The 344284-nt window shown below is 59.1% G+C and carries 256 protein-coding genes, 1 tRNA gene and 13 pseudogenes; 152 read left to right on the top strand and 118 right to left on the bottom strand.

Annotation, left to right across the window (positions count from 1 at the left end; all coding sequences use genetic code 11):
• Positions 1 to 97: 97 nt before the first annotated feature.
• From AC07W5_RS18285 to AC07W5_RS18265, 5 genes are all read right to left on the bottom strand, one after another.
• Positions 98 to 1408 carry an ABC transporter substrate-binding protein gene (locus AC07W5_RS18285; RefSeq protein WP_494995307.1) on the bottom strand — a complete coding sequence of 437 codons (1311 nt, stop codon included), beginning with the start codon at positions 1406 to 1408 and terminating at the stop codon, positions 98 to 100.
• A gap of 332 nt (positions 1409 to 1740) precedes the next feature.
• On the bottom strand, positions 1741 to 2643 hold the full coding sequence (locus tag AC07W5_RS18280; protein ID WP_495024014.1) for a helix-turn-helix domain-containing protein: 903 nt from the start codon (positions 2641 to 2643) through the stop codon (positions 1741 to 1743).
• A gap of 102 nt (positions 2644 to 2745) precedes the next feature.
• Positions 2746 to 3066 (bottom strand): hypothetical protein, encoded by a 321-nt coding sequence (locus AC07W5_RS18275; protein WP_495024013.1) that lies wholly within the window; start codon positions 3064 to 3066, stop codon positions 2746 to 2748.
• A 402-nt stretch (positions 3067 to 3468) separates the two neighbouring features.
• Positions 3469 to 4761: a glycosyltransferase gene (locus tag AC07W5_RS18270; protein ID WP_495010871.1), complete on the bottom strand. Its 1293-nt coding sequence runs from the start codon at positions 4759 to 4761 to the stop codon at positions 3469 to 3471.
• 455 nt (positions 4762 to 5216) lie between these two features.
• Positions 5217 to 5585 (bottom strand): response regulator, encoded by a 369-nt coding sequence (locus AC07W5_RS18265; protein WP_494995311.1) that lies wholly within the window; start codon positions 5583 to 5585, stop codon positions 5217 to 5219.
• A 264-nt stretch (positions 5586 to 5849) separates the two neighbouring features.
• Between AC07W5_RS18265 and AC07W5_RS18260 the strand changes: the two genes are divergently transcribed.
• Together AC07W5_RS18260 and AC07W5_RS18255 are read left to right on the top strand one after the other, a co-directional pair.
• Positions 5850 to 6266, top strand: coding sequence for a histidine kinase (locus AC07W5_RS18260; protein ID WP_495024012.1), 417 nt, complete (start codon positions 5850 to 5852; stop codon positions 6264 to 6266).
• 17 nt (positions 6267 to 6283) lie between these two features.
• The gene (locus tag AC07W5_RS18255; protein WP_494995312.1) at positions 6284 to 6661 is read left to right on the top strand and encodes a response regulator; all 378 of its coding nucleotides are present in this window, start codon (positions 6284 to 6286) and stop codon (positions 6659 to 6661) included.
• A gap of 162 nt (positions 6662 to 6823) precedes the next feature.
• Here the strand turns inward: AC07W5_RS18255 and AC07W5_RS18250 are convergent, their stop codons facing one another.
• A complete protein-coding gene (locus tag AC07W5_RS18250; protein WP_495024011.1) occupies positions 6824 to 7879 on the bottom strand; it encodes a tetratricopeptide repeat protein in 1056 nt (351 codons plus the stop codon).
• A gap of 322 nt (positions 7880 to 8201) precedes the next feature.
• Here AC07W5_RS18250 and AC07W5_RS18245 point away from each other — a divergent pair, with 322 nt between their 5' ends.
• The 3 genes from AC07W5_RS18245 to AC07W5_RS18235 are packed head-to-tail and all read left to right on the top strand — an operon-like array spanning position 8202 to position 11518.
• Positions 8202 to 10349: an FUSC family protein gene (locus AC07W5_RS18245; protein WP_495024010.1), complete on the top strand. Its 2148-nt coding sequence runs from the start codon at positions 8202 to 8204 to the stop codon at positions 10347 to 10349.
• Complete coding sequence (locus AC07W5_RS18240) at positions 10339 to 10539, top strand: DUF1656 domain-containing protein (protein WP_494995315.1); 201 nt, start codon at positions 10339 to 10341, stop codon at positions 10537 to 10539. Before AC07W5_RS18245 ends, AC07W5_RS18240 begins: the two co-directional genes overlap by 11 nt.
• Before the next feature lie 4 nt (positions 10540 to 10543).
• Entirely contained in the window at positions 10544 to 11518 is a 975-nt protein-coding gene (locus AC07W5_RS18235; protein WP_494995316.1) for an HlyD family secretion protein, read from the top strand.
• Between the two features lie 217 nt (positions 11519 to 11735).
• Here the strand turns inward: AC07W5_RS18235 and AC07W5_RS18230 are convergent, their stop codons facing one another.
• The 5 genes from AC07W5_RS18230 to AC07W5_RS18210 all read right to left on the bottom strand — a co-directional run bounded on the left by AC07W5_RS18230 (position 11736) and on the right by AC07W5_RS18210 (position 22036).
• Positions 11736 to 13160 carry an efflux transporter outer membrane subunit gene (locus AC07W5_RS18230; RefSeq protein WP_495010868.1) on the bottom strand — a complete coding sequence of 475 codons (1425 nt, stop codon included), beginning with the start codon at positions 13158 to 13160 and terminating at the stop codon, positions 11736 to 11738.
• Positions 13157 to 16336, bottom strand: a complete 3180-nt coding sequence (locus AC07W5_RS18225) for an efflux RND transporter permease subunit (RefSeq protein ID WP_494994848.1) — start codon at positions 16334 to 16336, stop codon at positions 13157 to 13159. The genes AC07W5_RS18230 and AC07W5_RS18225 overlap by 4 nt, the downstream gene beginning before the upstream one ends.
• A gap of 15 nt (positions 16337 to 16351) precedes the next feature.
• Positions 16352 to 17608, bottom strand: a complete 1257-nt coding sequence (gene mexE, locus AC07W5_RS18220) for a multidrug efflux RND transporter periplasmic adaptor subunit MexE (RefSeq protein ID WP_495010866.1) — start codon at positions 17606 to 17608, stop codon at positions 16352 to 16354.
• Positions 17609 to 18133: 525 nt separating this feature from the next.
• Positions 18134 to 20824, bottom strand: a complete 2691-nt coding sequence (gene mdeB / locus AC07W5_RS18215; protein ID WP_495024009.1) for an alpha-ketoglutarate dehydrogenase — start codon at positions 20822 to 20824, stop codon at positions 18134 to 18136.
• A gap of 12 nt (positions 20825 to 20836) precedes the next feature.
• Positions 20837 to 22036 carry a methionine gamma-lyase gene (locus AC07W5_RS18210; protein ID WP_495024008.1) on the bottom strand — a complete coding sequence of 400 codons (1200 nt, stop codon included), beginning with the start codon at positions 22034 to 22036 and terminating at the stop codon, positions 20837 to 20839.
• 124 nt (positions 22037 to 22160) lie between these two features.
• On the opposite strand from AC07W5_RS18210, the gene AC07W5_RS18205 reads away from it, so the two are divergent.
• From AC07W5_RS18205 to AC07W5_RS18190, 4 genes are all read left to right on the top strand, one after another.
• Positions 22161 to 22640: an Lrp/AsnC family transcriptional regulator gene (locus AC07W5_RS18205; protein ID WP_495010864.1), complete on the top strand. Its 480-nt coding sequence runs from the start codon at positions 22161 to 22163 to the stop codon at positions 22638 to 22640.
• A 239-nt stretch (positions 22641 to 22879) separates the two neighbouring features.
• Entirely contained in the window at positions 22880 to 26323 is a 3444-nt protein-coding gene (locus AC07W5_RS18200; RefSeq protein WP_495024007.1) for an adenylate/guanylate cyclase domain-containing protein, read from the top strand.
• Between the two features lie 117 nt (positions 26324 to 26440).
• Positions 26441 to 27490, top strand: a complete 1050-nt coding sequence (locus AC07W5_RS18195) for a patatin-like phospholipase family protein (RefSeq protein WP_494994854.1) — start codon at positions 26441 to 26443, stop codon at positions 27488 to 27490.
• A gap of 8 nt (positions 27491 to 27498) precedes the next feature.
• Entirely contained in the window at positions 27499 to 27639 is a 141-nt protein-coding gene (locus tag AC07W5_RS18190) for a hypothetical protein (protein ID WP_495024006.1), read from the top strand.
• On the opposite strand, the gene hisN is transcribed toward AC07W5_RS18190, so the two are convergent.
• Positions 27636 to 28427, bottom strand: coding sequence for a histidinol-phosphatase (gene hisN, locus AC07W5_RS18185; protein WP_495024005.1), 792 nt, complete (start codon positions 28425 to 28427; stop codon positions 27636 to 27638). The two genes, AC07W5_RS18190 and hisN, sit on opposite strands and share 4 nt — an antisense overlap.
• Before the next feature lie 370 nt (positions 28428 to 28797).
• Between hisN and AC07W5_RS18180 the strand changes: the two are divergent.
• Positions 28798 to 29631: pseudogene (locus tag AC07W5_RS18180) on the top strand (type II toxin-antitoxin system HipA family toxin); the annotation flags it as partial.
• A gap of 233 nt (positions 29632 to 29864) precedes the next feature.
• Here the strand turns inward: AC07W5_RS18180 and AC07W5_RS18175 are convergent.
• The gene (locus AC07W5_RS18175; RefSeq protein WP_495010861.1) at positions 29865 to 31568 is read right to left on the bottom strand and encodes an ABC transporter ATP-binding protein/permease; all 1704 of its coding nucleotides are present in this window, start codon (positions 31566 to 31568) and stop codon (positions 29865 to 29867) included.
• 106 nt (positions 31569 to 31674) lie between these two features.
• On the opposite strand from AC07W5_RS18175, the gene fhuF reads away from it, so the two are divergent.
• On the top strand, positions 31675 to 32421 hold the full coding sequence (fhuF, locus tag AC07W5_RS18170) for a siderophore-iron reductase FhuF (protein ID WP_495010860.1): 747 nt from the start codon (positions 31675 to 31677) through the stop codon (positions 32419 to 32421).
• On the opposite strand, the gene AC07W5_RS18165 is transcribed toward fhuF, so the two are convergent.
• From AC07W5_RS18165 to AC07W5_RS18130, 8 genes are all read right to left on the bottom strand, one after another.
• A complete protein-coding gene (locus AC07W5_RS18165) occupies positions 32412 to 34055 on the bottom strand; it encodes a cyclic peptide export ABC transporter (RefSeq protein WP_494994863.1) in 1644 nt (547 codons plus the stop codon). The two genes, fhuF and AC07W5_RS18165, sit on opposite strands and share 10 nt — an antisense overlap.
• Positions 34052 to 37879: a non-ribosomal peptide synthetase gene (locus AC07W5_RS18160; RefSeq protein ID WP_495024004.1), complete on the bottom strand. Its 3828-nt coding sequence runs from the start codon at positions 37877 to 37879 to the stop codon at positions 34052 to 34054. The genes AC07W5_RS18165 and AC07W5_RS18160 overlap by 4 nt, the downstream gene beginning before the upstream one ends.
• Before the next feature lie 58 nt (positions 37880 to 37937).
• Positions 37938 to 47039 carry an amino acid adenylation domain-containing protein gene (locus AC07W5_RS18155; RefSeq protein WP_495024003.1) on the bottom strand — a complete coding sequence of 3034 codons (9102 nt, stop codon included), beginning with the start codon at positions 47037 to 47039 and terminating at the stop codon, positions 37938 to 37940.
• 87 nt (positions 47040 to 47126) lie between these two features.
• On the bottom strand, positions 47127 to 61061 hold the full coding sequence (locus tag AC07W5_RS18150) for a non-ribosomal peptide synthase/polyketide synthase (RefSeq protein WP_495024002.1): 13935 nt from the start codon (positions 61059 to 61061) through the stop codon (positions 47127 to 47129).
• Between the two features lie 58 nt (positions 61062 to 61119).
• Complete coding sequence (locus tag AC07W5_RS18145) at positions 61120 to 64182, bottom strand: non-ribosomal peptide synthetase (protein WP_495024001.1); 3063 nt, start codon at positions 64180 to 64182, stop codon at positions 61120 to 61122.
• A 111-nt stretch (positions 64183 to 64293) separates the two neighbouring features.
• A complete protein-coding gene (locus AC07W5_RS18140) occupies positions 64294 to 65340 on the bottom strand; it encodes a TauD/TfdA family dioxygenase (RefSeq protein ID WP_495024000.1) in 1047 nt (348 codons plus the stop codon).
• A gap of 17 nt (positions 65341 to 65357) precedes the next feature.
• The gene (locus AC07W5_RS18135) at positions 65358 to 68786 is read right to left on the bottom strand and encodes a condensation domain-containing protein (RefSeq protein ID WP_495023999.1); all 3429 of its coding nucleotides are present in this window, start codon (positions 68784 to 68786) and stop codon (positions 65358 to 65360) included.
• 8 nt (positions 68787 to 68794) lie between these two features.
• The gene (locus AC07W5_RS18130; protein ID WP_495023998.1) at positions 68795 to 69772 is read right to left on the bottom strand and encodes a TauD/TfdA family dioxygenase; all 978 of its coding nucleotides are present in this window, start codon (positions 69770 to 69772) and stop codon (positions 68795 to 68797) included.
• Positions 69773 to 70028: 256 nt separating this feature from the next.
• Here AC07W5_RS18130 and AC07W5_RS18125 point away from each other — a divergent pair, with 256 nt between their 5' ends.
• The 4 genes from AC07W5_RS18125 to AC07W5_RS18110 all read left to right on the top strand — a co-directional run bounded on the left by AC07W5_RS18125 (position 70029) and on the right by AC07W5_RS18110 (position 78023).
• Positions 70029 to 72089, top strand: coding sequence for a TonB-dependent receptor (locus AC07W5_RS18125; protein WP_494994870.1), 2061 nt, complete (start codon positions 70029 to 70031; stop codon positions 72087 to 72089).
• A gap of 117 nt (positions 72090 to 72206) precedes the next feature.
• The gene (locus AC07W5_RS18120) at positions 72207 to 73628 is read left to right on the top strand and encodes a diaminobutyrate--2-oxoglutarate transaminase (protein WP_495023997.1); all 1422 of its coding nucleotides are present in this window, start codon (positions 72207 to 72209) and stop codon (positions 73626 to 73628) included.
• A 70-nt stretch (positions 73629 to 73698) separates the two neighbouring features.
• A complete protein-coding gene (locus AC07W5_RS18115) occupies positions 73699 to 74853 on the top strand; it encodes an efflux RND transporter periplasmic adaptor subunit (protein ID WP_495010851.1) in 1155 nt (384 codons plus the stop codon).
• Positions 74854 to 74897: 44 nt separating this feature from the next.
• Positions 74898 to 78023 carry a multidrug efflux RND transporter permease subunit gene (locus AC07W5_RS18110; RefSeq protein ID WP_495023996.1) on the top strand — a complete coding sequence of 1042 codons (3126 nt, stop codon included), beginning with the start codon at positions 74898 to 74900 and terminating at the stop codon, positions 78021 to 78023.
• A gap of 436 nt (positions 78024 to 78459) precedes the next feature.
• On the opposite strand, the gene AC07W5_RS18105 is transcribed toward AC07W5_RS18110, so the two are convergent.
• The 13 genes from AC07W5_RS18105 to AC07W5_RS18045 all read right to left on the bottom strand — a co-directional run bounded on the left by AC07W5_RS18105 (position 78460) and on the right by AC07W5_RS18045 (position 96409).
• Entirely contained in the window at positions 78460 to 80004 is a 1545-nt protein-coding gene (locus AC07W5_RS18105; RefSeq protein ID WP_495023995.1) for a Fic family protein, read from the bottom strand.
• Positions 80005 to 80576: 572 nt separating this feature from the next.
• The gene (locus tag AC07W5_RS18100) at positions 80577 to 81632 is read right to left on the bottom strand and encodes a hypothetical protein (protein ID WP_495023994.1); all 1056 of its coding nucleotides are present in this window, start codon (positions 81630 to 81632) and stop codon (positions 80577 to 80579) included.
• Positions 81633 to 81665: 33 nt separating this feature from the next.
• Positions 81666 to 83474, bottom strand: coding sequence for a hypothetical protein (locus tag AC07W5_RS18095; RefSeq protein WP_495023993.1), 1809 nt, complete (start codon positions 83472 to 83474; stop codon positions 81666 to 81668).
• Between the two features lie 3 nt (positions 83475 to 83477).
• Positions 83478 to 84770, bottom strand: coding sequence for a hypothetical protein (locus tag AC07W5_RS18090; RefSeq protein WP_495023992.1), 1293 nt, complete (start codon positions 84768 to 84770; stop codon positions 83478 to 83480).
• 19 nt (positions 84771 to 84789) lie between these two features.
• Positions 84790 to 85713, bottom strand: coding sequence for a hypothetical protein (locus AC07W5_RS18085; RefSeq protein WP_495023991.1), 924 nt, complete (start codon positions 85711 to 85713; stop codon positions 84790 to 84792).
• Between the two features lie 66 nt (positions 85714 to 85779).
• On the bottom strand, positions 85780 to 88164 hold the full coding sequence (locus AC07W5_RS18080) for a hypothetical protein (protein ID WP_495023990.1): 2385 nt from the start codon (positions 88162 to 88164) through the stop codon (positions 85780 to 85782).
• Between the two features lie 10 nt (positions 88165 to 88174).
• The gene (locus AC07W5_RS18075) at positions 88175 to 89314 is read right to left on the bottom strand and encodes a hypothetical protein (protein WP_495023989.1); all 1140 of its coding nucleotides are present in this window, start codon (positions 89312 to 89314) and stop codon (positions 88175 to 88177) included.
• Positions 89293 to 90738 (bottom strand): alkaline phosphatase family protein, encoded by a 1446-nt coding sequence (locus AC07W5_RS18070; RefSeq protein ID WP_495023988.1) that lies wholly within the window; start codon positions 90736 to 90738, stop codon positions 89293 to 89295. Before AC07W5_RS18070 ends, AC07W5_RS18075 begins: the two co-directional genes overlap by 22 nt.
• Positions 90728 to 91960 carry a metabolite traffic protein EboE gene (gene eboE, locus AC07W5_RS18065; protein WP_495023987.1) on the bottom strand — a complete coding sequence of 411 codons (1233 nt, stop codon included), beginning with the start codon at positions 91958 to 91960 and terminating at the stop codon, positions 90728 to 90730. Before eboE ends, AC07W5_RS18070 begins: the two co-directional genes overlap by 11 nt.
• The gene (locus tag AC07W5_RS18060) at positions 91957 to 92841 is read right to left on the bottom strand and encodes a TatD family hydrolase (protein ID WP_495010840.1); all 885 of its coding nucleotides are present in this window, start codon (positions 92839 to 92841) and stop codon (positions 91957 to 91959) included. The genes eboE and AC07W5_RS18060 overlap by 4 nt, the downstream gene beginning before the upstream one ends.
• A gap of 36 nt (positions 92842 to 92877) precedes the next feature.
• Positions 92878 to 93651: an EboA domain-containing protein gene (locus AC07W5_RS18055; protein WP_495010839.1), complete on the bottom strand. Its 774-nt coding sequence runs from the start codon at positions 93649 to 93651 to the stop codon at positions 92878 to 92880.
• Complete coding sequence (locus AC07W5_RS18050; RefSeq protein ID WP_495023986.1) at positions 93648 to 94538, bottom strand: UbiA family prenyltransferase; 891 nt, start codon at positions 94536 to 94538, stop codon at positions 93648 to 93650. The genes AC07W5_RS18055 and AC07W5_RS18050 overlap by 4 nt, the downstream gene beginning before the upstream one ends.
• On the bottom strand, positions 94535 to 96409 hold the full coding sequence (locus tag AC07W5_RS18045) for a 3-dehydroquinate synthase (RefSeq protein WP_495010837.1): 1875 nt from the start codon (positions 96407 to 96409) through the stop codon (positions 94535 to 94537). The genes AC07W5_RS18050 and AC07W5_RS18045 overlap by 4 nt, the downstream gene beginning before the upstream one ends.
• A gap of 115 nt (positions 96410 to 96524) precedes the next feature.
• Between AC07W5_RS18045 and AC07W5_RS18040 the strand changes: the two genes are divergently transcribed.
• Positions 96525 to 96749 (top strand): hypothetical protein, encoded by a 225-nt coding sequence (locus AC07W5_RS18040; RefSeq protein ID WP_495010836.1) that lies wholly within the window; start codon positions 96525 to 96527, stop codon positions 96747 to 96749.
• Positions 96750 to 96992: 243 nt separating this feature from the next.
• Here the strand turns inward: AC07W5_RS18040 and AC07W5_RS18035 are convergent, their stop codons facing one another.
• Complete coding sequence (locus tag AC07W5_RS18035) at positions 96993 to 97253, bottom strand: hypothetical protein (protein ID WP_495023985.1); 261 nt, start codon at positions 97251 to 97253, stop codon at positions 96993 to 96995.
• Between the two features lie 204 nt (positions 97254 to 97457).
• Here AC07W5_RS18035 and AC07W5_RS18030 point away from each other — a divergent pair.
• A pseudogene (locus AC07W5_RS18030) lies at positions 97458 to 97784 on the top strand (MFS transporter); the annotation flags it as partial.
• A gap of 45 nt (positions 97785 to 97829) precedes the next feature.
• On the opposite strand, the gene AC07W5_RS18025 reads toward AC07W5_RS18030, so the two are convergent.
• The 5 genes from AC07W5_RS18025 to AC07W5_RS18005 form a co-directional block, all read right to left on the bottom strand.
• Complete coding sequence (locus AC07W5_RS18025; protein WP_495010834.1) at positions 97830 to 98000, bottom strand: hypothetical protein; 171 nt, start codon at positions 97998 to 98000, stop codon at positions 97830 to 97832.
• A gap of 7 nt (positions 98001 to 98007) precedes the next feature.
• The gene (locus AC07W5_RS18020; protein WP_495023984.1) at positions 98008 to 99027 is read right to left on the bottom strand and encodes a Gfo/Idh/MocA family protein; all 1020 of its coding nucleotides are present in this window, start codon (positions 99025 to 99027) and stop codon (positions 98008 to 98010) included.
• A gap of 158 nt (positions 99028 to 99185) precedes the next feature.
• Positions 99186 to 100112 carry a shikimate dehydrogenase family protein gene (locus AC07W5_RS18015; protein ID WP_495010832.1) on the bottom strand — a complete coding sequence of 309 codons (927 nt, stop codon included), beginning with the start codon at positions 100110 to 100112 and terminating at the stop codon, positions 99186 to 99188.
• 117 nt (positions 100113 to 100229) lie between these two features.
• Positions 100230 to 101663: an MFS transporter gene (locus AC07W5_RS18010; RefSeq protein ID WP_495023983.1), complete on the bottom strand. Its 1434-nt coding sequence runs from the start codon at positions 101661 to 101663 to the stop codon at positions 100230 to 100232.
• A gap of 417 nt (positions 101664 to 102080) precedes the next feature.
• Positions 102081 to 103661: an aldehyde dehydrogenase (NADP(+)) gene (locus AC07W5_RS18005; RefSeq protein WP_495023982.1), complete on the bottom strand. Its 1581-nt coding sequence runs from the start codon at positions 103659 to 103661 to the stop codon at positions 102081 to 102083.
• Between the two features lie 253 nt (positions 103662 to 103914).
• On the opposite strand from AC07W5_RS18005, the pseudogene AC07W5_RS18000 reads away from it, so the two are divergent.
• The 6 genes and pseudogenes from AC07W5_RS18000 to AC07W5_RS17975 form a co-directional block, all read left to right on the top strand.
• Positions 103915 to 104862 (top strand): annotated as a pseudogene (locus AC07W5_RS18000) (fumarylacetoacetate hydrolase family protein); the annotation flags it as partial.
• 287 nt (positions 104863 to 105149) lie between these two features.
• Positions 105150 to 105956 (top strand): IclR family transcriptional regulator, encoded by an 807-nt coding sequence (locus AC07W5_RS17995; protein WP_495010829.1) that lies wholly within the window; start codon positions 105150 to 105152, stop codon positions 105954 to 105956.
• Positions 105953 to 106753, top strand: a complete 801-nt coding sequence (locus AC07W5_RS17990; RefSeq protein ID WP_495023981.1) for a 2-keto-4-pentenoate hydratase — start codon at positions 105953 to 105955, stop codon at positions 106751 to 106753. The genes AC07W5_RS17995 and AC07W5_RS17990 overlap by 4 nt, the downstream gene beginning before the upstream one ends.
• 3 nt (positions 106754 to 106756) lie before the next feature.
• Positions 106757 to 107650 (top strand): fumarylacetoacetate hydrolase family protein, encoded by an 894-nt coding sequence (locus AC07W5_RS17985; RefSeq protein ID WP_495023980.1) that lies wholly within the window; start codon positions 106757 to 106759, stop codon positions 107648 to 107650.
• 21 nt (positions 107651 to 107671) lie between these two features.
• Complete coding sequence (locus tag AC07W5_RS17980) at positions 107672 to 108367, top strand: hypothetical protein (RefSeq protein WP_495010826.1); 696 nt, start codon at positions 107672 to 107674, stop codon at positions 108365 to 108367.
• A gap of 286 nt (positions 108368 to 108653) precedes the next feature.
• Entirely contained in the window at positions 108654 to 109949 is a 1296-nt protein-coding gene (locus tag AC07W5_RS17975; RefSeq protein ID WP_495010825.1) for an OprD family porin, read from the top strand.
• Between the two features lie 207 nt (positions 109950 to 110156).
• Here AC07W5_RS17975 and AC07W5_RS17970 read toward each other — a convergent pair whose 3' ends face one another.
• Positions 110157 to 110531, bottom strand: coding sequence for a winged helix-turn-helix transcriptional regulator (locus tag AC07W5_RS17970; RefSeq protein WP_495010824.1), 375 nt, complete (start codon positions 110529 to 110531; stop codon positions 110157 to 110159).
• Between the two features lie 102 nt (positions 110532 to 110633).
• Here AC07W5_RS17970 and AC07W5_RS17965 point away from each other — a divergent pair, with 102 nt between their 5' ends.
• The 7 genes from AC07W5_RS17965 (at position 110634) to AC07W5_RS17935 (ending at position 118216) form a co-directional block, all read left to right on the top strand.
• A complete protein-coding gene (locus AC07W5_RS17965) occupies positions 110634 to 111752 on the top strand; it encodes an NADH:flavin oxidoreductase (RefSeq protein ID WP_495010823.1) in 1119 nt (372 codons plus the stop codon).
• A gap of 827 nt (positions 111753 to 112579) precedes the next feature.
• Positions 112580 to 113524, top strand: coding sequence for a fatty acid desaturase (locus AC07W5_RS17960; RefSeq protein ID WP_495024021.1), 945 nt, complete (start codon positions 112580 to 112582; stop codon positions 113522 to 113524).
• Positions 113412 to 114587, top strand: coding sequence for an ABC transporter ATP-binding protein (locus AC07W5_RS17955; RefSeq protein WP_495010822.1), 1176 nt, complete (start codon positions 113412 to 113414; stop codon positions 114585 to 114587). Before AC07W5_RS17960 ends, AC07W5_RS17955 begins: the two co-directional genes overlap by 113 nt.
• On the top strand, positions 114584 to 115213 hold the full coding sequence (locus AC07W5_RS17950; RefSeq protein ID WP_495010821.1) for an ABC transporter permease: 630 nt from the start codon (positions 114584 to 114586) through the stop codon (positions 115211 to 115213). Before AC07W5_RS17955 ends, AC07W5_RS17950 begins: the two co-directional genes overlap by 4 nt.
• Positions 115213 to 115896, top strand: a complete 684-nt coding sequence (locus AC07W5_RS17945; protein WP_495010820.1) for an ABC transporter permease — start codon at positions 115213 to 115215, stop codon at positions 115894 to 115896. Before AC07W5_RS17950 ends, AC07W5_RS17945 begins: the two co-directional genes overlap by 1 nt.
• A gap of 49 nt (positions 115897 to 115945) precedes the next feature.
• Complete coding sequence (locus AC07W5_RS17940; protein WP_495023979.1) at positions 115946 to 116851, top strand: ABC transporter substrate-binding protein; 906 nt, start codon at positions 115946 to 115948, stop codon at positions 116849 to 116851.
• 36 nt (positions 116852 to 116887) lie between these two features.
• A complete protein-coding gene (locus tag AC07W5_RS17935; RefSeq protein WP_495010818.1) occupies positions 116888 to 118216 on the top strand; it encodes an LLM class flavin-dependent oxidoreductase in 1329 nt (442 codons plus the stop codon).
• 1060 nt (positions 118217 to 119276) lie between these two features.
• On the opposite strand, the gene AC07W5_RS17930 is transcribed toward AC07W5_RS17935, so the two are convergent.
• From AC07W5_RS17930 to AC07W5_RS17915, 4 genes are all read right to left on the bottom strand, one after another.
• Complete coding sequence (locus AC07W5_RS17930; protein ID WP_494994884.1) at positions 119277 to 120299, bottom strand: transketolase family protein; 1023 nt, start codon at positions 120297 to 120299, stop codon at positions 119277 to 119279.
• On the bottom strand, positions 120296 to 121144 hold the full coding sequence (locus AC07W5_RS17925) for a transketolase (RefSeq protein ID WP_494994885.1): 849 nt from the start codon (positions 121142 to 121144) through the stop codon (positions 120296 to 120298). The genes AC07W5_RS17930 and AC07W5_RS17925 overlap by 4 nt, the downstream gene beginning before the upstream one ends.
• A gap of 17 nt (positions 121145 to 121161) precedes the next feature.
• Positions 121162 to 122460, bottom strand: coding sequence for an MFS transporter (locus tag AC07W5_RS17920; protein ID WP_495010817.1), 1299 nt, complete (start codon positions 122458 to 122460; stop codon positions 121162 to 121164).
• Positions 122461 to 122558: 98 nt separating this feature from the next.
• On the bottom strand, positions 122559 to 123308 hold the full coding sequence (locus tag AC07W5_RS17915; RefSeq protein WP_494994887.1) for an SDR family NAD(P)-dependent oxidoreductase: 750 nt from the start codon (positions 123306 to 123308) through the stop codon (positions 122559 to 122561).
• Positions 123309 to 123506: 198 nt separating this feature from the next.
• Between AC07W5_RS17915 and AC07W5_RS17910 the strand changes: the two genes are divergently transcribed.
• Positions 123507 to 124421, top strand: coding sequence for a LysR substrate-binding domain-containing protein (locus tag AC07W5_RS17910; protein ID WP_494994888.1), 915 nt, complete (start codon positions 123507 to 123509; stop codon positions 124419 to 124421).
• 553 nt (positions 124422 to 124974) lie between these two features.
• Positions 124975 to 125430, top strand: a pseudogene (locus AC07W5_RS17905) (tyrosine-type recombinase/integrase); the annotation flags it as partial.
• A 96-nt stretch (positions 125431 to 125526) separates the two neighbouring features.
• On the opposite strand, the pseudogene AC07W5_RS17900 reads toward AC07W5_RS17905, so the two are convergent.
• From AC07W5_RS17900 to AC07W5_RS17875, 6 genes and pseudogenes are all read right to left on the bottom strand, one after another.
• Positions 125527 to 125661: pseudogene (locus AC07W5_RS17900) on the bottom strand (methyltransferase domain-containing protein); the annotation flags it as partial.
• Between the two features lie 54 nt (positions 125662 to 125715).
• Positions 125716 to 126654, bottom strand: a complete 939-nt coding sequence (locus AC07W5_RS17895) for a carbohydrate kinase family protein (protein WP_495010816.1) — start codon at positions 126652 to 126654, stop codon at positions 125716 to 125718.
• Between the two features lie 131 nt (positions 126655 to 126785).
• On the bottom strand, positions 126786 to 127424 hold the full coding sequence (locus AC07W5_RS17890) for a nucleoside/nucleotide kinase family protein (protein WP_495010815.1): 639 nt from the start codon (positions 127422 to 127424) through the stop codon (positions 126786 to 126788).
• A 164-nt stretch (positions 127425 to 127588) separates the two neighbouring features.
• Positions 127589 to 128515 carry an ABC transporter substrate-binding protein gene (locus AC07W5_RS17885; protein ID WP_218537081.1) on the bottom strand — a complete coding sequence of 309 codons (927 nt, stop codon included), beginning with the start codon at positions 128513 to 128515 and terminating at the stop codon, positions 127589 to 127591.
• 43 nt (positions 128516 to 128558) lie between these two features.
• A complete protein-coding gene (locus AC07W5_RS17880) occupies positions 128559 to 129581 on the bottom strand; it encodes an ABC transporter permease subunit (protein WP_495023978.1) in 1023 nt (340 codons plus the stop codon).
• Positions 129578 to 131137: a sugar ABC transporter ATP-binding protein gene (locus AC07W5_RS17875; RefSeq protein ID WP_494994891.1), complete on the bottom strand. Its 1560-nt coding sequence runs from the start codon at positions 131135 to 131137 to the stop codon at positions 129578 to 129580. The genes AC07W5_RS17880 and AC07W5_RS17875 overlap by 4 nt, the downstream gene beginning before the upstream one ends.
• Positions 131138 to 131654: 517 nt before the next feature.
• On the opposite strand from AC07W5_RS17875, the gene AC07W5_RS17870 reads away from it, so the two are divergent.
• From AC07W5_RS17870 to AC07W5_RS17855, 4 genes are all read left to right on the top strand, one after another.
• Positions 131655 to 132665, top strand: a complete 1011-nt coding sequence (locus AC07W5_RS17870; protein ID WP_008006387.1) for a LacI family DNA-binding transcriptional regulator — start codon at positions 131655 to 131657, stop codon at positions 132663 to 132665.
• Positions 132666 to 133000: 335 nt separating this feature from the next.
• Positions 133001 to 134665: a glucose-6-phosphate isomerase gene (gene pgi, locus AC07W5_RS17865; RefSeq protein ID WP_495010812.1), complete on the top strand. Its 1665-nt coding sequence runs from the start codon at positions 133001 to 133003 to the stop codon at positions 134663 to 134665.
• Between the two features lie 239 nt (positions 134666 to 134904).
• Positions 134905 to 136131: a maltoporin gene (locus tag AC07W5_RS17860; protein ID WP_494994893.1), complete on the top strand. Its 1227-nt coding sequence runs from the start codon at positions 134905 to 134907 to the stop codon at positions 136129 to 136131.
• A gap of 114 nt (positions 136132 to 136245) precedes the next feature.
• On the top strand, positions 136246 to 136677 hold the full coding sequence (locus AC07W5_RS17855; protein ID WP_494994894.1) for a hypothetical protein: 432 nt from the start codon (positions 136246 to 136248) through the stop codon (positions 136675 to 136677).
• Positions 136678 to 136745: 68 nt separating this feature from the next.
• Here the strand turns inward: AC07W5_RS17855 and AC07W5_RS17850 are convergent.
• Positions 136746 to 137543: pseudogene (locus AC07W5_RS17850) on the bottom strand (tyrosine-type recombinase/integrase); the annotation flags it as partial.
• Between the two features lie 152 nt (positions 137544 to 137695).
• Positions 137696 to 138610, bottom strand: a complete 915-nt coding sequence (locus AC07W5_RS17845) for a LysR family transcriptional regulator (RefSeq protein WP_494994895.1) — start codon at positions 138608 to 138610, stop codon at positions 137696 to 137698.
• A 268-nt stretch (positions 138611 to 138878) separates the two neighbouring features.
• On the opposite strand from AC07W5_RS17845, the gene AC07W5_RS17840 reads away from it, so the two are divergent.
• From AC07W5_RS17840 to pgm, 5 genes are all read left to right on the top strand, one after another.
• Complete coding sequence (locus AC07W5_RS17840; RefSeq protein WP_494994896.1) at positions 138879 to 139901, top strand: zinc-dependent alcohol dehydrogenase family protein; 1023 nt, start codon at positions 138879 to 138881, stop codon at positions 139899 to 139901.
• A gap of 333 nt (positions 139902 to 140234) precedes the next feature.
• On the top strand, positions 140235 to 140444 hold the full coding sequence (locus AC07W5_RS17835) for a hypothetical protein (protein WP_495010810.1): 210 nt from the start codon (positions 140235 to 140237) through the stop codon (positions 140442 to 140444).
• Between the two features lie 104 nt (positions 140445 to 140548).
• Positions 140549 to 142009, top strand: a complete 1461-nt coding sequence (locus AC07W5_RS17830; RefSeq protein WP_495023977.1) for a hypothetical protein — start codon at positions 140549 to 140551, stop codon at positions 142007 to 142009.
• 110 nt (positions 142010 to 142119) lie between these two features.
• On the top strand, positions 142120 to 143520 hold the full coding sequence (locus AC07W5_RS17825) for an aminotransferase-like domain-containing protein (protein ID WP_495024020.1): 1401 nt from the start codon (positions 142120 to 142122) through the stop codon (positions 143518 to 143520).
• A 104-nt stretch (positions 143521 to 143624) separates the two neighbouring features.
• A complete protein-coding gene (gene pgm, locus AC07W5_RS17820; protein WP_494994899.1) occupies positions 143625 to 145271 on the top strand; it encodes a phosphoglucomutase (alpha-D-glucose-1,6-bisphosphate-dependent) in 1647 nt (548 codons plus the stop codon).
• 187 nt (positions 145272 to 145458) lie between these two features.
• On the opposite strand, the gene AC07W5_RS17815 is transcribed toward pgm, so the two are convergent.
• On the bottom strand, positions 145459 to 146154 hold the full coding sequence (locus AC07W5_RS17815; protein WP_494994900.1) for a pirin family protein: 696 nt from the start codon (positions 146152 to 146154) through the stop codon (positions 145459 to 145461).
• 272 nt (positions 146155 to 146426) lie between these two features.
• On the opposite strand from AC07W5_RS17815, the gene AC07W5_RS17810 reads away from it, so the two are divergent.
• A complete protein-coding gene (locus AC07W5_RS17810) occupies positions 146427 to 148901 on the top strand; it encodes a UvrD-helicase domain-containing protein (RefSeq protein WP_495023976.1) in 2475 nt (824 codons plus the stop codon).
• A gap of 124 nt (positions 148902 to 149025) precedes the next feature.
• Here AC07W5_RS17810 and AC07W5_RS17805 read toward each other — a convergent pair whose 3' ends face one another.
• Complete coding sequence (locus AC07W5_RS17805) at positions 149026 to 149298, bottom strand: DUF1652 domain-containing protein (RefSeq protein WP_494994902.1); 273 nt, start codon at positions 149296 to 149298, stop codon at positions 149026 to 149028.
• A 273-nt stretch (positions 149299 to 149571) separates the two neighbouring features.
• Between AC07W5_RS17805 and AC07W5_RS17800 the strand changes: the two genes are divergently transcribed.
• The 6 genes and pseudogenes from AC07W5_RS17800 to AC07W5_RS17775 all read left to right on the top strand — a co-directional run.
• Positions 149572 to 150387 carry a helix-turn-helix domain-containing protein gene (locus AC07W5_RS17800; protein WP_495010807.1) on the top strand — a complete coding sequence of 272 codons (816 nt, stop codon included), beginning with the start codon at positions 149572 to 149574 and terminating at the stop codon, positions 150385 to 150387.
• Between the two features lie 50 nt (positions 150388 to 150437).
• Positions 150438 to 151844 (top strand): NAD(P)/FAD-dependent oxidoreductase, encoded by a 1407-nt coding sequence (locus AC07W5_RS17795; RefSeq protein ID WP_495010806.1) that lies wholly within the window; start codon positions 150438 to 150440, stop codon positions 151842 to 151844.
• Between the two features lie 33 nt (positions 151845 to 151877).
• A complete protein-coding gene (locus AC07W5_RS17790) occupies positions 151878 to 152219 on the top strand; it encodes a cupin domain-containing protein (RefSeq protein WP_494994906.1) in 342 nt (113 codons plus the stop codon).
• Positions 152220 to 152280: 61 nt separating this feature from the next.
• On the top strand, positions 152281 to 153375 hold the full coding sequence (locus tag AC07W5_RS17785; protein ID WP_494994907.1) for a polyamine ABC transporter substrate-binding protein: 1095 nt from the start codon (positions 152281 to 152283) through the stop codon (positions 153373 to 153375).
• 91 nt (positions 153376 to 153466) lie between these two features.
• Positions 153467 to 153925: an REP-associated tyrosine transposase gene (locus AC07W5_RS17780; protein ID WP_495023975.1), complete on the top strand. Its 459-nt coding sequence runs from the start codon at positions 153467 to 153469 to the stop codon at positions 153923 to 153925.
• A 346-nt stretch (positions 153926 to 154271) separates the two neighbouring features.
• Positions 154272 to 154523 (top strand): annotated as a pseudogene (locus AC07W5_RS17775) (transcriptional regulator FeaR); the annotation flags it as partial.
• Positions 154524 to 154564: 41 nt separating this feature from the next.
• On the opposite strand, the gene AC07W5_RS17770 reads toward AC07W5_RS17775, so the two are convergent.
• Complete coding sequence (locus AC07W5_RS17770) at positions 154565 to 155368, bottom strand: helix-turn-helix transcriptional regulator (RefSeq protein WP_495023974.1); 804 nt, start codon at positions 155366 to 155368, stop codon at positions 154565 to 154567.
• A gap of 205 nt (positions 155369 to 155573) precedes the next feature.
• Between AC07W5_RS17770 and AC07W5_RS17765 the strand changes: the two genes are divergently transcribed.
• From AC07W5_RS17765 to AC07W5_RS17720, 10 genes are all read left to right on the top strand, one after another.
• On the top strand, positions 155574 to 156938 hold the full coding sequence (locus AC07W5_RS17765; RefSeq protein WP_495023973.1) for an APC family permease: 1365 nt from the start codon (positions 155574 to 155576) through the stop codon (positions 156936 to 156938).
• Between the two features lie 9 nt (positions 156939 to 156947).
• The gene (locus tag AC07W5_RS17760) at positions 156948 to 158051 is read left to right on the top strand and encodes a DmpA family aminopeptidase (protein WP_495023972.1); all 1104 of its coding nucleotides are present in this window, start codon (positions 156948 to 156950) and stop codon (positions 158049 to 158051) included.
• A 298-nt stretch (positions 158052 to 158349) separates the two neighbouring features.
• Positions 158350 to 159801, top strand: a complete 1452-nt coding sequence (locus AC07W5_RS17755; RefSeq protein ID WP_495023971.1) for a serralysin family metalloprotease — start codon at positions 158350 to 158352, stop codon at positions 159799 to 159801.
• Between the two features lie 102 nt (positions 159802 to 159903).
• Positions 159904 to 160284: an AprI/Inh family metalloprotease inhibitor gene (locus tag AC07W5_RS17750; RefSeq protein ID WP_494994913.1), complete on the top strand. Its 381-nt coding sequence runs from the start codon at positions 159904 to 159906 to the stop codon at positions 160282 to 160284.
• A 219-nt stretch (positions 160285 to 160503) separates the two neighbouring features.
• Entirely contained in the window at positions 160504 to 162282 is a 1779-nt protein-coding gene (locus AC07W5_RS17745) for a type I secretion system permease/ATPase (RefSeq protein WP_495010800.1), read from the top strand.
• Positions 162279 to 163613 (top strand): HlyD family type I secretion periplasmic adaptor subunit, encoded by a 1335-nt coding sequence (locus tag AC07W5_RS17740; protein ID WP_495023970.1) that lies wholly within the window; start codon positions 162279 to 162281, stop codon positions 163611 to 163613. The genes AC07W5_RS17745 and AC07W5_RS17740 overlap by 4 nt, the downstream gene beginning before the upstream one ends.
• 2 nt (positions 163614 to 163615) lie before the next feature.
• Positions 163616 to 164980, top strand: a complete 1365-nt coding sequence (locus AC07W5_RS17735; protein WP_495010798.1) for a TolC family outer membrane protein — start codon at positions 163616 to 163618, stop codon at positions 164978 to 164980.
• A 123-nt stretch (positions 164981 to 165103) separates the two neighbouring features.
• Positions 165104 to 168139: an autotransporter domain-containing protein gene (locus AC07W5_RS17730; protein WP_495024019.1), complete on the top strand. Its 3036-nt coding sequence runs from the start codon at positions 165104 to 165106 to the stop codon at positions 168137 to 168139.
• 41 nt (positions 168140 to 168180) lie between these two features.
• Positions 168181 to 169881, top strand: coding sequence for a polyurethane esterase (locus AC07W5_RS17725; RefSeq protein ID WP_495023969.1), 1701 nt, complete (start codon positions 168181 to 168183; stop codon positions 169879 to 169881).
• A gap of 84 nt (positions 169882 to 169965) precedes the next feature.
• Positions 169966 to 171819, top strand: coding sequence for a polyurethane esterase (locus AC07W5_RS17720; RefSeq protein WP_495023968.1), 1854 nt, complete (start codon positions 169966 to 169968; stop codon positions 171817 to 171819).
• A gap of 258 nt (positions 171820 to 172077) precedes the next feature.
• On the opposite strand, the gene AC07W5_RS17715 is transcribed toward AC07W5_RS17720, so the two are convergent.
• The gene (locus AC07W5_RS17715) at positions 172078 to 172296 is read right to left on the bottom strand and encodes a YgdI/YgdR family lipoprotein (protein ID WP_495010795.1); all 219 of its coding nucleotides are present in this window, start codon (positions 172294 to 172296) and stop codon (positions 172078 to 172080) included.
• Between the two features lie 218 nt (positions 172297 to 172514).
• Here AC07W5_RS17715 and AC07W5_RS17710 point away from each other — a divergent pair, with 218 nt between their 5' ends.
• Together AC07W5_RS17710 and AC07W5_RS17705 are read left to right on the top strand one after the other, a co-directional pair.
• Entirely contained in the window at positions 172515 to 174167 is a 1653-nt protein-coding gene (locus AC07W5_RS17710; protein ID WP_495023967.1) for a VRR-NUC domain-containing protein, read from the top strand.
• Complete coding sequence (locus tag AC07W5_RS17705; RefSeq protein WP_495023966.1) at positions 174164 to 176434, top strand: ATP-dependent DNA helicase; 2271 nt, start codon at positions 174164 to 174166, stop codon at positions 176432 to 176434. Before AC07W5_RS17710 ends, AC07W5_RS17705 begins: the two co-directional genes overlap by 4 nt.
• Positions 176435 to 176503: 69 nt before the next feature.
• On the opposite strand, the gene alr is transcribed toward AC07W5_RS17705, so the two are convergent.
• Both alr and AC07W5_RS17695 read right to left on the bottom strand, forming a co-directional pair.
• The gene (alr, locus tag AC07W5_RS17700) at positions 176504 to 177742 is read right to left on the bottom strand and encodes an alanine racemase (protein WP_495023965.1); all 1239 of its coding nucleotides are present in this window, start codon (positions 177740 to 177742) and stop codon (positions 176504 to 176506) included.
• Between the two features lie 260 nt (positions 177743 to 178002).
• Positions 178003 to 178800 (bottom strand): DJ-1/PfpI family protein, encoded by a 798-nt coding sequence (locus AC07W5_RS17695; protein ID WP_495023964.1) that lies wholly within the window; start codon positions 178798 to 178800, stop codon positions 178003 to 178005.
• A gap of 341 nt (positions 178801 to 179141) precedes the next feature.
• Here AC07W5_RS17695 and AC07W5_RS17690 point away from each other — a divergent pair, with 341 nt between their 5' ends.
• Genes AC07W5_RS17690 through AC07W5_RS17675 form a run of 4 tightly spaced genes read left to right on the top strand, consistent with a single transcriptional unit; the run spans position 179142 to position 182644 of the window.
• Positions 179142 to 179753, top strand: coding sequence for a paraquat-inducible protein A (locus tag AC07W5_RS17690; protein ID WP_494994924.1), 612 nt, complete (start codon positions 179142 to 179144; stop codon positions 179751 to 179753).
• Complete coding sequence (locus tag AC07W5_RS17685) at positions 179750 to 180364, top strand: paraquat-inducible protein A (protein ID WP_494994925.1); 615 nt, start codon at positions 179750 to 179752, stop codon at positions 180362 to 180364. The genes AC07W5_RS17690 and AC07W5_RS17685 overlap by 4 nt, the downstream gene beginning before the upstream one ends.
• The gene (locus AC07W5_RS17680) at positions 180357 to 182030 is read left to right on the top strand and encodes a PqiB family protein (RefSeq protein ID WP_495023963.1); all 1674 of its coding nucleotides are present in this window, start codon (positions 180357 to 180359) and stop codon (positions 182028 to 182030) included. The genes AC07W5_RS17685 and AC07W5_RS17680 overlap by 8 nt, the downstream gene beginning before the upstream one ends.
• Before the next feature lie 5 nt (positions 182031 to 182035).
• The gene (locus tag AC07W5_RS17675; protein WP_495023962.1) at positions 182036 to 182644 is read left to right on the top strand and encodes a PqiC family protein; all 609 of its coding nucleotides are present in this window, start codon (positions 182036 to 182038) and stop codon (positions 182642 to 182644) included.
• Between the two features lie 232 nt (positions 182645 to 182876).
• Here the strand turns inward: AC07W5_RS17675 and gudD are convergent, their stop codons facing one another.
• Together gudD and AC07W5_RS17665 are read right to left on the bottom strand one after the other, a co-directional pair.
• Positions 182877 to 184229 carry a glucarate dehydratase gene (gene gudD, locus AC07W5_RS17670; RefSeq protein WP_495023961.1) on the bottom strand — a complete coding sequence of 451 codons (1353 nt, stop codon included), beginning with the start codon at positions 184227 to 184229 and terminating at the stop codon, positions 182877 to 182879.
• A gap of 83 nt (positions 184230 to 184312) precedes the next feature.
• On the bottom strand, positions 184313 to 185641 hold the full coding sequence (locus AC07W5_RS17665; protein WP_495024018.1) for an MFS transporter: 1329 nt from the start codon (positions 185639 to 185641) through the stop codon (positions 184313 to 184315).
• A 570-nt stretch (positions 185642 to 186211) separates the two neighbouring features.
• On the opposite strand from AC07W5_RS17665, the gene AC07W5_RS17660 reads away from it, so the two are divergent.
• Together AC07W5_RS17660 and AC07W5_RS17655 are read left to right on the top strand one after the other, a co-directional pair.
• Complete coding sequence (locus AC07W5_RS17660) at positions 186212 to 186922, top strand: FadR/GntR family transcriptional regulator (RefSeq protein WP_495024017.1); 711 nt, start codon at positions 186212 to 186214, stop codon at positions 186920 to 186922.
• Between the two features lie 211 nt (positions 186923 to 187133).
• The gene (locus AC07W5_RS17655) at positions 187134 to 188384 is read left to right on the top strand and encodes a 2-aminoadipate transaminase (RefSeq protein ID WP_495023960.1); all 1251 of its coding nucleotides are present in this window, start codon (positions 187134 to 187136) and stop codon (positions 188382 to 188384) included.
• Between the two features lie 137 nt (positions 188385 to 188521).
• Here AC07W5_RS17655 and AC07W5_RS17650 read toward each other — a convergent pair whose 3' ends face one another.
• Together AC07W5_RS17650 and AC07W5_RS17645 are read right to left on the bottom strand one after the other, a co-directional pair.
• A complete protein-coding gene (locus tag AC07W5_RS17650; RefSeq protein WP_495023959.1) occupies positions 188522 to 189610 on the bottom strand; it encodes a polyamine ABC transporter substrate-binding protein in 1089 nt (362 codons plus the stop codon).
• Positions 189611 to 189658: 48 nt separating this feature from the next.
• Positions 189659 to 190963 (bottom strand): NAD(P)/FAD-dependent oxidoreductase, encoded by a 1305-nt coding sequence (locus AC07W5_RS17645; RefSeq protein ID WP_495023958.1) that lies wholly within the window; start codon positions 190961 to 190963, stop codon positions 189659 to 189661.
• A gap of 154 nt (positions 190964 to 191117) precedes the next feature.
• Here AC07W5_RS17645 and AC07W5_RS17640 point away from each other — a divergent pair, with 154 nt between their 5' ends.
• The gene (locus AC07W5_RS17640; RefSeq protein ID WP_495023957.1) at positions 191118 to 192023 is read left to right on the top strand and encodes a LysR substrate-binding domain-containing protein; all 906 of its coding nucleotides are present in this window, start codon (positions 191118 to 191120) and stop codon (positions 192021 to 192023) included.
• Between the two features lie 142 nt (positions 192024 to 192165).
• Here the strand turns inward: AC07W5_RS17640 and phaC are convergent, their stop codons facing one another.
• The 3 genes from phaC to phbB form a co-directional block, all read right to left on the bottom strand.
• Positions 192166 to 193869 (bottom strand): class I poly(R)-hydroxyalkanoic acid synthase, encoded by a 1704-nt coding sequence (gene phaC, locus AC07W5_RS17635; RefSeq protein ID WP_495023956.1) that lies wholly within the window; start codon positions 193867 to 193869, stop codon positions 192166 to 192168.
• 161 nt (positions 193870 to 194030) lie between these two features.
• A complete protein-coding gene (locus AC07W5_RS17630; protein ID WP_495010785.1) occupies positions 194031 to 195209 on the bottom strand; it encodes an acetyl-CoA C-acetyltransferase in 1179 nt (392 codons plus the stop codon).
• 64 nt (positions 195210 to 195273) lie between these two features.
• On the bottom strand, positions 195274 to 196020 hold the full coding sequence (phbB, locus tag AC07W5_RS17625; RefSeq protein ID WP_494994935.1) for an acetoacetyl-CoA reductase: 747 nt from the start codon (positions 196018 to 196020) through the stop codon (positions 195274 to 195276).
• A gap of 271 nt (positions 196021 to 196291) precedes the next feature.
• Between phbB and AC07W5_RS17620 the strand changes: the two genes are divergently transcribed.
• Entirely contained in the window at positions 196292 to 197419 is a 1128-nt protein-coding gene (locus AC07W5_RS17620; RefSeq protein ID WP_495023955.1) for an AraC family transcriptional regulator, read from the top strand.
• A gap of 26 nt (positions 197420 to 197445) precedes the next feature.
• On the opposite strand, the gene AC07W5_RS17615 is transcribed toward AC07W5_RS17620, so the two are convergent.
• Entirely contained in the window at positions 197446 to 199884 is a 2439-nt protein-coding gene (locus AC07W5_RS17615; RefSeq protein WP_495023954.1) for a DUF3141 domain-containing protein, read from the bottom strand.
• Between the two features lie 252 nt (positions 199885 to 200136).
• On the opposite strand from AC07W5_RS17615, the gene phaP reads away from it, so the two are divergent.
• Positions 200137 to 200709, top strand: a complete 573-nt coding sequence (gene phaP / locus AC07W5_RS17610) for a TIGR01841 family phasin (RefSeq protein ID WP_494994937.1) — start codon at positions 200137 to 200139, stop codon at positions 200707 to 200709.
• A 35-nt stretch (positions 200710 to 200744) separates the two neighbouring features.
• On the opposite strand, the gene phaR is transcribed toward phaP, so the two are convergent.
• The 3 genes from phaR to AC07W5_RS17595 all read right to left on the bottom strand — a co-directional run bounded on the left by phaR (position 200745) and on the right by AC07W5_RS17595 (position 202991).
• Positions 200745 to 201278, bottom strand: a complete 534-nt coding sequence (gene phaR, locus AC07W5_RS17605) for a polyhydroxyalkanoate synthesis repressor PhaR (protein ID WP_494994938.1) — start codon at positions 201276 to 201278, stop codon at positions 200745 to 200747.
• 76 nt (positions 201279 to 201354) lie between these two features.
• Entirely contained in the window at positions 201355 to 201876 is a 522-nt protein-coding gene (locus tag AC07W5_RS17600) for a GNAT family N-acetyltransferase (RefSeq protein WP_495023953.1), read from the bottom strand.
• A 65-nt stretch (positions 201877 to 201941) separates the two neighbouring features.
• Positions 201942 to 202991, bottom strand: a complete 1050-nt coding sequence (locus tag AC07W5_RS17595) for a LacI family DNA-binding transcriptional regulator (RefSeq protein WP_495023952.1) — start codon at positions 202989 to 202991, stop codon at positions 201942 to 201944.
• Positions 202992 to 203173: 182 nt separating this feature from the next.
• Here AC07W5_RS17595 and AC07W5_RS17590 point away from each other — a divergent pair, with 182 nt between their 5' ends.
• The 4 genes from AC07W5_RS17590 to AC07W5_RS17575 are packed head-to-tail and all read left to right on the top strand — an operon-like array spanning position 203174 to position 206774.
• The gene (locus AC07W5_RS17590) at positions 203174 to 204286 is read left to right on the top strand and encodes a fatty acid desaturase family protein (protein ID WP_495023951.1); all 1113 of its coding nucleotides are present in this window, start codon (positions 203174 to 203176) and stop codon (positions 204284 to 204286) included.
• Positions 204287 to 204322: 36 nt separating this feature from the next.
• Positions 204323 to 204643 (top strand): MocE family 2Fe-2S type ferredoxin, encoded by a 321-nt coding sequence (locus tag AC07W5_RS17585; protein WP_494994942.1) that lies wholly within the window; start codon positions 204323 to 204325, stop codon positions 204641 to 204643.
• A gap of 18 nt (positions 204644 to 204661) precedes the next feature.
• Positions 204662 to 205903 (top strand): NAD(P)/FAD-dependent oxidoreductase, encoded by a 1242-nt coding sequence (locus tag AC07W5_RS17580; protein WP_495023950.1) that lies wholly within the window; start codon positions 204662 to 204664, stop codon positions 205901 to 205903.
• A 1-nt stretch (position 205904) separates the two neighbouring features.
• Positions 205905 to 206774 (top strand): sugar phosphate isomerase/epimerase family protein, encoded by an 870-nt coding sequence (locus AC07W5_RS17575; protein ID WP_495023949.1) that lies wholly within the window; start codon positions 205905 to 205907, stop codon positions 206772 to 206774.
• A gap of 33 nt (positions 206775 to 206807) precedes the next feature.
• Here the strand turns inward: AC07W5_RS17575 and AC07W5_RS17570 are convergent, their stop codons facing one another.
• Both AC07W5_RS17570 and AC07W5_RS17565 read right to left on the bottom strand, forming a co-directional pair.
• Positions 206808 to 207173 carry a VOC family protein gene (locus AC07W5_RS17570; protein ID WP_495010777.1) on the bottom strand — a complete coding sequence of 122 codons (366 nt, stop codon included), beginning with the start codon at positions 207171 to 207173 and terminating at the stop codon, positions 206808 to 206810.
• A gap of 34 nt (positions 207174 to 207207) precedes the next feature.
• Positions 207208 to 207333, bottom strand: a complete 126-nt coding sequence (locus tag AC07W5_RS17565; RefSeq protein ID WP_495023948.1) for a hypothetical protein — start codon at positions 207331 to 207333, stop codon at positions 207208 to 207210.
• Positions 207334 to 207513: 180 nt separating this feature from the next.
• Between AC07W5_RS17565 and AC07W5_RS17560 the strand changes: the two genes are divergently transcribed.
• The gene (locus tag AC07W5_RS17560) at positions 207514 to 207786 is read left to right on the top strand and encodes a DUF4242 domain-containing protein (RefSeq protein WP_495010775.1); all 273 of its coding nucleotides are present in this window, start codon (positions 207514 to 207516) and stop codon (positions 207784 to 207786) included.
• Positions 207787 to 207836: 50 nt separating this feature from the next.
• Entirely contained in the window at positions 207837 to 208649 is an 813-nt protein-coding gene (locus AC07W5_RS17555) for a class I SAM-dependent methyltransferase (RefSeq protein ID WP_495023947.1), read from the top strand.
• 236 nt (positions 208650 to 208885) lie between these two features.
• Here AC07W5_RS17555 and AC07W5_RS17550 read toward each other — a convergent pair whose 3' ends face one another.
• Genes AC07W5_RS17550 through AC07W5_RS17540 form a run of 3 tightly spaced genes read right to left on the bottom strand, consistent with a single transcriptional unit; the run spans position 208886 to position 211547 of the window.
• Entirely contained in the window at positions 208886 to 209506 is a 621-nt protein-coding gene (locus AC07W5_RS17550) for a TetR/AcrR family transcriptional regulator (protein ID WP_495023946.1), read from the bottom strand.
• Positions 209493 to 210344 (bottom strand): 3-hydroxybutyryl-CoA dehydrogenase, encoded by an 852-nt coding sequence (locus tag AC07W5_RS17545; RefSeq protein WP_495023945.1) that lies wholly within the window; start codon positions 210342 to 210344, stop codon positions 209493 to 209495. Before AC07W5_RS17545 ends, AC07W5_RS17550 begins: the two co-directional genes overlap by 14 nt.
• An 18-nt stretch (positions 210345 to 210362) precedes the next feature.
• Complete coding sequence (locus tag AC07W5_RS17540; protein ID WP_495023944.1) at positions 210363 to 211547, bottom strand: acetyl-CoA C-acyltransferase family protein; 1185 nt, start codon at positions 211545 to 211547, stop codon at positions 210363 to 210365.
• 214 nt (positions 211548 to 211761) lie between these two features.
• Here AC07W5_RS17540 and AC07W5_RS17535 point away from each other — a divergent pair, with 214 nt between their 5' ends.
• Both AC07W5_RS17535 and AC07W5_RS17530 read left to right on the top strand, forming a co-directional pair.
• Positions 211762 to 212775, top strand: coding sequence for an AraC family transcriptional regulator (locus tag AC07W5_RS17535; protein ID WP_494994952.1), 1014 nt, complete (start codon positions 211762 to 211764; stop codon positions 212773 to 212775).
• 294 nt (positions 212776 to 213069) lie between these two features.
• A pseudogene (locus AC07W5_RS17530) lies at positions 213070 to 213258 on the top strand (hypothetical protein); the annotation flags it as partial.
• Here the strand turns inward: AC07W5_RS17530 and AC07W5_RS17525 are convergent.
• Complete coding sequence (locus AC07W5_RS17525) at positions 213255 to 215147, bottom strand: sigma-54-dependent Fis family transcriptional regulator (RefSeq protein WP_495023943.1); 1893 nt, start codon at positions 215145 to 215147, stop codon at positions 213255 to 213257. The pseudogene AC07W5_RS17530 and the gene AC07W5_RS17525 overlap by 4 nt on opposite strands.
• A 352-nt stretch (positions 215148 to 215499) precedes the next feature.
• On the opposite strand from AC07W5_RS17525, the gene AC07W5_RS17520 reads away from it, so the two are divergent.
• From AC07W5_RS17520 to AC07W5_RS17500, 5 genes are all read left to right on the top strand, one after another.
• Positions 215500 to 216576, top strand: coding sequence for an ATP-NAD kinase family protein (locus AC07W5_RS17520; protein ID WP_495023942.1), 1077 nt, complete (start codon positions 215500 to 215502; stop codon positions 216574 to 216576).
• 2 nt (positions 216577 to 216578) lie between these two features.
• Positions 216579 to 217556, top strand: a complete 978-nt coding sequence (locus tag AC07W5_RS17515) for a thiamine pyrophosphate-dependent dehydrogenase E1 component subunit alpha (protein ID WP_494992785.1) — start codon at positions 216579 to 216581, stop codon at positions 217554 to 217556.
• A gap of 33 nt (positions 217557 to 217589) precedes the next feature.
• Positions 217590 to 218609, top strand: a complete 1020-nt coding sequence (locus AC07W5_RS17510; RefSeq protein ID WP_494992786.1) for an alpha-ketoacid dehydrogenase subunit beta — start codon at positions 217590 to 217592, stop codon at positions 218607 to 218609.
• A complete protein-coding gene (locus AC07W5_RS17505; protein ID WP_495010768.1) occupies positions 218606 to 219718 on the top strand; it encodes an acetoin dehydrogenase dihydrolipoyllysine-residue acetyltransferase subunit in 1113 nt (370 codons plus the stop codon). The genes AC07W5_RS17510 and AC07W5_RS17505 overlap by 4 nt, the downstream gene beginning before the upstream one ends.
• 90 nt (positions 219719 to 219808) lie before the next feature.
• Positions 219809 to 220873: a 2,3-butanediol dehydrogenase gene (locus AC07W5_RS17500; protein ID WP_495010925.1), complete on the top strand. Its 1065-nt coding sequence runs from the start codon at positions 219809 to 219811 to the stop codon at positions 220871 to 220873.
• Positions 220874 to 220951: 78 nt separating this feature from the next.
• Here AC07W5_RS17500 and AC07W5_RS17495 read toward each other — a convergent pair.
• The 7 genes and pseudogenes from AC07W5_RS17495 to AC07W5_RS17465 all read right to left on the bottom strand — a co-directional run.
• Positions 220952 to 221068, bottom strand: a pseudogene (locus tag AC07W5_RS17495) (SAM-dependent methyltransferase); the annotation flags it as partial.
• Positions 221069 to 221237: 169 nt separating this feature from the next.
• The gene (locus AC07W5_RS17490) at positions 221238 to 222026 is read right to left on the bottom strand and encodes an amino acid ABC transporter ATP-binding protein (protein ID WP_495023941.1); all 789 of its coding nucleotides are present in this window, start codon (positions 222024 to 222026) and stop codon (positions 221238 to 221240) included.
• Positions 222027 to 222043: 17 nt separating this feature from the next.
• Positions 222044 to 223285, bottom strand: a complete 1242-nt coding sequence (locus tag AC07W5_RS17485) for an NAD(P)/FAD-dependent oxidoreductase (RefSeq protein ID WP_495023940.1) — start codon at positions 223283 to 223285, stop codon at positions 222044 to 222046.
• Positions 223286 to 223334: 49 nt separating this feature from the next.
• Positions 223335 to 224045, bottom strand: coding sequence for an ABC transporter permease (locus AC07W5_RS17480; RefSeq protein ID WP_495023939.1), 711 nt, complete (start codon positions 224043 to 224045; stop codon positions 223335 to 223337).
• A complete protein-coding gene (locus tag AC07W5_RS17475) occupies positions 224042 to 224761 on the bottom strand; it encodes an ABC transporter permease (protein ID WP_494992792.1) in 720 nt (239 codons plus the stop codon). The genes AC07W5_RS17480 and AC07W5_RS17475 overlap by 4 nt, the downstream gene beginning before the upstream one ends.
• A gap of 112 nt (positions 224762 to 224873) precedes the next feature.
• Entirely contained in the window at positions 224874 to 225629 is a 756-nt protein-coding gene (locus AC07W5_RS17470) for a transporter substrate-binding domain-containing protein (protein WP_495010766.1), read from the bottom strand.
• Between the two features lie 12 nt (positions 225630 to 225641).
• On the bottom strand, positions 225642 to 226517 hold the full coding sequence (locus AC07W5_RS17465; RefSeq protein ID WP_495023938.1) for a MurR/RpiR family transcriptional regulator: 876 nt from the start codon (positions 226515 to 226517) through the stop codon (positions 225642 to 225644).
• Positions 226518 to 226963: 446 nt separating this feature from the next.
• Between AC07W5_RS17465 and AC07W5_RS17460 the strand changes: the two genes are divergently transcribed.
• The 3 genes from AC07W5_RS17460 to nahK all read left to right on the top strand — a co-directional run bounded on the left by AC07W5_RS17460 (position 226964) and on the right by nahK (position 232296).
• Entirely contained in the window at positions 226964 to 228148 is a 1185-nt protein-coding gene (locus tag AC07W5_RS17460; protein WP_495023937.1) for a porin, read from the top strand.
• Between the two features lie 421 nt (positions 228149 to 228569).
• A complete protein-coding gene (nosP, locus tag AC07W5_RS17455) occupies positions 228570 to 229733 on the top strand; it encodes a nitric oxide-sensing protein NosP (RefSeq protein WP_495023936.1) in 1164 nt (387 codons plus the stop codon).
• Complete coding sequence (gene nahK / locus AC07W5_RS17450; protein WP_494992797.1) at positions 229663 to 232296, top strand: hybrid sensor histidine kinase/response regulator NahK/ErcS'; 2634 nt, start codon at positions 229663 to 229665, stop codon at positions 232294 to 232296. The genes nosP and nahK overlap by 71 nt, the downstream gene beginning before the upstream one ends.
• Before the next feature lie 170 nt (positions 232297 to 232466).
• Here nahK and AC07W5_RS17445 read toward each other — a convergent pair whose 3' ends face one another.
• From AC07W5_RS17445 to AC07W5_RS17420, 6 genes are all read right to left on the bottom strand, one after another.
• Entirely contained in the window at positions 232467 to 233132 is a 666-nt protein-coding gene (locus tag AC07W5_RS17445; protein WP_494992798.1) for a response regulator, read from the bottom strand.
• A 56-nt stretch (positions 233133 to 233188) separates the two neighbouring features.
• Positions 233189 to 233746, bottom strand: coding sequence for a PQQ-dependent catabolism-associated CXXCW motif protein (locus tag AC07W5_RS17440; RefSeq protein WP_495023935.1), 558 nt, complete (start codon positions 233744 to 233746; stop codon positions 233189 to 233191).
• 289 nt (positions 233747 to 234035) lie between these two features.
• Positions 234036 to 234827: an ABC transporter permease gene (locus AC07W5_RS17435; protein WP_495023934.1), complete on the bottom strand. Its 792-nt coding sequence runs from the start codon at positions 234825 to 234827 to the stop codon at positions 234036 to 234038.
• Entirely contained in the window at positions 234824 to 235567 is a 744-nt protein-coding gene (locus tag AC07W5_RS17430) for an ABC transporter ATP-binding protein (RefSeq protein ID WP_494992801.1), read from the bottom strand. Before AC07W5_RS17430 ends, AC07W5_RS17435 begins: the two co-directional genes overlap by 4 nt.
• Positions 235564 to 236523 (bottom strand): YVTN family beta-propeller repeat protein, encoded by a 960-nt coding sequence (locus AC07W5_RS17425; protein WP_494992802.1) that lies wholly within the window; start codon positions 236521 to 236523, stop codon positions 235564 to 235566. The genes AC07W5_RS17430 and AC07W5_RS17425 overlap by 4 nt, the downstream gene beginning before the upstream one ends.
• 31 nt (positions 236524 to 236554) lie before the next feature.
• Positions 236555 to 237739: an ABC transporter substrate-binding protein gene (locus tag AC07W5_RS17420; protein ID WP_495023933.1), complete on the bottom strand. Its 1185-nt coding sequence runs from the start codon at positions 237737 to 237739 to the stop codon at positions 236555 to 236557.
• Positions 237740 to 238161: 422 nt separating this feature from the next.
• Here AC07W5_RS17420 and pedF point away from each other — a divergent pair, with 422 nt between their 5' ends.
• The 10 genes from pedF to AC07W5_RS17370 all read left to right on the top strand — a co-directional run bounded on the left by pedF (position 238162) and on the right by AC07W5_RS17370 (position 249435).
• Complete coding sequence (gene pedF / locus AC07W5_RS17415) at positions 238162 to 238623, top strand: cytochrome c-550 PedF (protein ID WP_495010760.1); 462 nt, start codon at positions 238162 to 238164, stop codon at positions 238621 to 238623.
• Positions 238624 to 238626: 3 nt separating this feature from the next.
• On the top strand, positions 238627 to 239502 hold the full coding sequence (locus AC07W5_RS17410; RefSeq protein WP_495023932.1) for a substrate-binding periplasmic protein: 876 nt from the start codon (positions 238627 to 238629) through the stop codon (positions 239500 to 239502).
• A 9-nt stretch (positions 239503 to 239511) separates the two neighbouring features.
• Positions 239512 to 240273, top strand: a complete 762-nt coding sequence (locus AC07W5_RS17405; protein WP_495023931.1) for a quinoprotein dehydrogenase-associated SoxYZ-like carrier — start codon at positions 239512 to 239514, stop codon at positions 240271 to 240273.
• Positions 240274 to 240288: 15 nt separating this feature from the next.
• Complete coding sequence (locus AC07W5_RS17400) at positions 240289 to 241218, top strand: quinoprotein relay system zinc metallohydrolase 1 (protein WP_495023930.1); 930 nt, start codon at positions 240289 to 240291, stop codon at positions 241216 to 241218.
• Positions 241219 to 241491: 273 nt separating this feature from the next.
• Complete coding sequence (locus AC07W5_RS17395; protein WP_495023929.1) at positions 241492 to 243270, top strand: PQQ-dependent methanol/ethanol family dehydrogenase; 1779 nt, start codon at positions 241492 to 241494, stop codon at positions 243268 to 243270.
• A 261-nt stretch (positions 243271 to 243531) separates the two neighbouring features.
• On the top strand, positions 243532 to 245052 hold the full coding sequence (gene exaC, locus AC07W5_RS17390; protein WP_495023928.1) for an acetaldehyde dehydrogenase ExaC: 1521 nt from the start codon (positions 243532 to 243534) through the stop codon (positions 245050 to 245052).
• A 227-nt stretch (positions 245053 to 245279) separates the two neighbouring features.
• Positions 245280 to 245351: a pyrroloquinoline quinone precursor peptide PqqA gene (gene pqqA, locus AC07W5_RS17385; protein ID WP_010209364.1), complete on the top strand. Its 72-nt coding sequence runs from the start codon at positions 245280 to 245282 to the stop codon at positions 245349 to 245351.
• 57 nt (positions 245352 to 245408) lie between these two features.
• Positions 245409 to 246323, top strand: coding sequence for a pyrroloquinoline quinone biosynthesis protein PqqB (gene pqqB, locus AC07W5_RS17380; protein WP_495023927.1), 915 nt, complete (start codon positions 245409 to 245411; stop codon positions 246321 to 246323).
• 237 nt (positions 246324 to 246560) lie between these two features.
• Positions 246561 to 247724: an alcohol dehydrogenase-like regulatory protein ErcA gene (gene ercA / locus AC07W5_RS17375; protein WP_495023926.1), complete on the top strand. Its 1164-nt coding sequence runs from the start codon at positions 246561 to 246563 to the stop codon at positions 247722 to 247724.
• Positions 247708 to 249435, top strand: coding sequence for a PAS domain-containing hybrid sensor histidine kinase/response regulator (locus AC07W5_RS17370; RefSeq protein ID WP_494992812.1), 1728 nt, complete (start codon positions 247708 to 247710; stop codon positions 249433 to 249435). The genes ercA and AC07W5_RS17370 overlap by 17 nt, the downstream gene beginning before the upstream one ends.
• Before the next feature lie 90 nt (positions 249436 to 249525).
• Here AC07W5_RS17370 and AC07W5_RS17365 read toward each other — a convergent pair whose 3' ends face one another.
• The 3 genes from AC07W5_RS17365 to AC07W5_RS17355 form a co-directional block, all read right to left on the bottom strand.
• Complete coding sequence (locus AC07W5_RS17365) at positions 249526 to 250401, bottom strand: helix-turn-helix domain-containing protein (RefSeq protein WP_495010754.1); 876 nt, start codon at positions 250399 to 250401, stop codon at positions 249526 to 249528.
• Positions 250402 to 250478: 77 nt separating this feature from the next.
• Complete coding sequence (locus AC07W5_RS17360) at positions 250479 to 251897, bottom strand: aminotransferase (RefSeq protein WP_495023925.1); 1419 nt, start codon at positions 251895 to 251897, stop codon at positions 250479 to 250481.
• Between the two features lie 56 nt (positions 251898 to 251953).
• Positions 251954 to 253054 carry a polyamine ABC transporter substrate-binding protein gene (locus AC07W5_RS17355; RefSeq protein ID WP_495010752.1) on the bottom strand — a complete coding sequence of 367 codons (1101 nt, stop codon included), beginning with the start codon at positions 253052 to 253054 and terminating at the stop codon, positions 251954 to 251956.
• A 444-nt stretch (positions 253055 to 253498) separates the two neighbouring features.
• On the opposite strand from AC07W5_RS17355, the gene AC07W5_RS17350 reads away from it, so the two are divergent.
• The 4 genes and pseudogenes from AC07W5_RS17350 to AC07W5_RS17335 form a co-directional block, all read left to right on the top strand.
• Positions 253499 to 254842, top strand: a complete 1344-nt coding sequence (locus tag AC07W5_RS17350) for an aromatic acid/H+ symport family MFS transporter (RefSeq protein WP_495023924.1) — start codon at positions 253499 to 253501, stop codon at positions 254840 to 254842.
• A gap of 127 nt (positions 254843 to 254969) precedes the next feature.
• Positions 254970 to 256184 (top strand): benzoate/H(+) symporter BenE family transporter, encoded by a 1215-nt coding sequence (locus tag AC07W5_RS17345; protein ID WP_495023923.1) that lies wholly within the window; start codon positions 254970 to 254972, stop codon positions 256182 to 256184.
• A 77-nt stretch (positions 256185 to 256261) separates the two neighbouring features.
• The gene (locus tag AC07W5_RS17340; protein ID WP_494992815.1) at positions 256262 to 257530 is read left to right on the top strand and encodes an OprD family porin; all 1269 of its coding nucleotides are present in this window, start codon (positions 256262 to 256264) and stop codon (positions 257528 to 257530) included.
• 515 nt (positions 257531 to 258045) lie between these two features.
• A pseudogene (locus AC07W5_RS17335) lies at positions 258046 to 258423 on the top strand (methyl-accepting chemotaxis protein); the annotation flags it as partial.
• 20 nt (positions 258424 to 258443) lie between these two features.
• On the opposite strand, the gene AC07W5_RS17330 reads toward AC07W5_RS17335, so the two are convergent.
• Positions 258444 to 258689, bottom strand: a complete 246-nt coding sequence (locus AC07W5_RS17330; RefSeq protein ID WP_494992816.1) for a DUF2790 domain-containing protein — start codon at positions 258687 to 258689, stop codon at positions 258444 to 258446.
• Between the two features lie 121 nt (positions 258690 to 258810).
• Here AC07W5_RS17330 and AC07W5_RS17325 point away from each other — a divergent pair, with 121 nt between their 5' ends.
• The 19 genes and pseudogenes from AC07W5_RS17325 (at position 258811) to AC07W5_RS17235 (ending at position 281957) form a co-directional block, all read left to right on the top strand.
• A complete protein-coding gene (locus AC07W5_RS17325) occupies positions 258811 to 259743 on the top strand; it encodes a LysR family transcriptional regulator (RefSeq protein WP_494992817.1) in 933 nt (310 codons plus the stop codon).
• A 230-nt stretch (positions 259744 to 259973) separates the two neighbouring features.
• Complete coding sequence (locus AC07W5_RS17320; protein WP_495010747.1) at positions 259974 to 260858, top strand: helix-turn-helix domain-containing protein; 885 nt, start codon at positions 259974 to 259976, stop codon at positions 260856 to 260858.
• A gap of 152 nt (positions 260859 to 261010) precedes the next feature.
• A complete protein-coding gene (locus tag AC07W5_RS17315; RefSeq protein WP_495023922.1) occupies positions 261011 to 262369 on the top strand; it encodes a glutamine synthetase family protein in 1359 nt (452 codons plus the stop codon).
• Between the two features lie 41 nt (positions 262370 to 262410).
• The gene (locus tag AC07W5_RS17310; RefSeq protein WP_495023921.1) at positions 262411 to 263499 is read left to right on the top strand and encodes a polyamine ABC transporter substrate-binding protein; all 1089 of its coding nucleotides are present in this window, start codon (positions 262411 to 262413) and stop codon (positions 263497 to 263499) included.
• Between the two features lie 52 nt (positions 263500 to 263551).
• Entirely contained in the window at positions 263552 to 264850 is a 1299-nt protein-coding gene (locus AC07W5_RS17305; RefSeq protein ID WP_495023920.1) for an NAD(P)/FAD-dependent oxidoreductase, read from the top strand.
• 67 nt (positions 264851 to 264917) lie between these two features.
• A complete protein-coding gene (locus tag AC07W5_RS17300; protein WP_495023919.1) occupies positions 264918 to 266660 on the top strand; it encodes an amidohydrolase in 1743 nt (580 codons plus the stop codon).
• A gap of 109 nt (positions 266661 to 266769) precedes the next feature.
• Entirely contained in the window at positions 266770 to 267546 is a 777-nt protein-coding gene (locus AC07W5_RS17295) for a TorF family putative porin (RefSeq protein WP_495023918.1), read from the top strand.
• A 554-nt stretch (positions 267547 to 268100) separates the two neighbouring features.
• Positions 268101 to 271166, top strand: coding sequence for a formate dehydrogenase-N subunit alpha (fdnG, locus tag AC07W5_RS17290; protein WP_495023917.1), 3066 nt, complete (start codon positions 268101 to 268103; stop codon positions 271164 to 271166).
• Positions 271167 to 272117, top strand: coding sequence for a formate dehydrogenase subunit beta (fdxH, locus tag AC07W5_RS17285; protein WP_494992825.1), 951 nt, complete (start codon positions 271167 to 271169; stop codon positions 272115 to 272117).
• A complete protein-coding gene (locus tag AC07W5_RS17280; RefSeq protein WP_494992826.1) occupies positions 272114 to 272767 on the top strand; it encodes a formate dehydrogenase subunit gamma in 654 nt (217 codons plus the stop codon). The genes fdxH and AC07W5_RS17280 overlap by 4 nt, the downstream gene beginning before the upstream one ends.
• 4 nt (positions 272768 to 272771) lie before the next feature.
• Positions 272772 to 273698 (top strand): formate dehydrogenase accessory protein FdhE, encoded by a 927-nt coding sequence (gene fdhE / locus AC07W5_RS17275; RefSeq protein ID WP_495023916.1) that lies wholly within the window; start codon positions 272772 to 272774, stop codon positions 273696 to 273698.
• 93 nt (positions 273699 to 273791) lie between these two features.
• Entirely contained in the window at positions 273792 to 275216 is a 1425-nt protein-coding gene (gene selA / locus AC07W5_RS17270) for an L-seryl-tRNA(Sec) selenium transferase (protein WP_495023915.1), read from the top strand.
• Positions 275213 to 277132: a selenocysteine-specific translation elongation factor gene (selB, locus tag AC07W5_RS17265; protein ID WP_495023914.1), complete on the top strand. Its 1920-nt coding sequence runs from the start codon at positions 275213 to 275215 to the stop codon at positions 277130 to 277132. The genes selA and selB overlap by 4 nt, the downstream gene beginning before the upstream one ends.
• A gap of 6 nt (positions 277133 to 277138) precedes the next feature.
• Positions 277139 to 277234: transfer RNA gene (locus AC07W5_RS17260), tRNA-Sec, on the top strand.
• A gap of 52 nt (positions 277235 to 277286) precedes the next feature.
• Positions 277287 to 277625 (top strand): carboxymuconolactone decarboxylase family protein, encoded by a 339-nt coding sequence (locus AC07W5_RS17255; protein WP_494992829.1) that lies wholly within the window; start codon positions 277287 to 277289, stop codon positions 277623 to 277625.
• A 262-nt stretch (positions 277626 to 277887) separates the two neighbouring features.
• Positions 277888 to 278802: pseudogene (ctlX, locus tag AC07W5_RS17250) on the top strand (citrulline utilization hydrolase CtlX); the annotation flags it as partial.
• A 39-nt stretch (positions 278803 to 278841) separates the two neighbouring features.
• Positions 278842 to 280071 carry an aspartate aminotransferase family protein gene (locus AC07W5_RS17245; protein WP_495024016.1) on the top strand — a complete coding sequence of 410 codons (1230 nt, stop codon included), beginning with the start codon at positions 278842 to 278844 and terminating at the stop codon, positions 280069 to 280071.
• Positions 280053 to 281099: pseudogene (locus AC07W5_RS17240) on the top strand (HAMP domain-containing protein); the annotation flags it as partial. The gene AC07W5_RS17245 and the pseudogene AC07W5_RS17240, both read left to right, overlap by 19 nt.
• A 93-nt stretch (positions 281100 to 281192) precedes the next feature.
• A complete protein-coding gene (locus tag AC07W5_RS17235; protein ID WP_494993088.1) occupies positions 281193 to 281957 on the top strand; it encodes a methyl-accepting chemotaxis protein in 765 nt (254 codons plus the stop codon).
• 98 nt (positions 281958 to 282055) lie between these two features.
• Here AC07W5_RS17235 and AC07W5_RS17230 read toward each other — a convergent pair whose 3' ends face one another.
• On the bottom strand, positions 282056 to 282907 hold the full coding sequence (locus AC07W5_RS17230) for a CAP domain-containing protein (protein WP_495023913.1): 852 nt from the start codon (positions 282905 to 282907) through the stop codon (positions 282056 to 282058).
• Positions 282908 to 283267: 360 nt separating this feature from the next.
• Complete coding sequence (locus AC07W5_RS17225; protein ID WP_495023912.1) at positions 283268 to 284728, bottom strand: MFS transporter; 1461 nt, start codon at positions 284726 to 284728, stop codon at positions 283268 to 283270.
• A 139-nt stretch (positions 284729 to 284867) separates the two neighbouring features.
• Here AC07W5_RS17225 and AC07W5_RS17220 point away from each other — a divergent pair, with 139 nt between their 5' ends.
• The 3 genes from AC07W5_RS17220 to AC07W5_RS17210 all read left to right on the top strand — a co-directional run bounded on the left by AC07W5_RS17220 (position 284868) and on the right by AC07W5_RS17210 (position 288477).
• A complete protein-coding gene (locus AC07W5_RS17220) occupies positions 284868 to 285782 on the top strand; it encodes a LysR family transcriptional regulator (RefSeq protein ID WP_495023911.1) in 915 nt (304 codons plus the stop codon).
• 80 nt (positions 285783 to 285862) lie between these two features.
• A complete protein-coding gene (locus tag AC07W5_RS17215) occupies positions 285863 to 286756 on the top strand; it encodes a LysR family transcriptional regulator (protein WP_495012815.1) in 894 nt (297 codons plus the stop codon).
• A 293-nt stretch (positions 286757 to 287049) separates the two neighbouring features.
• Positions 287050 to 288477, top strand: a complete 1428-nt coding sequence (locus tag AC07W5_RS17210) for an MFS transporter (RefSeq protein WP_495023910.1) — start codon at positions 287050 to 287052, stop codon at positions 288475 to 288477.
• Between the two features lie 97 nt (positions 288478 to 288574).
• Here AC07W5_RS17210 and AC07W5_RS17205 read toward each other — a convergent pair whose 3' ends face one another.
• Both AC07W5_RS17205 and AC07W5_RS17200 read right to left on the bottom strand, forming a co-directional pair.
• Positions 288575 to 288901: a DUF2388 domain-containing protein gene (locus tag AC07W5_RS17205; RefSeq protein ID WP_494992834.1), complete on the bottom strand. Its 327-nt coding sequence runs from the start codon at positions 288899 to 288901 to the stop codon at positions 288575 to 288577.
• 220 nt (positions 288902 to 289121) lie between these two features.
• Positions 289122 to 290456, bottom strand: coding sequence for an aminotransferase-like domain-containing protein (locus AC07W5_RS17200; protein WP_495023909.1), 1335 nt, complete (start codon positions 290454 to 290456; stop codon positions 289122 to 289124).
• Between the two features lie 113 nt (positions 290457 to 290569).
• Between AC07W5_RS17200 and AC07W5_RS17195 the strand changes: the two genes are divergently transcribed.
• Positions 290570 to 291187, top strand: coding sequence for a DJ-1/PfpI family protein (locus AC07W5_RS17195; protein ID WP_495012819.1), 618 nt, complete (start codon positions 290570 to 290572; stop codon positions 291185 to 291187).
• A 101-nt stretch (positions 291188 to 291288) separates the two neighbouring features.
• On the opposite strand, the gene AC07W5_RS17190 is transcribed toward AC07W5_RS17195, so the two are convergent.
• Together AC07W5_RS17190 and AC07W5_RS17185 are read right to left on the bottom strand one after the other, a co-directional pair.
• Positions 291289 to 291540 carry a hypothetical protein gene (locus AC07W5_RS17190; RefSeq protein ID WP_494992837.1) on the bottom strand — a complete coding sequence of 84 codons (252 nt, stop codon included), beginning with the start codon at positions 291538 to 291540 and terminating at the stop codon, positions 291289 to 291291.
• Positions 291541 to 291977: 437 nt separating this feature from the next.
• On the bottom strand, positions 291978 to 293618 hold the full coding sequence (locus AC07W5_RS17185) for an NRAMP family divalent metal transporter (RefSeq protein WP_495023908.1): 1641 nt from the start codon (positions 293616 to 293618) through the stop codon (positions 291978 to 291980).
• A gap of 897 nt (positions 293619 to 294515) precedes the next feature.
• Here AC07W5_RS17185 and AC07W5_RS17180 point away from each other — a divergent pair.
• Positions 294516 to 294869 carry a DUF1428 domain-containing protein gene (locus AC07W5_RS17180; protein ID WP_495012822.1) on the top strand — a complete coding sequence of 118 codons (354 nt, stop codon included), beginning with the start codon at positions 294516 to 294518 and terminating at the stop codon, positions 294867 to 294869.
• Between the two features lie 67 nt (positions 294870 to 294936).
• Here AC07W5_RS17180 and AC07W5_RS17175 read toward each other — a convergent pair whose 3' ends face one another.
• From AC07W5_RS17175 to AC07W5_RS17165, 3 genes and pseudogenes are all read right to left on the bottom strand, one after another.
• Positions 294937 to 295131, bottom strand: coding sequence for a hypothetical protein (locus tag AC07W5_RS17175; RefSeq protein WP_494992840.1), 195 nt, complete (start codon positions 295129 to 295131; stop codon positions 294937 to 294939).
• Positions 295132 to 295213: 82 nt separating this feature from the next.
• Positions 295214 to 298033: pseudogene (locus tag AC07W5_RS17170) on the bottom strand (multicopper oxidase domain-containing protein); the annotation flags it as partial.
• Positions 298034 to 298385: 352 nt separating this feature from the next.
• Complete coding sequence (locus AC07W5_RS17165) at positions 298386 to 299999, bottom strand: carbohydrate porin (protein ID WP_495023907.1); 1614 nt, start codon at positions 299997 to 299999, stop codon at positions 298386 to 298388.
• Between the two features lie 253 nt (positions 300000 to 300252).
• On the opposite strand from AC07W5_RS17165, the gene AC07W5_RS17160 reads away from it, so the two are divergent.
• From AC07W5_RS17160 to AC07W5_RS17130, 7 genes are all read left to right on the top strand, one after another.
• Positions 300253 to 301545 carry an MFS transporter gene (locus AC07W5_RS17160; protein WP_495023906.1) on the top strand — a complete coding sequence of 431 codons (1293 nt, stop codon included), beginning with the start codon at positions 300253 to 300255 and terminating at the stop codon, positions 301543 to 301545.
• A 13-nt stretch (positions 301546 to 301558) separates the two neighbouring features.
• A complete protein-coding gene (locus AC07W5_RS17155; protein WP_495012825.1) occupies positions 301559 to 303034 on the top strand; it encodes a glycoside hydrolase family 32 protein in 1476 nt (491 codons plus the stop codon).
• Between the two features lie 105 nt (positions 303035 to 303139).
• On the top strand, positions 303140 to 304138 hold the full coding sequence (locus AC07W5_RS17150; protein WP_495023905.1) for a LacI family DNA-binding transcriptional regulator: 999 nt from the start codon (positions 303140 to 303142) through the stop codon (positions 304136 to 304138).
• An 886-nt stretch (positions 304139 to 305024) separates the two neighbouring features.
• Complete coding sequence (locus AC07W5_RS17145; protein WP_495023904.1) at positions 305025 to 306434, top strand: circularly permuted type 2 ATP-grasp protein; 1410 nt, start codon at positions 305025 to 305027, stop codon at positions 306432 to 306434.
• A 3-nt stretch (positions 306435 to 306437) separates the two neighbouring features.
• A complete protein-coding gene (locus tag AC07W5_RS17140; protein ID WP_494992846.1) occupies positions 306438 to 307388 on the top strand; it encodes an alpha-E domain-containing protein in 951 nt (316 codons plus the stop codon).
• A complete protein-coding gene (locus AC07W5_RS17135) occupies positions 307385 to 308182 on the top strand; it encodes a transglutaminase family protein (protein WP_495012827.1) in 798 nt (265 codons plus the stop codon). The genes AC07W5_RS17140 and AC07W5_RS17135 overlap by 4 nt, the downstream gene beginning before the upstream one ends.
• A gap of 265 nt (positions 308183 to 308447) precedes the next feature.
• Positions 308448 to 308762, top strand: coding sequence for a DUF3303 domain-containing protein (locus AC07W5_RS17130; protein WP_494992848.1), 315 nt, complete (start codon positions 308448 to 308450; stop codon positions 308760 to 308762).
• Between the two features lie 79 nt (positions 308763 to 308841).
• Here AC07W5_RS17130 and AC07W5_RS17125 read toward each other — a convergent pair whose 3' ends face one another.
• Positions 308842 to 309204, bottom strand: a complete 363-nt coding sequence (locus AC07W5_RS17125; RefSeq protein ID WP_495023903.1) for a hypothetical protein — start codon at positions 309202 to 309204, stop codon at positions 308842 to 308844.
• 155 nt (positions 309205 to 309359) lie between these two features.
• On the opposite strand from AC07W5_RS17125, the gene AC07W5_RS17120 reads away from it, so the two are divergent.
• Positions 309360 to 310091 (top strand): SDR family NAD(P)-dependent oxidoreductase, encoded by a 732-nt coding sequence (locus AC07W5_RS17120; RefSeq protein WP_494992850.1) that lies wholly within the window; start codon positions 309360 to 309362, stop codon positions 310089 to 310091.
• A 167-nt stretch (positions 310092 to 310258) separates the two neighbouring features.
• On the opposite strand, the gene AC07W5_RS17115 is transcribed toward AC07W5_RS17120, so the two are convergent.
• The gene (locus tag AC07W5_RS17115; RefSeq protein ID WP_494992851.1) at positions 310259 to 310870 is read right to left on the bottom strand and encodes a TetR/AcrR family transcriptional regulator; all 612 of its coding nucleotides are present in this window, start codon (positions 310868 to 310870) and stop codon (positions 310259 to 310261) included.
• A gap of 285 nt (positions 310871 to 311155) precedes the next feature.
• Here AC07W5_RS17115 and AC07W5_RS17110 point away from each other — a divergent pair, with 285 nt between their 5' ends.
• From AC07W5_RS17110 to AC07W5_RS17080, 7 genes are all read left to right on the top strand, one after another.
• On the top strand, positions 311156 to 311947 hold the full coding sequence (locus AC07W5_RS17110) for an SDR family NAD(P)-dependent oxidoreductase (RefSeq protein ID WP_495023902.1): 792 nt from the start codon (positions 311156 to 311158) through the stop codon (positions 311945 to 311947).
• A 104-nt stretch (positions 311948 to 312051) separates the two neighbouring features.
• The gene (locus AC07W5_RS17105) at positions 312052 to 313872 is read left to right on the top strand and encodes a DUF1302 domain-containing protein (RefSeq protein WP_495023901.1); all 1821 of its coding nucleotides are present in this window, start codon (positions 312052 to 312054) and stop codon (positions 313870 to 313872) included.
• A gap of 17 nt (positions 313873 to 313889) precedes the next feature.
• On the top strand, positions 313890 to 315248 hold the full coding sequence (locus AC07W5_RS17100; protein WP_495023900.1) for a DUF1329 domain-containing protein: 1359 nt from the start codon (positions 313890 to 313892) through the stop codon (positions 315246 to 315248).
• Between the two features lie 82 nt (positions 315249 to 315330).
• Complete coding sequence (locus AC07W5_RS17095; RefSeq protein ID WP_495023899.1) at positions 315331 to 316482, top strand: WD40/YVTN/BNR-like repeat-containing protein; 1152 nt, start codon at positions 315331 to 315333, stop codon at positions 316480 to 316482.
• A 17-nt stretch (positions 316483 to 316499) separates the two neighbouring features.
• A complete protein-coding gene (locus tag AC07W5_RS17090; protein ID WP_495023898.1) occupies positions 316500 to 318893 on the top strand; it encodes an efflux RND transporter permease subunit in 2394 nt (797 codons plus the stop codon).
• Positions 318894 to 319054: 161 nt separating this feature from the next.
• Complete coding sequence (locus AC07W5_RS17085; RefSeq protein WP_495023897.1) at positions 319055 to 320308, top strand: NADH:flavin oxidoreductase/NADH oxidase family protein; 1254 nt, start codon at positions 319055 to 319057, stop codon at positions 320306 to 320308.
• Positions 320309 to 320341: 33 nt separating this feature from the next.
• On the top strand, positions 320342 to 321235 hold the full coding sequence (locus AC07W5_RS17080) for an NAD-dependent epimerase/dehydratase family protein (RefSeq protein ID WP_495023896.1): 894 nt from the start codon (positions 320342 to 320344) through the stop codon (positions 321233 to 321235).
• A 52-nt stretch (positions 321236 to 321287) separates the two neighbouring features.
• Here the strand turns inward: AC07W5_RS17080 and AC07W5_RS17075 are convergent, their stop codons facing one another.
• Positions 321288 to 321947: a TetR/AcrR family transcriptional regulator gene (locus AC07W5_RS17075; protein WP_495023895.1), complete on the bottom strand. Its 660-nt coding sequence runs from the start codon at positions 321945 to 321947 to the stop codon at positions 321288 to 321290.
• Between the two features lie 106 nt (positions 321948 to 322053).
• On the opposite strand from AC07W5_RS17075, the gene AC07W5_RS17070 reads away from it, so the two are divergent.
• A complete protein-coding gene (locus AC07W5_RS17070) occupies positions 322054 to 322500 on the top strand; it encodes a VOC family protein (RefSeq protein WP_494992860.1) in 447 nt (148 codons plus the stop codon).
• 226 nt (positions 322501 to 322726) lie between these two features.
• The gene (locus AC07W5_RS17065; RefSeq protein ID WP_495023894.1) at positions 322727 to 322867 is read left to right on the top strand and encodes a hypothetical protein; all 141 of its coding nucleotides are present in this window, start codon (positions 322727 to 322729) and stop codon (positions 322865 to 322867) included.
• A 168-nt stretch (positions 322868 to 323035) separates the two neighbouring features.
• Here AC07W5_RS17065 and AC07W5_RS17060 read toward each other — a convergent pair whose 3' ends face one another.
• The 8 genes from AC07W5_RS17060 to AC07W5_RS17025 all read right to left on the bottom strand — a co-directional run bounded on the left by AC07W5_RS17060 (position 323036) and on the right by AC07W5_RS17025 (position 329874).
• Entirely contained in the window at positions 323036 to 324502 is a 1467-nt protein-coding gene (locus tag AC07W5_RS17060) for a heavy metal sensor histidine kinase (protein ID WP_495023893.1), read from the bottom strand.
• Positions 324499 to 325170, bottom strand: a complete 672-nt coding sequence (locus AC07W5_RS17055) for a heavy metal response regulator transcription factor (RefSeq protein ID WP_495023892.1) — start codon at positions 325168 to 325170, stop codon at positions 324499 to 324501. The genes AC07W5_RS17060 and AC07W5_RS17055 overlap by 4 nt, the downstream gene beginning before the upstream one ends.
• A 146-nt stretch (positions 325171 to 325316) precedes the next feature.
• A complete protein-coding gene (locus tag AC07W5_RS17050; RefSeq protein WP_495023891.1) occupies positions 325317 to 325571 on the bottom strand; it encodes a DUF2790 domain-containing protein in 255 nt (84 codons plus the stop codon).
• A 91-nt stretch (positions 325572 to 325662) separates the two neighbouring features.
• Complete coding sequence (locus AC07W5_RS17045) at positions 325663 to 325815, bottom strand: hypothetical protein (RefSeq protein ID WP_495023890.1); 153 nt, start codon at positions 325813 to 325815, stop codon at positions 325663 to 325665.
• Between the two features lie 190 nt (positions 325816 to 326005).
• Positions 326006 to 326209, bottom strand: a complete 204-nt coding sequence (locus AC07W5_RS17040; protein WP_495023889.1) for a hypothetical protein — start codon at positions 326207 to 326209, stop codon at positions 326006 to 326008.
• A 17-nt stretch (positions 326210 to 326226) separates the two neighbouring features.
• Positions 326227 to 327153: an alpha/beta hydrolase gene (locus tag AC07W5_RS17035; RefSeq protein ID WP_495023888.1), complete on the bottom strand. Its 927-nt coding sequence runs from the start codon at positions 327151 to 327153 to the stop codon at positions 326227 to 326229.
• A 136-nt stretch (positions 327154 to 327289) separates the two neighbouring features.
• Complete coding sequence (locus AC07W5_RS17030) at positions 327290 to 328633, bottom strand: NADH:flavin oxidoreductase/NADH oxidase family protein (protein ID WP_494992867.1); 1344 nt, start codon at positions 328631 to 328633, stop codon at positions 327290 to 327292.
• Positions 328634 to 328986: 353 nt separating this feature from the next.
• A complete protein-coding gene (locus tag AC07W5_RS17025) occupies positions 328987 to 329874 on the bottom strand; it encodes a LysR family transcriptional regulator (protein WP_494992868.1) in 888 nt (295 codons plus the stop codon).
• Positions 329875 to 330002: 128 nt separating this feature from the next.
• On the opposite strand from AC07W5_RS17025, the gene AC07W5_RS17020 reads away from it, so the two are divergent.
• Both AC07W5_RS17020 and AC07W5_RS17015 read left to right on the top strand, forming a co-directional pair.
• The gene (locus tag AC07W5_RS17020; protein ID WP_495023887.1) at positions 330003 to 331133 is read left to right on the top strand and encodes an alkene reductase; all 1131 of its coding nucleotides are present in this window, start codon (positions 330003 to 330005) and stop codon (positions 331131 to 331133) included.
• A 113-nt stretch (positions 331134 to 331246) separates the two neighbouring features.
• Positions 331247 to 332038 (top strand): SDR family NAD(P)-dependent oxidoreductase, encoded by a 792-nt coding sequence (locus tag AC07W5_RS17015; RefSeq protein ID WP_494992870.1) that lies wholly within the window; start codon positions 331247 to 331249, stop codon positions 332036 to 332038.
• A 20-nt stretch (positions 332039 to 332058) separates the two neighbouring features.
• Here the strand turns inward: AC07W5_RS17015 and AC07W5_RS17010 are convergent, their stop codons facing one another.
• A complete protein-coding gene (locus tag AC07W5_RS17010) occupies positions 332059 to 332751 on the bottom strand; it encodes a Crp/Fnr family transcriptional regulator (protein WP_495023886.1) in 693 nt (230 codons plus the stop codon).
• 220 nt (positions 332752 to 332971) lie between these two features.
• On the opposite strand from AC07W5_RS17010, the gene AC07W5_RS17005 reads away from it, so the two are divergent.
• The 6 genes from AC07W5_RS17005 to AC07W5_RS16980 all read left to right on the top strand — a co-directional run bounded on the left by AC07W5_RS17005 (position 332972) and on the right by AC07W5_RS16980 (position 337835).
• The gene (locus AC07W5_RS17005) at positions 332972 to 333832 is read left to right on the top strand and encodes an SDR family NAD(P)-dependent oxidoreductase (RefSeq protein ID WP_495023885.1); all 861 of its coding nucleotides are present in this window, start codon (positions 332972 to 332974) and stop codon (positions 333830 to 333832) included.
• Positions 333833 to 333876: 44 nt separating this feature from the next.
• Positions 333877 to 334512: a YbhB/YbcL family Raf kinase inhibitor-like protein gene (locus AC07W5_RS17000; protein WP_494992873.1), complete on the top strand. Its 636-nt coding sequence runs from the start codon at positions 333877 to 333879 to the stop codon at positions 334510 to 334512.
• A gap of 24 nt (positions 334513 to 334536) precedes the next feature.
• Positions 334537 to 334680 (top strand): hypothetical protein, encoded by a 144-nt coding sequence (locus AC07W5_RS16995; protein WP_495023884.1) that lies wholly within the window; start codon positions 334537 to 334539, stop codon positions 334678 to 334680.
• Positions 334681 to 334797: 117 nt separating this feature from the next.
• Complete coding sequence (locus AC07W5_RS16990) at positions 334798 to 336117, top strand: MFS transporter (RefSeq protein ID WP_495023883.1); 1320 nt, start codon at positions 334798 to 334800, stop codon at positions 336115 to 336117.
• 25 nt (positions 336118 to 336142) lie between these two features.
• Complete coding sequence (locus AC07W5_RS16985) at positions 336143 to 336895, top strand: maleate cis-trans isomerase family protein (protein ID WP_494992875.1); 753 nt, start codon at positions 336143 to 336145, stop codon at positions 336893 to 336895.
• Between the two features lie 58 nt (positions 336896 to 336953).
• Entirely contained in the window at positions 336954 to 337835 is an 882-nt protein-coding gene (locus AC07W5_RS16980; protein ID WP_495023882.1) for a LysR family transcriptional regulator, read from the top strand.
• Between the two features lie 134 nt (positions 337836 to 337969).
• Here AC07W5_RS16980 and AC07W5_RS16975 read toward each other — a convergent pair whose 3' ends face one another.
• From AC07W5_RS16975 to AC07W5_RS16960, 4 genes are read right to left on the bottom strand one after another with little or no spacing between them, the layout of a single operon-like run.
• Entirely contained in the window at positions 337970 to 338371 is a 402-nt protein-coding gene (locus AC07W5_RS16975; protein ID WP_495023881.1) for a DoxX family protein, read from the bottom strand.
• 17 nt (positions 338372 to 338388) lie between these two features.
• Positions 338389 to 339057: an alpha/beta hydrolase gene (locus AC07W5_RS16970; RefSeq protein ID WP_495023880.1), complete on the bottom strand. Its 669-nt coding sequence runs from the start codon at positions 339055 to 339057 to the stop codon at positions 338389 to 338391.
• Positions 339050 to 339892 (bottom strand): DODA-type extradiol aromatic ring-opening family dioxygenase, encoded by an 843-nt coding sequence (locus AC07W5_RS16965; RefSeq protein WP_495023879.1) that lies wholly within the window; start codon positions 339890 to 339892, stop codon positions 339050 to 339052. The genes AC07W5_RS16970 and AC07W5_RS16965 overlap by 8 nt, the downstream gene beginning before the upstream one ends.
• A 19-nt stretch (positions 339893 to 339911) precedes the next feature.
• Complete coding sequence (locus AC07W5_RS16960) at positions 339912 to 340541, bottom strand: NADPH-dependent F420 reductase (RefSeq protein WP_495023878.1); 630 nt, start codon at positions 340539 to 340541, stop codon at positions 339912 to 339914.
• A gap of 109 nt (positions 340542 to 340650) precedes the next feature.
• Between AC07W5_RS16960 and AC07W5_RS16955 the strand changes: the two genes are divergently transcribed.
• The 4 genes from AC07W5_RS16955 to AC07W5_RS16940 form a co-directional block, all read left to right on the top strand.
• Positions 340651 to 341550, top strand: coding sequence for a LysR family transcriptional regulator (locus AC07W5_RS16955; RefSeq protein WP_495012851.1), 900 nt, complete (start codon positions 340651 to 340653; stop codon positions 341548 to 341550).
• 159 nt (positions 341551 to 341709) lie between these two features.
• On the top strand, positions 341710 to 342030 hold the full coding sequence (locus tag AC07W5_RS16950; RefSeq protein ID WP_494992884.1) for a chromate resistance protein ChrB domain-containing protein: 321 nt from the start codon (positions 341710 to 341712) through the stop codon (positions 342028 to 342030).
• A complete protein-coding gene (locus AC07W5_RS16945) occupies positions 342027 to 343238 on the top strand; it encodes an MFS transporter (RefSeq protein WP_495023877.1) in 1212 nt (403 codons plus the stop codon). The genes AC07W5_RS16950 and AC07W5_RS16945 overlap by 4 nt, the downstream gene beginning before the upstream one ends.
• Positions 343239 to 343465: 227 nt before the next feature.
• Positions 343466 to 344284: SH3 domain-containing protein (locus tag AC07W5_RS16940; protein ID WP_495023876.1), on the top strand; the 819-nt coding region annotated here is incomplete at its 3' end.

Here is a 344284-nt window from a genome sequence, read left to right as displayed (position 1 = left end):
CGTCGAAGTATTCATGGTGATCACAACCGATTGGTGACAGGCAGATGAAGATCAAATGTGGGAGCGACGGTGCGGCGCTCCCACAGGGGGTTCCGGGTTATTTGGGATAACCGGCGCGTTTCATCTCGCGTTCGGTGGTTTGCTGGGCGGAGGCGAGGGCTTGGTCGACGCTGCTCTGACCGGTCAATGCGGCGGAGAACAACTTGCCCACCTGAGTGCCGATTGCCTGGAATTCAGGAATGGTCACCAACTGGATACCAACGTAAGGCACGGGTTTGATAGTCGGTTTGCTCGGGTCGGCCGCTTTCAGCGATTCCAGCGTCACCCGGGCGAACGGAGCCGCGCTCATGTAGGCCTCGCTGTAGGTAGAAGCGCGGGTGCCTGGGGGAACGTTGGCGATGCCGTCTTTCTCGGCGACCAGTGCGCCATACTCTTTGGAAGTCGCCCAGCTGGTGAAGGTTTTTGCCGCATCCTTGGCTTTGGAGCTGGTCGGGATCGCCAGGGACCAGGAGTAAAGCCAGGCCGAACTCTGGTCACTCACTTGATGGGGCGCATAAGCAAAGCCGACATGCTCGCTGACCTTGCTCTGGGTTTTGTCGGTGACGAAGGAACCGGCCACCGTGGCATCAATCCACATGGCGCATTTGCCGCTGTTGAACAACGCCAGGTTTTCGTTGAACCCGTTACTGGACGCGCCTGGCGGGCCGGATTTCTTCAGGGTGTCAACGTAGAAATTCACCGCGTCTTTCCATTCGGGGCCGCTGAATTCCGGCTGCCATTTCTCATCGAACCAGCGCGCTCCATAGGCATTGGCGATGGTAGAAATCAGCGCAATGTTTTCCCCCCAGCCGGCCTTGCCGCGCAGGCAGATGCCGTATTGGTCCTGCCCGGGTTTGTTCAGCAGGGTGGCGAACTCGCCGATCTGCTTCCAGGTGGGATGTTCAGGCATCGTCAGCCCGGCATCCTTGAACAGGTCGGTGCGGTAGTAGGTCATGGAGCTTTCGGCATAGAACGGCAAGGCGTAGAGCGTGCCCTTGACCGACAGGCCTGCACGCACCGAAGGGAAAACATCGTTGAGGTCGTAGGAGGCGGGCAGGTCCCGCATCGGCTCCAGCCAACCCTGGGCGCCCCAGAGTGCGGCTTCGTACATACCGATGGTCAATACGTCGAACTGTCCGCCCTGGGTGGCGATGTCCGTGGTCAGTCGTTGGCGCAGGACGTTTTCTTCCAGCACGACCCAATTGAGCTTGATATCCGGGTGCTCGGCTTCGAAGGTCTTCGAGAGCTTTTGCATGCGGATCATGTCGCTGTTGTTGACCGTGGCAATGGTCAGGGTTTGTGCGCCAAGGCTGACGCCGCTGAGGGTCATGCAGGTGGTGACAAGCAGAGCTTTTACAGAGGGTTTCATCGCGCACTCCTCTTCTACGCCCGGTGGGCAGCAGAAGGACCGTTATTGTTTTTGTGTCTTCCACAGGTAAGGAAGAATGTGGGCTGATTACAGCCCTCAAACGGTGCGATGACAAATCATCCATGACACTTGAATCGATACTATTTTGCACTGGGGGACAAGATGAGGATAATTCGGGATAAACGATTCAGCAGAATGTCAGCGCTGATCGTTCCCACGCTCCGCGTGGGAATGCATTCCGTGACGCTGCGCGTCACATTCGCGTACGGACGCGGAGCGTCCAGGGCGGCGTTACCACGCGGAGCGTGGGAACGATCAACAAGGGGTGTATTTTACAGATTCTGCTCAGTCAACCGTTGCACCGCCAAGCGTCGATAGTGCGAAGGCGTCATGCCCTTGAGCTGCTGAAAACGCCGGTTGAAATTGGAAATATTGTTGAAGCCAGATTCGAAACACACATCGGTGATCGGCTTTTTGCCATCAGCCAGCAGCTCGCAGGACTTGCTGATGCGCAAGCGATTGACGAACTCGATGAAGCAGCGCCCCGTGGCCTGCTTGAACACCCGGGAAAAATACGTAGGTTTCATGCCCAGATATTCGGCGACTTCTTCAAGCGGCAATTCGCGGGCGTAATGAGCAAAGATGTAATCCACCGCGCGGTTGGTGCGGTCGATATTGTGCTCATCGGCCAGTTGCGGGGTAGTCGCGCCCGAGAGCACCTGGTAATCGTCGCACGTGCTGAGCAGTTCCAGCAGAATGAAAAAGTGCCCAAGCCGGGTAGCACCTTTGGAGTCGGCGATGTGTTGCATCAAGGTCATTGCCTGGCCAATGGTGTGTTTGCAGCGGAACTCGATTCCGTAATGCGCGCGCTCGAGCAAAGGCGTGAGCGCCTTCAGCTCGGAGAATACCTGATGGCCGCTTTCGAACAGCTCGTCGGTGAAGTTCACCAGCATGTCGCGCTTGGGCACCACTTCCTCTTCGGCAACCTGGCTGATCCAGTTGTGGGGTAGGTTGGGGCCGGTGAGGAAGAGCGTTTCGGGGTAGAAATTACCGATGTAATCGCCAATGAACACCTTGCCGGAGCTGGCAACGATCAGGTGCAGTTCGTACTCCTTATGGAAATGCCAGCGCACCAGAGGGCATGGGAAGCCGTGCTGCCGATAGATGATGGACAACCCGTTGTGGTCGTCCATCAATTCGTAGGAAGGGTCGGTGATTCTGGCTGCTCGGGTCATCTTGGGGCGCTTTTATTGTTCTTGCGTCCTGATGATGCCCTCTCCAGACAGGCAGCACCAGCCCGCCGTACCCGTGGGAAAGGTATCGGCTTTTCCAAAGGTTCAGTGTTTGTTTCGCCCCGTCGCCATGTTGACTTCCCGGCAATAATCAACGAGCAAAGTATCGCCCAGAAAATCGACATTGATAATGCTGCATTTTGGTGTCCAGCCAGACGTTGGACCAAACCATTCATTCAGCTCTTTGGCAATTCTTTTCACCCCCGCCAGTTTTTCATAACTGGTTGCAGATAGTGACCAGGGCATTGCACCCGAAGGTGGGGATTTTAATGTGCGAGCAATGTGTTGTTTCAGTTCATCAGGGGAAGTAATGTCGTTACGACTCCACTTATGTTCGATCTTTGGCCAGAATATCGGGCTGTCCATGTCAGGATGCCTCCGGGTCGCCAGTACAATTCGTTGCTGGTTGCTAATCTTCTTTAATTCCCCCCGGAGTCAAGTATTTATTTTGTTTGGGGATCAGTCGCGATCCCAGTGCCTCCAGAATGGCACTGTTAAAACCTTTGAAGTCGCCATAATGCATTCCATCGCTCAATATCAATAGGGTAATAAGTTGCTTTGTAGTGTGATCCACGGTGTGTGTCGCCAAGGCTGCTGGTCACACAGTTTTATATATAGTTCAATGATCGGCGAGTGGCGGGGAATTGAAATGTCTGGATAACTAATCGCACCGTGACACCTTGCTGGCGGAGCAAGCAAGGTTAATGTCTGGGGCAGAAGTGCAGCGTATTCAATGGCAAAAAATCATGAACCATTGAAGTGTGTGGCTTAAGGGGCAGTTCGGTTCTTCGCCTCGATCCACTGCGCCATGTATTGAGTGCTTTTATGGTGGTGGTGCCGAAGCATACTGCCGGTAAAATTGTCCCGTCGTAGTTGCAACAGATCTATTCGGCACGACTGCAAGCGTTCAATCAACGCCGGGCCATGCACCTGTTGCTGGTAACGGGCGGCCAGTAGTTCACGGCCACGATCCTGAGCCTGATTCCACAGCGTCTTGTCCTTATAGAGCTGCACCGAGGCATCGGCCAGCGTGCTCGCGGTTTCGGCTATGGCGCCTGGCCAAGGCAGGTCGCCACCCATGGCTTCGGCGCCAATCGGGGTCGTGACGTTAGGGGTGCCACAGAGCATGGCATCGACAATCTTGCCTTTGATCCCGGCGCCGAAACGCAGCGGTGCAAGACAGATTCGCGCCGCAGCCATGACCTGTAAGGCATCCTCAGCCCAGTTCATTACATGAAAACCTTGGGCCGGGTTGTGCAACGCTGTGGCCTTGGGCGGGGTATAGGCACCATAGATATGCAACTGCGCACCGGGCAGTTGCTGACGGATCAATGGCCAGAGGGTGGTTTTCATCCAGAGCACCGCATCCCAATTCGGCGCATGGCGGAAGTTGCCGATGCTCAGAAAGTGCGCGCGGTCTTCGAACGGGGCGAACGACTGTGCTGGCGGGTCGAGCATCAGTGGGCACCAGTGCAGCAAATTACGTGGCACCTTGAATTGCTCGACCAGCAGTTCGATTTCGACCTCGGAGATCATCAGGCTGAGATCGCAGCGATAGAGTGCGGCGATTTCCCGTTTGGCCAGATCAGTGTCGGCCATGTGCTCGAATTCCTCGCGCAGGGCTGGTGCGAATAGCGTACGGAAGTCATCCTGGTCATCGCCGGCTTTGAGGCGGTCCTTGAGCCGCTGATGACGCGCATGCCGCAGGCTTTGCAGGTCCGACGTCTCCAGCACGCGCAGGGCGTCGGGGCATTGTTTTTCGACGCGCCAACCGAATTGCTCTTCCATCATGAACTGGTCGAACAGCACGATATCCGGCGCCAGCTCGGCGACAAAGGCGTCGAAACTGCTGTTGTTCAATTCGATCGGGCATTCGCGAATGCCCAACGCAAGCAGGTCCGCCTTATGTTCTCCGATGCCCGCGGGACTGCTGAAGGTGACGTCCCAACCCTGCTGCAAAAAAGTCTCAAGGATCTGCATCACATGCCCGCTGGCGGCGGATGAGCGTGGCTCGGGCCAGACGTAACCAATGACCAGGACTTTGGTTGCAGGCTGACTCATAGAACGGTTCCTTTGATGCGAGCGGGTGGCAGGGGACGCGAAAAGGGCGCAATTAAACCACGCTTCAGATGAAAGTCGCTTCGCAGATTCTCACGGCATTTCAGCCTGGTGAGTTGGCGCCCGGCAGCCACCTCAAAGAGGTGGAGCTGACCGGGTGGATTGGGTCTTGTTAAAGCTAATCAGTGAGGGGTGATGCTCAACGTGCTGCTGTCGGTGATGGGGCAATCTCTAACTGAAAATTCATGAGTTTGGGTCCCCTCGGCGTCAGGGTGTCCAAGTCCAGCATGTACCAATCAAAACCGGTTTGTACGATATAGGGGGTGAGAATCGTCCATCCCGTGTTTGTCAATGCATGGAAATTCCTGTCCTCGAGCGAAATCGATGCGTTCATGGCAAGGCGAGCCGAAAAACACAGTCGCGAAAATAATCAAGAAGGCTGAACTCTAAAGCGGCGTTCAGCGCCCTTGTCGGAGCATGCTCTGAACCTTGTCCCGCAGTTGATCTATAGAGAACGGCTTGCCGATGACCGACATGCCGACCGGGGCTTCAATGCTTTCGGCATAACCGCTGGCAAACAGAACTGGCAATGTGGGTCGAAGCTCACGGGCACGGACTGCCAGTTCTTTACCGTCCATGCCCGGTAGTCCGACGTCTGTCATCAACAGGTCGATGGTCTGCCCGCTGTCCCCGAGAAGTTTCAAGGCGGTTTCGCTGCCATCGGCTTCAAGCACCTTGAGCTCCAGCTCTTGCAATACGTCAACGATCAGCTCGCGTACGATGGCGTCGTCTTCGACTACAAGGACGGTGGAGGCGATGGCGGACATTGCGGGGCTCTCTAAAAGTGAAGGCGCGGGTGCCGGTCGGTGAAACAGACTCGCTACTGGCATGAGCCATTAGCGAGTCCCGACAAGTTCTCGAGGTTGTACAAAACAGCATAGCGGTATACCGGCCGACAAGAATAACCTTCTGCTTGACCCAGGGCAGGTACGACATAGGACATTGCGCGCTAAGCTGTCAGAAAAATAGCAGCCCGGCTCAGGAGCAAGCCCCGTGTTTCAGCACTTCACCAAGACCTTTAAGCGGTGTGCATGCGCAATGTTTCGTGGTTCCGTACCGGCAAGCTGTCGATCCTCTCCAGCCGGTTTTATCTGGCACAATTTGTGCTTTTCCTGTTGCAGAACTTCGCGCTGCAAGTCGATTCGGCTGAATCCTCGGTGAGCTTCGTTGCCGATCTACCGGTAGAAGGCAACCGGGACGAGTCCCCCATCGAACAGGTAGTATCCAGCCTGCTGACAATTGCTTTGCGTTATGGCGCCAAGGGTCCGATCGACCTGCACGTGTACACCGAAGGCGGCCAGGCACGGCTCGAAGCCCATGCTGGCTCCATCACTGTTGAATGCAAGATTATGAAGGCTCCTTATTTCGCGTTTGCCTGCTGCTGTAGAAAACAGCTACAAGCGACGCAACCTCTGCTTGACCGGATGGTCGTATCCGGCAGCTATTGAACGAACAAAGGCTTCCCATGAGTGAAGATGCACAAGACGTCGTACTGATCGTCGAAGATGAACCGGTAATCCTGATGCTTCTCGCCGACTACCTGTCGGGCCTGGGCTATCGGGTATTACAGGCCGAGAATGGCGAGCAGGCCTTCGAGATTCTGGCCAGTAAACCGAACCTGGACGTCATGATCACCGATTATCGACTGCCCGGTGGCATCACCGGGGTGATGATCGCCGAGCCTGCGCTCAAGCTTCGCCCGGACCTGAAAGTGATCTTTATCAGTGGTTACGCGGCTGAAATTCGAGAATCTGGCAGCCCTATCACGCGGACTGCACCGATCCTGGAAAAGCCCTTCAACCTGAGTACCTTGCAGCAGAAAATTCAGGAAATGCTGGCGTAGCGAGCGGTTGTTCTCTACGAGACCGCAACCGGCGGACCAGGCATTCGCGCAGATCCTGCATCGACCTGGTACAGCCGTGGATGATCAGGTGTACGCATAACCTGCAGGAGTTGCCGAGCCCGCGTTCGGACGATCTTTCGGGGGGGTGTCGCAGGCTTGGGCCTACAACCCCTGCTGCAACGCCGGGTCATCCGGATTCTGTTGTTCCAGCTGCGCCAGCAGGATTTGCACGTTTTGCAGTTGCCCGCTTTCTTTCCAGTAGTTGATCAGCAGTACCCGCGCCTTGCGATTGGCTGGCTGGCGTTGAACGATCTCTTCGAGCTGCTTTTGTGCGGCCTCAAGTTCTTTTTCGCCGTGCAGTGTGGTGGCCAGGTCGTATCGGTATTCGTTGTTGTCCGGTTCAAGCTCCACGGCTTTGGACAGACCCAGCAAGGCGTATTCACCTTGCCCGTGATGCAACAGCCAGAGACCCAGGGCATGCTGCAGATAAGCCGAGCCGGATTGCTCTTGCAGCTGCCTGGCAAGCAACTGCCGGGCAGCATCAGCCTGACCTTGTTTGTCCAGCACCTCAATCTGCGTGACGACGGCGCGTAGATTTTCAGGCTGCAGGCGCAGCACCGTTTCGAGAGCCTGTTGTGCCTCTTTCAATTGAGCGTTGTGCAGGTGCAGGCGCGCCAGTTGGTATTGCGCCTCGACACTCTGGGGCTGGGCCTTGAGGACTGATTCATACTCGTCGAGGACTTGCTCCAGGGGACCGAAATACAAACCCAGATCGTCCGGCGAAAGCCCCAGTAGCGCGTTAGCGGTGGCGAAACGCACACTTTGTTCCCTGTCCTCGAGCAAGGGCCCGAGCAACAGGCTCCTTTGCCCGCCAGGCACCAGCCCGACAATGCTCTGTATTGCCGCCTGACGAACCACTATCGAGGGGTTGAGCAAATCGGCTTCGGCCAGTTTCAAGGCTTGCGGGCTGGGGTAGTCGGGAAGTTCTGCATGTAGCCTGACCCGTTGGCTGTCCGACAGGTCCGGGCGGGCCAGTTGTTGATAGAGCACCCGCGCCGCGCCCGGTTGGCCATTGTGGGCCTGTTCCAGCGCTTTGCCATAACCCTGCTTCACCGCAGGAGGCACGACTGGCGCAGTACTGCGCATAAAAAACCAGGCAATGGCGCAGGCAAACACGATAAGCAGACCGATGATCAGATAGCGGCGGGGCTTGGGCATGCAGGAGTCCGGGGGCTGGCAGCTTTTACAAAGGCGTCAGCTTCGGTCAGGAGGGGCCAGGAGTCAAACCCTGACTCAGGTCAGTACGTACTCGATCGGCTTGGGACGCACAAGCATGGGGCTGGGCTTTATCGAGTGATGCTTTCGCAGCGGTTCCAACCTGGAAGCGCGGCTCGTTTCTGTCCAATCGCTATGGCTGAAGGGTGATCGAGCATATCTATCGGAAGCGTCTGACCCATCGGCGAGTTTGCCTGGAACTTGTGTCGACACTGAAACCTGTCGAGGCACCGAAGCAGTGACTACGCTTGCTGGAGATGACTCGATGAGTGTTCCCATGCAACCGCTACTTCAGTACTTAAAGGCGATACTCAACCCCGGGCAAGGGGTGCTGTTGTTCGCCCTGAGAACCATCGCGGCCGGGCTATTGACGCTGTATCTGGCCTTCTTGTTCGACCTCGACCAGCCCAAGTGGTCGATCATGGCGGTGGTCATCGTCAGCCAGCCACTGGGCGGCATGGCCCTGGCCCGCAGTTTCGGCCAGGTCATCGGCACCACCCTGGGTGCGGTCGTGGCGGTGTTGATCATGGCGATCTTTCCCCAGGCGCCGCTGCCTTTCATCACCACCCTGGCCTTGTGGCTGGCGCTGTGTACCGCCGGCGGCACCTTGTTGCGCTACACCAGTTCCCAGGCGTTTGTTTTGAGCGGATACACGGCAGTGGTTGTTGCACTGCTGGCGGTGCCTGATCAGGACGGCACGTTCCTGCTGGCCGTCACCCGCGTGACCGAGACACTCTTGGCGGTTGCCTGCGTGTGCGTTGTCAGCCTTCTTACGGCGCGACCGGAAGCCGTGGCCCGGGATTACTTCGCCAAGATCGATCAAGTGATCAAGCTGCTCGCGACCCACGCTGCTGCCGTCATTCGAACCGAAGAAAGCGAAGCCGATTTCCACCGGCGCCAGATGCAGCTGCTAGGCGCGATCAGCGCCCTGGAAGGCGTACGTCGGCATTTGTATTTCGATGCGCCACGTTTGCGCAGCGCCAATGGGCTGGTGCAGTTGCTGGGTAATCAGCTGGTGCTGCTGACCTCGCGGTTGACGGCTTTGCGCCACCAGCGGGAGCTGCTTGCCGAGCGCTGGGAAGGCGCGTTGCCGGAGGAGATACAGCGTTTGCGCGCCGAAGAGCTGGCCTTTCTCGATGAATTGGCCCAGCAGGGACGCTCGTTATCAGCCGAGGCTCGCCATCATTTTTCGGCGCTGCAACAGCGCTTCGATGACCAGGCCTACAAGGCCGAACAACTCACCGAGACGATGCCTGCCACGCTACGCTCACTAGCCTGGGCTCTGCGCTGGGAGCAGGCGCGGATGCTGGAGCAGCTCGGCCAGATTCTCGAACTGAGCGACGCGATCCAGGGCGGGCGTGAAGCCAGTTGCGTGTTTCGCGGCCAGGACAATCCGCTGCATCTGGACTTCACCCTGGCGGCGATGAACGCGATCCGGGCATTTACCGCGTTGCTGGTGGCCGGCCTGATCTGGATCGAGACCGCTTGGGACGGAGCTCGTGGCGGGATGATCGTGCTGGGGATTCTCTGTTCGCTGATGGCGACTTTTCCGCGACCGTATCTGGCCAGTCAAAGCTTTGCCAGGGGGCTGGGTCTGGCTTTGGTGGTGTCGGCGCTGTATCAGTTCATGCTGGTACCGATGATCAGTGACTTCGAGTTACTCGCCTTGTTGTTCGCCCCATTGCTGTATGCCGTCGCGGTAGGGCTGGCCAGTCCACCAACCACTGGCACAGGCATTGGGCTTGGACTGACGACGATGCTGTTGCTGGGCCCGCAAAACGTGGGAATCGGCCAAAACACGGCCATTCTGTGGTTCGAGTTTGCCGCTGCGTATACCTGCGCAGCCACGCTTGCGCTCAGTGTCTACGCCTTGATCTTTCCGTTCAGGCCCGTTTTGCGGATGCGCCGGCTGTTCAAAGAAAACTGCGAGCAGGTCTACGCTTTGCTGAAGACACCGGCCACCGATGAGCAGCAATTTGCGTTTGAAAGCCGCATGGTCGATCGTCTGACCATGATGTTGGGATTACTACCGGCCACCCACGACAAGCAGTCCAGCGAGCTGTTCGAAGTCAGCCTCGGGTGCATGGCACTGGGTGTGGCGTTGAACCAGCTAAGGCAACAGGGACGAAGCAACACGCTGCTGAGCACTGAACAACAAAACCGTCTGCTGGCTGCAGTCCGTGAGACTGGACGATTGGTCGCCGGACGGCCAGGGATTGACCTTGAGCAATTGCTCGGAAACCTGCGGGTCCTGGGCGACGAAATGGACGACTTGCATTTAGACGTTCATGAACACCTGTGGTCGGTCTTCAGGATGCGCGTGGCGCTGCTGATTGTGGTGTCGTTTCTGGAGCGACATCGCAAACACTTTCAACCCGTAGACATGGAAGGAGTTCCGGCCCTTGCCCATTGATCTGGAAGTGGGTGGCGTCTACTTGCCGCCAATCGCCCAGGCGCTGCTGCTGGCCTTTCCGGTTTTCCTGCTGCTGGACTGGATCCTGCGCCGCTTCGGTGTGCTGCGGTTCGTCTGGCATGAAGCCTTGTTCGAAGGCGCGTTGTACGCCTGCGTTTGCGCAACGCTGATTCTGGTGATGGGAGCTTGATGCGTTGAAGAAGATCCTTGCCCGACTCGTGACGGTGGCGGTGGTTTTGCTGGCCTTTGTTCTTGGCTGGTTTGCCTGGGAGCATTACACCCGCGCGCCCTGGACGCGGGATGCACGGGTACGTGCCGATGTGGTGACCTTGTCCGCCGATGTCTCGGGGCGCATCGTCGGCCTGGGCGTCCAGGACAACCAGCATGTGGACAAAGGCCAGCTGCTGTTGGAGATCGACCCGGCGCGCTACGTCCTGGCGGTGGAGCATGCCAAGCGCTCGGTGGAGGTGGCGAAAGCCACCCTGGGTCAATCCGAAGCAACGATTGTTGCCAGTGAAGCGCTGCTCAGCCAGCGTCAGAGTGAAGAGCGCCGACGGCGCACCCTCAAGCAGCGCTTCGCGATCTCCGGCGAAGAGTGGGAAAAATCCAGCACGGAAGTGGCGGTGGCGCAGGCTGAGTTGCTGCGCAACCAGGCCAACCTGGGGTTGGCTCAGGCCAACGTGCAACTGGCAATCGCCGCATTGACCCAGGCTGAACTGGATTTGCAGCGCACCCGGGTCGAAGCGCCTGTCAGTGGTTACGTCACCAACCTGCTGACCCGCCAAGGCGACTATGCCGCCGCCGGTGGCGCGCTGTTGGCGCTGGTGGACAGTGACTCGTTTTATGTCAGCGGCTACTTCGAAGAAACCAAACTGCCGCGAATCGAGGAGGGCGACCGCGTCAGGATCGAATTGATGAGCGGCGAAACCTTTGGCGGCACCGTGCAAAGCATTGCCTTCGCCATTGCCGACCGGGAGAACTTGCCCGGCGGTCGCTTGCTGGCCAACATCAACCCCAGTTATACCTGGGTCAAACTGGCGCAACGGGTGCCGGTGCGGATACAGATCGATCCTGACTATGCCGGTAAACGTCGGCTCAGAGCCGGTACCACCGCCACCGTCACGGTGCTTGAAACCAATGTGGTTCCTGGGTCAGAACGCGGTCCGTAGCAGCTGCCGAAGGCTGCGTTTGATCGTTCCCGCGCTCTGCGTGGGAATGCCTCACCGGACGCTCCGCGTCCATGTGACGCAGAGCGTCACCGGGATGCGTTACCACGCAGGAGCGTGGGAACGATCATCTATGGAAAACCCCAAAAAAAGCCCCGCGACCGAATGAGGCGCGGGGCTGAAAAATGGCTGGTTGCGGCCAACCAAAGAAGTGTTTGAATCAGTTGCTACTGGCAACCGTCTCTGGCTGCCAGCCGCCGCCGAGGGCTTTGTAGATGGCGACGATGCCGCGGTACAGATCGACTTCGGCCTGGGCCTGGGAATCTTCGGCAGCCAGACGTTCGCGTTGAGCGTCGAGCAACACGAGGAAGTCCGCAGTGCCTTCGCGGTAGCGAATTTCCGCCAGGTCGGCAGCAGCGCGGCTTGATTCACTCTGACGAATCAACGAAATCAGGCGCTGCTGACGTTTGCCGTAATCACTGAAGGCATTTTCCGATTCTTCCAGTGCCAACAGCACTTGTTGCTCATAGGTCGCCAGCGCGCCCTCGGCTTGAGCATTGGCACCGCGCAAGCGAGCCCGCACACTGCCCAGGTCGAACGCTGCCCAAGTGATGCTTGGGCCCAGCGCCCAGGCGTTGGCGGCCGAAGAACCGATCTGCGAGCCACGTCCGGCAGTGAAACCGAGGAAACCGCTCAAGCTGACCTTGGGAAACAAGTCGGCCTTGGCCACACCGATTCGCGCCGTCGCTGCCGCCAGTTTGCGCTCGGCGCTGAGGATGTCAGGACGGCGTTGCAGCAACTCACCCGGATCGCCAATCGGCAATGCCTTGGCAATCGCCGGCAGATTCGCCGGGCTGAGGTCCACGCTCAGTTTGTCCGGGCGCTCACCGAGCAGGGTGGCGATGCGATTACGCTCGCGCACTTGCTCGGCTTGCAATTGCGGCACGCTGGCTTCGACCGCCGCGAGGCGGGCATCGGCACGCACCACATCGAGCTGATCACCGACACCGACGTCACGCAGGCTTTCGGTGATTTTGCGCGAGTCCTGCTGGTTCTTCAGGTTGGCCAGCGCGATCTTTTCCCGCAGTTGCGCGCCGCGCAGTTGCCCGTAGGCATCCACCAACTCGGCAATCATGGTGACTTGCAGTTGGTACAGATCGGCGGCGGCCACTTGGGTGTCGGCATCGCTGGCTTCCAGATTGCGCTGGATACGTCCGAACAAGTCCAGCTCCCAGGCCATGTCCAGGCCCAGATCGTAGCGTTCGGTGTGCACGCGCTTTTCAGTGATGCCAGGTTGCTGAGCCGTGCCTAGATTACTGCTGGCGCGGCTGGTGATGGTCGGCATGGCGTCATCGCTGACGTCATCGCGGATCGCTCGAGCCGCTTTCAAGCGGGCAAAGGCCACACGCAACTCACGGTTGCCCTGCAAGGATCGAGTCACCAACTGGTTGAGGGTCGGATCGTCGAACTGTTGCCACCAGATGCCTTCGAAACGCGCGCGGTCGAAGTTCTTCTGACCGGCAGCGCCATCGGTGGCGGCCGTGATGTTGGCCGGCTCCGTGGCAGGGGTCTTATAGTCCGGGCCCACGGCACAGGCGCTCAAGGCTAGTACCAGCAAGCTCGGCAAGAAGGCTTTCAGGCTCATTGTTGCTCCTCCAGTTTCAGGGCCTTGGCCGCTTTGCGTGCTTCGCCGCGCTCCACATAACGGCGAATCAATACGTAGAACACCGGTGTCAGCAACAGACCGAAGAAGGTCACCCCGAGCATCCCGGAGAACACCGCCACACCCATGGCGTGACGCATTTCCGCACCGGCACCGCTGGAGTAGACCAATGGCACCACACCCATGATGAAGGCAAACGAGGTCATCAGGATCGGCCGCAGACGCAGACGGCAGGCTTCCAGTACCGCACTGAGCGGGTCCAGTCCTTCCTCTTGCTTATCCTTGGCAAACTCGACGATCAGAATCGCGTTCTTACAGGCCAGTCCCACCAGTACGATCAAGCCGATCTGGGTGAAGATGTTGTTGTCGCCGCCCGAAGCAATCACACCGGTGATGGCCGAGAGCAGGGTCATCGGTACGATCAGGATCACCGCCAGTGGCAGGCTCCAGCTCTCGTATTGTGCGGCCAGTACCAGGAACGCCAGCAGCACGCAGAGCGGGAACACGAACAGCGCGGTGTTACCCGAGAGAATCTGCTGGTAGGTCAGGTCGGTCCATTCGTAGGTCATGCCGTTAGGCAATTCGTCCTTGAGCAGTTTCTCGATTGCTTTCTGGGCTTGGCCGGAGCTGTAGCCAGGGGCTGCGGCACCGTTGATTTCAGCGGTGATAAAGCCGTTGTAATGCATCACGCGGTCCGGGCCCGAGGTGTCGCTGACCTTGATGAAGGTTGCCAGCGGGATCATCTCGCCTTTGTTGTTGCGCACTTTCAGCTGACCGATCTGCTCAGGCTCGAGGCGGAACTGTTGCTCGGCCTGAACGTTGACCTGATAGGTGCGGCCAAAGCGGTTGAAGTCGTTGGCATACAACGAGCCCAGGTAGATCTGCAGGGTGTCGAAGATGTCGCTGACGGCCACACCATGGGTCTTGGCTTTCTCCCGGTCGATGGCGGCATCGACCTGTGGCACGTTCACGGTATAGCTGGTGAACAGCCCGGCCAGTTCCGGCACGCTGCGGCTTTTGTTGATGATGTTCATGGTTTCTTTGAACAGCTCGTCATACCCCAGGTTGCCACGGTCTTCGATCTGCAGGCGGAAACCACCGATGGTGCCCAGGCCCTGTACTGGCGGCGGAGGGAAGATCGCCATGTAGGCTTCCTGAATGCCGGCGTACTGGCCGTTCAAGGCACCGGCAATGGCACCGGCCGATTGGCTCGGGTCCTTGCGCTGATCGAATGGTTTCAGGGTGACGAACACAATGCCGGCGTTAGGGCTGTTGGTGAAACCGTTGATCGACAGACCCGGGAAGGCCACTGCACTTTCCACGCCAGGCTGTTTCAGGGCCAGGTCGGACATGCGTTTGATCACATCCTCGGTACGGTCCAGGCTCGCTGCATCCGGCAGTTGGGCGAAGGCCACCAGGTATTGTTTGTCCTGGCCCGGCACGAAACCGGTCGGTGTGCTGGAGAAACCGAGGAACGTCAGCGCCATCAGGCCGGCGTACAGCAGCAGGGCGATACCGCTGCTGCGGATCACGCGGCTCACGGTGCCTACATAACCATGGCTGGCACGATCAAAGAAGCGGTTGAACGGACGGAACAGCCAGCCACCGAAGATCCCGTCGAGGACCTTCGAGAAGCGGTCCTTGGGCGCATCATGGCTTTTGAGCAATACCGCAGCCAATGCTGGCGACAGCGTCAGCGAGTTGAAGGCCGAGATCACCGTGGAGATCGCAATGGTCAACGCGAACTGCTTGTAGAACTGCCCGGTCAACCCGGAGATGAAGGCGGCCGGAATAAACACCGCACACAGTACCAGCGCGGTGGCGATGATCGGGCCGGTCACTTCACGCATGGCGCGCTTGGTCGCTTCGACCGGTGTCAGGCCCAGGCCGATGTTTCGTTCGACGTTTTCCACCACCACGATGGCGTCGTCAACGACGATACCGATGGCCAATACCAGTCCGAACAACGACAGCGCGTTCAGCGAGAAACCGAACAGGTGCATCACCGCGAACGTACCGATCAGCGATACCGGCACTGCCACCAACGGAATGATCGAGGCGCGCCAGGTTTGCAGGAACAGGATCACTACCAGCACGACCAGAATCAGTGCTTCGAACAGCGTGTGCACCACTGCCTCGATAGAACCGCGAACGAAAATCGTCGGGTCATACACGATGCTGAAGTCCATGCCTTCAGGGAAGTTCTTCTTCAGCTCGGCCATTTTCGCTCGAACTTCGTTGGAGATCTCGATAGCGTTCGAACCCGGGCGCTGGAAGATCGGGATCGCCACGGCCGGTTGGTTGTTCAGCAAGGAACGCAAGGCGTATTGGCTCGAGCCCAACTCGACGCGAGCGATGTCTTTGAGGCGGGTGATTTCACCGTTTTCGCCGGAGCGAATAATGATGTTCTCGAACTCTTCCTCGGTGACCAGACGACCTTGGGTATTGACCGAGAGCTGGAACGCGGTGGCGCTCGGTGCTGGCGGCGCACCCAGGGCACCCGCGGCAACCTGACGGTTCTGTTCGCGAATCGCGTTGACCACATCGGTCGCGGTCAGGTTACGCGAAGCGGTCTTGTTCGGATCGAGCCAGACCCGCAGCGAGTAGTCGCCCATACCGAACAGCTGCACATCGCCGACACCGCCCAGACGCGCCAGCTCATCCTTGATGTTGAGCAGGGCGTAGTTGGACAGGTAGAGCATGTCGTAGCGTTTGTCCGGCGAAGTCAAGTGCACAACCATGGTCAGGTCGGGCGAGGCCTTGTCCACCGTGATCCCGATGCGGGTCACTTCTGCGGGCAGCTTGGGCTCGGAACGGGTGACGCGGTTCTGCACCTGCACCTGAGCGTTGTCCAGGTCGGTGCCCAGAGCAAAGGTGATGGTCAGGGTGATCTTGCCGTCAGCGGTTGACTGCGAGGACATGTACAACATGTTCTCGACGCCGGTGATGGCTTGCTCCAAGGGAGCGGCCACGGTTTCACCGATGACTTTAGGGTTGGCACCCGGGAAGTTGGCGCGCACCACCACGGTCGGCGGTACCACTTCCGGGTATTCACTGATCGGTAACTGGAACAGCGAGATGGCGCCGGCGATCAGGATCAGCAGCGAAAGCACCGCTGCGAAGATCGGCCGTGAGATGAAGAATTGGGAAAAATTCATCGGAGTTGTCTCCCCTTAACCGCGTGGAGTCGCAGCGCTGGCCAGTTTCACCGCTACGCCAGTTGTGCTCTTGGCGGGCGCGACTTGGGGCAGGTTGCTGGCTTCCAGTGCTTGTCGTTGTTGCGCCAAAGCGGCGAGGGTTTCGTTGCTGGCCATGGGGATCACTTCAGGGGCGACCGGTGAACCCGGACGTACCCGCTGCAAGCCCTTGACGATGATGGTGTCGTCTTTGTTCAGGCCGCTGCGCACGATGCGCAAGCCTTCGATTTTCGGACCCAGCTCGACCGCGCGATAGGCCGACTTGTTGTCGGCATCCATTACCAGCACGAACTTCTTGCCCAGATCAGTACCGACCGCTTCGTCGTTGATCAGCACAGCGGAGTAGGTACCGCTGCCGACCAGTTTCAGGCGGGCATACAAGCCGGGGGTGAATTCGCCTTTGCTGTTGTCGAAGACGGCACGACCACGGATGGTGCCGGTTTTCGGATTGACCTGGTTGTCGACGAAGTTCATCTGACCCTGGTGCGGGTTGCCGTCCTCATTGGACAGGCCGAGGTAAACCGGGGTGGTTTGACCGCGTTGGCCCTGGCGGGCGAGTTGGGTGTATTTGAGGAATACACGTTCATCGGCGTCGAAGTAGGCATAAACCTTGTCAGTGGAAACCACGCTGGTCAGGGCCGTTGTGTCGGCGGTCACCAGGTTGCCGGCGGTGATTTGCGCACGGCTGACGCGCCCGCTGATGGGCGAGATCACGCGGGTGAAACTCAGGTTCAGCTTGGCGACGTCCAGTTGCGCTTGAATTGCCGCGACGCCGGCGCGGGCTTCTTGCGCGGCGCTGGTGCGCGAGTCAGCCAGTTCGGCGGAGATCGCGTTGCTGGTCCGCAGGCGCTCGCCACGCTGGGCTTCGTTTTCACTGCGGGTGGCATTGGCGCGGGCCTGTGCAACTTGAGCTTCGAGGCGGCGGACTTCAGCCTGGAACGGCCGAGGGTCGATCTGGAACAGCAGGTCGCCTTTCTTGACCAGCGCACCTTCGATAAAGGCTACTTCATCGATCTGGCCGGACACCCGAGGACGGATTTCCACGGTTTCCGGTGCTTCAAGGCGACCGGTGAATTCGTCCCACTCGTTGACCGGTTGTTCCAGCACCTTGGCCACGCTGACCTTGGCTGCTGGCATGCTGGCGGCAGTGTTTGGCGTCTTGCCGCAGGCGCTCATCACCAGCAAGGCCAGAACGGCCAAGGGGAAGCGCATATGTTTGAGTGACTGTTCCATGAGTGCATCCGCCAATGTATTGAGATGGGCGGATAATGCTCGGCGAGGTTGTATCGCACGAATCGAATGAAGCAAAGGTAACTATCATTCGGAATGATATGAGTTCGAAACGAGCCCTCTAGCATGAGGCTTTCGTTAGGCGGCTATCAATCTTTTTGACGACAATTCACTATTGCAGGGAATGCAAAAGACGAGGTATCGCCTCGTTCCTGTCGCTGGCAGGTTTTCCTCCCGCAGGTTCCTGTAAAGCCCGTAGAGGCATGGCTTGCAGGCGATTAATACCAATGTAGTGCAGCAAAGCTTCGGCCACTGCCGGTTCGGCAGTGACGAAGCCAACCCGCAGCGAGGGCGCCATGCTTTTAGAAATGCTGCCAATATAAATCACCGCTGCAGGTTGTCGAGGGCGGCCAGTGGTGGCTGGTTGTTCTGTATGTCTCGTCCTGAATAAGGTTTACACCTTCTGACCTGTCTTCAGGACTAGACACTACTCCTGTGGGTAACCATTCAAAGGGTGTTGCAGGTGATTCAGCGATCCCAGGGCGCGGTGCGCGAAGGGGCGGGTTTGTAGCGCTGGATCGCGTCGGCGAGTACGCCGGGGTCGAGGCCGTCATGGTCCACCAGACTTTTTAAACTGGCAATGACAATGCTGTGCTGATCCACCTCAAAGAATGCCCTGAGGTTTTGTCGATTATCGCTGCGGCCAAAACCGTCGGTGCCCAGGGTGGTGTAGGGCGCTTCGAGGTACTGGGCGATCAGTTGGGGCCAGGCGCGGATGTAGTCGGTGGCAGCGATGATTGGCCGCGTGCCACCCAGGTATTTGTCCAGCTGGCTGCTGCGCCGGGCGCTGGCGTCCAGCCGATTGTCCCGCTCGACCTCGCGGGCCTGACGCGCCAGTTCGCTGAAGCTGGTGGCGCTGAACACCTCGCTGTCGATGCCCCAGTCCCGGGCCAGAATCTCGCTGGCTGCGATCACCTCCCGCAGGATGGTTCCTGAGCCCACCAGCCGCAGGCGAATCCGCGACGGCTCGGCGCTGCTGCTCGAATACCGATACAGGCCACGCAGGATATCGGCATGCCGGGTTTCAGCGATCGACGGCTGGGGGTAGTTTTCGTTCATCACCGCCACGTAGTGGAACTCGTCGCACTGCTCTTCCAGCAGGCGTCGTGCAGCGTGGTCGAGGATCACCGCCAGTTCCCCGGCAAAACACGGATCCCAGGCGCGGCAGTTGGGCACCATCGACGCCATCACCAGGCTGGAACCGTCCTGGTGCTGCAAGCCTTCACCGCCGAGGGTGGTGCGGCCTGCGGTGGCCCCCAGCAAAATGCCCCGGGAGCGCTGATCGGCGGCAGCCCAGATCAAGTCGCCGACCCGCTGGAAACCAAACATCGAGTAGTAGATATACACTGGCAGCATCGGCTCGCCGTGCACCGAATAGGAGGTGGCCGCGGCCACCCAGGACGACAGGGCGCCGGCCTCGGTGATGCCTTCTTCGAGCAATTGGCCGTCCCGGGATTCGCGATAGGACAGGATCGAGCCACAGTCTTCCGGTTCATACAACTGCCCGTGGGGCGAATAAATACCGATTTGCCGAAACAGGCTGGCCATGCCAAAGGTGCGCGCCTCATCGGCCACAATGGGTACCACCCGTGGCCCCAGCTGCGGGGCTTTTAGCCAGGCCGTGAGCATGCGCACGGCGGCCATGGTGGTGGACATCTCCTTGCCCTCGCTCTTCAAGGCAAAACCGCCGGCGGCTTCCAGTGGCGGCACCGGGATTTTCGGCGCCTGGCTCTTGCGCGCTGGCAATGGCCCGCCCAGGGCCTGGCGACGCGCGCGCAGGTAGTGCATTTCCGGGCTGTCTTCGGGCGGGCGATAGAAACGCAGTTGCTCCACGTCCTCGTCCGACAGCGGCAAATGGAAGCGGTCGCGGAAGGTCAGCAGGGCGGCGACATCGAGTTTTTTCGCCTGGTGCGCGGTCATCCGCGACTCACCGGCCGCGCCGATGCCAAAGCCTTTTTTGGTTTTCGCCAGGATCACCGTCGGGCGGCCCTTGCAGGCTTTGGCGGCGGCGAAGGCGGCATACAGTTTTCGAAAATCATGCCCCCCGCGTTTGAGGCCATTGATCTCTTCGGCGCTCATATGCTTCACCAGGCGCCGGACTTGCGGGTCCTTCTGGAAGAAGTGTTCCAGGTTATACGCGCCGTCATGGGCACCGAGGGTCTGGAATTGGCCGTCCGGGGTGGCCGCCAGGCGTTTGAGCAGCACGTTGTCGGTGTCGCGGGCGAACAGCGCATCCCACTCCGAGCCCCACAGCACTTTGATCACGTTCCAGCCGGCACCGGCGAACAGCGCTTCGAGTTCCTGGATGATCTGGCCGTTGCCGCGCACCGGGCCGTCGAGGCGTTGCAGGTTGCAGTTGACGATAAAGGTCAGGTTGTCCAGCTGCTCCCGGGCCGCCAGGGACAGGCCGGCGATGGACTCCGGTTCGTCCATCTCGCCGTCGCCAAACACGCCCCAGACGTGACGCCCGGCGGTCTGCACCAGGCCACGGTGCTGCAAATAGCGCATGAACCGCGCCTGATACACCGCACTGATGGGACCGATGCCCATGGAGCCGGTGGGGAACTGCCAGAAGTCCGGCATCAACCACGGATGGGGGTAGGAGCACAGCCCCGGGCCGTTGATTTCCTGGCGGTAGTTGGCCAGTTGTTCTTCGCTCAGGCGACCTTCGAGAAAGGCCCGGGCGTACACTCCGGGCGCCGAGTGCGGCTGGAAAAACACCAGGTCGGCGTTGCGTTGTCCCGCGTCGCCATCACCGCGGAAAAAGTGCTGGAAGCCCACCTCGAAGATTTCCGCCGCCGAGGCGTAACTGGCGATATGCCCGCCCAGTTCTCCGTAGGCATGGTTGGCCCGGACCACCATGGCCAGGGCGTTCCAGCGCAGCAGACCGGTGATGCGCTCTTCCAGCAGCAAATCACCGGGGTAGGTGCCCTGTTGCTCCAGGGACAGGGTGTTGCGGTAGGCGGAAAACGCCTGGGCATCGCGGCTGATGCCGTGCTCGCCAGCGTATTCCTCCAGGCGCTTGAGCAGGTAGCGGGCGCGCTCCGGGCCACAGGCGGCGAGGGTGGAGGCCAGGGCGTCGAGCCATTCCCGGGTTTCCTGCGGGTCCTGGTCTTGCGCACTGAGGTCGCTATCGTTGACGGGGTTATGTGTGACCATGGTCAACCTCCCTTAAGCGCAGGCGTCCAGGGCCTGGGTGACGTCGGCCAGCAGGTCGGCAATGTCTTCCAACCCCACCGACAAGCGCACCAGCCCCTCGGAAATACCGTGGCGAGCGCGCTCTTCAGGGGTGTAGGTGGAATGGGTCATGCTCGCCGGGTGCTGGGCCAGGGATTCGGCGTCCCCCAGGCTGACCGCGCGGCTGAACAGCTCCAGGGCGTTCATGAAACGCTTACCGGTGACCAGTCCACCCTTGAGTTCGAAGGCGATCATGCCCCCAGGCAATTTCATCTGCCGGGACGCCAGTTCGTATTGGGGGAAGGAGGGCAGGCCGGGGTAAGTCACCCACTCGACGGCCGGGTGGTCCTGCAAATATTGGGCAACCACCAGGGCGTTGCTGCAATGGCGTTCCATGCGCAACGACAGGGTCTTGAGCCCGCGCATCAGCAAAAAGGCGTCCTGGGGCGACATCACCGCGCCGGTCAGATCCTTCAACCCTTGCAGACGAATCCGGTCCGCCAGTACCTGGCTGGCAACCACAATACCGGCGGTGATGTCGCCATGGCCGCTGAGGTACTTGGTGGCCGAATGCACCACCACGTCGGCGCCCATGTCCAGCGGTCGTTGCAGGTAGGGGGTGCAGTAGGTGTTATCCACCACCAGGGTGACATCCCGGTGTTCACCGGCGATTTCGGCCACCGCCGTGATGTCGACCAACTGCATGTTCGGGTTGGCCGGGGATTCGAAATAGATCATGCGCGTGGCAGGGCCGATGGAATCGCGCAGTTCGGCCAGGTTGGACATGTCGACATGGCGCACCTTGACGCCAAACTCGCCGATACCGTGGTGCAGCAGGGCGAAGGTGCAACCGTACAGGGTACGGTTGACGATGATCTCGTCACCGGGCCGCAGCAGGGTCCAGAAGGTCGCGGCAATGGCGCCCATGCCGGAGCTGAAGGCCACCGCCGCTTCGCCGTTTTCCAGGGTCGCCATGCGCGACTCCAGCAGTGCCAGGGTAGGGTTGGAAATACGCGTGTAAAAATGCCCGCGTTCTTCGCCGGCAAAACAGCCGGCGCCGTATTCGGCGGTGGCGAAGGCGAAGGTGGAAGTGAGGTAAATCGGTGGAATCAGTGCGCCGTTGTTATCCAGCGGGTTGTAGCCGTGATGGATCGCACGGGTGGAAAAGCCAAGGTCATTGTTTTTATTGTTCATGGTGAACGCTCCCGGATTTCCTACAATGCTATGCTCAATTTCAACGCGATAAATTCCAAACTGGCCCATGAATAACGGGTAATTTGGAATAAATACCCATAAAAACAAGATAGAGAGGCAAGACATGCCTGTTGGCCTGGATCGTACCGACAAAGCCCTACTCATCGCCCTGCAAGGCAATGCCCGACTGACCATCGCCGAACTGGCCGACAGCGTTGCCCTGACCACCTCGCCGTGCTGGAGGCGGGTCAAGATCCTCGAAGAAAACGGGGTGATTAGCGGCTACCAGGCGATTCTTTCGCCCAAGGCCCTCGGCTACGGTGTCACCGCGTTTGTCAGCGTGATGATGGAATCCCACTCCCAGGACACGGCCAGAACCTTCGAACAGCGCCTGCTGGAAATCCCGGAAATCGTCGCCTGCCACAACGTGTCGGGGCGCTACGATTTCCTGCTGGAAGTGGTGGCCAAGGACCTGGAGTCCTTCGGCGAGTTTGCCCGAGAGGTGCTGCAAACCTTGCCGGCGGTCAAAGAGATCTACTCCAGTTTTTCGTTTAAATCGGTCAAGCCGTCGCGGGTGATCCCGGTGCTTGCTGCTGCGAATTAACCAAAGCGTCACTCAATAGAGTGGCGTTTTTGTTTGTGCGCGATTTATGCCTGGCGTCCGGTTTCTCGTCTGACCCGCTTCATGGCAACGCATTGCCTCAATGCGGCGGGAGGGTTGGAATTCACAAGTCACCTGAGGCATAGGTACCTAGGGAGAGACTCTCATCCGGTCGCGTCTTGCCGCCAGCGGGTTCGGCGCCTAATGTTAAGAAGCAGGCACCAGGCAAGGGAGGAGGTCGTATGCGCTGCGCAAACTGCGGATTCGAGAATCCCTCCGGGGCCAGCTTCTGTGAAGCGTGCGGCACCAGGCTGTTTCGCAGCTGTCCGCGTTGTGGCCACGAGGCGGGCCTTGGCGCCAAATTCTGCAGTGAATGCGGCGCACCGCTAACCGATGCGCCTGCTGCGCCATCACCGCGTCCCACGCCTGCTTCAGGGCCTTCTCCAGCGCCCATTCATTACACGCCCCATTACCTTGCCGAGCGCATCCGCGCCGAACAGGCGGCCATGGAAGCCCGGGGCGAGACCGCCGGTGAACGCAAGACCGTCACCGCGCTGTTTGCCGACATGGCCGGCTCCATGGCGCTGATCCACGACCTCGATCCGGAAGAGGCCCAGAGCCTGATCGAGCCTGTCGTCGCGTTGATGATGGAAGCCGTCCACTACTACGAAGGCTACGTGGCCAAGACGCTGGGCGATGGCATCCTTGCGCTGTTCGGCGCACCCATCGCCCATGAAGACCATCCGCAGCGGGCGCTGTATGCGGCACTGCGTATGCAGGAGGCGATACACCGACATGGCGACCGTATTCGTCTGGAGAAAGGCATTCCGCTGCAAATCCGCGTCGGCATCCACACCGGAGAGGTCGTCGTGCGTTCGATCCGCACGGACGATTTGCATACCGATTACGATCCGGTGGGGCACACGATCCACATTGCGTCCCGGATGGAGGGAATCGCCGCGCCATCGTCGATCCTGGTGAGCGAGTCCACCTACAAGCTGGCAGAGGGCTATTTCGAGTTCAGGACTCTGGGGGCCACCCAGGTCAAAGGCATCCCCGAGCCGCTCGTCGTGTACGAGGTGCAGGGTATCGGCGCGCTGCGCACGCGCCTGCAACTGGCGGCACATCGCGGACTGGCCAGGTTCGTCGGCCGCCAGGTCGAGCTCGACCACCTGCATCAGGCGCTCGATCAGGCCAAGGCGGGCCGCGGGCAGGTCGTCGCGGTGGTAGGCGAGGCCGGGGTCGGGAAGTCGCGGCTGTTCCATGAGTTCAAGGAACGCTCGCGGCGCGGCTGTCTGGTGCTGGAGACATTCTCGGTGTCGCACGGCAAGGCCTTTGCCTATTTTCCACTCATCGAGCTGCTGAAAAACTACTTTCAGATCACTGCCCTGGACGACGAACGGCGGTGCCGGGAAAAGGTCATGGGCAAGGCCCTGACGCTCGAGCGCAGTTTCGAGGAGCTCGTGCCCTACCTGCTCTATCTGCTGGGTATCGGCGAGCGCAGTTCGGCGCTCGCGGAAATGGATCCGCAGATCCGGCGTGATCGCATGTTCGACGCGATTACGCAGCTTCTGGCGCGCGAGAGTCGCGATCAGCCGATCGAACTGCTGTTCGAGGACCTGCAATGGCTGGACCGCGAGACCGAAGCATTCCTCGCGTGCCTCATCGACCGCGTGGCGAGTGCTCCGATCCTGCTCCTGGTGAACTATCGGCCCGAGTATCAGCCTGCGTGGACGCACGCGGGTCATTGCAGCCTGCTGCGGCTCGAACCGCTGGGCCCGGCCGAAGCCCAGGGACTGCTCGCGGCCCTGCTTGGGGACGATCCCACCCTCGTCCCCCTCAAACAGCTCATCCTGGAGAAGACCGAGGGCAACCCTTTCTTCATGGAGGAAGTGGTGCAAACGCTGGTCGAGGAGAAATCGCTGCTCGGCGAACCCGGCCGTTACCGAATCGAGCAAACTCCGGCTGCGCTGCATATTCCCACCACGGTGCAGGGTGTGCTCGCCGCCCGTATCGACCGGCTCCCCGTTGCGCAGAAGGAATTGCTGCAGACGCTCGCCGTCATCGGCAAGGAGTTTGCGTTCAGTCTGATCCAGCGCATCTGTGAGGGCGCGCGGATGGACGACGATTTGCGCGATCTGCTGGCCCGACTGGAGGCCGCGGAGTTCATTTACCAGCGGCCCGCATTTCCGGAGGTGGAGTATTCGTTCAAGCATGCGCTGACCCAGGAGGTCGCGGGCCACTCGCTACTCACGGAGCGGCGTAGCGCACTGCACGAACGCACGGCGCAGGCCATTGAGGCACTGTTCCCCGCCCGCATCGCGGATTACAGCAGCGAACTGGCGCACCACTACAGGCTGAGCGGCAATGTTCCGAAGGCCGTGGAATACCTGCAGCGTACCGGGCAACAGGCCCTCCAGCATTGCGCCCATCTCGATGCGATGCGTCACCTCGGCGCGGCGCTGGAATTGCTCGAGCATTTGCCCGACACGCCCGCGCGTGCTCATCAGGAACTGACGTTGCTGCTCTGCCTGGGGCCGGCCCTGATGGCCGTGCGCGGCTATGGTGCGCCCGAGGTGGAGGCCACCTACACGCGTGCACTGGCGCTATGTGCGCAAGTAGGCGACGACGCGCTTTTCCCTGCGCTGCTGGGGTTGCGGATGTACTACGAGTTGCGTGCGCAATACTCAACTGCATGCGAACTGGGTGAGCGATTGCTCAGTGTTGCGCAAACTGCGCAGAATCCGGACTTGCTCGTGGGAGCCCATGCCGCACTCGGGGCGACCTTGCTTTTCCAGGGTGATCTGCGCAATGCCCTTGAACACCTGGAGCGGGCGCGTGACCTCTACAACCCGGACCGTCATCACACATATGCCGTTACGTACGGCATGGATCCGGGCTACACCCTGACATTTTCGGCCTGGTGCCTTTGGTACTTGGGTTTCCCCGATCAGGCAAGCACGCGCAGCCGGGATGCCCTTGCTCTGGCCAACAAGATTTGCGACCCGTTCAGCCTGGCCTTCACCCTGTCTGCTACGTCGATACTGGGACAGTTTCGGCACGACGTACGACTCGCCGAAGAGTGTGCTGATGCCGCCATCAAGCTTTCACTCGAACAAGGGTTTCCGTTTTATTTGGCGTGGGGAAATATTCTCCAGGGTTGGGCTCGCGCCGAGCAGGGAAACATTGACGAAGGAATCGCTCAGATAACCCAGAGTATCGCCACTTACCAGGCAGCCGGAGCAGAGCTTGGATGTTCTTATTTTCTGGCCCTGCTGGCCACAGCTCACGGACGCGCCGGGCAACCGCAGGCTGGACTGGATGCCGTGACCGACGCTCTGGCGATGGTGAACCGAACAGGTGAGCACTTTTACGAAGCAGAACTGTACCGGCTCAAGGGAGTTCTTACCCTCCAATGTCCGGGCGAAGACGGACAGGATTCTTCCGTGCAGCAGCAAGCGCAAGCATGCTTTCAAAAGGCGATCTCGATCGCTCGACTACAAGGGGCAAAGTCACTCGAGCTACGAGCCACAGTGAGCCTTGCTCAGCTATGGGAAACACGAGACAAGGAGGCGGCCAGGCAGATGCTGGCCGACATCTATAGTTTCTTCACCGAAGGCTTTGACAGCGTTGATTTGCTACAAGCCAAGGCGCTGCTCGATGCATCAACACCAAACGGGGGGTGAACGATCGATGACGCATGGCGCGCAATGGAGCATCGGCGTGTCGTCGGCGAGCGCGTGACGAGGAGAGGCGCCGCAACAAGTTCTCGATTCGACTCAGCACCGACGAGGAGATCAAGAATGACCACGAAGAACGCAAAGCCTCGGGGCGGTGACGAGCGTAAGCCGGTCGCGCTGGCTTTGCAGGGCGGCGGGATGCACGGTGCGTTCACCTGGGGCGTGCTCGATCGGTTGCTCGAGGACGGCAGGCTGGCCATTGAAGGGGTGAGCGCAACCAGTGCCGGCGCGATGAATGCCGTCGTGCTGGCCTATGGCATGCTGCAGGGTGACGAGGCCGGCGCACGCCAGGCGCTGCACGATTTCTGGTACGCCGTGGCGCAATCCGCCGAGCGTCATAACCCGTTGCGCTGGATGCCATGGCTGAAAGGGACCCACAGCTTCGGACTGGACCATTCGCCCATGTATGCGTTCGCGGACATGGCGCTTCGTATCTTCTCGCCTTACCAGTTCAATCGCCACAACTTGAATCCGCTGCGGGAGGTGCTGGAGAGTCAGATCGATTTCGCCGCCTTGCGAAAGCAATGCCCGCTCCACCTCTATCTGTGCGCGACCAATGTCGAGACGGGGAAGATACGTATCTTCTCGGGCGAGGACGTCTGCGCCGAGGCAGTGCTAGCTTCGGCCTGTGTGCCGACATTGTTCCAGGCGATCACGATCGACGGCCAGCACTACTGGGATGGCGGTTATATGGGAAACCCGGCCATTTTCCCGTTGATCTACCACTGCAATACGCGCGATGTAGTGATCGTCCACATCAACCCGCTCGTCCGCCCGGGCGTGCCCATTACAGCTGTCGACATTCTCAATCGCATCAATGAAATCAGCTTCAACTCGTCGCTGATGCGTGAGATGCGCACCATCGCCTTTGTCACCGACCTCATCCAGCAAGGCAAGGTCGATCGCGACGAGATGAAAGAGATGCTGATCCACTCCATTCGGTCCGACGAGGCAATGTGCGCGCTCAGCGTGTCCAGCAAGTACAACGCGGGCTGGGACTTCCTTTGCGGACTGCGCGACAACGGACGATGCGAGGCCGAGGCGTGGCTCACGGAGAACTACCGGAATATTGGCGAGCGGTCGAGTATCGACATCCGAAAGGAATTTCTTTGAACGCCGCCATGAGACGGGAACAGGTGGCCGCGGCCGACTCGCGTTATCGGGTGCTGGAGGGCGCGTTTACCTCCATTCGCCAGGCGATGATGGCTGTGCCTCGTCTGCGTGAAGCGGAAACGCCCCGGGCGGACCTGCTTTTCACTTAGCCGGCATGCTGTAGAAGCTCAATCAGCCGGGCATGCAGCGCGGGATCTCCGCAGGCCACGACGGTGCCGCCGTTTTGCGCGGTACTTCCATCCCAGGCCGTCATACGGCCACCCGCGGCCTCGATGATCGGGATCAATGCCTGTACGTCATAGGGCTGCAGTGCGGCCTCGACGATCACATCGACGAAGCCGGAGGCCAGCATGCAGTAGGCGTAACAGTCACCGCCAAAACGGACCAGCTGCGCCTGGCTGGCCACCTGTTCAAAGGCGTTTTTTCGTTCGATTGTGTCGAACATATCGGGTGTCGTGCACATCAGCCGCGCGGATGTGAGCTGGGAGCAGGCGCGGGTTTTCAACGCTGTGCCATTGCGCCAGGCACCTTGTGCGCTGCCGATGTACCGCTCACCGGTGAACGGCTGATTCATCACCCCTAATACCGGGCGCTGGCCATCGTTGAGTGCGATCAGCGTGCCCCACAGGGGCAGCCCGGTGACGAAGGCCCGTGTGCCGTCAATCGGGTCCAGGACCCAGGTCAGTTCGCTTTCTCCAACGTAGACACCTTCCTCTTCACCGAGGATTCCATGCGTGGGGTAGCGGTTGCGGATCAGTTCACGCATGGCCTGCTCGGCCGCCTTGTCGGCCACAGTGACGGGGTCGAACAACCGGCCACCTTTGTCCTGTACTTCGATTGCCGTGCGGAAGTAGGGCTCAATGGCCTCGGCAGCAGCTTGCGCCAGCTGCCCGGCGAAATTCAGGTACTCATCGAGCTGATCGGTAGTGAGTGGCATCGGGGCGCACCTATATCCAGGTTGATTGATGAAGACTGCTGAAATGGCTCATTTTAATAGGCCACTAGATCAATGGCTTCAGGCCAAAAACTATTAGAACTGCCCCCCCCCCCACATTTGCCCCCGATTGCACACCGTACTCTGTTCGCTCCCTCCGGCTCGGGCAAGACCGCCACGCTCAACAACTTGCTCAATCAGGTCACGGCGGTGTAAAGGCCGCGGCTGTTCATCGTTGAGGCCGGGAAGGTGCTACCAGCAGGGCGAATCTTCCCACAAATAGTATTAATTCCAATAAATTGTGGGTACGGCAGGAAATACCTAAATAAGACACAAATTCAGGGAATTACGCGCCTTGAGCTGGATTGTGGTTGAGGTTCAGGAAGTTCTTAATGGTGAAGGTGGGGAATTCCTGCAGACGTTGCTGCTGGTGGGGGGCGCGCCTCAAGGTGCCAGGCCAAAGGCGTTGGTCTATCGCGATCCTCAAACTGGAGCCTTTACCACCGCCGCCAAGCCGGGCTATGAAGCCTGGCTGATCAAGTTCCCGGCAAAAGAAGAACATCCCGAGGTGTGTGCTATCGAAATGGTCTATGCCGAGTGCTTGCGCATGTGCGGCATCCAGACCCCGGACACGCAGCACTTCAGTCTGCCCAACGGGCTGGCAGCCTTCGCGAGTAAACGCTTTGATCATATAGACGGTCAGCGCGTGCCCATGCAAAGCCTTGCAGCCTTTACCGGGGCCGACTACAAGTCACCGGGGTCCTTGGACTATGTCAACTTCTTGCGTGCGACACAGATGTGCACCAACGATGTGCGAGAGAAAGCTATCGCCTTCGAGCGTGCCATCTTCAATGTCGCGTTCAACAACCGAGACGACCACCCCAAAAACTTCGCCTACGTCATGTCGCCGTCCGGTGCATGGCAGCTGGCGCCGGCCTACGACGTGACTTTCTGCGAGGGACCGGGCGGTTATCACCAGATGGACGTGATGGGCGAGGCCTTGGAGATTGACCGAGACGCGATGCTCAGACTTGCAGACGAAGCGGAGGTCTCAGTGGAGACTGCTGGCGGCATCATTGACAGGATTTGCCGCGTCGCTAGCCAGTTTGCGACCATCGCCGAGAACATGTACCCACGCGCGATCACCCAGGACACCCTGGATACCATTCAAGGCCGAATCGACGAGAACATCGACCAGCTGCGCTAACGCCACTGCTCGCCTACAACTTCAAACGGGTGTTGAACCTTCGGGGCGGTAACGCCCTGATGGCAGCGATGAAGGTCTGAAGTGAGTTGATGGCCCTCTGTACTCATCGCAGGGCATGACGGAAATCTCAGCCTGGAAAACAGCCTCCACCTGACCGGTGAGCCAGGCGTGCGCGTAACTCACTCGGAGGGCAGGAAATCGGCCCTCCATCTGGATGACCAGCACCGGCGACCTCAGAATTCCAAAGTGGTGGCGGGGATTAGTTTGGATGCGGCGGATGAAGCAGTGGGCACTACGTCAATCACGCGGGTGTGGTAGGCAGTGAGGCTTTCACGATGGCCGATGCTGACCAGCGTGATATTGGTGGCCGCCAGCGCTTCGTACAACCGTCGCTCGGCATCGTCGTCCAGGCCCGATGTGGCTTCATCGAGGAACAGCAACGGTGGCCGAATCAATAATGCGCGGGCCATGGCCAGACGCTGTTGCTCGCCGGGGCTCAGGCGCCGGCTCCAGTCATCGGTGCCGTGCAACGGCAGATGCTGCAACTCTGCCAGTTTGAGTACTTCTTCCAGGTGCGTTTCATCAATGTCGATTGCGCTGGCCTCGCCCTGTTGATGCAAGAGTTCATACAGGGAACCACTGGGTAGATAAGGCCGCTGCGGCAGAATGAGCAGGCCATCGCGGTCCAGTTCGGCGCGACCCTGGTGCCGTGGCCACAATCCCGCCAGTGAGCGCAGCAGGGTGGTCTTGCCCACGCCGGAAGGGCCACGCAGCAGCAGCCGTTCGCCGGGTGCCAGTGTCAGCGTCAGCGTTTCGAACAGCGGTAAACCGTGCTCATTCAACGGTGCAAAGTCATGCAACCGCAGGCCGGCTGTACGACGGGTAACGGGGTCGACCGGGGCGGGCAGTGCGTCGAGTTCACGCCAGAAACTGCACAGGCGCGCCTTGGTCGCGCGCCATTCGGCGATTTGCGGGTAGCTGTGAATCAGAAACGACAGCGAGGCCTGTATTTCGCCAAAAGCCGAAGCGATCTGGGTCAGTTGCCCCAGTTGAATCTCCCGCGAGAAGAAGCGCGGTGACACCAGCAACAGCGGCAAGGTAAAGGCGAATCGCTCATACGCCGCATTGATGCCCAGCAGGTGTTTTTTCGAGCGAACCAGCTTGCCGTAGTTGCTCAGCAGCAGTCCCAGTTGTCCCAATAACTGCTTGCTTTCCCAACCCTGACCACGGGAAAGGGCGACATTTTCGGCGTCTTCACGCAGACGCGTCAGGCCGAAACGAAAATCCGCCTCACGACGTTGTTGCAGGAAATTGAGCCCGATCAGCGGTCTGCCGATCCAGTGCGCGATGCCGCTGCCGATCACGGCGTAGATCAAGGCGAGCCACAACATATAGCCGGGGATGGCGACGGCATGCCCGGCGACTTCGAATTCCAGGGTGCCGGAAATGCGCCACATGATCATGCTGAACAGCACCACCAGAATGATCGCCTGAAGCAGGTTCAGGCCCAGGTCCAGGGTCTGCTCGACGAAGATCTTGCAGTCCTCGGCAATGCGCTGATCGGGGTTGTCGTAGGTCACGCTGTGAAAACGGCTGCGGTAGTAGCGCTGGTTGTCGAGCCACTTGGCGAGAAAGGCCTGGGTGAGTTTTTCTCGCCAGTTGATCAGCAGTCGTTGTTGAACCTGGAACTTGGCCATGGTGCAGGCAATGAAGGCGACGTCCAGCACGAGCAACTCCACGACGTGATAACCGAACGCGGCGGCATCCAGGCTTTGCAACGAGTTGTAAAAGCCCAGGCTCCACTCGTTCCAGCGCACCTGGATCGCAATGATCCCGGCCACCGCCAGCATGGCCAGGGCGAGAGTCAGCCACGCGCGACGACGACCTTCAGCCGACCAGTAAGGCGCGGCCAGTAACTTCATATCATGGATGAACATCAGAGCGTCCTGCCTGGCAAACTCGGGGGGTGACCCGCCGTGTTGAGTCTTCGGAATTCAAAAAACGTGGTAGGTTAACAGTTCTCAAACTCAGTTACGAAGCCTCATGACGTCTCTTCAAGCCACCGCCCGAATGCTCGACGAAGCCCTGCTCGATCAGTTGTTTCGTTTCGAAGGCGCCTTTCTGCGCAGCACCTGCCGATTGAGCAGCCACGTTGAAGGTCGTGGGTTGATTGAGTTTCGCGATCCGCAAACCTGCACTGAATTGTTGGGCCTTTACGCCCACTACTATCCCGCTGCGCCTCGGGCCGCGCTGGTGTCGCAGTGGTCGATGGATTTGATCTGCGTGACGCTGGCCTTGCCGTTGGCCGCCGCTGCGCAAAATCTGCGTTGTAGCGTGCGTGATCCCCATGTGGCGCTGGAAAACGGCATGCCCGTGGCTCAGGTGTTTGCCGCCGGCGAAGTACTGCCGTTGAACGACCCGTTGGGCTTCGCGCAACAACTGCTGACTGACGACATGGCGCCTCTCGTGCAGGCACTGGCCAGCGCCGGGCGGGTAGCCCAGCGCTTGCTGTGGAACAACGTGGCGGCCGCCATCGATGTCGCGCTCGATTACTTCCAGATGCCGCACGCGCCGCAATGGCGCGATCATCTGTTCCGGGAGCGGCACTGGGCCGATGGCACGCGCAATCCGCTGTACGGCTTCCTGCAACTGGCCCCCGGCCCGAGCGGCGTCCCGTTGCTGATGCGCAAGGTGTGCTGCTTGCACCACCAACTCGGTGATGCGCGCCCGTACTGCGACAACTGTCCGCTGGTGCCGGGCGCTGGCATCACAGCGCCTCATCAGGCATAAGCCGCGTGGGCTTCGACCTGGGTCAGACGGCCGTTCTCGACTTTCAGTACCCGGTCGGCCTGTTGGAAATAAGCGTCGTCGTGGGTGATCACGATCACGGTTTTGCCCCGGGCCTTTAGTTCCGGCAACAGCTCCATATAGAACACGCGCTTGAAGGTCGGATCCTGGTCGGCGGCCCATTCATCGAACAGATAAAACGGCTTGTCGTCCAGATAGGCCGATACCAGCGCCAGTCGCTTGCGTTGACCCGTGGACAGCTCCACGGTAGAAAAGCGGTCGTCGACGATGCTGACTTTATGCCCCAGCCCCAGGGCTTTCACATAGCGGGTAGCCTCGGCGGTGCGGTGTTCGGCGTCCGGGCCGTCGTCGCCCAGCAGATGTTCGAACAGGTGGAAGTCGGCGAACACGGCGGCAAAGTGCTGACGGTATTGCTCGCGGTTGTCGTCGTCCACTTCCACGCCGTTCAGCATTACACAGCCGGTTTCCGGTGCATAAAGCCCAAGCATCAGCATTGACAGCGTGGTCTTGCCACTGCCGTTGCCACCCACCACAAACACCAGTTCACCCTGTTCAAGCGCCAGGTCCACCGGCCCGAGCATGAAGGGATGATCCTCGTGTTCGCCGGGATAGCGGTGGCATACACCGTTGAGCAACAGGCGCATCGGACCTTCACTGGCGAATACGTTACCGACCGGCGCGGCCACCTGGGCTTCGGTGCTCAACTCGGCATCCAGTTGGCGAATGCGGTTCAGCGCGATACTGGCCTGACGCAACGATGGCAGGGCGATCATCAGGTCGGATATCGGCCGCACCAGATACAGCAACGTCACGGTGAAACTGGTCAGCACGGTGATCGGTTGCGGCAGCCAGAACGGCACGACAAACAGCAGCACGCCAAGGTTGAGGTAGAACAGCAGCGTGCCGAGGTTGGCCACCACCGAATACCCGGCCATGCCGCGCAGGAACCGCACGCGAAACTCATCGGCGCCCGGACGGATGACCCGCTCGACGAAGGCTTCGCCACGGGCGTTGTTCAGCTGCAATTCCTTGCTGCCTTCGATCAGGCTGCGAAAGTGCTGGTAGAGCACATCCTTTTGTTGCCGCACCCGTTCCAGATGGCTCAGCGGCCCGCGTTCGGCCAAGTGAAACGCCACCAGACCGACCAGCAAAAACAACGCCAGAATCGCCAGCAACGACCACGACAGCCAGGCCAGATAGGCAAAGCACGCGAGGGTCACCACAGCGTTGACGAACAGCAGCGGCACCCACTCGAACGCCGCCGTAAAGGTGTGCACGTCTTCGGTGAGGATCACCAGCAAACGGTGTTTGCCCATGCCTTGCAGGCGTTTGAGCGGGGTGGCGAGTAGCTTGCGTGACAAGTCGATGCGCATCTGGAAAATCGCGCTTTGGGTCAGGTGCAGCAGCGACAACTCCGAGCAAAGTTTGCTCACCAGCATGCCGGCACACAGCCCGAAAAAACCCAGGGCCAGTTCCGGCAATTGCTGCGGGTTGGCCAGCCCGCGGTTGATCAGGATCACCAGCCCCGCGCTGGCCAGACCGCCCAGTGCGCCGGTGATCGAGGCCAGTGCCAGCAGGCGTGCCGATTGGCGGTAGAGATAAAGAATCAGGTTCATGCGACGGTTTCCGTCGAGGCCACGGCCAGCGACTTGTTGAGTTGTTCATGGAAGGCGGATTGCCCGAGGATCGTGTCGTGATCGGCGGCGACCTGATGATGACAGGTTCGTTGGCTGATCGCGTCCCACTGCGCCGGCAGGGTCGGGCGCTCAACGAGGGTCTGTTCGGCCCACCACAGATGCAGGGTGGCACGCACGGTGGGCACTGAATAGCCGTTGACCCAACGGCGCGCGTCGGCCATCACCTTCAAGGTTTTCTCGACGTACGCCAGCGGTGCATTGAGGCTCAGGCTGTTGGCGCTCGACCATTGCAGCAGAGCGAAACGCAATTGATCCACGCGACCCAGCTCAGCAGTGGCTGTGCGCAGTTCCGTCAAACGTTCCGGGGCGAGTGCGGTCAGTCGTTGGCGACCGTCGCTGCTCAGCTCTTGTTGCACGATGGTGTATAGCGCATCCCACGCCAGCGATTCGTCCTCGGCGTGGAAGGTGCTATCGAACAATCCCAACCACTCAACCGTTTGCCCTTGCGCCTCCAGTTGCCGGGTCAGTTCCAGCGCGAGCAATCCGCCCATGGACCAACCGCCCAGGCGATACGGACCCTGAGCCTGAATCTGGCGGATCTGTGGCACGTATTCGCTGGCCAATGCAACGAGGTCCTGGTTGCGCAGCGATTCGGGCAGCGCAATGCCATACACCGGCCTGTCCTTCGGCAATCCGGCGACCATCGGCACATAGTGATGAACCCCGCCCGCAGGCTGGTGCAGGCAAAACAGCGCTGGCTGTCCTGCTTCGCCGGCCTGCAAGGTAATGACCGTCGTATGGTCGTCGGGCTGGGTAATCTGTCCGGCAAGCCCGATCAACGTCGGGTGCTGGAAGATCACGTTGACCGGCACTTCAATGCCGAGCGTGGCGCGCAACCTGGCGGTCATGCGCACCACCAGCAACGAATGGCCGCCGAGGGCGAAAAAGTCGTCGTGGCGACCGATCACTTCGGCCTCCAGCAGCTCTTGCCACACCGCCGCGAGCACCTGTTCGACATGTCCTTCGGGCGCTGCGTAAGCCGCGAGGCTGCGGTTTGGCGCACGGGCCAGCAAGGCACGAGGGTCGACCTTGCCATTGGCGGTGCGCGGCAGTTGCGCCAGCCACTGAATGTCGGCGGGAATCATGTGCGCCGGCAACAGCGCCGCCAGGGATTCGCGCACGGCACTGGCCTGAAGTTGAGTGGTCGATTCGATGAAAGCACGCAAGCTCGGCTCGGCCTGGGTGGTGTCCAGCAACACCACCGCCAGTTTGGCGCTGCTGACGTTGCACAGCGCGGTTTCGATTTCGCCCAGCTCGATACGGTAACCGCGCAGTTTGATCTGCGAGTCGGTGCGCCCGAGGAACCGCAGTTGTCCGTCCAGATCCTGCCAGGCGAAATCGCCGCTGCGATACAGACGCTGACCGTCGAGGGATGGATGACTGGCCCGGATGAATTTCTCGGCGGTCATCTGCGGCAGGCCCAGATAACCTTCGGACAAGCCCGGTCCGGCAATGTGGATTTCACCCTTGATCCCTCGGGTCACAGGGGCGCCGTCGCTGTCGAGCAAGTACACCCGAGTGTGGGCAATGGCGCGGCCGATGGGCACAGTCGCCGCGTCTTGATCGGGCTGGCAGAGCGCGACGGTACTCCACACCGACGCCTCCGTCGGACCGTATTCGTTGTACAGCTGTGCACCGGGTTGGCGGCGATAGTGGCTGTCGACCAGCGCTGGTGGGCAGCTTTCTCCGGCGACGATCATAGTGTTCAGCGGACTCGGGGCATCGCCCAATTCGTCCAGTATCAACGCGTACAACGAAGGCAGGGCCAGCAGGTGCGACACGCCGTGGCTGCGGATCAATCGGGCCAGTTGTAGCGGGTCTTTCTGTTCGGTTTCGCTGGCCAGGTGCAGGCAACCGCCCTGGGCCAGGCTCCAGAACAGCCCGGCGATGGAGCTGTCGAAGGCGAACGACGACAGCAGCAGGAAGCGTTCCACCGGATGCGGATACCCCGCCAGTCGCGCCGCCAAAGAGTGTAGGGCGTTGGCATGGCTGATGATCACGCCCTTGGGTTGGCCAGTACTGCCAGAGGTGTAAATCAGGTAGGCCGGCTGGTCCCGCGAGACTGTCGGCTCGTCCCGTAACGGCACTGTCGGCATCGCTTGATCAATCGCCAGTGCGCTCGGTTGCCAGTCTGCCGGCAGGTCTTGCACACGGGAGTGGTGGGTCAGCACCAGGCGTGCCTGGCTGTCGCGCAGAATATGCTCGATACGCTCGGCGGGATACGCCGGATCGATCGGCACATAACAGGCACCGGCGCGCAGAATCGCCACCAGCGCCACCACCGCACCGATATCGCGCGGCAGGAAGTGTGCGATCCGCGCTCCGGGTTCCAGGCCTTGGGCGAGCAGTTGCTGGGTGAGGGCGCTGACGCGCTGATCCAGCTCGGCGTAGCTCAAGGTGCCGCTCGGCCCGGTGACTGCCGGGCGTTGGGCGTTAGCGGCCGAGCCCTGAGCGAAGCAGGCGGCCAGGTTGGGCAGGGCGAAGGTGGCGGCATAAAGTTGTTCTTGCGCCGGGCTGAGGGGCGGCGAAGTGGCCAGTGCGCCGGTCACGCGTTGTTGCTCGGCCGCGCTGCAGGTCGACAGCCGGCTCAGGCTGGCGGACGGTTCACGCAGGCTGTGCTCGATCACGCTCAGCAATTGCTCGGCGAGGAGCTCGACATGGGCTGGCGTGTAGAGCGCAGCGTCAAAATGCAGCGATAAAGCATTGGATGAACGCGGCTGATACTGCAACAGCAGCGCACAACCGGCGCTGACGCTGTCGGCCTGTTCGATCTGCCAACCGGCATCATTCAGGGCGCTGTGCGGCACGACCGCGAGTTCGCGAAAACCCACGCCGGACAGCGACGGTACGTTGCTCAAGTGGCTCGGGTAGCTGTCCCGGGCATCATTGAGCAGGCCGACGCGCTCGGTCAGTTGCTGGCACGACGCGGCAAACGATAGCTCGGGTGCGGTGTCGAGTGTCAGCGGCAACGGTTCGGAAAAAAGGCCGAGGGCATCGCCCAACACTTCCGGGCGCGCCTGGTTCTCATAGGCCAGCGTCAGGCGCTCGGCTTCGCTATAGCGCTGCCACAAGGTTAACCAAGCGGCGAGCACGACCGTCCCTGCACTGACGCCGAGACTGGCCGCCTGCTGATCGAGGCGATGCAGGCTCGAGTCGTCGAGACTCAGTTGCAAACGGCCAGGGTTGATCAGCCCGGTGGGCGCCGAGTTTTGGCGCTGCCAAGGCAACGGCACGTCTGCGACCACCGCGTTGAACTGCTCATCCCAGAACTGCCGGCCCTGATCGTCCACCGACTCCAGACGCCAGGCAGCATAGTCGGCGTATTGCAGCGGCGGCTCTTGAGGCGCTGCTTGCAAATAGCCCCGCGCCCATTCTTCGCTGAGGTAGCCCAGGCTGGTGCTGTCCAGATGCAAGGCCGGCAGGTGCAAGGTCGCTGACTGGGTGTCCACGTGCAGTTCGATGCCCAGCGCCAGCCAATCATCAATCGAATCGTCGATCACCTGCATTGGCAACGACAGGCCCGGCAGTTGTTGATAACGGGTACGCAGAATTTCGTGGCGCTGCATCAACGCCAGCAAACTGGTTTTCAGCCGTGAGCTGTCCAGTGGTTGTTCGCTGCGAATGCGCAGCGTGGCCCGCTGCGCTGACGGAGCCAGACGAGTTTGTTGCAGGCGCCACAGGTGCGCCTGTTGCGGCGACAGTTCGAAGCCTTCGAATGGCGTGTCTTCGTGAGTCTGAGTCATGCTGAGACCTGTACAAAAAAGTGGGACATGAGTGCTAGGGTCGACGGGCCGAAGGCAATCATTGTTCGGCATCCTTCACGACACTGCGGCGACGGGCCTGGCCCAGGGTGCTCTGACGCGCGCTGCCGGCTTCACGCAGCGCGGCTTGAGCCTGATCGCGGCGGGTCTGTTGCAGTTGATTGAGAGGCAGCAGCAACTGGGCGACGCTGGTGTCGGCGTTCAGGACGAGTTGCTCCAGCAGGCAGACGAACAGGCTGTCGAGCAGTTCGATATAGGCACTGGCGTAACGCCCGGTGTCGTAGTCGTACACCACCAGCAGGCCTTCGCCGTCATCCACGACGTTGATCAGCAGGTCCACATCCGAGGCCTGAGGTTCCAGTTCTCGCTCGCTGATCGCCAGCCCCGGCAGATGCAGGTCCTGCTGACGGGTGTTCTGTACCACCAGTTTGACCTGGAAGAACGGCGTGTGACGTGCGTCCCGCTGCGGCAGCAAATCGGCCACCAGGGCGTCGAACGGCAAGTCCTGATGGGCAAAGGCATCCAGTGCGACGCGGCGGGCATCTCGGAGCAACTCATCGAACGTCTGCTGCGGCGTGACGCGGCAACGCAGAACCAACTGGTTGACGAAGAAGCCGACCATGTCTTCGGTTTGTTGCTGATGACGGTTGGCGATGTCGGTGCCCACCAGCAGGTCTTCGCGCCCGGTTTGCTGATGCAGCAACACGTTCAGCGCACTGTGCAGCACCATGAATGGCGAAGCCTCGCGAGCCGTGGCCAACTCGCCGATGGCCCGGGCCAGCGACGCCGGCAGGCGACTGCGATGACGCGCGCACCCGCCGTGGTCGCGGGGCTGGGCGCCCGGCAACAACAGTGGCGCCGGGGTGGCTTGCAACTGCTGGCGCCAGTAGGCCAGTTGTTGCTGCCAGACCGGACCCGGCAGGTGCGTGCGTTGCCACACGGCGAAGTCGGCGTATTGCAGGGCCGGGGTGGCTATGCAAGGAGCGGCAGTGCCGAAACCGATGTAGTCCGTGGCCAGTTGGTCCACCAGTTGTGCAATCGACCAGGCGTCCACCGCAATGTGGTGCATGGCGATGGCCAGCACATGAGTCTGCGCGTCCAGTTTCAGCAACCGCGCCCGAATCAATGGCGCCTGCGTCAGGTCGAACGGTTGGCCGAAGACCTCGGCCAATTGCGCCTGGATGGCCGGCTCCTGTTCGTGCGCCAGGACATGTTGCAGGTCGGTGACCGGCAAGGCAAACGCCTGCGCCACTTCGATCCGCTGCCACGGTTCGCCATGATCGCTGTGCACGGTGCTGCGCAACACTTCATGGCGGGCGATCAGTTGTTCGAACGCCAGGCGCAAGGCTTCGACATTCGGCGCCCCGGTCAAGGTCAGAGCGAACGGAATGTTGAAACCGCTGGAGCCAGGGTTCAGTTGCTCAAGGAACCACAACCGCTGTTGGGCAAACGACAACGGCAGCGGTTGCGAACGGTCTGCCACGGTGATCGCCGGCAGGGCCGAAGGCGCCCCCTGCAAGCGAGCGCTGTCGATGGCGCGTGCGAGGTTTTCCAGCACCGGGTGATCGAACACCGCACGCAACGGCAGGTCCACGGCGAGCTGGCTGCGAATCCGCGAGACCACCAGCGTCGCCAGTAGCGAGTGTCCGCCGAGGGCGAAGAAATTGTCGTCGGCACCAATCGCCGACACGTTGAGAATCTGTGCCCAGATTGCACCCAGTTGCTGCTCGGTGTCGCTGCTCAGCAGTCGTTGTTCGCTCAGGTCGCTACTGTCCAGCGCACGTGCGGTCAGTAGTTTGCGGTCGACCTTGCCGTTGGCGTTCTGCGGCAGTGCTTCCAGTTTTTGCCAATGCGCCGGCACCATGTACGACGGCAGACGTTGGGCCAGCCATTCGCGCAGCACCGCCACCGGCGTGTCGTCGCCGGTCCAGTACGCGACCAGTTGCAAGTCGCCTCGAAGGTCGGCATTGACGATTACCACTACCGCTTGCACGGCAGGATGACGACCGAGGTGATCTTCGATTTCACCCAGTTCGATCCGGTGGCCACGGATTTTCACCTGCTGATCGCGGCGACCGAGGAACTCGATCACCCCGTCCGCACGCCAGCGTCCCAGGTCACCGGTGCGGTAGAAACGCGCACCGGGTTCAAACGGATGCGCGACAAACGCGGCTCGGGTTTTCTGCGGATCGTTGAGATAGCCGCGACCGACGCCGACACCGCCGACGCAGATTTCCCCCGGTACACCCACTGGCACGGGCCGCAACGCGGCGTCCACCAGGTACAGATGATTGTTGGCGGTCGGCCGGCCAATCGGCATGGCAGTGCCGCCTTCTTCAGGCACAGAAGTCAGCGGGTGGAACGCCACGTCATCCGAGCATTCCGCCGGGCCATAGGCATTCATCAGCGGCACATGGGCAAAGCGGCTCAGCCAGGCCTGGGCCAGCGCCGGTGGCAGGGCTTCGCCGGTCGGCAGCAACCAGCGCAGCGCCAACAGTTGCGTGTCGGTGCGGGCGAGGTCGAGCAGGGCGCGGATCATCGTCGGCACGGCTTCGAGCACCGACAGTTGTTGGTTCTCCAGCGCTTGCAGCAGGCGTTCGGGGTCGTGGGCAATCACGTCCGGCAGGATGTGCACGGTGGCGCCGAGGATCGGTGCGGCGAGGAACTGCCAGACCGAAATGTCGAATGCCGGGGAGGCGGTCTGGGCAATCCGGTCCGCGCTCGACAGGCCCAGCGTCGGCACTTTGCCGAAGATGTTGTTGAGCATGCCCCGTTGTTCGACCATGGCACCTTTCGGCGTGCCGGTGGAGCCTGAGGTGAAGATCACATAGGCCAGATCATCAGGGCTGCCCGCCACGTTGAGTGGCGTTGCATCGCCCGCCAGCCACAGGGCTTCGGTGCGCAGGCGACTCGGGGTCGCGGAGCTGGTGGCCAGTGCCGGGTCGATAACCGAGTCGGCACTTTCGCTGGTCATCAGAATCTTCGCGCCGGACAGTTCGAGGATTTCACTCAGACGCTGTGGCGGATGCTTGATGTCCAGCGGCAGATAAGCCGCGCCAGCCTTGAGCACGGCGATCATCATGCTCAGCAATGGCAACCCGCGTTCGGCGGCCAAGGCCACCAGCGTGTCACGACCGGCGCCGGTTTCGATCAGCGCACGAGCGAGGCGATTCGAGCGCTGATCCAGCTCGGCGTAACTCAGGCTGTCGGCACCACACACGGCAGCAATGCGCTGCGGATGCTCCGCCACTTGCCGGGCGAACAGCTCGGCGTAGGTTTGATCCAGCGGGAAGTCGAGTTCACTGCGGTTCCAGTCCACCAGCAGTGTCTGGCGTTCTTCCGGCGTCAGCAGCGACAGCGTTGCCAGTGGCGCGTCAGGCTGCGCAACCATTTGCGTCAGCAACTGACGCAGGTGGCCGAGCATGCGTTGCACGGTATCGGTGTCAAAACGTGCGGCGTCGTAGGTCAGGCGAATGCCCAGGCGATCGCCGGGGTAGAGCACCACGGTCATCGGGTAGTTGGTGTGCACGCGGTCTTCGTAGATGTCGACGTTGAAGTCGACCTGGCGGTCCGACAGGCCGGCGTCGAACGGCGCGTTTTCGAACACCACCAGGCTGTCGAACAGCGAGCGACCGTGCTCGATTTCACTCCAGCGCTGGATGTCCACCAGCGGCGCATGTTCGTAGGCGCGCAACTCGAAGTTGTACGCGAACAGCGCTTGTAGCCACGGCACCACGGTTTGCGAATCGTCGACCTTGACCCGCAACGGCAGGCTGTTGATGAACAACCCGACGATGTCTTCCACTCCCGGCAACTCCGTCGGACGTCCCGACACCGTGACGCCGAACAGCACGTCGTCGCTGCCGCTGTAACGGGACAACAGCAAGGCCCAGGCGCCCTGAATCCAGGTGTTGGGCGTGAGCTGGTGCTGTTGGCACAACGCGGTCAATGCACGGGTGTCGGCAATCGACAGGGTGACGTCCAGGTTGGCCACCGCTTCGACCGCTTGCTCGGTCACGGCCGGACGATCCACCACCAACGGCGTCGGTGCGCTGAAACCGGCCAGTTCGCGGGTCCAGAATTGTTCAGTGATGGACGTATCCTGGCATTGCAACCAATGGATGTAGTTGCTGAACGGCGGCAGCAACGGACGCGCCACAGGCTGGCCCAATACGCGTGCCTGGTAGTGGGCGAACAGGTCAGCCATCAGCAGACCGAAGCACCAGGCGTCAGTCAGGATGTGATGAAAGCTGCGCACGATCAGGAACTCCTGATCGGCCACCTGGAATACCCGAAGGAAGGTCAGCGGCGGGCGGCGCATGTCGAAACCGTGCCGGCATTCGGCGTCCAGCACGGCATCCAGTTGGCGCTGGCGGGTCGCTTCGTCGAGGTGACGCCAGTCGTACCAGGCGAATGCCGGGTCGGTGTCGTGGTAGACACATTGCAGCGCAGCCTTGCCATCCTGCCACCAGAAACCGGTGCGCAGCATCGGGTGCCGGGCCAGTTGCCGGGCCCAGGCGTATTCGATGGCGCTGCGGTCCAGTTCGCCGTCCCAGCGATAACGTTGCTGCATCAGGTAAATGCCGCTGTTGGGGCGCAGCAGCGTGTGCAGCAACATGCCTTCCTGCATCGGCGACAGGGGCAGCAGGTCGTCGATGCCAGCCCAGTCGAAGTTCGCGCCCATGGCCGTGAGATCGTGGCCGGCGGCGCGGCACAACGGGAACGCGTGGGCACCCGGGATGGCTTGCTCGGCGTCGGCAGCGAGCAGGGCCAGCCGCTGCTCCAGCGCCTCGGCCCAGTGTTCGGCGCCTGGGCCACGGCAGTCGATTTGCAGTTGACCGTGTTGCAGGCTGACGGACAGGGTCAGCCCGGTGGCATCGATTGGCGCGCTGGTGGCGATAACCTCGCCCAACGGCCCTTCAGGGGCCTGCCATTCGCCGGCCATGACAATATGCACGGTTGGCTGCGGCAGGCTCAGCAGCGGTTCGCGCAAGTAGTCGTTGTCGGCCAGGTAACGCAGCACGCCGTAGTCGTCACCGGTGTGTGGGGCGGCGGCCAGTTGCGCGTCGATCTGGCCAAGTAACTGCGCGGCACTGCCGGTGGGTGTCACGCTCAGACGCAGGGGAACGGCGTGGCTCAGCACGCCAATCACTGTGGCCGGGTTGAAGTCGGTGCGGCTCAAGGGACTGGTGAGCGGCAAACGGGCACGCTCGCAACGACCGCGATCCAGGGTCAGCCAGACGTCTTGTTCGGCACTTTGCTGCGCCAATTCTGCAGCGACGGCGGTGGCCACCAGCGATGCCCACGGTGCGTGACTGCGGCGTTGCAGCAGTTTCAGACGAGCGCTCAGTGGCGCCGAGATCTGCACGCGGCTTTCAGTCGCCACGTTGTCCTGCGTGGTTGATGGCAGGGTTTCACCGGCGTATTGCAGCCAGTATTCCCAGGCCGATTCCAGACCGTCTTCATCGCGGGCGCAGCGGTTTTGGTGTTCGGCCCATTCATCCAGATTACCGCCGTGACGCGGCAATTCGATTGCACGATCGTATTGCGCTTGAGCCACGGCCAGCGCCAGGTCGGTCATCAGCAAAGCCCAGGAACTGGCATCCAGACGCAGGGGGTGGGTAACCAACAGCACGGCGTCGCCCTGCGCCGACAGGCAGGCGTGGCAGCCTTCGCCTGCCACGTGATCCAGCGTGGCCAGGGTGGCTTCGGCCAGCTCGGCCAGTGCGTTCGAGTCATCAACGTTCAGTGGCTGACAACTGGCGCTGACCGGTTTCGGCATGCTCGGCAGGCTTTGCGCCCAGCGGCCGTCCGCCTCTTGGGTCAGTCCCAGTTGCAGCGCACGGTGTTGCTGTTGCAGGGCCAATATCGCGCGGTCCAGCACCTCCAGGCTGATCGGCGCATTCAACGCCACACAGCGCCAGTCTGCCGCTAACTGGCCGGCTTCGAGGCGGGCGTGTTGGCCCGCGGTCAGCGGAACATTGCGTGCAACACTGCTGGTGTCCCGGCTGTAGTTCGCGCCTTGACTGATCACCGCAGAAATCTCGGCAATGGTGCGGTTTTCGAACAACTGCTTGGGCGTCAGCTTCATGCCGCGCTGGTGGGCGCGCGCGATGATTTGCAGGTTTAGAATCGAATCGCCGCCCAAGGTAAAAAAGTTGTCATGAATGCCGACGCGCTCGACCCGCAACACATCCTGCCAGATCTCGGCGAAAGCGATTTCCACCGCATCGCGCGGGGCTTCGTAGGTGTCCTGGCTGGTCGGGGCATCGGGCAATGGCAGGCGGGCGATGTCCGCTTTGCCATTGGCGTTCAGCGGGATCGCATCCAGCGCGATGAAGTCCGCCGGCACCATGTAATCCGGTACGCGCAGGGCCAGGTCATAACGCAGTTTTTCGGTGGACATCGAGGTGCTGGCCACCAGCCAGGCGATCAGCCGCGGTGTCTCGTTGGCCGGTTGCACAACACGGACCAGCACTTGCTGAATGTTGCTCGACAGGCGTTTGATTTGCGCTTCGACTTCGCCCAGCTCAATGCGGTAGCCACGCAGTTTGATCTGGTTGTCGACGCGCCCGAGGAACGCCAGTTCACCGGATTCCAGCCAACGCACTCGGTCGCCGGTACGGTAGGCGCGGGGCAGGTCGGCAACGGTCGTGAAGCGAGCGGCGGTTTGCGCCGGATCGCCCAGATAGTCCATGGCCAGGCCTTCGCCGCCGACCCACAGTTCACCTGGCACACCGACCGGCACGACGTGACCGTGGCTGTCGAGTACCCGCAGTTGGCGGTTCGGCTGCGGATGGCCCAGCGGTTGTACGCCGGCCAGTGGCTGGTCGATGCGCGACAGGCAAATGCCCACGGCGCTTTCGGTCGGGCCGTAGTGGTTGTAGACCGCCAGTTGCGGACTAAGCCCTCGGATCGCGTCGAGCAACGTGCCTTGCAGCGCTTCGCCACCGAGCAACAAAGCGCGACGTGGCAGCAAGTTTGCGTCGGGGTGAGCGGCGAGCAAACCGTGCAAGTGGTTGGGCGTGAGCTTGACCAGATCCGGTGTGAACTCGGCAAAACACTGTGCCAGGGCGTTCGGGTCGGCGCGGGTGTCGTCGTCCACCAGCAACAGGCTGCCACCGCTGACCAGCGCACCGAACAACTGGGTGTAACCGAGGTCCGCCGCCAGGGTCGAGAGCAGCGCGTGGCGCCACGGTTGTTCCGCCTCGGCGCAACCCAACTCGGCGAGAATGCCCGTGATATAGGCGACGATGGCGCGGTGGGACAGGCGTACGCCTTTGGGCGTACCGGTGGAGCCGGAGGTGTAAATCACATAGGCGCAGGCCTGTTGATCCACTGCGGGCAGGTCGATGCCGGTGGCGCGGGCCGAGGCGTCGATCACTTGCGCCGTGCCGGTGTCGAAGGCCGGCGAGCCGATGATGAAGTCCACGTCGGCACTGGCCATCAGCGCACTCAGGCGCGAGGCTGGTTGGCCCAGGTCCAGCGGCAGGAAGCAAGCGCCGGCCTGCATCACCGCCAGCAGTGAGACCACTGTGTCGTTGCAGCGGGGCAGGGCCAGCGCTACGCGATCACCCTGTTGCAGGCCGCGCTGGCGCAAGGCGCTGGCCAGTCCGCTCGAGGCTTCAAGCAGTTCGCCGTAGCTCAAGACGCCATGGGTGTCGCGGACGGCTTCACGTTCGGGATGGCGGCGAGCCTGGGCGGCGATCAGTTCGTGCAGCGGAGCATCAGGCAATTCGAGGGGCGCGCCGTTGCCCCAGGTGCGAGTCAGGCTCAGTTCCTGCGCCTGGCACAGCGGCACCTCGGCCAGCGGTCGATTGGCGTCGCGGCTCAGTTCTTCGAGCAGCACCACCAATTGCTCCAGCAGGCGGGCACCGGCAGCATCGGACAAGCGTTTGCGCTGATGCACCAGATGCAGCTGCAAGCTGTCGCCTTCCATCGATGCGATCAGTGACATCGGATAGTTGTTGCGCCCGCCGGTGTGGCGCGAAGGCGCGGTGTGGTCGGCGTCCGGCAGTCCGACGAGGCCATCGTCGATCTGATCCAGCTCCCGGGGGAACGGGAAGTTTTCAAACACCATGATCGCTTCGAACAACTCGCCACCGGGCGGCAGCGCGGTCAACGCCCGCAGACTGGCCAGCGGTGTGTGTTCGTGCTCGCGCATTTCGGCGTTCCAGTCCTGGATGCCCGCCAGCCATTGGCCAACGGTCGGCGCATCGTCCCAGCGCACCCGTAATGGCAAGGTGTTGATGAACAGACCGACCATGCGCTCGACGCCGCTCAGCCGCTGCGGACGCCCGGCCACGGTGACGCCGATCAAGGCCTCGTCGCTACCGTTGTGGCGGCCCAGCAGGTAAGCGTAAGCCGCTTGCAGCAGGGTGTTGACGGTCAGGTTGTTGTCGCGGGCGAAGCCGCTCAGGCGTGCAGTCGTTGCCGCATCCAGCACACGCAGATGTTCGGTGCAGGGCAGGTGCGCCTCCACCGGGTCGGCGAGCAGGCCGCGCGGGTCGGACTCGGGCACGCGGGTGGTGTTGGCGAAGTCCGCCAGGCGGCCGCGCCAGAACTCATCGGCGGATGGGCGTTCGCTGAGGTAGGCCACGTAATCCTGGAACGGGCGAACCGTTTCCAGCGCCGCGTGCTGCCCTCGACGTGCCGCGCGATACAGGTCGCGCCAGTCCGCCAGCAGCGAGCCGACGCTCCAGCCGTCGAGCAGCAAGTGATGGTGGGTCCACAACAACGACCAGTGGGCCTGGCCGTTTTGATCGTCCAGCCGCGCCAGGGTCAAACGCATCAGCGGAGCGGCACCCAGCTCGAAGGCCTGAGCGTGATCTTCCGCCGCCAGGGCTGCCAGCCCTGGCGGGTTGCCGCGCAAATCGACTTCGCGCAGCGGCAGATCGACTTCCTTGAGGATGACTTGATAGGCGTCGTCCAGCTCTTCCCAGAGAAACGCTGTGCGCAATACCGCGTGGCGTTGCATCAGGGCCAGCCAGGCCTGACGGAAAGCGTTGAGGTCGAGGTCACCGGCCAGGGCGATGTTCATCTGCTGGTAGTAGACCCGGGACTCGGGAGCATAGGCCTCGTGGTACAGCAGACCTTTTTGCAGCGGCGTCAGCGAATAGATGTTTTCGATTTGGTCATGCATGGCAGCAGTGTTCAATCCAGAAAAACGTAGAGGCACGTGCGCCGCGGACGGCGCACTCCGAAGTCAAATTCAGGGCAATGACGGGGCTCACTTCTTCGGCCCCAGGCGTTTGAGCAGGGTGTCGAGGGTCGCCTGGTTCATGCCTTTGGCCAGCGGGAAGTCCGACGGCATCAACGTCCCGGCCTGCGGGTCGAGGCAATGCCCAACCAGTGCTCGCAGGTGTTCCAGCAGACGGCCAGGCAAGCGGCTGTCAGCGGCCGGGGTGACGCTGTGCCATTCGACACGCAGTACGCCGTCTTCCAGCCAGGCCACCACTTCACGGCCATGGGTCACCCGGTTGGCCAACGCCACTTCCGGCGGCGGGGTCAGGGTGCTGGCGCGCAACCAACCCTGCGGCGTTTGCTCATGCCCCAGGTAGTTGAACAGCACATCGCCACGGCCCGGCGGCAACTCGCCGCGTTGACGCAGCAGCCCATGGCCAAGGCCCTGACCCGGCACGGCGCGCAAGGCTTCCTTGGCGTTGCGCACCCGATCACCGGGGGGCCCGCTTGCGTTCACGCGCAACGGGAACAGGGTGGTGAACCAACCGACGGTGCGGCTGACATCCAGGCCTTCGAACGGCACATCGCGGCCATGGCGCTCCAGATCCACCACAATGTCGGCGCGGCTTTCGGCTTCCGCCAGGGTGGCGGCGAGGGCGGCAATCAGCAGTTCTTCCGGTTGCGTGCGGTATGCGGCCTGGGACTCGGTCAGCCATTGGTGGGTGCGGGTGGCATCCCAGCGAGCCGACAACGTCTGCCTCTCGGCGACTGTGGCCACCGGCGGGATGTTCGCGGTGGTCTGGGCGTTCCAGTAGCGCTGTTCGGTACCGACCGTGGCCGCATGGGCGTGCAGGTGCTCGGCCCATTGCCGGTAGGACGTGGTTTTCGCCGGCAGACTCGGCTTCTCGCCACGTTCCAGCCCTTGATACAGCTGCTGGAAATCTTCCAGCAACGGCGTCCACGACACCGCGTCGACGACCAGGTGATGCGCGACCAGATACAGGCGTTGCGGTTCGCCCTCCAGCAAGGCCGCCGCGAACAGTGGGCCGTGTTGCAGGTCCAGGCTTTGCGCGACCTGTTGCAGTTGCTCCAGGTGTTCGCAGCACGTCAATTGTGCAGGCTCAACCGGCGCGATCTGCGCCTGCCATTGCCCTTCAATCTCAGTGAAACGCAAGCGCAATGCATCGTGGTGGGCGACCAGACGGTCAAGGGTCGCCTGCACGAGGTCTGGCTGTAGACGCCGGTCGCTGTCGGCCAGCACCGATTGGTTCCAGTGCGCGGCCTGCGGCTGTTGTTGGTCGAAGAACCACTGATGCAACGGCATCAGCGGCATCGCACCGGTCACGTCGCCTTGTTCGGCCAGGGTCAGCAGCGGGCTGGCCACCTGAGCCAATGCCGCCGGGGTCGGCGAGCGGAACAGGTCTTTTGGCGTGAGCGAGTAGCCTTGCTCACGCAGCCGCGAGATCAGCTTCAAACCGAGAATCGAATCACCGCCCAGGGCGAAGAAACTGTCCGAGGTACCGACCTCGCGACCACCGGTCAAGGCTTCGCCGAGCAGTTCGCCGAACAACTGGCAGAGCAGGGTTTCCAGTTCATTGCGCGGTGCGGCGTAATCTTCCTGAGTCTGTGGCAATGGCAGGGCGGCCAAGGCCTTGCGGTCGATCTTGCCGTTGGCTGTCAGAGGTAGGGCCGGTACTTCGACCCATACCGCTGGCACCATGTACGCCGGCAGCTCGGCGCTGAGTAGGGCGCCCAGCGCCGACTGCGCAGCGCTGCTGCTGTAGAACGCCACCAAGCGGTTGTCGATCACCAGGGTGCAGGCGCCGGTGATTGCAGGTTGGTTCAGCAGCGCTGCATCGATTTCCCCCAGTTCGATTCGTTGGCCACGCAGTTTCACCTGATGGTCGAGACGCCCCAGGTATTCGATGTTGCCATCGGCGAGGAAGCGGCAACGGTCGCCGGTGCGGTACAGGCGATCACCGTCGATGAACGGGCTGGCGAGGAAGCGTTCCTCGGTCAGGTCCGGCCGCTTCAGGTAACCCCGAGCGACGCCGACCCCGCCGATGTACAGCTCGCCGATGCTGCCGATCGGCAGTGGCTGCATCGCCTCGTCGAGAATGTACAACCGCAGGTTGGCGATCGGTTGGCCGATCGGCACGACCAGGTCGTCCACCGAGCAACGCCATACCGAGACGTCGATCGCCGCTTCGGTCGGGCCATACAGGTTGACCAGCGCGGCCGGGTGTTGGCTCATGAAACGCCGCACCAGATCCACCGGCAGCGCTTCGCCGCTGGCAAACACCTGACGCAGGCTGCGGCAGTCGGTCAGGCTCGGCTCTTCGACAAAGGCGCGCAGCATCGACGGTACGAAGTGCAGGGTGGTGACCTGTTCCTGCTGGATCAATTGGCTGAGGTACGCCGGATCGCGATGACCGTCCGGACGAGCCACCACCAAGGTGGCGCCAGTAATCAACGGCCAGAAGAATTCCCATACCGACACGTCGAAACTGTACGGGGTCTTCTGCAGTACACGGTCGTTCGGGCCAATCGGGAAGGCGTCCTGCATCCAGTGCAGACGGTTCATCAAGGCGCCGTGTTCGTTCATCACGCCTTTCGGTTGGCCGGTGGAACCGGAGGTGTAAAGCACGTAGGCCAGGTCGTTGGCGCTGACGCTGATCGGTTCTCCGGCAGGCGCTGGTGGCAGGGCATCCAGCGTCCAGGCCTGGTGTCCGGCCGGCAAACGCGCCAGCCACTGCGGTTGAGTCAAGCTGACCTGGGCGTCAGCGTCGGCAATCAGGAACGCCAGACGCGCAGCCGGCAGTTCCGGATCCAGCGGCAACCACGCCGCACCGGCATGCACGATGCCGAGCAGGGCCACGACCATCTCCACCGAGCGCTGCATGCACACCGGGACGATGGCGCCGCTGCCAATACCGGCAGCACGCAAGGTCCGGGCAACGGTTTGCGCGCGCTGATCGAGCTCGGCATAACTCAGGCGCTGGCCTTCGAACACCAGTGCCGGAGCGTTGGGGCTCAGCGCCGCTTGTTGGGTCAGGGCGGTGTGCAGGTTGCTCGGGCCGCTGTAATGACGTTCGGTAGCGTTCCAGCGATCCAGTTGCTGTTGATCCTGTTGTTGCGGGAACAGTTCAACCAGCGCCAGCTCCGGCGTCGCCACCAGGGCGTCCAGCAGGGCACACCATTGCGCGCTCCAGCGCTGCATCGTCGACTCGTCATACAGCGCCGCCTGGTATTCCAGCGCGAGGCTCATGTCGCTGCCGTCGTCCTGGACTTCCCAGCTCTGTTCGAACTTGGCATCGATCACCGGCAGCGTCTGCTCTTCGATGTTCAGCCCCGGCCATTGGCTGCTGTCCATGCGGCCGTGGTTGAGGGAGAACATCACCTGGAACAGCGGCGTGCGGTTAAGGTCGCGGCGTTGGGCCACGGCGCCGACCAAGGTGGCGAACGGCAGGTCGGCATGGGCCTGAGCTGCGCGCAGGTCTGCTTCAACGCTGGCGAGCAACTGCTCGGCCGGGGCCTGTTGGTCGACTTCACCGCGAATCACCAAGGTGTTTACCAGGCACGCCAGCAGCGCCTGGGTTTGTGGCTGATCACGTTGATCGGCCGGGGTGCCAAGGCGAATATCACGCTGACCGCTGTAGCGGGCGAGCAGGGCAGTCAGGGCAGTGGCCAGCACGACATAGGTGGTGGTGCCGCGTTGACGGGCGAACTGGCGGATCGCCTCGGCTCGCTGGGCGCCGAGGCTGACAGTCAGTTGTTGGGCGCGACGTTCCGCTTCGACACCGCGTGGATGGTCAAGCGGCAGGTCGAGTTGGTAGTCGTCCTGGCCGAGGTGGTTTTTCCAGTAATCCAGGCTGTCGTTGCGCCGAGCCTGGGTGTCCGGGTGCTGCTGCCACAGGGCGAAATCGACATAGTCGACGTCCAGCGCCGCCCAGACGGGCGACTGCCCGTTCAGGCCGGCGCTGTAGGCCTGGGCCAGTTCGTCGATCAGCAATTGCATGGCCCAACCGTCGGTAGCGCTATGGTGCAGGCACACCAGCAACAGGCTTTCGTCGCTGCCTTGACGTTGCAACAGTTGCGCGCGCCAAGGTGCGGCGGCAGCCAGGTTGAACGGTGCCATCAGCTCGTTCTGAGCAACGGCGCACGCCGCCGCCCAGTCTTGTGTGGCGACCGAAGTGACCGCGAGCGCCGGGCCGTGATCGTCGATCAACAACTGCGGCTCGCCCTGGACTTCGACAATGCGGCTACGTAGCACCAGGTGGCGCTCGCTGACCTGCTCGAACGCCTCACGCAAGGCCTGAACCTGAAGCTCGCCACGCAAGGTCAGGGCGAACGGCATGTGGTACTCGCGGGAATCCGGCACCAGGCGGCTGAGCATCCAGAACCGTTGCTGAGCCAGACCGAGTGGCAGTTGTGCCGGACGCGGCTGTGCGGTGATCAGTTCGCCCGGCATCGCCGCGCGCAGATGACCGGCAAGCGCCGCCACCGTTGGTTGGGCAAATACCAGCGCCAGCGGCAGGGTGGCGCCGAGGCGTTCACGGACCCGGGCGACCAGCCGGGTGGCCAGCAAGGAGTGGCCACCGAGGTGGAAGAAGTGATCATCGATTCCCACCGACGGGCATTCCAGCAGTTCGCTGAACAACTCGCAGAGCACCGTTTCAGTGGCGTTGCGCGGTGCTGTGCGTGGCTGGTCACTTTTCGTTTCAGGCAATGCCATGGCGGCCAGCGCTTTGCGGTCGAGCTTGCCGTTGCTGTTGAGTGGCAGGCTGTCGAGTTGCACCAAAAGGCTTGGGAGCATGTGCGAAGGCAGGCTGTCGCTCAATGCCGCGCGCAGTGCAGCTTCTTCGGCGTCACCACACCAGAAGCTCACCAGACGCTGATCAAGCAACAGCGTGGCGGCATCGCGAACGCCGGTCTGTGCCAGCAATTCAGCGTCGATTTCCCCCAGTTCGATTCGTTGGCCACGCAGTTTCACCTGATGGTCGAGACGCCCCAGGTATTCGATGTTGCCATCGGCGAGGAAGCGGCAACGGTCGCCGGTGCGGTACAGGCGATCACCGTCGATGAACGGGCTGGCGAGGAAGCGTTCCTCGGTCAGGTCCGGCCGTTTCAGGTAACCCCGAGCGACGCCGACCCCGCCGATGTACAGCTCGCCGATGCTGCCGATCGGCAGTGGCTGCATCGCCTCGTCGAGAATGTACAACCGCAGGTTGGCGATCGGTTGGCCGATCGGCACGACCAGGTCGTCCACCGAGCAACGCCATACCGAGACGTCGATCGCCGCTTCGGTCGGGCCATACAGGTTGACCAGCGCGGCCGGGTGTTGGCTCATGAAACGCCGCACCAGATCCACCGGCAGCGCTTCGCCGCTGGCAAACACCTGACGCAGGCTGCGGCAGTCGGTCAGGCTCGGCTCTTCGACAAAGGCGCGCAGCATCGACGGTACGAAGTGCAGGGTGGTGACCTGCTCTTGCTGGATCAATTGGCTGAGGTACGCCGGATCGCGATGACCGTCTGGACGAGCCACCACCAAGGTGGCGCCAGTGATCAGCGGCCAGAAGAACTCCCATACCGACACGTCGAAACTGTACGGGGTCTTCTGCAGTACACGGTCGTTCGGGCCAATCGGGAAGGCGTCCTGCATCCAGTGCAGACGGTTCATCAAGGCGCCGTGTTCGTTCATCACGCCTTTCGGTTGGCCGGTGGAACCGGAGGTGTAGAGCACGTAGGCCAGGTCGTTGGCGCTGACGCTAATCGGCTCGCCGACTTCAGCCTTTGGCAAGGCATCCAGCGTCCAGGCGTTGTGCCCGGCCGGCAAACGCGCCAGCCACTGCGGTTGAGTCAAGCTGACCTGGGCGTCAGCGTCGGCAATCAGGAACGCCAGACGCGCAGCCGGCAGTTCCGGATCCAGCGGCAACCACGCCGCACCGGCATGCACGATGCCGAGCAGGGCCACGACCATTTCCACCGAGCGCTGCATGCACACCGGGACGATGGCGCCGCAGCCAATACCGGCAGCGCGCAAGGCCCGGGCGACGGTTTGCGCGCGCTGATCGAGCTCGGCGTAACTCAGGCGCTGGCCTTCGAACACCAGTGCCGGAGCGTTGGGGCTCAGCGCCGCTTGTTGGGTCAGGGCGGTGTGCAGGTTGCTCGGGCCGCTGTAATGATGTTCGGTAGCGTTCCACTCGAACAGTTGCCGTTGACGCTCCGACACCGTCAACGGTGACCAGTCGCCGAGGCGAGTCTGTGGTGCATCGAGCATGGTTTCGAGCAATTGTTGCCATTGCGCCAGCCAACCTCGGGCCGTGGTTTCGCTGAACAGCGCGGCGCGATATTCGAGCAATACCGACAACACCTCGCCGTCATGCACTTCCCAGTTCAAGTCGTACTTGGTGGCCTGAGCGGTCACCGCGCGTTCGCGCACCTGCAATTGCGGCCAGTGGCTGGCCGAAGTGTCGGCGTTCTGCATCACGAACAATACCTGGAACAGCGGCGTCTGGCCGAGGCTGCGTTCTGGCGCCAGGTGCTCAACCACCTGATCGAACGGCACGTCCTGATGCTGCTGGGCATCCAGCACGCGGTTGCGTACCTGGCTCAGCAAACCTTCGAAATCCAGCGCCGGGTCGAGGTCGGCGCGCATCACCAGGGTGTTGACGAAGCAACCGATCAGCGGCTGCAGTTCGGCCAGCGGACGCTGGCCGACCGGACTGCCGATCCGTACGTCGCGCTGGTTGGCGTAGCGCCCCAACAGCAGTTGCGCTGCACTGAGCATCAACATGTACAGGGTGGCGCCGCGTTGTTGGGCGAACTGCCGCAAGCGTCCCACCAGTTCTGGCGGCAACTGCAGTTGTACCGCGCCGGCAACCGGGTCCAGCTGGTTTGGCCGCCCCTGTTCGGTGGGCAGGTCCAACAGGTAATTGCCGTCTTCCAGTTGCGTGCGCCAGTACTCGAGTTGACCACGGAACAATGCCTGCTGCCCTGATTCTCGCTGCCAGAGCGCGTAATCCGGGTATTGCAGCGCCAGATTCGGCAGTGCGGCGACGGTGCCTAGGCATTGAGCGGCGTAGAACTGCGCGAGTTCATCCAGCAGGTTCTGGCTGGATGCATCGTCGGTGGCGCAGTGGTGCACGGTCAGCAACAGCAACGCCTGGGCGCGACCGCTGCGCTGTATCAGCGTGGCGCGGATCGGCACTTGGGTGGCAAGGTCGAAACGGTGTCCGGTTTCGGCATGGATGGCATCAAAGGTCAGCTGTTGCCAGGTATCGTCGGTGGCCGCGTCCAGCGCTGCCACGCGCAAGGTGAGGTGGGCGTCGGTTTCGATGATCAGCGCCAACTCGCCAGCGGTATCGCGCACGATCCGGCTGCGCAGGATTTCGTGGCGTTGAACCACGCTGTTCAGGGCCGACTGCAAGGCTTGGGTGTTCAGCTCACCGTCGAACTGCACGGCGCTGACCACGTTGTATTCGCCACCGCCGGCGCTCAATTGCTCGAGGAACCACAAGCGTTGCTGTTCGAACGACAACGGCAAACGGGCGGGACGTGCCACCGGGATGAAGGTCGCCGCTGGCGCATGCAGCGGCTCACCCAACAGGTCGGCCAGCGCGTCGAGGGTTGGGTGTTCGAACACTGCACGTAGTGACGGAACCGTGGCGAACTGTTGGCGCAGACGGGCAAACAGCACCGCCGCCAGCAGCGAATGACCGCCGAGGTAGAAGAAATGACTGTCGCGACCAATCTGGGTCAGCGGCACGTTCAGCAGCTCGGACCACAGGGCGGCGAGTTGCTGTTCGGCGACGGTGCGCGGCGGGTCCTGCGCATCCGGTTCAGCCTGGATGTCCGGCGCTGGCAGGGCCTTGCGGTTGAGTTTGCCGTTGTCGGTCAGCGGCAATTCATCGAGCAGCACGAACGCTGACGGCACCATGTAGTCGGGCAGGGCGGCGCCGATGGTTTTGCGCCAGGCGTTGATGTCGGCCTGCTGGTCGCAGGTGACGTAAGCCACCAGACGCTTGTCGCCGGGCAGGTCTTCTCGGGCCAGCACCACCGCCTGACGGACACCCGGTTGGGCGCCGATCAAGGCTTCGATTTCACCCAGCTCGACACGGAAACCACGGATTTTCACCTGATGGTCCATGCGCCCCAGGTATTCGAGCTGACCGTCGGGCAGCCAGCGCACCAGGTCGCCGGACTTGTACATCCGCGCACCCGCCAGCGGCGAGAACGGGTCTTCGATGAACACCTTCGCGGTCTGGTCGGCGCGGTTGAGGTAGCCCAGGGTCACGCCGGCACCACCGATGTGCAGTTCACCCGGAACGCCGACCGGCATCGGATTGAGAGAGGCATCGAGCACGTAGGTGCGCACGTTGGCAATCGGCCGCCCGATGATCGGACGCTGCGGGTAGTCATCGACGGCGCACCCGGTCGCATCAACGGTGCATTCGGTGGGGCCGTAAGTGTTGAAGAAGCGGCTGCCGGCAATCGATGGCAGGCGCTGCCAGAGCTGCGCATCCACCGCGTCGCCACCGAACAGCACGAAGCGCGGCAGGTAAACCTCGCCCCGGCGCACGCCGTCGCTTTCGAGCAAGACCTTGAGCTGCGCCGGGGTGCATTCGAAAGCGTCCAGACGGGTTTCGCGGAAAAACTGCGCCAGTGCCTCGGGGTCGTAGCGCACGTCTTCCGGGGTCAGGTACAGGCTATGGCCGTCGAGCAGCAAGATGAGCTCGGCCACCGAACTGTCGAAGGCAAACGAATAGTTGAAACTGCTGCGCATCGGTTGATCGGTGTAGCGCCGATACAGGCCATGGATGCGCGCCCAGGCCAGGTTGACCACCGAACCGTTGGTGACCAATGTGCCCTTGGGCTTACCGGTCGAGCCGGAGGTGTACATGATGTAGGCCAGGTCATCGGGACCGGCCAGTGGCGTGAGGTTGTTGTCCGGCTGATCGGCGAACAGTGCCGCGTCGCTGTCCAGGCGCAAGCGCGGCAGTTCGGCACCCAGCTGCTCCAGTAAGCCCTGCTGGCCGAGGAACAACGCAGGTTGCGCGTCTTCGAGCATGTACGCCAGACGATCCACCGGGTAGGTCGGGTCCAGCGGCACGTAGGCGCCACCCGCTTTGAGAATGCCCAGCAAACCGATCAACAACTCCAGCGAGCGCTCGACACACAGTGCCACCGGGCGATTGGCGACCACGCCTTGACTGCGTAGGTAATGCGCGACCTGATTGGCCCGACGGTTCAGTTCGCCGTAGCTCAGGCTGCGGCCTTCGAAGCACAGCGCGTCACGCTCCGGGGTGCGCTCGGCCTGCTGCTCAAACAGTTGGGCGAAGGTCAGGTGTTGCGGCACCTCCATCTCGGTACGGTTCCACTCGACCACGGTGCGCTGCCATTCCGCTGCCATCAACAGCGGCAGGGCGGCCACCGGGCGTTGCGGCTCGGCGAGCATTTGCTCAAGCAAGTGTTCCAGGCGGGCGAGGGTTTGGCGGGCGCTGTCGGCGGCGAACAGATCCAGGGCGAACATCAGCTCCAGCTGAATCGGCGTATTGGCCGGGCACAGCACGTGCAGGTCCAGATCGCATTCGGACTGTTTGAGCGGGGTGTCGAGGGCTTCGAATTCCAGCCCCGGGAAGCGCAACCGCGATTCCATGGCCAGCTGCTGGGCGACCATCACTTGATACAGCGGCGCATGACTGAGGCTGCGCGGCAGTTGCAGGCTGTCCACCAGTTGCTCGAACGGCAGATCCTGATGCTGCAAACCCTCGCGCAGACGCTGGGCCACCTGGCCGACCAGCGTGGTGAAATCCGCTTGCGGCTCAAAGTCGGCACGGATGGCCAGGTTGTTCAGCAAAATGCCGAGCAAACCTTCGGTGCCCGGTTGTTCACGGTGGGTGACCGGGGTGCCGATCAACACGGTGGCGTCGCCACTCAAGCGGTGCATCAGCACGGTGAACCCGGTGAACAACACGGTGAACGGTGTGGTGCCCAGGCGACTGGCAAAGGCTTGCACCCGGCCACTGAGGTCGGCACTGAGTTCACGCTGCACAATGCCGGCGCGGTAGGTTTGCACCGAAGGCCGCGGATAGTCGGTGGGCAAGGCCAGCAGCGGACTGCCTTCGCTGTTGCGACGATCCAGCGTGGTGGTCCAGTAATCAAGTTGGCGCTTGAGTTCGGCGCCTTGCAGGTGTTCGCGCTGCCACAGGGCAAAATCGGCGTATTGCACCGCCAGGGCCGGGAGTTCGGCGGGCGCACCGTTGCAACGGGCTTCATAACCGAGCGCCAGTTCGCGCAGGGCGATGGTCGCCGACCACGCGTCCGAGACCAGGTGATGCAGGGCGATGCCCAGCACATGTTCACCCGGTGCAACACGTAGCAGTCGTGCACGCAGCAACGGCGGCGAGGTCAGGTCGAACGGCTGCTCAAAGGTTTCTTGCAGGGCATTGAACTGCGCACCTTCGCGAGCAGTGGCGCCCAGGCCCGACAAGTCATCGAACGGCAATGCAATGTTCAACGATTCGCTGATGTGCTGGCTGGGCACGCCATCAGTGCTGCGGATGCCGGTGCGCAGGATTTCATGACGCACCAGCAAATCATTCAGGCTGGCGTGCAGCGCTTCGACGTTGAGTTCACCTTTGAGATGCAGGGCAAACGGGATGTTGAACAGCGTCGTGCCGGGCGTCAGTTGCTCGATGAACCACAGGCGTTGTTGCGAGAACGACAGCGGCAGTAGCGCCGGGCGCACCTGGGCTTTAGGCGCACTGATCGCGGCGGCTTGCGGCGCTGCAGCGTCAGCCTGGCGCACGGCGATGGCGACAGCCAGCAGCGCCACGGTCGGTTGTTCGAACAGCACCCGCAACGGCAGGTCGAGTTTGAAATGGGTGCGCAGGCGCGCGACGATCTGAGTGGCCAGCAGCGAGTGGCCGCCGAGGGTGAAGAAGTTGTCTTCCACGCCTACGGTGTCGCGACCCAGAACCTCAGCCCAGATCTTCGCCACGGCAGCTTCCAGCTCGTTGCGTGGCGCAATGCTTTCCTGGGTATCGGCCTGCCAGTTCAGTTCCTGGGCGGCCAGGGCCTTGCGGTCGACCTTGCCGTTGTTGTTCAGCGGCAAACGCTCCAGGCACACGAACGCGGCCGGCACCATGTACGGCGGCAGTTGGGCGCGTAGGTGTTCGGTTAGCCCGTCGTTGCCCAAAGTATCGTCATGGGCCGACCAGTAGGCCACCAGCCAGGCTTCGCCAACGCTGTTTTCGCGCAGCAGCACGGCGGCTTCGCGCACGTTCGGGTGCTGGGCCAGACGGTGTTCGATTTCGGTGAGTTCGATCCGGTGACCGCGCAGTTTCACTTGCTGGTCGCGGCGGCCGAGGTATTCGATCACCCCATCGGCACGCCAGCGCCCGAGGTCACCGGTGCGGTACACGCGACCTTCAAGCTGCGGGTGGTCGATGAATGCGTCAGCGGTGCGTTGCGGATCGTGCAGGTAGCCGCGGCCGACGCCGACGCCACCGACACAGATTTCCCCGGCAACGCCAATCGGCACCGGCCGCAGCGCTTCGTCCAGCACGTACAAGCGGTTGTTGGCGGTCGGCTGGCCGATGGGCATATGGCTGACATTAGCGTCCGGCGCTTCGAAAATCGGCTGGAAGGCCACGTCGTCGGCACATTCGGCCGGACCGTAGGCGTTCATCAACGCGATGTCGGGGAAACGCGCAAACCAGTCCCGGGCCACGGTCGGCGGCAGCGCTTCACCGGTGGGCAGCACCCAGCGCAGATCGGGCAGTTGCAGGTCACACGGGCACAGCGCAAGCAGCGTGCGCATCAGGCTCGGGACAATTTCCAGCACGCTGAGGCGGTCGCTGGCGATGACTTGCAGAAGGCGTTGTGGGTCGTGCGCCACGTCGTCCGGCAGGATGTGCAGCGTGGCGCCCAGTACTGGCGCGGCGAGGAACTGCCACACGGAAATGTCGAAGGCCACCGAAGCGGTCTGTGGAATCCGGTCTTCGGCGTTCAGCCCCAGGGCCGGCACTTTGCCGAAGATGTTATTGAGCATGCCGCGTTGTTCGATCATCACGCCTTTGGGCGTACCGGTCGAGCCCGAGGTGAACAGCACGTAGGCCAGGCTGTCCGGGCCGCCGAGCAACGGCAGCGGCGCATCGTTGGCGGACTTCCAGCAGGCTTCGGCGAGCAGGGCGTCTGGTGCCTGATCGAGACCGCTGAGCAACTGGTCGACCAGAGCGCTGCACTCTTCGCTGGCCACCAGCAACGGTGCGCGGGACAGGCTGAGGATTTCCCGCAGGCGCTCGGGCGGGTGATTGACTTCAAGGGGCAACATAGCTGCGCCGGTCTTGAACACGGCAATCATCATGGTCAACAGCGCCAGACCACGCGGGGCCACCAGCGCGACCAGTTGATCTTCAACGGCACCGGCCTCGCGCAAGGCATGCGCCAGGCGCGTGGCGCGCTGATCCAGCTCGGCGTAGGTCAGGGATTCACCGTCGCAGATCGCAGCAATCTGCCCGCCGCGTTGGGCGACCTGGGCGGCAAACAGTTCGGCGTAACTATGATCCAGCGGGAAGTCGTGGGGATTGACGGCCCAGTCGCTCAACAGTTGCTGACGCTCATCAGCGGCCAGCAGTTCGAAACTGCCCAGCGGCGCATCCGGTGCGGCGAGCATGCTGCGCACCAGGCTGGCGATGTGACCAAGCAAGCGCTGCACGGTCGACGCCTCGAAACGCTCGCGATCGTAAGACACACGAATGCCCAACTGCTCGCCGGGCAGGATCACTACGGTCAATCCATAGTGGGTGTGCACGCTGTGGTCCATACCTTCGAGGCTGAACTGGAAACCGCCTTCCAGAATCTGCTCGTCGATCGGGGCGTTTTCGAATACCAGGATGCTGTCGAACAGGGTTTCACCCCGGGGGAAATCGCTCCAGCCCTGAATGTCGGTCAGGGGTGTGTGCTCAAAGTCGCGCATGTCGACGTTCAGCCCTTGCAGCGCGTTCAGCCAACTGCCGAGCGACGCGTCGGGGTCCACCGACACCCGCAGCGGCAGGGTGTTGATGAACAGGCCGATCATCTCTGCCACGCCGGTCAGCTCCGCCGGACGACCGGCGACGGTGACGCCGAACAGCACGTCGCGTTGGCCGCTATAGCGTGACAGCAACAGCGACCAGACACCTTGGAAGAAGGTGTTCGGGGTGATCCGGTGGCTACGGCAGAACGCTGCCAATGCCTGGGTTTCCTGCTCGGTCAGGTGAATCAGCTGATCGTCCACCAGCACCGCGTCGGTGTAACGGTCGCGGGTCACGCCGTTGTCCACGGTCAGCGGTGTGGGCGCATTCAGGCCCTGCAACTGGCCACGCCAGAACTGCTCGGCCTTGCCTGCATCCTGACGTTGCAGCCATTGGATGTAATCACGGAACGGGCGCGGGCTCTTGAGTTCAGGCGCGCGCTCATTGCACAGCGCCTCGTAGACTTTGAGGAAGTCCACGGTCACCAGGGAAATGCACCAGGCATCCATCAGGATGTGGTGGAAGCTGCGAATGAATTCGTAGGACTCATCGGCCAGTCGCACCAGGCGGAAGCGGATCAGCGGCGGCTTCGACAGGTTGAAACCGACTTTCTGTTCGTCCGCAAGCAACGTGCGGATCCGCGCTTCCTGTTCGTGCGGGGCGAGTCCGCGCAGGTCGAGGGTGTCCAGCGGCACCTTGACCTCGCGATGGATCACCTGCACCGGTTGTTTTTGGGTTTTCCACTGGAAACTGGCGCGCAGCGACGGGTGCAGCGCCACCACCTGGCGCCAGGATTCAAGGAATGCCACTTCATCAATGGCACCGCCGATGCGGTAGCGATCCTGCATCAGGTAAACGCCGGAGTCTTCATGCAGCAGGGAATGGAACAGCATCCCCTGCTGCAACGGCGACAGCGGGTAGATGTCTTCTATCGGATTGGCAGTGTTTTTTTCGGTGGTCATTGAAAGCGTCCTGCAAAAAAAGGGGCGACGGTGATGGCACGGCGGCGAGGGAAACCGGTCACAGGTCGGCCTCGCTCAGCTCGGCCATCAGCGCCTGCATTTCGTCATCGGACAGGCCCGAAGCGCTGAACTCGGCGCTATCGGCAAGCGGCTCGACGGTGTCAGCGGCCAGCGGCTGCGCGACTTCGGCCATGGCCGCGATGGTCTGGCGCTCGAAGACATGCTTGGCCGAGAGCGCAATGCCTTGCTCATGGGCCTGGGCCACCACTTGCAGGCTGAGAATCGAGTCGCCGCCGATGGCGAAAAAGTTCTCGGTGACGCTCACGGTCGACAGCTTCAAGACCTTGGCGACGATGGCTTGCAGGGTGGTTTCCATCGCATTGCGCGGTGCCACGTGGGCGTCTTCGTCGAACTGGTCCGGGTCGGGCAACTGGCGGGTGTCGAGCTTGCCATTGGGCGTGCGCGGGAAGGTCGGCAGGGTCAGCACTCGGGTCGGCACCATGTACGACGGCAGGCGTTCACCGAGAAAACGCTTGATCGCTTCCGAGTCCGGCGCATAGCCATGCGCCGCCACAATGTAGGCCAGCAGACGTTTGCCGGCGGCGTGCTCTTGCACGATCACCGCGGCTTCGCGCACATCGCTATGGCTGCACAGTTGACGCTCGATTTCCCCGAGTTCGATGCGGTAGCCGCGTAATTTGACCTGATGGTCCTTGCGCCCGAGGAACGCCAGGCGTCCGTCCGCCAGCCAGCAGGCCAAGTCGCCCGTGCGGTAGGCGCGGGTACCGTCGGCCAGGGTGACAAAGGCCTTGGCGGTTTCTTCGGGTTTGTTGCGGTAACCGCGCGCCAGGGTCGGGCCGGCGAGGACGATTTCGCCCGGTTCACCGATGCTGCTGGTGACGCCGTGTTCGTTCAGCACCCGCAGGTCCATGCCTGCAATCGGACGGCCAATGGTCAAGGCGCGGCTCGGGTCCAGCACTTCATAGGTGGCCCAGACCGTGGCTTCGGTGGGGCCGTATTCGTTCACCAACCGGGCTTGCGGCAAGGTCTTGCTGTGCTGGGCGATCAATGAAGGCGGGCAGGCTTCACCAGCGACAATCCAGCACTCAAGGCTGTTGGCACCGCCATCGCGTTGCAATTGATCGAGCAAAGCCTGATACAGCGACGGCAGCGACAGACCGTGGCTGACCCGATGCTGGGCAATCAACTGCGCCAGACGGGCCATCTCCAGTTCTTCGCCTGTGGCTGGCAGCACCAGACGGCCGCCCTGGGCCAGGGTCCAGAAAATCCCGGCGACCGAGCTGTCAAAGGCAAACGATGACAGCAGCAGGTAAGCGCGCACCGGCGCCTCATAGGCGGCCATGCGCACTTGGGTCGATAAACTGAGTGCGCCGTGGCTGATTTCCACGGCTTTCGGTGCGCCGGTGGAGCCAGAGGTGTAAATCAGATACGCCAGGTCGTCCGCACCGGGCATGGGCAGTGGCGGCAGGTCACTGTTTTTTACAGTTGTCAGATCGTCAAGCACAAAGCGTTGCAGACTGGCGGGCACGCTGTCAGCCAATTCGGCGCTGACCACGATGTGCGCAATGGCACTGTCGGCGAGCATGTAGGCACGGCGATCCGCCGGGTAGGTCGGATCAACCGGCACGTAAGCGCCACCGGCCTTCAACACCGCGAGCATGGCGACGATGGCTGCGTTGCTGCGGGCGAACAGAATGCCGACGGGCACGCCCGGACCGATGCCGGCCGCCACCAGTTGATGGGCCAGATGCGTTGCGCAGGCATCGAGCCGGGCGTAGCTCAGGTCGCCGTCCTTGTCGCTGAGCGCGATGGCATTCGGCTGTTGCTGAACCTGACGGGCAATCAGCTCGACCAGGGTCACCGGTTCGATCGATGACAAGTTCGGTTGGGCACCGATAATTTGTGCTTGAAGCGGCCCGTTCAGTGGCAGATGAGCCCAGGCTTGCTGCGGTTCGGCCAGCGCGCCCAGCAGCAGCTGTAGCCATTGTTCGGCGAGGCAGGCCGCCGCTTCGCTGCTTAACGTGTGGCGGTCGTAAACCACCTGAGCGTGCAACCTGTCGGGCAATTGACGAACATCCAGACAGGCCTTTACCGGGCTCATCACCGCGCTGGCATAACGCTCCCAGGTATCGCCCGAACGCCAGGCGAAGGCGTAACCGCCAGTCAGGTCCTGGGTGTAATAGTCCTGCCAACCAACCGTCCGCTCGATCATGGCGCCGACGTGTTGGCTTTGCTCCAGCAGGGTCGCCTGGGCCTGCAGATCGATGCGCACCGCCAGGCACTGCTCGAACAAACCCAGCGCGTTTTCAAGTTCCGGGCCACGGCTTTCGTGGATCAGTGTGATCGGGACTTGCTGCTGGCCGGCGAGTCGTCCGAGTACTGCGGCCCAGGCTGTCAGCATCAGGTTTGAGGTCAGGGACGGATGGCGGGCGAGATCGGCGGGCACTGCGATCTCCAGGTGCGCCGGCGCAAACACTTTGCCGCTGGTGGATTCAAGCGACAGCTGCAAGGCCGGCTGTTCGGTTTCGCTTAATGGTTTCCAGAAGCTCACGCCCGGATGGTCCGGCTCGTCTTCCGTCAGGCTCCAGCGCCACTCAGCGTAATCGGCGTATTGCAGGGCTTCGGACAGGTCCGGTTGAGCGTCTTGCAACAGCGCAGCAGCCAGCAGTTTCAGGCTGGCGAGGTCGAAGTGGCTGCTGGCGGCGGCCAGGTCCAGTACCGATTGTTCATCCGACAGTTGCACCAACGTCACGGACAGCGGGTTTGCCCAGTCGCGGGCCAGCGCAGCGAGGCTGGCCAGTGCAGCGTCCTGATCCGTGGGGCTGTGCCGACGCAAATCCTGTACGGTCACGGCCAGTGCACAAGTGTTGTGAATCACCTGCACCGGGTGCCGCAGACCCGGCACCGGCGTCAGGCGCGTGCGCAGGATTTCACTGTCGGCCATCAGTGCCAGCAGACGGCTGTTCAGCGAAATTGCGTCCACTGGACGGGACAACGACCACTGCAAATGGCAACTGAACGGGTGTTCGGTCGTGCCGTTGATGTGCGGGTACACAGATGCCTGTTGCGGCGAAATACGAAAACCTTGAAGTCCGCTCATGTTCAACTCGACTAAAAATGGGGCTTGAAACTGGGCCACGACAGCGGCGCTGAGGCTCGCCGAACAGATGTCAGGCAACCTCTGGCGAGCAACTGGTGTACCCGTTGAAAGTCAGACGGCGACGTCACTCTGCAGCAGGGCTTCGGCCATGCCGGTCATGATTGCGCGCTTGCCGGTGAAAGGTTCGCGACCGTGCACCGCGAGCATGTTGTCGATGAACAACACGTCGCCCTGTTGCCAGCTGAAGCGCACCAGCGAGTCGAGGTAGGCCGCTCGCAGCGACTCCAGCACCTGCGGTTCAATCGGTTCGCCATCGCCATAAAAAGTGTTGGTGGGCAGGTCGAGGTCGTTGAAGTTGCTTTGCAGCGAATCGCGGATCGCCGGGGGCAGGGTGCTGATATGGAAGAAGGTCGCGTGGTTGAACCAGACTTCTTCGCCGGTACGCGGGTGACGCACCACCGCCGGCCCGCGCTGGCGTGTACGCAAGCGGTTGTTTTCTTTCCATTCCACTTCGATGCCGACGCTGGCGCAGTAGGCTTCCACTTCACTGCGGTCTTCGGACTGGAACACGGTCTGCCACGGCAGGCCGAAACCGTCGCCATAGTTGCGCACATACAGCACGCCTTTTTCACGGAACCGCGCTTCGATGTCGGGGCTGATCTTTGCCTTCACCGCACGGGTCGAGCCGATCGGGGTTTCGCCACCGGTCTCGGACGGGATATGGCAGTAAAAGAACAAACGCAGCGGAAAGCGTGGCGAATAGGAATGTTCGTTGTGCGGAAAAATCATCTGGTCGGCCGGGTAGTCGGTCGAGGTATAAATGTTGCCGCCGACCCGGGTGCGCGGCGAGGCGCGGAACATGTATTCCAGCGCACCGGGGGAGAGGGCGGCGATCACCTGATCGAATTGCTCCACGGACAACACCGAGAACCCGCGAAACAGCAGGGCGCCGTATTGCAGCAGTTTCTTCTCAATGCTTTCACGTTCACGGGTCGCCCAGGCGACCAGATCGACGCCGCCGACCGCCGGCTCAATCACCAGCGGCAAGGCGTGGTCCGGGCTGAGCAGGCGCTCGCTGACCAGTTGCTGTTCCGAGACGTTCATGGCTTTGCGGCGCACAGCGCCGAGGGCGCGAGACGATGGGGGCACGATAGACATAAAGGCATCCAACTCGGTTAAAGGGTCAATGAGCGACGTTTGGTTTGCATCAGCTGGCTGCGACCGGCCAGGGCTTGGGACTGTTGGCGTTCGCGCTGGAAAACCTGATCCCATGCGCCGAGGCGTTCGGCCAGTGCCGGCAGCGATTCGTCCAACAGGTTCCGGGTTTCGCCCAACAGGCGCGTCCACAGGTGTTGCAGGCGCAAGGCGCGATCCTGATCGAAGCAGTCGCCGCGATACTTGAGGGTCGCGTCGATGCCTTCGGCACCGTGCACCAGATCGAGCACCAGGTGGAAATCCCCCGGCGCCTGCGCCACGTCCAGCGCCGTCATGTGCGCACCGGCGATATCGGTCGGGGTTACCCGTGACGGTTGATAGTTGAGCTTGACCTGGAACAGCGGCGAGTGACCGGCACGACGCTCCGGCGCCAGTGCCGACACCACCAGATCGAAAGGCAGACCCTGATGGGCGTAGGCCAGTCGTGCCTGGTCGCGAACCCGCTCAAGGAAACCGGCCAGGGTCGGTTTGCCATGCAGGTCGCAGCGCAGGATCAGTTGGTTGACGAAGAACCCGATGACGTCGTTGTGTTCCGCCAACGGACGGCCGCTGACGTCGGTGCCCAGCAGAAACTGCTCCTGGCCACCCAGTTGCTTGAGCACCAGCTGATAGCTGGCCAGCAACAGCATGAACAGGGTCATGCCTTGCTCGCGGGCCAGGGTTGCAAGGTGTTCGCAGGTCGCTTGAGGCACGCTGAAGTTCAGGCTGTGCTCGCCATGGGTCTGGCCGCTGCCACCTAGATCGAGGGTTTGCGGCACGTTTGCCAGATGCTCACGCCAGAAGTCTTGCTGCGCAGCAATCCGTTGTGCGCTCCAATGCTCGGTTTCCCAGTGGGCGAAATCCAGATATTGCACCGGCAGTTCGGCGTCGGTGACGCCGGCCAGTTCTGCCAGCAATACTTGCGTCGAGCGCCCGTCGAATGCGATGTGGTGCAGGGTCAGCAGCAGGTTGTGCCGCTCGTCGTTTCGGCTGAGCAGTTGAGCGCGCAGCAGCGGTCCGGTTTCCAGTTCGACTGGCGTGGCGTGTTCGTTGGCCAGGCAGTGTTGGAGTGCTTGCTGTTGCTGCGGCTCGCTCTGGTCACGCAGGTCGTGCCAGGTCAGTGGCACGGCGGTGGCCGGCAGCACCTGTTGCTGCGGGCCATTGACCCCGTCGCGATACACCGTGCGCAATACACTGTGACGGCTGACCAGCGTGTTCAGCCGCAGCGCCAGGGTTTCGAAATCCAGCGGACCTTGCAGGCTCAGGTGCAACACCAGATTGTGCCGGGTGTCGTCCGGATTCAGTTGGCGCAAAAACCACAGGCGACTTTGCGCGAATGATTGACGACTTTGGCTGACGTTCGTACGTGCGGTCGAGGCGTTAGCCATCGGCGATGGCTCGCTCAGGAAACCCTGCAAGGCCAGCGCCCATTGCGCCAGGGTTTGTTCGCCGAACAGGCTTAGGGTGTCGAGCTTCCAGCCCAGATCCTTGTGCAGGCGAGCGGCGAAGTCGGCGACGCTGATGGAATCCAGACCCAAGCCGATCAAGCTGAGTTCGAAGTCTGCCGCGAGATACGGATTGACCTCGCGCAGGGTTTGTTCAAGCCATTGGCGGCAAGCGGTTTGCGCGAGTTGCGGCGTATTGCCCACCAACTGCTTCAGTTGAATGAGGTCAATGGTTTCGCTGTTCGGGGCGATCTGCCCGCCGCTCTGGGCGATGATGCTCAAAGTACCCGCAGCCAGTTGTTTGCGTGCACCCTGACGGGCGATCTTGCCGCTGGTGGTCATAGGGATGGTGCCAGCTTGCACCAGCACAATCTGATCGATGCCGCAGTCGGCGGCTTCGCGCACGGCGTTTTGCATTGACGCAAACAGCACCGGGTGATGCGCCGGGTCGACGAACTTGCGTTGTGGCTCGGCGACGATCACCAATTTCTCGCGACCCAGCAGCGGGTCCATTTCCGAAAACGCGGCAATGCGCCCGGTGCGAATGCCCGGCTCGGAATCGGTAATGGCGAATTCAATGTCGTGGGGGTACAGGTTGCGCCCGTTGAGAATCAGCAGATCCTTCAGACGCCCGCAGATCACCACCAGACCTTCGTGCATGAAACCCAGGTCGCCGGAACGCAGATAATTGCCGGGTTCGCCGACAATGCGCGCCTCAAAGGCTTCGCGGCTGGCTTCGGGGTTTTTCCAATAGGCTTCGGCGTTGCTCGGGCCGCTCAGCCAGATTTCGCCGATGCGATCGGCAGCGCAGCGTTCATGGCTCTGCGGATCGGCGATGGCGATGCTGTGCAAGGCCTGCGGATAACCGCAGGCGACGAATTCCACGGCGGCGGCATCGGTTGCCGCGAGGGCAACACGACCGGTTTCCAGTACGGCCTTGTCCAGACGCAACACCACCGGCAGCGCGTCGGCCGGCGTGGCGCTGACGCACAACGTCGCTTCGGCCTGGCCATAACCCGGACTGATCGCCAGAGGATTGAGACCGCAAGCGGCAAAGCGCTGGGCGAAGGCTTCGAGGGTGCCGGGGTGGATCGGTTCGGCGCCGTTGATTGCGTGTTGCCAGGCACTTAGGTCGAGCTGCGCGATCAGGTTGTCGCTGACCACCCGGTTGCACAGGGCAAAGGCGAAATTGGGGGCAAAACTGGCGCTGGCGCGGTAGCGGCTCAACGCCTGAAGCCAGGTAGACGGCGCGTTGACGAAGGTCTGCGAAGCCATCAGGTAGCAGGGCATACCGCTATAAAGCGGGGCCAGCATGCCACCGATCAAACCCATGTCGTGGTACAGCGGCAACCAGTTGACCATGCCGCCATGTTCATCGAAACCGTAAGCCTGACGCATCAGTTCGACGTTGGCGATCAGGTTGCGCTGGCGTACTTCAACGCCTTTTGGCGTGCCGGTGGAGCCTGAGGTGTATTGCAGGAAGGCAACGGTCGCACCGTCGACATTCGGGCGTTGCCAGTCACTGGCTGGCGGCATGCCCAGGTTCTGGACCGTCAACACGTCGATTTGGTTTTCCACCAGTTCCAGCAATGCCTGGCAATGATCCGCCGGTGCGAGGATCAGTGCCGGTTCGGCATCCACCACCACCTTGCGCACGCGGTCGAGGTGCCGGGGCTTGCGCGACGGCGGCGGGAACAACGGCACGGCAATCAGGCCGGCATATAAGCAGGCGCAAAACGCGCGTGCATAGTCGAGGCTGCTGGGCAGCATCAACAACACGCGATCGCCCGCTGCGTAACGCGATTGCAGGGCGGCCGCGAGGGATCGGGACTGCTCGTGCAGTTGGGCAAAGGTCAGGGTTTCGCCGATCTCGACGCCGTCCGGCAAGAAGTGCAGGGCAGCACGCTGCGGGAAGTGCAGGGCGTTGGCCTCCAGCACTTCGATCCAGTGATTGAATGAGAACATGGTGGGATTCACGCCATGGCAACGATGACTTTGCGGTCACCGGTGTAAGGATTGCGGCCGTGTGCGACCAGTCGATTGTCGAGCATAAGGATGTCGCCGGGCTGCCAGGGGAAACTGATGGCGGTCTGGCGATAGACCTCGCGCACGGAATCGAGCACCACGTCGGGAATGGCCGAGCCATCGCCGAAGTAAACGTGGCGGGGCAGGTTCTCTTCACCCACCGCGGCCAGCAGGCTGGCGCGCACGCCCGGCTCGATGGCCGACACGTGAAACAGGTGTGCCTGATTGAACCAGACCCACTCACCGGTATCGGGATGCTGCAGCACGGCGGCACAACGCTGGCGGGTGCGCAGGTCGCCGTCGGCTTTCCATTCCCACTCGATGTCGTTGTCCTGGCAATAGCGCTCAACCTGGGCACGGTCCTCGGTGTTGAACACCTTCTGCCACGGCAGATCCAGCGCACCGCTGTAGTTGCGCACGTAGAGCAGCTCGCGACCGGCAAACAGTTCACGGATGTCAGCGGGCATGCGCTGGTAAATCAGGCGGCTGTCGGCAATCGGCGTTTCGCCACCGCTTTCACTGGCCTTGATGCAGTGGAACCAGATGCGCGAAGGCCATGGCCGGGTGTAGGCCTGCTCGTTGTGCAGGGGAATGAATTGATGGGCCGGGTATTCGGTGGAGCTATAGACCCCGGCAAACACTTTGCTGCGCGGCGTGGAACCGAACTCGTAACTGGCCAGCGGTGCGCCGAAACTGGCGGCAAAGCGCTTGAAGTCGATGGGCGTGGCGACGGTAAAGCCTCGAAACAGCACCCCGCCAACGGTGGTCAGGATATGGGGCAACGTGTCGCGGATCGACGCGTCGAGGTCATGAATCGACTGTCCCGGTTTCGCCAGTACCAGCACGGGCAACGTTGGCTCGCGGCCATCCATTGGAGCATTGGATAAGGGTTCGGAACGCCCGCTCAGGTGTTCGATTGAAGTCATCCTTACGCATCCTTTTATCTTTCTCGGTCAGTCGGAATGACGTTGGCAAACCTGAAAATCGGGGCAAGGTTGCCAGGACAAAGTCCGACTGAAATGTATTCGTTCTGATATGCGGCGGCATATTAAATACAAATGAGAGAGATTATCAATGCTATTCCTTTAAGTTTTTTTTTGATCTAGACTGCCGCCCTCTGTAGAAAAACAGCGTTCTTGACGTAAGAAAAAAACACAAATATCTGTTGCATGGGAGCGGGGCGTGAATTTCAAAAAGAATACAATTGCGTTGGCTGTAGGGTCGGCGGTGTGCCTGGCTAGCAGCGCATGGGCGACTGAACAGTCGAACACAATGGAGATCGCTCCGATCACGGTGACGGGTGAAAAAATCAACCGCACCCTTGAGCAAACCCAGTCCAGCGTCGTAGTAGTTACTGGCGAACAGCTGCGTGAACATGCTGACAAGGATCTGGTGGATGTGTTTGCCCGTACGCCGGGTGTGTACAACCAGGCCGGTAACGAAAACTGGGGTATTCGCGGTGTGCCGGTGTCCGGTTTCGACGACCAGGGCCCGGCCACGCTCAACGGTGCGGTATCGGTGTTCATCGACGGCGCCCAGCAGCCGAACCGCGCGTTGACCCTCAGCCCGATCCCGCTCTGGGATGCGGAGCAGGTCGAAGTGTTTCTCGGTCCGCAATCCTCGACGCAAGGCCGTAACTCCCTGGCCGGTGCGGTGGTCATCCAGACCAAAAATCCAACCTTCCAGCCGACCTTCTCGGCGCAGACCAATGTGGGGAACTATGGTGAGCGCGGAGCGGCCGTAGCCGGTGGCGGTTCGATCGTCGACGACAAGATTGCCGGGCGCATTGCCGTGGATTATCAGGACGGCGACGGCTATATCCGTAACGTCACGCTGAATGACGACGCGAACCCGCGACGCACCAGCAACGCTCGCGGCAAGTTGCTGATTCTGCCCAACGACGATGTCGATGTACTGTTGACCTATGCCCACAGCGAAAACCGCCAGGGCGACAACTCGGTGATGCGGGTCAACAACCGGGTCCGTTATTACGAGCTGTCCTCCAATACGCAGGCGTTCGATAACGTCAAGCAGGACACCCTCAGCGCGAAGATCGATTACCGCCTGAACGATGCCTGGACGCTGACCAGCCTGACCGCCAACACGCGCTCCGACTATAGCGCCCGGCTGGACTTCGACCAGACCGCCGAGGTCAATGACGTCATTCTGCGCAAGCAGAACGGTGACATGTTTAGTCAGGAGCTGCGCCTGGGCTACCAGTCCGACACTGTTCGCAGTTTCGTCGGTGCCTACTACGGCCACACCACCAACAACTTCCACGACAAGTTGTTGTTCGACAACGAACTGGCCGGCGCCACCAAGGGTGACACGCGCATTGAAAACCAGGCGTTGTTCGGTGAGATCAACTGGACGTTCGCCCCGCGCTGGACCCTGATCACCGGCCTGCGCTTCGACCACGAGCAGAACGACACCGACATCGACCAGGATGACTTCTCCAGCGCCGGCAAAGTCAGCAAGTCGTTCAACGCCGCGCTGCCGAAAGTCGGCATCAACTATGAACTGGCCACGGATCAGTTCGTCGGCTTCATGGTGCAGAAAGGCTATCGCGGCGGTGGCGTCAACGTACGCGCCGGTGGCGGTCACGCGGCCTACGATCCGGAATACACCACCAACTACGAGCTGTCCTACCGCGGCTCGTTCTTCGACAAGACCCTGCGTACCCGCGCCAACCTGTACTACACCGACTGGAAAAATCAGCAGGTCAGTGTGCTGGACCCGGACACTCAGTTCGTTCACATCTTCAACGCCGGTCGCAGTGACATCAAGGGCCTGGAAGTCTTCGTTGAAAAAGACATCACCGAACAGCTGACACTGACCGTCGGTGGCGCCGTCACCGATGGCAAGTACAAGGACTTCGTCGCGGATGACGGCAAGGACAGGAGCGGCCAATCGTTCCTTTTTTCGCCCAAATACAAGATGTCGGTGGGCGGCGTCTATCGCTTCGACGACCGCCTGACATTCGCCACCGACGTCACCTACCAGAGCACCACCCCGTCGGAATACGAGTTTGATTCGAGCGGCAAGGTCACCGGTGTGCGCAAGAGCGACAACTACTGGCTGGCCAACTTCAACACCGAGTACAAAGTCACCCAGAATGTTGCAGTGTCCGGGTTCATGAAAAACGCCTTCAACAAGGAATACGTCACCAACAACCGCAGCGGTGACATCATCGACGTCGGCGCACCGCGCACGGTGGGTGTGGTTCTGCGTTACGACATGTAAACCCATCTGCGCGAGGAGGCAGTCTCCCCGCGCTCGGTTTCAAGGTTGTTGCTGCCTGCGACGCTCGTTTTCAGGCAGCCCCGTTCCCTTCCAAACCCAGCCTCCATGGAGGAAATCATGAATGCTTTTTCGAATGTCACGGCGGGTGGCGCGCAACAGCTACATCTGTTGCATACCGGTTTGTCGCGTCCTTACTGCCTGGATCCGACACCGCTGCTCGAACGCCAGCAACAGCAGGAATCCAACGCCCGCAGTTACCCTCGGCGCATTCCACTGGTGCTCGAACGAGCCCATGGCATTTACGTGCAGGACAGTCGTGGACAAGTGTTCGTTGATTGCCTGGCCGGTGCCGGCACCCTGGCGCTGGGCCACAACCACCCGGTGATTATCGAAGCCATCACCCAGGTCATGGCCGCTGGTGTACCGATGCACACCCTGGACCTCATGACGCCGGTGAAGGATGCATTCGTACAAGAAATTTTTGGCTGTCTGCCCACAGAATTCGCTCGCAATGCGCGCATCCAGTTTTGCGGCCCCAGCGGGGCCGATGCGGTTGAAGCGGCGCTCAAACTGACCCGCACCGCCACGGGGCGGCACTCGATCCTGGCGTTTGAAGGGGCTTACCACGGCATGACCCTGGGGACGCTGGCCATCAGCGGTAACCTGTCGCCGAAAAATGCCCTCGGTGCCTTGATGCCAGGCGTGCAACGCTTGCCTTTCCCCCACGATTACCGTTGCCCGTTCGGTGTGGCCGGCGATCAAGCGGTCACCCTGAACCTGCGTTACCTCGAGCATTTGCTCAACGACCCGGAAAGCGGTGTTACTGCACCGGCGGCAATGATTCTGGAACCGATCCAGGGCGAGGGCGGGGTGATTGCCGCGCCGGACCGCTGGCTTCAGGAGCTTCGCCGGTTGACCCAGGCTCACGGCATTCCGCTGATCGTCGACGAGATTCAGTGCGGCATCGCCCGCAGCGGCCGGATGTTCGGCTTCGAGCAGTCCGGTATCACACCTGACGTCATCACCTTGTCCAAAGCCATCGGTGGCGGTCTGCCGCTGTCGGTCATGGTCTACAACGATTCGCTGGATGTCTGGCAGCCGGGTGCCCACGCAGGTACGTTCCGTGGCAACCAACTGGCAATGGCCGCCGGTACCGCGACCTTGCGCTTCATCCGCGATGAAGGCTTGGTGGCACACGCCGAAACCGCGGGCGCGCATCTGCGCAAGCAGTTGCGGATGCTGCAAAGCGAGTTCGCCTGGGTGGGCGATGTACGTGGTCGCGGCCTGATGCTCGGTATGGAAATCGTCGACCCGCAAGGCGCCCTCGACGTACAGGGGCATCCGCCAGTGGACGCGGTCCGGGCCAAGGCCTTTCAGCAGGCTTGCCTGAAGTACGGTCTGATTGTCGAGCTGGGCGGACGCCATGGTGCGACCGTGCGCTTCTTGCCGCCGCTGATCATTACCGAACAGGAAATCGATTTCGTCGCGCAAATCCTGTTCCAGGCAGCGAGCTCGATCAATGAGCGCTGCACGGGTTAATGATCTGCCGATGCACAGGGCTTGCCGAGATGGGCCGGCAAGCCCGCTCTTTTTTGCACAGGGACTGACAATGCGCAAGGCTTTAGCGACGATGAAACCCGCTTGGGTGTTGATGGCGGTGTTGGGATTAAGCGGCTGCGGTGCTCAGGATCAGCCCTCTGAACACACTGCGTCAGCGCCTCAGGTGAAGACGCTCACCGTGCAACCCCGACCGTTTGCCATGACCTCCGACCTGCCGGGCCGAATCGAACCGGTGCGCATCGCCGAGGTGCGCGCGCGAATTGCCGGTGTTGTGTTGACCCGTCATTTTCAGGAGGGCAGTGACGTCAAGGCGGGCCAACTGCTCTTCAGCATCGACCCGGCGCCGCTCAAGGCCGCCTTGATGCGGGTCGAAGGCGACTTGGCCAAAGCCGAGGCGGATGTCTATCGCGCCAATGCTCATGTCCAGCGTTACAAACAGCTGGTGGAAGTCAACGCTGTCAGCCCGCAGGCATTTGACGACGCGGTCTCTGATCTCAAGAGTGCCCAGGCCAATCGCCTGGCCGCTCAGGCTGATGTGGCCACTGCCAGACTCAACCTCGGTTACTGTCAGGTGCGTGCACCGATCAGTGGCCGCATCGGCCGTGCCCTGGTCAGCGAGGGTGCACTGGTCGGCCAGGATGAAGCTACGCAGATGGCGAGGATTCAGCAACTGGACCCGATTTACGCCGACTTTACCCAGTCCGTCGATCAGGTCGTGGCCTTGCAGCAAGCCGTGGCCAGTGGTCGCCTGACCCTCACCGGCGCAGGCGCGGCCAAGGTCACGGTGCAGATCGGCAGTCCGGCACAAACCCGACAAGGCAAGTTGATGTTCTCCGATATCTCCGTGGATCGAAGCACCGGGCAGGTCACCTTGCGCGGCGAGTTTCCTAACCCTGACAACCTGCTGCTGCCGGGGATGTATGTGCGTGTAGTGGCGCCGGCGGGGGTCGATCCTCATGCGCTATTTGTGCCGCAAAAAGCAGTGCAGCGGGGCCCTGACGGTCAGGCCCGTTTGATGTTGGTGGACGCCGAGGGGGTGGTGCGCGAGCGCATTATCAGCACTGGCGCGATGCTTGGCTCCGATTGGCAAATCACTCAAGGGTTGTCGGCCGGCGAGCAGGTGGTCATTGAGCGGGCCGATAAACTGAGTGCCGGCACGCCGGTCACCGTCGTTACCCTGGCTGAGCAGCAGGCCCGAAACTGACGGTCTGACGCATTCTTCCACGGCTGTTAGCCAGGATTTTACCAATGCCCGATTTTTTCATTAATCGTCCGAATTTCGCCTGGGTCATCGCGTTGTTCATTGCGCTGGTGGGAGTGCTGACACTGGGCACCTTGCCGGTCAGCCAATACCCGGACGTGGCCCCACCGCAAATCAGTGTCAGCGCCAGCTACCCCGGCGCCTCGGCGCAGATCATCAATCAGAACATCACCAGTCTGATCGAGGAGGAACTCAACGGGCTGAAAGACTTGCTGTACTACGAGTCCAATAGCGCCAACGGCAGCGCCGAAACCACCATCACCTTCAAGCCGGGAACCGATCCCGACATGGCGCAGATCGATGTCCAGAACCGCTTGCAACGGGTGATTGGGCGGCTGCCTCAAGCCGTGATCGAGCAAGGCCTGAAAGTGGAACAGGTGCGCGCCAACTTCCTGATGATCTACGCCTTGTCTTACACCGATGGGCAGCAGGATTCTATCGGGTTGGCGGATTACGCCGCACGGGGCATCAACAACGAGATTCGCCGCGTGGCCGGGGTCGGGCGGGTGCAGATGTACACCGCCGAGCGCGCCATGCGCATCTGGGTCGATCCCACCCGGCTGGTCGGTTACAACCTGTCGATGGCTGACGTGAGCAAAGCCATTGCCGCGCAAAACGTGCAAGTGCCTGCCGGCAGCATGGGCGAACGTCCGGGGCCTGCCGACCAGCACATTACCGCCACCGTGATGGTGCAGGGGCAGCTCGAATCGGTGGAGGCGTTCGGCAACATCGTGCTGCGGGCCAATGACGACGGCTCCAGCGTCAGGATCCACGATGTGGCGCGGGTCGAACTGGGGCGTCAGGACTACCGCTTCGACGCTCGCCTCAACGGTAAACCCGCGGCGGCCATGTCGGTGCAATTGGCACCGGGCGCCAACGCGCTGCAAACAGCGGCCGCGATCAAGGCGCGGCTCGAGCAACTGTCGAGCACCTTGCCGGCGAACATGACATTGAGTGTGCCCTACGACACCTCGTACTTTGTCGACGTGGCGATCAAGCAAGTCATCTACACGTTGATCGAAGCCATGGTGCTGGTGTTCCTGGTGATGCTGTTGTTCTTGCAGAGCCTGCGTTACGCGTTGATCCCGGCGATCGTGGTGCCGGTCTGCCTGTTGGGTACACTCGCGGTGATGGCCCCGCTGGGTTTTTCGATCAACATGATGACCCTGTTCGGCATGGTGCTGGCCATCGGTATTCTGGTGGACGACGCCATCGTTGTAGTGGAAAACGTCGAGCGCTTGATCACTCAAGAGCGGCTGTCGCCCAAAGACGCGACCCGCAAGGCGATGCAGCAGATCAGTGGGGCGATTGTCGGCATTACTCTGGTGCTTGCGGCGGTGTTCCTGCCGTTGGCCTTCATGGGCGGTTCGGTGGGGGTGATCTACCAGCAGTTTTCCATGGCGCTGTCGGTGTCGATTCTGTTTTCCGGGTTCCTCGCACTGACCCTGACGCCGGCCCTGTGTGCCACGTTGCTCAAACCCTTCGATCCGACGCATCAGGCCCGCCCCAACCGCTGGGCGAATGCCTTCAATCGACGCTTCGATGCCTTGGCCCAGCGTTACGAACGGCTCAGTTCGAGTTGGGTCCGGCGCAGCACCCGCAGCATGTGCCTGTACTTGATGTTGCTATTGGTACTCGCATTCGCCTATCACCGATTGCCGTCCTCATTCATGCCGTCCGAGAATCAGGGCTACATCATCACGGATATCCAGCTGCCACCCGCGGCTTCAGCCTCGCGCACCGACGTGACGGTGCAAGCGTGGGAGCACTATGCCCTGGCGCAACCTGCCACGGACCAGGTGCTGGCGATCATGGGGTTCAGTTTCTCCGGGGTCGGGGCCAACGCTGCATTGTCGTTTGTCAGCCTCAAGGACTGGTCGGTTCGTGGAAACGGGCAGGCCAGCGATGCGGTGGCCCGGCGCGCGAATGAGGCCTTTGAAAATGCCGTCGATGGCACGCTGTTCAGCGTGGTGCCTCCACCGGTGGAAGGCCTCGGCACCTCAAATGGTTTCGAGTTACGGTTGCAGGATCTGGCGGGGCAGGGGCACGAAGCGCTATTGAACGCTCGAACCCAATTGCTGGAGGCGGCCAAGGCATCGCCGGTGATTGACTACCTTATGGAGGATGGCCTGGCTGATGCGCCGCAAATCAATGTCAGCATCGACCGTGAGAAAGCCGAAGCCCTCGGTGTGAGTTTTGATGTGATCAGTTCAGCGTTGTCCTCGGCGCTGGGCTCGGAACAAATCAATGAGTTTGCCAATCAGGGGCGGATGCAGCGGGTAATCGTTCAGGCGGACGGCATCAGCCGCCAGACGCCTGAAGCGCTGCTGCGCCTGCAAGTGCCCAACCGGCAGAACCGATTGGTGCCACTGGACGCCTTCAGCCGTTTCGAGTGGCAGGTCGGGCCACTGCAGATCGCTCGCTATAACGGCTCGGCGTCGCTACGTTTTTCCGGTGATGCCGCGCCGGGTTACAGCACCGGTCAAGCCATGGAAGAACTGCAGAAAATCGCCCGTCAGCTGCCGGCCGGTTTCAGCCTCGAATGGGCCGGGCTGTCACTTCAGGAACAGCAGGCCAGCGATCAGGTACCGCTGCTGGTGGGGTTGTCGTTGATTGTGGTGCTGCTGGTACTGGTGGCGCTGTATGAAAGCTGGACCATTCCCTTTGCCGTGCTGTTGATCGTGCCTATCGGCATGCTCGGTTCGGTGGCCGCGGTGACGGTCATGGGTATGCCCAATGACGTCTATTTCAAGGTGGGGTTGATTACGATCATTGGGCTTGCGGCGAAGAACGCGATTCTCATCGTCGAGTTTGCCAAGGCGCTACACGCTCAGGGAGCCAGCCTCGCGCAAGCGGCTGCTCAGGCCGCGCGTCTGCGTTTTCGTCCGATCGTCATGACGTCTCTGGCCTTTATTCTCGGTGTGGTACCCCTGGCAATCGCCACCGGTGCGGGTGCTGCCAGCCAGCGGGCGATCGGCACAGGCGTCATCGGTGGCATGCTGGCGGCGACCGTGCTTGGAGTTTTGTGGGTGCCGGTGTTCTTTGTCTGGGTCTTGTCCGCGGCAAAGCGGTTGAATCGCCAGGGTGTCGTCATCACCGAACCCTCGGCATAGTCGAGCAGTCTCCAGCCAGAGGTTGGCGGTTGATTTTCAAAGACTCTCAGGGTCGCCAAAGAACATTTGGCTGGGCTCTAGAGCGGTAGTTTCAGGCCGAAAAATCTTGGTGATGCGCCCGCTTTGGGTTGAAGCGGCCATTGGAAACCGGGGCCAACTGCATCGCCAGATGCTTGTACTATCTTGGCAAATGTCGTTGATGTTTGTTGGCGCGCATCCGCACACATAATGCCCTCCAGCCCCTCCCCTGAGGGGTGTATGAATGTCTAGCGAGGTTGTCGAAAAGGTATCGAAATTACATCGCCAAACGCCAGGAGTAGGCCGAACGCCTGCAGAGTTTTCGGTGAGGCGCGGAGGAATCGGGACAAGTCACCTTCGATCTGCTTTCGATCCTAGGAACCAAGCGTTGTGAAAGACTGAGATGTGAAGTTGAAGATCACTCTTCGCCGCTCCCCACTTCTTGTTCTTCGAATGCGGAGCGCACGGCTTCCACAACACGTTCCGCCCGGTGAGCGTCGTCCAGTTGCGGATACGCTTTCTTCAATTTGCCAGATACCTGCCAGCCATTTTCCTTGAGAGAGCGAATGATGCGGTTCGCGTCCTGATCCGGCATTTCTACCACCTCTTTGAGCCGCTCCTGGGCGCGCTGGAAAATGACCAGCACACGGGCCTCATCGGCCATCTCGGTACGGACTGTATGCGCCACGACCTGTGCCGTGTACAGGACGTGTTCAGTCAGATCGGGATAGCGCCATGCGAATTGCGCGTCGTCGTAGTCATCGAAGACCAGGTTGCTCGGGGTGCCGTCCTCGTAGACGACGAGTTCGCCAAACCGATAGGACGCTGCGTAACGTTGCATGAATGGCCGCGAAAACACCTCCAGCGTACGATCGTAGCGCGCCCGAAAATCGATCGAGCTCGTGATGGTGGCCGACACCGGCAGGATCACGCCATCAGGTACCGCCTTATCGCGGATCAGGGTGTCGTTGATCAGGAAGCGATGGATCCGACCATTGCCGTCCCGCATGGGGTGGATATACACAAAGGCGAAGGCGATGGCCGCAGCTCGAGCCAGCGGCTCGGCGCCCCGTGTTGCCAGCTCGAATGCTTTCAGGCCATCGAGCAGTTGCGCTAGCACCTCAAATTGCGGCGCAATGTAGTGCACGATATCCTCGCGCATGGTCGCCTGTCCTACGAAGACCGGCGAGTACCGCAGGCCCAGTCCGAAGGCCTCATGACCCAAAATACCGGCTTGCAACGTGTGTAGGCTATCGTTGCTCAACGGATCCTTGATATGGCCACAGTACTTGGCGATCACGTGGGCAAACCGCTGGATCCTGTCGGCCTGGTCTGCCTCTTTCTCGATCAGAAAGCTCGCACGCGCCTCCTTGAGCGTCAGCCAACTGGCCGTGCGCATCAGGATGTCGGCGCCAAAGGTTTGGTTCAGCTCGCGCAGTGCTGCATCCAGGTCAAATTGCAGCGCTTGCTGTACGGTATCGGTACGGCGGACCAGGGGGCAGAACTCCGGCACGCCGGGCAGGTTATTGTTGATGCGCCAGCGCCGTATCCGCAGTGGCTCAACGCGGGTCAGGTACTGCTGCGACGAAACGGCATCGACATAGCCGCCATTGGTCACATCTGGCACATCCAGATGCTGTCCGGTTAGCCACTCGTACAGGAATCCGGTGCGGCGGGCATATTGCCCAAAGGGCGCTTGCCGGCACCAGGCTTCGATGGGCTCTGGTCCAACAGCCGCAAACAGACGGGCGAAAAACTCGAGGTGAATTTCTTCGTACTTGAGCCCAAACTCGAAATGCCCCGCGAAATTGTCCACCGGCTGGTAGCTGGCGGGATACTTGTTCTCGACATGTCCGTTGCTCTCGCGGCTCATCCGTGTCGTACCGATCACCGATTCGACACGTAGGGGTTGTGCAAGCGCGATACCGTAGCGATCGGCGAGTGCCTTGAAGCCTGCCTTCATTGTCGAAACCCCTAACGCGAGCTTAAAAATGATAACCGGAAGGGGATAGTACGCGAAAATGATAATTCAGGGGGGCGCGAAAACGCTAACGATCACTTGAAAATGATAACAAAACAACGGTTTTTTCCGAAAACGATAATGGCTTGGAGTGCCTTGTAGGAGAAGCGTATGGGACGACGCTTGCCTGGCCGCGTAAAGTCGTCAAAGTAGACTCTCAGGGTCGCCAAAGAACATTTCACCAAGGCTCTATCTAGGCTTTTCAGGCAGTTGGGTCATAAATCTGCCTCCAGTTTTGCCCCTGTTGCGCCTGATATCGTCGGTCAGCCCAAGTTAGTTGCTCTCGAGGTATGAAGCATTTCAAGAATTCTGCCCACATTGCTTTTGTCTCTGCCGTGGGCCAATCGGGTGAGGCGCTCGACATGGCGATAGCTTTTGAGTTGAGCCATTGCCGAAGCGCCTGGCCAGGCAGCGCAAAATGCACAGTTCGGCGATGCGAGTCTTGCCGGCGCTAGAATGTGCCGCCGTCTTTGCGAGCAGGTTCTCTCCCACACAGGCCACTAGGCACGTGCTTTTCAGAGTTGCACCCGACGCAATCTGCCGCTCAACGGGACGACGTTGTTGTCTGGCGTGGGCAGAGGCCGGCCGGTCAATCCCATGCCTTCGCTCACCAGTACCGCATCCTGCAACAGGCACAGGTTGGAAGGGGTATCCAGGCCGCGGGCGAGCACGGCGACTTGACCTGTTTGCAGGTTGCAGCTCAGCAGTCGACCGGTGAATCGGCTAAAGCCGCCATGGAGTGGTTCGCCGTTCCAGTCCGGCGGCAAGGGTTGCTGCAAGCGGTCGCAGAGTTCCAGGACCAGCACGTTCCCCTTCGGACACAACGCCAGTCCGGTGGGCAGTTGCAGGCCGCGAATCAGTATGTCGATCTGCCCGCTGGCCGGCGACACCCGAATCACTAGGCCTGCCTTGTCGGCAAAGTCGATGCCCTTGCGCGTCGGGTCGCCTTGCAGTTCTCCGGAGAACAGGCTGATCAGCACCGCGTCTGTCGCCGGCTCGTACACCAGGGTCACGGGAACGGCTTCCTGGCCCTGGTCCAGTACAGGCAACTGGACCAGCACGCGTTCGTCCTGGCCGCTGGTGAACTCCACCAACCGATTGGTATCGGGTTTGACGGCCAGCCAACTGCGGCGGGTTGGGTGGTAACACAGCGCATTCAGATTGCCACGGCTGTGAAACACCGGCTCGGGCGGGGTGTATTGCAGGTCCAGCAGTCTGGAGCCCTCGACGTAATCGGTCTGGCTGACCAGGCAGCGTCCGTCACCGCAGGCGATGTCCGACAGCCCCATGATTTCATCACGCAGCATGCGGGCCTGCATGTTCATGGAGCGAAAACCTTGCGCCAGTATTGCGCGGGGCAGGTAGGCGCCGGGTCTGTGCGGATCCGGTCGCAGTCGACTGATACGGCCACTGAAGGTCTGGTCCGGCAGGCCTGAGCCGGCTTCGCTCAGCAGCAGGCTGCCATCGGCCTGCACACAGACGCCGCGAGGGTTCAGCAGGCCTTCGGCGATGATGGTGCTCGGGCACAGGGTTTCGCCGGGGCGTGCGGGGATATGAATGGGTACGGGCATAAGGTCGCTCTCCATGGACAAGGGTGGGCGTAGCTACTGCGGCGGTTGCCACGGTTCACCGGTGAGATAGGCCCGGAGCAGCGCCCGCTGGCAGGGCGACATCGAGCGCACCACAGGCATGAACAGCGTGGTGCCTTTGTAGGCATCCGAGGTTCGGGCGAGGATGGGGTTCTTGGCGGCCATGATCGCGTCGGGCTGATTGAGCGGGATGTAGCGCGACATGGCGGGGAAGGCCAGGTAGTGAAAACGCAGGACGTTCGGATACATCAGCGGCCAGGTGATGGAGGTGCCCGCGGGGATGCCGAAGTCGGTCTGCGCGTATTTGCGAAAGCTGGTGAAGTAGCCGCTGCTTGGAAGGCCATTGGCCGTGCAGGTCAGGGCGACAAAGCCCGCCTGGCCGGCACTGCCCGGTTTGACGGTGACGGGGAAACTGACGGCGAGCTGGCCGGCATTCACGGTCAACGAGGCTGGGAAGTCGAGGAAGTCCCAGTATTGCGGTTCAACGTACACAGCAGGAGCACCCGCCTGCAGGTCGATTTCGGTGGTGCTGGGCACCGGACCGCCCAGATACCTGACCTGCAGGGTGAGCGACAGGCCATTCGGATAGTCCTCCAGATAAACGTTGCGCTGGTCGGCATAGATCCGATAGGTCGATTCGGTGGCTTGCAACGTGGTCCCGGCGACCTTGCCGGGCGCGTTGATCGCCAGGGCGGCGGTCTGCACCGCCTGCAGTTGGTTGAAGGTCAGCGGCAGGTCAACGATGCCGCCATACACGTAGTAGTCGAACAAAGAGCGGCTGCTCGGGTCCAGGGTGGCCAGTGTGGTGGTGCCTGCGGTGATGGTGACGGGGCCGTAGTTCGCGTTGGGCCCGATAGGGCTGGTGATGTCGTCCCTGACGGCCCTGAAGGTTTCCTTCGGAATGACGTTCACCATGTCGATGCTCAGGTAACCGTTGTTGCCCAGGTCGGCATAGCCGGCATTCCCCGTGCTCTGGTTGACCAATTGCCGGCCTGGCTGACAGTTCAGCGGCTCGTCGGCGAAAGCCGGGGCCAGCGTACCGATGACCCGGCCGATGCTCGGATTGGGGGTGTATCGACCGGCGGCGTAATCGGCGTCCAGTTGTTCGGTGGTCATCGTGGGGCACATTTCGAACATGACGAAACGCAGGACGATGCCTGTCGCCCCTGGTGCCTGGATGATCGATCGCAGGCCAGCGCTGTTCTGGTTCCAGCTGACGATGCTGCTCAGGGGAAAGGTCAACTGGAACGTGCCACTGGCGTGAAAGGAGCCCGGCGCATCCATTTTCGCGGGTAACAGCACACGCCCGGCCACATCGAAACTGCTGCACACGGTATTGCTGCGAATCAGCAATTGGATGTCGCTGTTACCGCCTATTTGCAGACCGCCGACGAAAATCTGGGTGGTCGTTGAGGAGGTGGGGTCCAGGTCCACCATCATTGGGCCGGACACAGGCCCTTGTCCGGTCACCGGGTCCACCGAACCGAGCAGATAGACCGGTTGGCCCACCATGTCGCCGGTGGTGCTGATGCTGCCAGGATTACCCTGGGAACTGATCAAGGCGTTCTGCATGTCGACCACATGCTGCCCGTAGTGATTCCAGCCGCCGGCGGTGTAGTAGTCGCCGTCAGGCGCGTTAATCATGTTGTTCAGCTGATCGTCGGTGTAAGACTGGGCACCCGGCGCCAGGGTCGAAGTGGTCAGGTCGAAGAGCGGCCATTCATCATTGCCGTCGTAAGGAATGGTGGGGGAGTTGTTCGGCAAGCTGACGTCCGTGCGGATGCCGCCCCAGAAATTCAGTCGTGGTCCGTTCAGGATGCTCATGATTTATTCCTCGTCCTTGATGGTTTTGCCGACAGGCGCATTGGCGAATTTGAACAGGTAGGAGTAATCGGACTTGTAGGGGCTCTTGACCGGTGTCGCCATGGAATGGCAATTCATGCAGCTGCTGTTGGGCTGGATGTAACTCTCCATGGTCACGTTGGCCGAGAGGGCCGGTGTCGGCTGGCCCAGTGGATTGCTGGGGTTATCCGGCATCAGCGGGCGCTGGGTGGTGATGAGCTGGTAGTACTTCAACACGCTCCTTTGCAGCCCCGGGTCGGTGCGGTACTGGGTGTTGACCCCGTTGGTGACCTCGGCAATCGGGGTAAACCGGTTCAACGGGTTCGGCGTCTGGAACGTGGTCCCGGGTTTGGGCACGCAGACCAGATGCACGCCCTGGGTTTGCCAGTCGCACGGCGACTGGTTGAGGCTGGCGGCGGGGGCGGTGGGGTTGAAGTAGGAGTAGGCCGTGCCGGATGTCGGCTGGTCGACCCACACGCCGTTCACCAACACCTTGGGCGGAACGTTATCGATCTGCTCGAAAGTCGACCAGATCCACTGCGGATAGCCGTTCACCTTGGTGATGATGTGCAGGCCCACCAGACCCAGGTAGGCCTCGGTGACACCGATGCGCTGACCCTGGTCGTCGAACTTGGCCACGCGCGCGAGCATGGTCAGATAACGGCTGGCATTGTCACGGGTGGTGAGGATGCGCCAGCTCGATTTGACCTCGATGACCCCATAGGGGAAGTTGATGTTGTTGGCTTTGGAAACCACATCAGCGTTATAGAAACTGTTGGCGACGATGTAGTTGTAGGAGGTCTCGTTTGCCGAGATGTCGTAATAGGTCGGGTTACCGGCCTGGTCGATCAGCCAGCCGCCGACGGCCTGGTCGACGGCATTCACCTGAGAGCTGTTCTTCAGCGCGGCGATGTTGATGATGCCCAGGCTTTTGGCGGCTTGCTGGGTATTCCACGGGCCAGGATCGGCCCCTCTCGGCAAAAAGATTTCCTCCACGGTCTTGTAGGTCTGCCAGACGGTGTAGCCGGGATCCCCAGGCTGTTTGTTGCAGTCGGGATCACCTCGCTGCCCGTCCTGTGCGGGCCAGTTCAAGGCGATGAACATCTGCCAGCTGTATTGATCGAACAGGTCCTGACTGGCCGTGGCGGCCGGCGCAGTGCTGGGGGGCTGGCAATTCAGGTTGCTGGTCTGCGTCGACGGCCTGGCCTGTTCCCGGGCCAGGCCCGGCAGGCTGGCCAGGCCCATTAGCATCACGGTGAGACGGAGTGAAGTTTTCATGGCGATCCTTCGTCATTGGTCAGGGTTTGCGCTGCATGAGCTTGTTCCACTGCGCCTTTTGGCCGTTGCTCTGTGAAGCCGGTGGCTCGAACAATTGGCAGGGCGGCGGATTCGCCGGGCACATGGCGGCTACCTGAGCCCAGGTCTTGGCCGGGTCCGGTTTGGCGATGCGAAAGTTGGTGTAGTTCTGGCTGACGATGGGCGCATTGGCGACGCTGGCGTCACCGGAGAAATAGAATGACTGGGGATGCCGGTAGGGCGGTTGTCCCGAGGGTTTTTTGTAAAAGGCGTAGCCGAACAGGATCGGACCTTGCGGTGATTCGAGATCTAGCGCGTAGGCCTGCACGCTGCCATCGAGGTTTTTGCTGCGCTCGGCGCTGTAGGGCAGGTGCTGGATAAAGTCTTGCCGCGGTGGATGATTCATCGGCGAAAACATGCAACAGGCCGGCATGTCCTTGGGGCGGTCTTGCGGGTAAGTCAGGAAGTACGCCTTGTTGCCCAGGGATACGAAGGAACAGGTGTAGTTGTTGTTCTTGATCGGGAAGATCGGCAGACAGTACTTCTCGTAGTGTTCCATCATCGCGCCGAAACCGTCGCCGTCCGGCGGGATATACGTGGTGTCGTAGTAGCTGGTACCCCGGGAGACGGTGTAGTCCGCCGGGGCAAGGGTGCTGGGCGGATCGCTGTAGGGCGGAGGGTTTTTTTCGTAGTTGTGCATCACCCGGTACATGGTCCAGTCGCTGATCCAGAACGCTGGAAAAAACGGATCGGAAGGATCGCCCGGTGCGCGTTTGGCGATGCAGTTGCCGTTCTGTTCGTTGCACCCCTCGGTGTTGTGCACCCCCATGGTGAAGTAGACGGCGCCGCTGTCCGCCTGGGCGAATAGAGCCGGGATGAGCAGCAGGGTCAGCAGCAACAGCCGGTTCAAAATGCTGGCTTTCATATGACACTCCTGTGAAGTGCCGGGTGACGCTCGTCACCCGGTGGTCCTGCTTGAAGCATTGTGGCTTTAGCCTTGTTCGTAGTCGCTCATGCTGAGCGGGACGGGCGGGAAATTGCGTTTCACCAGGGACTGCGCCCAGAGCTCCAGTACTGCGCGTCGGCTTTGTGACATGTCGCGGGTGATGGGCATGGCAAGTGTGCTTTCCTCCTGGTACTCCTTGCTGATCAGCACAATCAGCTGGTCGATGGCGCCTTCAACTCGTGCCTGGGAGTTGAGCGGCATGAACTTGTTCATGATCGGGTACAGGTAATAGAAGGTCTGCAAGATGCGCGGGTAGATGAAGTTTTCCCACAACAGCGTCGCGGCGTTCTGACGCGTGCAGATGGAGTTCCAGTAGGTGATGAAGTCCTGTTGCAACTGGGGATCCAGTGGCAGGACGCGCATCGGGGCGAGGAAGTCTGTGTAGGCCTGGGTGTAGTTGAAGCTGAAGGGGACGGCCGGGTTGTTGTGGTCTTCCTGCACGAAGAACCGCAGGGTGGGAAAGCCCGGAGCTCGGGCACTGACGCCCAGTTGGGCAATGCCGCTGGCGTTGGTGGTGATCTTTGCAACAGAGTAATTGACGGTGCTGTTCTGAGCATCGCGCAGCGTCCCGGTTCTGGAGATGGCTGCGTCAAATACCAGGCAAGGGCGCAAGTTGACCGCGACCGGTCTACCCAGGTCATGCAGGAACTGCTGATAATTTACCGGTATTCCCGAAGGCTCGACATTCGACTCATCCACGGCCTGTAGAGCGGTGAGTCCACGGCCGCTACCGGTAGACAGGTGGCTTGATATCGCGAGCATGTCGTTGAATTGGGGCAGATTGGGCTTGTTCAATGTGCGGTCTGCCGGATGGTCGTAGAACAGCGTGAAGTCGGCCGGATTACTGAATGCCAGATAGTAGTTGCTGGTGGTCACCGTGAAGGGGTTGCCATACTCCGCCACCCACAGCACGGTGTTGGCCGCTGGCTTGCCATCTTTTTGCACCATGATTTGCAGCGTCTTGTGATCACCCACGTCGATGAAACTGCCGCTTTCTATCACTTCGGCGGTCCACATCTGCTGGGTGGAGGCGATCACGGGTGCTCGCACACCATGGCCTTGCAGTTGCAGTTCAAGAGGACCTGACTGCAGTGTCGTCTTCTGCGCCGAGGTGAGCTGGAAGTCCAGGAGGCCGGAGCGTTTGTCGAAGGCTGCTTGTCGGTAATCCTCGAAGCCGAAGTTGATCACCGGGTTGAATTGTCCATTCTGGCGTACGCCCAATTGATAATCGCCGGCATGGAATTTTTCGGCCGTCAGGATAGGAGCGGCGCCGTCCACCGGATGGAACGGAAAACTATTGGCCAGATCCAGCGACAGGGTGTTGTCGGTAATCTGGGCCGAAATCACGCCCAGCGGGACGTTTTTTACATCCTGAGGTTCGGTTATCTCAATAACAGGTACGGTGTTGGCGGACACCAGGCGCCGGCCGGCGGGTGCGGTGGGGTATTCGTCGGCAAACCAGAGGCCCAGGGTCGCCGCGGTGCTGCTATAGGCGGGGTTGAAAAATATATCGGAGACGTTGTCCAGGCCCTTCTGATACATCGCTTGCACTTTGGCCATGTCCGCGGGCGTCGTGGAGTGGGTATTGATCGGCGGGAAGTCGTTGAAAATGCCGTTCTTGTCATAGCAGGTCAGGTAGGTAGAAAACCTGAACATCAAGCCACGAGCCCCTTGTTGCTTCATCTGCTGTTGAAGCTGACTTAACAGCGCGGAGTTGCCGATAACCCATTCCAGGTTTTCCTGAGGAAAGCAGGTCTGCCAGGTGGTGGTGACATACTTCAGACCACCGAGGGCCCCCCAATTGAAGTTCAGGAATCGGTCCAGCATCCGGTATTGCCGATTGAGGGTCAGGCCGCATTTATCATCCCCCAGCACCAGTTTGTCGAAATACAACGCGGTGAAGGTGTTCTGCCACGGGCTGATGTCCACGAAGCGCGCGGCAGTAGGACTGGCGCTGCCAAAGGGGTTACCGAGCAATTGGTAGTTCTTGCCGACCAGCGCATCCTGGGCGATGTAGTTGTTGGCCTGTAGCTCGCCGCCGATGACCACGGAGCGGATATCTTCGTAGCTCACCGTGCCGCAGGCATTGTCGCCAAACAGATCCCATTCCGCGGGAATGTACGGGGTCGGGCTGCCATTGGTCGGCACCATCGGCACGTAGTCCGGGACGTTATTCACGGGACTGATGACCCAGGGCATCAGCTTGTTGGGGGCGCTCTGGCGCGTGATGTCGTAGAAGTTCACAAACGGCCAGTTAATATCCATGTTGACCGCGTCATAGAGCGGAAACACATCGTTGTTGTTGGCCGTTGGCGGGTTCCAGAACATATGGCCGTTGAGGTAGATACGGGGGAAATTCAATACGCTCATGTCATGCTCCTTAGCGTTGCCACTGGGCGTGTTTCAACGACCAGACAAAATCCAGTTTGTTGTAACCGGCGAAAGCCGAGTTCGGCAGCGGGGTGGTGGGGTAAACAATGCCGCCCTGTTCTTTCAGGGCGAAATTGAAGTAACCCTTTTGGTTCGAGTAGGCGGCGGTGCCGTGGCAGGCCAGGCAGGATGAGGTGTTCTGGAAGGCCGATTCCAGCTGGGAGTTGGCCAGCACCTGGGTGATGGGCTGGAATTCCACCCCGATCAGTTCGTACTTCGACAGGGCGGGATTAGCGGCCTGAAAGCTGGTATTGACCGTTTTGGCAACCGGTGTCGGTCCTGTGGTGTTGGTCATCGGGGTAGCCGGTACGGCATTGGTCACGGTGTACTTGCTGTTGTTGACGTTTTCGAAGGTGGTCCAGACCCAGTTGGCGTTCAGCTTATTGACGACGTGCAAGCCGCTCAATGCGGCATAGCCGACCTTGTATATACCGTTTTGCAGGTAATAGGCCTGGGCGATGTAGTAACCGTCTTTCTCCAGTTTCTGTTTGTAGGTCGCGTCGGAGCCGATCCACAGCCAGGAGGATTTCAACTCCCAGGCGATGGGTGGAAACTCCAAATTGCTGGTCAGGGCGGCCTGGCCGTTCATGTTGTAGACCTGCTTCTGCACGATGTAATCGAACGTGCCCTGGCCCATCAGCAGCTGAAAGCGCACGGGGTTGCCTTTTTCTGTCGTGGGCACCGCACCGCCCATTTGCAGAATCAAGCCATCGACCTGTTGGGTGGCCTTGAGGTTATGGAAGGTTCGGGACATGTCCATTCCTAGCGCCTTGGCCTGTGTAAGCACCGCGTTCGGGGGCGGCACGGAGGTGCCATAAGGGGCGGGTTTGGCGCCATTGGGCAGGTAGACCTGGTCGGAAGGTTTCATCGATTCCCACTCGCGGTTTGGGCTCCCCGCCGCTGCGGGCTGGTTCAGGCAGACGAACCAGTTCCAGGCCATGGTCTCGGGACTCTGCGCAAATGCGGCCCGGGTCTTGTCGACGTCTCCTCCAAATTGCAGGAAATTGCTGCAGTCGAAGTTGTTGGTGTTCTTGGCCTGAGCCAAACCGGCCAGGGCACTCAGAACTGTTATAGAAATGGCTCGCCGCATGGAAGCTCCTTGGCATTGGCCGGGTCGGTGTGTGAGTGCCCCAGGAAGTGCTCCAGGAGCAGTTGCTTCACTGCCGTGGCCGCAAGGCGTTGCGGCAACGGCAGATCGCAATTGGTGATGAGCAGCGGGCCGGTCTTCTCGCTGTCGGGCAGGCGGCCATGGCTGCCACGGACCAGGCGGGTGTCCAGCGGAATCAGGTCCATGTAGTAGCGAAAGCCGAGCTTTTTCTGCAGCAGGCGGCGCGCCACTTTCAATTTCGGGAAGCGAATGGCCGGGTCGATGAACAGTTCCAGCGGGTCGTAGCCGGGCTTGCGATGAATGTCCACAGTGCGGGCAAAGTCGGGTGCCTTGCGATCGTCGAACCAGTAGTAGTAATCGAACCAGTAACCCGGTGTGGCCACGGTCACCAGCTCGCCGCTGCGCGGATGATCCAGTTGCCAGGCCCGTTGTTCGGCTTTATCCAGCACCTGCTCGATGCCGGGCTGGCGCTGCAACAGCGCTTTGACCCGAGGGATGTCATGCGCCTGTTTCACGTAGATGTGCGCGACCTGATGATCGGCCACGGCAAAGGCCGCGCTGGCGCCGGGGTCGAGCAACTCCCAGGTCAGCGACTGGCGGACCTGCAACAAGCCTTCCGCACGCAACAGTCGGTTGATCGATACGGACTGCTGCACCGCTTCGATCCCGTATTCGGACAACACCATCACCGCCGCGCCTTGCTCCTGGGCAAAGGTCAGCAGGCGACCCACTTCACTGTCGATGGCCCGAACCTCGTCGGCAATCGACGGATGATCGGGGCCCAGTCGCTGCAGGCAGTAGTCGAGATGGGGCAGGTAGACCAACTGCAAGTCAGGTCGATCGATCTGGAACTCGGCGATGGCGCAGTCGACGATCCAGCGGCTCGACGCAATGCCGGCCGACGGGCCCCAGAAGCTCGGAAAGGGGAATTCGCCAATCTGCTGCTCGATAAGCTCGTGCAACGCTGTCGGTGCCGAATACAAGCCGAACATTTTGCGGCCATCGGCCGGGTAGTGCGGGCGTGGGGTGATGGCGGCGTCCACGTCGGCATACATGTTGTACCACCAGAACAGCTGGCTGCAGCGAAACCCGGGGAGCTCACGCTTGAGCGCCTGCCAGACCTTTTCTCCCTGGATCAGTGCGTTGGGTTGTAGCCAGAAACGCACTTCGGCCTGGTCGCGAAAATACCAGCCATTGCCGACGATGCCGTGTTCCGACGGCGACAGGCCGGTGAGAATCGACGCCTGCACCGTTGACGTGACGGCCGGAAACACCGGTTGCAGGCTGGCCATTTTTGCCGTTTTCAGCAGGGCATTGATGTGCGGTGTCGCCGGCCCCAGCAGCGCCGGTGTCAGCCCCACCACGTTGATCAGCAGCAGCGGTTGGCGCGGGTGATCAGAGGGCATCGGCGTACGCCTCCCGCGCTTGGGGTTGCAGCAACTGCCGCTGCCGCAATTGGTCTTCGACCCAGTGCAGTTCTGCGGCGATTCCCTGGAGTTGGGCGTGCTCGGTAGTGGGCCTAAGCGTGGCGGGCAGGACGCCCCAGCTGTAGGTTTCCACTTCCAGCACGGGACGAAAATCCCCATGGTCTGCGAGAAAGTCGAAAGTCTGCGACAGGGCGATCTGACTGCCGCTGAGCTCAGGCAGCAGCAAGTGTTCGCTGAACAACGGAATGTGGAAATGAATCCGCAGCTCGGGGTACTGCTCCAGGTTATTGGCACAATCGTCGAGGGCTGCGGGAAGATCGGCCCAGCCTGATAACCGCTCCTGCGCATCGCGGGCTTTGACTTGATGCAGGTAGGTGGTTTCGGCGAAGTCGCTCAAGGTCTTGAGCACGTGTTCGCGCCGGTTGTCGTCTTCAGCGGGCAGGCGACATATCAACGCGTTGGACAACTGAATCTTGCCGACGGGCACCCGCGCCTGACGCAGCTTCTCCAGCGACTGATAGCAGTGTTCGAAAACCACGGCCTGGTGGCAGACATCAAAGCACAGCGCCAGATAGTCATGGTGCGGGTCGCTGGCTTGGTAGCGGTGGAAGAAGGCGATCGCCTGGTCGGTGTTTTCCAGTACACAGTCCGGCTCCATCTCCAGGCAGAACACGATCTTCTTGCCGGTCTCCAGATGGAGCCTGGCCAGCGCAGCGGTGAGCTGGCGCAGCAGATGTTCGGCTTGCTGCTGTAACTGCGGACTCCAGCTGGTGGCATAGCCCAACGGCACGGTGGAAATCACGCCCTGACGACAGTCCAGCGGCAGCGCATCGGCAAGGATCCGTGCCAGATTCAGGCTGTACGCCAGCCGCTCAGGCTCGGCCCAACTGGGTAAATAAACCTCGGTTTTCACTGCGCCCTGATGAAATTGGCCATAGGGAAAGCCGTTAAGCGAAGTCAGCCGTAGCCCGCTGCGTTGCAGCAGGCTGAGGAAGTCCGCGCGAGCCGACGGCTGTTGCAATTCGGCCGCGGCGAGGGCACTGATCCATAGCCCACTGTCTTGCTCATCCAGGCCGCGCAGGGTGCGCACGCCCTGAAAATGCTGTTCGATGGATGACCGCAGCCCGGCCAGGTCACGGGTCGGGTGCACGTTGCTGCAATAACCGACCTGCGCGGCAGCCCAACCCGTGCCGGCGTTCATTTGATCACCGGTTCCTGACCACGCAGGGCAGAGTTGTCCTGCCACTGCCGACGCTGGTCGATGGGCAGCGGGGTGCTGACCAGGGCTTTGTCCAGTTGGCCGCTTTGGGCGAAAAAGTCCACGGGGTTATGAAACAGCACTTGTTCGACCTGGCTTTCGCTGAAGCCGGCCGCCAGCATCGCCTGGCCCGTTTTTGGCACTTTGAGCGGGTCGCTGATGCCCCAGTCGGCGGCACTGTTGACCACCATTTTTTCAGTACCGTATTCCTGCAGCAGGGCGACCATGCGCTGTTCCGACATCTTGGTGTTGGGGTAGATCGAATGGCCGCGCCAGCAGTTGCTGTCCAGCACCAGCGGCAGGGTCAGTTCGTTGAGGTGGTCGATGATCACCAAGTGCTCGGCAATCCCCACTTCGCGAATCACCGCCAGGGTGCGTTTGGTGCCACCGATCTTGTCGCGGTGCGGGGTGTGCACCAGCACCGGTAAATTGAATTGCTTGGCCAGCTCCAGTTGCGCGGCGAGAAAGCGATCCTCCTCGGGGGTAATGTCGTCGTAGCCGATTTCGCCGACCGCCACCACGCCGTCTTTCACCAGATAGCGCGGCAGAATCTCCAGCACTTCATTGGCCACCGACAGGTCATTGGCTTCCTTGGGGTTGAGGCCGATGGTGCAGAAGTGATGGATGCCGAACATGCTGGCGCGAAAGCGCTCCCAGCCCAACAGCGTGTCGAAGTAGTCGATGAAACTGCCGACACTGGTCCTGGCCTGGCCCTGCCAGAAGGCCGGTTCGATCACCCCGGTGATGCCGGCGGCGGCCATGTTCTGGTAGTCATCGGTGGTGCGGCTGACCATATGAATATGCGGGTCGAAGTACTTGAGCATGGTGAATCCTCGTCAAAGGAAGGGAACCGTTGAGCATCAGTTCGGTGAGGTGCCGGCCAGCTGGTCACGCCATTCCGGCGGTAAGCGTTGTTGCCGACTCAGGCTGATAAGGCGCTGGTGTTGCGCCGGGCTGAGCAGGTTGAAGGCAATTACCCGGGGCAGCCCGGCGGACACGGTTCGTTCGGCCGCGAGCTGTTCGTCCAGCAGGTCGAGGGCCAACTGGTTGAGGGTGACGCTGTGTCGTTGCGTCAGGCCGATCAGGCGTCGTACGTCGAGCCCCATGCCCAGTGCTTTCAGCACCAGTTGGTGGAAGGCGCGTTCGCTGTAGTGACGCGAGGGGTAGAGGGTGTCCAGCGCGAGGGCGGCGAACACCTGGCTGTTGCTGGTACGCCCGGCCTGCAGGGCCAGCTCCACGCACAGCCCTCGGCTGTCGAGCCAGTCGAGGGCTTTCAAGGTAGCGATTTTTTCCTGATCGTCGCCCCATAGAAACAGCTGGCGCAGCAAGGGCAGTTGCCCGGTGAGGGGGTGTTGCTCCAGGACCTGAGACAGCAACAACGCCCGCGCCAGTTGCACGTGATTCCAGCCAGCATTATTGGGCAGTGCAGCTTCCTTGAGGCTGCGCTTGCACTGGCTGCTCAAGAGCGCTGCGGTATTGGCGTCCGGGCGTTGGGCAAGCCGCTCCTGTGCCGTGCGCCACCACTGCAGCTCCGTCCCATCGAGCTGTTGGGTAAGGGCCTGGTGTTGTTCGGCGAGGCAGTCGTGGCGCATTTCGAGGGCCGCCGATGGCGGCGCAGTGACGTCCATGTTCATGTCGGTTTGATCCAGCGCTGGAAGTGTGGAAGCAGGAAAAACACCAGGACACATAACAGGCTGCCCAGTGGCTGGTTGGCCACGGCCAGCACCAGGGCATCGAACAGTGGCAGGGCCGCCAGGCCAGCGCCGATAAAGGCGCGGACCTGCCGTTGCTGCGGGTTGGCCAGGTGCTGCCAGTAGTGCCAGCCCAGCCAGCCAAGCCAGAGCAGCAGCACCGGCCAGAACCAGACGTTGTCGGAATAGATCGCCAGCGCTAGCGGGCTCAACATCAGGAGTAGAGGGAGGCGGCTGAGCAACTGGTTGTCGTGTTCCTGACGAGCCAGGTAGGTCAGGCCGCTGATGTAGATGCCGAGCAAAATGGCGCAGAGCCAGATCGGCTCCGGTGGCACCGCCAGGCTGGCCGCCGCCGTGAGGTAGAGCGCCGAGCGGCAGGCGCCCATCAGCCAGACACTGTGGGCGTATTTCTTGTGCAGCAGGTTGTAGCCGAGGATGCAGCCCACCAACAGGATGGCGCTGCCCAGCAGCCAGTGCGGTTGGTCGATCAACTGGCTCAGGCCCAGTACTGAGGCTGCGGCCAGCATCAGCAACAGCGCAGTGGCCAGACCCACTTGCTGGCGGCTGACCAGGCCCAAAGTGATGGGGCGCGGGTTATGGTGCTGTTGGTCCCAGTCGGCGTCCAGCAGGTCATTCAGCAACATGCCGGCCAGATACAGCAGCGACAGTGCGGCCAGCAGCAGGATCCACACCAGGGACGACGGCGGCGCCAGGGCACTGGCGCTGCTGGCCAGCAGGGCGGCAGCCAGGGTGTTGGTCCACACCGTGGGCAGGTTGGATACCCGGCCGAGGGTCATCCAGGTCTTCAGGTTCAGCGGTGTCTGGCTCATTGCGCGCAGCCCTCGCTCAGGGTGAGCGCCGGGCCGCTGCGGGTGGACAGCCGTTGCAGCGCCTGCTCCATCCGCGCGGTATCGATTTCATGCAGGTCCACCGACTCGCCGATCCGGCTGAGCATGGGGATGGAGAGTTGCCCACCCAGATGCTGGCGGAATTCCTCCAGTCCGAGCAAAACCTGTGAGCGTCCCTGAGCATCTTTCAAGGTCAGTTCCGGCGGGCACAGGCTGAAACCAAGCTTGAGCAGCAGGTTCAGAACCCGCTCGGTGTCGGCATCGCTCAACAGCCCCAAGGCATTGGCATAGAGCCCATCCAGAGCTATGCCCACCGCGACGGCTTCACCATGGCGCAGCCGGTGCTGGCTGAGGTTTTCCAGTTTGTGCGCGGCCCAGTGCCCGTAATCCAGTGGCCGCCCGTTACCGCGTTCGAAGGGGTCACCGGCGCCGGTGATGTGCGCCAGGTGCAGTTCGGCGCAGCGGCGGATGGCATAGCGGCTGGCCGGGTGATCGAAGTGAGCGAGGGCGTCGGCCTGTTGCTCCATCCATTGGAAGAACGCCTGGTCCTTGATCAGCGCCACCTTTACCGCCTCGGCCAGCCCGGCGATCTGGTCGCGGCGGGTCAGGCTGGTCAGCAGCTGGAAGTCGTTGATCACCGCGGTGGCGGGGTAGAAGGCACCCAGCAGGTTCTTCTGGCCGAAGGCATTGATGCCGTTTTTCACACCGATGCCCGCGTCGTTCTGGGCCAACACGGTGCTCGGGATGCGGATCAGGCGAATGCCACGGTGGAAGGTGGCGCAGGCGTAGCCCACCGCATCCAGCACCGCGCCGCCTCCCAGGGCCAGTACATAGCAGTGCCGGTCCAGCCCATGCTGCAGCATGTCGGTGTACAGCTGCTGTAACACCTGTGAATCCTTGCTCAGTTCGCCGGCCGGCAGCGCAATCGGCGCCGCCTGCAAATGCAGATCCGCCGCATGCGCGGCAAAGTAGGCATCGATCTGTTCCAGCAGGTGTGGGGCGCTTTGCAACAGTTGTTCATCGGCGAACACCAGCACCGTCACCGGGCCTCTGTGCTGAGCGGTGAGCTGGCGGTGCAGACAAGGATTGGACGGCTCGAAAAGGTGATCGGTGAACACCACCGGGTAGTCGTAACTGACCTCGAAGCGCCCGTGCAGGGGTTGCTCCGCGACTTGTTTGCGCAAGGTCTTGAGCAGGCTGTACCCGGCGATAAACAGCCCGGGCAACACCATGCTGGCGAGGAGGGTCACCAGCAGCGCGTTCTGCTCGACAAGGAAGGTGCCGATGGCGCTGTAGGCCAGTGCCAGGCCGGTATTGGCCAGAGTGGTGACCAGTACAAACGCGCGCAGCGGATAACGTTGCATACCGGCGGCCACCACCGAGGTTTCCGCCAATACCGGCACGCCGCGCAGGCAGATCAACGACAGCGTGCTCAGCCGATACGCCAGCTGCCCCGGCTGGCGCTGATGCAGGCCGAGGCGGCCGGACAACAGACGAAAATAGCCAGCACCCAGTGCATAACCCAACCCGGCACCCAGGCACAGGCCAATGAAAATCACCAGGTAACCGCCGAGACCGCCAAGCATGGCCACGGCCAGCAGCGCGACCATGCTCGAAGGCACTGGCAACACCACGTCCAGCGCCAGCAGGGCGATCAGCAGCAGCGCCAGGTTGAGTTTCTGGGTGGGCGTCGAAGGCAGGTACAGGTTGAGATGGGTCAGGAAGTCCTGGATCTGTTGTTCGAACAACAAGAAGCTGGCGATCACCAGGCCCGAGAAGCAAAACAATGACAACCAAAAATGTTCGGCTGGCCCTCTTTGCGAGAACGCACGATACCAACGGCTGCGCTTCATCAAGCATCCCTCTTGATTGTTATGACTGATTTCCGTTTCAGCAATTAAAAGCAGCGTCTGGTTTGTTTTAGAAAATAAGCTCCCCCGCCTGAATGGCTGTTTTTATGTGCGGTTGATGACGCTTGCAAAGATAATCATGAACTTAGACGGTTGTGATGTTTTTGCAAGCTTGCCTGATGGCAGAGTTTTAGATGAACTGATGGAGCAACGTGGTACAGTCAATGGAGTGAGTGTCTTGATAAGGTTTTTATTTAATGATTACAGTGAGTTGGATGATTTTTATGGTGCCGTGAAGACGTTGTTGAGTGAACGATATTCAATGAGGTTGCTTCAGTCATAAATAGTGAGTTAATGGTGAAGTGGTCATGTGGTATTGATATTTGTTATGTGGGTTATTGCTACTGGCTATATGCTTTTTTGATAGTTGACTGATTCATTCGGTGGACGGGGCTCTGAAAAAAAACGGACGTATAGCGCGAATGATTTTCTTTACTGAAACCTTGTGTCCGTTAGCATGTTGTCATCGCATTACCTGAGCGGCGTCCCTATACGGATCAACCCCTGTGAGGTGTTTTGAAATCGATCAGAGTCGTTGTAAAAGCGTATGCACCATTTTGAAGTCTGCGTTGCTACATAAAATCCGCCAGCGTTTGGTAGTGTGGTTTTGAGTTACTCTATCTTTTTGCTCTTGATACACCCCCTGTAAAATCGGGTCGAGCAGACCTGTCAAATTGACCTGCTTGGTCGCCTTGTTGGTCTTGATCACTTCTCGGAGGTGGGCAAGGTGTGCCCTGATGTTCGCTTCCGATGGCTTGATCAGGAGTTTGCCGTGGTACTTGCGCAAGTTCCAACCGAGGAAGTCGAGCCCGTCCCCTATGTAGTTATTATGGTTTTCCGGGGGGAGAGAATGAGTCCAGGTTCTGCCAGGGATTCAACCACAGCGGGCCTGACTTCATTCTTCAGTCATTCTTTCGAACAACCAGTGATGATGAAATTATCTGCATAACGCATTACGCGCATTTTTCGGGCTGTCCACTTTTCAAACGTTGCCGGTCCGTCCCTGATGACAATGTTGATTATTGTGGTGATCTGGGGCGCAACCCATACCAGCGGGCTGATCGTCACGCAGATATGGCTGACCTCCGAAGCGCCGGAAGCGCCCGAATTCGCCACCGGCATTTATATCTTGTTCATCAACCTGGGGGTGACGATCGGGTCAACCACGGGTGGGTGGTTCCTGGCGCGCATGGGTTTGCAGGGCACCTTGTACAGTGGTTTGCTATTTGCGGCGCTGGCCGTACTGGTCATCGTGATCAAAGTTCTGTTTTTCAGTGCCGAGCCGCGCAAGGGAGGAGCGCAGATCGCCGCAGACTGAGTTGAACGATGCATCGCAGCCCGCACGGATGGGGGTGTATTTTCGTCAGTGCGTGGCCGCCATCGCCCAAACAAGGATATCCAGGAACGAAGCCTTTGGGTCGACATCCTGGATTGTCATTCCATCGAGAATCGATCGAGGCCACATGAATTCGTTACCTTTGCACAAGGCTTCCTGCAACTGGCCCGTGGGTCTGGAATCGCGCGACATCAGCATGTTCGACTCATTCAGACGTCTGCGTAAGCGTCAAAAGCGTACCTCCTTGCCGAGCTGAAGCGTAGGCCGCGTCCATGACCTGCATGATTGCCTCGGCGTCGCGTAATGATGCAATTGGCTTGACCCCGTTACGGCATTCAGCAAGCACTTGCTTGACGAACAGTGGGTAATAGACGTCTGTGTCCAGTTGTAGTCGGCGGCTTCGAGTGCCGGCTGCAAGGTTCTGTCGATCCCTTATTTCGATTCGGTCGGGACCGGATTTGGCATACATGTGATCAGATGAAAGGGTGAAGGAGAACTCGCGCTGCTCGTCGGCGGTACTGGGGAAACTGTATCCCGTTTCCACAACACCGATCACGCCATCTTCAGTCTGCAGGGTCAATAACGAATAGTCTTCGACGGCACCCCGATGCGTCAGTGAATTCATGATGGCTGAGACTCGCGAGACCTCCTTACCGGTCAATAGTCTGAAGAGATCTATGAAATGCGTAGCCACGTTGATCGTGGATCCGCCTCCTGAAAAAGCGGGATCGATGGCCCAGCCTGAGCCTGCAGTTTCATAGCGAGCGGGCGGACCTACGATGAAACGGAAAGACATGTAGTTGAAGTCTGCGGCCAAGCATCCCTCAGCATCTTGCAGAGCACTCAGCAGTTCACTCATGCGGAAGATCAGCGGTACAGCGCAGTAGAGATTGGCTTGCTCGGCCAGCTCCCGTAGCCGTGTGACCTGTGCCATGTTGATGCCGCAGGGCTTTTCCAGGGCAAAGGGGATGTTTCGTGCGATCACGGCTTCTGCCAGCGACGGCATTTCCGAATGCCTGCCGAACACGAAAGCAAAATCGACCTCCTCGCGCTCAAGCAACTCATAGGATGAGCTATATAAAGGACATTTGAATCGCTCGGCAATTGCCTCGCCCTTCACGTGCTCCGAATCCGATACGGCCACCACTTGGACCCCGTTGGTCTCAAGAGCATCCAAATACAACGGAACGTGCCAATGGCTGACCTCCAGTAACGCAACTTTCATACGTACTCACTCCTGGCGCGGTACAAGCAGACATTTGGAATGTTCGGGTTGAAAATGATCGCCCTATAGGTTTCAGCGGCTTTGGAATCATTCATGGTCTTCCCCTTTATTCGCTTCGATGAAAACGGGTCGTTCTTTCCGTTTTCGCTGAAGCGCTTTTACGTCAAATGGCCGGCATCTCTTGCCGGCGGCAACAATAATTCGGCATCGACTGCTGTTACGTTATCGGGGTGGTAATCGAACCCAAGGAAGCGCAGTGCAAGCAACGCCTGACCTTTGTGCATGGGGCCCCCGTCCTGGGTACGACAACCTCGTTTACGCGCAGCATCGCAAAGCGGTGTCGATTCCGGCGAGTTGATGATGTCCACAACGAGGGTGCCGGGCTCGAGCCGCTCGGGGTCGACAGGCATAGGATCATTTTTGCTCATGCCAAGCGGCGTGGCATTGATCACGATTTCATAGCCATGTGGGTCCGGTGGGCCGGATTGCGTGATGCAACCTGTTTCGGCAGCAACGGCTTTCGCCAGATCCTCAGCTCGGTGTTCGTCGACATCGGAGATAGTCAGCGATCGAGCACCCGCCGACGCGACGGCAAATGCGATCGCTCTGCCTGCGCCTCCAGCGCCTACCAAAAGAACGTTTTTGTTCGCTGGATGGTTGCCTTCCCATTGCATGCCAAGAACACAGCCGAGGCCATCGAATACTGCGCCGACCCAGCGTCCGTCTGTTTCGCAACGAATGACATTGATTGCACCCACTTGACGAGCAGTCGGATGAAGTTCGTCGACAAGAGCCAGCATCCTTTGCTTATGTGGCATGGTGACCAAGATGCCAGCGAGATTGTTCAGTGCTCTGGCACCCGCCACGAACGAGGACAGGTCATCGGCCTTGACCTCCAATGGAACACAAACCGCGTCTGCCTGCTGTTCTATAAAGAGCCGGTTGAATAATTGCGGAGACTTGGCAGCCATCAGCGGATGGCCGACCAATCCATAAAGCCGAGTTGTTCCTGTGATATGTGAGGCCATGGTTGCCTGATATTTGATGTTGACGGGAAGAGGCGCCCTGGCTGGCTTCTTGGGCATGCACAGCGTCGATGGCTATGCATTGGCAAGTGCCGACCGCATGATGCTGCTCTGCCCGTCGGGCCTGTGTGGGTCGCGAAAACCTAATGGTCGCACCAGTGTAATCGTCGAAGGTCGTTACGAGCGCAGTTGGCTAGCCAGGTCGTTCGGGGCGGCTGTCGGAGCTGTGCCCCGCATCGCTTCGGCCCGCAGACGATCGTATTCTTCTTTGGCGATAGGCACCGCGTTACGCTTGCCGAGATCTTCAAGGCGAATCCGGTATGTTTCGCGTGTAGTGAACGCCGCGATCGCAGCGATAACACAAATACCTAATGTAAGAGAGCCGATTCTTAGTGGGATATTGTCGGAGCCGGGGGGCGCAACAGTAACGAAGATTGCCGGGAGAAACGCAGTCATCGCAGTCCCTATGTTCTGTCCGATGGCCATGCCGGTCACACGCACCCGCGTACGGAACAATTCGGGAAAGAGGCTCGGAAATACACCGTTGAAACCCTGGTAGGCGACGCCCCACATGAGTACGGAGAGAACCAGCGAAAACCACAGGTTATGGATGCTGATAGCGTACAGATACGCGTACGAGAGCAGTCCCGCGCAGAGAACGCCAATGATGACTGGGGGCCTGCGGCCGATCTTGTCCGAGAGGTTACCAACGAAGGGGATTAGGATCACCGCGCACATGTTACCCAGCAGAGGAATCCACAAATAGACGCCTGCAGGGAAGCCGATTCCATAGGCTGGTTGAACCGCGTAGGTAGCGCCGAATACCGAGGCGACAATTGCGATCACAGCGGCAAGTGCCATGCAGATCACACGCAAGAGATCACCCCAGCTCTGCCGGATGACTTCGACGACTGGCAGGACAGGAGCTTCGCCTTGCGTTTTTTGTTCGGCAAACGCAGGTGTCTCATCGACCTGGCGGCGAATGATATACCCCATGATGACAACGACGACGCTGAGCAGGAACGGAATCCGCCAGCCCCAGGAAGCGAACTGATCCGCAGGCATGAAATGAGCGAGAGGCAAGAAGACTGCTGCCGCGAGCAGCTGCCCGGCCTGAACCCCTTGGAGGGTAAAGCTCGCGAAGTAACCACGGCGACCGGACGGAGCGTGTTCGAGAATCATGGAACTGGCGCAGGAGATCTCCCCGGCCACCGCAAAACCCTGAATCAGGCGCATCGTCACAAGCAGCACCGGAGCCCAGATCCCGATCTGCTGGTACGTTGGCAGAAGTCCGATACACATCGTCGAGAAGCCCATCACGAACATGCAGTAAACCAGAACCGTTTTACGGCCGTGGCGATCACCCAAATGCCCTAGGACAACAGCGCCTATCGGCCGGGCGATATAGCCCACGCCAAAGCTGGCCAGAGAGGCAATGATGCCGACCGCTGGGTTATCAGATGGAAAAAAGAGCTGTGGAAACAGTAAGGCCGCCGCGGTCGCATAGATAAAGAAGTCGTAATACTCCAGTGCCGAGCCGATCCAGCCGCTAGCTGCGGCTTTCTTTGACTGGCCTTTGGAATGAGCGTCGATCGGTATGCTCTGATTCATCACGTGTCTCCGGTTTCTCAATTGTTGTTATTGTAACTGCGTTCCATCAGTAATTCTGTTACCAGAGTCGCTGCCTTGTCAAGGGAGTCGTTCCTTGGTCGATCAAGGCGGGACGCTGGTTATTTGTTAGGTGCTGAGTTCATACGTCTGACGTTGTCGCCAAGCCGAGCGAGCACGCTAAAGCCCGCTCGTGCAATTGAGCGAATAGGGTGTAAGAGGATGAACAGGTTCCCAAGCGTCAAGCTGTCAGCACTGTCGAGAGCAATGACCCCAACGACAGGTTTTAACGTTGTAGTAGGTTGCTCTGCAAAAGTTGGGCGTGTCAGCGGTACAGGGTGACCTTAAGGCGCACTAGCCCCGCGCCTTAAGAGAATCGGAAATCAATTCGTCTGCATGCCGCCTTGCACGTTTGCCAACCTACAAGCTATCTCGCGAGAGATAACCGTCGACGAGCCTCGAAATGTTCAACGGATTCGCGTTCTTGAGAGCATCGGGAAGCAATGCATCGGGGTAGTTTTGGAAGCAGACTGGTCTCAGGAAGCGGTCGATAGCCAAGGTGCCGACCGAGGTGCCGCGACTATCGGAAGTCGCAGGATAAGGGCCGCCGTGCACCATTGAATCGCAGACCTCGACACCCGTTGGGTAGCCATTGATGAGGATGCGGCCAACCTTCATCTCCAACAAAGCAGTCAACTCTACGAATTGCGTAAGGTCTTCTGGCTCACCAATCAAGGTTGCGGTCAATTGTCCGTGAAGGGCATTGATGGCAGCGTTGAGTTGCGCCTGGTCAGCGACCTCGATGAAGATTGACGTGGGGCCGAAGATTTCTTCTTGAAGAACCTTGTCGCCGTTAAGCAACAACTCTACGTCGGCCTTAAACAACTGTGGCTGGGCCTGGTGACCCTGTTGGCTGCTGCCAGCCAGGTGCACGATGCCGGGGTGCGCGTGCAGGTTCTGCAAGCCATCCGCATAGCTACGCAGGGTCCCTGCGTTGAGCATTGTTTGTGCCGGTTGGTCGTTTATCAATGCTGCCACTCTATTCTGAAAGGCACTGAATGCATCCGAACGAATGCCAACTACCAGTCCGGGATTGGTGCAAAACTGCCCACAACCTTGAACCACCGAGGCGGCAAGATCCCGAGCGATACTGTCAGCTCGACGCGAGAGTGCCTGAGGCAGGATCACAACCGGGTTGATGCTCGACATCTCGGCGAAGACTGGAATGGGCTCCGGGCGAGCGGCGGCCATATCGCACAACGCTCGACCGCCTTTGAGCGATCCGGTAAAACCAACTCCCTTGATGAGCGGGTGTTTTACCAAGGCTTCGCCTACGCCACTGCCATAAATCATGTTGAAGACACCGGCGGGCATGCCGCAGCGCTCGGCCGCCCGGATAATTGCGTTGGCTACCTGTTCTGCAGTAGCAATGTGGCCGCTGTGGGCTTTGAATACCACCGGACAACCCGCCGCGAGTGACGAGGCGGTATCGCCGCCGGCCGTGGAGAAAGCCAACGGAAAATTACTTGCACCAAACACAGCAACCGGACCGATTGCGGTGCGGTACTGGCGAAGGTCAGGGCGCGGCAACGGTTTGCGAAGTGGTAACGCTTGGTCGATGCGAGCTCCATAGAAGTCACCACGCCGCAGTACGTTTGCAAACAAGCGCATTTGACCGCTGGTACGTGCGCGTTCGCCCTGGATGCGAGCTACAGGCAATGCTGTTTCACGGCAAACCAGCGCAATAAACTCATCGTCCAAAGCCTCTAGCTCTTCAGCAATGGCATCGAGAAATTCAGCCCGTTTGCTCGCGTTCAGGCTGCGGTAGCTGGAAAAGGCGTTGTTGGCTGCATGGGCAGCGTCCTCGATTTCTTGCGGAGTCGCCTGGTGGAAGGCATAGGGTAAGGTCTCTCCGGTGCTGGCATCCACACTCTTGACGATGATACTGCCGGCGGCGCTGCGCTGACCGCCGATAAAATTTTGGCCTGTGATGAGGGACATGGTTGTCTCCAGGTTGAACGTGCAAGAGATAGGTGGGCAAGGTATTCCCAGGACTGAAAATCAGGTGACGGCGCCGATCTGCCAAGGCACGAACTCATTTTGTCCGTATCCGTGTTGTTCGCTTATGCTGCGCTCGCCCGAGGCAATGCGCAGCATGAGCGAACAACACGGATGTTTGTTGCGACCTTATTAGAGTTCGCCAGACAGCGGCAAGCGGCTACAGAGAAGAGACACCGCAGCAATCTCAGAAAAAGTCGATGAGCTGCTTTGGAACACCGGCAACCATTCCGATCCCGGCAAGGCATCTCTGTTGCCCCCAGCGGATTTGCAAGTCATCAAGGCGGCTGGGGTGACCTTCGCGTCCAGCATGATTGAGCGGGTGATCGAGGAGCAGGCCCGAGGTGATGCTGCCAAAGCCGAAAGTGTTCGCCGCTTGGTGCAAGAAGCAATAGGCGATAACTTGCGGGCAATCAAACCGGGCTCGCCAGAAGCGATGCGCCTTAAAGCTGTGCTGATCAAGCAGGGCATGTGGTCGCAATACCTGGAGGTTGGTATCGGCCCGGATGCGGAGATTTTCACGAAGGCACCGGTTCTGGCCGCAGTGGGCTGCGGCAGCGAAATCGGAATTCATCACAAGTCTGAATGGAACAACCCAGAGCCGGAAATTGTGCTGGCGGTGAACAGTCGAGGCCAAGTGCATGGCGTCACCTTGGGCAATGACGTCAATTTGCGTGATTTCGAAGGTCGCAGCGCACTGCTGTTGAGCAAGGCCAAGGACAACAATGCGTCCTGTGCGATCGGCCCGTATATTCGTCTGTTCGATGAAGCGTTTACGCTCGATGACGTGCGCAATTGCGTCGTGGATTTGCAAGTTCAGGGTGACGACGGCTTTATCCTTAAAGGCAGCAGTTCCATGGCATTGATCAGCCGTGACCCGTTGGATCTCGTGGCCCAGACTGTCGGCGGCGATCACCAATACCCTGATGGCTTCATGCTTTTTCTTGGGACCTTGTTTGCGCCTACCCAGGATCGTGAGGAGCCGGGAAGCGGCTTTACGCATAAGCAGGGTGATGAGGTCAGCATAGGTAGCCCGTTGTTGGGCACACTGCGCAACACAGTCACATACAGTCATGAGGCTGCGCCCTGGACTTTCGGCTTGCGAGCAATGATGCACAATCTTGCTGCTCGCGGGCTTCTGTAGGTAAGGCTGGGAAGGGAGATGCATTCGGCGTTCTTCCGCAAAGATTGAACATATACAGGCGCACGTCTATTGATAAAAGAGCCGGACCGAAGGGTTCGGTTTTTTATATCTGTCAGGCGTCCCGCCTCCTGGAAACCACCTGCGCGTCCAGCTCTGTCTCGATAAGGCCAACCAGATACAAGTGGGTTTGACTTATCTGGTGGCGCCCGCATACTATTGGAACATCGTTCCAGTACGAACAATGTTGCTCACATTCACTTCATTGTCAAAGATAAGTCGAGAAAAATATGAGAGTCGTTAAAGGTGCTGTTGACCGCTGCCTGGAGGCTATTGAGCTGCTGGCACGTGAAGCTCGCTGGATGCGGATGTCCGATATCGCAGCTGAGTTGGGCTTGGAAAAGGGGCCTGCTCATCGAGTGCTTGCTCAATTAGTCGAGCAAGGATGGGCAGAGCAGGATGAAGCCACCTCGCAATACCGCTTGACTCTGAAGCTGGCACTGTTGGGGCAGCGCTATTTACATGGGATTGGCTTGCCTGAATTGGTCCAGCCGATCCTTGAGCAAGTGGCTGTTCAATGTCATGAGTTGGTGCGGTTGACGGTGGTCAACGAGGGCACCTTGTCCTGGCTGTCTTCGGCCCAAGGTGCCGCGCCGGGGCTCATGTATTCGCCGGCCATGGATAAACCGATCAATCTCTACGCCACCGCCAATGGCAAAGCCTGGCTGGCATCAATGCCTGATGAACTGGCCATTGAGCATGCGCTGCGTAGCGGATTGGGGAAAGCTGACGCCGGGATGGGGCAGGGGCCGAAAGCGATCAACAGCATCGAAGGTTTGTTGGCCGAGCTAGCGCTGACCCGAAAGCGCGGGTATGGCTTGGTCATTGAAGAAGCCGAGGCGGGTGTTTGGGCGATTGCCGTACCGGTCAAGCTGATTCCGTCCGGTACTGTGGTCGGCACGATGAGTATCGCCGGCCCGGTCTTGCGCATGCAGCCTGAACGTTATGACGAATTGCATGCCCTGCTGGAAGATGCAGCCAACAAGCTGGGTACGGTTTGGCCGCGCCAGAACAGCGTGCATGCGGAGAACGTATGAGCCAGCTCGCACCTGCATGGACCGAGGCGGGGCCAGGGTTGGAAGTCGCCGCTGCCGCTCTGGTCCGTGCACGGCTAGAGGGTGTTCGGCTGGCATCCTTGCCAGGCCCGAACCTGCCAAGCAGCCTCGCACAAGGTTTTGCCATCCAGCAGCATGTGGGGCCATTGGCTGGAAAAACCGTGGGGGGGTGGAAGTGTGCGTTACCCCCGGCTGGCAAGTGGATCGTTGCCCCGATCTACAGCGACAGCATCGTAAAAGGCGAACGTTACCGACTGGCCGCCGACGCCGATAAGGCGCGCATCGAGCCTGAACTGGCGTGCGTCCTGGCCCATGATTTGCCGGCTCGTGTCGAGCCTTATACAACTGAAGAGATCGTTGCTGCGATCAGCGACGCGCACTTGGCATTGGAAGTGATCGATTGCCGTTATACCGATCCACACACACTGCCGTTCGAGCAATTGCTCGCGGACGGTCTATTCAATCACGGCCTGGTACTTGGGGCGGCAATCACGCTGTCGAACTCTGCGAGCATGCCCTCTGAACTGGATATCACCCTGAGCGATGCAACGGCAGAGCTTCTGAATATCAAGGGCCGCCATCCGGACGGGGATCCGTTGCTGCCGATCGTATGGCTGGCCAATTTTCTGTCTACACAAGGGATAGGGCTGCAAGCAGGGCAGGTGATTATCACCGGGTCCTATGCAGGTGTTCTCGATGTGCCCGTCAATCAGCCACTGCATGTTCAGTTCGGTGAAGCAGGCTCATTGTCTGTCCATTTCTCAACGCTGGAGGAGTAACAAATGCGCTTAGTTCGTTTTGGTTTACCGGGGCAGGAACAGCCGGGAATTTTGGATTCGCAAGGGATCGTGCGAGACCTTTCGGGCATTGTCGACGACATCGATGCGTCGGCCCTGAGCCCGACAGTGCTGGAAAAACTGCGTGCTGTTGACGTTGAAAAGCTGCCGGTGGTGGCGCCTGGCACACGTCTTGGTCCATGCGTAGGCAGCGTACCGAACCTGATTTGCATCGGCCTGAACTACTCCGATCACGCGGCTGAAACGAATACACCTATCCCCAGTCAGCCGGTGGTCTTCAACAAACACACCGCTTCCATCAGCGGACCCAACGATCCGGTCATTTTACCAACGGGCGCTCAGAAGCTGGATTGGGAGGTTGAACTGGCCATCGTCATCGGTACGCCTGCCTGGCAGATCGATGAGTCGCAGGCATTGAATCACATTGCCGGTTATTGCCTGGCCAATGATGTTTCCGAGCGGGCTTATCAGCTTGAATACGAAGGTCAGTGGACCAAGGGGAAAAGCGGTTTTTCTTTCGCTCCTCTGGGACCTTGGCTGGTCACCCGTGACGAAATTGCCGACCCGCAGGCAATTGACCTTTGGCTCGATGTGAACGGCAACCGTCTCCAGACCGGCAATACCCGTACGATGATTTTCAGCGTTGCACATATCGTCGCGTACCTCAGTCGCTTCATGCCGCTAATGCCGGGTGACGTCATCATTACAGGTACGCCACCAGGTGTGGGGCTCGGGCAGAAGCCGCCGGTATTCCTCAAGGCGGGTGACACCATGCGTGTCGGTGGCCAAGGCCTGGGTGAACAATTTCAGACCGTGGTTCCGTACGTTGCTGAAATGGGGGCTGCATGGGTCGCCGGTCGCCATCCCAATGTTGACTGACTATCGCTAGAGGAAAACGCTATGAGCTTTGCTGGAACAGGTGTAGTCGCAATCTGGCACGATCTTTTGCCCGAAGCGCGGGACGAGTTCTATGAGTGGCATAACCGTGAGCACATGCCTGAGCGGGCTGGAATTCCGGGTTTTTTGCGGGGACGCCGATACATCGCTTTGGATGCAGGTCCGACCTATTTCAACCTCTATGAGGCTGATACTGTGCAGGTGTTGGGAGGGCAGGATTATTTATCGCGTCTCAACAGTCCGACGGCATGGACCCAGCAGTCGGTGCAGTCCTATCGCAACGTCGCGCGATCCATTTGCGAGGTCACTTACACCAGCGGTGTGGGGCAGGGCGCGTATTTGTTAACGGTCCGTTTCGATGTTGTCGAAGGGCAGCATAAATCGGTGTCAGACGCATTGCGCCAACGCGTGCTTCCTCCCCTTGCTGATAAACAGGGTATTACGGGCGTGCATTTGTGTGTGGCAGATGAGGTCGTGAGCAAGGTTGAAACCGCAGAGAAAAAAGCCCGCGCCGAAGGGACCCAAATACCGGCCTGGATCGTCATGATCGAAGGCTGTGCGCCCGACTACGTTCGTGTCGCCGGCGAGGCTTTTGTGGCGCAGCTGCAACGGCTGTTGGAGGGGCAATCGATGGGAGCGGAAACCACGCTTTATCAATTGGAATATACACGTTGCAAAACGCCGGGGAGTGCGGGTTGATCGCCGAGCGTTAGAGCACGTTTTAACTTTCAGTCATTGTTATTACGCAATTCCCCACGAGCGTGCCGATACAGGCATTGAGTTAGGCTCGCGTCTGCGCACGCTCGGGTTTTGTTTAAGGCGATATTAAACAATTATGAAGTTTCTCAATAACGGACTATTACAAGACAGATAAGGGATTCCCGCAGTTGCTCGGTAATTAGCTCTTCGTGTTGCCTGTGAATAAGTTGAATCGCGAGCTAAAAATCGCAACAAAAACAATAATAACTCATTGTGAGAAAACATCATGCGCTACCCTGTTATTTTCCGCAGCGTGCCTGCACATAAATCTCTGATCAGTCTGACTCTTGCGTTCTGCGCGGGTTCGTCAGCCGCTGTTCAAGCCGATCAAAATAGCGGCTTTGTCGATGGCGCTACGGCCACCTTCAACTTGCGCAACGCTTACATCAATCGCAACTTCATCAATCCTGCCTATCCCAACAGCGCCGCACCACAGAATAAAGCAGAGGAGTGGACACAGAGCTTCATCCTTGACGCTCGCTCTGGTTATACCGCTGGGCCGATAGGATTCGGTGTTGATGTATTGGGTCTTTATTCTCAAAAGCTTGATGGTGGCAAAGGCACCGGCGGTACCCAACTGTTGCCGATCCACGACGACGGCCGACCAGCCGATAATTTCGGCCGCCTCGGGGTGGCTCTGAAAACTAAACTGTTAAAAACCGAGTTGAAGGTGGGTGAATGGATGCCCGTGCTGCCGATTCTGCGCTCCGACGATGGCCGTTCTCTGCCGCAGACCTTTCGTGGCGGCCAGGTGACCTCCAACGAGATCGCCGGCCTGACCCTCTATGGCGGCCAGTTCCGTGGCAACAGTCCGCGCAACGACGCGAGCATGGAAGAAATGTTCATGAACGGCAAAGCCGCGTTCACCTCCGACCGCTTCAACTTCGGCGGCGGCGAATACAGCTTCAACGACAAGCGCACCCAGGTCGGCCTGTGGTACGCCGAATTGACCGATATCTACCAGCAACAATACGTCAATCTGACCCACAGCCAGCCCGTGGGCGACTGGACCCTGGGGGCCAATCTGGGTTTCTTCAACGGCAAGGAAGACGGCAGCGCCCGGGCTGGCGAGCTCGACAACAAGACCACCTTCGCCCTGCTCTCGGCCAAATACAGCGGCAACACCTTCTACGTGGGCCTGCAAAAACTCACCGGCGACAGCGCGTGGATGCGGGTCAACGGCACCAGTGGCGGAACTTTGGCCAACGATAGCTATAACGCCAGTTTTGATAACGCTCAGGAGCGCTCATGGCAGGTACGGCATGACTTTAACTTCGCTGTGCTCGGTGTCCCGGGACTGACATTAATGAACCGATATATCAGCGGTGATAATGTCCACACAGGTTCGATCACAGATGGCAAAGAATGGGGCCGAGAATCGGAATTGGCCTACGTCGTGCAGTCCGGCGCGCTGAAGAATCTTAGCTTTAGATGGCGAAACTCGAGTGTTCGCAGGGATTTCAGCACCAATGAGTTTGATGAAAACCGGATTTTTATTAATTATCCCATATCGTTATTGTGACGAATATTCTGCACGCTCACCACTTGGCAGTGTTGCTTCTGCGATCGCCTGAGCCAGCAATAACCTCATCAGGCGGTTGCAGATAAACCTAGAGTCAATTAGGCACTCAATGTAGCGTTGGTAGGTTTAGGGATACCGCCAGCAGATCTATCAAGTAATGCATTGCAGGGTGGCAGTGGCGGCGAGTCAATAAAAAGACTCGCATCGTCAGCTTCCCTCCGCGGCCTCGTCAAACTTCAACCGGGCCGTTTCAACCTCAGGCAATTTGTCGAGCGTCCATTTATGCAATTCGCGAAATGGCTGCTGCAGTGTTCGACCAAGTTGGGTGATCTCATACTGGACTGCCACGGGCGAGAACGAGATGACCTGGCGCGAGACGAGACCATTTCGTTCCAGTCGCCGCAGGCACTGTGTCAGGGCCTTCTGAGTGACGCCCTCCAGGCGACGCTTGATGGCGTTAAAACGATGCGGCCCGTCATCAAGTACCGCCAGAACCATCATCGACCACTTGTCTGCGATTTGGTCGAACAGCGCCCGGCTTGGGCACTCCGACGAAAAACATTGCGGCTTTAATTCCAGCATCGAAGTTTCCTCATGTATACCTAGGCGACTCTAGGTGCCTAATTGACATTTGGTTTACAAAATATACTTATATGGCTTCCAAAAGCAAATGGAGTCCATCCAATGTCAAACCCTGATACCAGCATTTTATTTCGTCCTTTTTCCATCCGGTCGCTTGAATTGAAGAACCGGATTGTCATGGCGCCAATGACGCGTCTGTTCTCACCTGAAGGCATCCCGGGTGAAGCGAGCACTGCCTACTACCGGCGGCGGGCAGAGGGACGTGTCGGGCTGATTTTGTCGGAAGGCACCGTGATTGATCGCCCAGCATCACGCAATGATTCCGGTATTCCTTTTTTTCACGGCGAAGCGGCGCTGGCTGGGTGGAAAAACGTGATCGATGCGGTCCACAACGCTGGCGGGCGCATGGCACCGCAGATCTGGCACACCGGTGCCACGCGTTACATCAACGACTGGGAGCCAGATGCGCCAGTGGAAAGCCCGTCGGGCCTTGATTCGCCAGGTGACCTGCGTGGCTTGGCGATGAGTGAAGAGGACATTGCCGACACGGTAGCAGCGTTCGCCAAGGCCGCAGCGGATGCCAAACGACTGGGCTTCGATACCGTTGAGATCCACGGAGCCCATGGTTATTTGATCGATCAGTTTTTCTGGTCTGGTACCAATCTGCGCACCGACCGCTACGGCGGCCCGACAATCAAGGAACGCTCGCGTTTTGCCAGTGAGATCGTGTCTGCTGTTCGTCATGCTGTTGGCCCTGAATTCCCGATCATCATGCGTGTCAGCCAGTGGAAGCAACAGGATTACGGAGTACGCGTCGCTGAAACGCCAGCTGTGATGGAAGACTGGCTGTTGCCATTAGTCGAGGCTGGTGTCGACGTCCTGCACTGCTCACAGCGCCGCTTCTGGGAACCTGAGTTCCCCGAGATTGACGGTGAGAACGGCCTGAACTGCGCGGGCTGGGCGAAGAAAGTCACTGGAGCCACAACCATTAGCGTCGGTTCGGTTGGGCTAGACAATGATGTCACTAATGCCTTCGCCGGCAAGGGATCAACCCCGGCGAGTTTGGAGCGGCTTATCGAGCGCATGGAGCGCGAAGAGTTTGATCTGATCGCAGTAGGGCGTGTTCTGCTGAGTGACAAGGATTGGGTCGCCAAAGTGGAAAAAGGCGATTACGCGGATCTGAAGGGCTTCAATCCGACATCTTTAGCCGAATTGGTTTGAGCCTTACAGCGGAGTGGAGAGTGTGATGCCACAAAGGTTTAGCCTCGGATTTTGCGAGGTCGAGATCGTAACCTGTTGTTGAATGCGCCATGACTGTTTTAATGACCAGACGTGTTAAGGCCACTCAACATCCGCGCAAATAGGATTGCGTTGCAGTGTGGCCCGGGCATTTACGCGCAGGCTACACCGCGTCTCTAATTAGATTCTTCATGGCGCGGGCGGGCACCGTGTCATGGCGTCCAAATTTGTGCGGCGCGGGCATCCACCGATTGGAGCAGCAAGGCTGGCGGCAAAAAATGCATCGGCGACTAGGCTAGCGGAGCAGGCAAATTCAGAGCGGGGGAGACGCATTGCTTAATTATTATTCATTTTAGGAATAAGCATAATGAAATATATTCCTTGATCGTATTAGTCATCATGCTACATTGCGGTTACCGGACCGCCGGATATGTTCAATCCTATTTTTATGGTACGACTATGTCCGGCGCCCGAATCTTACAAATCAGCCTTGAGGCTCTGTCGTATGACGGAGCCAATGCAGTGATTTCTCACTCAGGCAATATCCGCGTTAGTCCTTGTGCCTCCATTGCCACTCCATTCGTTACCGGCAAACCTCTCCCTTGTCAGGCCAACAGCGAAGCCTGCAGTGCAATCAGCGAAGGCTTGGCGTTTCTTCTCTACGCCATGTGAATAATCGCTGTTGGGCACTTCCATACCGTTAGTCTAGCCAATCATCTTCAGGTAATACCCGGTCCCATGGGGTTGCAGCTTGACGCGTGAGTGATTGGGCTTCTGTTCCGAGCAAGATCTATCGCGACTTACAACAAATGCCAAACTATTTGGATGAAGCTCATCGAGCTGAAATTGTTAAGCTGAGCACTACATTAACCAGCCAAACTGAATGGCCTACTTGGCTTTTATTGGTCGGATTCTATCTGGTCTGGGCCGTTATTGTTTTTTATGGGCAAGCATTTGGCGAAGTATTCACCATTGTTCTGCTTATTCCATTGGTCGTGCTCTGGCTGTCGATTCAGCATGAGCTTATCCACGGTCATCCAACCCGTTGGCCTGCCATAAACAGAGCCCTCGGGTTCCTGCCATTTGCCGTGTGGTACCCCTACGATATTTATAGAGACACGCATTTGGCGCATCACAACAACGCGGTGCTGACGGTGCCTGGGCAAGATCCAGAAAGTCGCTATGTCACAAGTGCCTTCTGGTTGCAGTCACCTCGTTATGTGAAAGCGTTGCTTTGGGTAAATAAGACCTTGGGTGGCCGCTTGCTTATGGGAGCGCCATTGGCGGTGACATCCCTTCTGGGTAGCGAGATCAGAGACTTATTTCTCGGGGAGCGAAGCGCTAGGCGAGTGTGGGCGGCTCACTCGCTAAGTGTTGTCGCGGTGCTGACCTTGGTTGAACAATACAGCGCCATCAGCTCCGTGCAGTACATATTTTTAGTTTCGCTGCCGGCCTTGTCCATTTCGATGATCCGGTCGTTTTACGAACATCGGCCGTCAACGCTGCCGGAGCACCGCACGGTTATCAATGAATCGTCAGGGCTTTTGAGCTGGCTCTTTCTGAACCTCAATCTTCACTTGGTTCATCACGATCTTCCCGGTTTACCTTGGTTTTACTTGCCCCGGGTGTATAGAGCCAGGCGTGAACAATGGATCGCTCGAAACAACGGCTATGTCATTCACGGCTACTTCCAATTATTGCATCGGCATCTGGTCAATCCCGTGGATTGTCCTCGCCATCCTGCCAGGCACTAAAAATACCAAAGCTAATCTGGGCGTCGGAAAAATGATACGTTTTGAAGCCATCAAGAAAACTCATAAGGGCAGCCCGCGAATGGCCGTGAGCGATTTAACGCTTCATGTTCGGGAGGGGGAGATCTGCGTATTTGTCGGGCCAAGCGGGTGTGGCAAAACGACCATCTTGCGAATGATCAATAGGCTGGACACCCAGGACAGTGGTCGCATCTGTGTCAATGGGGTCGCGACCGATGAGCTTGACGTCGTTACGCTACGCCGCGGCATTGGTTTCATGATGCAGAGCGCAGCCTTATTTCCTCACCAGACGGTTGCAGAAAATATTGGCGCAGTACCGCGGCTCTTGGGCTGGAGCAAACATAAAATCTGCCAGCGCGTGAGCGAGCTCATTTCCCTGGTTGGACTTCAGCCCGAATTTCTTGACCGGTATCCTAATCAGCTGTCAGGCGGGCAGCAAAGTCGTGTCGCTCTGGCGAGGGCATTGGCCTCGGACCCACCGGTTGTATTGATGGACGAACCCTTTGCCGCTCTTGATCCGGTGATACGCGAGCGACTCCAGGATGAACTGGTTGCGCTTCAGAGACGTTTGCATAAAACCATTATTTTGGTGACCCATGATATGGAGGAGGCCATCAAGGTCGGGGACCGGATTGCCATCTTCGAGGGCGAAGGAAAGCTTGTTCAGTTCGATACGCCTCACAATATCCTTGCCCATCCTGCCAGCGAGTTTGTGAAGAACTTTATCGGCAAAGATCCGCTGTTAAAAAGACTTTCGCTGATGAAGGTTTCTGATCTTCCAGCGGATGAAGTCAATTGCGAATTCAAACTTCTGCTGGATGATAAGTCCAACCCGTTGAAGTGGGTCAGTGAATCGGACGTGCCTGTTCCCGAGCTGACAACGGTGTCGAGTAACGACTCGTTGCATCACGCACTGGTTAAAATTCTAACGGCTCCTATCGGTGTGGTTGTTCGCGTGGACGAGGCGGGCGGTTACGAAGGTTGCCTCTCGATTGCCAGCCTTCACAGCGCACTTAATGAGCGCCGCTTCGGAAGTGCGCAATGATTGACTGGTCCTGGATCGTTGAAAACTGGCAGCAGATCGGCCAGTTGTTAGTTGATCATATTCAGCTGGTGACCTTGGGCCTGTGTATAGGGATGCTATTAGCGGGCGCAATGGTGCTCTTGACGTTGTGGCAGCCAGGATTGGCGCGCCCTATGATTTATGTCAGCGGCATACTCTTTACCATTCCGTCCCTGGCGCTGTTTATTTTGATAATGCCTTTTACCGGTTTATCCAAGACGACGGCGGTCATTGGTTTGAGCCTGTATTCCTTGCTTATTGTGTTGCGGAACACCTTGGCGGGGCTTGCGAGTAACCCTGCGGACGTATTGGAGGAAGCCCGTGCGCTCGGGTATACGCGCATGCAGAGATTCCTCGGGATTGAACTTCCACTGGCGCTGCCTGCGTTATTGGCGGGCTTACGAACAACCTCGGTTACTTTGGTGGGGCTGGTGACTGTTACTGCCTTGATTGGCCAAGGCGGATTAGGCCAGCTATTCATTACCGGGCTGGCTCAAAGTTTCACTACGCCTGTGGCGGTCAGCTTGGTCCTGACGGTGATGTTGGCGTTATGTTTTGATTTTCTGTTTTATTCAATTAATAAATGGCTGGTCCCTTGGGTGCGCTGATGAACATGATCGCAGGTGTCTACCTTTGGTTTTCTCTTCCTGACAATTGGTTGGGTGAAAACGGAATACTGACTCGGCTGGCAGAGCATATTTATTATGTGTCTTTGAGCCTGGCTATTGCTTGTGCAATAGCGTTGCCGCTCGGCGTACTTCTGGCTAACTACCGCAAAGGCGCGCAGGTGGCGATAGGGCTGTTCAATATTGGGCGAGCATTACCTTCTCTGGGTATTGTGATACTTGCAATCATGCTCATTGGCTATGAAACCAGCACGGTGATTATCGCATTGGTGACCATGAGCATCCCGCCGATATTAACCAATACCTATGTTGGAATCGATCAGGTGGATTCGTCTCTGAAGCAGGCTGCCAGATCAATGGGGATGCGCAGATGGCAGATGTTTATTCAGCTCGAGTTGCCGCTGGCTTTTCCGCTGATCTTTTCTGGATTCCGATCAGCCCTGGTGCAACTTATCGCAACAGCCACCATCGCTGCGTATGCAGGGTTCGGCGGGCTGGGCAGGTTTCTTATTGATGGACTGGGCCGAAATGATACGCCGCAAATTATTGGCGGCGCACTGATGGTGTCGGCACTTGCGATTATCAGCGAGTGGGTTTGTTCAATGATAGAAACACTCATGGTTCGAAAATGGCGAGCGGGGGATGTTGAACTGAGCGCTACATGACCAGAGGCATTTGAAAGTGCGTATTAACTTTGCAGAGGTGCAAATCCAAATGAAAAACAAACAACGTTCGAAGGCTCGCTCAGTGCACTCGTTTTCATTGTTGCTGGGGTTAGGCTTGCTGGTTGGCAGCACGTTTGCCAGTGCCCAGTCCATCACCATAGGAGGGGCCAATTTTTCCGAGCAGACGATTCTTGCAAACATCTATGCGTCAGCCTTGAAAAATGAAGGGATTGACGTCAAGACCCGACTCAATCTGGGGAACCGCCAGATCATCGCCAAGGCGCTGGAAAACGGGGATATAGACGTTGTGCCCGAATACATAGGATCACTGTTGAGTTTCTATGACGACAAGACCGCCCTGACCACCCAAAAGGAGATCCTCAGCGCTCTGCAACAGAAGTTGCCGGCGGACCTCCAGCTGCTTGAGCCTTCGTCCGCGGGCTCTATTACCGCTTGGGCTGTTACCAAGAAAACCGCAGAAAAGTACAACTTGCACACCTTGTCCGACCTGGCGCCCGTCTCGGGTGATTTCACGCTGGGCGGGCCTCCCGAAGTCGCCACTGCTGCATTGGGCCTGCCCGGGTTGAAGGCGGTCTACGGCATCAACTTCAAGAGCATCAAATCGCTGGACATGGGCGGGCCCTTGTCGCGGCTGGCGTTGAACTCAGGCGCTATCGACGTCGCCACGGTGGTCTCCACGCAAGGCATCCTGGCTAAGGAACCTTGGGTTGTCCTCGAGGACGACAAGCACCAACAGCCCCTGCAAAACATCACGCCACTGGGTCGCAAGGCGTTGCTAACCCCAGAAGTCACCCAGGTGCTCAACGAGGTCTCTGCAAAACTGACCGATGACGACCTCAAGCAACTCAATCGCCTTGTTGATATCGATCACAAGGATCCCGCAAAAGTCGCGGCGCAGTGGGTCGCCGAACATACCGTCAAGACGGCCCAGTGAAAATGAATGCGACGTTGGTAAGGTCGCGGAGGCGTTATGTCCAATAAAAGTATGATTTTGAATTTGTTCTTTTTTAACCCCCAAGGAGATCATCGTTTTTCCTGGCGCCACCCGCTGTCACCGACCCAGGAAATATTCACGCTCAAGTACTACGTAAAACTGGTGCAGGCGGCCGAGGCGGCGAAGTTCGATGCGGTTTTTGTCGCGGATCACGTCGCGGTCTGGGACTCCGTGGCCAGTGGGTTGAGGCACTATGCCAACGCCCGCCTTGAACCTATTACGCTCTTGTCCGCACTGGCTGCCGTGACTGATCACATTGGTCTGATGGGCACCGCTTCAACTTCCTATAACGAGCCGTTCAACCTCGCGCGATATTTCACTTCGTTGGACTATCTCAGCGCAGGGCGAGCCAGCTGGAATATCGTGACTTCCTGGCTGGAAGAAGAGGCTTCGAATTTCGGATTGTCAGGCGTGACGAAGCACGGCGATCGTTATCTGCGGGCCGAGGAATTCATCCATGTCGTCAAGCAGCTTTGGGACTCCTGGGAAGACGGTGCGCTTGAATTTGACAAGGGTACCGGCGACTTTGCCGATTCGTCGAAGATTCACCCGATCAATCACAAAGGCGCACATTTCAGCGTACGTGGGCCGCTTAACGTGCCGCGTCCACCTCAGGGACATCCGGTCCTTGCCCAGGCGGGGTCTTCTGAAGCGGGCAAGAACCTGGCCGCCGCCCATGCGGACGTGCACTTCTGTTTCATCAATACGGTCGAAGAAGGACTGGCGTATAGGGCCGATTTGAATCGCCGACTTGAGTTGAAGGGTAGGCATTCCAGTGATCTGAAAATCATCACCGGTGTGCTTCCGGTGGTTCTCGAGAATGAGACTGAGGAGGAGCGACGCCGGCAACTGGAGGACAGCCTCATCATCGATGCCGTGGCGATCGATCTGGTCTCCAGTTACACCCGTCTCGACTTGACAGGACTTTCGCCGGACAGCCCATTGCCAGCGTTGCCCGATGAATCTGAGTTCGATGGCATTCGAACTGAGCTGGCCCTGCTCAAGAAGTACGATACTTCCTTGTCTATCCGCGAAATAGGGCGCCGGTTGGTCAAGAGCTCCAGTACCTGGCTGCTGATCGGAACGGTGGAGCATATTGCCGATAAGCTTTCAGCGTTATACGAGTCGAATTCCGTCGATGGCTACAACCTCATGTTTCCGTTTTTGCCGACGGACTTCGAAGCCTTCACCCGCGGCGTGGTGCCTTTGCTGCAAGCCAAAGGTGTCTTCCGCAAGGAATATGAACCTGGGACGCTGAGGGACCGCTTGGGCTTGAAAAAGCCTGTTAATAGCTTCTTGCTGTGATCTGGGGCCAAGCGCTAATCACAATCACCCTGGCAGGAGCGAGGTACATGGATAGATCGCTTCTGCCAGGGTTGTACAGGCACAAGAAGCCTGGCTCCAATGCGTCCTGGAGATCTTGGGCGAGCGCCGTGAGCAAAAGCCGATCGTTGATCCAACGCCCCATTGGCTTTCTCCGGATCTCTTGTTATCCCAGACCTGTGGTTATCCATTCATCACGTCACTGCGGGGAAAGGTGAGACTGGTAGGGCGCCCGAGTTATGAGCTTACCCATAGCTCGGGTGGTGACCATTGCAGTTTGCTGCTTTGCAGAGCAGATTCGGCCGTGACTGATCTGGTGGGTTTCCAGGGCAGCCATCGGCTGATCAATGCCCGGGATTCCAACTCTGGAATGAATTTACTGCGCCACACGCTGGCCGGGATCAACGAGCGTGGTTTTCTCTCGAAACTAACCTTCACCGGATCGCACAGGGTGAGCATTCGAAGGCTCAAGTTCGTGGGGGCTGAGAATCGTCTCATTCGATCATATGCTGTCTGGCAAGCGACTCCTCTGTGAGTGCTCCAAAGCGTTCCATGAAAACGCTATGGCGAATTTGGAAGCTGGGGGATATCACAGGTCCGTGTTGCGTGAGTACATTTCAACGTGCGACTACGGAACGGGCCTGTGCCACTTGTGTATTGCTAAGGCGGCCGCTGAAGACGAAAGGTACGGTCCTAGTATTGAGACCAATTATGAAAGCTACCTCGATCAGGTGATGTTTGATCTGAAGGTAGATCAGAGAACCGCTCGCGCTGAGGTGATGCATGTACTGGGGTTAAGCCGGTGGCGGCGGGAGTCCGCATTGTACGGCTTGGTACGGGAGATTTTTCCTGATCATCAGGTTTTGCGTGAGGCTACTCCGGAGTGGCTTGGCAGGATGAGACTCGACATTTACCTACCAGAGCTGGGACTCGCTATTGAGCATCAAGGAGAGCAGCACTACCGGCCTCTAAAGGTCTTAGTTCGCCTGCTTCAACGAGGGCCGCTAAAGGGCACCTGTTTTCAGGTGCCTCTACGTTGCTGCTACAGCCAGCTTTTGATTTGGGTGCAAACGGCTTGAGTTGAAATACCGTAACGATCATGCAGTGTCGGCAAAGCTCCGGCGTCGAGGAACGCGTCAGGTAAAGCTATTTGTCTGAAGGTTGGAGTAACGCCGTTACGTAGCAAGACAGTCGCAACAGCCTCGCCCAATCCACCGATAATGGAGCTGTTTTCTGCAGTCACTACCAGACGACCAGGCTTCCTGGCTTCAGAAAGGATGGTTTGCTCATCCAGTGGTTTGATCGTCGGCACGTGCAACACGGCGACATCAACGCCGTCAGCCTGCAGTTCTTTGGCCGCTTCCAATGCGCGCATCGTCATCAAGCCGGTGGAGATGATCAGCACATCATTGCCGGTGCGCAGGGTCTTGGCCTTGCCGATCTCGAATTTGTAGCCGTATTCGTCCAGCACCAGGGGCACATTCCCGCGCAACAAGCGCATATAGACAGGCCCTTGGTGAGCCGCGATGGCGGGTACCGCCTGTTCGATTTCCAGCGCATCGCACGGATCGACGATCATTAGGTTGGGCATCGCACGGAAGATCGCCAGGTCGTCCGTGGCCTGATGGCTCGGGCCGTAGCCGGTGGTGAGACCAGGCAAACCACAGACGATTTTGACGTTGAGGTTTTCCTCGGCAATCGCCATGCAGATGAAGTCGTAGGCGCGACGGGAGGCGAAAACCGCGTAGGTGGTGGCGAAGGGAACGAAGCCCTCCCGAGCCATCCCCGCCGCCGCACTCATCAGCAGTTGCTCAGCCATGCCCATTTGATAGAAGCGATCTGGATGCGCCTTGGCGAAGATGTGCAGGTCGGTGTACTTGGACAAGTCGGCGGACATGCCGACGATATCCGGACGCTGATCCGCCAGCGCGGCTAACGCATGCCCGAAAGGTGCCGACTTGGTGGCTTGGCCTTCGGAGGCGATCGAGGCGATCATCGCCGAGGTGGTGAGGCGTTTTTTTGCCGGTTCGCCCTTCGAGGTCGGAGTGTTGGCCGCGTTACTCATTGTTTTTTTCCTTCTTCAAGGTTGTTCAGTGCCAGATCCCATTCGTGTTCTTCCACGCGGATGAAATGTGTCTTTTCGCGGGTTTCCAGAAACGGCACGCCCTTGCCCATGCGGGTATCGCAGATGATGACGCGTGGTTGGGTTCCAGGATGGCTGCGCGCGGCGTCGAATGCGGTGACCAATGCATCAAGATCATTGCCATCGACCCGCTGGGTGAACCAGCCAAACGCCTGCCAGCGATCGACGATCGGCTCGAACGACAGGATTTCACTTGAGTAACCATCGGCTTGCTGGTTGTTGACGTCGACAATCGCGATCAGGTTGTCGAGTTTCCAATGCGAAGCCGACATCACGGCTTCCCAGGTCGAGCCTTCATTCAGCTCGCCGTCCGACAACAGGTTGTAGACGAAGGAGGGCGACCCTTTGCGTTTGAGGCCCAGACAAGCACCTACCGCAATCCCTAAACCTTGGCCAAGGGAGCCCCCCGTGATCTCCATTCCCGGGGTGTAGGTGGCCATGCCCGACATTGGCAGGCGACTGTCATCCGATCCGTAGGTTTCCAGCTCATCTACCGGGATAATTTCGGCTTCGATCAAGGCCGCATACAGCGCAATCGCATAGTGACCAATTGAGAGATAGAAGCGATCACGCTCCTCCCATTCAGGATCTTCGGGGTGATAGTTCAGCGCATGGAAATACGAGACAGCCAGCAAGTCGGCGGCACCGAGGGCCTGGCCAACGTATCCTTGCCCTTGGACTTGACCCATTCGCAGTGCATGGCGGCGGATGTTATACGCGCGCTCCACCAATGTTTTGGATGAAGCGAGTGAAGGATTGGTAGTCATGATGAAACTCCGTTAACTCAACGATTAACCAAGGCGGCGGGGATGCGCAGTACCAATAGAGCACCGCCGACCAGAACGCCGGTGATCAGGTACATGCCAATAGCGCTGGAGCCTGTCAGCGTGGTGATCCAGCCAATCAGGTAAGGAGAGCAGAAGCCGGCGAGGTTGGCGAAGCTGTTGACCGCCGCGATGCCTGCGGCGGCTGAGATGCCACCAAGCAGCGTGGTGGGTAACATCCAAAACATCGACGTCGCGGATAAAATTCCGGAAGCGGCCAAGCAAAGACTCAGAATAGAGAGCATCACATTTCCGCCCATCAGAGCAGCCAGGCTCAGCCCGATAGCACCCGCGATCATCGGTACAATGAGGTGCCAGCGGCGCTCGCGATGTTTGTCGCCACTGCGTCCGGCATACAGCATGGCCACAATTGCGCAGAGGTAGGGCAGGCTGGTCAGCACGCCGATTTTCATCGGGTCGGACACCCCTGCGTTACGCACTAGGGTCGGCAGCCAAAAGGTAATTGCGTACTGTCCCATCACGACACAGAAGTAGATGGCGGCCAGTAACCAGAGACGACGGTCGCGGATGAATTCGCCCACAGAGGCATGGGTGACTTTTTTCTGGTCATCCTCGGCCAACTCACGGGTGATCAGCGCCTTTTCATCGTCGTTGAGCCAGCCGGCTTGATACACGCCATCCTTGAGATAGCTCAACACCAGCAGTCCAACCACGACTGTGGGTATAGCCTCCAACACGAACATCCATTGCCATCCGGCCCAGCCGTGCATACCAGCGAAGTGGGTCATGATCCAGCCGGAGAGAGGGCCACCCACCATGCCTGACAGCGGAATGGCGATAAACCACAACACGGTCATGCGCGCACGACGGTAGGACGGAAACCAGTAGGTCAGATACAACAACAGACCCGGCGCCAGCCCTGCTTCTGCAATGCCAAGCAGAAAGCGCAAGGCATAGAATTGCCATGCGGTTTCAACGAAGGCGAACAGGGCAGACACGATGCCCCAGGTGATCATGATGCGCGCGATCCAGACCCGCGCACCGACCTTGTGCAAGATGATGTTGCTGGGGACTTCGCAGAGGAAGTAGCCGATGAAGAACATGCCTGCGCCCAGCCCGTAGACCGTTTCGCTGAGCGCCAGATCGTTCATCATTTGCAACTTGGCAAAGCCTACATTGACTCGATCCAGATAGGCGCACAGGTAACACAGCATCAGAAAGGGCATCAGGCGCCACGCGGTTTTCCGGTAGGCGTTGGAGCGCACGGTCGAAACCGCTTCGAGCGACAGGGTTGTCATGATGGTCTGATCTCTTGTTTTTATTGACCGCCAGGCAATAGGGCCCGGCTGCGTCGTCGATCCAGATCCGCACGGGCCGCGAGGCCCGCCAGGTGTTGTCAGTGAATCAGCATGCCGCCGTTCACATCCAGGGTGATGCCGGTCAGGTAGGAGGATAGGTCGCTGGCCAGAAATAGCGCCGCATTGGCCACATCCTGCGCCTCGCCCAGGCGACCCAACGGGATGCCGTCGATGATCGCGTGGCGGCGTTCGTCCTGCATCAGGCCGCCGGTGATGTCGGTGTGGATCAGGCCGGGGGCGATGGAGTTGACGCGCACCTTGTCCGGCCCCAGTTCCCGCGCCATGGCCTTGGCCAGGCCCAGCACGCCGGCCTTGGCGGCGCTGTAATGAGGGCCACCGAAAATGCCGCCGCCGCGTTGAGCGGAGACCGACGACATGCACACGATGCTGCCGCTCGACTGCTGGCGCATCATCGGAATGACCGCCTGCGACATGAGCAGGGTGCCGCGCAGGCTGACGTCCAGCACCTTGTTGTAATCCGAAGGGCGGATGTCCAGGGTCTTGAGGGGTTGGGTGATACCGGCGTTGTTGACGAGAATGTCGATGCGACCGAAGTGCTCGATGATTTTGGCGACGGCCTGCTGGACTTGCGATTCGTCTGCGACGTTGGCGGCGAGGCCGAGATGACCTTCGCCCAGGGATGCGGCGGCATCCCGTGCGGCGGATTCGTCCAGATCGAGGATCACGACAAGTGCGCCTTGTTGCGCGAAGGTCGTTGCAGTAGCGCGGCCGATGCCACGTGCGGAAGCTGCACCGGTGATGATCGCGACTTTGCCTTGAAGAAGCATGGAAGAGTACCTCTGATTGTTTTTATTGGGTCGATCCACGAAGAACCGATGACTCAGCTTGTTCTCCACGCTGACCCTGAGCAATAACGCGAATGTCACTTGATGCTGAAAAAAATTCAGCACTCGCCAATGGGCTCTCCCGATGTTTGAATAGCTGCATGCCCGGCCCACGCCACTTGCAGCGGAATAACAATAATCATGAGTACACCTGGCGATGCACCTCCGATCCTGCCACCACTGAAAGCCATTCAGGCCTTTGAGCAGACAGCACGTTTCGGCAACGTCGCTCGCGCCGCCGAATTGCTCGATCTGACACCCTCAGCGGTCAGTCACCAGTTGGCCAAACTGGAGGCGATGATCGGACGCCAGCTGTTTCTCAGAACGGCCAGGGGCGTGACATTGACCCCGGTCGGTGAGCAATACCTCACCGAGGTTTCCGGCATCCTGCACAGTCTGGCGGTGGCGACCGAACGGGCCACCAGCGATGTCAGCCTGGATTGCCTGCGGTTGCACTCGTCGCCCAGTTTCGGCCTGTTGTGGTTGATGCCGCGCCTCGAACAGTTTCGCCAGAGTCATCCCGACATCCAGCTCAACCTTTCGTGCTCCTACGAATCGCTGCATTTCAGTCGCGACAAGATCGATGTGGACATCCGCCACGGCATGCCCAACTGGCCCAGCTACGAAGTGCGGACGATTCGCAATGAACAGATTGCAGTCATGGCTTCCCCGAAGCTGCTGGAAAAACACCCGATCCGGACCGCTGCGGATTTGCTGGACAGCCAGTTGATCCTGTCGGAGGCCACGCTGATCAAGTGGCCGCAGTTGTTTGCCCAACATGGTGTGTCACGCCCCGAGAAGCCCTACACCCTAAGCTTCGATCGTTCCTACATGACGCTGGAGGCTGCCAGCCACGGGCTCGGCTTTGCCCTCGAAAGCACCTTGCTGGCGCAGGACTATCTCGCACGCGGTGCGTTGGTAGAGGTAGCGCCGGAGCTGAGCGCTTCGATTACTGCACACCACTTGGTTTTCCCAAGGGCCCACGCACACTTCCCTCGGGTCAGACGATTCCTGGAATGGATGCAGAAAGAGTTGGGGCATGATTTTAGTTACTGAATGTCAGTTAGGTGCGAGGAGCTCCGATACCATGTTCATCAAGAGTCCATCGACGGCGAGGCCGCTTTTGCGGCGTTCGATATTTGGAGTGGTGTTCGATCGGGCGATGTCGTTTTTGAATCGCCACGATAAACGAGAGAACACAGCTGATCGACGTATCTCCGACCATCGCGGCAATCGTGTGGAAAATGATACTCACGGCCTGATAGCTGCTTCTCCGCGTGACTGTAGAAAGCACTCGGTAGCGCGACTCGGACTTATGTTCTTCTCGTTCTTGACATGCCCTCCGAACAAGTCCAAAAATGAGCCCATTCCCACTGAGGGGATATTATAAAACCTTTAGATTTCAATGGGTCGGACGCTAGATGAGAGTCTCGTTTCCCGCTCCAATTATTGCGCTGCAGAGTTCCACAGAATTCTGTAAGTGATTGAAATCAGGACCGTCGGGTCCTTTTTTCGTTCCGACGGGAATTGCTGAAGTCCAGCACCATCCAGTGCTTTTAAGTCCTAAATTGAGTCTCGAATGAGAGTCTTGAATTCGGACAAGCACTGTCGCCGTGATGAGGCGCGTGCTTTGGTTGCCCAGGGCATCAACCCTTATGAGCATCGTAAACAGCAGCGTCGCGCAGTTCGTAGCGCAGCGGAGCACACTTTTGAAGCAGTGTTTGATCAGTGGGTCGAGTTCCGCAGGCTGAGCCTCAAGGAAGGTCGCCAGAGCACGCTTCCGCAGATCTTGAGAATCTTCAAAAAAACCTCCTGCCAACGCACGGCCGGCTGTCCATCTACGACATTAATCGCCACGACCAGTTCGACTTGCTAAGCGGAATCGAACAACGCGAGGCGTTAACGACAGCGGAAAAATGTCGGACCTGGTTCAAGCAATTACTCCGATACGCCTTGGTGAAGGTTGAGGGGCTTGGCCAAAATTCCGCGTTGGACCTTGATGTGGTAGCGCTTCCCAAGCCCCCTGTCACACAATCTCTTTCTCCGTATGAACGAGTTGCCTGCGCCCGGGGTTTTCCCGAAACATTGCGCAACCTCAAAGAGGTATCGCCCACCGCCTACCTGACCTTACATTCGACAAATCACCTTCATCCATACGAGACGGAGATTGCACGGTGGTCCTCGCGCTATCCGACCAGGTCGCGTCGCCATCTACGCCGATCACCTTGATAGTCCGTTCAGCCAGCGCCCGCAACAGCCAGCCTTCGGCACAGCCCAAGTCAAGCGGCGGTGGTGGGGCCGACTTGCTCGCGAAAACTGCAATGCCCGCGATACAGATCCCGACCAGATATCAATCCAACTGATGTCGATAAGGCAAGTCCGGCCCGGTCTTGCCGCAGGTCAGGGCGGCGGCGCTGACGGCGAAGGTGAGCATCGCGTCGATCTGTTCGCGACTCAAGCGCTGCAAACCCTCCACTGAATCCAGCTGCTGTTCGGTCAGCCAGGCGATTAATGCCGCTTGGAAGGTGTCGCCGGCGCCCACGGTATCAGCCATCACCACCACGCAGGCCGGCGCCGACCAACTGCCATGGCGGCGGCTGAATACCGTTGCTCCCTGGCCGCCACGAGTGAGGAATACCAGCTGGCAGCGGTGTTCCAGCCAGCCATGGATCACGCTCTGCGGGTTACGCTCGGGGTAGAGCAGGTTCAGGTCCTCGTCGCTGACCTTGATCAGGTCGGCATGCTCGACCAGAGTGTTGATGCGTTCGCGCCACAGTTCGATATTCGGTTCTGGGTTGAGTCGCACGTTGGGGTCGAGGCTGATCAGGCGTTTGCCGCTTTCCCGGCGGACCAGGGCCAGCAGGGTGTCGGCAATCGGCTGCACCACCAGCGAGAACGAGCCGATATGCAACCCACGCACCTCAGCGCCTAATTCAGGTAAATGCCCCGGCAACAGCTGGCGATCGGCACAACCTTCGCCTCGGAAGCTGTAATGCGGCGAGCCGTCGGCACCGACGGCGACCATCGCCAGGGTGGTCGGTGCGTCGAAGTCCTGCAGGTAGTCCGGGCGCACGCCTTCCTCCTGCAGCACTTGCTGTAAACGCCGGCCGAGGTAGTCGCTGGACAGCCCGGCGAACAGCGCCACGTCGATGCCCAGACGGCGCAAGCCGACGGCGACGTTGAACGGCGAACCACCGGCAATCGCTTTGTAGTTCACTTTTGAAGCTTGAACGTTGACGTCGTTTTCACTGAAGAAATCGAACAGCGCTTCACCACATACCAGATACATAGTCATTCGCTCTTTAAAGGTTCGCTACAAGTTGTTAATAGCGTTCGTAGGCCTGTTAGCGTTGAAAAGCTAGCCAAGCAAAGCGCTTGGTTAACGGCGTGATTCTTTCTCAAAAGAGAGGAAGTGGGATCTTAATTTGTGATCGTGAAGTCAGCGATATTGCTGGCAGAAATCACAATGTCGGCATTCGGAAGGTCGTTGCGATGAACTTTTTCATAGGAAGTAGACTCATCGAAACCCAATGATCGCCATCGATCAAGCAGGCGCGCTTCCAGGGTTTTGCGGTCAGCCTGCAGCATTATGGTGGCGTCAAAACAGTCTCTTAAGGACGACCATGGGGCGAGGTCTAATAGAAGGTAGTTTCCTTCCACGATGAGATATTTCACGTCAGAGGAAATCAATTGTCCTGCAGCACGGGATATCTCCAGGATCCGATCGAATACCGGAACGGCAACCGCTGGTTCGTTGTTCGCACGAAGCCGTAGCAGCAGACTCCTGAAGCCACCCACATCGAATGTTTCAGGTGAGCCCTTACGATCTAAAAGGTTCAAGGATCCAAGAACCGCATCATCGTAATGAAAGCCATCTCCGGGAACAACAGCTGCGCTCCCCGGCATAACGCTATTAAGAGCCTCTACCAAGGCCTGAGAGACGGTGGACTTACCGGCACCAGGCGGCCCCGCTAGCGCAACGACAATTCGATTCCCAGACAGGGCCTTAACGTAGTTGAGTAGCTCTGTACTTACTATTGTGTTTGTTTTGGTAAACATGCCAAATCTCTCCTCAGCAGCCGTCGCTCAGGTTTCCCGTAGGTTCGCCCCTCTAGGGATTTTCATGCCGTTCGGCCGCTGCGAGCAACTCGCAGCAGCCATTCCCCGCATTAAAGAGGTGGGACCCCTATGTCATTTGACTCAATCGCTCAGTGGTCAATTGGTCAGTGGTCAGCTTGCCAGCCTTTGTACTCCATGACGTTGGCTCGTGTTACCAGTGAGGGTTGAAGCAGTACCGTTGTGCTTTCCAAAGATTTGCCATTCAACAGGTCATAACCCATCGTTACGGCCTGTTGTGCCTGGCCCCAAGGGGATTGCGAGGCGGATGCCTGGATCTGTGTATCGCTTTTTAGCGCAGTCTCTATATCGGGAGCTCCATCCACCGATGCGATAATGATGCCTTTGCGCTTGAGTTGTTTTGCTGCCAGGTCTGCACCTATGGCCTGGGGGTCATTGATCGCGAACACCGCGTCGACTTTTGCAAAGCGAGTCAAGTCGCCTTGCATCACGCTGTAGCCACCTTCGCGCGAGCCTTTGGCATCCTGATTATCAGACAGTACTTTGATATCGGGTGCCTGCGCGAATACACTCTTACAGCCATTGACTCGGTCCAAGACTGCTGAAGTTTGCGTACCATTCTGGATAATAACGTTACCCTTGCCACCCAGTTTCTCAGCGATGTACTGACATACAATCCTGCCGGCTTCGACGTTATCGGTCTGTACCGTGGCGTTGGCACCTTGCACCATGACATCTACGCCCACAACCACTATGCCTGCCTTCCTTGCTTTCGCAATCGCAGGCGCGATTGCGACAGGGTCGACGGCGTTGACAAGAATCAAGTCTACGCCCGAAGAAATGAAGTTATCGATTTGAGTGAACTGCTTATTCAAATCGTAATCTGCCGACACTGAGATAAATTTTGCGGCGGGATTGATATGCAGTGCCTCGGCTTTGGCGCCATCTACCATCGCTACAAAGTAAGGATTACCCAGCGAGCCAACAGTTATCCCGACGGATTTCAACTCTCGCGCTTGAGCGCTGCTAAATGCCAGTAGTGTACAAACAGCGGTAAATATTATTTTTTTCATGAGCACTGTCTCTTGTTATTGGAGTGTGGGGGGTATATATGATTCAGGTTCGTGCACCTGACTGCCGAAAGCGATCGAGGGCTACCGCTCCGATGATGACAACACCTTTGATAATGTATTGCCAGATATCCGAGACTCCCAGCAATATCAGGCCATTGGAAAGTGTAGCGATAATCAGGGCGCCAATTAGCGTACCGACGATAGTGCCGACGCCTCCTGTAAAGCGCGTGCCTCCCAGAATAACGGCGGCGATAGCGTCGAGTTCATAAGACTGTCCCATTTGCAGTCCATTAGCAGCCATCAGTCGAGCGGAAGTCATGATGGCCCCCACGCCCGCCAACAAACCGGACAGGGCATAAGTAAATAACAGGACTTTCCAGACTTTGATTCCCGACAACCGTGCGGCCTCAGGATTACCGCCCACTGCGTAAATCTGTACGCCTAACACCGTACGTCGAAGAATAACCCACGAAAGAGTAACCACGACTGCCGCGATTACAACCAGCCATGGCACCCCGAACAACGTATCGTTTCCAATGTAAGCAAAGGACAGGTCGGGATTGAAAACCGTTTTGTCTTCGCCGATGAGGCGTGCGATTCCACGCATCGCAGTCAAACCGCCTAGCGTGACTATAAATGCCGGTAGCTTTCCAAACGCGACCAATACACCATTGACGAGCCCTAGCAGCAGTCCGACTCCAAGCCCCGCAGCGATGGCCAGGGGAGCAAAACCCGGAACTTGCGATACCAATAGCGCCACTACTGCGGAAACAGCCAGAATCGAACCAACCGAAAGGTCGATTCCACCTGTCAAAATCACGAAAGTCAGACCTGACGCCAATACCACATTGATAGAGGCTTGCTGACTGATGATTGAGAAATTCTGGACCGAGAAAAAACTCTCGCTCATCAGGCCAAAGCCTACACAAAGGAGTAACAACACGGGTAGCATGCCCGCCACTCTCATCAGTTGGCGCATTTTATCCTGCGTGGAAACTCCGGCGATGCTTCGTGCATCAGGCGCGGTGAAGTCACTTGCTACTTTGCTTTGCAGTGGGGAAGTCATTGGACTAAGTCTCCGTTGGCTAGAGTCAACCTGTCGCTGCCTGTGGCAAACGCGATAATGGCTTCAGGTGTGATATCAAGACCGCTATGGCCACCGAGTTCGGTGACAAGTTTACCTTCACACATGACCAGTACACGGTCGGCAATTCCAACGATCTCTGGTAGTTCACTTGAAATTATCACTACGCAAACGCCGGATGCTGCTAATGCATTGATGATTTTATATATTTCTGATTTAGCCCCAATGTCGACACCCGATGTAGGCTCGTCGAGGAACAATACCCTGGGCTTCATCTCCAGCAAACGAGCCAGCAAAACTTTTTGCTGGTTGCCTCCAGACAGCGCTCCAACATTGATATCTGAGGACGCTTTGATATTGAGTGCCTGGATTGCTTGTTCGGTACGTCCAGTTCCGGCCGTTCGGTCCACAAACCCCGCAAGTCGAGCATCACTTCCCACAACACATACATTGATATTGTCGTGGACACTCATGTCGAGAAAAAGGCCCAGCGCTTTGCGGTCTTCTGTCAGATAGGCGATGCCTGCATTACCTGCATCGCGAGGAGAGCGTATGACTACAACTTCGCCGTCCATTTCAATCTTTCCGCCTGAGTGTGCATCGATACCTGCGATTAATCGGGCAAGTTCGGTTCTCCCTGAGCCCACCAGTCCTGCAATCCCGAGAATTTCGCCGGCATACAGATCGAAACTGCAATCTTGAATATTGAAGTCATCTGTAAGATTGCGAACACGTAGTATCGGTTGCTCGTAAGAGCACAAAGAACGCTCATGGGCGTAGAAGCCGGAAACATCGCGGCCAACCATCATCCGGACCAGGGTTTCAGCTGACAGCGTGACGCGATCCAGCGAACCAACGTAACGACCGTCCCGGAGCACCGAAACACAATCGGACAATGCGTATATCTCGGCCATTCGATGGCTGATATAGATGATCGCGACGCCATCATCACGTAGCTGCCGAATCAATGTAAAAAGACTTTCGGTCTCTTTTGTGGATAGCGGCGTTGTAGGCTCGTCCATCACCAGGATTCGCGTATCGGCATGAATTGCACGCGCGATTTCAACAAGTTGTTGGTCCGCAATCGACAAGGTGCCGACCAGTGCGTGCGGATCAAATGTGACGCCAAGTCGCTTTAGTACTACGAGCGCGCCTTCGGTCATTGCCTTGCGGTTTATAACTCCACATCGACGAATCTCTCTACCCAGGTAGATGTTCTCCACCACGCTCATATTTGCGCACAAGCTGAGCTCTTGATAGATGACGGATATGCCATGGCGCTTCGCATCGTTCACGCCATAGTTTCGAATATCACATCCGTCGATTCGTATAGTGCCACTGTCGGCGACATAGGCCCCCGATAGTATTTTCATCAGAGTGGATTTTCCGGCGCCGTTTTCGCCCATTAGCGCGTGGATTTGTCCAGGGAAAATACTGAGGTCAATATCATGCAGGACGCGCACCCCATTGAATGACTTCGAGATGGAATGCATTTCCAATAGGGCAGGAGGGGGGCTTTCAGATCCAGTGCTCAGCATAGCTGTTAACTCCTTATCTACCGATTTGAGAGGCAGTTGAAACCTCTCATCGGTGTTCTTGTTTGAGCAACATAGTCGAAAGGAAAGCGCTTGCGCAAGCGCTTTCCTTTTCGTTCGAGGAATTCTCCAAAAAGCACTTCAACGTCCATTCCCTAGGGAAGCCCCGATCAAAGAACACATGAAAAGGATGTTAGAAAAGCGCTTGCGCAAGCGCTTTCGTCTCGGCTATGCTTTTTTCAACAAGCGCTGCTGCGTCCATCAATTGGTTCGCAGGATGATCGCTACGATAATAAAAAGGAGTGCCCGGCTATGCTGCATAGCGGATTCCACCATCTCGATTCACAGACTTCAGATGCGCTGCGCATCTCGCTGGGTCTTTCACGAAATTGCGGGCTCGCCCCGGCATCAATTCCGAGAGCCATCGACGCATTTTCTCGCCGTGAGCTTTACAATAGGTAGCAACTGGACATGAGTTCAGCGCTATCCATCAAATCACGTGAGAAAGGAGTGATGCACAGTGGGCGCAAAGATGAGCGATGTCGCGAGAGCCGCGAACGTATCAATGTCTACGGTATCTCATGTTCTCAACGGTACTCGTAAAGTACATCCTGACACCGTCCGTAGTGTGAATCAGGCTGTAGAGTCCGTAGGCTATATTCGAAACTCACTCGCTCGGTCTCTGGCTCGCTCCTCTTCGGGTTCGGGTGCTATCGGCGTGGCGATTGCTACGCTTTCAAACTATTACTTCAGTGAAACAGTACGTGCCATCGAAGCGGCATGCGCGAAAAGCGGATTGATGATGATATTGGTCAATACGCAAAGAGATCCGGAACAGGAACTCAAAGCGGTTAAGGCACTGCATGAGCGACGTGTTGACGGGATTGTACTCGCTTCGGAATATGATCCAGAAAATCGAGTATTTAATTACTTAAAAGCCAACAAGATACCCACGGTTCTCATCGATCGACTTCTCTCGACGTCTTTTGATCAGGTGGGGGTAGAGAATAAGCACTCCTCTCAAGAGTTGATTGCACATTTGATTAAGCTGGGTCATCGGCGTATCGGGATGGTATCCGGACGATTGACCCAGTCTTCTTCTCATGAGCGAATTGACGGCTACCGTGCGGCTTTAGCTGACGCTGGAATTGAGTACGAAGATCAATTGGTTTGCTGTGGTGAATCGGCGATTGCGCCGGCAATGGAAGCCACTCGCCATTTGCTATCGCTAGAGCACCCGCCCACCGCAATAATGACTGCAAACAACTTGATGACCATTGGTGCAATGCAGGCCCTTCGTGAAGCGGGGCTTGAGGTGCCAAAGGATATCGCGTTGGTTGGCTTTGACGATTTCGACTGGGCGGATGCTTTTAGCCCAAGATTGACAGTTGTAGCGCAACCTCTCGAGGAACTCGGAGCCCAGGCTGTGAAGCTTTTATTGAAGCGTATCAAGCAACCTGAGGGTAGACGTCAGACTATTAGATTGAAACCCTCTTTAATTCAGCGAGATTCATGCGGCGCTCCCAAATGACTGTAATCAGGATTTCGTCCTGAGGATCTAGCGGTGCAGACGTGAATTACTTGACTCTTGTTCACGTCTCGCCGCATGGATAACTTTGAAACTAAACGACTAGCACCTGGTTTCCATTTGTCGTGCACGTATATGTATGTTTTCAGTGTTTTCTGCTTGAGTGCCCCGCGTTCGGTTTTGTTTTTCTTCAGGTAATTGGTTGTAACTGCAAAATGCAGAGCTTATTCCTGTGATGGCGCTTCTGCGTTCGCAGAATTACGAAATGCTTAAATTTGAATTGCAAGACAAGAGTCGATTTAGACGGCACAAGCCGTATTGGCGAAGAGGGGCTGGGCATGAATAACTACAACAAAACGAATGATGTAACTGCACTGCCGGCATGGCGCAATCTGCTCGACCATCGGGAGAGCATGAAAAATTTTAGTATGCGCGATGCCTTTCGAGATGACAGTAAACGCTTTCAAGAGTTTTCCTTGGCGGGCTGCGGGCTTTTTTTGGATTACTCCAAAAACCTGATCACTCACGAGACGCGTTCATTGCTTGTAAACCTTGCTCGCGAGGCAGGCGTAGAACAGGCAGCGCATGCCATGTTCAGTGGAGAGAAAATCAACTGCTCCGAGGGGCGTCCTGTGCTGCATACCGCGCTGCGGCGACCAGTGGGTGACGCTTTGATGGTCGATGGTCGCAACTTGATGCGCGATGTGCATGGAGCCCTGGCGCAAATGACTGACGTTGTGAGTCGTATCCATAACCATCTGTGGCGTGGTTACAACGACAAGGTCATCACCGATGTCGTAAACATTGGTATTGGTGGCTCATTTCTGGGCCCGGAGCTTGTCTCTGAGGCATTGGCGCCTTTTGCTCGGCATGGAGTGCGGTGCCATTATCTAGCTAACATCGACGGCAGTGAATTCCGAGAGGTTACAGCCGGACTGAACGTAGAAACAACGCTGTTCATCATCTCCAGCAAAACCTTCGGTACTCTTGAAACCTTGAAGAATGCACAAGCTTCTCGTAGCTGGTACTTGGCTAAGGGCGGGACGGAGGAGAAGCTATATCGCCATTTCATTGCTGTGACAAGTAATCGCCAAGCGGCGCTGGATTTCGGCATTCGTGAAGCAAACATTTTTCCTATGTGGGACTGGGTCGGTGGCCGTTACTCACTATGGTCTGCAATTGGCCTACCGATTGCTCTGGCCATTGGTATTGCTAACTTCAAGGAGCTGCTATCCGGCGCGTACGCGATGGATCAGCATTTCCTGAACGAACCATTGGAACAGAACCTTCCTGTTCTTTTAGCGGTACTCGGCGTTTGGTATCACAACTTTTGGGGTGCGCAAAGTTATGCTTTCTTGCCCTATGACCATTACCTGCGCAACTTCGTGAAGCATCTGCAGCAGATGGACATGGAGTCAAATGGCAAAAGTGTTCGTCATGACGGCACGTCAGTGTCCTGCAGCACGGGCCCAGTAATCTGGGGCGGCGTGGGGTGTAACGGACAGCACGCTTACCACCAGTTGCTGCATCAGGGAACTTCTCTGATTCCAGCTGACTTCATTGTGCCTGTGGTCAGCCACAATCCAGTGGCTGATCATCAGGAATGGCTGTACGCCAATTGCTTGTCTCAAAGCCAAGCGCTGATGTGGGGCAAAACCCGCAGTGAAGCTGAGGCAGAGCTAAAAGCCAAAGGCCTTTCATCCAGTGAGATTGAACGACTGGCGCCGCATAAAGTGATCCCCGGTAACCGGCCAAGCAATACAGTTGCTCTTGAGATCATCAATCCACATAGTCTTGGTGCGCTGATCGCCCTTTATGAGCACAAGGTCTTTGTCCAGGGCGTAATTTGGGGAGTCAACTCGTTTGATCAATGGGGCGTGGAACTGGGCAAGGAGCTAAGCAACAGCGTCCATAGCCTCCTGACTCGCTATGACGCGCAACCGGCTGATGATTCCTCGACGCAGGGTCTTATAGATTTCTTCCGAGGACGTCATCGGGGGTAGAGCCTCATAAGATTGGACGGGACTAATGCCTTATCGTTAGCTCGTCGTGGTCACTTTGCACTGCCTGGATTTTTCGCATGCTTTTGGTTCAGGTAATGCAGTGCCTTTTTTATTCGATTTAACTTGGTATTTCCCTGTCGGAAACCGGTGCGTGGAGTTAGTCGCGTATCCGAATCAAAAGCGTGCTGTTCGTGTTATCGGCCTTGTCCAATAAATATAACAAACAAAAGGTGTTATGAATGAACGTTAAAACTCTCAGCGCAGTTCTGGGTGCGTCCTTTGCTGTCGGCTTTTTGCCCGTTGATGCGTATGCAACAGACTTCAGTGGTTATTTCAGAACCGGAGTAGGAGATTCGACTCAAGGAGGGAAACAGTCGTGTTTTCAGCTACCGGGCGCGCAATCCAAGTACCGTCTGGGCAACGAATGTGAGCAATATCTGGAACTGGATTTGCGTCAGGATCTGCTTTCACTGGACGACGGCTCGGTGGTCAGCGTGGAAGGCATGGCACAGTTTTTCAACGAGTATGGCCATGAACCAAAATTTGACGGGGAGCACGGCTATACGCGGATGAGCCAGCTCTACGCTGAGTGGAGCAAGATGCCGGCATTGAATGGCGGTTCTTTCTGGGCGGGCCGTCGTTACTACAACCGAAACGACATCAATATTTCCGACTACTTCTACTGGAACCAAAGCTCAACGGGCTTTGGGTTCGATCAAGTCGCATTGGGAGATCTGAAATACAGTTACGTATTCTCACGCAAGGACAACGTCTTCCAAAAGGATTTTGTTACTCGTCATGATGTGACCGTCAGCGGATTCAACACAAATCCCGGTGGCGAGATTCAGCTGGGCGTCAGTTATCTGGACAAGCCGAGCCGCGAGAATGCTCATCAGGGCTGGTCGGTGGTTGCCCAGCACAAGCAGGTCGCGTTTCTCGGCGGAGTCAACAAGTTCGCTGTTCAATACGGCCGAGGGCCGGGCACCGCATTGGGCTACACCGGTGATACCACGTTGGATGAGAGCAACAAGAGCTGGCGGCTCGTGGAGTTTTTCGACTGGCAAATGACTCATGCTTTCAGTGGTCAAGTTGAATTGGTCTATCAAAAAGACACGCGGCCTGATGGTGATGATCAGAACTGGTTATCCATTGGTGTTCGGCCAATTTATGCGTTCACGGATCAGTTCAAGTTGATCACAGAAGTTGGGCGCGACCAGGTTGAAGCCGCAGACGGTACCCGAAAACTCACTAAGTACACCATCGCGCCTACCTGGTCACCGAAGGGCACGGGATTCTGGGACAGGCCGGAATTTCGTCTGTATTACACCTACGCAACCTGGAACAAGGCTGCGCAACGCGCCGCCAGCTTACAATCTCCGGGATCGGCGTTGTCTGATACCGGTGCGTTTGGTACAGATCTGCAAGGCTCCAACGTAGGGTTTCAGGTCGAGTATTGGTGGAAATAAATCCTGAAATGGCAGTGCTGACAATCAGCCCGGATCTGCTTCAACAACTGCGGATAGCGAGGGCAATCTAACGCTTCTTCTCAAACAGAAGGGAGTGGTGAACCGCGAGAGGAAGTGAGCGAGTCAGAGGGCGCTGAATGTTGTGGCGTTCAGCGCCATCGTCGATCGAACATTGTTGAAGCTTTATCAGGCGAGTCACTCAGAGCGAGAGACGACGTCACTATCCTTTTATCCGGTGATCGGGTTTTAATTGCGTCACTGTGTCGCTTTTCGCATCAACTCTTTGCGCAATTTTCCGGGGGACATGCCAAACATGTTCTGAATATGTCGAATGAAATGAGGTGCATCGGCGAGCCTGCATTCGAAAGCGATTTCCCCTATATGTCGATCCGAGCTGATAAGGAGCCATCGGCCAAACCTGAGTCGAACCTGACGGTAGAATTGGGCTGGAGTGTTACTGGTTTCGGCGACAAACAGCCGCTCAAGTTGCCGTTTACTGGTTCAATCTGTCGTCACTCGCTCTGCATTTTGCCGCAACTGGTCTAAGTAGTTCGCCCATTGTTGAGCCGCCTCCCGGCGTTGCACTAGCAGTTGCGCACGCGCATACACAGCCCCCAGCGCATCTGCACCAGTTCGCCAGGGCGGACTGGCAACATGACCAGCAGCCGCATCGCGGTGGCAACGCTGCCGTCGTTACAGTCATCCAGGCGTAGAAGAAATCTGCCCAGGTCGGCTGGCCTTTCAATCGCCGGATTGCTAGTCACGACGTGGCGAATCTTTAGCTCCTCGATGTTACTGAGCGCCACGTTGCGCTCCACCCAGCCTCGACCTTCGGCAAAACCCAGGATGGAACGTATGATGGTGCGTACGCGCCGAGCCATAGCCATGATGCGCTGGCGGCGCAGTTCCGTGATGATTGTGGTGATGTGTTCCAGCTTGATCTCGCTGACCGGTTTATTGCCGATGGCAGGCAAGATGTGGTTACTCAGCGCGCCACTAAACCCTGAGATGGACTTGGTGACCAGTTCGGCAGACTTAAATGTTAGCCACTGCTTGGCCACATACTCGAAGGTGCGCTCTTCGTTGAGCAGCTGTGCCTCGATCTTCGCGGTCTTGGCTTTGAGCGGAGCAATGTGGTTGGCCACGTCGCGGCGTGCGCCGCGGGCAATGTCGCGTGCCTCCTTCAGACCGATGTCGGGGTAGGCACCGATCGAGAAGCGGTTCTCCTTGCCATGCAGCCGATACTTCAAGCGCCAGAACTTGGAAGGTGGCTTTCCTGCCTTGCTCGACGCCCTTACCTCCAAGTAGAGGCCTGGGACATCGCCGTCGGCGTGCTTGCCGGGTTCGGTCAGCGAGCGGATGAAGGCATCGCTGAGTTTTCGTTTGAAAACAGGGGCATTATCTGGGGGCATCGGTGGGGGCATCGTTTTTTAAAAATCGAAATTTGCCCCCAATTATGCCCCCATGAGCTCTGGAATCCAGTGGAATTGGACGGACGACTTGGACTGAATTTCACTATAACCCCATGTTAATAAAAGGTTTTTTGGCATTTAGTGGAATTCTGTTACAGACTATCGGGGTCCCCAAAGAACATCTGAATCCGCGAGCGCAACCAGCGTTCGCCCGGATCGTTGTCCTGAGAGCCGCGCCAGGCCATGTGCAGTTCGAAACTGCGCACCGGCAGCGGCGGTTCTTCGGCGCGTACACCGCCAGCGGCGGTCAGGGCATCGGCTGTATAGTCCGGCACCATGGCGACGATGTCGGTGCCCGCCAGCAGCGTGCCCAGGCCGTTGAACTGTGGAACGGCGAGCACCACGTGGCGCTTGCGGCCGAGGGTCTCCAGCTCTTCATCGATAAATCCGCTCAGGTCACCGGCAAATGACACCAGTGCATGGGGGCGGGCGCAGAAGTCATCCAGGCTCAGGGCTCCGGGCATACTGTCCGCGCGCAGCAGTTTCGGCATGCTGCGGCGCAAGACCTTGCGTTTGGCATTGGCCGGCAAATCAGTGGTGTAACTGACGCCAATCGAAATCTCGCCGGACGCCAACAGCCCCGGCATTAATATGTAGTTGACCCGCCGCACCACCAACACGATGCCTGGCGCTTCAGCGCGCACGCGTTTGAGCAGCATCGGCAGCAAGGCGAATTCGACGTCATCCGACAGGCCAATACGGAACACTGCGTTGCTGGTCGCCGGGTCGAACTCGGAGGCGCGGCTCACCGCAGTGGAAATCGAATCCAGGGCCGGAGAGAGCAGGGCGAAGATTTCCACCGCCCGTGCTGAAGGTTCCATGCTGCGTCCGGTGCGCACGAACAGCGGGTCATCGAACAGCCCGCGCAGGCGTGATAACGCCGCACTGATGGCAGGTTGGCCGAGGAACAGTTTTTCCGCAGCCCGGGTCACGCTACGCTCATGCATCAATGTTTCGAACACAATCAACAGGTTCAGGTCGACACGACGCAGGTCATTACGATTCATCTGGGGTCCTGGCAGAGTCAGCAAACTTGACGGGAACAGTCATATGAGAACAATGACCAGCATGAATCTTACGGGGAAAGACTGGTACTCTGCACCGGATAATTCAGATTTCCCACGATGCTGGTTCGGTTTTCTACGGATTTTGACGTCGTTGCCGGAGCTGCGGAATCAATGACAGGCATGTCGACTATTAATAGCCACTGATGGTCTTGGTCAGAAAGCCCAGATAGAGTTCAGGGCATTAGAGGTTACTTTGACGAGGTTTGCGATGTCCCGCACGATCCGTTTTCACAAGTTTGGTCCAGCCGAGGTGCTCAAATGCGAAGAGCATGCGGCAGCGATGCCTGCACCGGGCGAAGTGCAGGTGCGTGTCGAGGCAATTGGCATCAGTTGGTACGACGTGCTCTGGCGTCAGAATCTGGCGTCGTCCCACGCTCGACTGCCTTCGGGCCTTGGCCATGAAATGGCCGGCGTGGTGACGGCTGTCGGCGAGGGTGTCGATGATCTGGCGGTGGGTGACAAGGTCGCCAGCTTCCCGGCGCAGAGCCCGAACGATTATCCGGTCTACGGTGAGCAGATCGTTCTGCCTCGTTCGGCGTTGACCCGTTACCCCGACGTACTGAGCCCGATTGAAGCCAGCGTGCATTACACGCCACTGCTGGTAGCCTACTTTGCCTACGTCGATCTGGCGCGGGTCAAACCGGGTCAATTTGCCCTGGTGACCGATGCCAGCCACTGTGCCGGGCCATCCTTTGTGCAGCTGGGTAAAGCGTTGGGGGTGCGGGTCATTGCCGCGACCAAGACGGCTGATGAACGTGATTATTTGCTGTCGCTCGGTGCCGAGAAGGTAATCGTTACCGAAGAACAGGATCTGCTGATGCAGATCAACAAGTACACCGACAGTCGTGGCGTCGACGTTGTGTTCGACGGCCTCGGCGGACCGCAGATGTCGTTGCTCGGTGATGTGCTGGCGCCTCGCGGCAGCCTGGTGTTGTATGGCCTGCAAGGCGGCAACCAGACACCGTTCCCGGCCTGCGCGGCGTTCCAGAAGAACATTCAGTTCTTTGTGCATTGCATCGGTAACTTCACCGGCAAACCGGAGCTGGGCATCATTCAGGACCAGGTGGCGTTGCAACGAGCATTGCGCGACATCAATCAACTGACTGCGGATCGTGTTTTGCTGCCACTCAAGACTCGGGTCTTCCCGTTCAATGAGTTTGTCCAGGCCCATCGTTACATGGACGAATGCCCATGCCGCGTGCGGGTTGCCCTTCAGGTCGAGCCGGCCTGATTGCCTTCGTCAGAGTCCGTTGCAGCGGGCTCTGACGTTTTGGCCAAAGCGAATGGCCCCGTACTCTCTAAAGCACGCTGAAACTTTTACTCTCCCGCCTGTTTGTTCTCACCTGTCCAGTCATTTTAATTGAGCATTCTCCGTTCTCGCGTGCCAGCTCAGGCCGATATCCGTAAGTAATTCGCTCCCTGCGCCGTTTAACTTGAATGATGCCACACATCCCGTGTTCTAAAGGCTTGGCAACTGAACTGGTTTTTTATACGAATCTGTATCTTCCAATCATTGTATAAGCCTTGATAATTGGATGATCACTTTCGTCTCAAGGAATGAGTCATGGTTGAAGTTAAAGGGTCGCTTTGTTTTTGTGTCGAAATTCCCCGCAAGCCCCCCGCTGCGCGTGGTTTTGTGCGTCACTTGCAAGAAGCATGGCGAGCTGAATTAGTTGCGATCAATAATGCCTGCGTGCATCTTCTTTGTTTTGTGTGCTCATTGTTTGTAGGAAGTCGTAGGAAGTTTCCCAACTTGCTTTCATTTGCCTTTTGACAGTCCTGATATTTCATCGCGATGTTAATGTTTGGTAACTGAAGGTGAAGCAGAGCTGGCAATGGCCTGCTTGACACCGATTATACATTTCAGGTGTGACGACGATGAGTGCAATTCACGATCAGGCAATGAGCTATGTTTATCAGCAAGTACTGCATCGCTTACTGGGCTATTTCTCCCGCGCAGAACGAACGGCATTGCAACTGTTCATCCAGCGTCTCGTCGTTTCTGCCGGCGGAATGGAGCGTATCGGTAAACACAAGGTGCTGATGGTCCATTCGGGTTCCTGGGACAGCAGCTACACCTTGGGTTTTCTGCGCGCCGCTCAGCTGAGTCTCGCCGGCAGAGCCCCGGCAACTTTCAACTTGCGGGTCGCTACCCTGCGCCATGCCTGGATGAGCCCGCAGACATTGGCCAATATCCACCGCAGCTACGGCGCGTTGTTCGTTTATGACGATCCACGGGTTGAGGCGTTGATGCTCGATGCGCGCAATGTCCTGCCTTTTAATCATCTGGCGCCAATCTCCGAAACAGGTCGTGAACTCAATTGCCGAAACCTGTTGATCAGTGGTCACCTTTCGCACGGCGAAGGGAGCTCGACGTTTGGCGATGACTATCATTTATCAATGGGTGATTTCTACGGGGTGATGGCTCGCTGGGACGGTGGTGTCGATACGTTGATCAATGGTGACTCTCCCTTCGAGCAAAGACAGTATCTGAGTTGTTTCATGAGTGCCGCGAAGAAAATCGGGTTATCGGCCGAGTGCACCAGTGCACCCGATTTCAATGATCTGTTGGGGGCGCTCGAGCCGTTTGGGCAGGACTATTATCGCGTGCTATGCGCAGACAATGACCAGCAATACGTGCAGCAGGCGGTGGCTTATGAGGCGCGTCGGCGGGTGTCATACATTTGCCTGCATGAATTGGTTGGTGGTAAGCAGAAGGAGCGTTGGCGGTTGCTCAGCGAGTTTCTCGGCTTTCAGTTCGATCTGTTCACCTCTCACGTCAGCGAAAGCGAATACGCCAGTCTGTTGCTGTTGGCTCATATGCGAGGCTTGCAGGCTCAGTTTGTGCGTGGCCTGAGTTATGCAGAGGGGGTTGCCGAATACTTGAGACTGGCTTCGCTCCAGATGCGTAATAAGGACCTGCCCGAAAGCCTGGTAGAGCAAGTGCTTTGCGCCTACGCCAGTGCGCAAAGGATTGAGGAGCGTCGCGCCCAGGCAAACGCCTATGCCCGACAAACGCTGGGCCTGAATGAGGTGCAACTGGTTTGTCTGCTGTTCGCGCCCTTTGTCAACGGCGGGGAAGGTCTTGAGAACTTCCTGCGTCGTTGTCATCCGGGCATGCTCGTGGCTATGCCTGAGGTACATAAAGCGCTGCAGATGCAGTGGGCGCCGGAGCAGGTCATGCAATGGATGGTCGATGTCAGCGGTTTGCCCGTCGGCTTGCTTGGCAAGCTCTACGGCATGTGTCAGGCAGACGTTGGTGAGCCTGATCAAGGCCAGGAAGGACTCCTCATCTCCGATAGTGGTGATGTGACGACCGAAGAGTCAGCGGGACGTTGAAGGGGGTTGAGTTGATAGGGTCAAATAATGTGTTTCCACGTTCGCACTTGCCGGACATCCAAAAGCGCCTGCAGATGCCTGGTACCGTCACGCAGGCCGTGTCATCTCTTGTGAAAGGCGTCGAAAAAACCGATTTCGCTTATCAGGCGGTGTACCGTTATCTGACCAGCCTGATCGGTGAGGTGGGCACCGATGTCCGCGTCAAATTGCCTTCGCTGCGACAGCTGGCGGACCGGCTGAATGTCTCCATCTCGACGATTCAATATGCCTATTCACTGCTGGAGAAGGAGGGGCGGGTCTATTCGATCGCCAAGTCTGGCTACTATGCACGGCCGGTATCTTTCAGCAGTTGCTTGAGCATTGGCAATGATTTGCTTGAAACGGTCTACGTCAGTGCCAGACGCCCGGACATGCTGGTGTTGAGCGGCGACGAGCCAGCGCTGTTGCTGTCTCTGGATAACCCTTTATTGCTGATGGAGCGAGAACTGCTGCGCCAGTATCCACGTCAGCTTCAGTCGCTGTCACAGCCATGTGGCGAGCTGGAGTTGCGCACCGCGCTGGCCGCCCGCTACACCTCGTCCCCGGTGCGTTGCTGGCATGCCGATGATGTCTATATCGGCGCGGACCTGCGCGGGGTGTTGGAGATCCTCATCGCAGTGATTGGGCTCAAGGGCGCTACGGTGCTGGTGGAATCACCCTGTGACTGGGGAATCTTGCGTTTGCTGCAGACGGCCGGTGTGCGGGTGATCGAGTTGCCACTGCAAGACACTGGCTGCCTGGACCTTGATTCGCTCACACATCTACTGAGGACCGAAGTGGTACGTCTAGTGATGGTGTCCTCCGGCATCAGTATGCCAATGGGCAGCCTGATGCCGGCGAGCGACAGGCGACATGTGGCGCAGGTGCTGGAGCAGTACGGTTGTTGGGTGCTGGAGAACGACATCTACGGTGAGCTGGCTTTTGAACAAACCGGATGGCGCTTTCGTGACCTGGTCAGCACTGACCGGTTGATTGTGTTTTCTACACTCGAGAAGATCATTGGTCCGGAAGCGCCCTACGGGTATTTGCTTTCACGCCAATTGAGTGTCGAACTGCATCGGCATTTTCTCTTGCGGTCTTTCCGTTTGTCGCCCATTCGCCAGAAAGCCATCGCCCGGTTATACAGCAATGGTCGCCTCGACCAGCATCTACAGGTGCTGCGCCGGATGCTGGAAGAGCGTATGTGGTACATGATGCAACGGCTGCAGGAGCGCCTGGCCGACTCACTTCAATTCATCGTGCCCGCCGGTGGCGCCACTGTCTGGGTGCGCTGTTTAAGGCCGGTGGATTTACGTCAAGTGTTCCAGCGCCTGCTCAAGCAGCGGATCGTCGTTGCCCCTGGCGAACTGTTCAGCATTCACGGGCTTCATTCCCAGAGCCTGAGATTGAGTCATACCTTCAACGGTCATCATGATCTGGATGCGGCGCTGGGTTATCTGGCGGATGCCTTGAGGCTTGAGTTGCTTGAGTGAGTGGCGCCAGCAAGCATTTCAAGGCGATAGATAACGTCGCAAAGCGCTCAAACTGCCAGTAAACTGCGCCTCTATCCCTGAACCATCCTTTCCAGAGGTTATGCATGACAATCAGTCCTTTTGCGGGCAAACCGGCACCGGCAGAACTGTTGGTCGATATCCCGCGACTGGTAACGGCCTATTACACCGGCCAACCTGATGCAGCAGTTGCTACTCAACGTGTGGCTTTTGGCACTTCGGGACACCGCGGCAGCTCCTTCGAGCTGAGCTTCAATGAATGGCATGTCCTGGCCATCAGCCAGGCCATCTGCCTGTATCGCGAGGCTCAGGGTGTTGATGGTCCGCTGTTTGTCGGCATCGACACCCATGCACTGTCGACTCCGGCCGGTGCCAGCGCGCTGGAAGTGCTCGCGGCGAACGGCGTCACCGTGATGATCGCCGAAGGCGACGAATACACCCCGACACCAGCGGTCTCCCACGCCATTCTTTGCTACAACCGTGGTCGCACCTCTGGACTGGCAGACGGCATCGTCATCACCCCATCACATAACCCGCCACAAAGCGGGGGCTACAAATACAACCCAACCAATGGCGGCCCGGCCGATACCCACATCACCAAGTGGATCGAAGCCAAGGCCAACGAACTGCTGGCCAACAAGCTCGCTGGCGTGAAGCGCATCAGCTACGAGCAGGCACTGAAGGCAAGCACCACCCATCGTCACGACTACCTCAACACCTACGTTGCCGATCTGATCAATGTGATCGACATGGACGCCATTCGTGGCGCCAGGCTGCGTCTGGGCGTCGACCCGTTGGGCGGAGCAGGGGTGCGCTACTGGTCAGCGATTGCCGAGCACTACCGTCTGGATCTGGATGTGGTCAACACCCAGGTCGATCCTACGTTCCGCTTCATGTCGGTGGACTGGGACGGTCAGATCCGCATGGACCCGTCTTCCAGCTACGCCATGCAAGGCTTGATTGGCCTTAAAGAGCGCTTCGACGTTGCGTTCGCCTGTGACCCGGACCATGACCGTCACGGTATCGTCACGCCATCCGGCGGCTTGCTGGCGCCGAACAACTATCTGGCGGTGTCCATCGATTATCTGTTCCAGAACCGTCCGCAATGGCGTGCCGATGCGGCCGTGGGCAAGACCGTGGTCAGCAGCGGCTTGATCGATCGGGTTGCCAGACGACTGGGGCGCCGTCTGTATGAAGTGCCGGTGGGTTTCAAATGGTTCGCTGACGGCTTGTTCGACGGCTCTCTGGGCTTCGGCGGTGAAGAAAGCGCCGGTGCCTCGTTCCTGCGCAAGGACGGCGGCGTCTGGAGCACCGACAAGGACGGCCTGATTCCAGCGCTGTTGGCGGCGGAAATGACTGCTCGTACCGGTCGCGACCCAAGCCAGATCTATCGGGCGCTGACCGATGAGCTGGGTGAGCCCTTCTCGGTGCGCGTCGATGCCAAGGCCAATCCCGAGCAGAAAGCCTTGCTCAGCAAACTGTCGCCGGAGCAGGTCAAGTCCACGCAGTTGGCCGGGGAGGCGATTCAAAGCATTCTCAGCCATGCACCGGGCAACGATCAGGCCATCGGTGGTTTGAAAGTCATGACCGAGAACGGCTGGTTCGCGGCACGCCCTTCGGGCACCGAAGACATCTACAAGATCTACGCTGAAAGCTTCATCGGTGATGAGCATCTCAAGCAACTGGTGGCAGAAGCTCAGACATTGGTGGATGGAGCAATTTCTGCGAAATGACTGATGGCCCTGTGGCGCTTGATCGTTCCCACGCTCCCGCGTGGTAACGCATCCCGGTGACGCTCTGCGTCACATGGACGCGGAGCGTCCAGGGCGGCATTCCCACGCAGAGCGTGGGAACGATCAAGCGCAGACAAAAAAAGGGGCGACCAAACGGTCGCCCCTTTTTTGCCTGGCATTTACAGCATCAAGCCAGATCCACCAGAACGATTTCACTGTCCTCGATCGCAGTAACTCGCAGCACTTGCTCATGCTCCACCGCAACTCCGTCTCGAGCTTGCGCACGCAAGCCATTGACTTCAATGACTCCGGTTGCCGGTACCAGATACGCCCGACGACCGCTGTCCAGGCGATACTCGGCACTTTCACCGGCTTTCAGGTTGGCCGCCACCAGGCGTGCATCGGCGCGTATGCGCAGGCTTTGATCGTCGCCGGCCTTGCCGCTGGCCAGGGTAACGAAACCTTCGCGCTGCCCTTTAGGAAACGGCTTGGCCCCCCAGGATGGTGCCGAGCCGGCTTCATTCGGGATGATCCAGATCTGGAAGATCTTGGTCGCGGTCGATTCCAGGTTGTACTCGCTGTGGGCGATCCCGGTACCGGCGCTCATCACCTGCACGTCACCGGCTTCGGTACGGCCCTTGTTGCCCAGGTTATCTTCGTGGCTGATTGCACCTTCACGAACGTAGGTGATGATTTCCATGTCACGGTGCGGGTGTTTCGGGAAGCCGGTGCCGGGCGCAATCACGTCATCGTTCCAGACCCGCAAGTTGCCCCAGTTCATGCGTTTAGGGTCATGGTACTCGGCGAACGAAAAGTGATGATGGGCATCCAGCCAGCCATGGTGAGCGCCGCCCAGGGAGGTGAAGGGTCTGAGTTCAAGCATGATCGTCTCCAGTAAAGGTTCGTCATGTGGCTGAACATTTGAGCCGCAGAACTAAACCGGTGGTTGATGGCGAGTATCATCCAACAAGCCAATATCGATAAAAAGCGGAAAAAATACTTCAAACCAATCTAATTAACAGATGGTTTTGGAGGAGGAATTCTCCCTCACAGCTTTCAGTTCATCGCTTAAGCCAATGACGCATAAGCATTTCACTAGAAGTCATCGGCAAATGAAGCGACCATAGCCCAACAGCCTCACACACTGGAGTCAGCGTGCCGCAACACACCCCCGATCTTCCTCCCGAGCTTGTACCACTGGCCGAAATGCCGCTGTTCAAGCGTCTGGCCGCCAGGTTCTTCGGCCATGGCCTCAATCGCTTGCGCGCCCAGCACCGTGCGTCCTGGCTGCATGGCCAGGCCGACGGCTTTCGTAGCGGGCACAGCGCCGGCGTGGATTACGGCTACAAAGAAGGCAAGCTGGAGGGCATCGAAGAAGGTCGGCAGGTTCTGCTGATTCGCGACACGCGCTGCACCGAACACCGCGCGCCAGGTGTCGATGAGAACCTGTTCGATGACTGGCGTTTGCCGCTCACCGCCGAGCTGAAGAAGCGCATCAAAGCCGATGTCACCCGGTTACTCCCGCCGCAGGCGCAGCCGAGTGCAGCGCAGTGGAAGATGATCTTCAGCGACACACCCTCGACCACGGTGATTGCCGGTGCGGGGGCGGGCAAGTCGACCTCGTTGGTGCTGCGCATTCTGTTGCTGACCCATTACCTGGGTTTTGAACTGGGTTCGTTGACGGTGGTGACGTTCACCCGTGAGTCGCGCAAAGACTTCATCAACAAGCTGACGGAGATGTTCGCCATTTGGGGGCTCTCGCTGAGCCTCAAGGATGCCCGAGACGTGGTGCGAACCTTCCACTCACGAATCTTGCCGATGGTCCGTAGCCTGCCGGGTTTCTCTCGGTTGCAGGCTTTCGAGAACCTCAATGCCCGCTCGCTGCCGGGTGATGAAGGCGCTGACAGTAATCCGTTCGATCTGCGGATCAACGACACCCAGCGCCAGCAACTGAATGCCTGTTATCACGCTTTGCATACCCGTGATGAGCGATTCCGCGAATTGATCAAACCGCTGTCCCGGCACGCCTTGCAGCTCAAGGAACTGGAGCGTGATCACCCGGACGTGCAAAAGCGCATCGCGGTGACCGAGCTTGCGGCCAAGCGTGATGAAGAGCTCTGCGACACGATCGAAGACCTGTGGTTTCGCGCCGGTGCCTGGCCGATCAAAGGCATCGAACCTGACCGGCAGAGGTTCGAGATCAATGGTTCATCATTTCATTGCCACGGCTATATTGCCGAGCTGGATGCCTGGGTCGTGCTGGGCTTCGACCCTCGTGAGAATGCACAGATCAGCCGGCCAGGCGCCAAGCTGTCGGTCCGCGCGGAATGGGCGGTAAAGCGCACCTTGTTTCAAGCTTTCTGTCGTAAGCCACTGATTTGGCTTGATAGTTATGATTCAGCGAAACGCGTTTTGTCGTCGCTGGCCGGGGATGCCAGCGCGGGACCAGGCTTTGATTACAAGGTCAAAGGCGAGCTCGGTTCCGCGCCGCTGCTGGATTGCTTTGTCGCTGCGGCCGGTTTTATCGAGAACCTGGGGCTGGATGTACCTGCCGCCGTGGGCCAGATGAGCTTTGCCAAAGACGATCCTGATCGCTTTTTTTTCGAGGCCCTGAGCCTCTTCTGGCGGGCGCTGGAGGATCACTTGCTTGATCAATCGCCGCCGGTCATGACTTATAACCGCATGTTCGCGTTGTTCAGCGAGCACTCACCGGAAAACTTCAAGCTGTTGAGCGACGAGCTGCTGCGGCCGCTGTCGCACCTGATGATCGATGAGTTCCAGGACGTTTCCCCGCAAATCGTCTCCTGGATCCGCGCCAGCCTGCGGGAGATCCGCAGCCGTGGCCCGGCCATGCATGTCGGCCGGGGCGCGCAGCGTTCGTCGCTGTTATGCGTCGGGGATGATTGGCAATCGATCTATGGCTGGCGTGGCAGCTCGCCGAAATACTTCATGGAATTCAACAAGGAGTTCCCGTCTCCAAGTACCACTCGGGTCATGCTCAGCGATAACTATCGCAGCCATCAGCACATCATCGACGCGGCAGAGCATATTGTCCGTGCGGCCCCCGCGATTGCCGGGAAAAAGGCCAAGGCCAGCGGTGACCCCAAAGAGTTGCTCCCGGTGAAGGTCATGGATAGAGATGACCTGGCGCTGGCCAAGCGCTTGGTCGAACACTATCGAAACGGCGATTCGGTCTTGATGTTGTTTCGAAAAAGTAGCGATAAGTTATTGATAGAAGAGCATATTCAGGCTGTAGTTAATGTCGATTCTAGATTGCCAATCGAGGATCGCCGACTGAAACAACTGACCTACCACAGCTCCAAAGGCCTGCAGGCTGATGCAGTGTTTCTGTTGGGCGATTGCCAGCATCTGACCAGTTCACCCTACAAGAACCAGGTGTATCGCATGGCCGGGCTGGCCAGGGATGGCGATGTCGAACCGTATGACAGTGCCCAGAAAGACGAAATCCTGCGCCTTGCGTATGTCGGTATTACCCGGGCGGTCAAGCACTGCTACTGGTATGTCGACAGTCAGGATGTGCAGGCGGCCAATGTTCCGAAGGCCTCCGACCGGATCGCCGGGGGCAAGGCGTTCTTCGATGATCAGCGGGGGATGAAGGTTCAGGAGTAGGAGCGAGCTTGCTCGCGATGGATCTGGGGGCGACGTGTTTATCCAGTAAACACGCGTCATCGTTAACGTCCATCGCGAGCAATCGAGCGTCGACCGGCTGCTCCTACAGCCGGGATTTCAATGGCTAACTAAAACCTCTTGAACTCATGGGTGGAATGAACGATTCAAGCTCGTCTTCTACCGCCTCGATTATTCTCTCCACATCGGTGGCGTTCATCACTGTTGCACAAGGGATACCGGCAATGGCGATCATGGTTTCGCCGCTGGCTCGGTCGAATAGCCGGGCAATCATGCTGTCGGGGGCATCCATGCTGGCCTCGAAGCCCATTGGATGAAAATGCCAGCGCATGAGCTGACAGGCATTAGGAAAGGTGACCTTGGAAAAGACCGTATTCATGTGTTGCCCACCTTGTTCGTTGAGCACTTCCTTAAGCTCGCGGTAGGAACGGAAGGGCCTTCACTGGCCCAACCTTTGAGCTTTTAAAAGTAGCATCACTCGCGACAGGCAGGAGGTTTTTTTCAGGCCGTTTGGCGATTGCTTTGAAAAGCTTTGATGCAGGTCAAATCCCGGTATGTCTAAGACAACGCGCCATTATCTCAAGCCATCAATTGGCCATTGAAGCGCAAGCTGAAGTTCGGCAAGCTCTGTTTTTCTGTCATCGAGTGTTTTATGCCTGCCAATGATGATGGCCCGCTGCAAACCCAGGCCACCGGCGAAACCGTGCTGCGTTATCACCTGTGCTGGAAACACCGTGACCTGGAGGGGGTCATGGCGCTCTATCACCCGGACGTCCAGTACAACGATTTCTTTCAGAACCGCATTCTCGGTCTGGCTGAGCTGCGTGAGTACGTGCGCAGCAGTATGCCCCGCGATCCGGATGAAGCGCTCGAACACTCCGACCGCATCCGTCTGGATGGTAATACCGCGTTCATTCAGTACCGGGTGACGTTGCGTGGCGGCCAGGGGCTGGTGTCGTTTCGCGCCAGCGAAGCCATCACGGTGCGTGACGGTCTGATCTGGCGGGTCAACGAGTATGCCTCGCTGGTGCATGAGCACCCGTCCAGCAAGTCCGCTACCAGCCTGCGCCCGGCGGTCAGTCGGCTGGGGCTTTCGCCGCGACAATTGAGTTTTATGGCGCAAGACCTGCAACAGTATTTCGAGCGTCAGCAACCGTATCTGGACCCGGAACTCGATCTTCAGCGGGTGGCGAAAGAGTGCGGTTACAGCCGCAATCAGATCTCCTATCTGCTCAACCAGGTGCTGGGGCAAAGCTTCTATCGCTACGTCAACCAGGCTCGCCTTCAGCACGTGTTGGCGGCGCTGGACAAAGCATCGCCACCGTTGCGGGTCGACGAGCTGGCGTTCGCCGCTGGTTTCAATTCCCTCTCGGCCTTCTATAGCTGTTTCCGCCAACACACCGGCCTGTCACCGAAGGCTTATGCCAAACACATTTCTTTGCGTGCACGCGCGCAAGACAGCCTCTGAACCCAGGCACTAGGATCGCAGCCATCTAGTTTTGGGTTGCGGAGTCTTGCATGCCGGCGTGGCGCACTATCAGTTTGTGGATGGATCAACTCGAGGAGCCCCTGGTTGCCCGGCCGTCGCTGGAGCAAGACCTGGACGTTGACGTGGCGATCATCGGCGCCGGCTACACGGGGCTTTGGACCGCTTACTACCTCAAGCGTCTGGCGCCCGGGTTGAACATCGCCATCGTTGAAGCGCAGACCGCTGGTTTCGGTGCGTCCGGACGTAATGGCGGCTGGCTGATGGGCAACCTGCTGGGGGAGGATCGCTTACTTGGCGATCTGCCAGCCGAGCAACGCCGGGCATCGTTCGACTTGCTGCACGGCATTCCTGATGAGGTGGAGATCGTCCTCGAACGCGAAGGCATTGACTGCGATTACCGCAAGGGCGGTGCGCTGTATTGCGCAGCTCGCTATCCCGAGCAACAAGCCAGCCTGCGCCACTACCTGGACACACTCTACAGCCAGGGCCTCAACGAAGCCGACTACCGCTGGCTCAGCCCTGAGCAACTGGCGCAACAGATCCGCGTCGCCAAACCTTATGGCGGTATCCATGCAGCGCATTGCGCGACCATTCAGCCGGCCAGACTGGTGCGTGGCCTGGCCCGGACTGTCGAGCGCCTGGGGGTAACAATCTTCGAGAACAGTCCGGTCACCGACTGGCAATCCGGCAGTTTGCGCACCGCCAAGGCGCAGGTTCGCAGCCGCTGGATCGTGCCCGCGGTGGAGGGCTATGCCGTGACGCTGGCACCGTTGGGGCGTTATCAACTGCCAGTGCAGAGTTTGCTGGTGGCCACCGAGCCACTGTCCGCCGCAACCTGGGACGAGATTGGCTTGAGCCAGGGCCAGGCCTTCAGTGAAAGCAGTCGGCAAGTCACCTACGGCCAGCGCACCGCCGACAATCGTCTGGTATTCGGCGCGCGCGGGGGTTATCAGTTCGCCGGGAAACTGCGCCACGACTTTGACCTGACAACCAACGAAGTCGAATTACGACGCTACCTGTTCGGCGAACTCTTCCCACAGCTCAAGAGCGTCAAGATTACCCACGCCTGGGGCGGCAACCTGGGCATGTCCCGGCGCTTCAAGCCGCACATGCTCTGCGATCGCAGCAACGGCATCGCCTTGTCAGGTGGTTACGGTGGCGAGGGCGTAGGCGCGAGCAATCTTGGTGGCCGGACCCTGGCCGACCTGATTCTCGAACGCGACACCACACTGGTGCATCAACCGTGGGTGATCCAGCAGGGCGGCCTCAGCGCGCTGAAAGCCTGGGAACCGGAACCCTGCCGCTGGCTCGGCTACAACGCGATCATTCGCAGTTTCGTCCATGAAGACCAGACCCTGGCCAATCCGCAGACCGCACCGTGGCGGCGCAAGTTTGCCAGTCGGGTGGCGGGGTTTATGGAAGGGTTCATGCAGTAACGGCTCGTCGATCATCCACCCGTAAGGACCACCATGAGCATCACACAGTTCAAACATACCGCCACCGCCATCCTGGACGAATCGAACCCGGTAGCCGTGCCATTGGGTACGCCCATCGCCGTTACCTCGGTGACGTGCGTCGAACGCAACGACGGCGTTGAAACCGGCATCTGGGAATGCACGCCCGGTCGCTGGCGGCGGCAGATCGTTGCCCAAGAGTTCTGTCACTTCATTCAGGGCCGCTGCACCTTCACCCCGGATGACGGTGAAACTTTACAAATAGAAGCGGGCGACGCACTGATGTTGCCGGCCAACAGCACCGGGATCTGGGATATCCAGGAAACCGTGCGCAAGACTTACGTTTTGATTTTTTGATCCGCTGATCAACCGAAAACCTGCCTGACAAAAACAGCCGTACATAATCAGGAATCGACTCATGATCCGTATGACCACCGCTTCGTTGAAGTTAGCTCCGTTGATGCTCCTCGCTTCACTCAGTCAGGCGGCCGAGACCGTCAAGATCTATAACTGGTCGGACTACATCGCGCCGGACACGATGAAAAACTTCCAGAAGGAAACCGGCATCGCTTTCACTTATGACGTCTACGACAGCAACGAAACCCTCGACGGCAAGCTGATGACCGGCAAATCCGGTTATGACGTGGTGTTCCCTTCGAACCATTTCATGGCCCGGCAGATTCAGGGCGGGGCGCTGAAGAAGCTCGACAAGAGCCAGCTACCGAACTGGAAAAACCTCAACCCGGTATTACTCAAGGCCCTGCAAACCAACGATCCGGGCAACGAGCACGGTTTTCCGTACCTGTGGGGCAGCACCGGGATTGGCTACAACATTGCCAAGGTCAAAGCGGTACTGGGCGATAATGCGCCGGTGGACTCCTGGGATTTGATCTTTAAACCCGAGAACATGAAAAAGCTCCAGAAGTGCGGCGTGGCGATTCTCGATAACGGTCCGGAATTGCTGCCGGCTGCGCTGAACTACCTCGGCCTGCCGCACCACAGCAAGAATCAGGCGGACTACAAAAAAGCGGAAGAACTGCTGATGAAAGTCCGGCCGTATGTGAGCTATTTCCACTCATCCAAATACACCAGTGACCTGGCCAACGGCGATATCTGCGTAGCCGTGGGCTTCTCCGGCGACATCCTGCAAGCCGAAAGCCGCGCCAGTGAAGCCAAAAACGGTGTGGAAATCGGCTATTCGATCCCAAAAGAAGGCGCAGCAATCTGGTTCGACATGGTCGCCATGCCCGCCGACGCCCCGGACGAGAAGGCCGGTTACGCCTTTATGAACGAGCTGCTGCGTCCGGACGTCATGGCCGACATCAGTAACTATGTGCACTACGCCAACGGCAACGAACAGGCCGACAGCCTGATCGATCCGGCGATCAAGAGCGACACCAAGGTCTACCCAAGCCCGGAAATGATGGGCAAGTTGTTCGCTCTGGAAGCCATGCCGCTGGACATCGACCGGATTCGCACTCGGTTGTGGAACAAGATCAGGACGGGGAGCTGACAGGTAATATCTGGTCGATTATCGAGCCAGCTAACAGACGTTCAACCCTGTAGGTTCTGGGCCTCCTTTCTAATGATGAGGAGGCAAAGGAATGCCTGTTGCGACAAATGCTGATCGTCTGTGCATTGGCCGTGTTTCTGAGGTGGGGCGAATTTATCTGCTGACCGTTGTTGTGCATCAGCGCCAACCGGTTTTTTCCGACTGGCGTTTGGGGCGGTTGGTTGTGGAGCAGTTTCGGCTTGCTCAAGAAGATGGGTGGACAGATTCATTGGCTTGGGTGGTGATGCCGGATCACTTTCACTGGTTGCTCCAACTCCAGGACAAAACGCTGGCCGAACTGATGTGCCGAGTCAAATCACGCAGCAGTTTGACGGTGAATCAAGCAATGGGACGGCGAGGGCGCTTATGGCAAAAGGGTTATTACGACCGCGCAGCGCGTCAGGATGATGATGTAAAAGACCTTGCTCGTTACGTTGTCCGCAACCCTCTGCGAGCAGGCCTGGTCAAGCGTGTCCACGATTATCCGCTGTGGGATGCCTGTTGGCTTTAATACCTGAGGTGACTGTTTTACGACCGCTGCGCGCTCGAACGCAGGCTTCGCCAGCTGCTACGTAAAGCTCATTTGCCGGGGATATGCACTCACGGCAAACGCGTCTTCCTGTAGCAGCTGGCGAAGCCTGCGTCCGGCCGCGCAGCGGTCGTAATTGGGTCAAGCGTGCTATTGAATGAACTGCACACTCCGTAGCAGTTGCCGCTAGGCTACGTCCGGCCGCGCAGCGGTCGTAATTGAGTCGAACGCGCTATTGAATGAACTGTATACACTCCGTAGCAGTTGCCGCCAGGCTACGTCCGGCCGCGAAGCGGTCGTAAAACCGGCAAACGCGGTCTCAGATGAACTTGCCGGAGCCTGTGAAATCGTGCCCCATGGCTTGATCGAACACGCCTCGTTTCACCTGTCTCGGGACGAGGTCTACCGCCATCTTCCAGACCATCAACGTAAATTCGGAAAGCTCTCGCAGAACTGCACCAGTGGCCGACTGATGCGCATGCTGGTGGAGCAGATTTGTGCCGGCGAACTGCACGGTTGCACGGCACAGCAGGAGGGCGAGGCGCTGCAGGAAGCGTTGATTGCGCTGCTCGGGCCAACCAGATGAACATTTTCGTTGAATGCCTGAGTCTGCCGAAGGCCTCAAGGATTTTCCAGATCATGCCCCAACGACTGAATAAACAACGAAAACAGTTCCGGTTGCGATGAGATATCCAGCTTGGCGTACAGATGCCGTCGGTGAACCTTGATGGTGTCCGGTGAGATTTTCAGCCGCTCGGCCATGGCTTTGGAGGAAAACCCGCGCAAGATCAGCCGGGCGATTTCCAGTTCGCGGTCCGACAGTACGCCGCAGCCGAATTGGCTCAGGGCATCGCGGATCTGACTGGCCATTTCATCCTGTGCCGGCGCCTGTGTGCGCTGGCTGCTCTGCTGCCAGTGCTGCTGCATCAGCGGCAGTACCCAGGCAGCGAGGGTGGTCAGTTGGCCCACTTCATCCGCGGTGAACACGCGCTGCATGCCCAACGACAGTGACAGCGTTCCGGCCCCGGGAAGCTGAAGAATGAACTGCACCTCGTCTTCGCGCACGTTCTCGTGAAAGTAGCTGTGGAAGTATTCGCTTTGCCGGAAGTGATCGGGTGCCACTTCCTCCAGCCGATACAGGCCGCTGGGGTAGCCTTCACGGCACGCCTGGAAAAACGGATCCAGCAGGTACAAACCATTGAGGTAGGTCAGCATCGACGCCGGTTTGCTCGAGGGTTCGGCGTCGTACTCTTCCAGCGCCTGGGGCAGGCCGTCTTGCGGATAGAAAATCGCCAGAGCGTTATCGAACGGCAGGCATTGGTGCAACAACAAAACAAGCTGCTTCCAAAAACGCTCGGTGCCGACCTGCGAGAGGGTGCGACCCAGTCCCGCGTGCATACCGACTTCCCTGAACAGACTGCTCATGTGTGTTGCTCCACATTCAAAAAATCAAAACCCGGCCGACGGTTTCAACCTTTTTGCGCCCAAGGTCAAGGGGAGTACTCCAATAGGGGAATTGGCCGCCGTTGTCGTGCTGCCTAGAGTAGCCCCACCCAGTGCGGCCCGGAACGCACCCCCGGTCCCTTTTTCGTTTCTGCCTCAGACTAAAAATAACCAGGAGGATAACGATATGAGCTCTCCCGCAGCACCAAACGGCACCCTGAAACCCACGTTGAGTGTCTTCGACGTCGTGGCGATTACCGTCTCGAGCGTGACACCGGCCAGTTCGGTGTTCGTGATCGCGCCGTTCGCGATTCATCAGGCTGGCACCGGAGTGTTTCTCGCGTTCGTCATGGCCGGTTTACTGGCCATGATGTTCGCCTACTGTTACGCCGAGCTGGGTAGGGCTCACAACAGTGCCGGTGGTGAATACGTGTACGCCAAGCGAGTGTTTGGCGGCATGGCCGGTTATGCGACCTTCCTGACGGTGTTGGCGATGTTGCTGTTCATTCCGCCGGTGCTGGCCACCGGCGCCGCGACCTATCTGAACAACGCGTTGGGGAGTCATTTCGATTCACAGACCGTCGCCCTGCTCATTGTGGTGTGCAGTTACCTGCTGGGCATTCTGAATATCAAACTCAACGCCTGGATCACCGGCACCTGTCTGCTGCTGGAAGTCGCGGCGATGCTGGTGATTGTGTTTATTGGCTTCGGTCATGCCTCGCAACCGGCAAGCATCCTGTTGCAACCGCAGATCGTCGAAAACGGCGCTTTGCAGTTGGCACCCTGGGCTCTGGTGATTGGCGCCATAGGTATCGGCTTGTTCTCCTATAACGGATTTGGCTCGGCGGTGGTGCTGGGCGAAGACATGAAATGCGGCGGGCGCGGCGTGCACAAAGCTGTGCTCTGGTCGCTGGGTTTGGTGGTGGTCATCGAACTGGTGCCCTTGACCGCGTTACTGATCGGCGCACCGTCCCTCAGCGAGATGATCAACAGCGCTGACCCGATCGGCTATCTGCTCACCAGTCATGGCAACGAAACCCTGTCCCGTGTGGTCAGCGCCGGGATTTTCCTGTCGGTGTTCAACGCCATCGTCGCGATCGTGATCCAGATCGGCCGGGTGGTATTCAGCAGCGGCCGCGACGCCCTGTGGACGCCCACCGTCAACCGGCTGTTCACCCGTATTCATCCGCGTTGGGATTCGCCGTGGCTGGCCACGCTGTTTCTGGCAATTCCATCGGCGCTGCTCAGTTTCAGCTCGAACCTGGCAGACATGACTTCTTTCAGCGTGCTGCTGATCATGCTGGTTTACCTGATCGTCGCCTTGAGTGCATTGATGAGTCGGGTGGTGCTGCGCGATCGGCAGCATCCTTACCGCATGCCGCTGTGGCCATTGCCCGCATTGCTGGCGGTGCTCGGCGCCGGTTATTTATTGTTCAATCTGTTCCTTGAGGCTTCGGCCAGGGACATCATGGTGATTATCGGGCTGCTGGCAGTGTCGGTAATTTTGTATGGCACCAACGGCCGGTTCAGCCCGGCGTTCCAGAAGTTGTAAGGAGTGGTTATGCGTGCACGTGAACTGGGCATCCGCCTGGGCCTGGGAACACCCGGTCAATTCAATTCCATCACTGATGTCTCTGGCGTACGGGTAGGGCACAGCACCCTAAAGACCGAGGTCAACGGCAAGCAGGTACGCACTGGCGTGACGTTGATCGAGCCGCGAGCAAGCCATGCGCGACTGCAACCGTGCTTCGCCGGCTGCCATGTGCTCAACGGTAACGGTGACGCCACGGGCCTTGAGTGGATTCGCGAAGCGGGGCTGCTGGCCACACCTCTGGCGATCACCAACACTCATAGCGTGGGCGTGGTTCGCGATGCCTTGATCGCCCGGGAGCACGACAGCCTGGCCGATCCGGCGGTGTATTGGTGCATGCCGGTGGTGATGGAAACCTACGACGGCGTGCTCAACGATATCTGGGGGCAGCATGTCGGCCCGCAACAGGTGCTCGAAGCCATGGCCAATGCCGGGACCGGCCCGGTTCAGGAAGGTGCGGTCGGTGGCGGCACCGGGATGATCTGCCATGAGTTCAAGGGCGGGATCGGTACCTCCTCGCGCAAACTGTCGGCGCAACAGGGCGGCTGGACCGTCGGCGCGCTGGTACAGGCCAACCATGGCAAGCGTGAAGAGTTGCGGGTCGATGGTTATCCAGTCGGTCGGCAATTGACGGATATCCCGTCGCCCTTCGATGAGAGGGGCACGCCGGGCATGGGGTCGATCGTGGTGATCCTGGCCACCGACGCGCCATTGTTGCCTCATCAGTGCCAACGCCTGGCGCAACGGGCATCGATCGGCATCGCCCGCACCGGCGGCGGTACCGAAGATTCCAGCGGCGATATTTTCCTGGCCTTCGCCACCGGCAACCATGACCTGCCGCCCGCGGACTATGGACGTAAAGACCTGCCAATGAGCACGTCCCTTGAGATGCTCAACAATGACCATATTTCGCCGTTGTTCAGCGCTGCCGCCGAGGCGGTGGAGGAGGCGATCATAAACGCGCTGCTGGCAGGCGAACACATGAGGACGGCCACTGGCACCTTGGTTCCTGCCCTCGACCCAGAGACATTACTACACGCATTAAACGCAACAGGATGGCGCACGCGCGAGTAGTTGATAAAGCCGCGATGTAGTGAATAAAAACGAACTTGCCTTTATTTAATATTTAAATAGTAGATTGTCGGACAATTGGTCGGGAGAGCGGAATCACCCAAAATATTTAGACCCTGCAGGCATTGTTTCCGGGAGTTTGCTGGAACCACACAATTCGATCTCAAAAAAAGTAGTGGACGTTTGTTTTCGAATTGTGTCAGTTTTCTTTCGCCTTCATTGGGCGAGTGATAGGACGATCTCGCCAGAGATTGTCGCTATCTGAAAAAAACTGTTCCATTGCAAACAAGGAAGTGTGTTTATGTCGAAAGTCAAAGAGAACGCTATCGTTGCAGCTGAACAACAATGGGCGCCACAGGCCACATCAAGTTCGGCGTTCAACCAGATCGATAGTTTCAGCCATCAGTATGACCGTGGCGACGACCTCACGGTCAATGGCAAACCCTCCTTCTCTGTAGATCAGGCCGCGACTCAGATCTTGCGTGATGGTGCTTCATGGCAAGATCTCAATGGCAGCGGCAAGATTGAACTTACCTACACGTTTCTGACTTCGCCAACATCCAATTTCAGCGGCCTGGGTGTCACTGGCTTCAGCCAGTTCAGCGCCTTGCAAAAGGCTCAGTCCGTGCTCGCCATGCAATCCTGGGCAGATGTGGCCAATGTCACCTTCACTGAGGCCGCCAAGGGCGGCGACGGTCACATGACCTTCGGCAACTACAGTGGCGGTCAGGAAGGGGCGGCAGCGTTTGCTTTCCTGCCGGGTACCGAGCCTGGCTATGACGGTCAGTCCTGGTACCTGACCGGCAGTGGCTACAACGTCAACAAAGCCCCGGGTGTGAACAACTACGGCCGTCAAACCCTGACTCACGAGATCGGTCATACCCTCGGCCTGTCTCACCCCGGCGACTACAATGCCGGCGAAGGCAATCCGACCTATAACGATGCGTCCTATGGGCAGGACTCTCGCGGCTACAGCCTCATGAGCTACTGGAGTGAAAGCAACACCAGCCAGAACTTCAGCAAAGGCGGTGTCGAGGCTTATTCATCCGGCCCGTTGATGGACGATATCGCTGCGGTGCAAAAGCTCTACGGCGCCAACATGAACACCCGTGCCGGTGACACCACCTACGGTTTCAACTCCAACGCCGGTCGCGACTTTCTCAGTGCGAGCTCGTCCTCGGACAAGCTGGTGTTCTCGGTGTGGGACGCGGGCGGCAAGGACACCTTTGACTTCTCCGGTTTTACCCAAAACCAGAAGATCAACCTCAATGAAGCCTCATTCTCCGACGTTGGCGGCCTGGTGGGTAACGTGTCCATTGCCAAAGGCGTGACCATCGAAAACGCCATTGGCGGTTCGGGCAACGACCTGCTGATTGGTAACAGCGCGGCCAACGTGCTCAAGGGCGGTGCTGGCAACGACATCATCTACGGTGCCGGCGGCGCGGATAAGCTCTGGGGGGGTGCCGGTTCCGACACTTTCGTGTTTGGCGCAAGCTCGGACTCCAGACCGGGCGCAGCCGACCAGATCATGGATTTTGTCGGCGGCCTGGACAAGATCGATCTGACCGGCATTAGCGCTGGAACGGGGCTGCACTTCGTCAACTCATTCACAGGTTCTGCCGGCGAAGCGGTGCTGAGCTATGCCTCGGGAATGAACCTGAGCACCCTGGCCGTGGACTTCTCCGGGCACGGTGTGGCTGACTTTCTGGTCACCACCGTCGGGCAAGCGGCAGTCACGGACATCGTGGCGTAGCAGCAAGGCGAAGTAAAAGCAGGGGCGGCGCGCATGCGCTGCTCCCTGTCCTTGCATCGACTCCTCGTGTAAGCGAGGCTAAAGCCCGGAATGAAACACCCTATGAACCAGACCGCCTTTACCAGGGCCGCAGCGTGGTTGATCGCGACGCTGATGATGTTTTTTGGAGATGCCAGCATGGCAAGAAGCCTGAGATTACCCGACCCTTCGGAACTGGCCGGGAAGTGGCAGATCCACCAGCAAGATGAGCCAACGAAAGTCTGCATGCTTGAGCTTGCACAAAACCAGACCCTGGCCGGAGAACTCGAATGTGTCGCCGGTTGGTTGGGTGAAACACCCAGCGGCTGGTTTCCGGAACCGGATGGAATATCGCTGACGGGTAAAGAAGGTTCGAGGATCATTCATTTAGGCCGACAGCGGGAAGGGCTCTATCACGCCACTTTGAAGTCAGGGACTGTACTTGTTCTGCACCGCCCTCAGTAATAAAACACAACGCTGCGCTTAATAGAGTAGGCGATGTTTATATGCGCGTATCGGTAGTTTAAAACAGGCAGCTAATAACTACCTCGAACCTTATTTCGTCTGGCAATAAGGTTCTTTCGCCTGCACGTTTCAATCCTCCAATAACGTCTCGACGCGTGTGCGGACAATACATTGAACCCTCGCCGAACTATCGCGCGGGTATTAGCTCAGGGAAGACTCATGAAGATGGCGAAGACCACTCCCGTTGCACCGCTGTTGCAGGCACTGGGCGATTATAAAAGTACCCTGATCAGCGTTGGTTGTTTCACCGCGCTGATCAACGTACTGATGTTAGTACCGTCGATTTATATGCTTCAGGTTTATGACCGGGTGCTCTCTTCGCAGAACGAAACCACCCTGGCCATGTTGACCTTGATGGTGGTCGGGTTTTTCGCGTTTATCGGTCTGCTGGAAATCATCCGCAGCTTCATCGTCATCCGGATCGGCAGCCAACTGGAGCGCCGCTTCAACCTGCGGGTCTACAGGGCCGCGTTCGAACGCAACCTGTTCAAGGGCGAGGGTAATGCCGGTCAGTCGCTGGGGGATCTCACGTACATTCGCCAGTTCGTCACGGGACCGGCGCTGTTCGCCTTCTTCGACGCACCGTGGTTTCCGGTCTATCTGTTCGTGATCTTTGTGTTCAATACCTGGCTCGGCGTGCTGGCCACGGCCGGTGCGTTGCTGCTGATCGCGCTGGCGTGTCTCAACGAAGCCATGACCAAAAAGCCGCTGGGTGAAGCCAGTGGCTATTCGCAAAAATCCAGCCAGTTGGCCACCAGTCATCTGCACAACGCCGAAACCATTCAGGCCATGGGCATGCTCGGGGTTTTGCGCAAACGCTGGTTTGAGGTGCATTCGCGCTTTCTCGGTTTGCAGAATCAGGCCAGCGATACCGGCGCGGTCATCAGCTCCCTCAGTAAAACCCTGCGCCTGTGCCTGCAATCACTGGTACTGGGGCTGGGCGCGTTGCTGGTGATCAAGGGCGACATGACTGCCGGGATGATGATTGCCGGCTCAATCCTGATGGGACGGGTCTTGAGCCCGATCGACCAATTGATCGCCGTGTGGAAGCAATGGAGCTCGGCGAAGCTGGCCTACCAGCGCCTGGACACCTTGCTGCAAGGGTTCCCGCCCAGCGACAGCGCCATGGCCTTGCCAGCGCCCAAAGGTCAGGTGGCCTTCGAACAGGTCAGCGCCGGACCGCCGGGCAAGCGGGCGGCGACCTTGCATCAGGTCAGCTTCGGTCTTGCTGCGGGGGAAGTGCTGGGGGTACTCGGTGCTTCCGGCTCGGGCAAGTCGACACTGGCGCGGGTGCTGGTGGGTGTCTGGCCGACCCTGGGAGGCACGGTGCGCCTGGACGGTGCTGATATTCATCGCTGGAATCGCGATGACCTCGGGCCCTACATCGGCTACTTGCCTCAGGACATCGAATTGTTCAGCGGCAGCATTGCCGAAAACATCGCGCGCTTTCGCGACACCGACCCGCAGAAAGTCGTCGAGGCGGCCCGGCAGGCCGGTGTTCACGAACTGATTCTGCGCCTGCCGCAAGGCTACGACACGGTATTGGGGGAGGATGGCAGCGGCCTGTCCGGCGGCCAAAAGCAGCGTGTGGCCCTGGCCCGTGCCCTGTATGGCGGCCCAAGCCTGGTGGTGCTCGATGAGCCGAACTCGAACCTGGACACCGTCGGCGAAGCGGCCCTGGCGGCCGCCATTGCGCAGATGAAAGCCCAAGGGACCAGCGTGATTCTGGTGACTCACCGCTCTTCGGCGCTGGCCCAGGCCGACAAGTTGCTGGTGCTCAACGAAGGGCGCCTGCAAGCCTTCGGCCCAAGCCATGAAGTCCTCAAGGCATTGTCCGGCGCTCAGGAGCCGCAACGGGAAAAAGCCCCATCCCCCACACCGGCCGGGCTCAGCCTCAGTCGTCAGTATCAGGCTGCAAACAGGAACAGTGGCGCATGAGCAAGGACAGCGACATGACAATCGAACAAGGTTATGCGCCGGCGCACCCTGAACGCGACGCGCGCTTTTTTGCCCGTATGGGCTGGCTTCTGGCAATCCTTGGTGCCGGCAGTTTCTTTGCCTGGGCGAGCCTTGCGCCGCTCGATCAAGGGATTCCAGTGCAGGGCACTGTGGTGGTCTCGGGCAAGCGCAAAGCCGTGCAATCGCTGAGTGGCGGTGTCGTCAGCCGGATTCTGGTAAGTGAAGGGCAGGTGGTCAAGCAGGGGCAGCCGTTGTTTGTGCTGGATCAGACCCGGGTCGCCGCCGATGTTCAATCCCTGCAAGCGCAGTACCGGATGGCCTGGGCCAGCGTGGCGCGCTGGCAGAGTGAACGCGACAACCTCAAACAGGTCAGTTTTCCTGCCGGGTTGAGCAGCGATCCCGACCCGCGACTGGCGCTGGTGCTCGAAGGCCAGCGGCAACTGTTCAGCAGTCGACGCGAAGCCTTTGCCCGGGAGCAAGCCGGCATTCGCGCCAACATCGAAGGCGCTAGCGCACAACTGGCCGGGATGCGCCGCGCCCACACTGATCTGAGCGCGCAGGCCGAGTCCCTGCGTGAGCAACTGAACAACCTGCGTCCGCTGGCAGCCAACGGTTACATTCCGCGCAACCGCTTGATGGAATACGAACGACAGTTGTCGCAAGTGCAGCAGGACCAGGCGAAAAACACCGGTGAAAGCGGGCGTGTCGAGCAGGGCATTCTTGAGTCGCGCTTGAAGCTGCAGCAACACAGCGAGGAATACCAGAAAGAAGTCCGCAGCCAGCTGGCCGACGCACAATTGAAAAGTCTGACCCTGGAGCAGCAGCTCACCTCGGCCGGATTCGATCTGCAACACAGCGAGATCAATGCGCCGGCCGACGGCATTGCCGTGAGCCTGGGTGTACACACCGAAGGCGCGGTGGTGCGGCCCGGTGAAACATTGCTGGAAATCGTTCCGCAAGGCACCCGGCTGGAGGTGGAAGGGCACCTGCCGGTGAACCTGATCGACAAGGTCGGCGGCAACTTGCCGGTGGACATCCTGTTCACCGCGTTCAACCAGAGCCGTACGCCCCGTGTACCAGGCGAAGTCAGCCTGATTTCGGCCGACCAGATGGTCGATGAAAAAACCGGTGTGCCGTATTACGTGTTGCGCAGCAGCGTCAGTGATGTGGCCATGGAGAAGCTCAACGGGTTGGTAATCAAGCCCGGTATGCCGGCGGAAATGTTCGTGCGCACGGGCGAGCGTTCGCTCCTCAATTACTTGTTCAAACCTCTGCTCGATCGGGCAGGTTCCGCATTGACCGAGCAATAGGGATGTTCCGGCGTATGAATAAGCTTTCCATGCTCGGGGCAGCCGTTGCGCTCCTCGCGTGTACCAGTGTGCAAGCCATGGGGCCGTTCGAGGTCTACGAGCAGGCGCTGCGCAATGATCCAGTGTTTCTCGGCGCCATCAAGGAACGCGATGCGGGCCTTGAGAACCGTGCCATCGGCCGCGCCGGGCTGTTGCCCAAACTCGGTTACACCTACAACAAGGGGCGCAATAATTCCAGGGCGACCAACCTGGATGGCCGGCGCGGCACCACTCACGATGATCGCAACTACAACAGCTACGGCTCGGCCTTGACCCTGCAGCAACCTTTGATTGATTACGAGGCTTATGCTTCTTACCGCAAGGGGGTGGCACAGGCGTTGTATGCCGACGAAAATTTTCGCGGCAAAAGCCAGGAGCTGCTGGTCCGGGTGCTGACGTCCTATACCCAAGCGCTGTTCGCGCAGGATCAAATCGACATCGCGCAGGCCAGGAAAAAAGCTCTGGAGGAACAGTTCCAGCAGAACGAACAGCTGTTTCGCCAGGGCGAGGGCACCCGCACCGACATTCTCGAAGCGCAGTCGCGCTTTGAATTGGCGAGCGCCGAGGAAATCGAAGCGCGCGACGAGCAGGATGCGGCCTTGCGCGAACTGGGTGCTCTGATCGGTGTACCTGCGGTGGACATCGGCGATCTGGCCCCGCTGGGCGATTCTTTCGAGTCCTTCACTCTGCAGCCGGCCAACTTCGATGTCTGGCATGAACTGGCGGTCACCAACAACCCGATCCTCGCTTCCCGGCGTCAGGCGCTGGAAGCGGCCCGATTCGAGGTCGAGCGCAATCGCGCCGGGCACCTGCCCAAAGTAAGCGCCTATGCCTCTGTCCGGCAAAACGAATCGGAAAGCGGCAACACCTACAACCAGCGCTATGACACCAACACCATTGGCATCGAAATCAGCGTGCCGCTGTACGCCGGTGGCGGGGTGTCTGCGTCCACCCGCCAGGCAAGCCGCTCGATGGAGCAGGCCGAGTACGAACTGGATGCGAAAACCCGGGAGACCCTGATCGAACTGCGTCGCCAGTTCAGCGCCTGCCTGTCTGGAGTCAGCAAGTTGCAGGCGTATCAGAAAGCCCTGAGTTCAGCCGAAGCGCTGGTGATTTCGACCCGGCAAAGCATCCTCGGTGGCGAGCGGGTCAACCTCGACGCCTTGAATGCCCAGCAGCAGCTCTACACCACACGCCGGGATCTGGCCCGGGCTCGTTACGACTATCTGATGGCCTGGACCAAGTTGCATTACTACGCCGGCACCTTGCGCGAAGACGATCTGGCCAAGGTCGACGAAGCCTTCATGTCGCGGCCCCGAACCCGTTAAACGCTGCACCGCCCAGCTGAAGGCGCGAGGATTTTGGCAAGACAACTAAGGACGGTAGCGGTAATGGAATTTAAGCGTAGAGACGTCAATCTTTTTCAGGGGCGCAGGTTCCAGCCAGCAAAAATGCTGGGTGGCACGTTGATGGGTTGCCTGGCAGCAATCGGCGGCGCGCAGGCGGCACCTTATGTCGAAAGCGGCAAACAGGGTGATCCCGACAGCTGGCGCAGCAGTGAATTCAACGCTGAATGGGGGCTGGGCGCGATTCATGCGCAAGATGCCTATGCGGCCGGTTACACCGGTAAAGGCGTCAAGCTGGGTATTTTCGATCAGCCGGTCTATGCGCAGCATCCCGAGTTCGCCAGCCCGAACAAGTTGCTCACGCTGGTTACCAGTGGCATTCGGGAATACACCGACCCCTATATTCCGGTGAAAGCCGGGGATGCTTTCCGCTATGACGGCACACCGTCCGTGGGTTCCAACGGCAAATTGGGTTCTCATGGCACCCATGTCGGCGGGATTGCCGCGGGTGACCGTGATGGTGGGCCCATGCACGGCGTGGCCTTCAATGCCCGGATTATCAGTGCCGAGAACGGCGACCCGGGACCCGAGGACGGCATTATTCTCGGTAATGATGGTGCGGTTTATAAAGCCGGCTGGGACGGACTGATCGCCAGTGGCGCGCGGGTCATCAACAACAGCTGGGGCATTGGCATCACTGAGCGCTTTGATCAGGGAGGACGCGATCCGGCCTTCCCGCACTTCACGGTGCAGGATGCGCAGCTGCAGTTCGATCAGATCGGACCGCTGTTGCACACCAGATCGGGGGGCGCTTATCAGGGGGCCATCGATGCGGCCCGCAGCGGCATTGTCACCATATTCGCCGCGGGCAATGACTACAACCTCAATAACCCGGACGCAATTGCCGGCCTGGCGTATTTCGTCCCGCAAATTGCACCCAACTGGTTAACGGTTGCCAGTCTGCAGAAAAACCCGGACACCAACAGTCCGGATCTTTACAACATCAGTACCTTCTCATCTCGCTGTGGCTATACCGCCAGTTTCTGTGTGTCCGCGCCGGGTAGCCGGATCTACAGTGCCGTGATCGGTGGCACTACGCTGGATGATTTGACCGTCGGTTATGCCAATAAAAACGGCACCTCGATGGCCGCGCCCCATGTCGCCGGCAGTGCCGCGGTACTGATGGAGCGCTTCCCGTACATGACCGGTGCGCAAATCGCTACGGTGCTGAAGACCACCGCAACCGACATGGGCGCTCCGGGTATCGATGCGCTCTACGGCTGGGGAATGATCGACTTGCGCAAAGGGATCGATGGCCCCGGGATGTTTGTCACCCAAGCCGATATCCCGCAGGAATTCCGTATCGATGGGGCTTACGGCTCCGGGCAGTTCGTTGCCGATCTGCCGGGAATCGGCGCGATTGTGGATGCCGGCAAACCCACTGAGCGGGTGTGCACCGACGTACAGTGCGGCCTGGACGTGTGGCGCAACAACATTTCCGGCCACGGCGGTCTGACCAAGCAGGGGATCGGCACCCTGGTGCTGACCGGGGCCAACACCTATGCCGGCCCGACACTGGTGAATCAGGGACGGCTGGCGGTTAACGGTTCGCTCATATCCGACGTCACAGTCAACAACAGCGGCATCCTCGGCGGCTCGGGCCGTGTCGGATCGCTGACCGCGAAAAGCGGCGGGACCATCGCCCCCGGTAACTCGATCGGAACCTTGCAGGTAGCCGGTGATGTCACCTTCGAGCCGGGCTCGACCTATGCCGTGGAGCTTTCCGAAACCCGCAGCGACCGCATCGTTGCCGGCGGCACGGCGACTGTCAGCGGTGCCAGCGTGACCCTCGCGCTGGAAAACAGCCCGACGCTGCTGAGTCCCGCTCAAGCGAAAAGCCTGCTGGGCCGTCAGTACGACATTCTTGAGGCCGCGGGCGGTATCGCAGGGCGTTTTGCTGCCGTGGTACCGAACTATCTGTTTCTCGGTGCCAGCCTCGACTACGCGGCAACTGGCGTACAACTGGCTATCGAACGCAACGCAACCGCCTTCGCCAGCGTCGGGCAAACGCCGAACCAGCGTTCCGTAGCCGCCGCGGCCGAGCAATTGGGGGCTGGTAATCCAGTGTTCGAAAGCCTGCTGTTGTCGCCGACGGCCAGCAGCGCGCGGCAAGCCTTCCAGCAATTGTCCGGGGAAATCCATCCGGCGATCGGCACGCTGCTGATCCATGACAGCCGTTACCTGCGCGATGCGGTGGGCGAGCGCTTGCGTCAGGACGACCTCTACGACGCGGCAACCCCGACCGATGACCAGAGCAACGCCTGGGTCAAAGTGCTGGGCTCCTGGGGCAAGACCGACGGTGGCCATGACAACGCGAGCGACAACAGCTCCATCGGCGGTCTGTTGGCCGGCGTGGATGGCCTGCTCAGCGAAGACACTCGTCTGGGCTTCGTTACCGGTTACAGCGACAGTTCCCTGAGCATGGGCGACGGCACCCACTCCTCGGCATCGGTCGACAGCTACCACTTGGGGGTCTATGCCGGGCACGCGTTCGGCGCTGTGCGTCTGAGCCTCGGCGGCGCCTATGGCTGGCACCGAATCGACGTCAAACGCGATCTGCAATATGGCGATGTTTCCGGCCAGCAGAAAACCAAAGGTGACGCACAAAGTACCCAGCTGTTCACCGAAGCGGCGTATCGGCTGGAGCTGCCGGCGCTGACGCTGGAACCCTTCGCCAACCTCGCTTACGTGCATGTGAGCCGCGACAGCTTCACCGAGAAAGGTGACGCCGCCGCGCTCCAGGGCGCAGACGACAACCGCGATGCCGTGCTGTCGACCCTGGGCCTGCGGGCAAGTAAAGGTTTCGCACTCTCCGATAAGCAGCAACTGGACCTTTCCGGATCCCTCGGCTGGCAGCATCACCTGAGCAATACCGGCGCCGAAGATCACGTGGAATTTGCCAGCGGCGGCGCGCCGTTCACTGTGCAAAGCGTCTCCATGGACCGCAACGCGGCAGTGCTCGGGGCGCGTGCCGGGCTTTCCCTGGGGCGCGATACCCAGCTGAACCTGGATTACAACGGGCTGCTCGGTTCCCGGGAGAAAGACCATGGAGTCGGGCTCACGCTCGATTGGCAGTTCTGAATAGCGCAACCGCGCAACAGCAACAACCAAGAGGCAAGACCATGGGTGTTTTCGACTATAAGCAATTGGGCAGTGGCGCTTGCAAAGCGCTGTACGCCGATGCACTGGCGTTGGCGCTGTACGCCTACACGCCGACCGGTAAACCTCTGACGCCCTCGGGCTGGACGCCGATCGACGCCGGGCAATTGGGCCATCAAGGCAAGGTGGGTGTCCAGGGCACCTATTTTGGCGAGCAGGAAGGCTTCACCAGCGCCGAGGCCGAAGTCCTCGGCAAATATGACGCTGCCGGCAAACTGATCTCGATCGGCATTGCTTTTCGCGGCACCGGCGGCCTGGGCTTCAGCGACACCTTTGGCGACATGAAAAACAACCTGCTGGCCGCCGTCGGCCCGGCGGATTACGCGAAGCACTACGTCCAGAACGCCTTCGGCAGTTTGCTCAATGAGGTAGCGATATTCGCCAGCACTCATGGCCTGAGCGCCAGGCAGATCCTGGTCAGCGGCCACAGCCTGGGCGGTCTGGGGGTCAACAGCCTGGCCGAGATGAGCACGGACCATTGGGGAGGCTTCTTCAAAGACGCCAATTACGTGGCTTTCGCCTCGCCAACCCAGAGCGCCACCGGCAACAACGTGCTGAACATCGGTTACGAAAACGACCCGGTATTTCGGGTGCTGGACGGCACCACGTTCAGCGTAGGGTCCTTGGGTAAACACGATGCTCATCAAGGGTCGGCGACCAACAATATCGTCAACTTCAATGACCATTACGCGTCCACGCAGCTGTTGCCGTTCAGCATTCTCAACCCGCAGGACTGGTCGGCGCATGGCTCGCCGAGTTATTCCGACGGGTTGAACCGGGTCATCAGCTCGGGCTTCTACAACCTCACCGGCAAGGACTCGACCCTCATCGTTTCCACCCTGTCGGAATCGGCGCGTGGCAACACCTGGGTGGCGGATCTCAATCGCAGTGGCGAACCTCACAAGGGCAGCACCTTCATCATCGGCACCGACAGCAACGACCTGCTCAAGGGCGGTGTCGGCAATGATTTCCTCGAAGGTCGTGACGGCAATGACACCTTCCGTGATGACGGGGGGTACAACATCCTGCTGGGCGGCAAGGGCAGCAATACCTTCGAACTGCAGCAGCCGCTGAAAAACTTCGACATCGCCAACGATGGCGACGGCACGCTGTACCTGCGCGATGCCTACGGCGGTATCAGCCTGACCCGTGATATCGGCGCGCTGGTGAGCAAAGAACCTGGCTGGCTTTGGGGTGCACTCAACAATGTTGTGACCCACTACGTGACACAGGCCGGTCTGCGAAGCGGCACTGAGCTGAGTCTCTACAGCCATTCGCTCAATGGCGACGCCTACGGCAATTCACTGGCGGCCGGTTTCGATGGTGACTGGCTGTTCGGCAATGCGGGCGACGATCTGCTGAGCAGCGGCAAAAACCATGTGACCTTCGTCGGTGGCAGCGGCAATGACGTCATGCACTCAACCGGTGGTGGCAATAACACCTTTCTGTTCAGCGGGGCGTTCGGTTTCGACGCCATACATGGCTATCAGGGCAGCGACAAACTGGTGTTCATGGGTGTCGAAGGTGCAGGCCAAGGCTATGACTACACGCAACACCTCTCGCAGATCGGCAACGACACATTGCTGACGGTGGGTAACTACGGGGTGACGTTGGTGGGCGTCGGCCCGGACAACCTGTCGGGGGCAGGGATCGTATTTGCTTAAACCTCGATAAAACAACATTGCACTAATACCTCGCAACGTCGTGTTGAGCAATCTCTGACAATTCCAACAAAGAGAGGCAATACCATGGGTGTCTATGACTACAAAAACCTCGGTACAGAGGACTCCAAAGCGCTGTTTTCCGATGCGCTGGCGATCGCTCTTTACTCCTACCACAACCTGGATAACGGCTTTGCCGCCGGCTACCAGCACAATGGTTTCGGGCTAGGACTGCCGGCCACGCTGCTCTCTGGGTTGATCGGCGGCGCCGACTCCCAGGGTGTCATTCCAGGAATACCGTGGAACCCTGATTCGGAAAAAGCCGCATTGGACGCGGTACACAAAGCCGGCTGGACGCCGATCAGCGCCGGGCAACTGGGTTATGACGGCAAGGTCGACGCACGTGGAACCTTCTTCGGTGAAAAGGCCGGTTACACCAGTGCCCAGGTCGAAGTGCTCGGCAAGTACGACGCCGAGGGTCACCTGACCTCGATCGGCATTGCCTTTCGCGGCACCAGCGGCCCGCGGGAATCGCAGATCAGCGACTCCATCGGCGATGTGATCAATGACCTGCTGGCTGCCTTCGGGCCCAAGGATTATGCGAAAAACTACGCGGGCGAAGCCTTCGGTTCGCTGCTTGAAGACGTGGCTACTTTTGCCAGTGCCAACGGCCTCACCGGCAAAGATATCGTCGTCAGCGGCCATAGCCTGGGTGGCTTGGCGGTCAACAGCCTCGCCGACCTGAGCACCGATCACTTTTCGGGGTTCTACAAAGATGCCAACTACGTAGCCTTTGCCTCACCGACCCAAAGCAGCGGCAATAATGTGCTCAACGTGGGCTACGAAAACGATCCGGTGTTCCGCGTGCTGGACGGTTCGTCACTGAACCTGTCGTCGGCGGGCGTGCACGATACCCATCAGGATTCGGCAACCAACAACATTGTCAGCTTCAACGATCACTACGCCTCCACGGCCTGGAATATCCTGCCGTTTTCCATCACCAACATCCCGACCTGGATCTCCCATTTGCCAACCGGTTACGGCGACGGCATGACCCGGGTTCTTGAATCGAAATTCTACGATTTGACGAGCAAGGACTCGACCATCATCGTCGCCAACCTTTCGGACCCGGCGCGCAGCAACACCTGGGTCCAGGACCTGAACCGCAACGCCGAACCCCACAAGGGCAGCACCTTCATCATCGGCACCGACAGCAACGACCTGATCCAGGGAGGGCGCGGCAACGACTACCTGGAGGGTCGCGATGGCAACGACACCTTCAGGGATAGTGGCGGCTACAACATTCTGCTCGGTGGCAAGGGCAGCAACACCCTGGATTTGCAGCAGTCGGTGAAAAACTTCGATTTCGCCAACGACGGCGCCGGGACGCTGTATGTTCGTGATGCCAATGGCGGCATCAGCATCACCCGCGACATTGGCACGCTGACCAGCAAGGAGCCGGGATTTATGTGGGGCCTGCTCAAGGACGACGTGACCCACAGCGTCACCGACAAGGGCCTGCTCGCCGGCAATACCCTGACGCAGTACGCGTCGGCAGTGAAGGGCGATGCGGGCGACAATACCCTCAAGGCGCATGCCGGTGGTGACTGGTTGTTTGGCCTGGACGGCAACGACCACTTGATCGGCTCCACAGGCAACGACGTCTTTGTCGGCGGTGCCGGCAATGACCTTATGGAGTCGGGAGGGGGCAGCAATACCTTCCTGTTCAATGGTGATTTCGGCAACGACAAAATCCTGGGTTTCCAATCCACCGACAAACTGGTGTTCCAGGGTGTCGAAGGCGTGGGCCAAAGTTATGACTACCGGGAGCATGCCAGCGCAGTGGGTAGCGACACGGTACTGACCTTTGGTACCGATTCGGTGACTCTGGTAGGTGTTGGACTGGATCACTTGTCAGGCGCCGGCATCGTCATCGCCTAACCACAACAAAGTGCAGCGCGAACCCGACACCCCGTCTTCGCCGCTGCGCTGTCACGCATAGAACACCTGTAGGAGCACGGCTTGCCGGCGATGGCATCCTTGAGATCGCCATCGCCATCGCGAGCAATCGAGCGTCGATCGGCTGCTCCTACAAAAAAACTATATATTTCAATTAGTTAATTTTAGTTCTATAAGCGCTGCCGATAGGCTCGGGCCGCGTCAGGACGATCTTTTCGGGGCACCCGCAGGTTTCAGGATTCAGTCTTCGTGGCGAACGGTGACGACATCATCCGCCTTGATCTTCACCCGCTTACCCGAGATGTCTTCGAACTCGTAAAAGCCATCCCTGGTTTTCGGCGTCTCTTTGGTCAAGTACTGGGTGCCATTGTGCAGGGTCACGACCGTCGGCGAGGCGCAACCGCCCAATGCCAGAAGTGCCGCTACTGCCAGCGGCAGACCCAGGATTCTAACGTTCATGCATAAACCTCTCGTTCAAAAGGCACTTGATCACCTCCACTCAAGCGAGTCATGAAGGCAGTGCTGTCCGCGTTGGTGTGACTAACTGAAAGAAAGTTCGTACCGGCAAGAAAAAAGTCCGACGCCCGGCCGCTTATCCAATACCGTTTGCAAGCGCCGGGGCTGAGCTGGTATCTGTATGCATAACCAGTATCCCATTCATGTGGCGCGCTTGATCCGTGACTTCCAACCCGCTCGACAATCCGTTCTATTACCTGAACAACTTCGTGCAAGTTCTCGCCTGGCTTGAGCAACGTTATGCCGACGTGCTGAGCGCTGAAGAGCAGCAGTTCATTCTCGACTTCGGTCATCTACCCCAAGCGTCCCAGGCGTTGCTCGTCAGAATGGTGATGCGCAAAGGCGTGCGCTTTCGAGCGGGCAAACTGCATTACCAGGAAATCGGTGAGATTGAGCCGGCGGTTGCACCGTTGCGGCGTCTGGGTTGGGTCGATGAGCACGCGTCGCTGACGATCGAAGAACTGTTCGATGTCTTGCAGAAACCGGAAATTCTCCAGTGCTTCAAAGCCGCGATCGATCAACCCAAGGCAAAAAAAACCGATTGGCTTGCGTCTTTGAGCGAGCAGTTCAGCGAAGCGCACACATTCAGCCAATGGTGTCCGACCCTGGACGATCAACTCCTCACCTTGACCATCATGGGCCTTTGCGATCGGCTGCGGCTGATGTTCTTCGGCAACCTGTATCAGGACTGGTCGGAATTCGTATTGGCGGACCTGGGCGTCTTCACCTACGAAAAAGTCGAATTTTGCTCCGAATCCCGTGGTTTGCGCAGTCGTAAAGACGTGGATGATTTTCTGTACCTGCACGATTGTCAGGGGCGTTTCGAAGCCGGTGAGCCATTGAACGAGGTACTTGAGCACATCAATGCCCTGGACACAGCCAACCCCTGGCTTGAAAGGCGCCGCGCCAGGCTGCTGTTCCAGATAGGCCAGCACTGCGAGCGAATCGCCGATCTGCCGGCAGCCCTGACAATCTATCGCGCCTGCGCTTATCCCGGCGCGCGGCTGCGCTTGATCCGTGTGCTAGAGCGCAGCGGTGACTACTCACTGGCAATGACACTCGCCAGCCAGGCCGGGCAATGTCCGGAAAATGCCGCAGAACAACAGCAACTGCTGCGAGTCCTGCCAAGGCTGCGACGCAAGCTCGGTGGCCCGCCCATGCCTCGGGCGGTCGCTCGGGATACATTGCGGCTCGATCTTCGCTTGCCGAGAACCGATCCGGCGTTATCGGTCGAACTCCATGTTCAGGCGCATCTCGCCGAGGAGTTGGCGCCGGTGCACTATGTCGAGAACAGCCTGATCAACTCCTTGTTCGGGCTGCTCTGTTGGCCGGCGATATTCGCGCCGTTGCCGGGGGCGTTTTTTCACCCGTTTCAACGCGGGCCGGTCGACCTGCTCAACGAGGACTTTCATTCACGGCGCGCCGAGCTGTTTCAGGCCTGCCTGGCAGAATTGGATGATGGCCGTTACACACAGACCATCCGCACTCGTTACGCCAGCAAATCGGGGGTGCAGTCGCCTTTCGTGTTCTGGGGCGTCTTGACCGATGACTTGCTCGAGCAGTCCCTTGATTGTCTGCCGGCCGAGCACCTCAAACACTGGTTCAATCGCTTGCTGCTGGACATCAAGGCCAACCGTTCCGGCATGCCCGACCTGATCCAGTTCTGGCCGCAGCAAAAGACCTACCGCATGATCGAAGTCAAAGGCCCGGGGGATCGCCTGCAAGACAACCAACTGCGCTGGCTGGAGTTCTGTCATCAGCATCAGATGCCGGTGGCCGTCTGTTATGTGCAATGGGCGGAGCCGGACGCGTGAGCTACAGCATCGCGGTACGCGCCTTATGTGAATTCACGGCCAAGGTCGGCGATCTCGACTTGCGCTTTACCCCGTCTCCCACAGCGCTGGAAGGCATTGTCGGCCACCGCACTGTCGCCTCGCGACGTCACGAGGGTTATCAAACCGAAGTTGCGCTGCAGGGGCAGTACCAGCAATTGCGAGTCAGGGGTAGGGCGGACGGCTATGACCCCAACCAGAATCAGCTCGAAGAAGTGAAAACCTATCGCGGCGACCTGAGTGCTATGCCGGCCAATCATCGTGAGCTGCATTGGGCTCAGGCAAAAATCTATGGCTGGTTGATGTGCCAGAAATTGCAGCTGCCCGAGATCAGCCTGGCGCTGGTGTATTTCGATATCGTCAGCGAAAAGGAAACCCGGTTCGTTGAAGCCTGGAGCGCCGCGGGGCTGGAGTTTTTTTTCAATCGTCACTGCGGTTTGTTTTTGCAGTGGGCCGGGCAGGAGATGACCCACCGCGACGACCGGAATCAGGGGGCGCAGCGGTTGTGTTTTCCCCACACCGACTTTCGCCCGGGGCAACGCAACCTGGCCGAATCGGTCTTCAAGGCGGTAAGCACCGGTCGCTGCCTGATGGCCCAGGCACCGACCGGCATCGGCAAGACCGTCGGCACGCTGTTCCCGATGCTCAAGGCGCTGGCGCCGCAGCAACTGGACAAGGTGTTTTTCCTGACCGCCAAGACGCCGGGCCGCAAACTTGCGCTCGATGCCGCCCGGGTTATCTACGACAGCGCACCCGATATGCCGCTGCGAGTGCTTGAACTGGTGGCGCGAGACAAGGCCTGCGAACACCTGGACAAAGCCTGTCACGGTGAATCCTGTCCCTTGGCGAAGGGGTTCTATGATCGTCTGCCCGCGGCCCGGGAAGAGGCCGTGCAGGTGCGGTTATGGGATCAGAGCAGCCTGCGGGATATCGCGCGCAGGCATGAGGTCTGCCCGTACTACCTGAGTCAGGAGATGGCCCGCTGGGCCGATGTGGTGGTTGCCGACTACAACTACTATTTTGACTTCAGCGCCTTGCTGTTTGGTCTTGCCCAACTCAACCAGTGGCGGGTTTCGGTTCTGGTTGACGAGGCCCACAACCTGGTCGAGCGCGGCAGACAGATGTACAGCGCAAGCCTCGATCAATCCACTCTGAACAGCGTGCGCAATAATGCGCCAGAGCCGTTGAAGAAATCCTTGCAACGACTGAACCGCGAATGGAATGCCCTGCACAAAGAGCAGATTCGCCCCTATCAGGCCTACGCCCAGGCGCCGGGGAAACTCCTTCAAGCGCTTTCGCTATGCATCTCGGCCATTGGCGATTACCTCAACGACCATCCCCAGGGCCTGGACAGCGCTCTGCAGGGTTTCTATTTCGAGGCGCTGCAATTTTCCCGGGTCGCCGAGCTGTTCGATGAGCAGTTCCTGTTCGATGTGAGCAAGCGTGACCTCAACGCCAGACGGAGTGTGTCGCAGCTCTGTTTGCGCAATGTAGTGCCCGCCGGTTTCATCCGGCCACGGCTCACGGCGGCCCGCAGCAGCGTACTGTTTTCCGCTACCCTGAGTCCGCAACATTACTATGCGGATTTGCTGGGCCTGCCGGCGAACACTGTATGGATTGATGTCGAATCACCGTTCACCGCCGACCAACTGGAGGTGCACATTGTCAGCCAGATATCCACGCGCTTCGTACACCGGCAGGCATCGCTTGCGCCCATCGTCGAATTGATCGCTACTCAGTTCGAGCAACGCCCGGGCAACTACCTGGCGTTCTTCAGCAGCTTCGATTACTTGCAGCAAGTGGCGCAGTTGTTGGCCGATAAGCACCCGCACATTGGCCTCTGGTCACAGTCGCGGGGCATGGACGAAGGGCAGCGCCAGGCCTTCCTCGAGCAGTTCACGATGAACAGCCAGGGAATCGGTTTTGCCGTGCTGGGCGGGGCGTTCGGCGAAGGTATCGACTTGCCGGGCGCACGGCTGATCGGCGCGTTTATCGCTACCCTGGGGTTGGCCCAGCTGAATCCGGTTAATGAACAACTGAAGCAGCGCATGGCCGCGATCTTTGGCGCCGGCTATGACTACACCTACCTGTTTCCTGGCGTACAGAAGGTTGTGCAGGCCGCCGGAAGGGTGATCCGAACCCAGCAGGACCGTGGGGTGGTGATGTTGATCGATGACCGTTTTGCCGAGTCCAGGGTCCGGCAATTGCTGCCGCGCTGGTGGTCGGTTACCGGCCACACATCTGGATGATTGGTTTTGTCGCCTCGCCAGTGCCGCGGCGAGGCTTCAGGTTCGCACCTGTGTAGCGTTTACCGGCGGCTATCGGCTCTTGAGTATTTTCGGGTTTGAGTTGCCCCAGATCGTGTAGAGGTCCGCCAACAAGGCGCCGTTTATGGTTTCCAGTTCGGTCTGGGTAATTTCTTCATCACCCTGTTTGCCATACAGAACGACTTCATCTCCCGCCTTGACGCCCTGGATGCCACTGACGTCGACCATCAGCGTGTTCATGGTGACCTTGCCGATCACCGGGGCGCGCTGACCGTGAATCAGCACGGAGGCCTTGTTGGAAAATGCTCGTCGATACCCATCGGAGTAACCGGCCGGTATGTTGGCGATCAAGGAGTCTTTGCTCAGGGTAAAGGTTCGGTCGTAGCTGATGGTGCTGCCCGCCGGGTAGGCGTTTACCGCCGCAACCCGCGACTTGAACTGCATGACCCGCTGAAACTCGTTATGCCCGCCCACCGGGTAGCCATAAAGCGCGGCCCCTGGGCGAACCATGTCCAGCCAACCCTCAGGCACCTCAAGGGTGGTAAAGGTATTGGCGCAGTGCAGGGTGATCCGGCTACGGTCCAGTCCGGCGTGCTCGATCAGCCAGCCTGACTGCTCCTTGAAGCTGGCCAGGCCCCGCAGTACATCCTCTCGTTCTTCCACCGGGAAGTGGGTCATGATCCCGACGATATTCAGGTGATCCAGCCGAGTCAGATCCACTGCCTGTTGTTGCCCCTGGGCAGTGCTCATTTCCAGGCCGTTGCGGCTCATGCCCGCCGAATTCAGCGCCAGGTGAACAGGCAGTTTCACGCCTTTGCGCGTGGCCAGTTCGTTGAGCTGGCGTGCAACGTCCAGGTTGCCGACCAGTTCTTCGATGTTGTAGCGCAAAGCATTTTCCACTTCGCCAACGGTGGCGCTGCGCAAACGCATCAGACGGCCCTTGAAGCCTTTTGCCCGGGCAACACGCGCCTCCTCGTTGCTTGCCACCCCGATACAGGTGACGCCCATCCTGATGGCGGAAGGGATCAGTAGAGCGATGCCATTACCATAGGCGTCGGCTTTCATCACGGCGCACATCTGGCTTTTGCCCGCCAGCCGTTGCTGGAGTTTGGTGATGTTTGTTTCGAAGGCGGCCTGATCGATCTCCAGCCAGGTATTGGCCTGGTTCGATCGACTATCGGCGCGTGGGTGTTCCGGGGCGGGATCGAGCAAGGGCGCAGCGTGGACCACCGGCATCATTGTCGTCAAAGCCAGAGCGAGCGTCAGCGTGCTGAGCATGAAACGAGGCATATCGAGTCTTCCATTCAAGATAAGGAGAGGCCCAGGCACCGGTGCAAATGGCATCAGCCAGATCCAGGGGGCACTGTGCGGACAGCCCCGAAATTCTTATGCAAAGACGTCGTTTGTTTGTGTGGTGTTCATGGCCGGGTACAGCGCAAAACGCTGTTGATTGGGGGTGAACGGCGACACATTGCTTATCGGTGGTGTAAAGGCCAGATACGCAAGGGGCGTGAGTGATACCGGCGACGCTCGCGCCATATCCAGTGCGCTTATGGCGACACCGACGCTGGATCGTCTGTAGTTGGTTGCGAAACTGCAACTCGGGCTTGTTCCAGCATCGTCACCAACTCACCCGCAAACCGGTGGCAATCGCCCGGCCAGCGTGCCGTCAGTAGATTGCCATCGCGGACCACGAAGCCGCGGTGCGGCTGCGCTGCCGAATCGCGTAGCGGCAGCAGCGGCCCGGACATAAAGTCGTCGGGGCTGGCCAGTTCGGCTTTGACTTCCTCCTCGACCGTCTGCGGATACGTGCGGTAGTAGCGGCCGAGCAACGGGGCGGTAACCGCCCAGGCCAGCAGTTCCATGCTTTTCAACAGTGCAGTAGCCTTGCGTCTGTGCAATACCGATAGACCGGAGTCAGGGTCCAGAGTACGGGCCAGCACCACCACCCCGTGGCAGACGGCGGCGACCGGTTTGTTCGCTTTGAAGAAGTGCAGGGCGATGCGCCTGGCCTGTTCCGACTCCAGCAAGCTGCGCATGCCGACGGCATGGCCGCCGGGAATCACCAGCCCGTCGAACCGGGTGGGGTCGACATCGGCGTAGGCCATGGGTTTGCGGAACCCATCGTCAGTGATCATGGATTGGTAGTGCTGAAGATCGGCGTTACGTGTCATCAGAAACGGGTTCAGCGGACCGAAGCCAATGGCGACCAGCCGCGGGTCCGCATAGGCGGGCAAGCCATGGGGAGTGGAGAAACACACGTCAATGCCGGCTTGGCGCAGTGCCTGCCAGGGCACGCTGCTTTCGGTGGGATCGTAGTCGGCTTGAGGTAGCAGGAAGAGGATCATTCAGGCTCGCTCGCGTTAATAATGTGTGAGTGGTTGTGGTTGATCACGTTAGCGCAGCTTTAGTGGCCTGTACGGCTGGTTCTGTTAGTCAACTTCGGCGCCAGCAGCCCATATCCCGCGTTGCTGTTCCTCGCCATAGCGGGCTATGACTCGTCACAGCGCCTTGGCTCTGGGCCGCTGGCATCCGAATTTGAGCTAACGAACCAGCCGAACAGGCCACTAGGCGGCGGCAACAAAAGAGTTAACGGCTTTTCGATATCAATCGGGTCTATGATAATTTGGCTCCCCAAGGACAATGGCACATTAAACCTATAGATCCTCAATGCACCTCGGTCGAGCCCATGACATCTTCCCCAGCCTGGATCATCTGCGAGCACTGCGACTCGGTGTACAAGCCCGTAGCCTTGGCCAAAGGTGAGACCGCGCGTTGCGTCCGTTGCTCGGCCATTCTGGACCGTGGTGGCCAGCTCAGCATTCAACAACTCCTCGCGCTGTCCATCAGCGCGGCGCTGCTGTTCGTCTTCGCCAATGCCTTTCCGGTCATCTCCATCAGCCTGCAAGGCCTGAGTAACCAGGCGACGCTGTGGCAGTCGGTGGAAGCCCTGGCGCAGGGACAAATCAGCGTGATGGCGGCAGTGGCGGGGCTGACGATCATCCTTGCGCCAATGCTGCAAATCATCTTGTTGTGCTGGGTACTCGGTTTTGCCCTGCTCGGGCGCGCGGCTCCGGGCTTCAAGGTCTGTATGCGGTCCCTGGAACAGCTGCGCCCCTGGAGCATGCTCGAAGTGTGTTTGCTGGGGATTCTGGTGGCGATCATCAAGCTGGCCGGCATGCTCGATGTGCATCCAGGTCTCGGGCTGTGGGCGCTGGCGATGCTGACCGTGCTGATCATCCTGATCTCGGGTAAAGGCATCCGCAGGCTGTGGAAAGACCTGGAGGGGGTGATTCCATGAGCCTGCCGCCCTATGCCAGCGAAATGAATCTGGTCTTGTGTCATACCTGCGGCCAGGTTTGCCCATTGGCGGACGCGCGTTGCTTTCGCTGCGACGCCACTGTGCATAGACGCAAACCCAATAGCCTGGCCCGTACCTGGGCACTGTTGTTGGCCAGCATGATTTGCTACATCCCGGCCAATGTGATGCCGGTGATGTACACCAACATCTTTGGCAGTGGCAGTGAAAACACCATCTTCAGCGGGATCATGGAGTTCTGGCACGCAGGCGAGTGGGACCTGGCGCTGGTTATTTTCATTGCCAGCGTGGCGGTGCCGTGCATGAAGTTTCTGGTACTGGGCACGCTGCTGATTACCTGTCAGCGCCGCAGTCGATGGGCCATGCGTGAGCGGGCCAAATTGTATCGGCTGGTCGAAGTGGTGGGTTACTGGTCCATGCTCGACGTGCTGGTGGTGGCCCTGATCGCCGCCCTGGTGCAGTTTCGCTCGCTCAGCACCATCGATCCGCGGATGGGCATTCTATTTTTTGGTTTGGTGGTGGTACTGACGATGTTCGCTGCCATGAGTTTTGATCCCAGGCTTATCTGGGACGCAGAGGTTGAAGATGCCTGATCACCCAAGTTCCTCCGATACACCTGCTCCGGGTACCCCTGAGATCAAGCGTCGGCGTTTCAACGTATCCCTGGTGTGGCTGGTGCCGATTGTCGCGGCGCTGGTGGGATTGTCGATGGTGGTGCATAACGCCAGGCAGGCGGGGCCGCAGATCACTGTGAGTTTTCTGACTGCCGAAGGGCTGGAGGTCAACAAGACCCAGGTCAAATACAAGAACGTGGTAATCGGCAAAGTGACCTCGATTGCCCTGGCAGACGACCGCAGTCACGTCGAGACCACCATCGACCTTGACGCCTCCGCCAAGTCGTTTGCGACCGATGACTCGCGCTTCTGGGTGGTGCGCCCGCGCATCGGCGCCAACGGTGTCTCGGGAATCGATACGCTGTTGTCCGGCGCCTTTATCGGGGCCGATGCCGGCGAATCGGACAACACCAAAGAGAACTTTGTCGGCCTGGAAACCCCACCGCCCATTACCTACGGTCAGAAGGGCAAGCGTTATACCTTGCGCACCGACAACCTTGGCTCGCTGGATATCGGCTCCAACGTCTATTACCGCCGCATTCCGGTTGGCGAGGTGGTGTCCTATCAACTGTCCGAGGACGGTAAAGGCGTCGAAGTGCAGATCTTTGTCCATGCCCCGAACGACCAGTTCGTGACTAGCGATACGCGCTTCTGGAACGCCAGCGGCGTCAATGTCAGCCTGGGCGCCGATGGCCTGAAGGTGAACACCGAATCGGTGGCATCGATTCTGGCCGGGGGCATCGCGTTCGTTGAGCCCAAATACAGCCCCAATCCCCAGCAGGCCGAAGAGCATGCCAAATTTACCCTCTTCAATGATCAGGACACCGCCATGGCGCCAGCCGATGGCGAGCCACGCTACATCCGTATGCGCTTCGATCAACCCTTGCGCGGCCTGGTGGTCAACGCGCCGGTGGAGTTTCACGGGGTGAACCTGGGCCGGGTGGTCTCGGTTGACCTGGATTATGACGAGGACAAGAAAGACTTTCCGACCATTATTGGCGCCGTGATTTACCCAACCAGGTTGGGTAAGGCCCATGAAAAAATGTTGAAACTGCGGGGCGCGGAAGATGAAACCAAAAGTGCGCAATTGATGGCCGAGTTAGTCGCGCGCGGGCTCAGGGCGCAGGCTCGAACCGGTAACCTGCTCACCGGGCAACTCTTCATCGCTCTGGATTTCGAGCCTCATGCAAAACCGGTGACGTTCGACGTGACGGCACGGCCGATGGATATTCCGACGATACCGGGCAGCCTGGATAAACTTCAGGAGCAACTGCAAAACGTGGTCGACAAGATCAGCAAACTGCCGATCGACCAGATTGCTGCCAACCTCAACGGTAGCCTTGGCGAGCTGCAGAAAACCCTGACAAAGGTCAATGGTGAAGTGCTGCCGCAAATGCGCGATACCCTGGTGGAGACCAGAAAAACCATGGCCTCGGCCAATGACAGCATTTCCGAAGACTCTCCGCAGCGCCAGCAGTTGGGTCAGACGATGGAAGAAGTCCAGCGTACCGCTCGTTCGGTGCGGGTGCTGACCGATTTCCTGGGTCGGCATCCCGAGGCACTGATCCGCGGGCGCCTCAAAGACAACCAGCCCGATAGCTATAAATCGTCGACTTCATCCTCTCGGGACATTGACCAGCAATGAACACCATGACTCTTCGTTCCCTGGCCATTTTCGCCACAGTGGGCCTGGCCGCCTGCAGCTCGGCGCCGACCCACTACTACACGCTGGTGCAGACAGCGACGGATAGCACTGCACGCACGAATATCGCCGCGCCAGCCTTCCAGTTCGAGATGCAGCCAGTGCGCATACCGGTCCAGGTCGACCAGCCACAAGTGGTTGTTCGCCAGGGCAGCGCAGCCTTGGCGATCCTCGAAACCTCGCGCTGGAGCGCACCACTGGCCGACGAATTCCATGACGCCCTGGCCGACCAGATGGAGCTCAAGCTGGGTGTCCGGGAACAGGCAGGCTTACCCAAGACCCCGGGGCTCCCGACACTCTCGCTGCAAACCGACGTCCGGCGTTTCGACTCACTGCCGGGCCAGTACGCCTTGATCGATGTGGTCTGGAGCATCAGCCTGCGCGGCGATGGCGAAAAGCGTCGTAGCCTGACGTGCAGCAGCGTCATCCGCCAACCCGCCGGCCCGCAGGTGCAGGATCTGGTGTCGGCCCATCAGCAGGCCATCGGGCAACTGGCGAGCATCATTGCCGGCGCCGCGCGCAGCTGGTCGAAACAGCAGGGGACAGGGTGCCCTTAGGTCAGTTGAATCGCCAGGGCATAGGTGTCTACACAACTTGAAATACGGTGAAGGGCTACGCCCGTAGCAGCTGCCGAGCCTGCGAGGCTGCGTCCGGCCGCGAAGCGGTCGTAAAATCAGGCAACACGTTCTTCCAGGTAAACCGCGTGCACAGGATTTGCGAGGACTGCGTCCTCGAACGCAGCCTCGCAGGCTCGGCAGCTGCTACAGGAGTTGGAGCAGTGGTACGGGTTCAGCGCACCAGGCACGGCTGTTTGTTGTTGAATTTCCAGCCAGGGATCAGAAACTGCATGGCAACGCTGTCGTCCCGCGCGCCGAGCCCCATGCCTTTGTACAGCTCGTGAGCCTTGGCGACTTGATCCATATCCAGCTCGACACCCAGCCCTGGTTTTTTTGGAACTTGCACGCAGCCATCGACTATTTGCAGCGGTGCTTTGGTCAGTCGTTGACCGTCCTGCCAGATCCAGTGAGTGTCGATGGCGGTGATTTCACCCGGCGCAGCAGCGGCCACGTGGGTGAACATCGCCAATGAGATGTCGAAGTGATTGTTGGAGTGCGAGCCCCAGGTCAGACCCCATTCGTTACACATCTGTGCCACCCGGACCGAACCCTGCATGGTCCAGAAGTGCGGGTCGGCCAGCGGGATGTCCACCGATTGCAGCTGGATCGCATGGCCCATTTCGCGCCAGTCGGTGGCGATCATGTTGGTCGCTGTTTTCAAGCCGGTCGCACGACGGAACTCAGCCATGACTTCTCGACCGGAAAAGCCGTTCTCTGCGCCACAGGGATCTTCAGCGTAAGCCAGCACATGATGTTGATCGCGGCATAGGCGGATGGCTTCTTTCAGCGACCAGGCGCCATTGGGGTCCAGCGTGATGCGCGCGTCGGGGAAGCGCTCGGCCAGGGCGGTAACGGCCTGGATTTCTTCATCACCGCTTAACACGCCGCCCTTGAGCTTGAAGTCCTTGAAGCCATAACGGGCATGAGCCGCTTCGGCCAGACGCACTACGGACTCGGCAGTCATGGCTTGTTCATGGCGCACGCGGAACCAGTCGTTATCCGCATCCGGTTCGCTTCGGTAGGCCAGGTCGGTCTGATTGCGATCACCGACATAAAACAGATAACCGAGCATTTTCACTTCATCGCGCTGCTGGCCTTCACCAAGCAGGGCTGCGACCGGTACGTCCAGGTGTTGACCCAACAGATCGAGGAGGGCGGCTTCAAGGCCGGTGACGGCATGGATGGTGATGCGAAGGTCGAAGGTCTGCAATCCGCGGCCACCAGCGTCACGTTCGGCAAAGGCCTGGCGCACGTTGTTCAAGATTTTCTGGTAGGTGCCAATGCTGTTGCCGACCACCAGTGAGCGGGCATCTTCGAGGGTCTGGCGAATGCGCTCGCCACCAGGCACTTCGCCGACACCGGTGTGACCGGCATTGTCCTTGAGGATGACGATGTTGCGGGTGAAGAACGGACCGTGGGCGCCGCTGAGGTTGAGCAGCATGCCATCGTGACCCGCCACCGGGATGATCTGCATGCTGGTAATAACCGGGGCTTTGCCTGCGTCTTGAGCGTTCGAGGGGTTCATTTCGTTGTCCTGTACATTCGTATTCGTTTGATCCGGGGCCGCAGCCTGGCGTTGATCGGCCATGGCGCTCGACCCCGTCCTTATCAGGAGTGGCTAGGTTGGTGTTGGTTTGCTGTCGCGACAACCGGTGCGCCTTCAGGCTTGTTACGCGCGGCGAAGACGATGATCGCGGCGATAATGGATGTCGCGGCCAGGCCGTACAAACCACCCTGGATCGAGCCGGTGCGTTCTTCCAGCAATCCAAAAGTCGTCGGTGCAACAAAGCCACCGAGATTGCCGACCGAGTTGATCAGCGCGATCACACCAGCGGCGATTCGTGCATCCAGATACGCCTGTGGAATCGGCCAGAACAGCGATGACGCCGACTTGAAACCCAAAGCCGCAAAGCAAATGGCAACGAAGGCGAAGATCGGCCCTCCGGTGGTGGACATGAACATCCCCACAGCGGCAATCAACAGTGCAATGGCGACCCAGGCTTGCTGGTGCTTCCACTTGGCCGATAGCGAGGCGAAGGCGTACATGCCGACGATGGACAGCAGCCACGGAATCGAATTGAACAGCCCGACCTGGACGTCGCTGAGATCGCCCATCTTCTTGATGATGCTCGGCAACCAGAATGTCGCGGCATAGATGGTCAGCTGGATGAAGAAGTAGATCAGACAGAACACAATGATCTGGCGATCCTTGAGCAGTTTGCCCAACGACGGTTTGATCGGCGTTGCTGCTTCGCGCGCCAGTTGTTCTGCATCAATGGCATTGACCAGTGCATCCTGCTCGGCGCGGGTCAGCCATTTGGCATCGTGGGGTCTGGAATCAAGCCAGAACCAGACGAAGACGCACAGCACCACCGAAAACAACCCTTCAATGAAGTACATCCACTGCCAGCCGTGCATGCCAAAACCATTGATTTGCAGCAGCAACCCGGACAAGGGGCCGGAAATCAGAGAGGCAAACGCCGAGCCGCTGAGAAAGATTGCGATCGCTTTACCGCGCTCCACACCGGGCAACCAGCGGGTGAAGTAATAGATCACGCCGGGGAAGAAGCCTGCTTCGGCAACACCCAGGAGGAATCGCAGAATGTAGAAGTGGGTTTCGTTCTGAATGAACGCCATGCAGGCGGCGACAATGCCCCAGGTCAGCATGATGCGGGTCAGCCAGATACGGGCGCCGACTTTTTGCAGGAGTATGTTGGAAGGGACTTCGAACAGCGCGTAAGCGATGAAGAACAAGCCGGCACCGAAGCCGTAGGCTGCGGCACCGATGCCAAGATCGTGCTCCATGTACGAACGCACGAAGCCGATATTCACTCGGTCAATGTAGTTAACGATAAACATGATGACAAACAGGGGCAGGACATGCCGCTTTACTTTCGCAACAGCCGAAAGCAACGCCGGATCTGCGCCGTCACTCACCTTGGAATTGGATGTGCTCACAATCTGATCTCCCACTCGTTATTTTTATGCGGGGTACGACTGAATTAAGTGTCAGGCGGGTGCCTAAGGGGCGGTATCGAAATCGGTGACAGGGGAGGGCAGTAGGCCTGCAGAAAGGAGGGTATGAAGTGCTTGTGGATTCATGGTGAGTCAGCCTGCTTCGCGGTTTTTGTTAGGAGAGGTGCGATTTTTGTTGATAGACATCATACAACTGAGATTTTTCCATCACAAGCCAGGAAAGTTTATTTTGTCGTTCTAAAATTGCCGTTTTTTATGCATTTAAACTCGCTAAAAGTGCTGTGTAACCCCTAATATAGGCGATGGATGAGGTTTTATAGAGTTTTGTCGAGGTTCTGATTTTACTGGGTTCGAAACGAAGATTTTCTGAGGAAGAGCCCAAAAAGTGTCGGGTTACAGGCCTTTTGTTGAGTGTTGTCATACAACATTGATCGGTTTTTGATGCACCGTTTCATGACAGATATGGAAGGCGCGCAACACAAAACCGGCAAGGTGTTACGATTCGATAGCCCGGATTTGCGGATGATCATTATGCAAAATACCCCTGATGCACCTGCTCGCAAGCGCTCCCACAATCTTGCCCATGAATTGGTTACGGTGCTTACCCAAAGCATTTTGCTGGGCCAAATCAAACCCGGGCAAAAGCTTCCCGCAGAAAATGCGATTGTTCGCGAGCAGGGTGTCAGTCGTACGGTAGTGCGTGAGGCGATCTCGAAATTGCAAGCCTCCGGTTTGGTGGAGACTCGCCACGGCATCGGCACTTTTGTGCTTGAGCGCTTACCCGAGCAGGGCTTGCGACTGAATGTCGATACCGCCATGAGTGTGCGCAACATTCTGGAGTTGCGCATGGGCCTCGAAACCCAGGCGGCAGCCCTGGCCGCAACGCGTCGCAGCCCGAAACAGTTGTCGCAGATGCGTAAAGCACTGGATGACTATCAGCGTTTATTGGCCAATAACGACAGCTGTGTCGAAGCGGACCAGCGCTTTCATTTACTCATTGCCCAGGCCACAGGTAATACCTGCTTTACCGAAGTCATGCAGTATTTGGGGAGTTCCATGATTCCCAGAACTCGGGTGAACGCCACTGAGCGTGGCGGAGCCGACCTGGCCAGGCTCGGACACCTTGCCAATCTTGAGCACGAAGCCATTCTCAATGCCATCAAAAAGCAGGACCCGGACGCCGCCCGAGCGGCGATGTGGTTACATCTGACGAACAGTCGTGAGAGGTTTTCTGCAAGTTGAGACATCGGCGTATTGCAACCGTGCGGGCGATGCGCTGGATAACCTGCACCTGATACTGCAGGCCGGGGAGGCGGTGTTGCGGTAAACGTAGTCTCAGGGTTTTGCACATCCCGAATCCGGGGAATAACCCGGAGAGTTTATTTCGCTTGTGGGGACCGCTCGATCACCGCTTACATAGAGGGCACTCTCATTGTCAGCAGGATGACCGGCCATGGCCTGTGCCTCTATCAGCAGCTCTATTTCCTTCGTTCATCCGATCAGCCTGAGTCACGGCAAAAATGCCGAAGTCTGGGACGTGAACGGCAAGCGTTACATCGATTTTGTCGGTGGTATCGGTGTGTTGAACCTGGGCCATTGCCACCCGCGCATTGTCGACGCCATTCGGGAGCAAGCCACCCGATTGACTCACTACGCTTTCAATGCGGCCCCCCATCAACCCTATGAACAGTTTATGGAGCGGCTGGCGGCATTTGTGCCGGTGAGCTATGCACTCGGCGGGATGTTGACCAACAGCGGTGCCGAAGCTGCGGAAAATGCCTTGAAAATCGTCCGCGCGCATACCGGCCGCACGGCGGTGATTGCCTTCGACGGCGCATTCCACGGGCGTACCCTGGCCACCCTCAATCTCAACGGCAAAGTCGCGCCCTACAAGCAGAAGGTCGGTGTCTTGCCCGGTCCCGTTTACCATTTGCCTTATCCGAGCAAAGACACAGGTGTCACCGCCCAGGACACACTAAAGGCCTTGGACCGGCTATTGAGCGTGGAAATCGATATCGATGAAGTGGCCTGTTTCATTGTCGAGCCGGTGCAGGGCGAGGGCGGCTTCCTGGCGCTGGATATCGAATTCGCCCAGGCATTGCGCAAGCTCTGCGACGAGAAAGGCATTGTTCTGGTTATCGATGAAATTCAGTCGGGCTTTGGCCGTACCGGACAACGCTTTGCATTCAGTCGCCTGGGGATCGAGCCGGACTTGTTGCTGTTGGGCAAAAGTATCGCTGGCGGCATGCCGCTGGGAGCGGTCGTCGGACGAAAAGCCCTTATGGATACGTTACCCAAAGGCGGCCTGGGGGGGACCTATTCGGGTAACCCGATCGCCTGTGCAGCGGGGCTGGCGACGCTGGATGAAATGAGTGATGCGAATCTCTCTGCATGGGGCGAGATACAGGAAAGCATCATCGTCAGTCGTTATGAGCGTTGGCGTGAACAAAAACTCTCGCCTTACCTGGGACGCCTGACGGGCGTGGGCGCCATGTGTGGAATCGAATTGATCACCGCCGAAGGCCATCCCGCGACGGCGCAGTTGGCCGCCTTGCTGGAAGCCGCAAGAAACAGCGGTTTGCTACTGATGCCGAGCGGCAAGTCGCGGCACATCATCCGCCTTCTGGCGCCGCTGACCATCGAACCGGTGGTGCTGAATGAGGGGCTGGATATCCTCGAAAGGTGTCTGGCAGGCATTCGCTGAACCCATCACATGACTGATCGATGGATATTCCTCTGACGGTCCTTTGCGAAAAAGAGCGTGGGTCACACGCTCTTTCTGGATTGCTCGGCAATGGCGCATCACGGGTATTTCAGGTGACAGCCCTGCGCGACATCCACTCATAGTCCACTGGTTACTTTGGTCCATAACCGCGTGACTTGCCGCATGACCTTGGGTTGCATTGCCTTCAATGGGAACAAGGTGCTCATGACCTCGGGCGCCGGATAGATCGCCGGGTCGTTGCGCAGGCCGGGCTCCAGAAAAGGTGTTGATGCACTGTTGCCGTTCGGGTAGTGGATTGCATTGCTGATGTCCGCGATGACTTTGGGTTCCATCAGGTAATTCATGTAGGCGTAGCCGTTATCCTGGTTGGGCGCGTTTCTGGGCATTACCACCATGTCGACGGCCAGGGTCGAACCTTCCCTGGGAATCGTGTACCCCAGTTCGATACCGTTCCTGGCCTCGTGGGCGATGGAGGTGGCCTGCGCAATGTCGCCACTGAAACCGATGGCGACGCAAATGTTGCCGTTAGCCAGATCACTGACGTATTTGGACTGATGGAAATACTGAATGTACGGCTTGATTTTCACCAGTGCAGCCTCAGCTTTCAGGTAATCCGCGGGCTCTTCGCTGTCGTGTTTCAACCCCAGGTAGTTGAGAGTGATCGGCAACATCTGCGTCGAGTTGTCGATGAACGCGACCCCGCACTGGCTGAGTTTCTGGATGTTCTGCGGATCGAACAGCAGGCTCCAGCTTTTAGTGACATCGGTATTGCCGAAGATCGCCTTGATTTTTTCGACGTTGTAGCCGATCCCGACCGTGACCCACATATAGGGAAAAGCGTATTGATTGCCGGGATCATTGACCTCCAGCGTTTTCATTAATTGCGGGTCGAGATTTTTCCAGTTCGGTAATTTGCTCTTGTCCAGCTTCTGAAGTGCGCCCGCCTTGATCAATTGCGCAAGAAAGTGGTTCGAGGGACTGACCACGTCGTAACCGCTGCTTCCGGTTATCAATTTGGCCTCCAGCATTTCATTGCTGTCGATCAAGTCGTAAGTCGTCTGGATGCCGGTCTGTTTGGTGAAGTTGCTCAAGGTATCGCTGGCAATGTAGCTGCTCCAGTTGGAGATGCGGACGGTATCTGCCGCAGCGGCGATCCCGCTTGAGGCCGCGCAAAGTGCAAGTGCAAAATATTTTAGAGTACTCATTATTTTTATCTTCCAGGTAAGGAAACGACGTTGACATGGCCTTGCGGGTCAGGACTCCGATTGAGCGCGACAGGCTTCGTAGCGCAGACGCACCGAGGCACCAATATCGAAAAACGGTGTTGGCGGCAGCCAGCCCGGATCAGCCTGACTGAGTACGCTGCTGAGTAATGGCGACTGGCTTCCAGACGCCATCTCCGCCAGCAGGCGCCCCCATAGCGTGCCGCGCGCGACGCCGGAGCCGTTGCAGCCGGCCACGGTATAAATGCCTCGGTCGAGCCTGGCGAAGCGCGGTTCACCGGAACGGGTGGCGCTCAAATGCCCGGTCCAGGTGAACTGAAGATGTTGCTCGGTGATCCACGGAAATCGCCGTTGCAAGCCACGCAGGTGGGTTTGTCGGCGAATGCCAAGCGTTGGACCGGCGAGGTCGCGATAGCGGTATTCCACGGTGTTGCGAATGAGCAGCCGTCGATCCGTTGTCAATCGCAGTGTTGCACCGGCCGGCCGGGTCGACAGCACACCCCACGGGGACGGGCTACCCATCTGGCGGTACTCCTCGTCAGTCAGCGGACGGCTCAGCGATGCGCTGAGCTCCAGCGGGAACACTGCCCGATCACGCAAACCGACGCGTTGCACAAAGGGACCGACGCAGATCAGCACCTGCCTGGCCTCAATACTGCCATCAGCCGATGACGCACGGACATTGCCATTGGCCAAACGCTCCAGCCCGGTGATGTCGGTGTTCTCATACAATGAAACATTGTCTGCAAGGGCATCGCGCAAGCCCTTGGCGTATTTCGCAGGCTGCAGCAGTGCGTTACCACCGCGGCACCATATCCCTGCACGATAGAAATCCGTTCCCAGGCACCGGGCCAAGGCCTCATCCTGCAGAAACTGCGCATTGGCACCCGCTTCGCGCAGGGTCTGCACTTTTAGCGCTGCATCTTCCAGCTTGTCTGGATCGCGGACCGCGAAGAAATAACCATCGTCACGTAAGTCACACTCAATACCCAGACTGTTCACTCGGCGCCGTACTTCTTCACTGGCGGCGCGACTGATCTCGGTGCTCTGTTGGTAATAGGCATTGCCCTGGCGACCGAGCAGTTCGTCACCGGCAGGATTTTCATGGGCGACCACAAATCCGGAGTTTCTCGCCGACGCCCCTTGTGCAGCACGCTGGCGGTCGACAATCACAATTCGCGATTGAGGATGCATCTCGGCCAGGGTGTGGGCTGCCGACAGCCCGCTGAAGCCGCCACCAATGATCAGCCAGTCCGCATGCTGCACCCCACGCAAGCCGGGTTGCGCGACAGAGTCTCCCGCCTGCACGATCCAGCCACAAATATTTTCAGTCATCTATTCACCTCACACAGCACGGATCTGTTGAACGCCGCCGTCATGAACAATTAGCATGGACACATGCCGTCAATCCGACCGCCAGAACCAGAATCTATGGGGATCCCGATGTGCAATCCAACGCTATTAATGCATTCAGCTATTCGGTTTTTGCATGGATAAGATCTTTCGGGCACCCTCGCTACAGGCCCTTCAAGCGTTTGCCGAAGTGGCTGACACCGGCAACTTCACCGAAGCGGCAGAGACGTTGTGCCTGACTCAAAGCGCGGTCAGCAGAAAGATTCAGCAACTGGAGAGTCACTACGGCGTGCCGCTTTTGATTCGCAGCAGTCGAAGCGTCACGCTGACAGTCGAGGGCAAGGAAGTGCTCGAAACCGCACGTAGGCTGATTGCCGAATTACGGACCCTTGAAGAGCGCATAGCGCCCAGGGATAGACCGTTCCGCATACGCATTCATGTGTCGCTCGCAGTGCGCTGGTTGCTTCCCCGGCTGACCGACTTTTATGCACGTCATCCAGACCTGGCCTTGTCGATCGAAACAGTGGCAACGGAACGGGTCGACCCCTCGGGGGATTGCGACGCCTGCATCCTCTACCTGCCTGGGGCACCAGCCGATCAGGCGCATCACATCCTGTTCGAAGAAATACTGGTACCGGTATGCGCACAGGCTTCGGTGAATGGAAAGTCACCACCGACCTCGTTGGACGAACTCGAAAAGTATCCACTGATCCACGGTTCAACCGGACAACAGGAATGGGCAACGTGGTTAAAAGCGCGGGGCAGGGAGTTGTCCGGCAACTGCAAGCACATCACCTTCAATCTGGACGAACTGGCCCTTGATGCCGCTGCGCGCGGCCTGGGGATTGCCATGACTGACCGTACTCTGGCGCAAGAATTAATCAACCGTGGCGACTTGATAATTCCCTTCGGCCCGGCTCTGAAAACCTCTGGCGTCTATACCCTGTGGCTACAGTCCGGTGGTGCCCTGCATCCAGCCCGACAACCCATATTGGACTGGTTCGATCTGCAGTCGCCCCCTGGGCCAGGAGCTGCGCCTTGATGAATGACAGTGATCGTATCTTTGTTTTTTGTCTCTTGGGCGTTACCCCGAGTGACTACCGTGCCCGGTTCGCAAAGACGTAGAAACGGCCCTCGAACCTGTCACTTGCGAGACAAATTCGGGGCCGGCTCAACGCAGTCTTTTATTGCATCACATAACGGCCTGGCGCCTTCTCCAGCGCCGGGTACTTGGCATTCCCGGCGTGCAGCACCGAGGGCTGGCGCTCTCCGGCGTGTCCGGTCAGCCAGTTGAACCAGTCATTCCACCAGCTGCCGGGTTGCTGTTCGGCATTCTTGAACCAGGTGTCCGGGTTTTTTGTGACCCGATTGTTGGTCCAGTAATGGCGTTTCTGCTTGGCAGGCGGATTGATGACGCCGGCGATATGCCCGGACGCGCCCAGTACAAAGCGCTTGGTCCCGGAGAGCAGGTTGGTGCTGGCGTAGGCGCTTTTCCAGGGCACGATATGGTCGTCATGGGTGGCGAGGATGTAAGCAGGGGCGTCAATCGCACGCAGATCCACCTTGGTCCCGCAGCACTCCAGCTCTCCTGATTTCAGGTCGTTCTGCAAATAGGTGTGGCGCAGGTACCAGCAGTACATCGGGCCCGGAAGGTTGGTGCTGTCGTTATTCCAGAACAGCAGATCAAGAGGAATCGGTTTTTGCCCCTTGAGGTATTTGTCGACGTTGTAGTTCCACCACAATTCGTTGGGGCGCAGCAGGGAGAAGGTATTGCCCATGTCTTCGCCACGAAACAGACCGATGGGGCCATTCACGCCGCCGATGGTGCGCTCGCGGTAGGCCACCAGTTCTTCGTCGACGAATATGTCGATGGGACCGGTATCCTGGTAATCAAGGAACGTGGTGAACAGGCTCACGCTGGCGATCTCTCGGTCGCCGCGTGCAGCCAGTACGGCCAACGCAGTGCTCAACAGGGTGCCGCCGATGCAGAAACCCACGCAATTGAGTCGCTGCTGGCCACTGATCTCGCGGGTCACTTGCAGGGCGTCGATCACCCCGTGCTCAATCAGGTCTTCCCAAGTGGTGCCTGCGTGTTCCTGGTCAAAGTTGCGCCAGGATATCAGGAATACAGGGTGTCCCTGTTCCAGCAGGTGGCGGACCATCGAGTTGTCCGGGCGCAGATCAAGGATGTAGTACTTGTTGATCGACGGCGGTACGACGAATACCGGGTGCCGGTACTGGGTTTCACTTTGTGGGTAGTACTGAATGAGCTGGAAGAGGTGATTCTCGAAGACGATTTCGCCGGGGGTGCTGGCCAGATCGACGCCAACCTTGAAAGCACCGCTATCACACTGGCGCATTTTGCCTTCGTTCATGTCGCTGGCCAGATGCTGCATACCTGTGATCAGGCTGGCACCTTGAGTCTCAACCACACGCTGGAGCGCATCGGGGTTGCTGGCCAGAAAGTTGCTTGGCGCACTGGCGGCGATGGCTTGCTCCACCAGGTAGCGCAGGCGTTGGCGCGCTTTCTTCTCGTCGATCAGCAGCATGTCGAGCAGTTTCAGGAGAAAGCTGGAGTTGAGCAGGTAAAACGCAGCGAGAGAGCCGAACAGTGGCTCGCTCCAGTTGCCGCTGGCGAAACGTCGATCGTCGAAGCTGAAGGGTTGACCGGTCAGCAGTTTTTGGCCGAGTTGACCCCATTGAACCTGGTAGTCCGCTTGAAGGCTGTCCAGGGTTTCGCGAGGCAGTTCGAACCAGGCGCTGTGCTCATGCCCGGAAAACCAGGGATTAGTGCTGACCCATAGGCGCAATTGTTGCACTGCAAAGGACGCGATGAACGGAACCTGGCCTGACCAATAGGTCTTGAATGTATGCGCGTTGTTGTCCATAAAATTCCTTGCCCACACAGATGAGCCGGGCAGAAAAAAAGCCGCGCTATGCCGGACTCCGGCGTAGCGACGGCAGGAATGCGGGCAGCATTGTTTGACGCCAACCTGATGCGCGGAACAAGGGTCCCAAGTCCGCGCATAGGCTACTCAGATGCCGTTGGTTAGCGCTCGATGGCCAGGCCGACGCCTTGACCACCACCGATGCACAAGGTGGCCAACCCCTTCTTGCCGTCGCGGCGGATCAGTTCGTGCACCAGCGACACCAGGATCCGTGCCCCTGACGCGCCGATCGGATGGCCAAGGGCGATCGCGCCGCCGTTGACGTTGACTTTGCTGGTGTCCCAACCCAACTCTTTACCAACCGACAGCGACTGGGCGGCGAAGGCCTCATTGGCTTCGATCAGGTCCAGGTCCTCGACGCTCCAGCCGGCCTTTTGCAGGGTCAGACGTGTAGCCGGGACCGGGCCAATGCCCATGATCGACGGGTCCACACCGGCGCTGGCATAGGCTTTGATCCGTGCCAGCACCGGAAGGCCCAGCGCTTGCGCTTTAGCGGCGCTGGCCAGCATCAGCACGGCTGCACCGTCGTTGAGGGTCGAGGAGTTGCCGGCGGTCACGCTGCCGTCTTTCTTGAATGCCGGATTGAGTTTCGCCAAGGCTTGCGCAGTGCTGTCGATACGCGGCTGTTCGTCGGTGTCGAAGACCAGCGGTTCACCCTTGCGCTGGGGAATCAGGATCGGCGTGATCTCGCTCTTGAAACGCCCGCCCTCGATGGCTGCGGCGGCCTTCTGTTGCGAGGCGGCAGCGAAGGCATCCTGTGCTTCACGAGAGATCTCGTACTTTTGCGCCAGGTTCTCGGCGGTGATACCCATGTGGTAGTCGTTGAAAGCGTCCCACAGGCCATCCTGGATCATGCTGTCTTGCAGTTGCGCATGGCCCATGCGCAGACCGGTGCGCGCTTTTGGTAGAACATAGGGGGCCAGACTCATATTTTCCTGGCCACCAGCGATCACCAGTTCCGCGTCGCCGCAACGGATTGCCTGGACGGCGAGCTGAACGGCCTTGAGGCCGGAGCCGCAGACCTTGTTCAGGGTCAGGGCAGGGGTGGTATGTGGCAAGCCGGCCTTGATCGCTGTCTGGCGTGCCGGGTTTTGTCCTGCGCCGGCAGTGAGTACCTGGCCGAGGATCACTTCATCAATTTGAGCAGCATCGACACCCGTCTGCTCCAGCAGGCGGCGAATCACAGCGGCACCCAGTTCGGTCGCGGGAATTGCGGACAAAGCACCCTGGAAACTGCCGATGGCAGTACGAGTAGCGGCAACGATTACGACTTCGTTCATGCGTGACCTCATTGAAAAGACAAAATTCGTCGAACAGACCGGGGCATAAATGCCCCGGTTGGGGTTACTGCATGTTCATGCCGCCGTTTACCGAGAAGTCGGCACCGGTGCTGTAGGCGGATTCATCGGAGGCCAGCCAGGCCACGATCGAGGCGATCTCTTCGGGTTGGCCAAGGCGACCGACCGGAATGCCGGCAATCATGCCGTCCAGAATGTCTTTGCGGATTGCCGCAGTCATGTCGGTCTGGATGTAGCCTGGGGAGACGGTGTTGACGGTCACGCCCTTGCCGGAAACTTCCCGGGCCAGTGCCATGGTGAAACCATGGATGCCGGCCTTGGCTGCCGAGTAGTTGGTCTGACCGAACTGGCCACGCTGGCCGTTGATCGACGAGATGTTGATGATCCGCCCCCAGCCCTTGGAGAGCATGCCTTCAATGACTTGCTTGGAGGTGTTGAACAAACTGTTCAGGTTGGTCCCGATCACCGCGTTCCAGTCTTCCGGGGTGAGCTTGCGGAAAGACGCGTCACGAGTGATGCCAGCATTGTTGACCAGTACGTCGACTGGCCCGAAGTGTTCCCGCACCATCTCAAAGGCCTTGCGGGTCGATTCCCAATCGGTGATGTCGGTTTCGACGCATTCGAATTGATAGCCAGCTGCAAGCTGTGTTGCCATCCAGTCATCCTTGCGGCTGGAATTGGCACTGCAGCCGACAATGACCTTGAAGCCTTCCTTGTATAGACGTTGGCTGATTGCTGTGCCAATGCCGCCCATGCCACCGGTTACCACTGCAATACGACTACGCGACTCCATACTTCTACTTCCTTATTTTTCGCTGCAGGAGAGAAGATTGTTCGATATCGACGGGCCGGGCGGAAGTGTTTGTAGGTGACTGATTGGTGTCCAACGGTGCCATACGGGCGTTTTGGTCCGCTGGCAGAAAATGAGGAGTACCTGGTACTGGGATCAATACCTGAAATTCAACAGACAGTTAATATTTGTGCAACATGGTTGAAATATGTTCAGCGTAGGTCAATATTGGCTCCGGACAGGATGTTCGGTTCCACAGGTTATTGAGGACGCTATGTATAGAATGAGTTCAGGTTATGCCAGCGTGCTGGCGAATACGCTTTTGGCTCAAGGACTGGATTTTGCCAGTCTGTGCGAGGAGGCTGGACTTGATGTCACGCTCGTGAATAACCCGGGTGAATTCTGCGAGCGAAGCGTTATCTATCGTTTATGGGACCTGGCCGCTCAGGCCTCGGATGATCCGAATATCGGTTTGAAAGCCTACGGGAATTTCCATCCCAGCGTTTTTCAGATCGTGGGCTACACGATGATGTCCAGTTCGAATCTGAAAAGGGCGCTCGAACGTCTGGTTCGTTTCAGCCCGTTGATTGGTACTGGATTCAGCCTTTTCTTTGTCCAGGAGCAGCAGCATTACCGTCTTGCCGCGCTCGATCATCAGCAACGTGGCTCGGTCAAACCCCGGCAATATACGGATGCAGGGCTGGCTTCGCTGCTGGGTTTTTGCCGTTGGCTGGCGGGTGGCAAGTTGCCGCGACCGTTGAGTGTGGAGTTCGCTTATCCCGAACCTGAAGACACGTCGGAGCATCAGCGGCTTTTTGGCTGTCCACTGCGTTTTGGGGCCGCTTATGACAGCATCTTGTTCGATGGTCAGGAGCTTCTGAATCCGTTGAGTATGGCCAACGAGGCGTTGGCCACGCTCCATGACAGTTTTGCCGAGGCTCAGCTGGACCTGTTGTCCGGCAACTCTATTGTCGCCAGGATTCGCGCGCTGATTACCGAGCGCTTGAGCCAGGGGCAAGGCCAAGGGCAATGTGATATGGAATCGATTGCGGCGGCACTGAGCGTCAGCAAGCGAACGCTTCAACGAGGCCTTGAGAAGGATGGCACGCAATTCAAGGATGTCCTGAACGATGTGCGCCGGCAGTTGGCCGACTTTTATTTGCGCCATTCTCATTTCAACATGAAGCATGTGACGTATCTGCTCGGCTTTCATGATCACAGCAGCTTCCATAAGGCATGCACCCGTTGGTTCGGTATGACCCCCGGTCAGTATCGGACCGACGAGTCGTTGTTTGCGGTCGAGCAAGCCGTGCCGGTCCGACTCATGAACCCCGTGGGTCTGCGCCGAGATCAAAAGATCGCAGGCTTCGCCAGCGCTTACGCCGAACGGATACACCGGTAATTCCTTGTGAAGGCTCATTGAGGCGTTCATTCAGGCTTTGGACCTTTTGTCCTTTTGCTCGCCTTGCGCTTTGGAGCTTTAACTTCAATGGCGGGGGCGGGCGTCGGTGTGATCTCCGGCGGCAGCACTGCCGCAAGCGGGGATGGCTCCGCAGGGGGCTCCTTCTGAATGGGATCTGTTTCACCGGGCGGTTGGGTCAGGCTAAAACCTGGCAGGGGGACTTCGAGTAGCGCGTGCAGTTCACGCCAGAATTTGCCTTCAGCTCCAGTAATTGTCAGCAGTTCGGGCATCAATTGCCCAACGGCTGCGAGGACCTGTTGGCGTGCCTTGGTGTCCGGGAGTAGCAAGGGCAGGCTGCGCAAGCTTTCTTGCGGGTGGGCAAAAACCAGCAGGTTCTGCAATCGGATGGCTTCGCGCAGGGCAGCGGGCTCATTGCTGTAGTCCTGGACCAGCCGATGCACCTGCTGAATCAATTTCTCGATGCTTTCCTTGCCCGCCTTGTCGCTGTCGCGGCCCAGTAAAAACAGAATCCGCACCAAAGCTTCCAAGGGGCCGCCATGGGGCAGCGCATCCTGCAGGCGTTCGATCAGGGCCTGGTCCTGCTGATCAGCATGTGCCTGGAGATTTCGCACAGGCTCGTTGCTGGTGAGGACGCTCAGTGCGCCGTAAATGCCGTAGAAACACAGCTCCTGGGTGGCGTCACGCACATCGCGATAAGTATTCAGGGCGTCTTGTATCTGGTTGGAGAACAGCTCCTGCCAGGCCAGCAAAGGGTTGTCCTGGCGTGCGGGACGACGATCGCTGCTCACTTGGGAAACGGTCCCGGCTACCCACCACAGTGCCGGATTCAGGCTGCTCCATAGCACTTGCTGCTGATGGAAGGGGTGTGTCCTGCGCATCAGTTCGGCAACGGGCTCGTTGACTATCTGACGTAGCCACGGACGTATGAACCCGTCGTAAAACGTGCTGTTGATGTCAGACGCACGCTCCACCAGAGAGAATTCGCGATCGTCATCACGGGCCGGCTCGACGTCATCATGGATATCGGCGATTCGCCTTGATTCGAAACGCACGCGGTATTGCACGTCACCGCTGCCTGAGGTGGCCGGCAGATCGTCGATCAGCATTTCGTATAGCCCTGCCGGCAGCGCATTGATGGCTTCGACCGCACCGAGCAACCCACGGTGTTCACGCCGCGCCACCTTGCCGGAAACAAAAATGCCCAAATGGCCGATGCTGGCGTGCCGCAGGTAGACGATGGTACGTCCTGCGTCATGCAATGCGAGATCGCTGGGATAGACATCGGCGATCCAGTTCAATGCCTGTTGTGGAGGGGTGATGTTGTCTCCGTAGGAGCAGAACACCACCACCGGAACTTCGATCCGTTTCAGATCAATGCCGGAGCTCTTGCGGCCGAGGCCGCCGGACAACTGGTTGCCGATGAAAAGGTCATCGACAATCATTTCGATTTCTTCGCCATTGAGCAGGGTCGGGCTGCCCCACCAGCGTTCGAAGTCGAGAAAGCGTTCAGCCTCGCTATCGACCTGGCTGAACAGCTGATAATACTTGCCCCAATAGGTGTTGGCCGGGTCCAGGTTTTCGAAATTGCTGACCAGCCAGGTACCGTCGAAACGGTCATTGCCCAAGTCGCTGCCCAGGCGAGCCATCCAGCCGCCACCCAGCAGGCCACCGGTATAGCGCATCGGATTGCGTCCATTGACACCGGCCCAGTACGACAAGGGGGCACCATTAATAATGATCAATCCCGGCAATTCCGGTCGTGTTGCCGCCAATCCCATCAAGGCCCAGCCGGCCTGGCAGTTGCCGATTATGATCGGCTTGCTATTGGCCGGGTGAAGGGCGCTGACGACTTCGATGAACCGGGCCTGGGCTTCGACGATATCGGCCAGGGTTTGCCCAGGCTGTGGTGAGTGACTGAAAGAGATGAAATAGGTGGGGTGGCCGGCTCTGAGGCTTTCGCCTAATACCGAATCCTGTTTGAAGCCGCCGATTCCTGAGCCATGGCCGCCGCGCGGGTCGATGATGATCACCGGCTGGCCTTTGCTGTAGATCCTTTGCTCTGGCCCGGGGAGGATTCGCAACAGTGAATAGTTGACCGGGCGCGGGAGATCGGCGCCTGCGATCAGGATTTCATGATCGAACTTGAGCAGCAGCGGATACCCGGCGCGTTCATGGGCCAGCGTATTGTCGCCGCGCTGGCGCAGGGTGTCCCAGAACAGCAGGCTACGTTGAGCGAGGTCGATGAAGTATTCCTGCCAGTCAGAGGGCGTGGGTTGTCTGAGTTCGCCCCGCTTCAGAGGGGCGAGGGTTTTTTCCTGGCGCTGGCGCAAAGCATCAAGGACATTCAGGGTATTGAGGCGCTGCAGATGACTCAGGTGTTCGAACAGGCCGCGTTGAGAGGAGAGTTTGTCATATTGCGATGCAATAATATCTTCCTGTCCCATGGTGATCTCCTGGCTTTATGCATGAGAAGTAGCTTGCCGGCATCTCATCATTAAAGAGAGCTTGGCTGGCCGTTCGCCTTTCAGGAGTCTATAGCGAATAGTGGCGGGAGGTGAAATATTTTTGTGCGGCGCACAAAAAATCATTGCCAAACGAATTTGTGCACTGCAATATCAAGGCTAACGCGATGACCGGCAGGATCGCTATCGCGCCCTCAGGCCCATGTCGGCCTTTCAGAATCAGGAGATTCAAGCATGTCTTTTTTTAACTTGGAAAAATTGCAAGACGCTCAGAAAGCCAACCTAGACCTCCTGCAGCAAATCAGCGGCAAAATCTTCGCCAGCGTTGAACAGCTCACCCAATTGCAGATCAAGACTCTGCAAGCCTCCACCGAGGAGCAGTTCGACGGTTTTCGCAAACTGCTGGCAGTCCGTGATCCACAAGGGTTCGCTGAGCTCCAGGCTTCTTTCATCCAGCCAAATGTGCAAGCCGAACGCCTGGCTGAGTTCAATCGTCAAGTACAAGCGCTGATTGTTGGCACCCAGTCGGAAATCGCCAAACTGACCACGCGTCAGGTCGAGGCGGGCACCAAGCAGGTGCAAGAGTTCGTTGAAGTGATCAGCAAGAATGCGCCGGCTGGCTCCGAGCCTGTTGTGGCTGCATTGAAGTCGTCGCTGGCCAATGCCGGCACCGTATTTGAAAACGCACAGAAAGCTGTAAAACAGGCTGCTGACGTTGCCCAGAGCACTTTCGATGCAGCGACTGCCGCAACTGCCGCAACCGGGAAAGCCGCGCCAGAGGGCAAGGCAACAAGCGGTAACAAGTAAGTCACATTAGAATGGTTACACTGATGGCGATGGGTTTATTCCCCATCGCCATTTTTTTTCGGCCCGCCACCGGCGCCTGGCTTGCCTTGTGGCGTGCCGCCGAACAGACCGAAGAGGTTCTGAGTGTTCATGTAGAGGGCTTTTGACTGCTCGACATACTGGCGCATCAAGTCCTGCATGACCGGCGCTTGCTGGTGCATGAACTCGCCCCAGGCTTCAGAGGACTGAGCGCCGGTCTGGGACTGGATGTCGATGACCGTCTGAATGCTTTTATCCAGGTAGCTGCCGAGAACGCCCTGGTAAGGACCGTAGAACTGGATAATCCCCATGAGCATCTCAATGGAGAAGATCGGTTGACCGCCACTTTCGGCTTCCAGAATGACCTGCAGCAAAATACTGCGGGTCAGATCCTCGCCCGTCTTGGCGTCGACTACCTCGAACGGGATTTTATCGACGACCAACTGGCGTATATCCGCAAGGGTCAAATGACTGCTGGTGTGCGTGTCATACAGACGGCGATTCGGGTATTTCTTGATCAGACGGGTGGTGTTCCGACTGTTATCTGTCATGCGGGGCTACTCACAGCGAGCCTGATAAGCAGCCATCTTATCCTACTCTGGCCACTACCGCGGATCGGTGAAGCACCTAACCGGGCTGGCGGGGCACTTTAAGGTCAGCACTGAACTGAAACTTGAACAGGGTGCACTCATGGCCATCGATCGACAGCGGATGGCGAGTGAACTCACCCTGGGTGAGGGCGGGGATTACCCTGGACCAAAATGACCGTGCAGGCTGATTGGCGTCGATGTGAAAAATCTGCCATTGACCGGGAAATTTGTTGAGCAGCGCAGATACGACAAACTTCCCGACGCCTCGACCTCGATACCCGCGGCTGACAAAAAAATAGCCGATGTTGTACTGAACATCGTCAAAACGGACATCGTCGTCAATCGTCACAAAGCCGGCAATTTCCCCGTCAACCTTGATCAGGAAGGGGTGCGTCGATGGCTTTCTCCAGTAGTCGGGTGTTGGCTGGATGTTGAAAAAGCCATGGTTACCGAATTTCAGCGGGAGCCACTCGCTGAAATCGTAGGTGTAGAACTGCATCAGGTTCTCGATGCATTCGAGTTCATCGCGCTGTGCGGGGTGCAGTTCTATCGAAAGCATACCGGGAGCTCCTTCTTACAATCCCTGCGTGACGGGCTGAGTTCACGTCCATTGAAAATGCAAAGTCAGTGTCGAGCGTTCTCTGAGGTCACGATCTGCAGCGGAATATGGATCCGATGCCGTATCGGATCGAAGTCCGGCGTGGTCTGCAGCTCGACCAGCAAGTCGACCAGCGCTGTCGCCAGCAATCGCGGCTGGGAATCGATGACCAGACTGATCAATCCCTGATCCAGGGCTTGTCGCGACAGCTCGGTCGACTCCTGCAGGATACAGCACAGCGATGGCCGCTTCGGCAGCTGCGACAGGGCACTGATGATTCCGTCACCGCCCCCTCCGACCACGCACAGACCCCGCAAGTCGTCATGCCGCGCCAGCAGTTCCAGCGTCGCCTCTTCGGTGACGTCACAGTTGTCCAGGTTGATCACCGCTTCGAGTAGCCGCAACCCCGGTGCGCGCTCCGTCAGGTAACTGCGCAGCCCCTCGACCCGCGCCTGATGGCCGAGAAAGCGGTGGCCGCCGAGCAGCACCCCGATGCTGCCTTTACGTGCACCACAGGTGTGAGCCAGCAGCCAGCCCATGGTGCGTCCGACCTCATGATTATCCAGACCGACGTAAGGCTCATCCGCCGCCTCATGGATGTCGGACAGCAGGGCGATCACCGGAACTCCCGCCTCTCTGATCTGAGCGATGGCTGCATTGATCAGCGGGTGAGCGAAGCTGACCACCGCCAGGCCATCGCACTGCACCGCCAGTTGTTCGATCTGGGCAATGATGGCGCTGGGTGTGCGATCGAATACGTATTCGAAATGGCAGCTCAGGTTGGCGCCGGCCTGACGCTGCGCCACCTCGGTGATGGCGGTGGCAACGTTGCCATAGAACGCCTGGGCGGTGCCGAGCAACAGGATGCCGAAACGGTAGGTGGGGCGACGTTCGCGGATCCGCTGACCGATCAGCCTGGCGGCGAAATAACCGACCGCTTCGGCGGCCTGGAATACCTGCTCGGCGGTGGCCGGGCTGACCGGAGCTCTGGCGTTGAGCACCCGATCCACGGTGGCGACACTTAAACGCGCGTGCTCAGCAACCGTGGCGATGGTGGGGCGTTTATTGTTGTTCATGGCGGCTCCCGGAAGCGCCTTGATAGAAAACTATCAAGCCTTGCTGGGCCTGGATGATAGCTTGATAGGGAATGTATTCAAGGGCTTGAGGGTGATTTGTGCGCTCTCTATATTTTCGCAAGCGATGCCATCGCGCATCCAGGCAAGTGCCTGAAACCATCAAGCTTGCGGAGAACAATAAAATGCCTGAACGAAACGCAGCCTTTGAATACCCCGACAAACCCGTGCCTCGGGATTATCGATTGACCGGTCCCGAAGCCGCCAGAGCGGCGCAAAAAGGCCTGGTATCGGCAAGCTGGTACCAATCCCCCATTTCTCGTAAACGCATGAAGGAATTGATGCAGCGCCGCGATGGCCCGGCCTTGCTTGATACCGCGATCTGGCTGCTGGCGATGGTCGTGACCGGCTTCGGCGGTTACTGTTTCTGGGGCTCCTGGGCCTGCATTCCGTTCTTCTTCGTCTACGGGCTGCTCTACGGCACGGCGTCCAATGCCCGTTGGCACGAAGCGGGTCACGGTACAGCGTTCAAAACCCGCTGGATGAATGATGCGGTCTACCAGCTGTCGAGCTTCATGTTCATGTTCGAACCCCAAGTCTGGCGCTGGAGCCACGCACGGCACCACACCGACACCGTTATCGTCGGCCGCGATCCGGAGATCGTCGAACCACGTCCGCCAAGCCTGATAAATATGGTGCTGAGCCTGTTCAGAATGCCTTACGCGTTGAAGACGATGGGGTCAGTCTGCCGGCATGCGACAGGGCGGATGGGTGAAGAAGAGCAGACGTTCATCCCCGAATCCGAGTGGCCCAAGGTGGTGAGGGACGCACGCGTCTGGCTAGCAATTTATTCGCTTACCGTGGGCACTGCGCTTTATCTGCAGAGCTGGTTGCCGCTGATGTTTATTGGTCTGCCGACCCTCTATGGCGGTTGGCTGTCCTACCTGTTCGGCCTGTCGCAGCATGTCGGCCTGGCTGAGGACGTACTCGATCACCGCAGCAACTGCCGTACGATTTACATGAACCCGGTGCTGCGCTTTATGTACCTCAACATGAACTATCACCTTGAGCATCACATGTATCCGATGGTGCCTTTTCACGCGCTGGCGCAGCTTCACGAGGAGATCCGCCACGACTGCCCGCCGCCTTACACCAGTCTGTTAGAGGCCTTCAAGGAAATCATCCCGACCATCTGGAAGCAGCGCAAAGACCCGACCTATTTCGTCCGTCGCCCCTTGCCACAACGCGCAGCGCCGGCCGCCAACGTCCAGGCAGAACCTGAAGTAACGCCGGCCTGACACCTTCCTGTCTGTACCACTACAAGAGAAAACGCCATGACCGATCAATGGATCGATGTATGTGCCGTGGGCGATATCGACGAAGAAGATGTCATTCGTTTCGACCATGGCCAGCACACCTATGCCGTCTACCGCTCCGCCGACAGCGAGTTTTTCGCCACGGCGGGCCTGTGCACCCACGAATCCATCCACCTGGCCGATGGCCTGGTGATGGAGCATGTCATCGAGTGCCCCAAGCACAACGGGCGTTTCGACTACCGCTCCGGCAAAGCCCTTGGCGCGCCGGTGTGCGTCAACCTCAAGACCTATCAGGTCCGGGTCGAGGCGGGTCGTGTCCTGCTCGCTATTACGGTTTAACTGCACGGAGTCTGTGCCATGAATCCTGACAACGATCCACTGGTTATCGTGGGTGCCGGGCATGCGGGTGGTCGCGCGGCCTTGACCTTGCGCGGCGAAGGTTATAGCGGTCGCCTGATTCTGATAGGCGACGAGTCCCACCCGCCCTATGAACGTCCGCCGCTGTCCAAAGGGTTGTTGCAGGGCACGGTCGATCTGGCGGGCTGCAGCCTGTGCGATACCGCTCAGCTCGCCGAACTGGACATTGAACACCTGGCCGGCAACCCGGTGAAATGCCTGGATCCGCAGCAGCATCGTCTGCAGTTGGCCGACGGCAGCTGGTTACATTACGCCCGTTTGCTGCTCGCGACTGGGGGGAGGGCGCGGCTGCTGCCTTATGTGCCCGAGCATCTGCTCAATGTGCTTTATCTGCGTACCCATGACGAAGCCCTGACGCTGCGCGCTTTGTTGCAGCCTGACGCTCGATTGGTGATCATCGGTGGCGGCTTCATCGGACTCGAAGTCGCCGCGACCGCCCGTGCCCTGGGTTGCACGGTGACTTTGCTCGAAGCCGGGCCGCGCCTGGCGGGCCGCGTCCTGCCGCAGCGCCTGTCCAGTGTCCTGCTGGAACTGCATCGCCGTCAGGGCGTGGATGTCCGACTGAACGTGGCCATCGAAACGGTGCTGGGCGCCACTCGCGCCGAGGCGGTGCAACTGGTCGACGGCCAGTTGTTGCCCTGCGATCTGGTCGTGGTGGGTATCGGCATGCAACCGAACACCGAGTTGGCCGTGGCTGCCGGGCTTGAGGTCGGTCAGGGCATTCGCGTCGATGCGCAGTTGCGCACCAGTGCGCCGGACATCTTTGCGGCAGGCGACGTCTGTGAGTTTCGTCTGCACCCGCAAGGGGGGTTCCAGCGTCAGGAAACCTGGCGCAACGCCGAAACCCAGGGCCGTCACGCCGCCCTGAACCTGCTGGGCGGCGAGCAGCCCTACGACGTCATTCCCGGCTTTTGGTCCGATCAGTACGACTGGGGGCTGCAAACCGTGGGTGTAATCGCAAACACCGAACCGACGGCGAGCCGGACAACCCCGGGTGGCGGTTTCCTGTTGTTCTACCTCGATGCCGAACAACGTCTGCTAGGGGCTTGCGGCTGGGGCCAGGGCAATAGCATCGCCAAGGACATCAAGTTGTGCGAACGGCTGATCGCTAACCATAACCCCCTCTCGGCGGTCGCTTTAGCCGATGCCGATGTATCGCTCAAACAACTGCTGAGGAACTGACATGCGCGAATTCCTGGTGTTTCAGTCCTTGTGGGCCATGCAAGATCACCGTGGCCACTGCGATCTTTCCATTGAGGCGCAACTGGAGAAGATCGCCGCCGCCGGTTTCGACGGGATCACCGACCATTTCTGGCTCGCGCCACAGGCTGCACGCCTGAGTGCCGCCGCCAAGGCGCAAGGCCTGCAAATCGAAGGTCAGCTGTTCCCCCGCACCGTGGATGATCTGGCAGCGGCGATCGATGTCGCCTCCCGCTACGGATGCCACCATCTCACGCTACAAGCCGATGTCCGGCCGCGCACGCTGACGCAGGCGATCGAGCTGATTGAAGGCTGGCAGCGTCTGGCCGAGCAGGTGGACTTTCCGATCCTCCTGGAAACCCATCGTTACCGCCTCACCAGTGACCTGTTGTTCACCCTCGACATTCTCGCGCAAATGCCCGACCTCAAGTTGCTGGCCGACTTGTCCCACTATGTCGTGGGCCGCGAACTGCCAGAACCGGCCGCTGCCGAGGACGACGAACAGATCCATACCATCCTGCGTCACAGCTGGGGCTTCCATGGCCGTGTGGCCAGTTGTGAACAGGTCCAGGTCCCCCTGAGTTTCGCCCAGCACCGACCCTGGCTGGAGCGTTTCCTGGGTTGGTGGCGCTATGGGATCGAGGATTGGCTGGCCCGCCCGAACAGGCCCGCCAGCCTGTCCTTCACCTGTGAACTCGGCCCGCCACCCTATGCCATCACCGGTGCCGACGGAGGCGACATCACCGATCGCTGGGCCGAGGCGCTGATCCTTAAGGACCTGATGCGCAAGGTCTGGAATGACAGCCTGGCGCAACATCGTCGGATGGAAACCAGTCGTTCGCCAGGGCCGTAGATACCGTCTTACGCCTCACCAGGCATCGCAACGCTAATCCCGGGTGAAAATTTCCAGCAGATGGCCGTCCGGATCATCGAAATACACTCTTCGCCCACCGTCGAGCCGGTTGATTTCGCCCGGGCGCAGCTTGCAGGGATCGGCCCAGTAGGGGAGTTCTCGACTCTGTATACGGGCGAAAACCGGGTCAAAGTCGTCCTCACCAATCAGGAAGGCATAGTGCTGGGAAGAAAACTCGTCGTTGTCGTAGTAATCGAGCGAGACACCGTTATCGAGCTGGACAATCAGCATCGGACCGAATGGGACAGGGCTGGGCAGGCCCAGGATGTCCACGAGAAATGTCGCAGATTTTTGCTTGTCGCGGCACCAGACGATGGTGTGGTTCAACTGCACGCTCACGTTACGATCCCCCTTGCACGACGGTGCATTCAGGTTAGGCGATATTGGGCTTTCTCACGAGATGTCGCAGTGCTGGCTCATTGCCGAGTTCGACATAGCATTCGCCTTCGGTGATCAGGTGGAAGATCACCATGCGCAGGGTTTGCGACAAAGCGTCCATTGTTGTGCTCCGGTGCTTGCAGGGTCTGTGATTGTGAGCGCCTCGCCGCGCGGCGCAAAACCGCCGGACGATCGGGCAGCCCTGGCCGACGATCGGGCAGGACGCCGACCTGCCCGAGCGCGATAGTTGTCCAACAGGAGCACTGCCGTCCCTGTCATCAATCACAAGGTGGAGGTTGCCATGCCTGAGTTCGTCATCGAGCGCGAAATTCCGGGAGCCGGAACACTGCCAGAACGGGACTTGAAAGCGATCGCACAAAAGTCCTGCAAGGTCCTGCGCGAGATGGGGCCGCAAGTACAGTGGCTGCATAGTTACGTCACGGGCGAGAAAATTTATTGCGTGTATATCGCACCGAACGAGGAACTCGTCAGGGAGCACGCAAGACAAGGCGGTTTTCCTGCCAATAGCGTTTCCCGAGTCACCTCCATCATTGGCCCGACAACGGCGGAGTAATCGCCCTCCAGTACCCTGCCTGCATTCCAGCCCATACAGAGTCAGCTCCCATGAGCACATCCCTTGATTTAAACGCCCTGAAAAACCGTCAGATGATTGCGTGGGCCAGTGGCGACTATGCCGTGATCGGCACAACTTTACAGATCGTCGGGGAGCTGCTGGCGGAGGCCTGCGACCTGCGTTGCGATGAGCTCGTGCTTGATGTAGCGGCCGGCAATGGCAATGCCACACTCGCCGCAGCGCGTCGAGGTTGCAAGGTGACCTCGACCGATTACGTGGCCGCTTTGCTCGAACGTGGCGAGGACCGGGCCAGGGCAGAGAACCTGGAGGTGATCTTTCAGGTGGCCGATGCCGAGGCACTGCCCTTCGAGGACGCGAGCTTCGACGTGGTGCTGTCGACGTTCGGCGTAATGTTCGCGCCCGACCAGCCAAAGGCGGCCTCCGAGCTGGCGCGGGTGTGTCGCCCGGGGGGACGGATCGGTCTTGCCAACTGGACCCCGGAAGGTTTCGTCGGTCAGATGTTCACGACGCTGGGTCGGCATTTTCCACCACCAGCGGGCGCACAACCGCCTTCGTTGTGGGGCTCGGAAGCGCATCTGCATTCGCTTTTCGCTGAGTGCGCTGACAATGTCACCGTGACGCGGCGGATGTTCAACTTCCGCTACCGCTCGGCCGCGCATTTCATTGAGACTTTCCGCGCCTGGTACGGCCCGATCCACAAGGCCTTCGCGGCGCTGTCCGCTGAGGGGGCCATGGCGCTGGAAAGTGACCTGAGCAAATTGCTGGACACGATGAATCGGGCTGGCGAAGCGTCGCTGGTGGTGCCGAGTGAATATCTGGAGGTGGTTATCACGCGGCGTTGAGTCTAGTGGCCTGTGTGGCTAGTTCTGTTAGTCAACTTCGGCGCCAGCAGCCCATATCCTGCGTTGCTGTTCCTCGCCATAGCGGGCTATGACTCGTCACAGCGCCTTGGCTCTGGGCCGCCGGCATCCGAATTTGAGCTAACGAACTAGCCACACAGGCCACTAGTGTTGGTAGGGAGCCGAAGCTCCCTCGCCACAAAGGTCGCCGGGTTAGTCTCTGTTGCCCACCCTCAGGCTCAAGCCACCGCGGCCTGAAGACAGGACACTCCCGGAGGGCAGGGGCCAAGCAGCCGTTCTATTGCGCCGGTCACCAGGTTCTCTATCAATTCTTCGCGCTCCCGATCATTGAGGCTGTGCTGTGCCACCCAGGACGGGGCGCTGTTGAGCAAGGATGCAATGGCATGTCCGGCGGCCAGCAGTCCATGTTCGGTCAACTGCGTTCGATGGCCAAGCATCGCCAGCAACTGGCGTTCGTATTGCTCGCGCAGCTGCCTGACCCGCTGCTGCTGGTCATCATTCAGGCAGCAACTGTCGCGTTCGGCCAGGCGAAAGTGTCGAGGGAGCTCCCGATGCAGTTTCAGGTGCGCGCGGATGATCACTTTCAAGCTGTTGCGCCCAGGGCCGGCTTTTTTCTCGTTTCGTCTCAGGGTAGCCAGCAGCTCCTCGTAGAACTCTTCGATCAGGTCGAGCAGCAAATGCTGCTTGCTCGGGTAATGATGGTAAAGCGAGCCAGGCGCAAGCCCCAGATAGGTCGCCAGCTCGCGCATCCCTACCTGGCCGAAACCCTTGTTGGCGAACAGCTCGAGCGCCTTGTCTCGATGCTGCGCGAAGCGAGAGCAGCGCTCAGGCATAAGCATGGAAGCCGCGCCCGCTTTTGCGGCCCAGATAACCGGCCGCGACCATTTCTTTGAGCAGCGGCGCCGGACGGTATTTACTGTCGTTGAAACCGTCGTAGAAGGCTTCGAGAATCGCCAGCAAGGTGTCCAGCCCGATCAGGTCGGCCAGTGCCAGCGGGCCTATCGGTTGATTGCAGCCAAGACGCATGCCGGCATCGATGTCTTCAGCGCTGGCCAGCCCCTCCTGAAACACCAGAATCGCTTCATTGATCATCGGCACCAGAATCCGGTTGACCACAAAGCCTGGACGGTTGCCGGCAGTGATGGCGGTCTTGCCCAGCCGTTGCGCCAGCTCCAGCGCCAGGGCATGGGTGGCATCGCTGGTCTGCAAGCCACGAATGACTTCAATCAGCCCCATCATCGGCACCGGATTGAAGAAGTGTAGGCCGATGAACCGTTCGGGCTGACTCACGCTGGCGGCGAGCTGAGTAATAGACAACGAAGACGTGTTCGAGGCAATCACACAGTCGGCGCTGACTTGCGCGGCGATCTGTTGCAGTACCCGCAGTTTCAGGTCGAGGTTTTCGGTCGCGGCTTCGATCACCAGTTGAGCGTTTTGCAGGGTCGCGTAGTCCGTGCTGGTCTGGATGTTGTCCAGCGCCGCGAGCTTTTGCTCCCGGGAAAGGAGCTGTTTGGCGATTTGCCGGTCCAGATTCTTGCCCACGGTCGCCATAGCGTTTTGCAACGCGGTCCCGGAGATATCCAGCAGCGTCACGTTGAAGCCGGCAAGGGCACAGATTTGCGCAATGCCGTTGCCCATGGTGCCAGCGCCGATCACACCGATGTTTTGCAGATTCATGTTCGGGTACTTCCTTAATCAAACGCGTTCGAACAGCACGGCGATGCCCTGGCCACCGCCAATGCACATGGTCGCCAAGGCATAACGTCCCTGACAGCGGTGCAGCTCGTAAATGGCTTTGGTGGCGATAATCGCGCCGGTGGCGCCGACTGGATGGCCCAGGGAAATGCCCGAACCGTTCGGGTTGAGCTTATGCGGATCGAAGCCCAACTCCTGCGCCACGGCACAGGCTTGGGCTGCGAACGCTTCGTTCGATTCGATCACATCAAGGTCGGCGACGGTCAGGCCTGCACGCTTGAGAACCAGTCGGGTGGCGGGGATCGGCCCCAGGCCCATCATCGACGGCTCAACCCCGGCGTGAGCGTAACCCACCAGCCGGGCCATGGGCTTGAGGCCTTGCTCGCGAACGACGGCTTCGGTGGCCATGATCAATGCGCCTGCACCGTCATTGAGCCCGGAGGCGTTGCCTGCAGTGACGCTGCCATCTTTCTTGAATGCAGGTTTCATAGCGTTTAGTTGCTCGGCACTGACATCTGCTCGTACATGCTCGTCAATGGCGAAAGACACCGTGCCTTTGCGTGTCGCCACTTCAATCGGCACGATCTGCTCGACAAAACGCCCTTCGGCAATGGCCCGGGCTGCACGTTGTTGGCTGACAAGGGCCAGTTCATCCTGCATCTGGCGACTGATGCCATAGTGCTCGGCAATGTTCTCCGCGGTGATGCCCATATGGAAGCCGGCAAAGGGATCCTGCAGAACCCCAAGCATGTAATCGATAGCCTGCACATCGCCCATTCGTGCACCCCAGCGCGCTTGCGGCAGCAGGTAAGCACCGCGGCTCATGGACTCGACGCCACCGGCCAGCACGGCCCCGGCATCGCCCAACATCAAACTTTGCGCGGCGCTGACAATGGCTTGCAAACCGGAGCCGCACAGGCGGTTGACGTTGAACGCCGGGGTTTCTTTCGACAGGCCGGCATTCATTGCCACCGCCCTGGAAATATAGGCGTCGCGGGCTTCGGTGGGGATCACATGACCCATCACCGCATGGCCGATATGCTCGGGCGCCAGGCCCGAGCGCTCAATGGCCGCGCGGCAAACGTCGGTTGCCAACTGGATAGGGGTCACGTCCTTCAGCGATCCGCCGAAACTGCCAATGGCGGAGCGCACCGCGCTGACGACGAAAATATCGGAATTGTTCATATCGACTCCTGGAATCAATGTTGCAATCGTTGGCAGTCAGCGACTGGCGTACCATGGGCGCCGTCCGGCTTCAGACGCCCCCCACAGGGGCTGCGCTGCAGTACCTGGTATGGATGTGAGTCTAGAGTCCGCAGCGGCGCTGGCCTATGCCATAACTGTTCAAGGACATTGGCGTTTTTTGCCATTTTCAGGCGATGAAGAGAGAAACGTTCAAATGCGGGAAAAGGATTCGGTTGCCGTCTACTTTATGCATGCAATGCTCCATGCACTGCGTGAGAACCCGCAGCGCCTGCGGGCGGTACTCGAGCAGGCGGGAATCGACCCGGCGCTGATGGACCAGCCCACGGCGCGGGTGCCGGCCAGTGCTTTTGCAGCGTTGTGGTTGATCCAGATTCGCGAGTTGAACGACGAGTTCTTCAAGCTCGACTCCCACGGCATGCCGCCTGGCAGTTTTGCCTTGATCTGCCGGGCATTGATTCAGGAGCCGAATCTGGAGAAGGCCATGCGCCAGTGCCTGGCCAACTTCGCGCTGTTCCTGCGGGACTTTCGCGGCAGTTTGAGTGTGCGCGGCAAACGCGCCGTCATCAGCCTGCAGACCCGATCGGACAATAACGACGTCAGTCGTTTCGGCGAAGAGACCTTCCTGGTGTTGATGATCAGTCTGCTGTGCTGGCTGGGTGGGCGGCGAATTCCCATCGATCGCGCGGATTTCCGCCATGAACGTTTGTCGCTCAGTGATGATCCATTGCTCTGGGGCGCCAACCTGACTTTCGGCGCGCAGCGCACTGAAATCGAGTTTGCCAGTCGCTACCTGCGTCTGCCGGTGGTTCAGGATCTTGCATCACTCAAAGTGTTTCTGCGCAGTGCGCCGCAATGGTTGGTGATTCGCTTTCGTAACCAGCATGGCCTGGCGGCACAGATCCATCAGCGTCTGCGAAACAGCCATTACGGCCAGTGGCCTACCTTGCAGACCTTCGCGATAGAACAGCATCTGAGCCCCAGTACCTTTCGCCGAAAACTGGAGCGCGAAGGCTGTTCGTTTCAGGAGATCAAGGACGAAGTGCGCCGCGGCGTTGCTTTTGAACAGCTGCGCCAGAGCCGGGCGAGCATCACCGAAATTGCCGAGCAGATCGGCTTTCAAGAACCCAGCGCGTTCCACCGGGCGTTCAAGAAGTGGACGGGGGAAAGTCCGGGGCGCTATAGGGCAAGGTTTCAGGACAAGCCCTGATCCCAGTCAGTCAAGAAGAATAAGCGTCGGGCACAAAACCTGTGGCGAGGGGCTTGTGCCCGGCACCTCTGATCCTCGTAGATTCTTTGAGGATGTTTACAGGTTGATGGGTAAGGAGTGGAAAGATGATCTTTATAGGGCCGGTCTTGAAGATCAATCCACTTGGTGATTAGGGTGGGGGAGTGGGATCGTTCCCACGCTCTGCGTGGGGATGCCTCACTGGACGCTCTGCGTCCGCTTCGGCCGTGACGCAGAGCGTCACGGGCTGCATTCCCACGCGGGAGCGTGGGAACGATGCATAGGGCCAGTCTTGAAGATCAATCTTGCAACCGTTATATGGCCCTCACCAGCAACGATTGCGATATCCCGGCTCTGTTTGTCGACACTCAAGCTCCCCTCGATGTGTTACTGGAGGCTGCCGATCACCGCATTCGGGCGGTCACTCAGGTGATGGAGAGCCTGGCCATGGCCGGCGCGATTCAAGCCGGGCTTCTTCCGGGCATCTCTATTCGGTGCTGATGCACCCGTCGATAAAGCGTCGCACGGGAAATACCCAAGGCTTTTGCGGCGGCTATCGGTTTCCAGCGGTGACGGACCAATGCATCGAGCAGCGCCTGACGCTCTGGACAATCGGTGGTTTCGTTGCAGCCGGTCGAGGGCAGGGCGTCGAGCCCTGAACCCTGTAGTTGCCCCGGCAAATGACTCAACTGGATGACGTGCGCCTCACACACGGCGCAGGCGTAGCGCAGGACATGGCGCAGCTCACGGACATTGCCCGGCCAGCGATAGCCGAGCAGGCACTCCAGCGCTGCGGTGCTGATTTTCACCGACACACCGCACAGCTCCGATTCCTCAGCGAGAACGCGGTTGATCAACGCCAAACGGTCACTGCGTTCGCGCAAGGGCGGCAACTGGAAGCGCGCTCCGCCGAGGCGAAAGTACAGATCTTCACGAAAATCCCCGCTCCTGACCAGTCCTTCCAGGTCACGGTGGGTCGCACAGATCACCTGAATATCCACGACCCTGGACCGAGAAGCGCCCAGTGGCGCTACTTCACCCTCCGCCAGGACCCGCAGTAACCGGGTCTGCAAAGCCAGCGGCATGTCACCAATTTCGTCGAGGAACAGCGTGCCGGTATCGGCCTGTTGCAGCAGGCCTTGCAGGCCTTTGCTCGATGCGCCGGTGAAGGCCCCGGCAACATAGCCGAACAGTTCACTCTCGATCAGGCTCTCCGGGATCGCTGCACAGTTCACCGCGATGAAAGGGCGCTCGCGTCGGCTGCTCGCCTGGTGCAGTTGACGGGCGAACACTTCCTTGCCGGATCCGGTTTCCCCCTGAATCAGCACCGGCAAGTTACGGTCCTTGACTCGTACCGCCAGGCGCAGGCTTTCGGCGATACGCGGGTCAAGTTCCGTGGCGGCGATTTCAACCCGCGAGGACCTTTTGGCAGGACGGCGAGGGGCGCTCAAGCGTGCATGCAGTTCACTCTGCCCGCCGTGATTGCGCAGCAGGCAAAGGGACTCGTCCGTCGCTTGATGGAGGATCTGCTGGTCGAATACCTGGCCGATATGCTCGGGGAGCTGACCATAGCGCTGCAGCAAAAACTGGCGTGCCGCCGGGTTCAGCGCCTTGAGGCTGCCGTCCTCATCCCAGGCGAACAGGAAGTCGGGCTGGCTATCAACATAACCGGGGGTGCTGTGGGCACGCAGCACCCAGTAACCCTGGACGCTGTTCATGAAAAATGCGTGTTCGATTTCCCGGGCGCTCTGCACCACCATTTGCCGGATCAGGTGCTGGGAACGGCGGTCATCGGGGGACTGCACGGCCGACACATCGAGTACCCCGAGCAACTCGCCCTGTGGGTCGAAGACCGGCGCGGCAGAGCAGGTCAGACCGATGAACGCTGCGCGGAAATGATCACGTTTGTGGACCGTGACCGGCGCCTTGGCGGTGAGTACCGCAGCTACTCCGCAGGTGCCTTCTTCGCCTTCCGACCAGCAGGTGCCCAGATACAACCCGGCCTTGCGGCAGTCATTGCGAATTGCCGCCTCGACCCGATAGTCGATGGTCTGGCCCTGTGCGTCGGTAAGCAGCACGCAGTAGTCAGCGTCGCGTACCCGGCCATGGAGGCGGGCAACTTCTTCGCTGGCGATACGCAGGAACAGTTCGGAGCGCTCGCGGCATTCATTGAGCACATTTTGCGAAAGAATACGCGGCCCCTGCAACGAGCCGGGGTCGAGATGGTGCTGCTCCATGGAGCGGCGCCAGGAATCGAGAATCAGGCTCGGTACCGGCACTTGCGGCAAGTGCGCGGCATTCTTCAGTACGCGACTGACGCAATCCACATGGGCCTTAGAGTGTGCGGAAAGCATAGGGCCTCCGTTTCCAGCTTTTTGTAGTTGTGCGGCCATTAAGCGCTGTTCATAGCCTTCAGACAAGCGACAGGACGCCGACCGATCGAGGTGAGACGCAACGTCTCAGCGTCTCGCTTTCCTTGCGCGCAACCTGACATGCCGCGTCTCAGAAACAGCGTGCCCCGGGTGCTCCCATATTCTTCATGAACCTCTCTAGTTCGGGCGTTTTCAGCGACTTACAGCGTTATGGCATCGGCCTTGCTCTAGCCCAGGCAACCATAACAATAACGAGAGGTTCCTTTATGTCCCACTGCCGATCCGTTTCCCTGGGCTGCTCCCGACCTGGCTGTTCGACTGTCCGGGTTACGCCATGAGCCGTGCGCCATTGACGGTGGGGATCATTGCCAATCCGGCGTCGGGTCGAGACCTGCGGCGGTTGACCGCCAATGCCGGGCTGTTTTCCAGCACCGACAAGGTCTCAGTGATTCAGCGTCTGCTAGCTGCATTCGGTGCTACTGGCGTCGAGCAGGTGCTGATCCCCACCGACATGACCGGCATCGCCGCGGCAGTGCTGAAGAACAGCCAGGGCCGACAGGCACGCGCCAGTCATTGGCCAGCTCTGGAATTTCTCGATATCACCCTGCGCCAGAGCGTCGAAGACACCCGCAAGGCGGCGCGTTTGATGGCCGAGCGCGGCGTGTCGCTGATTGCCGTCCTGGGCGGCGACGGTACCCACAAAGCGGTGGCGGCCGAGATTGGCGATATCCCGTTGCTGACCCTGTCCACCGGCACTAACAACGCCTTTCCCGAATTGCGCGAAGCCACCAGTGCCGGTCTGGCTGGCGGGCTTTTCGCCAGCGGGCGGATTCCTCCCGAGATTGCCCTGCGACGCAATAAACGCCTGTTAGTCCGCGAGCCCACCCGAGGTGTGTGCGAATGGGCATTGGTGGACGTTGCAGTGTCGTCGTTGCCGTTTATCGGCGCTCGGGCGATCAGCCGCGCAGCGGACCTGGCGGAGGTTTTCGTGACTTTCGCCGAGCCCCAGGCCATCGGGCTTTCGGCGCTGTGCGGCTTGTGGTTTCCGGTGTCCCGCCAGGCCCCGGGCGGAGCCTGGATGCGTCTTGATCCGCAATCTTGCGAGGCGTTGCTGGTACCGCTGGCGCCTGGTCTGTTGCAAGGCTGCGGGGTACTCGCCGCCGGCAGCCTGGAGCCGGGCGTCGCCCATTGCCTGTCGTTGCCCAGCGGCACCCTGGCCCTGGATGGCGAACGGGAAATCGAGTTCAACGCCCATGACCGGCCCACCGTCACCCTCGATGCCTGCGGCCCGCTGAGCATCGATGTAACCGCCGCACTGGCCTACGCGGCGCAACGCCGACTGCTGTCCATCGGCCGTGAACACCCGCAACACCCCATGAATCTTTCGACTCGAGACAACCCTGGAGAATAAAAATGTCGACACACCTGTCCGCTGATCAATTGCTGCATGCCTACAAGGTGATGCGCACCATCCGCGCTTTCGAAGAGCGCCTGCACGTGGAGTTCGCCACCGGCGAGATTCCCGGTTTTGTCCACCTCTACGCTGGCGAAGAAGCCTCCGCTGCCGGGGTCATGGCCCATCTTGGCGATGACGATTGCATCGCCTCAAACCACCGTGGCCACGGTCATTGCATCGCCAAAGGCGTCGATGTGGACGGGATGATGGCCGAGATCTACGGCAAGAAAACCGGGGTCTGCCAAGGCAAGGGCGGCTCCATGCATATTGCCGATTTCGAGAAAGGCATGCTCGGCGCCAACGGTATCGTTGGTGCCGGAGCACCCCTGGTAGTCGGCGCGGCGCTGGCGGCCAGACTCAAGGGCACCGACAGCGTGGCGGTGGTGTTTTTCGGTGACGGCGGCTCTAACGAAGGCGCGGTGTTCGAAGCGATGAACATGGCTTCGGTGTGGAATCTGCCATGCCTGTTCATTGCCGAGAACAACGGTTATGCCGAGGCCACGGCGTCCAACTGGTCAGTGGCCTGCGATCACATTGCCGACCGTGCCGCCGGGTTCGGCATGCCTGGGGTCACGGTGGACGGTTTCGACTTCTTCGCCGTTCAAGAAGCCGCCGGCGCCGCCGTCGAACGTGCCCGCGCCGGCGAGGGTCCGTCGCTGATCGAGGTCAAATTGACTCGCTACTACGGCCATTTCGAGGGCGATGCCCAGACCTATCGGGCCCCTGACGAAGTGAAGCATTTTCGCGAGCATAACGACTGCCTGATGCAATTTCGCGAGCGCACCACTCGGGCCGGGCTGGTCGATGCCAGCCAACTGGACCAGATCGACGATGAGGTCGAGCGGCTGATCGAAAACGCGGTGCGCAAGGCCAAATCCGATCCCAAACCGACGGCGGCCGACCTGCTCACCGACGTTTACGTCTCCTATCCCTGAACGCCCCCAATAACAAGAATCGAGACCTTCATCATGGCGAGAAAAATCAGCTATCAACAGGCAATCAATGAAGCTCTGGCCCAGGAAATGCGCCGCGACCCCAGTGTATTCATCATGGGCGAGGACGTGGCGGGTGGCGCCGGTGCCCCCGGTGAAAACGACGCCTGGGGTGGTGTGCTCGGGGTCACCAAAGGGCTTTACCACCAATTTCCCGGACGGGTACTGGACACTCCCTTGTCCGAACTGGGCTATGTCGGTGCTGCTGTCGGCGCTGCGACCTGCGGTGTGCGGCCGGTATGCGAGTTAATGTTCGTCGACTTTGCCGGCTGTTGCCTGGACCAGATCCTCAATCAGGCGGCGAAATTCCGCTATATGTTCGGCGGCAAGGCCTCTACGCCGCTGGTCATCCGCACTATGGTCGGCGCCGGCCTGCGGGCGGCCGCTCAGCACTCGCAAATGCTCACCTCTCTGTGGACCCACATCCCCGGCTTGAAAGTGGTCTGCCCGTCGTCACCCTATGACGCCAAAGGTTTGTTGATCCAGGCGATTCGCGACAACGATCCGGTGATTTTCTGTGAGCACAAGATGCTCTACAGCATGCAAGGCGAGGTGCCGGAAGAGCTCTATGCGATTCCTTTTGGCGAGGCCAACGTCCTTCGCGATGGCAAGGACGTAACCCTGGTTTCCTACGGCCGCACGGTCAATCTGGCGATGGACGCGGCCCGCAGTCTGGCGGGGCGCGGTATCGACTGCGAGGTGATCGACCTGCGCACCACCAGCCCGCTGGATGAGGACAGCATCCTTGAAAGCGTGGAAAAGACCGGACGCCTGGTGGTGATCGACGAAGCCAACCCGCGCTGTTCGATGGCCACCGACATTTGCGCACTGGTGGCGCAAAAAGCCTTTTCGGCCTTGCGGGCACCGACCGAAATGGTCACCGCGCCGCATACTCCGGTGCCGTTCTCCGACGCCCTGGAGGACCTGTACATCCCTGACGCGGCGAAGATCGAAGCCGCGGTGCTCAAGCTCATCGAGTGGAGGACGCGCCCATGAGCCAGATCCACACCCTGACCATGCCCAAGTGGGGGCTGTCGATGACTGAAGGGCGGGTCGACGTCTGGCTCAAGGAGCAGGGCGATGCCATCGTCAAGGGCGATGAAGTGCTCGATGTGGAAACCGACAAAATTTCCAGCAGTGTCGAAGCGCCGTTTTCCGGGGTATTGCGACGCACCATTGCGCGTCAGGACGAAACCCTCTCGGTCGGTGCCTTGCTCGGCATCATCGTCGAGGGAGAAGCCAGTGAGGAAGAAATCGACGCGGTGGTCGAGCAGTTCCAGGCCAGCTTCGTGCCGGGAGATGCTGGTGATGAAGACAGCGGGCCAGCACCGCAAAAGATCGAGCTGGACGGGCGCATCATTCGCTATTTCGAGCGCGGAGACGGCGGCACGCCGCTGCTATTGATACATGGCTTCGGCGGCGATCTGAACAACTGGATGTTCAACCACGAAGCGCTAGCCGCCGGGAGACGGGTGATCGCACTGGATCTGCCGGGCCACGGCGAGTCGGGCAAGACGCTATTGCGCGGTGACCTTGATGAATTGAGTGAGGTGGTACTGGCGTTACTTGATCATCTGGACATTAAGGCCGTGCATCTGGTCGGGCATTCCATGGGCGGGGCGGTGTCCTTGAACACTGCGCGGCTTGCAGCACAGCGGGTGCGCTCGCTGACCCTGATCGGCAGCGCTGGTCTGGGGGCGCAGATCAATGGCGATTACCTGCAAGGCTTCATTGACGCGACCAACCGCAACGCGCTCAAGCCACAACTGGTGCAATTGTTCTCCAATGCAGAATTGGTGAACCGTCAGATGCTCGAAGACATGCTCAAGTACAAGCGACTGGAAGGTGTCGATAGCGCCTTGCGCCAACTAGCCTCGACGCTGTTCGCCGCAGGGCAACAGCAGGTCGACCTGCGTGCAGTGGTGCAAGACGGACCGCAACCGGTGCTGCTGATCTGGGGCAGCGATGACGCGATCATTCCGGTTGCGCACACCGAGGGTTTGTCAGCGCAGGTCCAATTGCTCCCGGGCCAGGCGCACATGGTGCAAATGGAAGCGGCGGAGCAGGTCAACCGGCTGATTCTCGACTTTGTGCAACAACACTGACGGCGTCCCCGGCTGCCTTCGCGGCAGTCGGGACTGAGCGATTTCAAGGAGAAACGATCCATGAGTCTTTCAAGCAAGCAAACCCGCAGCATGCGCGCAGCCGTCTGGCATGGCCGCAACGATATCCGCGTGGAAGACGTGCCGCTGCCCATCGCGCCACCTGCCGGCTGGGTGCAGATCCGCGTGCAGTGGTGCGGCATCTGCGGCTCCGACCTGCATGAATACGTTGCAGGGCCGGTGTTCATCCCGGTAGACGCACCGCACCCGCTGACCGGGATCAAGGGCCAATGCATTCTCGGCCATGAGTTCTGCGGTGAGATTGTCGGGATGGGTGCCGATGTAAACGGCTTCACGGTCGGTGAGCAAGTGGCCGCCGATGCCTGTCAGCATTGCGGCACCTGCTACTACTGCACCCACGGGCTGTACAACATTTGCGAGAACCTGGCCTTCACCGGGTTGATGAACAACGGTGCCTTCGCCGAGCTGGTCAACGTCCCGGCCAACCTGCTGTACAAACTGCCGGCCAACTTTCCCGCCGAAGCCGGCGCACTGATCGAGCCGCTGGCGGTAGGCATGCATGCGGTGAAAAAAGCCGGCAGCCTGTTGGGTCAGAACGTGGTGGTGGTCGGCGCCGGGACCATCGGCCTGTGCACCATCATGTGCGCCAAAGCGGCCGGAGCCGCCCAGGTCATCGCCCTGGAAATGTCCAGTGCGCGAAAGGCCAAGGCAGTGGAAGTCGGCGCCAGCCACGTGCTGGACCCCAACCAATGCGACGCACTGGCCGAAGTTCGGCGCCTGACCGGTGGCCTGGGCGCGGACGTCAGCTTCGAATGTATCGGGAACAAACACACGGCCAAACTGGCCATCGATCTGATCCGCAAGGCAGGCAAATGTGTGCTGGTGGGCATCTTCGAAGAGCCGAGCGAGTTCAACTTCTTCGAGCTGGTAGCCACCGAGAAACAGGTGTTGGGGGCCTTGGCCTACAACGGCGAATTTGCCGATGTGATCGCTTTTATTGCCGATGGCCGGCTGGATATCACGCCACTGGTGACCGGGCGAATCAACCTGGAACAGATCGTCAGTCAGGGCTTTGAAGAACTGGTCAACAACAAGGAGCACAACGTAAAGATCATCGTGTCGCCGAATACACTCTGATCGGTTTGAAACGCTGGAAGCGTCGATGGCCTATGCGGGCCATCGCACGTTCTTCTCACAGAGGGGCAATGGGACTGTTCAGCCCTCTTTGCAGGTAATCCAGGCGCCCCAGAACAGGCTGCTGAAAAATCGTGTAGCGGTGCCAAAACCTGCATCGTTGAGCAATTGCTGTATCGCGGCTTCGGAATGTATAGGAGCGAGCTTGCTCCGGGCGGCGTTCCGACGATGGACCTGAGGGCGACGCGTCTATCCAACAAACACGCGTCATCGTTAACGTCATCGCGAGCAATCGAGCGTCGACCGGCTGCTCCTACAAAGGCTGCGTTCGCTTAACTGACCGGCATTAGCCGATCCCGGCCCCGTCTCAATGCACAATCTGCGCAAGAAACGCTTTGGCCCGTGCGCTCTTCGGCGCGCCAAAGAAGTCATTCGGCGGTGCATCCTCGATGATTTTTCCGCCGTCCAGAAACAGCACCCTTTCAGCTACTTGCCGGGCGAAGCCCATTTCGTGGGTGACGCAGAGCATGGTCATGCCGCTGCCGGCGAGTTTGACCATGACGTCGAGGACTTCACTGACCATTTCCGGGTCCAGCGCTGAGGTCGGCTCGTCGAACAGCATGATTTTCGGTTCCATGCACAGCGCCCGGGCGATGGCCACGCGCTGTTGCTGGCCGCCGGAGAGTTGGCTGGGGTATTTGTCGGCCTGGTTTTCGATGCCGACTTTGTTGAGGTAGTTGCGCGCCAGTTCTTCGGCTTTTTTACGCGACAGGCTGCGTACCGACATCGGCGCCAGGGTGCAGTTGTCGAGGACGCTCATGTGCGGGAACAGGTTGAAGTGCTGGAACACCATGCCTACTTCGCTGCGCACTTTGGCGGCTTGGCGGGTGTTCTGCGACAGGTCGGTGTTGTCGATCAGGATGCTGCCTTTTTCGGCGATTTCCAGACGGTTGATGCAGCGGATCAAGGTCGACTTGCCGGAGCCGGATGGTCCGCAGAGGACGATGCGTTCGCCTTCGCGGACTTTCAAATCGATACCGTGCAGCACATGGAAGGCGCCGTAGAACTTGTCCAGCCCGCTGATATCGACCACGACTTTGCGGGTATCGGGGGCAGCGAACACAGGGGGTTGCAGCAGGGCAGTACTGGTTTGCATGCTCAGGTCTCCAGCAATCAATGGAAGCGATCGGCGCTGTAGGGCGCCGGGTCGGTAAACGGCATGCTGCCGGTCATCATTTCAGCCAGCAGGCGACCGCTGACCGGACCCAGGGTCAGGCCGTGGTGAGCGTGGCCGAAGTTGAACCACAGCCCCGGGTGGCGACTGGCCGGGCCAATCACCGGGCACATGTCCGGCAGGCACGGCCGGCGACCGAGCCAGGGTAGGGCATCGAGGCGTTCGCCCAGCGGGTAGAAGTGCCGGGCATGCTCTTCGCAGCGGCGCAGCTGGATTTCATTGATCGGGTCATCGCTGTAGGCAAACTCGATGCCGGTGGTCAAACGAATGCCGCGCACCATCGGCGCCAGCACGTAGCCGCCCACCGGATCGAGAATAGGGTGATGCAAATGCGTGCCGGGCTTGGCCGCGTAGTGCATGTGGTAGCCGCGCTTGATCGCCAATGGAATGCGATAGCCCAGAGGTTCGAAAAGATCTCGGGCCTGGGGGCCGAGGGCGATCACTGCCTCGTTGCCGGTGATCAGGCCCTTGTCGCTTTGCACCTGCCATTGGCCGTTGTTTTGGCGCAGGGTCAGTGCGTCGCCAAGGACGAAGGTTCCACCGCGGTTTTTGAACAGCTCGGCGTAACCCCGGGTCAGGCCGCCCGGATCGCTGACGGTCTTGGGGTCCAGCCAGTGCAGGCCCCCGATAATGTCGGCATGCAGCCCGGATTCGCGCTGGTGGATCTGCTGTTGGTCGAGGACCACATAGTTCAACCCGTACTCGCTCAGATCCAAGGCATCCTGTTGGGCCTTTTCGAATGCGGCCGGATCGCGAAAGGCTTCGATCCAGCCGTCGCCTTGAATCAGTCCGGTCATGCCTGCCGGTTCCGCCAGCAGGTCATGTTCGCTGACGCAGCGCTCCACCAGCGGCAGCATGGCGCGGGTGGCCGCGGCCAGTCCTTTGGGGCCAGAATGGCGCCAGTACTGCAGCAACCATGGGCCGGCCTTGGGCAGATGGCGCAGGCTGTAGCGCACGTCGGACTGTTGGTTGAGGCCGTAGCGCAGCAACTTCGAGAACTGGCGCGGGAACGCGTAGGGGATCACGCTGGCGCGCTCGATCAACCCGGCGTTGCCGTGGCTGGTACCGTTGCCCGGTTGCTGGCGGTCGAGCAGCAGCACTTTGCGGCCGCGAGCCTGCAAATGTAACGCCGTGCTGACGCCGACAATCCCGGCGCCAAGAACAATGGTTTCGCAATGCATGGATAGATCCTTGGTACACGGGCAGCGATGGCCGCCCGGGAAAGTCGGTTCAGTTCAAATGACGGCCCAGGCGGCCTTCGATCAGTTTCAGGCTGCGTCGCACCACTTCAACGATCAGCAGATAAAGCACCGCGGCCCACAGGTAGATCTGGAAATCGAAGCTGCGGGAAAAGGCCAGCTTGGTCACGCCCATCAGGTCGTAGATGGTCACCAGCGAGGCAATGGCGCTGGCCTTGATCATCAGGATCAGCTCGTTACCCAGCGGCCCGATGGCCACCAGCAACGACTGCGGCAGGATGACTTTGCGAAAGGTCGTCCAGCGCGACAGGCTCAAGGCTTTCGAGGCTTCGCGCTGGCCCTGGGCGACCGCCAGGAGGCTGCCACGCAGAATTTCGGCCTGATAGGCCGCAGTGTTCAGCGTGAACGCCAGCAATGTGCAGAACCAGGCATCACGGAAGAACCACCACAGACCGACGTCCTGCCAGAAACTTTTGAACGAACCCAGGCCGTAATACAGCATGAACAGCTGCGCCAGAAGCGGCGAGCCACGGAAGAAGTACCCGTAGGCGCCGGTAAAGCTGCGCACAAAACGGTTGCTCGATAGCCGGCCCAGGGCGATCAGCAGGCCGAGCAGGGCGCCCAGCGTGAAGGAAATCGCTACCAGTTTGCCGGTCACCAGCAACCCGTCGATAAAGCGCGCCCCATAGCGCTCGATCAGTTCGGGGCTGAGGAACAGGTTCAGCACATCATCGAAGCTCATGGCCGGGCACTCCGTTGATGGCGGCTGAAGTACTGCTCGAGAAAGTGGAACAAGCGACCGGACAGTGCCGAGAAAAACAGATAACCGAAGCAGGCCACGGCGTAGAAAAACATCGGCTCCTTGGTCACGCTGACGGCCAGGTTGGTCTGACGCATCAGGTCGACCAGTGAAATGGTCGATACCAGCGAGGTGTCCTTGAGCAGCGATAGCCAGTTATTCGACAGACCCGGCAGGGCAATGCGCGCCAGTTGCGGGAGCACGACTTTGCGAAAGGTGGTGCGCTTGGACAGCCCCAGTGCTGCGGCCGCTTCGAACTGCCCCTTGGGCACGGTCTTGAAGGCACCGAGCCAGATCTGGCTGGAAAATGCGGCGAACACCAGGCTGAAGGCGATCATCGCGGCAACGAAGGTGTTGATCGTCACTTCGGTCTGATAGCCCATTGCGGCGAGAATCTTCTGCGCGGCGATCTGGCAACCGTAATAAATGATCAGCAGCGTCAGCAGCTCGGGTAGCCCACGGAATACGGTTGAAAACGCTGTGGCCCAGACCCGCAGCCAGCGTCGTCTGGAGCGCGCCGCCAGCGCCACACCCAGGCCCAGCGGCAAGCCGATCGGCACACAGCTGAGGGCCAGGGCGATGGTCACCACAGCACCGGCCAACAAGGCCGAACCCCAACCGCCGCTGGCAAAAGATAACAGTGACAGATGTTCGAACATGCCCGAACCCTCTCGCGAAATTAAGCCTGCACGCCGCCGACGCGCTCACACGGAGCGCGGGGCAGGGGTGCCGGAGAAGAAGGTCCAGAGCCAGCGCCCTGGACCTGAGGGATCAATAGATATCGAAGGCGAAGTAGCGGCTGGAGATCTTTTTATAGGTGCCGTCAGCGACGATTTCATCCAGCGCCTTGTTGAAGCGCTCACGCAGGGCATCGTCACCCTGGCGCACCGCGATGGAGGCGTCGGCGGTGGTGCCGTTGACGTCACCAATGATCTTGCAGCAGTCCTTGCCGGTACTTTGAGCCCAGGCCACCAACGGAAACTTGTCGGCAATCACCCCGTCAATTCGACCGGAGACAAGATCACTGTTGGCTTCGTCCAGCGTCGGATAGAACTTCACATCGGCACCGGCCGGGCCGTAATGCTCTTCGGCGTAGATCGCCTGGGTCGAGGAGGACTGGGCGCCGACCGACCGGCCTTTGAAGCTGGTCTGGGCATCGGTGATGTTCGAGTCCTTGGCCACGGCTATCGACAGCGGCGTACGGTAGTAGTGATTGGTGAAAGCGATCTTCTTTTTGCGCTCATCGGTGGCAATCATCGAGGCGACCACCGCATCGTATTTCCTGGCCATCAACGCCGGGATGATGCCTTCCCAGTCCTGAGCGACGATCGTGCATTCAACCTTCATTCGCTCGCACAGGACGTTGGCGATGTCGACGTCAAAGCCGTGGAGTTTGTTGTCCGAGTCAACGTAGTTGAACGGCGGGTAGGCACCTTCAGTGGCGATTTTCAGCACTTCAGCCTGGGCGCCCGATACACCGGCGATGACCATTGCACACGCACTTGCAAAGCGAATGACGTTTTTCATCTAACACCTCGATTATTGTTTTGGTCCTGGTGAGGATGTGTATCCAACAAACTCGTTATGTAAGGCAGCGGTTGCTTCAAGACGTTTTTCGACTTCGGGGCCCAACTGCTTGCACACCTCGTTGACCAACAGGTGCACCAGCGACAGCATCGACGCCGTGGACTCCCAGAACAGATTGAACTCGGTGGGTACGCGGAACACTTCGTCGGCGTTTTGCTCGGCCCAGTCGCAGAAGGTGTCGGTGACCAGGGTGACTGCAATCCCGGTTTCACGGGCCTTGCGGCACAGGTTCAGGGCGTGACGGGAATAACGCCGGGCTTCGAACACCACCAGCGCGCACTCCTCAGGGTTACTGAGCAGCACGTCGGCGAAATGCCCGGCGGCGCCGTCCACCAGTTGCACGCCGTCGCGCAGGTACTGCAGCAGATGGACCATGGACGCGGCGATGCCGCGCTCAGTCTGGAATCCGGCAACAAATACCTTGCGCCGAGTGGCCAGGCGCTGGCTGACGGTTTGCCAGGCCGGGGTCAGGCTGTATTCGTAGACTTTCATCAGCGCGCCGACTTCCAGTTCGAAGCTGCGCGGCAAGCCTTCAGGGCTCTGGCTGGACTGCTGACGGAACTCCTGCAAACGGTCACCCACCAGCCACGGACCTTCGCCCAGGTCGACTTTCAGGTCGTTTTTCAGGTCTTTGAAATGGCTGTAACCGATGGAGCGGCAGAAGCGCCCGACGGTGGATTCGCTGACGCCCAGCCTGGCGGCGATATCGGCCGAGGTCTGGAACGGTAACTCGTAGAGGTTGGCCAGCATGTAATTGGCGATCGCCCGGCCCGAGGCGGAGGCGGTCGACAGGCTACTTTCAAGACGTTGTTTGATGGGCTGGCTCAAGGCTGTTTCCTGTTGTTATTCAGCGCTTGGAGCAGAAGGTGAATGTTTTCTGTCATTAAGTCAATATTTGACAGAAAACTGGCATTAGTGATGGCTTCCGTAGCAGCTGCCGAAGGCTGCGTCCGGCTGCGAAGCAGTCGTGAAATCAGACAGCGCGGTGTTTCAGGTTAACCGTGGACATAGGGTTTACGACTGCTGCGCAGCCGAACGCAGGCTTCGCCAGCTGCTACGGGGAGCGGCGACGGGTTAGTCGGTCATCCCATTGGCAAGCCCGTGCAAGCCTTAAGTCTCGTACCTCTTGGCAACCCGGTCTTACACCGAATTTGCCGGGCCGCTCCCGCCCAATCCAAAGCACCTGCCTATTGCCGCCAAGGCAGCATATAAGCCGGCGCACCGCCTTTTGATAATCGCCTCCGACATTTCGTCCCCCGTTTGCGGAGCGCGCCATGCACAACAATAAGAAATTCCAGCACTGCTTCTTGCCTGCCTTGATTGTCAGCTTTTCGACCCTGGGCGTCAGTTCGATGGCCGAAGCCGAAATCATGCTATACGACAAGGATCAGACCACGTTCTCCACCGATGGCTACATCAACGCCTTTTACGTCAACAGCAAAGTCGACCGCGCCGGCGATCAATTCGATCGGCGCCAGGCGCGGGTGAAGATGGGCTTCTTGCCCAACTACCTGGGCTTCAACATGGGCAAGCAAGTCGACGACTTGAAGCTCGGTGCGCGGGCGTCGTTCTGGGTAACCATCAACGACAGTCAAACCAACGGCACCGACACCGCCATCGATGTACGCCAGTTCTACGGCACCGTCGCCAACCCCGAGTGGGGTGAAGTGCTGATCGGTAAAGACTTCGGCCTGTTCGCTCGCTCCAACATCCTGCTCGACGAAATGCTTGCCGGTTACGGCCAGGTCAGTGACAGCCTGGGGCTGGTGGATGGCGGCGGGGTGTCGTTCGGCAACATTGGCACCGGTTACCCGTACCCGTTTCCCACCTCGCAAATTACCTACCGCACACCGCTCATGGACGGCTTGCGGGTTGCGGTAGGGATCATGGATCCGGTGGACACCAACGACAGCAGCGCACTGGGCAAGGCCCATCAGGAAAACCCACGGACCGAGAGCGAGATCACCTACCAGTTCGATGTCGCCGGGGCGAAGATCTACAGCTGGGTCAACGGCAGTTACCAGACCTCGGACAACACCGACTCCACGGTCAAGTCGGTGACCTCCAAAGGCGTCGGTTACGGCGTGCAGGCGAAGATGGGCGGTTTGTCCCTGACCGGCTCGGGCTTCCAGGCCAAGGGTATCAACCCGTTCTTCACCAACAACGCCGGCAAAGCGACGTTGCGCGAAGTCGATAGCGACGGCTATCTGCTACAGGGCTCCTACAAGCTCGGTAAAAACCGCCTCGCGCTGTCCTATGGCAAGACCAACGACGATGGCAACGGTGTGGTCGGCAGTGGTGCGGACTACGACACTCGGGGGATAGCGCTGTTCCATGGCGTCAATGACAACCTCAAGCTGGTGGCCGAGTACAACCAATTCAAAATCAACGGGCACGACACCGTTGCCCAAAATGAACACACCGATACCTTCGCCGTGGGAGCGGTGTTGACCTGGTAACCCGACCGGATCTGCCCGCGCTGCGCGCATCGCGGCGTGGTGCCGATAAGGAATCTCTGACTCCGTACATCCCCCCGTAGCAGCTGCCGAGCCCGCGAGGCTGCGTTCGGCTGCGCAGCAGCCGTAAAATCAGGCACTGCGGTCTTTCAGACAAACCGTGGAATCAGGATTTACGGCTGCTGCGCAGCCGAACGCAGCCTCGCGGGCTCGGCAGCTGCTACGTGAGCCGGGCGCGGCCTTCGACAGCAGCCCCTACAGTTGGTCTCAGGTTTGCGGCCCTGTGGCGGGGGTGCTCAGGTTTGCTGTCAGCCACCCGCACTTCATCCCATGGAACCGCCTACCCGCTACCCAAGTAGCATACGGGCCGCGTCGCTGGCTTCGTACACTCATGGCTCAGACAGCGCACCTGCGGGAGGCGAATATGCAACAGGGCCAGGCCGATGGCGTCGTCAGTGCAATGTCCCAGGCCTGCGATGCTCAGGAGGCCGCCCAGGATCTGGCGCGGCAACTGCTGCATCCGCATTTGGGTTTCGTACTGTTCTTTTGTTCCGCCGAGTACGACTTGCAGGCCCTGGGCCCGGCCTTGCAACAGAGCTTTGGCGGAATCCGCCTGGTGGGTTGTACCAGCGCCGGAGAAATCACTCCCAATGGCTATGGCCGGGGCTGCATCACCGCGGTGGGTTTCGATCACCGGCATTTTTCCATCGCCATCGAGCTGATCGATCAGATGGAGCATTTGAGCCTGATCGATGCCCAGCAAATGGTCGAACGTCTGGTGGGCGACTGTCGCAGCAATACCCTGGCGCCGATCAAGGGCAACAGTTTCGCGCTGACCTTGCTCGATGGCCTGTCCAGCCGCGAGGAAATGGTCCTTGCGGCGCTGAGCGCAGCCCTCGGCGACATCCCGCATTTCGGCGGCTCGGCCGGCGATGACAACTACCTGACCCATACCCATGTGTATTTTGGCGGCGAGTTCCACAGCGGTGCTGCGGTGGTGGTGCTGGTCAATACCTGGCTGGACTTCGAGGTCTTCACCACCCATCACATCCTGCCGCGCGAAGAGAAACTGGTGGTCACCCGTGCCGACAGCGCCTCGCGCCGGGTCTACGAGCTCAATGCCGAGCCTGCCGCCGAGGAATACGCCCGACATATCGGCGTACCGGTGGCCGAGCTCGATCACCGGGTGTTCGCCGCCCATCCACTGGCGGTGCGCATCAATGAGCAGTATTACGTCAGGGCCATTCAGCAGGTGCACCCGGACCTGAGCCTGAGTTTCTATTGCGCAGTGGAAAACGGCATCGTGCTCACCGCCATGACCCCCGGGCCGCTATTGCCGAACTTGCAGACGCTGTTCGAAGGCCTTGAGGCGCGTCTCGGCACGTTACTGCTGACGATAGGTTGTGACTGTTTCCTCAGGCGTCTGGAGCTCGAAGACAACGGCAGCCTTGAGCAAATCGGCGCCTTCCTGCGCGAGCAGCGGGTGATGGGCTTCAACACCTACGGAGAACAGTTCAATGGCATGCACATCAACCAGACCTTCACCGGCGTTGCCATTGCTCGAAACCGGCCCCCCGTCAGCCGCTGATCTCTACGAACAGATCGCCCGGTTGCAGCATGAAAACCGCAAGCTGCAACGGATCAACGGCGCGCTGATCGAACGGATCGAATCCGGGGGGACCCGTGGCAACGATCCGTATTCGGCGTTTCAGCATTCGGTGGTGCTGGCCGAACAGGTACGCGAGCGCACCGATGCGCTGAATCAGGCGATGGCTGAACTCAAGGCCGGCAATCATCTGCTCAGCGAAGCCCGGCTGCGGGCGGAAACCGCTCACCGGCACCTGATCGATGCGATCGAAAGCATCTCCGACGCCTTCGTGTTGTTCGACGAAAATCAGCGCATTGTGCTGTTCAACAGCCGCTTCAAGGCGTTCTGGGCCAATAGCCGGATACGGATCATTGCCGGGATGCGGCTGGCCGAGGTCAAGCGATTGATGACCGGCACCGGCCTGTTCAACGAAGAGCCGCGAGGGCATGCCGATGAACATTTGCTCTATCGGTTGCATAACGGTCGCTGGTTGCAGGTCAGTGAACGGCCGACTCAGGAAGGCGGGCGGGTGATCCTCTTCACCGATATCACCGAAGTCAAACTCAGCGAAACCGTGCGCCGTGAGCAGGCTGTGGCGCAAAAATCCCACTTGCTGCAGCGCGCCGTCGACAACCTGTCTCAGGGCGTGGCGATGGTTAACGCCGAGGGCGTGCTGGAGTTATGGAATCGTCGATTCCTCGAGTTGAGTGGCCTGGCGCCGGTGGCGGCCCATCGGCTTTTTACCGAAGTGATTGGCGACAGCGAGTTAAGCCTGCTGACCCCTGCCAGCCGCGATGCCAACGGGCGGATCGTCCATGAGTGCGAACAGCGGCTCTACGATGGGCGAGTGCTGGAAATCCGCACTCATCCGTTGCCGACCGGCGGTTTCGTCAACACATTCACCGACATCACCGAGCGTTACCAGCACGCCGAAGCCCTCAGCGAGAGCGAACGCTGGATTCGCCTGATCACTGACCATGTGCCAGCGCTGATCGCCTACCTGAATGCCGATCTGGTCTACGAATTCACCAACAAGGTCTATGAACAATGGTACTGCTGGCCACGCGGCGTGATGCTCGGCCAAAGCCTGCGCGAGGTCCACAGCGAAGAGCATTACCAGCGTCTGGAATCCTATGTGGCGCGGGCGCTGGCCGGGGAGAGTGTGACGTTCGAGTTCCCCGAAACCAACATCAACAATCAGGAGCGCTACATGCTGCGCTCCTACGTGCCGAACCGCCTGGCCACTGGCGAGGTGGTGGGAATTTTTGTGTTGATCCGCGACATCACCGAGCGCCGACGCACCGCCGAGGCGCTGCATCAGGCTTATCAGAACCTTGAAGTGCGGGTTCGCGAGCGCACCGCCGAGCTGACCACCCTCAATGGTCAATTGCTGCGCGAGATCGATGAGCGCAGTCGCGTCGAATCGCGATTGCGTGAGGCAAAGCTGGAGGCGGAACAGGCCAACCTGTCGAAAACCAAATTTCTCGCCGCGGTCAGCCACGACCTGTTGCAACCGCTTAACGCCGCGCGGCTGTTCACCAGCGCGCTGCTCGAACGCCGCGAACCGGTGGCCAACGCCGCTCTGGTGCGCAACGTCAGCAACTCATTGGAGGACGTGGAGAATCTACTGGGTACATTGGTGGATATCTCCAAGCTCGATGCCGGGGTGATCAAGGCCGATATCGCACCGTTTGCCCTCAGCGAGTTGCTGGAAAACCTGGCGGCCGAGTACGCCCAGGTGGCCCGCAGCGAAGGCCTGCAACTGCACTTCGTGGCCAGTTCGGCGCTGGTGCGCAGCGACATTCAGTTGCTTGCACGGATTTTGCGCAACCTGTTGAGCAACGCTATTCGTTACACCGTCCGTGGCCGCGTGGTGCTGGGCTGTCGTCGGCATCGTCAGCGGCTGTCGATTGAGGTCTGGGACAGCGGGATGGGCATCGAGGACAATAGGCTGGAAGAGATTTTTCAGGAGTTCAAACGCGGCGATGTGCAGCGGCCGAATCAGGATCGTGGTTTAGGGTTGGGTCTGGCGATCGTCGAAAAAATCGCCGGCATTCTCGGGCACCGGATCACCGTGCGCTCCTGGCCGGGCAAGGGTTCGATGTTTGCCGTCGAGGTGCCACTGACCCACAGTGCACCGAAGGTTGCGCCGCAGTTGCCCATAAGCGAGCCGATGCTGGAGCGCTTGCATGGGGCGCGGATCTGGGTGCTGGACAATGACGCGGCGATTTGCGCAGGAATGCGCACGCTGCTGGAAAGTTGGGGTTGCCACGTGGTGACGGCACTCTCGGAAGAAGACCTGGCGCGCCAGGTGGATAATTACCACGCCGAGGCTGAACTGCTGATCGCCGACTACCACCTGGACCATGGCAAAAACGGCGTCGATGCCGTGGCGCTGATCAATGCCCGGCGCGCATCACCCTTGCCGGCCCTGATGATAACTGCCAACTACAGCAACGAACTGAAACTGCAAATGCGCGAGCTGGGCCATACCTTGATGCACAAACCGGTACGGCCGATGAAGCTGAAGATGGCGATCAGTCATTTGTTGGGGCGGCCGTGAGACGCGCCGCGTAACTTGTGGTGGGGCATTGCCCTGCCCCTGTAGGAGCGCAGCTTGCTCGCGATGGACGTTAACGAAAACGCGTGTTTTCTGAATAAACACAGCGCCCTTGAGTCCATCGCGAGCAAGCTGCGCTCCTACAGGGTTATCACAGACCGTTGAGTGAAATGTCAGCGCCGCAAATACGCCGCAAAATCAATATCGCCGGCGCTGAGAATCGCCTGCACCCGGTTGTGCACGTTGAGTTTGCGCAGGATCGCCGAGACGTGGGCCTTTACCGTGGTTTCGGCAATTTCCAGGGAATAGGCGATCTGTTTGTTCGATTCGCCCTTGGTCATGCGTTCCAGCACCAACAGCTGCTTGCGGGTCAGGGCCTGAAGCAGTTCCGGCGGGAAATTCGGCGTGTCATTCATGCTGCGCCGCGTCCCGGTTTTTTGCGTTCGAATGATGTCTGAGGGCAGGTAAACGTTGCCGTTCAGAATCTGCTGGATAGCCTCGGTCATTTGTGAGCGGGGGGAGGATTTGGTGATGAAACCCACCGCACCGTAGGTAATGGCTTGCAGCACGACCTGCTTGTCCTGCTCGGCGGAGACAATCACCACCGGAATGGTCGGTGCCTCGTTGCGCAGATTGATCAGGCCGTTGAGACCGTGCATGCCCGGCATGTTCAGATCAAGCAGGATCAGGTCCAGATCGTCATGCTGTTGCGTCAGCTCCAGGGCGCTGTCCAGGTCGGCGGTTTCCATGACCTCGCTGCCAGGGAAACCGTCGCTGATGACGTTATGAATGGCTTCGCGAAACAGTGGGTGATCGTCGGCAATCAGAATTTTGTACATGGCCTTTCACCTCGTTATTTTGATTATGGTGTGGCGGGGGCACGCAGCCTGGCGGGTCAGGGAAAAGGCTCGGGCCGGGACGGTTCCACTGGCAGGTTCGCCGCTTCCCAGGCATCCAGCCCGTCACGGTACCAATACACAGCTTTATAGCCCATTGCGGTGGCGCGTTTTACCGCGTTCCAGCTCAGCCAGCAATCGGCGCGGCAATAGAACACCAATGGCTGATCCTCGCGCCCGGCCGTAGCCTTTTGCAAGTTGCGCGCGAAGTAGTCCTGCACTTGCTGGCTCAGTTCACCATCACCGGTGTTGGCCAGCCAGTGGCTGCCGGGGAGGTTGGCATGGGGTTGGTCTTCGATGAAACGCCCCTCAAGCCATTGCCGACGATAGACGTCGATCAGTACCGGCCTGGGTATTTGCGTCAACAGGGCTTTCAGGCTCTCGGTGTCAATGATTCTGGCGCCGTCCACATGATTCGGCGTCGGGCTGCGGTAGAGGCTGGTGCGATAGCCTTCAGGGGAAAACAGCGGTGTTTCGGCCTGCGCGACACCCAGCAACAGGCTCAGCGACAAGGCTGCAAGGGGCGGGCAGAGCAGATAACGCGGGGCACGCAGCATAGGGTTTGGTCCTTCTTGTTATAGACCCATTACATGCCAGTGCTGGTGCTTTGTGAATGCGACGATAGACAGGGAAACCCGTACTAAAGTAGTAATTTTTGCGTTCGGGAGGGCGACACCAAACCTCTGTAGGAGCAGCCGGTCGACGCTCGATTGCTCGCGATGATGGACGTTAACGATAACGCGTGTTATCTGAATAAACGCGCCGCCCTTGAGTCCATCGTCGGAACGCCGCCCGGAGCAAGCTCGCTCCTACAGGTTTTGAGTACACCCGTGGGGACTCAGCCAATTATCCAGCCCGTCGTACCGCCGCATGCTGCGGATTGAAGGTCAGCACCGCCAGCAGCGAAAACAGCAGCGTCAACCCCAGACAAACCACCAAAGCCATCAGGTTAAAGCGCTGGTACAAGGCAAAACGCACCAATTCCACCGCATGGGTGAACGGGTTGAAGGCGCAGAGCCAATACAGCCACTCACTGGCTTCGCGCATTTTCCACAGCGGGTACAGCGCCGAAGACAGGAAAAACAGCGGGAAGATCACGAAATTCATCACCCCGGCGAAGTTCTCCAGTTGGCGGATGGCATTGGACAGCAACAACCCCAGCGCACTGAGCATCAACGCCACCAGCAGCAACGCCGGCAGCGCGGCAACCAACCCGAAAGCAGGTGGTTGCACGCCGTAGACCCAGGCGATGGCGAGAAAGGCATAGACCTGCAGCAGTGAGATCAATGAGGTCGCCAGCAATTTGCTGCTCAACAGAAAGGCCCGGGGCAGGGGGCTGGTCAGCAACACCCGCATGCTGCCCATTTCCCGGTCATAGACCATCGACAGTGAACCCTGCATGCCGTTGAACAGCAGGATCATGCAGGCCAGACCGGGGATGATGTAGACCTCGTACGGAATGTAGGTGTCATAGGGTTCGATGATGGCGATGCCCAGCGCCGCCCGGAAACCCGCGGCGAACACCAGCAGCCACAGCAGAGGGCGCACCAGCGCACTGAGAAAACGCGTGCGCTGCAAGATAAAGCGCAGCCATTCGCGCAGCACGATACCGCTGAAACACTGCCAATAAGCGTTCATCGAACTGCGACTCCCGAAGCCGTTGAAGTGGTCAGGCGCTGGAACGCCGACGTCAGGTCACCGCCGTGTTCGAGACTCAGGGCATCAGCCTGGCCGCTGGCCACGAGGCGCCCTTGATGCAGAATCAGCAGGTCATCACGGGCTTGCACTTCGTCCAGCAGATGGGTGGTCCAGAGCACGCTGATACCGTGGTCGCGGCACAGGCTGCGAATGTGTTGGTTAAGTGCCAGGCGGCTGGCCGGATCGAGACCGACGCTGGCTTCATCGAGCAACAACAGGCGCGGCTCATGCAGCAGTGCCCGGGCAATTTCCACTCGACGACGGTGGCCGCCATTGAGTTCGCGGACGCGTTCACGGCGCCGCTCGGTCAGTGCCTGGCGCGCCAGTTCGGCCTCGACCCGCGCCTGGGCCTGGCGACGGGACAAGCCATGCAACGCTGCGTGATAACGCAGGTTCTGTTCGACGCTGAGGTCCAGGTCCAGCGTGCTCTGTTGAAACACCACACCCAGTTGGCGCAAAGCCGGACGCGGAGTGCTGCGCAGGGAGTGACCGCCAACCCGAATGTCGCCGCGCTGCACGTCATACAATCGCGTCAGCAGGGCGATCAGGGTCGATTTTCCAGCGCCGTTTGGCCCCAACAATGCGGCGAAACGCCCAGGCAGCAGGCTGAACGTCACGTGGCGCAATGCCTCACGGGGGCCGTAGGCGAAGCTCAGGTCAGTCACTTCCAGGGCGTTCATGGGGTCACCACCACGCCCCATGGATAACGGCCGACCTTGACCGACTTGATGACCTTGAGGCTGTTTACATCGATCACTGACACATCGCCGCTGACGCCATTGGTGGCCAGCAACTGACTCTGATCCGGGGTAAACGCCATCTGCCAGACCCGACGGCCCACTAGCAGGTAGTCGAGAATCTCGAAGGTTTTGGCATCGACCACCGCGACATGGTTGGCAGGGCCCAAGGCAACGAAAGCGTATTTACCGTCAGCGCTGAGTTTGACGCCAACCGGCTGGACCTTGTCCGGGTGCACGCCTTTGATCTGGAACTTCAAGGTCTTGAGAATTTTCCGGGTCGCCACGTCGAGAATCGTCACGGTGCCGCCAATCTCGGCCGAGGCCCAGAGCCGTGAGCCATCCTGACTGAACTCGACGAAGCGCGGTCGCTGATCCACCAGGGTGCTGTCGGCCAGGGTCTGAGTGCTGGTGTCGATCCAGTGCAACATGTTGGTGGTTTCACTGGTGTTCACCGCCCATTTGCCGTCGGGGCTGACCGCCATGCCTTCCGGTTCGACGCCGACATTGACCTGGGCAAGCACCTTGGAGGTTTCGGTGTCGATCACCGTGACCAGCGCATCGTCCTCGTTGGATACGTACAGCCAACGGTTATTGGGATGCAGGGCGAATTGCTCCGGGTCTTTGCCGGAGGGCAGTTCCTTGATGATCTTGCGGGTGGCGACGTCCATCACCTGGACCCGGTCCGAGTCGCTGGCGCAGATGTACAGCAGCTTGCTGTCATGGGACAGCAACAGACCGCGTGGACGCTGACCGACCGACAGGGTGTCGGTGACTTGCAGGGTCTGCATGTCGATCAGGCTCAGGCTGTTGTCCTTTTCGTTGGAAACCCAGGCGGTACTCGCCAGCACGGGCGCGGTGGCGAGCAGTAAGGCGGATGCAAGCAGGGTGCGGCGCATGGCAGGTTCCTTGTTGTTGTCGTTGTGGGAATCAGGGAAAGCGGCAGGTCACTTCGGGCTTGTCGTAGCCCAGGCTGTCCATTTCGTTGAAGGGGTGCAGGAAGCCGTCTTGCGGCGAGGTGCTGACCAATGCCCGGGGCTGAACGATCGGTATCGGTTGCCGTAACTGGCCATTCCACGGGCGATAGCTGAGCTTGCGGCCCTTGAAACCATCCAGTGGCAACTGATCACTGAGCTCCAGTTGGCGAATCGCCTGGGTATCGGTTTGGCGCAATTTGCTCACGGCGCTGGCGACGCTGCGCACGGCAATCCAGGCGGCGAAATCACGGTCGTTCATCCAGCGTCCGGCCATGGCCTCGAAGCGTTTTTGCAACTGCGCGGCACCGTAGGTTTCCACGGTTTTGTGCCACCCCGTAGGGGTCAGGCCCTGGGTGCCGGCGACCGGCCGCGGGTACCAGGTCTGGTAGGGCAGGTACTCGCCAAAGTCGCCGCGCTCATCGGCCACCAGCACTACGTCGTATTCAGCCGTCTGGGTGAACAGCGGCATGTCGGCCTGGGCACTGCGGCGTTGGTCATTGTCAAAGGACCAGAGTTTCTCTGCGACGATCTGCAACCCGAAGCGTTTCGCCGCGCGCCGAAGTGCGGCGGCATAGGCCCGATCATCCGGGGTCGGGCCGACAATCAGCAGCAGGCGCTGCCATTTGCGCACCACCAGAAATTGCGCCAGTGCATCGGCGAGCATCGCCCGGCTCGGCAGGCTATGCAGCACATTCGCCAGGCAGTCGGTGCTACGCAGGTTGTCGTCGGCACTGCCGGCATTGAACAGCAGGCTGTCGGGCAGGGCGGCGCTGAGCTGGCGCAGGCTGTCGGCCGGCGCATTCACCACGAACAAACGCAGGCCTTGGTCGTGCTGGACCTTCGCTGCGTCGAGCAAGGCTTCGGGACTGTCGACGCTGGCGCTGACCAGGCTGTAGCTGTGATTGAGAAAACGCCCGGTGCTGTTGCTGTCGGTTATCGCCAGCTCGGCACCGCGCTGCCCGGCGTCGGTGGGTTCGGGAATAATGTTCGACAGCAGCGGGCCGGGATCGGGCCGATAGCCCAGGTAGCCGATGCGGACCTGCAACCCGGCGTCCTGCGCCTGGCTTTGGGTCGCCAGCAACGCGGCGCTGGCAATCGCCAGCAGGTAGAACAAGGCGTAACCGACAAGCTGGCGCATAGGGCACTCCACTACAGGTAGCGCCAGAATAGGAAGTGACGGGGTGCGGGGAAATATGCAGAAAGTACCAATGGGCCAGTACCAAGGTCGTAACTCAAGGCATGCGCGGGGCTTTTAGCGTGGCAATAACGGGGCACCAGGCATGAATGCGCGAAGCCAGAAATGATCGTTCCCACGCTCCCGCGTGGGAATGCCTCACTGGACGCTCTGCGTCCGCTTCGGCAGTGACGCGCAGCGTCACGGGCTGCATTCCCGCGCAGAGCGTGGGATCGATCACATGCTTCAGGCCCTCGCCGCAAGCCCTACTACCAAGGGAGTAGAGGGCGACAACCAAAGCAGCATACGGCTCACCGAAGTCAGTTCTTAAGATGGCGGCATAGCCTCTGCAGAGAGGTTTTGCGTGCAATCTTGAGGGCATAACAATGACAACAATACGCAACGCCATGCTTGCCGCCGGGCTGCTGGCCGGTTTGATCAGCGCGGGTTCGGCAATGGCCCACGGCAACGTGGTGCCGCAAGCCGTGGAAACCAAAGGCCTGACACCGATCAAGGATGCCGGGGTACAGGTTGATGGTGATGGCTGGGCTGCGGTGAACCCCTATCGCACCTCCCCGGAACACGACAAGGCGCTGGAAATCGGCTCCTCGGCCTATAACCAGAATTGCGCCGCTTGCCATGGCCTGGAAGCCAAGTCCGGGGGTATTGCACCGGACCTTCGCAAACTCGATGTCGGCGACGCCGGGGATGAGTGGTTCGTCGAGCGCGTGCGTCATGGCGCGGTCCGCGATGGTCGTGTCTACATGCCGAAAATGGCCGACTACTTGAGTCAGGAAGCCTTGTGGGCAGTACGCACCTACCTGGACAGCGTGCACGTCGAGGAGTAACCCATGCGCCTGCTCACTGTGTTTTTCACCGTAGTGCTGCTGTGCTGCCAGACGGTGCAGGCGCAGGTGCGCAATTTCGACCAGATGATCGCCGCGGGCGAGCTGAAGGTCGCGGTCTACAAGGATTTCGCACCCTACAGCTTTGAAGACGGCGGCCAGCCGCGGGGCGTCGATGTGGAGCTTGCGCAGGCGTTGGCCAAAGCCCTCGGGGTGCGCCTGGTGCTGATCTGGGCGCCAGCGGGCGAGAAGCTCGACGACGATCTGCGCGACTACATCTGGCGCGGCAATCAGCTGCGCAACCAGCAGTTGGCTGACTTGATGATGCGCGTGCCTTACGACCGCGATTACGCACAAAAACGCAATGAATTCGGCGAGCTGGAAAACGGCCATGTGGTGATGTTCGGCCCTTACCAGAACGAATCCTGGCAAGTCGCGTATGACCGCCGCCGACTCGACTCGGTGGGCAGCGTCGCGGTGTTTGAACACCACCCCATCGGCGTCGAAGTGGACAGTGTGCCGTCGTTCTACCTGACCTCGGTGTTCAACGGCATGCTCAGCGCCAGGACCCACCATTACCCCGGCGTGCCGCAAGCCTTTGCCGCAATGAAGGCCGCAGAGGTGGATGCGGTGATGGCAATGCGCGGCGAGATCGACTGGCAGGTGCATCTGGCAAAGGACCCGCAATTGGCGCTGGCGCAAAACGCCTACCCGAACATGGGTAAACAGCTCTGGGAGATTGGCATGGCGGTGCATGAAAGCAATCGCCAACTGGCCTATGCCGTGGAAGAAGCTCTGGAAGGGCTGATCCGCGACGGTACGCTCAAGGCGATCTATGCCGGGTACGGGCTGCGCTATGAAGTACCGCAGATGTATCAATAGGAGCGGGCGATGATCTGGCGAGCGAGTTGTCTGTTGGCCTGTTGGTTGCCATTGGCGGCGCAGGCCATCGAGGTCGATCCGGGCAAGGATCCGGTGCCTTCGGTGATGTGGGCCTTTTATCACAAACAGATGCTTGGCGATGCGCCGTTCGTGTTCGATGAGCGGGTCAAGCTGCTGGCGCCGCCGTTCGCCGAGGATGCCCGGCAGGTGCCGCTGGAAATCGACGCCCGGGTGTTCAAGGGTGAGGTGGTGAAGATTCTCGCCTGGGCCGAGCTCAACCCGTTGCCGAAAATCGTCGATTTTCAGCCGGGGGAGCGGGTGTTGCCCTGGCTGTCGATCCGCATCCGTATCGAACAGGCCACGCCGTTGCGTGCGGCGGTGCTGACCCGCGACGGGCTCTGGCATGTCGGCTCGACCCTGATCGACGCCGCTGGCGGTGGCTGCACGGCGCCCAGCGTGGTGCGCACCCAGCCGGGCTGGGAGGAGCATATCGGCGAAGTCCTTGGCGGGCGTTATCCGCGCGGCGGGTTCAGTCGCCTGCGAGTGCAGGTAGCGCATCCGATGGATAACGGCATGGTCAGCGGTATTCCGGAGTTCTTCCTTAACCATGCCGAGTTGCGCGATGACGGCGGCAAGGTGCTGGCCAGTCTTGAGCTGTTCCCGGCGGTCAGCGAGAACCCGAACCTGGCTTTTGACATTGAAGGAGCAGGGCAGACGCGTCTGTTGCTGCGCGATAACAGCGGCAATGAATTCGATGCGGCGATTCCCTGATCAGAGGAGAGCGCCATGCGCTGGATGCTGCTGTTATGTCTGAGTCTGAGCCTGCCAGCCCTGGCGGACTTCGACTATCAACTCAAACCCCGGCAGATCGCCGAGGACACCTGGCTGCTGGAAGGCAGCACCGACAATTTCGCCAAGGCCAACGGCGGCAATATCGTCAATACCGCGTTTATCGTCACTGAGCGCGGGGTCGTAGTGATTGATACAGGACCGTCGAAACGCTACGGCGAAGCCTTGCGTAAAGCGATTGCCACAACCACCGATAAACCGCTGATTGAGGTCTTGTTGACGCACCATCATCCCGATCATGTGCTGGGCAACCAGGCGTTCAGCGATGTTCCCATCGGTGCTCTGGCCGGTACTACCGGGTTGTTGCGACAGCAAGGCGATGCCATGGCCGAGAACATGTATCGACTGGTGGGCGACTGGATGCGCGGCACCGAGGTGGTGTTGCCAACCCAGGAGATAACGCCCGGCCTCCTGAATATCGGTGGTCACCCGTTGCGTTTGTTGGGGCTGCGCGGCCATACCGGCGCCGATCTTGCGATCCTCGATGAGAAAACCGGTGTGCTGTTTGCCGGTGATCTGGTGTTTTATGAGCGAGCCCTGACCACGCCTAACTCCCCGGGACTGGAAGTGTGGCAAGCGGATATCGATCAGCTCGAAGCCCTGCCGTGGAAACAGATCGTGCCCGGCCACGGCCCGATTGCCACCGACCACAAACCCTTCGTGCAGATGCGCGACTACCTCGGCTGGCTCGACCGGTTGATGCGCGAGGGTGCCGCCAATGGCAGCGAAATGGGCGAGATGATCCGCAGCCCGATTCCCGAGCGCTTCGCGGGTATCAGCCTGAGCCGCTATGAACTGATCCGCAGCGTCAGCCATTTGTATCCGCGCTATGAGCGTGGGCAGATGAAGCGGGTGGATGGCCAGTAATAAATCTCGCTGGTGCACGCAATCCTGTAGGAGCTGCCGCCCCGTCTTCGACGCCGCGCTGTCGCGCAGAGAACACCTGTAGGAGCACGGCTTGCCGGCGATGGCGTCCTTGAGATCGCCATCGCGAGCAAGCTCGGCTCCTACAGTTCCTTGTACCAAGGAACTAGAAAACTCCGCACTGCGGGCAATTGTTGGCAGGACGGCGGCGACCAAGAATCTGCACCAGACCGGGAAAATTTCCCGGGTACAACAAAAACCGCAGAGGTAGCCGTCATGACCCAACCCGCACGTCGCCAACCCTTCGCCTTGAGCGTGCTGCTCAGCGCCATGCTGTTGTCCGGCTCGGCCCTGGCCGCAGTCACCGATCAAGATATCCTCCAGGACCCGAAAAACCCGGAGCAGATCGTCACCAACGGCCTGGGTGTCCAGGGCCAGCGCTACAGTCCGCTGGATACCCTCAACATCGACAACGTGAAAGAGTTGCGACCGGTCTGGGCCTTTTCCTTCGGTGGCGAGAAACAGCGTGGTCAGCAGGCGCAGCCATTGGTCAAGGACGGCGTGATGTACATGACCGGCTCTTACTCGCGGGTGTTCGCGGTGGATGCACGCACTGGCAAGAAGCTTTGGCAATACGATGCGCGCCTGCCCGATGATATTCGCCCCTGCTGCGACGTGATCAACCGAGGTGTCGCGCTGTACGGCGATCTGGTGTTTTTCGGCACCCTCGACGCCAAGCTCGTGGCCCTGAACAAGAACACGGGCAAGGTGGTCTGGAGCAAGCAAGTCGCCGACCACAAAGAAGGCTACTCCATCAGCGCAGCGCCGTTGGTGATCAACGGCAAACTGATTACCGGGGTGGCCGGTGGTGAGTTCGGGGTGGTCGGCAAGATCTCGGCCTATGACCCGAAAAATGGCGATTTGCTCTGGACCCGGCCGACTGTAGAAGGCCACATGGGTTACGTCTACAAGGACGGTAAAGCGATCGAGAGCGGCATTTCCGGCGGTGAAGCGGGCAAGACCTGGCCGGGCGATCTCTGGAAAACCGGCGGTGCTGCACCTTGGCTGGGTGGCTACTACGACCCGGAAACCAACCTGCTGCTGTTCGGCACCGGCAACCCGGCGCCCTGGAACTCGCACCTGCGCCCGGGCGACAACCTCTACTCATCGTCGCGTCTGGCCCTGAATCCGGACGACGGCACCATCAAGTGGCACTTCCAGAGCACCCCTCACGACGGTTGGGACTATGACGGCGTCAACGAACTGGTGTCCTTCAACTACACCGAAGGCGGTAAAGAAATCAAAGCCGCGGCGACGGCCGACCGTAACGGGTTCTTCTACGTGCTCGATCGCACCAATGGCAAGTTCATCCGCGGCTTCCCGTTCGTTGACAAAATCACCTGGGCCAGCGGCCTGGACAAGGATGGTCGACCTGTCTACAACGAGGCCAGCCGTCCGGGCGCTCCGGGCAGCGAAGCCAAGGGCAGCTCAGTGTTCGTCGCGCCGGCCTTCCTCGGGGCGAAGAACTGGATGCCGATGGCCTACAACAAGGACACCGGTCTGTTCTATGTACCGTCCAATGAGTGGGGCATGGACATCTGGAACGAAGGTATCGCCTACAAGAAAGGCGCGGCGTTCCTCGGGGCCGGCTTCACCATCAAGCCGTTGAACGAAGACTACATTGGCGTATTGCGCGCCATCGACCCGAAAACCGGCAAGGAAGTCTGGCGTCACAAGAACTACGCGCCGCTCTGGGGCGGGGTGCTGACCACCAAGGGCAACCTGGTCTTTACCGGTACGCCTGAGGGCTTCCTGCAAGCGTTCAACGCCAAAACCGGCGAGAAAGTCTGGGAATTCCAGACCGGTTCTGGCGTGCTTGGCTCGCCCGTCACCTGGGAAATGGACGGCGAACAGTACATCTCGGTGCTTTCCGGCTGGGGCGGCGCCGTTCCATTGTGGGGTGGAGAAGTGGCCAAACGCGTCAAAGACTTCAACCAGGGCGGCATGCTCTGGACCTTCAAATTGCCGAAAGATTTGGTGGTGGCCAAGCATTGATCTGACGCAAGCCCATGATCGTTCCCACGCGCAGCAAAGGAATGCCTCAACGGACGCTCTGCGTCCGCTTTAGGGACGCGGAGCGTCCCGGGCTGCATTCCCACGCGGAGCGTGGGAACGATCTACATACATACGCGAAAACTACGACCAAATAACGAGAGTCCCCCCTGCCAACGGCGCATTCGTCCGGCACGCGGGGCTCTCTACCATCGATTCATCGCCTGTCCGCCCGACAGGCATCGACCCAAATAGAGGCCCACCATGATTTATGCTCAACCCGGAACACCTGGCGCCGTTGTGTCTTTCAAACCACGCTACGGCAACTTCATCGGCGGTGAGTTCGTCGCACCGGTCAATGGCGAATACTTCACCAACACCTCCCCGGTGACGGGCGAAGTGATTGCCGAGTTCCCTCGCTCCAGCGCCGCCGATATCGACAAGGCACTGGACGCTGCCCATGCCGCAGCCGATGCCTGGGGCAAAACTTCGGTTCAGGACCGCTCCCTGGTGCTGTTGAAAATCGCCGAGCGCATCGAACAGAATCTGGAGATCCTTGCGGTCACCGAAACCTGGGACAACGGCAAGGCCGTACGCGAAACCCTGAACGCCGACGTGCCGCTGGCCGCCGATCACTTCCGCTATTTCGCCGGCTGCATCCGCGCTCAGGAAGGCGGCGCCGCCGAAATCAACGAACTGACCGCCGCCTACCATTTCTACGAACCGCTGGGCGTGGTCGGGCAGATCATTCCGTGGAACTTCCCGCTGCTGATGGCTGCCTGGAAACTCGCTCCGGCGCTGGCGGCCGGCAACTGCGTGGTGCTCAAACCGGCCGAGCAGACGCCACTGTCGATCATGGTGTTTGCTGAACTGATCGCTGATTTACTGCCGGCGGGCGTCTTGAACATCGTTCAGGGCTTCGGTCGCGAAGCCGGTGAAGCCCTGGCCACCAGCAAGCGCATCGCCAAGATCGCCTTCACCGGTTCCACCCCGGTCGGCGCGCACATCATGCATTGCGCCGCCGAGAACATCATTCCGAGCACCGTGGAGCTGGGCGGCAAGTCGCCGAACATTTTCTTCGAAGACATCATGAACGCCGAGCCGCAGTTCATCGAAAAAGCCGCCGAAGGCCTGGTGTTGGCATTCTTCAATCAGGGCGAGGTTTGCACCTGTCCGTCGCGGGCGCTGGTGCAGGAGTCGATCTACGAAGCGTTCATGGCCGAGGTGATGAAAAAAATCGTCAAGATCAAGCGCGGCAATCCACTGGACACCGACACCATGGTCGGCGCCCAGGCGTCCGAGCAGCAATACGACAAGATCCTGTCCTATCTGAAAATCGCTCAGGAGGAGGGTGCTGAACTGCTCACCGGTGGTGCTGCCGAGCGGCTTGAGGGTGACCTGTCCAGCGGCTATTACATCCAGCCGACATTGCTCAAGGGGCACAACAAAATGCGTGTGTTCCAGGAAGAAATCTTCGGTCCGGTGGTCGGCGTGACCACCTTCAAGGACGAAGCCGAAGCCCTGGCGATTGCCAACGACAGCGAGTTCGGTCTCGGTGCCGGGCTCTGGACCCGTGACATCAACCGTGCCTACCGCATGGGCCGGGCGATCAAGGCCGGGCGTGTCTGGACCAACTGCTACCACCTGTACCCGGCGCACGCCGCGTTCGGCGGCTATAAAAAGTCCGGTGTCGGTCGTGAAACCCACAAGATGATGCTCGACCATTACCAGCAGACCAAAAACCTGCTGGTCAGCTACGACATCAACCCGTTGGGGTTCTTCTGATCTAGCGGACACCGCGTCAACCCCATCGCGGGCAAGCCTCGTTCCTACGGATTTGCACAATCCTGTAGGAGCGAGGCTTGCCCGCGATGAGGCCCTGCCTGACACCCCCGCCAACACCCCCTACCAATGCACCCCGCAACCTCCTTCGAAAGTAGCATTCGGTCGCGCCACAGCCCGTGTATTAATGCCTCTACCGGAATTGCCCGGCATAAGAAGAGGATTGACCCATGTGGACTAAACCCGCGTTTACCGATCTGCGTATTGGCTTTGAAGTGACCATGTATTTCGCCAGCCGTTGATCGTTTTCCCGGCCAATCCCTGCATTGGCCGGGGCCTGCACATTGGAGCGCTGCCCTATGCACATCCGGATTCTTGGCTCCGCCGCTGGCGGTGGTTTCCCGCAATGGAACTGCAACTGCCGCAATTGCGCAGGCGTACGTAATGCCAGCCTGCGGGCGCAACGGCGTACGCAGTCTTCGATTGCCCTGAGCGATAACGGTGTGGACTGGATTGTGTGCAACGCTTCGCCGGACATTCGGGTTCAGCTGGAATCATTCCCACCGCTGCAACCGGCCCGCCAGTTGCGTGATACGGCGATTGCCGGGGTGATCCTGCTGGACAGCCAGATCGACCATTGCACCGGCTTGCTGAGCCTGCGCGAAGGCTGCCCGCATCAGGTCTGGTGTACCGAGATGGTCCATCAGGACCTGAGCAGCGGTTTTCCATTGTTCACCATGCTGAGCCACTGGAATGGCGGGCTGCAGTGGCAGCCCATCGGCTTGAGCGGCGAACCGTTCGGCATTCCCGCCTGTAGCCACCTGCGACTGCGGGCCATTGCCTTACGCAGCAGCGCGCCACCGTATTCGCCCCATCGCGGCAATCCACAACCTGGCGACAACATCGGGTTATTTATCGAAGACCTGCGCAGCGGTCGCAGCCTGTTCTACGCCCCGGGGCTTGGACAAGTCGACGACCACTTGCTCGACTGGATGCACCGCGCCGACTGTCTGCTGGTGGACGGCACCCTCTGGCGCGACGATGAAATGCGCGTCAGTGAAGTCGGTGACAAACTCGGCAGCGAGATGGGGCATCTGCCGCAAAGCGGGCCCGGCGGAATGCTCGAGGTGCTCGAGGGTTTTCCCGAACAGCGCAAGATTCTCATCCATATCAACAACACCAACCCGATCCTCGACGAAGACTCGGCCGAGCGCGCACTGCTGGAGCGGCGCGGGATTGAAGTGGCATTCGATGGAATGGATATCGACCTGTAATCCCTGTAGGAGCGAGCTTGCTCGCGATATGGACGTTAACGGTAACGCGGATTTTCTGGATAAACGCGTCGCACTCAGGTCCATCGTCGGAACGCCGCCCGGAGCAAGCTCGCTCCTACACCGGCATTGGGGTTTGCCCGCGAAAGCGGCATGACAGGCTACCCATTGGTCTCATTGCATTCGTAACAAGATGCTTTAGGCTGGCGTTTATCTTCAAAACAATAAAAAAGGCTTTCCATGAGCCAGAATCTCAGCCAGCTGCGTAAATTCGTTTCTCCTGAAATCATCTTTGGTGCCGGTTGCCGGCATAACGTCGGCAACTACGCAAAAACCTTCGGTGCACGCAAGGTCCTGGTGGTCAGTGATCCCGGGGTGATCGCCGCCGGTTGGGTCGCCGATATCGAAGCCAGCCTGCAGGCTCAAGGTATCGACTACTGCCTGTACAGCGCGGTCTCGCCCAACCCCAGGGCGGAAGAGGTCATGCTGGGTGCCGAGATGTACCGGGAAAACCACTGCGATGTGATCGTTGCCGTCGGCGGCGGTAGCCCGATGGACTGCGGCAAAGGCATCGGCATCGTTGTCGCTCACGGGCGCAGCATTCTTGAGTTCGAAGGCGTGGACACCATTCGGGTGCCGAGCCCGCCGCTGATTTTGATCCCGACCACGGCCGGTACTTCGGCCGACGTCTCGCAATTCGTGATCATTTCCAATCAGCAAGAGCGGATGAAGTTCTCCATCGTCAGCAAAGCGGTGGTGCCGGACGTGTCATTGATCGACCCGGAAACCACCCTGAGCATGGACCCGTTCCTGTCTGCCTGTACCGGCATCGATGCCCTGGTGCACGCCATCGAAGCCTTCGTTTCCACGGGGCACGGGCCGTTGACCGATCCTCATGCGCTGGAGGCGATGCGCCTGATCAACGGCAATTTGCTGCAAATGATCGCCAATCCCACAGACATCGCGCTGCGGGAAAAAATCATGCTTGGCAGCATGCAGGCCGGGCTGGCGTTCTCCAATGCGATTCTCGGTGCGGTGCATGCCATGTCCCATAGCCTGGGCGGCTTTCTTGATCTGCCCCATGGGCTGTGCAACGCGGTGCTGGTCGAGCATGTGGTGGCGTTCAACTACAGCTCGGCACCGGAGCGCTTCAAGGTGATTGCCGAGACCTTCGGTATCGACTGTCGTGGCCTCAATCACCGGCAGATCTGTGGGCGACTGGTGGAACACCTGATCGCCCTCAAACACTCGATCGGTTTCCATGAAACCCTCGGTTTGCACGGCGTCAGCATGGCGGACATTCCGTTCCTCTCGCAGCACGCCATGGACGACCCGTGCATCCTTACCAACCCGCGCGAGTCGAGCCAGCGTGATGTCGAGGTCGTCTATGGCGAAGCCCTCTGACGAACAACAGCGTGCTCTGGCCGGGCTGTTGGGGCTGGGCAGCCATTCGGCGCGCAAGAGCCATTACCCGGAGCTGGCGGCGCGTCTGGATGATCTGGAGACCGAGCGCAATCGCTATAAATGGCTGTTCGAGCATGCGGTACACGGTATTTTCCAGGCCAGCCTGCAAGAAGGGATGCGCGCTGCCAACCCGGCACTGGCACGAATGCTCGGCTACGAAGATCCACAGGAAGTGTTGTTTTCCCTGAAGGATCTGGCCGGCAATCTGTTTATTGGCGGTGTCGCCCAATTGCAGTCCATCGGCGAGACCTTGCAACGCCAGCGCAGCCTGCTTGGTTACGAAACACAGCTGCGGCGCAAGGATGGCAGTTGTCTCGATGTGCTGATGAACCTGCTGCTCAAACCCGATCAGGATGGGTTGGTAGAAGGCTTTGTCACCGATATCACCGAACGCAAACTGGCCCAGCAACGTCTGCAACAACTCAATGATGAACTGGAGCAACGTGTCGCGGCGCGCACCGACGAGTTGCTGGAAGCCAACCGCAATCTGCAACAGCAGATCGCCCGGCGCGAACAGATCGAACACGCCTTGCGCGAGGCCCGGGATGCCGCCCAGGCCGCCAATCGCAGCAAGGACAAATACCTGGCCGCCGCCAGCCATGACTTGCTGCAACCGCTGAACGCCGCACGCTTGTTGATTTCGACCTTGCGCGAGCGGGATTTGCCGGACGTCGAACAGGTGTTGGTCGAGCGCACCCATCAGGCTCTGGAAGGGGCCGAAGACTTGCTCACGGACCTGTTGGATATCTCCAAACTCGATCAGGCCGCGGTCAAACCGGACATCGCGCTTTACCGCCTCGATGAATTGCTCACGCCGCTGGTCTCGGAATTCCAGTCAGTCGCCGAGGCGTCCGGTTTGAACCTGCGGGTACGCATTGGCGATTTTGCCGTACGTACCGACTTGCGGCTGATGACACGGATCATGCGCAACTTCCTCAGCAACGCCTGCCGCTATACCGATCGGGGCAGCATCCTGCTCGGCGCCAGACGGCGGGGCAATTGCCTGCGCCTGGAAGTCTGGGACACCGGTCGCGGTATCGCCGCCGACCGGCTGGATTCAATTTTCCTTGAGTTCAACCAACTGGACGTCGGCCGCGCTGCCGACCGCAAGGGGGTGGGACTGGGTCTGGCCATCGTCGAGCGCATCGCGAAAATCCTCGGCTATCGGGTCCAGGTTCACTCACGGCCGGGACGCGGCTCGATGTTCAGCATTGACGTGCCGATCTCCCGTGAAGTGCCGCTGCCCATCAGTCAGGCAGCGCCTCAGCCAGGTACAGGCAACCCCTTGCCGGGCCGACGTTTGCTGGTGCTGGACAACGAATTGAGCATCCTTGAAAGCATGAGCGCACTGCTCGGGCAGTGGGGCTGTGAGGTGGTGACGGCGACCGACGAGGTCAGCGCACTGCAGGCGTTGCAAGGGCGTGCACCGGAACTGATTCTGGCGGACTTTCACCTGGATCACGGCGTCGTCGGCTGTGAGGTGGTCAAGCATCTGCGCGAACATTTTGCCCGGCCTATCCCGGCCGTCATCATCACGGCTGACCGCAGTGATCAGTGTCGACGCTCGTTGCAAAAACTCGGCGCACCGCTGTTGAACAAACCGGTCAAACCCGGAAAGTTGCGCGCAGCGTTGAGTCAGTTGCTGGGTTAGTGCACGCAGGCAAGCCATCGCAACGTGCTGCATGACCGCCGAGGAGGGGGCAGGCCCGCCAGGTTGAGTGCCGATATGGCCGGCTCGGCGTCAGGCTACTCGGGTCTCCCGGTTCTGCGTCAACCAGTCGATGAACAGTGAAAACAACTCCGCCTGCGAGCTGATTTCCAGCTTGGTGTAGAGATTCTTGCGGTGCATGCGCACGGTTTCCGGAGAGATACTCAGTACCCGCGCGGTGGATTTTACCGAATGGCCACGCAGGATCAGGTGAGCGATCTCGCGTTCACGTACGGTCAGCAGGGCGCTACCGAAGTTCATGAAAGCGGCTTCGATTTGCTGGTTGAGGCTGGTCTGCGGGCCAGGTGGGGTGTCCCGTTCGGCCTCTGCAAACAGGCTCCGCAGGCCCCCGGTGGTGCCGAAACGGCGCAGCAGTTCGCGGACCATTGGCTCTACGGCACGCATCAGTCCCAGTTGTTGCGCATTGAAGGGTGTGGTGCTCAGGCCCTGGAACATGGACAGCGAAATCTTGCTCTGCCGGTCGAGGTCGACGATGTAGTAGCAGTCTTCCACGGCGCCGCTCTTGAGGTAGTAAGTCTTGTAATACTCACTGCTGAAGAAATCATCCGGAGCGATTTCCGAGAGGTGGTAGAAGCCTTCGGCGAGGCCGTTTTCCACGGCCAGACAGAACGGATCAAGCAGGTAACCACGGGAGAAGTAGCGGTTGATGATGTCGTCGCGGTGATCGCGCGGGATGCCTCGCTGGTGCAGCAGTTGCGGTGGCAGGCCTTTGCGTTCAAGGCTGATCATCATCGACTCGATGGGCGTCAAACCGTTGAGCGCCGCCGCCAGATGTTCGAGGAAGGTGGCGTCATCTATCGCCATGAAGGCCGTCGCCAGCCCGCCATGCCAGGTCTGAAAAGCCTGGAGAGGGAGCGCGGTAGACATATCGCTTGGGGTATCGGTCATGCCCGGCAGTCTACTCGCCGGGCACGTTACAGGCAAAACGCCAGGCAGCCTTTTTTCCGCCATATATTGCCGGTAGCTCATTGACCCTGGTACTGACCGCTGCGCTTGAGTTCATCGGCGGTATCCAGGATGCATTCGCGCAGGATCCGGAGCACCTCATCAACCTGTGCGTGAGTGATGATCAGCGGCGGCGACATCACGTTCAGGTGCCCGATAGGACGCACCATCAAGCCTTTGGCTTGTGCCCGCAGGTGGATTTTCTCGCCGATGTTCAGTGCGTCCGGGAAGAGCACCTTGCTCTGTTTGTCGGCGACGAATTCGATACACGCCATCAGTCGTTTGCAGCGCACGTTACCCACCAGTGGCAGGTTGGCGAGGGTCTGCAGGCGCTCCTCCAGGTAGCTACCGACATTTTCGACGTGGGCCAGCAGGTTTTCACGTTCGATAATTTCAATGTTCTTCAGCGCCGCGATACAGCTGACCGGATGCCCGCTGTAGGTGAAACCATGGGTGAAACAGCGGCCCTTGCCGGGTTCGCCGATCACCTGCCAGATGCGCCTGGAGAAGATGCAGGCACCCAGCGGCAGGTAGCCCGAGGTCAGTCCCTTGGCAGTGGTGATGATGTCCGGTTGCATACCGAATACTTCTTCTGAGGCGAAGAACTTGCCCAGCCGACCGAACGAGGTCACCACTTCGTCGGCGACATAGAGAATGTCGTAGCGCTGGCAGACTTCCCACATACGCCGGTGATAACCCTCAGGCGGGATGATCACGCCGCCCGAGCCCATGACGGGCTCGGCGAAGAATGCCGCAACGTTGTCGGGGCCAATGGTGAGAATCTTGTCTTCGAACTCGTTGACCAGGAAGTCAAGGAAGTCCGCTTCGCTCATGCCTTTCGGTGCCCGGTAATAGTTGGGGCAAGAGACGTGGTGGAACAGGTCGCTCATGAAGTCGAATTCAGGCGCGCGGTCGGCGGCCTTGTTGCCGATCGACATGGTCAGGAAGGTCGAGCCGTGGTAGGCGTTGATCCGCGAGATGATGTGCTTCTTTTCGTGCTTGCCACGGCTGTTCTGGTAGAACTGGACTAACCGGTAGGCGGTGTCTACGGCAGTCGAGCCGCCGGTGGTCAGGAACACATGATCGAGGTCGCCGGGGGCCAGGCTGGCGAGCTTCTCGCAGAGCGCGATGGCGGTGACGTTGGCCATGTCGCAGAACGGGTTGGAGTAGGCCAGCTGGCGCACCTGATTGGCGATGGCCTCGGCCATTTCCTCGCGCCCCAGGCCGATGTTGGTGCACCACATGCCGCCGACAGCGTCGAGGTAGCGATTGCCGGCGGTGTCGTAGATATAGGCGCCATCGCCTGCGGCAATGTTCAATGAGCCTTGTTCGCGATGCTCGTCGAACATGTGGAAGCCGTGCATGTAGTGCGCCTTGTCGGCGGCGACCAGTTTTTCCTGGTCAAATTGCGCAAAGAACGCTGGGGATTGAGTTGGCATAGCCTTCACCTTCGGAATAACTGTGGGGTGGAAATCTTTCGGCGCAGGGAGCGGCGTCATTTACCGGTCTTCACCATGTTCCAGGTGCGGGTGATCAGACGGACGCTTGCCTGCGACTGGGTCTTCTGGGTGAACAGGCGCTTGAGGGTTTCCGGGTCCGGGTAGATCGCCGGGTTGTCGCGAATGTCCGCGGTCACCAGTGCCGTCGCGGCTTTGTTGCTGTTGGCATAGCGGATGTAGTCGCTGACCTCGGCGATCACCTGCGGCTGCAGCAGGTATTCGATGAATTTGTGGGCATTGGCTACGTTGGGTGCATCGGCCGGGATGTAGAAGTCATCGAACCAGATCAGCGAACCTTCCTTGGGAATGAAGTAGTCGAGCTTGATCTTCGCTCCGGCTTCCTGGGCGCGTGCCTGGGCGGTGGCGTAGTCGCCGGACCAGGTGGTGGACAGGCACAGGTCACCATTGGCCAGGCCGTTGAGGTAACCGGTCGAATCGAATTTGCGAATATAGGGACGCACCGCCATCAGCACCTCCTGCGCAGCCTTGAGGTCCTTCGGCTCGACACTATTGGGGTCGCGGCCCAGATAGGTCAGCGCCAACGGGATGATGTCGGTTGGCGAATCGATCAAGGTCACGCCACAGTCAGCAAAATGTGACACGACTTTGGGGTCGAAGATCATCGCCAGCGAACCGATGGGGGCGTCCGGCATGCGTTCCTTGATCTTGCTGACGTTGTAGGTCACGCCGTTGCTGCCCCAGGTATAGGGCGCCGAATAGGTCACGCCGGGGTCGTAGTTTTCCAGGCTCTTGAGTACATGCGGGTCGAGATTCCGCCAGCTGGGCAACAGCGTCTTGTCCAGTGGCTGGAATACCTTGGCCTTGATCAGCAGGGGCACCAGGGCGGCATTGAGCACCACCAGATCGTAGCCGGAGCGGCCCGGCAACAGCTTGCCCTGGACGGTTTCGTAAGAATCAAAGGTGTCGTAGGTCACCTTGATGCCGGTGGCCTTTTCGAAGTTGGCGATGGTGTTTTCGCCAATGTAATCCGCCCAGTTGTACAGCCGCAGCGTGTTACCGGGCGCATCCGCGCCATGGCTGAGCGCGGGTATTGCGGCCAGTGCCGCGCTGAGTACTGCTGCGAAGATTTTGCGCATATCAGTCCCACCTTATTGTTGTTCTTGCGCTCGGGGCGAGCTGCCAGGCTCACTTTCAAGCAGCGCCTGCAATCGCGCCATAACCCGATCGGGTAGGTGAGAGGTGTGTTCGGGTAAATGCCGGCGTTGATGCCTGGCTGCAACCCGGCGCAAGGGCGCTTAGCCGCGCCGGTAAGTCCTGGCTTGGCATTTCACCCCCCCTGCACAAAACGGATAGCGATCTGCACAAAGCGGATATCGCCCCTCGCTGCGCCTTCATAACCTCACATGGCCTGAACAAGAACAATCGAGGAGCTGCCACGCGGCACTGCCGCACATGCTCAAGCAAGGTGCCGGGGATGACGCCTGCTGTATCACCCGCGTGACCCTGTCGGTGGTGGGTGGCGACGAGGGTTTCGGGGTTTACCCATGCAGTTCTAAAAATAACAACAAGAGACAGACGCCATGCGAAATATCGACGTACATGAAGTTATCGACAACGCGCGCTTCAACCGTTTCCACTGGATGGTGTTGTTCTGGTGTGCCCTGATCATCATCTTCGATGGCTACGACCTGGTGATCTATGGCGTTGTCTTGCCCATGCTGATGAAAGAGTGGGGGTTGAGTCCGCTGGAGGCTGGGGCGCTGGGCAGTTATGCGCTGTTCGGCATGATGTTCGGTGCGCTGTTTTTCGGGCCGCTCTCGGACAAGATCGGGCGAAAGAAAACCATCACCCTGTGCGTCATCCTGTTTAGCGGCTTTACCGTGCTCAATGGTTTTGCCAGCAGCCCCACGCAGTTTGGTATCTGCCGTTTCATTGCCGGTCTGGGCATTGGCGGCGTGATGCCCAACGTGGTGGCGCTGATGAACGAATACGCGCCGAAGAAAATCCGCAGCACGCTGGTGGCGATCATGTTCAGCGGCTATTCGGTGGGCGGCATGCTCTCCGCTGGCCTGGGCATCGTGTTGGTCCCCAGCTTCGGTTGGCAGGCGGTGTTTTATGTGGCGGTTCTGCCGTTGCTGCTGTTGCCGCTGATTATGTACTTCCTGCCCGAGTCGGTGGGTTTCATGCTGCGTCAGGGGCGCAATGACGAGGCGCGCAAAATCCTCGAGCGCGTGGATCCTGGCTATGTCTGGCAAGACAGCGACCGTCTGCACATGACGGAAGTGAAAGGCACCGGCACTCCCGTCCTGCAATTGTTTCGCGAAGGCCGTGCACTGCGCACGCTGATGCTCTGGGTGGCTTTTTTCTGCTGCCTGCTGATGGTCTACGCACTGAGTTCCTGGCTACCCAAACTGATGGCCAACGCCGGTTACAGCCTGGGCTCGAGCCTGTCTTTCCTGCTGGCGCTGAACTTCGGTGCAATCTTCGGCGCGGTGGGCGGCGGGATGTTGGGCGACAAACTCAATCTGCCACGGGTATTGGCGGTGTTCTTCACCATCGCTGCAGTGTCAATCACCTTGCTCGGCTTCAAGAGCCCGACGCCGGTACTTTACCTGCTGATCGCCATCGCCGGCGCCACCACCATCGGTTCGCAAATCCTGCTGTATGCCTGTGCCGCGCAGTTCTACTCCATGGCTATTCGCTCCACCGGGCTGGGTTGGGCGTCGGGTATCGGTCGCAATGGTGCCATCGTCGGTCCGCTGTTGGGCGGCGCGCTGCTGGGTATCAGCCTGCCGTTGCAGCTTAACTTCATGGCCTTTGCCTTGCCGGGGGCGATCGCCGCCACCGCCATGACCTTGTTCGCCATCAGTAGCCAGCGCCGTGCCAACAGCGTTGCGTCCGCGCTGATTACGGCCAGGGCCTGAGGCTGATGAAGGGGAGCATGGCGTTCGCCGTGTTCCCCGGTTGCTCCTGAATCAATCGATTTCCCCCTGACAAGAGCATCCGGGCCGCGTGCCACGGATCGCCTGATGAGCCTTGCGGCGAGGTCCCATGAAAGCGTTGCTCCATGACTTTTCCCTGTCCGCCGCGGTCGCCGGGTTTATCGCCACGGTGATTTCCTATGCCGGGCCTTTGGTGATCATTTTTCAGGCGGCCGAGACTGCCCATCTGCCACGTGACGTGTTGTCGTCCTGGGTGTGGGCCATTTCCATTGGCAGTGCATTGCTTGGCATCGGCCTGAGCCTGCGTTACCGCGTACCGCTGATCATCGCCTGGTCGGCACCCGGGTCGGCGCTGCTGGTGGCACTGCTGCCGGGCATTTCCATGCACGAGGCGGTGGGCGCCTACCTGATCAGCAGTCTGATCATCTTTGTGGTGGGGGTATCAGGTGCCTTCGACCGGATTATCAGCAAGCTGCCAGCGGCGATCGCGGCGGCGATGCTGGCCGGCATTCTGTTCAGCTTCGGTACCGGGTTGTTCGTTTCCTTGCAAGGCAAGCCGCTACTGGTGCTGGCGATGTTCGCCACCTACCTGGTGTGCAAGCGCGTGATACCGCGTTACGCGGTGTTGGTGGTACTGCTGGTCGGTTGCTCCATCGCCTTGCTGGCGGGTGACTTGCATCGCGAGGCGCTGGTGATCGGCCTGGCCACACCGGTGTGGATCACACCGCATTTCAGCCTGAGCGCGACCCTGAATATCGCCTTGCCACTGGTGATGGTGGCGCTGACCGGTCAATTCGTGCCGGGCATGGCGGTTCTGCGTGCCAGCGGTTATGCCACGCCGGCCAGCCCGATCATCGCCAGCAGCGCGCTGGGTACTGCGCTTCTTGCCCCCTTTGGCTGCCATGGTCTGAATCTGGCGGCGATTACCGCCGCTATATGCACAGGGCGTGAGGCCCACGAAGACCCAGGCAAACGTTATGTCGCCGGGGTGGTGGGTGGCCTTTGCTACCTGCTGCTGGGCATCTTCGGCGCCACTCTGGTCTCGCTGTTTTCCGCCTTCCCCAAAGAGCTGATCGCAGCCTTGGCCGGGCTGGCGTTGTTCGCCGCAATCGCAGGTGCACTGGCGGGGGCCATGGCGGTACCGAATGACCGCGAGGCGGCGCTGGTGACCTTGCTCACCACGGCATCGGGTATGTCCCTGTTTGGTTTGTCCGCTGCCTTCTGGGGGCTGATTTTCGGCATGTCCACGCACCTGTTGCTGAGTGCCCGGCGACCCGACTCCGTTACTCAGATAACCCGCGGCCAGGAGGAGGTGGCGCGCTGAGATCCAAGACATCCACATCGAAACCGATGCGGGTGGAGCACTGCAACCTGTCGATCAATAACAATAAGAGCAAAACGATGAAACAGACTTTTCCAGCAACTCGTTCAGTGTTGTCCCTGGCTGTCGCCTTGAGTTTTTCCAGCGGCCTGATGGCCGCCGAGGGTGGCTTTGTCGAGGATGCCAGCGCCACCCTGCAGGCACGCAATTACTACTTCAGCCGCGACTTTTCCGACATCGTCGGGGCGAACAAGCAGTCGAAGGCCGAGGAGTGGGCGCAAGGCTTTATCCTCAACCTCAAATCGGGTTATACCCAAGGGCCGATCGGGGTAGGCGTGGATGCCATGGGGCTGTTGGGCCTCAAGCTCGACAGCAGCCCGGACCGGGCCAACACCGGGTTGTTGCCGGTGCAGGGCGATGGTCGCGCGCCGAATGATTACAGCCGTCTGGAGGCTGCTCTGAAGCTGCGTTACTCGAAGACCGAACTGCGGGTCGGCGAGTTGCAACCCAATCTCCCGGTGTTGGCCTTCAGCGATATCCGTCTGCTGCCTCCCAGCTACAAGGGCACGAGCATCACCTCCAGCGAGATCAATGGCCTGACCCTGCAGGGCGGTCATTTGAGCTCAACCAGCCTGCGCAACGAAGCTGGCGAGCAAAAACTGCAGGCCATGCTCGGTCATCTGCCGCAACGCCAGGTCAGCAGTGATGGCTTCAATTATGCGGGCGCCGATTACGCGTTCAATAACAAGCGTACCTCGGTCAGTGCCTGGTATGGGCAACTGGAGGACATCTACAGCCAGCGCTTCCTGGGCCTCAAACACAGCGAGCCTTTCGGTGATTGGACCCTGGGCGCCAATCTGGGTTACTACGATGCCCGCGAAGACGGTAAAAAGCTGCTGGGTACGATTGATAATCGGGCGTTTTTCTCCTTGCTGTCGGCCAGACACGGGGGCCATACCTTCTACCTCGGGTATCAGGGGATGTATGGCGATAGCGCCTTCCCACGGGTATTCGCCAACGTCTCGCCGCTGGGCAACGAAGCACCGACCTACGAGTTCGCCTTCACCGATGAGCGTTCCTGGCAGGTGCGTTACGACTACGATTTTGCGGCCTTGGGGTTGCCCGGTCTGACTAGCACAGTGCGTTACATCACAGGCAATAACGTCGACACCGGCAAGGGCTTCGAAGGCAAGGATCGCGAGCGCGACCTCGATCTCGGCTACGTGGTGCAGAGCGGAACCTTGAAGGGGCTCGGGATGCGGGTGCGCAACGCCGTGGCGCGCTCCAACTACCGCAGCGATATCGACGAAAACCGCCTGATCCTCAGTTACACCTGGACGCTGCGTTGATCGGCATGGAGGTTCATATGGCACGAAAAGTCTGGGCCGGGTTGCTGTTGTCTGCAGCAGGCATAGGTGCAGTGGTGTTGGCCTGGGGCGATAGCGGGCGCCTGTTGCTGGCCGCAGGGATAAATCTGGCGTTGCTGCTCGGGGCCGTGCTCTATCACCGCCAGCCAGTGGTGGTGCTCGAGGATGACGTGGAGCGCGAACCGCAACCGCCTGTGCTCAGTGCGCCAGTGGCCGTGGTGCAGACGCTGACGCAGGTGCCCGAACCTGTGTGGCCGGGCGCACAAGTGCAGGCCACCCTGGAGCAGTTGACCCAGGCGGTGCTACAGACTGAGGAGGACATGCGCTTCGCCGATCAGTTGGCGCGGGCGGCGGGCGAGCGAGTGAAGTCCAGCGCGCAGAGTATGCAATCTTCGGCGAGCGTGCTGAGTGATCTGAACCTCTATTTGCAGCGTCTGGATCAGGTGTTCGACGAGCTGGGCAGTCAGTCGGTACGAATCGGTTCCATTGTCGGCAGCATTCAGGACATCGCCCGACAGACCAATCTGCTGGCGTTGAATGCCGCCATCGAGGCAGCACGAGCCGGCAGCCATGGCCGAGGTTTTGCGGTGGTGGCAGACGAGGTGCGCAATCTATCCCGCCAGGCCGCCGACTCCAGTGCTCAGATCAGGCAGATCGCTACGGGCCTGGAAAAGTCCGCCGAGGACGCGCGGCAAGGCATCGAGCACCTGACGGTTTCAACCCGGTTGGGGCTGGAGAAGGCTGAGGTCGCGTTGCACTCAATGGGCGAGCTGCGCACGGGTGCGGTGGCCAGGGTGGAGGTGGTCGAACGCATCATGCAACGGCTGGCCAGCCTGCATGAACTGGCATTGCATGCGGCGCGGCTTGTCGCATGAGTAGCGCTGCCCGGGCTTGATCAAGAGTTGCCCGAGCAGCCGCCCATGACCTGGTAAACCAGGCGATGGGTTTCACCCTGGTGATCGACATAGACCATGGTCGCGGGCACCACTTCACAGGCGTTTGCAGTGGGCGATACCGAGATGACCTTGGCGATATCGAGTGGCTGCGCGGGGTTGTACTGAGTCGCAGGGACTTGTTCGTCGCCGGCCGCCATGACCGAGGTGGCGATGACTGCCAGAAACAGACTGATCAACGTTTTCATTTCATTTTTCTCCTTGGTGATCCTGATGCCTGAAGTCTATTCCCTGCCTGTTGTAGATAAAGAGGGGTTTGCTTGATGCAGCCTTACATGAAACGCAACAGTCAGTGCGCCCGGAGGGCATATGGACCTGCTCAATAGCCTGCGGGTATTCGTCCGCGTGGTCGATAGCGGCAGTTTTACCGCAGCAGCGCAGGCACTCGATTTCTCTACCGCGCAAGTTTCACGGTTGGTGGCGGATCTGGAGCAGCATGTGCAGGCGCGCCTGCTGCAACGCACCACCCGGCGCCTGCGGTTGACCGAAGCCGGCGAGCGCTTTTTGCGGCGTGGCCGGCAGATACTCGAGGAAATGGACGAAGCCACCGCCGAAGCCCGCGACGCCCATCTCAACCCCAGTGGTCGGCTTCGGGTGCACAGCCTGAGCGGTTTGGGTGTGCTGATCACACCGCTGATCGCCCGTTATAGCGAGCTCCATCCTGAGGTGGTGTTCGAGCTGACCCTGTCTCAGCGCAATCCGGACCCGCTGGAAGAAGGTCATGATGTGGTCATCTCGATTGCCCAGGAATTGGCCGACTCGCAATTTGTCGCACAGGTCATCGGGCAGATTTACAGCCTGCCTTGCGCCTGCGCGCAATACTTGCAACGCCATGGTGTACCGGGAGCGCCTGTGGACCTGAATGAGCATCGCTGCTTACGCATGCTCGATCCGTTGTACCACGATGAATGGGTATTCCATGACGAGCGGGGCGGGTACAGCCTCGTACCCGGCAAGACCTTCCAGAGCAATGTCGCCGAGTCTATGGTCAAGGCCTCTGAAGCGGGCATGGGCATCAGCCTGCTGCCTTTCTATACCGCGACCCGTCCGGTCAGCGAAGGCAAGTTACTGCGTGTGCTGCCGGCCTATCGCCTACGTGAACGGCATGTCTACGCAGTCTATCCATCGCGGCGTTTCCTCGATGCCAAGGTCAGAACCTGGGTGGACTTTCTCAAGGTGGAGCTGCCCAAGCTGTTTGCCGAGCATGAGGCGGTCATGAACGACCCACGCCACTGGGCCTGATGCCAGCACCTTTGCAGAGGGGAAGGCGCAGATGCTCCTCAACCGGTGCCCCACCAACCAGGCCCCGATGGCTGAATCGGCGCCCCCCGTTGCTATTTGACGAACGCCTGCATGCCGCTGGTTTCAAGTCTGTTTGCGCTGTTTTTTACACGCTGATAGGGTGCGCTGATAATAATTATTACTGGCTTCGTCCGGCGCCTCCGGGCGGGGATACAAGGAAGGAAAACAGCATGCAGATTCAATCCCACGACACTGCGGATGTGGATCAGCAACTTGTCATCGCCGGTTGGCAGGAGCATTACCAGCAAATGTCACCCGGTTGTTTCCAGGGCAAGGTTGTGCACATGGAGCTGGGTGGCGTTGAGGTGTATGAAGAGCGCATGAATACGCGGATAGAACAGCATTTCCATGCGCCCGCTGATTCATTGGTATTCAGTTTCGATACTCGCAATGGCTCGCTGTATTTACTCAACGAGGAAAGTCAAAACACCTGGATCACGCCGGAAAACTATAAAGAAGTAGCCGTCGTGATTGGTCCTCAGTACCTCAAACAACTCAATAGCCTGAATTTGAGCAGTCTTGATGGATTGTTCCTGACGCCGCTGGTTTCCCAGCAAAGCCAGGTCTTCGGTCGCTGGTTGAGCAGCACGCTGCAACAACTGGTCGCAGCACCGTCCCAGGTGGTCGAAGAGGGCCTGGCGCAACAGCTGGTCGACGATTGCCTGTATATCCTCGACTGCCCGAGCCAGACCCTGGATCGGGCAAGCCAAAAACATCTGGCCCATGACCGCCGGCTCATTCAGCGGGTGTTCGATCTGGTCATGGCTTGCCCGCAAGAGCATTTCAATGCCCTGCAACTGGCCAGTGGCGCCGGGGTGTCTGTGCGTCAGTTGCAGCAAAGCTTCACCTCCTTTACCGGTGTGTCTCCCAGCCAATGGCAACGACTGCGCCGATTGAACTTCGCACGCCGTGATTTGCTGCGCACCTCGGCAGGTGAAACCACCGTGGCGGAAATCGCCATGCGCTGGTCATTCTGGCACTTGGGGCGTTTCTCAGAGGCCTATCGCGGCCTGTTCGGCGAGCTTCCCAGCTGCACACTCTTGCGCTCGCGCTAAGTAGCCAACGCCCACGCGTTCACGCCCCAAAATGGGGCATGAACAAACGCGCAAATCGGATAGAAGCCAGCCGCCTCACGATTGCACTATCTCCTTGAAGCACGGAACTGGGCCGCCATGGGGCGCTCGGGCATTTCCCTGTACGAGGCGTTATGAAAGGCAATCTGGATCGACTGAGCCAATGGCTCAAAGAAAACAAAATCACTGAAGTCGAGTGCCTGATCTCTGATCTGAGCGGCATTGCTCGGGGCAAAATATCTCCAACCAACAAGTTCCTCAACGAGCAGGGCATGCGCCTGCCGGAGAGTGTGTTGTTGCAGACGGTCACCGGCGATTACGTCGAAGACGATATCTACTACGACCTGCTGGATGCGGCGGATATCGACATGCACTGCCGCCCGGACGAAGGCGCGGTGTTTATCGTGCCATGGGCTCTGGAGCCCACCGCACAGGTGATTCACGACACTTATGACAAGCAAGGGAATCCGATTGAACTGTCGCCGCGCAACATCCTGAAAAAGGTGTTGAAGCTCTACACGGAGCGCGGCTGGAAGCCAATCATTGCGCCCGAAATGGAGTTCTACCTGACTCAACGCAGCCCTGACCCGGATTACCCGTTAAAACCACCGATTGGCCGTTCCGGTCGCCAGGAAACAGGGCGTCAGTCCTATTCGATCGAGGCGACCAACGAATTCGATCCGCTGTTCGAAGACATGTATGACTGGAGCGAGGCCCAAGGCCTGGACCTGGATACCTTGATTCACGAAGAAGGCACTGCGCAGATGGAGATCAACTTCCGTCACGGAGATCCGTTGTCCCTGGCCGATCAGATCATCGTTTTCAAGCGGACGCTGCGCGAGGCGGCTCTCAAACACGATGTCAGCGCCACGTTCATGGCCAAGCCAATGACCGGCGAGCCGGGTAGCGCGATGCATTTGCACCAGAGCGTGGTGGACCTGAAAACCGGTGCATCGGTGTTTTCCAATCCCGATGGCAGCATGAGTGAGTTGTTCATGCACCACATCGGCGGGTTACAGAAATACATTCCCGAAACCCTGCCGCTGTTCGCGCCCAATGTGAATTCGTTCCGTCGTTTTCTACCCGATACCTCGGCGCCGGTTAACGTCGAATGGGGGGAGGAAAACCGTACGGTCGGCCTGCGTGTGCCGGATTCGGATCCGCAGAATCGTCGGGTCGAAAATCGCCTGGCCGGTGCTGATGCCAACCCTTATCTGGCCCTGGCGGCCAGCCTGCTGTGCGGTTACGTGGGCATGGTCGAGGGGATCGAGCCAAGCCCGGCGGTTGTCGGCCGCGGTTATGAGCGGCGCAACCTGCGCCTGCCGCTGACCCTGGAGGCGGCGCTCGAACGCATGGAGCACTCGGACATCACCAAAGAGTATCTGGGCGAGCGTTTCACCAAAGGCTTTGTCGCGGTCAAACGGGTCGAGCACGAGAACTACAAGCAGGTCATCAGTTCCTGGGAACGGGAGTTCCTGTTGCTCAGCGTGTAGTACCCCACATTCTCAAATGTACCCACAGCAAGGACATGTGAATGAAACGATTCGCGCTAAAACTCATGCTCACAACGCTCTGCGGTCTGGCTGGCCAGGCTTCGGCGCAAAGTATGGTGAATATCTATAACTGGACCGATTACATCGCTGAAACCACGCTCGCGGACTTCCAGCGGGAAACCGACATCAAGCCGGTCTATGACGTTTTCGACTCCAATGAAACCCTGGAAGGCAAGTTGCTGGCCGGGCATACCGGCTATGACGTGGTGGTGCCGAGCAATCACTTTCTCGGTCGGCAGATCAAGGCCGGGGCTTTTCAAAAGCTCGACAGGACGCAACTGCCCAACTGGAAGAACCTCGACCCGGTGTTGCTGCAACGCCTGCAAGCCAACGATCCGGGAAATCAGTACGCCGTGCCGTATTTGTGGGGTACCAATGGCATTGGTTACAACGTTCAGAAGATAAAACAGGTGTTGGGCGTCGACACCATCGACTCCTGGAGCACGTTGTTCGAGGTCGAGAACCTCAAGAAGCTGCAGGCCTGCGGCGTCGCCTTCATGGACTCCGCAGACGAGGCTATGCCGGCAATGCTCAATTACCTGGGACTGAACCCCAACAGCACCCGGCTGGAAGATTACAAGGTCGCGGAGCGCAAACTGCTGACCTTGCGTCCTTACATCACCTATTTCCATTCCTCCAAATACGTCTCGGATCTGGCCAACGGAAACATCTGCATCGCCTTCGGCTATTCAGGCGATGTGTACCAGGCAATCCATCGTGCCCAGGAGGCCGGGAACGGAGTCAAGATCGCCTACACGGTCCCGAAGGAGGGCGGCAACCTCTGGTTCGATATGTTGGCCGTTCCGGCCGATGCCAAAAACCCCGAACAAGCTCATGCTTTCATCAACTATCTGCTCAAACCCGAGGTGATTACCAAGGTCAGCGAGTATGTGGGCTACGCAAATGCCAATACCCCGGCTACGGCACTGATGAGTGAGGGCATCACCGGCAATCCATCGATCTATCCCCCCGAATCGGTGCAGGCAAAGCTCTACGTCTCGACGCAACTGCCACCCGACATCATGCGCTGGATGAATCGTTCCTGGAGCAACCTCAAGTCCGGGCGTTAACCCCTGCGCCGGGTTGCAACTTGCGCCCGGCAACTGATAGGTAGTAGCTCTTATGACGTCCCAGTTTTCTTCACCGCAGTCGTATTACAGCGCCACTCGAAATCGTCAGCTCGACTGCCCGCCACTTGAAGGCCAGGCACAGGCTGATGTGTGCATCGTCGGTGCTGGTTTCACCGGATTGAATACGGCAATCGAACTGGCTGAACGGGGCCACTCGGTGATCGTTCTGGAGGCACACCAGATAGCCTGGGGCGCCACCGGACGCAATGGCGGTCAGTTGATTCGTGGCATTGGACACGACCTTGGTGCGCACGAAAAAGCCATCGGTAGCGAAGGCGTAAAGGTGCTTGAGCAATTGGGCCTGGACGCGGTTGATTTGGTCCGTCAGCGGGTACAGCAGCACGGCATCGAGTGTGATTTGCGCTGGGGCCACTGTGAACTGGCGAACACCCCCCGACATTTCCAGAACCTGTTGGCGGAGCAGGAGGCACTCAAAAACCAGAGTTACCCTCACAAGGTCGAGCTGGTCGAACAACGCGACATGCACAAAGTAGTGGGTTCTGATCGCTATGTCGGCGGCCTGATAGACGAGGGATCGGGGCATCTGCATCCGCTCAACCTGGCATTGGGCGAGGCCGCTCTGGCCCAACGTCTGGGCGTACGCTTGTGCGAAAACAGTGCGGCCGTTCGTATCGAATATGGCAGCAGCATTCGTGTGCACACCGCCAACGGTGTGGTTCACGCCAAGACGCTGGTACTCGCCGGCAATGCCCATCTGGGTGATCTGGAACCGGCACTCAGCGGCAAGGTGCTTGCTGCCGGCAGCTACGTCGTGGCGACTGAACCGTTGAGCGAGGCCCTTGCCCAGACACTGATACCCGGCAACCGGGCGCTGTGCGATCAGCGTGTGGGGCTGGATTACTATCGTTTGTCGGCGGATCGGCGGTTGCTGTTTGGTGGCGCGTGTCACTACTCAGGACGGACCCTCAAGGATATCGCTGGCTACATGCGCCCGAAAATGCTCGAGGTGTTTCCACAGCTAGCGGCTAAACGCATCGACTTTCAGTGGAGCGGGATGATTGGCATCGGCGCCAACCGACTGCCGCAGATTGGTCGCTTGCAGGCTCAGCCTAATGTGTTCTACGCCCAGGCTTACGCCGGGCATGGGCTCAATACCACGCACATGGCGGCTCGGCTGGTGGCTGAAGCCATCAGCCTTGAACACAGCAAAGGTTTCGACCTGTTCGCCAGCGTGCCGCACATGACTTTTCCCGGCGGCAAACTGCTGCGCTCTCCCTTGTTGGCAATGGGCATGTTTTGGTACCGGCTCAAGGAAATCGCAGGCCACTGATTCGCTCAGTCGCCAAGAGCAAAACCAAGATAAAAACAAAAAAATGTAAACATAAAAGGATGTTCAGATGAAGCGATTTACCCCGTGCTTACTGGCGGCAATGCTAACGCTCCCCTCACTGCAGGCCATGGCGGCGGCGGACCTGGTACTCACCAATGGCAAGGTATTTACCGGCATTCCCGGGCAAGCCTTGGCTAAAGCAGTTGCGGTAGAAAACGGCAAGATCCTGAAAGTCGGTAGCGATGCAGACATCAACGCACTGGCCGACGCCCATACGCAACGGATCGATCTCGCCGGCAAGGTCTTGATGCCGGGCATGATCGACAGCCACAGTCACCCGGTGATGGCCGGCATGGCTAGCCTGCGCGCAAATCTAAATGACGAAGTAAAACCGCTGGCCGACCTTGAGCAATGGATCCTGACCGAGGATCAGGCCGGTCACGCGCGCATGGCGGACGTGGTTAGCATTGCCGGGGTCAGCTCGGCCTATTGGGAACAAAGCCGCGAACTCGGCAAACGCTTCAATCAGGGACGCTGGGCCGAGCAACCGGTGGTACTGAACGGTATTGACGGTCATACCGGCTGGGCCAATAACGCCATGCTCAAGCGCCTGAAGATCGATGCTGCACTGGTCAAAAGCCTGCCGGAAAAAGAGCGCAACTATATCGGCCACGAAGCGGACTTCACACCCAATGGTTATTTTGCAGAAAATGGCTGGGACCGGGTCCGCAGTCAACTTCCCGCACCCCCCGCAGAGCTCATGCTGAACGCCACCCGCGAGGCGGTGAAAATCAACAACCAGTACGGCGTCACCGCCTGGATGGACGCAGCGGCTAATGCCGGCAGCGGTGACTCACTATTCGAATTCACCCCCACTGAGCAGAGTTACGGTGTACTGCCGCTCTACCGCGAACTGGCAGAGAAGGGCGAACTCAGCGCACACGTCGCCGCTTTGCTGATCACCAATCCGAAAAGCAAGCCGGCCGACCTGGAAGTTCTGGCCAAGGTGATGAAAAAATACGAGGGCGTACCCAACCTGACCTTCCCGGGTATCAAGGTCTTTGCAGACGGCATCATGGAGTTTCCAGGGCAATCCGCCGCGGTTATCGACCCGTTCAAGAACAGTCTTAAAAGTGGCCAATTGCTAATCGACCCGGCGCACTTTGGTGAGCTGGTGGTGGCGGCAGAAAAGCGCAACTGGATCGTGCACATGCATGCCGTTGGCGACCGCGCGGTCCGTGAGTCACTCAATGGCTTTGAATATGCACGCAAGCTCAACCCGACGCCGATGGCCCATAGCATCAGCCACCTGCAACTGGTCAACCCCAAAGAGTTTCCGCGCTTCAAGCAGCTTGGGGTGATCGCCTCCATGCAGCTACTCTGGGCCACTGGTGAGGACTACACGGTGAAGTTGGTCAAACCCTATATCAGTGCCTTTGCCTACCGTTACCAGTATCCCGCGCAGTCCCTGCATAAAGCTGGCGCCATGATTGCCGGGGCCAGCGATTGGCCGGTTTCCAGCCCCAATCCGTGGAACGCCATTGCTCAGGCCAACACTCGGAAAGGTCCGCTGGGTGTGCTGAATGCCAAGGAAAGCATTGATCGTCAGACCATGTTCTACGCCTACACCATCAACGCCGCCAAAGCCCTGCGTCTGGATCAGCAGATTGGCTCTCTGGAGCCCGGCAAACAGGCCGACCTGATCATCCTCGACCGCGATGTATTCAAGGTCAGCGACGACGAGTTGTTCGACACCAAGGTCCTGAAAACCTTTTTCGCCGGCAAGCAGGTTTACGCCCCCGACGCCTGACAACCCACGCGCCCACGCCACGTAACACACCTGACGCCGCGCGTTGCGGGGCGTTGGGCGCTGCCTTGCCCAAAATCACCCGCGCACTCATAAAAATAAGAGAATCCATATGAACGCATTGTCTGTCTTCGTGCTTGCCGGCCTTGCGCTGTCGCCACTGATCGGCGCTCAGGCGCTGGAACTCAACGACAACTTCGTCCTCACCATTACTCCCACCCTGGTCAGTGATTATCGCGCTAGCGGCATCTCGCAAACCCTCGGCGACCCTGCGGCGCAACTGGCGATCACCCTCAACCACTCCAGCGGCTTGTATGCCGGTATCTGGACCTCGAATGTCGACTTTGGCGATGACTCCAGTACGCGTCAGGAGCTCGAATACTATGGCGGCTATTTCTGGCAATTTGCCGACAACATCAGCCTCGACACCTTCTACACAAAGTACGAGTACCCGCGTGCAAGCCAGTACAACCAGAGCGACATCCAGTCCACCCTTGATGTTTATGGCGTCTTGCTCGGTGGCAAATACGTCAACAATATGAAAGGCCCTGACTACGTGGATGAAGATGGCAATTTCCAGAAGGGCAAAAAAGACGAAGACGTTTCTTCGGTGTTTATCGGCTACCACAACGTGCTGCCCGCGGAAATCGGCCTGCAAGCGCGCTTTGAGTACGTTGACTACAAGGACGACGTATTCTTCAGCGCCAATGGCAACAGCCGGCCCGACTACCACGATTGGGAAATCAAACTGAGTCGTGACTTTGTCGGCATTACCTGGGGCGTGAGTTACATCGATACTGATCTTTCGAAAAGCGAATGCCTGAGCTTTACCGGTTACGACGACTTGTGCGGCGCAACCCTGGTGGCCAGCGTCGGCAAGACGTTCTGAAGCCCTGTGGAGTGGGGCGGCTGAACGCCTCATGACCAAGCCTGAAATGGGAGTGCCCGTTGGAGGGAGTCGCTCTGACGCCTCCCGATAGATTCAGGTCTTCATGGGTGATTCGCAATGGCGGTAACCAGATCTTTGACCCCCATGGATCACGTGCCAAAGAATGAAACCGGCGGGAGCACCGCCATCTGGAAGCATTAGTTTCCAGGTCTGGGAGTCTTTAGTTCGGAGAACTCAAGAGATCAACTGCATGGAATGCAGGGACACTATGATCTTCAGCCTGTGGGGCATGTCGATCATTCATATCATTTAAAAGCCTCGCATAAACACCATTACCGGTGTCCTGGATTACTTGACCAGATCATGCTTGTTCCCTTGCGCTGTTCACAAGATGTGTTCATGAACGCTGAGCACACCACCGACGATCAGGTTTCAATACATTCCTTGCAATCTTGACTAAAGTTTCAAGTGTCGGCGGCTGTAAAACCGTCGCCGTGATCGTCCAAGAGATCCCGGCCATGTACCGGGTAACTCCACCTGATCAGGAGTGCACGATGGACCTCAACCGTCGTCAGTTCTTCAAGGTCGCCGCCATCGGCCTAGGAGGCTCGAGCCTGGCCGCGCTGGGCATGGCCCCGGCACCCGCCTTCGCCGAGCAAGTGCGCCACTTCAAACTGGCCCATACCCATGAAACCCGCAACACCTGCCCCTACTGCTCAGTGGGTTGCGGCTTGATCATGTACAGCCAGGGCGATACGGCCAAGAACGTCGCCCAGAGCATCATCCACATCGAAGGCGACGCCGACCACCCGGTTAACCGCGGCACCCTGTGCCCCAAAGGCGCGGGCCTGCTGGACTTCATCCATAGCCCCAGCCGCCTGCAATACCCGCAGGTGCGCAAGCCGGGCAGCAACGAGTGGACACGGGTGTCCTGGGATGACGCACTGGATCGCATCGCCGATCTGATGAAGGCCGACCGTGACGCCAACTTCATCGAGAAGAACGCCAAGGGCCAGACGGTCAATCGTTGGCTGACGGTGGGTTTTCTCGCTGCCTCCGCGTCCTCCAACGAGGCCGGTTACATGACCCACAAGGTCGTTCGCAGTCTGGGCATGCTGGGGTTCGATAACCAGGCACGTGTCTGACATGGCCCGACGGTGGCAAGTCTTGCCCCAACGTATGGCCGTGGCGCGATGACCAATCACTGGACTGATATCGCCAACGCGAATCTGGTCCTGGTCATGGGCGGTAATGCCGCCGAAGCCCACCCTTGTGGCTTTAAATGGGTGACCGAAGCCAAAGCGCACAACCAGGCGCGACTGATCGTGATCGACCCACGCTTCACCCGTACCGCCTCGGTGGCCGACTATTACGCACCGATTCGCACCGGTACCGACATCGCCTTCATGGGCGGTCTGATCAACTATTTGCTCACTGAAAACAAAATCCAGCACGAGTACGTGCACGCCTATACGGACGTGTCGTTCATCGTCAAGGAAGGCTTTGGTTTCGAGGACGGGCTGTTTACCGGCTACGATGCGACCAAGCGCACTTACAGCGACAAGTCGAGCTGGGGCTATGAAATCGGCGAGGACGGTTTTGCCAAAGTCGATCCGTCCCTGCTGCACCCGCGCTGCGTCTACCAGCTGATGAAGCAGCACTACAGCCGCTACACCCTGGAACTGACCAGTCAGATCTGCGGCATGCCGCAAGATGCGATGAAAAAAATCTGGGAAGAGATCGCCACCTGCTCGCAACCGGGCAAGACCATGACGATCCTCTATGCCCTGGGCTGGACCCAGCATTCGACCGGCTCGCAGATGATCCGCAGCGCGGCCATGGTGCAGCTGCTGCTGGGCAATGTCGGCATGCCGGGCGGGGGCGTCAACGCCCTGCGCGGGCACTCCAACATCCAGGGCCTGACCGACCTCGGGTTGCTGTCGAACCTGCTGCCCGGTTACCTGACACTGCCGGGCGATGCCGAACAGGACTACGACACCTACATTACCAAGCGTGCGCTCAAGCCGTTGCGGCCCGGGCAGTTGTCCTACTGGCAGAACTACGGCAAGTTCCACGTCAGCCTGATGAAAGCCTGGTACGGGGCCAACGCCACCGCCGACAACCACTGGGGCTACGACTGGCTGCCCAAGCTCGACATTCCCGGCTACGACATATTGAAAGTGTTCGACATGATGGGCAAAGGGCAGGTCAACGGCTACGTCTGCCAGGGCTTCAATCCCATCGCCGCCTTGCCCGACAAGAACCGTGTGATGGTCGCGCTGGCCAAACTCAAGTGGCTGGTGGTGATGGACCCGCTGACCACCGAAACCTCGGAATTCTGGCGCAATGTCGGGCCTTACAACGATGTCGAAACAGCCAGCATTCAGACCGAAGTCATCCGCCTGCCGACCACCTGCTTCGCCGAAGAGGACGGCTCGCTGGTCAACAGCGGTCGCTGGCTGCAATGGCACTGGAAGGGTGCCGAGGGCCCGGGACAGTCACGCACCGACGTAAAAATCATGAGCGACCTGTTCATACGTCTGCGTCAGCGTTACCAGGCCAACGGCGGTGCCTTCGCCGAGCCGATACTCAAGCTCAGTTGGCCCTACAAGGTGCCCGACTCGCCGACGCCCGAGGAGATTGCCAAGGAGTTCAACGGCTACGCCATTGCCGACGTCACCGACGCCACGGGGACGACGGTCAAGGCCGGGCAGCAGCTGTCCGGTTTCGCCCAGCTCAAGGACGACGGCAGCACAGCGTCCGGCTGCTGGATCTTCTGCGGCAGCTGGACCGAGCAGGGCAACCAGATGGCCCGCCGCGATAACAGCGATCCCTACGGTATGAAGCAGAACCTGGGTTGGGCCTGGGCCTGGCCGATGAACCGGCGCATTCTCTACAACCGTGCCTCGGCTGACCTGCAGGGCAAGCCCTGGGATCCGAAGAAGCGCCTGGTGTGGTGGAACGGCAAGGTCTGGAGCGGCACCGACGTGCCCGACTACAAGGCCGACGTGGCGCCGGAAGCGGGGATGAACCCCTTCATCATGAATCCCGAAGGGGTGGCGCGGTTCTTTGCCGTCGACAAGATGAACGAAGGGCCGTTCCCGGAGCATTACGAACCGTTCGAGACGCCCATTGGCATCAACCCGCTGCACCCCAACAACAAAAAGGCGACCAGCAACCCGGCCGGGCGCATCTTCGATTCCGTCTGGGAGTCGCTCGGGACGGCGAAGGACTTCCCCTATGCCGCCACGAGCTACCGGCTGACCGAGCACTTCCACTTCTGGACCAAGCATTGCCCGATCAATGCCGTGACCCAGCCCGAGCAATTCGTCGAGATCGGCGAAGTGCTGGCCAAGGAGAAGGGCATTGCCGCCGGCGACCGGGTGCGGGTCAGTTCCAAACGCGGGCATATCGAGGCAGTGGCGGTGGTGACCAAGCGGATCCGTCCGCTGCAGGTCAACAACCAGACCGTGCACCAGATCGGCATTCCATTGCACTGGGGTTTCACCGGAGCGACCCGGCATGGCTATCTGACCAACACCCTGGTGCCGTTCCTCGGTGACGGCAATACCCAGACCCCGGAATCCAAGTCATTCCTGGTCAACCTGGAGAAAATATAAATGGCCAGTCAAGACATCATTGCCCGTTCGGCTACCACCACCGCGCCGCCCTCGGTGCGACAGCAGGAGGAAGTGGCCAAGCTGATCGATACCACCAAGTGCATCGGTTGCAAGGCTTGCCAGGTCGCCTGTTCGGAATGGAATGAATTGCGCCACGAGGTCGGCCACACCCACGGGACTTACGACAATCCCCAGGACCTGGCCGCCGAGACCTGGACACTGATGCGCTTCACTGAGTACGAAAACCCTCAGGGCAATCTGGAATGGTTGATTCGCAAGGACGGCTGCATGCACTGCGCCGAACCTGGCTGCCTGGCGGCTTGCCCCAGCCCGGGGGCGATCATCAAGCACGCCAACGGCATTGTCGACTTCGACCAGGACCATTGCATTGGCTGCGGCTATTGCATCACCGGCTGTCCGTTCGACATTCCGCGTATTTCGCAGAAGGACCACAAGGCCTACAAGTGCACGCTGTGCTCGGACCGGGTGGCGGTCGGTCTGGAGCCAGCCTGCGTCAAGACCTGCCCGACCGGCGCCATCGTGTTCGGCAGCAAGGAGGACATGAAAGAGCATGCCGCCGAGCGCATCGTTGATCTCAAGTCACGGGGCTTCGACAACGCGGGTCTGTACGATCCGGCGGGAGTGGGTGGCACCCACGTGATGTACGTGCTGCACCACGCCGACCAGCCATCGCTGTACGCCGGCCTGCCGAATCAGCCGGTCATCAGCCCGTTGGTAGGACTGTGGAAGGGCGTGAGCAAGCCATTGGCGTTACTGGCCATGGGGGCCGCGGTGCTGGCCGGATTCTTCCATTACGTACGCATCGGCCCGCAGCGGGTCGAGGAAGACGAGCACCCGGCCGGCAAGGACGACAGCGTGCACGAGGTCGACCCGGCCGTGCATGTCTATGACCCGAACAAACCTGGACCGCAGGACGGCAGACGACCATGAAAGACAAAACGATCCTGCGCTATAACGCCAACGAACGCACCAACCACTGGCTGGTGGCGATACTGTTCGTCATGGCGGCTCTGTCGGGGTTGGCACTGTTCCATCCAGCGCTGTTCTGGCTCAGCCAACTGTTCGGTGGGGGCCCCTGGACGCGAATCCTGCACCCGTTCATGGGCGTGCTGATGTTCGTGTTTTTTCTGGGGCTGGTGATTCGCTTCTGGCGGGCTAATATTTTTATCGCCAACGACCGCCTGTGGCTCAAACGGATTGACCGGGTGATGCGTAACGAAGAGCAGGGCGTACCGCCGATTGGCAAATACAATCCCGGTCAGAAGCTACTGTTCTGGGTCCTGCTGGCCTGCATGTTGGTGCTACTGTTTAGCGGGCTGGTGATCTGGCGGGCCTATTTCAGCCAGTACTTCGGTATCACCTCCATTCGCCTGGCAGCCCTGCTGCATGCCCTGGCGGCGTTCGTGCTGGTGTTGAGCATCATCGTGCATATTTACGCCGCCATCTGGATCAAAGGCTCGGTCAGCGCGATGGTGCATGGCTGGGTCAGCCGCGCCTGGGCGAAGAAACACCATGAGCTCTGGTACCGTGAGGTGACCCGCGACGAGACGCCGGACAGCCAGATAACCAAAAAGGGATGACACCTTGAGCCTGATACTGGAGCCCGGACAGATCGAAGCCTCGGCGAGCACGCCGCCGTTCCTGCGCCTGCCACCGCACAACCTGTTCACTTTGCGTGCTGTGCGCCTGGAACAATTGGCCAACGGGCATCCACTGGCCGACTACCTGCGGTTGGTCGCCGGTCTGTGCCACCTCCAGCAGAGCCTGTTGGACGAGCCACCGGTGTCGACGGCACTGGATCCTGAACGCCTGATGGTGTGCCAGCAACATGGCATGCCGCCGCTGGCCGCCGACAGTCTGGTGCGCGAGGACGGCTGGCTGGCGTACCTGGATACCTTGCTGCGGCGTTATCAGGCACCGCCGCGGCCCACGGTGCAACAGGCCGTGGCGACCTTGCGCAGCGCCAGCGTCTCGCAACGCAAGGTCTGGGCGATTGCCTTGCTCAGCGGCCAATATGCAGGGCTGCCGGCGGCGCTGGTACCGTTTCTCGGCGCTGCCTTGCAGGCGGCCTGGAGCCACTGGCTGCTAAGCATGCAGGCTGGCGAGCTGAAGCCTTGCGCCAGCCTGGGCCAATGCCCGGCCTGCGGCTCGCCGGCCATGGCCGGGGTGATCCACCAACGGGGCAAGTACAACGGGCTGCGCTACCTGGTGTGTTCGCTGTGCGCCTGCGAATGGCATGTGGTGCGGGTCAAGTGCGTTTACTGCGAACAGAGCAAGGGGCTCAAATACGTCAGCCTCGGTGATGACCGCCACACGGCCAGCCAGGCGCCACTGCGGGCTGAAATCTGTCCCGGCTGCAACAGCTACCTGAAACTGCTCTACCTGGAAAATGACGCCGACGCCGAAGCCCTCTCGGCGGACCTGAGCAGTCTGGCGCTGGACATGCGCCTGGACCTGGAAGGTTACCAACGCCTGGCGCCGAACCTGATGCTGGCGCCTGGCGGCGATTGATCACAGCCACCATTTGACTCAACGTTAGCGCTTGCCTTACGAGGAGCAAGACGGCATCTACACTCAAGGCCTGTACAGACTGTGGGAATTGCTATGTTGTCTGCCAAGCCCCCATTGCATCTGCCCTCCATCGACAGCCTGCTGCGCAGCCCTGCCTGCCAGCCACTGGCCGAACGTTATGGCCGCGACGCCTTGCTCGCCACTCTGCGGCAATTGCTCGATGACGTGCGTGAACCGGTCCGGCTTGGCCAACTCGACGCCGTTGAATTCACCGACCAGGTATTAGTGGGCAGGGCAGGCGAGCGCCTGGCAACCCAACACAGCAGCCGGGTGCGGCGGGTGTTCAACCTCACCGGCACGGTGCTGCACACCAACCTGGGGCGGGCGCTATTGCCGCAGGAAGCCATCGAGGCGGTGCAACTGGCTGCCCGCTATCCGCTCAATCTGGAGTTGGACCTGCAAAGCGGCAAGCGCGGCGACCGCGACGACTTGATCGAAAATCTGCTCCGCGAGCTGACCGGCGCCGAGGCGGTGACGGTGGTCAACAACAACGCCGCTGCCGTGTTGCTGGCGCTCAACAGTCTGGGGGCGCGCAAAGAGGGCATCATCTCCCGCGGCGAACTGATCGAAATCGGCGGCGCATTTCGCATTCCCGACATCATGGCCCGGGCCGGGGTCAGGCTGCATGAAGTCGGCACCACCAACCGCACCCATGCCCACGACTACGAGGCCGCCATCGGCCCGCGCAGCGGTCTGTTGATGCGCGTGCACACCAGCAATTACAGCATCCAGGGCTTCACCGCCCAGGTGCCGACCGCCGAACTGGCACAACTGGCTCACCGGCATGGCCTGCCACTGCTCGAAGACCTGGGCAGCGGTAGCCTGCTGGACCTGACCCGCTGGGGCTTGCCCGCCGAACCCACGGTGCGACAAGCCCTGGCCGATGGGGCCGATATCGTCACCTTCAGCGGTGACAAGTTGTTGGGTGGTCCCCAGGCCGGGTTGATCGTAGGCCGCAAGGACCTGATCGCGCGGATCAAGAAAAACCCGCTCAAGCGTGCCTTGCGGGTCGACAAACTGACCCTGGCGGCCCTCGAAGCGGTGTTGGGTCTGTACCGCGACCCCGACCGGCTGGCCGAACGCTTGCCCAGCCTGCGCCTGCTGACCCGCCCGCAAGCCGATATCCTCGCCCAGGCCGAACGCCTGCGCCCGCTGTTGGCTCGCGTGCTGGGCGACGGCTGGGGGGTGGCCGCTCTGCCGGCGCTGGGCATGATCGGCAGCGGCAGCCAACCGCTGGCACGGTTGCCAAGCGCCGCCCTGTGCCTGCGCCCGCATGTGCCCAAACGGCTGCGCGGACATCAGCTGCATGGCCTGGAGGCGGCCTTGCGGGCCTTGCCCATTCCGGTGCTCGGCCGCATCGACGACGATGCCCTGTGGCTGGACCTGCGCCAACTGGACGACGAGGCGGCCTGGCTCGCCCAACTGGACCAGCTACAAGGGGAGGGCGAGGCAAAGTGATCGTCGGCACCGCAGGACACATCGACCACGGCAAGACCGCCTTGCTCAAGGCCCTGACCGGCCAGGCCGGCGACCGCCGCCGGGAAGAGCGCGAGCGCGGCATCACCATCGATCTGGGCTACCTATATGCCGCGCTGGAACCGGGGGCGAGCCTGATCGGCTTTATCGACGTACCCGGCCACGAGCGCTTCATCCACAACATGCTCGCTGGCGCCCAGGGCATTGACCTGGTGCTGCTGGTGGTGGCTGCCGATGACGGGGTGATGCCTCAGACCTGCGAGCATCTGGCGATTGTCGAGCTGTTGGGCATCCCCAAGGCGCTGGTGGCGATCAGCAAATGCGACCGGGTCGAGCCGGCCCGGGTGCAGGCGGTACAAGCCCAGGTTACGGCATTGCTGGCGCCCGGGCCTTATTGCGGCGCTCCGCAGTTCGTGGTGTCGAGCCTGACCGGGGAGGGCATCGAGGCCCTGCGTCAGGCGTTGCTGGCGGCCCAGCGCGAGGTCCGGCAGCGTAGCGCCTGCGGCGGTTTGCGCCTGGCCATCGACCGTGCCTTCAGCGTAGCCGGGGCCGGTATTGTGGTCACCGGCACCGCCCTCGCCGGGCAAGTGCGGGTGGGCGACACGCTGCTGCTGGGCCAGGCCGGCAAGCCTGTGCGGGTGCGTGGCTTGCATGCGCAGAACCAGGCCACCGTCCAGGCCTGGGCCGGGCAGCGAGTGGCGTTGAACCTGAGCGCCGAACGCCTGGCCCTGGAGCAGATCCACCGTGGCGACTGGTTGCTGGCCGAGTGGCTGTATGCACCCACTCAACGCCTGGACATCGAGATGCAGTTGCTGGGCAGCGAACCACGCGCCTTCGAACATTTCAGCCCGGTACACGTGCATCTGGGCACTCAGGACGTCACCGCCCGGGTCGCCTTGCTGGAGGGCACCCGCTTGGCACCGGGTGAGCGGATGTTCGCGCAACTGTTGGTGAACGCGCCGCTGCAGGCGGTGCATGGCGACCGCCTGGTCCTGCGCGACCAGAGTGCCCGGCGCACCCTCGGCGGCGGCCGCGTGCTCGACCCGTTCGCACCGGCCCGCCAGCGCCGCAGTCCGGCACGGTTGGCGCAGCTACAGGCCCTGGCCGCAACCGAGAGTCTGGAGCAGGTATTGCCTGCGCTGCTGGCCAACAGTGACACAGGGCTTGATCCTCAGCGCCTGGAGCGGCAGTTCAATCGCCTGCGCAGCACCTGGCAGTTGCCCGCGGATGTCTGCGTCATTGCCACGCGCCAAGGCCCGTTGTTGTTCAGTACTGTCCGTTGGCAGGCCCTGAAAGCTTCGCTGCTGGAGCAACTGGCGCGCTTTCATCAACTTGAACCGGACCAACTGGGACCGGACCGGGATCGCTTGCGCCGGTTCGCGGCCACGCCGCTGGACCGACCGACATTCATCAGTCTGCTCGACGAATTGCTGGCCAGCGGCGCCATTGCAGCCAGCGGGCCGTGGCTGCACTTACCCGAACACCAGGTGCGCCTGAGCGAAGAAGACGAGGCCATGTGGCAACGATTGCAGCCGCTGGTGGAACAGGCTGGCTTCGATCCACCCTGGGTACGCGACCTGGCCAGCGCCATCGGCCGTGACGAAGCGGCCGTACGCTTGCTGCTGCGCAAGATGGCGAGATCAGGGCAGGTGCACCAGGTCGTGCGTGACCTGTTTTACGCTGATGCTACGGTGCGCCGATTGGCGGCTATGCTCTTGAAACTGGCCGCCGATAACCCGGCGATTCAGGCAGCGGCGTTTCGCGATACCGCAGGTATCGGCCGCAAGCGCAGTATCCAGATTCTCGAGTTCTTCGACCGTATAGGCTTGACCCGACGGCTCGGCGACCAGCGCCACATTCGCCCGGACAATGCATTGGCGCAAAGAACCGAGGGCTGATTTCCAGGAAGGCAATCGCGCCCGGTGGCGCGGCCGGGCTTCAAACCCGGTTGGGGACGGCAGCCGTTCCCGGGCAGGTTCGACTCCCGCTGCCTTCCGCCATACTGATTCAATAAGGCAACCCCCGTCGCACCTCCAACGCGAGGAGATAAAGATGGAACGCAAGAGAGAGCACAACACCTACCAACGTCTCAAACAGCAGTACCCGGATTACTTTGGCGCTGTGCAGGCCTTGGGTGCCGCCGTGCGGCATGCCGGCCCGCTGGACGAGACGGTCGTCCAGTTGATCCAGCTCAGTGCCGCGGCGGCCATCCGCTCTGAGGGCGCAGTGCACAGTCATGTCAGGCGGGCACTGGAAGCCGGCGCTACGACTGAGCAGATCCATCACACACTGATCTCACTGACGAGCACGATCGGTTTCCCGACCGTCGTGGCGGCCATGAGCTGGGCGGACGATGTGATCGGGAGCGCAGGCAAGGCTGTCCCCGAGTAATACGAGCCAGGCGTGAACCCAAGACTCATTGATTGATGGTTTTGATTGAACATCGAGAAAGGGTCGTAGTGATTTAACCAGGAAATATCACTACGACCTCTTGAGCCGCCAGGTTCGGTACAGCCAATCAGCAAGAGCGGAATCGGCTGCCGAAGTGAAGCTTTCAGCATTCTGAGTCGAGGGCTCATTAGATAACAGCCAAGTCGGACGCTTGAGTGGAGGGAGAATAGCGGCACTCACTTCCCTTTCTTGAAAGGCTCCCATGCAAACGACTAATACAGTGTTGATGATTCGGCCTTCGCGGTTCTCCTTCAATGTTGATACCGCCGCGAACAATCGATTTCAGAAGTGCTCATTGCCGCACGATCAGGCGCAGGCTCAGGCCCTTGAGGAGTTTGACGGCTATGTAGCTGTATTGCGCGAGCAGGGCGTCGAAGTGCTGGTGGCCCAGGACAGTCTGTCCCCACATACGCCTGACTCGATTTTCCCTAACAACTGGTGGAGCAGTCATGCCGACGGCACGCTTGTGCTGTACCCCATGCAGGGACAGAACCGCCGGCTGGAGCGTGACAAGGGTGTTCTGCAAGCGTTGCTGCAGGACTATTCAATCGAACAGGTGCTCGATTTTACCGAGCTGGAGCAGCAGGAGCTGTTCCTGGAGGGCACCGGCAGCATGGTGCTCGATCGAGTTCAACGTATCTGTTACGCCGGTTATTCGACGCGTACCCATGTCGATGCACTGCGCAAGTTTGTCGAGAGCCTTGGGTACCATTTGTGTGCCTTTAGCGCCGTTGACCGTGAAGGGGTGGCGATCTATCACACCAACGTGATGATGAGCGTCGGCACTCGTCTTGCCGTGGTCTGCCTGGAGGCCGTCAGTGATCTTCAGGAGCGCGCCGGGCTTGAGGCTCAGCTGCGATCCAGTGGAAAGGAAATCCTGCCACTGACCTGGGATCAGCTCGAGTCGTTTGCGGGCAACATGCTGGAAGTTCACAACCGAAAGGGTGAGCCCATCCTGGTAATGTCGCGGACCGCCTGGTTCTCCCTGCATACCGAACAACGCCAACTTATCGAGCGACATGCCAAGCCATTGCCGGTGAACATCGATACGATCGAACTGATCGGTGGCGGTAGTGCTCGCTGCATGTTGGCCGAAGTGCATTTGCCAAAGCAAAACAAGCAGGAGGCCGTCGGTCGTGGAGATTTCGATCGTTTCATGGTTCCCAACTATGCACCTGCGCCGTTTATTCCGGTCCGCGGCAAAGGATCACGGGTCTGGGACCAGAGTGGTCGTGAGTTGATCGATTTCGCCGGCGGGATCGCCGTTAATGTGCTCGGCCATGCTCACCCGAAACTGGTCAGTGCCCTGACGGAGCAAGCGAACAAGCTCTGGCATATCTCCAACGTATTTACCAACGAGCCTGCGTTGCGCCTGGCGCGCAAGATGGTGGATGCGACCTTCGCCGACCGCGCGTTCTTCTGCAACTCGGGAGCCGAGGCGAATGAGGCGGCATTCAAGCTCGCACGACGGGTGGCCCATGACCGTTATGGCGAGGAAAAATATGAAATCATCGCCGCGTTGAACAGCTTCCATGGCAGAACCCTGTTTACCGTGTGTGTGGGCGGCCAGCCTAAATACTCCGACGGCTTCGGCCCGAAAATCGAAGGGATTAGCCATGTACCTTTCAATGATCTGGCTGCACTGCAGAGCGCGATCTCGGACAGAACCTGCGCGGTGGTCCTTGAGCCGATACAGGGTGAGGGCGGTGTGCTCCCGGCGGAACGTTCTTACCTGGAAGGTGCCCGCACGCTTTGCGATCAATTCAATGCATTGTTGATCTTTGACGAGGTGCAGACCGGGGTGGGGCGCACTGGAGAGCTGTTCGCTTACCAGCATTACGGCGTTGAACCCGACATCCTGACCAGTGCCAAGAGCCTGGGCGGCGGGTTCCCGATCGGCGCGATGCTGACTCGAGAAGGGCTGGCTCAACATCTGCTGCCGGGCACCCATGGCACCACCTACGGTGGTAACCCTCTGGGCTGTGCGGTGGCCGAGGCGGTGTTTGATCTGGTGAGCGAGCAGAGCCTGCTCGATGGCGTCAAACAACGCGCCGAACAGTTCAAGTCTCGCCTTGCCCAAATGGCCGAGCAATATGGCATGTTCAACGAAATTCGCGGGTTGGGGCTACTCATCGGCTGCGAGCTCAGCGGCGTCTGGCGCGGGCGAGCAAAGGAGGTACTGACCGCGGCGGCCGGGCAGGGGCTGATGTTGTTGCAGGCAGGTCCCGATGTGCTGCGCTTTGCCCCCAGTTTGATTGTGTCCCAGGCCGATACGGAGGAAGGGCTGGCCCGGTTCGAGAGCACGCTTGTGCTTCTGAGCGGAACTGCGAACCAGGTTGAAAGTGAACTATTACCCAGCAGGCTTGAGTGGATTACCCGCCCGTGAGCAATAACCTGAAGTTCAGCCACAAGATCCTGCTTGTCGTCTCGCTGATTGTCATCGCCGCTTTCGCGTTATTCACCGCCTACAACGACTACCTGCAACGCGGCGCGATCCGTAAAAACCTGGATAGTTATCTTCAGGAAATGGGCGGTGTCACCGCGAGCAACATTGCCAACTGGCTCAATGGCAGAGTGTTGTTGATGGAAAATCTTTCACAGTCGGTGGCGATAGATCCGACCGCGGAAAACATCACGCTGTTGCTCAAACAGCAGGCTCTTGCGTCGACATTTATCGCCACCTATGTGGGGGATAAAGACGGTAAATTCATGACTTATCCGGATGCCAGGATGCCGGATGGCTACGACCCTCGTGCTCGCCCCTGGTACAAGGATGCGCTCAAAAGCGGCGGCCCGACCGTCACCGAGCCTTACATCGACGCCACGACCGGTAACCTGGTCATCTCCGTCGTCGACGCGGTCAACAGGGCCGGACAAACCCTGGGTGTCGCTGGCGGTGATCTGGGCCTGCAGGCCATTGCCGACAGTATCAATGCCCTGGACTTCAATGGCATGGGCTATGCCTTCCTGGTCAGCGCCGATGGCAAGATTCTGGTCCACCCGAACAAAGCGCTGGTGATGAAGACACTCAAGGATGTCTATGCCCAGGATACCCCGCGCATCAGCAGCGATATCAGTGAAGTTCAAGCGGATGGCAAAAGCCGGATTGTCACGTTTGCACCGATCAAAGGCTTGCCCTCACTGAACTGGTATATCGGTTTGTCCGTGGACAAGGACAAGGCGTTCTCGATGCTCAGTGAGTTCCGTACTTCAGCGCTGGTCGCCACCCTCATCGCTGTGCTGATTATCATCGCTTTGCTCAGCATGCTGATTCGCATCCTGATGCGTCCGCTGCGGGTGATGACCCGGGCCATGCAGGATATTGCCGACGGTGAAGGCGATCTGACCAAGCGCCTGACCATCCAGTCCCAGGACGAGTTCGGCACCCTTGGTACGGCTTTCAATCGCTTTGTCGAGCGGGTTCATGCTTCGATCCGCGAGGTCTCCTCGGCCACCGAACACGTCAACGAAGTGGCCCTGCGGGTGGTCAGCGCGTCCAATTCGTCGATGCTCAACTCTGACCAACAATCCAGCCGAACCAATAGCGTGGCGGCCGCCATCAACCAGCTGGGCGCAGCTGCACAGGAAATTGCCCGCAACGCAGCCCTTGCCTCGCATCAGGCCAGCGATGCCCGGAGTCTGGCTGAAGACGGTCAACAGGTCGTCGATCGATCCATCCAGGCCATGAACCAGTTGTCCGGGATGCTCAGCACCTCCAGCGGCAATATCGAGACCCTCAACAGCAAAACGGTGAATATCGGGCAGATTCTCGAGGTGATCACCAGCATCTCCCAGCAAACCAACCTGCTGGCACTTAACGCCGCCATTGAAGCTGCCCGCGCCGGAGAGGCCGGGCGTGGTTTTGCGGTGGTCGCCGATGAGGTGCGCAACCTGGCCCATCGCACCCAGGAGTCGGCGCAACAGGTGCAGACGATGATCGAAGAGCTGCAAGTTGGCGCCCGCGAGTCGGTCAGTACCATGAGTCAGAGCCAACGCCACAGCCTGGAAAGCGTGGAGATCGCCAACCTGGCCGGCGAGCGCTTGAATAGCGTGACCCTGCGCATCGGTGAGATCGACGGCATGAACCAATCGGTTGCCACCGCCACGGAAGAACAGACCGCCGTGGTCGAGTCGATCAATACGGACATTAGAGAGATCAACACCCTTAATCAGGACGGCGTGGAAAACCTGCAGTCGACCTTGCGGGCCTGTTCCGATCTGGAGCAGCAGGCAGGCCGCCTGAAGCAGTTGGTTGGCAGTTTTCGGATCTGAGCAGCTGCCCTCACCTTGTGCGGGCAGCTGTGTCTTGCGCGGGCCAGACTCAAAGGTGCCGTCTTCAGCGGCGAAAGTATAGAAACGCGTTCAGGCACTCACTGCGTACCGAACATTGCCGTCCAGTAGATTCCCGCATCACTCTTCGGATCAACCGCATAGGCAGCACCCAGCTCACGAAACTCCGGGTTCATCAGGTTGGCGCAGTGACCGGGGCTGGCCAGCCAGCCATCTACCACCCTGCGCACGGTGTCCTGCCCGGCGGCGATGTTCTCGCCGATCTGCCGACCGACGTAGCCCGCCAGTTCAGCCCGGTCACCCGGCGTGTGGCCATCGCGGTCTTTGTGATCGAAGAAGTTGTTATTGGCCATGGCCCGGGTATGGGTCTGGGCCGCCGTCGCCAGCATGGCGTTCCAGGCCAGCGGCGTCGTGGCGGCAAAGGATTGGGCGCCGCAATGGCGCGGCTGCGTGCGGGCGGTGTTGATCATTGCGAGTAGCTTCTGTCCCTCCGCTTGCCAGTCGCCCAAGCGTGCGGCCAACAGCGGACGCGCCAGCACGATGCGCCACTGACCTCCCTCGCGGCTCACGCCGATATCGATGAATTGCGGGTTCAGCACAACCTGGCAGAAGCTTTCCTGCACCGCCTTCATGGCCGACTGCGCATCACGCGGCCCGGACAAGCTGATCGCCTGCACGCTGACCATCGGATAAGCCGCATTCGCCAGCGCCTGCTGCAGGTTCCCGATGCTACTGGCCGACAGGACCAGACGCGGATCGGCCGCTAGCGGTGGCAGCTCCGAAGACGCCTGGCCCCCACAGCGCTGCACCTGGCTGCGATAGGCGTTGATCGACTCGACCAGCTGAGTCTCTTCGCTCGCCATCGCAGTGGCGGCGAACACCAGTCCCAGAGACAACGCGGCAAGATGCATAACGGATGACAGGACGTGCATGTAAGTCTCCCTTGAGCTGACTGTGCCCATGATGCGCGATTTCATTTCACACAGCGCCATGTTTAGCGGACAGCGTAAGTGCAATGTGCTGTCAGTCTGATGGAATGATTTGATGACTATAGTGTGTAAAACCAACGGGTTCAGTCAGAAGGTTCGACCATGCGCCTCCCATGCATGGCAACCTGCTTGGTAATCGTCCTTCTCCAGGGCCAGGGAATACATCAAGACCACCGAGACCGGAAAGTTTCTTTTCTATAAGCCTCACGGCGGTACAGCACGATAGGAGCGTGTGCTCTTGACAAAGACCGGTTGGGGGAAAATATACGTGTCGCCTTTTGTTTTCTGCCTCATGAGACGTCTTCAGGGAGCGAAGGGCGTGCCACCAGCGCGCGACTTCCAGCCGCGACTTCCAGCCGCGATGGCCAGCGCAGCGGCGATCAGCGCGAGCGCGACTGCGAACGTGATCTGCATACCGGAGGCAACGGCCTCGGGGGATGCCGTCGTGAAGTCGGTCGTCGCCGATGCGAACACGAACACCGCACCTATAACGGATGCACCGGTGATCAGTCCAAGATTGCGCGACAGGCTGAGCATGCCGGAAATGACGCCACGCTGGTCCGGGTGGACATCCATCATCACGGCAGTGTTGTTAGCGGCCTGGAATAGCTGATAACCGGGGGTCAAGACGACGATGGCAGCAATGTAGCCCGCAATGCCGAACATCGCCGCAAGCACGGATAGAGCCAATGAGCCAGCCGCCATTGCGATGAGTCCAGCGATGACTGTGTTTGGCGCGCCCAAACGGTCGACAATACGACCAGCCGGGACACCGCTCAGTGCTGAGATGATTGGGCCAATCGACATGACGACGCCAACCAGAGCCAGGTTGAGCCCGAGTGCACGAGAGAGGTAGAACGGCCCGACCACCAGCGTCGCCATCATCACCGTCGAGACGAGCGCGCTCATCGTCAGGCTCGCGCTCAGCACGGGATCGCGGAATATCGCCAATCGGATCAAGGGTGATGCGGCTCTCGCCTCGGCGAACACGAAGAGGCCGGCTCCAAAGACAGCAGCCAGCAGCAGAGCGATGTTGAGCGCACCGAAGCTGCCGCGCCCCATGGTCATGGCGAGTGCATAGGCCGCGAGCGTCAGCGCCAGCAGCAGGGTGCCCACAGGGTCAAAACCGGCACGATCGGTCCTTGGTCTCTGGCGATCGGCAGGCAGGGAGCGATGCGCGAGAACAAAAGTCAGGATGCCCAGCGGTACGTTGATGAGGAAGAGGGCCCTCCAATCGAGTCCGGCGATCAGAACGCCGCCAAGCGACGGGCCGAGAGCGGTGCCAATTGCGGACATCGTCCCCAGTAACCCCATGGCGCTACCGGTCTTTGCCTTCGCAACCGTCTCACCGATAAACGCCATGGTCAGGGCCATCATGATGGCTGCTCCGAGGCCCTGTGCCGCCCGGGCGGCAATCAGCAGCCAGAGCGTGGGCGCAAAGCCGCACAGGGCCGAGGCCACCGTGAACACAAAGATGCCGGCCAGTAGCAGCCGGCGGCGGCCGATGATGTCACCGAGCCTTCCGACGCTGACGATCAAGGTGGTGATGGCGAGCAGATAAGCGAGGACGATCCACTGGACCTCCTGAAAGGAGGCGTTGAACGCCTGAGCCAACGTCGGCAAGCCCACATTGGCGATGCTGGTGCCGAGCGAGGACAGCAACATCGATAGCGACAGGCTGGCAAGCGCCCACCGAACCGAAGGTGTCCGTTGCACACTTCCAGCGACTGTCTCATCTCGGTTTGCAATGATTGGCTTCAACATGAACTCCTTTTTCTGGCAACTCCCGAAACGGAGCTGTCAGAAGCGTAATCCTTTGCCTGATATGGCGGAAGGCGCACCATTTGCACTTTATTCATGCGTTTAACGCCATGTCACAATCACGCCGTGCTATGGTCGATGCATGTCGACACCTGATCTCAACTTGCTTGTCACCCTTGATGTGCTGCTCGCAGAAGGCAGCGTTGCGCGCGCAGCGCAGCGGTTGCGGCTCAGCCAGTCGGCGATGAGTCGGGCACTGGCGCGATTGCGTGAAACAACGGGCGATCCGCTGTTGGTCAGGGCCGGACGCGGTCTGGTTCCCACACCCCGAGCGCTCGAACTGCGCGAGCGGGTCAGTCAGCTGGTGCAGGACGCAGAAGCGGTTCTACGCCCTGCGCAGATGCTCAACCTCAAACAGCTGGTCCGAACGTTCACGCTGCGCACCAGTGACGGCTTTGTGGAGAACTTCGGACCGGACCTCATTGCGCGCGTCGGCGAGCAAGCGCCCGGCGTGCGGCTGTGCTTCGTGCAGAAGCCAAACAAAGACAGCGCGCCACTTCGCGACGGGGCCGTCGATCTGGAAACCGGCGTTGTGGGGAAGACGACTCCTGCGCAGATGTTTACGCAGGCATTGTTCCGAGACCGTTTCATTGGCGTCGTGCGAATGGGGCACTCGCTGAGCCAGGGCGAGATCACTCCCTCCCGTTATGCGGCCGGTGGGCACATCTGCGTCTCGCGACGGGGTCTGGACAGGGGACCGATCGATATCGATGAAGCCTTGACTCCATTGGGGCTGCAAAGGGAGATCGTCACGATCGTCGGTGGCTTTTCGTCTGCACTGGCGCTCGCCCGGGCCACCGACCTGATCGCCAGTGTTCCCGAACGACATACCGCAAACCTGCGCGTCGGAATGCACAGTTTTTCTCTTCCGTTTTCCTTGCCGACGTTCACCGTCTCATTGCTCTGGCATCCACGGCTGGATGCCGATCCAGCGCATCGCTGGTTGCGCGGATGCATTCGGGAGGTTTGTGCGCAGCAGCGCATCGACCGGACATAACCTCCAGCAGTCTTACCGGAATTCGCAGACCGGCTTTTCAGGATACATAATGAGTGATCCTTGATGAGCTGGACTAATAAATGCCCCGCGAGAACTACAACGATCTGATTGCCTTTGTCACCATCGCGCGCGAGGGCAGCTTTACCCGAGCGGCTGCGCAACTCGGGGTCTCGCAATCCGCGTTGAGTCACACCATTCGTGCGCTGGAGACCAGACTGGGGCTACGGCTCCTGACGCGTACAACGCGCAGCGTATCGCCCACGGAAGTCGGCGAACGCCTGCTCCTCACGCTGGCCCCCAGATTCGAGGAAATTGAATCCGAAATCACCGCCCTGAGCGAGTTTCGGGATAAACCGGCGGGCACCATACGTATCAATGCCGCAGAACATGCAGTGAATACTGTTCTTTGGCCAAAGCTTGCAAAAATTTTGCCGGACTACCCGGACATCAAGGTGGAAATTACCATCGACTACGGGCTGACCGACATTGTCGCGCAGCGATATGACGTAGGGATCCGGCTGGGTGATCAGGTCGCCAAAGACATGATTGCCGCGCGCATCGCTGCGGATTTACGGATGACCGTAGTGGCGGCTCCCGCCTACTTTGCCCGGAAAGCACCGCCGGTGACGCTACAAGATTTGGCCAACCATGACTGCATCAACCTGCGATTGCCCACCTATGGCGGCTTGATGGCCTGGGAGTTCGTCAAGGACGGGCATGAAGTGAAAGCACGCGTCGATGGCCAACTGGTGTTCAATAGCAGCTCCCAGATACTCAGGGCAGCGCTGGCCGGGTTTGGCGTTGCGTACATACCCGAAGACCTGGTGCAGGAGCATCTGGCTGAAGGTCGTCTGATTCAGGTGCTTGAAGATTGGTGTCCAACGTACCCGGGTTACCATCTTTACTATCCGAGTCGCCGCCAATCGTCGCGGGCGTTGGCGGTTCTGGTTGAAGCGCTGCGGTATCGCGCCTAGCTCTTGCCGGCGATGGGGCCCTTGAGATAGCCATCGCGAGCAAGCTCGGCTCCTACGAAAGCCATGCTCGTCAGAGCGTGATTCAACGTAGCCCTGGCCTGGCCCGCTGATCAAGCCTGGGTCTTGGGTTACTTATGAATTGATCTCATGTAGGCATTCTGATTGTCCTGTCTAATCATGAGTGGCAGCGACAGGTAAGGTAGAGGCCAGTGCATAACCGGGTGCCATGTGCCGGGTGAAAAGCACGCTCAGGGCGCCGTCCCTCAAGTCGCAACCCCCCTTCGGAGTGACAGATGAATAATGGGATTGAAGGCAGTGCAACCCGCTCTCACCAGTTGATCGTGCTGGCGATCGTGCTTGTCAGCTATCTGATGATCGTCCTCGATATCTCGATTGTCATTACGGCACTGCCGAAGATCCAGGCGGGCCTTCACTTCACCCATACCGGGCTTTCCTGGGTGCAGAACGCTTATATGCTCGCCTTCGGTGGGTTGCTGCTGTCAGGCGCCCGGACCGGCGATATTCTTGGCCGCCGTCGGATGTTGGTGATCGGACTGATGTTGTTCACTGCGGCATCGCTCGCTATCGGTTTGGCGCAGTCACCCGCCTGGCTGATTGTTGCCCGTGCAGTGCAGGGTGTCGGCGCCGCGATTCTGGCCCCATCGACGCTGGCCCTGCTGTCGACGAACTTTACCGAAGGCCCGGCGCGCACACGTGCATTCGCTTACTACGGCGCGACCGCCGGTGTCGGGGCCAGTATCGGGCTGGTGCTCGGCGGTGTCATTGCGGACTGGCTTTCATGGCGCGTGGGCTTTTTCATCAACCTGCCAATCGGGATTGCCTTGATGCTCGGCGCCCGGCACTACCTCACAGAGACGGTGCGTCGTCCCGGTAAGCTTGACGTGGTGGGTGCCCTCAGTTCGACGTTGGGCATGAGCTCTCTGGTCTACGGCATCGTCCGTTGCGCAAGTGATGGCTGGAGCGATTCGACCACAGTCGTGACATTTACGGCGGGCGTCCTGCTGCTGGCGGTTTTCGTTATCAACGAAGGAAAAGCCAGGCAACCGATCATGCCGCTGCGCCTGTTCGCGAGCCGGGAGCGGGCAGGGGCTTACGCTGCCCGCGTACTTTTTCTTGGCGCGATGGTTGGCTTCTGGTTCTTCACGACCCAGTACCTCCAGGGTGTGCTCGGCTACGGCCCGTTCGGGGCCGGTATCGCCTTTCTGCCAACGACACTTGTGAACTTCGTGGCGGCGATGGCAGTACCCAGACTTACCCATCGGTTTGGCAATGGACGTGTACTCGCCGCTGGCCTGACCTTGTCGCTGATGGGCCTGGCCTGGCTCAGTCGGGTTAGCGTGGACACGGCTTACCTGACCGGAGTCGCTCTGCCGATGATGCTCATCGGCATCGGTCAGGGCTGCACCCTCAGCCCTCTCACGGTCTCGGGCGTTGCAGGTGTAGCTGCGCAAGATGCGGGTGCTGCCTCAGGGCTGGTCAACGTTGCTCATCAGCTGGGCGGCTCATTGGGGCTGGCCATTCTTATCGTCGTGTTCGATGCGGCAGGTGTAGGTGCGACGGATGCCAAAGCGTTGCTCGCGCACCGCGTCGCCGCCGCATTCACCGCCGGCACGCTGATGCTGGCGTTAGCACTGGCTCTGGTTCTGGTACTGATCGTCAGGCCGCATAAGGCGCTCGTCAGCAGCGAAACAGCCCGATAACGAGATTTGCTCATCGGCAAGAACGGTGTGCAGGTGGCCACCGGCCGTGCGGCTTCCTCGCGCAGACATTGCAACTCGATGCGATGTACGTACGCCACTAATGACCGGCAGCTCGCTCATCTTGAATGAGGAGCGCTTGGGCCAGTTCTTCGTCGCTTGCCTTGAGGCCTGGATGATCGTGTCTAATCTGCATCAACACCGACTCCAGATAGGCGCCGCGAATGGTGCCTCCACTCGCGACGAAGCTGGAGAGGTCATCGCGGGCGGGAACCATGATCTTGTCGTCTTTCAACGTTGAGTACAGCGACACCGAAAGCCCTGCCGAAGTGGCAATTTCGTCCGCATCCACATGGTGTCTGTGGGCCATGGCCGAACCAAAGGGCAGACAAAGCGTTAGCAAGGGTATGAGGAATATGCGGCGCATAATGTGTCCTCCGAAAGCATGAATCCTGAATGATCTACCACATACTTTATGATGCATGGTACCCGCCAGGAGTTCCCTGCCGGTACCGCATCCCGGCGCAGAGGTCGAGGCTTGGGCGATTTATGCCAACACGCTATCTGCTCCCCGAAAGCGCCCATTGGTCGAAAGCGATCTGACGAAGGTGAAGGGAGCGCATGGCCGATAGCGATTCTCGGCCAGGTCAATAAGAGTAAGCATCAACAACTCGCTTCACCGTTTTGAGTGCTACTTGAAGGGCATCCAGCTCTAGAGATCCGAGCGCGAGCCTGATTGCGTGAGGAACATGGGCAGAAGTCGAAAAGGGCTCCGCAGTCGAAACCGAAACGTGCTCGTGCATTAGCGCCATCGCTACCTGGTCAGCTCGAACCTCTTCACCTAAAGGAAGCCAGAGAAAATAGGAGGAGGGGTGGCCTATGTACTTCAGGTCGGTCAACGTGGCTTTGGCCATGGACTGTCGGTTCGCAGCATCCTGGCGCTTTTCGCCTTCCAGGCGACTGACAGTGCCATCGTCGAGCCAGTTACAAGCGATTGAAGTCATCACGCCAGGCGTGTTCCAGATGGTAGCTCTGATGGTTCTCTCGATAGCGGGTATCCAGCGCGAGGGCGCCGCGACAAATCCGACGCGCAGCCCGGTGGCGACACTTTTGGACAAGCCCGACACGTACACGGTTCTTTCCGGCGCAAGCGCGGCCAAGGGTGCAGGTGCGTCCTCGGCGAGGAACGCATAGGCGGCGTCCTCAATGATAAGCAAGTCGTGCTCGCGGGCGATGGTCACCAGGCGTTGCCGCCAATGCTCGCTGGCTACCCATCCCAGCGGATTGTGCAGGGTGGGCATGCTGTACACGGCGCGTACCCTTCTGCTCTTGCACAGCCGAACCAATGCATCCAGATCAGGTTCGTGGCCCGCAGCAGGGATGGGAGCCAATTCCAGGTGCTGGGTCTCGGCAAGGACTTTGAAACCGGGATAGGTCAAGGCGTCCGTCGCGACGATATCACCCGGGCGAAGCAGCCCCATGACTGTCGCCGCCAACCCGTGTTGGGCCCCGCTGACGATCAGTACGTGTTCCTCGCCGATGTTCAAACCTCTGCCTTGCAGATGCCGGGCGACTGACGCGCGCTCATGCTGGCGTCCCCCATGGGGTTGATAACGGAGCAAGGCTTCCAGATCGCCCGAAGACGCCAGTTGGCGCAAGGCGCCACGTAGCAGTTCTGCCTGGCCCGGTAGAGAGGGATAGTTGAAGTTAAGGTCCAGAATTCCCGAAGCGACGGCATGCTGGTCGATGCCTAACCCTGGTGGTAATGAGGTCTCGCGGACAAAAGTACCTCTGCCGGTTTCGCCGCTGACCAAACCCATTGCCTCAAGCTCCGCGTAGACACGTGTAGCGGTGGCCAATGCCAGACCTTCGTTTGTCGCAAGCTCTCGGTGCGTGGGCAGACGCGTGCCAGGTGATAGACGTCCTGCGCGAATGTCGGCGGCGAACGCGTCCACCAACGATTTATAGCGGGAACGAGCCATGGAGATGTATCCATTACAATTATTTGATTGTGCTAATTGTTCGCCATAGTCTGCGTCTGCACAACCGCCTCCTTCAGGCGGATGCCAAGCCACATTTGCGGGAAGACCAAGCCATGCATATCGCTATCCTGACCTTCGAAGGTTTCAACGAACTCGACTCCCTCATCGCGCTTGGCGTTCTTAACCGTGTCAAGAAGCCGGGTTGGCGGGTATCGATTGCCAGTCCAACGCCCCGTGTTCGCTCGATGAATGGGCTCGTGATCGAATCCCAGGCAACGCTGCGCGAGGCCAGCGAAGCCGATGCGGTCCTTGTCGGGAGCGGCATGCAGACTCGCGAAGTCGTCGCTGACACCGCCCTTATGGCGCAGTTGCAGCTTGATCCCTCGAGGCAGCTCCTGGGTGCGCAATGCTCGGGCACATTGGTGTTAGCAAAGCTTGGCTTGCTGGAGGGGGTACCGGCATGCACTGACTTGACGACGAAACCGTGGGTTCAGGCGGCCGGCATCGATGTCCTTAACCAGGCGTTCTTCGCCAAAGGCAATATCGCCACAGCCGGCGGATGCCTCGCCTCGCCTTATCTGGCGGCCTGGATCATTGCCCGTCTGGAAGGCGTCGAAGCGGCAGAGAGCGCACTTCACTACGTCGCGCCGGTAGGGGAAAAAGAAGAGTACGTTCAGCGCGGGATGCGCAATATCGCGCCGTATCTGCACCAGGGGCGGGTTCCTGTGTAAACAGACTTCCAGATACGGAAAACGAATGAGCATTCGGGTGTTTCAAGGCGCCACGCACCAGCAACTGAATGCTGCACGGTTGCCTCCAATCGCCCTTGGGATCAAAACAGCCATTTCCTGACGGATGAGAACATGCTCGACCTTGCTGGCGTCCCCTTGTCCACCAACTCTTCAATAGCGTTAGTGGCCAACAGGGTGCGCTCCCTGAGGGCGCTCAGCCGGGAATGGAGCTCTTTCTTCAGGCGTTTCTGCTCGTTGGGAGGACAAAGCTGAATGAGCTGGCTAGCCATGAAAAAATTGAATTCCATCTGCTGATCCAGCGCTTCACTGACTTGCTTGACTGCTTCGATCATTCTGAGTCCATTTCATACAAGGCTACCCTTGTAACCACGTCTGTTTTCTATCGAGCCAGCCTGCCGGACCTTTCGAATTGCAACCTGACATTTCGTAACGCTACGTAGAGAACCGGTAAGGCGGCAATGCTGTTCAGTTAAGGAATTTCTGGCTCCGCACATTCCCCGTAGCAGCTGCCGAAGGCTGCGTTCGGCTGCGTAGCGGTCGTAAAATCAGGCACTGTGGTGTTACAGGTTGACCGTGGTTGCATGATTTGCGACTGCTGCGCAGCCGAACGCAGGCTTCGCCAGCTGCTACGGATCGCGTCGTCGCCTTAAGTGAACAGCATTGCGGTAAGGCGGGGCTTTATCTGGTTTATGTGCAGGCCACGCTATAGATAGCCAACATAGTGTCCATTGAGGTGGACACTATGTTGGGGTTTTGCCTACGTTTACATTCAAGCGAGCGCCAGCTGAATGACTTTGTAAATCACCATGCCCATTGCCACCATCAGGTAGCCGCGCAACACCCCCATCCAGAGGCGGTTGCGTTGCGACAGTACCACCGGCTTCAGTTGTGCGAGTGGTGGCATCCGCCATGCGTGCATCATTTGTTGGGTGAACGTGACGGTGCTGTCGGGCAGCGCCTCTTTGTCGACTTCTTTGCGGGCGTGCAACACATTCACCGCAATGGCGATGATGAGTCCCAGCAAACCACCGCCAATGAGGATGTCAGCGATGGTTTCACCGGACATGTCCGGGAAAGCCACCGAAGCAGTCAATACGACCGACAGCAGCACCAGCACCGCGACAATGACGGCAGTCATTACGTTGGTGAAACGATTGTTTGCCCAGGGGCCCAGCACTTCCTTGTCGTTGCACAGCAGCAACAGGAACACGGTGGCACTGGGCAGCAGTACCCCAGCCAGCGTCTGTACCGCGTTGGTCAGCAGGCCGAGCGGCACACCTGGAATCAACACCAGCGCCGCAGCCAGCGTAATCAGGCCGCAGAACATCATGTAAAAACCCTTTGCATCGCCTGGTTTACGGTGCAGCGAGTGTTTCAGGTTCAGTACATCGCCCAGCGCGTAGGCGGTCGACAGTGACACCGCCATTGCACCGATGATGCTGGCGTCGATCAGTGCGATCGCAAACAGTATCCCTGGCAGGCGCCCGTGGTATTTGGCGATGCCCGTTGCGATGGCGCCCGCATCGGTGAACTGGCCGAACTCTGGGTGACCGGCAAAAATTTGCGCAGTGAAGGCGATCATTGCCACCGCACCTATCACCACCAGCGCAATGCCCAGCCATAGATCAGCGCGTTCGTACTTGATGAAACGCGGGGTGATGCGTTTGTCGATCACGTAGCTTTGCTGGAAGAACAGCTGCCAGGGCGCCACAGTGGTGCCAACGATGCCGATGATCAGCAGAAACACTTCTGACAGCTTGCCTTCAGCAGGCAGTAGCGGGATAAAAAAATCGTGAGCTACTTGCGCCATTGGTGGATGGATCATCACGAAGATCGGTACCAGGAGCAGGCTGCCAACCACCAATATCAACGAGAAGCGTTCGAAGCGCCGGAAGTCGCCGGTACAGGCTGCGAGCATGATGAACACCGCCGCCAGGCACACCCCGGCTACCTTGGGCACACCGAGGAAGCCCATCCCGAGGCTGATGCCGATGAACTCCGTGACAATGGTCAGCGCGTTGAGGATGAACAGATCGATCGCACTGAACGCACCCCAGAACTTGCCGAAGCGCTCTATGATCAGCCGGGCGTGGCCGACACCCGTCACGACGCCCAGACGCAGCACCATTTCCTGGTTTACGTACAGCACCGGGACCAACAGCGCCATTGTCCACAGCAGCATGGTTCCGTAGTTCTGGCCGGCCTGGCCATAAGTGCTGAACGCACCGGCGTCATTGTCACCCACCATCACGATCAACCCGGGGCCCAGGATGGCCAGAAGCGTTTTGAAGCGATGCCACCAACCATTGCGAGGGGCGATGTCGTCATAACGGATGGTGCCGAGCGCTCCGCGGATGTCTCCGACGTGGGCACTGTCAAGAACGGCAGTTTCAATCTTCAGGTTGGACATAACGAAATCTCTCCAAAAGCGTAACGCTCGATGCCGCTTTCGACTCCCGCCGGATAGGTGCGTACCCGCAGAGGTCAGGGGCGCGAAGAGGTCACTCGGAGAGAATTGCGCGAAAGGTGGGGGGAGATCAGCCAGTGAAGGTTGTGCTACTACCCGCTAGACGCCGCCATTTCAGTCAGAGTGACCGGACTACTTTTACTGGGGTCCATAAACGGTCTCTCCTTCATGCTTTGGGTGGCAGCGCAGCTTCAAATATTGAGCCGGACTTTGATTGCTTTCAGGTGGCATGACGTCCTCCTTTCCATACCTGGCGGTATGATCACGTTAAAACCACCGCTGCTGCACACAGGCAGGCAAACGATGGGTGCAGAAACCTGCGACCGCAGCGAACGCAAGACGCACGCAACAATCAGGGAGCGCACAGAAAAATCTGCTCGCCCGGGTTTCAAGTTTTGGTTACGCGAAGGAGTTTGATACTGATGCGCGCAACGTCCTGCACTTGACAGAACGTTGGCTAAGGGAATCTAGCGGAGGTCGTGCCAAGCTTGTACGGAGAATTTCTCCGATTGACTACAATAGCTGTCCAAAGTAATACGGCCTCAGATGTAACTATATGTAAATCTTAGGTGTGCCCCGTTAAAAGTCAACCCGGATACCGGCTGCTGGCACAGCACAACGAACTGGCGGCAGATGCCAAAAGTGGCGTTTTTACATACTCGGGGCATAAAGCGCTCAGTCATTACACCTGCCGTCGGTCGGTTCTATCGGGTCTTCGTCTCAGACCTGTCGATTTGACGCCCAGCGGATCGACTATCCAGCAGATCGACCCGTAACCGATGGCGCGATCCGCCCAAGGTAGATTGCGCCCATTCACACAACCCAGGCAGGAGATTGATCATGTCCTATGTTGATGGCTTTATCGCCGCAGTGCCCACCGCCAACCGCGAACAGTTCAAGCGGCATGCCGAATCCGCCGCGGCCATTTTCAAAAAAAACGGCGCGTTGAGCGTCGTCGAGTGCTGGGGGGACGATGTGCCCGACGGCAAGGTGACCTCTTTCCCGATGGCGGTGAAACTCAAGGAGGGCGAGACAGTGGTCTTCTCCTGGATCATCTGGCCCAACCGTCAAACACGTGACGCCGGAATGGAGAAGTTCATGGCCGATGCCCAAACCAACCCGGACCTCAACCCGATGCCCTTTGATGGTCAACGGATGATCTTCGGCGGCTTCGAGGTGATCGTTAACGCGTAAGGGTCGCAGCGTGATCTTGCTCCCACTCTCAATGTGGGGGCGAGATCGAGGCGAAGGAGGGCAGGGATCATTCCGGCGCAGACGTGATACGGCAGCTCTTGCGGTTGCGGATCTCGTTATCCGAAGGCCGCTCTTTCACGAACTCAAACCGCGGCTCGCCCTCGCTGTACGTGACCAGCCATCCCCACTCCAGCTCAGACTCATCCTGACCAGGTTTCGGAGGCGCAGCCCACCATGGCTCTTTGTTGACGATCTGGCGCATACCCCCTCCAGTTGAATGGGATCAACTCAACTATAACGCGCCTGGGTGGGGGTGCCAGGATCGCGTGTTGCTATTGGCGCTGTTTCGTGTTTGGGCCACCGTTACTTTTATCCTCAACAAGGCCAGTGCGGAAGGTGGGGAGCGCTACAGAGTTCACGAAGCGTACGCCGTCCCAGCTTGGCAAGGGCGTTGGCATCAACTGGAACTGACCAGGAAATTCGACATCCCAACGCAGCAACATGGAGGTGTCCTCGTGCTGGGTGTTGTGGCAGTGCTCCATGTAGGTGCCGGCGAACTCGCGGAAGTGGAGCGCCACCTCGAGATTCACGGAGCTGTCGACGCCTTCTCCGATGCGGTAGATGTCCTTGCGTGCCCATTTCTCCCATTCCGGCGGTTCCTTGCCATCGCGGTTGAGAATGATCCCCTCTTCGAAATGTACATGCACCGGGTGGCTCCAGCCGTTGCCGCCATTCTCGATCTTCCACTCTTCGAGGGTGCCATCGCCGCTGAAGCCGGCGGGCGTCGGGCCTTGAGCCAATTGGGGGGCCGCGCTGATACGGCGAGGGTCCATGTTAAAGCCCATGCCACCGTCGGTCTTGATGGTCCAGGGCGCCAAGTCAGTGCCAGAGGACCGCCCGAAGGTAAAGAGGCGATGCCGCGCCGCATTGAGCTTGGCCTGGTCGGCCGGGTTGTCGCGGTCGATGGTCAGCGGGATCATTTTCTTCCCGGCCGGCTTGCCGGGTTTGGCCGGTTCAAAGTCCGCCGGGTTCATGCTCACGTCCTGGCCGGCGTAGGGCTGGACGAGCAACTGGAAGAACTTGCCGACTGCGGGATCGCCCTTGTCCCATTTGGGCCCGTTGCTGGTTTGCTTGATCACCGCTTTATATTTTTCGGACAGCACGTCAGCCAGCGGGATTGGGTTCTTCTCGGGCGTCTTGCCGTCTTTGTGCTCCAACAGGTTGACGAAATAAATCTTGTCTCCCGGTTTGATTCCGTTCTTGGCGAAGTCGACGATGATGTCATAGCGTTCGCCAATGCCCTGAGCCGGCAAGATGGCGTTGTTGTCCTGCAGGTCGCCATCGCCGTTCAGGTCCAGAGTGCCGTCGAAGGGCACGGAATGCTCCATGATGTTGCCGTCGTTGGCAATCATGTGGAACGGCACTCTGGCGAAGGACACTCCGGAGCCTGCCGGCCCAGGGAACTCGCCACTGCTGCCATTGATTTCCCGCACCAGTGCCAGCTTCAGGTAACGCGACACTGAGGCGTTGAGGAGGCGAAAGCGATAACTGCGCGCCCGTACCTTGAGAAAGGGCTGGTACTGCAAGTTGACCAGCATTTGGTCACCCAGAAAACCGTCGGTATTGAACGGGTTGAACCACAATTGGCCGGTTTCGTCCCAGGCCTTGTCGGCGATCAGTAGATTGACATCGTAGTCGCGGTTGCCCCAAGGCAGTGCCGAGCCACTGGGAAAACGCAGGTTGACGCCGTCCTCGAACGCCTCATTGCCGCGATCCAGCGCGCTGTAGTAGTTCATCATTGCCGCGTTGCCCTTGTAGACGTTCTGCGCGGTGAAGTCGAGCATATGGTCGTGGAACCAGTGGGTACTCATGGTCTCGCGCCAGTCGCCGCGCAGTTTGATACTGCCGTTATCGCAGGTCTTGAGACCGGGGCTGGCATCATTGACGAACAGCGTTTCGCCGGGTGAGCAGGGGAACGCAGCCCGAGGGTCTTGCGCCGTGGTGTTGATGGTGTCGTAACCGGCCAACTGCAGTGGCCAACGGTAGTCGTAGTACTGCCCGGGGAAAAAGAACGCATTGGCAAAGCCGTCGCTCTCGGCCGGGGAGTGCCCGTTGTGCTCGTGGGTAGTAAGGGTGTGCAGGCCAAAGCCCGCGTTTGCCGCCGGGTCGATCGGCAGGGCGTCGTAGTGGCGCATCAGTATTGCTTGCCCATTGCGGACCATCAGCAATTTGGGTGGAAACGTGCCATCGAAGGTCCACAGCGACTTGTGATTCTGCACTGGAAACCTGGGATGAAAACGCACTTCGATGCCGCGGGTCGTGGCCACTGTCACGGGGTTGTCGAATGTTTGGTTGTAGAGCCCACCGGGACCGAATTCGCCCTTGGTGTAGCTGTGCAACTGTTTGTTGTCGCGCAAGCCCTGATTGGTTCGGGCGCCTGCTTGCACGGTCTTGAACTGGACCTGGGGGAAAAACTCATTGAAGCGTTGGTGCGACCAACCTTTTCCCGGTGGCCGCCCCTCGGCCGGCGAGTCTACCGGGCTGCGGTTGAGGAAGTCTTCGATTTGCGCCTTCCAGGGGTTGCGGTCCAGTACATTGGAAAACTGTGACGGGAACGGGGTCAAGCCAGGTTGGCGCAGGAAGGCCTCAAGCGCCGCACTCGAGGGGCCGCTGCGGGCGACACTGTTTGGATCCTGCTGCGGTTCCGGGCCCAGGGTAGGAACGGGGAACGTCAGTGTCTGCGGCGGGGTCGCCGGGTCGAGCTTCTCCGGGCCGAGCTCTTCGAACAGCAGCAATTGCTGAGTGAAGGGTTCGGCCCCGAACAGCGGGCTTGGCTTGCCATTGGTGGGAATATTGAACGACGTCTGCAGCTCCGGGGGAAGGACGTTTTCGGCGCGCGGGGTGGTTCTGTCGCCAAACACGCCGTTGGGCAGGGCGAGTGCACCCTGGTTGGCGGGTGGCGCGTCTTTCAGTGCTTCCAGCGCGGCCTTGGGGTCGGCGGGAGGATTGCTGAAGGCCGAGGGATCGGTCGGTGGCGGTGGACCGAAATCATCGAGCGGTGCAGCGCTGATAGCGGCCAGGGTGAAGGTGATGAGCATCGCTGACGCGACGGCTGAACCCCGAAAGAGGTTGGGCGATGATTTCTGCGATGCAGTGTCTTTCATGGTGCGCCCCCTCGCTGCATGCCGGCATGGCGAAACCTGTCATCTCCTCTTTGCAGCATTGTCAAGGACCAAGGCAAAAGCCGAGCCAGGCACGAAAATTATAAAAAACCAAGAATAATCAGCGGGTTGGCTTCAAGTCTTGCTACTGAAAGGGGGTAGCAAAGCCTTTGTTCAATGGGTGCAGGTCCCCACTCCCGGGGAATCCGATAGTAACTTCCCCAGGTTTTCGAGTGTGTGCTGCGTGGTATATGCGCAGGTGCTAAAGCGACCGGCAGACGACCCATTGCCTGATCTTCTGCGTAACTGATCGACTTTTTGTTGTTGCCCTTAGGACGGTCAATTTCCAGGGCTCCTAGAACCAGGTCTCCATCTGCATTCCGAATTGCCAGACCCCGCCAGACTTGAAGCCCTTCTGACCAAAATCGTCTGTTGCGCTGAAGTGATCGAGGTCCCTGGACCAGTTCATATAGGTGGCGAACAGGCGCAATTCAGGACGAGTGAAGAAATCACCGGTTTGTGCCTTGAACGTTGGCGCAAACGTGAGTTTCCAGTAGTCACCATTGGCTGTTTGTCGACCCTTGTAGCCAAGCGCATTCAGGTCCATCGTCTGCCAGCTCAGCTCATAAAGCATTTCGAAGTTGCTGGTCAGTTCATTGGCCAATCGCAGGTTGAGCGTCACATAGCGATAGTCGTCGCCTGGCACATAGCGATCCTTGCTGTGCTCGGCAATGATGGCTGGTGCGATGCGCCAATCCTGATTCAGGCGAGTATGGCCATAGAGTGCCAGGCGCAATGTCTGGGCCTCGTCCAGCAAGTCGCCATCGGCTCCGATGCTGTTGACCTCCGCTCCCAACCCCTTGCCATACAGGAGCGCTGCTTTGAAGTAGCCTTCACGGCCGAAAAAGTCTGGCTGATGGTAGGCGAGCATGCCATGGGAACCGCTTTCGGCAGGGCTGAATCCCGACGCGTTCACCCGGGTATCGCTGGCGAATGCCTGCTTGCTCTTCTCGTTCAGCCTGGCATCGTTCTGGCCCGAGGAAATGCCATTGAACATGATCTGCCAGCGACCCTCATCGAAAAATTGATTGAGGGTCGCGACATAACTCCTGATGTCCTTGTTTTCCTCAGTACCGAAGTCGCCGAAGGAGCGGCTCATCAGGGACGCATTGATGCGCCAGTCATCGGTCAGATGCACGTCGTAGATACCACCACCGGTTCCGGCAAGGAAAACGATCCCCCGGTCGAGCCAATGGATATCGTAATTATCCCGATCAAAGCGCTTGCCAGCCCACAGCGTTGCATCGTGCAGCACAGGGCTGTCTCGAAAGGAAGCCAAATGGTCAAGTTCGGCGTAGACCTGTCGCACATTGAGCCGGCTTTCAGCCGCGGTCCAGTCGTTAGGTGTTTCCAGGCCGTCGGCGAGCATCAGCGTGTATTTGGAACGCGTACCGTTGCTGGCCTGGTTTTCCTTCGAAAACTTCGCCTCCACGTAGGTATCGACCTCATTGCCAAGCCGGCCAACGGCACCACCTACGGAGCCTGCGGGGGTCACGTAGGGGCCGCCATGACCGGCACCTGATCCATTGGTCATTATCCCGGAGCGGGCATATCCACCGAAGGTGAAGCCATCGCTCAGATGCTCGGTCGAACTGGCTGAAGACGCGGTCGTCGGGGGAGGGCTTTCAAGGGACTGCTGGTTCGCCTCTATCCGGGCAACGCGCTCGTTGAGAGATGCTTGTGTGGTCGCCGGGGCGGGGATGGCGATTTGCTTGTTGAGTTGCTCGACTTCCTTGCGCAATCGAGCAGCGTCAGCTTCAGCCACCAAGGCGCGGGCCTCGGCAACGGAGGTTCTGGCCTCAAGCCTGGCAAGACGCTCCTCGATGCTTTGCGCCGGCGCGGCGAGCAGTTGAGTAGAGAGAAAAAGCAAGGAGAAGCCAGCCAAAGGCCGACAGACAGTAGAACTCATAGGTAACCCTCTTGTTTTTGTATTCGGGCACTGCAAAGACCTTTCGAACAGGTCCTTTCCGCCAGCCGAAATGGCGCTTGGGCAAAACCTGAACCCTCCGCTGAGCAAGCCCTGAGAGTCGCTTCTGCAAGGTCTGCTCAAGCGCGATACCTGCTCCTTTGGCACTTGGATCCACTTGACAGCGAGCGGGTGGAGGAGGCGTAATGCGCTGCGATGTTAACGTTAACTTAAATAAAAACAAGAGGGTTGTCACATGCAGCTGTCAGTCAAACGTGAGTACTGGCTTATCAGTGGTTTGCTGTTTTTCTTCTTTTTCGCGTGGTCATCCAGCTATTCGCTGTTCTCGATATGGCTTCATCGAGTCATCGGCCTGAATGGAACGGAAACCGGATTCATCTTTGCCGCCAACGCCATTGCGGCGCTGCTCATTCAGCCGTTCTATGGCGCTCTCCAGGATCGACTTGGCCTGTCCAAAACACTGCTGGTATGGATTGGCGTACTGCTCTGCGCCTCCGCACCTTTTGCGATCTACGTATACGCCAATCTATTGGCCCAGAACGTGGTGTTGGGAGCCGTGGTCGGTGCGACTTTCCTGGCGCTATCCATGCTCGCGGGAGTGGGCGTCATCGAATCCTATACGGAGCGACTGTCACGCCACGCCGGCTTCGAGTTCGGCACCACCAGAATGTGGGGTTCACTGGGCTGGGCCTCCGCGACGGGCGTCGTCGGTGTGGTCTTCAACATTGACCCGGACATTGCGTTTTACATGAGCAGCGCGGCCGGGATAGTGTTTTTGCTGATCCTGTCCCGGCTGGATCTGGCCGCGTTCAACAAACCAGTAACGCAAACGGGTGGCGAAACTGCCATGCCGGTGCGTCTGAACGATCTTTGGAAGCTGCTGACACTTCCTCGCTTCTGGGCATTCAGCTTGTACCTGACCGGGGTTTGTGGAATCTACATGATCTACGAACAACAGTTTCCGGTGTATTTCTCCTCCTTCTTCCCAACCCCGGAGGAGGGAACTCGAGCCTACGGTTACCTGAATTCATCCCAGGTGCTCCTCGAAGCCCTCTGCATGTTGTTCGCGCCATGGGTGGTCGGTCGTACGGGCGCCAAATATGGATTGATACTGGCCGGCAGCATCATGTTCGTCCGTATTCTTGGCTCCGGGCTGGCAATGGATGCCTGGACCATCGCCGCCTGCAAGATGCTCCACGCCCTGGAAGTCCCGATCCTGCTGGTCTCGGTATTCAAATACATTTCCTTCAATTTTGATTCGCGCCTGTCGGCCTCGATCTATTTGGTGGGATTCCAGTTTGCCCAGCAGTTGACTGCGATGCTGCTGTCGCCGGTTGTGGGATACGGCTACGACCATTTTGGCTTCTCGAGCGTTTACGTAACGATGGCTGGCCTGGTAGGCGGTTGCCTGCTGCTGTCATGGTCATTGTTACGCGCAGACCCGGCCCGCAAATCATCCCGGGCAACAGCTCCTGATTCGATGGAACTACCTGCCATCGCCCAATCAGCCACCCGTTACGAACCCTAGTAAGGATCAAGCCATGCACGCTGCACTGCTGGACGAAGCGCATCGCGCCATCGAAAAAAAACTGCCCGAGCGCGGCAACGACTATCGCCTCGGCTATCACCTGTCGCCCCCGGCGGGATGGATGAATGACCCAAACGGACTGGCCTATTTTCGAGGCGAGTACCACGTGTTCTACCAGCACCATCCTTATTCGGCGCAGTGGGGCCCGATGTACTGGGGGCATGCCAAGAGCAAGGACCTGGTTCACTGGGAGCATCTGCCCATAGCGTTAGCCCCCAGTGACCCTTACGATCGAGACGGCTGTTTTTCAGGATCGGCTGTCGTTGCGGGCGATACGCTTTATCTGATCTACACCGGGCATATCTGGTTAGGGGAGCCGGGCGACGACCAAAAAATCCACCAGGTCCAATGCCTGGCCAGCAGCACGAATGGCATCACATTCACCAAACATGGGCCTGTGATCGAAACGCCACCGCATCCGGACATCATGCATTTCCGCGACCCGAAGGTCTGGAAGCGCGCAGACCAATGGTGGATGGCGCTTGGCGCTCGTCAAGGGGATGACCCGCAGCTTTTACTCTATCGCTCCCAGGACCTGCATCATTGGGATTACCTCGGCTGCGCCCTGGACGGCCAACGTGCGTCTGACGGTTACATGTGGGAATGTCCGGACGTGTTCGAACTGGATGGATGCGATGTTTTTCTGTACTCGCCGCAAGGCCTGAAGCCCAGTGGTTACGACAACTGGAACAAATTCCAGAACAGCTATCGATTGGGCCAGCTGGACAATTCCGGCTGCTTCACTGAGACCGGCAGGCTGCACGAACTCGACCACGGTCACGATTTTTATGCCGCCCAGACCCTGCTGGCGCCGGACGGGCGCCGCCTGCTCTGGGCATGGATGGACATGTGGGACAGCCCTATGCCGAGTCAAGAACAACACTGGTGTGGCGCGCTGTCGTTGCCACGTGAAGTAAGCCGCGACGGTGACCGGCTACGCATGCGTCCGGCACGAGAGCTGACAACGCTACGGCAGTCACCTCGAACGCTGGAGATCGGGATGCTTGACTCTCAGAGCCGTACACTTGAAGTTCGTGGCGCTCTGCTGGAGCTTGAGCTCGAACTGGACCTGGCCGGTAGCACCGCTGAGCGCTTTGGCCTGGCCCTGCGCTGTAGCGAAGACCAGCAGGAACGGACTTTGCTGTACTTCGATGCCATGTCCCGACGCTTGGTACTCGACAGGCAACACTCGGGAGCTGGCGTGAGCGGGGTCCGTAGCGTACCTGTGACGCCAGAACAAACGCAGATCGCTCTGCGGATTTTCCTGGATCGCTCCTCCATTGAGGTTTTCGTCGACGACGGCGCCCATAGCCTGAGCAGTCGGATTTATCCTCGCCCCGACAGCCTCGGTGTCAGCGCCTTCGCCATCAATGGGGTAGGGCTGTTCGGGGATACCTCGGTCTGGAGCCTGGCCGATCTCCAGCTCTGAACACCCCTGACGTACCATTCGTGCAGCCTGCTGCCTGGCATCGTGTTGTCATGCTTTTGCCAAGCATGACATGATGCCTGGCTAGACAAGCAATGGCACCCGCGAATGGCTTCAGTTAAAGATGTTGCACGGCTGGCGGGGGTTTCCTTCATGACTGTGTCCAGGGCACTCAATACCCCGGAAAAGCTGAACCAGGAAACTCTGGCGAAAGTTCGTCAAGCGGTCGAGGCCTTGGGGTACGTACCAAGCCTTTCCGCTCGCCAGATTCGTGGCGGTCACTCCCGTGGCAAGACCATCGGAGTCTTCGCGCTCGACACGGCGACAACCCCCTTCGCCGTCGAAATGCTGCTTTCGCTGGAGCGCACCGCGCGAGAAAACAGCTGGAACGTCTTCATCCTCAATGTGTTCGAGGCTCCACCGAGTCAGCAAACCATCGACCTGATGCTGTCGCATCAGCCCGACGGGATTATCTTCAGTGCCATGCAGTTACGCACCGTCGAGATTCCCCAAGCGCTGCGCAACATGCCGCTGGTACTCAGCAACTGCATGAGTTCAGAGCCAGGCATCGCATGCTACGTACCCGACGACGAAGACGGTCAGTATCAGGCCGTGCGGCAGGCGCTGAAAAGGGGCTACCGGCATCCGCTGTGCATTAACCTCCCGCAAAGCAGTCTGGCCTGGGATCAGCGCCAGCAGGGGTTGGCTCGCGCCCTCGCGGAGTCCGGTATGTCCCTGGACAGTGTTCCCCAATACAACCTGTCGACCGATGACGCCTATGAGGAAACGCTTGTCGCGCTGGAGCAGCAATTACGGGAGTCGGATGGAAAGCCGGCCTTCGATCTGCTTGTTTGTGGCAACGACCGCATCGCTTTGGTCGCTTATCAGTACCTGCTCAGTCGCGGTCTGCGCATTCCGGCCGAGGTGGCGGTACTTGGCTACGACAATATGATCGGCGTTGCCGAACTGTTCTATCCACCGCTGAGCACCGTGCAACTTCCGTACTACGAAATGGGCCGCCGTGCTGCTCAGCACTTGATCGAAAGCCGAAATGAACCCTTTATCCATAGGGTTTCATGCCCCCTCGTGGACCGTAAGTCCTGGTGACAACTGCCACAACGTTATGCGGCGGACGATAGTTTTTTACGTCCGACACCGAGTACTGACTACGAGTGTTGTCTTTTTTCGAAACAATTCGGAAACCCGAGATTCCCGGTACCTTCATATTTTCGCTCCAGCCCTGGTATGGATAGCTGGAGTCAGCATGGTTGCAGCTGCAATAAATGTCAGAGCTCTACTTACGGGCTGAAGAACTCCGTGGCCGGACTGCTCATGTCAACCGGCTATGAAGTGAGTTGCTGAAAAGCAAGAAACATAATGGTGCGATAAACCCCTGTTTGGTGCGCATTCAGGCTCCAAAAGGGTGCCCGGGTCTTATTTATATAAAGAGGCCTGGCGCTCAGGCAATGCGCAGCCATAAAAATAACATTCATCAAAATATCCCTATTCTGGCGCATAAAAACAGTTAACCCCTCTATTGCACTCTTTTAGGTCGCGCCAGAGCTGTGCAAAAACCTAAAGAGATAAACGTTTCAGCATTACTTGACTGAAATGTCGCAAAATCGAAGCAAAATGTCCTTTTGTGGCGGATTGATGCCGATTTCCGATTTTATTTTTCGCGAGGTCGCAATCGGGCATAGCGCTTGCAGAAGCCTTATCAAGTCCACGGGAAGTATCACTTTAAAGAGGGAGTTTTTGACACGAGCCACAAGGCTTTTATCGAGTTAACAGAATTCGCCAGGGTAGGGCGCTCAAATACACCGGTATTTGCCAGCGCCTATAAAAAGTTTGCGGCCTGCATGAAGCAGGTTATTGACGACGCACAATGAGGTGCTCAACAAAACAGCATCAACTAAAACAACGTAAGGCCTGATCTATCGAAATAACGAAATTAAATAAAAAATGCCGAATGAAACACGGCAAGGAGTGGGGTATGTCCCGTGCTTTTTTTAATGAGATGTATGATGCCAACGGTGGCTGCCGCCCACATTACCAGGCGTTCGCGCGCTGGCTGGCGGACACTCCTCTGGAGCTGTTGGACCAGCGTCGTCGTGAAGCCGACCTGTTGTTCCATCGCGCCGGCATCACCTTCACCTTGTATGGGGACGAGCAGGGCACCGAGCGGTTGATTCCGTTCGACATCATTCCACGCAGCATCAAAGCCAGCGAATGGCAGATGGTCGAGCGCGGCTGCATTCAGCGGGTTCAGGCATTGAACATGTTCCTGGCCGATATCTACCACGGGCAACGCATCCTCAAGGAAGGCATTATTGCTCCCGAGCAGGTCCTGGCCAACGAGGGGTATCAGGTTGCCATGCGGGGTTTGAATCTGCACCGCGGCATCTACGCCCATATCTCCGGGGTCGACCTGGTACGTGATGGCGATGGCAGCTACTACGTGCTGGAAGACAACCTGCGCACCCCCAGCGGCGTCAGCTACATGCTCGAAGACCGCAAGATGATGATGCGGCTGTTTCCCGAACTCTTCGCCGCCCAGCGCGTGGCGCCCATCGATCATTACCCGAACCTGCTGCTGGACACCCTCAAGAGCGCCAGCCCGCTGGACAACCCCACGGCGGTGGTGCTGACCCCGGGCCGTTTCAACAGTGCGTATTTCGAGCATGCGTTCCTGGCCCGCGAAATGGGGGTGGAACTGGTTGAGGGCGCCGATCTGTTTGTCCGCGACGATCGTGTCTTTATGCGCACCACCGCCGGCCCGAAGCAGGTGGATGTGATCTATCGTCGCCTCGATGATGCCTTCCTCGATCCACTGTCCTTCAACCCGGACTCCATGCTCGGTGTCCCCGGACTGCTGGCGGCCTATCGTTCGGGGAACGTGGTCCTGGCCAACGCCGTAGGTACCGGGGTAGCGGACGACAAGTCAATTTACCCCTACGTCACTGACATGATTCGCTTCTACCTCGACGAAGAGCCGATCCTGAAGAACGTGCCCACCTGGCAATGCCGCAAGCCGGAAGAGTTATCCCATGTGCTGGCCAATCTTCCCGAGCTGGTGGTCAAGGAAACCCAGGGTTCCGGCGGCTACGGCATGCTGGTCGGCCCGGCGGCCACGGCGGCGCAGATCGAGGACTTCCGCGCGCGCCTCAAGGCCCGCCCTGAAGCCTATATCGCCCAACCAACCCTGTGCCTGTCGACGTGCCCGACCTTTGTCGAAAACGGCATCGCCCCGCGTCACATCGACCTGCGCCCGTTTGTGCTCTCGGGCAGTGAAACCCGTCTGGTGCCCGGCGGCCTGACCCGCGTGGCACTGCGCGAAGGTTCGCTGGTGGTGAACTCGTCCCAGGGCGGCGGCACCAAAGACACTTGGGTAGTGGAGGACTAAGACATGCTTTCAAGAACCGCTTCGGACCTCTACTGGATGTCCCGTTACCTGGAGCGTGCCGAGAACCTGGCACGCATGCTCGAAGTCAGTTACTCGCTATCGTTGATGCCCCAGGCCGGGCGCACCGATGGCCGCGCCGAACTGGCGATGTCGCTGCTGGCCGCCGGCACACTGGACGACTACAACGAGCGCTATGGCGAGCTCAACACCGAGCGCATGCTGCACTTCTTCGCGCTGGATGAAACCAACCCCGGGAGTATCTATTGCTGCCTGCAGGCAGCGCGGGCCAACGCTCACGCGGTGCGCGGACGCATCACCGCCGACATGTGGGAGAACATCAACGCCACTTGGCTTGAGATGCGCAATATCGCCAGCAACGGCCTGGGTCGTTACGGCATCAGCCATTTCTGTGAGTGGGTCAAGGAGCGCTCCCATCTGTTCCGCGGGGCGACCTCGGGCACCATCATGCGCAACGATGCCTACTGTTTCATTCGCCTGGGCACCTTCCTGGAACGGGCCGACAACACCCTGCGCCTGCTGGATGCGCGCTACGAAATGTTCGGCGAGAAGTCGGAGGAGGTCAGCGATAACTCGGCCCGCGGCTACTACCAGTGGAGCGCCTTGCTCCGTGCCTTGTCGTCCTTCGAGGCCTTCAACGAGATCTACCGCAATGCGCCGGGCGCCGAGCAGGTCTCCGAGATGCTGTTGTTGCGTGCCGACGTGCCGCGCTCGCTGCATGCGTGCATCGAGGAACTGGACCAGATCCTCGCCAGCCTGCCGGGCAACAATGGCCGTCCCGCCCAGCGCCTGGCTGCCGAACTGCAGGCGCGCCTTCGTTATACCGGGATCGACGAGATTCTCGATGCGGGCCTGCACCTCTGGCTGACCGATTTCATCTCCCAGGTGCGCCATCTGGGCCAGACCATCCACGAATCCTATCTGGAGGTCGTATGAAACTTTCCATACGTCACGACACCACCTACAGCTACGCCGATGAAGTCTGCACCAGCATCCAGTTCCTGCGCCTGACGCCACAGAACAGCGAGCGCCAGCGCATTCTGGAATGGCACCTGGAATTGCCGCGCCTGGTGCGCAGTCAACTCGATCCTTACGGCAACATCCTGCATGTATTGACCATGGACGAGCCCCACGGTGCCATAGTGCTTAGCGCCTACGGCCAGGTGGAGATCGACCAGGCGCAGGAGGTTGAACGCGATAGCCAATCGCCGTTGCCGTTCCTGCGCACCAGTCACCTGACTCAGGCAGATCACGCCTTGAGCGACTTTGCCGTGAAGCAGTGCGGCACCCGTCGCGATCGCACGGCGTTGATCGACCTGATGCACGGGTTGGCCGGGCACATGCCTTACAGCCCCGGCGCGACCGCGGTCGACAGCACCGCCGCCGAGGCGTTTGCCGGCCGTGCGGGCGTCTGCCAGGACCACACTCACGCGTTTCTGGCCTGTGCTCGCAGCCTGGGGATTCCCGCGCGGTATGTCTCTGGCTACCTGTGCACCGAGGATGAAAGCCATCTGGCCAGTCACGCCTGGGCCGAAGCCTGGCTCGATGATGGCTGGTACAGCTTCGATGTGACCAACAGGCTGACCCGACCCGAGCGTCACCTGAAGCTGGCGGTCGGTCTGGATTACCTCGACGCCTGCCCGGTGCGCGGTATGCGACGTGGCGGCGGGGCAGAGCGGATGTTGGCGCGGGTTCAGGTGAACTCGTTGTTCCAGGTGCAGCACCAGTAGTCGAACCCGGCTCAGGAAGACCCGATCATGCCGTGGGCGTCACGGCATGATCCTTCAACCCACAACAATGACGACAGGCTTCCCTTGTCGCCCCCAGGTTGGCTTTGCGTTGCCTCGAGAACTATCCTTGCCTGTGCTGAAACCCGCACGCAAAGTGAGGTTTTCGTCTGCACCACGTGGTGTCTGGTTGTAGATAGCCAGCTCAAGCAGTCGTCGTGTCCGGGATCAGTTGACCACTACATCAATGCAATAGAGGAGGATGGCGATGAAGTACATGATCAGCTGGTTCGAACGCCCACAAGGTTCGCCTGCGCAGTACGAGAATGCGCAGAAACGGATCCTTGAAGTGTTCGGTCAATGGAAAGCTCCGGACAATTTCAAGATCGAGGTGTTTGTCGTGCGCGTGGGTGAATGGGGTGGACACATGTTGGTGGACTGCGACGATCCGATGGCAGTTCACAAGGTGTGCTCGACGTTCCCTGCGTTTGAATTCCAGGTTCGCCCGGTGATTGCCGTCGAAGACGCGGTTCGGGTTGAACTCGAAGCAATCGCCTGGCGCGATGGACTGAAGCGCGATTGATAGCGGCCTTTATACGTACTGTGCCACATGCGCGGTTTCTTGCTGGCGTTCGAGGTCAGTCTGCCCAAGGGATTGGTAGTCATGAGGCGCTTTTCCCGGCTTGTAGAAAGGCATTGCCATCGTCGAGTGCCTGAAGTGCCTGGTGGCAATAGGACAAATACGTCCGCCCCTCATCCGTCAAGCGCAGGTGGCGTGTCGTGCGCTCGAACAGGCGCGTATGCAACACACATTCGAGCTTGACGAGGCGCGCAATCGGATTCGACTCAGCGGCGTTCACTATGGGCTCAATGAAGTGCCGCTCACGGGCGAACGCCAGTTGTTCGTCGCGATGGCATCCGGCGTGGTCATCGAACTGGTCACTGATCAGCAATGCCAAAGCTCGCGACTGGACACGGTCCTGGGTGGAGCTCCCAGTATGCGATGAACCGCGAGGCTCCGGCATTTCCCCCTTCCTTCGAGCACCGAAGATACTGATTGATTTTCAGATACCAATAAGTATCTAATCGACTCTGCGCCACACAATCACCTCCTTTCGGAGTTGCTCCGGAACGTCGAGGCGCTGCGATTCATACAATAAAATCAAAAAGAGGAAATGGCATGGGACGGTTAAGCGGCAAGGTTGCAATCATTACGGGTGCGGCAAGTGGGCAGGGAGAGGCCGAAGCCCGGCTCTTCGCCGCCGAAGGCGCCAAAGTTGTTTTGACTGATGTTCAAGACAACGGCGAACAGGTCGCGGCAGAGATCGGAGAGGCGGCGTGCTTCATCAAGCATGATGTTTCGAGCGCCGAGGGTTGGGCTGTGGTGGTCGAGGAGGCACTGAAACGGTTCGGCCGGATCGACATCCTCGTCAACAACGCGGGAATCTACAGTCCCAACTATTTGCAGGGGACCACGCCGAGCGAGTTGGAGCGGTATTTCCAGGTTAACGTGTTGGGCGTGATGCTGGGCATGCAGGCAGTGACCGAGGCGATGCAAAGCGCAGGTAGTGGCTCGATCATTAACATCTCCTCGCTTTCGGCCATTCGCAATATTCCGGGGCAGTTCGCCTATGCAGCGTCCAAGTGGGCGGTACGTGGGATGAGCGGTTGCGCCGCCGCCGAGTTGGGGCGCGTCGGTATTCGTGTCAACGCGGTCTTTCCGGGCATGATCCAGACGCCGATGATCGCCGGCAACCCGCCGGAAGCAAATGCAAAGTATCAAGCCATGATCCCGCTCAACCGGATCGCTGATCCGAAGGAAGTCGCCGAGGTCGTCGCGTTCCTGGCATCCGATGCGGCCAGTTATGTCAATGGCGCCGAGATTGTGGTCGACGGTGGATTACGACTCTAACGGTCTGCCCAACCATCGGTGAGTATGCCTGCTGCCGGCGTTCGCGCCGGGAGTAGGGGCTGGTGGGAGGGCGCCTCCATTTCTTGCCCGGACCGGGTAATAGCGTGGCCACCTGTGCAATCAGTTATTAAAGGCGCTTCGGCGAAGAACCTCCAACGCAGAGATGACTACGCCTCTCGCTGTCGGACGACCAGGCTAGTCAATAACTGGTTGATGATACGACCCGCTTCAACGGGACCTGTATCGTTGGCGTTGCGTCGCTGGAGACTGATGCCATGCACCATGGCCGTCAGCGCTATGGCAAGATCGGTCGAAGGTAGAGGGCTTTTCGTACCAGTGGCTTTGAAATACAGGTCGAGGAGATTGGCCAGCCCTTCAGTCTGACGCTTATGCAGCGCGTCGTATGCCGCTGCGAACTCGGGATTGCGGCTTGCATGAAGTTGTAACTCGACCGCCAACAACGGGCACTCGCTGTCGGAATTCATGGTCATCAACCACTCGGTCACCCCTTCGAACATCCTGTCAGGATCTTGAGCCGCGAGCTCTTTCAATCCGGCCATGTCGCGCTCCATGTACCGATCCAGCAGCGTCAAGAGGAGCGTTTCCTTGTTCGGAAAGTTGGAGTAGATCGCGCCCTTTGAAAAACCTGCCTCGGCGGCGATCAGCTCTAATGAGGCCCCACCATAACCGAGACGAGAAAAGACGTTCTCGGCTGCAGTCAGGAGATATTCGCGTGTCTGGGCTTGCTGTTGAGGGCGTGTTAGGCGGGTGGGGCGCATGGGCTCTCCTGTAGTTAACGCGAGAATATAGCAGGAAGTCCGAGAATTCGCCTATCGAGCCTGCGCGTTGAGTCCGCCCTGGATCATCCCTCCGCAGCTATGACTGAGTCGTTGCAAATGCCTGGTGCCAGAGGCAGGAGCGCGTCGCAAAAAAATAAAAAAACTCTGGCTGACGCTCAAATAAAGGTGTAGAAATTCTTTGCGGTATCCAAATACTAATAAGAATTCAGAATTGCCAAAACCTCATGGCGATCTGGTGCACTCGGCATTATTCAGGGCGATGCAATGAAAAGACTGGATGGCAAAGTAGTACTGATTACAGGCGCCGCTCGCGGCATTGGTGCGCAAATTGCGGCGACATTGGCACGTCATGGTGCCCAAGTGGCCTTGACCGATATCGATCTGACCACCGCTGAACAGGCGGCAGCCGTTTTGCGCGACGAGGGCTTGACCGCCGAAGCGTTTCGGCATGATGTCAGCGATGCCGCGAGTTGGGACGCGGTGATGACACAGGTCCAGCAGCGCTTCGGCAAGCTTGATGTATTGGTCAACAACGCTGGAGTGCTGGCGGTGCAGTCGATCACCGACATGAGCCTCGAACAATTCCGGCAAGTCACCTCGATCAATATCGACGGCGTGTTCCTGGGGATCAAGGCGGCCTTTGTCACCATGGCAGAGCACGGCGGTTCGATCATCAACATGTCCTCGATCGGTGGGCTGATAGGTGCAACCAACCAGACGGCCTATTGCGCTTCCAAGAGTGCCGTCAGGGCATTGACCAAATGCGCCGCGATTGAAGCTGCCAGTCAGGGGCTGGCAATTCGCTGCAACTCCTTGCTGCCGGGTGTGATCCATACGCCGATGACGCAAAGTCATTACGGCTTTGGTGCCGGGCTGGGTGTTGAAGAAATGTTCAGCGCGCTGATCCCTTCAGGGCGTGTGGGTTTGCCCAGTGACGTCGCCAACGCGGTGGTCTATCTGGCGTCGGACGAGTCCTCGTACGTCAATGGCGCCGAACTGGTGATCGATGGTGGTGTGACCGCCGGCCCCGTCCGCAAGCCCGAGGTACCGAAGTAAGCGTCGACCCAGTGTCCTGGAAAAAATCAGTTGCCAGCGGCGGAGGCTGGCACTGATCCACACATTTCCTCGCAACCTCCAAAAACAAAAATACGAGTGAAACTATGAAAAACAAGGACCATTCCGGCGTTGTGCGCGCCGGCAGGCTAGGCGTCGCGTTGTGTCTTGCAGGTCTGGCTGTGAGCAGCGCCGAGGCTGGCTCGTTTACCACTGATGAGGGGGTCGATGTTCGCTGGTCGCTCGGCACATCGCTGGGCACCAGTTGGCGGGCAAGCAGCGCCGATCCTCGTCTGATTTCCGTGGGAAATGGTGGTAAAGCCAGCAGCGGTAACGATAACGGCGATCTGAACTTCGGTAAGGGTCAACGCTACTCAACCGTCTTGAATATCCTGGGCGACATCGATATCAGTAAGGGCGATCTTGGCGTGTTTGTACGCGCCAAGGCCTGGGACGACTTCACGCTCAACAACAGTGGCGTGCCCCATGGCAGCGTCGCCAACGGTTATGAGCACGGCGCGCGGCTGGACGACTCCGATTTCGATCACTTGTCCAAATTCTCCGGCGTCGCACTACTCGACGCCTATGTTTACGACACATTCCAGCTGAGTGGCGATCATCCTTTGACCGTCAGGTTGGGCAACCAGGTCGTGAACTGGGGGGAAAGTCTGTTTGTGCCCGGTATCAACGAATACGGTGCGTTCGACATCACCGCAGCCCACCGGCCTGGCGCCCAGGTCAAAGAAATCCTCCTCCCGTTGCCACAGTTGTTCGCCAGCTTCGGCATAGCCGACGGCACCAGTGTGGAAGCGTTCTACCAGTTGCGTTGGGAAAAAACCGTGCTGGACGGCTGTGGCACCTACTGGTCTGCGTCCAGTGTCGTCAACTGCTCGAACAGCGGAACGGTGGTGGGCGGGGGGCAGTTTACTGACCGCCAGACCTTCGCCGGAGTTCCTGCATTGGGCGGAGCCAACTTCCGGATGGCGTTGACGCCTGACCGAGAGCCCCCAAACAGCGGTCAGTATGGCATCGCGCTGCGTCACCGGGTCGAGGCGCTGGACACTGATTTAGGGCTCTACTATGTGCGCTATCACACCCGCATCCCTAACGTAAGCGCGACCTTGGTGCCCACCACGATACCTGGATCGATCTGGTCTGCCGACCCGCCGCAAGGCCTGCGCGCTGCGCAGGAGACCCTCGACTACAGCGCTGACGGTATCCATGTCGTTGGCCTGAGTGCGTCTACCGTCATCGGTGGTTGGTCAGTGTTTGGTGAAATTAGCCATACGTCTGGCCTGCCCGTGCAGATCAACGGTACCGACCTGATTAACGGCCTTGTCGCTGGCATTGGCCCGCAGGCCAATTTGGTATCCACACCGGATGGTTCCTTCGTGAGCGGTTATGACCGCAAATCCAAAACTCAGGCTCAGCTGTCGACCATTCAGGTGTTGCCGCGGATCCTCGGTGCCGAGGCTGCCACTCTGGCGGCGGAAGCGGTTTATCAGCACTGGGATGGAATCGGCAATCCAGACAACTCGACTCGTTACGGACGCGCCGCTGTGTTCGGCTCAGGTCCGGTCGCAGGCGTGCCGTGCGAGGCGCTTAACCCAGATACGAGCTATTGCCAAAACAAAGGCTTCGCCACATCCAACGTATGGGGTGTACGTGCGCAACTGGAGGTCAGCTACCCGGACGTATTCGCCGGGGTAAACGTCAAGCCGCGAGTCTTCGTGTCGGACGACATAAGTGGCTACTCCGCTGATGGTTTGTTCAGTGAGGGTCGACTAGTGGTAGCGCCGGGCGTGCGTCTCGACTACAGCGGCAAGTACTACGTCGACTTCAGCTATTCGCGTTTCAACCATGACGCGAAGTACGACGAATTCCATGATCGTGACTTCTTCTCTCTGGTCGCTGGCATCAACTTCTAACCAAAGCAGGCAAAAGCATGGACAACAAAAGACTAAAAGGCGTGCTGGGCATCTTGGCCGCGGGCGCACTTGTCGGGGTGACCCTCGGCGCGCATGCCGAAACTTCAGAGCAAGACCTTGCCAGACTGGGCAAGGATCTCACGCCTGTCGGGGCGCAAAAAACAGGTAATGCCGATGGTTCGATTCCACCTTGGGAAGGCGGTTTGACCCAGGTTGTGGCGGGATTCGATAGCACCAAGGGGTATGCCAATCCATACGCGGCGGAGAAGCCGCTTTACACGGTTACAGGCGCCAATCTGGCGCAATACCAGAACCTGTTGGCGCCAGGGCAGATCGAAATGCTCAAGCGTTACCCGGACTACAAAATGAAGGTCTACCCCACCCACCGAACGGCTGCATTGCCACCGCAGGAATACAGCGATATCAAGACCGAAGCCGGGCGGATCAAGACGGTTGAAGGTGGTATGGGAGTGATCGGTGTCCTCGCTTCAAGCGTACCTTTCCCTGTGCCGAAAAATGGTTCAGAGGTGATCTACAACCACGAATATCGTTACTACGGCTTGAGTTCGGAGCGTCAGTTCGTCATTTTTCCGGTACAGAGCAACGGCAGTTTCACGCCGATCAAATGGGCCGAATCACGAACGACGGGCAAGGCAATAGCTGACAATCCTCCTAACCAGATCACCTATTACATGCAGCGCACGTTGAGCCCGTCCAACGTTGCCGGCGAGGCGGTTCTGCTGATCGACGTCTCGGACCGTACGGATGGAGCGCGCAAGACCTGGACCTACAACCCGGGCCAGCGTCGCGTGTTGCGCGCGCCAGACGTGGCGTATGACACACCGCAATTCAACAGCGACGGGCTGGGCACCATCGACAGTTACGACATGTTTGGCGGCGGGCAGGATCGCTACGACTGGAAACTGGTTGGCAAGAAAGAAATGATCGTGTCGTACAACAACTACGACCTCACTTCGAAGGCTCTCAAGTACCGCGACATCGTGCAGCAGAATCACTTGAATCAGGATCTGCCTCGCTATGAGAAACACCGGGTATGGGTGGTCGAAGCGCAAGTCAAACCAGGGGTTCGCAGCATCTATGGTCGGCGCATGCTCTACGTCGACGAGGACAGTTGGGAAATCGTGCATGGCGACTTGTATGACAGTCGCGACAATCTTTGGCGAGTTCAGGAAAACCACGCGGTTAACCTTTACGACGTCCTCGTCAGCACCACCGCAGGCCAGGTCGATTACGACCTGCAATCGCGTCGTGCTTTCGTGATGTTCCTGTCTAACGAAGAAAAACCTGCTGACTACAAGGTCAAGCGAAGTGCTGCCTATTACACGGTGGACAACTTGCGACGATCCAGCAACTGATCGTGTAAATCACCGTAGGCATCCCTTCCAGAGAAGGCGTTGCCTACGGCTATCGTCAGTTTTTTCTCGTGGTGATGAAATGGTGAAGACCTATCGCAATATACGGCGCTGTAGCAGTGTGGGCGTCGTTCTGATTCTGGCGAGCGCGGCAGTTTTGATGCCGCCGCTGGCCGTAGCGGCGTCCGATCTTCTGGACCTGCCAGCCATGCAATCAGCCAGTACCGCCACAGTAACCATGATGGCCACGGCTCTTGCAGGTACCCGTGTGGTGTTGGCGGGAGAACGCGGCATCATCCTGTATTCAGACGATGGCGCGCACGGCTGGCACCAGAGTGCAGTGCCGGTTTCGGTCACGCTGACGGCGCTGTACTTCGTCAACCCCTCCAGCGGCTGGGCGGTGGGGCACGATGGCGTGATCCTTCACAGCACCGATGGTGGCAAGACCTGGGTCAAGCAGGCCGATGGTAATCGGCTTAACGCATTGGTACGGGTCGACGCCGAAGCACGGCTGGTGCGCGCTAAGGCGGCGCTGCAGGAGACGCCTGGTGATTCAACGCTGCAAAGCGAGATCGAACAGGCGCAGTTCGGGCTCGATGATGTCAACGCGGGTGCACAGTTCGGGCCTTCCCGCCCGTTGCTCGGTGTCTGGTTCGCCAACGATACCGCAGGCTATGTGGTGGGATCGAACGGTCAGATTTTCGCCACCGCCGACGGTGGAGTCCATTGGATATCCCTGTCGCAGCAGATCAACAACCCTGATGCGCTGCACTACAACTCGATCAGCGGCGACAAGTCAGGACGGCAAGTCATCGCGGGAGAAGCGGGCAAGGTGTACATCAGCGCTGCCGACGGCAGTTGGAAGACGCTCGACGTCGGCTACAACGGTGCTCTCTATGGCGTGTTGCAATTGCGTCAGGACAACCAAGACGTTCTGCTGGCTTATGGCTTCGGCGGGCATATTTTCCGTTCGATTGATCAGGGTGTCTCTTGGGTGCAGGTAGGAGCGGACGCCAAGGCACCTACTCTGGTGGCCGGCATTGTGCGTGATAACGGCGAGATCGTTCTGTTAGGTCAGGACGCCAGCTTGTTGCGCAGCGTCGATGGTGGTCAGCATTTTCAGATGACCGAGGCCAGTCCCGGCTTGCGTGTTGCCTCGCTGGTTGAACTACCCGATGGGGCGGTGCTGACCGCTGGTATTGCGGGTGCGCATCTGATCGCACTAAACGCCAAATGAATCTGGAGACCGACCCCATGAGCGCGAAACAAGACAATCTGACCGCCGCTCCGGTTACGCCGGGTTTTTTGGAGACCCGCATAGAGCCGCTGCTGTTTAACCATCGGATCGCGGTGGTCCTGTTGTTTTTGATGGTATCGGTGTTTCTCGCCAATCAGGCCGGCAAGCTTGGGCTTGATGTCAGCCTGCAGAAAATGGTGCCCGGCCATCACCCCTATATCGTCAACTACCAGCAGTATGAAAGCGAATTGCGTCCGCTGGGCAATGTGGTGCGTATTGCACTTGAAGCACGGCAGGGCAACATCTACGACAAGGATTATCTCGAAACACTGAAGAACGTCACGGACGAGGTGTTCTTCATTCCGGGCGTTGATCGTGGCAACTTGAAATCACTTTGGACCCCCAACGTCTTGTGGCAAGAGGTCACCGAAGACGGTTTTGCCGTCGGCCGCATCATTCCGGATGGCTTCGACGGCTCAGCCAAAACCTTGGCCCAAGTGCAACTCAACGTTCAACGTTCCGGGCGTATCGGGAGTCTGGTGGCCGCGGATCAGAAGTCCTCGGTGGTGCTTGTGCCTTTGCTTGAGCGCGACCCGCTCACCGGCGAAAAGCTTGATTACGGTCAGTTCTCCCAGCGTTTGGAAACACTGGTACGCGACAAGTACAACAGCGATCGATACGCCATTCATATCACCGGCTTCGCCAAAATTGCCGGTGACCTGATTGAAGGCGCGCACGATATTCTCGAGTTCTTTGCGATTACGTTCGTCCTGACGGCGCTGCTGCTTCTGGCGTATTCGCGTTGCTGGCGAAGTACCGCCGTCACATTGTTGTGTTGCTCTCTCGCGGTGTTGTGGCAGTTGGGTATCGTCAACTTGCTGGGCTTTGGGCTTAACCCGTATTCGATCCTGGTGCCGTTCCTGACGTTCGCCATCGGCGTCAGTCATGCCGTGCAGAATATCAACACCATGAGTGCCGACTGCGCTGCGGGTTACAGCCCCATGCAAGCGGCACGACGAACCTTTCGTATGCTTTTCATACCGGGGTCGATTGCACTGCTGTGCGACGCGGTCGGTTTCTCGACCATGATGCTGATCGATATCGACATGATCCGCGAGTTGGCTATCAGCGCGGGCGTGGGTGTGGCGGTGATCATTTTCACCAAAATGTTCTTGCTGCCGGTGCTGATGTCCTGGTGCGGGGTAGCACCCGCTGCCGTGCGCAATCAGACCCGCAAGGCTAACAGCGAGCATCGCCTGGCACGTTGGTTATCGCATGCCGCCGAACCGAAGCCGGCGCTGATCGGCTTGTTGATCTCGGCAATGCTGCTCGGCGGCGCCTGGTATTTGAAACAGGATCTGAAGATCGGTGATCTGGATCGCGGTGCGCCAGAACTGCGCCCGGACAGTCGTTACAACCAGGACAATGACTTTCTCGCCCACCATTACGCCAGCAGCCCGGACGTGTTCGTGGTGATGGTCAAGACCCGGGCAGGAGAGTGCGGTTCGTACCCGGTCAGCAGCGCGATCGAACGTTTGAAGTGGACGATGGAGGGGGTGCCAGGCGTGGAGTCGACCCACTCCCTGGTGGATGAACTGAAGAAGTTCTCTGCGGGTTCGAACGGTGGCGACTTGCGCTGGTATGCCATTACTCGCAATCGCTACATCGCCAATGCGGCGTTTAAGACCATTCCCAACGAGCTCTACAACAGCGACTGCTCAATGGCGCCGGTCATGGTGTATCTGACCGATCACAAGGCCGAAACCCTGGCCAAGGTGGTCGATGCGGCACAGACGTTCGCGAAGGCGAACAATGATGAGCACGCTACCTTTTTGCTCGCAGCCGGTAACGCCGGTATCGAGGCCGCCACCAACATAGTAATCAAGCAATCCGAGCCGAGGATTCTGCTGCTGGTTTACAGCATCGTCGCGCTGTTGGTGTGGTGGGAGTTTAAATCCTGGCGAGTGGCGATCAGCATCATGATTCCGCTTTATATCACCTCGGTGATTTGTGAGGCGCTCATGGCCCAACTGGGCATGGGGGTGAAGGTCGCGACATTGCCCGTCATCGCGCTCGGAGTCGGTATCGGGGTCGATTACGGCATCTATATCTACAACCGAATCGAACATTTCATGACACGCGGCTTGAACTTCAAGCAGGCGTACTACGAAACCCTGAAAACCACCGGCGCCGCCGTCACCCTCACCGGAATTACGCTGGCGTTGGGGGTCTCCACCTGGATGTTTTCATCAATCAAGTTTCAGGGCGACATGGGACTGCTGCTGCTGTTCATGTTCCTTTGGAACATGGTTGGCGCCCTGTTGATGATGCCGGCGCTCGCTTGTCTGCTCTTGCCTGCGCGGCATAAGGAAGGCGCACAAGAGGTGCAGGTGGTGTTGGAGAAGGCGTGAAACGGCGCGCCTCGTAGCCCGAGGTTTCGCTTGACACCAGCCAAACAACAACTATCATTGTCGTGTGTGCGACAGCGATCGTTTTACTTTCTATCCTGGCGTTCCGCGTGCTGCTCAACTGAGCAGCTCAAACAGCCCCTGTCATGCAGCCGAAGGTATTTATGACTGATCAAATCTCTAGTCCGTTGTCTTTGCCTTGCGGCGTAGTGTTGGCAAACCGACTGTGCAAAGCAGCCATGAGCGAAGGCCTGGCCGACCACAAAAATGATGCCACTCAGCGCCACGTCAATCTTTACCGGCGTTGGGCCTCGTCCGGCGCTGGTTTGCTGCTGTCCGGGAACGTGCAGGTGGACCGTCAGCACCTGGAACGCCCGGGGAACATCGTGCTTGATGCTGACACTGACTTGAGCGCTTTACGGGCGATGGCTGCTGCCGGAACGGCTGATGGCTCGGATTTCTGGTTGCAGTTGAGCCATACCGGGCGTCAGGTACTTCAGGTGATCAATCCGCAACCCCTGGCGCCTTCGCCGGTAGCGATTCAGGTTCCACCGGGGCTGGGTCTGGAGTTTGGGTTGGCACGTGCCATGACCGAGGATGAGATTGCCGCCGTTATCGATCAATTCGCTTTCGCTGCAAATCAGGCACGGGCTGCGGGTTTCACTGGCGTGCAACTGCATGCTGCCCATGGCTACCTGCTGTCTCAGTTCCTCAGCCCGCTGTCCAACCAGCGCACAGATCGTTGGGGTGGAGCGCTGGAGAATCGTGCGCGCCTATTGCTTGAGGTCATCGCTGCAGTGCGCGCCGAGGTTGGCGACGACTTCCCGATTGGCATCAAGCTGAACTCGTCTGATTTCCAGAAGGGCGGTTTCACCAATGCCGAATGCGTTGCGCTGGTTGGGTTGCTCAACAACACCAGTCTGGACCTGCTGGAGCTATCGGGTGGTTCGCTGGAGCAGCCGAAAGTAGTAGGGCTGGTAGTCAAGGATGAAGGCGAAGATGCGCCGCGCGCGAGCACGATTCAACGCGAAGCTTATTTCGTCGAGTTTGCCGGGGCGGTACGTGAGGTGGCGAATATGCCGGTGATGGTGACGGGGAATTTCCGTAGCGTTGAAGGCATGCTTTTGGCTTTCGAGCGCGGTGATGTCGACATGGTTGGCCTGGGCCGTCCATTGATCTCGGATCCGCTTACTCCGGCACGGCTGCTGGCTGGCGAATGGGCCACTGCTCTGACACCCGAAGCGACCATCAACCCATTCCACTTGTTGCCATGGTTCAACGTACAGATCGAGCGCTTGGCCGACGGTGTCGAGCCGGATCTGACGTTGGCGGGTGAGGCTGCGGTCGCCGAGTTCATCGCTATCGAAGAGCGTGCAATGCACAAGCTGCTTGAGCATCGTGCAGTTGTCGAGTCCTGATCCCCAATTCGTTTTCTCATCGAGGAGTTCTATATGAAGATTTTTATTACAGGGGCGTCTGGTTACATAGGCGGAGCCGTTGCTCATCGTTTGCTTCAATTGGGTCACAGCATAACGGGCCTGACACGTACCGAGGCCACTGCACAGTTGCTGCGTCAGCGTGGTATCGAACCGATCATTGGCACGCTGGATGACGCGGCGGTATTGACCAAGGCCGCCCAGGAAGCTGACGCAGTGATACACGCTGCCAGTGCCGATCACGAGCCGTCCGTTCATACCCTGGTCGCAGCACTTGAACGCAGCGCCAAGCTGCTGATCCACACCAGTGGCTCCGCCATCGTGGCCGACGATGCGTGTGGCGAATATGCCAGTGAGAAAGTATTCAGCGACGATGACTACTTTGTACCGGTCCCGTTTCGTCGCCAGCGGGTCGAGATGAATCGACACGTGCGCCAGGCGGCGATCGACAAAGGTGTCCGCGCTGTCGTGATCTGTCCGTCGATGATCTATGGCGTAGGTGCGGGACTCAAGCAAGAGAGTGAACAGATTCCGCAAATGACCGCCATTTCGGCGCAGGTCGGCGCCGGTATTCATGTGGGTAAGGGACTAAACCGTTACTCGAACGTTCACATCGACGATCTGGTTGACCTGTATCTGCTGGTCCTGGATAAGGCTCCCGGGGGCTCGTTTTATTTTGCCGAAAACGGTCATGCTTCGTTTCTTGAAATCGCCCAATTGATCAGTGAGTCACTGGGTTTTGGCGGCAAAACCCATAGCCTGGATGTCGACGATGTCACGCGCAATCTCGGTGAGGCTGCGCGTTATGGAGCAGCGTCCAACAGTCGCGTGAGTGCAGTCAACGCACGCCGGTTGGGCTGGTCGCCAAGCCGGCCGTCGCTGGCTGAAGACTTCCGCAAAGGCGCCTGAATCTCAGCGTTTGATGGCGTTACATATCCCTGTAGCGCCATCAGCGAGGAGCTCAGAATCGGGAGACTTGTAGCAAGTGCAGCATGTTGTCCGATGCGCGGTGGGCTCTACTGCTTATTTCCTCATCGTTCGGTTGATGGGTACCAAAGAGGGCGTTATCGAGCAGGTCGACGCGCAGTAATGCCAGAAATGTCCGTGATGCTTCTTCGATATCCTTGATTTTCCATTGCTCCAATGGGGCCCAGTGCCGGAGGTAGTCTGCGAAAAGTGCAGTGCGACGGTCAGTCACTTCCGCTCGGTATCGTTGGCCTAATTCGGGAAACCGGTGAGCATCGCGCGTGACCACCCGGTAGAGCGCCAGTTGCTGGGCACCGAGAACGTCGGTGAGGTAGTCGATGCCGGCCAGGGGAAGGGCTTGTTTGGGCTCTTTGGAGAACCAAGGGCGTTCGAGGTGCTGTGGTGCGTGCTCGCCAGTGTCGCTCGTGCCATTTGCATTGCACGCGGCATGCATGACTGCACTGAACAAATCGTCCTTGTTCTCAAAGTGTCGATAGACGGTTTTGATTGAAACTCCAGCAGCGTCGGCGATGCGGCCCATGGACGACTCGGCATAGCCCTTGTCCAGAAACGCCTGCTGTGCAGCGGCCACGATGAGGGCGCGTTTACGCTCCATCAGCGAGGCTTTGGGGTTGTCTGCGCTCCACTGTCTCATTTTTATTCCTACGGTCAGCTGCCATGGTGTGCAAATGAATATGATACTACAGCGATCATTGTCGCACGGCCATTCAGCGTACATATAAAAGCAACCTGGAGGCACCATGCACGTCAAGAAACTTGCTCATTACTCGATTCGTTCATTGGATCTCGAAAGGTCCTGCCATTTCTACGAAAGGGTGCTCGGCTTCGTGCGCGGTTACCGTCCCCCATTCGATTTTCCCGGAGCCTGGTTGTACATGGGGGGGGATGAAGCCGACTTTGGCACGGTTCACATTATTGGCATTGACCCTTCCAATCCAGAGGGTTTGAAGCAATATTTGGGTGACAAAGACATGTTGCTGACAGGCACCGGCACGGTTGACCATATCGCTTTTCTGGTTACAGGATTGGTCGAGTTCTGGAGCCTGCTCAAGGCTGAGGGGATTGCCTGGCGCGATCGCACGGTTCCTGGTCTCGGACTGCATCAGGTTTTCGTTGAGGATCCGTCTGGCGTGATCATTGAGCTGAATTTCCCGGCGTCTGAGGCGCAAGCGGCAAGATCTGCCTGAGCCCGCATTGGCGCATCCACGTCGTACGCAAATGGCTACCGCCCAAGCGCGATAACGCGGTCACGAACTTGCCTGCCTTTGTACCCTTGCAGCTTCCACCCAAGGCTCAAGCAACCCCTGAGGCCTCAGTCAGCATCGAGATACCATGCGAACAAGGGACACTGAGCGTGACATGGCCCGCCATCGACCCGGCAGGATGTGCCCGGTTTGTTCGCGGTCTGACACGATGTTCCGCATCGACTCGGTCTGGCTCGCCACCGAACCCATGGACATGCGCGCCGGTACCGAGACCGCGTTGGCTCGGGTGGTTACAGTGTTCGGCGCCGCGCAGCTGATGCAGCGCAATCTGCAGAGAATATTTCGCTGACCCGTTATCAGCAGGGCGCGGTTGGGTACCTGGATGTGGTCGAAGCCCAGACAGTCTCGTTGCAGGCGTGACCTGCAGACACAACAATTGAGTGCCAATGTCGGCCTCGTCAAAGCGCTCGGTGAGGGATGGGACTCCACGGAGCTTGCTGTGGAAGTTCGATGAAGCTCAACCGGGGGACGGGCGCTTCGCGACGATGCTGAGGCGAGGGGCGTCTGGGCTGGTTTGAAAGCCGGCCTGACGCTCTTGCTGATCCCGTATGGGGAAAAACAGCTCGAAACAAGTCACGCCATTCTCGCTGGTGACGCTGTAGCGGCCACTATGCAGCTGCATGATAGTAGCTACGATCGAAAGCCCCAGGCCATTGGACTGGGCCGAGCGCTCGCGTGATTGATCAACGCGGTAGAAACGCTCGAATAATCTCGGAAGGTGTTCCGCCGGGATGGTTGTTCCGTAGTTGCGCACGCGCAGATTGATACCACCCTCGGACGGTGTGGCCTGGATCAACAGTTCGGAATGAGGTGCACCATATTTTATCGCATTGGCACACAGGTTAGCCAAGGCGCGGCGTAGCAGCGTTGGCTCGGCCCAGATAAGGCCGTCGCCCTCCGCACGGATGGTGATATCGGCGTCCGCGGCCAGACCTTCAAAGTAATCGGCGACGCGTTCCAGTTCGTCGGCGGCGCCCAGCTCCTGGCGCTGGTCACGAGCGCTACCGGGGTCAGTACGAGCGAGGAACAGCATGTTGTCGAGCATGCGTGCCAGGCGTTCGAGTTCTTCGACGTTGGAGGCGAGCAACTGCTGGTAATGTTCCACGCTGCGGTTCTGCTGCATGGCGACCTGGGTTTCACCCAGCAAGTTGTTGATGGGCGTGCGTAGTTCGTGGGCCATGTCAGTCGAGACCTGACTCAGTTGTGCAAAACCCTTGGCGAGCCGCTCAAGCATGGTGTTGAAAGAGTCGATCATCGGGAGCAACTCCTTCGGGGCGCCTCGGCTGTCGAGTCGCTCTGTCAGATTGCCAATATCGATACCGTGGGCTTGATGCGCCAGGCGTCTGAGAGGCAACAAACCGCGGTGAACCATTAGATATCCAGCCAGCGCCAGGACAATGGCCGCGAGACCGGCGAGGACGTATACGCTGAGACGATAGCTGGCGAGCACGGCGGTTCGTTCGGTCATCAGGCAGCCAATGGTAATTTTCAGCTTGCCCGAGTTGATACTCGCGGAGATGGCCGCAAAGGGGGTACCGTTCACGGCGGGTAGATGCTGTACATCGGTCAGTGCCAGGGAATGGTCCATTGCCACGGGAGTGAGGTCGGGAATATCGATATTCCTGGGATTGACCTGTAGTAAAGGGGCTTCCCCTGAAACGCCAATAGTGAGTACGTACTCGCGATTGCCCAGCATGTTCTGAAACAGCACAGGTTTGCTCCTGATCAGTTCCAGCGTATTGCCGCCATTGAGAAAATTACGCAGCTGATCTATGCGGTAGACCAGGGTGGACTCGTCGCGTCGTATCAGTTCGCGCTCAAGGTCGCGGTACAGTGCGACGCCGGTGGTTGCCAGCAGGGCGTAGGCCAGCAAGGCAAACACCACAGCCAGGCGCAGCGTCAGGGAGTAATGGCGATGGGTCATGGTTGCGTATCAAAGCGGTAACCAATGCCCCGCACACTGTGGATCAGCTTCAGATGGAAAGGGTCGTCGATTTTCAGGCGCAGGCGTCGCACAGCCACGTCCACCACGTTGGTGTCGCTGTCAAAGTTCATGTCCCAGACCCTGGAGGCGATCAGTGAACGAGACAGCACCTCATCCTGATGCGTGGCGAACAGGTGCAACAATGCAAACTCCTTGTTTGTCAGCGTCACTCGCACGCCGGCGCGGGTGACGCGGCGTTTGATTACATCAATCTGCAGGTCAGCGATCTGCAGTTGCTCTTCTTCCCGGGTCGGACCTCGGCGGGTCAGGGTGCGCAGGCGTGCGACCAGCTCGGCGAAAGAAAAGGGTTTGATCAGGTAGTCGTCGGCCCCCAGTTCCAGGCCTTTGATTCGGTCGGCGATGTCATCTCGCGCGGTCAGGAACAGTACCGGCGTGTCAGCTTCCTTGCGCAGGCGACGCAGTACTTCCCAGCCGTCCATCTTCGGCATCATCACATCCAGCACGATGACGTCGAAAGGCGTTTCCAGGGCCTGGTATAAACCATCAACGCCATCGCGGGCCAAGCTGACGGAGTATCCCTGCTCCTGCAGGCCATTGAGTAAGTAATTGCCCGCCTTGGGCTCGTCTTCCACTACAAGGATGTTCATGAGAATTACCTTGGTTCGGTTTCGGTATTCGATCCACAAAAAACGGACCTGAAAGCCGAGAGCAGGCTACACGCAAGTGTAGCCCAATCATCAGGTTGTGTTGCGTATTGCCTGCTCTCGGACAGTCATGTGCATAAAGCATTCCATCAGTTTTCGTTCGTGCAACGTCCTTGAACCAGATAGTCCAGCACATGTTCCCGACCCTGATGATCCAGGTAATCGAGACGGGCCGGAATGACGCCGCATTGGTCCGAGGTGTCAGTCATGGATTTGACTTTCGCAACGTCCAAGTGGACGAAGAAACCGGTCCTGTCGTGGATCACCGCCGAGGTGTCGGTGGTATCGGCGAAGGCTGAACCGGTGGCGAGGAGGGTGGCGAACCCGAGCATGAACAGTTTCATGGCTGTATCTCCTTATCTAAGGTGAGCTGCCTGTTTTCTGGCAGTGAGTTCACAGTAACAAGGCAACTCAAACAGCCGACGAACAGAGCAATTACAAAGTCGTAATGCAATCTTGTCCGAGGCTAAAGCTGATGTGCTCCAGCGGGATGTCGCTGAGGTGATCAAGTCTGCTTTGCGGCGCTGGATTAATCAGGTAGGAGCGAAATGGCGTTACTTCATCGAGCAACGCGCTGATATAGGCCATGCGAGCGGTTGTCCATGTGCTGCGTTGCTTTGCCTTACCAAAGCTCCACGCTGCGCGGCGACCAAAAAGAAACGGCTGTGAGACGATCATAAGGCAGGCAAGCGGCCTGGAAAATTTGTCGCGGTGGTCGACACGACTGAAAGGCGTGAGCAGGAGGCGCGCCTGCGCCCTGCGTCCTCTAGAGAAAGACTCAAGGGGGGATGAAAATGCTGCCGGAATTGAATATTAGAGCTAGCGATTGAAGGGCATTGGTCAGCATTTTCAAACGCGCGGTTTTGGCTGTCAGGACGGCTAATTGCAGGCTGAGATTTAACGGATTGGCAGTCCAGCAGATCAGCGATTTCAATAGGTCATGAGCACAGTCGGTGGTGACCTTGAAAAGCCAATTCGGCAAGCCCCATCCTGATCACATCACACTGGTAATCCCGCATGTCGGCGGAGGAATTCAACCTCAATATTAAGAGTGTTGTCGTAGTCTATCCCGCCCTTGTAGACGTCATAGTGGCCGCCGCGACTGCGATGGAGTTCCGCTCGGGAGGCTCGTTCAGCGACACGCAGCGCAGGGCCGACCGGCGCCATCGTGTCGTGTTCGGCGACGATGAGCAGAATAGGGCAGCGAATGGCGGCTGCCTGTCGTACTGGCCGGTGTGTGGATATGCTGAGGAGCGAACGGGCGGCGAGACGGTTTTGCCATGTAGTCGAGTCTTTGGGCTGGATAAGCGATTTTCCGTAGAGGGCGTCCTCGGTTGCCGATATGCCAAACTTCCCTGGCGCTACGCTGATGGGCAGATATCGTGGGGATAGTCCAAAGACCGAGCCCATGCCGTCCAGAAGCGCCGCTCCCATCAACCGGAGCGATTGCACCAGCGGAACCATTGCTGCGCCAGCAAGGCCGTCGACGAGGGGACATTGGGCAATCGCACCGGCAAGCCGGGTATCCAACGCGGCGAGCGATACGATGTGCATGCCGGCGAACGAGGTGCCCCACGCGAAGATCCGATTCTTGTCGATGCCGGGATTCGCGGCCGCCCAGCCAATGACGGTGCCGTAGTCCTCGCGTTGACGCGGGACGCAGAGTACGTCGCGAGGCTGTCCGCTAGAGCCGCCCCATTGCCTGTAATCGAATACGATCGCAACGAAGCCCTCACGGCAGAACCGATTCGCGAACGGCGCGAGCCCGCCCGATTTTACCGCGCCTAGCCCATGAGCCAGTACGACTGCCGGGTGCGGGCCATCGCCATCTGGCTGATAAACCCAGGCTTCTAACTCATCGCCAGAAGCCGTGGGAATACGTACGGTAGTGCGTAAAGGTGAGATGTCGTTACCCGTATGGAGCATGATGAATCATCCTCTTTGTTCAATTCGCAAGACGTGGCCAAGTCATAGCCAGACGCTGTTCCTTGTTTCCTGTCACGAGAACGCCGCCAGCGGAAAATGTTCTACGAGGCGGCGTGGCGGGACTTTTCAGGGGCGATCACTCACGGACCAATTCACGTGCCACCCGGCTTTCGCGTGAAATGCCTCGCACGACGGCCATAAAGAAGTTCATCTTCGGATCAGGCGCCAAACCATCTGCGATGCGAAGCAGTTGTTCGTTGTACCAGGTCACTGATCCAAACCCGTTGATCGCCTTGATAATGGTGATAGAGGATTGTGGGCCGAGCAGGCCAGGCCCCAGGCGCAGACGGTGCTCCAGGGATTCAAAGCCTGACAACTCACCGCTTAGCAGTGCCGCTGGGGCGCCTGGAGATACGCAGAGCGGTCGGCTAATGCCGATCAGATCGACACCGTCGTGGGTAATCGCATCGGCCATGCCCGCAGCGGTGCGGAAACCGCCGGTTACCATCAACTTTGCACGTTTGACATGGCGGCGAATTTCCGGAGCGAAGCGGGCAAAAAAAGCTTCGCGTTCGCGTGTCGATTTGCTGATGGTGGGATCGAAAACCGGTTCAAGCCCTTCGATATTGGCCATCTTCGGCTGTTCATAGGTGCCGCCCGAAATTTCGATGAGGTCGACGCCCGCTTCATCAAGCCAGCCGGCGACGGTTTGGCTGTCTTCGAAACTAAAGCCTCCTCGCTGGAAATCAGCAGAGTTCAGCTTCACTGAAATGGGGTAGTCAGGCCCGACCTTTTCGCGAATGGCAGCGACTGAAGCCAACAGGAAGCGCGCTCGTCCAGGCAGATCGCCGCCCCATGTATCGTTCCGTTGATTCGTACGCGGCGACAGGAACTGTGAGATCAGGTACCCGTGTGCGGCGTGCAACTGGACGCCGTCAAAACCGGTCTCGCGCGCGATACCCGCAGCGAAGGCAAACCGGTCGATCAGGTCAAGTATCTCCGCATGTGTCAGGGCGGCCGGTGTTCCGAATTTGTTGCCGGGGAGGGCGACTTGAACGTTCGAGGGAGCCTTTGGTGTGGGGTTGATGGACTTCTGGGTCTGGCGGCCAGCATGGGAGAGCTGCATCCATATGTGTCCACCGGCGATCTTGGCGGCACTAGACCAAGCCTTTAACGCTCTCAATTGTGCCGGTGACTGTCGGCCTTGAATAACCACGTTTCCACCGTGTTCCAGGTGGAGGCGATCTATCTGGACATTACCGGTTAGCAGCATTCCGGGACCTTGCCGGGCGAAGGTGCGGTACAAGGTTTGGTGCTTTACTGTCGCTCGGTTGCTTGAGTCGGCGAGTAGCTCCGACATTGCACCTTTGGCTAAGCGGTTTGGGAGCGTGACGCCGCAGGGCAGTGTCAGTGGAGTATTCAAAACGCTTGCAGCATCAGGTGTCGCATCGGCGGCAGTCCGGACGGGTTGAATAGGCATGGGACATAAACTCCGCAGGTTGGGGGGCCAATGTCGGTGGCTACCCGTTCAGGTGCTGGCGAGGTTGTCTCGCGAAGCTGGAAACGCATTAAATACTTACTGGTATCTGAAGTACAAGTGGTATTTCATGCGTGACATCCCACCGTTTCGGGTCGGCAGTGGACAGCTAGACACTTAATCCGGGCTCCCAAAGGATCAATCCAGCTTCCAGGTCGTCCCGCAATCGCAAGAGGTATCTTCGGGACGTATTCGTTTATCTCGCACCCAGCAGCAGGCGATCACTGCATTCCTGTGTGTCCTTACACAGCGATAGGGCCAAGGCGTCGGGCCGGGGCAGAGCAACCCATGTGCAATTAAAGGTCTGCGAGTCGGGTGCTGATGGCTTCGAGAAACGTCCTTGTCTTTGTCGGAATGTGGCGTCTGGAAGGAAGCAATGCATAGATAGGTGCGTACGCACTGTGCCAGTCAGGCAGGATATGTATCAGGCGGCCGGCGGCAAGATCGGCCGCAACGTCGACCCTGGATTTGAGCATCACGCCGTGGCCTCCGATCGCCCAATCCCGCACGGCATCGCCGCTATTGGCCTGAAGCCGGGAGCGTGGCTGAAAATCGACGGCCTCGTTTTGCGGACCTTCCAGGCGCCATGGCAGGGAGAGATCGTCGTAGCGCAGACACCAATGACGATCAAGGTCACGTACGCATTCAGGTTCCCCGTGACGTTCAAGATACGCAGGTGCGGCAACGAGGATTCGGTGATTGTCAGCAAGCTTGCGCAGGATGGCGCTGCTGTCTCGCGGTTGGCCAATGCGCACCGCAACATCTATCCGCTCATGCGTCAGATCGACAAGCCGGTCGTCAAGTCTGAGTTCGATATCAAGCTTCGGATAGCGCTCGACCAGTTCAGCCACCAACGGTACCAGGTGAATGCGCCCAAAGGAAACGGGCGAGCTGACCCGCAGCAGGCCGAACGGCTCTTCACCGCCTACGGCCATTCGGGACTCCGCAGCGTCCAACTCCTCGAGTATCCGATCGACATGAGCAATCAGGGCCAAACCCTCGTCGGTCGCGGACAGTGTGCGAGTGGTTCGATTGATCAACCGCTGTCCGGCGCGCCGCTCGAGTGCCATGAGCCGCTTGCTGACTACCGCGAGTCCCACGCCTAAATCGCGCGCGGCCGCTGACAGGCTGCCGCACACCAGGATCCGCTGGAAGGTACGAAGCTCGTTGAGATCGTCCAGCATACTATCAACCCTTGTTCAATAATCTATCTACCGGTAGCTATATTCTAATACGCAAGGCAAGAGATAACACTGTCCGTACCCGATCAGAAAACCTCTGTTCGACTACAGCCAGCTTCTGGAGTCTTGCCATGACAGCCTCTTCACCTCTGTTCACATCGACCTTTGTTGCCGAACAAAACGTTGCTCACCGCGTGGTGATGGCTCCGATGACCCGCGCTCGCAGCACACAACCGGGTGACGTGCCCAACGCGATGAACGCCCATTACTATGCGCAACGTGCTTCGGCCGCTCTGATCGTCTCGGAGGCGACGCAGATTTCACCGCAAGGTAAGGGATACTCTTTTACCCCGGGCATTCATAGCCAAGAGCAGATAGCAGGATGGCGCCTCATCACGGATGCCGTGCATGCCGCCGGTGGACGCATCTTTCTTCAGCTGTGGCATGTCGGTCGGATGTCTCATCCTGACTTTCACAACGCAGAGTTGCCGGTCGCACCTTCGGCGGTTTCATTCGAAGCACAAATCTGGAAAGTGAACCCTGCGACCGGTCAAGGCGAGATGGTGGATTGCCCGACGCCGCGTGCACTTGGCAGAGCGGAAATCCACAGTATCGTTAACGACTTCCGCGTCGGAGCGCACAACGCTATAGAGGCTGGCTTCGACGGCGTCGAAATCCACGGAGCGAACGGTTACCTTGTGGATCAGTTCCTGCGCACTACCGCCAACACCCGCACCGACGAATACGGCGGCTCGCGCGAAAATCGCTTGCGATTCCTCAAGGAAGTGGTCAGCGCTGTCGCGGACGAAGTGGGTGCCGAGCGCACCGCTATCCGGCTAGCACCGTTTCTGACCGCGCGCGGTATGGCCTGCCCCGACATTCTGCCGACGATTCTTGACGCCACCTCGTTCCTGCAAACACTCGGCATTGCCTACCTGCATCTGGTCGAAGCCGATTGGGACGACGCGCCGCAGTTCACGGAGACGTTCCGAGCCGACATTCGGGCGCGCTTCCAACGGCCCATCATCGTTGCCGGCAAGTACGATCTGGACCGCGCCAACTGGGTGATTGGCAAAGGCTATGCCGACCTGGTCGCGTTTGGACGTCCCTTCGTCGCCAACCCCGATCTACCAAGGCGTTTGGCGGAAAGTCTTCCCCTGGCCGAGTTTGCCGGCGACACGCTGTTCGGCGGTGACGAGCACGGTTACTCGGACTATCCGGCGTGGCCGATGGCTACAGCGGCGAACGCTGTTCTCGCGTAATGCACGGTAGTCCGCGTGCATCGTTCGCCTTGAGTCGAGATCGGATGACGCACTGACATGCGGCCGAATTTGACCACCTGGTTCAACATATTTCTATTATCGAGGTTCACATCATGTTTACTTATCGCAATGCCTTTGCTCTCGTTACCGGCGCATCCATGGGCCTTGGTGAAGCGTTCGCCGAAGCACTCGCCGCACGAGGCACCAATCTCGTTCTCGTAGCACGTTCGTTCGACACGTTGAATGCCCTGGCGAAGCGACTCACTGAACAGTACCGCGTCCAGGCCATTGTATTGACGGCCGACCTGGCCGAGCGCGATGCCGTGACGCGCATCAGCGAAGAGCTTGAACGGCAGCATATCGCGGTGGACCTGCTCGTCAACAATGCTGGCTTTGGACTCACCGGCGACTTTCTATCGAACCCGCTGGCCAGGGAGGAAGACCTGATCCAGGTGAATATCCAGGCCTTGGTGAGTCTCTCCCACAGGCTCGGTACGGCGATGGCTGCCCGGAAAAAGGGTGGCATCATCAACGTGGCCTCCAATGCGTCCTTCCAGCCCATTCCGTACATGGCAACATACGCGGCGAGCAAGGCATTCGTGCTCCATTTCACGGAAGCACTGGGTCATGAGCTGTCTCAGAGCAATGTACAGGTGATGGCGACCTGTCCCGGCCCCACCGCAACCAAATTCTTCGATGCAATATCGGCTACGCAGCCCTCTATAAAAATGGACACAGCAGAGGTTGTCGTCAAAAGGACTCTGCAAGCCTTTGATCGTCAGCAGCGGGTGGTGTATCCGGGGCGGTCCAGCGTGCGCATCACCTCATGGTTGCCCCGTGTTATTCCGCGCGCGCTCGCCGTTCGCGCCGCCGCGGCTGCGTCGCGTGGGATGGGTCTTCACTGAGTTGTTTCCTTGCAGACCGTTCACAGTTGCGATTCCATCGCTTTCAATTTCGTCAGAGATTCGATCTGCACTTGTCCATAGCGTAATTTCAAAACACCCGAAGCAACCATCGCCTTGAGTTCCAGCGCAAGCGTCTGCCGGGTGATACCCAACATCATGGCCAGGGCATCTTGAGTGACGTTGAGGAGGTGTCGTTCGTTCAACGATTGGGTCGCGTCCCCTCTGGCGAGGTGTTCAAGGCGACGTGCAATTCGTACACGAGTCGAACGCAGCATGGCGTCTTCCAGCATCTTGTAGACCAGCCGGGAATGCGTTGCCTGAAGTGCGGCAATCGCTCTGGCGAAGCTGTTATGAGCCATGAGGTTGTCGAACGCCTGCGGATCGATACAAAGTACCTGTGCAGGATCCGTCGCGCTGATGTCGTGCACCCGAGGCAGGCCATCGAGCAACGACGTCTCACCAAACCAGTTGCCGGGCTCTAACACTGTCAGGATGGCTTCCTTGCCATCTTCTCGTAACGTCGACACTTTCAGAGCGCCTCGGACCAGTCCATAGAAACAGCCCGGTGCATCTCCTTGACGAACGAGGTACTCGCCTGAGTTGAGGCGTTGCAACCTGGCCTCTGCCAACAGTGTCACTTGAATGGGGTGTTCAAGACTCGCAAACCATGGATTAGCAGTCATCCATGTCAGAAGTAGATCCATATCAGACATCGCGCTGACCTCTCGCCGTTCAGACGACATAGTGAGCCGCTCTGCGGCCTTGAGGCAACCTCGGTTCATGCGTTTAAAAAGGTGTCCAATTGCAAGATTCGTTGCAGTTCGTGGCAGGGCAAAACCCTAACCTTGCGCTCAATCAGTGCCCCTTGTTTCGGGATGCGGGACACAGGAGAAACCATGAACAATCACGCAACAACTCAAACGGAGTAAATCCATGTCAGTGGCAGAAGATGTTGTATGGATCACAGGCGCCTCCTCAGGCATCGGTGAGGCATTGGCGGGTATTTTCTTGCGTGAAGGCGCTAAGGTCATCCTGTCTGGACGTCGAGTAGAAGAACTCCTCAGGGTTGCCGCTCAAGCACCTGAACGGACCTTGGTACTGCCTTTCGACACGACCGACTTCGCAGCACTCGATGACGTGGTTGAACGCGCCTGGAACTGGTGCGGTCGAATCGATCGTTTGATTAACAATGCCGGGGTAAGCCAGCGAAGCCTCGCACTGGATACTCATTTCGATGTGTATCGTCAGCTGATTGATGTCGATTACCTGGCCCCCGTTGCTCTCACTCAAAAACTTTTACCCCGCATGGTCGCGCGCCGCAGCGGGCAGATCGCGGTCGTCAGCTCCGTCGCCGGAAAGGTGGGGGCTCCCTTGCGCGCAGGTTACTGCGGGGCCAAACATGCCGTGATCGGATATTTCGATGCGTTACGCGCGGAAGTCGAGCAGGCCTATGGCATCCAAGTCAGTGTCATCCTGCCTGGTTCAGTCAAAACCCCGATAGCCATCCATTCACTTGAAGGTGATGGCTCTTCGCGCGGTCGTTCCGATGACTATATCGAACACGGGATGGATGTGGAGGTAGCCGCTGGACTCATCTTCGACGGTTTGAAAAAGCACAGCCGGGAAATTCCAGTCGCTGATGGCATGGAAGGGCTCGCCTTGCAATGGCGCCTGACTGACCCCGAAAAACTGTATGCCATCCTGGCGCAAGAAGGGGCGCGTCTCGCGCAAGTGCGGGAACAAAAAGGCGCTGGTAGCTCTATAGACCCGTCTGATATTCAATCGGGATTGTAGTGGATCATCACTTTCTCTCATCAACGCGCAGGACAATATCTGACATGCGACTTATCAGCCAAAGCTTTCAGGACGGACAAAAAATAGACGGCGAATTCGCGTTCGCGGTGCCCGATGCAACCTCGCACGTTGCGTTATCGTCAAACCGGAACCCTCATCTTGCATGGAGCGAGGTGCCCGAAGGTACGCAATCGTTCGTAGTGGTCTGCCACGATCCTGATGTTCCGAGCCGTGGCGACGACGTGAATCAGGTCGGTCGTGAAGTACCATCCTCGCTGCCGCGCATCGACTTTTTCCATTGGCTGCTGCTCGACATTCCGGCCGGCATTACCCAGATTCCAGCCGGGTCGCATTCGAGCCACGTGACTGCGCGTGGTAAATCCGGCCCAGTAGCACCCGAAGGGTGGCGCCACGGGATCAACGATTACACCAGCTGGTTCGCGAACGATGATCAGATGACGGGCGACTACTATGGCTACGACGGTCCCTGTCCTCCGTGGAACGACGCGCTGGTTCATCGCTATATCTTCACGGTTTACGCCCTCGCCACGCCGATGCTCGAAGTCGCGGGCCCGCTGACCGGTACGAACGTCCGCGCGGCGCTTGATTCGGCCCAAGTCCTCGGACGAGCCAGCCTGACCGGAATCTACAGCCTGAACCCCTCGGTTTCGCTCGGCTGAGCGGCAGGTGGACGAGACTCAAGCATGGCCTCGTCGCAAGTCGCCAACGCCGTCCCCGTTTTCGGCAAGGCTGACGTCTGTCAGCGTTTGGCAGCTGCCATCCGGTGGCTGCCTCAGCACTTCTCTATTGCCATCGCCATCCGCGATGGCAAGCTCGCCAATGCCTGATATACGACTCCCTTTTCCCCTCCTAACATCGGTCGCACATGACCATTCGTTCGCCAATTGCCTTCGTCGGCGCACGAGTTTCCAAAAATAATAAGTTGAGTTCCACGAGGTTCAACCATGAAAACCCTAGCGGCCAGTTCTGCGGCCAGTGCCCCTTTAGTCCATGGAGTCGGTCAACTGACCGCCGGCCAGCGTTACATTACGTTGGGTGGCTCATGGGCCGCCTGGTTGTTTGATGCGCTGGACGCGACAATCTTCGGCTTTGTCCTGCTGGCGATCGCCAAGACCTTCTCCGTTGGTTTGGGCGATATCGTTTCCACCGTTGCCTGGTTTCTGCTGGCGACCGGTATTGGCGGTTTCTTCCTCGGTAATGTTTCCGACAAGATCGGCCGCAAGAAAACCATGATGCTGTCGGTGTTCGTCTACGGTACCGGCACCTTGCTCTGTGCCTTTGCCGACAGCCTTTGGCAACTCAATCTGTTCCGCTTCTGCGTCGGCGTCGCCGTGGGTGGATTGTGGTCCGCCGCTGCAGCGCTGGTATCGGAGATCTGGCCACCGGCCGGGCGCGCCAAGGCCTTTGCGGTGATGCAGACCGGTTGGTCGGGTGGTGGTCTTCTGGCGGCGATTTTCGCCTGGAGTTTCCTGGACAGCGGCAACCCCGAGTCCTGGCGGACTCTGTTCATCTATGCCTCGATCCCGGCCTTTTTCACCCTGGTGTTCATCTGGCTGTTCGTCAAGGAGTCGCCGGTATGGCTGGCCAACCGCGAATTCATGCGTCGTAACACCGACAAGGGCCGGTTGCTGGAAATCTTCCGTCCGCAATACCTGAAAGTGACCCTGCTGGGCTTGAGCATTTCGGTATTGGGCATGTATGGCTACTGGATCATCACCACCTTCATGCCGGCTTACCTACAGAACATTCTGAACGTGCGTATCGATCAGGCACCGGTGTTCGTCATCTGGATCGGCATCGGCGCCACCATCGGTTATCTGGCCTACGGCTATCTGGCGGAAAGCATCGGTCGTCGCTTGTCGTTCGCGATCTTCTTTGGCGGCATGGCGATCATGGTGCCGGTGTTTACCTACTCGGCGACCTTGATGCCATTGACCGACGGTAAGCTTCTGTTCACCACCCAGAACGTCGTCACCCTCGGTTCGCTGGCAGCACTGTTGGGTTTCTTCACCGGATATTTCAGCGGCTTCGGCGCCTGGTACTCGGAGTTGTTCCCGACCAGCATCCGTTCTACTGCGTCGGGTTTTTGCTTCAACTTCGGGCGGGTCGGCGCCATTGCCGGCATCAAGCTGGTACCCATCCTGATTCCGCTCATCGGCTTCACCGCCACCATTTCTCTTGCTTCCGTTTCCTACGTCATCGCCGCCGTCATGGTGTTTACGCTGCAGGAAACCAAAGGCGCTCAACTCACCAGCGGCAACTGATCTGCACTATTCAGAGGACAGACCCATGAAAAATTTTCGAATCGGCCAAATCGTACCCAGCTCCAACACGACGATGGAAACTGAAATCCCGGCGATGCTGACCTCGCGTTACTCGCTGTTTCCAGAAGAGCGTTTCACCTTCCACTCCTCGCGCATGCGCATGATGCACGTCAGCCCCGAAGAGCTGAAAAAGATGGATGTCGACAGTGACCGCTGCGCGCTGGAGCTGAGCGACGCGCGGGTTGATGTCATGGCCTACGCCTGCCTGGTGGCGATCATGTGCCAGGGCGCTGGCTATCACAAAGTCTCGCAAGAGCGCCTGAGCAAAACTGTTGCCTCCAACAAGTCGACCGCCCCGGTGCTCAGCTCCGCGGGTGCGCTGATCGATAGCCTGAACATGCTCGAATACAAGAAAGTCTCGATCATCACTCCGTATATGAAACCGCTGACCCAACAGGTCATCGACTACATCGAGGCGGCCGGAATCGAAGTGGTCGACTCCATCAGTCTGGAGGTGTCCGACAATCTCGAGGTCGGTCGTCTGGACCCGATGAATCTGGTGGGCCACGCCGACAAACTGAACATCGGACAGGCCGACGGAGTGGTGCTGTCGTGCTGTGTGCAGATGCCTTCACTGCCAGCGATCCAGGTCGTACAGGATCGCCTCGACAAACCGGTACTGTCGGCGTCGGTCGCTACCGTTTACCAGATGCTGAAAACCCTCGGCCTCAAGGCCCAGGTGCCGAACGCCGGCCATCTGTTGTCCGGAGCGTTCTGAGCCGATGCCTGACGAGGTACTATGCTGGCCATTCAGGCCAGCAAACCCGGTACCTCACATGAAACTCGATCCGGTCTCGTTGCGACTCTTCGTCAGCGTCGTCGAAGAAGGCACTATAGCTGCCGCCGCCAAGCGCGAACACATCGCTGCGGCGGCGGTCAGCAAGCGGCTCAGCGAACTGGAAGAGTTGCTCGACTCGAAACTGCTTAACCGCACCAACAAAGGCATTACTGCGACCGACGCCGGCCTGTCGCTGTTGTTCATGGCTCGCAGTGCCCTGAACAACCTCAACGAAATCGTCGTGCAGATGCGCGAATACTCCTACGGCCGTCGTGGCTCGGTGCATGTCCTGGCCAACATCTCTGCTATCACCCAATTCATGCCCGGCTTGATCAAGTCGTTCATGGAGTTGTACCCGCTGATCAACGTCAGCCTCGAAGAAAAGCAAAGTCTGGCCATCACCAAAGCTGTGGCCGAAAACCGTGCCGACATCGGCATCTTCACGCGTCTGCCGCATGGCGCCGACATCGAGGTCTTCCCGTTTCGCACTGATCGGCTGGTGTTGCTGGTGCCCAACGGAGATCCGCTGGCCGTACGCCAATCAGTCAAGTTCAGCGAAACCCTGGAACACGAATACATTGCCTTGCGCAGCGGCACTCACCTCAACTTTCAGTTGATCAAGGCAGCCAACGACCTGGGGCGCTCGCTGAAAATCCGTATGGAAGTCTCCAGCTACGACGCGCTATGCCTGATGGTTCAGGCCGGTCTGGGCATTGGCATCATGCCGGAGGGGAGTGCGGGGATTTACAAAATGGACGGGGCGAAGGTGGTCAGGCTGGATGAGGCGTGGGCGTCCCGCGAACTCAGCGTGTGCGTAAGGTCGAGAGAGGCGCTGTCGGTCGCTGCAGGATTGTTTCTGGGGCACCTGCTCGAAGGGTAGTGAGCGTCTCAGTCTCCGGCTTCACGTCCGGATAGGTGGCTTGGCGGGGTGCAGACGAAGATCCCGCTGAACAGAAAATGTGCCGGCGACCTGGATAATCTACCCAAGTGCCGACACATTTTTTAAGGTTGCTGTTACGCCTTGCTTGAGGTCTTGGCAGCGAAAATACCATCACCCAGCAGGGCCACAACCAGAGCAGTCACGCATAGGTAGATTGGGTATTCCCAACCACCGTTGGCATTGGTGAAGCTCCAGCCATTGCCGAAGTGTACGGTCGCAGCAACGAAAAGCTGAAGAACGGCAATCGCGGCTACCCAGCGTGCATAGACACCCAATACCAGCATCAACCCGCCGATTACTTCAAATGCCATGACCGGGTAGGCCAGGAAGCCGGGGAAACCTATGGATTCGAAAAAGCCGGCAGTGCCCGCAGGCGTGAAAACCAAAACTTTGGTCAGGCCGTGAGCAATGAACATGATGCCCAGTGCCAGGCGCATAACAAATGCGGCGTAGGGAGCGGTACGTGAATCAATCATGGTGAGGTTCCTTTTGTTTAGTTAGAAAGTGACAGCGTGGTTGTCAGCCACTGCGAGAAATCGGCCAGCTCTTCAGCGACAATCTCGTGGGCCATGTTGTAGAAATGTGTTTCGTGTACGACGCCAATTCGATCCAGCCAGGCGTCAGCTTCTTTCGCCCAATCGACGGGTAAGACGTTGTCCTGATGGCCATGGGCGATGAAGGCCGAGACCGACTTGAGCCGATCGGGTGTTGCGATCTGGGGAGCAATTTCCCGCAGCATCCGTCCACTCAATATCGCGAAGCCTGCAACCTGCTCAGGTTCGGTGACCCCGAGGCTCGCACTCATGATGCCGCCCTGACTGAAACCTGCGATCACGGTGGGCAGCTTGGGCAGCGCTCCAATGAAACGATGCAAGAGTTTGCGACTGGATTCCGCCTGCTCTTGATTGAACGAGGGGCCATTACTGGTGAAGTTCACCTGATACCAGGCGAAGCCTTGTGGGCCAACCTGCAGCGGGCCGCGGAGCAGAATCAGCTCCAGCTCCTGGGGCAGGGATCCGGCCAGAGCTGCGAGGTTCGCTTCATTCGAGCCTACGCCATGCAGCAGTAGCAGGCGGGCCTTGGGGGCCGAGGTGCTCGCCTTACGGAAAAACAGGCCCGACTCCGGCTCTCGGACCGGTTCAGAAAAAGTAGTGTCACGCATGGTATGCAACGCCTTGGCTGGGTTGAGTCGGCTCGAATCCATCATTATTGGTCGAGGAAAAAAGGTAGCTGTCCATCGCCAGTACCCCGTAGGTCACGCCGCCTTCCAGAACCCGCGTTTCATAGCGTTCGCCGGCCGCGCCCAAGGCGATAAGCAGCGGTAAGAAATGCTCATCGGTTGGATGGGCTCGCTCGGCTGAAGGCGCGTGTTGCTTATAGTCCAGCAGGTGACCGGTGTTACCCGCTTGCAGTGTCTGGGCTGTCCAGGCTGCAAACTCTTTCACGTAGTCAGCCCCATGGCTGGTCGCTCCACGAAACTCATACAAGTTATGGGTAAGGCTTCCAGAGGCCACGATCAGCACATTCATATCCCGAAGCGGCTTGAGCGCTTCACCCAGTTTCCAGGCCAGGTGTGTATCGAGCCTGGCAGGCATTGAAACCTGAACCACCGGTACGTCTGCCTCGGGGGCCAGATAAAAAAGGGGTACCCACGCGCCGTGATCCAGACCTCGATGAGGATCGAGCCGGGATTTCCATCCCGCTGTCTGCAACAGACCCACGATATGGGCTGCCAGAGCCGGAGCGCCGGGAGCGGGGTAGTTCAACTGGTACAACGCCTCGGGAAAACCGCCGAAGTCGTGGATGGTGTTAGGGGCGGTGCTCGCTGTAACGCGGACTTCGCCAGGTGTCATCCAGTGTGGGGAAAGGATGACGATGGCATCAGGTCGCGGCAGTTCGCGACCGAGCTCGGCCAGACGTTGACCCGCCAGACCGGGCTCGATGGCAAACATCGGAGCACCATGAGACACAAACAACAGGGGGAACGAAGTGTTCATGGTAGGGACTCCGAAATGATTACTTGTTAAGCCAGACCGGGGCGATGGAAGTGCCCAGGCCTGCGCCATAGCCGAGATAGATGTTCAGGCCTGCCAGTGGCTCGAGGTAACGGGCATTGATTAGTCCACCAGCGTCCACCGTGTTCCAGCCCATGCTCTGTGCAAGCGAGATCGCGGTCTGTTTGGCACGGTCATTGTTACCTGCGACAAACACACTGCCACGTTGGTTGTCAGAGAATTCAGGGCCATCTGCGAGCACTTGAGCGAACAGGGTGTTGAACGCTTTAACCACGTGGGCTTGCGGCACTGCTTTGGCAATTTCTTCGCAGGCGCTGGTCACGTGACCGATCGTCAACGACATGTAGTCAGCGCTCAGCGGGTTGGTAATGTCGATGACAACTTTGCCCGTCAGATCACCCAGGCTTTGCAGTGCCGCTGCAGCGTCACCGTAGGCAGTCGCAACGACAACGACGTCGCTGTCACCCAAGGCTTGCGCAGCAGGATAGGCGCTGACATTTTCAAACTGAGCGGCCAAGGCTTGGGCCTTGTCGATGTCACGGCCGGTGATTCGAACGATATGTCCGGCACTGGACAACTGTTTTGCGAACGCCGAACCCATGTTCCCGGTACCAATTACTGTGATTTTCATAGCTACCTCGTTTGCGTCGATTTGCGTTTCGATGGGCTAAGTTTATAGGTTGAAAAATTGAGATAAATAAGGCCGAATGTGATTAATAGTTCCACTAAGTGAGACAATTATGGATCGGGCGTTGGAGATGCAGGTCTTCTGCATGGTCGTCGACAAGGGCAGCTTCGTAGGGGCCGCTGAGCCGCTGGAGATGTCCAAGGCGGCCATTTCGCGCTATGTGAGTGGGCTCGAAGAGCGCTTGGGTGCACGGTTACTGCACCGCACGACTCGCCGGCTTTCGTTGACAGAGGAGGGGCGGCAGTTCTACCACCAGGCGCGCGAGGTGTTGGCGCTGATGGATCAGGCGGAGGAGGCTGTTTCGTCGGCAGCGCCGGAGCCCAGTGGGGTGCTCAGGGTGAACGCCCCGGTCAGTTTTGGTGTGCTGCACCTGGCTCCGGTATGGGCTGACTTCATGAAGGCCTACCCCAAAGTCGAATTGGACATCAGCTTGAATGACCGGCTGGTGGATCTTGTAGAGGAGGGGTTCGATGCCGCTGTTCGCATTGCGCGTATGGAAAATTCTTCTTTGGTCGGGCGGCGTTTGGCCAGCACTCGGATGTGCCTGTGTGCCTCACCCGCGTATTTGGCTAGCCATGCTCCAGTCCGCACGTTGTCTGATCTGACAGAGCACGGCGTGATTGCCTATACAAACTTTGCCAGCGGGAATGAATGGCAATTCCAGGGCCCTGATGGCGGTGAAAGCGTGCGTACACGCTCGGTTGTTCGCTGCAACAATGGCGATACCTGTCGCAGCATTGCGTTAGCGGGGGGAGGGATTTCTTTGCAGCCCAGCTTCATGGTGGCCGATGATTTGCGCTCTGGCGACCTGGTAGAGATTCTGCCCGAGTACCAGTCCGTCGAATTGGGGATCTACGTGGTGTATCCCTCTCGCAAGCACCTGCCACCCAAGGTTCGCGTACTCATAAATTTTTTGGCGGAACGATTTGCCCGTCCTCATTGGGAGCAGTGACAGGCATGGCGATGCTAGCGCCGTTCCGCTTCAAATTGGGCATGATGATCACCCTGGCGGGCTGCTGTGCGGCTGGAATCATCCATTTCGCCAGGGTGCTCCAATGATCTCCAGACGGTGTCCAGTCAACCCGCAGCGTAACGAAAGAGAGGTTAATTCATGAAATGGATTACCCGTGAGCGGCCGAAAATTGACCGCAATGCTTACCCCTGGCTGATTGCACGCTTCATTGATCCGGTGCCGGAGTTTTTGTATGTGCCTGCCAATGATGTCGTCAAAGTAGCGGCCGAGATAGGCGCGACACCCTACGACATTCAGGTGAATCAGATGAAATCCATGATCATTGCAACCAGCCTTATCTGTGCCGCGTCCCATGCTCTCGCCGCAACGGAAAGTCTGGACGCAAACGTTGAGGGGCAGGCGCCTACCGGCTGGATCTGCGGCGCGGTCGGAAAAAGCCCTGCACGCTGGGTCAAGTGAACTCGCCGGTTCTTTCCCGTGTGCTATGCGTGCGAGGCTTGCGGGCATTCGCCGACGGTTACGTCAGCTTGCTGCTGCCACTTTATCTGCTGGCATTGGGCATGCAGCCGCTTGAAGTTGGGATGATCGCCACCGGCACGCTGTTAGGCTCAGGTGTATTGACGCTCCTGGTTGGCCTCTATGCTCATCGTTTTACCTACCGCCTGTTGTTGTTAATGGCCGCGCTGCTCATGACGGGAACCGGTTTTGGTTTTGCGGCTGTCACCGATTTCTGGCCTTTGCTGATGATTGCCATAGTCGGGACATTGAATCCGTCCAGCGGCGACGTCAGCGTATTCTTGCCGCTAGAGCACGCTGTGCTTTCCGGTTTGGTAGACGAACGCCGGCGAACGGCGGTGTTTGCCCGCTATAGTCTGATCGCTGCGTTGGCTGCCGCATTTGGTGCGCTGTTCGCTGGTGCGCCTGATTGGATAGTCGCGACATCCGGGCTCGATAGGAAAAAAGCGCTACAAGCGATGTTTATCCTTTACGGCTTATTGGGACTGGCATCGGCGCTGATTTATTCCACGCTACCTCAGGAGATCGGCACAGACGAGCACAAGGCGCAGGCTGCACCATTACAAAAATCGAAGCGGGTCGTTTATACCCTTGCAGCCTTGTTCAGCCTGGATGCGTTCGGGGGTGGCTTTGTGGTGCAATCGATGATTGCGTTGTGGCTTTTCGAGAAGTTTCAGCTTTCCACCACGGTCGCTGGCGAGATTTTTTTCTGGACCGGAGTATTGACGGCGTTTTCATATCTGGCGGCGAACCGCATTGCCGATCGGTTTGGACTCGTGAATACAATGGTGTTTACGCACTTACCCTCTAGCCTGTTCTTGATCCTCATTCCACTGATGCCGACATTGAGCCTGGCAATTATCTTGCTGCTTGCGCGCAGCGCGTTGTCGCAAATGGATGTGCCGACTCGTAGCTCCTACATCATGGCAATCGTGCCGCCCGGGGAGCGCGCAGCTGCGGCCAGTATCACGACGGTCCCACGTAGCCTGGCGTCAGCTTTGAGCCCGCTGCTTGCTGGTTATTTGCTGGGCTTATCGACCTTTGGTTGGCCATTGGTGATCGCGGGCGGTTTGAAGATCACCTACGACTTACTGCTGCTTGGTATGTTTCGGAATATACGACCACCAGAAGAAAGCGACCAGAAGCGCTAGATAGGGGGGCGTGCCGAGACAAGGGGAAAATTCATTCATTTTGTTCATAACGTGTTGTTTTTTATAAAATTGTTCTCTCGGTTATATTCCTGATCAGAACTGGAGCTGCTTACTCTACAGCGCGTTTTATTGCGGTGTCCGACCTGGACAAGAGCGAGCTCGAAGCCTTCGGTCAACTGGTTGAAAAAGGGATGTAGAATGATTTCTCTGTACAGAGGGCCCGAGACATGAAATCGATTATCTACTTGATCATTGGAGTGCTTGCGTGCCTGTTCACTCCCGTGACCTTTGCTCAGGACCAGTTTGCCTACACCATTTCCAACAGCATCCTCAGGACCGGCCCGGACCTCGCCTATCCGCCCATCCTGACCGTACCTCGGGGCTCGATGGTGACGATCTATGGCTGCCTCGGCGACTGGCAGTGGTGCGATGTCAGCTGGCAGGGCGAACGCGGTTGGATAGCGGGCAACTTACTTGAGTACGATTACTACGGGCAGCGCGCGGTAATACCCTACTATGGCGCCCAGATAGGTATGCCTATTCTGATCTTCGGCTTCGACAGCTACTGGAACCGCCACTACCACAATCGGGACTGGTTCCGCCATCGTGCTCGCTGGCGTCACATTCACATGCATTCACGGCTACAGCAGCCGCAACAGAGACTGCTTCAACAGCAGCACCAGGCTGGACAGCTACTGCATCAGCCGCAGCTAATGCCTCAGCCGCAGCTACAACCGCAGATGCTGCCGCAACAGAGACTGCCTCAACAGCAGCACGGGGCTGGACAGCTACTGCATCAGCCGCAGCTAACGCCTCAGCCGCAGCTACAACCGCAGCTACAACCGCAGATGCTGCCGCAACAGAGACTGCCCCAACAGCAGCGCGAGTCGGGACAGCTGCCGCATCAGCCGCAGCTAATGCCTCAGCCGCAGCTACAACCGCAGCCGCTGCCGCAACAGAGAATGCCTCAACAGCAGCGCGAGTCGGGACAGCTGCCGCATCAGCCGCAGCTAATGCCTCAGCCGCAGCTACAACCGCAGCCGCTG

It is taken from the genome of Pseudomonas sp. GW821-FHT01E05 (assembly GCF_059422425.1).
This window is presented reverse-complemented; position numbering and strand designations above follow the sequence as displayed.

What these genes read in the sequence shown, in the direction of transcription:
- phbB (WP_494994935.1), bottom strand. Translation starts at nt 196,020, where the DNA reads ATGGAGTCGCGTAGTCGTATTGCAGTGGTAACCGGTGGCATGGGCGGC.
- AC07W5_RS17195 (WP_495012819.1), top strand. Translation starts at nt 290,570, where the DNA reads ATGCATATCGCTATCCTGACCTTCGAAGGTTTCAACGAACTCGACTCC.
- AC07W5_RS17150 (WP_495023905.1), top strand. Translation starts at nt 303,140, where the DNA reads ATGGCTTCAGTTAAAGATGTTGCACGGCTGGCGGGGGTTTCCTTCATG.
- AC07W5_RS16950 (WP_494992884.1), top strand. Translation starts at nt 341,710, where the DNA reads ATGAAATGGATTACCCGTGAGCGGCCGAAAATTGACCGCAATGCTTAC.
- alr (WP_495023965.1), bottom strand. Translation starts at nt 177,742, where the DNA reads ATGCCTCGTTTCATGCTCAGCACGCTGACGCTCGCTCTGGCTTTGACG.
- AC07W5_RS17735 (WP_495010798.1), top strand. Translation starts at nt 163,616, where the DNA reads ATGTTCCGGCGTATGAATAAGCTTTCCATGCTCGGGGCAGCCGTTGCG.
- AC07W5_RS17555 (WP_495023947.1), top strand. Translation starts at nt 207,837, where the DNA reads ATGAGCACATCCCTTGATTTAAACGCCCTGAAAAACCGTCAGATGATT.
- AC07W5_RS17885 (WP_218537081.1), bottom strand. Translation starts at nt 128,515, where the DNA reads ATGAAAAAAATAATATTTACCGCTGTTTGTACACTACTGGCATTTAGC.
- AC07W5_RS17100 (WP_495023900.1), top strand. Translation starts at nt 313,890, where the DNA reads ATGGACAACAAAAGACTAAAAGGCGTGCTGGGCATCTTGGCCGCGGGC.
- AC07W5_RS18145 (WP_495024001.1), bottom strand. Translation starts at nt 64,182, where the DNA reads ATGAGCGGACTTCAAGGTTTTCGTATTTCGCCGCAACAGGCATCTGTG.
- selA (WP_495023915.1), top strand. Translation starts at nt 273,792, where the DNA reads ATGTTGTCTGCCAAGCCCCCATTGCATCTGCCCTCCATCGACAGCCTG.
- AC07W5_RS17235 (WP_494993088.1), top strand. Translation starts at nt 281,193, where the DNA reads ATGCTCAACTCTGACCAACAATCCAGCCGAACCAATAGCGTGGCGGCC.
- AC07W5_RS17035 (WP_495023888.1), bottom strand. Translation starts at nt 327,153, where the DNA reads ATGCTCCATACGGGTAACGACATCTCACCTTTACGCACTACCGTACGT.
- AC07W5_RS17205 (WP_494992834.1), bottom strand. Translation starts at nt 288,901, where the DNA reads ATGCGCCGCATATTCCTCATACCCTTGCTAACGCTTTGTCTGCCCTTT.
- AC07W5_RS18265 (WP_494995311.1), bottom strand. Translation starts at nt 5,585, where the DNA reads ATGTCCGCCATCGCCTCCACCGTCCTTGTAGTCGAAGACGACGCCATC.
- AC07W5_RS17305 (WP_495023920.1), top strand. Translation starts at nt 263,552, where the DNA reads ATGACGTCCCAGTTTTCTTCACCGCAGTCGTATTACAGCGCCACTCGA.
- AC07W5_RS17460 (WP_495023937.1), top strand. Translation starts at nt 226,964, where the DNA reads ATGCACAACAATAAGAAATTCCAGCACTGCTTCTTGCCTGCCTTGATT.
- AC07W5_RS17135 (WP_495012827.1), top strand. Translation starts at nt 307,385, where the DNA reads ATGAAACTTTCCATACGTCACGACACCACCTACAGCTACGCCGATGAA.
- AC07W5_RS16955 (WP_495012851.1), top strand. Translation starts at nt 340,651, where the DNA reads ATGGATCGGGCGTTGGAGATGCAGGTCTTCTGCATGGTCGTCGACAAG.
- AC07W5_RS17770 (WP_495023974.1), bottom strand. Translation starts at nt 155,368, where the DNA reads ATGAGCAGTCTGTTCAGGGAAGTCGGTATGCACGCGGGACTGGGTCGC.
- AC07W5_RS18140 (WP_495024000.1), bottom strand. Translation starts at nt 65,340, where the DNA reads ATGTCTATCGTGCCCCCATCGTCTCGCGCCCTCGGCGCTGTGCGCCGC.
- AC07W5_RS17430 (WP_494992801.1), bottom strand. Translation starts at nt 235,567, where the DNA reads ATGAACGCCCTGGAAGTGACTGACCTGAGCTTCGCCTACGGCCCCCGT.
- AC07W5_RS17920 (WP_495010817.1), bottom strand. Translation starts at nt 122,460, where the DNA reads ATGACAACCCTGTCGCTCGAAGCGGTTTCGACCGTGCGCTCCAACGCC.
- AC07W5_RS17310 (WP_495023921.1), top strand. Translation starts at nt 262,411, where the DNA reads ATGAAACGATTCGCGCTAAAACTCATGCTCACAACGCTCTGCGGTCTG.
- AC07W5_RS17675 (WP_495023962.1), top strand. Translation starts at nt 182,036, where the DNA reads ATGACTCTTCGTTCCCTGGCCATTTTCGCCACAGTGGGCCTGGCCGCC.
- AC07W5_RS17595 (WP_495023952.1), bottom strand. Translation starts at nt 202,991, where the DNA reads ATGAACAACAATAAACGCCCCACCATCGCCACGGTTGCTGAGCACGCG.
- AC07W5_RS17550 (WP_495023946.1), bottom strand. Translation starts at nt 209,506, where the DNA reads ATGCTTATGCCTGAGCGCTGCTCTCGCTTCGCGCAGCATCGAGACAAG.
- AC07W5_RS17915 (WP_494994887.1), bottom strand. Translation starts at nt 123,308, where the DNA reads ATGCTTCTTCAAGGCAAAGTCGCGATCATCACCGGTGCAGCTTCCGCA.
- AC07W5_RS17185 (WP_495023908.1), bottom strand. Translation starts at nt 293,618, where the DNA reads ATGTCCAACCTGAAGATTGAAACTGCCGTTCTTGACAGTGCCCACGTC.
- AC07W5_RS18120 (WP_495023997.1), top strand. Translation starts at nt 72,207, where the DNA reads ATGAATGCTTTTTCGAATGTCACGGCGGGTGGCGCGCAACAGCTACAT.
- AC07W5_RS18005 (WP_495023982.1), bottom strand. Translation starts at nt 103,661, where the DNA reads ATGTCCCTCATCACAGGCCAAAATTTTATCGGCGGTCAGCGCAGCGCC.
- gudD (WP_495023961.1), bottom strand. Translation starts at nt 184,229, where the DNA reads ATGAACCCCTCGAACGCTCAAGACGCAGGCAAAGCCCCGGTTATTACC.
- AC07W5_RS17995 (WP_495010829.1), top strand. Translation starts at nt 105,150, where the DNA reads ATGAGAGTCGTTAAAGGTGCTGTTGACCGCTGCCTGGAGGCTATTGAG.
- AC07W5_RS18280 (WP_495024014.1), bottom strand. Translation starts at nt 2,643, where the DNA reads ATGACCCGAGCAGCCAGAATCACCGACCCTTCCTACGAATTGATGGAC.
- AC07W5_RS17055 (WP_495023892.1), bottom strand. Translation starts at nt 325,170, where the DNA reads ATGAACATCCTTGTAGTGGAAGACGAGCCCAAGGCGGGCAATTACTTA.
- AC07W5_RS17795 (WP_495010806.1), top strand. Translation starts at nt 150,438, where the DNA reads ATGCCGGCGTGGCGCACTATCAGTTTGTGGATGGATCAACTCGAGGAG.
- AC07W5_RS16970 (WP_495023880.1), bottom strand. Translation starts at nt 339,057, where the DNA reads ATGCGTGACACTACTTTTTCTGAACCGGTCCGAGAGCCGGAGTCGGGC.
- AC07W5_RS17010 (WP_495023886.1), bottom strand. Translation starts at nt 332,751, where the DNA reads ATGTCTGATATGGATCTACTTCTGACATGGATGACTGCTAATCCATGG.
- AC07W5_RS17080 (WP_495023896.1), top strand. Translation starts at nt 320,342, where the DNA reads ATGAAGATTTTTATTACAGGGGCGTCTGGTTACATAGGCGGAGCCGTT.
- AC07W5_RS17680 (WP_495023963.1), top strand. Translation starts at nt 180,357, where the DNA reads ATGCCTGATCACCCAAGTTCCTCCGATACACCTGCTCCGGGTACCCCT.
- AC07W5_RS17085 (WP_495023897.1), top strand. Translation starts at nt 319,055, where the DNA reads ATGACTGATCAAATCTCTAGTCCGTTGTCTTTGCCTTGCGGCGTAGTG.
- AC07W5_RS17840 (WP_494994896.1), top strand. Translation starts at nt 138,879, where the DNA reads ATGTCCCGCACGATCCGTTTTCACAAGTTTGGTCCAGCCGAGGTGCTC.
- AC07W5_RS17800 (WP_495010807.1), top strand. Translation starts at nt 149,572, where the DNA reads ATGCCTGCCAATGATGATGGCCCGCTGCAAACCCAGGCCACCGGCGAA.
- fdxH (WP_494992825.1), top strand. Translation starts at nt 271,167, where the DNA reads ATGGCCAGTCAAGACATCATTGCCCGTTCGGCTACCACCACCGCGCCG.
- AC07W5_RS18100 (WP_495023994.1), bottom strand. Translation starts at nt 81,632, where the DNA reads ATGCCCGTACCCATTCATATCCCCGCACGCCCCGGCGAAACCCTGTGC.
- AC07W5_RS18270 (WP_495010871.1), bottom strand. Translation starts at nt 4,761, where the DNA reads ATGAGTCAGCCTGCAACCAAAGTCCTGGTCATTGGTTACGTCTGGCCC.
- AC07W5_RS18255 (WP_494995312.1), top strand. Translation starts at nt 6,284, where the DNA reads ATGAGTGAAGATGCACAAGACGTCGTACTGATCGTCGAAGATGAACCG.
- AC07W5_RS17370 (WP_494992812.1), top strand. Translation starts at nt 247,708, where the DNA reads ATGGCGAAGCCCTCTGACGAACAACAGCGTGCTCTGGCCGGGCTGTTG.
- eboE (WP_495023987.1), bottom strand. Translation starts at nt 91,960, where the DNA reads ATGAACGCCGGCACGGGTTGGGCTGCCGCGCAGGTCGGTTATTGCAGC.
- AC07W5_RS17765 (WP_495023973.1), top strand. Translation starts at nt 155,574, where the DNA reads ATGAGCTCTCCCGCAGCACCAAACGGCACCCTGAAACCCACGTTGAGT.
- AC07W5_RS17330 (WP_494992816.1), bottom strand. Translation starts at nt 258,689, where the DNA reads ATGAAAACGTTGATCAGTCTGTTTCTGGCAGTCATCGCCACCTCGGTC.
- AC07W5_RS17815 (WP_494994900.1), bottom strand. Translation starts at nt 146,154, where the DNA reads ATGCTTGAACTCAGACCCTTCACCTCCCTGGGCGGCGCTCACCATGGC.
- AC07W5_RS18050 (WP_495023986.1), bottom strand. Translation starts at nt 94,538, where the DNA reads ATGAGCCAGACACCGCTGAACCTGAAGACCTGGATGACCCTCGGCCGG.
- AC07W5_RS18115 (WP_495010851.1), top strand. Translation starts at nt 73,699, where the DNA reads ATGCGCAAGGCTTTAGCGACGATGAAACCCGCTTGGGTGTTGATGGCG.
- AC07W5_RS17660 (WP_495024017.1), top strand. Translation starts at nt 186,212, where the DNA reads ATGCAAAATACCCCTGATGCACCTGCTCGCAAGCGCTCCCACAATCTT.
- AC07W5_RS18070 (WP_495023988.1), bottom strand. Translation starts at nt 90,738, where the DNA reads ATGCCCTCTGATCACCCGCGCCAACCGCTGCTGCTGATCAACGTGGTG.
- AC07W5_RS17950 (WP_495010821.1), top strand. Translation starts at nt 114,584, where the DNA reads ATGATTGACTGGTCCTGGATCGTTGAAAACTGGCAGCAGATCGGCCAG.
- AC07W5_RS17720 (WP_495023968.1), top strand. Translation starts at nt 169,966, where the DNA reads ATGGGTGTCTATGACTACAAAAACCTCGGTACAGAGGACTCCAAAGCG.
- AC07W5_RS18155 (WP_495024003.1), bottom strand. Translation starts at nt 47,039, where the DNA reads ATGCATGACCAAATCGAAAACATCTATTCGCTGACGCCGCTGCAAAAA.
- AC07W5_RS17420 (WP_495023933.1), bottom strand. Translation starts at nt 237,739, where the DNA reads ATGCGCCAGCTTGTCGGTTACGCCTTGTTCTACCTGCTGGCGATTGCC.
- AC07W5_RS17755 (WP_495023971.1), top strand. Translation starts at nt 158,350, where the DNA reads ATGTCGAAAGTCAAAGAGAACGCTATCGTTGCAGCTGAACAACAATGG.
- exaC (WP_495023928.1), top strand. Translation starts at nt 243,532, where the DNA reads ATGATTTATGCTCAACCCGGAACACCTGGCGCCGTTGTGTCTTTCAAA.
- fhuF (WP_495010860.1), top strand. Translation starts at nt 31,675, where the DNA reads ATGACGTCTCTTCAAGCCACCGCCCGAATGCTCGACGAAGCCCTGCTC.
- AC07W5_RS17745 (WP_495010800.1), top strand. Translation starts at nt 160,504, where the DNA reads ATGAAGATGGCGAAGACCACTCCCGTTGCACCGCTGTTGCAGGCACTG.
- AC07W5_RS18025 (WP_495010834.1), bottom strand. Translation starts at nt 98,000, where the DNA reads ATGCTGATGTCGCGCGATTCCAGACCCACGGGCCAGTTGCAGGAAGCC.
- nahK (WP_494992797.1), top strand. Translation starts at nt 229,663, where the DNA reads ATGGCATGCACATCAACCAGACCTTCACCGGCGTTGCCATTGCTCGAA.
- AC07W5_RS17520 (WP_495023942.1), top strand. Translation starts at nt 215,500, where the DNA reads ATGAGCCGTGCGCCATTGACGGTGGGGATCATTGCCAATCCGGCGTCG.
- AC07W5_RS17410 (WP_495023932.1), top strand. Translation starts at nt 238,627, where the DNA reads ATGCGCCTGCTCACTGTGTTTTTCACCGTAGTGCTGCTGTGCTGCCAG.
- AC07W5_RS17295 (WP_495023918.1), top strand. Translation starts at nt 266,770, where the DNA reads ATGAACGCATTGTCTGTCTTCGTGCTTGCCGGCCTTGCGCTGTCGCCA.
- AC07W5_RS17015 (WP_494992870.1), top strand. Translation starts at nt 331,247, where the DNA reads ATGTTTACTTATCGCAATGCCTTTGCTCTCGTTACCGGCGCATCCATG.
- AC07W5_RS17190 (WP_494992837.1), bottom strand. Translation starts at nt 291,540, where the DNA reads ATGATCGAAGCAGTCAAGCAAGTCAGTGAAGCGCTGGATCAGCAGATG.
- AC07W5_RS17280 (WP_494992826.1), top strand. Translation starts at nt 272,114, where the DNA reads ATGAAAGACAAAACGATCCTGCGCTATAACGCCAACGAACGCACCAAC.
- AC07W5_RS17965 (WP_495010823.1), top strand. Translation starts at nt 110,634, where the DNA reads ATGTCAAACCCTGATACCAGCATTTTATTTCGTCCTTTTTCCATCCGG.
- AC07W5_RS18090 (WP_495023992.1), bottom strand. Translation starts at nt 84,770, where the DNA reads ATGAAAACTTCACTCCGTCTCACCGTGATGCTAATGGGCCTGGCCAGC.
- AC07W5_RS17315 (WP_495023922.1), top strand. Translation starts at nt 261,011, where the DNA reads ATGAAAGGCAATCTGGATCGACTGAGCCAATGGCTCAAAGAAAACAAA.
- phaP (WP_494994937.1), top strand. Translation starts at nt 200,137, where the DNA reads ATGTCTTTTTTTAACTTGGAAAAATTGCAAGACGCTCAGAAAGCCAAC.
- AC07W5_RS17510 (WP_494992786.1), top strand. Translation starts at nt 217,590, where the DNA reads ATGGCGAGAAAAATCAGCTATCAACAGGCAATCAATGAAGCTCTGGCC.
- AC07W5_RS17695 (WP_495023964.1), bottom strand. Translation starts at nt 178,800, where the DNA reads ATGATCCTCTTCCTGCTACCTCAAGCCGACTACGATCCCACCGAAAGC.
- AC07W5_RS17655 (WP_495023960.1), top strand. Translation starts at nt 187,134, where the DNA reads ATGGCCTGTGCCTCTATCAGCAGCTCTATTTCCTTCGTTCATCCGATC.
- AC07W5_RS17940 (WP_495023979.1), top strand. Translation starts at nt 115,946, where the DNA reads ATGAAAAACAAACAACGTTCGAAGGCTCGCTCAGTGCACTCGTTTTCA.
- phaC (WP_495023956.1), bottom strand. Translation starts at nt 193,869, where the DNA reads ATGGACAACAACGCGCATACATTCAAGACCTATTGGTCAGGCCAGGTT.
- AC07W5_RS17200 (WP_495023909.1), bottom strand. Translation starts at nt 290,456, where the DNA reads ATGGCTCGTTCCCGCTATAAATCGTTGGTGGACGCGTTCGCCGCCGAC.
- AC07W5_RS17785 (WP_494994907.1), top strand. Translation starts at nt 152,281, where the DNA reads ATGATCCGTATGACCACCGCTTCGTTGAAGTTAGCTCCGTTGATGCTC.
- AC07W5_RS17590 (WP_495023951.1), top strand. Translation starts at nt 203,174, where the DNA reads ATGCCTGAACGAAACGCAGCCTTTGAATACCCCGACAAACCCGTGCCT.
- AC07W5_RS17645 (WP_495023958.1), bottom strand. Translation starts at nt 190,963, where the DNA reads ATGACTGAAAATATTTGTGGCTGGATCGTGCAGGCGGGAGACTCTGTC.
- AC07W5_RS17105 (WP_495023901.1), top strand. Translation starts at nt 312,052, where the DNA reads ATGAAAAACAAGGACCATTCCGGCGTTGTGCGCGCCGGCAGGCTAGGC.
- pgm (WP_494994899.1), top strand. Translation starts at nt 143,625, where the DNA reads ATGACAATCAGTCCTTTTGCGGGCAAACCGGCACCGGCAGAACTGTTG.
- AC07W5_RS17835 (WP_495010810.1), top strand. Translation starts at nt 140,235, where the DNA reads ATGGTTGAAGTTAAAGGGTCGCTTTGTTTTTGTGTCGAAATTCCCCGC.
- AC07W5_RS17395 (WP_495023929.1), top strand. Translation starts at nt 241,492, where the DNA reads ATGACCCAACCCGCACGTCGCCAACCCTTCGCCTTGAGCGTGCTGCTC.
- AC07W5_RS18165 (WP_494994863.1), bottom strand. Translation starts at nt 34,055, where the DNA reads ATGAACCTGATTCTTTATCTCTACCGCCAATCGGCACGCCTGCTGGCA.
- AC07W5_RS17075 (WP_495023895.1), bottom strand. Translation starts at nt 321,947, where the DNA reads ATGAGACAGTGGAGCGCAGACAACCCCAAAGCCTCGCTGATGGAGCGT.
- AC07W5_RS17545 (WP_495023945.1), bottom strand. Translation starts at nt 210,344, where the DNA reads ATGAATCTGCAAAACATCGGTGTGATCGGCGCTGGCACCATGGGCAAC.
- pqqB (WP_495023927.1), top strand. Translation starts at nt 245,409, where the DNA reads ATGCACATCCGGATTCTTGGCTCCGCCGCTGGCGGTGGTTTCCCGCAA.
- AC07W5_RS17505 (WP_495010768.1), top strand. Translation starts at nt 218,606, where the DNA reads ATGAGCCAGATCCACACCCTGACCATGCCCAAGTGGGGGCTGTCGATG.
- AC07W5_RS18225 (WP_494994848.1), bottom strand. Translation starts at nt 16,336, where the DNA reads ATGAATTTTTCCCAATTCTTCATCTCACGGCCGATCTTCGCAGCGGTG.
- AC07W5_RS17020 (WP_495023887.1), top strand. Translation starts at nt 330,003, where the DNA reads ATGACAGCCTCTTCACCTCTGTTCACATCGACCTTTGTTGCCGAACAA.
- AC07W5_RS17500 (WP_495010925.1), top strand. Translation starts at nt 219,809, where the DNA reads ATGCGCGCAGCCGTCTGGCATGGCCGCAACGATATCCGCGTGGAAGAC.
- AC07W5_RS17210 (WP_495023910.1), top strand. Translation starts at nt 287,050, where the DNA reads ATGAATAATGGGATTGAAGGCAGTGCAACCCGCTCTCACCAGTTGATC.
- AC07W5_RS17750 (WP_494994913.1), top strand. Translation starts at nt 159,904, where the DNA reads ATGAACCAGACCGCCTTTACCAGGGCCGCAGCGTGGTTGATCGCGACG.
- AC07W5_RS17960 (WP_495024021.1), top strand. Translation starts at nt 112,580, where the DNA reads ATGCCAAACTATTTGGATGAAGCTCATCGAGCTGAAATTGTTAAGCTG.
- AC07W5_RS17130 (WP_494992848.1), top strand. Translation starts at nt 308,448, where the DNA reads ATGAAGTACATGATCAGCTGGTTCGAACGCCCACAAGGTTCGCCTGCG.
- AC07W5_RS17860 (WP_494994893.1), top strand. Translation starts at nt 134,905, where the DNA reads ATGAACGTTAAAACTCTCAGCGCAGTTCTGGGTGCGTCCTTTGCTGTC.
- AC07W5_RS18055 (WP_495010839.1), bottom strand. Translation starts at nt 93,651, where the DNA reads ATGAACATGGACGTCACTGCGCCGCCATCGGCGGCCCTCGAAATGCGC.
- AC07W5_RS17445 (WP_494992798.1), bottom strand. Translation starts at nt 233,132, where the DNA reads ATGTACAAAATTCTGATTGCCGACGATCACCCACTGTTTCGCGAAGCC.
- AC07W5_RS17715 (WP_495010795.1), bottom strand. Translation starts at nt 172,296, where the DNA reads ATGAACGTTAGAATCCTGGGTCTGCCGCTGGCAGTAGCGGCACTTCTG.
- AC07W5_RS18015 (WP_495010832.1), bottom strand. Translation starts at nt 100,112, where the DNA reads ATGCCCAAGAAGCCAGCCAGGGCGCCTCTTCCCGTCAACATCAAATAT.
- AC07W5_RS18195 (WP_494994854.1), top strand. Translation starts at nt 26,441, where the DNA reads ATGACCACGAAGAACGCAAAGCCTCGGGGCGGTGACGAGCGTAAGCCG.
- AC07W5_RS18205 (WP_495010864.1), top strand. Translation starts at nt 22,161, where the DNA reads ATGCCTGTTGGCCTGGATCGTACCGACAAAGCCCTACTCATCGCCCTG.
- AC07W5_RS17890 (WP_495010815.1), bottom strand. Translation starts at nt 127,424, where the DNA reads ATGTTTACCAAAACAAACACAATAGTAAGTACAGAGCTACTCAACTAC.
- AC07W5_RS17435 (WP_495023934.1), bottom strand. Translation starts at nt 234,827, where the DNA reads ATGAACGCTTATTGGCAGTGTTTCAGCGGTATCGTGCTGCGCGAATGG.
- AC07W5_RS18245 (WP_495024010.1), top strand. Translation starts at nt 8,202, where the DNA reads ATGAGTGTTCCCATGCAACCGCTACTTCAGTACTTAAAGGCGATACTC.
- AC07W5_RS18200 (WP_495024007.1), top strand. Translation starts at nt 22,880, where the DNA reads ATGCGCTGCGCAAACTGCGGATTCGAGAATCCCTCCGGGGCCAGCTTC.
- AC07W5_RS17120 (WP_494992850.1), top strand. Translation starts at nt 309,360, where the DNA reads ATGGGACGGTTAAGCGGCAAGGTTGCAATCATTACGGGTGCGGCAAGT.
- AC07W5_RS17485 (WP_495023940.1), bottom strand. Translation starts at nt 223,285, where the DNA reads ATGCATTGCGAAACCATTGTTCTTGGCGCCGGGATTGTCGGCGTCAGC.
- AC07W5_RS17630 (WP_495010785.1), bottom strand. Translation starts at nt 195,209, where the DNA reads ATGAACGAAGTCGTAATCGTTGCCGCTACTCGTACTGCCATCGGCAGT.
- AC07W5_RS18010 (WP_495023983.1), bottom strand. Translation starts at nt 101,663, where the DNA reads ATGAATCAGAGCATACCGATCGACGCTCATTCCAAAGGCCAGTCAAAG.
- AC07W5_RS17925 (WP_494994885.1), bottom strand. Translation starts at nt 121,144, where the DNA reads ATGACTACCAATCCTTCACTCGCTTCATCCAAAACATTGGTGGAGCGC.
- AC07W5_RS17025 (WP_494992868.1), bottom strand. Translation starts at nt 329,874, where the DNA reads ATGCTGGACGATCTCAACGAGCTTCGTACCTTCCAGCGGATCCTGGTG.
- AC07W5_RS17000 (WP_494992873.1), top strand. Translation starts at nt 333,877, where the DNA reads ATGCGACTTATCAGCCAAAGCTTTCAGGACGGACAAAAAATAGACGGC.
- AC07W5_RS17780 (WP_495023975.1), top strand. Translation starts at nt 153,467, where the DNA reads ATGCCTGTTGCGACAAATGCTGATCGTCTGTGCATTGGCCGTGTTTCT.
- AC07W5_RS17910 (WP_494994888.1), top strand. Translation starts at nt 123,507, where the DNA reads ATGAGTACACCTGGCGATGCACCTCCGATCCTGCCACCACTGAAAGCC.
- AC07W5_RS18230 (WP_495010868.1), bottom strand. Translation starts at nt 13,160, where the DNA reads ATGAGCCTGAAAGCCTTCTTGCCGAGCTTGCTGGTACTAGCCTTGAGC.
- AC07W5_RS17005 (WP_495023885.1), top strand. Translation starts at nt 332,972, where the DNA reads ATGTCAGTGGCAGAAGATGTTGTATGGATCACAGGCGCCTCCTCAGGC.
- AC07W5_RS18095 (WP_495023993.1), bottom strand. Translation starts at nt 83,474, where the DNA reads ATGAGCATCCTGAACGGACCACGACTGAATTTCTGGGGCGGCATCCGC.
- AC07W5_RS17345 (WP_495023923.1), top strand. Translation starts at nt 254,970, where the DNA reads ATGAAAGCGTTGCTCCATGACTTTTCCCTGTCCGCCGCGGTCGCCGGG.
- AC07W5_RS17355 (WP_495010752.1), bottom strand. Translation starts at nt 253,054, where the DNA reads ATGCGCAAAATCTTCGCAGCAGTACTCAGCGCGGCACTGGCCGCAATA.
- AC07W5_RS17600 (WP_495023953.1), bottom strand. Translation starts at nt 201,876, where the DNA reads ATGCTTTCGATAGAACTGCACCCCGCACAGCGCGATGAACTCGAATGC.
- AC07W5_RS17875 (WP_494994891.1), bottom strand. Translation starts at nt 131,137, where the DNA reads ATGCTGAGCACTGGATCTGAAAGCCCCCCTCCTGCCCTATTGGAAATG.
- AC07W5_RS17360 (WP_495023925.1), bottom strand. Translation starts at nt 251,897, where the DNA reads ATGCCAACTCAATCCCCAGCGTTCTTTGCGCAATTTGACCAGGAAAAA.
- AC07W5_RS18210 (WP_495024008.1), bottom strand. Translation starts at nt 22,036, where the DNA reads ATGAACAATAAAAACAATGACCTTGGCTTTTCCACCCGTGCGATCCAT.
- AC07W5_RS17480 (WP_495023939.1), bottom strand. Translation starts at nt 224,045, where the DNA reads ATGAGCTTCGATGATGTGCTGAACCTGTTCCTCAGCCCCGAACTGATC.
- AC07W5_RS17300 (WP_495023919.1), top strand. Translation starts at nt 264,918, where the DNA reads ATGAAGCGATTTACCCCGTGCTTACTGGCGGCAATGCTAACGCTCCCC.
- AC07W5_RS18175 (WP_495010861.1), bottom strand. Translation starts at nt 31,568, where the DNA reads ATGTTCATCCATGATATGAAGTTACTGGCCGCGCCTTACTGGTCGGCT.
- AC07W5_RS17490 (WP_495023941.1), bottom strand. Translation starts at nt 222,026, where the DNA reads ATGCAAACCAGTACTGCCCTGCTGCAACCCCCTGTGTTCGCTGCCCCC.
- phaR (WP_494994938.1), bottom strand. Translation starts at nt 201,278, where the DNA reads ATGACAGATAACAGTCGGAACACCACCCGTCTGATCAAGAAATACCCG.
- AC07W5_RS16990 (WP_495023883.1), top strand. Translation starts at nt 334,798, where the DNA reads ATGAAAACCCTAGCGGCCAGTTCTGCGGCCAGTGCCCCTTTAGTCCAT.
- pedF (WP_495010760.1), top strand. Translation starts at nt 238,162, where the DNA reads ATGACAACAATACGCAACGCCATGCTTGCCGCCGGGCTGCTGGCCGGT.
- AC07W5_RS18250 (WP_495024011.1), bottom strand. Translation starts at nt 7,879, where the DNA reads ATGCCCAAGCCCCGCCGCTATCTGATCATCGGTCTGCTTATCGTGTTT.
- AC07W5_RS17560 (WP_495010775.1), top strand. Translation starts at nt 207,514, where the DNA reads ATGCCTGAGTTCGTCATCGAGCGCGAAATTCCGGGAGCCGGAACACTG.
- AC07W5_RS17470 (WP_495010766.1), bottom strand. Translation starts at nt 225,629, where the DNA reads ATGAAAAACGTCATTCGCTTTGCAAGTGCGTGTGCAATGGTCATCGCC.
- mexE (WP_495010866.1), bottom strand. Translation starts at nt 17,608, where the DNA reads ATGGAACAGTCACTCAAACATATGCGCTTCCCCTTGGCCGTTCTGGCC.
- AC07W5_RS17230 (WP_495023913.1), bottom strand. Translation starts at nt 282,907, where the DNA reads ATGCACGTCCTGTCATCCGTTATGCATCTTGCCGCGTTGTCTCTGGGA.
- AC07W5_RS17255 (WP_494992829.1), top strand. Translation starts at nt 277,287, where the DNA reads ATGGAACGCAAGAGAGAGCACAACACCTACCAACGTCTCAAACAGCAG.
- AC07W5_RS17740 (WP_495023970.1), top strand. Translation starts at nt 162,279, where the DNA reads ATGAGCAAGGACAGCGACATGACAATCGAACAAGGTTATGCGCCGGCG.
- AC07W5_RS17640 (WP_495023957.1), top strand. Translation starts at nt 191,118, where the DNA reads ATGGATAAGATCTTTCGGGCACCCTCGCTACAGGCCCTTCAAGCGTTT.
- AC07W5_RS16965 (WP_495023879.1), bottom strand. Translation starts at nt 339,892, where the DNA reads ATGAACACTTCGTTCCCCCTGTTGTTTGTGTCTCATGGTGCTCCGATG.
- pgi (WP_495010812.1), top strand. Translation starts at nt 133,001, where the DNA reads ATGAATAACTACAACAAAACGAATGATGTAACTGCACTGCCGGCATGG.
- AC07W5_RS17790 (WP_494994906.1), top strand. Translation starts at nt 151,878, where the DNA reads ATGAGCATCACACAGTTCAAACATACCGCCACCGCCATCCTGGACGAA.
- AC07W5_RS17180 (WP_495012822.1), top strand. Translation starts at nt 294,516, where the DNA reads ATGTCCTATGTTGATGGCTTTATCGCCGCAGTGCCCACCGCCAACCGC.
- AC07W5_RS17980 (WP_495010826.1), top strand. Translation starts at nt 107,672, where the DNA reads ATGAGCTTTGCTGGAACAGGTGTAGTCGCAATCTGGCACGATCTTTTG.
- AC07W5_RS17535 (WP_494994952.1), top strand. Translation starts at nt 211,762, where the DNA reads ATGCGGGAAAAGGATTCGGTTGCCGTCTACTTTATGCATGCAATGCTC.
- nosP (WP_495023936.1), top strand. Translation starts at nt 228,570, where the DNA reads ATGCAACAGGGCCAGGCCGATGGCGTCGTCAGTGCAATGTCCCAGGCC.
- AC07W5_RS17160 (WP_495023906.1), top strand. Translation starts at nt 300,253, where the DNA reads ATGCAGCTGTCAGTCAAACGTGAGTACTGGCTTATCAGTGGTTTGCTG.
- AC07W5_RS18260 (WP_495024012.1), top strand. Translation starts at nt 5,850, where the DNA reads ATGCGCAATGTTTCGTGGTTCCGTACCGGCAAGCTGTCGATCCTCTCC.
- AC07W5_RS18040 (WP_495010836.1), top strand. Translation starts at nt 96,525, where the DNA reads ATGACGCTTGCAAAGATAATCATGAACTTAGACGGTTGTGATGTTTTT.
- AC07W5_RS18045 (WP_495010837.1), bottom strand. Translation starts at nt 96,409, where the DNA reads ATGAAGCGCAGCCGTTGGTATCGTGCGTTCTCGCAAAGAGGGCCAGCC.
- AC07W5_RS18060 (WP_495010840.1), bottom strand. Translation starts at nt 92,841, where the DNA reads ATGCTCAAGTACTTCGACCCGCATATTCATATGGTCAGCCGCACCACC.
- AC07W5_RS17760 (WP_495023972.1), top strand. Translation starts at nt 156,948, where the DNA reads ATGCGTGCACGTGAACTGGGCATCCGCCTGGGCCTGGGAACACCCGGT.
- AC07W5_RS18080 (WP_495023990.1), bottom strand. Translation starts at nt 88,164, where the DNA reads ATGAGCGTATTGAATTTCCCCCGTATCTACCTCAACGGCCATATGTTC.
- AC07W5_RS18020 (WP_495023984.1), bottom strand. Translation starts at nt 99,027, where the DNA reads ATGAAAGTTGCGTTACTGGAGGTCAGCCATTGGCACGTTCCGTTGTAT.
- AC07W5_RS17970 (WP_495010824.1), bottom strand. Translation starts at nt 110,531, where the DNA reads ATGCTGGAATTAAAGCCGCAATGTTTTTCGTCGGAGTGCCCAAGCCGG.
- AC07W5_RS17320 (WP_495010747.1), top strand. Translation starts at nt 259,974, where the DNA reads ATGCAGATTCAATCCCACGACACTGCGGATGTGGATCAGCAACTTGTC.
- AC07W5_RS17165 (WP_495023907.1), bottom strand. Translation starts at nt 299,999, where the DNA reads ATGAGTTCTACTGTCTGTCGGCCTTTGGCTGGCTTCTCCTTGCTTTTT.
- AC07W5_RS17615 (WP_495023954.1), bottom strand. Translation starts at nt 199,884, where the DNA reads ATGGGACAGGAAGATATTATTGCATCGCAATATGACAAACTCTCCTCT.
- AC07W5_RS17730 (WP_495024019.1), top strand. Translation starts at nt 165,104, where the DNA reads ATGCTGGGTGGCACGTTGATGGGTTGCCTGGCAGCAATCGGCGGCGCG.
- AC07W5_RS17405 (WP_495023931.1), top strand. Translation starts at nt 239,512, where the DNA reads ATGATCTGGCGAGCGAGTTGTCTGTTGGCCTGTTGGTTGCCATTGGCG.
- AC07W5_RS17565 (WP_495023948.1), bottom strand. Translation starts at nt 207,333, where the DNA reads ATGGACGCTTTGTCGCAAACCCTGCGCATGGTGATCTTCCACCTGATC.
- AC07W5_RS17220 (WP_495023911.1), top strand. Translation starts at nt 284,868, where the DNA reads ATGTCGACACCTGATCTCAACTTGCTTGTCACCCTTGATGTGCTGCTC.
- AC07W5_RS17155 (WP_495012825.1), top strand. Translation starts at nt 301,559, where the DNA reads ATGCACGCTGCACTGCTGGACGAAGCGCATCGCGCCATCGAAAAAAAA.
- AC07W5_RS18150 (WP_495024002.1), bottom strand. Translation starts at nt 61,061, where the DNA reads ATGACCACCGAAAAAAACACTGCCAATCCGATAGAAGACATCTACCCG.
- AC07W5_RS18110 (WP_495023996.1), top strand. Translation starts at nt 74,898, where the DNA reads ATGCCCGATTTTTTCATTAATCGTCCGAATTTCGCCTGGGTCATCGCG.
- AC07W5_RS17175 (WP_494992840.1), bottom strand. Translation starts at nt 295,131, where the DNA reads ATGCGCCAGATCGTCAACAAAGAGCCATGGTGGGCTGCGCCTCCGAAA.
- AC07W5_RS16975 (WP_495023881.1), bottom strand. Translation starts at nt 338,371, where the DNA reads ATGATTGATTCACGTACCGCTCCCTACGCCGCATTTGTTATGCGCCTG.
- AC07W5_RS17115 (WP_494992851.1), bottom strand. Translation starts at nt 310,870, where the DNA reads ATGCGCCCCACCCGCCTAACACGCCCTCAACAGCAAGCCCAGACACGC.
- AC07W5_RS18135 (WP_495023999.1), bottom strand. Translation starts at nt 68,786, where the DNA reads ATGTTCTCATTCAATCACTGGATCGAAGTGCTGGAGGCCAACGCCCTG.
- AC07W5_RS17125 (WP_495023903.1), bottom strand. Translation starts at nt 309,204, where the DNA reads ATGCCGGAGCCTCGCGGTTCATCGCATACTGGGAGCTCCACCCAGGAC.
- AC07W5_RS17425 (WP_494992802.1), bottom strand. Translation starts at nt 236,523, where the DNA reads ATGCGCCGCACCCTGCTTGCATCCGCCTTACTGCTCGCCACCGCGCCC.
- AC07W5_RS16980 (WP_495023882.1), top strand. Translation starts at nt 336,954, where the DNA reads ATGAAACTCGATCCGGTCTCGTTGCGACTCTTCGTCAGCGTCGTCGAA.
- AC07W5_RS17935 (WP_495010818.1), top strand. Translation starts at nt 116,888, where the DNA reads ATGTCCAATAAAAGTATGATTTTGAATTTGTTCTTTTTTAACCCCCAA.
- AC07W5_RS18130 (WP_495023998.1), bottom strand. Translation starts at nt 69,772, where the DNA reads ATGACTTCAATCGAACACCTGAGCGGGCGTTCCGAACCCTTATCCAAT.
- AC07W5_RS17145 (WP_495023904.1), top strand. Translation starts at nt 305,025, where the DNA reads ATGTCCCGTGCTTTTTTTAATGAGATGTATGATGCCAACGGTGGCTGC.
- AC07W5_RS17525 (WP_495023943.1), bottom strand. Translation starts at nt 215,147, where the DNA reads ATGCTTTCCGCACACTCTAAGGCCCATGTGGATTGCGTCAGTCGCGTA.
- AC07W5_RS17325 (WP_494992817.1), top strand. Translation starts at nt 258,811, where the DNA reads ATGGACCTGCTCAATAGCCTGCGGGTATTCGTCCGCGTGGTCGATAGC.
- AC07W5_RS17685 (WP_494994925.1), top strand. Translation starts at nt 179,750, where the DNA reads ATGAGCCTGCCGCCCTATGCCAGCGAAATGAATCTGGTCTTGTGTCAT.
- AC07W5_RS17350 (WP_495023924.1), top strand. Translation starts at nt 253,499, where the DNA reads ATGCGAAATATCGACGTACATGAAGTTATCGACAACGCGCGCTTCAAC.
- hisN (WP_495024005.1), bottom strand. Translation starts at nt 28,427, where the DNA reads ATGCCACTCACTACCGATCAGCTCGATGAGTACCTGAATTTCGCCGGG.
- AC07W5_RS17845 (WP_494994895.1), bottom strand. Translation starts at nt 138,610, where the DNA reads ATGAATCGTAATGACCTGCGTCGTGTCGACCTGAACCTGTTGATTGTG.
- AC07W5_RS17515 (WP_494992785.1), top strand. Translation starts at nt 216,579, where the DNA reads ATGTCGACACACCTGTCCGCTGATCAATTGCTGCATGCCTACAAGGTG.
- AC07W5_RS17985 (WP_495023980.1), top strand. Translation starts at nt 106,757, where the DNA reads ATGCGCTTAGTTCGTTTTGGTTTACCGGGGCAGGAACAGCCGGGAATT.
- AC07W5_RS17945 (WP_495010820.1), top strand. Translation starts at nt 115,213, where the DNA reads ATGAACATGATCGCAGGTGTCTACCTTTGGTTTTCTCTTCCTGACAAT.
- AC07W5_RS17440 (WP_495023935.1), bottom strand. Translation starts at nt 233,746, where the DNA reads ATGCTGCGTGCCCCGCGTTATCTGCTCTGCCCGCCCCTTGCAGCCTTG.
- AC07W5_RS18190 (WP_495024006.1), top strand. Translation starts at nt 27,499, where the DNA reads ATGAGACGGGAACAGGTGGCCGCGGCCGACTCGCGTTATCGGGTGCTG.
- AC07W5_RS18275 (WP_495024013.1), bottom strand. Translation starts at nt 3,066, where the DNA reads ATGGACAGCCCGATATTCTGGCCAAAGATCGAACATAAGTGGAGTCGT.
- AC07W5_RS17650 (WP_495023959.1), bottom strand. Translation starts at nt 189,610, where the DNA reads ATGAGTACTCTAAAATATTTTGCACTTGCACTTTGCGCGGCCTCAAGC.
- AC07W5_RS18285 (WP_494995307.1), bottom strand. Translation starts at nt 1,408, where the DNA reads ATGAAACCCTCTGTAAAAGCTCTGCTTGTCACCACCTGCATGACCCTC.
- AC07W5_RS17045 (WP_495023890.1), bottom strand. Translation starts at nt 325,815, where the DNA reads ATGGCCTATATCAGCGCGTTGCTCGATGAAGTAACGCCATTTCGCTCC.
- AC07W5_RS17725 (WP_495023969.1), top strand. Translation starts at nt 168,181, where the DNA reads ATGGGTGTTTTCGACTATAAGCAATTGGGCAGTGGCGCTTGCAAAGCG.
- AC07W5_RS16995 (WP_495023884.1), top strand. Translation starts at nt 334,537, where the DNA reads ATGGCCTCGTCGCAAGTCGCCAACGCCGTCCCCGTTTTCGGCAAGGCT.
- AC07W5_RS17930 (WP_494994884.1), bottom strand. Translation starts at nt 120,299, where the DNA reads ATGAGTAACGCGGCCAACACTCCGACCTCGAAGGGCGAACCGGCAAAA.
- AC07W5_RS17620 (WP_495023955.1), top strand. Translation starts at nt 196,292, where the DNA reads ATGTATAGAATGAGTTCAGGTTATGCCAGCGTGCTGGCGAATACGCTT.
- AC07W5_RS17400 (WP_495023930.1), top strand. Translation starts at nt 240,289, where the DNA reads ATGCGCTGGATGCTGCTGTTATGTCTGAGTCTGAGCCTGCCAGCCCTG.
- AC07W5_RS18075 (WP_495023989.1), bottom strand. Translation starts at nt 89,314, where the DNA reads ATGCGGCGAGCCATTTCTATAACAGTTCTGAGTGCCCTGGCCGGTTTG.
- AC07W5_RS17690 (WP_494994924.1), top strand. Translation starts at nt 179,142, where the DNA reads ATGACATCTTCCCCAGCCTGGATCATCTGCGAGCACTGCGACTCGGTG.
- AC07W5_RS17975 (WP_495010825.1), top strand. Translation starts at nt 108,654, where the DNA reads ATGCGCTACCCTGTTATTTTCCGCAGCGTGCCTGCACATAAATCTCTG.
- AC07W5_RS17215 (WP_495012815.1), top strand. Translation starts at nt 285,863, where the DNA reads ATGCCCCGCGAGAACTACAACGATCTGATTGCCTTTGTCACCATCGCG.
- AC07W5_RS17365 (WP_495010754.1), bottom strand. Translation starts at nt 250,401, where the DNA reads ATGACCGATACCCCAAGCGATATGTCTACCGCGCTCCCTCTCCAGGCT.
- AC07W5_RS17050 (WP_495023891.1), bottom strand. Translation starts at nt 325,571, where the DNA reads ATGAAACTGTTCATGCTCGGGTTCGCCACCCTCCTCGCCACCGGTTCA.
- AC07W5_RS17990 (WP_495023981.1), top strand. Translation starts at nt 105,953, where the DNA reads ATGAGCCAGCTCGCACCTGCATGGACCGAGGCGGGGCCAGGGTTGGAA.
- AC07W5_RS17340 (WP_494992815.1), top strand. Translation starts at nt 256,262, where the DNA reads ATGAAACAGACTTTTCCAGCAACTCGTTCAGTGTTGTCCCTGGCTGTC.
- AC07W5_RS17895 (WP_495010816.1), bottom strand. Translation starts at nt 126,654, where the DNA reads ATGTATCTGGTATGTGGTGAAGCGCTGTTCGATTTCTTCAGTGAAAAC.
- AC07W5_RS17090 (WP_495023898.1), top strand. Translation starts at nt 316,500, where the DNA reads ATGAGCGCGAAACAAGACAATCTGACCGCCGCTCCGGTTACGCCGGGT.
- AC07W5_RS17060 (WP_495023893.1), bottom strand. Translation starts at nt 324,502, where the DNA reads ATGACCCATCGCCATTACTCCCTGACGCTGCGCCTGGCTGTGGTGTTT.
- AC07W5_RS17140 (WP_494992846.1), top strand. Translation starts at nt 306,438, where the DNA reads ATGCTTTCAAGAACCGCTTCGGACCTCTACTGGATGTCCCGTTACCTG.
- AC07W5_RS17245 (WP_495024016.1), top strand. Translation starts at nt 278,842, where the DNA reads ATGGTTCCCAACTATGCACCTGCGCCGTTTATTCCGGTCCGCGGCAAA.
- AC07W5_RS17065 (WP_495023894.1), top strand. Translation starts at nt 322,727, where the DNA reads ATGTTCCGCATCGACTCGGTCTGGCTCGCCACCGAACCCATGGACATG.
- AC07W5_RS18160 (WP_495024004.1), bottom strand. Translation starts at nt 37,879, where the DNA reads ATGACTCAGACTCACGAAGACACGCCATTCGAAGGCTTCGAACTGTCG.
- AC07W5_RS17585 (WP_494994942.1), top strand. Translation starts at nt 204,323, where the DNA reads ATGACCGATCAATGGATCGATGTATGTGCCGTGGGCGATATCGACGAA.
- AC07W5_RS17225 (WP_495023912.1), bottom strand. Translation starts at nt 284,728, where the DNA reads ATGTTGAAGCCAATCATTGCAAACCGAGATGAGACAGTCGCTGGAAGT.
- AC07W5_RS17110 (WP_495023902.1), top strand. Translation starts at nt 311,156, where the DNA reads ATGAAAAGACTGGATGGCAAAGTAGTACTGATTACAGGCGCCGCTCGC.
- mdeB (WP_495024009.1), bottom strand. Translation starts at nt 20,824, where the DNA reads ATGGTCACACATAACCCCGTCAACGATAGCGACCTCAGTGCGCAAGAC.
- AC07W5_RS17070 (WP_494992860.1), top strand. Translation starts at nt 322,054, where the DNA reads ATGCACGTCAAGAAACTTGCTCATTACTCGATTCGTTCATTGGATCTC.
- AC07W5_RS16985 (WP_494992875.1), top strand. Translation starts at nt 336,143, where the DNA reads ATGAAAAATTTTCGAATCGGCCAAATCGTACCCAGCTCCAACACGACG.
- AC07W5_RS17475 (WP_494992792.1), bottom strand. Translation starts at nt 224,761, where the DNA reads ATGTTCGAACATCTGTCACTGTTATCTTTTGCCAGCGGCGGTTGGGGT.
- AC07W5_RS17880 (WP_495023978.1), bottom strand. Translation starts at nt 129,581, where the DNA reads ATGACTTCCCCACTGCAAAGCAAAGTAGCAAGTGACTTCACCGCGCCT.
- AC07W5_RS17830 (WP_495023977.1), top strand. Translation starts at nt 140,549, where the DNA reads ATGAGTGCAATTCACGATCAGGCAATGAGCTATGTTTATCAGCAAGTA.
- AC07W5_RS16960 (WP_495023878.1), bottom strand. Translation starts at nt 340,541, where the DNA reads ATGAAAATCACAGTAATTGGTACCGGGAACATGGGTTCGGCGTTCGCA.
- AC07W5_RS17030 (WP_494992867.1), bottom strand. Translation starts at nt 328,633, where the DNA reads ATGCCTATTCAACCCGTCCGGACTGCCGCCGATGCGACACCTGATGCT.
- ercA (WP_495023926.1), top strand. Translation starts at nt 246,561, where the DNA reads ATGAGCCAGAATCTCAGCCAGCTGCGTAAATTCGTTTCTCCTGAAATC.
- AC07W5_RS17575 (WP_495023949.1), top strand. Translation starts at nt 205,905, where the DNA reads ATGCGCGAATTCCTGGTGTTTCAGTCCTTGTGGGCCATGCAAGATCAC.
- AC07W5_RS18085 (WP_495023991.1), bottom strand. Translation starts at nt 85,713, where the DNA reads ATGAAAGCCAGCATTTTGAACCGGCTGTTGCTGCTGACCCTGCTGCTC.
- AC07W5_RS17805 (WP_494994902.1), bottom strand. Translation starts at nt 149,298, where the DNA reads ATGAATACGGTCTTTTCCAAGGTCACCTTTCCTAATGCCTGTCAGCTC.
- AC07W5_RS17540 (WP_495023944.1), bottom strand. Translation starts at nt 211,547, where the DNA reads ATGAACAATTCCGATATTTTCGTCGTCAGCGCGGTGCGCTCCGCCATT.
- AC07W5_RS17580 (WP_495023950.1), top strand. Translation starts at nt 204,662, where the DNA reads ATGAATCCTGACAACGATCCACTGGTTATCGTGGGTGCCGGGCATGCG.
- AC07W5_RS18105 (WP_495023995.1), bottom strand. Translation starts at nt 80,004, where the DNA reads ATGAAGGCAGGCTTCAAGGCACTCGCCGATCGCTACGGTATCGCGCTT.